This window comes from Litoribaculum gwangyangense (assembly GCF_039543505.1).
Lineage (GTDB): Bacteria > Bacteroidota > Bacteroidia > Flavobacteriales > Flavobacteriaceae > Litoribaculum > Litoribaculum gwangyangense.
This window is the reverse complement of sequence record NZ_BAABJW010000002.1, coordinates 1-461,373: the sequence shown is the minus strand read 5'-3', so window position 1 is coordinate 461,373 and position 461,373 is coordinate 1. Positions and strand designations below refer to the sequence as shown.

The following is a 461,373-nucleotide window of genomic DNA, read 5'->3' as shown; positions in this document are numbered from 1 at the left end:
GTTATCAGTCTATGAGAAACTTTCAGTTGTACAAAGAGCTTGATTCCATCTATGGTAATTTTGAACAAGCAGTTACGCTGAACTTTGAAGTGGAAGCCATTTCTAAATTGGAGTATTCAGCGGCAAAAAATCAAGTGTTTCAAATTCAAAATAAAAAAGTACAGGCATACAGAGATTACCTCATAGCCATACAACAGTTAAATCTTTGGTTATTTGAAGACGAAATTTATACTGTATCAGAAGAATTGGAAAACATTGCAACGATTGAAACTGATAGCTTATCAACAAATGAACATCCAATGGTTACTGTTTCAGAAAATCAATTGAATGTCGCCGAAGCAGAATTGAGAGCGGCAAAAGCCGATAATTTACCGAAATTGAACCTTCAGGGTGGTTTACAAAAAGTTAATGGTAATTCAGGTTTTTATACCTATCAAGCAGGAATTTCTATTCCATTCCTGTCAGGATCAAATAAAGCCCGAATTAAATCGGCAAAAATTGACAATGCTATTGCAGAAAGTAATTTGTTATTCAAAAAACAAGAATTACAATCACAATATGCACAAGCAAAAGAAAATTATTTAAAATGGAAACTGTCTTGGGAATTTTACAAAACACAAGTGTTACCATTAACCAAAGACCAGAAATCAGGAGCGTTGTTGGCGTATAAGGAAGGAGAAATAGATTATACCACCTTTACACAATTGGTAAAAGAAGCCGTACAGTCAGAACTGGAAGCTCAAAACGCTTTAATCAATTATTTAGAAAGTGCATTTCAATTACAATATTTCAATCAATAACATTATGAAAAAAACAGCATACAAATACATCGCAGTCATTTTTGCAGCACTTTTTATGGTGTCTTGTAATAAAAAAGACCATTCAGAAAATGATGGACATTCTCACGATAAAACAGAACAAACCAGTGAAAATGAAGAACACCACGAAGAAGGCGAAGTAACGATTAATCAGCAACAGTTTGATGCCTTAAAAATGAAAATAGACACCTTGGGCTTACGCAATATGAGTGGCTATGTTGAGGCAAACGGCACATTGGAAGTACCACCCCAAAACGAAGCTGCTATTACTTCTGTTATAGGAGCAAATGTAACATCCATAAAAGTAATTGAAGGCGATAAAGTTGAAAAAGGTCAGGTAGTGGCTTATTTGTCACATCCAAATATTATAGCCTTACAGACCGATTACCTAAACGCTTATAGCAATAGCGAACTTTTAAAGAAAAATTACGAACGCCAAAAAAAATTATACGATGCAGGAGTAGGATCTGGTGCTAATTTCCAAAAGGCAGAAGCAGAATACAAAGGTTCAACGGCATTAGTAAATGGTTTGTCAGCTCAACTGAAAATTTTGAATATCAATACAGCATCAGTTCGTAATGGGAGTATCGTTCAACAAATTCCGTTACGAAGCCCCATTGAAGGTTTTGTGCAGAAAGTGGAAGTAAAAACAGGGCAATATGTAGAACCACAAACTGAACTGTTCGAGATTGTAAACACACACCACGTTCACGCAGATTTGATGGTGTTTGAAAAAGATGTCTATAAAGTAAAACAAGGGCAAAAGGTAACTTTTAGTGTGCAATCCATACCAGATGCAGAACTTTCGGCCGAGATTTACTCGGTAAGCAAAACCTTTGAAGACAACCCTAAAGCGGTTCACGTGCACGCCGAAATAGAAAATAAATCAGGTAATCTCATTCCAGGTATGTACATTCAAGGAAGAATACAAACCGATAATGCTTTAACAAAGGCATTGCCTGAAAGTGCCATTGTAAAAGATGGCGATAGATTTTTTGTTTTTACGTTAGAAAAAGAAGGTGAAATTTGGGCTTTTAAGCCTGTAGAAGTAATAACTGGAGAAAAAGATGGAGATTGGATTGCAGTTACTTTTTCAGAAGAAGTATCCGCTAATACCAAATTTGCTTACAATAATGCGTATTACCTTATAGCAGAAATGAAAAAAGGAGAAGCAGAACACGCTCATTAATTATGGAAACAATAGAACAATTATTAGAGTCAAAAGGTATTCGCGTTACGGCAATGCGGTTGCTTATTTATAAATTTCTTGCAGAAAAAGAAATTGCTGTAACGTTAAGCGACATTGAAAATGCGTTTGGAAAAGCAGATAGAACAACGCTTTACAGAACAATAAAGACCTTTGAGGAAAACGATATTGTGCATCAAATAGACGATGGTACAGGTATTACCAAATACGCATTATGTGAACAAGGTTGCAATTGCAATATTAAAACAGATTTGCACTTACATTTTCATTGTAGCATCTGTGGTAATACTGTTTGCTTAACAGAACATAAAATACCACAAATCAAAGTTCCTGAAGGTTTTGTAGCAGAAAATGTAAACTTGGTGGTAAAAGGTATATGTGATAAGTGTAGTGGCCAATAAATGCACTTCTGTTGCATCCTAATTTTACGGAACTTTGAATTTAAGACAACTTAAAAATGAAAAAAAAGAAAATTAATTTAAGAGACTTAAAGCTTGATTCTGATAACGGGCATAGTCACGATGATGGCCACAATCATCACGGTAAAAGTTCAAGTCAATTTAAAGCATACATTCCCGCCATTATAAGTTTTACAATGCTTATCATTGGAATAGGATTAGACTATTTTGATGTTTCTTTTTTTAAGGATTGGCTTCGTATAATTTGGTACGGCATAGCATATCTACCTGTTGGTTTTCCGGTAGTGAAAGAAGGTTGGGAAAGCATAAAAAAGGGCGATGTGTTTACAGAGTTCTTTTTAATGTCTATAGCAACTATTGGTGCGTTCATAATAGGTGAATATCCCGAAGGCGTTGCGGTGATGCTATTTTATGCAGTAGGCGAATTGTTTCAAAATGCAGCAGTCAATAGAGCCAAAGGAAACATTAAGGCCTTATTGGATGTAAGACCAAAGGAAGCCAATGTTTTTCGAGATGGGGATTATAAAAGTGTCAATCCTGAAAGTGTCGAAATAGGCGAAAAAATCCAAGTACGTGTGGGTGAAAAAATCCCATTGGATGGAATTCTGCTATCTGAAAAAGCATCTTTAAATACCGCAGCGTTAACAGGCGAAAGTAAACCTGACACCATAAATAAAAAGTCAAAAGTATATGCAGGAAGCATCAATCTGGAAAGTGTGATTGAAGTGGAAGTTACCAATAAGTTTGAAGATAGTTCCATTGCCAGAATATTGGATTTGGTACAAAACGCCACAGCAAGAAAGTCCAAAACCGAATTGTTTATCAGGAAATTTGCACGTATTTACACACCAATTGTAGTGTTTTTAGCAATAGGTGTTACGTTTCTACCGTACTTTTTTGTAGAGGATTATGTGTTTAGGGATTGGTTGTACAGAGCATTGATTTTCTTGGTAATATCCTGCCCTTGTGCGTTGGTAATTTCTATTCCGTTGGGCTATTTTGGTGGTTTAGGCGCAGCTTCAAAAAATGGTATTCTGTTTAAAGGCGCTTCGTTTCTTGATGCAATGTCCAAGATAAACACCTTGGTAATGGACAAAACAGGCACGGTTACCAAAGGAGTTTTCAAAATCAAAAACATAAAAACGTTTGATTGGAATGAAAAAGAATTTATGAACTATTTAATGGCAATGGAAGAGCAATCCACACATCCCATTGCTAAAGCTATTATGGAATACCAGAAAGGAACCAACAATTTTGAAGCAAATAAGGTCTCTGAAGTTGCAGGTAAAGGGTTAAAAGGTGTGGTAAATGGTAAAGAAGTTTTGGTTGGAAATAAAGCGTTAATGGTGTCCAATAATATAGAAGTGCCTAATGAAACTGAAGCTATCGTGGAATCTATTGTCTTGGTAGCTATTGATAATGTTTTTGCAGGTTATGTGGTAATTGCGGACGAATTAAAGGAGGATGCTAAAGAAACCATATCAAGTTTACATAGGGTAGGGATTAAAAAAATAATGATGCTTTCAGGAGATAAAGATTCCATAACTCAACAAGTGGCAAAGGATTTAAATATAGAAAATGCCAAGGGAGGTTTATTGCCAGAGGATAAATTAAATGAAGTTGAAGCAATAAAGAAAAATTCAGAAAATAAAGTAGCCTTCATTGGTGATGGTATTAATGATGCACCCGTTTTAGCAGCAAGTGATGTAGGTATAGCAATGGGCGGATTAGGTAGCGATGTAGCCATAGAAACAGCCGATGTTATCATTCAAACCGACCAACCTTCAAAAGTAGTGAAAGCTATTAAAATAGGCAGTTCCACACGAAAAATTGTATGGCAAAATATCATTTTGGCTTTTGGAATAAAAGTAATTGTACTGATTTTGGGAGCAGGGGGTTTAGCAACAATGTGGGAAGCTGTTTTTGCAGACGTAGGCGTGGCTTTATTAGCAATTCTAAATGCGGTAAGGTTACAGAAAATGAAATGGAGTTGAGCATTAAACTTCTGTTAATTAAATAAGTATTTGTTAAAATTTCGTAACTTTGCAATTACAATGAAAAAAGTATTGCATAAAATAATGGCTTTCGCAATGGCTTTTGTAGTGTTATTCTCTACATTGTCATTTACGGTCAATATGCATTATTGTGGCGGTACTTTGGTTGAAACAGCATTTCTAAAAAATGTAAAAGGTTGCGGAATGGAAATGGGCAACCCTTCAACAGAAAGCTGTTCAATCACCAAGAAAAATTGTTGTGATAATAAGCAATTATCAATTGAAGGTCAAGATGAGTTACAACTTACCATTGATAAAATTTCTTTTGAGCAACAAGTATTCATTGCATCCTTTGTATATACTTACATCAACCTTTTTGAAGGTTTAGAAAAAAACGTAACGGCTTACGAAGAATACAAACCGCCACTCGTCATAAGGCGTATCTACAAGATTGACGAGACCTATTTAATTTGATTCTTAAACTTTAGACTGTGTTATCCTATGGCTTTTTGCCATAAGGATAATTTGCTGTATTCGGTGTTGTCCTAACGCCAATGTCTAACTGTTTAATTATCAAAACCAATGCTAAACAAAAGCATCAAATTCTTAATAGAAAATAAACTCGTAGCAGTTTTACTACTCGTCCTTTTCATAGGTTGGGGAACTGTAAATGCACCTTTTAATTGGGATACAGGTTTTTTACCAAGCAACCCTGTAGCTGTAGATGCTATTCCAGATATAGGCGAAAACCAACAAATTGTATTTACCAAATGGGATGGTCGTTCGCCACAAGATATTGAAGACCAAATTACCTATCCATTAACCACATCATTGTTGGGTATTCCTGGAGTAAAAACCATTCGTAGCTCGTCTATGTTTGGCTTTTCCAGTATCTACATCATTTTTGAAGAAGATATAGAGTTTTACTGGAGTCGAAGTCGCATTCTCGAAAAACTAAATTCCTTACCAAGTGGTTTATTACCTGATGGTGTTAATCCTGCTTTGGGACCAGATGCTACAGGATTAGGTCAAATATTTTGGTACACACTCGAAGGTCGTGATGAAAATGGAAATGTAACGGGTGGTTGGGATTTGCACGAATTACGTAGTATTCAAGATTACTATGTAAAATATGCATTGTCATCTGCAAGTGGTGTATCTGAAGTTGCATCTATTGGTGGTTACGTGCAAGAATATCAAGTTGATGTAAACCCAGAGTTAATGCGTCAATATAATATTGGCTTGCACCATATTGTAAAAGCAGTTAAAGAAAGTAACCGAGATATTGGAGCACAGACTTTAGAAATCAATCAAGCCGAATATCTGGTACGTGGTTTGGGTTATGTGAAATCCATAGCAGACATCGAAAATGCAGTTGTAACTTCAGAAGATTACACAGCTATCAAAATTAAAGATGTGGCAAAAGTGTCTTTAGGTCCTGCAACAAGACGTGGAATTTTAGACAAAGAAGGTGCAGAAGTGGTTGGTGGTGTTGTAGTAGCACGTTATGGCGCTAACCCAATGGAAGTGATTAATAATGTAAAAGCCAAAATAAACGAATTAAGCGCAGGACTACCTACAAAAACGTTGGCAGATGGTAGAACATCACAAGTAACTATAGTACCATTTTACGACCGTACAGAATTGATTCAAGAAACATTGGGTACACTCAATGAAGCCTTAACTTTAGAAATACTCATTACCATTTTGGTCATTATCATAATGGTATTTAATCTTCGTGCTTCCGTATTGATTTCAGGGCTATTACCTGTTGCGGTGTTAATGGTATTTATAGCAATGAAGCTCTTTGGTGTCGATGCCAATATTGTAGCACTATCAGGTATTGCTATTGCTATTGGTACAATGGTAGATGTTGGTGTCATACTTTCAGAAAACATCGTAAGGCATTTAGACGAAAACGAAAACAAATTACCAATAAACACAGTCGTTTACAACGCAACAGCAGAAGTATCTGGTGCAATCGTAACCGCAGTAATGACAACCATTATCAGTTTTATTCCTGTATTTACAATGATTGGTGCAGAAGGAAAACTATTTAGACCATTAGCATTTACTAAAACCTTTGCTTTAACAGCGTCCATAATTGTAGCCTTATTTCTAATACCACCGTTTGCGGCCTTTTTATTCCGAAAAAAGAGCATTCAAAAACATTTTAAATATGCTTTAAACGGTGTTTTAATAGTATTAGGAATAGCAGCAATAATTTATGGATATTGGTTAGGAATCATACTCATCGCTTTTGGTGTCACAGCTTTATTAAATCTTCAAAACAAGATTTCAGATAAACAAGCAAACTTTGCCAACATCATCATTTCTGCTTCGGCAATTGTATTCTTATTAGCAGAATATTGGCGACCGTTAGGAGTAAACGAAAGCATCTTCTTAAACCTCATTTTTGTAGCTATTATTTGTTTTGGCTTGTTAGGTGTATTTGGATTATTCATTAAATACTACACACGTATTTTAAGATGGTGTTTAGACAATAAATTATTATTTCTTTCCATACCTACAGCAATTGTCATAGCAGGCTTTTTCATAATGAAAAACACAGGTAAAGAGTTTATGCCATCCTTAAACGAAGGTTCTTTTCTATTAATGCCAACTTCAATGCCACACTCTGGAGTAGAAGAAAATAAGCGCGTTTTACAGCAATTGGATATGGCAGTAGCCAGTATTCCAGAGATTGAAACCGTAGTTGGTAAGGCAGGAAGAACAGAATCGGCTTTAGACCCTGCACCATTATCAATGTATGAAAATATCATTCAATACAAACCAGAATATATGTTGAATGATAAAGGAGAACGTCAACGCTATAAGGTCAACGATGATGGTAAGTATGTATTAAAAAACGGAATGTCATTGCGAGCGGAGCAACGTGAAGCGTGGCAATCTCTAAATGCAAAAGAACAACTAATCCCAGACGATGATGGCGAGTTTTACCGTAATTGGCGACCCGAAATACAATCACCAGACGATATTTGGAACGAAATTGTAAAAGTCACCAAATTACCAGGTGTCACATCAGCACCCAAACTACAACCTATTGAAACCCGATTGGTAATGCTACAAACAGGTATGCGTGCACCAATGGGAATCAAAATAAAAGGACAAGATTTAAAAGAAATCGAAGCTTTTGGAATGCAGTTAGAAACCATTTTAAAAGAAGCTGAAGGTGTAAAGGATGAAGCTGTTTTTGCAGACCGTATTGTAGGTAAACCGTATTTACTTATTGATATTGACAGAGAAAAAATTGCACGTTATGGTGTAAGTATTGAAGAGGTGCAAAACGTATTAAAAGTAGCTGTTGGTGGTATGTCCTTAACCCAAACCGTGGAAGGTCGTGAGCGTTATGGTGTACGTGTACGTTACCCAAGAGAATTAAGAGCTAACCCAACCGATTTACAGCAAATTTACGTGCCTGTTGAAAAAGGTAGTCCTGTACCTTTAAGCGAATTGGCAACCATTCGTTACGAGCAAGGGCCACAAGTCATTAAAAGTGAAGACACCTTTTTAGTAGGCTATGTGTTGTTTGATAAAATGGATGGCTATGCAGAAGTAAATGTAGTAGAAAATGCGCAGGCAATGATTCAAAGCAAGATTGATGCAGGTGAATTAATAGTCCCAAAAGGCATTAACTATCAATTTACAGGAACTTACGAAAACCAATTACGTGCCGAAAAAACCTTATCGGTAGTTGTACCATTAGCATTGGCTATCATCTTTTTAATTCTGTACTTCCAATTCCGTTCGGTGGGTACATCATTAATGGTTTTTACAGGGATTGCAGTAGCGTTTGCAGGTGGTTTTTTAATGATATGGTTATACGGACAATCGTGGTTTTTAAACTTCAGTGTCTTTGATGAAAACCTTCGTGAATTATTCCAAATGCACACCATTAATTTAAGTGTAGCCGTTTGGGTAGGCTTCATTGCGCTCTTTGGCATTGCAACTGATGACGGAGTAGTAATGGCAACCTATTTAACACAAATATTCAATAGAAATTCACCGGAAACAAAAAAGGAAATTAGAGCATCTATTGTAGAAGCAGGTGAAAAACGTATTAGACCGTGTTTAATGACTACAGCAACAACCATTTTAGCACTCTTGCCTGTACTAACATCAACAGGACGAGGAAGCGACATTATGATTCCTATGGCAATCCCAAGTTTTGGAGGAATGCTCATCGCTTTAATCACCTTATTTGTAGTGCCAGTACTGTACAGCTGGAAAGCCGAAGTTCAACTTAAAAGAGCATCAAAATGAAACATATAAAAACAGTCTTTTTTCTTTTGTCAATTCTCTTTTGTCTCAAAGGAAACGCTCAACAATTAGAAACATTAATTGATGAAGCGTTAGAAAACAATCCTGAAATTCAAAAATTCGAGTTACAGTACAAAAGAGTTTCAGAAAAAGTGAATGAAGTCAATACCATTCCAAACACCGAATTTGGTGTGGGCTACTTTGTTAGCGAACCCGAAACCAGAACAGGCGCACAGCGTTTTAAAGTATCGGCAAAACAAATGTTACCTTGGTTTGGTACAATTACCTCTCGTGAAGACTATGTAACGTCACTTGCAGATGCTAAATACGAAGACATTGTTATTGCGAAACACAAATTGATGGCTTCGGTATCACAATCCTATTACAATCTGTATGCAAACCAAGCAAAACAGCAAGTGTTAACTGATAATATTAAATTGTTGGAAACCTATGAAACAATAGCATTGACTTCTGTTGAGGTAGGTAAAGCGTCAGCAGTAGATGTATTACGATTACAAATGCGACAAAACGATTTACAGCAATTAAAAGATGTGTTGCAACAACAGTTTTTAGCAGAACAAACCAATTTTAATAATCTTTTAAATAGAGATAATACAATTGAGGTTTCAGTTGTAGATAGCTTAACAATTCCGATAGAAGATTTTGAAATCAATACTGAAAGTCTATCGATACATCCTGAATTAGTAAAGTTTGACAAACTCTATCAGTCTGTAGAAAAGTCAGAATTACTAAATCAAAAAGAAAGCAGTCCAATGATTGGTTTCGGGTTAGATTACATCAATGTAGAAGAAAGACCAGATATGGATTTTTCAGATAACGGTAAAGATATTGTAATGCCTATGGTTTCGGTATCAATCCCCATTTTCAATAAGAAATACAAATCTATTTCCAAACAAAACGAACTGGAACAACAAGAGATTCTTTCACAAAAACAAGAGCGCTTGAATATTTTGGAAACCCTTTTAAGCAAGGCAATTAACGAACGAATTTCTGCAAGAATTAGTTATGCCACCCAAACCAAAAACTTAAAACAGGCTAAAGATGCAGAAGATATTTTAATCAAAAGCTACGAAACAGGAACGATTAATTTTAATGATGTTTTGGATATACAGGAATTGCAATTAAAGTTTCAAATGAACCAAATAGAATCCATTAAAACCTACTATGTTCAAAGTGTCATAATTAATTATTTAATTCAGTAAACAATGAAACATACATATCATATACACGGAATGACTTGTAACGGTTGTCGCAGTCACGTTGAAGAAACACTTTCAAAATTAAAAGGTGTTTCAAAGGCATCGGTTAATTTAGAAAAAGCCGAAGCCATTATAGAAATGGAACAGCATATTTCTTTAGAAACATTTCAAAAGGCTTTAAAAGATGATGGTGGTAGATATAGTATCCATAATCAAGAAGATCACCACCATCATTCAGAATCTAAAAAAGAAGAAACACCAAAAGGCAAACGGACAGGTACTTTTTACTGCCCAATGCATTGCGAAGGTGATAAAACCTACTATAAACCAGGCGATTGCCCTGTATGTGGAATGGACTTGGTTGAAGAACAAAATCTATCAACATCAAATGCAGAGCAATGGAAGTGCCCGATGCATCCAGAAATTGTAAAAGATGAAGCAGGTTCTTGCCCTATTTGCGGTATGGATTTAGTGCCAATGCAACCAGACCTTTCTGCTGAAGAAAAGACCTATAAAAAACTATTGAAAAAGTTTTGGATAGCAACAGCATTCACCTTGCCCATTTTCTTAATAGCTATGAGTGAAATGCTACATAACAATCCGTTATACGATATAATGCAACAGAAATATTGGAATTGGGTACAATTCATTTTATCCATACCTGTCGTGTTTTATGCTACTTGGATGTTCTTTGAACGAGCTTACAAAAGCATTAAAACGTGGAACCTCAATATGTTTACACTTATTGGTATAGGTGCAGGTGTAGCGTGGTTATTTAGTGTGATTGGTATGGTGTTTCCTGATGTATTTCCTAATGAGTTTAAAACTGAATCTGGAGCAGTTCACGTGTATTTTGAGGCTGCAACAGTTATTCTAACATTAGTGCTTTTAGGTCAATTATTGGAAGCTCGTGCTCACAGTAAAACCAATTCAGCCGTAAAAGAATTGCTCAAATTAGCGCCAAATAAAGCCATAAAAATGGTTGATGGTGAAGAAGTAGAAGTGAGTATTGACAAGATAGAACTTAACGATATTCTTAAAGTGAAACCAGGAGATAAAATCCCTGTTGATGGTATTATTACAGAAGGAGAAACCAGTATTGACGAATCAATGATTACAGGAGAACCTATTCCAGTTAATAAGGTTAAAGATGATAAAGTTAGCAGTGGAACAATAAATGGCAACCAAGCTTTTTTGATGAAAGCTGAAAAAGTAGGTAGCGATACGTTGTTATCACAAATCATACATATGGTAAACGATGCCAGCAGAAGTCGAGCACCTATTCAAAATCTTGCAGATAAAGTATCGGGTTACTTTGTGCCTGTCGTTGTCATTATATCATTAATAACGTTTGCAATTTGGGCTATTTGGGGACCAGAACCTGCCTATGTATATGCATTAGTTAATGCCATTGCAGTATTAATTATTGCGTGTCCTTGTGCGTTAGGTTTAGCAACACCAATGTCGGTTATGGTTGGTGTTGGTAAAGGTGCTCAAAATGGTGTATTGATTAAAAATGCAGAAGCTCTTGAAAAAATGAATAAGGTAAATACCCTTATTGTGGATAAAACGGGAACAATAACGGAAGGCAAACCAACAGTTGAAAAAATAGGCGCTTTTGGTGATAACTTTAACGAAAAAGAAGTGTTGAGCTATATAGTTTCCCTAAACAATAATAGCGAACACCCATTAGCAGAAGCAACCGTTAAATACGGTAAAGAACATAAGGCTGAAATTCTAAAATCTACCAATTTTAGTGCAGTTACAGGAAAAGGTGTAGAAGCTGAAATTGATAGTAAAAAAATAGCTTTAGGTAATCCGAAAATGATGGAATACGCAAATGCTCAAATCACCTCTAAAATGAAGGAAGAAGCTAAAACCTATCAAAAACAAGGGAAAACGGTGTCTTATTTGGCTATCGATAAAAAAGTGGTGGGTTATGTTGTAATAGGTGATAAAATCAAAGATACCAGTGCAAAAGCTATAAAAGAACTGCAAAGCAAGGGGATTGATGTGATAATGCTTACAGGAGATAATCACGATACAGCTCAAGCAGTAGCTTCTGAATTAAATCTGGCAGATTTTAAAGCGAGTATGTTACCCGAAGACAAATTACAAGAAGTTGAGAAACTTCAAAACAACGGTAAAGTGGTTGCTATGGCAGGTGATGGTATTAACGATGCACCAGCTTTAGCAAAAAGTGATGTAGGTATTGCAATGGGTACAGGAACAGATGTCGCTATTGAAAGTGCTATGATTACATTGGTAAAAGGCGATTTACACGGTATAGTAAAAGCTCGTCATTTAAGTAGTGCAGTAATGAAGAATATCAAACAAAATCTATTCTTCGCATTAGTTTATAATACGTTAGGCGTACCTATTGCAGCTGGTGTGTTGTTTCCATTCTTTGGCATTTTATTATCACCAATGATAGCTGCTTTAGCGATGAGTTTTAGTTCGGTGTCAGTTATTGCAAATGCGTTACGTTTAAGAAGGATAAAAATATAGTTATGGTAAACAGACACACAGCATTAAAAATCAGAAAAACACATCGCTATTTAGGTCTCTTTTTAGGCATTCAATTCCTGTTTTGGACAATTAGTGGTTTGTACTTCAGTTGGACAGATATTGACAATATACACGGCGACCATTTCAAGAATTTGGATTATCAACCACAAGCGTTCAATAAATTAATTAGTCCATCACAACTCAATATTACTAATGGTATCAATACTATTGAATTAAGAGACATTAATAATGCACCCTACTATTGGGTAAATAATGAACAATTGTTCAATGCTTTAGATGGAACAAAAAAGAATTTTATATCAAAAGAAGAAGCACTTTACATCGCAAAAAATTATATGAAAATTGGTTTAGAAGTAGAATCAATAGAGCAAATAAATGAGGTAGGTAAACACCACGAATACAGAGAACGTTTATTGCCTGCTTATGTGATTTCTTATAAATCTGATGAAGCATTAAAAGCCTATGTATCTGTGAAAGATGGAAAATTTCAAACCGTAAGACATCGTAGTTGGCGTTGGTTCGATTTTCTATGGATGACGCACACTATGGATTATGAAGGAAGAGACAATTTTAATACAACGGTTTTAAGAGCATTTTCATTGTTAGGCTTAATAACGGTTTTAAGTGGCTTTTTACTATGGTACACATCCTCACCATCAATTAGAAAATTATTAAAAAGAAAATTATAACCATTAAAATTTAAAATTATGGAAAAACACAAACACGACGAAAAAGGTATGAGCAACTACACAAAATTCTTTTTAATGTTGGCTTGCTCATTTATAGCAATGTACATCACAATGTATTTAAATACCTATAAATTTGACCACGTGTATTTTAGTTTAACACGCTTTTATATGACCTGTTTAGGAATTTCTACAATGGCAGTCATAATGTGGGTTTTTATGCGAAAAATGTATAATGATAGAAAGAAAAATATAGCAATTCTTGCAGGTAGTTTTATTCTGTTTATAGGGGCTTTAGGGTTAGTAAGAGCACAAGCACCAATTATTGGTGATGTCCTTTGGATGAAAGCAATGATTCCTCATCACTCTATCGCTATTTTAACAAGTGAAAGGGCAGATATTCAAGACCCAGAAGTAAAAAAACTGGCAGAAGATATTATTGAAGCACAACGCAAGGAAATAGAAGAAATGAAAGCAATGATAAAACGATTAGAAAATGAAAAATAACAAAATAATAATTTATATCGGCATACTCGCTATTGGATTGTTATTAGGTTGGTTGCTATTTGGTGGTTCATCAAAAGAAGAAGCAGGCCATAATCACAATGAAGTTACACAAACTAATCAAATGTGGACATGTTCTATGCACCCACAAATTATGCAACCAGAACCAGGCGATTGTCCTATTTGTGGAATGGATTTAATTCCTGCCGAAGCTGGTGCAGATGGTTTAACAGCAGACCAGTTTAAATTAACAGCTAATGCTATGGCTTTAGCAAACATTCAAACTGCCGTTGTTGGTAATGGTTCAGTCGAAAATGGAATCATAAAATTATCAGGTAAAATAGCTGAAAATGAAGAAGCCAATGCAGTACAAGTGAGTTATTTTTCTGGTAGAATTGAACGGTTGAATATCAGTTTTACAGGTGAAGAAGTACGTAAAGGTCAATTGTTGGCAACAATCTATTCACCAGAATTATATGCAGCTCAACAAGAATTGATTACAGCGGCTTCTTTAAAAGCATCGCAACCTGCTTTATACAAAGCGGTTCGTAATAAATTAAAGCTTTGGAAATTGTCTGAAACTCAAATCAACCAAATTGAATCCTCTGGAAAAATCATTGAAAATTTCCCTGTGTATGCTACCGTTTCAGGCACGGTGACTGAAAAATTAGTGGAACAAGGCGATTATATTAAGCAAGGTCAGCCTTTGTTGAAAATTGCTAATCTCAATACGGTTTGGGCAAATTTTGATGTGTATGAAAATCAAATTGAACAATTCAAGAAAGGGCAAGAAGTTAATATAATTACCAATGCTTATCCTAATAAACAATTTAAAGGAAAAGTAGATTTTATAGACCCAACTTTAAATACCAAAACTCGTACTGTAGATTTACGTGTGGTTTTAAATAATAAAGAAGCCATTTTTAAACCAGGAATGTTTGTAACCGCAGAAATTGAAAGTACTAAAACCAATGCAAAAGAAGTAATAACGATACCATCGTCAGCAGTACTTTGGACAGGTGAACGTTCTGTAGTCTATATCAAATCAAATCCAAACGAACCTGTTTTTGAATTGAAAGAAGTGGCTTTAGGTAAAAAAATCGGTGATAATTATGAGGTATTAGAGGGACTATTTACAGGAAATGAAATTGTTACCAATGGTACATTTACTGTAGATGCTGCTGCTCAACTACAAGGCAAAAAATCAATGATGAACAAGCAAGGTGGAAAAACAATGACAGGTCACGAAGGTCATTTAGGTATGGATAATAATTCAAAAAATGAAAGCAACCATACTAATATGAATGAACGCTTAAAAGTATCGGAGAAATTTCAAGAGCAATTAAAAGAAGTATACAAAGATTACATCAATTTAAAAGATGCTTTAGTAAAAGAAGACGCAAAAGGCAGTTCGCAAAATGCAACTTCGTTACTATCAAATTTGAGTAAGACAGATATGAAATTGCTTAAGGATGAAGCACACAATCACTGGATGTCATTAGTTGGCGACATAAAAGCTTCTACGACATCAATAGCCGGTTCTCAAGACATTAAAACTCAAAGGAATCATTTTAAACATTTGTCTTCACATTTAATAAAAGCGGTTCAAATATTTGGTGTCAATGAAAAAGTCTATGTAGAATTTTGCCCTATGGCAGATAACAATAACGGAGCCTATTGGTTAAGCAAAGAAGAAAAAGTAATCAATCCATATTTTGGCGAAGCAATGCTAACCTGTGGAGAAGTAAAACAAGTAATAGAATGATAAATCAAGTAATAACAATTAAATTTTAAAAAATGAAGAAAGTAATTTTAAGTGTAGCTGTAATAGTAGCTATGGGTTTAACAAGTTGTAAAAACGAAGCTAAAAAAATAGAAGAAACTACAACAACAGAAGTGTCAAATGAAATAGCAATGACAGACTTATCTTTTGGTGTAAGAGGTAATTGTGGGATGTGTAAAAATACCATTGAAAAAGCAGCCAATAGTGTAGAAGGTGTGGCAAGTGCCAATTGGGATGTTGATAAAAAGAAGATTGATGTTTCTTTTGATGATACCAAAACAGATGCAATGGCAATTCATAATGCAATCGCAGCTTCAGGGTATGATACTGAAAAAGTAGCAGGAAATGAAGAAGCCTATAAAAATTTACCTGGTTGTTGCCAATACGATCACGAAATGATGATGAATCAATCTGGTGAAATGAAAAGTGATGTCCATTCAAATCACGATCATTAAGCAAATAATTTAAGAGTCTTTTTCGGAAGGCTCTTTTTTTACATTTTAATTTTAAAAGGGCAGGTAATAAGGTGTTCGTCAGTTGTTCCATTTTGTTTCATAAAGCATAATCACAAATGCGTTGCATTGGTGCTTACCATACATAGCACTACTGCGGTGACACATCCTCGTTAGCACTATGTATTTGCTTTACTTCACACACTACACAACTTCCTCACCCGCAGCTACTCTTGCACCCCAAACCCCAATAAGGTGTGTGCTGGTGGCACACAAAACATAAATTGGGGTACAACCGCTGCTTAATAATTTGGCTCGCCTGCTGTTCGCTGCGGGCTAATCAGGGTGTCACAGTTTTTGAAGGCAGCCCTTTTGCATATACAATAACCGCTTCAAGAAATTTGAAGTATCCGAATACTTTTAAAACCGCTTTAATAGCTGATTAAATAGATTTTAAAACCCAAAAGCGGATTATTCTATATTGCAAACGCACAGCAAGAGTAACGCATTCAGTCAGCTATTTCAGCCACCACATAACCCATTTTTAAATTGGCAATTGCTCGTTAGTGAATTTTATAATCCTCAATTTCCTTAATCTACTTAAATCCTTATAAATTAAATAACCATAAGCACTCACAATTGCTAAAATTTAAAAACGGTAACCATCCTTCAATAGCTTCCTTCAATTGTTACACTTGCTTTCCCACGCTACACCCAAGCTAAAGCCAACGGCATCAAAAACCTGTGCCACCCTTGCGTTTTCAACGTAGGCGTGGTAGCCCTATCGGGCTATTTTCCCACACCACCCTTGCTCAACTCGCTGGCGGCTCGCTATTATGGCTATCGCCATACGCTACGCGATTACCTGCTAAAAAAAAGTAACTTTGAAATATGATTGATGATTTAAAAAAGCTATTTCTGCGTTTTAATTATACCGATGAAAAAGGTTTCATCCTTAATGTTCCATCTTTAAATAATGGAGAACACTTAACATTAGGTTTTGATAATAAAAAGAAAGAGTTCAATATTCATTTTACCAATGATAACATAAATGAACCAGGTGCAAAACGAAGGGAGTTTATATTTGCAATGTCTGCTTTTCGTTTTTTCTTGTTTTTAAAACGTTTTGAAGTATTTTACAATCAAAGCATTGTTAACCTAATTTTGTCATCTAAAACTAATCTTGGCAAGCTAAAAAAGCATAGACTAATCATTAATACTTTTACCGATTCGGTTGATTTTGAACAAAAAATTATTTATCAAAAACGTAAAGGAAAAGGCAGACCGTGGAGATTTAGAGAAAATTTCGACTGGAATTTAATAGCAGATAATTTCAAATATCTTGAAGAATCAGATTTGAAATCTGATGAAGTTTTAATAGCATATAGGTTTAATAAAGGCCATTTATCACTTCAAGGCTTCATATATAAGTTTGAACATCTAAAAGGTGTTTATTTTATTCCGATTAGAAGATACAATCGCTTTGCAAGGTATATGGCAATTGCAATGTATAATTACCTAAATGCATATCCAACTGAAGAAACCTTACCTTTTAGGCAACTAATGTTTGAGCGACTTAAACACCCTTATCTGAACAAACAAGAAGAAAAAAGTTTGCAAAGTTAGCTGGCTTCCTTCATCCCACGCTCATCATACTATAAAGTTCAAGCCCTACGGGTTTTGAAAAAAATATTGCACCTGTGGTCAGGCACAAATTTCAAAACCCTTTCCATCAGCAATATTTTTTCCAAAAAACTTGACAGTATGTCAACGCCATCAAAGAAACGGCTTTCTTTTTTCTCTTTTTCTTTGTAAAAAAAATATTCATTTTTTTATTTCTGATGCAAAAGGAAGCAATCTAAAGCAACAAAATCCATATCCAACGAATAGCATAAAAGTTGCCATATATTTCAACGGAAGGTACAACTTCGTGTCAAGTCCGTACCAAGTCCGAAGAAAAGTAAGTTTCATTTAAATTATTTATGTTATGGGTAAAATTGCTCAAGGAATTTTAGGAGGGCTTTCCGGTAAGGTTGGAAACATTATCGGTGGAAGCTGGAAAGGTATTGACTACATCAGAATTAAACCTTCAAGTGTAGCCAATCCAAGAACTGTAGGTCAGGTAAACCAAAGAAACAAGTTTACTGTGACTTTAGAATTTATTCAAGCTGTTAAACCATTTATCCAAAAAGGGTATAAGTTTTTAGCAGTGAAGAAAACAGCATTTAATGCTGCGATGTCTTATGTGTTAAATAATGCCATCACAGGAGTCGAACCAGACTTTGAGGTGGATTATGCAACCGCATTAGTAAGTAGGGGAGGTTTATCAGCTGCTTTGAACCCTACTACAGATCTTGCAACACCTGGAGAGGTAACGTTTAACTGGGATGATAACTCTGCTGAAGGTAACGCCAACGCTACTGATAAAGCAATGTTATTGGTTTACAATCCATCAAAGAAAGAATCTATTTCTTTAACAGATGGAGCCGACAGAACAGTAGGAACTCAAATTGTTGCAATACCAACAACCTACGCAGGAGATACTGTAGAGCTATTTATGGCATTTATAACTGCCGATGGTAGCCAAGTATCAAACAGTACTTATTTAGGCTCTGGGATAGCCAATTAATAGCTTGGTGCTTTTATTTGAAAACCGCTCAAATCGAGCGGTTTTTTTATGCTATATTAGTAAATGAATTTATTAATGATTGCTCTTGTTTTACTCTTTTTATGCATTTTTTGTATCCTATTTGTTGCCCAAACACGAGAAACCCTTTATTTTAAAGAAAAGTTAAATATTGCATCGGGAAGTAGTGTTTTTGTTTTATTCTTAATAGAATAATCTACGTATAAATAAAAATTCATTAAAAAAATCGATAAAACGCTTGCTTTTTACGATTAATTACATAGATTTGTACTTTAATCCCTTAAATCTTAAACATGAAAATGAAGATTATTATATTCAGTTTTGGCTTTTTTATGATGGCAAGTATCGGTTTTGCTCAAAAAAAGAATGAGGCAAAAAGTATTATCAGTGAAAAAGTAGCTATAAAAAAGTACCATAATAAGGAAGAATTAGAGAGTATGCAAAAGGGGCAATTATTGGGTCTATATATAGAGCGCATTGAAAGCCTTGTTAAAACATTACCTTATATAGCTTTTGCAACCAAGCCAGGTGTTACAATGACCACTTTAGGGATACCAAATGATAATGATAATAGGAAAGTTTTAGATAACCAATTTGAGGCAACGGACGATTACATAAAAGCTACCACTGAATTTCAAAATAAAATATTACCGTATTCAGATACCAGTAAATTAGTGTCTGCAATTTTATTTTATGAAGAAATAATGAGATCATTACATGAGTATAGTGAATTTCACTAAACTATTTTCATATTAAATTTTTATTTAATTAACGGGAGTATTCATTTGAATACTCCTTTTTTATTAAAATATTTTCACGGTTTAAAATTTCAAATTCATGCATTTCATCGATTTTTGATAATAAAAAATAATAAAAATTGTGCATTTTAACGAAAAAATTGGTATTTCATGGATTTTTTTCTATTTTTGGACTATAATTTCAAGAAAATCTTGTTAGCCCCAAATAATAAATTTTTAATTATGAAAAGCTTAGCCCAAATTATGTGTTTATTTCTATTAATTATTGGGAATGTTTATTCTCAACAAGAGAAAGGAATCATTGGATCTAATAATTGGTTGCGGAATTGGACCGATTTCAAACCTAACCAAAAGGATTATGGTGAGCCAACACAAATATTAACAGGTAATATTACTCAAGACACCAAACTCACAAAAAGGGATGTTTATTTGTTATTAGGTAGTGTTTTTGTTACTAACAATGCGACACTTACCATTGAACCAGGAACGGTTGTCTTAGGTGACTATGCATCCAAGGCGTCACTTACTATTTCAAAGGGCGCTAAAATTGTAGCCGAAGGCACTGTAACAGATCCTATTATTTTTACATCAAATAAGAGTGTAAAGCGACCAGGAGATTGGGGAGGTATAATTATTCTTGGGGATGCACCAATCAATAGATTTGGTTCTGGGTCAGCAGCTTCATATTACCCAAATTTAACAGGAGTTAATTATGCCAATACAAATTATGGTGGTAATAATGATACTAGTAATTCTGGAACACTAAAATTTGTAAGGATTGAATATGCAGGTAAAAGAATAAGTAGAGAACTCTATTTTAATGGATTATTATTAGCTAGTGTAGGCTCTGGGACTACTATTGAAAACATTATGGTAAGTCATTCTGCCGGGGATTCGTATTCTATTTGGGGAGGGAATATAAATCTAACAAAAGCTGTTTCTTTTAAATCCAACGGGAGTGATTTTAAATTTAACTATGGAACGAGATCCAATATAAAAAATTCGTTGGCTATTAGATCTCCTTATCTTTCAAGTGATTATGGATCAAAATGTATAGAAATTAAGTCTTTTGACAACAAAGGAGAATTCGATTTTTCCAAAAAGAACACTTATGTTAAAGCACAAAATTTAACTTTTATCAACGATAGCGAAAACTTAGAGGCTGACATTAAAATGAATCTTGTAAAAGAGGCGGTTTATATTGGACAAAATGCCAAGCTAGAAATGGATAAAAGTGTCATTTCTGGTTTTAATCCTGCTGTTGTTTTAAATGATGGCATCCAAATAAATCAGAATAATTTAGAGGAAATTGCTTTTACTGATATGTATTTCCATAGTTGCAATGGAAATATTTTTGTTGAAAATAATTCTAATAATGATGATTTAGAAAATTGGTATGGTAACAGTGCATTCTTTAATGTTTACTCCAAGAGTGACAATACTGAAACATTTATAGATATAAAAAACGAAAAACTGCCAGATTACAGATTAAGAATTAATAAAATAATTGCATCAAATGAAGTAGATGTAGATTTAATTGAAGACAAATAACATGAATTCAGTGTTTTAACAAAACGCCTCAAGTTAAAATTCCCATTTATCGCATTAGGAAATTTTAATGATCAACCTACAATTATAATAATGTTCAAAACAACATACGATAATAAAAAATAATTGTTTCCCGAGGTTTTATTATTTGTCTTAAAATAATATTGGTATGAGAAACTTTAATATTTATAAAATTGTTGTTGTTTTACTTTTTTCATTTGGAGCAAAAATAAATGCACAAGTAGTAATCAGTAAACCTTCCTTGGGTTTTACACAAGCATGTGCCAGTCCTTCTTTCAACTCTTATAATGTTACGTTTACGTTTTCTCCAGAAACAGCAATAACATCAACAAACCAGTTTATTGTAGAATTATCAGATGATACGGGAAGTTTTACGAACCCAACCATCATATACACTTCTGCTCAAGGCCTTATTACTACATCTCCAGCAACTTTGAATTTTGCCGTGCCTACAACCATTGCGGGAGAGGCTTACAGGTTGAGAATAAAAAGTACCAGTCCAGCGTCCAGTAGCACTCCCTCCAATGCTTTCGCGGCCTATTATAAAATACAAGACACTCCTTTCTCAATAAATAATTTAATTTCTACCGGAGTTTACTGTTCAGGTGGAAGTTATTTATTAACCATTGATAATCCTGGCGGAGCTACAAATGATTCACCGTTACAATATCCATCTTTAACTTTTAATTGGTATCGAGAAACAGGACCAACAACTTCTGTTTTTGTGGCTTCAGGAGAAACATTATCGGTTAATCAACCCGGAACCTATTTTGTTGAGACCAACTACGGAACTTGTACATCTAACTCATATTCAAACCGAGTAACTGTAAGTGAATCAAGTACCAGTTCAACTTCTGAAATTAGTTCAAGTTTAGGGAATCCCTATTGTTCGAGTCAAGGAGCAACGACTCTAAGTGCTATTAACGGTATAAGCTATCAGTGGTATAAAGATGGAAATATTATATCTGGAGCTACAGGTCAAATGTATGAAACCAATCAACCAGGAAATTATTCTGTGAATATTAATTTAGGAAATTGTTCAACAAGTGCATCTATAAACCTTGAAAACAATGGGTTTACTAGCAGTATTGATGTTCCCGAATTCAATAGTCTAAACGAAGGAGAAACTTTAACCGCCACGGTTACTACGGATGCCCAAAACCCGCAATTTGTTTGGTATTTTGATGATGTTGTTATCTCTGGAGCTAACACCAATAGTTATGAGGCGTCTCAAATTGGTAATTATAAAGTGGTGGTTTCCCAAACAAGTGGTTGTATCGCATCTACTGAATATGTATTTTCAATTAGAGAGCCTTTTCCAGATGTCGCTAATATCCCAAATTTAATAAGTCCAAACGGCGATGGTATAAACGACACTTGGGTAATACCCCAAGAATATGTAAATGGTGCCAATGCTGAAGTGACGATTCTTACCCCACAAGGCAAAATAGTACTTCAAACAAACAATTATCAAAATAATTGGCCAGAAAATCAAATCGATTTTGTAAGCGTAAATCCCATTTATTATTACATCATTAAATCGGCCAACAATCAAATAAAAAAGGGATCCATAACAGTGGTAAAATAATATGCAAAAACAACTACTTTATATAGTTTTATTTTTCATAACCATTCAACAATTCCATGCGCAAGAAGATGGTGTCGTTGCATTGAACCTGCCTGTTAGAAATTCACTAAAATTTAATAGATATGCCATTAACCCGACTTTTAGTTTTGTAAGAGAGCAAAATAAATACATAACTTTTACCAATAAAAGGGAATGGGTTCAGTTTGATAATGCGCCACAAACCTATTTATTCAGTTATTCTGGAAGATTTAGAGAGAACATAGGGATAGGGATTGGGTTGTTTCAACAAAACTATGGGGTATTAACTACGTTTGGAGGCACAGGTAACTTTGCTTATAACGTAACGATTGATTCAGATAAAAACTTAACTTTTGGTACTAACTTAAGCTTCTATAATAGTGGTATTAATGAAGGTAATGTGATTACAAATTTTCCAGATCCATCTTTACAAAACTTACCATCCAATAGTATACTGACCATAAATCCAGGTATTAATTATGGAACCGAATTTTTCGATTTTGGTGTTTCCATCAACAATTTGGCAACTTATAATTTAACTAATTCAACACTTATTGACGAAAATCCCGAACAAAGTTTACAGGGGCATATAATGTATACGGGATATATGAATAGTAGAGGATTTTTTGATGAAAGTAAATTTACGGGTTTAGTACGTTCAGAATTCAAAAAAGAACAAACGGTTGTTTCTGGATTAGTAATGTTAATGGTTCCAAAGGGCATTTGGGCACAAGCAGGATACAATAGTTTATATGGAGTTTCTGGAGGTATTGGGTTAAATATTACTAGCCAAATTGCTATGGAATATAATTTTGAAAAAGCCATAGGAGATTTATCAAGTTTTGGTAATTCCCATGAGATAACTTTAGCATATAAATTTAATAACACAGAACGATATAGATATAGTGGTGATGATGATGAAGAAGCTTTCGTAATTCAAGAAAGAAAATCTAAACGAAAAGTTCTTAATAAAAAACCTGTCAATAGGACAAAAACCAATTCAAAGGTAAATGATAGGGGTGTAAAACAGATTAATACTGATGAACAGACTAGAATAGCACAACAAGAATCGGAAGCAAAACGCTTAGCTACGGAACAACAACAAGCCAAATTGGAGGCCGAAGAAAAAGCAAAAGAAGAAGCCAAAAAAATTGAGGAAGAGAAAAATGAGAAAGCCTTGGTTGAGGAACGAGCAAGAATTGAACAGGAGAAATTAGCTGCTGAGAACAAAGCTAAGGAAGAAGCACAGGCAAAACGGTTAATTGAAGAACAATCAAGAATAGCTCTAGAGCAAGAAGAAACCAGATTGGAAGCTGAAAAGAAAGCCCAAGAAGAAGCCAAAGCAAAAGAATTGGCCGATGTACAAGCAAGAAATGAAAAGGAGAAATTAGCTGCTGAGAACAAAGCTAAGGAAGATGCAGAAGCAATACGATTAATCGAAGAACAATCAAGAGTGGCTCAAGAGCAAGAACAAGCCAGATTGGAAGCTGAAAAGAAAGCCGAAGAAAAAGCCAAAGCAAAAGAATTGGCGGAAGAACAAACTAGAATGGCATTAGAGCTAGAGCAAGCAAAAATAGCAGAAGAAAAGCGACTTGAAAAAGAGCAGGCCATTGCAGAAACCCAAGAACAAGCAAGGTTAGAAAAAGAACGCTTACAGGCACAACAAAAAATGGATACGGTACAATTGGAAGGGGTAATGGTGCCTATTGCCAGAGACAGAGAAGCCTTAGCCATGCAAAGTCTGACGAAATTAACCGAAAATTCTAGAATTGAACAGCAAGACCTATTAAAGCGTTTACAGGAAACCGTTGATAACAGACAGCAAGATTTAGATGATTTAAAAGAAGAGAACGATTTAAGTGAGCAAGGTATTTATAAGACCCCTAAAGCATTTAAAAGTATATCTGCAGAAAATGCTGCTTTAGAGTCATTAAAAATTGAGATTGATGATATTATCAAAACACAAAATGATAAGATTTCTGAGTTAGAAAGATTATATAATGAACGACTAAAAACCGTTCCTAGTGAGGAAGAAGAAGTGAATGCTTACTATTTAGATGCTATTCAAAATTTAAAAACGGAACAAGCACAAGCTTTACGAACTAAAGAGAGTTTATTAACTTCCTTGGAAGACATAAAAGAAGCTACGGAGTTCGAAAGGAAACGTCGTATTAAGCGTGCTGCATATGATAATGAGGAAGTTAGATATAACAAAGATCGATCTGCACTGAACGTAATAAAACAGAACACCCAAGCGAGTTCTATACCTTTGGAAGTTGATGATTTTGACTTTGGTGAGGAGCGTAGCAATAACATTGAGATTGTTAAGAATATAACAAATACCGAAGATGGATATTATCTGGTATTGGCTGTTCATGATGAGATTTCAAAAAGAGATGATTTCTTAACAAAAGTGATATCGGCAGGAGAAAAGGACATTGATTTCTTCTTCGATGTAAACACCAATAAATACTATATTTATAGTCAAAAAGTTGATGATGTTCAAACAGCTACCAGATTGATGCAATCAAAAGGAAATGAGCCTTATAGTAGTAAAATGACCATTGTGAAAATTGAAAATTAACACTTTTGTTATAAATTATTTTTCTTCAATGAAAACCCATTTCTTTTATTAAATAAATATACAATTATAAGGTTTTAATCTGCTTTTACATAACAAACTACTTTTGATCGATCTATATTAGATATTATAAAATAATGTCAATTATAAATGACAATATACATTTTGTAATATTATTACTTCAAAAAAACATATAATATCGGATTTAATGTTGCTATTCATCGATAAAATGCATAATTTATCATGTCCTTTTGTGATTGTTAGAAATAAATTCACGATATTTATGCCGTTAAAAAACATTTATTTTAGATAAAAAAAATGAATTGTAATATTATTTTTACGAATACTTGTTTTTAATCGAAAATGATTTTACGTGAGTCCCAAATCAGTAAAACTTAATGAATAACTTGCTTATGAAAAAAATTACATTAACAAACAAAAGCCTTTTTGTTTTATCAATTTTATTTTTATTAGCTACTTCTGGAGTTTTTGCTCAACTTGCTGTTCCGTTTTCACCGAGACTACCTGGTGGTAGTATTAAAGTAAAAGGGGATATTTTGTTTATTGGAAATAATATTGTTACTGCTAAAGATTTACCACTCCCATATAACGGAACCGATATAAATAATAATAATGAAGGTGTTTATGTTAATGTTGCTAGTGGTGGCGATCCTTCCATATTTAGTTCAAGTAGTGCTGATTTGTTAATTAATAATTCTTGCAAAAGGATTTTATATGCAGGATTATATTGGGCATCCGTTTATCCGACTGAGATTGCAACCAATAGAAGTGTTCAATTTGAAGGCTCACCAAGAATTGAAGACTGGAATCAAATAAAGTTTAAATTACCAACAGGCGGTTTTATAGATTTAGTAGCAGATAATAATGTTGACCCACCTGGAGAAGAGGATGATATTATTTTTGATGGCTATGAGTTTTATGGGCCAGGTGTTGAAAACTCATTTAAAGATTCACCAATAATTTGCTACAAGAATGTTACAAATTTATTACAAAGCTTACCTGATGCAGATGGTGAATATACAGTTGCAAACCTAAGAGCTACTAGAGGCATAAGGTTAGGAGGCTGTTCAGCTGGATGGACATTGGTAGTTATTTATGAAAGTCCTATTTTACCCAGTAAATTTATAACCTTATTTGACGGTTATGCTGGAGTGCAGAACGGAGCACAGCTTGATATACCTGTATCGGGTTTTCAAACGTTACCAGCACCGCTTCCAGTTAATGCCAATATTGCGGTAGCTGCGTTAGAAGGTGATTTTGGTTTAGGTGGCGATTCTTTTCAATTCAAGGCTAGTACCTCTCCTTCTTTTACGGTAATCAGTGATGCTATTAATCAGCCAAATAATTTTTTCAATTCAACAATTACTCGAAATGGAGTTCATGTTACTAATAGAAACCCAGCGAGTTTAAATACTCTTGGATTAGATGTAAATAATGTTAAAATACCAAATCCTTTAAACTCGGTTTTACCTAATGATGCTACAGCTGGAGATTTAAAATTAACAACTAACAGTGATGGATATGGTGCTTTTGTAACCTCTTTTTCCGTAGAAATTATTGAGCCAAAAATAACGCTAACTAAAATAGTTGAGGATCCTGCCGGAAATGATATTAGTAATCAATTGGTGGATCTTGGCGATGAGTTAAATTACGTTATAGGGTTTCAAAATACCGGAAATGATGACGCTAGAAATCTAATTATAAGAGATATTCTTCCCACTAATATCGTATTTAATTATCCTGCAGATATGGGTTTACTCCCACCAGGAGTTACAGTTCAGAGTTATAATCCCGCCACTAGGGAGCTTATTTTTAGTGTAGATAATTCTATTGTAGAACAGAATGATCCAGTACAAGAAATACGTTTTAAAGTAACCGTGGTTTCTTCTTGTAGTTTATTAAATGATGCTTGTTCAAACATAATCAGTAATCAAGCTTATGTAACTTATAATGGTACGATAAACGCTACCTTTGCAATTTCAGATGATCCCAGTTTTAGCTCAAATACAGGGTGTTTAATAACACCAGCAGCAACCAATTTTTTAGCAGATCTCAATTGTTCTTTTGAAGAAGAAGTTGTGCTTTGTGGAGCTAATGTTACTTTAACCTCTGGTGATGGCTACGATTCTTATTCTTGGTCTACTAGCCCTACTGGAACACCAGTAATTGGTACAACCCAATCGATAACTGTGAATAGCACAGGTACTTATTATGTTAATAATACGGCTGTTGCACCATGTCAATCTACATCACAAGTGTTTAATGTTATTACCTTCGGTAGTAATGTTAACAACCCTGTAACTCCTTTCGCCGATGAAGTGGTTGTTTGTCCAAACGATGGAAAACAATTGCCAAATTTTTATTTATGTGGGACTAATGACTTTAGGTTTATCCAAACTGGAATTACCGATACTACATCTATTATTTGGGAAAAATTAGACGAATCAAGTTGTTCGGCCGTGGCTAATCAAGATTGTGCGAATGAAGATGCTGCCTGTACTTGGAATCAAGTCGCAACAGGTCCAGATTTTACCATTGATACTGCGGGACAATACAGATTAACATTAAACTATACAGGTGGATGTTTCAATCAGTTTTATTTCAATGTTTATACTAATGTTTTAGTTCCTACAGTAACGTCAAGAGATATATATTGCTCAACACCAGGTGAAATAAGGGTAGGCGGCGTTCCTAGTGGTTATGAATTTAGTATTGATGGCATAAATTTTCAGCCAAGTAACTTGTTTTCTGTTAGCACTCCTGGGATTTATAGTGTGTATGTTAGACAAATAGGTGTTTCACCGAATCCATGTATTTTTACCGTACCAGATGTGCAAATACGAAATAGAGATTTTACAGTATCAAATATTATAATCCAACCCTATTGTAATGGAGATTTGGGCAGTGTAGTTGTGGCAGCAAATGATGTGCGCCCCCAATATTTCTTTTCAATTTACAATGGTGCTACGCTAGTTAACAGTGTAGGACCAATTTCACAAAGTGATTATACATTTAATAACTTAAATCCCGGAATTTACACGGTAAATGTTTCAACCGAAGATGGTTGTATATATACTGGTGATATTGAAATTATTAATCCGCCAATACTTGAGGCCACTGCCGCCATTACAAAACCTTTAACTTGTACTGACGGCGAAATTACTGTTTATCCAGTAGGAGGTACGGCTCCTTATTATTATTATGTAAATAGCTCAACAACCTTTCAAACATCACCAATTATTAATGTAATAGCCTCAGGAACTTATAATATTACTGTTGTTGATTCTAATAACTGTATTGCTGAAACTTCTATTGTAGTTGATGCGACTCCAGCTCCAGATTTCACAGTTTCTCAAACTAATATTTTATGTGCTGATGATATAAATTCAGGAACTATAGCCTTTAATGTGACCAACCCTAACGGAAATACTTTAGAGTATAGTATCGATAATGGTGCAACATTCTCAAATTCACCAGTATTCACAGGATTAATTGCTGGTGATTATGATGTTTTGACTCAATATACTTTTGGAACGGATGTGTGTACTACTGCGCCTCAAACTTTAACGATAACGGCTGCTCCACCAATTAGTGGAACAGCAACAGTAACAACACCATATACTTGTACAACTAGCGGAGTAATAACGGTTTCTGGAGTAACTGGTGGAACAGGACCTTATGAATATAGTATAGACGGCGTTACTTTTCAATCTGGAACAACTTTTTCAGGATTAACAGATGGTACCTATTCCATAACGATAAGAGATGCAAGTAACTGTTTGTCTTTAACAATTCCTGTTACTATAGATTCCTTAAATCCACCTACAGATTTAAGTTTTAGCAGTACACCTGTGGTATGTCCATCTTTAACTTCTGATGTTACTTTGACAGCTACTGGAGGTTTAGCCCCTCTGGAATATAGAATTATTTCACCATCTGCAACTGCATATCAAACGTCTGACATTTTTGCTGGATTAGCTCCAGGAACCTACACGTTTGAGGTTAGAGATGCTAATGAATGTACTTATACAGAATCTTATACTATTAATCCAATTCAGCCAGTTACAGTGAATACGGTAATAACTAAAGATTTGGATTGTACAGCTTCACCTGATGGTATCATAACTGGGAATATATTGAGTGGAGTTGCGCCATTTACCTATCAAGTATCATTTAACGGAGGTGCATACGGTAGTTCAACAGCAATTGTAGGATCATCTTTTGCACATAGTGCAGCTAGCGATGGTACTTATCAATTCTCAATAACGGATGCCAATGGATGTACCACCGAATCTGGAGTACAAACTATTAATGTGATTTCATTACCAGAAATTACATCGGTAATTCAAACGCAAGCGATACTCTGTAGCGGTGATAACAATGCAGCTATTCAAGTTACAATCAACAATACTGTTGGGACACCTGCTTTTGTAATTAACGTATTTAATAATACAACAAGTACAGATTATGGCGCACAAACTAGTGGTCTACCAGCTGGTGATTATACGATTACCTTAACCGATTCAAAATCTTGTACAGATACTGCAAACATTACCATCAATGAACCTACACCTATAAATGTTAATTACAGTACAGTTCCTATTACTTGTACTGCCAGTGGTGTTTCATTTGGTTCTGTAATTGTTAACAGTGTGACTGGTGGGACAGCACCTTATAATTACTATGTAACAGGAACCAATGGGTATTCTGCAACAGAACTGAATACTTCAGGGACTACATCAACTACTTTTGATGTGGTTGACTTTGGATTGTACCAAATAAATGTGGTAGATGCTAATGGTTGTTCGGTACTAGTTCAGGATGTATTAGTGGCATCTCCACCAAACGATTTAGATATAACTATTAACCCCACCTCTGATTGTTTAACAGGAGGTGAGGTTGTTGTAAGCATAGGCACCACATTGGTTGGTACTGGTCCTTTTTTCTTTGATATATACAGAGGATTTGTTCCAACGCCACCACCGGGTGGTACTTGGGTTGCTGAAGATACTGCTGGAAGTCAATCAGCCACATTTACGGGCTTATTGCCAGGAGTAACTTATACATTCATTGTGTATGACGTATCTACGGGTTGTAGTTATTATGAAACAGCAACGGCTCCAATACCAACAAGTTCAACCTTAACAGCTAATGCTCTAACATCCAATAATATTACTTGTGTAGGAAGCGCCGATGGAAATGTAACATTTACCATTAATAGCGTGTATGCTTCAGCTACCAATGTTGATTATGAAATATTTGATTCATTATCATTAGTAACAACGGGTATTAATGGTTCTGGAGTAGTGCCCGCAGGAGGTTCATTGCCGATTACCAATTTAGGACCTTTACCATTCGGAAACTATTTCGTATTGGTTACAGAAACTTCAGGACCCAATGCGGGTTGTAGCGTCATAACAGTTCCTTTTAATATAACGGAATCAGCCCTTGACTTAAATATTACTGCTAACGTTGATAAAAACGCAAATTGTAATCCTAATTCAGGAATAATAAGCGCTATAGCCAGCGATGGAACCGCACCATACCAATATCAAATAACAACTTCAGCAACACCCCCATTATCTAGTGATCCATCATGGGCTTCTGCGAATGTTTTCAATATGGATGCTGGTAGTTATTATGTGCATGTTATTGATGCTTATGGGTGTATAAGATCAACACCAGCTATCGTTTTAGGATCAGATCCTGAACCAGTAATTGATGCAACTGTAAATAATCAATGTACAGTAACCGAAGGTAATTTTGCAATTGATGTTAATTTAACTACTCCAGGTGTTGGGCCATATAGCTATAGTATTGATGGTGGCGCCTTTCAAACGCGAACGGCACCATTCACTATATCAAATTTAGCATCAGGAACCCACACTGTTGAAGTACAGGATGCAAATGGATGTGGTAATTTAGTATCGGTAGATATTTTTGCTCCAATAGATTTAATACCAACGGTTACTACCACAGCAACATGTAATGATGACGATGGAGAAATAACTGTAGCTGGTTCTGGAGGAACTGGTTCTTACACCTACACTATAAGCCCTAATCCAGCATCCATAAGTTTAGCTGGAAATGTATTTTCTGGCGTACCATCGGGTTCATATACCATAACTATCACGGATGCCATAACATTGTGTTCAGAAAGTGTAAATGTGTTTGTACAACCCGCTGTATTACCAACGGTAACTTTATCATCACCAACGGCAGTAACCTGTTTTGGCGATAACGATGGAACTTTTCAACTGAATGTTACTGGTTATTCAGGTGCTTATACTTACGAGGTTTTTGATAGTTCATCTACCTCAGTATTTGGTGTTGTTTCAGCGAATACTTCTACTAACCCAATAACCCTTACAGGTCTTTTGGCTGATAGTTATACTGTTGTGATTAATGAAACCGCAAGTCCGTTTTGTTCGGCTACATCAGGAGTTGTAATTATTCAATCGCCTTCTTTACCATTAACGCTTGTTACTACTGAAACTTCAAATGTAACTTGTGACAATAATGCAGGAACCATCACTGCGATTGCCAATGGTGGTTGGGGAAGTTATGAGTATGAATTAACGGGAGCAGCAACAGTGGCTTATTCTCCAAATGGAACTTTTACTGGCTTATCAGCCGGTGCCTATACGGTTAATGTTAGAGATGCCAATGGTTGTATTGCTTCAGAAAATATAACACTTACAATACCTAATCCAATCAACGCAACTGTTGCGGCAAATACCACGTTGTTGTCTTGTTTTGGAGATGCTAATGCGTCCATTACGATAAGTGCCGTTTCTGGTGGACAAGGAAGTAATTATAGTTATACACTTAATACAATTTCCCCAACATCAAGCTCATCGGGCCCTCAATTGTCACCAGTATTTAATAATCTTGGTGCCGGTACTTACCAAGTTGTTGTTACCGATGGTTATAATTGTTCATTTAATTCTCCAGATATTGTTATCAATGAACCAACCGAAGTTCAAGCGAGTTTAGTAAAAGAAACATCACAAACATGTTTAACCGATGCTTCATTAACTTTAATTGCTAGTGGAGGCACAGGAACTTATGAGTATAGTAATTCAGTATCATTTTCAACTATTTTAGGATCATTTAGTTCTTCAGTTACTTTTCCTGTAACATCAGGAACTTATCAATACTATGTAAGAGATGCCAATGGCTGTATAGCTTCAGTTTCTAATGAAATAACCATAGATCCATTACCAACATTGGACATTGTTTTGGATGTGACTAATGCTACTATAAATTGCGCCGGTGATACCACAGGAGTTATTGTGGCTGAAGCTCAAGGTGGTTTAGGAAGTTATATTTATACATTAGAAGACACCGCTGGGAATCCTATTTCACCAGTAACACAAGATAGCCCAGGAGTATTTACCAATCTTCCTGTTGGAACCTATCAGGTGAGAGTGGATAGTGGTGATTGTTTAACTACAACTGCGCAAATTCCTATTACAGAACCAGCTTCACCTTTAACGGCTAACTTTGTAGCGACAAATGTAACCTGTCCAGGAATAAGTAATGGTACCTTAGAAATTACCGCTTCTGGAGGAACTGGTATTATAAAATATGCCATTTCACCACGAATGGATCAATTCTTTGAAACTTCTACATTCGAAAACCTAGCCGCTGGAAATTATCAGGCTATTGCCCAAGATGAATTAGGGTGTTTCGTATTGTTTGATTTTTTGATAGAAGATCCAATACCTGTGGCATTAACTATAGTTCCAGGTTCAGTCGTTCCAGAAGATTGTGATGGTGATAATAATGGTGCTTTTAGCGTGGAAATTTCTGGGGGCGAAATGCCTTATAGTGTAGCTATTGATGACCCAAATGGAACGTATATAACGGGTACATCCACCCAAACATTTTTTGATTTTGATGGATTGGGAGGTGGAGATCACGTTGTTTATGTACGTGATAACTTAGGCTGTGAAACAGAGTGGAACATTCCATTCCCAGAGTTTATTAAAATTGAGCCCATAGCTGTTATTGAATACGATTGCGTAAATAACATTTCAACAAATACCGTTACAATTACAGTTAATAATACTATAAACCCAGTAGATTTAGATTATTCATTAAACGGTGGCCCATATCAAGCTAGTAATACTTTTATAGATGTTCCTCCTGGCATTGGGAACTATGTGGATGTAAGACATACTAGTGGTTGTATTCAAAGAACCAATCCTTTTGACATCGTACAATTTGAACCACTACAGCTTGGTTTAGATGATAGTGAATTGAACGTTATTAAAGCGATAACAACAGGTGGTGCTGAACCATATGAGTACACATTGAATGGCGTTTCTTATGGAAATCAAGATACATTTATCATCTATGAGTCTGGCAATTATACAGTAACTGTAATAGATGCCTACGGATGTTTTGCTTCAGCTTCTGGATACTTTGAATATATAGATGTGTGTATCCCCAATTATTTTACACCCAACGGTGATAGTAATTTGGATGAATGGGGTCCCGGATGTACATCACAATATAGAAACATGACCTTTGATATTTTTGATAGATATGGGCGTAAAATAGCAACTCTTGGTGTTGATGATAAATGGGACGGAACCTATAATGGCAAAGAATTACCTACAGGTGATTATTGGTATGTTGTTAAATTAAACGATAATATAGACAGACGTGATTTTGTTGGACACTTTACGCTTTACAGATAGTAAACCCTCAAACAATTAAATGATGAAAAAATTTAAAATATTTATATATCTGTTTTTAATACTTGTGCTAAAAAACTACGGACAAGAGTTAAACCTACCGGTTTTTACACAATATTTGGCCGATAACAATTTTGTTGTGTCACCAACATATGCAGGGATAGGCGATAATTTAAAACTTAGGGCAAACGGATTAACTCAATGGGTAGGTATTAAGGGGGCACCGGATAATCAATCGTTTTATGGTGATTTTAGAATTGCTGATAGATCGGGTATAGGGTTGTCTTTTTACAACGATAGAAATGGTAATACCATACAAACAGGTGCTAAATTTTCATTTGCGCACCATCTTATTTTAGATTACTATTCCAAAATGTATTTATCCTTAGGAATTTCCTATAATATGAATAACTTTCGAATAGATATTAATAATTTTAATACCACCTATGAAAATCCTACAATCGATCCTTTTGTTACGGATGATAGACGAACTACTAATCACAATTTTGATATAGGGGCTTTATTTAGATTAAAAGGTTATTTTTTAAGCTTAAATTTAAATAATATGCTTGACAAGGATTTTGATAGCGCTTCAAGGATTTTTGAACCTAACTTGCTTTTAAACTATCAGGTTTATTCTGGCTACACCTTTAGAGGGCCAAAGAGCAGTGGTCTGGAATTTGAACCTTCTATATTTTATCAAATGTTTACCAGTGATAAGCGCTCCAGTACCGATTTGAATTTTAAGTTCCGAAAATACAATAGAAACGAAGATTATTTTTGGGGAGGTGTATCCTATCGATTTCTTAATGATCAGCTATTAAAACCATTAAACTTAGGGCCTATGGTAGGCTTCAAAAAATCAATTTTTTATTTTGGATATGCCTACCAAGTGACCATGAATGATTTATCTGGCTATAATTCAGGAACCCACGTTGTTACCATTGGATTAGATTTTTTACAAGGTATTAGTAATTGTCCTTGTACACAAAGCCCCGTGCATTAAGTTGATTATTTCTCAACAATTTCAACTTCAAAAAGTTTGTCCCATCGCTTACCTGTAACAAATATACTTTTGGTTGTTGGGTTAAAAGCAATGCCATTTAAAACATCCAAACCCTCATGTTGGGTAACTCGTTTTTTTAAAGGAGAAAAATCTATAACACCAATAACAGCTCCGTTTTTAGGATTAATAATGGCAACTCCATCTTTTTGGTAACGATTGGCATAAATATTTCCATCTATCCATTCCATTTCATTAATACCAACAATTTTGCCTTTATTGGTATATACCTGTATAAAATCTTCTTCCACTAAAGTTTCAGGATTTAATAACCATATTTTTTCAGTGCCATCACTTTTGTAAATGGTATGGTCATTATTGCATAAACCCCAGCCCTCTTTACTATTTCCGTATTTAAAACTGTTTAGTTTTTCAAAGGTATTGACATCATAAACAAATCCAGTGCCTTCTTTCCAAGTGAGTTGGTAAACTTTATTATTTAAAATAGTAAGCCCTTCACCAAAATACTCATTAGCTAAATCAATATTTTTTATAACCTCACCCGTTTTATAATTAACTTTTCTAAGTTTGGATTCGTTATACTGACCCGTACTTTCGTAAAGGGTATCGTTCAAAAACTCAATGCCTTGTGTATAGGATGTGATATCATGTGGATATTCATTAATGATATTATAGGTATAAACCTTCGGTATTTCATTATTTAATATGGTAATATTTGTTGTAACAATTTGTTTCTCATTGTTGAAATATACAATAGCCTCAATAGTTTGTTTGCCTAATTTTGAGTTAATTAATGAATAATTATTACTTATTTTTTGTCCATTTAAAGTATATAAAACCGAATCAATAGGATGATTTTTTTTGTTTTCTATGGAAAGTTTTAAGGTTTCGTCAACACCGATATTACCCTTTTCCGAATTGGTAATAATAGAAAAATCATTTTTTTTATTTCCTGAATTCGAGCCACAAGAAATAAGTATAATCATTAAAAATAGGATGGTTAGATATTTATTTGGATACATGGTTACTTATTAATTTAAGGCAAGATATTTATTTAAAATCAGTTTAAAAAATCATTGTGAAAATTTTAAAAGGTTGTATCTTTGCAACCGGCAAGTCCTACACAACCAGCTCCTGCTGAATCCTCCAGGTCGGGAACGAAGCAAAGGTAAGCGGTCGTAGCGGTGTGATGTAGGTAGCTTGCCTTTTTTTATGCATTATAGTTTAGTAAATCTTTCTATCTTTAAAGTGAAAATTTCATCAAATGTCTAAAGTTGTTTTAATAACAGGTGCATCGTCGGGTATTGGAAAATCTATTGGTGAGTTTTTAACCGCCAAGGGATTCAGTGTTTATGGTACTAGTAGAAATCCGCAAAATTATAAGGACAGCAAATTTCCATTGTTGACTTTAGATGTCAAAAAGAATGACACTATCAACCAAGCGGTTTTTGAAGTTATCAAAATTGAAAATCGCTTAGATGTTTTAATAAATAATGCTGGAGCTGGTATAACTGGGCCTATAGAAGAAATACCCGAATTGGAAATTAAAAATAATTTTGAGACTAACTTTTTTGGCCCCATTAATGTTATAAAAGCCGTTTTACCTCAAATGCGTAAACAACAATCGGGATTAATTATAAACATCACATCTATTGCTGGTTACATGGGGTTACCCTACCGTGGAATTTATAGTGCAAGTAAAGGTGCTTTAGAACTTTTAACGGAAGCATTTAGAATAGAATTAAAGGATTTCAATATAAAAATGACGAATGTAGCTCCTGGTGATTTTGCCACCAATATAGCAGCAGGGCGCTATCATGCTCCATTGCTTGAAAATTCACCATATAAAAAACCTTATAGTGAAACTTTAGATTTGATGAATACGCATGTTGATAATGGTAGTAATCCCAATATTATGGCTGAAGCTATCTATAAAATTATAAAAAAACCGAATCCAAAAGTTCATTATAAAGTAGGTGAGTTTATGCAAAAATTTTCTATTATTTTAAAGCAAATACTACCAAGTAAAGTTTATGAACAACTTTTAATAAAACATTACAAACTATAAAAATCACCTGTTTATTGCCCCTAGCAGTTGTTCTTCAAAATTTAAGGAAAATATGTTTGAGTTACTTTTAACTATTTTTTTGTTTTTATCAATAATGATGGTTTTGGTCATAGGATATATAGCTAGCATTTCTGTAGCTTCTATAGGGTTTTTGAATAAGTACTCGTTTTTAAAATCAAAACCATGGGTTTCTAATATTTTTTTTGATTTATCCAAGTCATAATCATTAATATTGACAGCGATAAAATTGGTTTCAGGATATTTTTCTTTCAATTCAATTAATTTATTATGGCTGTCTTTGAAGTGGCCATAATATTTGTGAGACCAAAAACTAATTACTGTTGGTCTTTTAATTAATGCATTAATATCAAATTCCTTTCCTTCATAATTCACAACAAATACCTGTGGTAATGTAGCACCATCTTTTAAACTATTTAAAGATTTTGTGAAGCGAGAAACCATTTGTTTGTTTTTCTCATTTTTACTTTTACCCAAGTAAGATTTCAAGATGGCCTCATTACTTTCAATATTTTCGTTTTTAGATAAATACATCATCGTAAAATAGTGTAATAAATCATCTTTAATGGATGTATTAGTAACTAAGCTATCTATAAGATATAATCTATCTAAATTGTAACATATAGAACCTCTATTAAAATCATTATTATCCGAATGGTCATCATGTATTTTTAGAGATATGTTACTAAGATTGTGTCTTAAAAACGTATTGTAGTTATAAAACTGGCTAAAAAAAGTATCGTTATAATTTATATCTTTTCTGTAATCGTAAAAACCATCTGGAACAGATTTTAAAATGGCTGCTTTATCTTTTCCAAAATGTATAAAAGGATAAACCTCTTTACTAGAATAATATGTATAGTCTATGTTAGCTTTGGCAATTTTCTCAAATAATGGAGAGGTTGAATACTTCTTTTTAAACTCATTAAAAATTTCAACTTTCTTATTTCTAATGGAATCTATGTGTTTTTCATAGCTAACAGGGTTTAACTGACAAAATTTAATAACGTGTTTTTCTTCTTTTTCGTTCTCTAAAAAGTCATTTATCAAATAGTTATTCTTTCTATCTCCAACACCGGTGTAGACAAGTGATTCATCAAAATCCAACGTATTTAATCTAAACAAGATACTGTCTCTTGATTCCAATAAAACCATTTGGTATTCCCCACCATGTCTAAAGGTGTAAATACCCTCATCTAAGTCATTAATTTTGTAAATAAATCTATTTCGACCATCAAGTTTTACAGTGTCTAAAACAACCTCGTCCTTTGATAAAACTACAAAATTGGTATTGGGGTTAATAATTTCTCCACCAATGTAAGCATATGGTTTACCTTGATCTTGGTTGTCTTTTTTACAACCGAAAAAAGTTATAATAATAATTATAATAGAAGTATAAAGCTTCATAAGAATCTCCCGAGAGTAGTTTTAAATCAATAATGATAATTTATAAACAAAAATAGAGTTTGTATTTTTAAAGTGTTGTTAAGGCGTTGTTAAAAGTTAGCCAATAATAAAGGACGTTTTTAAGCCGTAAATACTTAAAAATAGACGTAATAAGTTCCTTTTTTAATATTCATTTTTCTACTTTTGCAAAAAATTATAGTTATGCTATCAGTATCTAATCTTTCTGTTCAATTTGGCAAACGTATATTGTTTGATGAGGTAAATACCACTTTTAATACTGGCAATTGTTATGGTATTATAGGGGCGAATGGTTCTGGAAAGTCAACCTTTTTAAAAATCATTTCTGGTAAACAAGAACCCACATCTGGTCAGGTTCACTTAGAAGTTGGTAAACGCATGTCAGTTTTGGAGCAAAACCATAATTTATATGATGAACATACGGTATTGGAAACTGTTTTGATGGGAAATAAACCCCTATACAAGATTAAAACAGAAATGGATGCCCTTTATGCTGATTATTCTGATGAAAATGCCGATAGAATAGGGGAATTACAAGTAGAATTTGAAGAAATGAATGGCTGGAATGCCGATAGTGATGCCGCAGCCATGTTGTCTAATTTAGGTATCAAAGAAGAACATCATTATACCTTAATGGCAGACTTGGATGGTAAACAAAAAGTACGCGTATTATTAGCACAAGCTCTTTTTGGAAATCCTGATGTTTTAATTATGGATGAGCCTACTAACGATTTGGATTATGAAACCATATCGTGGTTGGAGAATTTCCTGGCTAATTATGAGAATTGTGTCATCGTGGTTTCGCACGACCGTCATTTTCTAGATGCGGTATGCACCCATATTTCCGATATAGATTTTGGAAAAATAAACCACTATTCCGGTAACTATACTTTTTGGTATGAATCGTCTCAATTAGCAGCGCGTCAACGTGCTCAACAAAACAAAAAAGCTGAGGAAAAGAAAAAGGAATTAGAAGAATTTATTCGTCGTTTTTCTGCCAATGTTGCTAAAAGTAAACAGGCAACTAGTAGAAAGAAAATGATTGAAAAACTTAATATTGAAGACATCAGACCAACATCACGCCGTTATCCTGCTATTATTTTTGAACGTGAACGTGAAGCAGGTGATCAAATACTTAACATTGAAGGTTTATCAGCGTCTTTGGATGGAGAAGTATTGTTTAAGGATATTGATTTAAATTTAGCTAAAGGTGATAAAGTCGTTGTGTTTTCAAGAGATTCCAGAGCAACCACAGCCTTTTATCAAATAATCAATAACAATGAAAAAGCGGATTCTGGAAAGTTTGCTTGGGGTGTTACCACCACGCAATCGTATTTGCCACTAGATAACAGTGCGTTTTTTCAAAACAACTTGAGTTTAGTTGATTGGTTACGTCAATGGGCTACTACCGAAGAAGAACGAGAAGAAGTTTATATTCGCGGTTTCTTAGGTAAAATGATTTTTAGTGGGGAAGAAGCTCTTAAAAAATCGAATGTGCTTTCTGGTGGAGAAAAAGTACGCTGTATGTTAAGTAGAATGATGATGGTAAGAGCTAATGTATTAATGCTAGATGAACCTACAAATCACTTAGATTTAGAAAGTATTACGGCGTTTAATAATTCGCTTAAAAACTTTAAAGGTACCATATTATTCACTACTCACGATCATGAGTTTGCGCAAACCGTAGCTAATAGAGTAGTGGAGCTAACACCAAACGGCGTAATAGACCGTTATACGACGTTTGATGAATATATGCAGGATAAAAAAATTAAAGAATTGCGCGAAAAAATGTATGCTGTAATAGCTTAATTAATCTTTTAATTCAGAAGTAATTTCTTCAACGATTAAAACTGCTTTATCGAGTTCATCTCTATGAACATATATTTCTTGAAGCATTTGGCCTCCATAAATTTTGGGATCAAGTCCTGATTGATTTTCCTCTTTCACAATAGCTGAAATATCAATTTTTTCTAAATCAGAAATTATGCGTTGTACCATGATGAAATCACCAGTGTAGATTTTAATGTAATTCGACTCAGACATAATACTAAGATTTAAAAGTAAGTATTATAAATATACAAAATTTTAAATAAAAAAGCCAGTATGAACTGGCTCTTAATATTAGTATTTTAATTATTTTCACCTTAATTCTGCACCAAGTTCGTTTTCAAAACTTTTTTGCAAATTACTCATGATTTTATCTATTTGCTTATCAGTTAAGGTTTTGTTTTCATCTTGTAAAGTAAAGCTAACTGCATAACTTTTTTTGCCTTTTGGCAAATTTTTTCCTTGATACACATCAAATAAATTGACGTTTTTAAGCAATTGCTTTTCACTCTGTTTAGCAATTTTATAAATAGCTTCAAATGTGACATGGTCATCTAAAAGTAATGCAAAATCACGCTTTACTTCAGGATATTTATTGATAGATTGGAAGGTTATTTTATTACGTTTGACCAATTCTAAAGTGGCATCCCAATCAAAATCTGCAAATAACACTTCTTGAGAAATGTCAAAATGTTTTAAAATGGGTTTTTTAACTAAGCCAAAGTCCACCAATCTTGTTTTCCCTAAACTTAAACTCAGCCCTTCACTAAGCAAGTCGGTTTGTGTTGGAGCTTCGTTATATCGTGAAATACCCAAGCGTTCTAAAATGGCAACAATACTGCCTTTTAAATAGAAAAAATCACTTTTCTTGCCAGAAGACAACCAACTATCTTGCCATTGGTTTCCAGTGGTGAATAAAGATAAATGCTTAAATTCTTCGCGTTTATCTCCATAACCATGATAGGTTTTTCCAAATTCAAAAAGTTTTAAATCCCCTCGTTTTCTATTGATATTAAAGGATAACGCCTCTAGACCTGAAAATAACAAAGATTGCCTTAAAACGGATAAATCATTACTTAATGGGTTGAGCATGGTGATGTTATGCGCTTCATTTAATTGTTCGCTTAATGCCACATAATTTGGCGTGGTAAGGGAATTGGACATGATTTCATAAAAGCCCTGTGATGCCAACTGATTACCAACAATATTTTGGATTTTATAATCCTCAAATTTGGTAGTTGATGATATGGAGGCATTCAGTTTTTCCGTGGTCGCTATGTTGTTATACCCATAAACACGTAAGATTTCTTCAATAATATCCGCTTCACGTTGTACATCATTCCTGTATGAAGGAACGGTTAAACCCAATCCAGCTTCGGTAACATTGTTTACCTTTATTTCCAAAGAGGTTAAAATGCGTTTTATGGTCTCTTTTGGAATTTCTTCACCTATTAATTTTTTGGCATTCTCAAAACTCAAACGAACCTCAAAGTCTTTTATTTTTTTTGGATACAAGTCAATAATATCGCTGGTAATCTCACCGCCTGCCAAATCCTGAATTAAGATGGCCGCACGTTTTAAGGCATATTCGGTAATATTTGGGTCTATACCTCTTTCAAATCTGAAAGAAGCATCGGTATTCAAACCGTGGCGTTTTGCCGACTTGCGAATACTCACAGGATTAAAATAAGCACTTTCCAAGAAAATACTCGTGGTAGTTTCGGTCACTCCAGAATGGATACCACCAAAAACACCAGCAATGCACATGGGCTTTTCAGCATCACAAATCATCAAATCATCTTCATGCAATTCCCGTTCAACACCATCTAAAGTGATAAATTTAGTGCCTGATTTTAAGGTTTTAACTTCAATTTTGTTACCTGAAATTTTAACGGCATCAAAGGCATGTAAAGGTTGCCCTAATTCATGTAAAACATAATTAGTAGCATCCACAATATTATTAATGGGTTTTAATCCAATGGCTTTCAGTCTGTTTTGTAACCATTTGGGTGATTCTTTAACTTTTACCCCAGAAATGGTAACGCCGCAATAGCGTGGTGCCAACTCTTTGTTAATAACCTCCACATCTATTTTTAAGGTGCGGCTATCTACATGAAACGCACTAACTGATGGGGTAATCAATTCTAAGTTGATTTCTTTTTGTATCAATCCAGCTCTAACGTCGCGGGCAACTCCCAAATGGCTCATGGCATCGGCACGATTAGGCGTTAAACCAATTTCAAAAACTTGGTCGTTCTCCACCTCAAAAATATCAGAAACAAGAGAGCCCACTTTTAAATCGGCATCCAAAACCATGATGCCATCGTGCGAGGTTCCCAAACCCAGTTCATCTTCGGCGCAAATCATACCGTGGCTTTCCTCACCTCTTATTTTTCCTTTTTTTATGGTCCAAGCTTCGAACTCAGGTGTATATAAGGTGGTTCCTATGGTGGCCACGGGTACTTTTTGTCCTGCCGCTACGTTCGGGGCACCACAAACAATTTGCACAGGCACTTCAGCCCCAATATTTACTGTGGTAAGCTTTAATTTATCAGCGTTGGGGTGTTTCACACAGGTTAAAACCTCGCCAACAACCACACCTTCCAAGCCGCCTTTAACCGATTGGTAAGCTTCTATACCTTCCACTTCCAATCCTAAATCTGTTAGTAATTCGCTGGTTTGTTCTGGTGTCCAATCTATTTTTAAAAATTGCTTCAACCAATTGTAAGAAATCCTCATGTACCAATGTCTTATTTAAGGGGGTAAAGATAAAATAATGCCGTTAGCTTTCAAACAATGCGTTCCAAATTGTTATTTAAAAATCTTTTTTGTTAGTATCTTGCCCTAAATTCGATTAATATATTTTAAAAGCATTTTTATGAGGCCCATTTTTTTATTAGCATTGATTCTTATGATTGTTTCTTGTAAAAAAGAAAAAAACGTTGCAGCCCTTGAAACAGGCATTTACAGAGCAAGTTTACAGGTGAATGATACCTTGAATTTGCCGTTTAATTTTCAAGTGTTTTCTAAAAATAGATTACAGATTTTTAATGCGGAAGAAGTGATTGATGTGAATGAGATTGAATATAAAAACGACTCGGTTTATATTCAAATGCCCGTTTTTGAAAGTTTTATAATGGCCAAAATTGAAGACCATCAATTAAACGGAAGCTTTGTAAAACCTGATTTAAATCGCGTTATGCCTTTTAAAGCTATAAAAAATGATACCCGTTTTGAAGTTACCGATAAGTCTAACACAGATATAACAGGAAATTGGGAAACCATTTTTAGTCCAGATGTTGAAGAGGATGCCTATGTTGCTAAAGGTATTTTTAAACAAAAGGGCAACATGGTTACAGGCACGTTTAGAACCACCACAGGGGATTACCGATTTTTGGAAGGCGTTTTAAATGGTAACCAATTGCAAGTATCGGCTTTTGATGGCTCGCATGCGTTTTTATTTACGGCCACGGTGACAGATAGTACGATGTCTGGAAACTTCTTTTCTGGAAACCATTGGAGCGAACCTTTTGTAGCCAAACGTAATGACGCTTTTGAGTTACCCGATGCGAATACCTTAACTTTTTTAAAAGAAGGTTTTGATTCGGTGGACTTTTCGTTTCCTGATGAAAACGGTAACATGGTATCGTTAAGTGAAAACCGCTTTAATAATAAAGTGGTTTTGGTGCAAATTATGGGAACCTGGTGCCCTAATTGTTTGGATGAAACCAAGTTTTATGCCGAGTATTATAAAAACAACCCCAATACCGATTTGGAAATTATAGCCTTGGCGTTTGAATATGTAAAAACTGAAGAAGCCGCATTTAAAAACATAAAACGATTAAAAGAAAACACGGGTATTACGTACCCCGTATTGTTGGCGCAATATGGCAGTAGTAGCAAAGTAAAAGCCAATGAAAAACTGCCCATGCTAAACCATGTACTCTCTTACCCAACTACCATTTTTATAGATAAAACTGGCACCGTTAGAAAAATACATACGGGCTTTAACGGACCTGCTACGGGTGATAAGTTTACCGAATTTAAAACAGAATTTAACAGCTTTGTGAGTACGTTGTTAAGTGAATGATTTTTAAGTTCGCCGGTCTCGGCTTTGAATAGTTGCGTGGGTTTGCACTTTACTATGCAAGTACGCGCCAAGTTGGAAATTGCACAGGAATTTCCAAAGTAGGCGAGAACAAGCAATTAATTATAGCCATTGTTGTGCTTCCCTTTTTTATTTATTCACTTGACATTTAGATTGCAAAAGACTTTCTAAAGAACCAATTTCTTTAAGCATTAGAGAATAGAGTTCAACTTGCCTTGTATTTGCTCCAACATATTCTAAAGACTCGTTTAAAAGTCTCGATTTCATTTCTATCGAAAATTGATCCTGTTCGATTGTTTTTAATTTTTCCTTTAAATCTTGGTCAAGACCAGTTTTAAATCTGCCATCTTTTATTGAAGCCTGAATTGATCCATTGGCAAAATAGTCATTATGAGAAAAAGAAATATCGACTGCATGCTTTCCATTAATCATTATTATACTTTTCAATTCTTTAACTTTATTGAAATACCTACTTAATGCCGTGATAATAGATTTATCACTTATGATATTCAAATTTGCACCAGATTTTAAATCTTCATAAGCTGAATTATTAGGTTCAAAATCCGAAAAGATTGCTTTTGTTGCCAGAGAAATTTGCATTCCAACTTCTGCCTTTATAACATTATCTTGAAGTAACAACCTCACAGATTGATTGGAAGCTTTTAGACGATTTTCGGCTAACGCTAACAAATTAGTTATTTGCTCATTATCCAATTTAGCGTCATCTAACAGTCTGCAATAGTATTCATTTTCTAATTTTAATTGTTTTCGAGAATCATTCCAATCATTTAATTGCAATGCGATTAAAATTCCAATAACCACAAGAATAATTTCTCCAAGAGCATATTTTAAATACTTTCCAGTTTTTCCTTCTGAAAGTAGATTCTGTCTAATTTTTCTAAAGAATTTTATCATTTGGTTAACGGTTAGTCATAATGAAGCACAACGTGTTTGGCTATGGTTTCGTTGCGTGAAAATCCGAGAGGATTTTCCGCCGCAAACCGAAGATAGCAAAAATGCTAGGACTTTCCGAAAGGAAAGTCAGAAGCAATGAACTATAGCAGGTGTTGTGCTGTCGTAATTATTAAAATTGATTATTACATACTTTACATAGTATTCCGTTTTCACCTTAAACTAGTAATGTAGCCTAATACATTTATGGCAGGTACACTTATTCACCATTATTATTGAACATATACCTGTAAATCTTTAAATCCCCATTTTGATCGGGTTTTAAAACCAGCAATCCTTTCACTTCGAAGTTTCCACTTTCAGCCGTCTTTGGATCTTTCCAGCTTCCTATATTTCTAGTTCTGGCGATACTATATTCACCTGCCGTGATTATTTCTTCAATGATGAACTGTTCAGCAAAGTCAAGGGATTCAAACCATTTGAAACTTTCGATGATCTCTTCCCGGCCTTTAACAATTGGTTTCCCCTCCGGTAGAATCATCGCATCGTCGTGGAAGCAGTCTGCCATCTTTGAGAATGATTTACTGCCCACAGCACTCCCGTATTGATCAAGCACTTCCCTAACGTCCTTTTCTAAGGTGCTTTCTTGCGCATGGGTTAAAGTTATTGATAGGAGGGTAAAAAAAGTTAAAAGTGTAAGTAGTTTTGTTTTCATGTTGAAAAATTTTGTGGTTTATTAAAACTATTCGAATTCTTTCTCAATGTAAGTTAAATGCTCTCGGCTTATTTTTATCAAATGGTTCCAATACATGATTTGGTTGATTATAATGAAGCAAAACGGTTATGTATAAGAATAGTTGCGGGTTTGTATGCGAGGATTTTCCTAAGGAAAATCAGACATTACAAACACGCAACAACCTTTGATTTAGCACTAAACCGCAATTATTTTTATACGGTGTTGGCAACAGTTTTTATTGTTCTTTACATTCAGAATAGTCGACTGTAAATTTGTAATTTTTATCAGATAATTTCTCTATAGCTGGGTCATTTTTATGGTCAGGTTTATATGATGCCCCAGTTCCTAAATCAACACCAATTCCAATTAATCCCCAAGAAATAGCACTTAAAATAAAATTTCCAGTTCTAAATTTGTTGTCAAAGTTTTTAGTTTTTGGTTCGCACTTGTCTTGCTTTACTTCAACTTTCAATGGTTGATTTCGTTTAAACGAAGTGGAAACTTCCCCAGTTCCAATTTTTTCTCCATTGGCGTAAATTTCGGCATTTGGATGGTCTTTTACTTTAATGTTAGCATTGTATTTGCTTCCTCCAAACATTACTCCACAACTTGATAATAAGATTGAGGATGAAATTGTAATAGCTGTAATTAATAATGTACTTTTTTTCATAAAATTGATTATTTGATATTAAGGTTAATTTTTTTCAAATTGTTGCCAACGTAGGGATAAACACATGGTGTTTATTCCCATTATATTTATTCCATTAAAAATAAAAAAAAATCTTACAAATCGAACGAATGTTTGATTGAATTAAAACTAGTTGTGGTAACGTTTAAGCTAGGCAGCGTTTAAATTCGGCTTAGCGACCGATAAGGGAAGTTAATTTTATATATCAGAAAATAAACACAATAATTTTGTTTATTTAGAAAGTTTTTAACCATTATAAGGCTTCCAACATCACCTGATAGTCGTATTGTAAATCTTCATGCAAGCCACTAATTATTTTTCTGGCGAGTAGGAGTTGCCTGTTGTACATATTTTGTAATTGTGTACTACGGCTTATACTAGGTTTAAAATCCTTTAGTTTTTTGCAAAAGTAGAGGAGGAGTTCCACTTCGGTTTCCTTGTTTTGGGAGTAGCGCACAAACTTTTTTACGTTTCTAAGGATTTTTCGGGTACTCTTTCTTATATAAAAATAGCTATCAGTGTTAATTAATTCAAACTCATCATCCATATAGCGTTTCACACTTTCAACATAACCCGCTTCGTCATGCGACTCAAAAAGCAAATAGGTAAGGAGTTCTTTGTTTTCTTTTTTAAACCGTGATAACCGCAAACAAAGCTCTTGGATTTCCTGTGTTGAAAGCGTGTTTAATTCATTTTTAATCTCTCGTAAGGTGACCGCTTTCATGGTATTTTGTAATGTTTTTTTATAGTGCGTTTTACCGAGAACAACCTTATTAAGCCAATTAACAAGATGATAGGTGACAGGACCAATAACGTAATACCAAAAGATTTCATTTCTAAGAAAAACTCCAGTTTTAGTATGGTAATGCCGGTTCCTAAAAACACAATAAAGGTTCTGAAATATGCTAAAAACGTGCGCTCGTTGGCTAGTTTAGTACGCTCAATAGCCAGCCAGTCTCGGGTTATTAATGGTGATTCTTCATCCATATTCTTGATTTGAGATAAATATAAAAAAACCATTGCAACTGCCATGGTTTTATACGTTTTTAAAACATAAAATTTATCTCAGTTTTGGATAATCTGAAGGGTTCACTTCATGCATGATGGCATATATAGCTTCAAAAATATCCTCTGCAGATGGCTTTGAAAAGTAGTCCCCATCATTTCCATAAGCAGGTCTGTGTGGTTTTGCCGTAAGGGTTTTTGGTGCGCTATCTAAATATTGATAGGCGTTTTGCGTATTTAGAATCTCGTTTAAAATAAATGCTGAAGCGCCACCAGGAACATCTTCATCAATTATGATAACCCGATTCGTTTTTTCAATGCTCTTTACGATATCGTGGTTTAAATCAAATGGCATGAGGGATTGTGCGTCAATGACTTCAACATCAATACCCATGGCCAATAAATCTTTTGCAGCTTGTTCCACAAGGCGCAAGGTGGAGCCATAGGAAACCACGGTTATATCTGTTCCTTCTTTAATGGTTTCTACTATGCCAATAGGTGTTTTAATAGCACTTAAGTTATTAGGCATTTTTTCTTTTAATCGATAACCGTTCAAACACTCTACCACTATGGCAGGGTCATCGCCTTGCAAAAGTGTATTATAAAAGCCAGCGGCTTTGGTCATATTTCGGGGTACTAGTAAGTGGACACCCTTTGCTAAATTTAAAAGACCACCCATTTGAGAACCTGAATGCCAAATACCTTCTAACCTGTGTCCGCGAGTTCGAATGATTAATGGCGCTTTTTGCTTTCCTTTAGTTCTGTAGTGTGTGGTTGCCAAATCGTCGCTTATAATTTGAATGGCGTAAAGTATATAATCTAAATATTGTATTTCAGCAATGGGTCTTAAACCACGCAAGGCCATACCAATACCTTGTCCAATAATGGTTGCTTCTCTAATTCCCGTATCGGCTACTCTTAGTTCACCATATTTTTCTTGTAAACCTTCTAAACCTTGATTAACATCTCCAATATTTCCAGTGTCTTCGCCAAATACCAAGGCTTCTGGATAATGATTAAAAATGGCATCAAAATTTTCACGCAAAATGATGCGTCCATCTACTTGTTCTGCATCATCATCGTAAGTTGGTTTTACTTCTTTTATACGAATGTTTGATCGTTGGGTTTCTGAGTATAAATGGGAGCTGAACAGCGGTTGTGAATGCTCTAATACCGTATTTATCCAATGGCTGAGTTGTTTTTTTTCAGCTGATTTTTCTCCAATGACATATCTTAACGCTTTTCTGGCATGCGATAAAATATCTTTTCTGGTGATGTCTTGAATATTTGTAAGAGTGTCTTTTATTTTCGATATAAAAACACCGTTAGCACTGGTTGTTTCTAACTGTTTTAAAAGGGATATCAACTCCTGTTGTTCCTTTTTTATGGGTTTTAAAAAGGTGTTCCAAGCATTATTCTTCGCCTGCCTAACCTCCCGTTTCGCATTCCTTTCGATTTCTGTAAGCACTTCATGGTTTGCTATACCGCTTTCAATAATCCATTCACGCATTTTTACATTGCAATCGTGCCTCGTTTCCCAATCTAGACGCTCTTGGGTTTTATAACGCTCATGCGAACCAGAGGTAGAATGCCCTTGTGGTTGTGTAAGTTCTGTAACGTGAATTAAAACAGGAACATGTTCTTCCCTGGCGATGGCGCCAGCCTCTTGATAAGTTTCTATAAGATTGGCATAATCCCAGCCTTTAACACGTAAAATTTCGTAACCTTTACTGTCTTTATCACGTTGGAATCCTGAGAGGATTTCAGAAATATTTTCCTTGGTAGTTTGGTGCCTAGCATGTACCGAAATACCATAATCATCATCCCATATGCTAATGATCATGGGAACTTGCAAGACTCCAGCTGCATTAATGGTTTCAAAAAACAATCCTTCGCTAGTGCTAGCATTTCCAATGGTACCCCAAGCGACCTCATTACCATGGATAGAAAAATTGCTCGTATTGATTCCTTTAACTTCCCTAAAAATTTTGGATGCTTGTGCTAAACCCAATAAACGAGGCATTTGCCCCGCGGTAGGCGATATATCGGCGCTTGAATTGTATTGTTTGGTAAGATCTTTCCAACTCCCATTATCATTCAAACTATGGGTTACAAAATGACCACCCATTTGACGACCCGCAGACATGGGTTCTAATTCAATATCTGTATTAGCATACAAACCTGCAAAAAATTGTTCTTTAGTTAACTCGCCAATAGCCATCATGAAGGTTTGGTCTCTATAATATCCAGATCTCCAATCGCCTTTTAAAAAGGCTTTTGCCATGGCTAGTTGAGGCACTTCCTTGCCATCTCCAAAAATCCCAAACTTTGCTTTGCCTGTTAAAACCTCACGACGCCCCAATAAACTACATTCTCTGCTTTCAACGGCTATTTTATAATCAGATAGCACTTCTGCTTTAAAGTCTTCGAATGATATATTGTTTTTCAAATTAGCTAGCGGTTGCATTTAGGTATGCTTTTATGGCTGCAAAAATAGCTATAATTTACGGTATTTACAATTAAATCAACCTGTAATTTATTGCTAAAAATTTAAAAAAATAGGTCAATGTGATGTTTTATTGATTTTTATTCATTGAAAATGAATATTATTGACAATTATTCAAAATTAAACCTAATACCAACGCCTTCTAAAAAGACCTAAAAGCGCTTGTGGATCCAGTGTGAATTTGAATCTTATTTTCTGGTCATAATTAGGTTGCCCAATTTCCCAACCTAAATTTGAATAAATGGGAAAGTAAATTTCAAAATAATCGGTTACTAAGTTGACTCGTATGCCTGAATCGTAAACAAAGTTAGCCGTTTTCGATTTATTTTTTACCAAACCTATATCGCCATAGGCTAATATGTATTTCCAAAGTGTTGTACTGGTATTGAAAGTGCTTATCCATTGATTTGCAAAGGGGGTTGCAAGTTTAGACTTAAAGCCACCCTCTGCATCAATGTATTGTTGACTAAAAATACCACTAGCCTCAGAGCGCCCTAAATAATTATAATCGAATAAATAATCGGTAGGTCTGTCCAGTGCGAAACTGAAATAATCTGAATTAATATCCGTATTATTCTTTAAAAAAGTTCCAGCAAAAAAGCGTACATTCAATTGCCTATTACTTTCAAATAATCGTCTGTATTCATAATTAAACGAGAGCTTGCTAAAATCGGCCCCTATTTGAAAATCTGTATACCATTTGTTAAAATTGATGAGATTATCATTTGAATGGATATAACGTAAATTAAAAATATTGTAGTTAGGTTGACTAGAGGTAAATGTATTGGTAACATCCTCATCTCTATGAATATCAATATATCTGAATAACAATGATTTCCGTTTATTCGATCTAAAGTCATCATCTTCACGAAAGAAAAAGGATATAGAGGGTGTAATTTTCCTGACAAATAAATCTTCCGCATAAGATGAGTAACCGCCTACTACACCATAATTTATAGCGTAAAGGTCATTATTTTCCAAATAATGCGTTTGTGATATGGATGCTGAACCTGTAAGTGATCTGGATTTAAAAGCGTATCTAGGTTCAATTTTGTAGTCGAAAAGTTTTTTAAGAATAGTTTTGTTATAAACTTTGAAACCCAATGTAAATCCATCATAAATATTGTTGAATTCTGCTGTAGGCATAAAGAAAACCTGATTATAATTAGGATCCTCAATGTCTTTTAATAGTCTGAATTGCAAAGGCTTATTATTGAAAAAGAACCCTTTCAAGGATTTCCAATTATCCCTTGAATTAATCTCTGGAATAACGCTATTGTAGTTTAATACAAGTTTGTTGGCATTATTTCTGGGTATGGTTATGGTTTTTGTTTTATCAATATTTTCAATCCATATTTTTGATACTATACTATCATTATTAAGACTATACAACGATGTGGGCATGTTATTGTCCCTTTTGTTTTTAATGATTACCGTTACAGAATCTTCGGTTTTACTTACCCTCTTAATTTTAAAATCTATCTTTTTCCTGGTGCTTATGAAATCCTCAAAAAACCAGTCTATATTTTTACTTGTTTTGGATTTTATAAAAGATTCAAAGTGTTTTGTAGAGGTTGGCTTTAATTTGTTTTCAATAATAAAATCCTCAATACTATTTTCAACAATGTCGTTGTTAACAAAATCATCCAAATATTTAAGCCCAATACCAGCTTTATATTTATTTGCAATGTTGGTGTTAAATTTTAGCAGCGAGTCTTTTGGCATAACAAGTGGCTGGTCTCTGTTTGTTCTAGCCATAAGCATAAAAGCTAAAATATATTTGTCGTTAAACTTCATTTGTGCCGCATGAAATGAGCGAACACCCCAAAAATCAGCTATAGAGCCTATGAATTTCATGTTTGGGTAATGTTCGTCAACATAATTCATAAGATAATATATTTGGATACCGTCAAGCAGCCACTGTTCTTTTCTTGGATTGATAAGAAGTGTGTTTTCCAAATAGTTTTGTAACGCTATTTTTAAAAGTTTTAGTTCATATTGAAAATGACTAGGGTAGGGTTTTATAAAACTTGGAAGAAAATTTAATCCATAAATAGGGTTTTTATCATAGTCTATTTGTGTTAATAATAGTTTTTTATGAGGGTATTCCCCAAAATTTTCAAATATAAAATGCATCACTTTTTCGGTGATTAAGACTTTGTCGATTACCTCCAGATTTTCATCATTGATGTTTGAGACGATTGAAAAATTATCGGTTTGTAAGGTTTCAAAATCAGAATTTTTACTAAGGAATATTTTGGTGTTTAAACGGTCTTTTCCTTCTAGTTTAACTATTTGTTTTTTAGGTAATTGTATGGTATTACTTATATCTAATTCTGAAGTTAACTTATAGCCATTGGGATATTCGATCTCTAGAGTTATATCGGATTTTGGAATATATAAATCATCTAAATTTTTATTGCTGTAATATTGCCATTCACCGTTATAAACCGCTGGTGTAATGTACCAATAACGTAAATTTAAATCACCATTTTGGGTAATGCCATAATTTGTGAATTTTGAATCGGGTATTTGAACAATGTATTCTAAATGAAGGCTATAAAACTCATTGGGAAGTAATGATTTATCCAATGCAACTTTAATGATATCGGGTTGGTTTTTTAGTTCTTGAAATGTTACATCTTTATTATTCTGCTTTATTGATGTGATTACGGAAAAACCTCTGTCTTCATTCTTTGCCAAATGGAAGTCATTGATGTATTCATCAGCTATTCTAATGGCTAAAGGTGTTTTTTTTGTGGCGTAACTATTAGCCCAATCACTTAAATAAATAGTATCCAATACATTTTGTGAAATATTTTGGTATTGAATGGTCTGAGAAATTTTTATTTGTTTTTCCTCAATATCAAAAACCGCCTTTAAGTCAATTTTATTTTGACCAAAGCTTTTAAGGCTTATTAAAGAGAATAAGATAAAACTTAAAAAACGCAATTTTTTTTAAAACATTAAAGGTTCAATTCATTTAAAGGCGACGCAATATAGTAAATAGAAGATTAACTAATTGCGGCAACCATTGGTATTTGCCAATATTAACGTAATATTAGTATTTGCAGTTTTATTAGAAATTTGGACTTAAACCAGATTCTTTATAAAAACTATCCAAAATAGCAATCACCTCATCTTCTGTATCTACCAAATGAATAAGATCTAAATCTTTAGGGCTTATGTTTGAAAAAGAGTCTAAAAGTGTTTTTTTAATCCAATCCATCAATCCTTCCCAAAAATCAGTGCCTACCAAAATAATTGGAAACTTCCCAATTTTATGGGTTTGTATAAGTGTTATAGCTTCAAAAAGTTCATCTAAAGTACCAAACCCCCCAGGCATGACTACAAAGCCTTGGGAGTATTTCACGAACATTACCTTCCTAACAAAAAAGTAGTCAAAATCCAAACTTTTATCATGGTCTATATAAGGGTTGTCATGTTGTTCAAATGGTAATTCAATATTTAAACCTACAGAAGTTCCACCTCCCAAATGAGCCCCTTTATTACCGGCTTCCATAATTCCTGGTCCACCACCCGTAATTACGCCATAACCAGCCTCCACAATTTTTCTGGCAATATTTTCGGCAAGTTTATAGTATTTATATTCTGGTTTGGTTCGTGCCGATCCGAAAATAGATACACACGGACCAATTTTACTCATTTTCTCAAAACCATTAACGAATTCGCCCATGATTTTGAAAATGGCCCAAGAATCGTTTGTTTTTATTTCATTCCAACCTTTGTGATGCTGTTCTTTTCGCATATTAATAAGTATATATTGTGTTTTAATTGGATGTTGTAAAGTGTACTAATTTAATTCTTTTCTAAGAAACTTAGCGGTGTAGCTTTTTTTATGTTTTGAGACCTCTTCTGGAGTGCCCTCAACAATAATTTTTCCACCTCCTTGGCCTCCTTCATAACCAATATCTATTACATGGTCAACGGTTTTAATAACATCTAAATTGTGTTCAATAATAAGAACCGTATTTCCTTTGTTTGCTAATTTGTTTAGAACAATCATAAGCACACGAATATCCTCAAAATGTAAACCTGTTGTAGGTTCATCTAAAATGTAGAAAGTATTACCGGTATCTCTTTTTGAAAGTTCTGTGGCTAGTTTTATGCGTTGCGCTTCACCACCGGAAAGCGTGGTACTTTGTTGCCCTAAAGTGATATAGCCCAAACCAACATCTTTTATGGTTTTAAGTTTTTTGTGAATTTTAGGAATGTGCTCGAAAAACTCAACCGCTTCATTAATAGTCATGTTTAGAACATCGCTAATACTTTTTCCTTTGTAACGGATTTCTAAAGTTTCACGATTAAAACGCATGCCTTGGCAGGTTTCGCATTCCACATAAACATCGGGTAGAAAATTCATTTCAATAACTCGTAAACCACCACCCTGACAGGTTTCACAACGGCCTCCTTTCACATTAAAACTAAAACGACCCGCTTTGTAACCACGAATCATGGCTTCTGGGATTTTGGCAAATAAAGCTCTTATTTCACTAAACGTGCCTGTGTAAGTTGCAGGGTTGCTTCGAGGTGTTCTTCCTATGGGCGATTGGTTGATATCGATTACTTTATCAATATGCTCCAAACCTTTAATGTTTTTGTAGGGCATGGGTTTTTTTACACCATTGAAATAGTGCGCATTTAAAATGGGATAAAGCGTTTCGTTGATTAACGTGGATTTTCCGCTTCCTGAAACCCCTGTAACACCTATCATTTTACCTAAGGGAAACTTAACCGATACATTTTTTAAGTTATTTCCAGTGCATCCAGTAAGTTCTATAAACTTGCCATTTCCTGCGCGCCTTTTTTTTGGGATTTCTATTTTTTTATTTCCGTTTAGGTAATCTGCAGTCAGTGTATTGTGTTTTAAAAGCTCTTTTGGTGTGCCGATGCTTATAATTTCACCACCATGTTTACCAGCTTTTGGACCTATATCAATCACATAATCAGCACGTTCAATCATGTCCTTATCATGCTCAACCACAATAACCGAGTTGCCAATATCTCGAAGTGATACTAAAGAATTAATCAACTTTTCGTTATCGCGTTGGTGCAATCCAATGCTTGGTTCGTCTAAAATATAAAGCACACCAACCAATTGCGAGCCTATTTGGGTTGCCAATCGAATACGTTGTGCTTCTCCACCCGAAAGGGATTTTGAACTTCTATTTAATGATAAATAATCTAAACCAACATCCAACAAAAATTGTAATCGAGATTTTATTTCTTTGATGACTTCCTCAGCAATTTTTAATTGTTTTTCTGAGAGATGATTGTTTAAATCGTTAAACCACTCAGCTAATTCCTTGATATCGGTATTGGCAAGTTCCGCTATGTTTTTATCATTTATTTTAAAGTAAAGGGATTCTTTCTTTAACCTAGAACCTTCGCATACGGGACAAATCACTTTATCCATATAATCTTTTGCCCAGCGTTTTAAAGAAGTCGATTCGGCAGTTTTATATTGGTTTTCAATAAAATTGGCAACCCCTTCAAAATCTATTTTATAATCGCGAGTAACGCCCAAGGTTTTACTTTCAACCGAAAATTTTTCATTCCCACCATACAAGATCATTTGTTTTGCTTCTTTTGGAATGTTTCTGTATGGATCACTCAACTTAAAATTAAAACGTTGTGCAATGGTTTCAAACTGTTTAAAGATCCAGCTATTTTTTTCTGGTCCGTGAGGTGCTAATGCTCCGGCTTTAATAGATATTGTGTCATTTGGAATAATTTTATTTTCATTGACTTGATATAAGGTGCCAATGCCATTACAATGGTCGCAAGCACCTTTTGGTGAGTTGAAAGAAAAATTATTAGGCTCTGGGTTTGGGTATGAAATCCCAGATTGAGGGCACATTAAACTTCTGCTAAAATAGCGTGTTTCTTGTGTATCTTGGTCGATTACCAAAAGCACATCTTCACCATGGTACATGGCCGTATTAATGGTTTCGGTTAGTCGTTTGTCATTATCAATCGAATCATCTATTTTAAGTCTATCAATAACGATTTCGATGTCGTGGGTTTTGTAACGGTCCAGTTTCATACCTTTAGTGATATCCCGTATTTCTCCATCGGTTCTTACCTTTACAAATCCCTGTTTAGCTATTTGCTCAAATAACTCACGATAATGCCCTTTTCTGGAACGGACCACTGGTGACAAAATATTGATGCGTTTGTCTTTAAAATCACTGATGATAAGCTCCTTAATTTGCTCATCACTGTAACTTACCATTTTCTCACCTGTATTGTAGCTATAAGCATCACTTGCACGAGCAAAAAGTAATCGTAAAAAATCATAGATTTCAGTAATGGTACCCACTGTAGAACGAGGCGATTTACTGGTTGTTTTTTGCTCAATGGCAATTACTGGAGATAAGCCATCAATTTTATCAACATCGGGTCGTTCCAAACCTCCCAAAAACTGTCGGGCATAAGCTGAAAAGGTTTCAATGTAGCGACGTTGTCCTTCGGCATAAATGGTATCGAAAGCCAATGACGATTTTCCACTGCCAGAAAGCCCTGTAATGACTACAAGTTTCTCTCGGGGAATGGACACGTCAATGTTTTTTAGGTTGTGTACTCGTGCTCCTTTTACTTCGATAAATTCATCAAATGGACTCATAAATTGGCAAAAGTGCAAAGGTACAATTTTAGATGTTAAAATCTTGTGAAGTTTTGTTTCAGATTTATTATACTTGCATCGCATAGCGGTTTTAACGCTTGTATAGAATTTGAAAAAATAGGAAATGAAATTATTAGGAATAGGTTCTAGAATAATCCACAACGATTATGGAAAAGGCGTTGTTACCAATGTAACCTCAAATCATTATTGGGTAACGTTTATTGATAATGGATTAGAAACCATTGATTTGGATAGTGAATTTGAAATTATTGAAGCTGCCGATGGCGATGTAGATACGGTAAGCTTTTTTGATGTAGAAAGCAGTTTGGTCGAAATTCTAAAAAAGTGGAGCGATGTGAGTGAAATTGTTCCCATTGCGGATAAATATAAAGGAGGTAAAATTATTTTGGAACCTGCTGATACTAATTTGAAGTCTTATGAATTACCTATTGATACGTTTTTCCATAAAATAACCATGGTTAGAGATCGGTTGCGTGTTATGGAACAGCGAGTTAATTCGAGTAATTTGGATGAGCAGGGTAAAATAGACTTACAACAATATATTACTAGAATTTACGGCAGTTTAACAAGTTTTAATGTATTGTTCAAATCTGATAGTCATAAATTTGTAGGGCAAAAAGGAAAGTAGTTTTTTATTCAGTTCCTTTAACGCCATCAATTTCCAAACCTAAAACCAAAAGTTTGTGAAAGGTTGGTAATTGTGCACCAGTTTCGGTTGTTGTCCAATCGCTCCAAGAAGCTTCCAGACCACCAATGGGTAGAATAGATGCCCATATTTTAAAAGCATAGGGTTTTCCTGTATCATCAAGTAGCCACAAATACGAATCCCCTGGAGTCGAACCGCCCGATGTGTAGGTTACCAATAAGGCATCTTTATTATCCTCGGTTTTAACTAACCTTCTTTCAACACCTTTATCAAAAACCTTGTATGGTGCTACCAACCAAAAAGAGTCGTTATTATAATATTTCAGAGCCTTATTTATTAAGTCTTGAGCCATATCACTCTCATTCCGAAAGCTGTGTATAAAAGCTTTGCTTTTTGAAAGGTCATTGAGGTTTAGAGTTACTTTATAATCTTTCCAATACACATCACAAATGTTGTTTTTTTTATCCCAATTATAATGATGTCTTTTCTTAAATGTCCATTCAATGTGATTGGTTCTTCTATAGGCTTCATAATCCAAGGCATCTAGCATTTGGTAAGCAAGAGCATCAGCCTTTTCGTTTTGTGTTCCAAGTGGCAAATCTTCATGGTACTTAAAGAATAAAAAACCAAAAAAAAGTAAACTAGGAAGCGTTAAAAAAATGATGATTCCAATGATTACTTTAAATATTTTTTTTGGTTTTTTTGACATGAACAACTAATAAAGCTTGAATGTTATTTGAACTAAATTATTAAATACGATGCTGTTAGAAAAAGAAATATGTTAAAAACCGACAGCCGTATCATCACCTCGACGATCTGCACCACCTTCGTACGAGTTATCATCTAAAACAAGTATTCCATCGACTTTGCCTATAATGGGTGACACTTTTTCATTAATGAAATATCCTAGTTTCTCAAGTTGATTTATTACTGTTTTATCAAAGGAATTAGGTTCCATTCTAATCTCATCTGGTAACCATTGATGATGAAACCTTGGAGCATTTACAGCGTCTTGCATAGTCATGCCGAATTCATGAACATTTAAAATGGTTTGTAAAACAGAAGTAATGATGGTAGAACCGCCTGGTGTGCCCACAGACATGAATAATTTTCCATTTTTCTCCACTATTGTCGGTGTCATAGAACTTAACATACGCTTTTCTGGGGAAATACTATTCGCTTCAGCACCAATAAGACCAAACATATTGGGTTGTCCAGGTTTGCTGCTGAAATCGTCCATTTCATTATTTAAAAAGAATCCTAACTCAGAACAATATAATTTTGATCCATAGGCACCATTTAAGGTTGTTGTTGCAGAAATTGCATTACCAAAAGGATCCACAATCGAGTAGTGGGTGGTTTCATCACTTTCAACAATTTCAATATTACCGTAAGAGACATCACTTGATAAGGTCGCTTTTTCAAATGAAAAATCAGACATTCGCTCATTCAAATAAGCCTCATCAATAAGTCTTTTAATTGGAATATTCACAAAATCGGGGTCACCTAAAAAATAACTCCTATCCGCATAAGCACGTCGTTCTGCTTCTGTAATAACTTGGATGGCTTTCACGGAGTTATGGCCGTATTCACTTAAATCAAAAGGTTCAACCATTTTCATGATTTGTGCCAAACAAACACCACCACTTGCCGGAGGTGACATGGAAATAATTTTTAAGTCATCGTAATTAAACGTGATTGGAGTTCGCCATTTAGCTTCGTATTTGGCCAAATCTTCAACGGTTATAATTCCACCATTATCTTGAATAAATTTAGCCAACAATTTGGCCGTTTTACCTTTATAAAATTCATCTCTTCCATAGTATAAAATTCGTTCTAATGTTTGTGCAAGTGCATGATATTTTATGGTATCATTAGTTTTCCAAGTTTTGTCAAACAGTATAGAATCTTTATTGGCTTTTGGAAAAAGAGGTTGATATTCTTTAATTCTTTTCTCTTGTTTTTCGGTAACAACAACGCCTTTTTTAGCTAGTTCAATAACAGGAATTAAAATATCTTCAATGGGAAGAGTTCCAAGTTTTTCATGAACTTCAAACACCCCTGCTACTGTTCCTGGGACACCAACTGCCATGGCACCAATGGTACTTTTTTCAGGGATTATCTCGCCATTTGCATCCAAAAACATATTTTTTGTAGAAGCTAACGGGGCTTTTTCACGATAATCTATGGCTCCAATATCGCCATTTGCTTTTCTATAAACCATAAAACCGCCACCACCCAGATTACCTGCATACGGGTAAGCTACCGCTAATGCCAATTCTGTACCCACCATGGCATCAAAGGCGTTTCCACCTTTTTTCATTATATCACTACCTATTTTTGAAGCTTCAATACGAGCTGAAACGACCATAGCGTTTTTTGTTACAAGTCCTATTTGGGGTTCTTTGGTAGGTGTTTCAATTGTTTTTTTACAAGCTATAAAAACAAATAAAAACAAAAACAGATAATTGAGTTTCTTCATATTTAAATGGAATTTAGTTCTTCTAATTTGTCTTTGGAAAAGATGATTAATTCATCAAAAAAAATGGTAAACTCATTCTCAAACTCCGAGTAAAATGCTTCCAGTTCATTCACAGCTTCATCCATTCCTGAACGGTTTTTAGTGCGCCGGTTCATCCCATCTAAAACCCTAGATATTCCCTCGATAGAGGCATAACTCAACAGCCAATTATCTGTTATCATATAAGGCATCATTTTTTGAATACGTGGAGGTAAGATATCATAATTTTCTTCCAAAGAATCATAAAATGCATTGATATAACTGATTAATGTTTTATCACAGTATTGGTTCCAGTTTTTTGCTAAAAAATGGTCATATAAAATATCCACAATGATACCTGAGTAATGTCCATATTTTTCATGAAGTCTTTTTGTACTTACTCTAAAAGTTTCGTGGGCATCTGTGTAGGTATCTATATATCTATGAAGTAGAATACCTTTTTGAATATCTTTGGGGTATTTTTTATAAGATTTACCTTTTATACCATCAGCCATAAAATTGCCTATAGTGATTAAATCGTTTTCACCAGAAAGATAAATATGTGCCAGATAATTCATTTGTGAAATTTACGAATTCCGTTTTAAGAAAACCGATTTTGAAATACTATATTTGTTCTTTAATCTTCAAAAAAGGATATGACACTTATAAAATCAATCTCTGGAATTAGAGGTACCATTGGCGGACCAGTAGGCGAAAACCTTACACCTATTGATGCTGTAAAATTCGCATCGGCCTATGGGGTTTGGCTAAAGCAACAACGTGTAAAAGATAAATACAAAGTAGTAGTAGGTAGAGATGCGCGTATTTCTGGACAAATGATGCAAAATTTGGTAATGAACACCCTCATTGGTTTAGGTATAGATGTCGTAGATGTTAGTTTATCGACAACCCCAACGGTTGAAGTTGCTGTGACTTTGGAGCATGCGGATGGTGGGATTATTTTAACAGCAAGCCATAACCCAAAACAATGGAACGCTTTAAAACTTTTAAATGCGAAAGGCGAATTTTTAGATGCTGAAGAAGGTGCTAAAATTTTGGAAATAGCCGAAAGTGGCAACATGGTTTTTGCTGATGTGGAGAGCCTTGGAAAAATAACCAAGAACAAAGCCTATATAGATTTGCATATTATTGAAGTTTTAGATTTGGATTTGGTTACCGTAAAAGCGATTGAAGAAGCTCGTTTTCGAGTGGTAGTTGATGGTGTAAACTCTACTGGTGGTATCGCTATTCCGCTACTTTTGGAACGTTTAGGAGTTGATGTTATTAAATTGTATTGCGAACCAAATGGTCATTTTCCGCACAATCCAGAACCGCTTAAGGAGCATTTAACAGATTTGTCTGAAGCAGTAAAAAAACATAAAGCTGATTTTGGTATTGTGGTTGATCCCGATGTGGATAGATTGGCATTTATAGATGAGAACGGCGAGATGTTTGGTGAAGAATACACATTAGTAGCTTGCGCCGATTATGTATTGAGCAGGACACCCGGAAATACGGTAAGCAACATGAGTTCTACAAGAGCTTTAAAAGATATTACTGAAAAACATGGAGGCACTTACGAGGCGAGCGCAGTAGGCGAAGTAAATGTGGTAAAACTCATGAAAAAAAACAAAGTCGTTATTGGTGGCGAAGGTAATGGTGGTATTATTTATCCTGCAGCGCATTATGGGCGTGATGCTTTAGTAGGCGTGGCGTTATTTTTAAGTTTGTTAGCTGATAAAAACATAAGTGTTAGCCAACTTAGGAAAACGTACCCTAATTATTTTATGAGTAAAAAAAAGATTGAGTTAACGCCTGGTTTAGATGTGGATGGTATTCTAAAAGAAATTGAAACCCGTTATCATAATGAGCCATTAACCACTATTGATGGCGTAAAAATTGACTTTCCTGAAAGTTGGGTACATTTACGTAAAAGCAATACCGAGCCTATTATTAGAATTTACACCGAAGGTAAATCACAAAAAGAAGCGGATGTTTTGGCCGATAAATTTATAGAGGAGATTGGAGAGATAGCTAAAATCTAAAATCCTAACGAGGAACTACAACATAGCTGTCTCTTTAGCGATGTACAGATTGCTTTAAAGCGTTCGCAATGACGTTAGTTGTTCTTATCTTTATGCTTCCATCGCTTATGCGTCCAAAAATAAAACTCTGGTGCTTCATAAATTTGTTTTTCAACTTCTCTTAAAAACAAATCGGTCAATTCGTAATCTTCATGAGCTTTGGGGTTTTCAGCAAGTGTCATAATTTCTCCTACATAATGACCTCGCTTTACCTTAGTAATTTTTAAATAAGCAATGGTAAGATCTAACTTTTTTGCCAAGCGTTCAGCACCTGTAAAACAAGGAATGTTAATACCCATAAAATTACCCCAATAAACCTCATTGGTCAATCTTGGTGACTGATCACTTATAAAGGCTATAACACTTTTTTTTCCTTTGAGTTCATACTCATTTATGACGTTTATGGCTTCTTTAGTGTTAATTAATTTTGTGTTGAATTTTGATCGAATAGCCCTAGCCAGCTTATCAAAATATGTATTTGCTAGTTTTTTATAAACGCCAAGACCTAGAAAGCTAATGTGGTTTTGAATGGCAATGGACCATTCCCAACTGGCATAATGGGCATACATAAGAATAATGCTTTTGTTTAAGGCCTCTAAACGTTTAAGTTCGTGTGGGTTTTTTAACTTAAATCGTTTGTCCAATGATTTTTTTGAAATCGTCATGGTTTTTGCCATTTCCAAAAACATATCACTTAAATGTTTGTAGAATTTTTTTCTAATAATTGCTATTTCTTTTTCATTTTTGATAGGGAAAACTAACTTTAAATTACTGGTTACTACTTTTTTTCTGTAACCAATAACGTGGTATAGCAAAACATATAGGCCGTCTGATAAAAGATAAAGTAATCTAAAAGGAAGTATGGAAATTATCCACAATAAAGGATAAATAACAATATAAGCTAGAAATTGCATGAATTAATTTTAGATTTGTACTGGCAAATATATATTAATTTGACTTTAAACGTTTACACTACATGGGCAAAATAGATATGATTACCATTATAATAATAGCTGCAAATGTTATTATATCGTATAAAGGTTTCAATGATTATGGATTTTTTGATAAATATAAATTTCAAGTAGGTGCTGTGCAACGTGGTGAACAGATACGTATTTTCAGCTCTGGCTTTTTACATGCCGATACAGCGCATTTGTTTTTCAACATGTTTTCGCTTTATTTTTTTGCAGATGTTGTTATTTACCAACTAAGTCCCATGCAGTTTTTGCTAATTTATTTTGGAAGTTTGGCTTTAGGAAGTCTATTATCATTATATTTCCATAAAGATGAGTACCATTACAGTGCTGTTGGTGCTAGTGGAGCTGTAATGGGCGTCATATATTCTGCTATACTATTACAGCCTGGTATGAGTTTGTATATGTTTTTTATACCCATTCCAATTCCTGCTTACATTTTCGGGATAGGGTATTTGTTATACTCAATTTATGGAATGAAAAACCGTATTGGTAATATTGGTCATGACGCACATTTTGGTGGGGCCATAGGTGGATATATAATTACTTTAATACTCTCGCCGTGGCTATTTGAAACTAATTTATTGATGATAGGTTTATTGGCTATTCCTATTGTAATATTATTTGCCTTAAAAAAAGCCGGTAAAATGTAAATTGAATTCAATTCTATAAATGGCATAAGTATTGACCTTATTTAGTAAGAAACTTAGTTACTTTTATTTTAAAGTATTGTTTTTCAGTTAATTAAAAATTTTATTAAAATTTTAAATGTGAAGTTTAATCTGTTTTAATGACAGATTGACTTAAAAATATATATGAAGAAGTCTAATTTTATTACACTTGACAGTTTGTCATTACAGGATTTTGATGAGAATTCAGAATTAATCCCTCTAATGACACCTGAAGATGAAGAAGCTATCAATAACGAATCCTTACCTAAAACATTACCCATTTTATCACTCAGAAATACGGTTTTGTTTCCAGGTGTAGTCATTCCTATAACGGCTGGTAGAGATAAATCCATAAAACTAATTAATGATGCCAATAAAGGCAGAAAGGTTATAGGTGTGGTTGCTCAAAAGGACGAATCTGTTGAAAATCCATCCGCTAAAGAAATCCATGAAATAGGTACTGTTGCACAAATTTTAAGGGTTTTAAAAATGCCCGATGGTAATGTTACGGTCATTATCCAAGGTAAGAAGCGTTTTAAAGTAGCAGAAGTTCTTACCGAAGAACCGTACATGACGGCTACTATTCGTGATATTCCTGAAGCTAAACCTGCCCTAAAAAATAAGGAGTTTACAGCTATTATTGATTCCATTAAAGATTTGGCTCTTGAAATTATTAAGGAAAGTCCAAACATCCCCAGTGAAGCTTCTTTTGCAATTAAAAATATAGAAAGCAACTCGTTTTTGGTAAATTTTGTCTCATCCAATATGAACTTATCGGTAGCTGAAAAGCAATCGTTATTGGAAATGGATGATCTTAAAAAGCGCGCTTTAGCCACTCTTAAATACATGAATGTCGAATTTCAAAAGCTAGAACTTAAAAACGATATTCAGTCCAAGGTTCAAATGGATATGAGCCAGCAACAGCGTGAATATTTCCTTCACCAACAAATGAAAACCATTCAAGAAGAATTGGGTGGGGTGAGCCATGACGAAGAAGTTGAGGAAATGAGAGCCAAGGCCAGTAAAAAACGTTGGGATGAAAAAGTAGCAAAGCATTTTGATAAGGAATTGGCCAAAATGCAACGTATGAATCCGCAAGTGGCGGAGTATTCCATACAGCGTAACTATTTAGAACTGTTTTTGGATTTACCATGGAATGAATACAGTAAAGATAAATTCGATTTAAAACGTGCCAAAAGAATACTCGATAGAGACCACTTTGGACTTGAAGATGTAAAGCGAAGAATTATTGAATATCTAGCAGTTTTAAAGCTCCGTAACGATATGAAGTCACCTATTTTGTGTCTGTATGGTCCACCAGGAGTAGGTAAAACGTCTTTAGGAAAATCCATCGCGGAGGCTTTGGGTCGCGAATATGTTCGAATTTCATTGGGAGGTTTGCGTGATGAAGCAGAAATACGTGGGCACAGAAAAACCTATATTGGTGCCATGCCCGGGCGTATCATTCAAAGTTTGAAAAAAGCTGGAACTTCCAATCCTGTGTTTGTTCTAGATGAAATTGATAAATTGTCCAATTCACATCAAGGCGATCCATCTTCAGCGATGCTAGAAGTTTTAGACCCTGAACAAAACAGCGATTTTTATGACAACTTTTTGGAAATGGGTTACGATCTCTCAAAGGTTATGTTCATCGCCACATCAAACAGCTTATCAACCATACAACCTGCGTTGCGTGACCGAATGGAAATTATAAATGTTACAGGTTACACTATAGAAGAAAAGGTGGAGATTGCTAAACGCCATTTATTGCCTAAACAATTAAAAGAGCATGGTTTAACAGAAAAGCATCTTAAAATTGGTAAATCTCAGTTGGAAAAAATTGTAGAAGGTTATACACGTGAATCTGGGGTGCGCGGTTTGGAAAAGCAAATAGCAAAAATGGTACGTTATGCTGCCAAAAACATTGCCATGGAAGAAGATTATAACATCAAGGTTACTAATGAAGATATTATTGAGGTTTTGGGTGGGCCCAAATTAGAGCGCGATAAATATGAGAACAATGATGTTGCGGGTGTAGTTACCGGTTTAGCTTGGACCAGTGTTGGTGGTGATATTTTATTCATAGAATCCATCCTTTCCAAAGGAAAAGGAGCCATGACTATTACTGGTAATCTTGGAACAGTTATGAAAGAATCGGCTACCATTGCCATGGAATATATTAAATCGAATGCTGAGGAATTCGGAATAAACCCCTCAGTTTTTGAAAATTATAATGTCCATATTCATGTTCCAGAAGGAGCTACACCTAAAGACGGACCAAGTGCTGGTGTTACCATGTTGACCTCATTAGTGTCTTTATTCACACAAAGAAAAGTTAAAAAAAGTTTAGCGATGACTGGTGAAATAACCCTTCGTGGAAAAGTGCTTCCCGTTGGCGGCATCAAAGAAAAGATTTTGGCTGCTAAGCGTGCTCGCATCAAAGAAATTTTATTGTGTGAGGAAAACAGGAGGGATATTGAAGAAATCAAACCAGAATACTTAAAAGGATTGATATTTCACTATGTTACTGATATGAGTGATGTAATTAAAATAGCACTCACAAATCAAAAAGTTAAAAATCCCAAAAAGATATAAATTTCAACCTCGATTCATTTCGAGGTTTTTTTATCGTTTAAAATAAAAGATACATGCTATCGTTTTAAGATAGATTTACTTACTTTGTATCGTAAATATGCTAGGAAAAACTATCTCTTTTTTTTGTTTGTTACTCAGTGCTTTGTCCTTTTCGCAAGTAGGAGGTGAGACAACCTATCAATTCCTAAATTTGATATCATCCCCGCGGCAAGCCGCATTAGGAGGTAAGGTTTTTACAAATATAGATTACGATGTTACACAAGCACTTTTTAATCCAGCAACCATAAATGTGGATATGGATAATCAATTAGCTGTTAATTACACAAGTTATTTGGGAGGAATAAGTTATGGAACAGCCGCTTATGCGTATACGCTAGATAGACGAACGCAAACCTTTCATGCTGGAATTACCTATATTAACTATGGTTCATTTGATGGTTACGATGAACAAGGAAACTCAACGGGTTCATTCACTGGAAATGAAACGGCACTGTCATTTGGGTATGCAACCCAGGTAGGTTATTCTGATTTTTATTTTGGTGGCAATGTTAAATTAATTACCTCTAAATTAGAGCAATACAATTCCATTGGTGCAGCAGTAGATCTAGGGTTAATTTATAGAGATGATTATTTGGATTTTAATGCGGCGTTGGTAGTCAGGAATTTGGGTACCCAAATTACCACATATGCAGGACTCAATGAACGTATTCCCTTTGAAGTAGCTTTTGGAATGTCGCAGCGGTTGGAAAACGTTCCCATAAGGTGGCATGTTACTCTAGAAAACCTGCAAGAATGGCCTATATCGAGACCAAATCCTGCAAGAACTACTAGTGATTTAAGCGGAAATCAAACTAATGAGAAAGTTGGGTTTTTAGGGCAAGTGATTCGACATACTATATTAGGTGCAGAAATTTTTCCTGAAGGCGGTTTTAACATTCGTTTAGGCTATAATTTTAGAAGAGGTGAGGAATTACGAATTTTAGATCAACGCAATTTTTCAGGAATATCAGCAGGGATTTCTATTAAAATGAATAAAATGCGTTTTAGTTACACGCATGCTAAATACACCAGTGCCGCCAATTCAAACTTTTTTGGTCTGCAAATAGATTTGCAATAATTGTCTACTTTTGTTGCATTCAAACTAAAACATGAACAAAATTATCATAGCCATAGACGGTTTTTCTTCAACGGGTAAAAGTACGGTAGCTAAACAACTCGCTAACTATTTAGGCTATATTTATGTTGATACAGGTGCTATGTATAGAGCGGTTACTCTTTATGCGATGCAAAAAGGTTTGATAAATAAAGATGATTTTAATAAAGAAGCTTTGATTTATCAGTTGCCAAATATCAATATAAGTTTCAAATTTAACGAGGAAAAGGGTTTTGCTGAAGTTTATTTAAACGATAAGAATGTGGAGAAAGCTATTAGAACACTTGAAGTTTCTGGTTTTGTAAGTCAAGTGGCAACTCTATTAGAAGTGCGTCAAAAACTAGTGGAACAACAGCACAAAATGGGTAAAGATAAAGGAATTGTTATGGACGGAAGAGATATTGGTACCGTAGTTTTTCCGGAGGCTGAACTTAAATTATTTATGACAGCTTCAGCTGAGATTAGGGCTAAAAGACGCTACGAAGAACTTATCAAGCGAGGGGATAAAATAAGTTATGAGGATGTTTTAAAGAACGTAAAGGAGCGTGATTTTATGGATTCCAATAGGAAAGATTCGCCCCTAGTAAAATCAAAAGATGCCATTGAAATAGACAACTCTAAATTGACTTTAGAAGAGCAGTTCAATAAAATATTGCAATTAGCAAAAATGGCCATTGAAGATTATGAATAATAATTTTAAGAGCTGGGTTTTATAGAACATAAACCAACTTGCTTTGAGCCTTATTTTATTATGAATAATGAAATAAAGCTTTACGCCTAATATCTAGAATAAAAAAAGTGACCCAATGGTCACTTTCTACATTTTTATAAACCATTTGAAACTATGGATTAGGAATAATTAATTCCTGACCTGGATGAATTAAATCTGGGTTTTTCAGAATATCGCTATTTGCCTTGAAAATATCTTGATATTTTGACGCTTTCCCATAATATTGAACAGCAATTTTGCCCAAGGTTTCACCACTTTTCACAGTATGTCTGGCATAAACACTTTCGTCGGCAACACTAATATTTGCGCTTATATCAGTTGGATTTTCACCTCCAATTTCTTTAATTTTGTCCCAAATAATATTTTTTTCATATTGGGTTTTCGCTGTGCCCTTAATTTTTAGAACACCATTTTCTTCTTTTACATCCCCATTTTGAATGTTCAACTTCTCTCCTAAGTCCAATACAGATTGATATTTTGCTTTAACCATAATAATTTAATTTAAGTTTTAATTCTACCTCACAATATACTAAATTATCCATCTTATTGAAAAGAAAAAGGACATGAATCAATAAACTTTTTAATGAATAAAAACCACAATAAATTATTTACTCATTTTTAGGTATTTAAGCTAAAAATATGTATTTTTGCGCTCCTTTTAGCGAATCGTCGGGATGATAAAAGGAATTGAACTAGAAAACAAATAACACTTCTGTGTGTTAATCGCTTAAATCTTCCGAAGCATGCAGAATACAAATTTTAATCAGCACATGGCTGAAAAAGCAAAACAAGCTGAAGTTGAAGCAACTGAAGCAACAACTGTTGAAGCTCCAGTAGTATCTGAAGCAAAGGCAAATCCAGAAAAATTCTTAAAAGAGTTCAATTGGCACAATTATCAAGAAGGTATTGATGAGGTTGACGATAAACAGCTTAAAGAATTTGAAAAATTAGTAGCAGAAAATTTCGTTGACACTTTAGATGATGAAGTGGTTGAAGGTACGGTTATTCATATAACAGATCGTGATGCCATAATCGATATCAATGCAAAATCAGAAGGTGTTATTTCTTTAAACGAATTCCGTTACAATCCAAACTTAAAAGTAGGCGATAAAGTAGAAGTATTAATTGATGTGCGTGAAGATGCAACAGGACAGTTAGTATTATCTCATAGAAAAGCTCGTGTTATAAAAGCATGGGATCGCGTTATTAAAGCTAATGAAACTGGTGAAATCGTTAATGGTTTCGTTAAATGTAGAACTAAAGGTGGTATGATTGTAGATGTTTTCGGTATCGAAGCCTTCTTACCAGGTTCTCAAATTGATGTAAAACCAATTAGAGATTACGATCAGTATGTGAATAAAACTATGGAATTTAAAGTTGTTAAAATCAACCACGAATTCAAAAATGTAGTAGTGTCTCATAAAGCTTTAATTGAAGCTGACATCGAAGAACAGAAAAAAGAAATCATTGGCCAACTAGAAAAAGGTCAAGTATTGGAAGGTGTTGTTAAAAACATTACATCTTACGGTGTATTTATCGATCTTGGTGGTGTTGACGGTTTAATCCATATCACCGATTTATCATGGTCTAGAATTAACCATCCAAATGAGATTGTAGAGTTAGATCAAAAATTAAATGTGGTTATTCTTGATTTTGATGAAGATAAATCTAGAATCCAATTAGGTCTTAAACAATTATCTAAACACCCTTGGGAAGCTTTAGCCGATTCAGTGAAAGTTGGAGATAAAGTAAAAGGCAAAGTAGTGGTTATAGCTGATTATGGCGCCTTTATAGAAGTGGCTGATGGTGTTGAAGGTTTAATACATGTGTCAGAAATGTCATGGTCTACTCATTTACGTTCTGCTCAAGATTTCGTTTCTGTTGGAGATGAAGTTGAGGCTGTAATCTTAACTTTAGATAGAGAAGATCGTAAAATGTCACTAGGCATTAAACAATTAACAGCAGATCCATGGACTGATATCACAGGTAAATATCCATTAGGGTCTAAACATGTTGGCATTGTACGTAACTTCACAAACTTTGGTGTTTTTGTAGAATTAGAAGAAGGGATTGATGGATTAATCTATATCTCTGATTTATCATGGACTAAGAAAATCAAGCATCCAAGTGAGTTCTGTGCCGTTGGTGATAAATTAGATGTTATCGTATTAGAATTAGATGTTGAAGGACGTAAATTAAGTTTAGGTCACAAACAAACTACTGAGAATCCTTGGGATAAATACGAAACTGATTTTGCTTTGGATACTGTTCACACAGCTGAAATTTCTGAAATCGTAGATAAAGGTGCTACCGTAGAATTTAACGAAGATATCGTAGCATTTGTTCCAACACGTCACCTTGAAAAAGAAGATGGAAGCAAGCTTAAAAAAGGAGATACTGCAGAGTTTAAAATTATTGAATTCAATAAAGAATTTAAACGTGTAGTGGCATCTCATACAGCCGTATTTAAAGCTGAGGAAGCTAAAATCGTTAAGCAAGCTGTTAAGAAAGCGGAAGCTGCAGCCGCAGAAGCAAAACCAACTTTAGGTGATGCTAATGATGCTTTACAAGCACTTAAAGATAAAATGGATGGAAAAACTGCGAAAGCGAAAGCTACAAAGAAAAAGTAATTTTCCAAATTCATAAATAATCAAAGCCTTCAAGAAATTGAAGGCTTTTTTATTGAAATAATTAATGTAAAGCTTTGTATGATGTTTTATGTTTAAACTTCTAAAATTTTACATTACATTTGTATACCGAATACGTTTGGACAAAATATGAGTCAAAAAGTTTTACTTAACGCAAAAGAGGTAAACATCATTCTACATCGATTGGCTTGTCAACTTATTGAAAAACATAATGATTTTTCCAATACCGTTTTAATCGGATTGCAACCTCGTGGAATTTTTTTAGCGGATAGGTTAACCAAAATTTTAAAAGAAGATTATAAGGTTAAAAACGTACAACTTGGGTATTTGGATATCACTTTTTTTAGGGATGATTTTCGTAGAGGTGAAAAAACATTAGAAGCCAACAAAACCAAAATTAACTTTTTGGTTGAAGACAAAAACATAGTATTTATTGATGATGTACTATACACAGGAAGAAGTATTCGTGCTGCCTTAACGGCTATTCAATCCTTTGGAAGACCAAACGAAATAGAGCTTTTAACCCTAATTGACAGACGATTTAGTAGGCATTTACCCATTCAACCAGATTACAGGGGACGACAAGTAGATGTTATAAACAAAGAAAAAGTAAAAGTAAACTGGAAAGAGCATGACCAAGAAGATTCGGTTTATTTAATTGAAAAATAAAGAATAATAATGAGTGAATTAAGTGTGAACCACTTATTGGGAATTAAATATCTTAACAAACAGGATATTAAACTTATTTTTGAAACTGCAGATCATTTTAAAGAGGTCATCAATCGCCCCATAAAAAAAGTGCCCTCACTACGCGATATCACTATTGCCAACTTATTTTTCGAAAACTCTACCAGAACAAAACTTTCTTTTGAATTAGCAGAAAAACGATTATCTGCTGACGTGCTTAATTTTTCATCATCCCAATCCTCAGTAAAAAAAGGTGAAACGCTCATTGACACCGTAAACAATATTCTCTCAATGAAAGTGGATATGGTAGTGATGCGTCATCCCAATCCTGGAGCTGGCGTGTTTTTATCAAAGCACATTAATGCAAGTATCATAAATGCTGGTGACGGTGCGCATGAACACCCAACACAAGCATTATTGGATTCCTATTCCATTAGAGAAAAACTTGGTGAAGTAAAAGGAAAAAAAGTAGTGATAGTTGGCGATATTTTGCATAGTCGGGTGGCTCTATCAAACATTTTTGCCCTACAATTACAAGGAGCTGAAGTAATGGTTTGTGGTCCTAAAACCCTACTTCCAAAATACATTGATAAACTTGGAGTAAAAGTTGAAACCAACCTACGTAAAGCCCTAAATTGGTGTGATGTAGCTAACATGCTTCGTGTACAAAATGAACGTATGGATATCAGTTATTTTCCATCTACCAGAGAATATACACAACAGTTTGGGGTTAACAAAGATTTGTTAGATTCATTGGATAAAGAAATCACCATCATGCACCCGGGACCTATCAATAGAGGTGTGGAAATTACAAGTGATGTAGCCGATTCGAAACAATCCATTATTCTGAACCAAGTACAAAATGGTGTCGCCATAAGAATGGCCGTTATTTATCTTTTAGCATCAAAAATTAAACAGTAAATATGATTTTAGATCAAAACGGAAATATAACTACGATCACTCAAGAAAAATCGACAATAGTGGAGTTAGTTAATAAATTACAAGCGTTGTATCCAAAGTTTAAAAATGATAACGTTATTCTCGCACTCACATCTCTAAAAAAAATAGGTTTAGAGGATATTATTGAATTTTTAGAAATCTCCAATTCACACCGAAGTAAAAAACACTCTTTCGTTATTGTCTCTGATAACATTGACTTAAATATCGTTCCTGACGAGATTGTAGTGGTTCCTACCATGCAAGAGGCCTACGACATTATTGAAATGGAGGAAATGGAACGTGATTTAGGTTTTTAATATTTATTATGAGTAAATTTCATTTGGCACAAATAAATATTGCTAAACGGTTGGCGCCTATGAATGATCCTATCATGCAAGATTTTTTCAATAATGTTGATAGAATAAATGGTATAGCAGAAAATAGCGAAGGGTATGTCTGGAGAATGCTAGATGACAATAAGGATGAAGCCAGACAAATTTTTAAGGATGACACTTTAATCATTAATATGTCCGTTTGGAAAGACCTTGAGTCACTTTTTAACTATACCTACCGTTCTGGTCATTTAGAAATTTATAAACGTAAAAAGGAATGGTTCACTAAAATGAAATTTATGCACATGGCTTTTTGGTATGTTCCTGTGGGATACGAGCCTACTTTTAAAGAAGCTAATAATAGGTTGAATTATTTAAATGAATACGGTGAGACCCCTTATGCTTTTACTTTTAAAAACAAGTTTTCAGTTTCGGATGCTCTAAATTATAAACCTCAAAGCATATGATGAGGTTAACTATTTTGGGCTGTTATAGTGCCACACCAAGAACTTTAAATAACACTACCTCGCAAGTATTGGAAATAAACAATCACATGTTTTTAATTGATTGTGGTGAAGGCACTCAAGTACAATTACGTAGAAATAAAATAAAGTTTAATCGTATTAAGCATATATTTATTTCACACTTGCATGGCGATCATTTTTTTGGTTTGGTGGGATTGATTTCAACATTTAGATTATTAACACGTGAAGCCGACTTGCATATTTACGGACCCAAAGGAATCAAGGAAATAGTGACACTTCAAATGAAATTAGCTGATTCCTGGACCAATTACAACCTTATTTTTCATGAACTTACCACCAATGCATCAAAACTTATTTTTGAAGATGAGAAAGTAGAGGTTTACACCATTCCTTTAAACCATAGAGTGTATACCAACGGTTACCTTTTCAAGGAAAAAGAAGGAGAGCGAAAGTTAAAGTTGAAAGCTGCCGAAAAATTGAATATTAATGTAGCGTACTACAGGAAGCTTAAACAAGGGTTTGACGTGGTAAATGAAAAGGGTGAAACCATCAAAAACGAAACTGTAACCATAGCTGGTAAAAAACCTTTAAGCTATGCGTTTTGTAGTGATACCATGTATAAAGAAGACATTGTGCCGATAATAAAAAATGCTGATGTATTATACCATGAATCTACATTTTTAGATAAACATGCACACTTAGCTGCCAAAACAAAACATTCAACAGCAAAAGAAGCGGCTCTCATAGCTAAACAAGCTCAAGTAGGCACACTGCTACTTGGTCATTACTCGACCCGTTACGATAGCTTAAATGTTTTTAAGGAAGAAGCTCAAACAGTATTTGAGAATATAGAGCTTTGTGATGACGGTAAGGTGTTTGAGTTTTAACTTAACTCTTCCAAATTCAGCATCCAATCGATGGCTTCTGTAATGCTTTGGCAAGATTTAATGCGCCTATTAGCAAACTTTTTTTCTATGGAAGCATTCATTAAGTTAGAACTATTATAGATTACAATAGCACTTGCCACTACAAAACCATATTCTTTTTCCCATTTTAGCCAATTTTGTGGATCGATGGAGTAGTGGTTTATTCTATTGGAAATAAAACCTATTTTTGGGTTTTCTCCATAAAAATCGACAATTCTACCAATGAGCAATTTTGTTTTTTCCCAATCAAAATGAACTCCTTCAAACAATTCAGCCACCACAAATTTTTCCAATAAATAGTAATTTCCAAAGGGAAACTCTAGTTTGGGAGGATTTAAGCTTTTGTAATATATAGAATCTTCAAATTTCATAGTCTTTTTTTGGAGAGCAAACTTACTAAAGTTAAGATATTAATTTTGCATAAAAAAGTATTAATTTTTGTTATTTTGTACTCTATGGAAAAGGACTTAAGCAATTATAGAAAAACATATGAAAAAGGTGCTCTACGGCTTCACGAAGTACCTGAAAACCCCTTGGAATTGTTCCAAAAATGGTTTCATGAGGTAGATACTCATTTTTCTCAAGACGAAACTAATGCCATGACCATTTCTACTATTGGATTGGATGGCTACCCCAAGAGTAGGGTGGTGTTGTTAAAACGTTTTACATATGAAGGCTTCATATTTTACACCAATTATAATAGTGAAAAAGGAAAAGCCATAGCGCATAACCCAAACGTTTGTTTGTCATTTTTTTGGCATGCTGCTGAAAGACAAATCATTATTAAAGGTACAGCAGAAAAAATTCCAGAGAATTTAAGCGATGGATATTTTGAGTCTAGGCCACGAGGTAGCCAATTAGGGGCTTTAGTTTCAGATCAAAGTGAACCCATACCAAATAGGAAATATCTTGAAAATAAACTCGCTGATTTAGAAAAGGAATTTGAGGGAAAAGAAATACCACGGCCAGTTAATTGGGGAGGCTTTATAGTAAAACCTGTTGAAATGGAATTTTGGCAAGGACGCCCTAACCGACTGCACGATAGAATTAGATATCAACTTCAGGAAGATTTCAATTGGTTAATTAATCGTTTATCTCCGTAAAAAGTTGGTTATAATGCAATTTTAAACCAAATTTTTACATTTTATCGATTAAATTAGTATTTAGTCGATTTTATATTTGCCGTTTATCGAATTTTGAAATAGTTTTAGTGTCTCGCTGCACTTAGTGAATAACTTTATAGGACCAAATCTAATTTACTTAACCTATGAAGTTATTAACAAAACTGCCATTAGTGGCATTGTTCGCTGTTATAACACTGTTTTCGTGTTCTACAGACAGCATCGATGATAAAGTAGACGCCATTGAACTGAACCTTGTAAATGTTGAAGCGAAAAGTATAGAAGTAGAAATTCTAGATCTTATTAATGATCACAGGCTATCCAAAGGATTAAATCCTTTAACAGAAATGAATCTGGTAAAATCAGTTGCTTACACACATACCGATTATATGGTGGACAAGGATGAAGTATCTCATGCTAATTTTTATACCCGTAGTAACTATTTAAAAACCAATGCCGGCGCAAAAACAGTATCTGAGAATGTAGCCTATGGTTATAGTACAGCGCAAGGAGTTGTAAACGCTTGGTTAAAAAGTGATGCGCATAAAGCTAATTTGGAAGGTGATTTTACCAATTTTGATGTATCAGCAGAAAAGAATAAAGAAGGTAGATGGTATTATACCAATATCTTCATAAAAAAATAATATTGCTTTTTCTAAGCAATGCACCGCATAGCCTTTTTAATTTACTGATTATTAGCAATTATAAAATTAAAGGTTATTTTAATAACAGATGTTGTTAAATTTAGTTTTGGGAATAAAAATCCTCTCATTTATTTGAGGGGATTTTTTGTGTATTCATTATGGGGATTTTAATTTGAATAATTTCGTGGGTTAGTACTTGACTTTTCTCATGCACTAAATTAAAAATCGCTAGCATTTTTTTAGCCTTTAAAGAGTATGATTGATGGGTCGTCGAGAACAAGTAATTAATTATAATAGGTGTTATGCTTTCGTTATTTATTTAAGTCTTTTAGTTCTAATTCAATGGCATCAATAAGTTCAGTAACCATTTTCTCTATGTCTTTATATGTTGTGATTATATAGTTTCTCAAATCACAATTTAATGTAATAACTGACCTAAATTCATTATTCTTTGATAACGCATCAAAATTAATCGGTTCATATAAATTTTGAGAACTTAATCTTAAGTGTTTGGTAATTTGAGGTATAATTTGCTCATATTGAAATTTCTCATCTCTTACTTGTTCTATATACCTTATGTATTCATATCGTGTAGAATATAAATTTGTGATTTTTATTCGTAGACTGTCATTTTTTATAATATCTAGTCCAAAAGATTCTAAATTTTTAAAGGCTGAAGTATTTTTAACAAAGACAGTATTTCCTTTTATCCAAGTATAGTATAAATTTAAAGAATCGTGATAAACGCCACTGTTTAAACTTTTAAGTACCATTTGGTTAGCTTTTAACAGTTTTTCATTTTTATTAATATCCCACTTCAGACCTTCTAAATCCGATTCTAAATTCGATTTCATTTCAATTAGAAGAGATGTTTCCTTATTTGTAAGATTATTTTGGTCATTCCAATTATTGATTCCTAATGCGATTAGTATTCCAATAACTACTAGAATAATTTCTCCAATAGCATAGATCATATATTTACTGAACTTATCTTTTAACAAAAGTTTATGTCTAATTTTCCTAAAGAATTTTATCATTTTTTATAGTATGTCATAATGAAGCCCAACCTTGTTATATAAGGTTAGTAACATGGTTTATGCTACTAATTTAGTAAACAAAAACGAACGCGATAAAATTCCGAAGGAATTTTCCGAGTAAGCAACCACCAAAGCAATTAATTATATACCTCTTATAGTAAGATAAGTATAAACAAAAAACCACCAAATATTTACCTCTGGTGGTTTTAAAATTTATACTTAATATTAAATTTATTCCATGGCAATCACTATAAAATCGGTACGTCTGTTTAATTGGTGCTGTGCTTCGGTACAATTAATAGTTCCATCACAATTGTTTACCAATTGCTGCTCACCATAACCTTTGTATTCTATAATGCGTTCTGGTTTTACGCCGTGGTTTACCAAGTAATTATAAGTGGCCACTGCACGGGCTTGCGAGAGTTCATTATTATATTCTGTTGTGCCTCTGGAGTCGGTATGTGAGGAAATTTTAATAGTCATTTTAGGGTATTTGTTTACCATTAAATTCACAATTCTGTCTAATTCTGAAGTACCATCTTCCCGAATTACCGCTTTATTAAAATCAAAATAAATAGGGTAAAACTCTGTTTTTTGAATGTGTTCTTTTTGTTTGTGGTTTAAAACAATATCTGTTTTAATACTCTTAACACTTCTTTCGAGGTTTTTAGAGCTCACCGGTAATGTAGTTTTCTCAAAATCAATTCTTGTAACAGACACTGTGTAATCGGTATCTCTTTCTATGTTCATAATGTATTCACCGTTCTCGTCGGTTTCCTCTCTTGCAATCTCATCACCATTGGTATTTAATAAGGTAACCACTGTATTGGGTAAAGGCTGGTTGGTTTCGGCATCGGTAACAATACCTTCAATAATTAACTGTGGTACTCTATCAAAAGCATAAATATCGTCACTACCAACACCACCAGATCTATTGGAGGCGAAATAGCCTGATAAGCCATCAACGCTCATAAAGAAAGCAAAATCATCTTTACTGGAATTTACGGGAACGCCCAAATTAATCACACTGACAATGGTATTCTTTTTATCTGAAACGGTTCCAAAAATATCTAATAAGCCTAATCCTGGGTGGCCATCGGAGGCAAAAAACAAAGCTCCTTCACTATTAATAAAAGGAAATTTTTCGTTTTTATTAGTATTTACCACCGCACCTATGTTTTTTGGTTTTCCGTAGGTACCATCTTGGTTGATATCTACGTAGTAAATATCGGAACCTCCATATCCTCCCATTCTATCGGAAGCAAAGTAAAGTTTGGTTTCATCTGGATTTAAAGCGGGATGCCCATTTGAAAAATCACTGCCATTAAAAGGCATTTCTTCAATGTTAGTCCATGCATCATCAACTAAAATAGCTTTATAAATTTTAAGATTCGTGCTTCCCAATTTATCTTTTCCAAGTTTGTTTTTCAAAAAATCGTTTCTGGAAAAGTACATGGTTTTGCCATCTTTGGAAATCGTAACAGGTCCATCGTGGTATACCGAATTTACATCACCTTTTAATTTTGATTTATGGTTAATTAAGCTGTCGGTATTATTCAGGGCCATGTAAATGTCTAAAAATGGTTCTTGGTTCCATCCATAAAGATGTTTTGTAGAAACGCCTTCATCTCTGGAAGAGGCGAAATAAATAATACCGTTATGTTGAAACGCACCAAAATCGCTGTACTTGGAATTGAATTTAACGTCGGTTAAGAAATACTTTTGTTTGGCGTTAAAAATGGCGTTTAAAAAATCAGAATCCTTGGTAAACTTTTCTTGTTTTATATTGCCTCCAACCTCTTTAAAGCGTTTCATCCATACTCGGGAATCTTTATAATTTTTTACACCTCTTAATGCTTGCGCATAATTGTAATAATAAGCTATAGGAACATTGGGTTGTTCTACTGCTTTTTTATAATAAACCACAGCACTATCGGGGTTTCGCATAAAAGCATAACTATCTGCCAATTTTCTGGTTGCATAATCTGCATTGTAGTTTTTATCAATGAGTTCGTGATACACTTCTGCGGCATTAACAAAAGAAAACTTGTTAAATAGGTTATCTGCCCTTTTTAGAGTACCATTCTGCGAATAGGTTAATAAACCTATAAACATTCCAATACTTATAATGATGTAGTTTTTTAATTTCATGGGGTCATTTTTAATTAAAAAATCTGAATTTATTCCATTCTTACTACAATAAATGCGGTACGTCTGTTCAATTGGTGTTGTGCTTCATCACAAACCACACCGTCTGCACATTCATTAATTAGCCTACGCTCTCCATAACCTTTGTATTCAATAATATTTGATGGATTTACACCTTTGGAAATTAAATAGTCATAGGTTGATTTTGCTCTATTGGTTGATAAGATATCATTGTATTCAAAAGTTCCACGAGAATCTGTATGAGCTTCAATTTTTATAGCCATATCTGGATAATCAACGGTCATTAATTTTACTATTTTATCTAACTCAAGAGCATATTCTTTTCTAATATTATATTTTTCAAAATCAAAATAGATAGGCTTAAGTTCTGCATTTTTTACTGACGTAGAATCATCACTGGTTAAGTTCTTTTCATAACCTAAATTGGTAGTATTCAATTCTGCCAGTTTTACAACATCTGGTACAGGATTTAACAATAAATTCGCATTAATGGTTATGAGCTCAGTTTGAATATTTTTGGAAGTAAAAGTGCGGTAATCGTCGATATATTTATCTTGACTGGCCACAATTTTATAATCTTGGTTTCTGTCTATATTGATTTGATAGTATCCGTTTTCATCAGTTTCCATATAAGCCACCTGGTTTTCTTCTTTATCAAATAAGGTGATTTTTGCATTAGGTACAGGTTTACCATTTATAGCATCTGTAACCACACCTTCCACATGCAAAACGGGGATTCTATGAAATGCATAAATGTCGTCACTACCACGGCCACCTTGTCGATTAGAAGCAAAATATCCGTTAATGCCATCAGCATTCATACTAAATGAAAAATCATCAGCATTTGAGTTCACGGGTGTTCCTAAGTTGATAACATCCACAATTTCATCACTGTCTTCATCTTTAATGGTTGCAAAAATATCAAGTAATCCCAGACCAGTATGCCCATCGGATGAAAAGAATAGCACGCCTTCGTTATTAATAAACGGAAAACCTTCGGCGCTCTCAGTGTTTACTACAGACCCTACATTTTGTAAGTCCATTAAAAGGCCATCAGGACGAATGTTTACCACCCAAATATCTGATCCTCCTTTAGTTCCTGGCCTATCGGAAGCAAAATATAATTTGGTGTCATCCATATTTAATGCAGGATGTTGTGTAGAAAAATTATCACCGTTTATAGGAAGATCTTCAATATTGGTCCATACACTATCTACCAAAGTAGCTCGATATATTTTCATATTGGTTAATCCTCTTTTATCTTTTATTTCAACGTCTTCATTGAAATTGTTTCTTGAAAAATACATGGTTTTACCATCTTTAGTAATGGTAACGGGACCATCATGATAAATGGAATTGATATCACCTTTTACTTTATTGGTAAAATCGGGATTCTTTTTGGATTTGGCATCAGTCACATATACATCCAAGAAGGGTTGTTCGTTCCAACCATAAAGACGTTTTATAGCTACCCCTTCATCACGAGCTGACGTGAAATACACTTTTCCGTCTTGTTCAAAAGCTCCAAAATCGCTATATTTTGAATTGAACCGAACTCGGTCCAAAAAGTATTGTTGTTTGGCACCAAAAACACTTGAAATGAAATTAACGTCTTTTGAAAAATCATTGGCATTTACTACACCGCCGGAATCTTTAAAGCGTTGGAGCCATATTTGCGATTCATCATATTGTTTCATCCCTCGAAGTGATTGCGCATATTTGTAATAATACTCAATGGGAACGTTTTTTTGTTTCACAACGTTTTTATAATATCTGGATGCGTTTCTGGGATCTCTTAAAAACGCGTAACAATCGGCAAGTTTTCTAGTTGCGTAGTCTTTATTATAATTGTTTGCTATTAAATCTTTATATACTTCGGCAGCTTTTACAAACGAAAATTTATTGAATAATGTATCGGCTCTTTTTTGTTTGCCTTGTTGGGAAAACACTGAAAAACTTAGCATTAATGTGATACAAACTAATATGTACTTTTTACTGTTCATCGATAAATTATATTAGAAATATCTAGGTGATTTTAATTTAGAACTTAAGAATTTAAACTCATAAATCAGTAAAATTTCGTGGGTTCCTGTCGTATAATCTGCAATTTCTGAAATAGGTTTTTCATAGGCGTAACCAATACGTAATTGTCGAGATATTTGGAAATCTGCTATACCACCGATGGCTGCAGTTTGTTCATTGATTCTATATGAACCCCCTAACCAGAATTTTTCATTAAATAAAAAGTTAGCTGTTAAGTCATATGAAATAGGCGCACCATTAGTCGCTTTAATTAGTCCAGCAGGCTTAAATTTTATAGACTTGCTTAAATCTATGACGCCTCCAATAGTGAAATAGTAACTAATACGTTCTAAAGCTTCAAAATCATTATTTTTATTACTAAAATCGTTATTTAAAATTCTAGGTGCGGATAAACCAGCGTAAATTCTATCTGTACTCCAGTAAATTCCAGCTCCGACATTAGGTGTCCATCTATCTTCGATTCCAAAAATTAAAGGATCGTTAATATTCGCTTGATCCAGACGAAAATCAGCATCAAAACTAAATTGTGTAAAACCTCCTTTTAATCCAAACGCCAGTTTACCATTAGTACCTGTTGGAATGGCATATGAAAAATCTGCATATAAATACGAGAAATTTTGTGGCCCTAAATCATCTTCAATAAAAGACAATCCCAGCCCGATTCTGTCATTCCTAAGGGGTGTATGGATTGAAAGTGTTTGTGTTATGGGACCACCTTTAAAACCAACCCATTGGCTTCTATGTAACCCAACAATGCTTAGAGCCTCTCTACTACCTGCATAAGCAGGATTTATTGAGATGGTGTTGTACATGTACTGAGTAAATTGCGGTAATTGTTGTGCAACTCCAACCGTACAGATAAACAACGCTATAGCTATTATATTATGTTTTATAAACTTCATAGGTTAAAGGTTTATTTGGTTCCTAAGTAAACAGGGCCCGTTAAAGGACTCAATCCACTATTTCTTAATTTGATGATATAATAATAGGTTCCGTTTGGTAATTTACCTGCTGTACCTACTGCTGATCTAGGTGATGAACCATCCCAATCACCTCTAGCTCCAGAAGTCTCAATACTTCCTAAGGTGTAATTATCAGATTCATAAACCAAGGCACCCCAACGATTGAATATCTTCACTTCAGCCACGAAACCACATAAGTCGATACCTGCAATATCAAAAGTGTCGTTGTATCCATCTCCATTAGGTGTAATTGCTTTTGATATGACAATGTCATTTTCACCACAAGGTAGCACCACACAATCTGCATGAATATTCATGACAACCTCAGTTATACTAATACAACCCTCGTTTGTTGTCGTATATCGGAATCGATAGTCAATACCGCCGTCATCTGGTAAGAAGTCCTCACTAAGTTTAAGTTTAGTGGGGTCAAAAATACTACCGTTAAGTGTGGCATCAGGGTTGCCCTCTAATAATTCCCATGTACCATTAGTATTTAATGTTCCAGAAATGATATCATTTAAGTTAACAATACCTTCATCAAAACATCTGTCTTCAGCTACTATTTCCGAAAATACTTCATCAAGAGTAACATTTAAGGTTTGTGTGTAAACAGCTTCGTTGTTACACTCATCTCTAACCGTCCAAGTTCTAATGATTTGATAATCTTCAAATACGGTTTCATTGAAGGTATTTACCTCATTAAACACCACTGTAAGGTTTGTTGAACAATTGTCTTCAAATTCTAATTGTGGAGCATCAGGAATATCCGTACAACTTACATCTAATGTTTCCTCATAATCTGTTTTAGGCACAGGAGCTGTTGTGTCTTGAACAGTTATGATTTGTGAATGTGTTGTTGTTAATCCACACTCATCAGTAGCTACCCAAGTTCGGGCGATGAAATAATTTGAAGGGCAATTGCCATTAGTTATTACATCATTTACAGTAACCGTAGCTGGTCCACAATTATCTGATGCTGTTATTGTTGTAACAGCAGGAATATCATCACATTCGACAGTAACATCTCTGGGAAGTGTCTGATCAAATGTAGGTGCTGTTGTATCTTGTACTATAATATTTTGAGTGTAAGTTGTAGTTAAACCACATTCATCAGTTGCAGTCCAAGTGCGAGATAAAATGTACGAATTTGGACAATTACCATCTGTTCTAGTATCGCTTACTGTAACCGTTGCAGAACCACAATTATCAATAGCTGTTAATGTTTCAGCATTGGGTATAGCATCACATTCTACAACTATATTAGCATTAGGTAGTACTTCTACAAATGCTGGAGGTGTTGTATCTTGTACAGTTATCGTTTGAACATGCGTGTTTGTTAAACCACATTCATCGGTTGCTGTATAAGTTCGCGTTATGGTATAATTATAATCACAATTACCATTCGTTCTAACATCTTCAACGGTAACCAGAGCAATACCACAATTATCAGTAGCTGTTAAAACTTCAGGCTCAGGTACACCATCACATTCTACCACTAGATTTCCTGGTAGTGTTGTTTGGTCGAAAGTTGGCGCTGTAGTATCAGAAGTTGAAATTATCTGGTTAGCTGAAGCTACATTTCCACAAGCATCAGTTGCCGTCCAAGTTCTGGTTATTGTATATGTTCCTACGCAGGGACCATCTGTTCTCACATCAGTAAATGTTACTACTGGATTAGGATCACAATTATCAGTTGCAGTAGCTGTTCCAAATGCAATTGGTGACAAGTCATCACTACATTCAGCCGATACATTTGCAGGTAAATCAATAACCGGAGCCGTAGTATCTATCACGGTAATGGTTTGTGTAAAGTTGGCACTGGTATTACAACCATCAGTAAAGTTCCATACCCGTACTTGCGTATAGGCATTTGGACAAGTAGGATCTACAGTGGTATCATCGCTTACCAAAGTGATGGCAGGAGTGCTACAATCATCTGTAGCAGTTGGTGCTAAGGTTAAAGCGGCACTAATACCAGCAGCATCGGAACATTCTAAAGTAGCGTCCAGATCTCCAGGGGTATTGTCAATAACAGGTGCTGTGGTGTCCACCACGGTAATGGTTTGTGTTTCATTTGCGATATTACCGCACTCATCTGTAGCAGACCATGTTCTAACTACAGTGTAATTTCCAGCACAACTACCAGGCGAAGTTGTTTCAGTAAATGTAACTGTTAACGGGTTTGTACTACAAGCATCTGTTGCGCTTACATTGGGAGCAGTTGGAACACTAGAACAATTAACACTAGTATCAGCAGGTACGCCATTTATGCTAGGAGGAGTTGTGTCTACAACAGTAAAAGTTGCAGAAGTTGAATTAGTATTACCACAAGCATCTGTAGCAATAAAAGTTACTACACCACTTCCTGTAGCACCACAAGCTAGATTTAAGCCAGAATAATCATTTGACCAAGTGACTGAGGAACAATTATCAGTTGCATTAGCTCCACCATTCGAATCCAACCAAGCTATTAGTTCAGCAGAATTGTCACCATCACATTCAACAGTAATGTTGCTTGCTTCGGTGTTTATTATTGGTGGAGTATTGTCTACTACGGTAATGGTTTGAGTAAAATTAGCACTAGTGTTTCCGCACTCATCAGTAAAATTCCATACATGAACATGTACATATGCATTTGGGCAATTGGGATCAACTGTGGTTGTATCACTTATTAGATTGATTGTAGCTGTAGAACAATTATCAGTAGCTGTGGGCGATAAAGTATTTGCATTAGCTATACCAGTAAGATTAGAGCACTCTAAAGTAACATCCAAATCTCCAGGACTGTTATTAATTATTGGTGCAGTAATATCATCAATGGAAATAGTTTGAATAGCTGTTGCAGTATTTCCACAAATATCAGTGATAGTAAAAGTTCTAGTAACTTCGGATGGGCATGAAGTATCTGGTGTTAAGATATCAATGTAAGTGATGCTAGCTATAGTAGAAACATCATCATCTGTGGCATTGTATCCATTTGCAACATCAATAAAAGTATCTTTTATATCGGCAGATTCTGTATTACTGTATGGGTATCTAGAATTTAATTCCGTGATATCATTTTCATTACAACCCTCGACATCGATTGTGCTTGGAGCCGTTATGGTAGGGTCTTGCGTATTCAGTAAATCAATTGTTATTGTTAATGGTGAAGGATCTATGCAATCATTATCATCTTTAACATAAATGTTGTAATTACCTTGACTCAAGCCTGTAAAAACCCCAGTAGTATTACTAAAGTCTACATTATCTAAACTATAAGTATATGGTGGTGTTCCACCTGAAGCCAACACCGTTATGGAACCATCATTATCACCATCGCAAGTTACATCTTCATGCGCCCCTACAGATTCCGATAAATCTACTTTGTCCACTGTAACATCAAAATCACAAGTTAAAATCACAGGATCACCATTAGCAGGTGTATAAGTAGCAGTATAAGTAACTTGGGTGGTTTGATTAGCATCAAAGAAGTCTCCAGGATTATGTGTAGAAGTAACTACGAAATTAATACCTCCAGTACAGGCAGCATCTAAAAGTGTTGCGTTGTAATATATTCTGTCTACCTCGATATGGTCATTAGCACCCAGTCCAGTACCATTATCATCAAAGATATAATTTAAATTATATGCACCATTTGGAACCGTATTAGGTATTGTTATTGTTCGTAAACCAGAACTTGATATACCCGTTACAGTTTGCGTATAGACTACATTTGAACCATCCAGAACTTCCAATGTCCAATCAAAAACTCCACTTGGCACAATAAGTTCCATGTTTATGGGTGTACCATTGGTATTATCAAAATATTGTAATGGGGCAAGAACGAAACTAGAATTTCCATTTGATTGAAATAGCCTTAGGTTATTACTTCCTATGCGCTGTACACCATTATAAGACCAACAGTTATTTGAGCTTTCTGGAAGGTCAAATTCTACATAAAAAGAAAAATCGTCTCCCGTTACTGCACTACAACATGCAAATGAAAATTGAGGAGGCGTCCATGTAACATTACTTCCTAAGTCGGTATCTGAACATTCCGAAATGGGGGTAGGACAACCAGAAACAAATACATCACATTCAGTAGCTTCAATTAATAAAATATTTGAAGTTTCTGTTACACTCGGCTGCGTACAAGTTCCATATTGGCCATCATAAGTCAATTCAGCAGTTACATTTCCTAAAAGTGGATCTGTACCTGTATAGTTAAATATTCCATTCTGTGAAGATGCAGTGCCTATTGAAACACCTTCTAAGAAAAATTCCCACGAAAATATGTTAGATGTTGCATTACCACAGTCACCAGAATCAAAAGTTGTAGAATATTCAATTGAATCACAATCTGCTTGAGAAATTACTGGATTGATTTCTGGGCAAGGCACACATATATTAGGATTATTAAAATCTATGAATGTAGTATTGCAAGAAGAATCTTCATAATTAATTCTTGATGTTCCAGAAGGATTTGTACCACATGAATTAGCATTAGCTTGAATGGTGTAGTTTAGGGTTACCGTTTCATTTCTTACCGTATCCAAGAACCAAGAAACAGTTTGCCCCACTAGAGAAGCCGTTCCTTTACTCGCATTAATTGACCCATTAACAAGAGTAAATCCATTTTCAATGATATCTTCAACTAGAGCTTGACCAGGTAATTGGGTAGCAGCAGGCGCTAATTGATTTAGAATATCATCATAAATACCAGATAAATTGGCATTGTTTTCTGTTATGTAAGCTCCGGCATTCTGAATTTGGGATAAGGTATTTATTGCAATTGTTTCTTCTGTTCCGCTAATTGCACCAATAAGTCCAATTGTAAAGATACTTTGATTGTAATTGGTACCTGAAACTATCGTGGTTTGTGCGTCAATAGCAGCTTGTATCGCTTCGGTTTGACATGGGGTTACTGTAGTAGTAGAACTACAATCAGCGCCTCCAACTCTTCGGTTTGGTACACCATCAGATAAAAGAATGATACTTCTATTGGTAACACAATCAAATGTTCCGTTATTAGTTAATACTTGATCAGCGGCAATTATTCCTGCTTCGGTATTAGTAGGTCCTCCTGTAGCTATGGCATTAATAGTTGTAATAGCTTGCAATCTACCATTATTAACTAAATTAGCATCATTTCCATCGTCAGCAGTTAACTGCAAATCTGTGGTTGCACCATTAGCAAAACTTACAATAGCTATTTTGTTTAAACCAGTAGGATTGTTCGCAGGTAAAAAGAAATTGTTCACAAACTCAATGGCAGCATCTTGCGCATACTCTATTGGTGTTGGACTTGGGCCATCATCCATACTACCAGATCTATCTATAACCAATACAACCTCTTGAGGTTGAGCAGGTGGATTACCAATAATCTCAAGGGTAATATCAAATTGATTACATTGTGTTGAATTTTCAACAGCATATTTATTCACAATAATTTCTTGGCCCAAGACATTATTTAAAGAGAATAGAAAAATAAAAACAGTTACAAATTTTAATATTTGTAAAGTATAATTTTCTTTATATAGTAAATCTTTTTTCATAAAATTCTGTTTAAGTATAAATAAATCTTAAAACCGTTTTAATTATTTTTCACTTGGATCTGGTACATAAACACTTAAAGTTGTTTTCACCGAGCTTGCTTTACAATCTTTAGATTCAGCAATTATATCAATGCATCCCCAGGAAAAATGAGGTGTATTTTTTGGGGCATATATTTTTACTTCAAATTTTCTAGACTCACCAGCTTGAAGTTCTATTTCTTTTTTAGAATCCTTTTTATTGGAGACTCCTGTTTTATTTGAATTTTCAATAAAATTATCTGTGTCAATAGATATATTTAAATCAACATTTGAATTATTTAAGGTTTTAGATGGATTGTAATTCATATTGCCACAATCTCCTTTCACTTTTCTTGTACTAATAGAATATGTAGTATTATTTGAAGATTCATTAACTAATTCTAAAATAAAAGTAACCCCTTCAGAACCATATATGGACTTCACATGTCGATCTTTTTCGACTGAAAGTGTGGCACTACAATCTACTTGGTTGACAGCACTGTTTAATTTTTCATTAAAAGATGAAGTAGATAAAATGACAATAAATAATATAAAAATTGGTTTCATAATTTTTAGAATTAATATAAATAGACACTTATGACCTTTAACAGCCAGAAAAATTCATTTAAAACGTTAAAAAAAATAAAGCTTTTGAGGGAAAAACCTTGAGGGAGTAATTATAAAGAGCTAACACTCTATTAATATTTGCAATTAGATTTGGGGTCATAATTTTTAATTTTAAGTAGGTAAAACAAAATAAACAATACTCCCCTTGTACTTCAAAAATAAATGGTAAAGCACTTATAAATTCGATTAAAGGCTTTCATTTTGTTTTTTATCGTTATAATATTGTTTTTTGGCGACATCAGTTTCTATATAATTTCACCCCTAAATTTCATGTTCATTATATTTTTTAATTACTCAATCACTATTTTTCACTAATTTTAACTAACAAATAAATTACATTTTATCGACAAAAACAACTTTTTATCGATAAAAATTACATTTTATCGAATTTTATGAAAAAAATTGTAATTGTCAGACACGCAAAATCTTCATGGGAACACAATGTTTCTGACCATGAAAGACCTCTTAACAAACGAGGGTTGGATGATGCTAACTTAATTTCAAAAGTTTTGAAAGGCGATGATATAGCTTTAGATTTGGTTTTATCTAGCGATGCGAATAGGGCTTTAACAACTGCTAAAATATTTTTAAAAAACTTAAATATAAAGGAGCATATTTTTCATCTAAACCATGACTTGTATGATTTTTCAGGTAACGACTTCATTAGAGTTGTTAAAAACTGTGATAGTAAAGTCAATAATCTGATGCTGTTTGGTCATAATCATGCCATCACAGCTTTTGTTAATAGTTATGGTGATATTTTTATAGACAACGTACCCACCTGTGGTGTTGTTATTATCGAATTTGATATAAGTAGTTGGAAAGATTTAAAAAAAGGAAAAACTTTAAAAACAACATTTCCCAGAAATTTGAAATAGCATCTATATGGAATCATTAAATTTCATAATTACTTATCAAATTCTAGTCGATATTTAAGCCTAAATAGAATATATTTGTTTAGTAATTACATTTTAAGAATATTAAATGATAAAAACAGAAACTAACGGCAATAGTTATGTAAATAGGGAAATTAGTTGGTTGCAATTTAATGCAAGAGTATTACAAGAGGCTTCGGATGAATCCGTGCCATTAATAGAGAGACTTCGATTTTTAGGTATTTTTTCTAATAATTTAGATGAGTTTTTTAAAGTTCGATATGCTACGGTAAAGCGAATCGTAGAAGCTGGAAAAACAGGAAAGAGCGAATTGGGAGGTATTAGGGCTAAGGAACTTCTTGAAATTATTACCCAAATTGTTATCAAACAGCAAAGTGAAAGTTTAGATATTCTTGACGCTATTCATAAAAGATTAGAGGACGAAAATATTTACATCATTGATGAAACTCAAATTGATGATGTTCAGCATGATTTCATTAAAAATTATTTTTTAAGAATTGTGAGTCCGGCTTTGGTTACTATTATACTTAACGACTCCGTTGTATTACCCAATCTTAAAGATAGTGCAGCTTATTTAGCCGTTAGAATGTTGATGTCTGGAGATAGAAAACAATTTGCACTCATAGAAATCCCTAAATCTGTCGATAGATTTATCGAGTTACCAAAGCAAGGTGATAAGAGCTTTATCATTATGATTGATGATTTACTTCGCCATTGTTTAAGCGATATTTTCAATATTTTCGATTATAAAAACATTTCTGCTCATATGATAAAAATCACCAGAGATGGTGAATTGGATTTTGAGAGTGATTTAAGTAAGAGTTTTATCGAAAAAATTTCCGATAGTGTTAAACACAGGCAAGTAAGTGAGCCAGTTCGGTTCGTTTACGATAAAACCATTCATAAGGAAACGTTACAATATCTGATGTCTAAGATGCGTATTAATAACACTGATAGTATCATTCCAGGTGGACGTTATCACAACAGACGGGATTACATGGGTTTTCCAAGCCTAGGAAGAACCGATCTTTTATATGACAAAATAGAGCCTTTACCAATAAAAGGTTTAAGTCTTCAAAATAGTATTTTCCAAGCTATAGCAAAAAAAGATTATCTTCTCCATGCACCTTATCAAACGTTTTCCTACATAGTTAAATTTTTACGAGAAGCAGCTTTAGACCCCAATGTAAAAACCATTCGAATAACCATTTATCGGCTTGCTGAAATATCACATATTGCAAGCTCTTTGATAAACGCCGCCATTAATGGAAAATCCGTTACGGTTTCTATTGAGCTAAGAGCTAGATTTGATGAAGAAGCCAACATTAACTATGCTCAGCAAATGGAAGATGAAGGTATCAATTTAATTTTTGGGGTGGCAGGACTAAAAGTTCATAGCAAAATGTGTGTTATTGAGCGTGAAGAAGGTAAGAAACTAAAACGTTATGGGTTTATCAGTACTGGTAATTTTAACGAATCTACTGCAAAAATTTATACTGATTTTACTCTTTTCACGTCCAATCAAAAAATATTAAAGGACTTGGTTAAAATCTTCAGTTTTTTTGAAGCAAATTATAAAATATACCGATACAAACATTTAATAGTATCGCCACATTATACGCAAAAGGCAATTTTTAAGTTTATAGATAATGAAATTGAAAATGTAAAAAATGGAAAAGAAGGCCTTATTAGGTTAAAAATGAATAGTATCTCAAGTTATGTAATGGTAGATAAACTCTATGAAGCCAGTAGAGCAGGAGTTAAAATTCAAATGATAGTTAGAGGCATTTGTTGTTTGATACCGGGCGTAAAAGGTATGAGTGAAAACATTGAGGTCATAAGTATTATTGATAAGTTTTTAGAACATTCCAGAATTTATATTTTTGGTAACGGAAGCGATACCAAACTATATATTTCATCGGCAGATTGGATGACTAGAAATATCGAAAACAGGGTAGAAGTAAGCTGTCCTATATACGACGAGGAGATAAAAAAAGAAATTATTGATACCTTTAACATCAGCTGGAGTGATAACGTTAAAGCACGTTTGATAAATGATAATCAGGAAAATGAATATCGAATAAATAAGGATGAAAAAGTAAGGTCTCAATTTGTAATCTATAACTATTATCAAAAAAAACTTGAAAACTAGTATGCTTTCAATAAAGAAATATGCAGCCATCGATATAGGTTCAAATGCCGTAAGATTACTTATTTCAAATATAATTGAACAAAAAGGGAAACCTGTTCAATTCAAAAAAAACTCATTGGTACGTGTCCCCATTCGTTTGGGAGCAGATGTTTTTGTTAAAAATAGGATATCCAAAGAAAATGCTCAGCGTATTATTGATACAATGTTGGCTTTTAAATTACTTATGAAATCCCATAAGGTGGTTAAATATAAAGCCTGCGCCACATCTGCTATGCGTGAATCGGAAAACGGAAAACAAGTCGTGGATTTGGTCCTTAAAAACTCTGGCATTAGTATAGATGTGATAGAGGGTGAAGAAGAAGCGGCCATAATTGCGGCTACCGATTTGGATAAGTTTATAGACAATACAAAAACTTATTTATATGTTGATGTTGGTGGTGGTAGTACCGAATTCACCATTATAGATCAAGGAAACCAAGTGGCATCAAAATCATTTAAAATTGGAACAGTAAGGTTGTTAAACGATATAGTTTTAAAAGAAACATGGCAAGAACTCGAAAAATGGATCGGAGATCATGTTAAAGATTTTGAAAAAATAGATGTTTTAGGATCTGGAGGAAACATCAACAAGATATTCAAAATATCTGGTAAGGCTATGGGAAAGCCACTTTCATACTTTTATATGACTTCTTATTACAATATGTTACAAACCTATTCTTATGAGGAACGTATTACCGAGCTAGATTTAAACCAAGATAGGGCAGACGTTATTATTCCAGCCATGCGTATTTACCTGTCTGCCATGAAGTGGAGTGGAGCTAAAAACATTTATGTCCCTAAAATCGGACTTGCGGATGGCATCATTAAAAGCATCTATTATGATACGGTTTCAAGCAATACACAGTAAAATTTTGCACTTTACCTTTTATAATTGCACCTTTTTAAATTTATAATATATATTCGCAGTGATATCCCAAACCCATTACTTATGAAAAGAATATTACTACTAGCAATACTATTTGTTCTATCTATTCATGGATTTTCGCAAGATAAAGAATCAGATAGTATTCCTAATCTGAACGCCATCAATCAAAATAATTCTACTTTTCAAGGTGTAAAATATGGAGTAAGAGGTGGTTATAACATCTCTAATTTGGATTTTGAAAACACACCTTCTTTTCCAAACAAGCATAGAAACAGTTTTTATTTTGGTGTTTTCGCTAATATTGGTTTATCTAAAACGATATCAGTAGTCCCTGAATTACAATTCTCTGCCGAGGGTGCAAATGATGAAAACTTACACCTAGATTACATACAAATGCCTATTTTTTTAAGATTTAGATTGAGTGAAAAATTCCATGCTGGTTTAGGTCCACAAGTAGGACTCAAGGTACACAAATATGAAGATGGTATAGCAAATATGGCCTATTCAGCTTTAGCTGGTGTAGAATACAAAATAAATTATGCTATTTTTGTAGATGCCAGGTATACGTATGGAATTAGAAATATTTTTGATGACAAATTAGGAATAACTGCCAGAAACACCAACATACAATTAGGAATTGGTTATAAGTTTTAACCGTGTATAGTTTCCTTTTTGCCTAAATTACTCATAATTTCACTTTCATATACTAGAAGTTCTTGCCATTTGGCATCGACTTCTTTTTTTTCTCCATATTTTCTGGCGAATCCCAAAAACATAGTATAATGGTTAGCTTCACTTACCATTAAATTTCTATAGAATTTTGCTAATTCCTTATCTTGTAATTCTTCAGATAATAATCTAAAGCGCTCACAACTTCTAGCTTCAATTAATGCAGCATATAGCAATCTGTGCACTAATTGCGTAGTTCTGCTGCCTCCTTTTGGGAAGAATTTTAAAAGCTCAATGACATAATCATCACGTCTATCACGTCCCAAAGTCCAACCACGCTCTATGATTTTATCATGAACCATTTTAAAATGGCTAATTTCTTCTTTAACCAAAGCGGTCATTTCTTGAACTAATTCGGTATATTCAGGAAAACTTACAATTAATGAGATAGCTGTACTTGCCGCCTTTTGTTCACAAAAGGCATGGTCTGTCAATATGTCTTCGATATTTTTTTCTACAATGTTTACCCAACGAGGATCTGTTGGCAGTTTTAGTCCTAGCATAGCAAATATTTTAAACCCGTGATTTCTTTAAATTATGATTCCCCATAACATCAATTTCAAGATTGAATAAGACTGCATGATTTTCAAAAGGATCGAAATAACCAGCTATTAAAGTAATGGAATCTTTTTTAATACTATTTTCTTCATCCACTCGAACATTGATATTTATAGCTTTTGAAAGGAAAAGTTCTTTTTGTATCTCATTTTTAAGAAAAAAATCGTCATTTATGGTTTCACTCCATATGAGTTTGCCATCTTTTTCAATTTTAACTTCGGAAATCCAATCTCTGTAGTTGTTATTTTGATTGATATAGTTATCATTTATGATGGTTTTGTGAACGGATTTCTCCATATTGGTATATGATTTGATCTTAACCCTAAAACCATTACTCAGAATAGTATCAGAAATAACTTGAGTATATTCTTTAGGGATGAATTCAACTATTTCAACAGGTTTTAAAGAGTTTACAAATTTGGATATGGACTCATTTAAAGTGTCCTGTTTTGTTTTATTATTATGGCAGCCAAAAATGCTTATAGCTAGTAATAATAAAATTAACTTACTGTTATATAAAAGTTTAAACATCTAAATCGAAAGTTTTTCTTAAAATATCAATATTTGGGTTTTTCTCTTTTAGTTTTTCAAACTTTTCATGAGTTGTATAGACATATTGCTTTTCCAATTCCTCATTTACAGTGATACTAAAGTTGATATCATAGTTATTGAGTTTTTTTCTTAAATACATAAGAATATCATACTGATTTTTCTCCAATTCAACCTTATTAGTTTCATTGGGAAATTCTAAGTTGATTGTTGTACCCTGAACTTTCGGACTATCCATGGCTAAAATGGAAGCTAAATTGTGCTTGCCGCTATCTCTTAATTCTTCGGTATATTGCTTCCAAGCCTCAATAAGTTCAGTTTCAGTAAAAGGCTCTTTTGGTAAATCGTCTTCATTCATTACGACATCCAACTGCTTAATTTGATGCTCTTTCTTAGCCTTGATGCTACTTAATGATAGTCCAGATGGTCTTTTATCTTGTTTTAAGACTATTTTAGGCAATTCTTTTACTTGAAAAGCCTTTACATCTGTAATGTTTGTATTTGAATGTTCTTCAACTAACTCTTTCTTCTCTTCTTCTAATGGAGTATGATTAGTTTCTTCGTTTATTTTTGGGAGGTTGACCGGAATAGGAGTAATGCCCTTATTTATAAAATACGATGCTGGTATTATAAAGTTTTTGCTATTTTTTTTTTCTCCATCAAATGTGATAGAGGCGAGCTGCATTAAACATAATTCAACCAATAAGCGCTGATTTTTACTGGTTTTGTATTTAAGGTCACAATCGTTGGCTAAATTAATGCCCTGCATTAAAAACTCTTGAGAAGCTTTTTTAGACTGCTCTAAATATTTCCTTTTGGTGTCTTCACCAACTTCCAAAAGTTCAATAGTTTCAGGGGTTTTACTTACCAATAAATCCCTAAAATGCGAAGCTAAACCGGCAATGTAGTGGTGACCATCAAAGCCTTTAGAAAGGGTGTTATTAAATTGAAGTAATAATTCTGGTATCTTGTTTTCTAAAATTAAGTCCGTACTTTCAAAATAGGTTTCATAATCTAAAACATTAAGATTTTCGGTTACAGCCTGTCTTGTTAAATTTTTACCTGAAAAACTAACTACCCTATCAAATATAGAAAGAGCATCTCGCATAGCACCATCGGCTTTTTGAGCAATAATGTGAAGCGCATCGTCTTCAGCTTGTATACCTTGTTCCTCAGCAATATATTTCAAATAATCCTTGGCGTCTTTTACCGTAATACGTTTAAAATCGAATATTTGGCAACGTGATAAAATAGTCGGAATAATTTTATGTTTTTCAGTAGTTGCCAATATAAATATACAATGCTTTGGTGGCTCTTCTAAAGTTTTTAGAAAAGCGTTGAAAGCGGCTTGTGATAGCATATGAACCTCATCTATAATGTACACTTTGTACTTTCCTACTTGCGGAGGTATTCTAACCTGATCGGTTAAACTTCTAATATCATCTACGGAGTTATTAGAAGCCGCATCCAATTCAAAAATATTGAATGCAAAGTCCTCTTCTTCAGAAATATCTCCTTCACTATTAATCATTTTTGCTAATATTCTAGCGCAGGTTGTTTTCCCAACACCTCTTGGCCCCGTAAATAATAGTGCTTGTGCTAAATGATTATTTTCAATGGCATTTAATAAGGTGTTAGTAATAGCCTGCTGCCCGACAACATCTTTAAATGTTTGTGGCCTGTATTTTCTGGCTGATACTACAAAGTGCTCCATTGAAATTTTCTTGAATAACAAAGTTAAAAATTCAGTTTAAAATTAAGTGTTAAGACATTGAAAATTAAAACGAGTTATTAACAATTTACGTACTTTTGCCACAAGTAAATCGCCTTATCGCTATTTTAAATTTTTAAAGTAGAGGAAAGTCCGAACACCATAGTGCAACATAGTGGTTAATAGCCACCAGTCGTGAGGTTAGGAAAAGTGCAACAGAAAGAATGTACAGGTCAAGCTGTAGTGAAATCAGGTAAACTCTATGTGGTGCAATGTCATGTATACCAACGTTTGAGGGCTGCACGCTCGATTGTTGGAGGGTAGGCAGCTAAAGTGTATTGGTAACAATGCACTCAGATAAATGATAGGGACTCTTTTTTGAGTACAGAATTCGGCTTATAGATTTGCTTGCATATAAATAAACCCTTCTCAGTTTGTAAGAAGGGTTTACTTTTTATAGATTAGATAATATTTAATTGGGTGAATAAGCCAGATCTGGACGCATTTCTCCTGTGTATTCTTCCATTCGATCAATATTGTTCATCACTTTACTAAATACCTCCCATCTTTCCTCATAAGTCCCAAGGAGTTTTTCATTAGCTTTACTTTTGGTAGCGGCGTCAATTTCATCTTTATACGAAATAGCTACTAAATAAAAACTTTCAGGACAACCAAAGGCACTGCTATAAACTCGATAATGTTCTGGAGAGTTTTTGCTTGTAAAAAGATCTTTTACAGCTTTCATACCTTCTCTTAATTTACCACCATTTTCGGGTTTATAATACATATAAAACCATTTGCGATAGTTTTGCCCTTCCTGCGTCATACTAATACCATCCGGCATATAAGTAAGAGTTTCATCCAAGGCAATAATATAATCACTATGGGAATCGTAGCATTTGTCAAAATCTTCAAACATTTTCCCAAAGTCTTCTCCCATAGCTTTAGACATATCCGCAAAAGGACTTTTATCTAATTCCGCAAAATTTTCCATCGGGGTTATGTACAAATATTTCATATCGTTCGTTGTTGCTGCTGCCCAAGACGTTTGAACTTTATGTTCTTTACAAGCTTCTAAGAATTTCTTGGCAGTGCTTTCATATTGCATCAATTTCGATGGATTTACATTATCCTGATGTATTTGATACATTTTCTGGGCTAGTGATAAGTTAACTAACAAAAATGCGATGCATAAAAATGATATATTTCTTTTAATGTTTGTCATAATTTAAATTTTTGGTTTATTAATTTTAAATACTTAAGCTTTCGGTGGCGTAATTCCAAGTTGATTAAACATGATTTGATTATCGAAAAAAGCATCTTCTTGGGTGGCTTTACCCTCGGCATTAAATGTCCAGACACTCATACCTAATACATTAACTTTTTTATTGGTAGGTGCATTTCCTAAAAATTCACCAGTATTGGTTCCAACACATCGCCAAGTTATTATAGCTTTGTTATCTTTTATTTCTGAATTTTCAAGAATAACCTTAAAATCTGGAAAACCTGTAAAGAAATTACTCATCATGGCTCCATATTCTTCTTGGTTGTTTACCTCACGTGTACCGTTTGAATTTCTTATTAAATTTGGAACCGTGATAGATTTCATAGCATCTTGATCATTTTTATTCCAAACAGCCACCATAGTATTTATGGTATTTGTCAAAGTTTTTTCATCCATAGACATAGCATTATAATCCTCAATTTCATTTAATGCTGTGCTAATAGGAGACGTATCAAAGTAGTCATAAATCTCAGCAATTTTTCCATCCACATATTGTGCAGTTATGTGAACAGGGACATCTATTTCTTTGCCATTAGCTTTTAGTGTTCCATGCCAATTAGCCCAATAATTTACCCAAGTTTTATCTTGATTATCTAATACCATTTCCACAAAAGATCCTTTTTCTTGAAATCCATAAGACGAAAAGTTTGATAGCATTTCTTTTTGATTATTTTCAAGATCAGAAACTGAGATGCTTTTTAATGAATTCACATACAATTTCGCAGTATCGGAGAAATGTGCACGCCAACTTTCCCAGTCGCCATTTGAATATTCTGAAATATTAGACTTAAAGTCGGTTATTTCCGGAGATTCAACAAAATAACGCTCTTTCGGTTTTTCACAGTTAAAAAATAAAATAGCGCTTAATCCTAATAGAAAAATTTTTTTCATTGTTATGGTTTTAGTTGATTAATATTAATAATAAACCATAACTTAACATACCAAAATAGTTAAATTTTGAATGTCGTAAATTAAATATGAATAGAGTCAGGGACTCTTAAGGAGAAGTCTAATTTACTGAAAAAAAGCGAATTATAAAAACATATTTATACTATTTCAAAAAAACTGAAAACACTACCACCATAACTTTTGGAATAACTGAAATTAATTAATGAAGATAAGTCTGTGTGTTTTGAGTGCTCAACAATTAAAATGCCATCTTCTAGTAACAGGTTATTTTGAAATATTAATTCTGGAATTTTCGCGAACTGTACGTCCGAAAAATTATAAGGAGGATCTGCAAAAATAATATTGACCTGTAAAGTAGATTTCTCTAAAAACTTGAAAACATCAATTTTGATAGTTTGTATAGGCATATAAAATGCTTCAGCGGTTTGGTTGATGAATTTTATACATCCAAAATCTTGGTCAACACACGTAATATTATTAGTGCCTCTAGATGCGAATTCATAACTGATATTACCAGTTCCCGCAAATAAATCCAATACTGAAATGTCATCAAAATAGTATAAGTTATTGATGATGTTGAACAAGGATTCTTTTGCCATATCTGTGGTAGGACGAACCGGTAAATTTTTTGGTGCTATAATTTTTCGGCTTTTATATAATCCTGATATGATGCGCATTAAAAACTTTTTATTAATACAAAATTGGAGTGTTCTGATTTTGGTTGAATTTCATACTTGTAATTATCAAACCTTTTACCAAAACTTATTTTTCTAATGTATTTATATGCTATTTTGTATAAATCATTATCTTTTGTAATATCTCCAATAAATACCAACTCTAACGTTTCTGGATTAAGATTTAATTGTTCGGCAGTAAATAGTATAAAATATATGAAATCTTCTTTTGTTTGGTGCTTAAAAGTATTGTAAAGCATCAATTTAGCATTTTCAATAACTATGATTTCAAAATGATCTCTACTAACATTCACATAAACTTTTTGTGCTTTGGCATTTTTTTCAATTTGCAAAACATTGCTTATCAAAATGGTCGATATGTGTTTATAGGTAAACTCACCGAATATATCATAAATATAATTATTGATGTTTATGTAGGGAATATAAACATTCACGCTTTCATTAATAAAAAGTTCGTCATAAGTAATAAAATCACTTTTAAGAATTTTGGAACTGAACTTTAAATAATCGGCCAAATAATCTTCATTAAATAGTGGTTTAGGGACTAATGCTGATAAATCATTGTCATGAATAACACAAACATCATAAAATCCTTCAGTTAAAACAGGTTCATTTTCAAATTGCTTTTTTAAAGCATCTAATAACTCTAATGGGTTTAACTTTTTGTCGAAATCAATTTCTTTAATAAAAGTTATATAATTTTTCTCTGAGTTTAGGATACAAAAAGAAAGTCCACTCAAACTTATTTGAATGGACAGTTTTAGTTTAATTAGTTTGTTAGAATTTTTATTCTGCTGAACCATAGGTTTTAGGCCAGTTTCCGTTGGTGTTTACTTCCTCCATTGACCCTACTTTTAATCTATCTCCATTTACACCATCAACTGATACTACTTGATTTTCTTGTATTAGAAGATCTCTATTTTGATCAGCTAAAATGGTGTTTTTTAAAACATACGATTCAAAAACAGGTATTTTTATATCGTTTTGCTCTATAAATCCAGCTTGTAATTTAAATTTCTCACCTTCAGTGCCTGGAATATTCATCATGGTTTTATAGCGTGTAGACGTTTTAAATAATGAATCCTTAACAGGAACATAACCTAATGTATCAATTACAACAATTTCTTTAAACATATCCACTCCAAACTGCTTTGTCAAAACTTCATCTAAAATAGTGGAGTCACGCCGTTGCGTAATGGTAAACTTTGCCGTATCAACAAATTTTATTAGGTTATCAAAATTATCAGTAAACTTACCCGTAACTTGTCTATGAGCTAATTCGGCATCTCTAATATCTTTTAAGCTTTCAATAACCGTGGCGTAACGTTTATTTTTTACTTTGTTAAATTGTATAGGCTCATATATAGATAGATAAGTTTGGTAACCTAAAAATGCAATTAAAAGCCAAAGTACTATGTTTAAAATGGGTTTAAACTTAGAAGGAATAAATTTGTCAACTAACTTTACTAAGCCAATTGTAACTAATATCACTGCAACTGCAATAAGAATAAATGTTAACATAGTATGTTTTTAATTAAAAAGTTATTATTTGGTATTTAGCAAATCTACAATTTTTTTTTAATCGTAAAAACCTAAGAGAGTAAAAATCATTTCTATCTTTGAATAATTTATAAAAAGGCTTCTCTTTAAATGACTGCATCCGAATTTTATTCCCTTATAAAGCAACAATTTCCATTTCAACCTACACTAAAACAAAACGTGGTACTTCAACAACTTTCTGAATTTATTTTCAGTAAAGACTCTAACGCTCTTTATTTATTAAAAGGGTATGCTGGTACAGGAAAAACAACCATAGTTGGCACTATTGTTACTAATTTATGGAAAGCGAAAAAAAGTGCCATTTTAATGGCACCAACTGGCAGAGCGGCTAAGGTAATTTCAAATTATTCAGGAAAAGAAGCCTTTACTATTCACAAAAAAATTTATTTTCCGAAGAAAGAAAAAAATGGTGGTGTAAAATTTGTTTTGCAGCCCAATAAACATAAAAACACCATTTTCATAGTGGATGAAGCCTCAATGATACCAGATACTCCAGGTGAATCGAAACTTTTTGAAAATGGCTCCTTATTAGATGATTTAATGCAGTATGTATATTCAGGTCATCAATGTAAATTATTACTCATTGGTGATACGGCTCAGTTGCCACCTGTAAAACTCGATTTAAGTCCAGCTTTAAATGAGGACAATCTTAGTTTAAATTACAATAAACAAGTAACCAAAATGGAGTTGGATGAAGTGGTAAGGCAAGAACAAAATTCTGGTATTTTGGTAAATGCCACAGTTTTGCGTGAAGCTTTATCAACCGTGGTAAATGACTCCTTTAAATTTGATTTAAACAATTTTACAGATATAGTGAGATTGGTAGATGGCCATGAAATCATGGATGCCATTAACGATGCTTACAGTAGTTTGGGAAAGGAAGAAACCGCCATTATTGTTAGAAGTAATAAACGAGCTAACTTATATAACCAGCAAATACGAAATCGTATTCTTTTTAATGAAAATGAACTAACTACAGGCGATTATTTAATGGTGGTTAAGAATAATTATTTTTGGATAAAACCAACCACCGAAGCAGGTTTCATAGCTAATGGTGATATTATAGAAGTTCTTGAAATTTTCAATATCACCGAACTTTATGGTTTTCGTTTTGCGGAAGTAAAGGTAAGAATGGTAGATTACCCTCGAATGCGACCTTTTGAAACGGTACTTTTATTGGATACTATTGAAGCAGAATCTCCATCCTTATCTTATGAAGATTCCAATAGATTATATCAGGAAGTTATGAAGGATTTTGAAAATGAAACTAGTAATTATCGTAAGTTTTTAAAGGTAAAGGGCAGCAAACACTTTAATGCCCTACAGGTTAAATTTTCCTATGCCATAACATGTCACAAATCGCAGGGTGGACAGTGGCAAACCGTTTTTGTAGAGCAGCCTTATTTACCAAATGGCATTGATAAGGAGTATTTACGTTGGCTATACACTGCAGTTACCAGAGCTAAAGAAAAACTATATTTAATAGGCTTTAAGGACGATTTTTTTGAAGATTAGTTTTTGATTATATTTAAACATGACTCTAGAAACTATTATTAGTATTTGTTTGGGTGTTGGATTAGCAGCATCTGCTGGTTTTCGAGTATTTTTACCATTATTTGCATTGAGTTTAGCGTCTTATTTTGATGTTTGGCAACTCAATGAATCTTGGCAATGGATAGGTAGTCAAACAGCATTAATTACGTTGGGAGTAGCCACTTTAGTGGAGATTTTCGCTTATTTTATACCCTATATAGACAATTTATTGGACAGTATAGCTGTTCCATTGGCCACAATGGCAGGAACTGCTGTAATGCTATCAACTGTTTCAGATTTGAGCCCTGCAATTACATGGTCTTTGGCTATAATTGCCGGTGGAGGAACTGCGGCAGCCATAGCAGGCACTTCAAGCACAACAAGATTAGCATCAACGGTTTCTACGGGTGGTTTAGCTAATCCTATAGTTTCAACCTTAGAGACAATCATTGCCATTGTTATGTCCCTTATTTCAATTTTTATTCCCATCATCGCCATTATTTTAGTAACTATTATGTTATTATTTATTTTTAGACTTTATAAAAAGTTTAAACCTACCAAAACTAAAAAGGTCTGATATTTATGTTATTTTTGAATAACTTTTAAGCTTAATTCATGAAAATAATTTCAATGATTCCTGCTCGATATAATGCGTCTCGTTTTCCTGGAAAACTTATGCAAGATCTTGCCGGAAAAACAGTTATCCTGAGAACTTATGAGGCCACTATTGCAACCCATTTATTTGATGATGTTTTTGTAGTAACTGATAGTCCAATCATTTTCGACGAAATCATTAATAATGGAGGGAAAGCTATAATGAGCAAAAAAGAACACGAATGTGGTAGCGATAGAATTGCTGAAGCTGTTGAAGACTTAGACATTGATGTGGTTATTAATGTTCAAGGTGACGAACCATTTACAGACAAGGAATCGTTAACAAAACTCATTGAAGTTTTTAAAAATGATACTAAAAAGGAGGTAGATTTGGCCTCCTTAATGGTTCATATAAATGAAGAAACAGAAATTAATAACCCCAATTCTGTAAAGGTGGTTATAGACCATAACAACTTTGCTTTATATTTTTCACGCAGCGTTATTCCTTATCCTAGAGATAAAAGTGTTGCTGTTAAATATTTTAAGCATAAAGGCGTTTATGCCTTTAGAAAACAAGCTATTTTGGATTTTTACAGATGGCCTATGTTATCATTAGAAGCCTCAGAAAAACTAGAACAACTAAGATATTTAGAGTATGGAAAACGCATAAAAATGGTTGAAACTAATGTACAAGGCGTAGAGATTGATACACCAGAAGATTTGGAACGTGCCAAAAAATTATGGAAGTGAATTATAAAAACATAAAAGTAATTGGTTTTGATGCCGATGATACGCTTTGGGTTAACGAAACCTACTTTAGAGATGCTGAAGTTGAATTTGGCAAGTTGTTATCAGATTATGAAACCCTCAATAAGATAGATCAAGAGTTATTTAAAAAAGAAATTGAGAATTTGGAGTTGTATGGATATGGTGTAAAAGCCTTTACGTTATCTATGGTTGAATCAGCATTGGAAATTTCCAATTTTAATGTGTCTGCTAAAACAATAGAGGCCATTGTAAATATTGGAAAAAACATGTTAGATAAACCCGTTGAATTATTGGATGGTGTAGAGGAGGTTTTGGATAAATTATCAAAAAAATACCGTTTAATACTGGCTACAAAAGGGGATTTACTCGATCAAGAAAGGAAATTGGAGAAATCTGGTTTAACAGGCTACTTTCATCATATTGAGGTTTTAAGCGATAAAAAAGAGGCTAATTATTCAAAGCTATTAAACCATTTGGATATTAAACCTTCTGAGTTTTTAATGATAGGTAATTCATTGAAATCAGATATCTTACCCTTGGTTAATATTAAAGCAAATGCTATTCATATTCCTTTTCACACCACATGGGCCCATGAGCAGGTTAGTGCTAAAGAAACTAATGGTAAAAAATATAAAACGATGAATAGCTTAACAGATATTTTAAATCTGTTATAATAAATAATGTTATTTTTAAACATTGTAAAAGAAAAAATATTACATGAGTTATAAGAACTTTCCAATGGTGTCAAGAGTTATTTTTGGCAGAGGTAGTTTTAATCAAATAAATGATGTTTTAGCCCCAAAACGCTTAAACTCAAAAGCACCTTTTATTTTTTTGATAGATGATGTGTTTAAAAATAATTCTTGGTTAACATCAAGAATACAATTATCGTATGATGATAGAATTATTTTTATATCCTCAAAGGAAGAACCTAAAACTGAGCAAGTTGATGAATTGGCTGAAGAGATAATACTTACGTCAAAAGAGCGGCCATCAGGAATTATTGGAATAGGAGGAGGAACCTTGTTAGATTTGGCCAAAGCGGTATCTATTATGATAACAAATGATGGAGAAGCTAAAGATTATCAAGGTTGGGATTTAGTAAAAAACCCCGCTATTTTTCACGTTGGCATACCTACCATATCAGGCACTGGAGCCGAAGTTTCTAGGACCACAGTATTGACAGGTCCAAGCAAAAAACTTGGAATTAATTCAGATTACACACCTTTTGACCAAGTGATATTAGACTCTGAGCTGACAAAAGACGTTCCCAAAAATCAGTGGTTTTATACAGGTATGGATTGTTTTATACACTGTATCGAATCTTTAACAGGTACTTATTTAAATACTTTTAGCGAATCCTATGGAAATATGGCCTTAGATTTGTGTAAGCAGGTTTTTTTAGAAGACCATCTTAGTATGGAAGAAGCCCAGGAAAAACTTATGATGGCCTCTTGGCACGGCGGAATGAGTATAGTGTATTCACAAGTTGGTATAGCACATGCTATGAGTTATGGTTTGTCATACGTACTGGGAACAAAACATGGTATTGGAAATTGTATTGTTTTCAACCATTTGGAAGAATTTTATCCCGACGGCGTTAAGCTTTTTAAGCAAATGAAAGAAAAGCACTGCATAGCATTACCAGAAGGTATATGTTCAGATTTAAGCGATAGGGAACTTAATACCATGTTACATATAGCCTTGGGCTTAGAACCTCTTTGGGAAAATGCATTAGGAAAAAATTGGAAAAAAATAATGACACCTGAAAAATTAAAAGCACTCTATTTAAAAATGTAATATGAGGTGGTTAGCTAAATTTATTTATTTTAAAATCTTGGGTTGGCAAATCGTAGGTAATACTAATTTTTCTAAAGATACTATTAAAAAAGCTGTTATTATAGCGGTACCACACACAAGTTGGCATGACTTTTATATTGGTGTTTTATTGCGAGCTATAGTGAAAGTAAAAACTAATTTTGTTGGTAAAAAAGAATTGTTTGTGTTTCCTATTGGATGGTTTTTCAGAGCTTTAGGAGGTGCTCCCATAAATAGGCAAACAAATCAAAATAAGGTACAAGCAATTGCTGAATTATTTAATAACAGAAAAGAGTTTAGAATGACCTTAGCGCCTGAGGGAACTCGAAAAAAAGTTAGTGAATGGCGTACTGGATTTTACTATATAGCCAAACAAGCTAATGTGCCTATTATCATGTTCACACTCGATTTTCAAAATAAGCAAAATAAAATATCAGAACCTTTTTATCCTACAGATGACGTTGAAGCAGACTTTAAATATATGTATGGCTTTTTTAAGGGTGTGAAAGGTAAAATTCCTGAATATTCATGAAACGTACTTCATACAAAACCATGGCATGAAAATTGTCGTATATCAAGAATAGCACATGAAACATAAAGTAAACAATTCATTGTTCTTAAAAAGAAACATCGGCTATATTAAAAACAAAAGCTACTCCATTATGAAGTAGCTTTTTATTTTGGTTTATCAATTAATTTTATTTAATCTCTTTAAGGGCATTATCAATGCGCGTTCTTAAATGCTCTTTATGGGCTTTAGAAGCCAGATTTCCTGATGGCGCTGACATATTTCTAATAGCCTTTAAGTTGAACAATGCCATGGATTTAGCATTGTTCGTATATCTATCACCCTGTTGGCCAGTTAACATATCTATCAGCATATTGGTGTATTCCAATTGAAGGTTTTGTCTAAAAGAATTGACGCTTCCATAAATATCAGCTCTAAAAATGGCATCATTTAAATCGGTCATAAAACGCGATAAAGTATATTCATTACCATATAGCTCAGAATCTGTAATACGTTGTAATGTATTAGGATATAATAAATGATTTAAGACACGTTTTTGATAACCTAAAACTTGACTGTGAATTTTAGGATCCTCTTGGGTATAATCAAACCCTCTTCGTTGTCTGGCTAAATAATTATATAAAGTGTTAGGTACATCAAAAGCGTTGGGAGCAAAAATATATTTAGATATAGCCTCCATAGCTCGCTTTTGATCTTTTAAGCTAACAGGGGTGTAAGGTTTAGTAGCTCCCTCTTGACCAACCATGGCTCTATCAACATAAACACCGCCAATATATCGAGAAAACACATTTCCAGCATTGGCTTTTTCTCCAATTAAAGAGTAATATACGCGTCTTAATTCTTGGTAAGTTTCACCATCTTTAGTGAATTTATCCTTGGCATTTTTCAGCATGTTATCGGCCAATTCAATACGATCTATAAAATAAGTTATAGGATCACTAGATTGGTCAAAAATCATCACTCTTGGATCTATACCTGTTCGAGAAGAGCGCATATCATCTGCATCATTTCCAAAAATGTGCTCTGGTTTCGTTGATTCGTTCAATAAAGCTTGTCTTTCTTCCTCTGTTTCAAATGGTTTGTAACCTAATTGAATTGCCCAAATGTCGTATGGACCTATATTTACATCGTCATACTGACCTTGTTTGCTTCTATCTTTAGTGACGTTTATTACAGCATAATCCATTATAGAAGCTGTCAAGCATTTACCTTCTATAAAATCTGCATCAGCTAATTGTTCCGGAGTAAATAATTGGCTCGCTTTCATATTGTGGTTTAAACCTAAGGTATGGCCAATTTCATGCATTACAACAGCCATAACAGCCTCTTTTTGAATTCGTTTCAACGCTTCTTCGGAATCTGAACTAATTATGGCTACAGATTTGGCAAAATTCAAATTCTCAACAAGCCCCTGTTGAAGTACACATCCTTCTCTAGACAAATCATCGTCTAGTGTTTCAAATTCATTTGAATCTGTATAAGATTCGAACAACCTTGAATTGGCATCACTTCCACTTATTATATTGTACTCCAACATAATATCTGCACCAATAATTTCTCCTGTTCTCGGGTTATTTAAACATGGTCCATAACCGCCAAATGGGGGCCGGGGAGAGGCAGTCCAACGTAACACATTGTATCTTATATCGCCAGCATCCCAATCGGCATCATCTGGTTGTTGTTTTACAACGATAGCGTTTTTAAAACCGGCTTTTTCAAATGCAGCATTCCATTTTAAAACGGCTTCCTTTATGGTTTCTCGCCATTCAATGGGTGTAGTATTTTCCATCCACCAAGTAATGGGCTCTACAGGTTCAGAAATTTCTAACTCTGGATTTTTCTTTTTTAGGTGCCATCTATTTATTACATCGCGATAAGGCGCGGCACTTATAGCTGTTTGGTCGTTTACTTCGTTTATAAAGTAACCAACCCTAGGATCATCGAATCTAGGCTCGTAATTGTTTTCAGGCATCGCTATTAAACTCTGAAACACTTTAATACTTACGTTTCTGCCATCTGTTACCGCTTCTGAACCATTATTTAAAACAGAAGGCGATGAATAAACATATTCTACTTCAAGATTCGTATTTTCTTGGTAATTTTTTATCGCAATAATTTTTGTCTTATCCTTATCTAAATTACCGAGCCTAAATGACGTAGGAGATGAGCCAGGAGCAGAAGCTGGTTTGATTTGTGTTAAGGTTTCTTTTAAAAATAATTCATCGGCTTTTATGAGATAAAGGCCTTTTTCATTATCAAAAGCCTCTATTTGAATACTAGCCATATTACCATTACTAATATTAGCTTCTTTTGCTTTTGAAATAGCATTTTCAGGATCGAAATAAAATGACGTATTTTGGCTGATAAACTCAATTCTGTTAAAATATTTTTCAACTGTGAAAACTTTAGTGTCTCGATAAGAACCTCTGTTCCTTCCTGCGTCAACTACGCCATTAGAAATTTGATTGAAATAAATAAATTCTTTACCAAACATGTCTTTGCTAATAAGCATTTGTAAAGATCCTGTAATGGTGTCTTGATAAATCGTAAATAAACCTTCCATTTTTTTACTCGATTTGGTCAAATCTTCAATCGTTTTTTCTTTGGATTTTTTCTCAGGAGGCGTTGCCGCTACCTCAGTCTCATCTTTCTTTTTTTTCTTTTTTCTGTTCTGAGCCTCTAAATTGGAAGTTGTTAATAAAACAATCGAGGCCAGCAATAACGCAGCAAATTTCATAGTTCTTTTTTTTAATGTCATGATTTTTTGATAATTAATTCTTAAAACCTAATTAATTTAAATTTTTCCCGTGCAAAAATAAAAATTACTCAGGCCATGATTATCCCAATAAAAAGTTAAAATATAATTGGAGATTTGTTAGTATTTCATTCTTTCTAGAGATAATTCTTTATCTTTATACCATATGATAAAAGACACAAAAATTGCCGTACTTATTGACGGTGATAATATTCCATCTAAGTACATCTCTGAAATGATGGAAGAAATTACAAAATACGGTACCCCTACTATTAAGAGAATTTATGGTGATTGGACGAAACCTCACTTATCGAAATGGAAGCATATCCTGCTGGAAAACGCTATTACACCCATACAACAATACGGATATACTACTGGAAAAAACGCCACGGACTCTGCCATGATTATAGATGCCATGGATATTTTATATTCTGAAAAAGTAAATGGTTTTTGTTTGGTATCCTCGGACAGTGATTTTACAAAATTAGCGACCCGTTTGCGTGAAGCTGGCATGGTGGTATATGGCATGGGAGAGAAAAAAACACCAAATCCATTTATAGTAGCTTGTGATAAATTCATCTATCTGGAAATTTTGGAGTCAGATGATAGTGAAAAAGATGAAAAAGGCACAAAACCAAAAAAGGAAAATCTATACAACATCACACCACAAGTTATTAAACTTTTGCAAAATTCAGTTGATGATGCCGCTGATGATGATGGTTGGGCCTTTTTAGGTGATGTAGGGTCTTTGATTTTAAAAAAGCAACCTAATTTTGATTCGCGAAATTTTGGTTTTCAAAAGTTAACCCCTCTCTTTAAATCGCTTCCTCAGTTTTTATTAGAACAGCGCGACCAACCCAATGCTCGATTTAAGCTTATTTATGTGAAGAATAAGTGATGAATTTTAATTTTTATGATGTTCGGAGTTTTCATAGTGTTCTTTGATAAGGTCTCTACCAAAATCTCCTTTAAAATCTCTCCAAACCGTGTGCACATGATTGGCATTATTTTGTGTATTATCAAATTCTATTAAAAAAGTATCACCCTGAATCCTATAGTAATGACCTTTTGATATATTAGTAGATCCAGCCCAACCAAAGTGAATATCATCAAAATCGACTATTTTTATAGCTCTCATTCGTTCTTTTGCTAAGTTTTCAGGTATAGTGGCTAGGTATTCTTCTATTAATTTTACCAAAATACTTTGCTGGTTTTTATCTAATAATTTAGCCTTTATTCCTAATGGGCTTAAAGGCTCTACTTTTGATTTATTAACAGTTTCAATTTGCTTAAATGGCATTGTTTGAAAAACGGTTTGCTTTAATTGTTGATCATTCATCGAATATATCAATTCAAAAGCTAAATCTTCTTCTTTGTTTAAAACGCGTTCACCTTTACGTTTTCCTTTTTTCACTGTGGCTGGATTTGAGCCTAAAAATCTTGGAGAAAAGGATGTTTTGTCTTTTGAAATTGTAAAATTCAAGGATATATGATGCCCCTCAAAAGACCAGCCCCAAATGTTGTCTTTATTTGGATTCCCATAAATAGTGATATAATATTTTAAGGGATCTCTGTAAACAGGATCTCCACTTATTTCAGCAAGCACATTTTCTAAGCTAATTATGGATTTGGCTTTAATATATCCTGTTTCACTTAAATAATTTTTAAGAAATTTAAAGGCTAATAGTCGTTGTTCTTCATTCAATTCGAAAAGTGCTATTCCTTCTCTTGCAAAAGATACAGCAGGTAAAAAATGCCAAGTCTCTCTGTTTAAATCGTCAAAGGGTAAATTTATTTTTTCACGCTGCTCCACATTTAAAGCTTCCATGAAATCATTAACAATGTTAGATTGTGCATTGGTTAATGATGAAATAAAAAATAAAAGAAATAGAATAACTCCATATAATCTTTTCATAATTATGCTTTTAACAAATATAAAAGTACAAAAAAAGAGGGCTTAGCCCTCTTATAAATATTAAACATATTTTGATTATTCTGTGGTTTCCTCCATGGTGTGATATACATTTTGTACATCATCATCTTCCTCTAGTTTTTCTAAAAGTTTTTCAACATCTTCAACTTGCTCTGGAGTTAGTTGTTTGGTTACCTGAGGTATACGTTCAAAACCTGAGGACAATATTTCAATACCCTTTTCTTCTAAAGCAGCTTGAATAGCTCCAAAACTTTCGAAAGGGGCATAAATTAATATGCCATCTTCATCAACAAATACTTCTTCGGCACCATAATCAATAAATTCCAATTCTATTTCTTCGGGATCTAATCCTTCTGCATTTATTCTAAAATTACAGGTGTGATCAAACATAAAAACCACCGAACCAGAAGTTCCTAAGCTACCATCGCACTTATTGAAATAACTACGAACATTAGCTACTGTTCTTGTGTTATTATCTGTAGCCGTTTCAACTAAAATAGCGATACCATGGGGTGCATATCCTTCAAAAATGACTTCCTTATAATCCCCTTGGTTTTTATCACTTGCTCTTTTTATAGCGCGCTCTACATTGTCTTTTGGCATGTTAACAGACTTGGCATTCTGGATAACTGCTCTTAAACGTGCGTTACTATCGGGGTCTGGACCACCTTCCTTGACAGCCATAACAATGTCTTTACCAATACGGGTAAAGGCCTTACTCATGGCAGACCAACGCTTCATTTTTCTTGCTTTTCTAAACTCAAAAGCTCTTCCCATAGTTTAAAAATTTTTATCGCACAAAGTTAAAAACCTAGCTTAAAATTGCAAATTATTCTTCGTCGGGTTCCACAATATTTTCAATAGCCTCGGCGAGTTTGAAATCTTTGTCCGTAACACCGTTTGCATCATGTGTAGATAATGATATGGTAAGCACATTGTAAACGTTAGACCAATCTGGATGATGGTTTAAGGCTTCACATTCAAAAGCAATTCTGCTCATGGCACTAAAGCAATCCTTGAAATTTTCAAATTCAAATTCTGCATGTATGGCATTATCGTAATATTCCCAATCTGGAAAATGCAATAGTCTTTTTTCTATCTCTTGTTCTGATAAATTACTCATAATATAAATCTTAGAATTTTTTACAATTTACTCATTTAAAAGCTCAAAATCAATTATATTTTGAGTTCTGTAAAGATATCTTGACTCACAATATTTAAATTTTTTGGCAATACATTATATTTTGGTAAAACTGCTAAATACCTATCATCATTTGTGGTATAAACGTGTTTATAAATAGCATTCCCTTCTAGATTTAGTGTTTTAACAATGTCCTTTATAAAATCATCATGATGAACCAAATCGCTACTTCCCAAATGGTATATGCCTGTTTTATTTCTATTGATAATGTAGTGGATTTGTTGTGTTACTTTACTATCGGTAGTCACATTCATTATTAAATTGGGAAACACTTCAACAGGTTCATTTTCTCGTATATACTGAAGGATTTCTTGAATACGAGGAGATTGTTTGCCAAACACCATTGGTAATCTTAATATAGCCACTTGCTTTTTCGGTAATCGTAATAGCATATTTTCAATTTTTATTTTGAAATGCCCGTAAATACTATTGCTGTATGTTTTATCCTGCTCGTAGCTTGGGTATTTACTGTATGCGTCAAACACATTTGCAGATGATAAGAAAATAAGTTTGGTTTCTTTTAAAAAAACGTATTCCACTAGATGTTGGTGGAGCAAAACCTGTTTTGAAAAATCGCCGCGAAGTGCTGAAATAATAACTGTAGGTTTTACAATATTGAGAATCTCAAAAATATCGTCCTCTTCAAAATTAAATTGAAAAAAGTGTTTGTTTTTTTCTAGGGATTGATTGGACGTATTATAAGTTCCAAAAGTTCTAAAATAGGAGCAGAGTTCTTTGTAAATAGCAGTTCCTAAAAATCCGCTGGCCCCTAAAATCAATATGGTATGTTTACTTTCTTTCCCCGTCTCTTTCATTAAAACCTTAAAATTTCAGCCTTTGTAAAATGGTAATTTCACAACTGTTGCTGGAACAGCATTTTTACGAATTTGAATATAGATTTTGCTATTAACTTCTGAAAATACAGTAGGTACATAACCTAGGCCAATACCTTTTCCAAGTGATGGACTCATGGTGCCTGATGTAACCACGCCAATTTTTTGTCCGTTGGCATCTACAATATCGTATCCATGACGAGGTATACCACGCTCATCCAACTCAAAAGCTATTAGTTTTCGTTTTGGACCATGTTCCTTTTCAGCTTTTAAAGCTTCAGAATTGGTGAAATCTTTGGTGAATTTTGTTATCCAACCCAATCCAGCTTCAATGGGCGATGTGGTATCATCAATATCATTTCCATAGAGGCAATAACCCATTTCCAATCGCAGGGTATCGCGTGCCGCAAGTCCAATCGGTTTGATACCAAAATCGGCACCAACTTCAAAAACCTTGTCCCAAATTTGTTTGACTTCATCGTTTTTGCAATAAATTTCAAAACCGCCACTTCCGGTATAACCTGTAGCCGAAATAATAACATGTTCTATCCCAGCAAAATCACCTACAATAAAATTATAAAAATTGATGGCTGATAAATCATGACTGGTTAACGATTGCATCGCTTCAACTGCTTTAGGCCCTTGAATGGCAAGCAACGAATAGTCATCACTTAAATCGCGCATGGTTGCACCAACATCATTTTTGGAGCTTATCCAATTCCAATCTTTTTCGATATTGCTGGCATTTACCACCAACAGATAGGTATTCTCTTTTACCCTGTAAACAATTAAATCGTCAACAATGCCACCATTATCGTTTGGCAAACAACTATATTGTGCTTTGCCTATAGTAAGTTTAGAAGCATCGTTACTGGTTACTTTTTGAATCAAATCTAAAGCCTGTTCGCCTTCAATTAAAAACTCACCCATATGCGATACATCAAAAACACCCACGCCATTTCTAACAGTTTCGTGTTCCATGTTAACACCTTCGTATTGCACAGGCATATTGAAACCTGCAAAAGGCACCATTTTTGCTCCAAGAGAGATATGAGTTTCTGTTAAGGCCGTATTTTTCATTTACAAATTTGCTTTAAATTTTGATAGCGCAAATGTATTGAAAATTTATATTAACGCTTTCTCTGAATGATGAAAAGGTTTGTTAAAATTGAGTTGAGATATTTTGGTTTTTTTGAAGGGAATTTGAGAATTTCGTTTAACGTTTAGTATAACCGTCAGTTACGGATTTAAATTAAATAATTTTGCATTAGCAATAACGTTAGCAATTCCAACTGGATTCTAATTTAGTCTAATACCTTTAATTGCAGTTTTACATTTTTAGCCTTTAGTGATTTCTTTATTTATTAATTCAACTACTTTTTGTTCAAATCTCTCATTCTTGTAAACTAATTTAGTTGAGAATTCATTGATTTTAAATATTCCTAACTTTGTAAAAACAAGAGAGGTTAAACGGTATAGTGCAAATACCATCAAAACCTATACCTCTGTGGTGATAAGTGCCGAAGGTTATTTCAACGAACCTTTAGAGCGTGTTCCCCAAAGTCTGGTAACAAGATACCTATAAATACCTACTCAGATGGCTCGGCTAGGTATCGGTCGAAGTATTCGATTAGTTTACCAAAAAGGTAGTGATCATAATTCCGCTCACCGCTCCATCCATGCGTCGCACCCGGTGCAAAAGCAAAGTCGAAGTTCTTACCCTGTTTAATCAGTTCTTCAGCTAACATGGCCGTGGTCTTGAATGGTACCACATGGTCCTGCATGCCGTGGATGAATAGGAGTTTATCCTCTAGGTTAGCAGCGTAGTTGAGTGCTTTTCTTTCGAAGACCTCAGGGTGTGTCTGTGGGGTACGAACAATAGCAACATCGTCAGTGCCAAAGAACACTGGGTCCACAGCTGCAGCTGCAGCAACGCCTACCTGGAATAAGCCGGGCTTCTTCAAAAGCGAATAAACGGAGAGTGTACCACCGTAACTGCTGCCCCAGATGCCGATACGATCTGGATCAACATAATCTAGTGACTCCATGTATGCAACCGCACTTGCATAATCCTCTATGTCCTGGTCGGCAAAGCCCAGCAGGAACTCTTCACGGAATGCCCGGCCATAACCGTCGCTACCTCGTGAATCCACCTGCACAACAATATACCCCTTATTGACCAAAAGTTGCTGTACGAGGCTGTAGTTACCGGCCCAGCGGTTCCTAGCTGTATTTGAATACACGGGCCCAAACAGCACTGGATACTTCTTGCCGGGCTGCATGTTGGTAGGTTTCAAAATTCGGGCATGCAGCGTGTAGTCATCTACAAGACTAGGGAAATTAACGTATTCGGCAGCTACCCAAGTTCGCTCTGTGAATGCTGGCAACGGCGAGTGGGTTATTCGCTTAGCGTCACCACCTTCGCTGTTTACCACGTAAAGCTCTGATGGTGATGTATCATTACTGTGCATAAACACCAAGTACTTACCATCTGGTGAAGGGTAGCCATCGTTCCGACCAGCAAGATACGTGACCTGCTCGGGGTCGCCTCTGGATATATTCAAGCGATACACGTGTTGTTCGTAAGGATTAACGCCGTTGCCTGCATAAAACAGTGCATCACCAGCAATGCTTGGGGTGGACAGCACATCGTAAGAGGGGTCTGTTAGAAGTTGTGGACCGCTCTTAGATGATGAGGGATCGATCGTATTAAGCCCATAGCGATCACCCATGTCGCTTAAGAAAACGACCTGCTGTCCATCTGGATGCCAGCTAGATCCAAACGATGTGTACATGCGGCTCTCTCGAACACCTCGCCAAATCTCGCGCAGTTGGCTTTCTCCGGGTGCAACGACGAACAAGGTACGTTCAACCGCCGTGTCAGATGCGGTATCAACCAGCAGATCACCACCCGGTGACCAGTTGAAGTCGATGATCTGGTTGGCGTGCGGGTCTGGCAAATCGAGGTAAATCATGTTACCGCTATCTACATCGAGCAGGCCAACCATGCGAATCTCGTTTGGATCGCCCGGGTAACTTCGACGTACCTCGTTGGGATTGGTTTCGTCAGCGAGGTAATCCGGGAACGGAACCTTTCGCATCTCGCGTCGGTCAACAACGTGAATCGCGATTTTCTTGCCATCCGGGGACCACTTGTAGGTAGGTCCACTCCAGATACCCGGACCGATTTCACGTTCCGGTCGGCTGTAGCGCCCTTTCTGTAAGTTCGAGATACTGGCGATGCCGATCTCCGTGATCTGGCGATTCTGTTTGGAAGGGAAGTCGGCAAGCCACAGGTCACCGTTTCGTATATACGCCGCTTGGTTGCCGCTTGGCGATATCGATAGGTTATGTGCACCTGTCTCTACAGTCATCAATTGAAGGTCGGTTCCTTGTCTCAGAGACGTCTGCCATAGGTGGTTACCTCGCAGGCTGATGATAGTGTTCGCATTAGTCCAGACCATATCACGCACAAATGTAGATGCCCTATCAGAGACAAGTCGTATTTCCTTTCCATCTTTTGTGGATACCCAGAGTCCACGCCCAGGATCTCCTGGTTCACTCCAGGAAAAGGCAAAGTGCTGGCTGTTTGGTGCCCAGACAGGCCGTGACGGGGTTGTTCCCGTCAGTTTTGGCGTTGCGAACAGGTCATCAAGCGTGAGCTCAGTTTCCTGTGCTGTTATTGTCGTAGTTATTGCCATCAATAGGCCTGTTAGTACCCATATTTTCCAAAAAGAGCGATTTTTCATGTGTGTTTGTCTCAAAAATTAACTAAAAACTACTTATTTCATCATGATCATATGATCTGAATTACCGGTCATTTCCCATTGAGTTAATGCTACAGGGATATTGCCAATGCGATTGATGCTATCAAAGAAATCACTGAGTTCGAATGCCTCTCCATTTCGCTCTTTAATGCGAGCATATTCTGCCATAGTCGCTTCTAGCAAGTACTTGCCCGTGATATAGCTTGTACCATACCCAGGCTGTCTTAAATACAAGTGCTGCTCAAATATCAATAGCTCTTTTTCAGTTTTCATCCAACCTCGAGGCGTGTATTCAGAATGTATACTACCAGCCTCTTCCATGGTCATTTTATTGGCGTGCGCATAGAGAGAACCTAATCCTCTAGCAGCCCTTTGTGCCATCATGATGTAAACAATCTCACGGACTCTAGGGTCATCATCATATAAGCCGGCATCCATAAACATTTCTTCCACAGCAGTAGCAGTGCCCTCATTTCGAGAATCGAAGATGTTGTACAACAATGGTCCTTTTCTGATCTCACTTGGGTTAGGTTCTTTGTCCATTCTGGCCAGTTCGAACCAATGATAAAAATGAGAGAAAAGTGGGCGAGGGTCATAATGAGAAGTGATATAGAAGAAGTTTCTCGTTTCCTCGGGAATAAAGGTCCCCAAGTGCTCCCGTAAAGCAGAGTCGAAATACTCCTTCACCGTTAAAATCTCCTCATTTTCTAAGAAGCTAATTAAACTCTTGGCCGCGCGGTCGGCAAGGGCATCATAGGTCTTTGGGGAATCTGCGGCTATCAGTTCGGGGAGATCACGATTGCGATGTTCTTCCAATTTCAAAGCCGACCATGCACGAGCCAATTCTCTTTTAAGAATCATCACCTCGTCTTCCCAAGTAAGCGGAACCAAATGCACATTTTGCATATACCAGGTATAATTCTCCTTGCCTATACCTGAAGGACCGGTTTTCTTATCGGATTGGGCTTCCAACCATTTTACTAATTCATTGGTAGAAGTCTGAGCTTTTTCAATTGCGGACATCAGGTCTTCATCTGCACTGACACCTGCAGCACTTTTCATATCCTCAAGTACTTTAGATTGCTCCTTGATATCTCTAATACCCGTGATCCAGAGGTCTTTGGCATTGCCTGTAAGATTGGTTTTGGCTTGTGTGTTTAATGATGGGATTACAGCCAGTTCATCGAGCATTCTTTCGCGTTCTGCATTGCTCAACGGAAATTCATAGGTCCACAATTCCAAAGTGCCATGATGCGTGGGGCCTTCATGCGCTGGCACATCACTCTTGTAGGTCCATATGGTCTTGTAGAAAGCCGGGTCACGTTCCCATGGTTTCAGTATGCGATAGTTAAAATCAAATCCGTTCATCTCTGCCCACATGATCATCCAATCCACCTTATTGTGGATAGACCAGCCCGCAGTGTCAATGGCAGCATGGCGTGCTCTTAATTGATCAAAAGCCGACATTCGCTGCTTGAAAGTCGCTTTCCCATAATCGGGTGCGCCTTCAAGTTTTGGAGGCATTTCGAAGGTTCTCCATTCTTTAAATAAAACAACTAAATTCTGATAGTCTTTGGAAGTAAGGTTTTCCGTTTTGGTTTCCCTGATCCTTTCTTTATTATCCTTTTGGCAGCTAAAAAAGAGCATTAATAAAAGAGGAAGAATGACTGTAGCAGTTCTCATATGTTGATCGTATTTTTTCTTATTTTGGTAACTATGGAGGGTAAATATGAGGATATGAAAACGTTTTAATGTTTATATCCGAATTTAAACGAAGTTAGCTGAAAATATTTACAAAGTCAAATGCTTACTGCTTTAATTTTAAGAGCGAATAAAGCGACACCAAAGCCCAAACTGCCTCGAGAATAATAAAAGGCCAATAGTTTAAAAAGATGGATGCTAAACATGCCATAGAAGCTCCAATAAGGTTAAGCAAAATAAATGCTATATGCTCATTAGACATTTTACCAATAACATTTAAGAAATACGCCAAGAGAATTTGAAATACTCCAAAAAATCCAATCCAGTCTATAAAATTCATAGCGTTCATATTTAAAAGGTTAAGAACATTTGATGGTTTGGGTTTGAGTGGGTTTCAGAAATTTGAAAGTTATGCTGTCCCACAATTATAAATCCTGCTTTTTTGTAAAAGTTCATAGCTTTATGGTTTTCGGTCCAAACGAATAACCACATACCTGATTGTTGACTTTTGATGGATTCATTTAAATTATAATTAAAAAGTTCCATTCCCAATTCAAGACCATGAAAAGCTTCCAAAACATATAATCGTTCCAATTTAGTGACGTTTTTTATAGCAATATTGGGGTGTTGGTAATTAAAAATAATCTTAGAATATCCAACAGGTGTTTCATTAAAATAAAGGATATTGAAAAGGTTTTTAGTGTCTTTTAATTCTGCCTCGAAAGCTATTTTGGTGAAATTTTTATTTACATACGTATTAATATCCTTTTCAGGCGCGCTTCTACCGTGTGCTTGAAGAAATGTGGTTTTACCAATATGGGTAATAAGGTTTACATCGTTTAAAGTCGCTTTAACAATAGATACCATAAATTTGAGTCTTGTTAAATTTGCGCTTTATGATAATAAGAAGGACTTTAGTTCCTCGTAAACACTAATTTCAACTGATACCTTTTCTTTACCCATGACCGATTGAATTTGCACTGGAAGCGGTTGTTTTTCTTCAATAACATCCTCTACAACATCTAAAAACTTAGTGGGATGCGCCGTTTCCAAAAATACGCAATGCGCCTCAGGATTTTCTTTTAAATAGCCTTTACAACCCAAGTATCCAACAGCACCATGAGGATCTGCAACATAAAGATAATGATTATAAATTTCTAACATAGCTTCTCTAGTTTCTTCATCAGAAAAGCTAAAAGATGATAAATTATCTTTTAGGGCGTCAAAATTATTTTTATAAATTTCTTGAATTCGGATAAAATTACTTGGTGCACCAACATCCATAGCGTTACTGATGGTTTGAACAGATGGTTTGGGTTCGTATAATTTAGAAATTAAATAGCGTGTTACCACATTGTTTTCGTTATTGGATGCAATAAAATGCTTTACTGGAAGGCCTAATTGCTGGGCCATCATACCAGCACAAATATTGCCAAAATTGCCACTCGGTACCGAAAAGACAATGTTTTTGTATTGTTTATGCAATTGTTTATAGGCAAAAATAAAATAGAACAATTGTGGTAACCAACGCGCAACGTTTATGGAGTTCGCGGAAGTCAATTGCATGTTATTTGTTAATTCCTCATCCAAAAAGGCGGTTTTTACCATGGCTTGACAATCGTCAAACGTCCCATGAACCTCTAAAGCTTTTATATTTTGTCCAAGCGTTGTTAATTGCATTTCTTGAATATCACTCACTTTACCACTAGGATAAAGTATCACCACATTAACACCTTTAACTCCTAAAAAGCCATTGGCGACAGCGCCACCAGTATCTCCTGAGGTAGCTACTAAAACGGTTACTTCTTCGTCATTATTTTTATTGAAGTATCCTAAGCAGCGTGCCATAAAACGAGCGCCTACGTCTTTAAAGGCCATGGTTGGACCATGAAATAATTCCAAAGTTGAAATATGGTCATTTAATTTTATTACTGGAAAGTCAAATGATAAGGTTTCTTCAACAATCGTTTTCAAAACAGTTTTTGGAATTTCAGGAGACACAAATTGTTTAATGGCTTCAAAAGCTAATTCTGTATACGATAAATCATCAATGGCATCCCAAAAGGATTTTGGTAAAGGTGTAATTTTTTCAGGGAAATACAAGCCTTTATCTGGAGCTAATCCCTTTATAACGGCCTCTTTAAAAGATGTACTTGGCGCCTTATGGTTTAATGAGTAGTAATTCATTATTTTTTATTCAAAATCTTAATGCCTTCTTTGTTGATTTTTGATACATGAATGTCAAATTCTATAGCTGTTTTAGAATATACATTTGAAATTGTACCTTCCACATTTTTAGCAACTTCTAATCCTTTGCTTAATGAAAATATTGAAGGACCCGAACCAGAGATTCCAGCACCTAAAGCACCTGCATCTAGCATAGCTTTTTTAATATCACCAAAAAATGGTATAAGTTGGCTTCTGTAAGGCTCAATGATAACATCTCGTAGTGATCGCTGGATTAAATTGTAGTTACTAGTATGCAAAGCATGAATTAAACTTCCAAAATTTGCCCACTGTGTTATGGCTGCATTTAAAGGAATATCTTTGGGCAAAATAGCTCTTGCTTCGGATGTTTTTATTTCAATTTGTGGATGAATAATAGTAGCAAATAAATCATCAGGTGATGGTATTTCTAGAATTTCTAAAGGCGCTAAGGTTTTAACCAATGTGAAACCGCCAAATATAGCAGGAGCCAAGTTATCAGCATGTTCGCATTTACTTGCTAAAGCTTCTCCTTTAATCGCAAATTCTGTGAGTTGTGTTTTATTGAATGGTTTACCTAACAGTTCATTCATTCCAAAAACGCTACCCACAGCACTGGCCGCACTACTGCCAATACCACTTCCTGGTTTTATGTTTTTATAAATCTCTATTTCAAAACCAAAATCAACATTAAGGGTTTCATACATTGCTAATGCAGATACACCTGCAACATTTAACTCGGTTTCGTATGGTAAATCAAAACCAACAATTTTGGTAATGTAAATACCTTTTTTATTGGTTTTTCTAATTATCATGTCATCCCCAACGGCATCTAAACAAAATCCTAGAACATCGAAGCCACAGGATACATTAGCTACAGTTGCCGGCGAAAATATTTTTATTTCGTTCATTTTTTACAGAAAAAAAAAGGAAGATTGAGACAAGAAAAGAGTTTAAATTTAATTGTCTTTATTCCTATATCTTTTATTTAATCGTTTCCAATTCTAATTATATCAGCAAACAAACCGGAAGCCGTAACATCAGCACCAGCTCCAGCCCCTTTAATGATCATGGGTTGTTCGGGGTATCGTTGGGTATAAAACATTACAATATTATCTTTTCCTTTTAAATTATAAAAAGGATGCCCCTGCGGAATTTCTTCTAAACCAACACTCGCTTTTCCATTGTTAAATTGGGCAACATATTTTAGTTGACAATCTTTAGCTTTTGCGGAGGCATATATATTTTGATAATGCGATTCATCAGATATTAATGTTTTGTAAAAATCATCGACTGATTCACTTTTTAAACCAGAACTTGATAAGAATGAGGTGTTTTGAATATCCTCTAAATTCATTTCAACACCGCTTTCTCTCGCCAAAATTAAAATTTTTCTAGCGACATCTACACCGCTTAAATCAATTCTTGGGTCTGGTTCGGTGTAACCTTCAGCTGCAGCTTGTTTTACCACATCATAAAACTTGGTTTTATCGTTGAAATTGTTGAAAACAAAATTCAAACTTCCAGATAATACAGCATGAATAGATGTGATTTTATCACCAGAAGCAATTAAATTATTTAAGGTATCAATAATAGGCAGGCCTGCACCTACATTGGTTTCAAATAAAAATGGAGCGTTATATTTTAAAGACAAGCGTTTTAACAATTTATAATTTTCCAAATCGCTGGAACAAGCAATTTTATTACAAGCTACCACACCAATACTTTCTCTCAAATAATTGGCATATAAATTTGCTACATCGGCATTTGCCGTAACGTCCACAAAAATACTATTCCGTAAATTCAAAGCTTTTGTGTTTTCAAAAAAACCCTCTAATGTTGCTTTTTCTCCTTCTGCTAACTGTTCTTTCCAAGTACTTAAATCAATCCCTTCTTCATTAAAAATCATGGTTCTTGAATTAGACAATCCAGTAATCCTAAGGTTTATTTTTAAATTTTCTTTTAAGTATTTTCGTTGTTGTTTAATTTGTTCTACCAAACGTTCACCTACATTGCCTACTCCTGTTATAAATACATTGAGCTGTTTTGTTTTGCTTTCAAAAAATTGTTCATGAAGTGTATTTAAAGCTTTCTTTACATCTTTCTCTAATATAACTGCTGAAATATTTTTTTCAGAAGCCCCTTGGGCTATAGCTCTAATATTAATATTGTTTTTACCTAGGGTGCTAAACATTTTGCCACTGATACCTTGATGGTTTTTCATATTATCACCCACTAAAGCTATAATTGACAGCCCATTCTCAACAATAATGGGATCTATTTTATGCAGTGCTATTTCATTCTCAAAGGTCTTGTCAATACTAATTTTGGCTTTTTCTGCTTCAGCTTCATCAATTCCCAAACAAATGGAATGTTCTGAGGATGCTTGTGTAATTAAAATAATATTAATTTTTTCTTGAGATAAAGTTTCGAACAAACGTTTTGAAAAACCAGGAATACCAACCATACCACTTCCCTGAAGGGTTAATAGCGCAATGTTGGAAATATTACTAATACCCTTAACAGCATTGGTGGAATTTGTTTCTTCATTAGAAATAATCGTACCAGCAGACTCAGGTTCTAAAGTGTTTTTAATATGAATAGGAATGTTTAAATCTAGAACGGGTTGTACCGTTGGTGGATATAAAACTTTGGCTCCAAAATGGGATAATTCCATAGCCTCTTGATACGAAATTCTATCAATAGGATAGGCTTGCTTTACCAATTTTGGATTAGTTGTGAACATGCCACTTACATCCGTCCAAATTTCCAATTGTTCAACTTTTAAAGCGGCTGCCAAAATAGCTGCCGTAAAGTCAGAACCCCCTCGGCCTAATGTGGTTTGTTCTCCTGTAACGGATTTTGATATAAATCCTGGTAAAATGGTTATTTTTTGAGAGGCTGATTGAAAATACTCTTGAATATTTCTATTGGTGATATTATAATTAACCTCAGCTTTACTAAAGTTAGAATTAGTAACAATTAGTTCTTGTGAGTTTTTTAATTCTGCCACTAAACCTCTATGCTTCATGGTTTCACTAATGATGTATGACGATAAAATTTCCCCATAACTCACCAATTTATCCGAAGTTTTAGGCGATAGTTCATTAATCAAATAAATACCGTCCAATAAACTTTTTAATTCATTTAATTTCCCCTCAACAAAATCTAAAATAGAAGCATTATTACTAGGGTTTAACTCCCGAATAATATTTAAATGAATATCCTTTATAGTATTAAACGATTCTGTATAATTATCCTCTTTATTTTGAGCTTGCTTTCCTGCTAAAAGTAATTTATCTGTAACACCTCCAACCGCTGAAACCACACATATAACCAAATCCGTTTTAGAATAATCTTCTAAAATTTTGATGACATTATTTATGTTTTTTGAAGAACCTACTGATGTTCCTCCAAATTTTAAAACTTTCATGTTTTAATATATTGATAATTAAAAATAATACTTGAAAAGTTGTAATTTTTTACATTACAAAAATGGTCTGAAGAATATTTAATTAGCAACCCCAAAGGGTTGTATTATTAATTGTAACACCAAAAATAGAAGTCATTGCTTTAGTAAAAATCGCAAAAGTAGAATATGTATTTTGGTTTAAATGAATCATTTTATTCAATAAATAACTACTCAAAAGTATTACTTTTAGCCTAATAAAAAAACAAAATATTATTTTTTGATGTATTCTTATATTGAAGTAAATTTCATTTAATATATCTAATGAATACCAACTAGAATTGAAAAATCAATAATTGAACAAATGAAAATATTTTCAAAAGAACAAATTTATGAAGGCGATCGTTTAACTGCCGAACGCCAAAAAATAAGTTCAACAGATTTAATGGAACGTGCCGGTACCGAAATTTTTAATTGGATTCACTTGCGTATGCAAGGAGCCCAAGTTCCCATCCATGTATTTTGTGGTATAGGAAATAATGGTGGCGATGGATTAGTATTGGCAAGACACTTAATTTTAGATGGTTATAACGTAAACACCTACATTGTTAATTACAGTGATAAACGCTCAAAAGATTTTTTGATTAATTACGACCGCATAAAAAATGTTACCAAAAAATGGCCAGAATTATTAAAATCCAAAGTGGATTTTCCAGAGATTAATCCAGAGGATATTATTGTGGATGCCGTTTTTGGAATAGGAATAAACAGACCTGTGGTTGATTGGGTAAAAGCCTTGTTCATGCATTTTAAAGCCAGTAAAGCATTTACTTTATCTATCGATATTCCTTCAGGATTGTTTCCTGATCAAGCTGTTGAAGATGAGGATGCTGTTGTTTATGCCGGTTACACCTTGAGTTTTGCGTCACCAAAACTGACTTTTTTTTTACCGCAAACCGCAAAGTATACTGTTCAATGGGAAGTTTTAAACATTGGTCTGGATCAGGAATATCTTTACAAAACCAAAACAGAAGTAGAACTCATTGGAAAGCATGAAGTATTACCAAACTACATTCCTAGAGAAAAATTTTCACATAAGGGTCAATTTGGACATGCACTAATTATTGGAGGCAGTTATGGTAAAATAGGTGCTGTAACGCTCTCTAGCAAAGCGACATTATCAGCAGGGGCAGGATTGGTTACAGTTTATATCCCAAAATGTGGTTATACAGCATTGCAATCTTCATTCCCTGAAGCCATGGTAATAACAGATGTTGATGAAAAACTCATAACATCTATAAATTTTGAGATGGAACCTACGGTTGTTGCATTTGGTATGGGAGTAGGAGTAAATAATAAAACAATTGATGCTTTTGAGGTTTTTTTAAAAAAACACAAAACTCCTTTGGTGATTGATGCCGATGGTATTAATATTCTAGCTAAAAAGAAAGCTTTAGTAAAATTATTACCATCGCAAAGTGTTTTAACACCACACCCAAAAGAATTAGAACGCTTGGTAGGTGCCTGGAAAAATGATTTCGAAAAATTAAAAAAAGCGAAAGCATTTTCAAAAAAACACGATATTATCCTGTTAATAAAAGGTGCTCATACCATAACTGTTTTTAATGATAAGCTTTATATTAACACAACAGGCAATCCAGGCTTATCTACCGCTGGAAGTGGTGATGTGTTAACCGGAATTATTGCAGGATTAATTTCTCAAGGGTATAATCCACTAACAGCAACCATTTTTGGAGTGTATTTACATGGGAGATCTGCTGACATTGCGGTTGAAGACTTTGGGTATCAAAGCTTAATTGCTAGTCATGTTATTGAATATTTAGGAAAAGCATATTTAGACTTATTCAAGCAACCAGAAGAAATAGAACATCAAGAAATGGATGAAGAAAATGAAAACTAAAAAGAAATAAAAAAGCCGCAGACTATCGACTTTTTTTATCTATATGTTTAGTTCTGTAAACAACTCTCTAATTCCATCACTGGATGGTCTCGGGGCATCTGGATTTACAATATTTCCTTCAGTATCTATTAATATGAATCTTGGAATACCATTTATTTTATAGTCCTGAATAAAATCGTCCTGCCAACCATTTGGTGATAATAATTGAATACCACCCAATTTTTTTTCAGAAATCATTTTTTTCCAACCTTCCTTTGCTAAAGCAGCCGCAGCTTCTTGTGTTTCGGCTCTGTAACCTCGCCCATCATCCACTGATAAGCTAACAAAATGAATGTTTTTACCGTGATAATCCTTTTCTAATTCTTTTAATGAGGGTATTTCTACCTTACAAGGACCGCACCAAGTAGCCCATACATCCACATACACATATTTACCTTTTAAATCAGATAAGGAGGTTGTACCACCTTTATAGTTTATATAATTTTCAAAAGTTGGTGAGAGAGAGCCTTTTGGCAGTGCCGATTTTAAAGTGATTCCTTGAGCCAAATATCTTTTGTAAGACTCGAGCATAGGTTTCAAATTGTTTTTTAGCGTATTGGTTATGGATGTGTCTACTTGACTATTTGAATTATAAAACTCTGTAAGTTTTAAATTAATCATATTCAGCTCATTTTCTAGACCATCCATACTTAGATTTCCCAATTTATCAAGATCAAGAAGCTTTTCTTGAATTAGTGAATTTTTGGCTAGAAAATTACTGTGCTCAGCACCAATACCTTCATAGGTAATGGATTCATGAAATTTCTTTGTATCTAGAGTTAAATTTAAATCGAAACCATTTTTAAGGTAAACTGGAGACCCTTCTGTACCATCATAAAAACTATGTACCCCAGTTTCAACCTTTAATGTGTCTTTAAAGGTGCCATCTTCATTTAACTGGATAGTTTTTGAATAGCCACGGGTAATTACAACAACAGAGTCGCTGTTTTTATTTATTATTTTTCCAGATAAAGTAACATAATCTTTAGGTTCTTCTTTACAGGCTAAAACAGAAAATAGTAAAGAAATTAAAAGTAGTTTTTTCATATTATGGGTTTATTTTTTTCAAAAATAAAAATATGTAAGCGCTATATTGATAAGTTTTTGTTAAATCTATTTTTAGAGTTTATAGGTTAACATATTATAGTCAACAATTTTATCAATAATATCTAATGCAAACAACTCTTTTTGAGTATTCATAATTGTTTTTTTATCAATTAAGGATTGTGACCATTCGGTGATGCTTAACCATTCCTGAACATCTTCAAGTTTTTGTTTGTAACGGTTAGAAATAGTTTTGTCAATACTTGGAATGTCTTTAAACTCTGATGTTGTGTTATTAATGATTTCCAAAATAGTTTTTAAATCCTCTGTGTTTCCTTCAATAAAGTCTTCCCTTGCTGCAATTACAAAACAAGGCCATGGCGAAGGGCAATTACCTATTCTTCTAAAAGTTCCATCATCTACCAAAGGTTTTGTAGTAAATTTTTCCCACAAGAAATAGTCAGAACTACCATCCGTTAGAGATTTTACAGCACCTTCTAAATCTTTAACTACTTCAAAATTTAAATCGTTTTTTATATCCCAATGATGGTTTTCGGCGTTAATAAATGCCATTAAATGAGAACCAGAACCATATCTGCTAATGGCTGCTTTTGTTCCTTTTATATCGTCAATTGTTTTATAGGAGGAGTTTTTAGCGACATGGATGCCCCAAACTAAAGGAGTTTCTACAAAAGTTTGAACAATTTTGCATGGATTGCCATCAATAATATCTTTTATAATACCTTCAGTTAGTATAACAGCTAAATCGATGTCTTTATTTCGCAGTGCTTTACACATAGCACCCGTTCCACCAGGATAATCATGCCACCTTAAATTGATATTATTTTCTTTATATGCTCCATCTTTTAGCGTTAAATACCAAGCCAAATTAAAATGTTCTGGAACACCGCCAATGTTAATTTTCTTCATTAAATCAATCTATTTGTTCTATAATTTTATTGAGTGTATAACCAATCAGGCGCTCAATGACTTTCGATGGGTTTTTGCTAAAAGTTCCTAAAGCCCTATTAGCGATGATGGCATTTAATGATAATGCTTGGTGCCCTAAGAGTTTTGAAAGTCCATAAATAGCGGATGTTTCCATTTCAAGATTGGTTATCCGCATGCCTTTAAAATTAAAAGCATCCATTTTTGAGTTTAAACCTGGGTCCTGAATGGGTAATCTTAAAACTCGCCCTTGTGGTCCATAAAATCCACCAGCGGTAGCCGTTAAACCTTTATGGGTTTCGTTACTTTCAAAAGCTTCTAGTAATTTCTCTCCTGCTTTGATTATTATGGGTTTCGCCTTATTTTGATGCCAATTAGTTTGTGAAATAAAGGCGTTTTCTATTTCAGGATTGGAAATAATATCCGTTATATATGAGTGAAGCATCCCGTTTATATCGAGTCCATATTCACTCATAACAATTGAATCAACAGGAATATCTTTTTGTAGTGAACCCGATGTGCCTACCCTAATAATATCAAGACTAGTCTGGTTTTTTTTTGGAAGTCTTGTTTTTAAATCAATATTAAAAAGCGCATCCAATTCGTTCAGGACAATATCTATATTATCTGGTCCAATACCTGTGGAAATTACACTAATTCGTTTTCCCTTATAAAATCCAGTTTGAGTTTTGAACTCTCTTTTTTGAATGGTAAACTCAATACTGTCAAAGTATTTTGTTACTTTTTCAACACGATCCTGATCTCCCACAAAAATAATAGTTCTTGAAACTTGTTCAGGCTTTAAATTCAAATGGTAAACGCTCCCGTCTGGGTTTAATATGAGTTCCGATTCCTTACATGGCATTTGAAACAGATTTTATGAGTTTGTTTTCAGTATTACTGAATTGAAAATCCATTTTTTTTACACCACCAAACGTCATTTTATCATTAATTTCTGAAGAAAAATTATGATGTCCCAACAAAGCTTCATGACCTTTTCTGTTTAAAGTTAATCCAACTTCTGAAAGGGTATAGAACATGTGTAAATTATCAATAATTCTTGACAATTGTAAATCGCCATAACCATAAAATCCTTGATAGTTTAAAGCATATCCCAATAAGTGGTTTTTGGAAGTTATTTGATGTTTTTCAATAATCTTAAGAATGTTTCTTTCCAAAATATTCAATCCGTCATGCAACTCAGGAAAGCGTTCTAAATGCGCTTTTAAACAATTGGTCAAATATTTAAATGATGATGGCTTTAAAATAAACGGCTTAAGTAAGTTATGGTCTATACCGCAGTAAATACCCCAGACCGTGGTTGCTAAACTGATATCATCGTGATTGAGCAACACTTTGTTTTTATAATGTTCCAATAGTTCTTTTGAAGATAATTCCCCTAAACCTTTTAAATTTTTACTGCCTTCTATTCTACCACTACATACCAAATATATAGGTAAGTCTATTTTTCTCTGTTGAATCAAGCTGATAACAGCTACCATATTGATATGGCAAAATAAATCATACTCAAACCACAACACAATTTCAGAATAATCATTAACATTATTTAGTTTGTTCAATTCTGAGGTGATTTGTTCTAAATCTAAGTCAACATCATAAAACTCATCAAAAAAAGCTTGTCTTAAACTTATAAATTGTTCTGTATAAACCATTTCAATAGTTGGGCCTTCGCAAAGCATTTCCTGCCATGTTAGCTTTTCTCCCTCAACGTTTAGTTCGTTGAGAAAATCGGATAATATACTGCCATTTGTAATATGTAGAGGTTGTTTGTCCATAATTTATCCACCCACGCGTTTTACTTTAAACCCTTTGTTTTTTAGTATATTCATGATTTTGTCACGATAATCTCCCTGAATAATAATTTTATCATCTTTAAAACTCCCACCAACACTTAAAGTGGTTTTTATTTCTTTGGCTAGCATTTTAAAATCTTCGGTAGCGCCTGTATAACCCTCGAGAATGGTTATAGGCTTACCTTTTCGTTTTTCGTATTTACAAATAATGGGGTCGTCTTGCATCCAAATATCGAGAGATTCTTCAATATCTGGTTCCTTTTCTTCATTTACATGGTCGGGAAATAGATTTTTTAATTGGTCATGTAAATCCATGATGTTACTTTTTGATAAGACCAAGTTCAATTAATCGTTCATTTAAAAATTCACCTGCCGTAATATCTTCAAATGCTTTTGGATTGCTTTCATCAATACAGCCTTCCAAAACATCTAATTTCATACTACTTACAGGGTGCATAAAAAACGGAATTGAATAGCGTGAGGTTCCCCATAGTTCTTTTGGTGGGTTAATCACGCGGTGTATGGTAGATTTCAATTTATTATTAGTGTGTCTTGATAGCATATCACCAACATTAATCATCAATTCGTCAGGTTCAGCAATAGCATCTATCCACTCGCCTTTATGGTTTTGAACTTGCAAACCTCTACCTTGAGCACCCATAAGCAGTGTTATCAAATTAATATCACCGTGAGCTGCAGCTCTCACAGCTTCTTTGGGCTCCTCCGTGATAGGTGGGTAGTGTATGGGGCGTAAAATTGAATTCCCGTTGTGAATATATTCATCAAAATAGGTTTCTTCCAAACCTAAATGTAATGCCAATGCCCGTAAAACATATTTGGCTGTTTTTTCAAGCATTTTATAGGTGTCTTTTCCAACTTTATTAAATTCTGGTAGTTCTTCAACCAGCACATTATCTGGATATTCAACTTTTAACTTTTCATCATCTTCAACATACTGTCCAAAATGCCAAAATTCTTTTAAATCGCCTTCTTTTTTACCCTTGGCACTTTCTTTTCCAAAAGACACATACCCACGTTGGCCACCAATTCCAGGAATTTCATATTTCTGCTTGGTTTCCAATGGCAAATTGAAAAAGTTCTTTACTTCTTCGTAAAGTTTTTTTACTAAATCATCATTTAAAAAATGTCCCTTAAGTGCCACAAAACCTATCTCTTCATAGGCTTTTCCAATAGCGTCAACAAATTTTTGTTTTTTAATAGGGTCATTAGATATGAAGTCTTTTAAATTAACACTAGGTATAGTATTCATGAGTGGGTATTTATAAATAAAGCTATCACAAAGGTACAAAAACATTGTAAAGTTTCAGGTATAAGTTTATGATTGATATACCCTTTTTATGGTATATTTGAAAGGGTAATTATTACGTAATTTTAACGCTTAACAACATGATAAGGCATGGTTTATAACATTGAAAATCTGGATCATACAGTTTTGTTGGAATTGTACAAAAACATGTTAAAACCCAGATTAATAGAGGAGAAGATGCTTGTTTTATTGCGACAAGGAAAAATTAGCAAATGGTTTTCAGGGATAGGGCAAGAGGCTATTTCAGTTGGAATTACTATGGCTTTGAATTCTGATGAATATATTTTACCCATGCATCGAAATCTAGGTGTTTTTACAACAAGAAATATTCCCTTCTATAGATTGTTTGCACAATGGCAAGGAAAAGCCTCGGGATTTACAAAAGGCCGGGATAGGTCCTTTCATTTCGGTACACAACAATACAAAATTATAGGAATGATATCGCATTTAGGGCCGCAGTTGGGAGTTGCTGATGGTATAGCCTTAGCTTCCAAACTAAAAAACAAAAACCAAGTGACTGCTGTTTTTACAGGTGAAGGAGGTACCAGCGAAGGTGATTTTCATGAGGCCTTAAACGTGGCTTCCGTATGGCAATTGCCTGTTTTATTTTGTATTGAAAACAACGGTTATGGCTTATCAACCCCAACAAATGAGCAATATTCCTGCAAAGATTTAGCAGAACGTGGTATTGGTTACGGCATGGAATCGCACATTATTGATGGCAACAATATAGTGGAAGTTTATACTAAAGTAAATGAGATTGCCGAAAGTGTACGCCAAAACCCGAGACCTGTTTTGTTGGAATTTAAGACTTTTAGAATGCGAGGCCACGAAGAGGCGAGTGGGACAAAATACGTACCCCAAGAACTTATGAATGAATGGGCTAAAAAAGATCCTATTCAGAATTTCCAAGAGTTTTTAAAAAACGAAAATATTCTAAAAGGAGAAGTAGAGGTTAAAATCAGTGAAGATATTACCCATGAAATAAATGAACATTTGGAGGTTGCTTTTAATGAAGAAGCTATTTTACCAAATGAAACCTTAGAGTTAAATGATGTATTTCAAAAATTTGAATATCAAGAATTTAAAAATAATAAAGAAGAAAAAAAAATTCGGTTCATAGATGCTATTTCAGAAAGTTTAAAACAAAGTATGGAGCGATACAACGACCTCGTTATTATGGGGCAAGATATTGCTGAATATGGTGGTGCTTTTAAGATAACCGAGGGTTTTGTTGAGCAATTTGGGAAAGATAGAGTACGTAATACACCCATTTGCGAATCGTCAATTATTGAAACGGCCATGGGTTTATCTATCGCAGGAATAAAAAGTATTGTCGAAATGCAGTTTGCAGATTTTATAACCTCAGGCTTTAATCCTGTGGTCAATTATTTAGCAAAATCGTACTACAGATGGAACCAGAATGCCGATGTAGTCATACGTATGCCTTGTGGTGGTGGTGTAGCTGCAGGACCATTCCACTCTCAAACAAACGAAGCGTGGTTTACAAAAACACCAGGATTAAAAGTGGTTTATCCTGCGTTTCCCTATGATGCTAAAGGCCTTTTAAATACTGCTATAAATGACCCAAACCCAGTATTGTTTTTTGAGCACAAAGGACTTTACAGAAGCATTCGTCAAGAAGTGCCCGTGGATTATTACACACTTCCTTACGGCAAAGCATCGGTTCTAAGAACTGGAAATGATGTAACCATTATTAGTTATGGTTCAGCCATACATTGGGCTTTGGAAACCTTGAATAATAACCCTGATATTTCAGCAGATCTTGTAGATTTAAGAACGCTTCAACCTTTAGATACCCAAACCATATATGATTCAGTTAAAAAAACTGGCAAAGCTATCATCGTGCAGGAAGACTCTTTGTTTGGTGGGATTGCAAGTGATATTTCAGCACTCATAATGGAACATTGCTTTGAGTTTTTGGATGCGCCTGTTAAACGCGTGGCAAGTTTAGAAACGCCTATCCCATTTGCTAAACAGTTGGAGGAACAATATTTGGCAAAAAACAAGTTTGAAACCGAATTAAAAACGCTTTTGGCTTACTAATTCCAAAATTCATATATTTAAAAGAATTAAAATGATGTATTTTGAGGTTGTTTCTACTTATTGCTTTTCTATTGCTTTTTAATTGTAAAAATGATAGAGATATTGTTGAACGTAGCTACTCATGGAACTCCATGAAAGTAACAGCTACAGCCTATAATTCGCTTTCTTATCAAACCGATTCCAGTCCCCTTATTACCGCATTTGGTGATAGTTTGAAACCGGGGCTAAAATACATTGCTGTTTCCAATGATTTATTACGAAAAGGTTTAAAACACAATATCCCTGTCAAGATTGAAGGGCTTGAAGGAATCTATTGGGTTAAAGATAAAATGCACCCACGCTGGAAAAATAAAATAGATATCTATATGGGAACCGATGTTAAAGCTGCCAAATTATGGGGCAGAAAAAAGGTTTGCATCGACTATGGAATACCCATTAAAGACTAGACTTATTTTGTTTCAGCCTCAGAAAGTATAAACGGATAGGCTTCCTGAACTTGTTTTAATTCTTCCTTTGTTAATTCATCGGAAGGCTTTTTAAAAACATTTAAACTATAACTTTTCCTTAATTCGTAATAAGCTTTTGTAATTTCATTTTGAACGGTAACATACTGCCTGTAGGTAGTTAATGGCCCGTTTTGCAATGAGACCACAGCTTTTTTTGGATTGTCAGATGCTTCTGAACTTTTATTTCCAGTGCAATAACCACACGTATCATCCCCATTATTGTCTAAAAAGTCTTTTGTTAAATCCTTTAAATTTTCAATAAGTACGATGTCCTCATTTACCATAACTTCATCATTATTATTAATTATAATACGAAGTATATTGCGATCAGCGATGGTGGCACCACAATCTCCATTTAGGCAATCTTTGGGCAATATTCTGCTAATGCCTTCCTCTGATGAAATGGTTGCTGTTACAAGAAAGAAAATGAGTAATAAAAACGCAATGTCTGCCATAGACCCTGCGTTTACTTCGGGTACTAGTTTTGAATGCCTCATGATTTAAGTTTAAATGTTAATACTAACTTAAATCACAAAAACAATACCAGAAACTAAAATTTTAAATTAGTGTGCGTATCTTTTAGATCCTTTCCAAAGCCCATTATTAGAGGTATGAAAATCGATGACACGATTGTTAGTGAATAAATTTTCTTGTGTTAAATTATTTAACCGTCTTGATATGTTATTAATTGAGTTCATTTGTTGATTTGATGAAAGTTAAGTTTAAAAAGACGCTACTTATCTGTAGCGTCTTTTGTTATTCCATTCGTTACTTTTAGTACCGCTTAATGTTCCTGATAATTGATTGTTGTTTAAGGTTCTCATAATGTTTGTTTTTTGATTGATTTTAATTAATGAAATAAGGTCTAAAAAACGTTGTTTATCTGTAACGTCTTTTACTGTTCCACTCGCTACTTTTACTTCCGCTAAATGTTCCTGTTAATTCATTGCTGTTTAAAGTTCTCATGATTTGTTGTTTTTTGATTAATGATTATTATTTAATTGATTTATACTAGATAGACGACCAAAAATTAATTTTGTTACAGTACTATGCATAACAAAGTAATAAATTAACATATTTTAACTATTTTTAGTAGGATAGTGGTAAGGAAATTATTGGACCAAGGACAAAAATTATTTTTAGGAATGATTATTGTTAAACGAATATTAAATATGAATGAGGGTTACTTGTATTTTCAAATAATAATAATAGCTTTGAAATATCATAACAACCATGATTTTAGATAAAAAATATAAAAGTTTAATGAAGTATTATATTTTATTGATGTTCATGATGTGCCTTTCATTGTCTGCTAATGCGCAAATAGACAATAAAAGGAAGTCTATAGTTATACCTGCGGTTGAAAGCAAAAAAGATTCTGCTGATATTTCACCTTTAACGCCATCAAAACCCATAGAAAACAAAAACTTTGGTTTGAATACTCCCCGAGTATCTCCAAATTTGGAGTTCCCTAAAAAAGAATTTTCTATGTTTCCAGAGGAACAGTTTGGAAACCCCGGAGAGCTTTATGAAAAGCGAATAAATAAAAACATTGAGAATTTAAAATTATCTCCTGAAGAAGTAGAACAACGAAATGGGAGTACTACCGACCAGTTTTTAGGCGATTTTAAAAGTAAAGCTAAATTTGTGAATGTTATTTACCGAGACCATGGCTATGTTGATGGAGACTTAATACAAGTTAGGATTAATGACGACATTATATACCCCAGAGTGTTTTTAAATGGAGGTTATAGTGGCTTTAAACTGGATTTAAAACCTGGATTCAACAAAATAGATTTTGTAGCCTTAAACCAAGGAGATTCTGGACCCAATACCGCAGAATTCAAAGTGATTGATGATAATGGCTTTATTGTATCACACAATCAATGGAATTTAGCCACTGGTGTGAAAGCAACCATTATTGTGGTGAAGGAATAACTTTGTCACATTATTTTTTCATTTTATGAAGTTCACCTTAAATTTATTTTTACTTATAGTATTTAGTTTTGGCGTATTTTCCCAATCATTAGATATCGATGATGGTGAATGGAGTTTAATTGATTTAAACATTGGTTCTGAAAGCAATCTGCAACTTATTTCAGATTTTGGACGAACAATCAAAGCATCTTTTTCCTATCAAAGTCAAAATATAAAAAGTTTTAGTACTGCCGTCTGTGATACTGCTTCAGGTGAAATTATCATAGATTCTGACAGTTCAACAATTACTTTTTCCACTATTAATGTAACATTGGGTGGTTGTAAAGAAGAAATGGAACCATACTTTTCATTAATTCCAAAATATAATAATTTTTATAATTATTATTCATTTGGTAGCACCTTCACTTATCAAGTATTAGATGAAACATCAAGTCAGCCAAAAACGTTAATTATTACTAATAATCTTGGATATTATGCTACATATTTTTTAAATTCTTTATCAGCAAAAAATCCAACTAATAAGTTAGAATTAATTATTTATCCTAACCCAGTAAAAAACGAAATACTTATATTATCATTTTTCAATTTAGCTAAGTCTAAAATTAAAATTTTTGATATTAATGGCAAGTTGTATAGTTCTAATTACGAATTACAAAATAACAATTCAATAGACGTTGAAAAACTCTCTCAGGGAATTTATTTTATTTCAATTGAAAATGAATTTGGTATTAAAATCATAAAAAAGTTTATAAAAATTTAAGCAATAATCTTTTCTATTTCAGTTAATTCCTCTTTAGAAAAACTCAAATTATTTAATGCCTCTACATTGTCTTTTAATTGATTGGCTGAACTGGCACCAACCAAAACAGAGGCCACTTGTTTTTGTCTCAAAATCCAAGCAATCGCCATTTGCTGTAGTTTCTGCCCTCGCGCTTTGGCTATTTCATTTAGTTTTTGAATTTTAACTAGGTTACTTTTAACCGTATCGGTATCTAAATACGTTAAGGTTTTGGCTGCTCTTGAGTTTTCAGGGATGCCACTAATATATTTATCGGTAAGCATACCTTGTGCTAATGGTGAGAAGGCAATACAACCCACACCAATTTGTTCTAAAGTATCTAAAAGCCCATCTTCAATCCATCTATCAAACATGGAATATCTGGCTTGATGTAAAATAAATGGCACATTTAAACGCTTTAAAATAACTGCTGCCTCTTGGGTTTCTTTAGGAGCATAATTTGAGATGCCAACATACAAAGCTTTTCCTTGTCGCACTATATCAGCCAATGCCCCCATGGTTTCTTCAAGAGGGGTGTGTGGGTCTGGTCTATGATGATAAAAAATATCTACATAATCCAGTCCCATGCGTTTTAAACTCTGGTCCAAACTAGCAATTAAATACTTTCTGGAGCCCCAGTTGCCATAAGGCCCAGGCCACATGTCAAAACCTGCTTTGGAAGCTATAAATAATTCATCTCTGTATGACTTAAAGTCATTCTTGAAAATGGTTCCAAAATTCTCTTCCGCAGAACCATAAGGTGGGCCATAATTATTTGCCAAATCAAAATGAGTAATTCCTAAATCAAAAGCAGTTCTTAAAATCTCTCTTCCATTTTGAATATTATCTACAAACCCAAAGTTATGCCACAACCCCAAAGAAATGGCTGGTAGCAATGCGCCACTATTTCCTGATCTTCTAAAGGTCATGGATTGGTATCTTGTTGAATTCGCCAGATAACTCTTCACCTCCGATTTGTCATTAATTTGCATAGTTGTGAATTTTCATAATGTAAATGTATTAATTAATGCCCTAAATCATAAGCAAAAAAAATATTAAAAAGGTTCCTTTAGATATTACAATATAATTTTCATTAAAATGATGCTAGATAAACCCTTTAAAGATGTTATTTTTGCACGTCAGTAAATTGCAAATATGTCCGTTTCAAGAACAGAATTAGAAGATAGAAAAGAAGGTAAAAATTTATACAGCTACCAAAAAGGGGCTATCAATAAAATTTTTAAGGCCTTTGAAGAGTCTCCTGATGACTACCATTTGTTATACCAATTACCAACTGGCGGTGGTAAAACGGTTATATTTTCTGAGATTGTTAGGCAATATTTGAAACATCACCAAAAAAAGGTTTTGGTGATGACGCACCGAATTGAATTATGTAAACAGACCTCAAACATGCTTACCGAATTTGGTGTGGTTAACAAAGTGATTGATAGTAAGGCCGATTTGAGTGACCAAGGCAATTATTCATGCTTTGTTGCTATGGTTGAAACCTTAAACAACCGTTTAAATGACGATAAGCTTGACATTTCAGATATTGGTTTGGTTATTATAGATGAAGCCCATTACAATTCTTTTACAAAGCTTTTCAAATTTTTTAGCCAGTCATTCATACTGGGTGTAACAGCCACCCCTTTAAGTTCGAGTATTGAGTTACCAATGACCGATAATTATGATGAATTAATTGTTGGTGAAAGTATAGAATCACTTATTGAAAATGGATTTTTGGCGCGTGCTGAAATGTTTACTTATAACGTGGGTTTAACCTCTTTGGTGGTAGGAGCAAACGGTGATTATACCGTTAAATCTTCAGAAGACTTGTATACTGATAACGATATGTTAACGAAGCTTCTACAAGCTTATGAGGAACGTTCAAAAGGTAAAAAAACTTTAATTTTTAACAATGGTATCAATACTTCATTACATGTGTATGATACCTTTCGAAGAGCTGGTTATCCTATTGCGCATTTAGACAATACCAACACAAAAAAGGAACGTGCATTAATATTAAAATGGTTCAAAAAAACACCAGATGCCATTTTAACTTCGGTAAGTATTTTAACCACAGGTTTTGATGAACCCACCGTAGAAAGCATCATTTTAAATAGAGCTACTAAATCTCTAACGCTTTACTACCAAATGATTGGTCGTGGTTCCCGTATATTGAAAAACAAAAAAACCTTTACAGTAGTAGATTTAGGTAATAATTTCCACCGATTTGGACCATGGGGTGATGATTTGGATTGGCAACGCATCTTTAAATCACCTAATTATTATTTAGATTCTATTTTAAGTGATGAGGATTTAGAAAGCAACTTTAGATATGAAATGCCCGATGAATTACGTGCTGAATTTGCAAAATCCAAAAACGTTTATTTTGATATTCAAAAAACCTATGTGGATTCCATTAGAAATGGCGAGTCTTCAAAGGTAGTTTTAGAACGATCTATAGAACACCACGCAAAAATTTGTATCGAAAACAGTGAAGATGTTTATGATGCCCTAGCTTTGGCAAAAATGTTGGGCGATGACATCGATTTTAGGATACAACGTTATACGAAATGCATAAGTAAAAGTACGTTCAATTTTGTAGAATGGCTAAAAGGTGATTACAGGAAAAAATTAAATGCCTATTTAAGAGCAAATTTTGATACCGTTTTTGAAGAAATCCATGGTTATGCACCAGAAGACTGATTCTACTAAGTATTTTACTGCCATATAATTATTCCATCCTTAAAATAAGACGTATCTTTACGGCTATTAATTCAAAATAAATCTGCAGTATACAAAGTATACGTTATAAACTATGGCAAAATCACAAGTTACCTTTAACAAAATTGAAAAAGAAAAAAAACGATTAAAGAAAAGAGAAGAGAAGCAAAAAAAGAAAGATGCGAGAAAGGCTGAAGCTAAAGACAACCCAAAAGGGATTCAGTTTGCCTATGTAGATTTTAACGGAAATTTAACCGATACACCACCAGATCCAGCAATGCGCGAGAAAATTGAAGCAGAAAGCATTGAACTTGGAATTCCTAAAAAAGAAGATAGAGTTGAAGAAGAACCTTCTGCTAAGGAAGGGAAAGTATCCTTTTTTGATCATTCAAAAGGTTTTGGTTTTATATTGGACAGCATTAACCAAGAAAAATATTTTGTACACGTAAGTGGTATTCTTGAGCCTATTGAAGAAAATGATAAAGTGACTTACGAGTTGGAGCGGGGTGCCAAAGGCATGAATGCCGTTCGAGTGAAAAAGATTTGATTATCAATCTATAAAAATCGTCTTAGTTATGGCATTACATAGTTTAGAGGAAGATGAAGAATACATAAATCTCCAAACCGAGTTAGTAAGGCTACAACAGCACATCAAAGAAACCAATCAAAGAGTTTTAATTTTATTTGAGGGTAGGGATACCGCAGGTAAAGGTGGCGCCATTATGCGGTTTATCCGTTTTTTAAATCCCAGACTGTTTAAGGTAGTTGCGCTTTCTAAACCTACCGAAAGAGAAATGGGCCAGTGGTATTTTCAACGTTACATAGAACATTTTCCTGGACCTGGCGAAATGGTTCTCTTTGATAGAAGTTGGTACAATCGGTCGGTGGTTGAGCCTGTTATGGGCTTTTGCACAAAAAAACAGTATAATCTATTTAACAAGCAGGTAGTACAATTAGAAAAGCTTTTGGTTGAAGATGGCATCCATTTGTTTAAATTTTGGTTTTCTATTAATTCTGAAGAACAAAAACGACGTTTAGAAGAACGGGTTCATAACCCTTTAAAACAATGGAAACTGAGTAGCGTTGACGTAGAGGCTCAGTCCAAATGGGAAGATTTCACGAAATATAAGGAAGCTATGTTCAAAAAAACAGGTAAACCAAATGCGCCTTGGGTGGTTGTAAATGGTAATGATAGGGATGTGGCTAGAAAAGAGGTGATTAGATATGTTGTAAACCGATTTGAGTTTGATAAGAAAGGAGATACTGGAGAACGACTCGAACTAGACACATCTATTGTATCAGAGGTTTTTGATTCTGATAGCCTTAAAGTGTGCCTTTATAAATATAACAACCCTTCTTAATTTATATTTTTTAAACTCCTTAACTGATTATGGCATTACCAAAAAAACCAGTAGTTATAGTTTTAGCATTTTTTGCCATTTATGTTATTTGGGGCTCTACCTATCTTTTAAACAAAATAGCCGTTACTGAATTACCCCCTTTTAAGTTGGCAGCTATACGTTTTATAGTGGCTAGTATTCTAATTTTTATCATCGCCAAACTTTTAAAAGTCAATATTTCAATTTCAAAACAGCAATTTAAAAATACCATTATTGCAGGTTTTTTGTTTTTAACTTTTGGAAATGGAGTGGTTGTTTGGGCACTTAAATTTGTGGATAGTGGTTTTGCAGCTTTAGAAATTTCAGCCCAACCCTTAGTAGTATTAATTTTAATGCGAATTTTTCAAGGTAAAAAAATAGCCACTATGTCTTACATTGGGGTAGTTTTAGGTTTTATTGGTATCTATCTTCTTGTGAGTCAAAAACAACTTATCAGTCAGGAAAATCAAATGGTAGGGATGATTATGATTTTTGTTTGTATGATAAGTTGGGCCTCTGGTAGTTTGTTTGTAGGGAAAGCAGATTTACCATCCAATTATTTTGTGAATACGGGCTATCAAATGCTAACTGGTGGTATTATGTTAGCTATCGCCAGTCTGTTTTTTGGTGAAACATGGTCATTACCAACTCAATGGAGCACTACTGTGCAATGGTCTATGTTGGGACTTATTTTGTTTGGAAGTATCGTAGCGTTTACAGCTTTTAATTATTTATTAAAAGTAGTTTCTCCAGAAAAAGTAGCTACTAGCACTTATGTAAATCCTATTATAGCGCTATTCTTGGGTTGGTGGATTTTAAATGAAACCATTACCCTTCAATCTATAATAGCAGCTGTTGTATTGCTTACGGGGGTTTATTTCATAAATACCAACCGTGTCATTAAACCCAGAGGTATTGGACGTTAAGGCGGCCATAAAATTCATGCTCATAAGCACCATGGCTTTCGCTTGTATGAATGGCATTGTGAGATACTTGGTGCATATAGATGCTTATCAAATCGTTTTTTTTAGATCGCTAAGTTCATTATTCTTTACATTTTGGTTTTTAATAAAAAATAACATACCGCTTCTTGGAAACCAAAAAAAATTATTGGTTTTAAGAGGTCTTGTGGGTGTTACTTCAATGACTTTATTTTTCATGTCAACCAAATATTTGCCCATAGGTACAGCGGTTTCATTACGATATATGGCACCCATTTTCGCGGCTATATTCGCCATTTTCTTCTTGAAGGAAAAAATAAAAATATGGCAATGGTTATTCTTTTTTATTGCGTTTACAGGTGTTATTATTATAAAAGGATTTGATACCGAAGTAAATAGTTATGGATTGTTATTGGTATTTATTTCTGCTATTTTTAGTGGCTTAGTTTATATTTTGATAAACAAAATTGGTAAGGGTGACCATCCGGTAGTAGTAGTTAATTATTTTATGGTTATTGCAACTATTGTTGGTGGACTTTTATCTATTAATAATTGGGTAAATCCAGTTGGTAAAGAATGGTTTATGTTATTTGGATTGGGTGTTTTTGGGTATTACGGACAGGTTTACATGACCAAAGCGTTCCAAGTGGCCTCAACAAATCAAGTTGCACCGCTTAAATATTTAGAAGTAATTTTTACGGTATTGTTAGGCGTTTTTATATTTGCAGAAATTTACACCGTTTGGAGTTTATTGGGTATCGCATTAATTATAGCAGGATTGGTTTTAAACGTCCTATACAAAGCTAAACTGGAATCCAAAAAAAGTTAGAATGAAAGTATCACCACGCATCAATAACATAAGAAGGCGCATCATGCAAAGCATTACCAAAAACATTGGTAAATCGTATTCAGATCCTGTTATTGGTCCCACAAATAAATTGGAAATAAAAAAGGTTTTAATCATTAGACCCAATCATCGTCTAGGCAATCAATTACTTTTAACGCCCATCGTTCAAGAAGTCATTAACACCTTTCCAGATTGCAAAATAGACTTGTTTGTAAAAGGTGGAGTGGCTGTTCCTGTGTTTCAGAATTATAAGGAAATCAATAAAATCATTCAACTTCCAAAAAAACCCTTTAATCATTTGTTTAAATATGCTTTGAGCTGGGTATCCATAAAAAAAACTAAATATGATTTAGTGATTAATGGCGATAAAAACTCATCATCAGGAAGATTACTAACTCAGCTTAGTAAGTCAACTATAAAGGTTTTTGGCGATGTGGACGAAGAAATTCAGGAAAGGTACACTGATTATGAACATATTTCAAAATATCCTATTTACAATCTGAGATTTTATTTAGAAAAACTTGGTTTTGAAAAAAGAAATCATGCCATGCCTGTTTTGGATATAAAACTGGATGTAAATGAAATTACTAAAGGAAAAAAAATTTTGGATAACATCATCAAAAACAATAAAAAAACCATTTGTATTTATACGAATGCCACAGGAGCCAAATGTTATTCTGAAAATTGGTGGGAAACCTTCTATGCTCGTTTGTTAAAGGAATACCCCAATTATAACATTATTGAAATGCTTCCTATTGAAAACATTTCAAAAATAAATTTTAAAGCGCCTCATTTTTTCAGCAAGGATATTCGAGAAATGGCGGCCATAATAAAAAACACTTCTGTATTTATTGCTGCCGATAACGGCGTGATGCATTTGGCAAGTGCCTCATTAACCCCCACTGTTGGTTTCTTTTCCGTTACAGATCCAAATATTTATGCGCCTTATGGAAATGGAAGTATCGCTCTTCATACCGATAAAACTCAAATGAACGACTGGATAAATGCTATAGATAAGATTCTTAAATAGGTTTATAGCATACATTTATTGGGTTTCCTCTTTTTTCAAGTTTCATTGTTTTATCTTTAAACAAATTTCAATACATGAAAACACAATTAAAAATTAAAAACAAACTGCTCATTTTCTTAATGTCATTCGGCATGATAGTATCCTGCAAAGACAAAGCAAAAGAAAACATAGAGGAGATGACTGTAAAAGAAATCAATGTTGAAGGAACAGAAGTGTCATACAGCACAGACAGTACCCAAATGAAAGGCTATATGGCGTATGATAAAAACTTGGAAGGAAAACGACCAGGAGTGATAGTGGTTCACGAATGGTGGGGACACAATGATTATACACGTAAACGCGCCGATATGTTAGCCGAATTAGGTTATACTGCCATTGCCATTGATATGTATGGAGATGGTAAACAAGCGGCACATCCCGAAGACGCCGGTAAATTTTCTGGTATGGTTATGAAAAATATCGATGTAGCAAAAGCCCGTTTTGATGCTGCTTTAAATGTTTTAAAGAATAATCCATCGGTCGATAGTACCAAAATTGCAGCAATAGGGTATTGCTTTGGTGGTAGCGTGGTATTAACCATGGCTAATGCAGGCGAAGACTTAGATGCTGTTGCAGCCTTTCATAGTGGCGTTCAATTACCTATAATGCCCAACAACAAGCTAAAAGCTAAAGTATTAGTCGCCAATGGAGCTGATGACCCCTTTGTATCGCCAGAATCTGTTGCCAATTTTAAAAAGGCTATGGATAGCATTCATGCTGATTATAAATATGTAGCTTACGATGGTGCAAAACATGCTTACACTAGTAAAGGTGCAACCGCCCTTGGTGAAAAGTTTGGATTACCTTTGGAATACAATGCCGAAGCCGATGCTAAATCTTGGGAAGCATTACAAAATTTATTAACTGAAACTTTTAAAAAATAAAACTATATGAAATTTACCAGAAAAGCCAAAGCCCAATGGAAGGGTAGTGGTAAGGAAGGCAAAGGAACTTTAACAACAGGAAGTAAAGTACTTGAAAATACAGCATATTCGTTTCACACCCGTTTTGAAGATGGTGAAAAAGGTACGAATCCAGAGGAATTGGTTGGAGCAGCACACGCAGGTTGTTTTGCCATGCAACTGAGTTTTTTACTTAACGAAGCTGGTTTTACTGCCACCACATTGGATGTGGGTGCTAAGGTAACTTTTGAGGACGGAAGTGTTACACAAATTGATTTACATTTAGAAGGGAATGTACCTGATATTAAAAGTGACCAATTTATTGAAATTGCAAATAAGGCTAAAGAAATTTGTCCTATTTCAAAATTATTAAATGCCAAGATAATTTTAGAGGCAACACTTATCTAAAAGAAAAATCCGCATAATTATTAAACCAGAACATAATATTATGTTCTGGTTTTTTTTATCTAAATGTTGCTCATTTTTAGTCCTTTAGTTTAAAAATTTGCTTAAAATTTTGTATTTTAGAAAGAAAACAAAGTGCTTATGAAGCCTTATAGATTTATTGTTGTGAGTATCATTTTATTGACCATTTACTCTTGCCAATCAACTAGAAAAGTAGCTACAGATTTTGAAATACAAAAGTTGAACACAATGGTTGAAAGTAAGGAATTTATCATAGAGTCGGACTGGGCTTACCCGCAAACCACCAATGCCCTTAACCAGGTTTTAAATTCGGGCATTTTACAACCAGGTAGTAATTCTGCAAGTATCAATTTAATTGGAAATTCCAATTTTTTAAAGATTTTAGGAGATAGTATTTATTCTCATTTACCATATTTTGGTGAGCGACAAATGCAGGTTGGATATGGAGGATCAGGAGATGGAGCCATTAAATTGAAAGGACTCATGAAGAATTATCAATCGGTTAAAAGAAAGGATAATGGCATTGATATTTCCTTTGAAGCTAAAAGTAACTCTGAAAATTTTAATGTAAACATAACAATTTGGCCTTCTTTAAATGCCAATATATCGTTAAATAGTGTCTCACGATTTCCTATAAGGTATTCAGGAAATGCAAAAGAAATTTCAGAAAATGAATAGTTAAATAGCTATTTGTTAATAAAAAAGTCTTTTCATCTATTCATCGTAAAAATTTATAGTTCAAACGATTTTTTTATGTCTAAAGGACTTAGTTATTTAGTTTTGAATGTATTAAATAATAAGCCCCATGAAAAAATTATTTACCCTTTTTTGTTTAGTTAGTTTCGTAGTTAGTCCCAATGTGATTAATTCACAAGAAACGTCAGATGTTTTAAATGAAATTCCAGAAAATTACAAGAAACGTAGTCCTATATATGATTTTTCTGAAAAGCATTTAAACAGTGTGGATACCATTCCCGATTTTGCATCTAAATCAAACAAACTTAAAATTACGGGAATCATTTATGAAAATGATGGCGTAACACCTGCCAAAAACGTATTGCTTTTTATCCATCAAGCAGATGAAGATGGAAACTTTGAGTTACGAAGAGAAAACAAAAAACGCTATGTACACCACAGAGGTTGGGTAAAAACCGATGCTGATGGGCGTTATACATTTTACACCTTTGTACCAGGATCATACATTTACGGTAACGAATTAAAGCAAATTCTTCCAATTATTAAAGAACCAGGTAAACCAGAACAAAAAATAGAGACCTTTGTTTTTGATAACGATCCTTTATTAAAAGAGTCTTGTCGTGAAAAAATCGAACAAACAAATCCTAATAGAATTCTTAAATTAGATAAAAAAGAAGGCCTTTTTGTAGCCACTAGGGACATTATTTTAGGCAAAGAAAACAAATCCGAATATTAATTAAATTTCTCTCACCAAAATAAGAAGCCCATTTAAATATTTAAATGGGCTTTAATATTTTAAAAATACTAGTCGGTTTTACTATATCGATTTTTAATTTGTGCGCCATTTTTCGCCCATTTGAAAAATGGTAAAGCGATTCCGAGAAGGATAATAAATAATGCCAACAAATAAACATTTGTAGGATTAATAAAGGTATTTCCAGCTGTAAAAACCATTAATATAAGTAAGACCGAAAGTGGTAATGATAAAGCTAAAACCGACAGAGCAAATTTAGTGTTAAATGTTTGTTCTTTCTCTGGCAAATCTTTCTCTCTAATAGCAATACTGGAAATATGTGCAAAAGGCCAAAAACTGCAAGCGCTTAATGCAAACGCTATCATAAATAAAACATCATTACCCATTTCGAAATCAAAAACTGAAATAACAAAACCAATCAATAATAAAGATAACCCGTAACGAAGCATGAGTAGTGAAAATATCTGGGTAAATTGTTTTCTTTTAATAGCAACCGCTAATCCAATGAACAATAAAATCAAGGGTGTCATAATATCGCTTAATCGTATGAGGTTTTCTTGAATAAATAAAGGCAAGTCGGTTAAGGTTATCCCAGAGAACAATAATATCAAGGCCAGTATAATAAATAGGTTTACAGGCTCAAAAAGCATCACTTTGAAAAGCGATTTCAATTTAGTGTAAATGGATTCCTTTTTTTGGTTTTTATTTCGGTAAAACCATTTTATCGCCACTAAATACAAAATAAAAAGCACGAAAAATTTATTTCCTAAATCTGCCATGGCAGCTTTAGCTAAATAAGGTTCTCCCAAAAATTCCAAAATAAATGGAAAACATGACAGCCCTGGGGCTAAAGATGGAATTAATAATTTAGCAGTATTGATAATGGGTTTATTGGTAAATCCAAGAATTTGCAATAGCAAAGGCGTAGCAAAAAATAAAACAAGGTTGAATGCTAAGGCTATAAATGGTAAAAAAAGTAAATCGATGTGCAGCTTAACCTTGATAAGTGCAACGAAAATCGTTGCGGGTAAGGCCAGCAATAAAATGATTTTTTTTAAACCATTAATTTCATCCTTGGAACTAAACTTGTTTTTAAGTAAAAGTCCAATAAAAATGAAGGTTATAAATGAAATTGCTTTTACAAGAGCATCAGACATTAAGCAAATATTTCATCCATGGCATTGGTAAATAATTTCATTTCATCCATGGTTCCCATACTCACTCTACACCAATTTTTGCCCCAAAAAGTAAATGCTCTTACACCCACTTGTTTGCTGTACATTTTATTAAGAAAATCACTACCATCCATATCGATTTCAAAAATCATGAAATTGGTTTGAGATGGCAAAAAGCGATATCCTTTTTGCTCAAGGTAATTTTGGGTATAAGCTCTGGCTTCAGCAATTTTGGTTTTAGACATATTTAAAAAGTCTTCACCTTGTAAACTAGTAGTCGCAGCCATAATTGAAGGACCTGTGATACCCATGCCACCTCGAGTGATGTCATTTATTTTATTTAAGGTTTCTTCTTTTCCAACCAAATATCCAATACGCAAACCGGCCATGCCGTGTATTTTTGAAAAGGTTCGTGCTACCATCACATCTTTTCCTTCACTAACCAAACTTACCATACTGTCTACTATGCCGTTATCGGAAAGTTCAATATAAGCTTCATCAATAAAAACAGGCACTTTTTCGGAAACCCTGCGGCAGAAATCTTTTAGTTTGCTAGCATTTGTTATGGAACCTGTTGGATTATTTGGATTACATATATATACCAGTTTGGTATTCGAATCAATACCCGCTTCCATGGCATCCAAATCATGTTGAGAATCGTCCAAAAGCTTATAGGATTTCCATTCGCCACCAACGGATTTAGACACATTGATTAATGACATATAACTGGGGTCTGCACTAACCACATCACCACCATGTTGAAACATCACCATGGCAACTTTCTCCAAAATATCAGATGACCCTGGAGCCATTAAAATATTTTCTGGTTTTACGTTTTCCTTTTTAGCTATAATATTTACTAAGTTGGTTAAAGTTTCCCAAGCATATCGGTTACCTGAAAACACTTCATCTTGAAATGCTTTAGCGGCCAATGGTGGTGGCCCATATGGATTCTCATTTGCACGTAAAATAGCTTTCAATTCAGGTTCAAACAAAACAGGAGGTGTGAACTCATTAAAACTATTTTTTGTATTAAAAAGATAGGTTCTGTTATTGGTTTGTGCCTCTTTTACGGCATTAGCCCAAATATCTGTAGGCATCATGGCCATGCCTGCAAGAGTTAATGTTCCTTTTTTTAGCCAATTACGTCTGCTTAATTTTGATGATTCCATAAGAGTTAGTCGTTTGAATTTTTCCTCTAATTTATGATATTTTTTAAATTAAAAATGTTAAAATTAACTAAACGTTGCATTTTTTATAGTGTTTAAAGAATAATACTTAAAATTTAATATGAATTCTAAATCATCAAATTTGACTGATAAGAATCATTTTATTTTGACATAATATAAGGTAGCTTTGATATCATCTACCAAACACAATGCTATCAATAGCGTTGGGAGTTTTATAACGACGAGATTAAATTGTGTCAATGTAAAAAGTCATTAAACTATAGAAATGAAGCGCATCTTCAGAAAAATATCAATCAAAAAGTATATTGCTTACTTGATATGTATAGCTCTTACAGGTCTATTGATATTAGATTGTTCATCGACAAAAGAAACAAATTACGAATCAAGCTTTTTGGTTTCAGATAAAACGCCAATAGACGGAAAAGAATATGCTATTGATGATCATGAATATCCAATCCATAAACCAGAACTGGCATTACTAAGTTTATCACAAGCTAATGATTCATTAAAACCAATCATTCCTTTGGAAGCAGCAACCGAAGTTGCCATAAATACCATGCTATTTGAAGAATTCAGAAATTCTCACAATGTATATAATGAAAGCCCTGTGGCCAATAAGATTGTGGAAAACTATTTAAACAGTGAAAATAAGGAACCAGATGGTCATTGCCTTTCAGTAAGTAAAGGGCGTTTTGAAAAAGCATACAAAGAAGTTTATGGCCATTTGTTTTATCAAGATTTGCCCGACAGCATGGCCTCTAGGTTTCATTCCCCTAAGCAGGTGTTTGATATGCTTTATGCTTCCGCTTCAGACACTTATCAGGGATGGCGAAGTCTTCCTGAAAAATACCGAGGTAAAGGTAATGCAGGTGCTATTGCTTATGCCGGCATGGGTACTTTAATAGATTCAACAGGCATTTGGGGTGGCGCCTTGAAACCTGGGGCGCTTATGCAAGTTTGGCGGTATGAAGAAGATTATGAAAAGGTTGTTCAAGGTGTAAACGTGAAAAAACTCGATCCTTATGGGCATTCATTCATTTTTATAAGCTATGTGTGCAATGAAAAAAATGACATTATTGGCTTGGAAATTGCCGATCAGGGTTTTCAAAGTTACAGACCCATTTTACCCCGTGATTATGAAGTTTGGTGGGCTGTAAATCTAAGTATATAGAGATCAAATATGCTTAAAAATATAAAAATTAACATTTTAAATATAATTACTTCTAACATAATACGTTAAAAAATAGTAATTTACGACCCAAAACCTACTAAAACGTTTATGTTATTTTTCTTTTTAACACTCTCATTTGGATTTACCAAAGAATTACCGCCTCAAATGAACAAGGTGGCATTTTATATTTATGTTGCTGAAAAGTCTTTGAAAACAAAGGAAATCATTGAAAATAAAGAAGGCATATCTTTCATCTATAAAACAGATAAAGATAGTATAGCAGTTTCTTATTCCAACACCAAATTATATACTGACCAACTTCGTTTACGTCTAAAAGAAGATTTTCGTTTGGGTAATATATCATTTGACCAAATCAAAACAGCTTTTACCAATCAATTAGTTGATAAAATTATCCCGCATTGGTATGGCACTCCTTGGAGTTTTGGAGGTCATACGGCAACACCTAACCAAGGTACCATTGCGTGTGGTTATTTTATATCAACAACTTTGCGCGATATGGGAGTAAATCTTAACCGTTATAAATTGGCTCAAAAATCGCCCATTGATGAAGCTAAAATAATTAGTTGTGGCTCAGTAATTAATAAAGTGGAACAAGAGACACCAGAAAAGGCCTTTGATGAAATTGATAGTTTAACCGAAGAGGGAATTTATTTCATCGGTTTTGATGAGGGTCATGTAGGTTATTTATTAAAGCGAGAGGGTAAATTGTTTTTAATACATTCGAACTATCTTGTACCAATAGCCGTGTGTGTTGAGCCTTTAAAAGAATCTCGCGTTTTTAAGCGTTTTACTAAATTTCACTTAGTAGCCATTTCACACAATCAAATTCTTTTACAGCGTTGGTTAAATAATGCTGAGGTCTTAAAATAATAACGGGCTATTTCACACTTTGCAAAAAGAATATTGGTACGATACTGTACCGGGTGATGTGCCTAAAGGTTGGGTTATATTCTTTTAGCAAATGACTCAACTTGGTGCTTTAGCAAATTATAGCTTCCTGAATAAATTTACTCAATAAAGACTTTTATCAAATGCTAATAGAAAAAACGCTTTTACAAAGCGCCATAGGAGGGAAGTGTAATATATTGGGAATTTATATCACAATAGAATTAACAAGTAGAGGTAACAAATTTAAAAGCACTATACTACTTTCTTCTTTACTTTTTTCTTGGGTTTATTGATAGCTATACAATGAAATCCTCCGCCATATCTATTAAGTTCCACGCAATCTAGCATCACAATTTTCTTTTCAGGAAAAATACTTTTAAATATAATGGCTACCTCTGCATCTTTAGAAATGGCATCTTCGCTTTTTAGGTATTGAGCATAGCTTGGTACAATAACTTTATTTTTGGTAATGATAAAATTCAAGTAACTAGTAGACCTTAAAAAGGCTTTGGTTTTGTTTTTATAATATTCACTTTCAAAAAGTAGTGGCGCTATGGGTACCCTTATAATATTTAAAGGATTTCCATCTTGGTCTGAAGCATTTTTAAGAATCGTATAATTTTCCTCTAAACGCTCATGAGCTATTTTCATAATGGGGTTTGCATCAAGCTCCGTACTATCCACCTGAGCCAATAAAACAGTATTAGGTGAAATAAATCTGCAAAAAGCATCAATATGGTTACCAGCGCCATTTGTGTAAATACTGTCTAAAAGAGGGGTTGCAGCTTGTAATTCGTCTTGTGGAAGTCCTTTTTTTAACCAAATAATTTTTTTTACGCCTAATTTCTTTTTTAATTCTTTAGCTATTTCTGTTTTTGTAAGTTTTGGGTTGTTATCCATTTCATGTTTTTCAACCAAAATAGCCAACCCTTTGCCATTTAACTCCCTAGCGCCACCAACACTTACAAGCTTGGATGCTCTTAACCTTTCTTTAAACAAATATTGGTATTCATAAGGAAAACTATGCCTTTTAAGGTTGTAGTATTTAAAGCTTAAACCTTTGGTTTTTCCACTTTTATTCATCAAAAATGTAGGGCCATAGTCTCTAATCCAAATATCAGTATTTGTAACAGTTTTTAGTTGAACATTTTCCATATTAACACCAAACAATTTAAGTTCCTTAAACACGCTGTCTGGTTCTATTGAACTGGGAATGAATAGTGTAAGATGGTCATCTTCAGCTACATTCTTAACAAAATTAAGGTATGTGTTTAAATAAGCGGGAGACCAAACCACTAAATGGGATTCGGTTTCATCAAAGTCAGTAGACGGTTGATAATCTTGATTATAACAAAAGAAGTACCAAGTAAAACTTGTAGTCATTAAAAGACAAACAAGTACAATAATCTTTGTTTTCATTTAGTGTTACTAATTATACGTAACTATAATCTAAGGTAATATAAAAATGATGTAAAAAAATAAAATGGATTATTTTTTTGTGTTTTATTATCGGAGACCACATCTTCACAAATTGTATTCTAAATTATCTCATGAAATCCATATCAAAAAATTTTTATTAATTTAATTTTCAATAGGAATCATAATCTATTTGTTGAAGAAAAACCTTAACTATGAACAAGGAGAAGTAACCAATTAAAAATCCTTTAAATCGTTTTCTTTCTTGTTTTTAATTTTGGTTTATTAATTGATATACAATGGAAACCGCCACCATTTCTATTCAATTCCACGCAATCAAGCATCACAATTTTCTTTTCAGGAAAAATACTTTTAAAAATAATCTCTACTTCTGCATCTTTAGAAATGGCATCTTCACTTTTTAGATATTGAGCATAGCTAGGAACGATCACTTTATTTTTGGTAATAATAAAATTCAAGTAACTGGTAGACCTTATAAAAGTTCTTGTTTCATTAAAATTTAATTCGCTTTCTATAAGCAATGGCGCCATTGGCACCCTAATAATATTTAAAGGATTTCCATCTTGGTCTGTAGCTTTTTTAAGAATATGATAGTTTTCTTCTAACCGCTCATGAGCTATTTTCACTATAGGGTTTGTATTTATTTCATTGCTATTTACCTTGGCTAATAGCACCGTGTTAGGCGAAATAAATCTGCAAAAAGCATCTATATGATTACCAGCACCATTGGTATAAATATTTCCGAATATTGGGGTTTCTGCCAGTAATTCATCTTGGGGGAGCCCACTTTTTAACCAAATTATTTTTTTTACGCCCAATTTTTCCTTTAACTCTTTAGCAATGTCATCTTTGGTTAGTTTTGGATTGTTGTATGCTTCATGTTTTTCAACCAGAATAGCCAAGCCCTTTCCATTTAATTCTCTGGCACCACCAATACCCACAATTTTAGAGGCCCTCAGCCGCTGCCTTACAAATGATTGATATTCATATGGAAATGTGTTTTCCTCATATTCGTTATACTTAAAGCTTAAAATTTTGGTTTCGCCACTTTTGTTCATTAAAAATGAGGGGCCAAAATCCCGAACCCATATATTACTATTGTTCATCGATTCTAGTTGTACATTATCCATATTAACTCCAAATAACTTAAGTTGTTTAAACAAACTATCTATAACCGTTTTTTTGGGGACAAATAGAGTAACATGATCGTCTTCCGCTAAATTCTTAACGAAATTAACATAGGTGTTGGCATATGATGGAGACCAAACCACTAAATGGGATTCGGTTTCATCAAAATCGGTAGAAGGTTGATAATCTTGATTATAAGAGAAAAAATACCAAGAAAAACTCGCGGTCATTACCAGAGTAACAAGTACAATAATTTTTGTTTTCATTTGAAGTTACTCATTATTGATAGCTATAATCTAATGTAATACAAATATCATTTTAAAAAACACTCACTATAATTATTTTACACCTTTTTTTTTAAAATTTAAATTCTGATAATCATTATTATAATTGTACTATAATTTATATTATGTAAAATAGAAAATTTAGATATATAAAAACCATACCCTCTTCAATAGAATATGGTTTTTACATAATGTAATATGAATTTATTTTATATTACAACCACTCTGAAAAGAAATTCATCATTTCCTCCTTAAGGTCGTAATGCAATTTTATATATTGACGCATATCGTCTTTTAAAGGTTTTTGTTCAAATAATAACCTTCCATCTATAGATTCATTTAAATCTACCACATGTAAATTATTCAATTTGTTTTTACAGCGATGCATTAATTTAGAAATCTCGTTACGTTCTATTTCTATTCGATTTTGGAATTGTTCTATTTGCAGCATGGCCCTTTTATCAAATTCTCTTGCTGCTATTTCTTCTAGTTTTTCTTCAAAAGTATCCATTTCATTAAAATGAAAACGGAGTTCTCTGCGCCAGGTATCTAAATTGAATTTTAAATCGCTTAAATATGATACTTTAGTTTGCATGTTATTAATTTTTATAAGTTATACTTCTAGTTCTTGTAAATCTACTTGTTTTACTAATTCTGCTTGGGTATTTGTGGGCACGGTTTGGTAGGACGAAAACACCGAACTAAACGTTGCTCTTCCTTGTGTTAACGACCTTAAAGTTGTGGAATAGCCATACAATTCGGCAGCCGGACAAATACAATGTAATATCTGATAATGATCCTTACTATCAATGCCTTGAATTATGGCGCGTCTCGACTGTAAATCGGTCATGACATTACCTACCATATCTTCCGGTACTTTAACAGTAAGTTTATTAGTGGGCTCTAATAACATGGGATTGGAATTCAAAAAAGCTTCTTTAAAGGCATGTGCTCCAGCTATTTTGAATGAAATATCATTAGAGTCTACAGAGTGCATTTTACCATCATATACCATAACACGTACATCACGGATGTATGAATTTGTTAAAGGCCCAGATTCCATAACCTCTAAAACCCCTTTCATAACCGATGGTAAATATCTCAAATCTATAGCGCCACCTACAATACAATTATAAAATACTAAGGTACCTCCCCAAGGTAATTCAACGACTTCCTTACCCCTAATATTAAATCCTTCTGGTTCTTCAATACCCTCGTACCAAGGCTCAATTTTAAGATGTACTTGTGCAAATTGCCCAGAACCACCTGATTGTTTTTTATGTCTGTAATTAGCTGTTGATGAACGTTGTACCGTTTCTCTGTATGCTATTTTAGGCTTTCTAAATTCCACCTCAATATTATAGATATGCTTTAACATCCACTGTATCGTAGCTAAATGCAATTCTCCTTGGCAACCTAATAATAATTGTTTGGTTTCTTTGGAAAATTCAACAATAACGGTTGGATCTTGACTATGGATTTTCTTTAAAGCATCGCTCAACTTTTCTTCATCCTTTTTATTAGAAGCATAAATAGCTTTAATAATTCTAGATTCTGGGTATTTTATAGGTTTCATAGTAACCTGATACCCTTTTTCGCATAGTGTATCCCCAGTTTCAGTATGTTTAAGCTTTAAAGTTGCTCCAATATCACCTATGGTTAATTTGCTAACAGAACTTCTGTTTTTTCCATCCATTATAAACAATTGATTTATAATTTCGGTTTCACCATTATTTGAATTTATTAGTTTATCATTCAAATTCACCGTTCCTGAAATTACTTTAAAAAACGTGACTTGGCCTAAATTTGGTTGATGTATGGTTTTGAAAACAAATATTGAAGTTGATGCTTCAATTTTAGGTTCTACTGGCTTACCTTCAATACTCTGTTCAGGTTTCATTTCGTATGCAGCGGGTGCGACATTGTCAATAAAGCCCATTAATCTGCCCGTTCCCATATCGTTTAATGCAGAAACACAAAAGACAGGAAATAAATCATGATTTAACATTCCTGCTTTTATGCCTTGTCGCATCTCATCTTCATTTAGTGTGCCTTTTTCAAAAAACAATTCTAAGAGTTCTTCATCGTTTTCAGCAGCTTTTTCTACTAATTCATTGTGTAGTTTATCCGCTTTTTCAATTTCAGATTGAGGTATTTCCAATTTCTCGGGCTTACCACCTTCTGGAGAAAATTTATAGAGTTTCATTTTTAAAACGTCTACAATGCATTGCGCATCATCTATAATAAGAGGATATTGAATTTTAACCACATTATTCCCAACCAATTTTTTTAAGCTTGTGAAACTTTTTTCAAAGTTGGCCGCTTCATGATCTATTTGGTTAATAACAAACAGCATGGGTTTATGGTACTTATCGATATAACTCCAAATAATCTCGGTTCCTATTTCACAACCATTCTTGGCGTTAATAACATTTACAACGGTATCGGCAACCCGAATAGAAGAAATAATTTCACCTATGTAATCGTCTAATCCCGGTGTATCAATAATGTTTATTTTGTAATTTCTCCATTCAGTATGCAGCGGTGTTGCGTAAACGGAAGTACCGCGTTCTTGTTCAATTTCGTGATAATCGGAAATTGTATTTTTTTCTTCTATACTTCCTCGCCTGTTAATGATTTTTGCTTCATATAGCATTGTTTCGGAGAGCGTTGTTTTTCCGCAGCCATGAGCTCCGACAAAAACAACGTTTTTAATGTGTTTTTCGTCGTATATTTTCATATGATTAGTTTGTGGTTTTTAATTGGTTAAATCAAGTTGATTTTATGACCTATTTTATATCATTTTGTTTATGTTTTAAATTTAACCACAAAAACCAAAGGATAATATGACAAATGTCACATTTGAAATAACCTGTATGTATTTAATATTGCTTCCCTTCTTGTTAAAATTCATTTAATAAATCATTCAATTAAAAATTGAAGCCCTATATTTGTTTGCCCAAATTATCCATATGTTATGAAATCAAAAACCAAAACGAACAAATCACGTTTACAATTACTCCATCAATATTATAACTATACTGGGTTTTACAAGTTTGTATGGAATGCCCTTATAAAATCCTTTCCTTACATTTTGGCTGTGATAGCCCTAATTTATATCGTAAACCATTTTTATGATATTAATGAAGCTTTAATAAGACTCACCGAAATATTGCCATCTTATGGTGTTTTAAGTTTCTTTTTTTTGTCTGAAACCTTATTGGGACTCGTGCCGCCCGAAATATTTATTGCCTGGGCAGGAAAAATGTTTAGCCCTTGGTTGTATTTATCTTTATTAGCTATTTTATCATACGGGGGTGGACTATTAGCTTATTACATGGGACGCTCTATTACTAAAATTCCATCGTTTCATAACTATTTAGAGCTTAAAATGGAAAAACAACTTAAAAACTCAAAAAAATGGGGAGGTTTTTTAATTGTTGTTGGGGCTTTGTTACCACTCCCCTTTTCAATATCCTGTATAGCTGCAGGTATTATTGAATTTCCGTTTAAAAGTGTCGTTGTTTACGGATCTTTACGTTTGATGCGCTTCGCTATATACGGACTCATCATTTTTAATGTACTGTAAAAAGTTTTAAAAGTTTCTGTTTTATCAGCTTAGTGTTATACTTTTGCAAAGCAAAATAACATATAACCATGTCATTTTTTAATATATTTCGTATCATAGCATTCCTTGAGGGTATTTCCTATATCTTGTTACTTTTCTTGGCTACTCCAATAAAATATTTAGCGAATGACCCACAGTATGTGAAACTTTTGGGGATGCCGCACGGTTTACTATTTATCGCGTATGTTATTTTAGCTTACACCCTAAAAAAAGATTACCAATGGAATAAATTGGATTTTAGTATTGTATTATTAGCCTCCATTATTCCCTTTGGAACCTTTTATGTTGATAAAAAATACTTAAACAAGGCATTACAATAAATGGATAGATTTAAACACTTCATTTTTGATTATTTGGTTTCACAAGGTATTTCAGAAAATACATCCAAGTATTTAAATATGCTGGGGCTTTTGCTAGTATTGCTCATAATCATTTCGTTAGTGGATTTTATTATCAGGAAATTGATAAGAACTACGTTTACAAAACTGGCGGTGAAATCTAAAACCAATTTTGATGATTTGCTCATAACCAATAAGGTACCTCGAAATGTAGCGCATATCATACCTCTGCTCATCGCTTTGGAATTTGCTCCCATGGTGTTTTCAGATTTCCCAAATTCTGATGTCGTTATTGAAAAAATTCTTAAAGTATTTTCCATTGTACTGACTTTATGGATTGTAAGAAGTTTATTAAATACACTTAAGGATTATTTTAAAACCTTACCACGCTTAAAAGACAAACCTATTGATAGCTACATACAAGTCTTTATGATTTTTGCTTGGATTGGAGGGGTTTTATCGGCTATTGCTATTATAACGAATATTCCATTTATAAAATTTTTAACTGGAATGGGCGCCATTTCTGCCGTTGTGATATTGGTTTTTAAGGATACCATATTAGGTTTTGTGGCGAGCATACAAGTGTCTATTAACGATATGGTGCGCATAGGCGATTGGATAACGTTTGAAAAGTATGGTGCTGATGGTGATGTTATAGAAATTAATTTAGCCACGGTAAAAGTTCAAAATTTTGATAAAACCATCACCACGATTCCTACCTATGCCCTGATTTCGGATTCATTTAAAAACTGGCGAGGAATGACGAATTCGGATGGACGCCGAATAAAAAGAGCCCTTTACATCAAACAAGAAGGCGTTAAATATTTAACCGATAGTGATGTTGAAAAGCTTAAAAACATTCAACTAATAACCGCATATTTAGAAACGAGACAACAAGATATTAAATCTTATAACGCTTCAAATAACATCAACAAGGATTTTTTAATTAACGGTAGAAATCTAACCAATATTGGAGTTTTTAGGAAGTATATTGATAGTTATCTAAAACACCACTCTGCCATTAATAAAGACATGATGATTATGGCACGCCAATTGGCACCAACAACACAAGGGATTCCCATGGAAATTTACGCGTTTAGCAGCGATAAACGCTGGGAGAATTACGAGTACATCATGTCCGATATTTTCGATCATCTCATCGCTTCACTTCCCTATTTTGATTTGGAGATTTATGAATTGCCAACAGGTTCGAGTTTTAATTCGTCATTGCAAATGTCGTGAAGAAATCTATTGAATCCAAAAAACACAACAAAACTTCCATCCTAGATTCGAACTAATAAATCTCATATAGGACTTATTTCAACATTTCGTATAAGTTGCTTTTATTGCCATTCCATGTAATACTTATTTCACAGGAATTAAAATAAAAAAAGGTAAGCCGTTTCGACTCACCTTTTTTTATTTTTATAGCATATTTTGCTAGATGTTGGCGGCTAGCCAATCCCCTACTTCTTTGGTTCCATAAGCTTTTCCGCCATCGGCCAAATCTTCAGTAACAATACCTTCAGCCAATGCTTTATTCACCGCATCTCTTATAGCTTTGCCTTCTTCTGGTAAATTAAAAGCGGTTTCAAACATCATAGCTGCTGAAAGAACTGTAGCCATTGGATTTGCAATATTTAATCCAGTTGCTTGTGGATAAGAACCATGGATGGGTTCAAACAAAGCGATCTCTGCCCCCATTGAAGCCGATGGCATTAATCCCATAGATCCTGAAATTACAGAAGCTTCATCCGTTAAGATATCACCAAATAAATTTTCGGTTATCAAGACATCATAACTATTTGGCCATTGTACTAAACGCATGGCCACGGCATCAACAAACTCATAACTCACTTCAACTTCTGGATAATCTTTTTCCATTGCCTGAACCGTTTCACGCCACAAACGAGAGGTTTCCATAACATTGGCTTTATCAACACAACACAGTTTTTTAGAACGTGTCATAGCTAATTCAAAACCCTTTTTTGCTAAACGTTGCACTTCAGCTCTTGTATAAACACAGTTATCAAAAGCTGTTTCACCACCATCTCTTCTGCCCTTTTCTCCAAAGTAAATACCACCCGTTAACTCGCGTAAAAATACCAAGTCTGTACCTTCAATGCGCTCCTTTTTTAATGGTGATTTATCTAATAACGATGGAAAGGTAAATGTAGGTCTCACGTTAGCGAATAGCCCTAATTTTTTACGCATTTTTAGTAAACCTTGCTCTGGACGCACTTTAGCTGAGGGATCGTTATCAAAACGTGGATGCCCAATGGCACCGAATAAAACAGCATCTGAAGCTACACAAATATCATGTGTTTCGTCTGGATAAGGTTCTCCTACAGCATCAATAGCTGCTGCACCAGTTAAAGCCGGCTTCCAAGTAATTTCATGTCCAAATTTTAAAGCAACAGCATCGCTTACTTTTACAGCTTGTTCTATAACTTCAGGTCCAATACCGTCTCCGGCTAAAAGGGCAATATTAAATTTCATTTATATAGTCTTAATTAGTAATAATATTTAGCATTTTTTCGGTGGCTTTAATCGCAGAAACCGTTTGATCGGAATCCAAACCGCGAGTTTTAAACTCCTTTTCGGGGCTTTTCCAAGTAATGATGGTTTCACATAACGCATCAGATCGACTACCGGGGGGTATTCTTACCGCATAATCAATCAATTCTGGTAGTACCAATCGTTTCTTTTTAAAAACATTTTTTATGGCGTTCATGAACGCATCAAATTGTCCGTCGCCTTGAGCGTTTTCCTCATAGGTTTCATTTTCAATAGTAATTGAAACTGTTGTGGATGGCTTTAAACCTTTCGAGTGGGTTAAAACATAGGATTCTACCTTTACCTTTTCTTCGTAAGTTCTATCCAAAACATCTGAAATAATATAAGGCAAATCCTCTTTAGTGACCACTTGTTTTTTATCACCCAATTCAATTATACGTTGGGTTACTTTTTTTAAATCTTCATCATTGAGCTGAAGACCTAATTCCTGCAAATTTTTTTGAATATTAGCTTTACCAGAAGATTTACCCAAAGCATATTGCCTTTTTCTACCAAAACGTTCTGGCATTAAATCACTGAAATACAAATTCTTTTTATTATCACCATCGGCATGAATACCAGCGGTTTGGGTAAACACATTAGCACCTATGATGGGTTTATTTGCTGGAATCATGACTCCAGAAAAGTTTTCAACCAACTTACTTACAGTGTATAATACCTTTTCATTTACACTAATTTCAATTTCTGGCATGAAATCGTTAATAACTGCTATAGTGCTAGCCATAGGGGCATTACCTGCACGCTCACCCATACCGTTAACTGTTAAGTGCAAACCATTTGCTCCAGCTCTAGCGCCTTCAATAGCATTGGAAACGCCTAAATCATAATCGTTATGTGCATGAAAATCAAAATGTAAATCTGGGTATTTATCTCTAATTTCTTTAATAAAATTAAAAGATTCATAAGGTGTTAAAATACCAAGAGTATCTGGGAGCATAATTCGTTTTACCGGTTGGGTAGACAAAAATTCTAAAAACTCAAAAACATAGTCTTTGGAATTTCGCATGCCATTGCTCCAATCCTCTAAATATACATTGGTTTCTATACCCTTTGTTTTCGCCAATATTATATTTTCTTTTATTTCTTCAAAGTGCTGATTTGGAGTTTTTTTAAGCTGGTAAGTTAAATGATTTAATGAGCCTTTTGTTAAAAGATTTTGCACTTTCGCACCGGCTTCAATCATCCAGTTTATAGATACACCATTGTCAACAAAAGTTAATACTTCAATATTGTTTATATAATTGTTTTCCTTAGCCCAACGTGTAATGTCTTTTACAGCTTGAAATTCACCTTCAGAAACTCTTGCTGAGGCTATTTCGATGCGATCAACCTTTAATTCTTCCAATAAAAGTTTCGCAATTGTTAGTTTTTCGGAAGCAGAAAACGACACACCTGAGGTTTGTTCACCGTCACGCAATGTCGTATCCATTATTTCTAAATGTCGTATTGCCATTATAGCATCAAGCCGTTTGCAAATTCTTCTATTTCACTTTTCATGCTTTGTAAATAGTCAATATCATCAAAACCATTAAGCATGTTATCTTTTTTGTAACTATTAATCTCAAACGATTCTTGAGCTCCAGTGGATTTTATGGTAATAATTTGCTCTGGAAGATTAACTTCTATTTCAGTATTGGGATCTTTATAGATTTCTTCAAAAATTTGTTCAGAAAACTCTGGGCTTACTTGAACGGGTAAGACACCAACATTTAAACAGTTGTTTCTAAAAATATCAGCAAAAAAACTAGATACTACACAACGGAAACCGTAATCGTAAACGGCCCAGGCCGCATGTTCTCTTGAAGAACCGGAACCAAAGTTTTTTCCACCTACTAAAATCTTTCCTGAGTATATGGGATTGTTTAAAACAAAGCTTTCTTTTGGCGATCCATCGTTATGGTATCGCCAATCTCTAAAAAGATTATCACCAAAACCCTTGCGCTCTGTTGCTTTTAAGAAACGAGCAGGTATAATTTGATCGGTATCCACATTTTCCAATGGAAGCGGAACCGCAGTACTTGTTAATATGTTAAATTTATCGTAAGCCATTTTTAATGTTTATTTGTTCAATCTTTGATTTATTTATAATTTTCAAAGATTATAATAATTCTCTAGGATCTGTAACAACTCCAGTAATTGCCGCTGCAGCTGCAACCAATGGACTAGCTAACATCGTTCTGGAACCAGGACCTTGACGTCCTTCGAAGTTCCTGTTAGAGGTGCTAACCGCATATTTACCAGCCGGAATTTTATCATCATTCATGGCCAAACAAGCAGAACATCCTGGTTGGCGCAATGTAAAGCCTGCTTCGGTAATAATATCTAGAATACCTTCTTCCTTAATTTTATCTTCTACTTCGTGAGAACCTGGAACTAACCAAGCCGTCACATTTTCAGCTTTTTTCTTTCCTTTTACTATGGATGCAAATGCTCTAAAGTCTTCAATTCTACCATTGGTACAACTTCCCAAGAAGACATAATCTACTTTTTTTCCTAACATGGAATCATTTTCATCATACCCCATATACTCCAAAGATTTTTTGTAGGTAGCTACACCACCTTCAACAGCCTCTGCATTTGGGATATTTTTAGAAATTCCAATACCCATTCCAGGATTAGTCCCGTAAGTTATCATAGGTTCTATATCCGCGGCATTAAATGTAAGTTCTTTATCAAACTTAGCACCTTCATCAGTTTTTAAAGTTTTCCAATGTGCAACCGCTTTGTCCCAGTCCTCACCTTTAAGGGATAATGGTTTGTCTTTTAAATATGCAAAGGTTGTCTCGTCTGGAGCTATCATACCACCCCGGGCTCCCATTTCAATAGAAAGGTTACATACTGTCATACGACCTTCCATCGTCATATTTTCAAAAACATCACCGGCATACTCCACAAAATAACCGGTTGCCCCAGAGGTAGTTAATTGAGAAATAATGTATAGAGCCACATCTTTTGGGGTTACCCCTTTGCCCAAATTACCATTAATATTAATGCGCATTTTTTTTGGCTTGGGTTGCATGATGCACTGTGTAGAAAGCACCATTTCTACTTCGGAAGTTCCTATACCAAATGCAATGGCACCAAAAGCACCATGGGTTGATGTGTGGGAATCTCCACAAACTATAGTTGCTCCTGGGAATGTTATACCATTTTCAGGGCCAACTACGTGTACAATACCATTTTTTTTATGTCCTAAACCCCAATGGCTAATACCATATTCGTTTGAATTATCTTCTAAAGCTTTAAGCTGATTTGCAGATAAGGGATCTTCAACAGGTAAATGTTGGTTTATCGTTGGAGTATTATGATCTGCCGTAGCAAAAGTACGTTCGGGATATAATACTTTTAATCCTCTACTTTTCAATCCTAAAAAGGCTACTGGACTAGTTACCTCGTGGATAAAATGACGGTCTATAAAAAACACATCAGGACCTCCTTCAATCTTTCTTACAACATGGGAATCCCATACCTTATCAAACAATGTTTTGCTCATAAATAATTTAAGTTTTGTATAACCTATATCCGAAACTAATCAGTTTGAATATTAAGTTGAATATCAGTAGAACAAATTTATATTTTATTACAGTTATTTAAAACTTTATACCTCTTAGTTATTGAATTTTTATAAAATTGCCAATAGATATTATATTAACTGAATTTTATTCAATAGAAGTATAGGTTTGTTTATAATTTTTAAACTTGAAAATAATAGGCGTTTATTCCAATCTATTGGCAACAAATTCCACTTCAGTTTTACCATGGGGTTTTGCTTTTCCATCAGCTCCCAAATTCACCATAACTATGTTTGAAATAGTAATTATAGTTTCTCTGGTCATTTTATTTCTAACCTCACAACTTAATGTTAATGACGCTTTGCCAAATTTAACCACTTCAATTCCTATTTCTATAATATCGCCTTGTTTAGCAGAAGACTTAAAGTCGATTTCGCTCATGTATTTAGTCACCACTTTTTGGTTTTCTAATTGAATGATGGTATAAAGTGCTGCCTCTTCATCAATCCAATCTAATAAACGACCTCCAAAAAGCGTACCGTTGGCATTTAAATCTTCAGGTTTTATCCATTTTCTTGTATGAAATCTCATAATGTAGTGTTTTAAAATAGGTTTTATTAATTATTATTTTTTTGGGGTATTTTAAGTGAATATCCTAATTCAGAATTTATTTTTTTTATAAAATAAGATGAAAGCAATGGTGACTCCTTTTCTATATTTTGATGAATGAAAAAATCGATTTCCCTAATGCCTTGCCTCTTCCAATCTTTCAACTTCATAATCCAATCGTCCAAACGAGAATAATCACTTTTATGATTGGCACCCACAAAGCGCACAAAGGCAGTGGCATTGGTTAAGCGCATATGCATTAAATCTCTGCGCCCTGCAGTATCAACAATAACGTTAGAGATATTGTTTTCTTCCAATAATTGATGTAAATCATCTGCTATGATTTTATCGTTATACCAATCAGTATGCCTAAACTCCATAGCCAATGGAATTTCTTTTGGCCAACTTTCAACAAAGGCAACTACTCTATCAAAATCCTTAGGTGCAAAATTATTATTCATTTGTAAGAAAATGGTTCCCAACTTTTCTTTTAAATTGGAGGCGTTATACAAATAATTTTCAACCACTTTTTGAGTGTCTAACAAGCGCTTCCAATGACTTATTTCTTGATTTAATTTAGGGAAAAACTTAAAACCTTCAGGTGTTTTATCATACCAAGTCGAAAACTGTTCTGCAGGAAAAATGCGGTAAAAGGTGGCATTTAATTCAATAGAATTGAACTGACTTGAGTAGTAAACCAACTCATCTTTGGTCCCCCTGGGATAAAACCCTTTTAAATCGGCTTTATTCCATTTGGCACACCCGATATATATATCTGGAATGTAATCATTCTTAAATTTGTTCAGTATGCGTTTGGTATCGGGATGGTCTTTTGGGAATGTAAAATCTATATTTTCTGGGTTTTCAACACTTCCAAACTTCATTTTAATTTTTTTTTAAATATAAAAAATCTTTATTGTTAATAAGGTCGTTAATAATTATAATTTGGTCACCCTATTAAAGGGGTTTATAATCTATATTTTTAGTGAAAACTTCACGACATGAACACTAGAGAATTAGACTTAAAGAGTATACGTCCAGAAATTTTATCAGCCACAATTAATGATCATATGAGTTCTGAGGAACGATTTCAAAATTTGGTATTACGCCCCATAATTAAATTTCAAAATGATTTGCTTATTGAAGCTTTTAAAAATTATGTTGCCAAACATAAATCTGTTTTTTATAGTTTATCGTTAGAAAAACGTATGATTTATATTGAAAATGCCGTTCAAAAAGATATGAAGTTTCGTAACTCACTAAAAGGCATGATTATAGGTGTTTTTACTGTTGAAGAATATAAAATTTACATCCAGAATTCATCTGCCTTAAATAAACGAATGATGAATATTGTAAAGGATAGACTGCTAAGTAATATTCAACTTTTTGAAAAACCAGAACTTCTAACCGCTGTTTAAATTTAATGACCCTAAAACAACAACTTTTACAAATCTGCAACGAGCGTGTAGATAAGCGAATTAATGACTACAAAGAAGAGATTGCATTAATCAAAGAATCCATTGAGAGTAATGACAAAGGTGACTCGGAAGATGATGACTCCGGTAACGGCAAATTACTAAACGATTTAGAAAAGAATTTAGAGCATTTGAATGATGCCCAAAAAACAAAAATATATTTACAAAACATTAGAACCAGCATTAACTCTAATGATGTGGTTTTAGGAAGCCTAGTAAAAACCAACTTGATGAATTTTTACATCTCTACCAGTATTGGCAAAATTGATTTGGAAGGTGAAAGTTATTATGCCATTTCATTAAACTCTCCTATTGGTCAATTATTGAGAAATAAGTTAGTAAACGACCAATTTGAGTTTAATCAATCCAAATACATCATCAAGGAAATTATATAAGGGACACACCATTTAAATCGGTGGTCAATACATCGCTCATGTAATCAAAATATGGGCGAATGGCCTTGAAGGCTTCATCAATTTCGGTTATAAAACCTGCGTCTAAAACTTCTTCGTCCGTAAATTTTTTGGTGAATATGTATTGTTTTTTCTTGATTAAATCTATGGCTTTATGGTCTTTGCTAAAACCTTTTGGTGCCATTTTAACCTCGTCGCCCACAAAACCGCCCCAAATAGATTTTATCTTTTTATCTTCTAGAATTTCTCTAATTTCACTATCATCCATTTCAAATTCTTTTCTTATTCTAAGTAAATCCGCCGGTTCTGGTTCCCAAAAGCCAGTGGCAATAAAACTTTCGTTATTAGGTTGAATGTGTACATAATAACCACCTCTTAATTTTGGCTTTGAGCGATGAAATGATCCTCCAAAATGGGTTTTATAAGGCAACTTATTTTTAGAAAAGCGAACATCTCTGTAAATTCTAAAAATTTTTATTTTGTCAATATCGTCGTGTTTGTTCAAATTTTCATAAACCTTGTTGTAAAAACCCTTTACTTGTTTTTCAATGGATTTAAACTCTGACTTATGATCATTAAACCAATCTCGGTTATTGTTTTTTTGCAATTTTTCAAAAAATGTAAAAACAGATTTTGGTATGGTTGGATTCATAATAATTTGTTTCTTTAAATCTAACAAAAATGAGGGTATTAATCAAATTCTATCTTTTTAAGTATCAATCCCGATGCAGGCGCAATATATTCCATTTTTATTTCGCTGTTAGGTAATAAACTGGTTTTAATATCATCCAAGGTCAATTTTCCCTTACCTAAATCTATTAAAGCCCCCATCATCAATCGAATTTGGTTTCTCATAAAACCTTTACCTTTTACACGAAGAAGGTAAGACTTGTTTGGGAAAAAATTTGCGGAATATAAATTATTATCAATTACTTCGCAGGTTAAAATCTCACGAGTATATATGCCGTTATCTGTTGGTTTATAACAATATGATTTGATAAAATGTTCTCCCTCGAAAAGTTTGGCGCCTAGTTTCATTAGTTCAATATCTAAATCATCTAAAATAGTCGTCATTATGGGTGCACAGAAAGGATGGCATTTCTCACCAAATGTAAAAAGATATATATATTCCTTGACTTTTGGATGATTTATGATGTTAAATGTTTTATCAACTTCCTTAATGTTTAGAGCTCGTATATCTTGAGGTAAATTATTGTTGAATAATTCCAAAAAGGCTTCCAAATCTTCAATAGGCTCATCTATAAACAATTCAATAGCGGCATTTTCAGCGGATACCATAGCATCTGTTCTTCCAGAACTTAAACTTTTAAAAGGCTTTCCTTCTAATATAAAATTCAAGGTTCTATCTACCATTAAATGCAGCGTTTTTACATTGGGCTGCTTTTGCCAACCATGAAACCGATAACCTAAATATTGAATATTGATGAGATAAAAATACTTTTTCATTTCTTTAATTAAATGAATACGGAATGTAAGTTAATTATTATTTGTAGCAAAAAATTTATAACTTGTATTCATATAAATCAACTAAACCAAAATTTTATGAGTAATCAATCAACTACTAAACCACCAGTTTGGTTTTGGATTATTAGTGTTATTGCACTTATTTGGAATGCAATGGGTGTCGACCAATATTTAGGACAAGCCTACAAAACAGAACGTTGGAAATCTGCCTTAACTGATGAGCAATTAGAAATAATTTTAAATTTTCCCTCCTGGCTTACCGCAGCTTTTGCTATAGCAGTTTTTGCTGGCGCCTTAGGTAGTTTAGGTCTTTTATTGAGAAAAAAATGGGCATACTCCCTTTTGGTATTGTCGTTAATTGCGGTGATTGTTCAAATGGGATATATATTGTCTCAAGGTCATGCTGATAATATGGCTATGACTATAAGCATTATAGTCTTTTCATTATTGTTGGTATGGTTTTCTAAAAAATCACTTTCTAAAGGTTGGATTTCATAAAAATAAGCATCTATTAACAATAAAAAGGCTTTTGATTATCAAAAGCCTTTTTTATGAACCGTAATACAAAACGTTTAAAATATCGTCATCGATGCGTTTGGGCTTTTGTGTGCTTTTATCCATCAAACACCAAGTGGTTTTTCCTTTTACAATTAATTTATCATTTTTAAAAATTTCGACAAAGCGAATAGATTTTGCTCCAGAGCTTTCACCAACATTAGTTTTTATTGTTAGCTCATCACCCATTTTAGCCTGACCTAAGTAATCAACTTCATGTCTTAAAACAACCCAAAAGTATTTTGAATCTATATCGATGCTTGATAATTGTTGCCAATGCTTTTCAGAAATATCATTAATCCATTTTACATAAACCACGTTGTTAACATGATGTAAATTATCAATCTGTTCTTTTGAAACTGTAATAGTGTATTGATATGAAGCACCTATTTTATCCACTATTATTTATGCCTTCCTTTAAGTTCTTTTTCTATATCTTTCAACGTAAAGCCTTTGGCTTTTAACAACATTAAGTAATGAAACATCAAATCTGAAGCCTCATAAAGAAATAGTTCATCATTATCATCTAGGGCTTCAATAACAGTTTCAACAGCCTCCTCACCTACTTTTTGGGCTATTTTATTAATACCTTTTTCAAATAAACTTGCCACATAAGATTTATTGGTGTCTTTATTCGCAACGCGTTCAGCAATGACTTGCTCTAGAGTTGAAAAAAATCCGAAATTTGATTGGTTTTCTTCTCCCCAGCAGGTATCGGTTCCTTTATGACATGTTGGACCCACAGGATTTACCTGAATAAGTAAGGTATCGTTATCGCAATCGTTTTTAATATTGATAAGATTTAAAAAGTTACCACTCTCCTCGCCTTTTGTCCATAAACGTTGCTTACTTCTACTAAAAAAAGTGACTAGTTTGGTTTCCAAGGTTTTGTTATACGCTTCTTCATTCATATAGCCTAACATCAACACTTTTTTTGTTGTGGCATCTTGAATAATTACAGGTGCCAATCCTTGTTTATCGTACTTTATCTTCATAATCTAACTGCTATGTTATGAGCTCTTAATTCTTTTTTTAATTCTGGAATTGGTATTTCACCAAAATGAAAAACACTTGCTGCCAAGGCTGCATCTGCTTTTCCGTCTTTAAAAGTATCAATGAAATGTTGTACATTTCCAGCACCACCAGATGCTATTATTGGGATATTCAATTCAGAAGATAATTTAGCTAATGCATCATTTGCAAAACCGTTTTTGGTGCCATCATGATTCATGGAGGTGAACAAAATTTCACCGGCGCCGCGTTGTTCAACTTCTTTAGCCCATTCAAATAAATCAATATCGGTTGGAATGCTACCTCCTGCCAAATGTACTTTCCATTTCCCATCAACTTTTTTAGCATCTATAGCCACTACCACACATTGACTTCCAAATTTTTCAGCGAGTTCATTAACTAATTCAGGTCTTTTTACTGCTGAAGAATTAATAGAAACTTTGTCTGCACCACATTTTAACAAGGCATCAACATCTTCAATGGAAGAAATGCCACCCCCAACAGTAAAAGGGATATTAACTTGTTCTGCTACATGTAAAACCATATCTAATGTAGTAGCACGACCTTCTAAAGTTGCTGAGATATCTAAGAAAACTAATTCGTCTGCCCCTAGACTTGCATATTGTTTTGCAAGTTCAACCGGATCTCCAGCATCTATTAAATCAACAAAATTAACGCCTTTTACGGTGCGTCCATTTTTAATATCTAGGCAAGGTATAATTCGTTTTGTGAGCATTATTTATATGAATTTTTCTAAATCTTTTAAACCGATCCTATTTTCATAGATGGCTTTTCCTATAATGACACCTTCACATCCTATTTCTTTTAAAATGGGTAATTCTGAAATATTAGAAATACCACCTGAGGCAATTAATTTTATAGACTGACCACTGCTACTATTTGAACATTCTTCAATGATTTGTTTATATAAATCTACTGAAGGCCCTTCTAGCATACCATCTTTAGAAATATCTGTACAGATAACATATTGAATACTTTTCTTTTGGTATGACTTTATAAAAGGAATAACTTCTTCCTTACTTTGCTCCATCCAGCCACTTATGGATATTTTACCAGCATCACTATCTGCACCTAAAATAATTTTAGCAGCACCATATTTAGAAATCCACCCTTCAAAAGTCTTAGGGTCTTTAACCGCTATACTGCCACCAGTAATTTGTTTAGCACCAGAGTTAAAAGCAATATGCAAATCTTCATTGGTTTTTAATCCACCTCCAAAATCAATTTTAAGACTAGTTTTGGATGCTATTTGTTCTAAAACTTTATAATTGACAATATGTTTCGCTTTAGCACCGTCTAAATCTACCAAATGTAAATATTGTATTCCAGCATCTTCAAAAGCTTTAGCGATTTCCAGAGGGCTTTCACTATATATTTTTTTGGTTCCGTAATCACCTTTGGTTAGACGAACACATTTTCCGTCTATAATATCAATCGCTGGTATAATTCTCATTTTATAGTTCTAAAAAATTTTTTAAAATTTGTTCTCCTGCTAAACTACTCTTTTCAGGATGAAATTGAACGCCATAAAAATTATTATGTTGTAAAGCAGAAGCATAATTAATACCATAATCTGTAGCAGCAATGGTTTCGTTGCAGTGTTCGGCGTAATAGCTGTGCACCAAGTACATGTACTCATTTTCTTTTATTCCTTTAAACAAATCAGATTTTAGGTTTTTAATGACATTCCATCCCATTTGTGGCACTTTCAAATCATTAGAAAATCGTTTTACATCTGTTTGAAAAACACCTAATCCCTTTGTGTTTCCCTCTTCAGTAGATTTACATAATAATTGCATACCCAAGCAAATACCTAAAACAGGTTGTTTTAATTTAGGTATCAATATATCGATTCCACTATCAATTAACATTTCCATGGCAGTACTAGCCTCACCTACACCAGGAAAAATAATTTTATCAGCTGCTAAAATTTCTTCAGGATTATTGGACAAAATGGCGTCATACCCCAACCGTTTGAATGCAAATTGAATACTTTTTATATTCCCTGCACCGTAATTAATAATTACTAATTTCATTACAACATACCTTTTGTTGACGGCAAAATCATTTTTTCAATATCCCGTTTTACAGCCATTTTAATGGCTTTTGCGAAGGCCTTAAAAATAGCTTCAATTTTGTGATGCTCATTTGTACCTTGCGCTTTAATATTCAAATTACATTTGGCACCATCGGTAAACGATTTGAAGAAATGATAAAACATCTCGGTTGGCATTTTACCAATCATTTCACGCTTAAAATCAGCTTCCCAAACTAACCAATTTCTGCCACCAAAATCAATGGCTGCCTGAGCATAGCAATCATCCATGGGTAGGCAAAAACCATAACGTTCAATACCTAATTTATTACCCAAAACTTTATGAAACAATTCTCCCAAAGCAATGGCGGTATCTTCTATTGTATGATGTTCATCAACCTCCAGGTCGCCATCAACTTTTATGTTTAAATCTAATTGACCATGACGTGCAATTTGGTCTAACATATGGTCAAAAAAAGCTATACCAGTATCTATTTTACTTTTTCCAGTACCGTCAAGGTTTAGTTGGATGGCTATTTTTGTTTCATTGGTGTTTCTAATGATCCCACCTGATCGCTCATCTGCCTTTAAAAACGCATAAATTTTCGCCCAATCATTACTCTCAAGAGCAATATATTTATCCAATTCTTCACGTTTTACCGTAATTTCATCAGTTCCTAAATGGGTCTCATCATTAATATAAATTCCTTTAGCACCAAGGTTTTTAGCCAATTCAATATCCGTTAATCTATCCCCAATGACAAAAGAATTTTCCAAATCGTAATCATCAGAAAAATATTTTGTTAACAAACCAGTATTTGGTTTTCTTGTTGGTGCATTATCTTTGGCAAATGTTCTATCTATAAACTGCTCTTCAAAAGTAACACCTTCTTCTTTAAAGGTTCTTATAATGAAATTATGAACTGGCCAAAATGTATGCTCTGGATATAACTCTGTTCCCAAACCGTCTTGATTGGTTATCATAACGATTTCATAATCTAACTCATTTGCAATACGCCCTAAATATTGAAATACTTTAGGATAAAATTCAAGTTTTTCAAAAGAATCTATTTGCTCGTCTTCTGGTTCCCTGATGATAGTTCCATCTCGGTCAATAAATAATACTTTTTTCATAAGCTTTTATACCTATACCCATCTCTAAAAAGAGAAAGAGCTTAAGTTATGTAAGTGTTTTAAGTTCTTTTATTAATTTCTTATTCTCATCTGGTGTGCCAACAGTAAACCTCAAACAGTTTTCACATCCTGGCTGCGATGTTCTATTTCTAGTCACGATTCCTTTTTCAATCAACTGGTTATAACGTTTCGTAGCATCATCAACCTTAACCAACACAAAATTGGCATCTGAAGGATATATTTTAGTTACAAAATTAATCTGTTTTAATTCTGAAATGAGATTGTCTCGTCCCTCAAGAATTGATTTAATTTGGTATGTTGTTACCTCCTTTTGCTTTAATTGTTCCCAAGCTTTTTGTTGCGTTAATTCGTTAACATTATAAGGCGGTTTTATATTGTTTAAAACTCTTATAATCTCATGAGATGCGTAACAAATACCTAAACGAATTCCTGCCATTCCGTAGGCTTTTGATAGGGTTTGGGTAACTATTAAATTCGGAAATTCTTCCAGCCTTTGTAACCAACTTTTTTCATTGGAAAAATCTATATAAGCCTCATCAATAACCACTAATCCATTGAATTTTTTTAACAAGTTTTCAATGGATTCCTTTGAAAAACTATTACCTGTTGGATTGTTTGGTGAACATAAAAAGAGTACTTTACTGTTACTATTGGCAACATTTAAAATGGTTTCTACACGAGGTTGAAAATCCTTATTTAAATTAACTTTCTTGATTTCTACGGCATTTAAATTAGCCAAAACCTCATACATCCCATAAGTTGGAGGCAGAATGATTATATTGTCTTGATTTGGTTCACAAAATGCTCTAAAAATCAAATCCAAAACTTCATCACTACCATTTCCTAATAATATATTTTTTACTGAAACCTTTTTAATTTCAGATAGTATGGATTTCAACGTTCTTTGTTGTGGGTCTGGATAACGATTCACGCCATTTTCAAAAGGGTTTTCATTGGCATCCAAAAACACCATAGCATCAGTATTGCCTTGAAACTCATCTCTAGCCGACGAATATGGCTTTAGGGCTTTTATATTAGGTCTAATTAAATCTTGGATATTCATTTCTTTAAATCCTTTAATCTTATGGAAACGGCATTTTTGTGCGCTTGCAAGCCTTCTGCTTCCGCCATTAACTCTATGGTTTCTCCAATATTTAAAAGGCCTTCTTTTGATATTTTTTGAAACGTCATACTCTTTAAAAAACTATCTAAATTCACACCGGAATAGGCCTTACTAAAGCCGTTCGTGGGCAATGTATGGTTGGTCCCAGAGGCATAATCGCCTGCGCTTTCTGGTGTGTAATCACCTATAAAAATAGAACCTGCATTACAGGTGCCATCAACAAAGAATGCTTCATTTTTTACACAAATAATAAAATGTTCTGGACCATATTCATTAATTAACTCCAACGCTATGTTATCATCTTCTATTAAAATCAACTTAGAATTATCAATTGCTCGTTGAGCTATATCCTTACGTGGAAGTATAGCAAGTTGAGATTTAATTTCTTCTGAAACAGCAGCGATTAAACTCTTTGAAGTCGATACCAAAATGACTTGGCTATCTATACCATGTTCTGCTTGGCTCAACAAGTCTGAAGCAACATAGGAGGCGTTTGCACTATCATCAGCAACAACCAATAATTCACTGGGGCCAGCTGGCATATCTATTGCAACTCCATACTTAGTGGCTAATTGCTTGGCTACCGTTACATACTGATTCCCTGGTCCGAAAATTTTATAAACTTTTGGAATCGTTTCTGTACCAAACGTTAAACCTGCAATCGCTTGAATACCTCCAACTTTTAGAATTTTGGTAACACCACAAAGTTTTGCAGCAAAGAGAATCTCAGGGGCTAAATTCTTTTCTTTATTTGGTGGTGAACATAAAATAATATCTTTACAACCAGCTATTTGTGCTGGTATTGCCAACATCAACACTGTAGAAAATAAAGGCGCAGTACCACCAGGAATGTATAATCCTACCTTTTGAATAGCTCTCTTTTCTTGCCAACATTCAACACCGTTGGTTGTTTCTAAATATACTTTGGATGTTTTTTGAGCTAGATGGAAAGCTTCAATATTTTTTTTAGCTTTCTTAATAGCATTTTGAAGTTTAACGGGTACTTTGCTAACCGCATCATTAATCTCTTTTTCAGTAACCAAATTTGATTCTAATGAAATACCATCAAATTTTAGTGTGTATTTTTTTATGGCCGAATCGCCATCGATTTTAACTTCATTAAAAATTTGAATAACTAAGCTTTCAATATCGTCAACTGTTTGAGTTGGGCGCTTTAAAACTTCCTGCCATTCGCTTTTATTTGGATTTTCAATGATTTTCATAATTAAAGCACCATTTTTTCAATTGGACAAACTAAAATGCCTTGAGCACCATTTACTTTTAGCTCATCGATAACATCCCAAAATTCGTTTTTACTGATGACTGAGTGAACCGAACTCCAACCCTTTTCCGCAAGTGGTAAAACGGTTGGACTTTTCATTCCTGGTAAAATACTGATGATTTTATCTAATTTATCATTTGGCGCATTCAACAAAATATACTTGGATTGCCTTCCCTTTAAAACCGATTTAATTCTGAATTGAATAGTATCTAAAATAGCTTGTTTATCTTCGCTTAAAATGGGAGATACCGCTAAAACAGCTTCACTTTTTAATATGGTTTCTACTTCTTTTAAATTGTTTTTAAACAAGGTACTTCCGCTTGAAACGATATCACAAATGGCGTCGGCCAACCCAATATTAGGTGCAATTTCCACAGACCCATTAATGATATGAAGATTGGCATTAACGCCATTTTTATCTAAATAATCTCGAACGGTATTTGGGTAAGAGGTCGCGATGCGTTTACCTTCCAAATCTTTTAATCCATTATATTTGGTAGCTTTCGGAACCGCTATACAAACTCTACAGGTTGAAAAACCAAGTTTTTCTGCAATATTGATACCGTTGCCTTTTTCAATTAAAACATTTTCTCCTATAATGGCAGCATCCACGACACCATCTTTTAAATATTGTGGAATATCTCCATTTCTTAAATAAAAAACCTCGACGGGGAAACCTTTAGCCGAAGCCTTTAATTGGTCTTTTCCGTTATCAATGTTAATACCTATGTCCTTTAAAATTTGCATGGAATCCTCATTGAGGCGACCAGCTTTTTGAACAGCAATTCTTAATTTACTCATTTTTATTTTAGTTATGAGTTTGAAATAATCAAGTTTAAGTTAAAATTAAAAACCCGCTTGATTATCTCAAACGGGTTTAAAAATATATGTTGAATTTATTCAATACATTTTCAGTTCGCTTGAGTGCAAATTTGAAAATGATGATGTGATTGAATAAAAATCATGTTTTTTTTGTTTGTACAAATATCTATAATTTATTGTTATAATTCCAAATTAAAAATGCATTTATTACAACTTTTAAAAAATAAACATTTTAAAAAGCATTTTTAATTTAAAATTTAAAATAATGAATGAATAACTGAATTATTTTATTCGTTACATTATTGATTCCCAAGAATGATTGGTAATCCGCTATCACCTGAACCTATAACAATGACCTTGCTATTTGGTGACTCAGACAACTTTAAAGTGGCATCAATGCCCTTATCTTGTAAGATTTTATCGGTTAAGGAAGCACTCAATATTTTATTGGCATCTGCTTTACCTTGGGCTTCAATTCTAACTTTTTCAGCCTCTTTTTCCGCAGTAACCAACCTAAACTCATATTCTAAGGATTCTTGTTCTTGCTTTAATTTGCGTTCAATAGCATCTTTAATAGTATTTGGTAAGGTTACGTCACGAACTAGCACTTCGTTTAATTGTACAAATTGTTTCTCTAAAATCTTTTTTGTTTCAGTAAATATTTCATCCTGTATAGCATCACGCTTACTAGAGTATAATTGTTCCGGGGTGTATCGACCTACCACACTGCGCGCTGCGCTTCGAATTGCAGGCTGTATAACACGCTGTAAGTAGTTTTGACCAAGTGACTGATGTAAATTACCAAGGTCATTATAGACAGGTTCGTACCAAGCAGAAGCATCAATTTGAATTTCCAATCCGTTTGAAGATAAAACTTTCATTTTTTCAAAAAGTTCTTGTTGACGTACCTCGTATACATAAACTTTATTCCAAGGGGCAACTAGATGAAAGCCCTCTCCCATTGGTGGTTCGTCAATAACAACGCCTTCTCCAAAAGTTTTAAATAAAACCCCAGCCTCCCCAGAGTCGATAGTTACGGCCGATTTTGCTAATAAAATGACTAATACGATTCCCGTTATTATTAGAGGTAGTGCAATTTTTGGTAATTTTTCCATGGTGTATTTTTTTTTAAATTAATCCGTAATATTTTCTTAAAAACCACTCCATTCCTAAGCTCAGGGACAGAATAATCAGTAGATATTTCCAATCTATCAAAGGTATGGTATTTTTATTGTTTTTTTGAATTGGCTTGTACCTATTATCACTTAATAAAACATTCACTAAATTTTCGGTTTTATCGATGTGGTAGATACTTCCATTGCTATTAGTAGCTATCTTTTTGAGCTTTGTTACATCTGCACTTAAAAATTGTTGTTCTACGTTGTATTCCAAAATTTGAAAACTTCCAGATTTAGATAAATTCTCGTTGGAAGCTTTTATGGTAAATGTATATGCAGATGGTGCTAAACTACTTAAATCAACTTGGTAATTATTGCCTTTTAAAATTAAAGGAAAGGTTTTAGATTCTTTTGAAATATTATCAACCACTGTAATATTAAGTGTTTCACGAGTATCAAAAACATAGTTTTTATCAAAAAACTCTGCTTTAATTATAATATTGTTGCTACCATTATAAAACGATTCGTATTCGATATTCAATCTGCTTTTCTGCCTATTAGAGGCAAGATATTGAACTAATTTTCCAATAAAATTATCAAATTCATTAAAGGACTTAGAATTTATATAGCTTTGGGCACGCCATTTCCAAATGTTTTCCCCAAACAAAATAGCTTCTCTCCGCTTGTTTTTTTCAAAAGTCGCTAGTAAGGTTTCGTTGGTTGAAACCCCATTTAGTGTTTTTAATAAAACAGTTTCAAATGGGACCGAAAAAATAATGTTTCCGTAATTCGACTCTAAGGGCGGGAACGATTCGAAATTGATATCATCCACTATAAAAGGTGAATAATTTTTGTTCAACTCAGCTTGATAATCCTCAGTTTGATTGGTTATTTCTAAATCAAAGTCTGTATTAATCGAATTCAGAAAATCTAAATCAGTTTTAGTTCCAATTATGAGAAATAAACTGCTGTTTTGGGATTTAAGAATATCGAATAATTGCTTAAATTTATTATTTGGTTGATATACTATAATTAATTGAAATTCATTTATTTGATTTAATATTTCATTTGAATTCAAAAATTCTACTGAGCGTTGTTCGTTACTTTCAATACTCTTTTTTAATGCACCTATATCTGGGTGAATAAAATCACTAACTATAGCTATTTTTGTCTTTTGATTAATGACTTCAACAGCAAAATTTTTAGAATTGTTTACTGTATTCTTTTCATTTTCGAAAGGAATTATTGTCGCCTTATAGTTACTAACTCCTATGGTGTTTGCTGGCAATGTAAAATTGATAACCTTTGAATTAGTATCTTTTGAAAAATTCATTTCTTCTGAATAAATAATTGTATTTCCATTAGAAACCTCAAATTTTGAACTGATATAATCTTCTCCGTTGTAAACCAAAATGGTCTCTACAGGAAATTTGTTTTTTAAGTAGGCGTATTTATTTACGTTAAGTTGCTCAATTTTTAAATCAGAGTGCATAACGGTGTCACCTATAATAATTGGGTAAATAGGTTGTTTGTAAGTGTTTGTAATAAACTGATAATCATTTCCGTATGTCTGATTACCATCTGTAAATAATATTGTTGGAGATACAGTTTGTTTGTAAACCTGGTGTAATTGATTAAACGCTTGGTAAATATTCGTTTGATTTTCAGAAAAAGTTACCGAATCTGTATTTTTTAGGGATTCACCAAACGTATAGAAATCTAAATTAAATTTTTCTTTTAAATTATTATTGTTTGATAATTCATCAATAAAATCAATGGTTTTAGCTTCTTGGTTTAAATATTTTATGGAACTGGAATTATCGATCGCAATAACTAAATTAGGCTTTTCAATAGACAACGTATTTTTTTCAAACCGAGGATTTATTAATAAAAGCAAAACAGAAAACACACTGATAAATCTCAAAAAAACAAAAAGCATGTTTATTTTAGACATGCTTTTTGAATTTTTAAAGTAATGGAAAAGCGCCAATGAAAGTGCTACTATTCCAGCTAGTATGATATATAATAAAGTATATTTCTGCATTTACGATTGACGATTTTTGATTAACGATTTTAAAATTCTAAAATCGTATATCGTAAACCTTTAACTAAGTAAGCATTCCTCCATCTACATTCAATGTTTGCCCAGTAACATAGGCACTCATATCACTTGCCAAAAAAACACAAACATTGGCCACATCTTCAGGAGTACCGCCACGTTTTAATGGAATTCCAGCTCTCCACCCTTTTACTACCTCTTCATCAAGCTTGGCAGTCATTTCCGTTTCTATAAAACCTGGGGCAACAACATTACTTCGAATATTTCTTGAACCTAACTCTAATGCTACGGATTTTGAAAATCCTATAATACCTGCTTTTGAAGCCGCATAATTGGTTTGACCGGCGTTACCTTTTACACCAACCACAGAACTCATATTAATGATAGAACCTTTTCGTTGTTTTAACATAGTTTTTTGAACTGCTTTGGTCATGTTAAAAACGGACTTTAAGTTGACTTCTATGACGGTATCAAAATCTTCCTCAGTGATACGCATCAATAAATTATCTTTAGTAATACCGGCATTGTTGACTAAAATATCGATACTTCCAAATTCTGCTACCACATCATCAGCGAGTTTTTGAGCTTCTTCAAAGTCTGCCGCGTTACTTTTATAACCTTTGGCTTTAACTCCTAAGGCATTCAACTCTTTTTCCAATTCGTTAGCCGCTTCAACTGATGAGCTATAAGTAAACGCTACGTTGGCGCCCTCTTTAGCAAAAACTTGTGCAATTCCCTTTCCTATGCCTCTACTAGCACCAGTTATTATGGCGGTTTTTCCTTCTAATAATTTCATGTATATATCAGTTAGTTTATATTCTGTTGATTATTTCAAATATAAGAAATACTAATGTCTTCAAATAAAAAAACCTCACAAGATTTGCAAGGTTTAAAAATTTGAATTTTATTTTTTAAGCTAAAACTTCAGCTACTTTTTTTCCAATTTCAGCAGGTGAATCCACGACATGAATACCACAAGCTCTCATAATTTTCTTTTTAGCTTGAGCCGTATCATCACTTCCGCCAACAATAGCGCCAGCGTGACCCATGGTACGTCCAGCCGGAGCTGTTTCACCAGCAATAAATCCTACCACTGGTTTCTTACTGCCACTCGCTTTGTACCAATTGGCTGCATCGGCTTCTAATTGACCGCCAATTTCACCAATCATAACAACTGCTTCTGTTTCCGGGTCGTTAATTAAAAGTTCTACTGCCTGTTTTGTAGTGGTTCCAATAATAGGGTCTCCTCCTATTCCAATGGCGGTAGTAATTCCCAAGCCTTGTTTTACAACTTGGTCTGCGGCTTCATAAGTTAAAGTTCCAGATTTAGAAACGATACCTACTTTTCCTTTTTTGAAAACAAAACCAGGCATAATACCAACTTTTGCTTCCCCTGGTGTAATAACACCGGGGCAATTAGGACCTATTAAACGACAATCTTTATTCTTTATGTAATTGGATGCTGTAATCATATCAGCAACAGGAATTCCTTCAGTAATAGTAATAATCACTTTTATACCAGCATCAGCGGCTTCCATAATAGCATCAGCGGCAAAAGCAGGTGGCACAAATATTATGGTGGTATCTGCTCCAACTTCTTTAACAGCATCTTTTACAGTATTGAAAACTGGTTTATCCAAATGTGTTTGCCCTCCTTTACCTGGCGTAACACCTCCAACAACATTGGTTCCATATTCAATCATTTGACTAGCGTGGAATGTACCTTCACTGCCTGTAAACCCTTGAACTATAATTTTTGAATTTTTATTTACTAAAACACTCATTGTTTATTTTTTTAAAAAAGCTTGTGCAAAAATACTTTTTTTGAAGTTACTTTATAGTATTAAAATTATTTTTTTGACTTTATCAAATCGAAAATTTCAGGAATTCTTTTAATATTGGCCATTTCTTTCATTTCTGCTCTTGCCTCTTGTGCTGGCGTTCCCCAATAGGTTTTATTTCCCTCTAATGATTTACTGATACCCGATTGCGCATGAATTACCGCTTTTTTACCTATTGTTATGCCACTCGTCATGCCAACTTGTCCCCAAATAGTAACTTCATCTTCAATAACTACACAGCCAGCAATACCAACTTGAGAGGCTATTAAACATTTTTCACCAATGACAGTATCGTGACCTATTTGAATTAAATTATCAAGCTTAGAACCTTTTTTGATAGTTGTGTCTCCAGTTACACCCCTGTCTATGGTGCATGAAGCCCCAATATCAACATGGTCTTCAATAACAACACGTCCGCAAGATTTCAATCTGTCAAAACCTTCTGGCCTTTTTTTATAATAAAAGGCATTGGCTCCTAAAACAGTTCCTGAGTGTATGGTGATATGGTTACCTATGACAACGTCATCATAAATACTCACATTAGAATGTATCATACAATTTTCACCAATTGTTACATTGTTCCCAATAAAACAATTTGGTTGAATAACAGTGTTTTTACCGATTTTTGCAGATGCAGAAATAGCACTTTCGGATTTCTTGAAAGGTTTGAAATGATCCGTTAATTTGTTGAAATCCCTGAATGGATCATCACTAATCAAAAGTGCTTTACCTTCAGGACAATCAACCTTTTTGTTAATTAAGATGGTAGTTGCTGCAGATTTTAAAGCTTTATCATAATACTTTGGATGATCAACAAATACAATATCCCCAGACTCAACTACATGAATTTCATTCATTCCCAAAACCGAGAAATCTTCTTCACCAACAAACTCGCAATTAATTAAATTCGCTATTTGTTTTAAGGTATGTGGCTTAGGGAACTTCATAAATAAATATCAATTTAAATTCTTTAATATTAGCTTAAAACATAATTATTAATAGGGACAAATAATTAGGAATATACACTATTCTTTTACGCGCTCTTTGTATGTACCCTTATCTGTTTCCACTTTTATTTTATCACCCTCATTAATGAATAAAGGAACATTAACAATGGCTCCAGTCTCAACAGTTGCAGGTTTTGTAGCATTGGTAGCAGTGTTTCCTTTTACACCAGGCTCCGTATGGGTCACTTCAAGAATAACACTCGCCGGCATTTCGACAGAAAGTGGCATGTTGTCCTCTGTGTTAATAATTACAGTCACAACTTCACCTTCTTTCATTAAACTAGGATTATCTAAAGCCGCCTCGAGCAAACGAATCTGGGTATAGTCTTCTTGATTCATGAAATGATAAAACTCTCCATCGTTATATAGATATTGAAATTTATGGGTTTCAACACGTACATCTTCCAATTTATGTCCAGCAGAAAAGGTGTTGTCAAGAACTTTTCCGCTGGTAACACTTTTCATTTTTGTTCTCACAAATGCAGGACCTTTACCAGGTTTTACGTGCAAAAACTCTATTATTTTATAAATATCATTGTTGTAACGAATGCATAATCCGTTTCTAATATCACTTGTAGTTGCCATATAGTTAATTTGATTTAAAATATCCTTTCATGATACCGCGATGTGAGTTTTTTATAAATTGTAGAATTTCATCGCGCTCTGGAGTTGCCTCCATTTCAGCTTCTATAATTTCTGAAGCTTGGGTATTGTTGTAATTTTTTTGATAAAGTATTCTAAAAATATTCTGAATTTCCCTAATTTTTTCGGTTGAATATCCACGTCTTCTTAGTCCGACTGAATTGATGCCTACATAAGAAAGAGGTTCTCTTGCAGCTTTAACATAAGGAGGAACATCTTTTCTAACTAAAGAACCACCAGTCACAAAGGCATGATTCCCAATGGACACAAATTGGTGAACGGCTGTCATACCCGCTAATACCACATAATCTCCAATAGTAATGTGACCCGCCAATGTGCTATTGTTTGAGAAGATACAATTATTACCAACTACACAATCGTGAGCAATATGACAATAAGCCATAATTAAACAATTGTTTCCTACCACAGTTTTCATTCTATCTGCTGTACCTCGATTAATGGTAACGCATTCCCTTATGGTCACATTATCGCCTATTTCAACAGTAGTGTCTTCATCATTATACTTTAAATCTTGTGGAACTGCAGAAATTACTGAACCAGGAAAAATATTACAGTTTTTACCAATTCTAGCACCTTCCATTATAGTAACATTGCTACCAATCCAAGTTCCTTCTCCTATTTTAACATTGTTATGAATAGTTGCAAAAGGTTCAATGACTACATTTTTTGCGATTTTTGCACCTGGGTGCACATATGCTAGTGGTTGGTTCATATTTATTTAACTTTTGTTATTTGTGCCATTAATTCTGCTTCGGCGCAAAGTTTACCATTGGCATAAGCGTAACCTTGCATATGGCATATACCACGACGTATAGGTGTAATTAAACTACATTTAAAAATTAAGGTATCTCCGGGCATTACTTTTTGTTTGAATTTTACATTATCCATTTTCATGAAAAAAGTTAAATAATTTTCCGGGTCTGGAACTGTGTTTAAAACCAAAATACCTCCTGTTTGAGCCATTGCTTCAACAATTAATACACCAGGCATTACAGGAGCTCCAGGAAAATGCCCTTTAAAAAACTCCTCGTTCATGGTAACATTTTTTATAGCAATGACATCATTTTCTGTAAGTTCGTAAACTTTGTCGATCAACAAAAATGGTTGCCTGTGGGGTAGCATTGCCATAATTTGAGTAACATCCATTAATGGAGGTTGATTCAAATCAATGTTAGGCACATTATTGCGCCTTTCATTTTTAATTAATTTAGATAACTTTTTAGCAAATTGTGTATTCACAAAATGTCCAGGCTTATTAGCTATTACTTTTCCACGTATTCTTGTTCCGACTAAGGCCAAATCACCTAAAACATCTAATAATTTATGCCTAGCAGCTTCATTGGGATGGTGGAGTGTTAAATTATCAAGAATACCATTAGGTTTAACGGCTATGGAATCCTTTTTAAAAGCCACTTTTAACTTTTCCATGGTTTTTGGAGACAAAGCTTTATCTACATAAACAATGGCATTATTTAAATCACCTCCTTTAATGAGACCATTTTCTAGAAGCATCTCAATTTCATGTAAGAAACTAAAAGTTCTTGAATTTGATATATCTTCTTTAAAATCTGAAATACGATTTAATGTGGCATTTTGAGTTCCTAAAACCTTGGTTCCGAAATCAACCATAGTGGTTATTTGGTATTCATTTGAGGGCATAACAAGTATTTCACTACCTGATTCCTCATCAACATAAGATACAATATCAGTAATCACAAATTCTTCCCTAAAAGTATCTTGCTCTACAATTCCTGCTTTTTCTATAGCTTCAACAAAGAACTTTGAAGAGCCATCCATAATAGGTGGTTCCGATTCATTTAATTCTATAATGGCGTTATCGATATCCATTCCCACCAATGCCGCCAGTACGTGTTCTGAAGTTTGAATAATTACCCCGTTTTTCTCTAAACAAGTACCTCGTTGTGTATTGGTTACATAATTAGCATCTGCCTCAATTACAGGTGTTCCCTCTAAGTCAATACGTTTAAAAGATAATCCCGAATTTATTGGAGCCGGTTTAAAGGTTAATGTAACATCTTTACCCGTATGTAAACCCACACCGGTTAAAGACACATCACTTTTTATCGTTTTTTGTTTTATTTCGGTGTTAACTATTCCCATTTAATTTTTTATCTAAATCATTAATATCTTTTACAATTTTCGGTAAATTTTTGAAATAAACATAGGATTTATTAAAATCACCATATGAAAGCGCCGGAGATCCTTGAAGTACCTCATCATCTTTTACATTTCTGCCAATACCAGATTGTGCCTGTATTTTAACATTATTTCCTATGGTTATGTGTCCCACAATACCTACCTGCCCACCTATTTGACAATTTTCTCCTATTTTAGTGGAACCAGCAATTCCTGTTTGTGCCGCTATTACGGTGTTTTTTCCAATTTCTACATTATGAGCAATTTGTATTTGGTTATCTAGTTTAACACCTTTTCGAATAATTGTTGAACCTAATGTAGCCCTATCAATGGTTGTAGCAGCCCCAACATCTACAAAATCCTCAAGAATTACATTACCGGTTTGAGGCACTTTGTTATATTCACCTTTTTCATTAGGTGTAAATCCAAAACCATCAGCGCCAATAATGGCACCAGAGTTTATTATGCAATAGTTACCAATTATACATTCTGAATATATTTTTGAGCCTGCAAATATGATAGAGTTATGGCCAACAACAACATTGTCTCCAATGTAAACATTTGGAAAAATCTTTACATTATCTCCAATAATTACGTTATCACCAATGTAACTGAAAGCTCCTATATATACATTTTCACCATATTTAGCAGAATTTGATATAAAAGATGGTTGCTCTATACCTATTTTATTAAGTTTTACAGAATTGTAATATTCCAAAATTTTTGAAAAAGCTAAATAGGCATCATCAACTTTTATAAGTGTAGTTTCTAGATTGCTTTCAGGAACAAATGTTTTATTTACTATAGTTATAGATGCCTTTGTTGAATAAATATGAGGCGTATATTTTGGGTTTGCTAAAAAAGTTAAAGAGCCTTCAAAGCCTTCTTCAATTTTAGAAAGTTTAAATACTTCAATATCAGGATTTCCTACTACATCGCCTTCCAAAATTCCTGCTATTTGTTGTGCTGTAAATTTCACACTTTTAAAGTTATATTCTTTGTTTAGTTCTCGCAAAAATAGGAAAAATGTACTAAAGTTTATCTTTAGGATAGCATATATAATATTTTGTAACGGGTTTTGAGAGGGCTTTAAGATTTAATTGATCGGATGCTTTAACAATATCCTCTATTTTTCCATTATTGAGTAATATATTTACCCGCTTGGTATTTAATTGATATGCTTGGTTTGAAATACTTCCAGTAAATACAAAATAACGAGCTTCTTCTTCAGATATTTTATATTTTTTCTTAAATGAATCTAAATGTTTGTTTAAGCTATTTTCATTAATGACTTTATTTTTTATTTTAATTTTTAGCAAATTTCGATTTATAATCATTTCACAGAGATTGCTAAGTACAAAATCTCCATGATATTGCCAATGTTTTATTGCCGAAATAATATCATAATCATCCAACTGAGAAAAAACATCTAGGGTTCCATTATTAAATTTGTCGTGGGTAATTTTATTTTTTAAAAAAAACAGAAAAGCTTCACTTGCGTTTAGTTTCTGTCCATTATCAAATAGTTCTTTTGCACGCTTTAAAACTCTAATAAGTAACTGTTCTGCTACCAAACTCGTTTTATGTAAATATACTTGCCAATACATAAGACGCCTGGCTATTATAAATTTTTCAACGCTATAAATACCTTTTTCCTCAATCACCAAATCATCATCAACTACATTTAGCATGGTTATTAATCGTTCACTACTAATATTACCTTCTGCCACACCTGTATAAAAGCTATCACGCTTCAAATAATCGGCTCTATCAATATCAAATTGCCCAGAAATCAGTTGACACATAAACTTTCTTTGGTACTCTCCTTTGAAAATTTGAATCGCAAGCGTTAAACTTCCGTTAAATTCTTCATTTAAACGTTCCATAAAAAACAAGGAAATATCCTCATGTGAGACGTTATTTACTATGCTATTTTCCATAGCATGTGAAAATGGACCATGACCAATATCGTGGAGTAAAATGGCAATAAAAAGACCTGTTTCTTCTTCTTCAGAGATCGCAACTCCTTTAAAACGAAGCACATTAACAGTTTGCTGCATTAAATGAACACAACCAATAGCGTGATGAAAACGTGTATGATGTGCCCCCGGATATACTAAATAAGACATACCCATTTGTGTAATTCTGCGCAGACGTTGGAAGTATTTATGCTGTATTAAATCGAAAATCAGCGAATTTGGAATAGTAATAAATCCGTAAATTGGGTCGTTTAATATTTTAAGTTTATTCAAACTTTAAATTTTAAAATTAAAATTATACAAATATAGCTATATGAACACAATAAAAATACTTTGGGTTGATGATGAAATTGATTTATTAAAACCACATATCTTATTTCTTGAGAACAAAAAATATAAAGTTACCACTTGCAAAAGTGGCACAGAAGCGATAGATATTTTAGATGAGGAAAATTTTGATATTGTGTTTTTAGATGAAAATATGCCAGGTCTTACCGGACTTGAAACTTTGAATGAAATCAAAGAGAAAAAAGACAATCTTCCTGTTGTTATGATTACTAAAAGTGAAGAAGAATACATTATGGAAGAAGCTATTGGAAATAAAATTGCAGATTACTTAATAAAACCTGTAAACCCAAATCAAATTCTTTTAAGTTTAAAAAAGAATTTAGATCATTCGAGATTGGTCTCGGAAAAAACAACTTCAAATTATCAACAAGAATTCAGGAAAATTGCTATGGATTTATCTATGGTAAATAGCTATGAAGAATGGGTGACCTTATATCAAAAATTGATTTATTGGGAAATTCAATTGGAAGACATTGAGGATGCCAGTATGTTCGAAATTCTAGAATCACAAAAAAACGAAGCTAACATTCAATTTGGAAAATTCATCGAGAAAAATTATGCCGATTGGTTTGACTCAAATAACGATTCTCCAATCATGTCTCACACACTTTTTAAAGAAAGAATAATTCCCGAAATTAGTAAAGAACAACCTACAGTTTTAATAGTGATAGATAATTTACGTTATGATCAATGGAAGGTTTTTGAACCCATTATTAACAACTACTATAAAAAAGAAAAAGAAGAAGCTTTTTTTAGTATTTTACCTTCTGCTACACAATATGCACGAAATGCTATTTTTTCTGGATTAATGCCAAGTGATATGGAAAAATTATTTCCTCAGTATTGGAAAAATGACACCGACGAAGGTGGAAAAAATTTACACGAAGCTGATTTTTTAGATACTCAAATGAAACGTTTAGGTTTAACGCATTTAAATTACGAGTATCATAAAATAACCAATTTAAAAACTGGTAAAAAATTAGCAGATAATTTTAAATCATTAAAAAACAATGATTTAACCGTAATTGTATACAATTTTGTAGATATGCTTTCGCATTCCAAAACAGAAATGGAAGTTGTTAAAGAGTTAGCTTCCAATGACAAGGCATACAGATCATTAACATTAAGCTGGTTTAAAAATTCCCCTCTTCTAGAAATGATTCAGCAGGCACAGCAAATGGGCTTTAAGCTTATTTTAACTACCGATCATGGCACAATCAATGTAAAGAATCCATCAAAAGTAATTGGAGATAGAGACACGAGTTTAAATTTACGATATAAAACTGGTAGAAGCTTAACTTTTGACAGTAAAGATGTATTGGTAGCAAAAGATCCAAAAGAAATACATTTACCTTCCATTAATATGAGTAGCTCATATATATTCGCTAAAAGTGACTTATTTTTTGCTTATCCAAATAATTACAATCACTACGTAAGCTATTACAGAAATACTTACCAACATGGAGGTGTTTCATTAGAAGAGATGATTATTCCATTTGTCGTGTTTAACCCGAAATAAATCCATGAAACGATTAAAATCATCGATGAAATACATTATTTTTTAGGTTTTTTGAATTTTATTTATTAATATTGCTGCATATTCTTTACAAAATTGGAAATTTCATATAAATTAAATGAGATTGAACGAGTAGTGGATCAGCTCATTAAAAATTTAAAGACAAAAACCTTGTTAGTACAAGGAAGTATGGGAGTTGGCAAAACAACACTTATTAAATGTCTTGTAAGGAATTTAGGTAGTAAGGATGAAGTAAGCAGTCCTACGTTTTCTATAGTTAATGAATATTCTTTAAATGATGGAAAAATTTATCATTTTGACTTATATAGAATCAATAACTTAGATGAAGCGTATAACTTAGGAATTGAAGATTATCTAAATTCTGATCATTGGAAACTGATAGAATGGCCAGATTTAATAGAACCCATTTTGAACGATGATTTTGATAAAATTAGTATTGAAATTGATAAAGAAAAGAATAGAATTTTAAAGTTAAATAGTTAAAAAATATAACCCTAAATCAAGCAATAAATAGCTAAATAACAATAAGAAAAACTCCGAATATTGAAGTTTTACGGGAAACCCACAGCACAAATTTTAAAAAACATTGTATTTAACATAATTTTAACATTTAAGCAAAAACTTCATGATTTTGTTTCTATAAGTTTGGACTAATTAATTAATTAAATCCCTTACATTATGAAAACAAAAAAGTATGTAATTGCAATAGCAATTTTCGGAGGTGTGTTGTTTTTAGCTAACGCTGCAAACCAATATAACCTAGATGCAAGTCAAACAGCAAAAATCGAGAAGAAAAAAGGAGAAATTCCCTGCAACGGTTAATGAATCCAGAAAATCACTGATTAACGGGAGTATAATAGCTACAGTTATTGCAGCTACTCCTTATCTGTTTTATTTATATGAGAGTGTTCCTGATACACAAATCTGGAGCACTTTTTTATTTACATATGATTCGATGTCTTGGGAATCAGCACAATGGGCTATGTGGATTTTTACTGGGAAAGCTATTCCTTTACTTCTTTTACTTATTTGGTTTTTTACAAACAGGCATTGGTGGTTCCATGTTTTATTAGTGCCTATCATTATGTATATTTATCAAATATTAGGTATTTTTAATGAAAACACGAAATACCTTGACGAATCACAAATTATTTATTTTATACCTATTATGGCTATTATTATACCTTCCATATACCTAATAAGAGCACAAATATTTAATAAAATAAATACAGCAAACAAATCTATGCAAGAACTAGAAGATGAGTTCAAAGTTTCACCAAAGAATTTTTGGGATAAGGTTAAAAATTACTTCTAAATTAATCTCCATTTAGTCGGTCCCTTTCCTGTAAATCAATAGATCTACTATTTGTATTTAGCCTGAAGTTTCCAAACTTATAGTTAAAACCAAATGTTAATAACCTGTTTTCTAATCTAGATTTCAACAAAATATCCTGATTTAAATATTTGGTAGTTTGATTAAAGTTTTGTGTGTTAAAAATATCCAAAATTCCAATACTTAAAGAAGCTCTATTTTTCCATAAGTTTTTCCTAATATTAATATCAAAACCGAATCTGTCACTTATAACTGAAGCTGCTCGTGTAAGTGGAGAAATATATAAAAGTGAAACATCAGTAGTTAGACTTTTGTCTTTAAGAAAAGAAAAATAATTAATCATTTCGATATAGACCGACCATTTGTCGATAGTTTGAAGTTCATTATTGCTTTCCAATGCAAAAAATCGGTTGCCATAATAATTAACTGAAGATAAAGCATATAAATTCCAGTTATTATTTATCTTAGAAAAGGTTGCAAAATCAAATCCATAAGCAATGCCCCTCTCACTGTTCGTACTTAAATATTTTATGATATTTTCTTCATTATCTTGAAAAGCAATTTCTACAGCCGTGTCTTTTTCATATCTATAAAAAAATTCAAAAGTGTAATTGTTCTTATAAACATAGCCTAAAGTAAGTACATCATCAATCTGAGGTTTCAAGTTTGGATCACCTGTATTATAAGAGTTATCATTTAAAAAAAATTTAAAAGGGTTTAATTTTTCATATCGTGGCCTGTAAATTCGTTTATTATAATTAAAATAAACCTCATTGTTTTCGTTTATTTTGTTAAGTAAATAAAATGAAGGGAAAAGTTTTAAATAATCATTATTGTTAATTTGATTAGCCGATAAAGAATTACCCTTTATATCTGTGTATTCACTTCTTAAACCCAATTTTAAACTCCATTTATCCCAATTTTTTGAGAAGCTTGCATAAGCCGCATAGTTTATTTCATCATATAAAAAAGTATCAGAATTTTGTAAATCCTCCTCTCTTATATCATTATTAAAAGTAAATTGATTTAAAATACTTTTTGAATTAATACGAGAGATCTTTCCTCCAGTTTCAAATTGAGATGATGTATTGATGGGTAATTCGTAATCAATTTGACCTGTATATAACTTTATCTCTTGGCTGGTAAACGTTTGAAATCTATTGTTTCTTATTAAGCTCGCATCAGGAAAAAAATAATTTGTATTTACATTTTGAAAATTTGAAAAATCGTAGTTTGTATGATGTAGGCTTGTTGAAATTTTTTCACCTTTTTTATTAAAATGGTGAGTGTAATCTAAAGTAAAAGCAAAGTTTAATGTTTCATCTACAGACTTGTTTTCGGTATTAAATGTTGAATCCAAAACCTTATTTGAATTAAAAACTTCTGTTATGGAATTAACATTTGTTCTAGTGCCCTCTCTGGGAGCTATTAACAAGTTAATTGAAAAACCAAGAATGTTTTTTTTGTCAATTTCAAAATCAATATTGGTATTAATGTTTTGGTTTTCCGATTGGCGAGTCCGTTTATAGTCAGTTTCCCAACTTGTTATAACCTGATTATTTTCAATAAAATTTATAAACTCATCATTATTCCTATAATCTTTTCTAGGGCTTATGCTATAATTGATATATGTATTTAATTTTTTTGTTTTAAAAAAATGGCTGGTGCCAACCAAATATTTTGGGAACTGAAAGCCTTGTTTAAAATTTCCGAAAATACTCCCATTGTAACCAGCTATTAAATTATTACTAGTAACTATATTTAATACTGAACCACCTTCGGCTTCATAATTCGCTGGCGGGTTTGTAATAACTTCAATTGACTTTAAATTGTTTGCTGAAGTTCCTTCTAATAATTGTTGTACTTCATTTGAAGAAAGATGAACCTTTCTATCATTTATATAAACCGTTGGTGTTGAATTTTTTATAGTTATTTCCCCATCATAAACTAAGACACCAGGGGTTTGTTTCAAAACATCAAGAACGTTATTATCAGAAAGCGTAGAGTTCTCAACGTTAAAAACGAGTCTATCAACTAATCGCCTTACAGTTGGTCTTTTTGCTACCACAGTTACATCATCAAGCTCCAACAAATTTTCTTTCAAAAAAATAGTTTGTAAATTAATATCCCTATCAAGGTCAATGTTTATAGTTCGTTCGGTAAATCCTAAGAAACTAATTTTTATTCTATACTGACCTTTTTTTATATTATTGAATTTAAATTCTCCTAAATCATCTGAAGTAGTTCCATCAAGTGGCATAGAATTTTTAACATCCAATAAAACAACATTGGCAAATGCTATAGGTTCATCGCTCTCATCTCTTAAATTTCCTGTAATATTAAACTCTTGAGAAAAACTTAGTAATGAAAATAAAAGTATAATGTATAAGGTTATTTTTTTTATCATACATAAATTTATATGCAAACTAATAATAATTAATTTGGGTACCATAAAAAACTAAAATAATTATTTTTTAATTTTTATTATGATTAAAAAATCAATTTGTAATTTGATTTTTATTAATTGAGCTAACCATGTCTAAACCACTTTCGCCATTTACTAAGCAGCAACTCTTACCTCAAGAAGAAACATTAGAGATTTTTAAAAAGAAAGGGGCCTTGTTTATTGGCATTCCCAAGGAATCAGCCTTTCAGGAAAAACGTGTTTGTTTAACTCCAGATGCGGTGTATGCTCTTGTTAACAATGGACATAGAGTGTTGTTAGAGTCCGGTGCAGGAGATGGTGCTAATTTTAGTGACAAAGACTATAGTGAAGCTGGTGCAGAAATAACTAATGACGCAGCTAAAGTATTTTCATGTCCTATGATTTTAAAAGTAGAACCACCTAGTTTAGAACAGATTAAACTAATAAATCCGCAAACTATTTTAATATCTGCACTCCAAATAAAAACACAAACCAAAAAATATTTTGAAGCATTGGCATCAAAACGTATAACAGCGTTGGCTTTTGAGTTTATTAGAGATGCTGATGGCAACTATCCCGCGGTTAAGTCTTTAAGTGAAATAGCTGGTACAGCATCGGTTCTAATTGCCGCAGAATTATTATCAGACACAAAAAATGGAAATGGGCTTATGTTTGGTAACATTAGCGGTGTACCACCACTAGAAGTAGTTATTTTAGGTGCGGGAACTGTAGGTGAGTTTGCTGCAAGAAGTTCTTTAGGATTAGGAGCTGGCGTTAAGGTGTTTGATAATTCAATCACTAAATTAAGACGCATTCAAACCCATTTGGGACGACCCCTTTTCACATCTACCATTCAACCCAAAAATTTAATTAAGGCTTTAAAACGTTGTGATGTAGTTATTGGAGCAGTAAGAGGTGCAAACAGATCACCCATTGTGGTATCAGAAACCATGGTAGAAAACATGAAGAAAGGTGCGATTATTATTGATGTAAGCATAGATATGGGTGGTTGCTTTGAAACTAGTGAGGTTACTACCCACAAACAACCTACATTTATTAAACATGGTGTGGTGCATTATTGTGTTCCAAATATTCCTGCCAGATACCCTCGTACTTCATCTGTTTCAATAAGTAATATTTTTACACCTTATTTATTAAAGATAGCTGAAGATGGTGGTATAGAAAATTCACTTAGATTTGATAGAGGTTTAAAAAATGGATTGTATTTTTACCACGGAATTTTAACTAGTAAATCGGTTGGGGAATGGTTCGATTTAAATTATAGCGATGTAAATTTGCTTATATTTTAAATAATTCAGCTATTTCTAGGCGCTCTAAATCTATTAAATGAAACTTATTCAGCGAATTGGATATTATCTCGGTGGTTTCTCCATAGGGTTGGTAATTTTAGCTTTTTTTTTAAATGGTAAAAAAACGTCATGTAGTTATGGCCCAGAGGCTAGGGTTTTAAAAAATATCAATTCTAAAAAATTTGTTTACTCCCAAAAGGCCACTTTATATATGGTTGAAAAAATGATAGATTCTTCTAAAATTTCACAAATTTTAAAGAAAGGAGATTTGAATTTTTCTGAAAGTAATCCTAGACAGGAGCCATGTGGTGTTTATTTTATTGAAGGGCTTATAAATGATAAGAATATTTCAATAAAAGTTGAAAATTGTGATAGTATTGCCACAATATTGGACATAATAGATAAAAGATTCTAAAATAAAAAATGGTTTCATTTGATTAAGAGGTGTATTTAAATGAAATAACCAAAAACTTATTTATTTTAAAATAGATTTAGAGCATTAAAACTTTTGATTGAAATATGAGCGTTCAAACCAAATACATCTAAAAATTACAAATTTTTTCTACGCTTTTTTTCCTTAGTTAAAAGAGCTAACTCTCTACCTGTTTGTCCTGCAACAGAAGTGTTCTCTTCGGCCCTTCTTATTAAGTAAGGCATCACATCTTTCACAGGACCAAAAGGCACATATTTAGCAACATTATATCCCTTATAAGCTAAATTAAAACTTATGTGATCACTCATTCCGTACAATTGTCCAAACCATACTCTGGAGTCATTATTGTCTAACCCTTTTTCTTTCATCAATCGCATTAGTAAATAAGAACTGTCCTCATTATGGGTGCCAGCAAATAAGGAAATACAATCTAAATTATCTAATATATAACGCAACCCTTTATTGAAATTTTGATCTGTTGCAAATTTACTTTCGCATATTGGTGTTGGATATCCTTTTTCATCAGCTCTTTCATTCTCTTTTTCCATGTAAGCACCTCGAACCAATTTAAAACCAAGAAAATAATTACCTTCTTTGGCTTTTTTATGTTCATTTTCTAGAAAAGCCAGTCTATCATGTCTATACATTTGCAAAGTATTGAAAACAATCGGCTTTTCCGTATTATATTTTCGCATCATCCCAGATACCAATTCGTCTGCTGTATCTTGCATCCAGCTTTCTTCAGCATCAATTAAAACCTCAATATTACAATCTTTAGCTTTTTTACAAACGTCATCAAATCTTTTTATTACTCTTTGCCACTCCTCGAGTTCATTTTGATTAAGTTTTTCACCTTTCCCAATTTTTTCATACAACTTAAAACGACCAAACCCAGTTGGTTTAAACACCGCAATCGGCATGGCTTCTTTTGACTTTGCAAAATCAATAATATTGATAATCATATTTTTGGCATCGTCAAATTCCTTTTCAGTCTCTTTGCCTTCAACAGAATAATCCAATACAGAACTTACTCCTTTTTCATACATTTTATCAATTACTGGCAGGCAATCTTTTTCATTAACCCCTCCACAAAAATGATCAAATACTGTAGCTCTAATAAGTCCTTCTACTGGTAAGTGTGCTTTTATAGCAAAATTTGTAGCAACGGTACCTATTCTAACCAAGGGTTCAATAGAGATCATTTTGAACAAAAAAAAGGCTCTTTCCAATTCGGAATCGCTTTTGAGTGAAAAGGCAATTTCTGTATTATCAAATATTAAATCCGTATTCATAAAAAAAATTTGAACAAAGATAATTATAGCTAAGTTATAATTTTATACAAAATCTCCTTAATTTCACAACCTCAAAAAACAACCGTAACTTATGGATTCTATTAGCGCAAATGATTGTGTTATTCATTTTAATGAAAAGTGTTATATAGCATTAAACGAGCATCTTAAAGAAAATAATTTCTCAAAAATTTTTATTCTAGTAGACGAAAATACACATCAATATTGTTTGCCTGGGTTTTTAGAAAAGATGGTAACTAGTCTTGCCATTGAAATTATAGAAATAGAGTCTGGCGAAATAAATAAAAACATTGAAACTTGTGTTGGGGTTTGGAATACGCTTTCTGATTTAGATGCAGACAGAAAAAGTTTGATGATAAATATAGGTGGCGGTGTGATAACAGATTTAGGTGGTTTTGTGGCATGTACCTTTAAACGCGGTATAGCTTACATAAATGTACCTACTACTCTACTCTCAATGGTTGATGCTTCAATTGGAGGTAAAACGGGTGTGGATTTGGGAGAATTAAAAAATCAAATTGGAGTAATAAGTAATCCTAATTTAGTGTTGATTGATACAAACTTTTTAGATACTTTGCCTGCCAACCAAATGCGTTCTGGTTTAGCAGAAATGCTGAAACATGGTTTAATAAATAATGTAAATTATTGGAATAAATTTCAAAACTTATCAAAGCTTAATCTCAGTGATTTAGATGAGTTAATTCATGAATCTGTGCTTATAAAAAAATGTGTTGTTGAGGAAGATCCTTTTGAAAACGGATTAAGAAAAACCTTGAACTTTGGCCATACACTTGGACATGCCATTGAATCTTACTTTTTAAGTAATAAAAATAAAACGACACTTTTACATGGAGAAGCCATTGCTATAGGAATGATTTTAGCTAGTTTTATTTCCACAAAATTATTAGGATTCCCTGAAAAAACCACATTAGATATAAGAGATCTTTTCATTAATTACTTCGGAAAGATAGATATCGATAAAAGCGAATATTTATCAATCATGGAACTTCTTAAATATGATAAGAAAAACAGCCACGGAAATATTAATTTTGTCCTTTTAGAGGCTATTGGAAAGCCTAAAATTGATTGTAAAGTTGCCGATGAAATTATTATTGAGGCCTTTGAATTTTACTCAAGTTAAAATCATTCTCCTTAATTAATTCCTTGACACAAAAATAAGGACAATTCCTATTAAGGATGTTGTAATACCAATAATTGAACTTATTCTAACATCACCAGAAGCATTACTGATTGATGAGTTGTTTGGTTCTACATAAACAATATCATTTTGGGTTAGATAATAAACAGGGGAATTAAAAACTTCTTTGGTTGTTAAATCGATTCTTGAAAATGTTTTAGTCCCATTAAAGTCTCTAACAATCATTATGTTATCTCTACGCCCTTTAATTGTTAAGCCACCTGCCAAACCCAGGGCCTCTATTATAGAAATTCTCTCACCAGGCACCTGGTAAACCCCAGGACTTGCTACTTCACCGTGTATAGTAATTCTAAAATTTGTAATTCTTATTATAATTACTGGATCCTTTAAGAGGTTACCTTCAGTGAACTTTTTCTTAAATAATTCCTTGGCTTCTTCTATCGTGAGTCCAATCAACTTTATTTTTCCTAAAACAGGATAGTCAATGTTACCATCTACATCAATGATATAATCAACCATTTGACCAGCGTTTCCTCCTTCCATTACCAAATTATAAGGCTTTGTAACTAATGGATCTATAGTAGAAACGTAAACAGTGACAATATCACCTACTTTTAATTTTGCCTTAAAGGTGTCGGTATCTACCATGGTTTCAAAATCCTTAGCGTTTTGAAAATAAACGATGTCTTTTTTTGACACACATGAGGTTATAAAAAGAGTAATGACTAAGAGAAAAAAAACTTGCTTGAATTTAAAAGTGTTCATTTTATTTTATTTAGATAAGGGCATAGTAATACAAAATCAATGTAAATATCTTTTATCAAAATTTAATCTTCAAAAATATTCTTCAAATTACCAAATACTACTTTAATCTACAATGTATATTAATTAAAAAACAAAAAAGCCCTTGAACGTGGGCTTTTCTTAATTAGTTTTTAAAATTATTATAATTCATTAAAAATAGAATGCATTAAACGCTTTTTATCATTAATGCTTTCTTCTAATGAAATCATGGTTTCTGTTCTGTAAACACCTTCAATATCATCTAATTGAAAAATAACTTCTTTTGCATGCTCGGTACTTCTGGCCCTTATCTTACAAAAAATATTGAATTTACCAGTTGTTATGTGGGCAACTGTAACGTAAGCTATTTCATTAATTCGCTCTAAAACAAACTGAGTTTGAGAGGTGTTATTTAAATAAACTCCAACATAAGCAATAAATGAATAACCTAGTTTTTTATAATCCAACATAAGTGATGAACCTTTAATAATACCAGATTCTTCCATTTTTTTCACTCTTACGTGAACTGTACCGGCTGAAATTAGTAGTTTCTTGGCTATGTCTGTAAAAGGAATTCTCGTGTTATCAATTAACATGTCAAGAATCTGATGGTCTATCTCGTCTAATTTAATTTTCCCCATAATTAACTATTCTTAAATAAAAAGCAAAATTAATACATTTTTATTAAAAATAACACATAATTGATACATTTTATTTTGAAAATAATAAGATTTTCTCATTATTTATTATTACGAAAACGTTTTCGCTACCAATACTCAAATCACCACCGTTTTCATTCAATACCAAATTTCTATTAGCATTAATTTCTTTATGCCCATAAAAGGAATCTAAATCTTCCATTTTATCAATTTTAGGGATAAATTCCACTTTTTTATCTATTAATTTTTCTTGAAAAAGAATACCAACATCTACAATAACCTCCTCTGTGTTTATTTTTGTTTTGGCATTTCTAATAATTATGTCATAAAAAAGTTTTTCGTTTTCTGGAATTTTTAAATATGATTGGTAATCTTCTCCTGTTACATCTGTATTTGAAATGTAATTTAAAGATTCTAAATAAGATATAAATATAAACTCTCTTGTTTTTTCCCTCTCATAATCGTTAGAGTAATGACCAGCTTCAAATAAAATCGTAGGCACATTTTCACTTTGAAAAGTATCTCCAACACAATTTAAGTTAAAAGCATCATCATATTTTCCTACTTGACCTGGAATTATTTGTTGCAAAGCGTTATTCATAACACTTATTATCTCCATAGCAATCTTTCTGTTTGGTGTGATATTGCAATACTTATCTTGAGCTGGCGCCAAAAAAGAAATAGTTGCTGGCTTATCTATGTTTCCGGCACTAAAAATAGTTCGCTGGCCATGTAAGTTAAAACAAAAATGAGGCATGAAATCATTAAATACTTGTCGCAAAACTTTACTTTCTGGTTGTGTTAAATTTTGAGCATCCCTGTTTAAATCAACTTCATTGGCATTGATACGAGTATAGGCTTTTGCACCATCTGGATTTAAAATAGGAATAATAAACAATGTGCATCTATCTAAAACATATTTAAGACTACTATCTCTAGATAGTACGTTTAGGAGATCAAAAACAGCTTTGGTAGTTGTAGATTCATTTCCGTGCATTTGCGACCACATTAAAATTCTTTTGTGGCCTTTTCCGATTTTTACACCATAAATAGATTCGTTTAAAACCGATTTTCCAATAATCTTAAGTTCTATAAAATCTTTCAAATTATTGACCAAAGGTTCTATATGTTTAGTGGCAATATACCTATGATATAAACTAGTTTCTTTGTGCTTTGAGAATAACGATTGGATGACTTCTAACTGCATGATAAATTATTAATTTACAAATGTAAACATTTACTAATTTACATTTGTAAACACAAAGTATGGCTCAATTGTTTACATTTGTATTCAATTCATTTTACATAATACTAATAATGTAAACAAGAAATAAATGTAAATTATATTTATATTATAATATGCTATATATTAATTATTTATACTATTTTATATGAAGTAATATTTCATATTTTTTACAATTACACATACAATAAATACTCAAATTAAGAGATATATTGTTACATTTGTAAAACAAAAAATTCATTTTAGTAATTTACAATGATAAACACTGATGATTTCATTAAAAGATTGCAAAAAGTAATAGATTATTACGGTGAATCCGCCTCTTCTTTTGCTGAAAAAATTGGAGTGCAACGTTCTAGTATTTCACATATTTTATCTGGAAGAAATAAGCCCAGTTTAGATTTTATTCTGAAAGTGCTATCCACATTTCCAGAGGTTGATTTATATTGGTTGTTTAATGGTAAAGGAGAATTTCCATCTGAAAGTAAAGCTGAGAAAATCAAAAGTGAAATCCCTCTTAGTTTGACAAAGGAATTATTAAAATCTGAAACACCAGATAAAGAAAAAACTATTGAACAAATTGTTATTTTTTATTCTGATGGAACTTTTAAAAACTTCAATAAATAATATTTTCTTTAGTAATTTTGTAATTCAAAAAATGATATGAGGTTTCAATACATTATATTTCTATTCACTCTTGTTAGTTGCTACGAAACTACGAGAAACTGTAAGGATTTTAAAACAGGGGAATTTTATAGCGAAGTTAAGATAAACGATGTTTTGTATAAATCAACATTTAAAAGAAGTGAAAATTTACAGATTGAGACTTACAACAATAAAATTGATTCTACTCAATTACGTTGGATAAACGATTGTGAGGTTATATTCAAAACAATAAACCCAAAAAATATGGCTGAGAGAAAAGATGTTCATTTGAAAATTTTAACCACCACCGATTCCTCATATACCTATGAATACTCTTATGTTGGGGAAACGAAAAAGCAAAAAGGTGTTGCCTTTAAAATCAGATAGCCATTAATTAAACGGATATAAAAACGATTCTGACAGCTCAAAATCAACAGTTTTATCTTCGTTCATAAAGTATCTTACCAGAATTTCTCCCCAATATTCGCCATCAGTAAAATCGGCAATAATCCATTTATGGTTTAAAATTTTAACGGTGTTTATAAGCATTTTTCGCCCCTCACTTGAAACATATGGGATAATTGGATGCTCGCCTTTTACCTCATTTAACGTATAAAGTTGGTCTTTTATTAATGGAATTAGTTCGTCGACATTATAACCGTCGTTTTCAAAATATGTAATGGCATCTTCATTTTTTTCCAAATTAAAATGTGAAATTTCCGAAATTTCATTTTGTAATACCAAAACAGAATCTTTATACTTAATCAATTGTGTTTTGTAATCTTCAGTTTTATTATTCAAATCCTCAAATACGCGTTTTGAATTTACATATTGAAAAATGACCAATAATATTGAAAATATAAAAAGATACATAAAAATTCTTTGTCTCATTTTAAAAATTTAAATAGTTATTTGTAACTCATCATAAGCTAAAAAGACGTTTTCTGGTAATTTCTTTTCAACTTCCTTATGAAAACCCAATAAATGGCTTATATGAGTTAAATAGGCCTTTTCTGGATTTACTTTTGCAATAAATAGTAAAGCTTCTTCTAAATTAAAATGCGATCTATGCGGTTCTAATCGTAACGCATTTACCACCAATACTTTTAGGTTTTTCAGCTTTTGAATCTCCTTGTCTTTTACCGTTTTCATATCCGTTAAATAGGCAAAATCATGAAACCTAAACCCAAAAACTTGTAAGTTGTCATGTTTTCCGCTTATGGGTACCACCTCCAAACCATGTAATTTAAAAGGTTTATTTTTTATTTTATTTACAGTTACAGTTGGTGCACCTGGATATTTATTTTCTGTTTCAAAAATATAATCAAAACGTTTTTTTAATTCTTTCACAACACGTTTATGAGCATAAATGGGTATATCGCCTTGCCTAAAATAAAATGGTCTTATATCATCAAATCCTAAAACGTGGTCTGAATGCTCATGTGTAAAGATAATTCCGTCAATTCTTTTGCATTTTGCTCTAAGCATTTGATATCGAAAGTCAGGTCCACAATCCACCACATAGATATGGTCATCCCATTCTATTAAAACAGAAACTCGTAAGCGTTTATCTCTTTTATCTTCGCTTAAGCAAACGGGATGTTCGCTACCAATAATTGGAATACCTTGAGAGGTGCCGGTACCAAGAAAAGTGATTTTCAATGTTTAGTTAAGTTTAATACAAAAATAAGCTTATTTTTTTGTTTGCTGTAGTTATTTAATACCTTTGTATTTATTTGCTATAACCTATATATGATATGGAGATTACCATAAAAGGAGATAAAGAATTTGATGATATCCCATCCTTAAAATCTAAAGCACTTCGCATAAATTTAAATGAAAATATTTACGGAACATTTGCCGAAATTGGTGCAGGTCAAGAAACTTGCAGGCATTTTTTTAGAGCTGGTGGTGCTTCTGGAACCATAGCGAAAGCTATGTCTGCTTACGATAAAGATTTCAGTGACGCCATTTATGGCGCCGAAGATGATGGGCGCTATGTTACTGAGGCACGTTTGCGAAAAATGCTTACACATGAAATGAATCTCATGGAGAATAGATTGACACGTGATAAGCATCCAAACAAAATATTCTTTACCTATGCCAATACGGTGGCTACCATTGATTTTGCAAAACAATTTAAGGGCCATGGTTGGGTTGGAATTAAGTACCAAGTTGAAGCAAAGGGTGATTATAACGAAATTATTCTGCACATTCGCTTTAAAGAAACTGATGCCCGGTTACAACAGGAAACACTTGGTATTTTAGGTACCAATTTGATTTATGGAGCTTTTTACAAGTATAATGAACCTAAAAAATTACTTCGTTATTTGTATGACCACTTAGATAAAGATCAAGTTGAGATTGATACTATAAACTTTTCTGGGCCCGTTTTTAAAAATATTGACAACCGATTAATGAGCTTGCAATTGGTTAAAAACGGTATGACGGATGCCGTAATGTTTGGCCCTGATGGAACAAACGTACTTCCTGCTAAAGTGTTTTATAAAAAGAATATTCTTGCTCTAAGAGGTAGTTTCAGACCTGTAACCAAGGTAAACATGGCTATGTATGAGAAATCATATAACATGTTTATTAAAGAAAATAAAGTTGATAAAGACAAAACCGAAGTGGTTTTTGAAATTACTTTATCCAATTTAAGAGCAGAAGGAGAAATTGATGAGCAAGATTTCATAGATAGAGCTGATTTATTATGTTCATTAGGGCAATCGGTAATGATATCTAATTTTCAAGAATATTATAAAGTTGTGGAATATTTCTCAAAATACACCAAAGCTAGAATGGGCTTAGTTATGGGTGTGAGTAATTTGGTTGATATTTTTGATGAGAAGTATTATCGACATATCAGCGGAGGTATATTAGAAGCCTTTGGAAAGTTATTCTTCAAAGATTTAAAGGTTTACTTGTACCCTATGTTAGACCCTGAAACAGGTGAGTTAATTACAAGTGAAAATTTAAAAGTTTACCCAAGAATGAAAGAACTTTACAAGTTCTTTAAGTATAATGGAAAAGTAATAGATATAGAGGAATACGATACTAGTATAATGAATATTTTCTCAAGAGAAATCTTAAGAATGATTACCACTGGAGATCACGGTTGGGAAGAAATGGTACCAGAAGGAACCGCCGATTTGATTAAAGATTACAGACTATTTGGATATACTAGAAGACCATTAACCTTAAGTAGGAAAAGAAAATTGCCTAAATAAAAATAAAAAGCGGCCATTCTTAATGGCCGCTTTTTACTATCCTAGTATTTGCGCTGCGTGATCTTTAGTTTTCACTTTGTCTATAACTTCTTCAATAATACCCTTTTCATTTATTAAAAAGGTCATTCTATGAATTCCATCATATTCTCTACCCATAAACTTCTTAGGTCCCCAAACTCCAAAAGTATTTATAACCGTTTTATCCTCATCTGCCAATAGGGGGAATGGAAATTCATATTTACTCTTAAATTTAGCTTGATGCTTCTCAGAATCAGCACTTACACCTAATAATTCATAACCTTTTTCCTGTAACGCATTGTAATTATCTCTTAAATTACAGGCTTCAGCGGTACAACCAGGGGTATCTGCTTTAGGGTAAAAGAATACGATAAGTTTTTTTCCTTTGTAATCGCTAAGCGATATAGTATTACCCTGTTCATCTTTAGCTGAGAAATTAGGCACAGCATCGCCTTGTTTTAGTGTATTCATAGTCTTAACTTTGATTTTTTACAAAAATACAATTTATGACTAAGAATGAAAAGGTTGAATTTGTTATAAAAACCTTAAATAATTTATATCCGGAAATACCCATTCCTCTGGAACATAAAGACCCTTTTACGCTCTTGATTGCTGTTTTAATGTCGGCTCAAAGTACCGACATACGAGTTAACCAAATAACGCCTTTGTTGTTTGAAAAAGCCGATAACCCATACGATATGGTTAAACTTACTGTTGAAGAAATTCGAGATATCATAAAGCCTGTGGGGTTATCTCCTATGAAAAGTAAGGGTATTCATGGGCTATCAAAAATACTCATTGAAAAACACCATGGTGAAGTACCACAAAGTTTTGAGGCCTTGGAAGCCTTACCAGCTGTAGGTCATAAAACGGCTAGCGTAGTTATGTCACAAGCTTTTGGCGTGCCTGCATTTCCCGTTGATACACATATTCACAGACTGATGTATCGATGGACTTTAAGTAATGGTAAAAACGTGGTACAAACCGAAAAAGATGCCAAACGTTTATTTCCTAGAGAATTATGGAACGATTTACATCTACAAATAATTTGGTATGGTCGAGAATATTCACCCGCTAGAGGCTGGGATTTAGAAAAAGATATTATTACCAAAACAATTGGCAGACAAGCTGTTTTAAATGAATATCGTAAATTAAAAAAGTCCTAATAATTTCTTATTAGGACTTTTGAAACTTAGTTTAGAAGCGCTTCAAACTTCAATTTATTACAATTTATAACACTTAAAGCCTTAGAATAATTTAGAAGAAAATTAATCGTTTCTTCTTTCGGTTCAAAATCATTTAAATTTTTTAAAGAATTTTTCTCAGAGTAAAGTTTTGCCATTTTATCAAGTTAAGGGTTTATTTAAACCAATAACGCATCAAAATTTACTTTATTGTATCAATTAGTTAAAACTATGTTATGCTTATCTATTATTTTGCGCAAATTAATAAGTGCATAACGCATTCTTCCCAGAGCTGTATTGATACTAACGCCTGTTTTATCTGATATTTCCTTAAAACTCATGTCACTATAAATTCGCATTAAAAGCACCTCTTTTTGATCTTCAGGTAGCTCGTCAACCAATCGTCTTACATCATGTTCCACTTGTTCTTTAATGATTGTTTTTTCAGCATTTAAACTCGTATCACTTAACACCGAAAAAATACTAAACTCGCCAGCATTATCAAATTTTGGCATTCTGTTGTTTTTTCTAAAGAAATCAATTACCAAATTATGGGATATACGCATCACCCAAGGTAAAAATTTACCTTCCTCGTTATAAGCCCCACGTTTTAGAGTGCGAATAACTTTTATAAAAGTATCTTGAAAAATATCTTCAGCGACATCCCTATCATATACTTTTGAATAAATAAAACTGTAAATTTTTTGTTTGTGCCTAATAATGAGTGTTTCTAAGGCACTTTCATCACCATTAATATAGTTGCTAACCAAGGTAGCATCCGAAATAAGTTCGTGTTGCATAATAATTACTTTTAATGCATAGAAGAGAGCTTCTTTGCTTGGGGTTAATAGTTTAAAAGTAATAGTATGCTATAGGCAAGCGTTGATTTAATTGCTGTTAATAACATCAAATATAACAACAATCATTCCTAAAAAACAAAAAATGGAACTTTTTTTTAACTTTTATTTTAGTTAACAACCATTTTAATTGCTGACTTACTTGTAGTATCTTTGTTTTCATTTTTTCCATAAAAGCCTATGAATACTAGTATTTCTGAAGTAAATCCAAAAGAAAATATCATTATTAAAGGGGCAAAATTGCATAACCTTAAAAATATTGATGTTGTCATTCCCAGAAATAAATTGGTGGTTATCACGGGTTTATCCGGTTCCGGTAAGTCAAGTTTAGCTTTTGATACGCTTTATGCCGAGGGCCAAAGACGCTATGTGGAAAGTTTGTCGAGTTACGCACGTCAGTTTTTAGGGCGTTTAAATAAGCCTAAAGTAGATTATATTAAGGGTATTGCTCCTGCCATTGCTATCGAGCAAAAAGTAAATTCAACAAATCCTCGTTCAACCGTTGGCACTACTACTGAGATATATGATTATTTAAAACTGTTATTCGCTAGAATTGGTAAAACCTATTCCCCTGTTTCTGGAAACGAGGTAAAAAAAGATACTGTAACCGATGTGTTAAATTATTTAAAAACATTTCCTGAAGGTGAAAAACTACTCCTGCTCTCGCCTATTTACCTTGAAGAAGGAAGAAGTATGGAGGATAAACTCAAAACCCTAAATCAACAGGGATACGCTAGGATAAAAGTTAATGAAAGTGTTAAAAGGATTGATGAGATTAACTCTGTTGCCAAAAAAGACAAAATTTTGCTGGTTGTTGATAGGGTTATTATTAAAAAAGAAGAAGATTTTTTTAATCGTTTAGCAGATTCCATCCAAACGGCGTTTTTTGAAGGTAAAGGTGAATGTATTATTGAAACTTTAGGTGATACTAAACAACGTGAGTTCAGCAATAAATTTGAATTGGATGGTATTAGTTTTTTAGAACCTAATGTACATTTGTTCAGTTTCAATAACCCTTATGGTGCGTGCCCAAAATGTGAAGGATATGGCGATATTATAGGAATTGATGACGATTTAGTGATTCCAAATACTGGACTTTCGGTTTACGAAAACGCCATTTTTCCCTGGCGCGGAGAAAGTATGAGTTGGTATAGAGACCAATTGGTAAATAATTCCCATAAATTCGATTTTCCCATTCACAAACCCTATTTTAAATTGAGCGATGAAGAAAAACAACTTATTTGGGATGGCAACCAATATTTTGAAGGTTTAAACTCGTTTTTTGCTGAACTGGAAGCCAAAGCCTACAAAATTCAAAATCGAGTGATGTTATCGCGCTATCGCGGAAAAACCAAATGCAAAGCTTGCAATGGTAAGCGTTTAAGAATAGAGGTAAATTATGTAAAAATATCTGGTGCCACCATTACAGATTTGGTTGAAATGCCTCTAAATAGATTAGCAAATTTCTTCAATCAGTTGGAATTGAATGATCAGGATACTAAAATTTCCAGCAGATTGTTAAAGGAAATCAATAATAGATTATTATTTCTGAGCAATGTTGGATTGGATTATTTGACTTTAAATAGGAAATCAAATACCCTTTCGGGTGGTGAAAGTCAGCGCATAAATTTATCCACCTCATTAGGAAGTAGTTTAGTAGGTTCCATGTATATTTTGGATGAACCTAGTATAGGCCTGCATCCAAAAGATACAGAACGTCTGATTTTAGTTTTAAAACAGTTACGTGATTTAGGAAATACCGTAATTGTTGTTGAACATGACGAAGATATCATGAAAGCGGCTGATAGCATCATTGATATTGGTCCAGAAGCAGGTACTTTTGGAGGAAATGTCGTGGCCAATGGAACTTACGCAGATATTCTAGCTTCGAATTCATTAACAGCAAAATATTTAAATGAGACTTTCAAGATTGAGGTACCAAAAAAACGAAGAACTTCAAAATATCATGTAGATATCATTGGTGCTCGTGAAAACAACCTTAAAAATATAGATGTCCGTTTTCCATTAGGTATGTTAACCGTTATTACAGGGGTTTCAGGAAGTGGAAAAAGTACTTTGGTTAAAAAAATACTGTTTCCAGCTTTACAAAAAAAATTGACTGATTTTGGTGATAAACCAGGTCAATTCACTTCCATAGATGGTAATTTCAGCAACATAAAACAGATTGAATTTGTCGACCAAAACCCAATAGGCCGTTCGTCACGTTCAAACCCTGTTACTTATATAAAAGCCTACGATGACATTCGAGCATTATTCGCAAAACAGAAATTAAGTGCCATTAGAAATTATCAAGCTAAACATTTTTCTTTCAATGTAGATGGAGGCCGCTGTGAGACTTGTAAAGGCGAGGGTGAAGTAACTATTGAAATGCAATTTATGGCCGATGTACATTTGGAATGTGAAACTTGCAAAGGTAAACGCTTTAAAAAAGAAGTACTAGAAGTTACATTTGCCGATAAAAATATTGATGATATTTTAAACTTAACTATTGACGATGCTATAGCGTTTTTTGAGGCTAATAAACAAGAAAAAATAAAAACAAAACTTCAACCATTACAGGATGTTGGCTTGGGTTATGTTACTCTTGGACAGAGTTCTTCGACGCTTTCAGGTGGCGAAGCGCAGCGTATTAAATTAGCTTCATTTTTAGGCAAAGGAAATAGTAAAGACAATGCCCTTTTTATTTTTGATGAGCCTACTACTGGTTTACATTTTCATGATATTCAAAAGTTATTGAAATCGTTTAACGCTTTAATCGAAAATGGACATTCCATAATTGTTGTTGAACATAATTTAGAGCTCATTAAGTGCGCCGATTATATTATCGATTTAGGACCAACAGGTGGTGAACACGGCGGTAATTTGGTAGCTAATGGAACGCCTGAAGAAATAATTGAAGTTAAAACCTCAGAAACCGGAAAGTATCTAAAAGAAAAACTTTGATTTATTTAATAGCCACTTTTTTTAATAGAATAAAAAAGAGAAACCAGTCAGAATTATAAAAGCTAAAGGCATTACCAACATTAAGAAAACGAACGAGATGACCCCACTTTTAAATAGGCTTAAAAACCAATGCTGCCTATAAAAACGTTTTATAGCTATAAAAAGATAAATAAATGTAGACAAAGCGATAAACCAATCTATCCAATCTGGTATATCCCAAAATCTATTTATTCCAAAAATTAAACTAAATACCATAAATAAGAAAGAAAAATAATAAAAGCTAAAAACTAAATGGTGGGCATAAGTGCCTTTCTTGAAATAAAACACTTTTAGCAAAAAAGCAAAAAGTGGCAACAAAAAGAACATAGCAATAGGGATACTGTTAAAAAAAGTATTGATGATGGGTGACAATCCCCTATTCTTATAAAACTTAAGCATTTGCTCATAAAACTTACGTTTAAAAAAACCTGCATCTTCGGTTAATCCCATTTCCTTGTAAATGAGACTATCTTCAGCTCCTGAAGCTATTAATGAATCTACCGATTTCTGATTAAAATCAAAAGATGTAATAATACCTTTAGATTTTTTAGTATCCATTTTAATTAAGGAATCTGCTTTTTTTAAGTCCTCATCTTTTAAACCAATAAACTGTTTATTATCATTTAATGGCTTCATTAACTTAGCTATCTCTGCAGAGTCAAGTTTTACTTTATTAGTGTCTAAATAATGATCTGATGTCTCAGAATTATCGAAATCCTTTTTTAAAGCTGCATCTGTTTTACTTGCAAATTCTTGAACAGAAAATGAAATAACAAAAAAGAAGATGACTGATATGAAAAGATACATTTGTGCGGGATGTAAAAACAAAAGTCGCTTGCCCTCTAAAAACTTTTGTGCTAAATAACCTGGTTTTAACATCAAAGGAATAAAACTCTTAAAAAATCTTGCATCGAATGAAAAGTAGTTACTAATTGTGTTATAAAATAAAACACCTAAAGTTAAATCTTCATTAGTCTTTTGTCCACAATGCGGACAAAACTCAAAACCATCCTCAAATTCTTTTTCGCAATTGGCGCAGTTAAGGGTTTTCTTTTCCATAATCGTTGATTGGTTTCCATAAAAGTAATAAATATTTTAAAACTTCAGTCTAGTCTTAATGAGGTATAAATGCAACATCATGTGATTTTTAAACTTTTATTTATTTATGTTATTTTTTGAATAATCAAAACCGGTTGCTGCTTTTTATAATTGATAATCAATTACTTAATCAAAATTTAAAATTTATGGCACGCTGTTTGTATTATACGGGTATAACACATTAAAACATACAATTATGAAAAAGTTTATATTTTTATTGGCTGGTTTATTCCTTACAGGATTTACTGTTAATGCAGGTACAACTAACACCTATGCAAACACTTCAGCAACTTATTATGGGGGTTATGGTAACTCTTTCATATTTGTAGAGGATGGCATAGAGTTTTCGGTTTTTCGTGATGGACAATTCGACTTTAATATTTTACGCGGTAATTCACGTTTAAATGTTTCAATTGGTTCACCTAACCTAAACATTAGTTTTAATTCGGGTTTCGATTATAATGCCTATGTTCAATATGATGAATTTGGCGCTGTTATACAAATTGAAAATACCCCTATTTACTATGATTATTATGGTCGTGTAAATCAAATTGGAAATGTAAACATTCATTATAACAACTTTGGTTTTATAAATCGCGTTGGAGGTTTATTTGTTCACTATAACAGATATAATGTGTTTTCACACTATACAGGTTTTATAAATATTTATAATAGAGCTTACGTTTACAGACCATGGCATCGTTTTTACAGTATTCCAGCATACGATTATTGCGTGGTTTACAATAGACCTTATAGACAGTTTTATACTCCTGTAAGATATATTTATAACAGACCGTTTTATAATAATTTCAGACCTAGAACTGCAATTGCTAGTAGACGTGGCAACAACATAGAAAGAAATAGAAGTTATGCAACTGTAAATAGAAGTGCTCGTAATATAACTAGAGTTAACACTTTTGCCAATTCCAGAAGAGCTGTCGCTCAAAATAATTCAATTGAAAATAGAAATACGGTAAGACGTGATAATAATATTAACAATAGAGCAGTAAACTACAGGTCTAATACTAGTAACAGAGAAGTTATAAGAAATAATAAAGTGGTTAGAAATAATCCTCAAGTAAATAATACGAAAATAACTAGAGAAAACGTTAATAGAACTAGTAGGCCTGATATGAACATGAACACAACGAGCACGAGAACAGCAGCTAGAAATACTAATAATAGGATTTCGCAAAATCCAAATAATGATAAAATTCGTACATTTAACAGAAGTAATAATACAACTAGAAATACACAATCAACTCAACGTGCTGTTAACAAACCAAGAGAGGTAAAGCAGGAAAGGAGTTTTAATAGATCTACACAAAGTAGCAGACCAACCGCTACTAAAAGTAGAAGTAATTCTAGCGAAAATATAAGATCGACAAATAAAAATAGACAGTCATAAAAATTTTGGTTGGTTAGTTTGGAAAGCCCTGCGATATGTTTGCCTCAAAGCAACATCGTGGGGTTTTCTGTTTAACACATAAAACAAACTGTAAACTTTTAAAAAGAATGGGCTTTTATTTTAGTCTTAAATAACGCTTGATAAGAATTGAAATGTCTTCAGAAAAATTGAATTTATAAACTACAAAAACATACAATCCCGTTACCAAAACAGATTTTAAAGCTATATTAATAAATGGGTTGAATGGAAATTCCCAAAAATATAAGCCTAGAGCACAAACCGTTATTAAAACACTTATCTTTAGTGTACCCATGGTAAAAGGTTTTATCTTGAATTTTACATACACAAAATAAAGTTTTATTGTGTTATAAATAAAAACGGCTAAAAAAGTGGCTAAAGCCGAACCATTTATACCATACATGGGTATAAAAACCATATTTAAAAGAACCATTAAAACAACTAAAATAACACCCATTAATAATACCATTCTATAATAGTCACTATTAAACAAAATAGCATTATTACTACCTAAAACCGTATCGTAAAGTTTGGTCAGGCTAATAATAAATACAACAAATAATCCATTACTAAATTCCTTAGGTATTATTAAATATAACTGATTAATATTCAGTACAATCAATAAAAAAATAAATCCAGCAATAATAAATAAGGTCAATGAGCTTTTTTTATACAACTCTTCAAGAGCGCCAAAATCCTTTTCATTTAAATATTTCGCAGACAATGGTAACAATATTTGATGCATTGAACGTTGAGGCACAGCAATTACTGCAGCTATAAAAATAGCAACATTATAATAGGCAATTTCCTTTATGTCTATATAATACCCTAACATCACTTTATCAACATCTAAGAGAACCGTCGCTATAGATCCCGCAATAATGATTAAAAAAGAATATTTTAATATACTGCTTAAGTTATTAACTCGTTTAAAGGTAATAATAGGTAATTTTATAATGAAAGAATTAACCATCATAACTAACATTCTTAATACATAAACGAGTACCAAGCCCCACATAAACTGTTCTATGTCTATAAATGTAAAATACAATAAAAACAGAAGTATCATCGCACCTGCTCTATGAAAAACCTCTTTCATAAAGTTTCCAAAAACTGTTTGCATTTGTACTTTTGCCCAGGCAAAAAATACTTCAAAATAGGCCAATGAGATAGCTATAATTATAGTATGCCATAAATAATTTTTAATGATTGGGTTTTTAATGGAAAGAAAATTTGCTATAGTTTCATAACAGAAATAAGTAATTAAACATAATGGAATGATAAAAATTATAGGTAAATAAAGCATGAGCGTCAAAAAGCTGTTTAGAGATACACGTGTTTTAAAACTTGAATAGAATTTAACCAATGTATTATGAACACCAAATGCCATTAATGGCATGATAACTAAAGCCAAAGACAACATGTAACCAACCATTCCATAATATTCATCCGTCAAAAATTTGGTATAGAGAAACAACGTATTAACTGCACCAATAATAAAACCCAAATAGGTGGAAACTACATTCTTAAAAGATTGTGTGGCAACAATTCCCATTATATAAATTTTGATAGTGATTGTGTGAGCATCTTCCTGTGGTACTTTTGCAGGCCAATAGGTCGCGATTGTAATGTTTTATTTTGATAAGCCTTATAATGGTCTAATATAATAGATTTCAGTGATTCGTAATCAGTGTAATTAAAGTAACTACCTGTGTTGGTTTCGTTAATAATTTTTTCAACATCGGAGTCTTTTGGACCTATTGCAACAATCGGTCGATTAGATACCATGTATTCAAATAATTTACCAGGGATAATACATTTTGTTTCTTCGGAATTAATTTCTATCAATAATAAGACTTGCGATTTTTTTTGATAAACAACTGCTTCATTATGTGATATATAACCTATATTATTAATATAATTACTTAAATTATAATTATGGATAGAATTCAATACTTCCTCACTCACAAAACCAATTAAATTAACCTGAACCGCTTTTGAAAATTCAACGTTTTCTTTAACTATATCGTTTAAAACTTTCCATAAAACTTCTGGATTTCTTTTTGACAATAAAGAACCTATATGCGACAAAGTGAATTTTGTATCCATTTTGAAGTCTACCGTTTTTTCATTATCATAACCATTAGTGATAACTTCTATAGGTTTATTCGTAATTTGTTGAAATTCCAATTTAGTTTTAAAACTGGTAACAATAATTTGATCTGCATTATTAAGAACCTGTCTTTCTAAAGTTTTATGTTTGTTTTTAGAAGCTCTAATGAGTTTTAGTTGTTTGTGGTAGCCTATGGTTGTCCATGGATCTCGAAAATCTGCCAACCACTTCACACCTAACCTATTCTTTAATTCTTGCCCAATAAGGTGCAAACTATGTGGCGGTCCTGTGGTTATTATAGTATCGATATGTTCTTTTGAAATGTAATCTTGAAGGAAATCAACCGATGGTTTTACCCAACTTTTACGAGCATCGGGAATAAAAAAATTACCTCGAATGAAAAGCATTAATTTCTCAATTAAAGATTGCTTCTTTTCTTCGGAAATAATACCCTTACTTATAGTTTTAGCTGATTTTTTTGAGAACCAGCTTGCAAACTTATAAGGTTCACTAATGGGTAGCTTTAAAATGGTTAAATCTTTTGAAACTTCAGTTTGTAAACTATCATCCACTATGGGGTAATTTGGATTTTCTGGTATGTAAACTATTGGTTCAATACCAAACTCTGGCAAATATTTCACAAACTTTAACCAGCGCTGAACTCCAGGACCACCTGCTGGTGGCCAATAATAAGTGATGATGAGTACTTTTTTAGGCACTTTTTTGTTTCTTAAAATCATAAAACAAACCTCCTAGCAATAATACCCCGAGTAAAATAGAACTTGCCAACGATATTTTACTGCCCGTTTTAACCACATCTGGGTCAAATTTAAATTCAATGGTATGTTTTCCTGCAGGTATCTTCATACCACGTAAAATATAATTTACTCGTAAATGAGCCACCTCTTCGCCATCAAGGAGAGTTATCCAGCCTTTTGGATAGTAAATCTCTGAAAATACCGCAAAACCATCATTTGAGTTATTGGATTGATAATTCAAATAATTAGGTTTTACTTCAATTAATTTAATTGATGATAACGTATCTAACATAAAATTATCGTTTAGGCTTTTATCTTTAACATTGCTTTGTGGTACGGTATAAATTGCTTTACGTTTATTATCTAAAGAATCTAATAATTTAATCTCTTCATTAGCTGAATCTACTCTTTTCAAACTTTCAACAAACCAAGCATTTCCGTTGGCTTCATCATTTTGATAAGGGAACATATTGCCTTTTTCGTCTTGAGCAATGATATATTTGGTGTTAAGCATATTAAGCACATTGATATTATTTTTTGAGATATACCAATCAAAAACCTCGCTGTAACGCCTTAATTCAGCCGCATTATAACCATTTAATGAATTATGAAAATAGGAAGGTTTTGAAGGACCAGAAACTAAATCAAAAACTCTGAAATGTGTTGTATCCTTTAAAATTTCTTTATCAACCGCATTGGCTTGAAATGGTTTACTCATCACCAATCCTGGAACAAAATCATCATTGTTCACATAACGCCTATCTACGCCAACCAAATCAAATAAAATTAAAGCACAAAATATAGTAATTACCCATTTTTCCTCTAGTTTTTCTTTTAAAAACATAAAAATGGTACCAGCCGAAAGCAAAACCAAAATCAAAGTTCGTGTGGTATCTTGAGTGAAAATAGTTTTTCTATCTTCTTTTATAGCGTCCATAAAGTCTTGACCATAATTCTGGCGATAATAGCCATCGTTAACACCAACAAAATCAAATAACGAGGATTTGAATAACAAGAAAATAAGCGCAATACCTCCAGTGATGATGGTCGTGTATTTTAATGCTTTAAGTTTATCTTCTTTCTTTTCCAAATTATTAAAAAGTCTTACCAATCCAAACATCGCTAAAACGGGAATACATAACTCTAAAATGACCTGAATGGATGATACGGCTCTAAACTTGTTGTAAAGAGGGACATAATCAATGAAAAAATCAGTTAAAAACCCTAAATTTTTACCATAGGAAAGTAATAATGAAAAAACAGTACCCCCTAAAAGCCACCATTTCAAGCGCCCTTTAACTAAAAACAAAGCGAGCACAAACAAAAACAAAACAACCGCCCCCACGTAAGCTGGTGCTTCCACAATAGGTTGGTCACCCCAATACATAGGGGCGCTTTTTGCAAAATCCCTAGCATCCGTTGTAGAAGCTCCCAATTTTCTTACAGCTTCATAGGTTGCAGACTCTTTACCAACATCCTCACCATTGCCACCACCCATAATACGTGGAATAAACAGATTGAAAGTTTCAGTAATACCATAACTGAATTGGGTTATATAATCTCTATCTAACCCAGAAGTCACTTCTTTAGGACTTCCATCTTCATTAATGGTTAATTCACTTTTACTGCGTTTACTCTCTTTCACATATTCTTTCGTAGCTAGTATATTGGTAGCATTTAGAGCTATAGAAAGTATTACAGCTAAAACTAATACTCCTATTGATTTGAAATAATGTGGTAGTATCTTCTTTTTAAAAGCATCTATGAAATAAGTTATTCCAAGAATAATTACCAAAAACATCAAATAATAAGTCATTTGAAAATGGTTAGCCACCAACTCCAATCCCATGGAGATGGCAGTCAATAAAAAACCTAAAATGTATCTTTTTTGAAAAACCAATAAAATACCGCTTAAAACCAGAGGCATATAGGCAATAGCATGCGCCTTACTATTGTGCCCAACCCCCAAAATAATGATTAAATACGTTGAAAAGCCAAACGCTAAAGCTCCCAAAGCAGCAAGTTTAAAATCGACTTTTAAGACCAATAAAAGAATGTAGAAACTGACAAAATAAAGAAATAAATAATCGGCTGGTCTTGGTAAAAATCTTAGCGCTAAATCCAATTTCTTTATATAATTATGGGGATATTTTGCTCCTAATTGATAGGTTGGCATGCCGCTAAAAGCACTGTTGGTCCAATAGGTTTCTTCACCTGTTTTTTCCTTAAAATCTTTTTGCTGTTTACTCATACCAATAAACTGCACAATATCGTTTTGGTATATTTCTTTTCCGCCTAAAACAGGATTAAAATAAGCTAAGGCCACAACTATAAAACCTACTAAAATTAAAATGTGGGGAAGTATTTTTTTTGGTGAAATGGTCATTAAAATAATTGTTAGTTAATTCGAAAATTAATCAATTTCTTCGTAATCTATATAATCACCAACATCTTTATTTGAAGTTTTAGTATTTGGTATCTTATCTATTGTTACTTCACCTTCTTTTTTAGGTTTTGATTGTTGATTATGTTTTTGAAACTGCCCAAATTGCTCTCCAAATCGTTGCTCTGCTTTCTTAGCAACAAACTTTATCAGGAATGGAGCGAATAAGCGTGCCAATATTTTAATTCCAAAATAAACCAACAGAATGATGAGTATCATTCTTACAAATCCAGTAACAGATGCATATTGCATAATCAATTATTTTAAACAAAAATACAATTCTAAATATTTAAAAAAGGTTGAAAAATGATAAAAAAATTATAAAATATCTATATTTGAAAAGCCTTTAGCCAAAAAACCTAAAGGCATAATAAAACTTAATTATTATGAGCCCACATAAATCTATCTTATTTTTTTTAGTGGTTTTAATCACTTCAAATGTATTTTGCCAATACACCGATGTTATAAATTCTAACCGTCCAGGAGTTTCGAGAAGCGCTTTTTCTGTTGGTACAAATGTAGCCCAAATAGAAATTGGCCCCTACATGGTTAATGAAAAACACACCCCTTTAAAATATGAGGTTTCAGGATATGGAATTGATTTTGCGGCTCGATACGGATTGTTGTTTGAAGAATTAGAATTGAATATTGAAGGTACTTACCAAAATGATACATTTACAGATAATAGGTCTAATATTCCCTTTGATAATGACCGAGCTAACTTCAAATTTTTAACTCTTGGCGCAAAATATTTAATTTACGATCCCTATAAAAATTCTGAGGATGAAAAACCAAATCTTTACAGTTGGAAAGCTAACCACAGTTTCAAATGGAAATCACTAATACCAGCAGTATCTGTATATGTTGGTGCGAACTATGATGCTAAAAACAACCCTTATATTGCTCCAGGCGTAGAAGGTTTTAGCCCAAAAGTCATGATTGCTACTCAAAACAATTTTTCTGGTGGTTGGGTTTTTGTTTTAAATCTTATAAAAGATAGAATAGGAACAGACCAATCAGATTTTCAATATATTTTAACATTAACCCATTCCTTCAGTCCAAAGTGGGTCATTTTTGGTGAAACTCAAGGCATTAAAAGCGATTTTTATGCTGATAATCTAATTAGATTTGGTGGTGCCTATTTATGGGGAAAAGATTTTCAGCTAGATACCGCATTAACATTTAACACCAAAGACACGCCTTCTGTTATGAACATAACCTTAGGCGCTTCATATAGACTTGATTTCCATAAGGATAAAGAAATTGATAATGGTAATTCTGCTGAAGATGAAGGTAAAAGGCGATCCAACAGAAAAGGTGTAAAGAAAAGTAAAAATGAAGAAGATTCCGATACTGTTAAAAAAAGGAAAAAGAAGGAAACTGACTTTGGCAACTAGAATTAAGGTTAAAAATTTTATATGGTGACATTAAAAGAAGTAAAGACTAAAAAAGATTTAAAGGCTTTTGTGAAATTTCCTTTTAAATTATATAAAGATTCCAAATATTGGGTTCCTCCCATTATAAGTCAAGAAATTAAAACATTCAACAAAAAAGAAAATCCGGTATTTAATGATGCAGAGGCTAGATTATTTTTGGCATATAAAAACAATCAAATTGTAGGCAGAATAGCTGCTATTATAAATTGGTTGGAAGTAAAAGATCAAAACCAAAAAAAAATGCGTTTTGGATGGTTTGATTTTATTGATGATTTAGAAGTTTCTCAAACACTTTTAAGTGAAGTAGAAAAAATTGGCAAAGCCAACAATTTAGAGTTCGCTGAAGGTCCAGTAGGGTTTTCCAATTTAGACAAGGTAGGTGTTATGACAGAAGGTTTTGATTCTATGGCGACCATGATTACATGGTACAATTATCCTTATTATGTGAAGCATTACGAAGCAGCTCATTACCAAGTGGAAAAGTCATATTCCGAAAGTAAATTCCCTTTTAAAAACGTAAAACCTGAATTCTTTTTTAAAGCACAAGAACTTATCAAAAAACGTTATCAATTAAAAGCATTAAAGCTAACAAAAACTGAGGAGGTAATGCCTTACGCGGATAAAATGTTTGATTTATTCAATAAAAGTTACGCATCGTTATCTTCTTTTGTTGCTATAAATGATGTACAAAAAGAGTATTTCAAAAAAAAATTTATAAGTTTTATAAACCCTGAATATATAAAATTTGTTGTCGATAAAGACGATAATATGATTGGGTTTGCCATTGTTATGCCTGCTTTTGCAAAAGCACTCCAAAAAGCAAAAGGAAAATTATTTCCATTTGGATTTAGATATATTTTAGATGCTAAAAAGAATAGTAAAGATGTAATTTTTTATCTAATTGGCATACATCCCAATTATCAAAACAAAGGCGTTCATGCTGTCATTTTTAAAGAATATTATGATGTTTTCACAAAAAAAGGTATAGAAACTTGTTTTAGAACACCTGAATTAGAAGACAATATTGCTATTCATCAAATATGGAAACATTTTGATCCAGTTGTTTACAAAAGACGGAAAACGTTTAGAAAAGTTATTTCATAAAAAAATCCGACTCACTTATGAGTCGGATTTTTTAATATAAAATTATTGAAAAGCTATTGTCCCATAGCGGCCATTACCGCTGCAGATAAACGCTTATAAGTTCCATTATCCAAACGTTCTCTTATAGCATCAAAAGCATCTAAAGTTTCCTCAACATCTTGTAGGGTATGTGTGGCTGTTGGAATCATTCTCAGTAAAATCAATCCTTTAGGTATCACTGGATACACAACTATAGAACAGAAAATTCCATAGTTTTCACGTAAATCCCTAACTAAAGCCATCGCCTCAGGAATACTTCCTTTTAAATATACAGGTGTTACACAACTTTGAGTGGTTCCTATATCAAAACCACGAGATTTTAAACCTGATTGTAATGCGTTAACTATTTTCCAGAGATTCTCTTTTAACTCTGGCATTGTTTTAAGCATTTCCAATCGCTTTAAAGCACCTACGGTTAATTGCATTTGCAAAGATTTTGCAAACATTTGTGACCGCAAGTTGTACTTTAAATAATCAATGATTTCCTGATCGGCAGCAATAAAAGCTCCAGTACTAGCCATAGATTTTGCAAATGTTGCAAAATAAACATCAATATCATCTTGAACTCCTTGCTCCTCGCCTGCTCCTGCGCCAGTGGCACCTAAAGTTCCAAAGCCGTGAGCATCATCTACTAAAAATCTAAAATTATATTTTTTCTTTAAAGCGACTATCTCTTTAAGACGACCTTGTTCTCCTCGCATCCCAAAAACACCTTCGGAAATAACCAAAATTCCTCCGCCAGTTTGTTCAGCCATTTTAGTAGCTCTTTCAAGGTTTTTTTCTAAACTCTCAACATCATTATGCTTGTAAGTAAAGCGCTTTCCCATATGCAATCTAACCCCGTCAATAATACAAGCATGTGCATCAACATCATATACAATGATATCATCCTTACTAACTAAAGCATCTATGGTTGATAAAATGCCTTGGTAACCAAAATTCAAAAGATAAGCGGCTTCCTTTTTTACGAATGCAGCCAATTCATCTTGAAGTTTTTCATGCAAATCTGTATGACCAGACATCATTCTCGCTCCCATTGGATACGCTGATCCATATTGCGCTGCAGCCTCAGCATCCACTTTTCTCACTTCAGGATGGTTTGCCAAACCTAGATAATCATTAATACTCCAAGTAATTACATCTTTACCTTGAAATTTCATTCGGTTTGAAATTTCTCCTTCTAATTTAGGAAATACAAAGTATCCTTCTGCTTGAGAAGCCCATTTACCCAAAGGTCCTTTGTCCTTATAAATCTTATCAAATAAATCTTTCATCTAAAATAAATCTTATTGCTATTAAAATTAAGACATAACTATACTAGGAGATGCTCTATTAGGTAATGAAACATATTGTATGTTTAAAATTTAAGAAAAGCTTTTGCCTTAGTTAGTTGATGCAAAATTAATTATTTAAATGTTTTGAACATAATTTTTAATGGCCAATTATTCACAAAATAAAAAAGAAAAAGGTGTTTTGCCAACTGGAAAACACCTTTTTCTAATAAGTTATCCTAAATTTTATTTTATGTATTGAATATTCTGCGCAGAAGCTTCATTAATACTATCGAAAAAGCCTTGTTCATTCATCCACTTATCACTATAAACCTTACTCATATAACGTGATCCATGATCTGGAAAAATAACCACAACATTATCACTTTTCTTAAATTCACCTTGGGCCCCCAGCTGCTTAATGGCTTGCATGGCTGCACCTGATGTGTAACCTACAAACAAACCTTCGGTTTTAGCAATTTCTCTGGCGGTGTGCGCACTTTCTTCATCCGTTACTTTAACAAACTCATCAATCACATCAAAATCTGTAGCGGTAGGAATTAGATTTTTCCCTAAACCTTCAATTCTGTATGGATAGATTTCTTTTTCATCAAACTCTTTGGTTTCATGGTATTTTTTTATAACAGAACCATAAGCATCAACTCCAATAATTTTGATGTTGCTATTCTGCTCTTTTAAATATTTGGCTGTTCCTGATATGGTACCACCTGTTCCACTACATGCTATTAAGTGTGTAATTTTTCCTTCTGTTTGTTTCCAGATTTCTGGACCTGTAGATTTATAATGCGCATCAATATTTAATTCGTTAAAATATTGATTGATATAAACAGAGCCTTTTATTTCATCATGTAATCGTTTTGCTACTTGGTAATAAGATCTTGGGTCATCAGCACTTACATGAGCTGGACACACATAAACTTTAGCTCCCATGGTCTTCAACATATCAATTTTATCTGCTGAAGATTTAGAACTCACTGCTAAAACACAGTCGTAACCCTTTATAATACTAACCATGGCAATACTAAAACCTGTATTACCAGAAGTGGTTTCAATAATAGTGTCTCCCGGAGAAAGAATTCCTTTCTTTTCGGCTTGTTCTATTATATAAAGTGCTATTCTGTCTTTTGAAGAGTGTCCTGGATTGAAAGATTCTACTTTTGCGTAAAAATTGCCTTTAAACTTGGAAGCTATTTTATTAAGTTTAATAAGCGGTGTATTGCCCACTAAATCTAATACATTGTCAAAAACTTGGTTTCTGTGTTTCATAAATGCTTTTTATAAACTGTATCATTTGAAAAAATAAAAACAGCTTAAAACCTGACAAAAATAAAACTTTTTTTTTATTAACCATGAATTCCTTCTAAATCTAGCAAAAAGGCATATTCCATAGCGACTTCCTTCAGGCTTTCAAAACGTCCTGAGGCGCCACCATGACCCGAATCCATATCTGTATGCAACAACAATCTATTTGAATCTGTCTTGAATTCCCTAAGTTTTGCTACCCATTTAGCGGGCTCCCAATATTGTACTTGAGAATCGTGCAAACCTGTTGTAACTAAGATATTTGGATATTCTTTTGCTTCGATATTGTCATATGGGGAGTAAGATTTCATATAGTTATAATATTCCATATCGTTAGGATTTCCCCATTCGTCATACTCGCCTGTGGTTAGAGGAATGGTGTCATCAAGCATCGTTGTAACGACATCAACAAAAGGAACAGCTGCCAAAATACCATTGTATAATTCCGGATTTAAATTAATGACTGCTCCCATAAGCAAACCTCCAGCAGAACCCCCATAAGCATATAAATGTTTGTTAGAAGTGTATTTTTGATTGATTAAATATTTAGAACAGTCAATAAAATCGGTAAACGTATTCATTTTGGTTAGTAGTTTACCGTTTTCATACCAATCCCTACCTAAATATTCTCCACCACGAATATGGGATATAGCATAAATAAAACCTCTATCCAATAAACTTAAACGAATGGTTGAAAATGAGGGGTCGATAGTTGAACCGTAAGAGCCATAGGCATATTGAAGTAACGGATTATTCCCATCAAGCTCAATTCCCTTTTTGTACACCAAGGATATAGGTATTTTAACCCCATCTCTAGCGGGAGCCCAAATACGCTTTGACTCGTAATTTTCTTTATCAAACTTACCTCCTAAAACTTCTTGTTCCTTTTTGATTACACTTTGTTTGGTTTTGAAGTTATAATCAATAACTGAACTTGGAGAAGTTAGAGAATTAAAGCCGTAACGCAACTCGTCACTATCAAAATCAGGATTATTGCCAATGTATGCCGTATAGGTTTCGGATTTGAAAGGTAAATAATAATCTTCCTTACCGTCCCAACTAATTATTCGCAAGTTGTTGAGTCCATTTTCACGTTCGTTAACCACTAAATAATCCTTGAAAATTTCGATATCTTCAATCAAAACCTCTTTTCTATGCGGAATTAAATCTTTCCAATTATTTACCTCAGTGGCTTTTTCGTTTGTTTTTGAAACTTTAAAATTGGTTGATTTATCTATGTTTGAAATAATGTAAAAACTGTCGTTGTAATGTGCAATTGAATATTCCAAATCTTTAATTCTTTCTTGAAATATCTTAAAATCACCATCTGGATTGTTTGCATCCAATATTTGGTATTCTGATGACAAAGTGCTTGATGACCCAATGACAATATATTTTTTAGATTTTGTTTTGTAAACAAAGGTGTTAAAAGTTTCATCTTCTTCATGGTAAACTTCAACATCTTTAACAGCTTTGGAGCCCAATGTGTGCTTAAATATTTTATGAGAACGAAGCGTTACCTCATCTTTCATAGCATAAAATAAGGTTTTATTGTCGTTTGCCCATGTAGCGCGTCCTGTAGTATTTAAAATTTTATCTTGATAAATTTCATTCGTTTGAAGGTTTTTAACTTGGATAGTGTATTGCCTTCGGCTTACGGTATCGGTTGAAAAAGCTGCCATGGTATTATCTGGACTTATAGCAATGCTACCTAAATTGAAATATGAAAAGCCGTTAGCCATGACATTGCAGTCAAATAAAATTTCATCAGGTGCGTCTAAAGTTTCCTTTTTTCTGAGGTAAATGGGGTAGTCTTTTCCTGTTTCAAAACGGGTAATGTACCAGTAGCCATTCAATTTGTAAGGCACCGTGGTATCATCTTCCTTAATCCTGGCTTTCATTTCTTCAAATAATTCTTTTTGAAATGCTTCAGTATGCTTCAACATAGCTTTGGTATAAGCGTTTTCAGCATTCAAATAATCAATAACCTCAGGATTTTCCCTATCGTTTAACCAATAATAATTATCAATTCTAACATCGTTATGAATTTTTAATGTTTTAGGTATTTTTTTTGCAATAGGGGTTTGTAATTCAGTTTTCAATAAAAGGGAGTTTAATTCTAAATTTTTTAGCCTTCAAAAATAGAAAAATTAAATAGTTTTGTGATGAATAACACAAAATTTAAAAAATATGTTTGGAGATATGATGAACATGATGGGTAAACTTAAAGAAACCCAGAGAAAAGTTGAAGAAACCAAGAAACGATTGGATTCGGTTTTAGTGGATGAAGTTAGTAATGACAACAAACTTAAAGTAACTTTAACTGCCAACAGAAGCATTAAATCCATTGAAATAGACAATGAATTGCTCCAAGATAGAGAACAACTGGAAGACTACTTGATTTTAACGCTCAATAAGGCTATAGAAAAAGCTACCAGAATTAACGAAACTGAACTTGCTGCAGTAGCCAAAGAAGGTATGCCGAATATTCCGGGAATGGATATTTTTAAGTGAATTTAAAGATTTTTAGACTACGTAAAAGATTATATTATTAGATTTTTTACAGTCTGAATAAATTTTTCGTGCATGGCATCGGTATAATCCATATGAGTAACCATGCGTAGTTTATTACCACCCATACTAATTACCATAACATTTTTATTAGCTAGTTTTTGGAAAAATGCTTTTTCATCGACATCTTCATTTAGTTCAAAAATAACGATATTGGTTTCAATAGGTTCTATGGCTTTAATGATAGATAATTTAGATAGCTCCGCTCCTATTTCTTTAGCTTTTTTGTGATCCTCTTTAAGTCTTTCTACATTGTTATCCAAAGCATAAAGTCCTGCAGCAGCCAAATATCCCGCTTGTCGCATATTGCCTCCAAAAATTTTACGTATTCTAATGGCATTCTCCATAATTTTTGCATCTCCAATTAAAACCGAGCCCACAGGACAACCCAAACCTTTACTTAAACATACCGATATAGTATGAAAAACATTCCCGTATTGTTTGGGCGTTTCATTTTTAGCCACTAAAGCATTCCAAACTCTAGCGCCATCTAAATGAAATCCTAGTTTATGTTTGTCACAGACTTTTTTAATTTTTTTTATCTCACTCAAATCCCAACAACTTCCTCCCCTTCTGTTAGCCGTATTTTCTATTTCAACTAAACTTGTTTTACTGTAATAGTAAGCATCAGGGTTTATAGCTTTTTCTACATCGACTGCAGAAAACATGCCATTATTTTCATCTAATAATTTACACGAAACCCCACTATTAAAAGAAGCACCGCCCGATTCATAATTATAAATATGGGCATATTTATCGCAAATAACTTGGTCACCAGGGTTGGTATGCAATTTAATGGCGGTTTGGTTTGCCATAGTTCCACTGGGAAAAAACAAAGCTTGTTCCTTTCCAAACATATCAGCCAGTCTACGCTCTAGTAGATTAACCGTTTCATCTTCTCTAAACACATCGTCACCCACTTTAGCTTGCATCATGGCTTCCAACATGCCTTTGGAGGGTTTCGTTACGGTATCACTTCGGAGGTCTATAATCATAAAATTAATTTTGATTGTAATTACAAATATCAGAACCTATTGGAGATCCATCTGGTATTTTTGGTGAATCCTTTAATTTAAATTTATCAGGATTTTTTCTGAATTCAGAAATCATCGTGCTATATTGGCTGGCGTACTTAACAGGCCTTTTTTTGTCATAAAGTAGTTTTGATAACAGGTTAATAGCATCATTGGCCTCAGACTTTACTTGAAAGAAAGCTTTATCGCTAACTGCTAAATTCATTAAATGCTGAAGAACTTCAACGTTAACCATTTGTTGGACTTCTTCTAAATAAGCATCATTGTAATTTGTTTTAAATGTATTGTTAATTAATTCATTGAAAACCTCTTTTATTCCTATTTGCTCTATATCTAAACTTTTTTGCTGGATTAGCCTGTTCATTCTTTCTGGATGCAACAGTAATTTTAAAGTTAAATCGCTTGCCGTAGAAGCGGCACTTAAAGGGTCGAAACTAACTCCCGTTAATCCTTTAAAGGATTCTCTGGTTCTATTATAACCAAAAGCTCTTGGTGGGAATAAACTTAATTTATCCTTTGGAATCGCTAATGTTTCGGCAGTGAGTGTCTTTAAAACCGTATTAAGAGCTTCTCGCTGTATATCTGATTCAATAACTTTAACCACAAAATTTTGTTCGCCCTTAACAGCATAATTGTAATCCAGACCTGCAATAATTTTTGTTGCTGCTTCAGTTTGATAGCGGTGTAAGAAATACAGAGGAACAAATACATCTTCCAAAACAGAAAAAGGTTCAAAATTTCTAATATTATCCTCTGAAAAGTTTGAAATAACTTTTTGTCTAACATTTAAAATGGCCTCTAATTGTTTTGAAGCGTTTTTACCATTATCCCATAAATGTGCTAAGGAATGAGCACCTCCTAAGGCTCTGGCATCACTATCAGAAATAAAACGCAATCCTTTTTGGGTTGCATTTTTAAGTATGCTATTCAAAGCATTTTGTTCATTTTCATTTTCTTTAAAATGACCATAACTATAGGCTACCGCGACCTTGTCCCATTCACCTATTCCAACACTATAAGCGTTATCTAAAATAACTTCGCCGTTTTTCAATTCAATTTGTGGATGCGGATAATCCATAACCGAAGCATTGTTATTGGTACTGGCTGCAAAATTATGTGTAAAACCTAAAGTATGACCTACTTCGTGGGCACCTAATTGGCGTATTCTTGCCAAGGCCATATTTAACATAGGTTGGTAATTATCATCACGCTCTGCAAATGGTTTGTTTAATAAAGCTTGGGCAATTAAAAAATCTTGACGAACCCTTAAACTACCCAAGCTGACATGACCTTTTATAATTTCACCTGTTCTGGGATCGACAACACTTGCACCATAACTCCATCCTCTTGTTGATCGATGAACCCATTGAATCACATTATATCTGCAATCTAACGGATCTGCATCATCTGGAAGCATTTTTACCTGAAAAGCCTCTTTAAAACCTATGGCTGTAAATGCTTGGTCCCACCATGAAGCGCCTTCCAACAAGGCACTTCTTATAGGTTCTGGTGTTCCTGAGTCTAAATAATAAATGATAGGCTCAACAGCCTCGGAAACTGAAGCTTCTGGATCTTTCTTTTCAAGACGATGCCTGATTATAAAACGTTTGTTTATTTGTTCTTGAATGGGTGATGCATAATCAAAATATGACATTGGTATAGCACCACTTCTAACATCAAAAACTCTTGGTTTATATTTATTATCTGGTAATTCTATAAAAGAATGATGTTGAATTACACTTATTGAAGATGGTGTAGGAACAACACCTCTAAGGTTTTTACCTGTTGGAGTTCCTATAAAAGTTAATAAAGATTCAAATTCAACATTTTTAGGGAATGCTTTGGTCCTGTCTAGTGAAATAGCACTTTTGGTTAAATCTATTTTATAATCGCCTTCTTTAAGCGCTTTAAGCTTACTAGCAACACCATGCGCATCTTGCATGACAAACGGCGTCAAATCAATTTTAAAACGACCGTCTTTTTCTTCTTTTATAATAAACCCATAAAGAACCGATTGAGCAAAAGCTTGTTGAACGCTTTTTGTTTCTAATTCATTATTTGTAATCGCTCTATAATTTAAATTAGTTTGTATCAGCAATAATTTATTTCCTGCCTTGGAAAACTTTACAACGCGCTCATTTCCTAATTGCCCTCTATCTAAACCAATATCATTTGAGCCAACACCAGTTGCTAAAGCATTAACATATAAAAACTCTTCATTAAGTTTTGTTACCTCAAGATAAATTTTGTCTTCACTTTCATCATATGAAAAATTAAAAAACCCTTTATAATCAGTCAGTTTTTTTTCTTTTGATTCCTGCGAAAAAACATGAAAAGCAATAATTACAAAACAAATGGTTAAAGTAAATTTTTTCATAAATATTTTTGTTTATAAATCTACATATTATTTTTAAATCAATCTTTAAATCCTATTTTTGTTCAAAATAAAATAACTTATGATTACTTCCGATCAAATTAAAGATCTCAATACCCGCCTTGACAAACTAAGGCACTATCTTTGACATCGATGCCAAACTCATAGAAATACAAAACGAAGAAGAGCAAACCTTCGATCCCAATTTCTGGAACGATTCCAAGCAAGCGGAATTGGTTATGAAATCACTCCGTGAGAAAAAAAGTTGGGTTGAAGATTATAAAAAATCCAAAACTTTAGTTGAAGATTTAGAGGTTATTTACGAGTTTTTTAAAGAAAGCGAAGCAACCGCTGAGGATGTTGCAGATCGATATGAAAGCGCCGTTAACCTTATTGAAAAATTAGAGTTTAAAAACATGCTTTCTGAAGAGGGTGACAGTTTAAGTGCTGTATTACAAATTACCGCAGGCGCTGGTGGAACTGAAAGTTGCGATTGGGCGAGTATGCTGATGCGAATGTATCTTATGTATGCCGAAAAAAGTGGCTTTAAGGTTAAGGAACTCAACTTTCAGGAAGGTGATGTAGCTGGAATAAAAACTGTGACTTTGGAAATTGAAGGCCCTTTTGCCTTTGGTTGGTTAAAAGGTGAAAATGGTGTACACCGTTTGGTACGTATCTCCCCTTTTGATAGTAACGCAAAACGCCATACCAGTTTTGCTTCGGTATATGTATATCCCTTGGTTGACGATACCATTGAAATTGACATCAATCCTGCTGATATTGAAATTACCACGGCCCGTTCTAGTGGTGCTGGCGGACAAAACGTAAATAAAGTGGAGACTAAAGTGCAACTTACCCACAAACCTACAGGTATTCAAATTTCATGTTCTGAAACGCGCTCTCAGCATGACAACAGAGCACGTGCATTGCAGATGCTTAAATCACAATTATATGAAATTGAGCTCCAAAAACAACTCGCACAACGAGAAGATATAGAGGCCAGTAAAATGAAAATTGAGTGGGGAAGCCAAATTAGAAACTATGTCATGCATCCCTATAAATTAGTTAAAGATGTTAGAACAGGACATGAAACAGGTAATATAGATAACGTTATGGATGGTAATATTGATGCCTTTTTAAAGGCTTATTTGATGATGATGGGACAAAAAACAGAAGATAACAACCAACTTTGAAAGAGATAGACAGTATCATATTTGACCTAGGAGGCGTTTTAGTGGATTGGAAACCTGAATATGTGTTTTTGGATGTCTTTGAAGGCAATGAAGAAAAAACCAAATGGTTTTTGAATAATATTTGCACTCTAGACTGGAATGAACAGCAAGATGCTGGTCGAACTATTGATGAAGCAAACAAAACATTAATCGCCCAATTTCCTGAATTTGAACATGAAATAAAACAATATTACGGGAGATGGTTGGAGATGTTAGGTGGTGCCATTGAAGGTACTGTTAAAATTTTAGATTCATTGGTGAAAAAAGATTGTTACAAACTAGTAGCCTTAACTAATTGGAGCGCTGAAACCTTTCCTAAGGCTCTTGAAATGTTTGAGTTCCTCCATTGGTTCGAGGGAATTGTAGTATCTGGTGAAGAAAAAACTAGAAAGCCATTTGAAAAAATATACAACATTACTTTAGAGCGCTTTAATATTAAGGCTGAAAAAGCCATTTTTATAGATGACAACTTAAGGAATATTGAAGCTGCCAATAAATTGGGAATCAATAGTATTCATTTTGAATCACCTGAAAAACTCCTACAACAATTAAAGATTTATAATATTCATTTATAATGATTCAAATATTTCACAATAATAGATGCAGAAAGTCTCGTGAGGGATTAGAAATTTTGGAAAAATCTGGAAAAGATTTTGAAGTTATAAAATATTTGGAAGCTGTCCCAAGTGAAAACGACCTTAAAAATATTCTAAAATTATTAAATATTAAGCCCATTGAGCTCGTTAGGAAAAACGAAACTATCTGGAAAGAAAACTTTAAAGGAAAAGATTTAAGTGACGATGAGATTGTAAGCGCTCTTATTAAAAATCCAAAACTTATTGAGCGTCCCATAGTTATAAACGGAAATAAAGCTATTATCGGCAGGCCTTCGGAAAGAATTTTGGATATCATTTAGTTTTGTTTAATCTTTTTTATTTTTCTTTTAACAAAATATTAACCCTACCCCGTTAAACTTTCAAATAACTTTGTGGTCAAATATAGAAAAACCTAACCATGTTAAAGACTTTAGTCAACCTCAATATCCTATTTTTTTGTTTAACAATTTTAAATGCTCAACCCAAAGAACCCTCAATATTCGTTGATAAAAATGTAACCATAGTTGGTAAAGTTATTGATAAAGAAACCCAGTTACCGTTGGAATATGCATCAGTAGCTTTTTTCAGTAAAAAGGAAAATAAAATTGTGGATGGTGGTATCACAGATATCAATGGCGAATTTAGTATTACAGTTAAAAATGGAATTTACGACATTGCAATTGAATACATTTCTTATAAAAAAATTACCTTCCCTAATAAAAGTTTAGAAAAAAATGAAAATTTAGGCACCATAAGCATGGAAATTGATTATGGCACCTTAGATGCCGTCGAAATAATAGCAGAGCGAACTACGGTAGAGATAAAGCTGGATAAAAAAATATACAATATAGGTAAAGACCTTACCACTGCAGGAGGTACCGTTAGTGACGCCCTAAATAATGTTCCTTCTGTTTCTGTTGATATAGATGGAGCCATCAGTTTAAGAGGAAATGAAAATGTTAGAATTCTAATCAATGGAAGACCATCAGCACTTGCTGGTTTTGGTGATAGTAATGTACTAAGCCAACTACCTGCTGAAGCCATAGAACGTGTAGAGGTTATCACTTCGCCTTCAGCTAGGTACGATGCTGAAGGGACTGCAGGTATTCTAAATATTATTTTAAGACAAAAAGAAACATTAGGCTTTAATGGTGCTTTTAATTTTACTGTTGGTAACCCAGATAATGTTGGATTATCTGCAAATTTAAATTACAGAACCGAGAAATTTAACGTTTTTTCAAACTTTGGATGGCGTTACTTTGATGCTCCCAGAAATAGTTTTAGTGATATCACTCGATTTGACAGAATTGAAAATGGAACTGTTATAGAGCCACAATTTAGAAGAATTATTGAAGATGAGGATGTTGAGCGCTTGAATAGAAATTATAACGCCAATGTGGGTTTAGAGTATTTCCTAAGTGATAAGTCATCGATAACAGGAAGTATTTTTTATCGCTTAGGTAGTGATGCTGATTTAGCCATTAATAGTAGCGAACGCATCAATAATGATGTAATTGTAGAAGAAACATTAAGACGAGAAAAACAAACAGAACGCGATAATAGTTATCAAATTGCGGTAAACTATAGAAAACAATTTGGAGAAGATACTGATCATACTTTAACAGCAGATTTTCAATATGAAGTTGATAAAGAAGAAGGTTTTACCTCCCTTAATGAAGATTACATTTTAACCAACCAAACCAATCCAGAACCTTTTCAAATAGAACAAGAAACTCAAAACGAAGATCAAACTGAGTATTTATTTCAAGCTGATTATGTTTTACCTTTAGGAGAAGATTCTAGATTTGAAGCTGGTTATCGAGGAAATTTTCGAAATGAAATTACCAATTATATATTAGAACAAGAGAACCTTAATTCTGGAGTAATTGAAATTAATGATATTTTCACTAATGTCTTCGATTATGATCAAAATGTAAATGCGCTTTACAGCCAATATGGTTCGAAATTAGGAAAATTTTCCTTTTTACTAGGCTTACGCTTAGAACACACACAACTCAAAGGAAACATAAATTCAAGGCTTTCGGAACAAGAATTACAAGAAGCATACGAATTTCCTATTAAAACTCAGTTTGATAATAACTATCTAGGTCTATTCCCCACTTTAAATTTAATATTTAATATTGGTGGATCAGATTCTGATAGCGAAGAAAGTATAACTATAGGATATAACAGACGTATTAATAGGCCTCGAGGATGGTTTTTAAATCCTGTTCCCTCTAGATCAAGTAGAACTAACGTATTCCAAGGGAACCCTAACCTTGAACCAGCTTTTGCAAATGCAGTTGACTTGGGTTATTTAAAACGTTGGGAAAAATTAACTTTAACCTCATCAATATACTACCAAAAAGAAACTAATTCTTTTGAACGTATACAAGAGGAAACCAATCAATTTACACAGCCTGATAATATACAAATTGTAAGATCCATACCTATAAATCTCTCTACAGAATCAAGAATTGGTGCTGAACTAGGTATTTTATATAATCCGTCTAAAAACGTTAGATTTAATTCAAGCTTCAACTTCTTTCAGTTTGAAACTGATGGTGAATTTAATAGCGTAGATTTCAGCGCTAAAAACACAAGTTGGTTTGCAAGATTTAGTTCTAATATAAAATTGCCTTGGAGTGTAGATTGGCAAACCAACGCTAATTACCGAGGTGCTAGACAAGATGCCCAAACGGACACAGACGGTATTTTCTCTATGGATGTTGCGCTTAGTAAAGAAATCTGGGATGGCAATGGGAATATCTCCTTAAACGCTAGAGATTTATTTAATTCAAGACGTTATCAATCATTGACAACTACAGAGTTTTTTGAAAGATATAGCGAATCGCAATGGAGGCAACGACAAATTAATTTATCATTTATTTACCGTTTCAACCAACAGAAAAAACGTAACGAACGTAGATATCAGAATCAAGGAAATGATGATGATTTCGATTATGAAGGATAATAGATAACAGTAAGCCATAAAAAAAGGAAGCTCAATTAGCTTCCTTTTATTTTATAATATGTAATTATGTTTAAGATTGACGTTTGGCTTTCTTTTCTTCTCTAATTTCTTTTAATCTTTCAATTAAAGAACCTCCGATCCAATACGGTATAACAAAGGTTAACAAAAATATCATTAACCAAAAACCAATTGTTAATATGGTTAAAAATGCTAAAAAGCCTAAATATTGGTCAAATTCAAACATATGCAGTATCTTTTTTAAATATAATGCAAATATAAGGCAAAGAGATGTGTTAAACAATATGAAATTTAAAATTATTAACAGAGTTTTTAACCAAATAAAAAAATATCAAAATCGTTTAAAAAAACTTGTAAAACTAACAGATATCATAATTAAAAGAACATTAAAACGATTAACTTTGTAACTTAAATTAAATCATTTTAAAATGAGTTTTAGAATAGAAAAAGATACCATGGGCGAGGTTAAAGTACCCGCTGATAAACTTTGGGGCGCACAAACTGAACGTTCCAGAAATAATTTTAAAATTGGCGCTCCGGCATCTATGCCGTTGGAAATAATCTATGGATTTGCATATCTTAAAAAAGCAGCGGCATTTACAAATTGTGAACTTGGAGTTTTACCTATTGAAAAACGTGATTTAATAGCTCAAGTTTGTGATGAAATTTTAGCTGGAAAACATGATGACCAATTTCCCTTAGTGATTTGGCAAACAGGTTCTGGAACCCAAAGTAACATGAATGTAAATGAAGTTATAGCTAACAGAGCGCAACAACTAGCTGGAAAAATAATTGGTGAAGGTGAAAAGGTCATTCAGCCCAACGATGATGTTAATAAGTCACAATCTTCGAATGACACCTTTCCAACAGGAATGCATATTGCGGCTTACAAGAAAATAGTAGAAATAACTATTCCAGGAGTTACACAATTGCGAAATACGCTTCATAAAAAAGCTGAAGCTTTTAAAAAAGTGGTTAAAATTGGTCGTACACATCTTATGGATGCTACACCTTTAACATTAGGTCAAGAAATATCAGGTTATGTTGCACAATTAGATCATGGTTTAAAAGCTCTTGAAAACACCTTACCTCATTTAAGCGAACTAGCATTAGGAGGTACTGCTGTTGGTACTGGACTAAACACGCCTAAAGGCTATAGCAAACGCGTTGCAGAATATATAGCTAAGTTTACCGAATTGCCATTTGTTACGGCACCGAATAAATTTGAAGCTTTAGCAGCGCATGATGCTTTAGTAGAAACACATGGGGCCTTAAAGCAATTAGCTGTTTCTTTAAATAAAATTGCAAATGATATTAGAATGATGGCATCTGGACCGAGAAGTGGTATTGGCGAAATTATTATTCCTGCAAATGAACCTGGAAGTTCTATCATGCCTGGAAAGGTTAATCCAACACAATGTGAAGCCTTAACTATGGTTTGTGCACAGGTTATAGGTAACGATGTAGCCATTGCCGTAGGTGGTTTACAAGGACATTATGAGCTTAATGTTTTTAAACCTGTTATGGCTGCAAACATTTTGCAATCTGCCCAATTAATTGGAGATGCTTGTGTGAGTTTTGATATTAATTGTGCCGTTGGAATTGAACCAAATAATGAAATAATTAATAAACTGTTAAACAATTCCTTAATGCTAGTAACTGCTTTAAATACTAAAATTGGCTATTACAAAGCTGCTGAAATTGCCAATACAGCACACAAAAACGGCACAACACTTAAGCAAGAAGCTGTTAATTTAGGCTATGTTACGGCAGATGAATATGATGAATGGGTAAAACCTGAAGATATGGTAGGTGGTTTAAAGTAATAATGAAACTTTTTTTAAATAAAAAAACAGGTAATTATTTACCTGTTTTTTTTTGGTTGGTTAGCTATCAATCCTTTAAATTTTGAAAAGGAAATCATAGCAAATGTATTATTTAACGAATAAACAAAGGTTAACAAATGTTAAGAGAGATCAATTTTTTTTCTAATCCTACTTAATTGAACTGGTGTAATACCCAAATAAGAAGCAATATGATATTGAGTTATTAAGTCATCAACATCCAAGATTTGTTTTTTTAATTCTAAATATCTAGCCTTAGCGTCCAAGGTAATCAATTCAATAAGTCGCTTTTCATACTTGATATATGTAGCTTCTAGTACTTTAGTGTATAATGTATTAAGGTGCATATCTTTTTTACATAACTCCATTAATTTACAAAATTCCAATTCATATACTTTACAGTCAGTTAGTGCTTCAAAAATGAATAAGGATGGTTTTTTCTGAATTAATGCTGTTAAAGAACCGAATAAGCTATCATTTAAATAGAAGGTTTTATTATATTCTTTACCTGATTCCGTAATCAAATAACATCTAACTACGCCTGAAATAAGCAAATATACTTTTGAAGTAATTTCACCTTGCATTACCAATTGGGTTCCCGATTTAATTTTTCTATATTCCGATATTTCAATTAGTTTGGAAAAACTATCAGGACAAGTATTAGATAAAGAATTTATTAAAGCTAATGTAGAATTCATTAAAATTATTTTTAAATGGCATTAGAATATTCATTTTAGAAAATGTTACTTTTAACATCAATCCTAAAACAAAAACCTATTTTTAAATTTATAAAGATGTTTTAATTATTACGAAAATTAAAACATCTCCAACATATCTTTTAAGTGTTCTGCAATAGACCAATAAGATTGTTTAAATGTATCATTTATCAAACTTTAATCATTCTTTTTAAACAACATTATTCATCCTGATGTAATTTTTAAATCATTTAAAAGATTTAGTGGCTTTAGTTATACATGTTTTAAAGTATAAATATAATAAATACTCAAACAATTAATTTTTTTAATTATAAATGATTTTCTAAATTACTGAATTGCTGGAAATGAAACATAATAAAAAAACCTCAAACAAAAAGTTTGAGGTTTATTCCTTTTAAGTTTTATATTAAAAATTTTACTTTAAAGTAAACTCAGATGTAGCAACTAAATCTTTTTCGTTAAAAACATTAACAATATAACGCCCATCTACAAAATCTGCATCACCTTTTGGAGTTACAAACTCACAGATGTTAAGATTAGCATTTTCATAATTAAACTTACTAATCAAACTATAATTAAGTGTTTTTTCACCAAAAGTAACTTGTTCATTTAAACCTAAAGTGTTGTTTTTAGGGTCTATAACCTGAACATACAATTCTTGCTCGCCAGCTTGAATTAATTTGTTTTTAGCTACTATAAAGCAAATTCTAATTTTATCACTTCTGCTAGATCTTTCAGTTGGGATAACTTTTCCTGAAGTTCTAACTATAACTCCTGACGCCTTTAAATCTACTGCTGTAAGCACGGAAGCATCAGATACTACTTCTGCCAAGGCATTGTTTTGCACCAATAATGAATCTGTAAAAATAGTACGCTCCTCCAAACGTACACGTGTACTGTCTAAAGAGGTTGCTAAATAGGAATTCTCAACTCTTAATGAATCATTTTGAGCCAACAATACATCCATTTCTTTTTGTAGGGCTAAGTATTTGCTCTTATATCTCCACAAGCTTTTAACGTTAGTCTCAGAAATTTTTAAAGAATCTATCAACCCTTGAATTCTGGCTCTTGCTTCAATCAAATTTTTATTGGCAACTTCATTCTCACCGATGGCCTCATCATATTGTTTAGCCATGGCGTTTAAATCATTCATTACCAACTGTTTTTCTTCAGTTAAATCTTGTTGTACTTTTTTACTGTTAGAATACAAATTCATGGTATAAAAGCCAGTTGCTAAAAATAAAACTACTGCAATGCCCAATGCTACTTTAAGGCCCATGCTACTTTTGTTGTTTTCCATAATTACTTGTTTTTGTTTTTTTTAATGTTAATTCTTGTTTAAATTTTAATGCTAATTTCTTAATGCTATAAATAAATAATGACGTACTTTTAATTTCAAAATCTATTTAGTTTTATGGATAACCTCGTTCTATTCAACAATACTACTCGTAAAAAATTATTAAACAAACGCTCTGGTGAATCCAAATTTGGTGAACACGTTCAAATATTAACCAGCATTTCCAATATATACGAACAACTTATAAATTTGGATGTTAGCTATGTAATTTTAGGTTTACCTGAGGATATTGGTGTTTTAGCTAACCTAGGTAAACCTGGTACTTCAAAAGCTTGGGAAACTGCGTTAAAAGTGTTGTTAAACATTCAAAACAATACATTTACTCAAGCTAAAAAAGTTCTGATATTAGGACATTTGGACTTTTCAAATGAGTTAGAAATTATATCGAAATTAAATACCTCAAAAAAAAAGGAGATTCAAAAAGCGAGACAATTAGTTGAAACCATGGATGCTTCTGTTGCACATTTAATTTATCAAATTGTATTGGCTGGCAAAAAACCAATCATCATTGGTGGTGGACATAACAATGCTTACGGAAACATAAAAGGTACGAGTTTAGCTTTAAACAAGCCTATTAACGTTATAAATTTTGATGCCCATTCCGATTTTAGAGCCGAGGAAGGGCGCCATAGCGGTAATGGATTTAGTTACGCTTTCGCGGAAGGATTTTTAAGTAATTACTTCATATTTGGATTACATGAAAATTATACTTCAGACAAGATTTTTAAAATCTTAGATAAATTCAAAAATATAGCATACAATACGTTTGATGCTATAGAAATAAGAAACAAATTAAAGTTTAAAGATGCCTTAGAAACGGCTTCAAATTTTGTTTCAGATAATACTTTTGGCATTGAAATAGATTGTGATGCTATCGAAAATATATCTAGTAGCGCCATGACACCAAGTGGATTTAGCGTTAACAAAACCCGAAGCTTTCTTCACTTTTTTGCGGCACACGAAAATGCTACCTATTTGCATATTTGTGAAGCTGTTCCAACAAAAAAAACAGCCACCCAAATTGGTAAGCTTATTGCCTATTTGATAACCGATTTTATTAAAGCAAATGGCCATTGAAATAATTGGTTTTGATAAACAATATTCAAAAGATTTTTATGAACTAAATATAGAATGGTTAAAAACCTTATTCTATGTGGAACCCTTTGATGAGGAAGTTTTAAGCAATCCTGAAAAATATATCATTAATAAAGGCGGATATATTTTTTTTGCCAAACTTAATAATGATATTGTTGGTACACTAGCTTTAATGCCCTGGGAAGATGGCAGTCTTTTTGAACTTACAAAAATGGCAGTTTCTCTTAACCATCGCGGGCATCATATTGGTCAACAATTGATGCAACACTGTATTGATTTTGCTAAAGAAATCGGGTTGCCAAAACTTACACTCTATTCTAACACCAAATTGGAAAACGCTATTTATATTTACAGAAAATATGGTTTTGTGGAATTTCCAATAGAACCCAACAGCCCATATAAACGTAGTAATATTAAAATGGAGTTGGTATTTTAAAAACTAGTCAAAAATCTCAACAAATACCCAAATAATCCAAAACAAAAGCCTACTGTAAACGAGATTATACTACTTCCCATTAATTTGTCTTTTTTTATACTATAAAACTTATAGCTTATTTTTTCTGAAATCATGCTTAATAAAAGGATTGAAATCCCTGATAAAAAAATGAGCATAAAAATAATATTGTCAAAATCTGTCAAATCTTCATCAACAGAAGAAAATAAAATCAAAAAAATTAAATAATAAAAATACGCACTAATAACAATCCAACTAATTTTACTCTTGAAAAAAATGGATGTAACTGGAAAAATAATTACTAAGGAAGAGAAATATATTTTAAAAGCTTGAAATGAAAAAATAAAGTCTATAAATTTCAAATCGATAAACTTGGATTTTTCATAATAATAGTCTAAAGTTATTACATCAAAATAACATGTATAAAATGAAAAAAATAGAATGAAAATATAGTGTATATATATTAATTTAAATTTCATTCTAATTCCCAACAGCCTTCAAAGAATCAATTTGCTTTTGAAGTTTTTCAAGTAATTTGGTTTTATCATCCTCAATAAGTATAACTTTATTGATAGAATCTTGAAACGTTTCACCCAATTCTATAGTTTTGGTTTCTTCCACAAAATAATAACCTATTTTTTCACTGGCTCGCCATGCTTCATTTAATTGATCATAAACCGTTTTATCCCATTGGCTTGGGTGTTTCACATCAATCCAAACCACATCGCGGTATTCGCTATCAATCAATACCAAATCTGGAGTGGCAGACCCATCAAATTGTTTAGTGTTCTTATCACTAATAGAGGAAACAGTTCCCATAAAAAACATGCGCTTTTTTCCGGCTATGTTTTTTATATAAGGGCGAAACTCTACGGGTGTATTGGCTGTCCAATCGTACTCTTTACGCGATTCTTTCACTTTTAATGGCATTGCCGAAACTCCTGCATAACCTTGTTTTTTAGCGGCGTGATTGTAATAATATAATTTATCGGTACCATCAGCTGGAATAAAGACACTAAAACTTAAACTGGTACGCTCATCCCCTACGGGTTCTAACCCAAACCAATGATATAAACCGCTATAAGCATCGGTATCGGTATCCGTGAAATCAAAATCGGTTACATAAGGTTGCTGATTTTGGTCTTTTGGCATTTCTGGTATTTTAACAGCGGTTTCCATATTCCAAGGCAGCGGATCGCTAAACCCACCTAAAAACTTTAATGATTCTGCTTGCAATTGCGATACTTTTTCGGCCAGTGTATTTTGACGGTTTAAATAGGGGTGGTTTTTCATCTCAATGGGACTTATGTAAGTTCCTTTACCAATTAAAATACGTTCTATATAATCTTTAAAATCATGCTCTCCAGCATCAATAACCATTACGCCTCCAAAGGTTGGATACGGAAATAGAAACCCTTTCCATTTAATTAAACTAACAACTTCCACCCACTGACCAGTATCGTTTTTCATGTAATAGGTATCGCTGGGTTCCATAGTAAATAATTGAAAAAAATTAAACCGTTGTACCACGGCATTATAAGTGTTTCTACTAAATTTTAATGATTCACCTATGGAAAAGGTTACCGGTATTCTATTTTCACTAGAAAACCTAGGAAATGGCGTAGTACTAGATACAGCAAATACTTCCTCGGTATTATCAGTCATACCTTGCCAAACATACTTTTCAGTCGGTTGAATGGCCATGGTCCATTTGTTTTCATCACCTATGCGTACCAAATGCGGTAACGACACATCTTTGGTTTCGCCAACGCTTTCGTTAGCCATTGAAAAGATATTGCGTAAAGGTTGGATGCGTTCGTTTCGGGTTAAGGGTAATTCGTTTATTTCAACTTTATTTAAGTGATTAAACACATTATAGGTTTTCATATAATCGTACATTTTAAAATGCCAACCCACCACATATAAAATCCCAAAGAAAACTAATAGTATTCCTAAAATACCAAGCCTACCGATTGTACTTGCCGAACTTCTAAATTTTCGTAATCCAAAAAACAACACAATGACGCTCAAGATAATAACAAAAATGTATTTTCTAACGAATAACAATGCAGGTTGATAATCATCTCGCAATACAAACAAAGCTATGAGTAGAATGAGCAAAACAACAATGGTTATTGTTTTTTGCTTTATGCCTTTTCGCCAATAGTTTTTAATCATAATAAACCTTTATCTTTTAAACGTTCCCTAGCACTTTTTTGTTCAGTTTCAGATTGCTTTTTGATTTCTTTTTTAGCTTCTTCAACCACTTTGGCATCTTTGGTTTTCAAATCTTCAATAAAATCCTTTCCTTTTTCAATAGTATCATGAACCATATCTTCCAATGAGTCACTTTTTTTATCAATAACTTCACTGGATTTAAATATAAAATTTGCTAAATAGGTTCCTGCCAAAGTACCCACAATCATGGATGCAAAAATGGAAATGGTGGCAATATCTATAGGAATTAAGAATCGTGTAACCAGAATTCCTATCAAAAATAAAAATCCGATAAAAACCAATCTGATAATAAATTTTTGCTGATATACAAATCCTTTTTTATCGGTAGGTTTCATTTGTAAGTCTTTAGAATACATGAGTTTATTAAAAAATCGATATAAACCGTTTCCTTGAGACTCTCGCAAGTATATTAAAGCTCCAAAAAGTATCGAACCGATGAAGATGATTAACTCTAGTGTCATGATTTTAGGATTTTGGTTACTTTTATAAAGTTAGTCTATAATTTTTAAATATTGTTACTAATGGTTTCAACAACCCAATCTTTGAAGGATTCATCCCATGTTTTAAAAGCCTCATAAAAGGCTTCTTTATCGTACCAATACCAAAATAACACGTCCTTTGGAGCAATATTCACCAACAATTTCCAAATTAAATCTTGGTGTTTTGGTTCCAAGGACGAATGTGGTTCGTGTAAAGCCTCAAAGAGTTTGGTGTCCACTATATCAGAAATTTTAAATTCGTTACTGGTTTCCAATTTTTCCAAATAACGTTCCACACTCATTACTTTTTTACGGGACTCAATATCCAATTTGTTTAAATAACTTTTAAATAAAATAGGGTCAGTTAAAATATCTTTAGTGGGATGTTGGGTATCTTTTAAGCATTGTGCCATTTCATATTTTTTGATGCGCTCGTAGCGGTTGGTTTTGACCACTTTTTCTAAATCATGTTCAATAATCACATGGTCTCGAAGTTTTTCCATGAGTTCAGGCTGATGGATATGAAATATCAATACCTCGTAATTCGTGTCTTTAATAGCTTCTTTATACCATGTTTCATCCTCAAAAACCACAATAGGTGTAATGAAGTCGCGTAACACGTAAACTCCACCAAAAGCTTTGGTGTAAAAGGAATCGGTGGTGTATTGGAGTTCGTGTAAATCTAAATCACGGTTGCGCAAATCACCATATTTTTTTGCGGAATCAAGCAATTGCTGATGGATGGTTTCATCAATAAAATTATGGTCCCTATTAAATTTATCCACCAGTTGTAATTGTTCTTTTTGAATTCGATCTAGATTATCAATCAAATGAAAATGAACAGTAATTTTTTCATATTTTAAAACATCCAAAGGCTCATAAAAAGCATCGATGCCTTGGTCAAAATCCAAACAAATGGCAGAATCTCTGGTAATATCCTTTATTTTCTCGCCATGGATTTTAAAAACGAATTTCATCAAGTCCCTATCAAAGGTATGAGACGGTAAATACAAGGGTTTTCCTTTTTGTAAAGGCGAAATAATAATACCATGTGGATTGGCTTCGCCATTATTTAGATAGTAATTGTCTTTCTTTTCCTCTGCTATTTCTGGACTCCAACCAACACCATCAATAGAAAAGGTTTTAAGCTTGGTTTCGGTAAACCCAAGTTTCACCAAGCATTTGTTATAACGCTCCACTAATTTCCCGCTAACGGGAATAAGTTCACTTCGGTATAAATTGGCTTCTTTAAGTTTTTGCATTTTAATCTAACAACTTATTAATCACAGCATATTGCAATAACAAAATGGTTTTGGCATCAATAATTTCAAAAGCTTCTATCATTTTTAAAGCTTGAGAAAAAGGTAGTTCTAAAACCTCAATTTCTTCGTTTTCAATTTCTAAACCGCCTCCTTCGTTAATTTTCATACTATCATCATATTCAGAAACAAACAAAAACATTTTTTCGGTAACTGCACCTGGAGATGTATAACATTCCAATACTTTTTTAGCGCTACTAATTCTGTAGCCTACTTCTTCTTCTACTTCACGAATAATACAAACTTCAGGGTTTTCATTTTTATCTAAAGCTCCAGCACAAACCTCAATGGACAATCCATCTTTTTTTGTGTTGACATAAGCGGGCATTCTAAATTGCTTGGTTAAAATAACAGTTTGCTTTTTTGTGTTGTATAACAGGATACCTGTACCATTACCTCTATCGTAACTTTCGCGAGATAACCGTTTCCAATTACCATCATCAAATTTATAATCGTAATCTACTCTGTAAAGCGTTGCCCATTCACTTGATAAAATATGCTTTTTTATATATCTTAATTTATCTTCCATTTTCATCTGTTTGTTTTATTGTTTTAAAAGGTCAGATGAAATTCGCATTTAATCATATTCTTTGCTATCATGATTCCTTATTGCTCATTTCAAACGCTTTTCTGGCTTCATTTTCAATGTTAATTTGGTTCACACGGGCATCAACTTTTCGTTTAAAATCGGTGTCAGCAATAGTGGCTACATTGTCTAAATAACGAACCACTTCTTGACGGCGGATTTCAGAAAAATCCAAGCCTTTCATATTCGCACGCATCAATTCTTGTAGCATATTGAATTTAGTATCGTAGTCCTTTTTGAAATAAATTTCCGGATTTTCGAACCAATCCTCCTCCAAATCAAAATCGGTTAAACGCAAAGAAATAGCACTTTGAATATTTCGAACATCCCGTGATGAAAAAAACGGAAATGCCTTTTGCATGGCCTTGTACAAATTGGCATAAAATAAATGTTGATTAATTTTAAATTGCTTTTCAACAGTATCATAAATAGCATGCACGCGATCTTCTGAGGGCTTTTCAACAACATTCAGAATCTCTCCCATGTTTTTGGCCAAACCTTGGTCTTGCAAATAGCTGTAATTTTCTGGTCCCTGCATGTTTACAAAATCGGGTATGGTGTCATCTAATTTTCGCCACCATAAATGATCTTGATCTAAAAAATCGTGTTCGGTTCTGGCACCATCAATTTTAAAACGGCCTTGAACACGAGAAATTACTGCTTTATCCAGCATTTCTGGAAGGTTGGTGAAAAGTCCAATAGAACTGTTACCATAATTCACAGCGTAAGCACCTTCAGTATATCTTAAAAACACGCCAATAACTTCTTTCACGCCTGCTGAAACACCTTGGGTTGTTCGTTCTTGCAAATTATTTTCGGCATCGTCAATAGGTGCAAAAATGAGTTTTGTTGGGTCTTGCAGGGGTTTCATCCACTCAACCATTTTTTCAGCAGAACCCCCTTGAAAGGTTGAAATCAAAGTATCTGGCATAGGGTGAAATAAGAATGGAATCTCTAATGTATCACAGTGTTCTTTCAAACGAGTGGCAATGGCTGCAATTAACATACTTTTCCCAGTTCCAGGAATTCCATACCCCATAAATACAGGCATAAAACCCCCAAGTTCTTGAAACGGATTCTTTTTTGCTGTAAAGTCGTAACTTAACATGCGCTCAGTTAAACGCCTTGCAAAATGTTTAGCATCACGGTTTCCAACAATTTGTTCAAACTGGACTTTATTAAACTCAATACTTTTTGCTGTGCCTTGAAATACATTATTCCAACCCGAAATAGCAAACTCCGATTTTTCAAGTTTATAGGTTCTGTCTTCAATGGTTTCGGTATATTCTAAAGAGCTTTTTCGCAATTGGATTTCATCAATCAGTGCTTCAAAATAAACCACCGTAAAATCAATGACATCTTTATCTGACTTAATGATTTCAGGATGCCCCAGATACTTGTCATAGTAAAACAAACCACAAGAAATACCTTTTATAGGCGACATGAAAGACACCTCAGGAATACCGGCAAACTTTTGTTTCATCACACTCAAATCGTCTGAAGCATACGGTTTTAAATCGTTTAGAATTTTATAAGCTGCTGAAAATAGCATAAACGCTGTTGCTGTAAGCATTTTGCTTTCAAACTCACGCTTTCCATTGTTATCTAAAGCTGATTTATTCTCGTTTAAACTGGATAAGCCAGAAGCATCATAGTAACTATCTTTAATCCAAATACCTAGAGTTAAACCTTCCTGAACGGCGAAAAGGGTTTGATTCAAATAAATAGGAATCGCCACAGAATCGGGCAATAAACGCTTTTTTAAAGCTAAAATCGTTTTGGAAACCGATGTGATTTCAGCAGTATTAGAGCCATTGTTAGCTCGTGATAAATACAATAAAATAGATTCGTCTTTAGTGTCTTTATCTCTGCTTTTAGCTTTGGCACCTTGCTCCCATTGCACACTTTTTAGGTAAGAGGCTGCTTCGTCACGAAGCATATCGAGTTCGGATAATTTTATGGGAAATGTTGAATTATGTTCCATGTTTTATAAGTTTTCAATACTCCGTTAATGTTATACTAAACTGAATACTGTGACTGTTTACTTTTTTATGTCTATTTTAAGGTCTGCAATTTCAATAGGCGCTTTTGCCAACTTATTCATAAGCTCTGGTGTTTTATTGTAAAGCAATTGAATGATGCGGTGTGGTGCAAACACATACTTTTGTTTTAAAACAGTATCCCATTTTTGGAGAATTTGTTTACTAAAAAAACTACCTTCTTTAAACTCACTATTCGATTTTAATTCGTCCAATCGCAAAGAAATTGCATACGATTCCAAAGGGATTTCTTTTTGACCAATGCTTTTTAAAATAGCATGGGTAATGTCGTTTTCATCTTTCGCAAATACATTGTGTAAAGGTCCCAAATCGATGCGTTTAATGAGTTTTGGAGATATTTTGGGCAATCGTCTGTCAATAGCATACGCCATAGTGTCTAAAGGCATATCTCTATCCGCTGTGGTTTTTAAAACCTCATAAATATCATCTTTATAATCATTAACGCGATTACCATCATAATTGAAATACATGAAGCAAATAAAGGGTCGGTTATTCGACACATCATAAAAGCTCCAACTCGTTAATAAATCTGCATGTGAGCCTTTTGGAGCACTTAATATTTTCCCTTGTACAAATCGATTAAAAATGTACTGTTTGTTTACCGACGAATAATACACTATAGAAGCCGCTTGAAACAGTTTACTTTTTCTAATAACCTGCTTTTTATGCATTAAAGTTTCCAAAAACTCTTGCTTTAAAGTAGCTATAGGGGTTAGTTTTTCTAAATATTCATCACGTAATTCCAAATCATTAAATAAATAGCGAAACTCCAAATAGTTTGGAAAACCTGAATCGGTTAAATCGACTTTCATATTGTCCTCTTCATCATACATATACTTGATACGCATCGCTTCAATAGAATACAAAAGCAAATCGCAGTATTGCTTAAATAATAACACCTCTTGATCGTTACAAAGTTTTTCCCTTTGTACGGCCACAATCAATTCCTTAAAGGCAAAATCTATCATTTTATGGTAAAACACATATTGCTCTTTAGAGTCGAGAATAGCGGAATCTAAGGGTGTTACGATGTGGTTTATGGACATTATTTTAGTTAAAGGTGAAGATTTTGAAATTAAAAGTTATTACTGGAACCTGAAAGATTATTGATCAGTGCGTTAAGGATTGTAGCGATATCCTTTTGCTTGTGGCAAAAGATTTAGCGAAAAGCCTGACCCCGATTTTTACATCGGGGTAACGCTCACATTATATTAAGACAATAAATCGTCTTCACTGGCTTTTGGCTTTGTTATACCCTCAGGTTTACCATCTTCACCAGCTGATTTATTGGCATCGGCTTTATAGTAATCTTCAAAAATTTCTTTCATATCGATGCCGTAACGCTCTGCAAAATTCTTTTGGATTTCACCATCTTTAGCACGAATTTCCTGCAATGCCTCAGCATAACTACTATAAACGCCTTGCATCACTTTTTCGTGAACCGGGATGTTATCCATCATGTCTTGACGTGCTTTGGCACTAGCGGTATGCATCGAAGCTAAAGTCTCACCAATATGCTCATCAGTTTTTACACCCAAATGCTCTAAAATTGCCGCAAATTCTTGGTCGGTTCTGGCTTTTAAAGCCACTACATAACCATCGTAATATTTAAGGCGCTCTTCAGTATCACTCTTTAATTTAGCGCGATGTGTTTGCAAGTTACTACGTAATGAGGTTAATACCTTAATGGTTAAATTATGTTTGTGAACGAAGCTGTCTTTACTCGCAGCAAGGGTTGTATATGCGTTTTTAAGGCCTTCCAACTCTTCTACTTTTTGTTCAAGCTGAGTGACTTTCCCAACGGCTTGCGCATAATCTGCAGACTGCTTATCCACAATATCTTCCAATTCTTGTCGAGCTTGTTTTAACAAAGCATATTGCTCTTCAAGTTTCGCTTCAACCTCTTTCTTTTTCTCTAAAGCTTTGGTATGATTTTTAGTAGCTTCAACGATGGCATCTTGTAATTTATCTTCTACCTCTTTAATCTCAATTTCTCGGTTTTTTAGACGCGAAACAGCGGCTTGCGATTTATAGGATAGTTCGCTTAATAAGGTTTGAACATCGGCACTTTCAATACGCTCTTGAAACATCGCTTTGGCCTTATTATCGGCTCCTGCCCTTACTTTTTCAGCTTCTTTTAATCCTGCTTCAGCTTTTGCAATTTTACTTTTTCTACCCCAAAGGTTGTTCCACCAAGTATCTGGTTTTGCTTGGGCATCTTCTAACTCAATTCTAGCACGTTCCAAGGCTTTTTGAGCATCATCAATTACTTTTTGCTCTGTTGGATTTAAAGCTGAAAATTTTTCAAAAATAATACCAACTTCATCTTGATAATCCGTCAAATCTTTAATAGCATCTAATAAGGTGGTTCTATCTTTTTCTGCCATATGAACGACATCATCCAAGGTAGCATTAAGAATTTTTTGTCTTACTTGAGGGTCATCCTCTTGAGACAATTTAGATTTCATGGTGTCAATGGCTTTTCCCCAGTTAACATCCACTTTTTCGCTTTTTTCGTTTGAATTGGTTTCTAATAAATCAAAATCATCAGACATAGTATGGTTTGTGTTTTAAATTGAACATTTTAAGGATAAGCAATTTCTATAAAAAAAATCATTTCTAAAAGTAAATGAAAGTTTAGTTTAAGATTTTTAATATAAAATTTGATGCTTTAATTTATTGGTATGTGAAATAATTGAAATGTTACATTTTTTTATTCTGATGAAAATAAATTATCTTTAAAACTTAATCAGATACAAAAATGAAAATTAAAATACTATTGCTGTTGCTTTCTATTATTTGTTTTACAAATTGTAAGAATAATAAAGAAAAAAAAGACATAGATGAAATTAAAATGATTGCAGAAGTTGTTGAAAAACCAACTTTAAAGATACACCCAATTGAGCACGCCAGTGTGGTTCTAGAATTTGGTGATTTAACAATTTTCATAGACCCAACACTAGGCGCAACAGCGTATAAAGACTTCAATAAACCTGATTTTATTGTAATTACAGATATTCATGGAGATCACATGAATATAGAAACCCTTATAGCATTAGACTTAAAAACAACTAAAATTTTAGCACCAAAAGCAGTTGCAGAGCAGCTACCCGAGGAATTAAAATCAAACGTGGTAATAATAAATAATGGAGAAATTAAAAACTTTGTGTCTTTTATGATAGAGGCTATTCCCATGTATAATTTGCGTCAAGAAGCGCTAAAATTTCACGAAAAAGGAAGAGGTAACGGCTATGTTTTTACCTTTTCGGGAGAACGAGTATACTTCTCTGGCGATACTGAAGATATTCCTGAAATGCGTGCTTTAAAAAATATTGATAAAGCATTCGTATGCATGAATTTACCATATACTATGACTGTAGAAAGTGCTGCTAGTGCTGTTTTAGAATTTAAACCAAAGCAAGTATATCCTTATCACTACAGAGGACAAGGTGGTTTAAGTGATGTAGAAAAATTTAAATCTATTGTTCATGAAGCGAACCCTAATATTGAAGTTGTACAACTTGATTGGTACCCAAAATCTTAAGTCTTTAACCTTTAGGATTTAGTAATTTTATTCTATATTTGATAATCTAACAATCAAATTTAAGTGCATTCATGATGCCCCTTAATCTATTCTCATTTTTTTTATTAGTTGACCAATCCAGCATTGTAACGATGTTGATTGTCGTAGTCGTTTTTTTTAGTGTGCTTTTGCTTTTAGGTATTAGAAAGTCCTATAAACTAAAAAAGGAAAATGAGCGATTAGATGAAATGAACAAAAAAATAGCTGAGTACGAAGAAAAGCCTTATCAAGATTTTACAGAAGGTCACATGTATGGTGGTGATAATAAATAAAAAATGAATTCTATTAAATAAACCTTTTAGCTATTAATGTATTTATTGCCTCAAAAAAAAAAATTACAGTCAGCTGAAATAATAATTTCTTTTAAGTTTATGAGCAGACCAAAATAATGAGATTTAGGAAACTTAGTTGTAAACATATTGATAAAAAACCTGCTTAGAAGCAGGTTTTTTTATTTATCTCACTAATTTTTTATACTTAATTCGTTTAGGCATTAAATCACCTCCCAAACGTTTCTTCTTATTTTCTTCATATTCACTAAAACTACCTTCAAAGAAATAGACTTGACTATCTCCTTCAAAAGCCAAAATATGCGTACATATTCTATCTAAAAACCATCTATCATGAGATATCACTACGGCACATCCCGCAAAATTTTCTAAACCTTCTTCTAAAGCTCTTAACGTATTGACATCAAGATCGTTAGTTGGCTCGTCTAAAAGCAGAACGTTACCCTCTTCTTTAAGTGTCATAGCCAAATGCAAACGGTTTCTTTCTCCACCTGATAGTAATTTTACTTTTTTGTTTTGCTCACTACCACTAAAGTTAAATCGACTTAAATACGCCCTAGAATTTACTTGGCGTCCTCCCATCAAAATCAATTCTTGCTCATCACTAAAATTTTGCCAAATTGATTTTTCAGTATCAATATTAGAATGCTTTTGATCTACATACGCGATTTTAGCCGTTTCCCCAACAATAAACTCTCCCTTATCTGGGTTTTCTTCACCCATTATCATTCTGAAAATGGTAGTTTTACCAGCTCCATTTGGTCCAATAACACCAACTATTCCCGCTTGTGGTAATTTAAAATTTAAATCTTCATATAACAGTTTATCTCCATATGCCTTGCTGACTCCTATAGCTTCTATAACATTGGTTCCTAAACGAGGTCCGTTTGGTATATATATTTCAAGCTTTTCATCCAGTTGCTTTTGGTCTTGACTTAATAACTTATCATAATTATTCAAACGTGCTTTTTGCTTGGTTTGCCTTCCTTTTGCACCTTGCCTTACCCATTCTAACTCGCGTTCTAAAGTCTTTTGGCGTTTGGAGGCCACTTTGCTTTCTTGAGCCATTCGTTTGGATTTTTGATCTAACCAAGAGGAATAATTTCCTTTCCAAGGTATCCCTTCTCCTCTATCCAATTCTAAAATCCAACCTGCCACATTATCTAAAAAGTACCTATCATGTGTCACCGCGATTACTGTCCCTTTATATTGCGCTAAATGATGTTCTAACCAATGTACAGATTCAGCATCCAAATGGTTGGTTGGTTCGTCCAAAAGTAACACATCAGGCTCTTGTAAAAGTAAACGGCACAAGGCCACTCGACGACGCTCTCCACCTGAAAGCACACCTATTTTTTTATCGCCTTCTGGAGTGCGTAAAGCGTCCATTGCAATCTCTAATTTAGTATCGAGTTCCCAAGCATTCGCCGCATCAATTTGATCTTGAAGTTCTACTTGACGACTCATTAACTTTTCCATTTTATCTGGGTTGGAATAGACTTCTTCCAAACCAAACATATCATTTATTTTGTTGTATTCATCTAAAATCGCAACAGTTTGGGCAGCACCTTCTCGAACCACTTCCATGACCGTTTTATTATCATCAAGCTTTGGTTCTTGTTCCAAATATCCAACACTATATCCTGGTTGAAAAATAACATCACCTTGGTAATTTTTATCAACACCTGCTATAATTTTAAGCAAGGTAGATTTACCTGAACCATTAAGTCCTAAAATACCAATTTTAGCACCATAAAAGAAACTTAAATAAATGTTTTTAAGAACCGGTGTGTTTGCTGATTGAAATGTCTTGGTTAAACCAGACATTGAAAAAATAATCTTTTTATCGTCACTCATTTTATACGCGTCCCTTTAAAGCGTTAAACACCCAAGCTATGGCGAAAAAACCAATTCCAACAGTGGCAAAACCCCAGCCAGCTACATCATCATATCGATATGCACCCATTAAAATTAGTACGACACCCATAACTATCATTAATACTGTAGCCCAAGCTAACACTGTATTTTTATTCATTGCCATTTTTATAAATTCTTAATTGTTTTTGTATAGGATTACAAATATCGTTTTTTTCAATAAAAAAAGCATCCACTGGGATGCTTTTTTACAAAGTTCATTTTCTTAAAATATTACCATACTATTTTTTAAAATCGAGGATTTTTATTTCGGACCTTCTATTTTCTTGGTGCTTATCTTCAGAGCATTTTGTACTATCATCACATTCATTTAAAAGTTTCTCCTCTCCAAAAGCTTTTCCAGAAATGTTATCTGAATTAACATCAAAAGTTAAAAGATAATCAATGGTTGCCTTTAAACGCTTCTCCGAGAGGATTTGGTTATAAGCTTTTGATCCTCTTGAATCTGTGTGTGAACTAATTTCTATTAACAAATCAGGATACTGTTCTAAAATTTTGGCTAGCCTTGCAATGGTGTTTTTTGATTCAGTTTTAATTACAGCAGAACTAAAATTAAAATTAATTTTATCTAAAGCTTTAATACTGTTTTCAACTTTTTTACGCTCATCAGCCAATGCTATTTGTTTTTCTTTTTCAATTTGACTCTGTTTTGCTTTTTCTTTCTCTATCGCCAATTTTTCTTGGAAAGCTTTTTCTTGCTCTGTGGCCAAATTAATAGAGTCATTAATTTTTTCCTGCTCCAATTTTTCTATTAAGCTTAATTTTTCCTGTCCTTCTGTGGTTAACTCCTTTTTGGAGCCAAACCTATATACTATTCCTGCAGCATATTGCTTATAATTGGTCGCATTTGGTGATAATGACCATTTACCAGATGCGTTAATGTCTAAACCTATTTTATCTGAAAACCAAGTTCTAAAACCTACAACAGCATTGGCTGTGACTCTAGACTTACTATTTGCATTTGTGAAACCTAATCCCGTTCCTAAATAGGGGTCAAACCAACCCGTATCACCTAGTATTTCATTTAAATCATAGCTCAACCTGGCATCGGCAGAGAAAAAATCCTTAACGCCAGATAAATTTTGTTTGTCAATTCTATTACCAGAATCATATCTACTGTATGCACCAATAAATTCTACCCCTAATCCGTTCTCAAAATACTTTCCAATACTTATGCGAGAAGGATATGGAACGGCATTCCACGAAGAATTAAAATCCAATAAATTATTGAAAACATCACCAGAATCATCCACAAAATGATATCCTAAACCAATAATCCAAGAACTTTTTACAATGGAGTCGTTTTTTGTTAAAACAGGAGTTTGAGCGAATAACGAATAAATGTTGGCTAAAAGAACAACAAATAACATTCTTTGTTTGAATACCATTATTATAATAAATTTGGGGTTTACTAGTGCAAATTTTATTTTAAAAAAAATATTTAAAAAAAATAAACTTTTAAATGTGGTTTTTGTCGATTAAATGTAAACAGCCTAAAAATAGTCGTCTTTTTTTAAATTTCATCGGTGATTGTTACAAATAAAAAAGCATCCATCAGGATGCTTTTTGTTATAAATTATAAGGTAATTTAAGCCATTGGTACTTCGATAAATAAAAGTCCAGTATCCTCGTTTGCTGTAATATCAAAACTATCAGTATCAAAAACGCCTATAGCATCTCTGGTATCTAGTGAATTTCCATTAATGGTATGATTCCCAAAGATATTCATTACATAAACACCATGGTTTTTACTTTTTAAATGATAATTCAATGTTTTTCCTTTATCTAAATCTATCCTTGAAATAATGGCATTTTGATGAATTTTTAAACTTTCTTCATGATTTTCATCAATCGAAGACACTAAAGTTTGTAGCTTGTTTTTTCTACCTTCAGCATCAAAGGTTTTTTGGTCGTAACGAGGGGTAACATTTCTTTTATTTGGAATTATCCAAATTTGAAATAAACTTAAATGTTCGTTTGAAGACCCATTAATTTCGGAGTGTTGTACGCCTGTACCTGCACTCATAACCTGTACTTCACCTGGAACTACTGGTATCCAAGCATCTCCCATATTATCACGGTGCTTTAAAACCCCTTTGAGAGGAATAGTAATAATTTCCATGTTATCATGAGGATGGGTTCCAAATCCCATATTAGGCGAAATAACATCATCATTTAAAACGCGTAATGCCCCAAATTGTATTTTATCTTTATCAAAATAATTAGCAAAACTGAAAGAATGGTTTGCTTGTAACCAACCGTGGTTAGCAAATCCTCTTTCATTTGCTCTATGAATAACTGTTTTCATCTTAATATTGTTTCTTTTATCGCATTTTATCAAGCAAATTGCTTAACTGTTCTGCTTCGTTTTCTGTTAAATTTTTAATTAATTCTTTATTAAAACTATTGGGTATGGACTCCAATAAATCTTTCCCTTTTGGTGTTATGACAATTTTAACCACTCGCCTATCATGATCACACGGAAGCCTATCAATATATCCCTTGGCGTATAATTTATCCATCAAACGTGTTGCATTTGGTGAACGTTCAATCATTCTATTCTTGATTATTTGAACGTTTAGTGGCTGGTTAGCACCGTTTAAAATTCGTAAAATATTGTATTGTTGTGGTGAAATTCCATAAGATTTAAAAAACTCATTTTGGCAACTGGAAATCCAATTGGCAGTATATAAGATATTTAACAGAGCCTTAACCCTATTGTTTGGAAATTTAGAATTTATATCTGTGCTTATGTCACCCATATCTGTTTTAAAGACTTTTTTGAAACTGTCTTACAGAATTTTTTAATTGCTCATCAAAATCATCTTTAACGATCTTTCCATTTTTAAAATTATCTCCAAAAAATGGCAAAGAAAATGTTTCAATAATATTGGCATCGTGGTAAGGGAAACGACCTTTGGCAATTTCTAAAACCGTGAGTCCGCCTCTTCCCCCCGGGGATGTAGCCATGAGTAACATGGGTTTGTTAAAAAACATTTTGGCCTCTATTCTAGTCAACCAATCAAAAAGGTTTTTAAAAACGGTTGCATAAGCACCATTATGCTCTGCTAAAGACAAAATAATACCATCCGTATTTTTTAAAATATCTAAAAATTTGTTGGCGTTATCTGGAATACCTTTGTCGTTTTCCAAGTCGATACCATATAGTGGTAAATCATAATCGTTTAAATCTAAAATAGTAACGTTAACATTATCAACTAAACTAGATGCGTACGTTGCTAATTGTTTGTTTATTGAGTTCCTGCTATTTGAGCCTGCAAAGGCAATAATATTCTTCATAAATTATTTTTTATGATACAAATATAGGTTGAATAAATTTATTTTCCAAGGAAACTATTTCCATGTTATATATTTTATGATTTCATTAACATTGAGTAGATTAATTTTTTGAAACTTTTGTACATTAGCATAAATAAAATTTCAATGGATATCAACTTCAACAAAAACGAAGATCATAATAAACTCTTAGTTTCAGAACTTAACAAACGTCTTGCAAAAGTTAAACTTGGAGGCGGTAAAACTAGAATTGATAAATTGCATGCTCAAGGTAAAATGACAGCCAGAGAACGTGTGAATTATTTATTGGATGAAGGAAGAAAGTCCATTGAAATTGGGGCTTTTGCTGGTGAAGATATGTACAAAGAACATGGAGGATGTCCTTCGGGAGGTGTCGTAGTAAAAATAGGATTCATCAAAGGAAAGCAATGTATTATAGTTGCCAATGATGCCACTGTAAAAGCAGGTGCTTGGTTTCCTATTACAGGTAAAAAAAATTTAAGAGCACAAGAAATTGCTATTGAAAACAAGTTGCCTATTATCTATTTGGTGGATTCTGCTGGTGTATATCTACCCATGCAAGATGAAATCTTCCCAGACAAAGAGCATTTTGGACGTATTTTTAGAAACAATGCGATTATGAGCAGTATGGGAATTACACAAATTGCTGCCGTTATGGGAAGTTGTGTGGCTGGTGGCGCATATCTTCCTATTATGAGTGATGAAGCTTTAATTGTTGATAAAACTGGTAGTATTTTTTTAGCCGGAAGTTACTTAGTTAAAGCTGCTATTGGTGAAACCATTGATAATGAAACCCTTGGTGGCGCCACGACCCATTGTGAAGTTTCAGGTGTCACAGATTATAAAGCTAAAGATGATAAAGACGCTCTCGATAAAATAAAAAATATTGTGAGTAAAATAGGGGATTTTGATAAAGCTGGATTCAATAAAATTGATTCCAAAAAGCCTAAAGAAAATCCTCAAGATATTTACGGTATCATTCCTAAAAGTCGTACAGACCAATATGATATGTATGACATAATTAAACGATTGGTTGATGATTCTGAATTTGAGGAATACAAAGCTGGTTTTGGAAAAACCATTATTACCTGTTATGCCCGTATTGATGGTTGGGCCGTTGGTATAGTGGCTAACCAACGTCATATTGTAAAGACTACCAGTTCCAAAACCAAACCTACCGAAATGCAATTTGGTGGGGTTATTTATAATGATAGTGCTGATAAAGCTACCCGATTTATCGCCAATTGCAACCAGAAAAAAATACCCTTAGTATTCTTACAAGATGTTACTGGCTTTATGGTGGGTAGTAAAAGTGAGCATGGTGGTATTATAAAAGATGGTGCAAAAATGGTTAATGCAGTGAGTAATTCGGTAGTACCAAAATTTACAGTTATTATAGGGAATAGTTATGGTGCTGGAAATTATGCCATGTGTGGTAAAGCCTATGACCCACGATTAATTGTGGCATGGCCTAGCGCTGAACTAGCTGTTATGAGTGGAAACTCTGCAGCAAAAGTTTTGTTGCAAATTGAAAAAGCATCTCTTGAAAAGCAAGGTGAGAAAATTACTCCTGAAAAAGAGGAAGCTCTTTTTAATAAAATTAAAGATCGTTACGATAATCAGGTATCTCCATATTATGCTGCAGCGCGACTATGGACAGATGCCATTATTGACCCCTTAGACACCAGAACTTGGATAAGCATGGGTATTGAGGCCGCAAACCACGCGCCTATTGAGAAAAAATTTAATTTGGGAGTATTGCAAGTATAACTACTTAATTTCAGCACTGTAAGGAAATAATAACTGAATGCCTTTACGCTCTTTCAAAGCTTTTATTTCTTGATATATCTTATAGTTCTCTTCTCCTAATTCTTCCTTTAAAATAGTAGATTTTGTTTTTACCAAACCAAAATCTTCCAGCATTTTTTCAAGGTCTATTTCAAATACAGGGAATTCCTTGGTTTTATAATCTTCAAGTCCAGCGGCTTCAGCGGCACGTTGCAAGGCTAAATCCAAACCACCCAATTCATCCACCAAACCAATATTTATGGCATCAACACCTGTCCAAACACGACCTTGAGCAATAGCCTCAACCTCCTCTCTGGTTAGGTTTCTCCCTTCAGAAACACGTTTAATAAACAACTCATAAGTTTCCAAAATACCTTCTTCTAAAAACATACGTTGTTTATCATTCAAAGGTTCAAAAAAGCTGTAAGTAACTGCATTAGTATTGGTTCTAACTTGTTCTGCATTAATGCCCATTTTATCTGCAAGTTCATTGCCATTTGGTAAAATACCAAATACACCAATACTTCCAGTTATGGTAGTAGGTTCAGCAATAATTTTATTGGCATTAGTGGCCATGTAGTAACCTCCAGAAGCTGCTAAATCGCCCATAGAAACAATAACCGGTTTTACTTTTTTTGTGAGTTCAATTTCCCTCCAAATAAGCTCACTTGCCAAGCCACTGCCGCCTGGGGAATTAATTCTTAAAACAATGGCTTTAACTTTATCGTCTTCTCTAGCTTCTTGAAGCGATCTGTTCATGCTACCCTGACCAACAGTGTTTTGGTCCCCTTCTCCATAAATAATCTCACCCTCGGCATAGATAACGGCTATTTTGTTTTTAGTAGAATAATTTTGAACTTTTGTAGCTGCATATTTAGCATAATCCTCTATTGTTATTAATTTTATATCATCTTTAGAATCTAAATTAATAGCTTTTTTTATGTCATTTAGATATTCATCGTAATAGCTTATTTTATCTATAAGCTTTGAGTTTTTTGCTAAAATGGGGGTTCTTGCCAATAAGCTATCTGCAACGTAATTTAGCCTTTCTACAGGAATTTGTCTGCTTTTAGAAATATCTAGTTTAATTTCATTCCAAAGTGAATTTAGATACACCGAGATTTGCTCGCGGTTATTGTCACTCATTTCATTTTCGAGATAAGGCTCTACAGCACTTTTATATTTGCCCAGACGAATGACTTCCATTTTTAATCCCGATTTTTCTTGAAAATCCTTGAAGTATAAATTTTCAGAATAAAGGCCTTTAAACTCCATCATGCCCACCGGATTTAAATAAATAGTATCTGCAACAGAACTTAAATAATAATCCTTTTGAGTATAAATATCGGCATAAGCTACGATAAATTTTCCCGATTCTTTAAATTTTAATAAAGCTGCTCTTAAAGCCTTAGTTTGGGAAATCCCAGCATCAATAAAATTGTTATCGATAGAAATTCCCTTGATGTTATTATCTTTTGCAGCATAATGGATAGCATCAATTAAATTGAAGAGGCCATTTTTTTTATCTTCATTTAAAAAAGGATATTCAGCAAAAACAACTTTTCCAGCATAGTCTTTGATTGGAAAATCCAATCTTAAATCTAATACAGAATTTGGTTTCACTTTTACGATGTCCTCTTCGCTGGGACCTAATAACAAACCAAGAACCATCAATCCAAAAAAACAGATAATTAGGAACACGAATATACCTGTTACAGTAGATAAAACACGCTTTAAAAAATTCATAGCAATATGTTTATGTATTTGATTAAAATTAAGTGTGCAAATTTAATTCTTTTAAAGTATTTGCACGTTGTATTTTACCAGATTTTGTTTCTTGAAATTTTGAAACATAAAAAACTTCCCTGGGTTTTTCAAAATTGTTTAAGCTTTCAAAAATTTTAGTATCAATATCTGTTTTACCCTCAACAATAAGAATGACTTTTTCGCCTAAAGTATCATCAAATATTGAGGTTATAAAAAACCGGTTGACTATTTTGTTTTGAAGCTTTTGCTCTATTTGTTCTGGAAATAATTTGATGCCTCCTGAATTAATAACATTATCATAACGACCTAACCATTCAAAAGATGTTACAGAGTGTAGTTTAACCAAATCGTTGGTAACAATTTTTTTATTTGAAAGAAAAGGTGCTTCAATGATTAAACAACTTCTATCATCCAAAGAAATGGTAATATGTGGTAAGGTTTTAAAATATGTTTTAGTTTGAGTTGCATCAAAATTATTTAATTTTTTAACAGCTATGTGCGACACGGTTTCTGTCATACCAAAAGTCTCATAAATATTACAATTAATATTTTGTATAGATTCTATAATGCTTTCGGAAACTCTACCACCACCCACGATAATGGTTTTAAAACGCTTTAAGTTTTTCGAAAAGTTTTTTAATTGCATGGGCGTAAGCGCACAAAAATGATAACTCTTTTTGGAATTTATTATTACCATAGCTTTAGGCTCTACCATATCTAATTCCAGACCTAAAACAATAGCTCTTATCAACATCATTTTTCCTGCGATAAAATTTGATGGCAAACAGTGGAGTGCTTTGTTTCCGGGTTTTAGTTTAAAAAAATCACCAGTAGCTATAGCAGAATTTACCATAGCTTCCTTTTTGATTTTAATTTTTTTTGGTTTTCCTGTAGAACCAGAAGTTTTTACAATTATAAAATCCTTTTTATCAAGCCAATCCAATAAAAAATTGCCTAATTCTTGCTGAAAAGGTAAACCTTCCTTCACGTAACTGTAAGCTACCTCCATAAGGTTTTCATGGTTGTAACCTATGCCATTTAACTTAAACTTTATGTGAACCTTAGTATAATCGGGTACCATTATTTTCCTTATTCTTCAATAATTTTATAATTTTCCTTAGGTGGCTCCACTACTTTACCAAACAATTTTTCTTTCCAATCGCTCCATTTATAAACTTTAGAAAATAGGATAAGTATAATGGGGTAAAAAACCAAAACCGGAACTATTATTTCCATAACTGAAGTGTTTGCTTCCTCCGCAGTATATCTAAAGAGGGCATCGGTTTGTAATGCAGACCAATCACTAGTAATTAAAAGTGCTGCCAATAAATTGTTTCCAAAATGAAATCCTAGGGCAAGTTCTAAACCATCATCCATTAAGGTCATAATACCCAATAACAAACCTGTTCCAATGTAAAAAACCATGGTAATAAAACCCATTTCTGCGACTTCAGGATTGGCACTGTGGGCTATTCCAAATAACACGGATGTGAAAATTAATGGAAACCATTTATTCTTTACAAAAACACCTATATGTTGCATTAAATAACCTCTAAAAAGATATTCTTCTAAACCAATTTGAAAGGGAAATAAAATGATGCTTATAACAAAAAGAATAGCAAACTTAATAGGATTGAATTGAAATTCTATTTGACTAGGATCTGAATAATAAGCTATTGTAAATGAAACAATAGTGATAGCTACTATAATGGTAAAAGAAAATAATATACGTTTAAAATCAACCTTTTTTCTGGTAGTAGTTAACGACAAAATACTTCTTTGGTGAAGATATTTAACCAAAATAAATAACAATCCCAATAAAAATACAAAGGGTAAAAGGTTCACTATTAATGATAGATTTCCTGGAATGGATTTCATCATTTCATAAGCAGCATCCATATCTTCCTTTGAAGTAAACAAATAAATGATGAAGTTTAAAATGAAAATCCCTGAAATTAAAAATGCTGTTAGTAAAAACATCCATAATTCCCGTTTTCCCTTATATGCTTGTTGTATGTAATCCATCTTATAAACTAAATTTAAACGGCTTTAGGTTATTATATTGCAATGTACCATTTTTTACTAGTAATGAACTTTCAAAATTATTCGTAAAAAGACTCCCCGTACCCAAACCTTGTGGTAATTTGTTATTTTTAGTGTATGTATATTGCGCAATGGCATTTAACCCTATATTACTTTCTAAAGCACTGGTAATCCACCAACCTATGTTTTTTTCTTTCGCCACTTGAATCCACTCATCACAACCATTAAAACCGCCAACTAAACTGGGTTTTAAAATAATGTATTGTGGTTTTATGATTTGTAGCAATTCTTGTTTTTTTGTTACAGAAAATATACCTATCAATTCCTCATCCAACGCAATGGGTAATGGTGTTTTTTCACAAAGTAAAGCCATTTCTTGAATTTGACCTTGTTTGATAGGTTGTTCAATGGAATGTAAATCTAGCTCAGACAAGGATTTTAATTTTTCTAAAGCTTCATTAGTTGAAAAGGCACCATTGGCATCCACCCGTAACTCGATATCTTTAGAAGAGAACTCTTTTCTAATGGATTTTAAAAGATTGATTTCGGTTTGAAAATCTATCGCACCAATTTTCATTTTTATACAAGTGAATCCTTCCTCTATTTTTTCCTTTATTTGTTTTTTCATAAAGGTTTCACTCCCCATCCAAATCAAACCATTAATAGGAATTGTATCTTCTCCTTGAGTAAATTTCGATGGAAACAATTCAAATGGTGTTGTACTTTTTAATGACTTAAAAACAGTTTCTAAACCAAATTGAATACTTGGAAATTCACTTAACTCTGGTAATAACTTATCCAAACCTAATGAAATATTATCACAAACCCATTTAAGTTTTTGCTTATAATTCTCAGTATCATCTACTGAAAGCCCCCGAAAAAGACCACATTCTCCAACACCTTTTTTATTGTCTTGTTTTAAAGTAATAAACCAAGTTTCCTTAGTTTTTAAGATGCCGCGAGAAGTTCCACTGGGACTTTTAAAATTTAAAATATATGGTTTATAAGAGGCTTTTATCATTTACAATTCTAGAGAGCTTCCTATTTCTAAAAGTCTAAGTTTTTTTAATTCGGTATCAAATTTTGCTTTAGCTCTAACTTTATCTATTTTGATATAATCAAAAGTATCATAATGATACCCTAAAACATTATCGCATTTAAGAAAATCACTTGCTAGTAATGCATCATCAACCCCCATAGTAAAATTATCTCCTATGGGTAATACTACTAAATCTAAATCGTAAATTTTAGGGATTAGCTTCATATCGTTTGTTAAAGCAGTATCTCCAGCGATATAAATAGTCTTTTCTTTAGTACTAATTATAAAACCTCCTGGTTGACCACCATAACTCCCATCTGGAAATGATGAAGAATGAATGGCATTAACATATTTCACATTTCCAAAACTAAAACTCCATTGCCCGCCTTGATTCATGGGATGTCCTTTAATACCCAATTTTTCATAATAGGATACGATTTCAAAATTTGAAATAACTGTGGCACCTGTTCTTTTAGCTATGGCCTCAACATCTAATATATGATCTTGATGTGCATGTGTTACTAAAATGTAATCTGCTTTTAGTGTATTAATATCTATTTCTGACGCTTTGGGGTTGGCAGAAATGTATGGGTCTACAATTAAGTTAAAATCTTCAATTTGTATACCTAAACTTGAATGACCGTAAAATGTGATTTTCATATATCTTTATTTTTTATAGTAAGTGTCCAATTCCCATTAACACGGCTAATAAAAATGTGCTTAAGGCTAATTTTTTTAATTCTGGATCCAATAATTTTGGATCCTTATTCATATTTACCTTTTTTAAATGAATGAGCAATGGAATGTATGCTGAAGCAAAAATTAAATTATACGGCGAAGTGTAATATAAAATTCCAAACAAGCCAGATAATATGATAGCCATTAAGATAAGTAATTTATGATATATTTTAACTTTTTTTTCTCCCAATAAAACGGCTAAAGTAATTTTATTGGATTTTTCATCTGACAACCTATCACGCATATTGTTAAGATTCAATACCGCCACGCTTAAAAGACCTATTGTAAAAGCTGGTAAAAAAGTAACATGATCTATTTTTTTTGCATATAAGACATAACAGCCTATTACACTTACCAAACCAAAGAAGATAAAAACAAAAGTGTCTCCAAAGCCTTTATAACCATATGCATTTCTACCTATGGTATATTTCATAGCAGCTACAACAGACGCTATGCCTAGCAGGAAAAAAATTAAGGTTAAAAAAAAATACTTAGCACCAAAAGCGATTAATACGAGTAAACAGGATAAAACAATTGAAATCAAAACATTTATTTTTATACCATTGAATAATTCTTCTGGTAAAATTTCACCCGATTGAATAGCACGTTCTGGTCCTATTCTATCAACATTATCGGTTCCTTTGATACCATCACCATAATCATTTGCTAAATTCGATAATATCTGAAAACTCAAGGTGGTTAAAATCGCTAAAACACATATTCTCCAATCAAAAAAACCATTGTAATATGCCAAACATGTAGCCAAAACAATACCAGAGATAGATAATGGTAGTGTTCTTAAACGCATAGCCTTAATCCATACTGAAAATTTCTCCATTATGGAATCCATTTTTTTTCAAAATTAGGTTTACGCTTTTCCAAAAAAGCGTTTCTGCCTTCTTTAGCCTCATCTGTCATATATGCTAAACGTGTTGCTTCACCGGCAAAAACTTGTTGACCAACCATACCATCATCCGTTAAATTCATGGCAAATTTTAACATTTTAATAGATGTTGGAGATTTTGCCAATATTTCTTGGGCCCATTCATATGCTGTATGTTCAAGTTCTTCATGAGGTATAACAGCATTAACCATTCCCATATCATAAGCTTCTTGTGCAGAATAATTTCTTCCTAAAAAAAAGATTTCACGGGCTTTTTTTTGTCCAACCATTTTAGCTAAATAAGCAGAACCATAGCCTCCATCAAAACTGGTAACATCGGCATCTGTTTGTTTAAAAATAGCATGTTCTTTACTGGCTAAAGTCAAATCACATACCACATGTAAACTGTGGCCTCCACCAACAGCCCAACCGGGAACTACTGCAATAACTGCCTTAGGCATGAAACGAATGAGACGTTGAACTTCTAATATATTTAAGCGATGGTAGCCATCTTCTCCAACATAGCCTTGATGCCCTCTAGCTTTTTGATCACCACCACTACAAAATGAATACACGCCATCTTTACTGGATGGCCCTTCGGCGGATAGCAAAACAACACCAATATTTACGTCCTCATTGGCATCATAAAAAGCATCGTACAATTCACTAGTAGTTTTAGGTCTAAAGGCATTTCTAACATCAGGTCTGTTAAAAGCTATTCTAGCAACACCATGGCTTTTTTTGTAAGTTATATCTTGGTATTCTTTAGCAGTAATCCAATTAGGCTCCTTCATTTTCAATATTTTGTTCAAAAATAAATTTTATTTTATTAAAAATCTCACAGTAGTTAAAAAATGTTTCTTTAAATATTCATTCAAACACTAACTAATCAATATCCGAATAAAATTAAAGAAGCCTAATGTATGTATGAAATAAGGTATATCGTTTTATTTTTATAAAATAGGTAGAAGTACGTATTGTTTTACAAAATCTAACCTTGTAAATTTGTAAAGGATCTATTTGAAATCAATAAAAATTTAATATATTTGCTTTTAATCGGTAAAAAATGTATTTTATCGAATAATTATAAATGAAGTTTATGATTGTAACCTTTACTTTATCTATCGCTGTATTGTTGATATTAAATTTACTTTTGTTAAAATTCATTTGTTGTAAAGAAACCAAATTAGATAAAGTTCAAAAAAAAACAGTATCTATAAAACGTGAAATCACCATTCCACAGGAGTCTGAGCCTCTTTCACCAACAGGAAGTTAGATTTGCTAAAATGCTTATTTCCGAACCAATAACCTCGATTAGCACTCAATGGCGAGGGATGTCCGGATGTTAAAATATGGTGTTTATTACTATCTATCAATTTTTGTTTATGCTTTGCATATCCCCCCCAAAGTAAGAAAACTACACCTTGCATTTTTTTACTTATAATTTTAATAACGGCATCTGTAAAAATTTCCCAACCTTTATTTTGATGACTACCCGCTTGATGAGCCTTGACCGTTAAAGTGGCATTCAGCAACAAAACCCCTTGATCTGCCCAACGCATTAAATTTCCACTCTTGGGATATGGAATTCCTAAATCTGATTCCAATTCTTTAAAAATATTAATTAAAGAAGGTGGATGGGGAACACTATCATTAACAGAAAAACATAAACCATTAGCTTGCCCCTCTCCATGATATGGATCTTGTCCGATGATAACAACTTTAACATCATCAAAATGGCAATGGTTAAAAGCATTAAAAATTTGGTTTCCAGGTGGAAAACATCTGTTTGTTTTATATTCACATTTTACAAAAGATGCCAATTCCTTGAAATAGGGTTTGTTAAATTCGGCTTCTAAATAAGGTTTCCAGCTTTGATGAATATTTACATTCATTGAAAAAAATCAATTTAAAATTTTGACCATCAATTCCTTTAATAAATCGCCTTGCGGTACTGCATTGGCTCCAACTCCCTTACCTTTAACATCAAATTCACGTAAGGTGGAAACTACTGTACTGACTTTACGCATAGGATAATACTTGGCAGCAGTGATGTATTCGTTAACAAAATAAGGACTGATTTTTAATGCTGTGGCAACGCTGCGGGGAGATTTATCCTTTAAACCATGGAAATGCAATAACTGTGAAAAGAAATTGAACAATAAAGACACAGTAACAACCATAGGATTATCCTTAGGGTTATCAGAAAAATATTTTATGATTTTATAAGCTTTAATAGTGTCCCTCTCTCCTATAGCTTTTCGTAATTCAAAATTATTATAATCTTTACTAATACCTATATTTTCTTCAATTTGCTCTGGACTAATTTGTGTTCCTTGGGGTAAAATAATTTGAAGTTTTTCAAGTTCGTTGTTGATTTTACTTAAATCGGTTCCTAAAAACTCCACCAACATTTGAGAAGCTTTAGGCGAAATGGTATAGTTTTTTGCAGACAAAACTCTTCGTATCCAATCTGCTACTTGATTTTCGTAAAGTTTTTTACTTTCATAAACAACACCAACTTTATTAATAGCCTTGTAAAGCGCTTTACGCTTGTCAATTTTTTTGTATTTATAATTAATGACTAAAACCGTAGTGTTTTGAGGGTTTTCTGCATAGTGCAGTAGTTTTTCAATGGTACGCGATAAATCCTGTGCTTCTTTAACAATGACCACTTGGTATTCAGCCATCATAGGGTAACGCTTAGCATTACCCACAATATCTTCAATGGTTACATCGCGCCCATACAACACCATTTGGTTAAAGCCACGCTCTTCTTCATTTAAAACAGTAGTTTCTATAAAATCTGATATTTTATCAATATAATAAGGCTCTTCACCCATTAAAAAGTATATGGGTTTTAAATTCCCATTTTTAACATCTGTTACTAATTGTTTTACTTCGTCCATTAAAAAAAAATCACCAAATTTGTGTAGTGCAAAAACTAAACTTCCCTACATATTCGTTTCGATTCAAAAGTAGCGAAAATAAAATATCTATTTTTGATGAAATACGCAAAAAATTTGTGGTATTACAGCCTGAAGAATGGGTAAGGCAGCATTGTGTTCAGTTTTTAATTCAAGAAAAAGGTTATCCAAAATCATTTATTAATGTTGAAAAAGAACTTATTATCAATACCTTAAAAAAGCGTTACGATATTGTGGTTTTTAATCCAGACGGAAGCTTACACGTGATAGTGGAATGCAAAGCTCCAAATATTCCTATAAATCAAGAAGTTTTTAACCAAATTGCCCGTTACAATTTACAGTTAAACGCCACTTACCTGATGGTTACCAATGGATTAAACCATTATTATTGCCAAATGGATTTTGAGAATGAACGCTATCAGTTTTTAAAAGAGTTACCCGAGTATAAACTATGAAACTTGCCATTGTTATATTAAACTGGAATGGAAAGGAATTACTTCAAAAATTCTTACCATCTGTTATTGAAAATTCAAAAAAAGCTAGTGTTTATCTCGCTGATAACGCATCTACTGACGATTCTGTTTCATTTGTTAAAAATCATTTTCCTTCAGTAAAAATCATTCAAAATAAAACTAACGGAGGTTATGCTTCAGGTTATAATGATGCTTTAAAACATATTGAAGCAGATGTTTTTTGCTTATTAAACAATGATGTTGAAGTTTCAGAAAACTGGTTACAACCAATTATTAAAACTTTTTACGACAAAACAAATACAGCTATAATTCAACCTAAAATTCTGGATTACAAAAACAAATTTTACTTTGAATATGCTGGTGCAGCTGGTGGCTTTATTGATAAATACGGATATCCATATTGCAGAGGTAGGATTTTTAATACTATAGAAAAAGATGACGGACAATACGATGACCCGTCAGAAATATTTTGGGCATCAGGGGCATGTTTATTTATTAAAAGCCAAGTTTTTAAGGAATTAAATGGATTTGATGATTATTTTTTTGCCCACATGGAGGAAATTGATTTATGTTGGCGGGCAAAAAATTTAGAGTATTCCGTTACATATGTTGGAGACTCTGTGGTTTACCATCTTGGAGGAGGAACTTTAAGCCATTCAAATCCTAAAAAAACATATCTCAACTTTCGTAACAGTCTTTTTGCAATTACCAAAAACGCCAAAGGTAATTTGTTTCAAATTATTGTAATTCGTTTAATATTGGATGGTATTGCTGCCGTTAAATTCCTTTTTGAAATAAAACCGAAACATACCCTATCAATTTTAAAAGCGCATCTTAATTTTTATTATCATTTTAAGAGATTGCTAAATCAGCGTAAATCCACAAAAAATAAGATTAAATATTATCAAAAAACATCCATAGTGGTTAATTATTTCGTAAATAAAAATAGAACTTTTAAAAGTTTGTAAATAGTTAGCAAAAGTTTTGTTAAAATGATTAAACCTATTGAATTTTATATACTTTTGTGTAAATAATTTAGAAAACAAATCCCTTAAATAATTATGAGAAAAATTTTATTACTTGGTGCAACTGCCATGATTGTATTGAGTTCATGTGTATCAAAAAAACAATTTACAGATTTACAAGCAAAGCAAAAAGAAACCCAAGATTTGCTTAATTCTGCAACCGTTAAATTAAACTCTTGTTTAGAAGAAAAAGCAGCCTCAACTGCAAAAGTGACCCTTTTGGAAGGTCAGGTAGAAGACTTGAAAAAGTATAACGATAATTTACAAGTTTTATCTGCTAAAGGTGCCAGCAATGTTGAGAAAACACTGGAAAGTATTAAAGAAAAAGATCTTAAAATTTCTCGTTTGCAAGATGCTCTTACCAAAAAAGACAGTATCACCTTAGCATTAGTAACGAGTTTTAAACGTGAAGTTGGTATTAACGACCCAGACATTGAAGTTAATGTTGAAAAAGGTGTTGTTTTTATCTCTATCTCTGATAAATTATTATTCCAAAGTGGAAGCTACAACGTAACTTCAAAAGCCAAAGATGTTTTAGCCAAAGTGGCCAAAGTTGTTAAAGCAAAACCAGATTTTGAATGTATGGTAGAAGGACACACTGATAATGTGCCTTACAGGAAAGAACCATTGTTGGATAACTGGGATTTAAGTGTGAAACGTTCTACTTCTATCATTAGAGTTTTGGAAGAGTTAGGTGTGAATCCTGGAAGATTAATCGCCGCTGGACGTAGTTCTTATGTGCCTTTAGTGGATAACGATACTGCTGAAAACAGAGCGACTAACAGACGAACAAGAATTGTTGTATTACCAAAATTAGATCAGTTTTATGATTTGGTAGAAAAAGAAATGAAAAATTTGGAAGCCGGTAATTAATCCGTTTTTAAAAAATTATAAAGGAAAAGCTCAACTGAAAAGTTGGGCTTTTTTTGTGGTGATACCCTTTGGAGTAAGGCTTTAAGTTCATCATGAGGGCAATGGAAAGGGTATATCCTTTTATTCAGTCATTCCTGAGAAGGCAGGAATTCTTAATAAAATTGATTTAGTTAAAAAAAACAACTAACTTAGTTTGACTATCGATATGGTTCATTAAAACGTAACCCTATCGTAACATTACCTCGAAATTGTTAGAAATTATGATTAAATCAATTCCACTACTGCTAATTTTTAGTCTTTCAACTATCTCTTATCCACAGGAGAAACCAAACGTGCTATTTATAGTCATTGACGATTTGAATGACTGGGTCGGAGTATTGAATGGGCATCCTCAGACAAAAACGCCCAACATGGATGCACTGGCTAAAAGTGGTATGCTCTTTAGCAATGCACATTGCCAAGCTCCTATATGTGCTCCATCTAGGGCGTCTGTGATGAGTGGGCTCTATCCAACGAAAACGGGGAATTATTTACAGTTACAAGACATTGATATTAAAAAATCAAACACAGAGTCGAGTCAATCTATTTTTCTTCCCGATTATTTTGAAAAGTATGGTTATAAAACAATGGGGTTGGAAAAATTTATCATAACGGGGATGGAGCTCAAACCTTTGACGAATATGGTGGTGTGTTTGAAATGTTTGGACCGAAACCTCCGAAACGTTTCAAATACGATCCAGAATGGTTTGGGAAACCCAAAGGCACGCAAACAGATTGGGGTGCCTATCCTTCTGAAGACAGTTTGATGCCCGATTATAAGTCAGCTAAATGGGCTGTTGAGAAACTCAACGAAAACCATGAAAAGCCTTTTTTTCTTGCGGTTGGATTTGTAAGGCCGCATGTTCCCTGGTACGTCCCTCAAAAATGGTTTGACAAATTTCCCATAGAAGATATTCATACCCCACCTTATCTCCCTGATGATTTCGATGACATACCTACATATTGCTAAACAAGTAACGGATGTGCCACAGATGCCTACAACCGACTGGCTCATTGAAACGAATCAATGGAAAGATGTTGTTCAAGCCTATCTCGCTTGTATAAATTTTGTAGATGCGCAAGTTGGGAAAGTAATAGATGCGCTGAAGCAAAGTGACTATGCGAATAATACGATTGTCGTTTTGTGGTCAGATCATGGTTATCATTTAGGAGAAAAAAATCGGTTCGCCAAGCAGGCGCTTTGGGAGAGAGATACGAGGACCGTTTTAATCATCAAAGATTTGAGTGCTTTACCAGGCAGAGTGTCAAATAAACCAGTTCAACTACTGGATATTTATCCAACGCTAGTAGATCTCAGTGGATTGCCAGCAAATGAACGAAACGAAGGACATTCCTTGTTGCCTCTTTTAGAAAATGCTAATGCAACCGATTGGCCTTATGTTGCTATTTCATCATTTGGTAGAAACAACATCGCTATTACTGACGAAACATATAGACTCATTCAATATGAGGACAACTCCATTGAATTTTATGATATAAGTAAGGATCCGAATGAATGGAAAAATTTATCACAATCTGAAGGATATGAAATTGAAATAAACCGACTTAGGGGTTTCATTCCTAAGGAGCAATCTCATCTATCCAAATATTCAAGATTCAATCTAAACGATTACTGGAGAAAAATTTTTAACTCCAATAACTGAAACTAGAGGTAACAATAGATTAATAAACATAGGGCAATTCTGCAATCCGAAAGTTCATGGGATTCTGGAAACCCGCCAAGAATAATTTAAATTTAAAAATTGGTCTTGGCTCTTTGATCAAGCTAACTGCTCTTCAATCCCTGCGTTTTTTGTCAAGGCGCTAAACGAACCTACTAAAAAACAATCTTTACTTTAAAAAATCTCCAAACTCCCTTTACCCTCCCTAACAATCACTGGTTCTTCTTCAGATAAATCAATAACCGTAGAAGGTTCGTTATCTCCATAACCTCCATCAATTACTAAATCCACTAAATTATCCCATTTCTCTAATATCAATTCTGGGTCGGTGGTGTATTCTATGATTTCATCGTCATCACGAATAGAGGTTGATATGATTGGGTTCCCCAACTTTTTAACAATATCCAATGCAATATTATTATTAGGTATTCTTATCCCAACTGTTTTTTTCTTCTTAAACGGATTTGGTAATGATTTGGAACCTGGCAGAATAAACGTGTAAGGGCCAGGAAGCGCCCGTTTTAATATTTTAAAAGTAGTGGTGTTTATTTGCTTAACATAATCGCTTAAATTACTTAAATCATGGCAAACAAACGAAAAATTAGATTTTTCTAAACTGATCTGTTTTATTCTAGCGACACGCTCAAGCGCTTTTAAGTTGGTAATATCGCACCCCAAGCCGTAAACTGTATCTGTTGGGTAAATAATGAGCCCACCATTTTTTAAAACCGTAACCACCTTATCTATTTCCTTAGGATTGGGATTTTCCTCGTATATTCTAACAAATTCAGCCATAAATTTCTAACTAACAACTAATTTACCCTACAACCTCCAATTTCGCAAAACGCAACAAAAGTTTTTTAACACCTCCATGTTGAAAGTTAATTTCTGCCTTAACATCAGCTCCAGACCCTTCTATTTTTAAAACTTCTCCAGTACCAAAACGAATGTGTTTCACCACATTACCAACCACTAATTTACTGTCAAATAAATTGGTGTTTCCATGGGTTTTCGATACGGGTTTTAAGTTTTTTGGTGTAGAAATTTGAAATTTTTCTGGTTCACTTTTTGGGTTACCTTTTTTAAGAACCACCTGTTTAGCAGGTTTATATCGAATTTTATTGGGTTCTACATCACCAAATATATCAGCTGAAAGCATAGGGTTAAATCGGCGTTCTTCTTTGGGAGTTATAATATCTAGGTAGGTATCGTCAATTTCTTCAATAAATCGGCTAGGTTCAGAATCTACTAATTTACCCCAACGATATCTGGATAAAGCATAGGTTAAATACGCTTGCTTTTCTGCTCGCGTTAACGCCACATAAAATAAACGGCGTTCCTCCTCTAGCTCGCTTCGCGTGCCCATACTCATCGCACTTGGGAATAAATCTTCCTCCAACCCTACTATATACACATACGGAAATTCCAAACCTTTTGCTAAATGTATAGTCATTAAAGCCACATGATTGCTATCGCCTTTATCGGCATCTAAATCGGTTGCCAATGCCACATCCTCTAGAAATTCTGCTAAAGAACCTGTGGTATCGGCCAATTCTTTTTGCCCTTCCACAAAATCTTTCATACCATTTAAAAGCTCCTCGATATTTTCCATTCGGGCCACACCTTCAGGCGTGCCGTCATTTTTGAACTCTCTAATCAAACCACTGGTTCGGGTAACGTGTTCTGCTAATTCAAAAACATCGGCTGTTTGGTTGAGAACCTGATAACTTTCAATGAGCGTTACAAAATCTTGTAGCTTTGTTTTGGTACCAGAATTAACGTTGACTTCAGCTTTATCAAGGTGTTTCATCACCTCAAAAATGGTTTTATTATGACCATTGGCGGCTACAATCAATTTATCAACCGTGGTTTGGCCTATACCTCGTGGGGGGAAATTGATAATTCGTTTTAAGGCTTCTTCATCAGCAGGATTAATTATCAAACGTAAATAGGACAAAACATCTTTAATCTCTTTACGCTGATAAAACGATAAACCTCCATAAATTCTGTAAGGAATATCACGTTTTCTTAGGGCATCTTCAATAGAACGCGATTGTGCATTGGTGCGATACAAAATGGCAAAATCACTGTTAGGTAGTTGATTATTCATTTTGTTTTCAAAAATACTATTGGCCACAAAACGCCCTTCATCTGCATCGGTTAACGACCGGTTTACCTTTATTTTTTCACCTTCATCATTGGCTGTCCAAACAATTTTATCGAGTTTGGTTTGGTTTTTATCAATGATGGAGTTTGCGGCATTCACGATATTTTTTGTAGAACGGTAATTTTGCTCCAATCTAAAAACTTTAACATCATCGTAATCCTTCTGAAAATTCAAGATGTTGTTAATGTTAGCACCACGGAAGGCATAAATACTTTGGGCGTCATCACCAACCACGCATATGTTTTGAAACTTATCAGAAAGTGCTCTGACTATCAAGTATTGTGAGTGGTTAGTATCTTGATACTCATCTACCAAAATATACCGAAAACGGTTTTGATATTTCATCAACACATCCGGGAAACGGGTAAGCAACTCATTGGTTTTTAGCAACAAATCATCAAAATCCATGGCACCAGCCTTAAAACAACGTTCTACATATTCCTTATAAATATCTCCCATTCTTGGGCGCCTAGCCATGGTATCAGCTTCAATTAATTCTGGATTTTGAAAATAGGCACGCACCGTAATCAAACTGTTTTTATAAGAGGAAATTCTGGAACGTATTTGCTTGTATTTGTATATATCTTTATCCAGATTCATTTCCTTGATAATGGAAGCAATCAACCTATCGGAATCCTGCGTGTCGTAAATAGTAAAATTACTGGGATACCCTAATTTATCGGCTTCACTTCTTAAAATTCTAGCAAAAACTGAGTGAAACGTTCCCATCCACAAATTTTTTGCCTCACTTGCGCCAACTATAGAAGCAATACGTTCTTTCATTTCACGTGCCGCTTTGTTAGTAAAGGTTAGTGCTAATATATTAAAAGCATCAATTCCTTGGCTCATCATATAGGCTATACGGTAAGTGAGTACTCTGGTTTTTCCCGAACCTGCACCAGCAATTACAATCATAGGGCCTTCAATTTGAACGGTAGGCTCTAATTGTGCGCTATTTAACTGACTTAAATACTTCTCCAATTCATTTTCATTTTAAGATGTGAAAATAACCAATGTTATGCTTTTACGTAAGCGGATTTATTAATAATTATAAACAATTATAACTTGTTTCATGCTTTGGATATTTTTTGAATATATTTAAACTTCAAAATATTTTACATGAAATTTTTTATTTTTCTTTTTTTCTTAGGACTTACAAATCTCTATTCCCAAACGTCTTTAGAACAACAAATCACAGCTATAGAACCAAAAGTTATTGAGTGGCGACGTCATTTTCACCAAAATCCAGAACTATCCAATAGAGAGTTCAAAACTGCTGAAAAAATTGCATTTCACTTAAAGTCACTCGGAATTGAAGTACAAACTGGCGTTGCAAAAACAGGCGTTGTTGGCATTTTAAAAGGTAAAAATCCTGGAAAAGTCATTGCACTTCGTGCCGATATTGATGCACTTCCGGTGACCGAAAGAAACGATTTACCTTTTAAATCGGAAATAACAACTACTTTTTTAAATTCCGAAACTGGTGTGATGCACGCTTGTGGACATGACGCGCACACCGCTATTTTAATGGGAGTAGCAGAAATACTTTCTAGAAACAAACATTTGATTAACGGTACCGTAAAATTTATTTTTCAACCAGCAGAGGAAAGCCCACCTCCTGGTGAAGAAGGTGGCTCCAGATTGATGATTAAAGAAGGTGTTTTAGAAAACCCTAAAGTGGATGCTATTTTCGGGTTACATATCAGATCCAATGTGAATGTTGGCGAAATTCATTATAAACCGGGTGGTGCCATGGCTGCAGTGGAACGCTTTGTTATTCATGTTAAAGGGAAACAAACACATGGTTCTGAACCATGGAATGGCATCGATCCTATATTGATTTCAGCAAAAATCATAGATGGTTTGCAAACCATTATAAGTCGCGAAAGCCAACTAATTAATGAAGCTGCCGTTATTAGTGTAGGTAAAATAACCAGTGGTGTTCGGTTTAATATCATTCCAGAATCTGCTGAAATGATTGGAACCGTTAGAACCTTAGATGCTGATATGAAATCGCATATTCTTAGGCGCATGACTGAAATGACAGAAACCATAGCCAAGGCTTATGGAGGTGTTGCTACCATTTCATTTACCAATGAAACTGCCATTACCTACAACGACCAAGGTTTGGTAGAAAGGATGTTGCCTTCTCTCAAAAAAGTAGCGGGAAACACTCATGTGAAACAAATTAAGGCCGAAACCATTGGCGAAGATTTTTCATATTTTCAAGAATTGGTTCCCGGGTTTTATTTTTATCTGGGTGGAATGACTCCCGGAAACCATGAATCATTCCCCCACCACACTCCAGATTTTAAGATAGATGAAAGTGGTATGCTTTTGGGCGTTAAGGCCTTCACTCAAATTACCTTTGACTTTTTGAATAAATAAAAATGGAAACAGTACTTCAATTTTTATCAAACATTACTTGGTGGGGATGGATTTTAATAGTTTTAGCCCTCGTTGCCATAAGAGATATATTCTTTCAAAAAAAACACACTATAAGTCACAACTACCCTATTGTTGGTCATTTACGCTATTGGCTAGAAAGTATAGGTCCAGAAATGCGTCAATATTTTGTAGCCAACAATAGAGAGGAATTACCCTTTAACCGAATTGAACGCAGTTGGATTTACGCATCGGCTAAAAAGGAAAACAATTATGAAGGTTTTGGTACCGATAGGGATATATATGCGCATCATCATATTTTCATCAATAATGCCATGATTCCCTTTGAATTACCCGAGAACCATCCTAATACTATTGACAAAGCCTTTTTACCTTGTGCTAAAGTTATGGGCGAATTTAATAAACGTAAAAAACCGTATCGTCCAGCATCCATTATTAATGTGTCTGCTATGAGTTTCGGTTCGCTGTCGGCCAAAGCCATAGAGTCTTTAAATAAAGGTGTTAAAATGGCTGACGCTTATCATAACACAGGCGAGGGCGGCTTGTCTCCCTATCACAGCCATGGTGGCGATGTAGTATTTCATTTTGGAACGGGTTATTTTGGTGTGAGAGATAAAGATGGTGGTTTTTCAATGGAAAAAATGATTGAACTTGTTGAAAAAAATCCTTTCATACGAGCCATTGAGATCAAACTTTCCCAGGGTGCGAAACCCGGAAAAGGGGGTGTATTACCGGGAGCTAAAATCAATAAAGAACTTGCCGAAATTAGGGGTGTTGAAGTTGGAAAAGATGTACTCTCACCTCCTAACCATAAAGCGTTTTCTAATGTACCTGAAATGGTTGAGTTTATTGAAAAAATTGCTGAAGCTACGGGACTACCTGTTGGTATTAAGGCAGCCATTGGAAAATTAGAACAATGGGAAGAACTCGCAGACATAATGCTTAAAACCGGTAAGGGTCCTGATTTTATTACAGTTGATGGTGGCGAAGGCGGTACAGGTGCAGCACCTCCAAGTTTTGCAGATCACGTGTCGTTGCCTTGGGTTTATGGCTTCAGTAGTTTATACAAATTATTCCAAAAGAAAGGTTTATCAGATCGTATTGTCTTCATAGGTAGTGGAAAACTCGGTTTTCCAGCAAAAGCAGCTATGGCCTTTGCTATGGGAGCAGATTGTATTAATGTAGCTCGAGAGGCTATGATGAGTATTGGGTGTATTCAAGCACAGGTTTGCCATACCAATCGTTGTCCTACTGGAATCGCAACTCAAAGTAAATGGTTGCAAAATGGTATTGATGTTACCCTTAAATCGGTTCGATTGGCACAGTACTTTAAAACATTTCGAAAAGAACTAATCGAAATTACACATGCTGCGGGGTATGAGCATCCTTGCCAGTTTAAAATGAGTGATGTGGATATCAATGTTGATGACCACAATCTATCCAAGGAGTTGAATAAGACTTATGATTATGAAAAAACGCTGGTACCATTTAAAGGTATGCAAAGCTTAAAAGATTGTTTATATTTGGGTGGTAACAAGAATAATTAATCAATATATTTTATGGACATAAGTCGAATTTTAGATCTGTTTTTATTTTCAATTCCTGCATTAATTACAGGTGTTATTGCCTATTATTTTTTTAGAGAACACACCAAAAATGAAGATGGTCGCAGACGCTTTTTATTAAAAAAGGATATGCAAGTAAATGCTATGCCATTGCGCCTACAAGCTTATGAACGCATGGCCCTATTTTTGGAACGTATATCGCCTTCCAAATTACTTATTAGAATTCAGCCAATAGACTCCAATAAAGAAAGTTATGAATCTTTACTTATACAAAGCATTGAACAAGAGTTTGAGCATAATTTATCACAACAAATCTACATTAGCGATAAGTGCTGGAACATTGTAACAACAGCAAAAAATGCCACTATTCAACTCATAAGAAAAGCTAGTATGCTAGAAAAAACGGACTCTGCCAATAAATTACGGGAAGTGGTTTTAACTGAAATGATGGAACGCAGATCACCAAGTGATGCAGCGCTATCATTTATAAAAGAAGAGGTGTCAGAATTGTGGTAATTTAATCCATCCTAAGTTCGTTTGAACTAGCTTCTTCACATCGCTTCTTAGCATAATAGTAACCTTGTTGCCACCAGGTAGTCATTAATTTTTTATTGAATATTAACGAGTTCTCTGTGAGTTTGGAAGGCGTATAAAACAGGTTAAGCTTTACATCCCTATTCGTGGCAGCTAACTTACCAATAATAATATCACTTCGTTCCACTTGGTCTAATAAATGCCCGAATAAATTAATCATGAGTGAAAACGGGTTTTTACCTAAAACTTTATTATATTCCATATTTTCAGATTCCAAAACCACTGCATCTACCTCTGTAGCCCCTCTTAAAATCGCCTCTCGAATGGGTACTACACAACCCAAACCGCCGTCGGCATATTCAAAACCATTCCGTTTAACTAAAGACATAAAAGGAATGTAATTACAAGAAATCCATATCCAATCACAAAACTCATCATAACTAAAATTCTTAATAGATTTATATTCCACACAGTTTTTAGATAAATTAGAAACTGTAACCACTACATCATCCTTCGTTTCTCGTATTAAATTATATTCTTCATAGGTAAAGTGTTTTCTTATGTGTCGTCGCAAAGCTTTGCTTTCTCCAAAGGTGCGCTTCATTTTAATAAACTGCCAAAGCGTGTTAATAAAATCGATAGAAACAAACTCTCTGTCGCCTTTTTTTCGTATCACAAAAGGATTTACGCTAAATATATTACTTTGGTTAACATTTGTAAAAACGCGATGTATTTTATCAATTTTTCCAGCGGCCAAATGGGGCACTAACAAACTACCTGTTGATGTTCCTAAAAACATGTCGTAATTTCGGCCTTCATCTTTAATTAAATACTCTGCTACACCACCAGCATAGGCACCCTTGCTACCCCCACCCGATATTACTAATGCCCTCATAAATTAATTTTCTAATTGACTGACTTCTTGATTTTTAAATTTAGCAAAATTATATCCGTCTTGCCACCATTTGGTCATTTTATCTTTGTTAAAAATCAATGAATTTGTGGTCAGTACAATAGGTGCATAATAGAAATTTATGATAGCATTATTATGAGAGGCTACATACTTACCAATTTTTATGTTTTGTGATTCAATACGGTCTAACATGAAGCTGAACATGCTGGTTAATAAAGAGAACGGATTTTTTGATGGCATACGATTTAATTGTGTGGTTTCGGTTTGCAATATAATGGCATCAACCTCTGTGGCACCTCTATTTATGGCCTCTTCAATAGGAATCATAGTTCCTAAGCCACCATCGGCATATTCACAACCATTTTTTTTAACCAAGGTCATAAAGGGTGTATAATTACAAGAAACCCAAATCCAATCGCAAAACTCTTCGTAATCAAAATCATTTAAAGATTTATACTCTACTTGATTTAAGGATAAATTGGAAACCGTTACTACAATATCCTTTAAAGATTTTTTTAGCTCTAAAAATTCATCTTCTGTTAATGTTTGTCTAATTAAAGTTCTCAAATTTTGACTCTCTCCAAAGGTTTTGCTCCCCTTAATAAAATTTAAAATAACAGCGAAGTGATTTATAGCTATATTTTGGGTGCCGTGTTTCTCTTTTATTACAAAAGGACAAACATCAAAAATACTGTCATTGTTAACACTGGTGTAAACCGCTTTAATTTTGTCTATTTTATTCAATGCTAAATGAGATACCAGCAAACTCCCTGTTGAAGTTCCTAAAAACAACTGATAGTCGCGTTTTAAATCTTGAATAAGGTATTGTGCTACGCCTCCCGCAAATGCGCCTTTGCTACCACCTCCTGAAATGACCAATGCTTTCATCAATCTTTAGATTTATTAATGACCTCTAGTAAGTTTTTCGCAAACTTTGTAAATTGCCAACTATGATGTGTTGTAGCTTGCTTTAAGTTTTCTTTACAAACATCATTACAAGCTTGTATTTGCGTTAAATATTGAAAGGCATTTTGTCGAACTTCAAAACTATATTTTGAGCTTGTATAATCAGTTAGTTCATCAAAATATTTAGGTCTGTTTTCAATTTCGTAATCATCGGTTAACAACGCTAAAGTCAACCAAAGTATTCTAACATTTTTATCATTGAAACCTTGAATGCCCTTTGTTTTGTTGAGGTATTTTTCTCTATCTTCTGCAAAATTCCTCCACAAATTAAACAAAGCTACCTCCATGGTTATATAAGATTCGTCATTTAAAAGCGTTTCGTAATCGGATTTTAATTCTAGAGGGACTTGGCTTAAAGTTTGGGCGATGGCTTGGCGGACTTTAATATCATCGATTAAAAAAGTAGATTTTGTAATATGAGTTGACCCCAAAGCTTCAATGATTTTTTCTTTGTAAATTGAATTATCTCGTCTCAACAAGATCGTTTTACAAAGCTGCGGAGTTTCATTGCAATCGTATAAAAAGTGTTGATTAATTGAAGATGAATTTAGTTTTAAATTTTTAATCATTTCATCATAAAAAAGAGTTTTGTCTTCCAACCATCGAGCCATAAATTCTCTTAAATCCTTTCCACTGGCTTTTTCTACCTCATTTATAAAATCTTTGGTTTCCACATTTTTAAACTGATGCTTTTCCAAATAAGCCTTTACGGCTTTACTAAAAGCCTTATTACCCACTTTTTCTCTTAAAATATGTAATACCCAAGCGCCCTTTTTGTAAAAGGTTGCGCTACTCGATTGTGGATCTAGCAAGGATGTACTTAATCCAGCTTTTTCTTGCCCCCATAATTCTTGGGCATATTCATATAACCGCCAATAATAATAATCGTCTCCAAAAATATTTCGCTCTGCTAAGAGTGCATAATACGTTGCAAAACCTTCTTGTAGCCAATGGTGTTTTCCTGAAGTTTCGGTTACCAAATTACCAAACCATTGGTGCGCCAATTCATGTGCATTTACGTTTACATAATTTTTATCTACAAAGGCTATAGAATCAATTACAAAACTATCCGCAAAAATAGTAGCACTCGTATTTTCCATTCCAGCATACAAAAAGTCTTTTACAGGTACTTGCTTATAGTTTTGCCATGGATAAGGCACCCCTATTTCTTCCTCTAAAAAATCGAATATTTGTTTTGTGTAACGGTATGTTGGCTCAATTTTTAAAGAATCTTCGGGATAATAATACATTTCCAAAGGAATGCCGTTATCCGAATATTCTACCTTTTTATCATACTTCCCAATAGCCAAAGCCACCAAATAACTGCTCATAGGTTGTTGCATATTGTAATGCCAGGTTATTGTGGAGTCGTTGATTTGTTTATTGGTCAATTTTCCATTGGCAATCACTTCATATTCATTATCAAAAGTAATGGATAAATCAAATTCAATCTTTTCATTCATATCATCAACACTAGGCAACCAATTACTCGTGTATTTTCCTTGGCCTTGAGTCCATATTTGCACTGATTGTGTCCAAGAATTCTTCTCAATACGATTCATTTTTAATGAATCACTCGAAGTGACATTTACTTCATTTGTCACACTGAGCGCAGTCGAAGTGTCCCAATCTATAAAATACATAGCCTTTTTAGGACTTGTTTTAAATGTAATATCCAACTTGTGTGTGGTATTTGGTTTAAATGGGTATTTTACAATAAGTTGTTTACCGTTGTATAAACTATCCATAAATGTCCCATCTAAAGTAGATGATATGTTTTGAAAATTATTGGCATCGAAGTAAATTGAGTCGGTATCTTTTAGAATTTTAAACTCGTAAGTAATACTTCCTGAGACTTCTTTTTTCTTTAAATCACCAAAAGCAATTTCGGCTTTGGCTTTTTTGAAATCAACATATTCAGTCTGTTGGGAAAACCCAAAAAAGGAGATAAAAAAATAGAAAAAAGCTATGAAACACTTCATTTTAATAGAATAACAAGCATTAGACCAAAATACGATTTTTAACATGAACTGGAAAAGTAAAAAGTGTAATAACATTCACACTTTCGTAGGAATTAATTAAATTCGCCTTTATGTCTGTTAACCTTCAAACTCCCATAGATTATCTAAAAGGCGTGGGGCCCAATCGGGCCGATTTATTGCGCAAGGAGTTGGGTATTTACTCGTATCAGGATTTAATTAATTTATTTCCAAATAGATATATTGATAGAACACAGTATTACAAAATAAACCAATTACAGCAAAATAATGCTGATATTCAGGTAATTGGGAAAATAATCGAATTTAAGGAGGTGGCCCAAAAACAAGGGAGACGCTTGGTTGCCACCTATCAAGACGAAACAGGTACTATGGAATTGGTTTGGTTTCGTGGGCATAAATGGATTCGAGAGAACCTAAAACTCAATAAACCCTATGTCGCATTTGGTAAAACCAATTGGTTTAGTGGAAAATACAGCATGCCTCATCCAGAATTAGAATTACTCGAAGAACACGAAAAAAATATTCGTTCTGCCATGCAACCTATATATCCTTCTACGGAGAAATTATCAAATAAGGGTATTTCAAATCGGGTGATTAGTAAAATCATGCAACAATTATTTATTGAGACCAAAGGAAAATTCAGTGAAACACTCTCTGATTCTCTACTTTTGGAGTTAAAATTAATCAGTAAAAAAGAAGCCCTTTTTAACATCCATTTCCCAAAAAGTCAAGAGCTCCTTTCCAAGGCCCAATTTCGGTTAAAATTTGAAGAGTTGTTTTATATCCAATTGCAATTAATCATCAAAAATTTAATTCATAAATCAAAGATCAAAGGGTTTCCTTTTGAACATGTTGGAAATTATTTTAATACCTTTTTCAATGAACATTTACCCTTCGAATTAACCAACGCCCAAAAGCGGGTTTTAAAGGAAATTAGAGCCGATTTGGGAAGTAATGCCCAAATGAATCGATTATTAAAAGGTGATGTAGGCTCAGGTAAGACCATAGTAGCGTTCATGTCAATGTTAATGGCACTTGACAACGGTTTTCAAGCATGTTTAATGGCACCGACTGAAATTTTGTCAGTCCAACACTTTAATGGATTACTTGAAATGTGTAATAAACTGAATATCAGTATTTCAATATTAACTGGTTCAAGTAAAACTTCAGAAAGAAAAAAAATTCATGAATCGCTAGAAAATGGCGATTTACAAATCTTAATTGGCACCCACGCCCTTCTCGAAGACAAGGTGAAATTTAAAAATTTAGGGCTCGCCATTATAGATGAGCAACACCGTTTTGGTGTAGCTCAACGTAGTAAATTATGGCATAAAAACACATCACCTCCACACGTATTAATTATGACTGCTACACCAATTCCTAGAACTTTGGCTATGTCCGTTTATGGGGATTTGGATATTTCCATAATTGACGAATTACCACCTGGTAGAAAACAGGTGAAAACGGTTCATCGGTATGATAAAAACAGATTGAAAGTATTCCGTTTTATTCGTGATGAAATAAAAAAAGGCCGTCAAGTGTATATTGTTTATCCGCTCATTCAAGAAAGTGAAGCTTTAGATTATAAAGATTTGATGGATGGCTACGAAAGTATTGCGAGGGATTTTCCGATGCCCGAATATCAAATATCAATCGTTCATGGAAAAATGAAACCCGCAGATAAAGACTTTGAAATGCAACGCTTCATAAAAGGTGAAACCCAAATTATGGTAGCCACAACAGTGATAGAAGTAGGCGTAAATGTTCCCAATGCTACAGTCATGATTATTGAAAGTGCAGAACGCTTTGGGCTATCACAACTCCATCAATTACGTGGTCGTGTAGGCAGGGGCGCAGAGCAGAGCTACTGTATTTTAATGACTAGCCATAAATTGAGTAACGACAGCAAAACAAGATTGGAAACTATGGTACGTACCAATGATGGTTTTGAAATAGCGGAAGTGGACTTGCGATTGAGGGGCCCAGGAGACATTATGGGAACTCAGCAAAGCGGAGTTTTGAATTTAAAGATTGCTGATATTATCAAGGATAATGCTATTTTACAAAGTGCGCGTTATTACGCAAAAAAAATACTTCAAAATGACCAGAGTCTTTCTTCAAAGGAAAATGAAGTGATTTTAAATACCTACAAACAGCTCACGAAGTATAAAAATATCTGGAATTATATTAGTTAAAAAGCCCAATCAAATACATGATTGAGCTTGATAAAACTGTTGAAGTTTGATTGATGTTTGTTGATTTCAATTCAAATTTACTTTTAAAGTTAATCGGCTGCTGTTAGCATAATGTTAAACAATACCCGTAAACTGTTAATTAACTATTCATTAAGAAGACTTTAAAGGTGCAAAACATATAAAGTATAATGTTTAACTTTGCATTTGCTAGACTTATATGCTATAAAAAGAATGATTCATATTCACGAAAAAACTTTGCAGGACTTAGAGTTTCAAACGGTTTTAAAACAAGTTAGTGAGCTTTGTGTAACACCTTTGGGGCATGAAAAGGCCCTAGAGATTTCTCCTTATAAAACCAAGGAAGACTTAACACTGGCCTTACAATTAACTAACGAATATCTGTCCTCATTTTACAATGATAATAGAATTCCAAACCATGGATTTGATACCATTACCAACGAGTTAAAGCTTCTGCGAATTGAAAACACGTATTTAGAAGTTCACGGTTTAAAAAAAATAGTCTCTATTTCAATTACCGTGAACACCATTGTTACCTATTTAAAAAAATTTGAAGAGTATTATCCAAACCTCCATGAATTCGCTTCACACATTGAAGTCACTAAAGTCATAATCGAAAAAATTGATGGTATCGTAGACCGTTTTGGTGATATCAAAGACAACGCCTCTTCCTTGTTATTTGATTTAAGACAATCTATAAACAAAATAAAGGGCAAAATTAATTCTAGTTTTTCATCTGCTTTAAATATGTACCACAATCTTGAATATTTGGATGATATTCGAGAATCGGTGGTTGATAACAAACGTGTTTTAGCTGTAAAAGCCATGTACAGACGTAAAGTAAAAGGGGCTATTATGGGAGGTAGTAAAACGGGCAGCATTGTGTATATCGAGCCCGAAACTACGTTGCAGTATTCCAGAGAACTTAATAATTTGGAATATGAGGAACAGGAAGAAGTTATTAGGATTTTAAAAGACGTAACCGATTATATTCGTCCGTTTTTAACACTTTTACAGGATTATCAAAACTTTTTAATTGATTTGGACGTCATTTCCGCGAAAGCTAAATACGCCAAATCCATGAATGCCATTCTTCCAGAATTTTCGGAAGACAGAAGTATGTTTCTTCGTGATGCGTATCACCCACTCCTCTATTTAAATAATTTAGAAAAGAAGGAAAAAACCTTTCCGCAGACTATTGAATTAAAAGAAGACAGTAGAATCATTGTTATTTCAGGACCTAATGCTGGCGGAAAAAGTATCACTCTAAAAACAGTTGGTTTGTTACAGGTGATGTTGCAAAGTGGCCTGTTAATTCCGGTTCACGAACGTAGTAAAGCGTGCTTGTTTGATAGAATTTTAAGCGATATTGGCGATAATCAATCTATCGAAAATCATTTGAGTACATACAGCTACCGTTTAAAGCAAATGAATTATTTCTTGAAGAAATGCAATAAGAATACGCTTTTTTTAATTGATGAATTTGGAACAGGTAGCGACCCTGAACTTGGAGGCGCATTAGCTGAAACCTTTTTAGAAGAGTTTTACCATCGGGAAGCTTTTGGAATCATTACCACACATTATTCCAATCTCAAAATTTTGGCCAACGAACTACCCTACATGCTAAATGCCAACATGCTTTTTGATGAAAAAACACTGGAACCACTTTTCAAATTGGTTATTGGTCAAGCAGGCAGTAGTTTTACCTTTGAAGTCGCACAAAAAAATGGGATTCCTTTCAGTTTAATAAACCGCGCAAAAAAGAAGATTGAACGTAGTAAAGTTAGGTTTGACGCCACGATTGCCAAACTCCAAAAAGAACGTTCTAAATTGGAAAAAACAGGACTATCGCTAAAGCTGAACGAAAAGAAAAAAATTGAAGAGGCTGATAAACTAGAAGAAATCAATGCTAAAATCCAGAAGAAGTTGGAAAGCTATCAAGAATTGTATGATAGCAACCAGCGACTGATTTACTTAGGACAAAAAGTAAATGATGTTGCAGAAAAGTATTTTGAAAACAAACAAAAACGCGAGTTGATGGGCGAACTTTTTAAACTCGTTCAAATAGAAAACTCCAAACGCCAAAAGGTTTCTGTCAAAGAGAAAAAAGCTATAAAAGCTAAAGAAGAACAGATTAAAAAAGAAGCCGAAAAGAAAGTTGAGGTTATCCGAAAGAAGAAAAAAGCCGAAAAAGAAAAAGCTATAGAGCAGCCTAAACCCAAACCTGTTTTAAAACTTGGAGATCGCGTGCGCATGTTTGACGGACGCGCTATTGGCAGTATTGACAAAATTGAAAAAAATAAAGCGGTGGTTAATTACGGTGTTTTTACCACCAATGTTAGTTTAGAACAACTGGAGTTGGTAGAGGCCAAAAAATAACAGCCAACACCAAGTTGTTGAATCTACAACTTTAGGTGCCGACTGTTTTCTTTAATAATAATATCTTTAGCTATTAATAAATACGCCAAACATAAAAGTAGGTTCGCATTTCGTTTGTGTCGTTCTTTAAGATTATTCGTGTATAAGGCTCTTTAGCATTTTGAACATTTTTTAGCAGTATTTTTTCGGTTCCATTTCCAAAATATAACGGGGTAAAAGAACCATTAGCTTCATAAAAGGATGAATATAACTCAATGTAATCCGTTTCTAAATTGGGTTTGTATAATTCGACTTCAGCACTTGAATTAGCTGTTTGGATTTCAAAAAAAGTACCCTCATTAATATTCATAGATGGATTAGCACCTTGGTGCCACTTGATTTCTTTCTTTACATTTCCTCCTTGATAAACCCTTATTCGCATATCTCCATAAATCTCTAAATTTCTCTCGCGAACAACATTCCAAGCATTGAAACCATAAAGCTGAATACCAAACTTTTGATACGCTTGATAACAGGTTCTAATATTGTACTCGCTTGATAAAACAACATTAGCAATAGGGAATCCTTTTCTAATATAACGTAGTGTATAACCCAAAGGTGCCCCAGGTGAATTTGCAGAGTACTCACCCCCTTGGGTTATATAATTATAAACGCCTTCTGGCCCACTAACAACTTGAGCTGCGTCACTCGAGTTACCACCAATAACCAAAGCTTTTACCGTAGAACTACTCCAAAAACTCTGGTGCTCACCTTGCCCATCTACCTCTCCACCACTAAAAGCAGCATTAAAAGCAGCTTGGGTATCTGTAAATTCAGCATTTGTTTCTACAGTATATAAAAGCATTCGTCCATATTTAACCGATGATACTATAACAGGACTTGTAGCGTCTAAATTTGGTTCTTGAGTAAAGAGTTTCCCTGGATTCTCGCTGTCCTCGATAGCTAAATCAATGGTATAATATACCTGCAGATATTTAATAACATATTTATATTTTTTTTGTGAGTTATTAAAGTTAAAAGAACCTGAAACACTGTTTTTTCCTTTAGTATAGCTAGCACCCAAAGCAATATTTAAATGCTCTTCTGAATAGACTTCTTCAGTAGTGAAATTAACTTTAGCTGATGCCGAACCCGTGACACCCTGTTGCAACATATCTTTAACCCCTTCTCTAACGGTATTAATATTAGGATTATTAATTACCGTAGAAGGCTTACCGTTTAAGTTTTCTAGTGATACTGATAAGGTTATGGGCGCTCTACCACCAGTAATGCCAATATATTCTCCAGTTGGTATAGATTCTCCTCTTAACATGGCTCCAGGGTAAATAACATCACTTGTTGGGTCTAGCAATATCATTTCGCTAAAACCGGGTGCCATTTTATATTTTTTAACAACACATTCGTCCGTTTGTCCTTCACGCTCTGGTTCGCTTTCCTCTAAAAGTTGTTCGCCAGACACTTCTGGTTGACTAAAGTTTGAGAGAGTTGCTAAAAAATTATTAATCTCATTTAATTTATCTCCAGATACTGGAGCTTCTTCTCCTCCATCATCTGTACTTTCTGTACTACAACTTAAAAAAGTAAATAGTATTAAACATAAGATGACACCTAACTTACTAGGCTTGATTGTTAATAGCTGTGTTTTCATAATTTCTAAATTTTGTGATTCAACACTTCAAAACTAGACATGAAAAACACTGAAAACTAATTTTTGGTATGGACAAAGTATGGACAACCATTATAAAACATACATGGACATAGGTGTAATTTTAAATTTTCATTCAAAATTCAAATTATTGATTTTCAAATATTTAAATTTAAAAAAGAGATAAATTAATAGTATTTGTAATGGACAATATATGGACAGCTATCTATTTTCCTATTTGTTAATACTAAATAAAAACAGATGAATTAATTAACTTTATACCATTAAATTAATACTCATGAAGCGATTCTTACCTCTTATTTTCATCTTATTAGTAAATCAGTATTTGTTTTCACAGAGTAAACTTAATATAGATAGCCTCTTAACGGTTTACAAAAATCAAACCTTGGACACTATTAAAATCAGAACTGTTAATCATATAATTAATTATTATATGTATAGATCTCAAGCTGAAACTAAAAAATACGCATTTGAGCAACTTAATATGTCAAAGAAAATAGATTATAAATCAGGATTGGCCTTGGCGAATTACCATTTAGGAAACTTATATCATAACATATCTCAATTAGATTCAGCAAAATATTACTACGAGAAAAGTTTGTTTTTAGGAAATCAATTACATAACCATATTTATATATCACAAGCATACAGAGGTTTGGCAATTATTGAATTTGACAAGGGAAATTTACAAAAAGCCGATAGTATTAATAATATGGATTTAGAAAATGCGATAAAATTTAAAGATTCTATGGGAATGGGACTTGCCTATGATTTTAAGGGAACCATAAACCAAAATATGAGCTATTATAACATAGCACTAACTAATGTTCAAAAGGGATTGAAAATTTTTGAGAAATTAAAAGACTCCATAAGAATTGCTGATACTTATAACCATTTGGGAACCTTAGAGTATAACATAGAAAACTTAGAAAAGGCGATACAATACAATGAAATAGCGCTTAAAATTTATCAGGATTATAAGGATGTAGGCTACGAAGCTCAAGTTTTAAATGATATTGGTATTTATTATATGAAATTGAAAAATTATGATAAATCCCTTGATTACTTATTAAAAAGTTTAGAAAAAACTAGACAATCACAATTTAAGGGAATCGAGACAGCTGCTTTAAATAATCTGGGTAATCTCTATTTTTTAAAAGGTGACTTAAATAATGCTATTAAATATTTAAATCAATCTATTACTTTAGGAAAATCCATTAATGCCAAGCGTCGCTTAGCAGTTGCAGAAAATAAATTAGCTGAAGTTTATATAAGTAATAATGATTTAGAAAATGCGCTTAAAAATGCCATGAGTGCCAAAAAATATTCCGAAGACAATAATAGCCTTTCTATTAATATGAATTCTACATCTCATTTAAGTAATATATATGAAAAAAAAGGAGACTTAAAATTAGCATTGAAATATCAACGAGAGTTTAAAAAATTAAATGATTCCATAATAAATAAGGACAAGATTAATAAAATCCAAGAGCTTAGAATTCAATTTGATACCGAAAAAAAAGAAGCAGAAATCGCCTTGCAACATGAAGAAATAAAATCATTAAACATTCAAGCCAAAAACGACCAACTCACCAAAACCCTTTATGGTATTGGCATGTTCTCATTTCTCACCATTGCTGGTCTGCTCTATTTCGGGTTTAAACAACGCATGAAAAAAAATAAAATGGAACGTGAAAAACAAGAGGAAATTTATAAACAGGAAATTGAGTTCAAAAAGAAAGAACTAGCATCGCAAACCTTGCATTTGGTTCAGAAAAACACGTTTATACAAGAGTTAAAGGATAATCTTGAAAAAATAAAACAATCGCCCGAATTATTTAAAGTGGAATTTAGGCGGTTGGTTATGTTGCTTAAAAAAGAAAGTGCCGAGGATAAAGATTGGGAAGTTTTTAAATCTTACTTCACAGAGGTACATAATAATTTTGACAACAAGATTAAAGAAATTAATGCCGACATTAGCGAAAAGGAAATACGTTTAGCATCCTTCCTGCGTATGAACCTCTCTACCAAAGAAATTGCCTCCATGCTTAATGTATTGCCCGATAGCATTTTAAAGAGTAAATACCGTTTAAAAAAGAAACTTAAACTAGGCAAAGATGTAGATTTAACCCAGTACCTAAATACACTATAAGTACTTATCTTTGTATAAAATTAGAGTAATACGCTTAAAGTGAGTATGATTGATTTACCAAAACATAAAAAACTTATTTTGTTTGATGGGGTTTGTAACTTATGTAATAGCTCTGTACAATACGTTATAAAACATGATAAAAAAGATGTATTCCTTTTTGCGGCTTTGCAAAGTGATATAGGAAAACAACTTATAGATGCTTATAACATCGATACCAAAAAAACCGATTCCATCCTACTCTACACCCCAGAACAAGGCTTAGATTACAAAAGTACGGCAGCCTTAAAAATTGCTTACCATTTAGGCTTTCCAAACCATGTATTGTGCGTGTTTTTTATAGTGCCTCCATTTATACGCAATCGAGTGTATGATTATATTGCCAAAAATCGCTATAAATGGTATGGCAAAAAAGAGGCTTGTATGATACCCACACCTGAATTAAAAAGCAAGTTTTTAGAATAATGCTTTTGTTCACAACTGCTTAAAACTAAGTAGAACTACGTATTGTTTGTTTAGTAGGAAAATTCTAACTTCGCTTATCGTTTGATATAAGTCATTAAAACGACCTCATATCATTACATTGCCAGTAATTTGAGAAATGAATCCAACAGATAGAATACAAACCATTACAAACATAGCCTTACATCTACAGGCGGAATACAATACTACTGGAATCAATATGCTTCTAAGCGGATATAAAATACCTACTGAAAATGTATCAATTGTAAATAGTAAGCGAGTTTACGTAATTGACTTGTTGAAATCTCAATCGAATGAATTGATTATTCAAATTGCAAGTGACCTAGGACTTGAGGTTCCTGAACAAATCGAAATGCAGATAAAAAAAGAAAAAACCAAAGAATTAGGAGACCAAAAAATCTTTATTAGTCATTCAAGTTTAGATATTAAAATAGTTGAAAAAGTAATTGATATTCTTGAAGCTATTGGTGTTCCAAGTAATAAAATATTTTGTTCATCTTTTGAAGGTTATGGAGTAAAATTAGGCTCGGACTTTTTAGAGGTAATAAAAAAAGAATTAGATAGTAATGTTCTCGTAATATTTATATTATCATCGAATTTTTATTCAAGTGTTGTGAGTCTTTGTGAAATGGGAGCTACTTGGGTAAAAACGAACAGTCACATTCCGATATTAATTCCACCTTTTGAGTACGATGAAATTAAAGGTGTTATTCCTACAACACACGGAATGAAAATTAACGAAAAAGATAAATTAAACAGCTTGAGAGATATTGTTACTGACTTTATTGGTCTTGAACCTCTGAATACATCAGTTTGGGAAAGGAGAAGGGACAACGTACTAAAAGAAGTAAAAAAAATACTTGACAGAGGAGTCCCAGAAACTAAGGAAAAAACTAATCCACAACAAAGCGGAGAAATAATTTCAGACAATTATTACGAAAGTCAAGACGAAAAAATAAAAAGACTGAGTAAAAAAGAATGGCCGAATGATTTTGAAATGCAGTTAGATTACATTCAACGACAAAGAAAGGCAATCGATAAGCTAATAAACCATAATCCGATTGACATTCAAAAAGAAATTTTTAAAGGCATAAGAAATAATGGAAGAGCTGAATGGCCAGATGATTTCGAAATGCAATTAGACTTTGAACAGAGACAAGTGGAAAGTCTTAGAAGATTAAAAGAAATATAAAAATAACTGACGTAACTTCCTAATACTAGGTAAGTTTTAATATGTAAGACTAGTAGTAATTGATACTAACCATAATTTCATAAAAATGAAAAAATATATTCTTATTTCTTGCTTATTATTTTTTGCTCAAAACATATTTAGCCAAGAATCGTTTAAAAAAGTTTACACTATCCCAGAAACTATAAGTTTTAAAGAAAGTCCAGACATATGTTTGACGAAATTGGAAAAAGTGAAATTTGATAAACTAACTAAAGAAGAACAAGATAGTATTCGTAAAGTCTTCCCAATTGGCAGTACAATTGAATATGAAATAGAAAAAACTATCTCAGGTAAAAAAATAAAAGTCAAAGAAGCCATCGTTGTTGACAAAGAATTTATTGAAAAACAAGTTGTTGAGAAAAAAATCCAGTTAATTGAAGGAAAAAAAATGAAGGGATTTGTAAAATTTGATGAAAACAAATTATATGTTAATCCGTATCTCAAAAAAGATAAAAATGGAAATTTTGGCAAAAGAGATGTTCATTATTATGAACTTGAAAATAGGCAAACTATAAAACTAAATTTTAGAGAATGGACAGTATCTGGTTTAACAATACCTTTAAAATATAGATTCAAGGACAATGATCAAAATATTAGCGAAGAGTTTTCTAGTGCCGTAAATGCGAACTTATTTATTGGAAGAACTTTTTACGGTAAAACATCGTTTTTTCACAGAAAAAAAGTTGGGAATGTCTCGAATACTTGGAAATGGACTGGTGGTTTAATTTTAGGTGCATCGACAGTAAAACTTAATAACAGTAATACTTCTGCTTCAGAAATTCCTATTGAATCTGTCACAGAAATCACAAAGGGATTGGCGACAATAGGATTTGGAATAACCTACAGCTACAATAAAATTAATTTTGGCGGTTTTATGGGTTGGGATTACAGCTTAGGAGACGATGCTGAAAAATGGAATTACAATAAAAAGCCTTGGGTTGGAATTGCAATAGGATATTCGCTATTAAAATTCTAAAAAAACTACCGGCAACATTGTATAAAAAATAGCGGTTTAAGTGTTAAAACGAGAATTTAGATATAAAAGTATAATCAGATATAAATCAAAAAGTTAGTGCGTTAAATCCGCTACTTTTCATATACGTTACCGATAAGCGCCATACCAGAAAATATTTGTTTTTATTTCAAACTCCTTAAAATAAAATCTACTTTTTTATTGGTGTTTTTGTTTTGTGCGTAGGCATCGGTAATATGCTTGGCAGGTACCGCAAGTCCTTTTTTAATCAGGGTTTGTATTTCATCAACATACTCCAAAGACACTTTTCCCGTTAATAAAACGCTTAAATCCTGGCCAGCATGGTAGTAATCGTAAACCTTTTTTAAGCCGGTTAAATACAAATAATCTTTAGTAAAACCACCGCCTCTATGCGACCGAACCGTAATATAAAAAGCTTCCTCGCGTTCCAAATCGTACTGGTTGTGAAGCAATCGAAACGTTCTAGAAAAAGAATAGCCTTTGGCCAAACTATCTACCGCTATAACCCTGTATGCCAACTCTTTTAAGCGTGTAACGGTTAAATTATTGCTCATATATTCGGCAAAAACCGCCAAGCCTTCCTGGGTTTCCTCATTGTTTGGGAAACCGTTCGAGAATATTTTTAAAGGATGTAACATGCCATTCATGGTGGTAACCATATGAACTCCAATTTCATGATTGGTAAGTACCGCAATTTCATTATCGGAGTAGGTATGATTGGTATTTAAAACCAGGGTTTTAATATTATTCAAAACCATGGCAATCGCCGAAATTTGATTAGATTGTTTGATGCTGTAACTAAAATCGTATTTCTTTGAAAACTCTTTAAAGAATACCTCGGCTTCGGTAGCACTGTATTTAGGTTGAAATGCAGGAATATCTTTGTTTTCATCTTCAAAATGAAGGATAAATTTGGCGTTCTCTACATCATTTTCGGTGGGTGTTCCAAAACTACGCAAACAGTTGTAATAAAACTTTTTACCGCTTCCAATGGTTTCAATACACTGTATTAATCCTGAATAGGTGTAAATAATATCTTCGTAAAGGTTCCTGATTTTAATATCTTCAATAAGCTCCAAACGCTGCGTAAATAATTTTCTGTGCAACTTAAACCTGTTGAAATTGATGGTTGGGTATTTAAAAACAGGATCGGTAAGGTACTTCGATGAAAAAAATCGAGCTTTCTCTTCCTCAATATTCTCGGGGTTCACATAACTTAACAACTCAATTTGCTTCACCAGCGCATCAATATTGTGGTCAATGTCCATTAACGCTTTGGTTTGCACATCATTTTCAATCTTCATAATTTAATTTTTAAACCTGTTGTAAACTTGCATCGCGTGTTCTGGAATGCGGGTTTTTAATTCGTTTTCAACCGCACTAACCACTTCTGGGAATATCACTTGTTCGTATTCATCGCAATACACTTTGGCTATTTCGGTTGCCAAAACTAAAGTATTTTTAAAATTTTGGGTAATATATTTCAAGAAATAACCATTCCCTTGAAAGGTATCATTAATTTTTGAAGTCGATTTAATACCGTTGGGCAGCTGAATTTCTGACAGACTCTGCCGCCAGCCTTCCACTTCATTTCCAAATCGTTCGTTATCAATATTTGAGGTTCCTAAATTCCAAGTGGGTACTTCCCTATCCCAACGTTTCCAATTGTAACTGTGCATATCGTAAACCGTACAAAACCCAAATTTCTTCTCTAAAGTTTCCACTAAGGCGTGCACCACTTTATAAAAATGGGCGTGCTTTTGAATACTTTTTTCAATCATGATTTCCGAAAGTGGATACTTCCAAAGTTGTTTGCCCCAAGCCGTTACAAAAACGGCTTCTTCTGGGGGTCTATTCAAATCGTATTCAAAACGGGAGTCACAACCGGCAATGACTATAGGATGCGATTTTACCATGTTTTTAGTTTCGGGGTCTTCCTCATACCAACGTTCATACTCGGTATGTAAGCAAGGTTCCCAAAGTTCTTTCCTAAATTGATGTCCATCATGCACTGCGGCACAAGCATACGGTACATAGTCCACTATTTTTATGGTAAACCCATAATCAGAAGCCACAGCCTCAAAACATTCTTGACGTTTAATTTTGGTAATGATATCTTCTAGTGAAAGTTTTTGCATTGCATTAAATTATCATCTATTCTGCATAAACTTAAATTTATCAAACTTCTTAGGTAATTGGTTTGTAATCGTGAGTTTATTGGAATTTATTGTAGGTTCAATTCTAATTACTTTGGTTGATTCGTCAATTTCTACATCATGTTCACTTCGCATGTTAACCAAATCTATGTGTCTAAGCTTAAATTGGTATTCTCCTTTTTGTAAATTTAAAACCACATATTCTGCTGGTCTTACCTGCCCTAAAGCTTTTTCATTAATTAAAACATTCAACCTTGCGGTATTATCAATTCTGTGCAAAATATCGGCACCATTATAAATCAACACATTACCATTGCCTAATTTATCCAACTGAATATCGTTTACTTCCATTTTAACAAAGGCATATTCGGATGAAATTGGTTTAAGGGCACATCCTGATAATATCAAAACAATTAATAAAGCAACAAATGAATTCTTTTTTCTTAAAAACATAACTTATTTAAACTTTTTATTCTGTAACTAAACTGCCCCATTCCGTCCAGGACCCATCATACACAGAAATATTTTTATATCCCGAAATATCGGCTCCTAAAGCCAACACACAGGCAGTAATACCAGAGCCACAGGAGAAAATGATATCGTCATTTTTGTGGGCCACCATATAAAAAGCCTTTTCTAAATCTTTTTTGGATTTTAAAACACCCTCATTCAGCAAGTCTTCAAAAGGTAAATTTACCGAGTTTGGAATGGTACCCATCCGTAAGCCAGCTCTAGGTTCGGGTTCTAAGCTTTTAAATCGGTTCTCGGAGCGTGCATCTACAATGGTGTGGGTTTTATTCTTGGAAGCTGCTTCAACATCGTTAAAAAACTTCATGTAATGCGGTTGAAGATTCGCGGTGAAGTTACCAGCTTTACCATCATAAACTTTCATAAATTCAGTAGCATAACCAGCTTTTAACCAAGCTGGAAATCCCCCATTTAAAACAGCGACATTGTTAAAACCAAAAGCCTTAAACAACCACCAAACCCGAGCACTGGAGTAAATGCCTTTATCATCATAAACCACCAGGGCGCTGTCGTTATCGATTCCCAATAATCTGGCTTCCTTTTGAAATTGCTCTTTGGATGGAAAGGCACTAGGGAACGGATTTGAGGTATCGCTAAACTTATTTTTGATATCAAAAAACCTTGCCTTGGGTATTTGCTTGGTTGAAGCATCAAAAACCTTATTGATGGTACCATCTAGAATGATGAGATTATCAGCGTTTAAATGATCATGTAGCCAATCGACTGTTACTGTGGCATGATTAAGATTTACTTGTGACATAAAATTTTATTGAAAAGCCATAAACGTTTGAGGGATTAAAATCCACCTATGATTTACTTTGAAAAAAGCCGCTCTGGTTTTTTGAACAGAACCGTCACTATTTAAATATTGGAAACCGTAAACTTCTACATCCTCTTTAATATGGTTTGAAAGTATTTTATATTCCTCTGGCAGTCCATTAGTGATGCCTTGAATCAGTTCTTTCTTATTGGCAGAGACAATTATTGCTTGATCCGAACTATTAAGTGGTTTCATGCTTTTATCGGATACCTTATCGATATCAACCCACTTTCCATTGGAAAATTCAAAAACGCTTTGCGCAGTTTCTTCATTAGAAAAAATGGTTGAAAAATCACTTTGTAACGGTTGTAATGTCTTTAAAAAATTATGGTTTGTATCCTGACGAAGTTTAGAAATAACTTCAAATAATTCGTTCGTTGCCTGATTTTGGGAAATCAAGTGATTACCGACACAAAAACAAAGTAAAAAAATAGAAAGGTATCTATATGTTTTTGGGATATTAAGCATCTTGAACCGTTTTTCTAAGTCTGGTGCGTCTATCAAACGCTTGAAGTTTATCCAACACTTTCATTTCTAAAAAGTCAATCACTTTTTCTTCAATCTTGGTTTTTAACTTATAAACCTTATTGATATAGGTAATGCCCCCTGGAGACATCACATTAACTTCAACTAGCTTACCTCCTATCACATCTATACCAACAAAGTATAAACCATCATTTACCAATTTGGGTCCAATTTGTTTACACAAGGCTTTTTCGGCTTTGGTTAAGGTGTGGCGTTGCACACTACCACCAGCCGATACATTGGAACGGTGGTCATCATTTCCTGGGACCCTTTTCATGGCACCTACGGCTTCTCCATTCAGCATTAAAATACGAACATCCCCTTGGTCGGCTCCCTCAATATAATCTTGAAGAATCACATAATTTGAAGTCCCATCACCACTATTTATGTAAAAATCAAGCAACGAGTTGATATTACCCATCGCCGATTTTTCAATTAAAATAACCCCTGAACCTCCAAAACCATTGAGTGGCTTTAAAATCATTTTATCCGACTTAGATTCTTTGATTTGTTGAATAAGGTATTTTTTGCTCTTTGAAACGTGGGTAGCTGGTATGATGTTACTATGGGCATCACCAAAAGCTGCTGTATATAGTTTATTGTTAGCTTCTCGCATGCCTTCCAAGGAATTCATAATAAATACATCATCTTTTACGGAATCCAAAAAATTCAGCATAATCGGATCAAGCGGCGGATTGGCTCTAAAAAAAATGACATCAAAACCCGCCAAAGGCAGCATTTCTTCTCGTAATTCAGCTTTTTTGTAAAACGATCTTAATGACGTTGGTGTTTTATCCATTCTACCGATAACCGTACAATTGGCAGTGGTTACACTATTGCGAATCGTTAAATTTGCTGGTGTACACATGGCAACACCGTGGTCTCTTCTAACACATTCTTTAATTAAGGCTAGTGATGTATCATTTTCTGGGTCTATTTGGTCCCAAGGATACATAATAAAACAAACATTCATTTTTGAGTGTATTTTCGATGAAGTTAAATTTAACTATTTTATTTTACTTCATCATAATGGTCGTCCCATTCTTTGGGTTTTGGGTCGTGTAATTTATCTAAAGATTTGGCCACTAAAACAGAAACTGTGGCATCACCAGTAACATTCACCACCGTTCTACACATATCCAATGGTCTATCAACCGCAAATATCAATGCTAAACCAATGGGCAATAATTCTGCTGGAAAACCTATAGATTCTAAAACAATTACTAACATAACCATACCTGCACTGGGCACTGCAGCACTCCCAATAGAAGCCAATAAAGCTGTTGCCACAATAACTAACTGATTGGTTAAGGTTAAACCTTCAGGCCAAATAACCTGCATAATAAATACAGCAGCTATGCCTTGATATAAACTGGTACCATCCATATTTACGGTTGCCCCAACAGGCAATACAAATCCGGACACTTCTTTATCAACTCCAACGTGTTCTTCTACACGTTCCATGGTTACAGGTAAAGTGGCAGCACTACTGCTTGTTGAGAAGGCTAATAGCTGCGCTGGGCTTATTTGTTTCAAAAACCATAATGGTGATTTTTTGGCATATACTTTAATTAATATCATGTAGAAACCAATCATTACAATAAGCCCTCCAACCACGCAAAGGGCGTACATAAGTAATTTCACAAGGATTTCAGTATCATCAAACGCGATAATCACATTCGCTAATAAAGCAAATACTGCGTAGGGAGCAAAAAGCATGATTAAGTCGACCATTTTCATGACAACTTCGTTCAGGGAATCAAAAAAATCAATCAGCGGTTTTGCCTTTTCTTCTCCAATCAATAATAAACATATACCAACGAATAAAGCAAAAAAGATTACCTGTAACATAGACGCATCGGCGAAGGATTGGAAAATGTTGCTTGGAAAAATATCTACCAATGGTTGCAAAGGCCCTGCTTCATTTTGTGCCGAAGCTTTCATAAGTTTATCTGTTACTCCCGCATCATTTTCATATTTGGCCTTTATCTTTTCTATGGTATCTTGTGGCATTCCTTTTCCTGGTTTCACAGTATTAACGATGGTTAACCCAATAATGATGGCAACCAAAGTGGTAACTATATAAATGCTAATAGTACGTAAACCCATCGATTTAATTTTGGAAATATCCTTTAAATCGGATATACCCTTAATTAAAGATGCCAGTATTAATGGTACTGCAATAAGCTTAAGAAGATTGATGAAAATGGTTCCAAATGGCGCAATCCAATCGGACACAAAACCTTTACCACCAGCAATGGTATTCATAATAAACCCAAAAATGATCCCGAGAATCATTCCAATAATAATCTTCCAGTGTAATGCAAGTTTTTTCATGTTTTATTATTTCTTTCTAGGAGGCGACAAGATAAGTATTTTAAAAATGGTTTGAAGAATTTGTATTTAGATTTCTAAAGAGGCTTTTATTTTTATTTGTTCTATTTATGGTTTTATTTCAGTGTTCTTAATAATGTTGTAATCGTTTTTAAAAAGATTCAAAATATCAGTTGGCACTATCATTTCACTTTTTTTTATGCCACTATCAGCAATAATTTTACTCATATTCTGAATTTTATGTTTTTTCCAAAAGCCTACTTTAGTTATTCCAATAGCGTAAATCTCATCATTATGTTTAAAGACCTGGCGGTGATACACCCAATTATCTTCCCAACCCTCTAAAATAAGTGTTATATCAAATTTTTTCCAACGCTTTAATGGCTTTTTATATATGATTTTTTGTGAGCCTAAAACGGGAAACATCCCTTTTTTAATAGTATTCTTATACAAATCTGACCTAAATAAAATTTCTAATCGAATTAAGTCCATGTAATAAAAATACTTGGAGTTCGCCATAAACCTTAGGGCTTCACAATCCAACAGACTTACCCGTCTAGTGCGAGTCAAATCTGCAGATAAATCTACTTCGTTCCAAAAGAAACGAGAGCCAAAAAAAATGTAAGCAATATGTAACCAATAATAAATCATATTATAAAATTATGTTTGCAGGTAAATACATATTTGGGTTGCTTAATAAGACTCCAATGAAAGCCATTATTGGAGCTCCTTTTTTGGATTCCGCATCAAATTGTGGAATGCAAAGCAAAAAGTGACTGCTGAAAGCAGGAATTAGCTTCTAACTATAAATTTTATTGATTAGGTAAAAATCGGCCAACACCAATGCAGCCATGGCTTCAACAATAGGTACTGCACGAGGTACTACACAGGGGTCATGACGCCCTTTTCCATGCATTTGAACCACTTTACCTTCTTTATCAATGGTTTCGTATTCTTGGATGAGGGTAGCTACAGGTTTAAATGCCACGTTGAAATAGATATCCATACCGTTACTTATACCCCCTTGTACCCCGCCAGAATAATTGGTTTTTGTAGAACCATCGGTATTAAAAGCATCGTTGTGCTCGCTTCCATACATAGTGCTTCCATGGAAACCACTACCATACTCAAAGCCTTTTACGGCATTGATAGATAGCATGGCTTTACCTAATTCGGCATGTAATTTATCAAATACAGGCTCGCCTAAACCTACGGGAACATTTTTTATTACGCAGCTCACAATCCCTCCAACGGTATCGCCCTTACTGCGAACTTCCTTGATGTAAGTCTCCATTTTTGAAGCCATAGCTTCGTCTGGACAACGTACCATATTCGATTCTGCTATTTTAAGGTCTAATTCGGTATATGGTTTATCCAATTTCATGGTGCCAACACCTGAAACGTAGGCGGTAATTTCAATATCCTTTAAGACTTGTTTGGCAATGGCACCGGCTACCACTCGACAAGCCGTTTCACGCGCTGAACTGCGGCCACCACCACGATAATCTCTCACGCCATATTTTTTATCATAGGTATAATCAGCATGACTTGGTCTGTAACTATCCTTTATATGTGAATAATCATGAGATTTCTGGTTGGTGTTTTCAATAACAAAACCAATGGGAGTACCCGTGGTAACACCCTCAAAAATGCCCGAGTGAAATTTTACCGTATCGGGTTCTTTGCGTTGCGTTACTATAGCGGATTGCCCCGGTTTTCGCCTATCTAATTCGTTTTGAATCGCTTCCAAATTCAATTCAATTCCTGCGGGACAACCATCGATTACACCACCTAGTGCAGGTCCGTGAGATTCGCCGTAAGTAGTTAGGTTAAATAGTTTTCCAAAGGAATTTCCAGCCATGATATAATTTTTTGCTAAAATATAGCTAATCCCATTAAAAAGGAAATGAAATTGTAACAAGCTTAAGAATATTCATAACAATTAATTAACAAAATGCTGATAAATACATAATTATTAGGTAATGATAACATAATGTAAATAGATGTTATTTGTTGTTGAATAAGTTTGCCCGAATTGAAAATTAAAAGAAAAGTAGAAATTGCCGTCATATCCGATGTTCATCTTGGAACTTACGGCTGTCATGCCAAACATTTATTAACTTATTTAAACAGTATAGAACCAAAAAAATTGATACTAAATGGTGATATTGTTGATATATGGCAATTTAATAAACGTTACTTCCCAAAATCACATTTGAAAGTCATAAAAAAAATTATGGATATGGCTTCAGAAGGCACTGAGATTATTTACATTACCGGTAACCATGACGAAATGTTACGCAAGTTTAGTGGCACTACCATTGGAAAAATATCGATTGTTAATAAACTGGTCCTAAAATTGGATGGTAAAAAAGCATGGTTTTTTCATGGTGATGTATTTGATGTATCCATAAAAAATGCCAAATGGTTGGCTAAACTTGGTGGCTATGGCTATGATGCCTTAACCGTTTTAAACAGATTAGTAAATTGGTTTCTAGAAAAGCGTGGTAAAGAACGTTATTCCCTTTCAAAAAGGATAAAGAACAGTGTCAAGAGTGCCGTTAAATATATTCATGACTTTGAAAACGTAATCTCGGAACTCGCGATAGAAAATGGTTACGATTACGTGGTATGTGGACACATTCATCAACCTAAAATGGAATATATTGAAAACAAACATGGTAAAACTTTATATTTAAATTCTGGTGATTGGGTTGAAAACTTCACGGCTTTGGAATATCAATTTAAGCGTTGGAGAATATACAATTACAACCAAGATAAATTAGCTCCCTTTATTGTTGATGAGGATGTTGAAGATTTAGACATTAAAAACTTAATTGCAGCCATCACCATAGTAGAGCAAACAGAAAAAAAGCAAAAAGAGAAAAGCTGATTTTTTTTATTCTTCAAGTTTATTGAATTACTTGAGTAATGTGTTAGCTTACTTAATATTTGTCTATATTTGATTTTATTGATATCACCAAGTGATTCATTCATTAAGGAAAAAACATAATCAATGAAAACAATTAAGTTTCTACTACTGGCTAGTATTCTAATATCATTTACAAACTGCCAAAAAACTAATAATACTGATAAAGTTGATGAAAATCTGCAATCGAACAATCGAGAATATTATCAACTTAAAGTATACACTTTTGATACAGATAATCAAGTAGCTACGACAGATAAATATCTTGAAAACGCCTATTTACCAGCTTTAAAAAATTTAGGAATTAAAAATATTGGTGTGTTCAAGTCCAAACCAAACGAGAAGGATTCCATTAAAAAAACGTATGTACTCATTCCATTTAATTCTATGGAACAATTTCTTCCTATTGAGGATAGCATCCATAAATACGAAGATTATTTATCAAAAGGAAACGACTATTTAAACGCTTCTTATGATAATCCACCCTATAAACGCATGAAATCCACTATCATGAAAGCTTTTATTGATATGCCAAAAATGCAGCCTTCAAAATTAGAATCACCCAGATCAGAACGTGTTTATGAATTAAGAAGTTATGAATCGCCTACAGAGCAGTATTTTACTAATAAAGTAGACATGTTTAATGCTGGTGGCGAAATAAAACTTTTTGAGAGTCTTAAGTTTAATGCAGTTTTTTATGCAGAAGTCATTTCTGGAGCAAAAATGCCAAACCTCATGTATATGACCACTTTTGAGAATCAAGTAAGTCGCGAAGAACATTGGAAAGCTTTTAGAGAATCCGCCAAATGGAACGAATTAAAAGCTATGGAAAAATACCAAAACAATGTATCACATATAGACATTATGTTTTTGTATCCAACGGATTACTCAGACTATTAAATCAAAGCCTCCTTTAAAATAGTAATGGGGTGTTTTGCTTCCCTTTGTGTTCCATCTTTTATTTGATGTCTGCAACTGGTACCATTGGCTGAAATCAAGACCTCTTCAGAGGCTTTCCTCACTGCTGGAAATAGGGTTTGTTCGCCTATTTGCATACTCACTTCGTAATGTTCTTTTTCGTACCCAAAACTACCTGCCATACCACAACAACCACTTGGGATGATAGTTACTTTGTAATTTTTTGGAAGATTCAAAACCGCGAAACTGGAGAGTTGATTGCTCATGGCTTTTTGATGACAATGCCCATGAAATTTTATGGTTTTACTTTCTAAAGTGAATTGTTCAGGTTTGATATTTCCTAATTCCATTTCTTGTTGAATGAATTCCTCGATTAAAAAGGTATTATTCGCTATGGCTTTTGCGGAAGTTTTGTCATCGGCTAATTTTAAATACTCGTCCTTAAACGTATAAATTGCCGAAGGTTCAATACCTATAAGTGGCGTGTCTTTTGAAATTTTGTCCTTAAAAATGGAAACGTTTTTGTTAGCTACATCTTTAGCCTGTTCCAATAAGCCCTTTGATAAAAAAGCACGACCAGATTCAACATGATCAACAAAATCCACAAAATAATTTAAATTGTTTAATAATTCGAGTGAATCAATTCCAATTTTAGTGTCTAAAAAATTAGTGAATTCATCTACAAAAAAGTAAACCTTTTTAATATAATTTTCTCTTCTATAGGTTTCTTGATAATTTTTAATAAAAAGAAGGAGGTTTCGGTTAGAAATTAAAGGTAAACTTCTTCCGGCAGCAATTCCGAATGATTTTTTTAAAATTGAAGACGTAAATCTATTTGAAAATATAAAATTCGTAAACTGTGGAAATTTACTCCCAAAGCGATTTAATGTGTTGTTGTAAGCAAATAGTTTGGTTCGCAAACTCACGCCATTTGCTTTTTGATACTGGTATTGAAATTCCGCCTTTAAACTCGCCACATCCACACTACTCGGGCATTCACTGGCACAGGCTTTACAGCTTAAGCATAAATCGAAAACCTCATTTAACTCCTTATGATTGAACTTATTAGCTTTATTTGAGTTCGTTAAAAATTCACGTAACGCATTGGCTCTGGCTCTGGTGGTATCTTTTTCATTTCTGGTAGCTCGATAACTTGGGCACATGGTTCCACCAAATTCGGGTAGTTTTCTACAATCACCTGAACCATTGCATTTTTCGGCTTCACGCAAAATACCTAATGATTTTGAAAAATCAAGAAGTGTTTCAATTTCCGGTTCAATCCTATTGGCCACATATCGTAGGTTTTTATCCATTGGCAAAGGATTAACTATTTTTTCTGGATTAAAGATATTTTCAGGGTCGAAGGCAGTTTTAATTTGTTTTAAAATTTGATAATTCTCTTCGCCAATCATCATTTCAATGAACTCAGACCTAACAATACCATCGCCATGTTCACCACTCATAGAACCTCTATATTTTTTGACCAAATGGGCAACATCGGTAGTTATGCTTCTTAACAGTTTAACACCTCCGGAAGTCTTTAGGTTTAAAACTGGGCGTAAATGCAACTCACCGGCACCAGCATGGGCGTAATAAATGGCTTCTTGATTATAGCTTTTCATCAAAGCCGAAAACTCCGCAATATAATTGGCTAAATCTGGTAGCGCCACAGCCGTATCCTCAATACAGGCTGCCGATTTTTTATCACCAATGATGTTTCCAAGCAAGCCTAAACCAGCACTTCTTAAGTTGTTTGCTTTATGAATCTCTTCGCCTTTAAGTATGGGATAAGCATAACTTAATCCTGATTCTTTAATATTAGAAAGTAAATTATTAGCTAATAGTTCAACCTCCTTTGAGGTTTCGGCTTTTACCTCACACATTAAAATAGCTTTGGGATCGCCTTCTATAAACTGCCTATTTTCCTCTTGGGTTTTATTGTGTTTAGTACAATCTAAAATGGTTTTATCCATCATTTCACAAGTGTACAAATCATGTTTCATAACCGATTCAACACTATTTAAACAATTTTCAATACTATCAAAATGTGCAGCCACCATAATACTTTTCTTAGGTGGCAGTTCATCTAATTTTAAAGTGATTTGTGTTGTAAATGCTAACGTTCCCTCACTACCGGCCAACAACTTACACATATTGAATTTTTCGTCTGAATTTGAAAAAACCTGACTTTTAAGCAATTCATCAATGGCATAACCCGTATTCCTTCTGTGTATTTCGGGCTTCGGAAAATTTTTAATAATTTGATTTTGAATGCTTTCAGATTTCAGCTCCTCATGAATCGTCTTATAAATTTTACCTTCTAAAGTTTTTAACTTTGTTTTATCTAAAAATTCTTCGGTGGTTAACTCTCCGAAAACAACTTCACTGCCATCGCTTAAAACAGTATGCATTTCTAAAACCTTATCCCTTGTAACACCATATTGTATGGAGGTAGTACCAGAAGAATTATTTCCTACCATTCCACCAATCATACATCGATTAGATGTGGACGTGTTTGGTCCAAAAAATAGTTCAAAAGGTTTTAAATAGTTATTTAATTCATCACGCACCACTCCAGGTTGGACGGTAATGGTTTTTGATTTTTCATTAACACGTAATATTTTAGTGAAGTATTTGGACACGTCGACTATGATACCCTTACCAACACATTGTCCAGCCAACGAAGTACCAGCCGTTCTGGGAATTAACGATACCTTGTTTTCCTTAGAATATTGGATAAGTTGTTTGACATCCTCAATATTCTTTGGGTAGGCAACAGCTAATGGTAGCATTCTATAAACGGAAGCATCAGTGGCGTATATGGATTTAATTAAATCATCAAAATATAATTCTCCTGATAGTTTAGATTGTAGGCTATTTAAAGGCATTGATAAAAAATCTATTGATTGTATAAATATAAATACAATTTTGGCGTTATTTTTGTAAATGTATCTGAATATAATGAAATGGTCTATTTTAAGATAATGGACGTATATAACAATGAACTAAAAATTTAAAATTTATGAAAAAATTATTTTTATTATCGATTGCCCTAGTAGGTTTTGCATTGTCAACAAATGCCCAAACTATTTCAGAAAATGCCCTAGGATTACGTTTGGGAGATAGCGATGGTTTTGGCGCTGAAATTTCATACCAACGTGCGTTAGGAGATAACAATCGGTTAGAATTAGATTTAGGATGGAGAGATGGTAACAACTATAATGGTTTTAAACTTGCTGGTTTGTACCAATGGGTTTGGGTTTTAGATGGAAGTTTTAACTGGTATGCTGGTGTAGGTGGTGGATTAGGATCCTTCAGTTTCGAAAATCCAGGAGGAAAAGACATCTCTGACACCTTTATTTTTGCTGCTGGAGATATTGGTATAGAATATAACTTTGATATCCCTTTACAATTATCATTAGATTTTAGACCTGAAATAGGTTTTGGTGATGACACCTATGATAATAATGATTTAGATTTTGATATTGCTTTAGGCATTAGATACAGATTCTAAATAAAAAAAATAAACATTGAAAGCACTCTACACAGGGTGCTTTTTTTCTTTACAACACTAAACATTTCGATAAGGTATCTTCATAAATAGCTTCGTATTGAGGTACAATTTTATGCAAATCGAAATTTAAAGCTTCATTTCTAGCGTTTTCTTTAAAGGTTTTTAGTCTATCTTCATCACCTAAAATATATAATGCATTTTTAGTCATATCATCTACATCACCAACATTACTTAAAAATCCAGAAACCCCTTGAATGTTAACTTCGGGAATACCTCCTGTATTACTAGAGATTACAGGAACACCCGATGCCATGGCTTCTAAGGCCGCCAAACCAAAACTTTCTGATTCGGAAGGTAGCAAAAACAAATCACTAAAACTTAAAATCTTATCAATCTCGTTACTTTTTCCAAAGAAAATAACTTTATCCAAAATACCTAATTTCTGGCATGTGTCTTCCATATGTTGACGCTCAGGCCCCTCTCCAACCAACATTAATTTGGCAGGTATTTCTTTTTGAATGTTGTAAAATACTTTTATGACATCTTTTGTACGTTTTACAGGACGTAAATTACTAATGTGAGTGATTATTTTTTCATTTTCCTTAGCCATCATGACACGTTGGCAATTTTTAAAACTATGATTGTATTTATCTAAATCTATAAAATTTGATACGACATGAATTTTATTTTTGATATCAAATAATCGCAATGTATCATCTTTTAAACTTTGTGATACTGCCGTAACCGCATCAGATTTATTGATGCTGAATGTTACCGCAGGTTTGTAAAATGGATGGCTGCCAACCAATGTGATATCAGTGCCGTGCAATGTGGTTACTATGGGTACATAAATACCCTCTTCTTGTAACATTTTTTTTGCCATATACGCTGCATATGCATGAGGAATAGCATAATGAACATGCAATATTTCAATTTTATGAAGTTTCACCATATCTACCAATTTACTGGATAAAGCCAATTCGTAAGGTTGGTAATGAAACAAAGGATACTCGGGTACGTTTACTTCATGGTAGTGCACATTATTGCCCAACAACTCCAACCTAACCGGTTGGCTGTAAGTGATGAAATGAATTTCATGTCCACGTTTTGAAAGCTCTAAACCTAGCTCTGTAGCTACAACACCACTACCTCCAAATGTTGGGTAGCAAACTATACCTATTTTCATCTTTTTGTATTTATTTATTTTTTATTAACCATGTCAAAGCCCATTTGACCAACAATCATTACATTAGGTATCTAATTAACAGCCGGGGTTCACTAAAAATTATTCCTCAATGGCTTCGTAAATTAAACGTTGTATTTCGGTTCTGATATTTTCCTTTAACAATAAGTTTTTTCCAGCATTGGGATAGGTTCTGTTAGCAAGAAAAACATAAACAATTTCCTTTTCTGGATCTGCCCAAGCGTAAGTTCCAGTAAAACCCGAGTGACCAAAACTTGTCATAGAAATACATCCACAAGTAGGTCCTTCTTCTCCCAATTGAGGTTTATCAAAGCCAATGCCTCTCCTATTATTATTATCGCAAAAATAACAAGTGTTAAATTTATCAATGGTTTCTGGTTTTAAGTAGCGCTTACCTCCATAAAATCCTTTTTGCAAATACATTTGCATAATTTTAGCAACATCATTGGCATTGCTAAAAACACCTGCATGACCGCCAATTCCATTCTGCATAGCAGCTCCCATGTCATGAACATAACCATGTACTTCTTGGTAACGATAATAATCATCCACCTCGGTTGGAATTATTTTTTTACTACTTATTTTATGATAAGGATTGTACATGGTATAATTAGCGCCCAAAGATTGGTAAAAATGATCTTGGACCAGTTCCTCCAATGATTTGTCGTAATGTGCTTCAATAAATTTCTTCAAAATATAATAAGGAAAATCACTGTAGCGATAACGCAAGGTTTCCAATAATTCTGAATCTTTGATTATTTTAGGGATAGAGTCTTGATAATCCGTTCTTAAATAAAGGTTATTGGCCACTTCAATATTAAATTGATCGCTAGGCTCCGTTCTATAATACTTGTCACTTGGTCGTTTAGTAACGCTATCTAAAGTATGATAATAAAAAGGTTCCCATGGTCTTAATCGCGCATAATGAGATAACATACTTTTAATAGTGATATTTTTTTTATTAGAATTTTTATATTCTGGTAATATTTGTGAAAGCTTGGTGTCTAAAGACACTATACCTTGTTCTTCCAGTTCCATAAGTAACGGTAATGTTGCCAATATCTTGGTTAGTGATGCTACATCATAAATATCATCAAATTCAACTTCCTCTTTACCATTATATGTATGCTTTCCAAAATTCTTATTGTAGATAACCTTACCTTCTCTAGCTACTAATAATTGAATTCCTGGCGTCATTTTATTATCAACAGCGTATTGTGCAACTGAATCGATCTTGTTTAATTTCTTTGAGTTCATCCCTACACGCTCTGGTATGGTGTAACCCAATCGTTTTATTGAGAAAGAAGGGATGCCTTCTCCCAAAACAAATTGGTTGCCTGCAGAGACAGGCAATGTTCCTTTTGATGCTATAGCTCCAAAAATTAATTGTGCTGATTTTTCTTGAGAGATTTTACTATTTTGGTAACTTACTATAACACTTTCAAGATTATCAATACTTTTTAGATCTATCAAAGCATAGGGCTTTACAAAAATATCTAAAACAACTGTATGAGTTTTAGCAATATTTTCTATCCAATCAATTTCATCATTGGTGAATTTGTAATCTTTCCATGGACTATCGTTGGAATGATGCAAACCAATTATTACAGTGTTATAAGGCTGAAGTTTATTAGTTAATTCATCAAAGTTGTCAGATGCAATTTTGTGAACTTTAGCATATTTTTTTAATTCATTAAAAAAGTAATCTCCAGAATCGTTACCTAAATTTACATATGCAATATTTTTAGTTTCCAATTGTCGCAAGGGTAATAAGGCTCTTAAATTTTGCAAAACAGTCAAAGCATTTTCGATAAGTTCTTCATAAAGTACATCATCTTTTATACGGTTTAAATCTTCCAGTAAATTGGAAAGACCAATGGGCTTGTATTCATTTAAACCTACTTTGTATTTTGCTTGAAGAATTTTTTTTACTGAATGTTCCAAACGGGCTTCCGTAATATCGCCTTCATAATAAGCGTTCATGATTTTGGATACTCCAATACCTACATCTGCAGACATCAGCATCACATCATTTCCAGCTTTAAAAGCAGCTAAATCTATATCGCCTGTTTCATCAAAATCTGCGGCACCTTTCATAGTTAAAGCATCTGTAAAAATAAGACCTTGAAAACCTATTTTTTCTTTTAGAATATCGGTAACAATGTGTTTGGATAAGGAAGAAGGATATCCCGTTGAATCCAAACTCGGAACATTTAAATGAGCCACCATCGCACTGGAAAGCCCTTCTTTTATGAGCTTTTTGTAAGGATATAGTTCAATGGAATCTATACGCTTTTCGCTAAAACTTATGGAAGGTAAGGTTTCATGCGAATCTTGGTCGGTATCACCATGTCCCGGAAAATGTTTGGCATTTGCCAAAACACCAGCACTTTGCATCCCTTTCATAAACGCCAAAGCCTTTTCAGTGACATTATCCCTATCTTCACCAAAGGAACGATTACCAATGATGGGGTTTTTTGGATTTGTATTAATATCAACCACAGGAGCAAAATTAAAATGAACTCCTAAACGCTTGCAATGCTCCCCGATATGTCTGCCTGTTTGCTCAACTAATTTATTGTCTTTTATGGCACCTAAAGTCATGTTCCATGGGAACGCATAAGTGGAATCCAACCGCATATTCAATCCCCATTCCGCATCCATTCCAATAAGCATAGGAACTTTTGATATGGCTTGCAATTCGTTGTTTAATTTAGCTTGTCGCAATGGTCCACCATTGGAATATATAATACCTCCAATATGGTGTTCTTTGATTATTTCTAGAATTTTGTTTTTAGTTGCATTATCTTGATTGGACATCACTTGTACCATATACAACTGCCCCACTTTCTCCTTTAAGGACATTGAATTATAAACACTATCCACCCATTTTTCTTGTGCTTCAAAATCAGATGAAATTAGTGGGTTTTTATTGGCTTGTGCTAAAGCGGAAAAGTTTATAAATAAGGTAATTATTATTAAATAGATAGGGCGCATAAAACATACTAATTAAAAGTATTATCACTCAATTATTAAACCAGTAATAATCGTGCCAAAATACCACTTTTAAAGGTAAGATAAAAAGACTTTGTGACAGATTTATTATAAGATTATAAACAACAAAACCTAAAATCATTCAATCAAATCAATATGTCTATCGTGATAACCTAGTAAATATAACACCCCATCCAATCCAATACTGGAAATAGAACTTTGGGCATTATCTTTAACTGTAGGTTTCGCATGAAATGCAATCCCTAAACCCGCTAGATTTAACATAGGCAAATCGTTAGCACCATCGCCAACTGCAATAGTTTGGCTAATATTAATACCTTCTTTTTTAGCAATTTCTTTAAGATATTCAGCTTTCTTTTCGCCGTTCACAATATCTCCAAGATAATTTCCCGTTAAAACGCCATCCTTAATTTCCAACTGGTTGGCATAAACATAGTCTATCCCCAATTCTTTCTGCAAATAATGACCAAAATAAGTAAAGCCCCCTGAAAGTATCGCTGTTTTAAAACCATAGGATTTTAAAGTATCAATAAGTCTTCTGGCTCCTTTTGTAATAGGTAACTTAACGGCGACATCATGCAAAACTTCTTCGCTTAGGCCTTTTAAAAGTTTCATGCGCTTCTCAAAGCTTTCATTAAAATCAATATCTCCCTGCATGGCAGATTCTGTAATGGCTTTAACCTCATCACCAACACCAGCTAATTCAGCTAATTCGTCAATAACTTCAGTTTGTATAAGGGTAGAATCCATATCGAAACATACCAATCGTCTGTTTCTTCGGTAAATATTATCTTCCTGAAAAGCAATATCTACATCTAATTCTCTTGAAATTTGCATGAATCGCTCAGTAAATTCTGATTTATTATCAATTTTACCTCGTATTGAAAGCTGAATGGATGCTCTTGGATATTCTTCTTCTTTAACTAACGATGTTCTACCTGTTAGACGTTTGATAGCATCAATATTTAAGTTTTTTTCTGAAATAACTTTAGTAACTTCAGAAATTTGTTTTGCTGTAAGTTTTTCACCCAGAATGGTTATAATGTATCTATCCTTTCCTTGAAGTCCTACCCAATTTTCATAATTCTCGAGGGTTATTGGTGTAAATTTGGCTTTAATACCCAATTCATAAGACTTAAAAAGCAAATCCTTTAAAACCGCTGCAGAGTTAGCTCCTGGTTGAATTTCAAAAAGGATTCCCAAAGATAAGGTGTCGTGTATATTGGCTTGCCCAATATCTAATACTTTGGCACCATATTCAGCCAATACACTGGTTAAACTTGATGTTAAACCGGGTTTATCTTGCCCTGAAATATTTAATAAGAAAATTTCGTTCGCCATGATATTTTCTTCTAACTCTTTTAAAATAGCCTCTTTACTTTTATTCATTGAAACTCTTGTCTAATAAACTATTTAACAAATCTACTGTGCCAACTCTCACTGGCAGGCACTTCCCAATTCTCATTAAACTCTGCGATATTGGTTACCAAATTATTAAAAACAATCGTGTTTTTTGAAACCGCTTTCTCTTTTGCCATTTGCTTAAAATCGATTAGTGTTTTGTATGCTACAAAGTCGCCTTGTTTGTAGGATACATTCATTTTATCCATTAAATCAACTTGATAGTCTTTTTCCAATTGCTGGATAAAATGTACAGAAGCATCTATAGAACACCCTGTTGCGGCATTTAATTTCTGATTTAAAGCAAGAACTATAAAGCGTTTATATCTTATGGTGTAACCTGCTTGTAAATCACTACCATGGGCTGTCCAATTTTCAATAAAAATATCTAGTTTGGATTGTATTTGTTCTAGTTCCTCCTCAGAAAATGAACGATTTGCTTGGTAAATCCAAACGCGGGATTCTTCAGGTAATGTATTAAAATTTACTAGCATGTTTCTAATCTTTATATTTATAGATAAAAAAATCTAAAATACCTATTACTAAAGTTATTGTAATGTAAACTGGAAAATTAAGAGACCTTGATTTTAATTGATTGTAAATTATTAACGCTACAAAAACAATTATAGAAATAAAAAAACTCGTTTTCAATCTAGTCTTTATAGAAAGATGTTTTATTTTCATTGCCTACAAATCTTGTGCATTGGCAATTAATTCGGCGACATCCATAACAGCAATAGCACTTTCTTTTTCTTTAGCTTTAATACCATCTGTCATCATGGTGTTGCAAAAAGGGCAACCTGCAGCAATGATTTCTGGTTTGGTTTCCAAAGCTTGTTCGGTGCGCTCAATGTTTACTTCTTTATCTCCTTTTTCAGCATCTTTAAACATTTGTGCCCCACCTGCTCCACAACAAAGTCCGTTTTTTCGGCAGTTTTTCATTTCTACTAATTCCGCCTCTAGCTTTTGAATGAGTTCTCGTGGTGCTTCATAAACATTATTGGCACGACCTAAATAACAGGGGTCATGAAAGGTTATTCGTTTTCCCTTAAATTTTCCACCTGCAATGGTTAAACGTCCTTCATCCAACAAGGTTTTTAAAAACTGGGTATGGTGCATTACCTCATAATTTCCACCTAATCCAGGATATTCATTTTTTATAGTATTAAAACAATGCGGACAAGCCGTCACAATTTTTTTAACTTCATAGGCATTTAAAACCTCAATATTAGTGACTGCCTGCATTTGAAACAAAAACTCGTTGCCAGCGCGTTTTGCAGGATCGCCAGTGCAACTTTCTTCCGTTCCTAAAACAGCGAACTCTACCTTAGCCTTATTTAAAAGTTTTACAAATGCTTTGGTTATTTTTTTGGCTCTATCATCAAAACTTCCAGCACAGCCTACCCAAAACAATACTTCTGGTTGTTTGCCTTGTGCCATAAATTCTGCCATAGTTGGCACTTTGATTGTTTCGCTCATTGAATTGAGTGTTTTTTTTGCGTTAGGGATTGCAGCATGCTACCATGTAGCGCGAAAAGCCCGACCCAAAGGGTAACGCCATAATTATTTTATTATTCGTTTTTCCAGTTTAACCTATCCATTTGGTTATATGGCCATGGTGCGCCATTGTTCTCTATATTAGTCATCATGTTGTTTAATTCGGCTGGAGCAGCTGATTGTTCCATAACCAGATAACGACGCATATCCATAATGATCGACAAGGGATCAATACTTACCGGACACGCTTCAACACAAGCATTACACGAAGTACAAGCCCATAATTCTTCTCTGGTGATGTAATTATCTAAAAGTTGTTTGCCATCGTCTTTAAACTCTCCGTTATTGGCATCAATATTTTTACCAACTTCTTCAAGACGGTCTCTAGTATCCATCATGATTTTACGAGGTGATAGCTTTTTACCCGTTTGGTTAGCAGGACACTCGCTAGTACAACGTCCGCATTCGGTACAAGTGTAGGCATTTAGCAATTGCACCCAACTTAAATCTTGCACATCACTGGCTCCAAATTTTTCAGGCATTGCTGCATCTGTACCTTCAGCTGGAGCTGCAAAAGGATCGATATTTGGATCCATCATCATTTTGACTTCTTTAGTAACCGATTCCAGATTATTGAATTGCCCTTGAGGTGTTAACTTACCATAATAGGTGTTTGGAAATGCTAATAGTATGTGAAGATGCTTTGAGAAATACAGATAATTAAGGAATATTAAAATACCAACTATATGCAACCACCAAGCGCTTCTCTCAATTATATGAAGTGTGTTTTCTGATATATTTGAAAACCAGGGTGCTATATACTGGCTTATGAGATTTCCAGAATTCATTTCTTGAAATGTAGCATCTGTTGCATTCATGATTAAGAACAAACACATTAAAACTACTTCAAAATACAAAATGAAATTGGCATCATTTTTTGGCCAACTGGTCATTTCACTTTTCCAAAAACGTTTAATTTTTAATGTATTTCTTCGTAACCAAAAAATAACTACCGACACTAAAACTAATACTGCCAATATTTCAAAAGTACCAATAAGAAATCCATAAATGGATTTTGGTAACACTTGTAAACCTATTCTATGAGTTCCAAAAATACCATCGATTATAATCTCTAGAACTTCAATGTTGATAATAATAAACCCGATATAAACAATAACATGGAGCAATCCGGCAATGGGGCGACGCACCATTTTACTTTGCCCAAAAGCTATAAGTGCCATGTTTTTTAAACGTTCCTGTTTATGGTCGCTAACATCAACATCTTTACCCAACTTAATATTTCTAATAAGCTTTTTTACATTTTTTGAAAAATAGCCAATCCCAAGAATGAGTATGATGATGAATAGTATATTGTCAATGTAATTCATTAATAATGCATTAGTTAGATGGTTCTGGTTCGTAAGGAATTTCTTTTTTGGATAAGATCCTTCTGTAACGTGCTGGATGCAATTTAATATCTCTTATCAATTCCTCCATTTCCTTGGTGGCAGCTTCGATATTGTTGTACAAACCTTCTTCTTTAAGTAATTTTCCTAATGTGCCTTCACCATTATCTACCTTTTCCAATACACTGTTTAAGTTTGTTAAAGTTATATTTAAAGATTCAATGGTTTTACCAATATTAGCATCCTTAAGATTGGTTGATAATAAGGCCAAATCTTGACTTGTTTTTTTAAAACTTTCAAGAGTGGTTGTTATATTTTCATTGTTTTTGGAGATTAAACCATTAACCGAATTGGAAGTGGCTTCAAATGATTTTAATGTTTCGTTTAGTTGCTCAACAGTGCGTTTCAAACCCTTTTCAGACTGGTCATTAACTACCTTGTTCAAACTCTTAATCAAGGAATCTGTAGATTTCAAAGTGGAATCCAAATTACTACTTAATCCTGAGAAATTTCTTGAAAGACTTGTTACAAGTCCAACCTCCACTTCCGATTTCAAAAGGTCGCCAGCTTTGGCCAGTTCGCCTTCATCACTCACTATTATGGCCAACCCATTACCACCCATTAAACCTGTTTCATACATCCTTACAACGCTTTCCTTAGAGAATTTCAATTCTTCATCAACGAAAAAAGCGACTCTGGTTTTACCTGTTTTAAAGTCGTATGAAATATTAGTAATTTTACCAACCGTATTTCCTTTAACGGTAACTGGAGAAGATGTGCTTAACGCGTTATAATTAAATTCCGTATAAAACACATTGGTTGATTCTAAAAGATTTTTACCTTTCAAATAGTTGAACCCAAAAATAAAAAGGATAATTCCTAGTATTACTAAAACACCTGTTTTAACTTCTTTTGATATTTTCATCTATAATTTGCTGTTTACTTTTAAATTTAAGATGAAATTATTTAATAACATATTGGTTACCCCCATCTCAAAATAAATATCGTATGATAAACAAATTTAATATAAATTTAAAAAGAACCATTCTAATTAGCTGTTGATTTTAAAGCATCTATTAAGTCTATTTTTTTGCCGTCTTTAAAAGCTACCACAAAACTGGAGTTGTATCCTTTTTTCTTTGCCTCAACTTCAAGTAGTTTTGTGTCTTCATAATTATTGGTACTACCATAAAAATATTTATAAAGACTGCCTTCTTTGATTCTTGAAATATTTTCCAAACCTTTAAAGTTATAGGATTTAGTTTCCAAAGCATTGGAACTGGCTGCGATTTGTATTTTAAAGGTAATATCCTTGCTGGATTGCTCTTCATTTTCGTAAGCTATCTCAGAGGTTGAGTATATACTTCCTATGTTGTTATCGATACTGTGTTTATACTCCAGTATAGCGTTAACAATAGATGTAGATATTTCTAACTGACCTTTTCTAGAATTTAAGTAAGCGCCTTCCTCTCTGTAGGTTAAAAATCCCATTTCAACCAAAACACTGGGCATTACGGTTTGGTGAAGCACTATAAAACCAGCTTGTTTTACACCTCTATTCTTTCTTTTTAAAACATTGGTGAATTTATTTTGTATTAAGCTAGCCAACATAATACTTTGATCTAAATACTCTTCTTGACTCAATAAAATACTCATTACAGATTCAGGCGAGTTGGGATCAAAACCCTCATAATTTTTCTCATAATCATCTTCCATGAAGATAACGGAGTTTTCCTTTTTGGCAACTTCAAAATTCGTTTCATTTCTGTGGGTTCCCAAAACAAAAGTCTCCGTACCATGAGCATCAGATTTATGAGAATTACAATGAACAGACACAAACAAATCGGCATTCGCCTTATTCGCTATTTTGCCTCTTACAAATAAATCTATGAACTTATCATCTTTACGCGTATAAATTACTTGAATATTGGGATCCTTTTCTAACTCTTTACCTACTTCCAAAACTACCTTTAAGGCGATATCCTTTTCCTTGAAGCCATTTCCAATATTTCCCGGATCTTTACCGCCATGTCCAGCATCTAGAACTACGACAAACTTTTTTGATGGTGGTATGTTTGGCCTTTTAATGAATGACGAAAAAACTAATAACATCATTAAGAATACGAAAAGATACATTCTATTCGTTTTTATGAAATAAATATTGCTTTTATTAATAAATCGCATACTATAATTTCTAATATTTTTTTGAATTTTATAAACTAAATATTTTTTATGGAACTAACGGTTAAAAAACTTTGTTTATTACCCCACTCTATTGAGCATTGTACAATTTTAAATTTTTAATTGAATAATAAATAATCCCAGAAAAATATATGTAATTTTGGCTTTTCAAAAACCGAGCCATACTATTACAAAAATACATTTAAAAGCGTTGCGCACAAACAACTTTAAAATACTTTTTGCATTAAGTTTTACAATGTTTATTAACATGATAAGCTTTGCCCAAGACATTCCTGTTAAGGCAAAAACAATAAATCGAAGTATTGCAGATAGCTTGGTCATTAGCTCCGATAGTCTTCAAACTCCCATATTATCTGAAAAAAAACAAGATTCTACTTTAATAGATTCTATTAAACCAAAAAAGGAACTTTTAGAGAATATTGTAAAGTATCATGCTGATGATTACACCAAATTTAGTCAAAAACAGCAAAAACTTTATCTGTACAACATGGCAAGAATTGATTATGGCGACATGAACATCACTGCTGGAAGTATAACCATAGATTATACCAAAAATACCGTTTATGCGAAGGGGATTATTGATTCCATTGAAGGATATACCCAAAAACCTGTTTTTACACAAGGGAGTAATATAGTGGAACCCGATTCCATTATTTTTAATACGGACACTAAAAAAGCCCTCATTTTTAATTCGAAAACCGAACAAGGTGAAGGTACCGTGATTGCAAATATTACAAAAAAAGAAAACGATTCTGTTTACTTCTTAAAAAATGCTAAATATACCACAGCCGAAAATTTAGAAGACCCAGAATACTATATAAAACTTAGAAAAGCTAAAATTGTACCTGGCAAGAAAATTGTAACGGGATTAGCAAATCTATTTATTTATGATGTACCAACTCCCTTAGGTTTGCCATTTGGTTTTTTTCCTCAAAGTGAAAAACAAACTTCTGGTGTTATTATTCCCACTTTTGGTGAACAAAACGAACGTGGTTTTTTTTTACAAAACGGAGGTTATTATTTCGCAATTAATGATTATATAGACTTAGCTGTTTTAGGGGATTATTTTACCAATGGCAGCTGGGGAACTAGATTAGAAAGCACTTATGCAAAACGTTACAGATTTAGGGGTAATGTTGGATTTAGATATGAAAATTTAATTACCAGCGAACGTGGCTTTGAAGATTATTCCAGAGGAACTATATATAATTTACGCTGGTCGCACAGTCAAGATTCCAAAGCTAACCCAAGTTCTCGTTTTTCAGCCTCCGTAAACTTAGGAAGTAGTAATTATTACAGAAATTCTGTAAATCAAGTAAATTCTGGGGCATTTCTGAATAACACCTTGGCATCATCTGTTTCCTACTCCAAAACCTTTGAAGGAGAACCCCAAGTTAATTTCAGTGTTACAGCTACACACTCTCAAAATACGAATACTGAGACCATCAATATGACACTTCCGACATTTCAAGGAAGTGTTGGTAGAATGTATCCATTTGCAGGAAAAAATGGTTCTAAAAAAGGTATCATTCAAAATGTCAATTTACAATACAATCTTCGTGGTGAAAATAGAATTCAAACAACTGATTCTTTATTCTTCAAAAAAGAAATGTTTGATTATGCAAGAGCTGGTTTTCAACACAGCATCCCAATAAACACCAACTTTAAAGTGTTTAAGTATTTTAGTATGAGTGCTAGTACTAATTACAACGAGGTATGGGCCTTTAATACCATTAATAAATCTTTTGATGCCTCCAACAGACAGACAGTTACTGAAACTGTGAATGGTTTCGATACTTTTAGAACTTATAATTTCAGCACCAGTATAGGGACAACCATTTATGGTATGTTTAATTTTGAAAAAGAAGGTAAAGACCCGAAAATTCAGAAAATAAGGCATGTCATGAGGCCTTCCATTAGTTATAATATAAATCCTGCTTTTAATAAGTATTATGAAAGTGCTGAAGTTATAAATGCCAACGGATTAACACAATCCGAATTGGATGTGATTTTGGAAAACAGAAACTTGGAATTTACCCGTTTTGAACAGGGAATATTTGGGGTGCCTGGTAAGAATTTTTCAAGTTCCATGGGCATTTCCGTATCCAATAATTTTGAAGCTAAAGTAAAAGATAAAGATAGTACCGCCACAGAACCAAAAAAAGTTATGTTACTTAACAATTTAAACTTTTCAACTTCTTATAATTTTGCTGGTGACTCTTTGCAGTGGAGCCCTGTAAGAATGACGGGAGGTACACAACTTTTTAAAGACAAAATGAGTATCAATTTTGGTGCAACACTAGACCCCTATGCCCTAGATAGTAATAACAACAGAATAGATAAGTTTAATATTGATAATGGAGGAAGTCTTTTTAGATTAACAAGTGCTAATTTCACAGCTAGTTGGTCTCTTTCAAGTAAAAAAGGTGATAAAAAGGATGATAATAATGATCCTGGAATTGATGAAAATGTTAGAAGTGGAGGTCGTGATGATGATTTATTTGGAGTATCTCAAGATTTTGCAAATCAACAAATAAATCCTGCAAAAGACAAGGAAAATGAAGAACCTAGCGAATTATACAATTACAAAATTCCTTGGAACTTAAGAGTCGCATATGCTCTAAATTATTCCAATTCTAGAAGGCAAAACGAAATTTCATCACATTCCCTTATGTTCTCAGGTGATATTGAATTATCCCCAAAATGGTCTGTTGGCGCATCCTCAGGTTACGATTTAAAAAATTCTGGTTTTACTTATACACAACTTCGTTTTGAACGCGATCTGTTAAGTTGGCGCATGAATTTTAGTTGGATTCCTTTCAGTGCGAGAACTTCATGGAACTTTTTTATAGGCATCAAATCTAGTATTTTAAAAGACCTCAAATATGAACAACGGAGACAACCGGATATAAGATTATAAAAATATCATATGAAAAAGATTATTACTACACATCAAGCGCCTGCTCCAATCGGACCATACAATCAAGCAGTTTTGGCAGGAAATACGTTATACACTTCAGGCCAAATAGCCTTCAATCCTGAAACTAATTTGTTGGTTCTAGATGATATAAAAACCGAAACCAAACAGGTTATGGAGAATTTGAAAGCGGTTTTAAAAGCAGCTAATATGACTTTTAACCACGTTGTAAAGTCATCAATTTTTATATCTAATATGGATGATTTTGCTTTAATAAATGAGGTTTATGGAAGTTATTTTGATGAAGCTAACGCTCCTGCACGTGAGACCGTTCAAGTTGCAAGATTGCCCAAAAATGTTAATGTGGAAATTAGCATGATAGCAGTAAAATAAGAATTTTATTTTAAGCCTTAGAATTTGTTTTAGAGTATTTTGAAAGTAGTGCTTTAAGCTTTACTACTTCTATGGGTTTTGCTAAAAAGTCATCAATTCCTGCTAATTTGGCTTTAATTAAATCCTTTTCAAAAGCACTAGCTGAAACCGCAATGATAGGCGTGTGTTTTAGAGCATACTTATCAGCCTCTTTTATGAACTTAGTGGCTTGGTAACCATCCATATCTGGCATATAAATATCCATAAATATCAAATCAAAATCTAATATTTTATAAAGTTCAACGGCCTCCAAACCGTTTTTTGCAAATGTACATTGTGCGCCTTGTTGCTCTAACAGAAACTTAATAACCTTTTGGTTCATTTTATTATCTTCGGCTACTAACACATTAAACTTATCGAATATAACTGGTCTAAGAACCTCTTCCGTAGTTTTAACATTCAAGGTCTTTTTTAGTTGTAAACTAAAATAAAATGTAGAACCCTCATTTACTTTACTTTCTAGTTTCAAACTTCCACCCATAAGTTTAACTATTTGGTCTGAAACAGAAAGGCCAACACCCCAACCTTTAAATTCTTTTAAAATGGACTTTTTAGTCCTTTTATCTAAGGAATTATCAAAAAAATGTTTTATTTCATCTGGTTTCATGCCTGAACCTGTATCTTTAATGTAAAAGGTAACAATTTGACTGTCATCAATTTCTACAGTTTGGTCAACTATTATGGATATTTTGCCGTCTTCTGTAAATTTTATGGCGTTATTAATTAAATTAATCAATACCAGTTGAATCCTTTCTGAATCGGCAAAGACCATAAATCGGTCCTTTTTTGGATCTGATAAAAATTTATGTTCAAATTCTAAGTCCTTTTCCCAAGCTTGATATTCAAAAACCTTGAATAGTTTTTGTAAATCAGATTTTAAATCCACTGCAGAAAGATTCAATTTAAACTCATTAGCTTCAATTTGTGCATTGTTAATGACCATATTAAATAACTGCAACAAATGTTTTGAAGAATATTCAGCTATATCTAATTTTAAGTTTTGTGCATGATCTAAATCTGTATCCTTCAACATCTTTATCATTCCTAAAACCGTGTTGAGAGGTGTTCTAACTTCATAACTCATATTAGCCAAATAAACCGACTTATCATCAATTACTGTATCAGAATCTTTTAGACTGTCGTTCAAAGTATTAATTCTAAGCCTTAAATTCTTTTCAATAACTTCATTTTTTAATTGGTTTTTAAAAAAATATTGGAGTGCAAAAACCTGAATTATGGCGAGTACAAATAAAAAAATAGCAGCACTCTCTATGAAGATATGTTTTTCAAGAAATGCATAACCAATAATGAGTATGGCTATTATTGAAATGAGAATAGAAAAGGATAATTTTCTCCTTATTTTTATAGAATTAAGAGACTTTAAGGTAAAACTCATTTAAAAGGACATTTTAACAAACATATCCATAAAAAAGTTAATTAACAAAAGTATCGTACTTAATTAACTTTTATAAATCATTTGATCATTTTACACTGAAATAATGTAATTTTAGATCTAAATTAATAACTGAAAATGCGAATAGAAAACGATATAAAATTAGGATTTAAAGATGTTATGATTCGTCCAAAACGTTCTACCTTAAAAAGCAGATCAGAGGTGACACTGGAACGTGAATTTAAATTTTTACATAGCCCTATTATATGGTCTGGTATACCAATAATGTCTGCAAACATGGACACTGTAGGCACTTTTGAAATGGCTAAGGCTTTATCTGAAAAAAAATTATTTACCAGCATACATAAACATTACTCGGTTGCACAATGGAATAATTTTTTGTCCTCATCGTCAGAAACTACTAAAAAGAATATAGCTGTAAGTACTGGCATTAGTAAACAGGATTCTGAAAAACTAGCTGCAATTATAAAAGCTTACCCGTTTTTAAACTTTATTTGCATTGATGTAGCCAATGGATATTCTGAATATTTTGCGGATTTTGTTAAACACACTCGAAGATTGTATCCAGAAAAGGTAATTATTGCTGGCAATGTTGTTACAGGTGAAATGGTTGAAGAACTTTTAATATCTGGAGCCGATATTGTGAAAGTAGGTATTGGTCCGGGTTCTGTTTGTACTACCCGAATTAAAACTGGTGTTGGTTATCCTCAATTATCGGCTATCATAGAATGTGCCGATGCAGCGCATGGTTTAGGTGGACAAATAATTAGTGATGGAGGTTGCACAACACCAGGAGACATTGCTAAGGCCTTTGGTGCTGGAGCTGATTTTGTAATGCTAGGTGGTATGTTGGCAGGACATGCCGAAAGCGGTGGTGAAATTATAGAAAGGGAAGGTAAATTATTTAAGAAATTTTATGGTATGAGTTCTTCCACAGCCATGGAAAAACATATTGGAGGTGTAGCAGAATATAGAGCTAGTGAAGGAAAAACAGTAGAAATTCCTTATAAAGGAAGTGTTGAAAACACCCTTCAAGATATTTTGGGAGGTCTGAGAAGTACCTGTACCTATGTGGGTGCATCACGCTTAAAAGAGCTTACAAAACGTACAACTTTTATTAGGGTTAATGAGCAAGAAAATAGATTTTACACCTCATAATACGGTATAAAAAATACATGTTTATCAATCAATAAAAAAATTATCAATTTTAAAAAAAATAAAGGCATAATTCATAAAATTCACATTTAAAATAATCTATTATCTGATACTTATTAATAATTATTCACTTTTAAAATATATAACTACATATTGCTTATAAATAGTTTATATTTAGTATATTTTTTAAGTAATTAATTTCAAAACCACCTTCACTTTCATGGCGTTAAAAATTGTTATTTCACACAAAACTCTTTACAAATACGATCGTTCAGTTTCTTTATCGCCACATATTTTTAGATTACGTCCGGCACCACACAGTAGAACACCTATTGAAGCTTATTCTATTAAAATAAAACCTGAAAATCATTTTTTTAATTGGCAACAAGACCCTTTTGGAAATTATTTAGCTCGTTTAACATTCCCTGAAAAAACGAAAGAACTTTCCATTGATGTTGAAATTATAGCCGATTTAAAAACCATAAATCCATTTGACTTTTTTGTTGAAAAATATGCTGAGGATTATCCTTTTAAATACCTAGAAACCACCAAAAAAGAACTTCTACCCTATCTGGAAATTACGGATAATGGCCCTGTTTTAAACGAATTTTTAAAGACAATAGATCTCTCGCCCAGAAAAACTATTTTCTTTTTAATAGATATCAATAGAAAAATATATGAGTACTTAAACTACAACATCAGGATGGATCCTGGTGTACAAACCTGTGAAGAAACACTGGTTCAAAAAAATGGTTCTTGTAGAGATTATGCTTGGTTATTTGTACAAGTTATGCGGCATTTAGGTTTTGGAGCGCGTTTTGTTTCAGGTTATTTGGTACAATTAAAATCGGATGAAAAATCGTTAGATGGTCCTTCGGGTCCTGAAGAAGATTTTACCGATTTACATGCTTGGGCTGAAGTTTACATTCCTGGTGCTGGTTGGATTGGGTTTGATGCTACATCTGGTTTATTGGCTGGAGAGGGGCATATCCCCTTGGCATGTACACCTTCCTTTGAAAGTGCAGCCCCAGTAAGTGGAATGACCGATATTTGTGAAACTGAATTCTTTTTTGAAAATTCAGTTAAACGCATTTTAGAATCACCTAGAGTAACCAAACCCTACACCGAAGAACAGTGGAATGCTATTTACAGTTTGGGGTTTAAGGTTGAAGATGAATTGGAGAAAGGTGATGTGCGATTAACTATGGGCGGCGAGCCTACCTTTGTATCCATTGATGACATGGAATCTCCTGAATGGAATACTGATGCCGATGGCAAACACAAACGTGAATTGGCTAAAAACCTTTCAACTAGACTTTATGACGAATTTGGTAAAGGTGGCGTATTGCATCAAGCCCAAGGCAAATGGTACCCGGGAGAACCACTTCCACGCTGGTCTATTGAGATTTGTTGGCGAAAAGATGGAAACCCAATTTGGAACAATAAGTCGTTATTATCCTTGTATTCTGACAACCCAAAACTTCCAAAAGACACCGATAAAAAATTCCTAAAAACGCTTACAAAATATTTAGGGCTTTCTGATAAAACCATCAAACCAACTTACGAGGATAGTTTTTATTTCCTTTGGCAAGAAGGTCAAATGCCGATTGATATTGACCCAACGAAGGAAAACGGTAATTTGTTGGTAAAAGATAAACTCAAAGAAATTTTAAAAGACGGTACTTCAAAACCTGTGGGTTACGTATTACCGTTAAATAATTCTGGAGGTACATGGTATAGTTGCGACTGGGAGTTTAGACGAAAAAACATCTTTTTAGTACCAGGTAACTCCCCTATTGGGTTGCGTTTACCACTTAATTCGCTAATTCAAAAACCAAAACAGCAAGAGTTTCCAAAGTTTGAACCCGATCAATTTTCAAAACAAGATGCTTTACCTGTGTTTTCTGATTTGGTAGCTAAAAGGCATAAAAAACCTATTGAAAACCAAAAAACTGAATATTTTGTTCGAACTGCTCTTTGTGCTGAAGTCAGAGATAATAAGTTATACTTGTTCTTGCCGCCCCTAGATGCTGCTGAATTCTATTTGGATTTAATAGCCTCCATTGAAGCTACTTCCAATGAACTCAATATTCCAGTGGTTTTTGAGGGTTACGATCCACCACATGATAATCGTCTCGAATCGATGAAAATTACGCCAGACCCAGGTGTGATTGAGGTAAATGTTCAACCTGCAAAGAATTGGAAGGAGCTCACACATAATACATTGGTATTATACGAACATGCCAAACAGTCGCGTTTAGGTACCGAAAAATTTATGCTTGATGGTAAGCACACGGGTACCGGCGGTGGTAACCACGTTACCCTTGGTGGTATTACACCTGCCGATAGCCCTTTATTACGCAAACCGAGTTTATTACGAAGTTTACTTACTTTTTGGCAACATCATCCTGGATTGTCTTATTTGTTTTCTGGAGCTTTTATTGGTGCCACCAGTCAAGCACCCCGAATTGATGAGGCAAGAATGGAAAATTTGTATGAGTTGGAAATTGCTTTCAGTAAAATCCCGAAGAATGGTGACGTGCCTTTTTGGTTAACCGATAGATTATTTCGTCATTTATTAACCGATTTAACAGGAAATACGCACCGGGCAGAATTTTGTATCGATAAACTATATTCACCTGATTCATCCTCAGGTCGCCTTGGTATATTGGAACTGCGGGCTTTCGATATGCCACCACATCCACAAATGAGTTTAATGCAAAACTTATTGGTTAGAACCTTAGTAGCATGGTTTTGGAAAACACCATATGAGCATGATTTGGTGAGATGGGGTACGGAGTTGCATGATAAATTTTTGATAGAACACTTCGTAAGGGAAGATATAAATGATGTAGTGAAACAACTCAATAAAGCTGGGTACGAATTCAAAGAAGACTGGTTTGATCCGTTTTTTGAATTTAGATTTCCACTACATGGTATGGTGGATATTAATGGAATGCATCTAGAATTAAGAGCAGCGATCGAGCCCTGGAATGTATTAGGTGAGGAAATGACTGGAGGAGGTACTGCCAGATATGTAGATTCATCGCTTGAACGGGTTCAAATAAAAGTTTCAAACTTTGTTAATGAAAGATATATTGTAACTTGCAACGGTGTTAGAGTCCCTTTAAGAAATACAGGCGTGAAAGGCGAATATGTTGCTGGGATCCGTTATAAAGCTTGGAACCCTTATTCCGCTTTACACCCTACTATTGGAGTAGACGCACCTTTGGTCTTTGATGTTGTCGATACTTGGAATAAACATTCCATTGGAGGCTGTACTTATTTTGTAGCACATCCAGGTGGTCGTTCCTATGAAACCTACCCTATAAATAGTTTGGAGGCAGAATCGAGGAGAATTAATCGTTTTTGGAGTTTCAATCATACCCAAGGCGACCTTGTACCCGATATGGATGATATCATTACCAAAAAAGAATTTCAAAAAATAAAGAAACAAACCAGTTCGAAGAAGTTTAAATATAAAGAGCTCCCTATAAATTTTGAATTTCCAAATACACTTGATTTAAGAAAAAAATAATATCCCAATGGCATTAAATTCCAATACTCTGTTTCATAATTACTTTTCCGACTTCAGGAATTATGATGAAGTATTGAAATCTAATATGTCCATAAACCCAAACTGGGAAAAGTTACTCAACAACTTAACTCAAATGGGAACCGAAAAATTGCTAGCCAAACAAGATGAAATCAATTGGCTAATGGACGAAAACGGGGTTACTTATAATGTTTATAACGACCCCAAGGGCATGCAACGATCTTGGGATTTAAATATCGTGCCTTTTCTTATTCATCAAAATGAGTGGCAAACTGTTGAAAAAGGTATTACCCAAAGAGCAGAATTATTAAATCTTATTTTAAAGGATATTTATGGTGAAAAAGAACTCATAAAAAATGGAATTATTCCTCAAGAAGTTATTTTTGCTCATCGAGGATTTTTAAGACAGTGTGACCAAATTCAATATAAAACATCCAAGCATCTATTAATCCATTCAGCAGATTTAGCAAGAGGTCCAGATGGACGCATGTGGGTTGTAAACGATCGCACACAAGCACCTTCAGGTATGGGATATGCTTTGGAAAACAGATATTCTATAAGTCGAGTATTACCAGACATTTTTAGAGACATCAATGTAAAGCAACCTTCTCAATTCTTCTATGAATTTAACCAAATGCTTTTAGATTGTGCGCCTCAAAATAAAAACAACCCAAACATCGTAATATTAACTCCTGGTCCATTAAACGAAACCTATTTTGAACATGCTTACATGGCTTCTTTTTTAGGTTATCCGTTAGTTACTGGTAATGATTTGGTAGTACGAAATGGTAAGCTTTGGATGAAAACTTTAAAAGAACTTAAACAAGTTGATGTGGTTTTAAAACGCGTCGACGATGCCTTTATGGATCCTTTGGAGCTCCGGGAAGATTCCTATTTAGGGGTGGCAGGATTATTAAATGTTATTAGGGACCAGCAAGTAGCTATTGTAAACCCTATTGGTAGCGGTGTTTTGGAAAATTCAGGTTTAATTCCTTTTATGAATGCCATTTGCAACTATTTCTTTAATGAAGATTTAATTTTACCCCAAATTGCTTCCTGGTGGTGCGGACAAGAAAAAGAATGTCAATATGTACTAAATAACTTAAATGATTTAGTAGTAAAACGCATAGACCGCTCCAATAGAGAGTACATATTTTTTTGTGAGTTTTTGGATACCCAAGCTTTAGAAACTTTAAGAAAGGAAATTTTAGCAGCTCCCTATAAATTTGTTGCCCAAGAAAAAATATCATTCTCAACGGCTCCCGATTTTATTCAAGGAACATTAGAACCCAGAAAAGTGATGTGCAGGACGTTTGCCATAGCAAAAGACAAAACTTATAGGGTTATGCCAGGTGGCTTAGTTCGAGTGGCTGCTGAAAGGGAAAATTTATTTGTATCGAACCAGCGAGGTGGGGTAAGTAAAGACTTTTGGATAATTACAGACCACCCACAAACTAACATTCAAAACTATTCCTGGGATAGCTCATGTAGAATTTCAATTTCAGATATTAACGATTTACCTAGTAATACTGCCGAAAATTTATATTGGTCTGGTCGTTATTTAGGCAGGGCCTTGGTGACGGCACGATACTTACGAATGGTTTTAAATAGGATGAATCAAATACAATACAACACCAGAAAATCTGATTCTGAAAGTTTAATCTATTTGTATCAATCCATTACCAATATTACCTCAACATTTCCTGGTTTTGTAGGCAAAGGCGCTTCGTTAACTTTACAAAATCCATTAAAGGAAATCGTATCCTTAATGATGGACGAAACCAGAATGGGAAGTTTTGCACAAACCATGAGCAGTTTTAATAATTCGTATTACTCTCTAAGGAGTTTGTGGTCCAAAGATATGTGGCGAGTATTTGATAGTATCAAAAAGCAATGGAAAAACTTTAAAGAAGATAAAAATTATACGGTTGTTGAGCTATCAAAATTGTTAGATCGCATCATTACGCGTTTAATCGCATTTATGGGTTTAATTGAGGAAAGTATTTTGGTTAACCAAGGTTTACTACTCTATTTTATTGGTCTTCAAAGCGAACAAGCTATGATGAATATAGCCAAATGCCGGTCGTTACTTGTTTTTAATTATGATGAAGATTTGCAGTATGACATTTTAGAATCACTTTTAACCAGTCATGAAAGTTTAAATATTTACAGGTATAGCTACCGCTCCTATTTAAGTTTGGAAAATGTTATCAACCTAATTTTATTAGATAAAGATTATGCAAAATCGCTTACCTACCAAATAAAGCGTATTAAAAAAGATATTGATAGATTACCGAAAACAGAGGTAATGAATGCTAATTCTCAATGTAAGGAAAAAATAGCTTTAGCAATTTCGAAAGTAGAAATATTGAACATTACGAACCTAATAGAGTTAAACAAAGAAGGGTCATTAAGGCAAAATTTAGATAGTGCCCTAGCAGAATTGAGTGACTTACTCCATGAAACATCGTTGGCCATATCCGACACCTATTTCAATCACTCCTACCAACAAAAGCAATTAGTAAATCAAGATTTCCCATTACAATAAAATGATGTATCAAGTATCCCATTCAACAAGCTATAATTATGAAAGTGGAGTAACTTTTTGCCATAATATAGCAACGTTAAAACCCAAAAACATGTTAGGACAAACCTTGATAGATTATCACTTGGAAATTAGCCCAACACCCACAGAAATATCAGAAAAGTTGGATTTCTTCGGGAATACCGTTACTCGATTTTCAATACAAAAACATCATAGCAAGTTAAAGGTCACGGCATATAGTAAAATATTGAAAGATGTAACCTTAACGCCCAATATTTATAACGATTATCAGGCGCAAAACCTAACGTTGCAGGACGCATTAATAATTTTAAAACACTTTAATCCAGAGTTGGTAGATGTAAAACAGTTTGTATTGGAATCCATTCTCATTGCCAACATCACTACAGAAATTAAGGCTTATGCCGAGGTATCATTTAAACCTAACCGTTCGGTTTTTGAAGCTGCCTATGAGTTGATGCAACGTATTTATACCGATTTTGAGTTTAATACTAAAGTGACTAATGTGGCTACGCCTATTCATGAGGTCATGAAGGAGAAAAAAGGTGTGTGTCAAGATTTTGCACAAATAGCCATTGCTTGTGTGCGTTCGGTTGGGTTGCCAGCAAGATATGTAAGTGGTTACATTGAAACCTTGCCACCACCTGGAAAAGAAAAACTTATAGGTACCGATGCTTCTCATGCGTGGTTTTCAGTTTATATACCTAATTTTGGGTGGATAGATTTTGACCCAACAAACAACCAAATACCACAAAACCAGCATATTATTGTGTCTTATGGCCGTGATTATTACGATGTACCACCACTAAAAGGTGTGATTTATAGTACTGGTAAAAATAAAATGAAAGTAGCCGTAGATATTAGACCTGTGTTTTAAATATTTATTTATTTGTTAAATACTCTAACACATTCGCTTCAATTCGCTTTTGTATGTTACTAACATCAGCTTTAAAAAAGGTATCTCCAGTTATGTTTTCGTAAAGCTCAATATAGCGTTCACTAACAGTTTCAATATATTCGTCACTCATAAATGGCACCGTTTGGCCTTCAAGTCCTTGGAAATTATTAGCTATTAGCCATTGCCGAACAAACTCTTTACTAAGTTGTTTTTGAGGTTCTCCCTTTTGCTGGCGTTCTTCATAACCATCTGCATAAAAATAACGTGAGGAATCTGGGGTGTGTATTTCGTCAATCAATACAATTTTACCATCTTTGGTTTTGCCAAATTCATATTTGGTATCCACTAAAATAAGTCCGCGAGATGCTGCTATTTCAGTACCTCTATTAAATAACTTACGGGTGTAATCCTCCAAAACCAAATAATCTTGTTCAGAAACAATGCAGCGTCTTAAAATGTCTTCACGAGAGATATCCTCATCATGGTTTCCCATTTCTGCCTTAGTTGCTGGCGTAATAATTGGTTCTGGAAACTTATCATTTTCTTTCATGCCTTCAGGCATAATTATACCACAAAGCAACCGCTTACCAGCTTTATACTCACGTGCTGCATGGCCAGACATATATCCTCGAATAACCATTTCCACCTTATACGGTTCACATAAATGTCCAACGGCTACATTAGGGTCTGGTGTTGCCGTTAACCAATTGGGCACCAAATCTTCCGTAGCTGCCATCATTTTAGTGGCTATTTGGTTAAGTATTTGACCTTTATAAGGAATACCCTTTGGCATTACTACATCAAACGCTGACAGTCTATCTGTGGCAATCATGATGAGTTCTTCATCATTTATATTATAAACTTCCCTAACCTTTCCTTTATAAACACTTTTCTGTCCTGGAAAATTAAAATTGGTATCTATAATCGTATTACTCATTACTCTCTATTTTCAATACTTTTATAAGCTTCTATTACCTTTTTAACAAGGCTGTGACGAATGACATCCTTATCATCTAAAAATATCATGCCTACCCCTTCTACATTTTTTAATATCAATAGTGCTTCTTTTAATCCTGAAATGGTACGTCGTGGCAAATCTATTTGCCCAGGATCGCCTGTTAGTAAAAATTTAGCGTTTTTTCCCATACGGGTTAAAAACATTTTCATTTGAGCATGTGTGGTATTTTGGCCTTCATCTAAAATCACAAAAGCATTATCTAGGGTTCTTCCTCGCATGAATGCTAATGGAGCAATTTGAATAGTCCCATTTTCTATATACATAGCCAACTTTTCTGGAGCTATCATATCGCGCAAAGCATCATATAGGGGTTGCATATAAGGGTCTAGTTTTTCTTTTAAATCACCAGGTAAAAACCCTAGATTTTCTCCGGCCTCTACAGCTGGACGCGTTAAAATAATACGCTTTACTTCCTTATTTTTTAGTGCTTGAACCGCTAAAGCCACCCCAGTATAAGTTTTACCTGTACCTGCTGGTCCAATGGCAAATACCATATCATTTTTTCGCATCAACTCCACCAACTTTCGTTGGTTAGCAGTTTGGGCTTTTATCAGTTTACCGCCAACTCCATGAACAATAACCTGACCACTTTCTTTTGATGTTGTATAATCATCACTACTTTGGCTAGTTAAGACCCGTTCTATGGTATTTTCGTCTATTTTATTGTATTTACCAAAGTGTTTTAAAAGCATGGTAATTCTACGATCAAATTCTTCTAGTAATTCTTCGTCACCAAAGGCTTTTACTTTGTTTCCACGGGCTACAATTTTAAGTTTTGGGAAGTGTTTTTTAAGTAGTTCAATGTTAATGTTGTGGGCTCCAAAAAATTCTTTAGGAGAAATCTCTTCAAGTTCAATTATAATTTCGTTCAAAGGCGTAATTTTAATTTAAATGTTTCGTTTTATTAATTGAAATTTTTGATAAATCAGACCAAATGATTTATTAGTTTTGCGTCATGATCAAAAATACATAAATTTGAGAGATACTCTCATAAAAACATATCAACAATTTTGCCAATGGCAATCATAACATTAACGACCGATTTTGGTGAAAAAGATTACTTTGCTGGCGCAACAAAAGGCGCCATATATAGTGAATTACCTAATGTTAAAATTGTTGATATCTCACATTCCATTTCACCATTCAATATTCCTGAAGCGTCATATATCATTCAGAATGCTTATCCTAGTTTTCCCAAGGGTACTATCCATATCATTGGTGTTGATTCAGAAATAAATCCTGAAAATAAACATATTGCCATTAAGTTGGACGACCATTATTTTATATGTGCTAATAATGGGATTATGAGTATGATTTGCGCTGAAATAGCCCCAGAAAAAATTGTTGAAATTAATATACACGATAAAATACAAAGTAGTTTTCCTGTTTTAGATGTATTTGTAAAAGTGGCTTGCCACATTGCAAGGGGTGGCACTTTGGATGTGGTTGGAAAAACAATACCGAAAATTAAGCCTATAAAAAATATTGTGCCTTACGTCAATGATGATAAAACACAAATTATAGGAAGTGTTGTTTATATTGATAATTATGGAAATGTTGTAACTAATATTAAACGAAGTTTTTTTGAAAGTATTCAAAAAGGACGTGATTTTGAAATATCGGCACGTAACTATACCTTTAAAAAAATATACAATAAATATAGTGACTTTGTTAATTTTGATATTCCCGAAAACCAAAGAAATGATGAAGGCAGAAAATTAGTAGTTTTCAACTCGGGTGATTTTCTTGAAATAGCGGTTTATAAGAGTAATAGTGATACTGTAGGAAGTGCATCAACTCTTTTAGGATTGGGATTAATGGATGCGGTTAGTGTTCATTTTATTCCAACACAAATCATTCCTAAAGGAATGGAAATTTCGCAAAATGTTACGAAAGCCAATGATTTTTAATAAAAAAACAGATGTATGCTTGTAAGAATAGTAAAGATGGGATTTTATAAACAAAACGTTCAATCATTTCTCCTAAATTTTAATGACACCAAAAAACAAATTAGAAATTTTGAGGGCTGTAAATTTTTAGAACTTTACAGAGATGCCCACGATCCAACTGTCTTTTTTACTTATAGTTATTGGGAGAATGAAGAAGCATTAGAACGGTATAGAAAATCTGAATTGTTTAACACGGTTTGGTCTAAAACCAAACCACTTTTTAGTAAACCTGCTAAAGCTTGGAGTGTTGAAAAATTAGAAACCTTAGAATAATGGTATTTGATTTTAGGAAATAATGCCATATTTAACTTTTAACTTTTAACTTTTAACTTTTAACTTTTACTAAATAAATGTTAGCCATTTTAAAAAAAGAAATAAATTCATTTTTTTCATCGCCTATTGGTTATTTAGTTATCGCCATCTTTTTAGTACTAAACAGCTTGTTTTTATGGCTTTTTAAGGGAGAGTTTAATATTCTAGATTACGGTTTTGCCGATTTATCATCCTTTTTTTTACTGGCACCTTGGATTTTAATTTTTCTAATTCCTGCCGTTACCATGCGCAGTTTTTCAGATGAGAAAAAACAAGGTACTTTAGAGCTTTTACTAACAAAACCAATTTCACACTTAAATATTGTTTTGGGGAAATATTTTGGAGCTTTTATTTTAATATTAATAGCTCTTTTACCAACCTTAATATACGTGTATACGGTTTACGAATTGGGAAATCCCGTTGGAAATTTGGATATGGGAACCGTATTAGGTTCTTATTTTGGTCTTTTATTTTTAGTGGCGGCATATACAGCTATTGGTGTTTTTGCATCTACATTGTCCGACAATCAAATTGTGGCCTTTATATCAGCAGTGTTTATTTGTTTTGTATTTTACATTGGTTTTGAGGGTGTTGCAGATTTTACTTCAAGTAATTTTATAGATCAATTAGGGATGAGTACACATTTTAAAAGTATGGGTAGAGGTGTATTGGATACACGGGATATTATTTATTTTTTAAGCATCACGATTCTATTTCTAGTATTAACAAAACTCAATATCAATAAGGAAGAAAAATGATATATACACCTTTATATCTTGTTTTTTTAGTGCTAGTTTTTATACTAGTTTGGTTATTTACTAACACCATAGATAAACGTAAATGGTTGAGTTTTTTAATAAGCCTAGTGTTAACCCCTATCGTTTATTTTTATGTGTTTTATCCGCTTCTAAATATTTTCAGTAGTTACCATCACCAAAAGTATTTTGATGGTGAAGCATGGAGAGATAAACCCGCTTTACGTTATGAAATGAGTGGCAATATGATTAAAGACAGTCTCTTTATTGGAAAAACAAAAACCGAAGTTGAAACCCTTTTGGGAACAGCCGAATGGTATGGATGGGATGATTCCCTTAAAGCAAATTCACCAGATAAATGGAATTATAATTTAGGCTTTAAACCAGGTGCTTTAAATTACATGCAAGAATGTATCGAACTTGAATTTAATAATAATACCGTAAAAAAAGTACATCAATACCAATTAGAACAAAAGTTTGAATAAAAATTTAAAATATATATCCATCTTAATAATCGCCTTAATTGCCATAAATTTTATTGGTAATAAGGTTTATAAACGTTTCGATTTAACTTCAGACAAGCGCTATACGTTAAGTGAATCTGCTATAAATATTATAAATAATGTGGAATCGCCTATAGTGGTCGATGTATTTTTAGATGGTGATGATTTCCCTTCGGAATTTAGACGACTTCAAAATGAAACCAAACAATTACTCGAAGAATTTTCGGCAATTAACAACAACATCATTTTCAATTTTATCAATCCATTACAAGATGAGGCCACACGCGAACGCAATATTCAGCAACTAACACAGCGCGGATTAACACCCATGCAGTTAAGTGTTCAGGAAAACGGTAAATCGTCTCAAGCTATTATTTTTCCTTGGGCATTAGCAAGTTATAATGAGCAAACGGTTATTATCCCATTGGTTAAAAACAAAATTGGTGCTTCCCAACAAGAACTGGTTTCAAATTCCGTGCAACATTTGGAGTACGCTTTTGCAGATGGATTTAATAAACTTACCAAACCTAAGTCTCGAAAAATAGCCATTTTAAAAGGTAACAAACAGCTAGTAGATAAATACATAGTAGATTTCGTGAAGAAAATTGGTGAGTACTATTTTATAGCTCCTTTTACTTTAGATAGTGTTTCTACTAACCCACAAAAAACCCTGAACGACTTAGAGAAATTCGATTTAATCATATCGGCAAAGCCAACGGAAGCATTTACCGAGGAAGAAAAACTAGTACTCGATCAATACACCATGAACGGCGGAAAAAGTCTTTGGTTAATTGATGCAGTGATTATGGAAAAGGACAGCCTTTATAACGATGCAGGTAGAAATTTTGCCGTATCCAGAGATTTAAACCTAACCGATTTTTTCTTTAAATATGGGGTTCGAATAAATCCGGTTATTGTTAGTTCCCTATACTCTGCCCCCATTACTTTGGCAATGGGAAGTGGCAGCGAATCGCAGTTTCAAAATTTAAGATGGCCTTATTCGCCATTGGCATCATCTAGTGGAAAACACCCGATAGTGACCAATTTAAATTTAGTAAAGTTTGATTTTGCTAACCAGATTGATACACTTAAAAATAATATCAAAAAAACCATTCTTTTAGAGACTGCACCATTAACAAAACTAGAAGGTACACCTCGAGAAATTAGTTTAGAATTGGTTACTAAAGAGCAAGACCCTTCAACCTTCAATAAGGGTAACCTAACCCTTGCTGTGCTTTTAGAAGGTGAATTTAATTCAGTATATAGCAACCGAATTAAACCTTTCAAACTTTCTAACGAAAAAAACAAAAGCATATCCACAAAAATGGTAGTAATTGCAGATGGTAATATCATAAAAAATGATGTGGTTAGAAACGTGCCTCAAGAATTGGGATTTGATAGATGGACAGGTCAAACTTACGGAAACAAAGAATTTTTACTGAATACCGTTAATTACTTATTAGATGATGATGGACTTATAAACATTCGAACCAAAGAAATAGCTGTAGCGTTTTTAGATCAACAAAAAATAGCAAAAGAAAAAACCAAGTGGCAACTTATAAACATGGGGCTTCCTCTAGCACTATTGGGTATATTAGGATTTGTTTTTAATTACATCAGAAAGAAAAAATACGCATCTTAAATGTTAATAAGTTTGTTTCCAAATATAGACTGTATGGGATATATTTGTAATTGGCATATTTATAATAAAAACTAAGCTAAACGCATGAAATTTATAGTATCAAGTACCTATTTATTAAAACAATTACAAGTTTTAGGAGGCGTTATAAACAACTCGAACACCTTACCTATTTTAGATAATTTCTTATTTGAATTAGACCAAAATAAATTAACCGTATCGGCGAGTGATTTAGAAACCACTATGGCATCCAAATTAGATGTTGAAAGTGAAAGCAAAGGGAGTGTTGCTTTACCAGCACGTTTGTTGCTCGATACCTTAAAAACCTTCCCTGAACAGCCCTTAACTTTTGTTGTTGAAGACAACAATACTGTTGAAATAAGTTCTAACCATGGTAAATATGCTTTGGCTTATGCGGATGGTAATGAATTTCCAAAAGCGGTTGCACTAGAAGATCCTAGCAAAACTATTGTAACAGGGGACGTTTTAGCTACGGCCATTAGCAAAACCATATTTGCTGCTGGAAATGATGATTTGCGTCCAGTAATGAGTGGTGTGTTTTTTCAGTTCTCTACAGAAGGATTGACCTTTGTAGCTACTGATGCTCACAAATTGGTTAAATATACGCGTGAAGATGTAAAGGCTAATCAGTCTGCTGAGTTTATCATGCCTAAAAAACCTCTCAATCTTTTAAAAGGCATTTTAGCTGCCAGTGAAGAAGATGTCACAATTGAATATAATGATAGTAACGCTAAATTCACTTTTGAAAATTCAGAGCTTATTTGCCGCTTAATTGATGGGAAATATCCTAATTATGAAGCGGTTATCCCAAAAGAAAATCCAAATAAATTAGTGATTGACAGAAATCAATTTTTAAATTCAGTTCGTCGTGTGAGTATTTTTTCAAACAAAACAACCCATCAAATACGTTTAAAAATTGCAGGAGCTGAATTAAATATTTCTGCTGAAGATATCGATTATAGCAACAAAGCGGAAGAACGTTTAACTTGTGATTATCAAGGAGATGATATCCAAATAGGGTTTAATTCTCGTTTCTTAACTGAAATGTTGAATAACTTAAGTTCAGATGAAGTTCAACTTGAAATGAGCATGCCCAATAGAGCTGGTATTTTAACACCCATTGATGGCCTAGATAGAGGAGAACAAGTTACCATGTTGGTAATGCCAGTGATGTTGAATAACTAATTTTTTCTGCTAAAGTAAAATCTTTTTAACACATTATACCAACTAAACCAAAATCATAGATTACTGCTTTAGCAAAATTAAAAGCTCACCAAAAGGTGAGCTTTTGTTTTATCTCGAACTAAACTAACTAATAAAATTAAGAGATAAAGGGTATGTTGGGTTTTCGCCTCTACTAGCTTTAATAGCGTTAATAATAGGGAATATCACAGATATTATCCCAAGGATTATAAATCCTAAAATGCCCAATCCAAAGAATAGAATTAAAGGGATACACAGCAAACAATATACTATTAAACTCAATTGGAAGTTTACTATGTTTTTACCATGTTCATCCATTTGGTACACTTTATCTTTTTGTGTAAGCCAGAGAATTAATGGTAATATTAAGCTTCCAAAACCTGTGATTAACGTTATTAATTGACTAAGATGAGTAATGACTAAAAGTTGATTATCTTGTCTCATGATGGTTATTTTTTGATTGATACTTATATGACGCATCAATAAAAAAAATGTTACAAAAATTCGAGATAAAGTACCTTCAAGTTACTTTGCAAAAACATACAATAACAGTAGTTTACTATTCAAGGAAATATTTAAAACCCTAAGAAATTAAAAACACAACCTAGTCACTGTCTATTAAATCAACTACCTGGATTTTCCATTTTTCAGCAATATTTAGTAATTGCTTAGTAAAAACAAGCATGAATAAGGTATTACCAACCATTTCAAAAATTTCTTCAATTAATTTAGAAAAATGTTGCACAGGATGCAGCCCTGTATCAAAAAGAGCCATTATTGGATCATAAATGCTTTCATCCATGCCTTCAAAAAAATCTAATACTACTGAGGCTACATAACATCCAAAAGCTAAGACTATATAAATAATTTGTCTTTTAGACTCCAGATTTTTATACAAGAAATACAATATAAACAAAGCTATTGCACCAAATATTGGTACAAACACAAACTGCCATCCATAACTGGGAAAAACATCATAAATTCCAGATAAAAATCCAGGATTGTAAGTTTGTAAAAATTCCATTTTGTCACTAAAATAAGTGCCAATGCGCTCATGCATTTTAGAACCATCATCAACAGCTAAATACATAAAAAACAAGGCAATTATTAACCATCCCCAGCCATGAATGCCTTTTTTCATCAAATTAGGTTTTGAATATTTTAAACTTAAAAATATACACCAAACAACAATACTGATAAAAAGTAATTGAATACTCGAAAACCAATTAGGCAAACCATCATCACGTGTTATATTAACTAACCTTTGAATAGCTCCACTTGATATCCATTCAAAATGGTTAATAAAAACATCTGCTAATGCTAAAAAAATTATAATGGCGCCCCATATAATAATAATACTTTTAGAAATTTGTTTTTTATTAATTATTAAGCTTTGAGACGATTTACTTTGATTATAGGACATCAGATTATTTTATATTAATCTATATTACTGCAAAAATTTATTTAAACAGTAATTTTTAGATAAAATATAAGATTTATTCTTCAATATGAATCATCAAGACTTAAGCCAAATCTTTAGACCTATGCATGACTAAAAATGGAATATCGATATTAAAAGCTAAAGTTTCCACTGAATGTCTAGTAAACAATCTGTTTATGAAAGAATGCTTTTTACCGACCATGGCAATCATTTTCACTTCATTTTTTACAATATAATCTTGAATTACATTATAAATATCTTTATCATCAGACATGATACGGTCAAAAATAACCTGAGGAAAATTATTTTCAAAAAATTCAATATTCTCCTCCAATTTTTCTTGAAAATTATAATCTTCAACAACATGCAAAATTTTAAGTTTTGAATTGTTTGAGAAAACTAATTCTTTTAATGGCAATAAATCATCAATACAATAAGATGATCTAAAACTGCTAGTAAAAGCTATGGTATCTAATTTTTTAAACTTACACCCTGTTGGAATTGCTAAAACTGGTATGTCACAACGTTGTAAAACATGAACGGTATTACTGCCGAAAACTACTTTTTCTAAACCAGATGCCCCCTTTGTTCCCATAATAATTAAATCTACTCCATAAATTTTTGAAGTTTGATTTATGGCATCTATAAAATTATCATAATCTACTATCGAATGGAAGGTGTGGTTTTTGTTTTGAGAACGTTTATTTATTTGGGAAATAATATTTATAATTGATTTTTTTGCTGCATCAACCAATGTATTATAAATAGTAGCCGATGTTGAGACAGACATTAAATCATCTGAAATAAACGAGGAAGCCTTTTGCACATTAAGTATATAAAAATTACAATCAATACTTTCAAATAACTTTACAGCATAATTAATCGCATTGATTGAATTCTTTGAAAAATCTGTGGGTAATAAAATATTTTTCACGAGTTAATATTTTAGTAATTATTATTTTTTTAGCTAATTTTAAAATTCAGAACATATATAACCATAACGTTCTCTCATTAAAAATTTTAAATATTCCTTATTTAATACATCGTTTTTTAAAAACTTGTTAAATGTCATTTCATCAAAAAAATCTAAACGATTTTAAAGTAAAAATACCATACCCTGATTGCCTAAACTATGATAAATGTCATCTATAAAATAAGTTGCCTTCTATATCCTAAAAAAATTAGTATAATAATTTAAAGCATTGTATTTTCGGCACAATAAATGCCAATTGGTAAGTTAAAACCTAAAATTAATATTCATGCTACGAATATCTTTTTTGTACATATTCTTTTTCTTATTTCAAACATCCATTTACGCTCAAAATAATGCCATTGGTTCTGGCGAGAAACTAGTGTTTACAGCTTCTTATAATATGTCTGGAGTTTTGACAGATATTGCTCAAGTAATCATGGAAACTTCTGATGTAAAAACATCTAAAGCAACACTTTTAAGGTTGAAATGTACTGCTACAACCTATAGTAAATGGGATAATTTTTTTAAGATAAGAGATTTATATGAGAGCTATGTAAACCCAAAAAATCTATCTCCATATCTATACAATAGAGATATAAATGAAGGTAACTATTATAAAAACATGAAATATACTTATGACTATAAAACCAATACTGTTAAAACGGTTCAGAAAAAAAAGAATAACAATGTTGAAGATAAAATCGTTAGTCTAAATTCTGGAACAAAAGATATCGTTTCAACGATATATTATATAAGATTATATGATTTTGAAGATATGGTAATTGGAACGAGCAAAACCCTACCTATTATTTTTGATAGGGAAGAAATAATTGGAAAAATTACCTATTTAGGCAAAGAATCCATATCAACAGCTCTTGGAAAAAAGGAGTGCTATAAATTGGCCATAGGATCGAGCCAAACAGATGTGCTTCAAGGAAAAAACAATAATTTTTTGTGGCTAACAGCCGATTTAAACAAAATACCTGTTTATGGCAAGTTTAAAATACCCGTGGGTAATGGAGAATTAAAAATAAAATCGGCTTCGGGGTTAAAAAATTAGAAGATAATATAATGAAAAAAGTATTTACAATCTTAGCATTAATTGCCGCTATCTTAGCAATCATATTTTCTGTATTGCCAATATCAAACTTAGCTATCTTTCCTTCTGTAATAGGACTTTTGTTTGTTATTATAGCATTTTACCTATCAAAAAAATCTGGAGACATTAAAAAAATAATTCAGTTCATATTTTTGTTAATTATTATGGCCCTCGGAATCACCACCTATAAAGCTATTTTTATGGAAACAAAAGTAGCTAGCACAAAGGTTTTAGAAGCCACTGAGACCAAACTTGAGGAAGAAGCCATTGAAGAATTGGAAGATTTAGACATTGAAGATATCGAAATTGAGAATACTAATATTGAAAATATTTCTACCGACAAATAAGCTTTTTCTTCATAATGATTATATTTGTTTTTAAGATTATAATATAACTATAAATAAAAGATTTTCTAGCCACAGGGAATGATTTTATTTAAAATTACAAGGGATAAAAACCTATTAAATTAATTCATGAAAACCTTTTTTATTCTCTCATTCTTTATTCTAGTAGGTACTTGCGCAACTCCCAAATACACCGTAAAAATTCAAAATTTAAAAGACAACATTGAGCTCGTTGACAGTACTTTAATTGTTAAATATTCTAACACCATTTCATCGGAAGAATTAAAAAAGCATTTATACAAATTCGCATCTATGGATTTCGAAGGAAGAAAAGTTGGTGAGCCTGGTCAAAAGTTAGCTTCAGAATTTTTAAAAACATACTATATAAAAGAAGGTATTGAATCCCCCTTTGGTGGTGATAACTATTATCAAACCATACCTGCCAGCATTTTTCCTAAAATCAATAAAAGTACTGAAAATGTATTGGCATTTATTGAAGGTATTGAAAAACCAGATGAAGTGATTATAATTTCTGCGCATTTAGATCACTTAGGGGTTAACGAAAATGGTGAAATTTATAGAGGTGCGGATGATGATGGCTCTGGAACCGTTGCACTTATGGAAATGGCTCAAGCCTTTAAAATTGCTAAAATGGATGGGGTTGGGCCTAAAAGAAGCATTCTATTTCTTCATTTAACTGCGGAAGAAATTGGCAAGCTTGGTTCTGAATTTTATGTAAAACATCCCGTGTTTCCCTTAAACAGTACGCTATGTAATTTAAACATCGATATGATTGGTCGGGTAGATGACCTACATGAAAATAACAAGGATTATATTTATTTGATTGGATCCAATATGTTAAGCAAAGAACTTCATTATGTGTCAGAAAAAGTTAATCATTCTTTATTTAATATAAACATTGATTATAGATACAATAAAGTAAAAGATGGGCACAATTATTATTCACGTTCTGATCACTTTAATTTTGCAAAAGAAAACATTCCTGTTATTTTCTATTTCAACGGTGAACACGAAGACTATCACAAAATATCAGATACTCCAGACAAAATAGACTATCCCTTGCTCGAAAGACGAACTAAACTCATTTTCGCTACGGCTTGGCAAATTGCCAATCAAGATCATCGACTAGTCATTGATGAGTACCATGAATTGTTAAAATAAGGTCAACATATCCATTCTGTAAATACATTTTCGTAATATCGTAGTTTAACAACTAATTTTTAAAACTTGAAACATCCAATAATTCTTATCAGTTTTGCTTTTTTACTATTATTCTGTAAATCTTATCAAAAAGAAAATAAATCTGAAATAACAGCAAATCCAGAAACTTATGCGAGCACTATAACCGCTGCAGAACTTAAGGACATGCTATATACTTATGCGTCTGATGAATTCGAAGGACGAAGAACAGGTGAACCAGGACAAAAAAAAGCAGTAGAGTTTTTAAAAAACTATTATGAATCAAATAATATTTCTTCTCCCATTGCTGAAGGTAATTATTTTCAAGAAATCCCGGAAGATTATTTTAAGGGAGACACTAAAGCCTCCGAAAATGTAGTGGCTTATATTAAAGGTTCTGTAAAACCGGATGAAGTCATTGTAATTTCCGCACATTTAGACCATATTGGTGTTTCAAAAAATGGCGATATCAATAATGGTGCTGATGATGATGGTTCGGGAACAGTGGCTATTTTAGAAATTGCTGAGGCTTTTAAAACTGCAGAAAAAGAAGGAAATGGACCAAAACGTTCCATCCTATTCTTGCATGTAACAGGTGAGGAAATAGGACTTTATGGTTCGCGTTACTATACGGATGAAGATCCTATTTTTCCTTTAGCCAATACGGTAGCAGATTTGAATATTGATATGATTGGGCGTGTAGATCCAAAACATGAAGGTAAAGGCAACTATTTATACTTAATTGGTTCAGATAAATTAAGTAAAGAATTGCACAAAATTTCTGAAGATATTAATAAAAAATATTTCAATTTAGAATTCGATTATACCTATAATGATGATAAGGACCCAAATCGTTTTTATTACAGATCGGACCATTACAATTTTGCAAAAAACAATATTCCAGTAATCTTTTATTTTAACGGCACCCATGCCGATTACCACAGACCAAGTGACACACCCGATAAAATTAATTATGAATTTTTGGAAACCCGTTCGCGTTTAATATTCCATACTGCCTGGGAATTGGCAAATAGAGAAGAACGCATTAAATTAGATTGATAAATGTTAATGATATAATCAATAGCTTTTCAGGGTAAATCCAAAGGTCAATACCTTATCTTCTTGTTTTTGATTTACAATGACAACACTTTCAAATGTGTGGAGATAATTCACTTTAAAGCTTAAAAATTTCACAAGGGGAAGTTCTAAACCAATATCCGCTTGCCATCTATAATTATTGCTTCGCTCAAGAGAAGGTTGAAAATAACTTTCATGGTTTATGATAAGTTTATTTTTAAATAGTTGGTATTTACCATTTAACCAAATAGTACCCCGAAAGGTATTGATAGATTCATTTCCGTTAAACTCAGAACGGTTAAAATTGCTTTTTTTAAAATCCGTTTGTTCGTATTCACTTGATAGGGCAACTTTAAGCCAATTATCGTTTTTGTTCAAAATTTGAAATGTTACTCCTGCTCCAAACATACTGCGCAAATCAATTTCTCTCCTGAAATTAGTGCTCACAAAGCCCAAAAGCAAAGGGTATACTTTACGCTCTGGATTTAAATAAAGAAAATTCAAGCTTAAGATATCCTCATCGGCCTTTTTTCTGCCAAATTCTTGATATATATACGAATTTTGAGTCTTAAATACCCATTTTTTCCAAGGTATAAAACTTAAATCTGATTTTGCTCTAAAAATAAGGGTCTCTACATTTCCGCCTTGCCAAAATCCAGTTAAAGCAAGTTTAGCTTTTAAATTAAGGGTATCGCTTTCATTAATTTGAGCAAAAAGAACAATAGGTGAAAATAGAAAATAATATAAAATCCTTTTCATATTACAAATTTGCATTTTAATTCTCTAAAAATATAAATTGTATAGTACTTATTAAAACAAAAAAACCTTTCAATTTCTTGAAAGGCTTCTCATTTTGGGTGGAAGACCGGGCTCGAACCGGCGACCCTTGGTACCACAAACCAATGCTCTAACCAACTGAGCTACAACCACCGTGTTTGGCATTTTGTAATGCGTGTGCAAATGTAATTGATTTCAATCTTTTCTACAAAGACTTTTTTAATATTTTATTTAAATGTAGGGAGATGTAATTCTTAAAACTCATAATTACTTTAAATCAAATAAACTATCCACAGCTACGTAACGTTCTACATTAAAGCCTTCAGCATATTCCACTCCAATTATTCGGCCTAAATCCCTGGCTCTGTACTTTATACTATCCGTAAAATTTTTACTGGAAATAGGGGTTTCAGGTTCTTTACTGTTTTCATTATAAAACTGTGTTTTATAGGCCAAAACAGAATCCATTTTTTTATCCATAAATCCCGTAATATCAACTACAAAATCTGGCTCAAGATTTTTCCATTGTATAAAATGATATACTTGTTTAGGTCGCCATGGGTTTTGTAATACACCAGAATTATCTTTTGTTTCTATTTTCACCAAACCACTTAAAAAACATGCATCACTTACCAATTTACTGCCTTTACCATGATCTATATGCCTGTCTTCTAAAGCATTACAAATAACGATTTCTGGTTGATATGTTCTTATCTTTTTAATAACTTCTAATTGATGTGCTTTATCATTAATAAAAAACCCGTCAGCAAACTGCATGTTTTCCCTTATTGAAACCCCCAATATGTTAGCCGAACTTTTGGCTTCTTCATATCTGGTTTTAATGGTGCCTCTAGTCCCTAATTCACCTTGGGTTAAATCTATAATGCCTATTTTTTTTCCATTGGCTATTTCTTTTGCTAGCGTACCTGCACACCCTAACTCCACATCATCTGGGTGTGCTCCGAAAGCCATAATATCTAATTTCATAGTTTATTTTTAAATTTTAAATCAATTTTATTATCTACATAAGTCGGTATCCTCAACAAAAATTCATAATCATTCAAAACACAATATCACGCAAACGTATTCGTAAATGATATTATCATTTTTAATATCCCAAATTTAATAATAATTGAAAAATACAATACACAGACAAAGTATGACATTAGTCATAATTAATAGCTTCTATCCATTGTAATTTTACTTTGTAATTAATAAGTAGCTTTCATAGGAATTTAATTAACTTATAAACTGTAAAACTAAGAAACAATTACAAGATATGATCTATTTAATGCTCCTCATTTTAGTTGTGACCATCATCCTTTTCATTTGGGGAAAATTTCCGCCCGATGTTATTGCTTTAATATCCATGATTAGCTTGTTTCTAACGGGTATTTTAGATATGACGGAAACCCTTAGCGGGTTTAGTAATCCTACAGTTATTATGATTGCTGCGCTTTTTATCATAGGTGAAGGTATTGCACAAACAGGATGGACAGCCATGGCGGGTAAAAAATTTATTGAATGGGCAGGAAAAAGTATTCCAAAATTGTTGGTTATAGTAACCCTTGGAGCTGGTGTGTTATCTGGTTTTGTAAGTAATACGGGAACAGTTGCTACATTAATGCCTCTCACTATATCTTCTGCTTGGGGCATAGGCACTTTACCTTCCAAAATGTTAATGCCTGTGGCCTTTGGATCAAATACTGGCGGTTTATTAACTTTAACTGGAACACCCCCAAATATTATCGCAAGTAATGCATTATTAGATGGTGGTTATGAAGGATTTTCATTTTTTGAATTTGGTTTAATTGGATTGCCATTATTGATAATTGCGCTGTTATATTTTAGATATATTGGCTACAAATTATTGCCTAAAAACAAAACCAACAACAAACCAATAAATATAGAATCTACGTTACACAATTGGATTGAAGCTTATAAAATTGACAGTGGTTATTACCGATTACGGGTTCGTTCCATATCTCCTTTACTTAATACTAAAATTGAGGATTGGCAATTTGAAAAAAATTACAATGTATCCATTATTAGAATAAAAAGAAGACATCCTAATGTATTAAAAGGAATCCCATCCTTTGAGGAGTTTCCAAATCCGAGCACTATGTTTCTGTATCATGATATCATAACCGTAAAAGGGGAAACAGAAGCTATAAACAAGATCATGATTACTTTTAGATTAGGTTTATTACCTCTAGAACCCATTACGGATGAATTAAAACACAATTTAATAAACCAAGAGGTAGGCATGACAGAGGTTATCGTAAACCCAAACTCTATTTTAGTTGGAAGAAAGTATAAATTAGGGGAATACTTTAAACGATTTGGAATTCAACTTTTAGCCGCTTCCAGAAACAATAAACCCTTAGAGCTAAAAGAAATCACTGTTAAGGTTGGAGACGCCTTTTTAATCCGTGGTACTTGGGAACATATAGACGATTTGAAAAAACAACATGAAAATCTGGTTATTATAGGTAGTCCAGAAGGGATGGCTAAAAATGTAGAAAGCTTAAATTTGAAATCATACATAGCTCTAGGTGCATTATTACTTATGATTGTGTTTATGGTCTTTAATGTGGTACCAGGATCTATAGCTGCTTTAATTTCAGCGGGAATAGTTTTACTTACTGGTTGCGTTCCCATTTCAAAAGCATATAAGGGTATCAGTTGGACGAGTGTTGTTATGATTGCTGCTATGATTCCTATGGGTATAGCGTTACAGAAAACGGGAACTGCCCAAATTATTGCTAACGGATTGGTAAATTATTTAGGAGCCATTCATCCCATAGTATTATTAGGCGGTGTATTTTTATTAACGACCACCTTTAGCCAAGTAATCAATAACTCGGCAACAGCTGTTTTAATGGCACCTATAGCCATTTTAGCAGCCAGTTCTCTAAGTTTATCACCAGAGCCATTCATGATAGTGGTAGCTATTAGCGCTTCTACGGCATTTTTAACTCCCATAGGAACCACTACCAACGCTATGGTAATGACAGCTGGTGGGTATAAATTTATAGATTACTTAAAAGTGGGAGCCCCCCTCCTATTTTTATTTTTAATTATTACACTCATATTAGTGCCATTATTATGGCCATTTTAAATAAAATTAATAAGAACCTTAAAAATTAAATCAAAATGGAAACAGTAACAAAAAGACATCCCAGTTTAAAAAAATATGGAATTAATGATGTGAAAGTAAACTGGAATTTATCACCAGAAGAACTTCAAAAAATCACTATTGAAAAAGGCATGGGAAAAGAAACAGTAAACGGTACTCTTGCTATAAATACTGGAAAATTCACTGGTCGTTCTCCACAAGATAGATTTTTGGTAAAAGATGACTATACAGCAGATAAAGTTTGGTGGGGAAAAACCAACAAAGCCATATCTCCTGAAAACTTTGATAAGTTAAAAAATGAGGTTACCAAATATCTTTCTGGCAAAGAAATCTATGCCAGAGATGGTTATGTTTGTGCAGAACCAGATTTTAGAACAAATATAAGAACCATAACAGAACTACCATGGTCTAACCTATTTGTTTACAATATGTTTTTAAGACCTAGCGAAAAGGAGCTTGAAAACTTCAAAGAAGATTGGCTAATTCTCTGTGCCCCTGGGTATGTTTGTCCAGATCCGGCAGCTTATGGTATTCGTCAAGGTAATTTTTCAATCATCAATTTTACTCAAAAAATTGCTTTGGTAGGGGGATCTGCATACACTGGTGAAATGAAAAAAGGCATCTTTTCTGCACTAAACTTAATATTACCTGTTGAAAAAAATGTGTTACCAATGCACTGTTCAGCTAACGTTGGAAAAAAAGGTGATACCGCAATTTTCTTCGGATTATCTGGTACGGGAAAAACAACCTTATCTGCAGACCCTGATAGAAAATTAATTGGTGATGATGAACATGGTTGGACAAAAGATAATATTATTTTTAACTTTGAAGGTGGTTGCTATGCGAAAGTAATCGATCTAACTGAAGAAAAGGAACCAGATATTTTTAGAGCTGTTAAACCTGGAGCTCTTCTTGAAAACATTATTATAAAAGATAATGGTGAACCTGATTATGAAGATAGTAGCATCACACAAAACACACGTGTTAGTTATCCAATTTATCATATAGACAATTACCAAGAAACGCTTTATGCAAGCAACCCTAAAAATATTTTCTTTTTAACCTGTGATGCTTTTGGTGTATTGCCTCCTGTATCAAAATTAACGCCAGGTCAAGCTGCGTATCATTTTATCTCTGGCTATACAGCTAAAGTAGCTGGAACCGAAGCTGGTATTACTGAACCTGTGCCATCATTCTCTGCATGTTTCGGAGAGCCCTTTATGCCATTGCACCCAACTGTTTATGGTGAAATGTTAAGTGAAAAAATGAAAGAAGCAGGGGTTAATGTTTGGTTAATCAATACAGGATGGAGTGCTGGACCTTACGGTGTCGGTTCTCGAATTAAATTAAAATATACCAGAGCCATGATTACTGCTATTTTAAATGGGGAATTAGATGATGTAGACTATGAACAAAACTTTATTTTCGGTTTATTTATGCCAAAATATTGTCCAGGTGTTCCAACCGAGATTTTAGACCCTATGAATACTTGGTTACAAAAAGGAGCTTATGTTGGTAAGGCTATTCAACTAGCACATTCATTCCACTTAAACTTTGAGAAATTTGCATCTCAAGCTTCTGAACAAATTATTGAAGGCGGTCCGTTAATTGATGAACACCATCATTTAAACGAACACTTTTAATTGGGTTCTTTATTCATGTAAAAGGAGTTCAATTATGAACTCCTTTTATTTCCTATCCATTATAAAAAATCAGTATAGTTAAGTACTATACCTAATACATTATTGCAATTAAACAAAGCTATGAAGTACTTTTTAATGTTCATAGTGCTTACTTTCAGCATATCTATCTATTCACAACCTACCCCTGAAAAGAAATTGGGTGCTTGGTATATGCTAGATGCCAATCATAAAGTTTCAGAGGCATTTAGTATAAAGACGGGTTTTCAATTACGTACTTTTGAAGTGTTTGATAATATGAATGTTTTATTTTATTACACTGGTATTAACTACCATCTAAATAAAAAAACCACGCTCACATTCGCCTATTGCTATTTGGATATTGATAGGACATTTATCATCTCAGGTGAGAATCATTTATACGAAAACAGACCCTATGAACAAATTAGTTATAGACACAAAATTTCAAATTTACCAATATATCACCGATTGAGATTGGAACATAGGTTCTTAAATTTCAAACGCACTAATTCTTTAAACAATAGATTTCGCTATAAATTGGGTACAAAAATTGAATTGAATAAAACCTTTTTTATGAACGTAAACAATGAATTTTTTGCAAATTTAGAGGGTAAGGTTTTTACTGAGAATAGATTTTACGCCGCTTTGGGCATTAATATTTTTGATGATGACAATATTCAAATCGGTTATTTAAATCATGAAATAAATAAACAAAACCTAAATCGAATACAGGTTGGTTTGTTTTTTAAAACAGATTTAAGAAAAGGTAAATAACTAGTCAGAAGTTTCTTGATTTAATGCCTTCTCAATTCTAGAATCTGGAATTAACCAAATTATAGCAACCAAAATAAAAATAATACCTGAAATCCAAACGTTAAAAAAAGCGCCTATAATTCCTACTATATATAAAATTGGTGAAGCCTTCCCCTTTAAATCCTTTCCTAAAGCTCTCGCTAAAATAGATTCTTTTCCATTACTTTTAATGATAAGTTTCTGTAAAAGGAAATAAGCAAACGCTGCAAATAACAATACCATGCCATACAAAAATACGGATGCGGTTGTAAAATCATTTTCCCCCATCCAACCGGTCACAAAGGGGATTAATGACAACCAAAAAAGTAAATGCATATTGGCCCACAAAATACTACCCGTATCATGCCTAACCGTTTGCATCATGTGATGGTGGTTGTTCCAGTAAATTGCCAAATAAATGAAACTCAGTATGTAACTCCCAAATACAGGTAATAAAGGTTTTAAATCCTCAAATTCACCGCCGTGTGGTACTTTTAGTTCCAATACCATGATGGTTATTATAATGGCCAATACCCCATCGGTAAATGCTTCTATTCTGCCTTTTGTCATCACACTAAATTAATTACCCAAGTTACAATTATTGTATTAAACTTCCACTTTTTTCCAGTCACCTTTTTTAAACCAAATAATGGCTACGATAGCAATGAGAATCTCTGTTAAAGTTATAGCCCAAAATACACCTGATGGCCCAAAACCCAAACTTATGGCCATTACATACGCGAAAGGTAATTGCAACAACCAAAAACATACAAAATTAATATACGTAGGTGTTTTAGTATCACCTGCCCCATTAAAGGCATTAATAACCACCATACCATACCCGTAAAATATATATCCAGCGGCTATGATGCGTAAGCACAAACTGCCATATTTTACAACCTCTGGAGTAGCATTAAATAATACAATAATTTGAGGCGCAAATACCAAATATAATATAGAGACCAATCCCATAAAAATAGCACTGTACTTTCCAGTTTTCCAAACCGATTGTTCTGCGCGATCTGGCTTTTTGGCTCCTAAATTTTGTCCAACCAAAGTAGCCGCAGCATTACTCATACCCCAAGCTGGCATTAATGTAAACATCATAACACGAATGGCAATGGTATATCCTGCTAAAACTTCACTACCAAATTCACTCATGATACGCATTAAAAATACCCAAGATGACGTTCCTATTAAAAACTGGCCTATACCGCCCAGGGATATCTTAATTAAATTAAACATAACCCCTAGTTGCAACACCAAATCATGGACGGCTATTTTAATTTTACTATACCCAAAAAATAAAACCCCTAATTGAAATAATACCGCCGTTCCTCGACCTATGGTAGTAGCAATAGCAGCCCCTTCAACACCAAAAGCGGGAATGGGACCAAACCCAAAAATAAAAATAGGATCCAGTATAATATTTAATCCATTTGATACAATTAGCGTCCACATCGCTACCGATGCATTACCAGCACCTCTAAAAATGGCGTTGATTAAAAACAATAACATAATAGTAACATTACCACCCATAAGTACTTTAGTGTAACCATACCCTTCTTCAATTAAATCAGGCTCGCCTCCCATTAAACCCAAAATTTCTTTAGGGTAAATCATGCCAACAGCACTAATAATAATAGCCACAAAAATTCCTAGAAAAATAACTTGAACGGCTGCATTTGATGCGCCTTTTAAATCTTTTTCACCTACGCGTCTTGCCACTATAGCCGTGGCAGCCATACTCAAACCAATAGCAACGGCATAAACAAGAGTTATTACAGATTCTGTTAAACCAATAGTAGCTACCGCATTAACACTTACTTTTGAAACATAAAAAATATCCACTAAAGCAAAAATAGATTCCATGAGCATTTCTAAAATCATGGGTACGGAAAGCATAAAAACGGCTTTTCGGATACTACCCGAAGTAAATTCTTGTTCTTTGCCTGAAACTGCTATTTTAAAATATTGAATGACTTGTTTTAAGGTAATTTTATTTGATTCCATTTTGAAATGATAATATGTAAGACATAGCTAAACGTCAAAACATTCAGCTTATAATTTGCCCGATGGGGATATCGGTTCAGGACGGAAGTCAAATTAAACAATCATAAGTGACAAATATTGAAAAAAATATTGAAAACTGCAACCCTGATTTTTATGGAGTTCTTAGCAATTCTTATATATTCGCAAAAAAAATCAGTATGCTAAAAGCGGTTATTTTTGATATGGATGGGGTTATAATTGATAGTGAACCTATGCATTATAAGGCCTATAATGATATGTTTGATGAAGTTGGTATTGAAGTTTCCAACGACCTTTATGAATCTTTTACAGGACAATCTACTATTAATATTTGCAAACGTTTATGTAACCATTTTAATCTAAAAGAATCACCAGAAACCTTGGTGGCCATAAAACGTAAACACTACAAACAATTTTTTCAAAGTAATTCCCAGCTATCACTCATTGATGGGGTTTTTGATTTAATAAAGGATTACCACAACAACGGATTAAAATTGGTTTTAGCATCTTCGGCGGCCATGACCAGTATCGATCAAATTTTTGATCGTTTTGATTTACATAAATATTTTGTAGCAAAATTTAGTGGCGGCGATTTAAAGGAAAGCAAACCGCATCCAGAAATTTTTATCAAAGCAGTTGAAGCTACCGGTTTTAAAAATGAAGAATGTATGGTTATTGAAGACTCTACCAATGGTATTGAAGCTGCAAAAGCTGCCCAAGTTTTTTGCGTGGGATATGATAGTTTTCACTCCAAAAACCAAGATTATAGTAAAGCTGATTTGGTAATTAAGGATTTTAAAGACATTACTTTTAACAAAATATCTTTAATTCTAAATTAAAAAGGCTATTTCTTCTTTAATAAGGTATTTTGTTCCTCCATCAACTCGGTAAGTTTTGATAACAATTCAATATCTTTAGGTGTTGCAACGGTTTCATCTTTAGTGTCTTGGGCACGATTACGTAATTTGTTCATAAATTTTACCACAATGAAAACTGTAAAACCCACAATAAAAAAATCTAAAAAAGCTTCCCCTAAAGCACCATAACCTATGGCCACCTCTTCTGTTTTTACAGTGCCATCCAAATTATTAATAGCTTCTTTTAAAATGATTTTTTTATTTTCAAAATTAACACCGTCAGTCAATAATGATAAAGGTGGAAGTAATACTTTTTTAACCAAAATATCAATCACTTTATTAAATGCAGCACCAATTATAATACCGATAGCCATATCCATCATATTACCTTTTACTGCAAACTCTTTAAACTCCTTGAATAATTTCATATTTGTAATTTATTAATAATTCGGGTAAAGATAATTAGTTTGTGATTTATTATGAAAAACCTTCATCGCGCTATTTTATAGCCTTTGAATAATCGGGGTTTATTTATTATTAATTTTAATGCTATTTTTAAAGATGCTTGTATTAGAATGCAGGAACATTAGTTTTTATTCCTGTTTATAGAACCAATCCATGGGAAGTTGTCAGTTCTTAATTGCCGCCAAACCGGTACTTTGTTTTGGGGATTTACCAAAAACTAAACGCAGAAAACTAACCGAATACATTTTAGCTGGTACGTTGCTTAGTTTTGGTTTAGCTATTTTATTCGAAATAACGTTTGATTGTGTTTTTGGTTTGATTTAAAAATTAATATCACTTAACATGATACTTTTTATAGCCTCGATATCCAAAAAACGCTATAATAGCTACTATTGCGCAAGCAATTCCAATAAATTGAAGACTCACAATTTGATCGCCACTGGCATAACTGTGTAACCCAGCTAAGTAGAAATTTACACCAAAATACGTCATCATAATACTTGCAAAAGCAATGATAGACATTAAGTTGAAAAACCAACGCCCACGAAGTCCAGGAACCAATCGCATATGTATCACAAAGGCATATACCATAATACTGATAAGCGCCCATGTTTCCTTTGGATCCCAACCCCAGTAACGTCCCCAGCTTTCATTGGCCCACATACCACCTAAAAAATTTCCGATGGTTAGCATAACCAAACCTACGGTTAAGGCCATTTCATTTATGATGGTAAGTTCTTTAATATTCAAATCCATTTTGGTTTTATTCTTTTTATTTGTGAAAATCATCAATAATAATGAGACCACGCCTAAAATCATCCCTAAAGTAAATGGACCATAACTCGCAACAATCACAGCCACATGAATCATTAACCAATAACTATTTAAAACGGGTTGTAGGTTCGCAATCGCAGGATCCATCCAATTCCAATGGGCAATCATTAAAATCATGGAGGTTACAAAAGCTGTTGAAGCGATGGTTAAATCACTTTTTCTACCAAAGGCCAATCCAAAAAACATGGTTGCCCAAGCCACATAAATCATGGACTCGTAAGCATCACTCCAGGGAGCATGCCCAGAAATGTACCAACGCACTATTAAACCTAAAGTGTGCAATATGAATAAGCCAACTACAATCCATTTGAAAGCCGTTACCGCTACATTCACAAACGTACTATGGTCTTTAAATATTTGAATTATTAAAAATACGAACAACAAGGTACCTGCGTATAAATACCAACTGAACAACTTTTTAAAGATGTCGTACTTATTGTAAAGCACTTCTGTTTTTACTTTATCGTCACTCAACATGACTGCACTTCCATACTTATGTTGTGTTTTCGTGAAGGCTTCCAAAAGCTTGTCAGATTGGGAAAAATCCCCTGTTTGTTTCGCTCTATTTAAAGTGTATAAATACGTTTTAAATCCATTTTTTATAAAATTACTGTAGAGTGAATCCTGTATTTTGGAAGGGTCATTTGAGTAATCAAAAGTGGAAATCCAGGTGTTGTTATCATCATTGGGAACAGGAAATATTTTTAAAGACCTCCCTTCAATGGTGTTATACAACAAATTTACTCGTTGATCGGTTTCCTTGAATTCTTTTTGAAAACCATTCGGAACCTGAGCTTTATAGGCTTCATCTAAATATGGGGCTAAAATATACTCTCCCCTATCTGAAAAGAAATCAGCCAAGGCTACATATTTTTCGGTTTTAGAAACTCCAATTAAATTTCTTATGGAATCCCCCTTTTTGGGTTTTAGATAAATAATAGGTACGTTGTACCAAAGCATGGGGCTTTCTTGTATAGATAGAAATACCTGGTTGGCGTCAAACTCCTCATAAGTATCGTGTTTACTTAACTTGCGAAGCATTTCGGATGCATAGGTGTTCACTGGCATCATTCGACCACTAAGGTCTTGAATCACTAAATGTCCGAATTCATCAGCATGCGCCTTTGGGGTGATATTCGCCCTTAAAATAGAATCCATTTGTGCTTTTGATGGCTTTGAATGATCATGGTCATCGTTTGCAGTATGAGTTTGCGAAAAACCAAATAAACCAAAACAAAGCATTAAAATTGTAAGTATTTTGGCTTTTTTAGTCTTCACTTTTTCAAGTTGCTTTTTTAAATCCCCAAAGCGGGAATATTTGCTAAATAAAATGGCCATCAAGCCAAAATATAGCATCATATAGCCAATATACGTGAGTAAAGTACCCCAAAAATCATGATTGACGGATAGAATGGTGCCTTTTTCATCGGGATCAAAACTGGATTGGAAAAACCGATATCCACGATGATCCAAAATATTGTTCATATAAATTTTATAATCATAATCGCCTTCTTGTTGATCTAAAACGGTCACTTCGCTGGAATATGCCGAAAAACCCCGTTCGGTGCCTGGATAACGTTCAGCTTCGAAATCATTCAATTTTATGGAGAAAGGCAATTCCAATATTTTAGAACCATATTTAAGTGCAAACTCTAAACCTCCAACTTCTATTTCCTTAAAACTGCTAGCTCGTCCCTTACCTCCAAGTAATCCAATTTTTTTGGTCTCACCATTGGTGGTTATTTTTAGTACCACACCATCCTCATCGTTCTTTAAAATTCTAGATTTTTGAACCACATCAAAAACCCCTTTAACGACTGGTTTTGGGAATACTAATTGCATATTTCCAATAACATATCTGGAACGCAGATAAAGTGGCTGAATACTATCCTTTACCAGTTTTCCTTGAGCCATGGTAGCCATAGTCATATACTCCCCTTCGAAAGGTGAATTAACCGTGAGCGAATCGCCTTGATACGTAATATTGATGGCCCCCTCAGTTGGATTATTCAATGAAAAAAGGACGTTGTGAATACTTTGGGTCTCACCCATTTTTAAAAAATGATTGTGTGGCCCACTTTCTCCAGCTTCAACTACTTTTAAATAGGCTTCTCCATTTTCATAGGGAACAATGTCTTCTTCAGCTCCTACAATAAATTTATCCAATTCAATGGTTACTGGTTGTCGATTGTATTCTGTTTCAATTTTGAAATCGTTATCCAATCGGCCTGAAAAATCTACTTCTTCTTCAATAACTCGCATTTGATTCACACCATCAATGGTATAATCGCCATAAATATTTCCCGAAATGTATGTTTTTTGTGAAAGAAAGGTATTTTCGGTAGCCCCTTCACGAATGGCCATCATACCTTCAAAACTAATATAACGTGTTATGAAAGCTCCTAAAAGGATAAAAATAAAAGCTAAATGCAAAATTAAAGTGGCCCATTTTTCCTTTTTGAAAAGTTTAAACCTAAAAATGTTTCCAACAAAATTGATTACAAAAAATACCATGATAGCCTCAAACCACCAAGCATTGTAAATTAGGTTTCTGGTATACGGTGTGGGTGATGTATCTTGGCCCGCATCCATAAAAGTTCCAACGGCCATAGCGGCAGCAAAAACAATGAATAAAATGGCAGTAAGTCTGGTTGAGAAAAGAATTTTGGCGAGTTTTTCTTGCATAATCATAGCCCTTTTTAAGGTCTAGCAAATTTAAGGATTAAAGTTTATTTTGAAGTGTTAAAGTATTCAAAAAAAGTCTATGGTTTTCGCGCTTCAAAAATCTTTAAATATAGAAATGTACCCATTTTTCTGGCACGCCTTTTGGCATTTTCAGCATAATCGCCCTCAAAAAGTTCATCAATGGTTTTAAACCATAGGTTTAACCACAAACCAAAATGCAACTCAGTAATTGTATTATTATTTTCATGATCAACTTTTACATGGACGTCAAGTGGGTTTCCCAAGTACTTTGTTTTTAAAAACAGACTTGATTCCCAAAACGAAGTTAACCTCCCTAAATGGCCGTCCCAATCCTTAATAGTGTCATTAAAAAAGGGTCCTAAAACAGGGTCTTTTCTAACCTTTTTATAGAAGGAAGACACGAGTAAAAATACATCGTCTCTATTTTGAATATCTTTTTTAATCATGGTAAACAAAGATATGATAATAGGTTTCGAATTATAGTATTATTAACTATTTTAGCAATATGATTTCAGTAGTAATTCTTGGTGCTGGGAATGTAGCGACCCATTTATTCAAAGCTTTTAATAAAGCTGACAGTGTATCCGTTATTCAATGGTACAACAGGAATTTAGAATCCATAAAACAATTCAAACATCATGTTGACATAACGGATGACTTAAGCCATTTGAAACATGCGGATGTTTATATTATCGCCGTGAGTGATGATGCCATTAAAGCCCTCTCCCGTTTGCTTCCTTTTGAAAATAAGTTGGTGGTGCATACCTCTGGTAGCGTGAACATTAATGATTTAGACAAAAAACACAAACGTGGTGTTTTGTATCCGCTCCAAACTTTTAGTAAACATGCCGATTTGGATTTTTCTAACGTCCCCATATGTATAGAAACTTTGGATAAAAAAAGCTACCCACTTTTAAAACAATTGTCTAAAAGCATTAGTAATATTACTAAAAAAGTGAATAGCGACCAACGACGCGTTTTACATCTTGCCGCTGTTTACGTTAATAATTTCACGAATCAGTTATACAGAATTGGTCATGAAATTACCGAAAGCAAGGGTGCAGAATTTGATTTGCTCAAACCCCTTATCATGGAAACCGCAAAAAAAGTTCAAGACATATCGCCTTACAGAGCCCAAACCGGTCCTGCCAAACGCCATGATAAAAAAACCATCAATAAACACCTCAAGCTTTTAGAAAACGAACATCACAAGGATGTTTATAAACTTTTAACAAAATCGATACAGCTTACACATGGAAGAAAAAAGCTATAAAGAATATTTAAGGCACATTACCACTTTTATTTTTGATATTGACGGGGTTTTTACTGATGGCTCTGTGGTTGTTACTGCTGATGGTGACATGCTTCGCAGTATGAACATGAAAGATGGTTACGCATTAAAAACGGCCATAAGCAAGGGTTTTAATGTTTGCATTATTTCTGGTGGCACCAATCAAGGGGTGAAATTACGCTTGGAGGGTTTGGGAGTTACCCATGTGTATTTGGGATCCCACAATAAAATAGAGCAACTACATGATTACTTGAATAAAATTAACATAAAACCTGAAAACGTTTTGTATATGGGTGATGATATTCCAGATTACCCCGTTATGAAAGTGATTGGTTTACCATGTTGCCCGCAGGATGCGGTGCCAGAAATAAAAAGTGTATCAAAGTACATTTCACACAAAAAAGGCGGCAAAGGTGCGGTTCGTGATGTTATTGAACAAGTATTGAAAGTACAAGATAAATGGTATGACAACGTCCATACTAAATATGACTCATAATACATTTTGGAGAGAAAAAGTAGAAGACATAGCCCAGGGTTTGGATACATTGGTTTTGGGAACAGCCAAAGTGTATTCAATCAAAGTTCTAAAAAAGCATTTTCTGAAATAAAAGAAAAGTTGAACAGTGAAACGCATTTACGTTATCAACTAGATTTTCTTCATAAAAAACTAACCAAAGAAGAAAAGCTACTCATTAAAAATAAGATACGAAAAGCTGAAAAACGCAAAACCATAAAAACCATAGCGGTAACACTTATTTTATTAATGGGCGTCCTTTTTTCAATCAATATGTTAATTGTCAATATGATGTCATGATTATAACTAAAAATTCATGCTGGCCTTTTTAAATCTTATCCGTTGCAAAAACTTACTCATGATTGCCCTTGTGCAATTACTCATTAAATATGCCCTATTAGAGCCTTTTGGAGTTCAAACAAGTTTAGGCACTTTCGGTATTTCACTATTAATTTTATCAACGATTAGCATTGCAGCCGCTGGAAATATTATTAACGACATCCATGATATTGAAACCGATTTTGTAAACAAACCAAGAAAAGTAATTGTTGGAAATGCCATTTCGGAAAAAACATCCTACCAACTATTTATTATTTTAAACGTCGTTGGTGTTGGTTTAGGGTACTACTTATCACTTCGGGTAAATAGAGCGTCATTTTTCTCCATTTTTGTAATGATTTCAGTGTTATTATACATCTATGCCACCTATTTAAAACGCACCTTCATAGTTGGGAATGTTGTTATTTCGGTATTAGTGGCTTTAAGTATCATTATAGTGGGCGTTTTTGAACTACTTCCCTCCATAACGCCCTTTAACCAAAAAATTCAGCTTACATTTTTTAAAATTATTTTTGATTACGCCCTCTTTGCTTTCATTATAAATTTACTTAGAGAAATAGCCAAAGATATTGAGGATATCAATGGCGACTATAAGGCTCAAATGAATACTTTACCCATAGTTATAGGTAGAGAACGTGCCAAAAATGTATTAAAATTTTTAAATTTTATACCGTTGGTAGGTTTCGTTTTTTACATAATCTCCAATTTATACAAACATCCTATGGCTGTAAGTTATTTTTTAGTATTTGTTTTGGGTCCCCTAATCTTCATATGTATAAAAACATTTGGTGCGGAAACCAAAAAAGACTTTCATCAACTAAGCCAGATGTATAAATGGGTAATGCTCTTCGGGATGCTTTCGCTACTTTTATACAAGTTTATAATTCTAAATTAATGTTAAACGAAAAACTAAAAAACCATCATCTCATTTTAGCTTCAGGATCCCCCAGAAGGCAAGCCTTTTTTAAAGATTTAGGGTTGGATTTTGAAGTGCGTTTAAAACCTGTAAAAGAAACATACCCAGAAGACTTGACGCATTTTGAAATTAGCAATTTCCTAGCCGAATTAAAGGCTTTACCCTTTAAGGACGCATTAAAACCCCAAGATATTTTAATTACCAGTGACACCATCGTTTGGCATGAAAATAAAGCACTTGGTAAGCCAATGGATGCTCACGACGCTTTTCAAATTTTAAAATCGCTAAGCGGCAAAACCCATGAAGTGATTACATCGGTTTGCTTTACAACCCAAAACTTTAAAAAAACGGAGTACGACATTACAAAAGTGACCTTTAAAGAACTTTTGGACGACGAAATTTCATACTACATAAACACTTGTAAACCTTTTGATAAAGCGGGAGCTTATGGTATACAAGAATGGATTGGGCAAATAGGGGTAACCAACATAGAAGGCTCCTATTTTAACGTTATGGGGTTACCTGTTCATCTTGTTTACAAAACGTTAAATGCCTTTGTGGATGCTTCATAAGTTTGTAATTTTAAAAACAAAACCCATGTTATTAAAAAGACTTCATACAAAAACGCTATCGTTTTTGGCTTTTATAAGTATGCTGGCAGTGCTGATGGCCTGCAAAAATGATAGTAAAGAGCTCGCTTACAATAGTGAAAACAAAGTAGAACCTCTTAAAACAAAAGAAACCCCATCTCCAGAATTTAAAGCCTATTGGTATGGTGGAGAAGCTGAAATTACGTCTTATAAATTGGAACAGGCACGATATGGCGAAATACGCGAAGGAAAAGCCGTTTTGGTGTATGTAACCGAGGATTTTTTACCCGAAAAACAAGTAAAATCAGATACCAAAAACCCCAGTACCATTCCTGTTTTAAAACTAAATGCTACTAAAAATTTCCTAACTGGAATTTATCCGTATTCTATTATGCAAAGTACCTTTTACCCTATTTATAACAATGCGCATGCTGTAAAAGTGTCTGCTTCGGTACAAGAATGGTGCGGGCATGTATACACCCAACTTAACAATAAAGAGCAATTTGAAGTAACTTCACACTCCTATTTTGAAAGTGAAGCCGATGAGCATTTCAGTCTGGAGAAAACCATTTTAGAAAATGAATTATGGGTTCAGTTGCGTGTCAATCCGCAATCGTTACCAACGGGTACTATCAACGTCATTCCTTCCTTTGAGTTTACAAGATTGCGCCATGTACCCATTAAGGCTTATAGCGCCGTGGCTGTATTAGAAGGAAATATTTATAAAATTGAATACCCAGAATTAAACAGAAGCCTCACCATTCAATTCCATCCAAACTTCCCCTATGACATTTTGGAATGGGAAGAATCTTTTAACAGTGGTTTTGGTAATTCTGCCAAAATTTTAACCACCAAGGCAACTAAACTACAAACCATCAAATCGGCTTATTGGCAAAAGAATGGTAATGAAGATGAAATTCTAAGAGAAACTCTTCAATTAAACTAAAACAGTTTCATTTAGACCTGTATCTTTGTATAAATTTTAATGCAAAATTATGTTTTTAAGTAACTACCAAAATGAATTGATTGCCAGTGGCATTATACTTTTTTCGCTACTTATTATAAGATACATCACACATTTTACAGTAACGAAGCTAGCCAGAAAAAATGATATAAACGATGCCAGAATTAGGCTCATAAGGCGGTACATTACTGTAACCCTTTTTTTAATTGCACTATTATTTGAAGCCTTTATTTTTGGCACAGAGTTTCATGAATTAACGGTGATATTCTCCTCGGTTTTTGCTATCATAGGAATTGGTTTGTTTGCCGTTTGGTCTATTTTAAGTAACATTACTTCGGGTATCATCATGTTTTTTAATTTTCCATATAAAGTGGGCGATAAAATTGAAATACACGATAAAGACTTTCCAATAACGGCAATTATAGAAGATATTAGGGCGTTCCAACTACATTTAAGATTGGAAAATGGTGATTTGGTTACCTACCCTAATAATTTAATGCTACAAAAGGCCGTGACCCTCATTAAAAAAGATGCCATTGAGGATATAAGCGATGATGATGCTGAAGCTGTATAAATAATTCTTATCTTTATTTGACGTATGCTAAAAATGGCAAAAAAAATAAGAACCCAATTATCAAAAAAGAAGGTTGGTCAAATTCCGGGAAGTGTTATTTACACCGGGGTAAAATCCAATCAAAAGCTATTTATTGAAGCTTTTGATTACACTAAAGACCACTACGAAGAAAGAGAATTGACCAATGTGGAGGAATGCTTTAATTTTGAGGAAGGATCGATTACCTGGATCAATATAAATGGTTTAAACCATGTAGATGCCATTGAAAAAATTGGGGAGCATTACGAACTGCATCCCTTGGTGCGGGAAGATATCGTTAACATAGCACAACGCCCCAAAATTGATGAGTATGATGATTACTTGTTTGTGGTTTTGAAAATGCTTTATTACGATTCCAATGAAAAAATTGTTTCTGAACAAGTCAGTTTTATTCTGGGCAAAGAATACGTTTTAACGTTTCAAGAAGCCGAAGGCGATGTATTTGATACGGTGCGAGACCGAATAAGGCAAGGCAAAGGACGTATTCGAAATATGCAGGCCGATTATTTACTTTACACGTTAATGGATGCGGTGGTAGACCATTATTTTACTGTGATAGAGATTTTGGGCGATAAAATAGAAGATTTTGAAACCGCCATTTTCTCGGGTAAAGTTGATAACGATGTAAGCAAAAATATTCAAGATTTAAAGCGCGAAATTTTAAAAGTACGTCGCGCCATTTTTCCACTGCGAGAAGTCATCAATCGCATTGAAAAAAACGATACATCACTCATACTTAAGAAAACCATTACCTATTACAGAGATATTTACGACCATTTAATTCAAGTAACAGAAAACATCGATATTTACCGCGAAATGATTTGGAGTTTAATGGATATGTACATGACTACCATTAGTAACAAAATGAACGAAGTCATGAAAGTATTAACCATCATGGCTTCCATATTTATTCCTTTAACATTTATTGCAGGTATTTATGGTATGAATTTCGAGTACATCCCAGAACTTAAATACAAGTATGGCTATTTTGTAGTTTGGGGTGTTATGATAACACTTTTTTTAGGTATGATATATTACTTTAGAAAAAAGAAGTGGTTGTAATTTACGTTTACCTACCCCATTTAAATATTTGTTTTTATAAAAAAATGTAATTTATTTATAAGATTTTTCTTATATTTAAAACATAAAATTGATAAAAAATATNCGTTACCACACATTTGAGAAACACGATGGAGAAAAAAATAGTCGGAATAATAAATAAACATACTGAATCCCAAAAGCGGATTTGTAAAAAGTATAATTCTGACTTTACTCAAACTGATGAAAAACTCTTCATCGGAATTGCGACTGACCTTGAACTTGAACCGATAAATGGATTACGTCATCCCGAACACGGAAAAATGAACGGATGGTATATTTGGAGTGGAGAATGGTCAAATGCTGACGCCTTTTTCAAGCCCTTATGCTTAGAGCATTTGATTGAAAAAAAACCTGATATAATTAAATATCTCGGACTTGATGTTGGATTTCGCTTTTTGATTGACAAAAAAGGATATGAAGACGTTTGGTTTGACCAAAATATTACTGAATTAAAATAAAAACGTGTGGTAACATTGTATATAAAAAATTGCTGTTTTGTGCCTAACCAATGTGAGTTGCTTTGTTTGCTTGCATCTGATTTTCCTTCGGAAAATCCTCGCACACAAACACGCAACATTTCATATACGTAACCGTTGGGCTTAATTATAACGACACCTACAAAAGAATGGAATTATTAGTTTTATCTGATTATGGTTCAAAAGAAAATCTGAAAAAGAAGAACCCATCTGAATCAGACATCATTGAAACTATGAATTCTATCAACTGGAATTTATTTCATCAAGTATGTCTAAGTAAGAATGACTGCGATTGGATTGAGGTTGGAGGAAGCTTGCAGGAAGATGGACTTTCTGTTATATATGAAAAGAATAATGAGCAATTTGTTATTGACAAGGTTCCTACATCCATAAATCAATTAACTGAAATTTTATTATCATATTTCAGAAACGATAATAAATTCATTAAGAAATACAAATTCAACGGAGAAAATAACAATTCAGACGCAACTTATGATGCGGAAAAAGTTTACAAACAACTTTTAGAAGATGAACGAAAAGCCTCTATTGAGATAAATAAAATAGAAAAATATGGAATAACGGAAATAATTCAATTATTCATATTTGCGCCATATTATTTTATAAGAGGTAGTTATAAATTTGAATCTTTTAAACATCTAAAAGACGAAAACTATATCCTAAAACTAAAACAGAAAACAATAATTTATTTATTGAGTTTTTTAGCTTGGTTTCTTTTTATTAGTTATCAAATAAATAGTTATGAGAAAAAGCGATTAGAGGAAATTGAAAAAATTGACATCTCTGATTGGAAGAAAAAACACGGATATGAATAACAAAATAACTAAGCCCAACAATGCATAACCGCAATTACGGCGGATTCGACTACGTCCGAATCCACTCGGAATTGCGAGCGTCAGTGCTTAACCGAAAAGTCCTCGTATATTTACCCGTAACTGACGGTTATACGAGACCGTTGGCAATAATATAAACGAACCCAAGAAAATTGAGAAAATATCTGAAATTTTTGATTCTAATTATACTCTTGACAAGTTATAGTTGTGCGTACGAATCACAAAACAGAGAAAAACTCGAATCATCTTTTGAGGATAATTTTGGATTTAAGCCACCTGAATCTGTAAAAAAAATTAAACTTAAAAATCGAGGATATTTTGATTTTCAAGTTCATTATATGTCGTTCACTTATGACTCAATTGTTTTGGAAAAAATTATTGCCCACGACCAACCTCTGAATGTTGCCGAAAGCAACGATGTGAAATTTGAAACTATAATAGAGGAATTGGAAAAAGACGAGAATCCACCAAGTTGGTTAGATTTACCTAATAAAAATGTTGACCGAATTTATTATAAGAATGATTTTTTAGACCATACTTTTAGCGAATATTATTTGTGGACTAATAGAGAAACTGAAATGACTTATTTGTATGTTCATTTCTTTGATTGAAAAAAATACTATTGCCAACACCGTATATAAAAAATTGCTGATGTTTGGCTTAAACAAAGGTTGTTGCACGTTTGCTACGTCTGATTTTCCTTCGGAAAATCCTCGCACGCAAACCCGCAACTTTCCATATACAAACACGTTGGCAATAATTATGAAAAACCCGATAATCATTACAATATTCATTCTGATTTTTTCAGCAAACAAGGTTTATTCTTGTTCTTGCGAAAAGTCAAGTGTAAAATACGGTTTTGAACATTCGGACTTGATTTTTACTGGAAAAGTTGTGGAAATTAACGAAGGAAAAGTTTATGACTCAATCCCAAGCTCTACTGAAAAAGGAAAATATTTCGTTCGAGAAATTAACAGAATTGAATTTGTTTTTAAAGTTAAGGAACTGATTAAGGGAAAAGAAAAATCAGATTTCATAACTATTGTGACTTCTGGTGGAGGAGGGGATTGTGGAAATTATTTTGACCTGAACTCTGAACATTTGATTTACTCATACGAAACGGATTTACAAGTTAATACTTTCGACGAGAATAATAAAGTTGAACCTTATTTTTCGACTGACCTTTGTACTCGGACTAAAAATATGAACCGAACAAAGAAATCGGAAATAAATCGACTGAAAAGATTGAATAAACGGAATAAAAAATAACTATTGCCAACACCGTGTATAATTAATGGCTAGTTCTCGCCTACTTACGAAAATCCTTGCGGATTTTCTATTTGGTTTGTATTTGCTAAATTAGGTGCTTAAACACGCCACTAATCATACACAAAACCGTTGTGGTTAATTATGAGAAACATACTCCTAACATTAATAATCTTAACTTTTCTGAATTGTAAAAACGATTCGGACAAAATTATTTCGAAAAACTCGAATGACACAGAAATTCATTATAAAAACCAATATAAAAGAGGTTGGATAAAGGATTCCATTGCTTCCGTGACTTTTGACCTTGCATCTGAACAAGACGCAAAAGGAAACTATAAAAAGGCAAAAAAATTATATAAAAAAGCAAATCAAATAGAGCCTAATAATAAAATTATCCTTAATGCTTTAGGCGATGTTTCTGCTGACTTAAAAGACTTAAACGAAAGTGTAAAGTATTTCGAGAAATCACTTAAAATCGACAGTACATACTCTATAACTTATATAAATTTCGGAACTGCATACAATAAACTTCTGAAATTTGACAAATCAATCGGAATTTTAAAAAAAGGACTTGAATTTGAAAATGACCACGAAAGAAAAGGATATTTTTATTACAATTTAGCGAACTCATATTATAAAATAAAAGATTATAGAACGTCATATGAATTTACAAATAAGGCTCTTTCTCTAGTGAAAGAATCTGCTGTACGGGAAGATATTATTGAATTGAAAGATGTTCTGTCGGATTTAAATAACTAACCACAACAAAGTATATAAAAAATTGCTATTTTGTGCTTAACCCATGTGAGTTGCTTTGTTTGCTTGCATCTGATTTTCCTTCGGAAAATCCTCGCACACAAACACGCAACTTTCCTTATACAAACANGAGTTGCTTTGTTTGCTTGCATCTGATTTTCCTTCGGAAAATCCTCGCACACAAACACGCAACATTTCATATACGTAACCGTTGTAAAACATTTTGAAAAAACGAATGACAAAACAAATAATATTTATAATTCTGACTTTTTTAAGCATTAATGTTTTCGGACAAAATGCGGACGAATTAAATGAACAATCAAAGAAATTAATTGAACAGCAGAAATTTGAAGAGGCAATCCCGATTTTAAAAAAGTCGGCTGAATTAGGAAATGCTGAAGCGCAATATAATTTAGGTTACTGTTATCGTGCAGGAGCTGGCGTTGAGCAAAATACTGAAAAGGGAATTGAATGGTTTGCCAAATCTGCAGAACAAGGATTTAACGATGGACTTTATCAAATGATGATGGCTTATGGAAATGGAGACGGAGTTGAACAAGATTATAAAAAAGCTTTTGAATTTGGACTAAAGTGTGCCGAAAACGGAGATGGAACTTGTATGTGGAATATTATCAACTGCTATTATTCAGGAATGGGAGTTGAAAAAAATATGGACAAAATGTTGGAATGGGCAACTCGACTTGGCAAACTTGAAAATCCAGAGAATTTGACAAAAAGCGGTTACATAACTTCAGTCAGATTACAACTTGCTCAAATGTACAGAGATGGTGGAGAATTAGAGAAAGACTTGTTTAAAAGTTACCAATGGTTTTTAATATTCAATGAATTCAAAAAAGATTTCTCTTACATTCAACAGCAACAGATTGTAAAAGAAATAAAAGAATTAGAAACTAAACTGACTTCTGACCAAAAAGCAAACGGACAAAAAGAAGCAGAAAGATTATTAGGAAGACCATTGAAAAATATGGAAAACCTATACAAAGCTGAATTATAAAAAACGTTTTACAACAATGGCTATAAATAATTGCTTGTTATCGCCTACTTCTGAAAATCCGCGAGGATTTTCAGTTGGGTGCGTACTTGCAAAGTTAAGTGCTAAACCACGCAACTACTCATAGCCGAGACCGTTGGCAGTAATATGGAGAAACCCGAAATCAAATGAAAATAGACTATTACAAAATTATATTTCTGATTCTTGTTTCAACATTTGCTTATTCCCAAAATACCGAAAAAAATATGAGTGATAAAGTGCCTAATAGTGTTGAAATTGTTGACAGTCATTTAGACCAATTTTTTGACGAAAATGCAGACATCGTTGTATTTGACGAAAAAAAATCTGAAATAATTCATCGAGACATTTTTTTTATAAAAGCAACAGAAGATAGACCATATCATATTCTATTAAGTTGTGGAATGAGTGCATTACCAATGACAATTCCTGAAGATGTTGAATCATCGGAATTTGTTGAAATAATGATTTTACTTCCAAAAGAGTGGAATTTGGAATACGAATCTTTCAGCGATGAAAAAAATTATTGGCCGATTAGAATTATGAAAGAAATAATGATGTTGCCTCACGAGAATGAAACTTGGTTTGGATATGGGCATACTTATGGACACGAAGAAGGCGAGGAATTTGCTGAAGGAGTTGGATTTATTTCTATGATGTTGGCTTATTCAATGGAATTGTCTGACGATTTTACTCAAATAGATTTAGAAAATGAAAAAGTAGTTGACATTTATACATTAATTCCACTTTATAAAGAAGAACTAGAGTTTAAGAAAAAAAATGGAGCGAGCGCTCTACTTGAAAGATTTGACAAATTTGGAATTGAAGAAATAGTAAAAGTTGGAAGAAAAAATGTATGTAAATAAAATACTACTGGCAACACCGTGTATAATTAATTGCTTGGTTATAGCCTACTTACGAAAATCCTTGCGGATTTTCTATTCGGTTTTTATTTGCTAAATTAGGTGCTTAACCACGCAACTAACCATACACAAAACCGTTGTGCTTCATTATGACAAACCTTTAACCAATGATAAAATTCTTTAGAAAAATTAGACAAAAATTACTCTCGGAGGGCAACACTGGAAAGTATCTCAAATATGCCATTGGAGAAATAGTTCTTGTCGTAATTGGAATTTTGATTGCACTCTCAATTAATAATTGGAACGAAGATAGAAAGGAGCATTTACAAGAACAGGAATTGCTGACACAATTACTATCCGAATTTAAAAGTAACCTTGAACAATTAGACCAAAAAATAGCAATGAGAGAAACGATGATTTCATCATCTTTAAAACTTTTGAATTACATAGATAAATTAGAAAATCGTAATAATGACAGTATCTTAAAACATGTTGGACAGATTGTAATTGCACCTACTTTTGATCCTATAGTTAATGATATTGTGAGCTCTGGTAGAATTCAATTGTTGCAAAATGGAAACTTGAAGGAAAAATTATCACGCTGGACAAGTGAAATAGTTCAGGTTACCGAAGAAGAACAAGTATGGCTAAATCATAGAACCAAGCATTATATTCCCATTTTAATGAAATCATATTCTTTTCGAAATGTGATTAATAGTTACTGGAAAAATGATGTTGTTACCCAATTCCATTTAGACCAAGGAACCAAAACCAAATTTGAGCTTGGTAATTCAAAAAAGGGAATTGAATTCACTGAACTATTAGAAAATTCAAATTTTGAAGATGTCGTTGCTAATTGCGCTTCTATGGCAAAACTTACAAATAGCCAATCTTTTAGTTTGAGAAACAGAATTGTAGAAATATTAAATTTAATCGAACAAGAATTAAAAAAATAACGAAAGCACAACAACGGCTATAATTCAGCAGGTCTGAATCGCAAGCTTGATAATTATTGCTACATTTAGACTTATTAATTAATCGGAATGATTTCGGGAAGCTGCTCCTCCATCCGACTTGTCCGCTGCCCTTCGACTCCGCTCAGGGATCAGCGGTCGCCTCGGGGTCGCGCCAGTCCTGCCGAAATCATAGCCAAACCCGTTGTACACAATTTGCCAATGAGAGAATCCGAATTACTTCTAAAGAAAATTATTCCACCAAAAACTAGAGAGGAAAGAGATTGTTTTTCAAATGAAGATATAATTGCGGAATTAAATCAAGAGCAAATAAAATATATAGAAAAACGACTAATTGAATTATTAGAAACTGATAATGACTATTTAATTGCAGAAACATTAGTTCACATAAAGTCTGAAAAATCTATACCAGCAATTTTCAAACAATTAAAAAAATCATCTTCATCATTTGAAAAAATAAAATGGGCTAGTTTTATTAACGAGATAAGGAATGGTGATAAAGAAATGGAATTGATAGCATACAATGAATGCAAAAAAATGGAATTTATTTATGAAATACAGGGAATCGTTTTTTGTGATTTGATAAAATTCAAAAGCCCTAGAATTGAAAAAGAAATTGAAAAATATGTTGAACATAAATATTTTCTAGTCAATCATTACGCAAAATTAGTATTAAACTATAACGGTTATTCTGATAATAAGAACCAAACAGATGACTCAAAAAAATGGTGGGAGTTTTGGAAATAAAAACTGACTAATAATATAAAGTATGAAAGCACTTTTAGAATCCAAATACGATTACGAAATGAACAAATGTGTTCTTGTTCAAGGAGACATCCATTCTGTTTGGGCATATGTAATTGACATAACCGACAATAGAGATGAAATTGAATTTGACGGATTTATATGTTCTCGTGGAACTTTAATTGATGATAGTAACGAAATAGAGGCTTATATAAATCACGACCAAGGTTATGCACCACCATTATTATGTGAATATAAAAATGAGTATTCTATTATAAATGACCTTGTTGAAAGCGATATAAAAATCGACTGGAAAGACAACATTGTCCGAATTTTAATTAAAGGAACTGAATATTTAAAAATGGATTTGGAAACCAAAACGTCCTATTCTAAAGGAATTTCGAAAAGCGGAGCGTATGGAATTCCTTTAAAAAAATAAAAAAACTGTGTACAACACCGTATATAATTCATTGCTAGTACTCGCCTACTTGGAAATTCCTGCGGAATTTCCTCTGGTTCGTTTTAGTTTACTAATTTAGTTGCTGAAACACGCAACGAAATCATACACAAAACCGTTGGCAATAATTATGACTAAATGAGAAACTTCCTGATATTATTATTGTTTTTCACTTTCAACAAACTGATTTCACAGGAAGTAATTGAAATGAAAGGAGTTTACATCGACAACAATTTGGTATATAAAGTTGTCGATAACGGACTTTTTACTGGAACTGCTCAAGTCAAACGGACAAATGGACACCTAATTTATGAGGAAGAATTTAAAAACGGTGTTGTTTTATTTAGCTACGTATATTTTAACGGGAAAGAAAAAAGACTTTCCTCAAAAACTATATTCAATCCTGACAAACCTTATGTACTTTCAAAACGATACGAATATGACCTTCAAGGCGATATTTTTGAAATTTACACTTATAATAATGATGGAATTAAAATACTTAAAGAACAATATACAAACGGAAAAGTTTCTTATAGTTGTCAATATCTAGGAAATAAAAAACACGGAATTGAATTAGGTTATCGTGATGGCGGAGAAAAAATGACTTTTCGTTGTGAGTATATTAACGGAAAGAAAAACGGGACAGAATATTGCCTAACTGAAAAAGGAATTGAAACAAAAAAAGAATATAGAAACGGAAAGAAAATAAAATAACTATTGCCAACACCGTGTAAAAAACATTGCTTATTTTAGTTAAGCCGTTTGGTCGTTGCTTTGTTTGCTAGCATCTGATTTTCCTTCGGAAAATCCTCGCACACAAACACGCAACGTTCCTTACACAAACACGTTGTACCACATATGACCAAACTGCCTCAAATACTGATTTTAATACTGATTTCTGTCACACTCTTTAATTGTGAACAGAAAACGGAACTTACCGATTTGGAATTTGAGCAAAAGGTATTCTATGAATTATTCCCTGAACTTTCGGACAAAATGTACAATGACATTCGTCTAATCCCAACACCGCCACCGCCACCACCAAATTATCTGACCGAAAAAGGATTTGATGCCAAATCTGATTACAATAAAGCACTCGAAAGTTGGGAAAAATCAGATGACTATAAAAATAGGTTAAATGAGTGGCAAAAAAGACGAGACTCAATTATCAATGACACAACCGAAATTTACATAGCTTTCCCTGATTCAATCAACCAATTCGAAAGAGAAGATATGTACGAATTGATTAACCATTTTAATGACCAAAAACTTGTTGTTGACTCTAAAGACTTTGAATAGGAAAGCGGATTTAAAGTGGACTTTGAAAAACTAAAATCAAACAATGAGAAATTAAAATTTAAACCGATGTCCGAATTCCCAGAAAGGCGGGAATTTTGGACAACTGAATATGATTTTAACTTTCAAGGTTCAATGTCATTTACACGAATTTTATTTGACCAAACAAAATCTTTTGGAGTGCTGAATGCAGGTTTTACAAAGGGACGTCTGAATGGTAGTGGTTGTCGAATTTTTATTAAAAAAGACGAAAACGGAAATTGGAAAATTGACAAAATAGAAGGAACATGGGTTTCGTAAAAAATACGTGGTACAACACCGGCTATAGTTCATTGCTTCTAACTTTCCTCGCGGAAAGTCCTCGCAAATTTGCTATCTTCGGTTTACGGCGGAAAATCCTAGCGGATTTTCACGCAACGAAACCATAGCCAAACACGTTGTAGCCAATATGAGAAAACGCACTTTCCAAATATCAATCATCGGATTTTTACTCTTGATTTCTTGCCAAAAAGAAAAAGAAATCACGATTGAAAATGATGATTTTAAATGGACTATTAATATTCCGAAAAACTTTAGAGAAGTTTCGGAAAAGAATTGGGATAAGGTTAAATTTAACGGAATAGAAACTTTTGAAAAAGTATCTGACCAAAATGTGAAAAAGAATGATATTGAGAACACTCTATTCGCATACAAAAACGGAAAATTTCATACGCTGGAATCGAATTATAAGATTTTCGATACAACTAAAAATTATTCAAAGAGCAATAAGGAATTGAATACTGTAACGTATGAATCTTTAAAAAAGGCAATTTCAAACACGGAATTAGATTCTCTATCATCAAAACAAATGATAAGCGGAATGGAATTTGGCACTTTTGAAATTAATTTTAACTATCCGAATGGAGAAATACTTACAACCAAGAGTTTCAGAAAATTGTTCGGAAATAAAAGATTTACGATTAATATACTTTACAAAGATGAGACAATTGGAAAAGAACTGATTAACTCAATTGTAAACTCGAAATTTGAATAAATACTGGCTACAACACCGTATATAATTTATTGCTAGTTCTAGCCTACTTACGAAAATCCTCGCGGATTTTCTATTCGGTTTGTATTTGCTAAATTAGTTGCTTAAGCCACGCAACTAATCTTATAACAACACGTTAGCCCCAATTTTGGGCTTCAAGACTCGATAATGATTTATGTATTATAAATTTATCTTAACCGAACGACTATGAGAACTCTAATGATTATGATTTTTGTTTGTTTTTCCCTTTTTGTCTATTCTCAAAAAGATATGCAGAAATATCTAATAGATACTAGAGACATAGTTAAAGCTAAAAATTACCAAGAAGCTCTTGAACGATTTATTTGGTTTCATGAACACGTATTAGAATATGATAAATCTATGGCTGGAGTTAGACTTTCTTTTGCTTTGTCTGATTGGAAATCTCTTGCCAAAGTTTATCCACCAGCAATGACTTCTCTTATTGATATTCGTGATAAAAACACCAATCAGATTATTAACAATTTAGATGTAGCTAAATTATTTCAAGATGTTAGAGCAATTAATAGGGTCTTAAATCAAAATTCAAAGACAATAGAACTTTTTCAATTTCTTGTAAAGAACAAATTTGATGTAGCTACAGAATGTTGGCCTTATGTTAAAGACGCTTTGTTTGAAGCTAAACAATATGATTTGATAAGTAAATTAATTGAAAATCCTTTACAGGAATATTCAATTATAAAAGAACGGTATGACCGCAATTTAGAGTCATACAAGAATGAGAAAATAGAAGTAGAACACATGATATCTTATGACAAAAAGCGTTTTACTGAAAAATGCATTCAACTTATCCAGTATTCACATTCTATTAATGACCCAAAATCATCTACAGAAATTTATGATAAAGCAATTTCGGTAATTGATAGTGACTTGCTGAGAGAGGCTCTTAAAGCTGAATTAAATAAACAATCAGGAACAAACTTTTTAAAGCTATACCATCAAAAACAAGTATTTAATGTTATGATTGAAAATAATGCAAGTGAGAAAGCTCGCTTAGATTCAATTGCAAATATCGAGAAAGTAAAACAAGATTCAATTGCAGTGATAAAATATAAAAGCAAAAATAAATAAAAACTGGGGCTAACAATGCATAAACGCAATTACGGCGGATTCGACTGCGTCCGAATCCACTCGGAATTGCTAAAGTCAGTGCCAAACCGAAAATTAACGCATATAAACCCGTAACTGACGGTTATACGAGACCGTTGTGCTTCATTATGACAAACCTTTAACCAATGATAAAATTCTTTAGAAAAATTAGACAAAACTTGCTTTCAGAAGGAAAAACCGGAAAGTATTTGAAATATGCAATTGGAGAAATTATCCTTGTGGTTATTGGAATTTTGATTGCACTTCAAATTAATAATTGGAATAATAATAGAACCAACACAATTGAATCTAATGAATTCAATAAAAGACTTTTAGCAGAAGTAAATGGCAATATTGATTTAGCAATTGATAAAATTGAAATAATAAAAAGCACGTTAAATAGTTCAAAAAAAATTCTAGATTTATTCAACGAGCCATCTAACGATAAAAATTTGAAATCACTTGATAGTTTAATTTATAATATTATTGAGGGCGTAGAAATCGAGTTTTTAGCAGGAACATTAAGTGAAGGTTTAAACACAGGGAAAGTTGCTCTAATAGAATCTGATATTCTTAAAAGTAAACTATATGGTTTACCTGCAAATATTGAATATGTTGGAAAGTGGGATAATAATTTCTCTACCTATCTTTATGAGATTTTTCAACCATTCTTATATAAAAATTTTAACTACAGAAAAATGGACAATGTATATTCCAATTATGATGTTGGTCCATCTAAATTTAAAAATCAGCATAATAAAGCGCTACTCGAAAACGAACAATTTGAAAACCTTATAAATAACCAATTTTTTCAATCAAACTCTCAATTGGAGTTTCATACAAATCTGAAAAACGAATTTGAAACAATAAAAAAATTAATCGAGGTGGAATTGGAAATTGGAAAATAACAAAAACACAACACAGTGTATAATTAATTCCTATGGTTAGTGCGTATCACGAAAATTCCTTCGGAATTTCCTCTGGCAAGTATTTGTTTACTAAATTAGTTGCGAACCACGCAACTATCCTTACACCAAACGTTAGAGCACATTCAGCTGAAGCTGACTTGTGTTGCTACGTGCAAAGCACTCCCACCCCACAAGTAAATGTGCTCTAACGACCTGCTAAACCAAATTGCTCAAGGCATTTAAGCCAAAAACAGCTCCAGCTGACGCACTCAAGTGCTTAACGTGCCATAACAATAGCTAAATGCAATTTGGTTCTCTTTCTTGAACTCCCAATCTAATAAATTTAACAACTTACGGTAGCTGCGCTAACTTTTCGGTAAACAATGATTTGAGATACATCAACTTACTTCTGGCTAATTCGCAAATCATTGTTACTTAAATTTATTATCTTTTCATTCGCAAAACAGAACTGCGTTTAGCAGGTCGTTGTGCTACTATATTACAAACCTCTAACCAATGATAAAATTTTTTAGAAGAATACGATACGACCTTATGGAAAAAAATAAAACTGGAAAGTATTTCAAATATGCAATTGGCGAAATCATACTTGTAGTTATCGGAATTTTAATTGCTTTATGGCTAAATAATCTAAATCAACAAAGAATTGAATTACGGGATAGTTCAAACTTAAAGCTAGCTCTTAAAGAAGAATTACTTGAAAATAAAAAATCTTTCAAAAGTTATAAAAGCTACGTAGAACAATGTCACGGAAAAATCATAACAGTTTTAAATGTATCTGCAGGTGATAACGATGAGATTACTATAGATACATTAAAAAAGTTAGTTATTGAGATGATGCCAGCTGGAGCAATTGACATCAATGAATCAAGGCTTAATGCCGCAAAAACTTCTGGACAATTTAGACTATTAACTTCTGAAGAAAGTACTGCATTGACTAGTTATGAAACTATCTTAGATGGATTTAAAGAAGCTCGTAAATTGAATAATATTTTTAATAATGAGAATAGGCCTTTATTTTTATATTTCTCTTTAATCGACGACTATAATAAAAGACTATATCCAAATGTAGTTTTAACAAAGCATCCGGATTATAATTTATCTGATGAAGATTTTCTGTCTTTTTTAAAAAAGAGAGAGACTTATTTACAGCTTAGTTCCATATTGACAAGTGTCCTTGTAGATATTCAATGGTTAGGTGGATTAGATAAAAATATTGATGAAACAATCGAGGCATTAAATTGAGAAACTTAAAATAAATAACGAAAGCACAACAATGTATAAAAATAATTGCTTGGTCATTGCTTACTCGGAAAATCCTGCGGATTTTCCTCTGGCTAGTTTTTGTTTGCTAAATTAGTAACTTAACCACGCAACTATTCTTATACGTAACCGTTGTACTACATATGACCAAACTGCCTCAAATCCTGATTTTAATACTGATTTCTGTCACATTCTTTAATTGTGAACAGAAAACTGAACTAACCGATTTGGAATTTGAGCAAAAGGCATTCTACGAATTATTTCCTGAACTTTCGGACAAAATGTATAATGACATTCGTCTAATCCCAACACCGCCACCGCCACCACCAAATTATCTGACCGAAAAAGGATTTGATGCCAAATCTGATTACAATAAAGCACTCGAAAGTTGGAAAAAATCAGATGACTATAAAAATAGGTTAAATGAGTGGGAAAATAGACGAGACTCAATTATCAATGACACAACTGAAATTTACATAGCTTTCCCTGATTCAATCAACCAATTCGAAAAAGAAGATATGTCTGAACTGATTAATCATTTCAAAAACCAAAAACTTGTGGTTGACTCTAAATACTTTGAGTTGGAAAGCGGATTTAAAGTGGACTTTGACAAACTAAAGTCGGACAATAAAAAATTAAGATTTAAACCATTATCTGAATTCCCTGAAAGACGTGAATTTTGGACAACTAAATATGATTTTAATTTTCAAGGTTCGCTATCATTTACCCGAATTCTATTTGACAAAACAAAATCGTTTGGAGTACTGAATGCAGGTTTTACAAAGGGACGTCTGAATGGTAGTGGTTGTCGAATTTTTATCAAAAAAGACGAAAAAGGAAATTGGATTGTGGAAAAAATAAAAGGAACTTGGGTATCGTAAAAAATACGTGGTACAACACCGGCTATAGTTCATTGCTTCTAACTTTCCTCGCGGAAAGTCCTCGCAAATTTGCTATCTTCGGTTTACGGCGGAAAATCCTAGCGGATTTTCACGCAACGAAACCATAGCCAAACACGTTACCCACAATATGAAAAAACCTATGCTGACATACATTTTAATCGGAATAGTTTCAATCGTAGGAATTGGAATTCTAATTAGCTGCAACAACAAACCGAAAAAAGAAACTACCGAAAAAACAGAGCAAACGGAAATGACTGTTGAACAGAATCCATATATGGATATGCGAAAAATGGCATTAACTGTAACAGCTGAACAACTTGGATTTCAAATTCCAGGTGACTCTATAAAAGTTTACGGAATTGTATCTGATTTAGATATGGGTGGCGGAACTGCAACTGTGGTTACGTATTTGACTGGAGATGCAAGTATCTATTTAAGTTCTGGTGGTGGATTTATCGGAGCTGGACAACACGAAAGTGTTCAAAAAGTAACTAAAGAATTTGTAGAAAACGGACATTTGATTTCTTTCAAAGGGAAACAATTTGAGAATCCTGATTTACCGACAAACGGAAATGCGAATTTTTATTTTTTGTCAAATATGGGACAAACCCGAATTACTGAAAATATATCAAAAATGGAAAGTGGCGAATCGGAATTTTCCAAACTGTTCGCTGATTTGAATAACGTAATGACCGAAATCCGACTGAAAAGCGAATAATGAAAATAAATACTGTGGGTAACAATGTATATAATTCATTGCTAGTTAGAGCCTACTTACGAAAGTCCTTGCGGACTTTCTATCTGTGATTTATTTGCTAACTTTAATGCTTAAACACGCAACGAAACCATAGCCAAGACCGTTGTAAGTAATTGACCAAACAATTCTGGAATAATAAGATGAACTCAATATTTAGAGAAAAAAGAGAATATAATTTGGATTCAAACCCAGGTCAGAATTGGAATCCTGACAAAGTGAACTATATTCATAAAACGCACGATGATGGAATTCCGAGAGCTAGAACTTATTCATTGGACTCTATATTGCATTTTACCCAATACGAAGGCTTTACAATAAAAAAATTGATTGAAACGAACTTTAATTACTTTACTTGGCTTCCTAGAAATATAAAAAATTTCAGATATACAGATGAAGTTCTAAAGTATGCGGAAAATTGTCTCGAAGAATTAGAAAAAATTGAAAGTTATCCTATAAATAAAACCGGAACTGAATTAGGAAAAGCGATTAATCAAGTAAAAGCGATGATTGACTATGAACATACTCTTGACTTTGGAAATGACAAGTATATGTTGATGGCTCGAAAAATGTTCGTGAATGTAGACTTCTACAGAACAATAATTAACACTCGAATTGAACGATTAATAAGACAAACTTTTGAAATTGAACAAAATAGTTCTGAATATCGAAGAAAGTATTTTAATGAAATAATAAATTAAAACAACTACTTACAACAATGGCTATAAGTAATTGCTTGTTCTCGTCTACTTCTGAAAATCCTCGCGGATTTTCTATTCGGTTTTTATTTGCTAAATTAGGTGCTAAGCACGCCACTAATCATACACAAACCGTTGTACCACATATAAATGAAGAAACTTATGAGAAAAATAATTTCAATTATCGCAGTGACAGTTTTATTATTTTCGTGCAATGAGAATAAAAAAGAGTCTAACACTATTGACATTAAAGAAATAAGTCAAACAGAAATTGAACAAGAAGTTTGGAAAGCGATTGAAGGTCGTTTTGCATCTTGGAAAAACAACGATTTCGAAACTTATATGGATTATCATCATCCAGATTGGAAGAAATGGGAGTCAAAAAAAAATGAATTGACTACAAAGGAAGGAATGGCGAAGTTTTGGGAAATTATGAAGGCAGAAGAAGAGTGTTTAGAAATGGAGGTTACTCCCATAGAAATTCAAATATTAGATGATGGTAAATCAGCTATTGCGCATTATACACATACTGAAACATTCACTTATTATGGTGAGGATATGCCCGATGGACCAACAAAGGGGAATACCTTTAGAGGTACTTTAAGATGGAGTGATTTTATGGTCAAAAAAGATGGCAAGTGGCTTGTAATTGGCGGACATCGAGATATGAGTATGCCAGAAGGAAAGTTAGTTCAATTAAATGACTGAAAAAATACGTGGTACAACAATGTATAACCGCAATTACGGCGGATTCGACTACGTCCGAATCCACTCGGAATTTCTAAAGTCGTTTTTTAACCCGAAATTTAGGCTTGCCAAACCGTAACTGACGGTTATACGAGACCGTTGTGCTTCATTATCAGAAACCGTTAACCAAATGATAAAATTCTTTAGGAAAATCAGACAAAATTTACTTTCAGAAGGAAAAACTGCGAAGTATTTTAAATATGCAATTGGAGAAATTGTACTTGTTGTTATAGGAATTTTAATTGCGCTTCAAATTAATAATTGGAATGAGAGTAGAAAAATCAATAAAAAAGAATCTCTCATTTTAAATGAACTTCTTAATTCAATAAATAAAGATTTACAGGCATACGAAGATTTCCTAGTACCAAGAATTGAAAAAAAACAGAGTGGATTAGATAGTTTGCTGACCTATATATTTGATAAAAAAATAATTCAAGATTCTCTTTTTTTAGATTTTTATACAAATTTAGGGCAAGACGTTTATATGCGTTTTGATAACGGACCTTTTGAAGCTCTAAAATCAAATGGTTTAGATATAATTAGCAACGATTCTTTAAGAACAGCAATTAATAATGCTTATACAGCTGAACTACCAATTTACACTTTCTTTTCTAATGATTTTTACAATCAAAAAAAAACCAAAATTTCTGAATTGCAACATAAATTTTTGAAGTTGAAACGAGTAATCCATAAAGATGGAAGGAAACACATACATTTTGATTTAAAAGTAGACGATATTTTGAACAATCAAGATTTTCTTTGGGTTTTTGATTTAGAACGTCAAAAGTATCAGGAGTTTAAATCCCGATTAAAACAAATAAAAACTACTTTATTAGAATTAAAAATAATGATAGAAAGCGAATTAGAAAATTAACGAAAGCACAACAATGGCTATAAGTAATTGCTTGTTCTCGCCTACTTCTGAAAATCCTTGCGGATTTTCAACTTGGTGCGTACTTGCAAAGTTAAGTACTAACCCACGCAACTACTCATAGCCGAGACCGTTGTGCGTCATATAAGTAAAACCCGAAATGAACAGAAAAATAGAATTGATTTACTTAATATTCATATTGACACTAAACTTTTCCTGCGTTGAAAAGAAATCAACGGGAAAAGAGGCTAACAACCTTGAATTGTTCGTAACTTCACAAACCGATACCTTAAAATTCACTTCTCGAATACGAGCTATCTTTCAAGACAGCAAAGGCAATTATTGGTTTGGAAGTCATAATGAAGGTGTAAGTTTTTATAATGGAAAATCTTTTGAATATTTTACAACTAACGAAGGATTAGCAGATAATCAAATTCGTTCCATTCAGGAAGATGAGAATGGAACTATTTGGTTTGGAACGGCTAATGGCGTGAGTAGTTACGATAGGATAAGTATTAAAACCCACCCAGTAAATGGAAATTCAGAAACCGAATGGGCAAAAACTGACAACGACCAATGGTTTAATGCAGGGACTCAGCAGGGTGTTTATAGATATGATGGGCAAAAATTAAATTATTTAGCATTTCCAAATCCTAAAGTCATTAGTTCAGGTAACTTATATGCCGTAACTGATATCTCAAAAGGGAAAAACAACATGCTATGGTTAGGCACTTATGCAGGTGTTTTTGGTTACAACGGCAGTGAGTTAACGACAATTAATGATGAAACACTAAGACTTACAAAGGACTCTGAAAAAATGCACGTAAGAAGTATTCTCGAAGACTCACAAGGAAGATTGTGGATTGGAAATAACGGAATTGGCGTTATGCTTAAAAGTGGAAACTCAATCATTAACTTTTCCAAAGAGCAGGGTTTATTAATACCAATGAATGAGTTTGAAGCGAACGCGCTAAGTAAACAGTTTGTTAAAAACACAGGACTACAAGCAGTTTTTGCCATTGTAGAAGATAGTCAAGGAAATATTTGGTTTGGAGATAGAGATTCAGGAGCTTGGAAATATGACGGTAAAACGTTGACAAATTATAAAATTGACCCAAAATTGAAATCTCAAATGGTATATGACATTTATGAAGACCAAAACAAAAACTTGCTTTTTGGAATGGCAGAAGGTGGGGTTTATAAATTCAACGGGAAAACATTTGATAAATGGCATTGAAAAGAAATACGAACGCACAACTAGGTTTATAGTGCATACCCTTCGGGACACGCACTATACTAAATGTAACCTTCATTATAACTAAATACTAACCAATGATAAAATTCTTTAGAAAAATTAGACAAAAATTACTCTCTAAAAACAAGTTCACCAAATACCTTCTTTATGCAATTGGTGAAATTATTCTTGTTGTTATTGGAATATTGATTGCGCTACAAATTAATAATCAAAATGAAACGAAAAAAGATAAAGCATATGAAACAAAAATGCTTTCCGAAATAAACAAAGCTTTAGATTATGATTTAAAACACTTTGAAAGAATGATTGATAGATTAGACCGTTTGGATAGTGTCTCAACAACTTTCATTGATGATATTCACAATTCCAAAACAGAATTCAACGATACACTTTATGATAAGGGATATTCCAGATGGTATGGATTACGGATAGGTATTTTATATCAATATAATCCAGGACCATTTGAAGCATTAAAATCTTCTGGATTGGACAAATTATCTAATGATAGCCTTCGAAATAGTTTAATAGAATTTTATGATTTTCATTTTCCTTATAACAAAGAACTGGTTGCATTTGCAGATAGACAATATGATGAAGATATAGATGATTTAGAAGCATTCTTAAGTCCTCCTTTTACAGAAGAGATTAATGGAAAAGTGGAAGTTTTAAAAAAGTTTCCTAAAGACCTTTATAGTAATATTGATTTCTTGGAATTATTAAGAAATATAAGAGCTAGAGCTCAAATAACCAAAAATTACCTGAATACACATACAAAACGCATGAAGAAAGTTAGTGCCCAACTTAAAAAAGAGCTTAGTAATTAATTTATTAAAATAACTTAAGCACAACATCGTGTATAGCTCATTCTGGCTGAATTCGTAATCGGAATTCATTGCAATTTGCTATCTTTCGGTTTCGGCGGAAAATCAAAGCGGATTTTCACGCAACGAAACCATAGCCAACCACGTTATGGTTCATTAAATAAAACACTAACCAAAATAAATACAGTCATGAAATATTTAACATTTTCTGCGCTTATTATTCTACTTCTCATTATGAGCTGTGTTGATAAGCAAAATAAAAATGAAACAACAGACAAGGGAAGTTACTTTGATTATTCCAATAATGATGACCAGGTTACTGGTGGAATTAAAATGATTCCTATCGAAACGCCAAAAGGCACTTTTAATGTTTATACAAAACGTATGGGAAATAATCCCAAAATGCGTGTATTACTGCTTCACGGTGGTCCTGGTGGAACTCATGAAGAATTTGGAAATTTTGATGGTTACTTACCAAATGAAGAAATTGAATATATTTATTACGACCAACTCGATTCCTATTATAGTGACAAACCTAATGATTCAACACTATGGACTACAGAACACTTTGTGGAAGAAGTTGAACAAGTTAGAAAAGCTTTAAATCTAAATAAAGACAACTTTTATTTACTTGGACAGTCTTGGGGTGGAATATTGGCTATGGAATACGCCTTAAAATATCAGGAGAATCTAAAAGGACTTATCATTTCAAATATGATGGCTAGTGCACCAGCCTATACCAAATATGCTAATGAGGTTTTAGGCCCAAAAATGGACCCTGAAGTTTTTAAAGAAATTATGGAAATGGAAAAAAACAATGATTTTGAAAATCCAAAATATAGCGAGCTTTTAATGAATAATTATTATACCGAACATATTTTGAGAATGCCTTTAGAAAAATGGCCGAAATCAATAAACTTACTTTTTGAACATTTAAATACAAATATTTACATTTTTATGCAAGGCCACAGTGAATTTGGAATGACAGGTAATGCATCATTAAAGAATTGGGATGTGTCCAATAGACTAAAAGAAATTAAAGTGCCAACCTTAATACTTGGTGCTAAATATGACACCATGGACCCAAAATATATGGAGTGGATGGCATCTCAAGTACAAAATGGTCGCAGTATTACCACCAATGGTAGCCATCTATCTCAATTTGATGACCCTGAAACTTTTTTCCCCGCGGTAATAAGATTTATTAAAGATGTAGATCATGGAGAATTCAATTAAAACGAAAGCACAACAATGGCTATAAGTGATTGCTTGTTCTCGCCTACTTCTGAAAATCCTCGCGGATTTTAAGTTTGGTACATACTTGCAAAATTAATGGCTAACCTTCGCTACTCCTCTTATACGAGACCGTTGGCAATAATATAAACTAAACATAAATGAAAAGAATACATTTTGATAATATCAGTAAAAGTTGGTTTTTAATAACGATTCTTATTCTATCAATTATTTTTTTACTTTTTGGTGTATTGGAACTTATTCCATTTGAAAACCCGAAAATAAATAAAGGATTAAGCGCAATTGGATTTTTGCTTCAAGGTCTATTTTTCAGCAGAATGTTTTGGTATAATAATTACGTACAATGGAATAAAAAAGGTATGACTATCCGAATTAATTCCTTTTTGGGAAAATCAATAATGTTTGACAATATTAAAAAGACAGAATTGGACGACCAAAAGTTGGTAATAACACAAAATAATGGGAAAATCTTTACGTTTGACTTAAAAGAAATTGCGGAATCTGATTATCAAAAGCTGAATGAAATCATAATAAAAAATACTATTGCCAACCATGTATAACCGCAATTACGGCGTATTCGAATACGTCCGAATCCACTCGGAATTTCAAGTGTCAGAGCTTAGCCAATAATTAGTAAATCAAAACCCGTAACTGATGATTATAAGAGAACGTTATGCATAATTACAAAAAGGTTTAGAATACCAGATTAAAAATTGATGGAACTTATAAAACACAATAATATTACTTATGGATTTGCTAGAGATTTTAAACATGATCAAAAATTAAGAGCAAGTTTCAATAGTTTAACAGAAGCCGTCTTTGGCTTCAGTTTAGAAAATTGGTACCATGATGGTTTCTGGAGTGACTATTATATTCCCTATTCGCTGATACATAATGACAAGATTGTATCCAATGTTTCAATTAACAAGATTGAATTTGTTATTGAAGGTGCGCGAAAGTTGGGAATTCAAATTGGTACCGTAATGACCGACGAAAAATACAGGAATAGAGGACTTAACAAGTACTTGATGGAAAGGATATTGCCTGAATGGAAAGATAGGTCTGATTTTGTTTATCTCTTCGCAAATGACAGTGTGCTTGATTTTTATCCAAAGTTCGGTTTCAAGGTTGCAGAAGAATATCAACACTCGAAAATCATAGATAAACACAGCGATTCATCAGCCTGGAAAAAACTGAACATGGAAGACCCGGCTGATGTCACTTTTTTAGTGGGAAAAATTAAAGATTCTAACCCGATTGCTAAGATATCTATGAGAAATAATGTTTCTCTGATTATGTTTTATTGTAATTGGTTTAAAAAAAATAGCATCTATTATATAGAAGAACTTGATGCAATCGCCATCGCAGACTTTGAAAATGACACTGTGTATCTCGATGATATTTTCTCAATTAACCCAGTAAATATCAATAAGGTGATTCAGAGCATCTCTGACAAAAGAATTCTGCGGGTAATTTTAGGGTTTACACCTTTAAATGATGAGGGGTTTGAAAAACATGTATTAAAGGGAACAGACACGCTTTTTATGCTGAAAAATACATTTGAATTTTCTACAAATAAACACTGGATGTTTCCCGTTTTATCTCACGCTTGAAATTTTTTTTTAGAATTATAAGAAATAACTATGCATAACAATGCATATAAAAAATAGGGGAAATAGCAGTGTGCTGACAGATTTTGGCCCTTATCAAACCTTGTACTTAGTCGAAATATTTATGATTCGTAATAGCCTACTTTTCATACAGTAACCCTTGACACACATTAAAAAAAAATGAACTTTCCTAAAACAGCCTGATTAAAAATAGATTACCTTTAGTTGTTTTCAAGTTTATACCATGAAGCTCATCTCTTCCCTCTTTGGTTTTTCGCTATTCTTTAACTTTTCGTTATATGCTCAATCTTTAAAAAATCTGGAAGGCACTTATTTAGTTGAACAAGATTCTATTGTTCACTTGTATAATTTTAACAACGGTAAGTTAATTATTAATCTTAATATTAAGGATTCCTATAAATTAAATTTCACTTATAAATACAATTATATTTACAATGAAGATGACACTTTAAAGGTTATTTTAATTGGTATCGAATCTGAAGAAATTGAACCTTTAGGTAAAAAAAAGAAGAAGAAAAAACATTCATATATTCCTGATCTCTATATGATGTCGGGCTATTTCTTTTCGGTATGGACATTAGAAAAAAATGAAGATAATACCCTTTTTATAAAAGTGATACCAAGCTCTATTAAATGGCCTGCCTCAAAAGGCCATTTAGCAAATTATTATTCAGGTTTTGAAGACCATATTGTTTTACAACCCCTATTAAAGCAATGATATTATGAAGATTAGAAGTTTTAAACTATTGTTTTTGTCATTTACACTATCCATTTTTATCTCATTGAAGATTAATGCTCAAAAAGTTAGTTCAGAATTAAAAGTTCAAGCCGAAAATGGAGATACAGAAGCACAATTTAAAATGGGCAAGGCATACTTTGGTTATCAGTATGGTAGTCCAAAAAAAAGAGCCGAAGCCGAAAAATGGCTTTTAATGGCCGCAGAGCAAGGTCATGATAAAGCAACCTTTCTTTTAAGTCAGTTGAGATATAGTAAATACGAGTGTCCAATTGAGGTATTGAAAAAATTAGCTTTAGAAGGTTATTCTGAAGCTCAATTTTCTTTAGGCGCAGAATACCAAAACTATTTAAATGACTCGCTTAATGATCTATCAATTGCATATAAATGGATGCTTTTGTCAGCTCAAGATCCTGATGAGCGCTATCGTAGATCTTGGAATCTTATCAATCATTTTAATATCTCGCATTTAGAAATTAGTAAAGGGCAAAAAATGGCCAAAGAGCACACTGAAAAATATGGCCCTTCAAAAAGCATCTACGCTGAAAAATAAAAAATACCAGGATAAAATGAAAACAAACACTAAACAATTATATTAAAATTGTGTTGTTAATTATATTCATTGCTGGTTTGTTTGTGCCTTATGTATCTTGAACTTAACTCATAGAATATTTATTTGATTATAAAAACGATTTAATCGATTATTTACCCCTTACTGTTCTGGTATTGGTAATTGCACCTTACCTATTGTTTTTGATTTTTAAATACATCTCCAAGGATTCATTCCTAAAAACGTATGCCTACATCGTGTATAATCCATTGCTAGTCCTAGCCTACTAATAAAATTCCTCGCGGATTTTCTATTTGGTTAGTATTTGCTAAATTAGGTGCTTAAAACACGCCACTAACCATATACAAGCACGTTGTTCTTCATTACTGAAATCGCTAACCAATGATAAAATTCTTTAGATTATCGAAACACAATTTTGTAAAGCAAAATCAAAGGTCTGGTAGACCTTTGGTTGAGATAGCCGCTTGCGGAAAAATTAAAAAACTAGGAGTATGATTAAGTTCTTCAGAAACATTAGACAGCGACTACTTTCGGAAGGTAAAACTGGAAAATATTTAAAGTATGCTGTTGGAGAAATTGTACTTGTAGTTATTGGGATTTTAATCGCGTTGGGAATTAATAATTGGAATGAAAACCGTAAAACTGATATAAGATTAAAAGATTCATTGGTTGCTTTAAAAAATGACTTGTCACAAGACACTCTATTAATTAAGAAAAGACTTCCCTTTATTAATGAACAGTTTGATTTAAATGAATCTTTAAGAACAAGAGTTGCTGATTCTAAAGCCACAGTAGACACTTTAATTCAAATAATGAGATTTGAGTTCAATCCAAATTGGGTCGTTCAAATTCCATACAACACAAATACCTATAATAGCTTAATCCAAACAGGACTACTTGAAAATCTGTCTGACCCATTAAAAACGAACATAAAAAATTTCTATAATGAGAAAGCCTCTCTCATGAACAGAGTTGAAAAAACCACTACCGATTATCAAGGTAAAGTAACTTCTTATGTTGATAATTATACATTTGGAGTTACGAAAATACATGACCAAGGTGCTTTAATTGATTCGCTGGTTTGGGAAAATGTTAATTATGGACATATAGCTGCCACTTTTCAAGGTATAAGTAATTTTAAAAGAATTCTATTTACCGAAACTAAACAAGAATTGGAATTTTCATTAGAAAATTCGAGACATTTAATTGAACAAATTAACGAATTCCTAAATGAGAATTAAAAATAACGAAAGCACAACAATGTATAACCGCAATTACGGCCGATTCGGCTACGTTCGAATCCACTCAGATTTGCTAACGTCAGTGCCAAACCGAAAATCATTAACTTTAATCCTTTAACTGACGGTTATACCAGACCGTTGCCAGTAATGTAAAACACCTCGCTAAAATTCAACAGATGAGCAATAAACTGAACATCTTTTGTAACATTAAATAGAAATTCTACACTAATTGTTTAATGATAAAAGACATAATATTTCAAATTAAATACACTTTTTCTCAAATAAAATTCAATAGAAAAAAAGAGTTAAATCAAAGGTTAAAAGAATCATTTGGAAAACTGAAAGATGATTCCTTTGACTTTGACAGCATTGAAAAATACTTTAGAAATAAAGACAATTCAAATACATATCAAGTATTATCAGACAAAACTTGTAACGACTTGGATTTTGATGACTTGTTTATGTTTCTCGACCGAACTAATTCAAAAGTTGGTCAACAATACTTTTACAATCATCTTCGCACGATAAAATTAAACGAAAAACAAACCAAGCTCAACGAAGAAATATTAACTGAATTATCAAAAAATCCCGAATTAAGAATTTCGGTTCAAAAAAAGCTTGAAAAACTAAACCATAAAGATGCATACTACATAAACACATTATTTCAAGAAGAGCATCTTAATCCGCCAAAATGGTTTTTTGTAATAAAATTATTGTCTTTTGCTAATTTAATGTCACTGATTTTAGGGTTTTTCAACCCTATATTTTTCATAGTTCTATTAGGGATTTTTTGCGTGAATTTTGTGCTTCACTATTGGAATAAAAATAATTTAGTTCAATACGTAGGTTCAATTCCACAACTTTTAAGACTAAATAATATCGCTTCTTATTTCTTTACCATCCCGTTATTTAAAAAAATAAATCCTGACTTACCAAAGTCAGTGAAATTAATAAATGATGTTAAAAATAGAATGTCATTTTTTTCACTCGAAGCCAAACTTCAGGGAGAATTTGAAATCATAGCTTGGTTTGTATTTGAGATTTTTAAAACCATGTTTTTGCTTGAGCCATTATTGTTATTTGGTGTTCTAAAAAGACTAAATACCAAACGAGGCGACATAGAAAGTGTTTTTAAGTTTGTTGGGCATATTGATATGCTAATTTCAATAGCATCTTTAAGAAAAGGACTTGAAATGTATTGTTTACCAATTATTAATGATGAAGATAAAATCATTGCAAAAGACATCAGTCACCCCTTAATTTTTAATTGCACACCTAACAGCATTGAAATTGCGGAAAAATCCATACTTCTTACAGGTTCAAATATGTCTGGAAAAACTTCTTTTATTCGTGCCATTGGGCTAAATGTAATAACTGGATTAACCATTAATACTTGTTTTGCAAAATCAATAACTTTTCCCTTGTTAAAAGTATTTTCGGCTATTAGAATAAGTGATGATTTGATGAACGATAAAAGCTACTATTTTGAAGAAGTACTTACCATTAAGGAAATGCTGAAAGAGAGTGAAAACGGAAATAAAAACCTCTTTCTATTAGATGAAATATTTAAAGGCACAAATACAGTGGAGCGAATTTCTGCTGGAAAATCTATTTTATCCGCTTTAACAAAGAATAATAATAAAATATTAGTTTCAACTCACGACATAGAATTAACAGATATGCTTTCGAGTGAATATGAACTGTATCATTTTAGTGAAACAGTAAACGACAAAACCGTCGGATTTGATTACAAACTAAAAGGCGGAAAACTAAAAAACAGGAATGCTATTAGAATACTAGAAATTAACGATTACCCAAAAGAAGTTGTGAAAGAAGCAATCGAAATAGCAAAAGCATTAGATAAAACCTATTTAGAAAAAAACACTATTGGCAACAACTTGTATAAGTAATTGCTTTGGCAAGTGTTTATTTGGAAAATTCCTTATGAATTTTCTCGCATTCGTTTTTGTTTACTAATTTAGTTGCTAAAACACGCAACGAAACCATAGCCAAACACGTTGACAAAATTGAGATGAGAAATAAATTATTGACTTTTATATTTGGATTTAGTGCTGTCTTGACATTCGCTCAGAAAAAAGAAATATATCTGAATGACGACTTATTTCAAATTACGCAAGCTGAATTTAAAAAAACATACGAACCATATAAATTTTACAATCTTCGATTTGAATTAGATACTTTGATTGCTAATGTTAAGGTTCAAAGAATTAGAAAAGGAAAAATTTCAAATGAATTATTAAATTCAATAAAATCCGAACTTTCAACAATTTCTGGAGATACAATACCTAACAATAATTTTATTATCATTAATTATTATCACGGATTGGATAGATGTAACTCATCAGGAGACAAATCTTATGCTCGTGCTGCTTACAAACGGTTCTTGAAAAAGTTAAAAAAAGTAAAAAATATAAGTCAATTCTTTATGTATAAATCACTTGAAGGCACTAAAGAATACGGAAAGCAACTGAATTGGATTAAAGATGAATTTGGAACAATAGAAAAAATATTCCTTCCTCTTCAGTATCCTTGTGGAAGTTATGTTTTAATCGATTTGGATGGGAATTATTATGTTCAAAAAGGTGAGTACAATTTAGAAGAAATAATTGATTTATTAATAGATACAAAAACAACTTTTGCCAACCATGAATAACCGCAATTACAGCGGATTCGACTACGTTCGAATCCAACAAGAATTGCTAACTTAAGTACTTAATCGAAAATTAGTAACTTTAATCCTTTAACTGACGGTTATACGAGACCGTTGCCAGTAATGCAAGAGTAAGTATTCGTGTATACAAAAGCAAGTAATATATTCTGCTAAATTTTGTAAAATTTGAACAATCAAAAATCCATAGCAGTCCTTCCTTTCGTCAATATGAGCAGTGATATTGAAAACGAATATTTTTGCGATGGAATTACTGAAGAAATTATTAATGCACTCACAAAAGTAAAAGGCTTAAAAGTAATTGCAAGAACCTCATCTTTTGCCTTTAAAGGAAAGGATGTTGATATCAGGGAAATTGGTAAGCAATTAAGTGTAAATACAATTCTTGAAGGGAGTATAAAAAAAGCACAAGATAAGGTTAGAATAACAGCACAGTTAATAGATGTTGTGGACGGTATACATTATTGGTCTAAAAAATACGATAGAGAACTGCTTAACATTTTTGAATTAGAAGACGAAATTAGTTTGGCTATAGCAGACGAGGTCAGAAACAATTTCGGTCATTTTGAATTGCAAGAGCATCTCATTAAACAACCCACAAACAATATTGATGCTTATCAATTGTTTTTAAAAGGGCGTTCATTACAATTAAAATGGACACCCGAAAGCATAAAAGAGGCTATTACATTTTACAACCAAGCCATTGCACTCGATAAGAATTATGCAAAAGCTTACTATGCCAATTTGCAATGTTATGGCTTATTAGCAATGTGGGGCTATATGCCCTATCAAGAAGCGATGGACTTGGCAATAAGTAATTTATTAATCGCCAAAGAAATTGATACCTCTTTACCAGAATACCCATTATCTTATGTAGGTAAATTTTTCTGGGAAGAATGGGATTTTAAAAATGCTTATCTACATATAAACAAAGTATTAGAAATAAATTCAAATCACATAGATGGTTTAGAAGCTATGGCAGAACTGTTCATTGCGCTTGGCTTTTTTGATAATGCTTTACAATATGCCAACAAATTATTGGAGGTAGATCCGCTTTCGGCTAACAATTATTACACCTTAGCACATATTTATTACTATCAAGGTAAATATGAGAAAGCTTTAGAAAAAGTAAATTACGCCTTAACACTGAATCCTCAATTAGAATTAGCACATCATTTAAAATGCTTTTGTTTGATATGGCTCAACAAAAAGCAAGCGTTTATTTCCCATATACTCAACACTACACTCATCGAAGAAAAAAAATTATTGTTTAGCCTTATTAATGAAAATGCAGTTACAGTTCCGCAACAAATTATTGATAAATGGAATATAAATAGTCCTAATCAAACAATGCTGGTCCCATATGATGCGTTTATTTTAAGCAATTCAAATCATAGTGATAAAGGATTTTTACGTTTAAAGGAAATGATTAATCATAGGCGAGGTCAAGTCATCAACTTTAGGCAAGAACCTTTTTTTAAACCCTTGCATAATTTTAATGGCTTTTTAGACTTACATCAGTCAAATTTAGTTTTAAAAGATTTTAAACCCCTTCAAATAGAGCAAGAAGAATCACATTCAATTCTTTTGGATAATCAACAAATAAATACTCTAAAAGAAGAATTACTTTCTTATTTTAAGGAAGACGAACCGTATTTAAATCCGCAATTAACATTAAAGTTTGTAGCAGATGTTTTAGGGTTAAATACAAATAAAATGTCTTATTTAGTTAACCAAGCATTTGACGTTAATTTCAATGACTTTGTTAATTCGTATCGCTTAAAACATTTCAAAACTATAGCTTTAGACCCCAAAAATTCACACCTCACCATTCTTGGATTAGCCTATGATAGTGGCTTTAATTCTAAAAGTGTATTTAATACTTACTTCAAAAAAACAGAGGGCATTACCCCTAAGGCTTGGTTAAAAGCCAATTCGTAGCACATCTTATTTAGTTCGTTTCAAATTAAAATTCAGAACGATTGCTTTAACTATCTGATGAATCTTTGCATCATCATTTAATTAATTAATAATCAAAAAACGAACAGTTATGAGTAGATATAAAAACATTTTATTAGCAGGTGCCACAGGTTATTTAGGGTATTATGTATTAAACGCCTTAATTGAAAACCAAAATCAAGTTCTTGCCATTGTACGAAATCCAAATAAACTAAAAAATAATAACGAAAATTTTTTAGAGGTTAAACAAGCAGAAGTAACAAAATCTGACACCTTACGTGATATTTGCAAAGGAATAGATACAGTAATATCTACAGTAGGTATAACAAGGCAAAAAGATGGGTTGACATATTTAGATGTAGATTATAAAGCCAATATGAATCTGCTGGAAGAAGCAAAAAAAGCAGGTGTAAAGCATTTTGTTTACGTTTCAGCAATCAATGGTAATAAATATCGGAATTTAAAAATATTTGAAGCCAAGGAAAAGTTTGTTGATGCCTTAAAATCTTCAGGACTAAACTATACCATAATTAGACCCAACGGTTTTTTTTCAGATATGAAAGATTTTTTGCAAATGGCAAAATCGGGTCGGGTTTATTTGTTTGGCTCGGGTAATCAAAAATTCAACCCAATTCACGGTAAAGATTTGGCAACATTTATTGTGGATAATCTAGAGGAAACCAATAAAGAATTTACCATTGGTGGACCCGATGTGTTAAGTCTTAACGATATTAGTAAATTGGCTTTAAATGCTTTGAACAAACCTATAAAAATCATTCATTTACCAGATTGGATGAGAAAACTAACTATTTGGAGTTTAAGAACCTTTACTAGTGTAAAAACCTATGGGCCCATTGAGTTTTTCTTAACCCTTATGGCAGAGGATAATATAGCACCAACATATGGAGAGCACCATTTAAAGGATTTTTATGTTCAAGAAGTTAAAACGATTTGAGTATAGTAAAAACATCACAATGAAATTATCTCAGAAAATCGCTCTGATTATTATTGTTGCCTACTGCATATTTCACGTACTGATTTTACTTCAAATCATTTCATACACTATAGTTTGGGGTGGTAAAATAAAATCTATTTCAGAAATGTATATTTTGGAAGGCGTGTCATTAATTATAATGCTGTTTATAGGTTTAATTCTTTCTATGAAAAGCAGACTGGTAAAACCAATTTTTACAGCTAAAACCATAAAAAGAATACTATTGTTTTTTGCTTTCTTTTTTATGTTAAACACTATTGGTAATCTTTTAGCAGAAACCATAATTGAAAAATGTCAGGCTATCATAACCATATATTTAGCCGTAGTATTTTATAAATTATCAAAATAAATGAAGTCTCTATGAAAGCACCCAACCCAAACACCCTATTTCCGTTACCCAATTATAAAAAACTTTGTTTTTTAAAGAATCATATTAACAATCAGAATATTATAGTGGGTGACTATACTTATTATGATGATTTTGAAGACGTTTCAAACTTTGAGAAAAATGTAAAATATCATTTTGATTTTATTGGAGACAAACTCATTATAGGTAAGTTTTGTATGATTGCTTCAGGTGCAACATTTATTATGAATGGTGGTAATCATTTAACAGAAGCCTCAACAGCATATCCATTTGCCATTTTTGGTGGTGCTTGGCAAGATGCTATGGAAGGTAAAACCTATCCAACCAAAGGTGATACCATAATCGGTAATGATGTTTGGATTGGTCACGATGCTACCATTATGCCAGGTGTTTATATTGGTGATGGTGCAATAATAGCATCAAAAGCAGTGGTGACAAAAAACGTAGAACCTTACACTATTGTTGGGGGTAATCCTGCTAAACTAATTAAAAAGCGGTTTTCTGAAGATACCATTTCAAAACTATTACAGTTAAAATGGTGGGATTGGGAGATTAAAAAAATTACTGAAAATGTAGAAAAGCTTACCTCTAATCCTGAAGCCTTGCTATAAGATAATAACCTTAGAACTAATAAAAGACTTAACAATCAAAATGTTAGGTCTTTTTTATTTACAAATGGAATAGCAACTAAAAGTACTGAATTGTAAAAAGGTTTCAAATTATAATTCAAAACGATTGCCTCTAGAATCTAACGAATCTTTGCAGTGTAAATTTTGTATTCATAAAAACTAAAAACAAATTAAAATGAAAAAACTAGTATTTATCGGATTAACACTTTGCACACTAAGTGTTTTTGCACAAAACAACAAGAAATTAGTATCAGACAATGCTAAGGAATTCAAATACAGAGTCAGCTTTCCAGCAATTATCTTAGGAAACATTGGTAAGGGTGGAGAAAGAACCAATACCCAACATATCGAACTTCATGTAAAGCGTGAATTAGATTCAAAAAATATTGTTGGTGTAAAATTTGCTACTTGGCGATTGTTTCAACCCATGGGCATTCAATGGCGGGATGGACTTCTTGATAAAATAGATTCTGAAACTGAATTTTATCCTGGCTACTTGCATGAAACGGGAGTTGGTATCTCGTATCAACGTATGCTTTGGAAAGGACTATTTGCAACTGTAGAAGTCTTACCGCTTTATAAAACCTATAAAGATTTAAACAATAAAAAAATCACAAATGGTTTTAAACTCTACAACTCATATCATTTGGGCTATCATTTTGCTTTTGGTAAAAAGAAACAATTTTTTATAGAACCACAGTTTCATTGTAATGTATGGCATTTTGATTCAAAAACACCACAAGCTTTTAAAGAACTAGATAAGAAATGGAAAAACTACTTCCTTTTTGAACCAAACCTTTACATAGGATTTAAATTTTAAAAAAAATAATTAATAGAAAAAAAGTAATAAAAATGAGAACAAGAAATAAACAAATAAGATTTACAATACTACTTATATCATTAACATTATGCACTATGGTAGTAACTGCACAAAACAATTCAATAAATGAAACAATTTTTAAACCCGATGGCTTTATGTTTGAGTTTAGTTTAGGTGGTGGTGTAATTGGTGTAGAAGACAGCCAAGGCATTCAAACTTTCGACAAATCTCAAGGTGCGTTAAGTTTTCCTGAATTAAAGTTTGGGTATATGTTAAACGATAACTTAGCAATAACTGCTTCTATGCCAGGTATGATTTATGAATTTAATAACAACGACAGGCATTTTGGAGGTTTCATTCCCTCAATACAATATTGGGTAAAGGATCGTTGGTGGATACACGGAGGTGTTGGATTGGCGATTGACTCACCTGCACTTTACGATATAAAAGACAATGTTAATGATGATTGGAATTTTGGCTGTGCAGTTATGGCCAGTACAGGATATGAGTTTTACAAAAAGAAAAACTTTGCATTGAATGTGCAATCCAAAGTAGTAATGGGTAGAACCTTTTTAGATGGTGATGTACATAGAGATGCGGTAACATTCAATATAGGTTTGGGCTTCAGTTGGTTCTAATATTTAGGTGTAACTTTATAGCTAATTCTATCAAATTAAAATGATATGCGAAATATAGTAACTATTACATTCCTGTTTAGTTTCTTAATAACAGTTTCTGGGCAACAATCTATAGATAATGATATTGCGCAACGATTTAGAACAGAGTTAGAAAAAGAATCTATAAAAAGTGCATTTCTTCATATATACTCAAAATCTAAAGAGATAAATATCCAGTTGGTACAAAGTAAAAATGCTGACGAAGATGCTTTAAGTATCAATAGTCCCTTTTACACAGCCAGTATTACCAAAATGTTAACGGCTACTTCAATTGGGATTCTAAAGGATATGGGGAAATTAGATTTTGATGATAAGATAAGTAAGTATTTGCCAAAATCTCTACTCAAAAAAATGCACTTTTTTAATGGTAAAGATTACACCAATGCAATTACAATTGCTAATTTATTACAGCATTCTTCGGGTTTACCCGATTATTTTACTGACGTAACAATTGATGGTAGCCCAAATATTATCAATCAATTACTAGTAGATACCAATAGGCTTTGGACGCCTTATGAAATGATTGAATTTACTAAAGAAAAAATGAAACCTCATTTCATACCTGGTCAAAGTTATCAGTATACAGATACGGAATATGTGCTTTTAGCTTTAATAATTGAAAAAGCAAGTGGTCTATCCTATAATGCGTTTTTAAAAAAACATATTTTTCAACCTCTTGGGATGAATGATTCTTACATTAATTTAAAATCTTCAGCTATAAAAAATCAATTACCCATAGCTAAGTTTTATGTAGGTGACATTGAACTATCATCCATCAAAAGTTTAAGTGCAGATTGGGGTGGTGGTGGATTGGTATCTACAACAAAAGACCTTATAACTTTTTTAGAAGCTTTCAATGCAGATAAAATTGTAAAAAATAATACACGTCTAGCAATGCAAAGTTGGATTGATGAAACTGTTGGAATGGAATACGGATATGGGATTAGAAAAGTATCATTCAATGACTTATATAAATTAAACACGGACCTTCAGCTTATTGGTCATACAGGAAGTACCGCCTCTTTCTTATGGTATTGCCCAGAAATAGATACGTATATAGCAGGTACTCTAAATCAGTTAGAGGCTTCAAAAAGTACAATCCGGTTAGTATATGACGTACTTAACATCATGCAAAACAATTAGTATTATGAGATTATTGAATAAAAAAACCATTTACTTTAGCATTATTATATGCCTATTGTGTACTAGTTTAGTTGCACAAATATCAAAAAAAAATGATTGGAAAAATAATCTTGAAATTTATAAAAAAGGCAGAATAGTAGATAACAAAAACTAATAGTAGAAAACGACTGTATATACTCAAGCCCTTATTATTATATATGATTTTAAATTAATAAGGGAACACTATTGCCAACACCGTATATAATTTATTGCTTTGTTCTCGCCTACTTCTGAAAATCCTCCCAAACTTTCAATTCGGTTTTTATTTGCTAAATTACGTGCTTAACCACACATCTAAACATATAAAATCCCGCTATAGGTAATCAAAAAAATGAACACAGAAACAATCACGAAATACTTTTCCAATATTCTACCTCTTGAAAATGAGGAAATAGATGCTATAAAAAAAGTGTTTAAAGAACGTCGAGTTAAACGAAGACAATTTATTCTTCAAGAAGGTGATGTTTGCACACTAAACACATTTGTGGTTGAAGGTTGTTTTAGAATGTATTTTGTTGATGAAAAAGGTAAAGAACATAACATTCAATTTGCAGTGGAGAATTGGTGGATTGGTGATATTGGAAGTTTCCATTCAGAGGAACCAAGTAAATTATATATAGCGGCTATTGAGAATTCCGTTATTCTTCAAATAAAAAAACAAGACCAATTAGACTTGTTTGTCAATCATCCAAAATTCAATCAAATATTCAGAGTCTTTACAGAAAATGCTTTGGTAACATACCAAAGACGTGTTTTACAAAATATTAGTTCGACTGCCGAAGAACGCTACCTCGATTTTTTGAAACGTTATCCCTTTTTCTTTAACCGTATTTCGAATGTTCAAATCGCATCTTTCTTAGGTGTAACGCCAGAATTCTTAAGTACAATTCGAAAAAAAATTGCAAAATCTTAAGATACATTAAGAGTCTTTCTTTAAGTACCTTATAGGTAAATCTTACCATTCCATCCCATCTTTGTAATATTAATAATCAATACTATAAATGATGAAACAATTAGCAATTATTTTAATGGCAATTACCATTTTAAGTGCTTGTCAAAACAAATCAGAAAATTTAACTAAAAACTCAAGAGCCATGGAAAAATTAGCAAAACAAGAAATCGAAAGTTTATTAATGACCTACAAAGGAACACTGAATACTTCAAACGCAGAAAAAGCAACGTCACTATATACAAAAGATGGAATTTTTATGCCAAGTGGTGCGCCTTCTGCTATTGGCACTGAACAAATAAAAGGTGCATATAACTTCGTGTTCTCGCAAATACAATTGAACATAGAATTTTACATAGAAGAAATCACAATAGAGAACTCACTTGCATATGCAGTGACAAGCTCAAAAGGGTCGACCTTAATTCATGCAACAGGTGAAACAGTAACAAAAGAAAACAGAGAGTTATTTGTTTTTGAAAAAGAAAATGGAACTTGGAAAATAGCGCGTTATATGTTCAATAAAACAAAATAATCGAATCAACAATTTTAAAACCTTAAAAATGAAAAAAATAATTTTTAATATAAGTGAAATCGCTAAATATCTATATGCAACACCATTGGTAATTTTCGGACTGTTCCACTTTTTGAATGCCAGTGCATTGGTAGGAATGGTTCCAATACCCGGAGGAGTATTTTGGATATACCTGACAGGATTATCATTAATTTTAGCGGGAGTTAGCATCATAATCCAAAAACTGGATGAGTGGTCTAGTTTTTTACTAGCAGTATTACTTTTGGTGTTCGTGTTAACGATTCACTTACCAGATGTAGTTGCAGGTGGAGAAATGGCACAAATGTATATGACAAATTTATTAAAAGACCTTGCTTTAGCAGGTGGTGCATTAATATATTGGAACTCGAAAAAATTAAATATATAATCTCTTTAAAGTCGCTATATAACAGAATTATTTTAAATTGGATAGCTAAATCTGAAAAGACTACCTACAACAATGTATATAAAAAATAGCAGTTAAGAGCTAAACCGAAGTTTGGTTCTTTTCTGTTATCTTTGTTTCAAACCGAAAAATAGAGCAAATAAATCTGCTACTTTTCATATAAAATACCTTTGAAGCCAAAAAATCCAAAAACATTAAATGAAAAGATGCCTGAAAATTATATCACTCACAGTACTTTCATTTGTACTAATCCTCTTAGTGATTCTATCTATTCAATTTACACCTACCTATGTTTATCGACTTATAAGGATGAATGTTCCTGATGTTTATGATTATAAGAACTTTGAAAATCACGAGATTCAGGGAGCAAAAAGCACCAATACATTCATTTTTCAGCATAAGGATAAATATGTTGAATCACTATTTAGTGAGCTGGTTACTAAAACCGGATTTAATAGCTTTGAAGAGTGGGCTATTGAGTCGCAAACCACTGCACTAATTGTTATAAAAAAAGATACCATTATTTATGAGAATTACTTTAATGGCTTTAACCGAGATTCCTATTTCCACTCTCAATCTATGGCCAAGTCATTTATTTCATTTTTAATTGGAGCTGCTATTGATGATGGTCTTATAACAAGCATAGATGACCCAATAACAAAATATGTTCCTGAGCTTTTGGAAAGGGATGAGCGCTTTAGAAAAATAACCATCAAAAATTTACTTGAAATGCGTTCTGGACTTGAATACAATACAAGTCTTATTCCTTTCACTAACATTCATTCTCCTTGGCATGATGAAGCGGTTGGCTACTACCACCCTAATGTGCGAAAGCTGCTGCTTGACAACGTAGAAATTTCATCCGAACCGGGAAGAGATTTTCAATATGCCAATTATAATACAAGCTATTTGGGATTGATTATTGAAAGAGCTACCAATCAATCTGTTTCCAAATATCTTGAACAGAAATTGTGGTCAAAAATAATGGAGTATGATGCCCTTTTCTCTATCGATAGTAAAGAGTCCAACTTTGAATATATGCCAAGTCGATTAATTGCACGGGCAATTGATTATGCACGATTTGGTAAGCTTATGCTCAATGAAGGAAATTGGTATGGTAATCAAATAATATCAAAAGATTGGGTTTTAGAATCTACCCGAGAAAACAAATCTATTCCCCGTGATATCTATCCAAGATGGTTTGGAAGAAGCGACAAAAGAATTTTTTATAAGTATCAATGGTGGGGTCATGTTAATAAAGACAGTACTTACCATTTCTATGCAAACGGAAACCTTGGACAGAATATTTACATTATACCTCATAAAGAAACTGTAATCGTTCATTGTGGCAATTCACTTCAATATTATAGTAGTGATTTTGATTTATGGCATGTTGCTTTACTATTGGATTAGAAATAAATAGAAGCAATGACTTGAAACAAAAACTGGCTGTAACAATGGCTGTAGGTAATAACTTGTTCTAAATCACTTCTGAAAATCCTAGCGGATTTTCTATTCGGTTTGTATTTGCTACATTAGGGGTTTAAGCACGCAACTAATCTTATACAAACGTGTTGCGAGCAATGTGAACCAAACGAGAAAAAATGAATTTGAACCAAATAACAGTTCCTTCATTGGATTTAACAAAATCAATCCCCTTTTATGAAAAATTGGGACTTAAATTAATTGTGAAATCTCTACCACATTACGTTCGATTTGAATGTCCAAATGGAAACTCGACCTTTTCAATTCATCAAACGGACGAATTGCCAAAGGGAGATGGTATCTATGTGTATTTTGAATGCGATAATCTTGACGAGGTAGTTGACAATTTAAAAAGAAAAGGAATTGAATTCGACCAAGAACCAACCGACCAAAGTTGGTTATGGAGAGAGGCTAGACTAAAAGACGTTGACGGAAATCAACTCATATTATTTTATGGTGGAGAAAACCGACTAAACCCGCCTTGGCGAATCGAAAAATGAAAATGAATAAAAAACTTCGTACAACAATATGTAACAGCAAGGTTTTAAACAAAATATGTAACTTTAATCCCGTAGCATCCTTATTCACATATAGGTTGGCAATAATTTTGAATAATCTAAAAAATTTTAAAATATGAGAATGTCTATAATTCTTTTGTTTGTCCTGATTCTTTTTTCCTGTAACGATATGAACAATACAGGTAAACCAGAATCGTCTAATGTCAATACCATTGATATTAAAGCAGAATTAGCATCCATAGAAAAAACTCGTCAGACATTTATGAAAGCTGTTAAAGAAAGTGATGGCGAAACCGTTGGTAAAATGGTGACAAAGGATGTTAAGACTATTTCACCTGGAAGCAGTGATTGGAGTGAAATGTATAAGATTAGTAAAAATCAAGGTCCATTCCCCTACGACAGTATCAATATGTTCCCTAAAGAAACAATAATTGCTTCCGATAGTATTGCTTATGACTTTGGCGTTAGTCATGTATACTACACGAATAGTGAAGGAAAGGTTGTTGAATTGAAAGATAACTTTTTGGCCATATTAAAAAAAGGTAAGGATGGCATTTGGAGACTTCATCGAGAGGTTGCATCATCAAATGTTACCGAATGATATTAGTTTAATCAAATAACAACTTTTACAAAAAATGATTATAAGTAACTGCTTTTTTAATAGTGACTTACGTACATTCTTAAAGCATATTCTATCTTTGATTTAATTGCTAAATTAGGCGCTTAACCATGACACTAACTATGTATAAGGTCGTTACCCTTCATTACAACCAATCGCCATCCCATGATAGAACTCTTTAGATTATCGATACTCAATTTTTTGCGACAAAATCGAATATCCATTGGATATTTCATTGAGATAACCGCTTGCGGACAAACTAAATGCTTAAATTAGATTTATGATTAAGTTTTTTAGAAAGATTAGATACGACCTTATGGAGAAAAATAAAATTGGAAAATATCTAAAATATGCTATTGGAGAAATTATTCTTGTCGTTCTTGGAATTTTAATCGCTCTACAGATTAATAATTGGAATGAGACAAGAAAAGATAGAATAAAAGAACAATTGTTTTTACATAAATTAAGTCTAAACTTGATTGATGACATATCTTCACTTAAAAATATTTTACACTCCGATAGCTTATTACTTCAAGACTTAAATATTTTATCTAATGAAATTCTAACAGTTAGTAATCCAAAGGAATTGTCATTTGTTAATAATTCTAGATATAAGTACTTTAAGTTTTCTGCCAATACATCTTTATATGATAATATGGTTTCAACAGGACAAATTGGATTATTTAGAAATGATTCTATTTTCGATGAGTTAACCAATTATTATAAAAAGGCAACACAAATGAATAATGGAATTGATGAGTCATTAAAAAATTACTCAAGAGAAATTGAATCGTTTTATCTAAAATTTGACCATTTCAGGGATGAAAAAGAATTACCTAAAAAAAATATAGAAGATTATAGGAATGAACCATTTATATTAAATTCTCTTTATGGAAAATATAATCTTTTGACCTTTCAAATTAGAAATTACAATTCTCTGTTGACTGACTGCAAATCGCTTCTGACAATTGTGGAATCAGAAATTGAGAAAAAATAACGAAAACACGACAATATTTATAATTCATTGCTAGTAATGGCCCATATACAAAAATCCTTGCGACCTCATGTTGACAAACCAATAACCCATGATAAAATTCTTTAGATTATCTAAACTTAATTTTGTGTAACAAAATCGAATGTCTTTTGGATATTTCATTGAGATAACCGCTTGCGGACAAACTAAATGCTTAAATTAGATTTATGATTAAGTTTTTTAGAAAAATTAGATACGACCTTATGGAGAAAAATAAAACTGGAAAGTATCTCAAATATGCCATTGGAGAAATAATTCTTGTTGTTATTGGAATTTTGATAGCACTTCAAATTAACAATGCGAATGAAAATAGAAAGTCAGTGGTTCAAGAGCATTTGTACCTAGAACGTCTGCTATCAGAAAACAAAGAAGATATTAATACTTTTAAAAATAATATTTCTGATTTAGAAAAAGGGATTAAAACAATTGAAAATTTATCCATTAAATTAAATTCTTCTAAAGCAACTGATAGTTCAATTGTTTCTGCAGCGAATGATTTTCTTGTTTATGGGAGTATCTATCCCATTTTTTCGTCATCCACATCGACTTTTGACGACCTTTCAAGTACAGGAAATTTAAAAGTGATTCAAAACACAATACTTCGTGACAAATTAGTCAAACATTATGCTTTACATAAAGAAATAGCAGAATCAGTTAGAATTAGCACAGAATGGGCTTTGCCTAACGATGCGCCATTTACCTATAACAATAATGTAATGAGATTTGAACCTACATCAGCATTTCTTTTTGGAGAACAAAATTTATTGGAACATGCAAATCATTTAAGAAATAAAAAGATTGAATATATTAATAATGCTGCTATACATTTCTGGATTAACAAAGATGCAATAGCAAAACTTAAAAGACTAATTTCAGAAACTAATAAAATTATTTACTTGATTGAGGATGAACTTAAAAAATAATGAAAGCACAACACCGATTATAATTAATTACTTGTTTATTAACGACTTACGAAAATTCCGCTTGAATTTTCTACCCGTGATTCGTTTACTAAATTAGGTGCTTAAAAAACGCAACTAAACCATGGTCAAACACCATGTGGGTCATCCAGTAAAAACATAAAACTAACATCAATGAGCAATATTATAGATAGCCTAATAAGTATCAACACAGATAAAATGTTCGTGGTATTACTTGCAATTTTCTTTACTATCGAGCAATTATTAGAAAAGGGAACGGCTATTAAGAAAAATAGCATACATCTTTTTCATAGTATTATTTTGCAGGCAGGATACATCATTTTGAACGTACTGATTGCATCTATTTTTGTCTTTATATTTGACTGGGTTACTGTTAATAATATGGGTTTACTCAATCAAATTGAATTACCATACATAATAAAAATTATTGCGGGAATTATCGCCATTGATTTTATAGGTTATTGGGCACATCGCCTTAATCATACATGGCATTTGTTTTGGCGCTTACATAGAGTACATCATAGCGATACAAAAATGGACAGTTCAACTTCATTTAGAGCACATCCTTTTGATGTCGTGCTTGATAATGCTTCCGTTTTAGTAGCTGGAATTTTTTTTGGTTTAGATATAAAAATAATTATTTTTCGTTGGATTCTTTATATGCCATTATTCGTATTGCATCATGTTAGTTTTGGTTTTCCGAAATGGGTTGACTCATTTTTTGGAAAAATATTCGTGACACCAAATTTTCATAAAGTACATCATCATCAATACCAAGAATACACAGATTCCAATTACGGAAATATGTTTATTATTTGGGATAAACTATTTGGCACTTTTAAAGAATTACCTGTTGATAAAATCAAATATGGATTGATTGAATTTGAAGGCCCCAATAAACAAAGCTTTTGGTATTTATTGGTTAGTCCATTTATAAATATTAAACGTCTTGATAAATAAAATACTGAATTAATTAAAAAACACGAACACATAATGCCATGCATAATAAACGGCTAGTCCTCGCCTCCTTATGAAAATCCTCAGGGATTTTTAGTTTGGTGTGGCCTTACAAAGTTATGTGATAACCCGCGCAACTACTCTTAACCGAGACCGTTGTTGTATATTTTGATGCTATCATTTACATATTATAGCATGCTATCAAAAAATATCTTTTTTATGAAAAAACTATTTATACTAATTATTAGCTCATTCTGTTTCAATGTAATCGTAGCTCAAACTAATGCTATAAAAATTACAAATTTAAACACACACAAAGAGAAAATTATTAAAGAAAATAAAAGAATAAAACTAAAAACTATAGATGGAAAAATAATTAAAGGTCGTTTTAAATTAGAAAATGATATCATTATTATTGATGATATTCAAATCAATTTAACTGAAATTGATGAATTAAAACGGAATCCTCTTTTGACGTCTATCCTGACCTCTGGATTTCTCATTTATGCCGGAGCTTTAACAGCTGGTTTTGGTGTTCTAATTGGAGTATTAATTGATTCAACGGCATTTTGGTTGACTATCCCAGCAGCTGGAATGATATATGCTGGAATAAAATCACCAAATCTGAATAAAAATCACAAAATAGAAAAGGGTTGGAAATTTGAAAAAATATCGATACCTAAATAAAAAGTGCTGCAAAAAGGCGTATAATTAATTCCTTTAGCCCTTGTTTATTTGAAAATTCCTTCGGAATTTTCAAGTGTTCGTTTTTGTTTACAAAACAAGTTGTTATAACACGCAACTTTAAGGGAATCTGTATATCCCTTTCACCAAAAAGCCAAAGATGATATTGCAGTATTGACATATGATAAACGTGGGGTTGGACAATCTGCTGTAGTTTATGCTGGCCCAGAGGTAGGAACTAATAATATTAGTGTTGAAAATCTAAATCTATTACAAATTTTAGCAGTTTAGCCATAGTTTGTTTTATAGCGAAGTACCAATTCCTACCCCGAAATCAATACGAATTCCTCGCAACTAAGGACATACGAAAATGTTATACATAATGGCTTACAACACATGTAATTCATTAAAAATTAAGTACTTTCATTAAAATGTAACCAAATTCGAAATTTCATCGTCATATCCTTAAAACAATATCATGAAAACATATTTCCTTTTTAGTGTCGCTTTTTTAATTAATTTATCATTTTCCTACAGCCAGCCGGAAATTTTCAATCAAGATAAACCAACAATAGCTATACTTGGATCGTTTCACTTCGCCGGATCTTCTGATTTAATCGCTTTAAAAGTTGATGATTTAAAATCGGAAAAAAGACAAAAAGAGATTTTGGATCTTGTTGAGGCTCTTGCAAAGTTTAAGCCCACTAAGGTGATTTTAGAGTATCCATATGGTAATAACAAATTGGACTCTTTATATCAGCAATATATCAAAGCAGAGCATGATTTATCCATAAATGAAAGACAACAAATAGGATTTAGATTAGCCCATAAAATGAACCATATAAATATTTATTATGCCGATCATCAAATGAATTTACCTTTCAATGAATTAATGACATTCCTTCAAGAAAATGGAAGAATGCAAGAATTTCAAAAGTTACTGGATTTCATGAAAACTGAAGTTCTAAGTTCGATGCAGAATACTTATGACAATTCTACTTTAAAAGAATACTTTATTTGGTTAAATAGTGATAAACAAGACAAAATGAATAAAAATTTATATTTAAAAAATGTAAATATTATGGGATCTGCAAATAATTATATAGGAACGGATGTGGTCACCAAATGGTGGGAAAGGAATTTTAGGATTATGAGAAATATAGATGAAATAGCAGAACCAAATGATAGAATTTTAATTCTTTTCGGACAAGGCCATACCGCTTTACTTAAAGATTTTTACAAAGATAGAGATGATATCGTATTTGTAGATATCCTGAATTACTTAAAAAATTAGTTTAAAATATTTTGTCATGTTAATTGTAATGGCTCTAGTATTCATAACCTGTATGATTCTTGCTTACCTCCTACTTCAATTTAAATTTATATATTTAAACAACTGATTGGCTAAAATGGGAAATCCTGTAGATTCTCAATCACACAAATTAAACGCAATCAAATTAGCAACAATTAAATCAAAAAATAATGAAAGTTACAGCTGAAAAAAACAAACAAGTTGCCCAAATGACATTTGCATCTGTTTACCCTCATTATATAAGCAGGTTAGAGAAGAATGGCAGAACAAAAGAAGAATTTCACCAGGTTATAGAATGGCTAACAGGATTTGATGAAGATAAAATACAAGAATTAATAGATGAAAAAGCAACTTTTGAAACCTTTTTTCAAAAAGCAGAATTGAATCCCAAAGCACACCTCATTAAAGGGGTAATATGTGGTTATCGTATTGAAGAAATACCCGATGAATTTGAATTATATAGAAAATGTAGATATTTGGATAAGCTATATGATGAATTAGCAAAAGGTCGTAAAATGGAGAAAATTTTACGAACATAATTGAAATAAATACGGGTGCTAACAACGTGTATAATGGATAGCAATAGATATGAGAAACACAAAAAGAAATGCAGTTTTAAAGTTTTGGCAAGAAATCGTTTTTATCTTATTTATTGGTTTGCTGTTATATGAAATCACAGAATATGCATTACTTGGTCAAACAATAGATAGATGGGATGTATTTCTAATTTGTTTACTTATTCCACTGTTTATAGGTCTAATCGGTCAATTCTTTTGGATAAAAAGGACATTGGCCATCGCCTTATCCTTCCTTTTGGGATTTGGCTCAATAGTTTTTATTTTTATGGCTCTATATTCATTGGCCTTAACAAGCACGAAAATTACACAAGCCATTTCAATGTTGATTTTGGGAATATTCTTGTTTTTTGCGGCGATTACAATGCCTAATAAAAGTATATACAATCTGAATTTAGACAAAACCAAAAGCTGATTACACACCATATTTTGGTAGGCTAAAGTGTGTAAAAGCCTACGAATAAACTTTCTTTTAAAATATTCTAGTTATGATTTATTTGTTAAATTAGTTGTGTAACCATGTAACCAACCATATAACAAAGCTTTGTCAATAAATTAAATAACCAATTAATAACAATGATTTGCAAAAATTGTGATTTCGATTTTAATGGGAAGTATTGCCCCAATTGTTCACAAAGTGCAAAAGCAAATTCAAGGCTAACATTTAAAAATATAATTGGTGATTTTTTAGATACCGTTTTTAATTTAGACAAAGGGTTTATTTATACATTTTGGAACTTACTCAAAAAACCTGGTTTTGTTACACGAAGTTTTATAAATAGCAAACGCAAAAATTTCACGAACCCTGCCAAATACCTCATAATAACAACAGCGATACAAGCACTTTCCGAATATATCATAATGTATGAAGATCAAGGTGTGCCTTTTACAAGATTCTTCTTTCTTCCCAGTGAAATCAACGAAAGTATGCATTTGTGGAATGAAACTCTGACTCTTGACTACCCAATTCTTTTTGGAATTATAAATCTAATGGTTTGGCCCATTCCACTTTATTTTCTATTTAAAAAATTGAAGAACAACATTCCCGAACTCATAGCAACCATGATGTATTTCTATGGCACGATTGTAATTCTTATTCAGATAATGGCTTTTGTATACGTTCCTACAGCGGGGAAAAATCTACCTATCGAGCTAGTTAGTTTATTGGCTACAATTTATATGTTATATGCCTTGATGTCATTTTATAAGAAAGGTAGCATTTCCTGGCGAATACCGAGAATAATCATAGCGATGCTGTTTCTTTTAACCTTTCGGTTGTTCATCTTGCCATTTATGTTGGCTTTCTTTTTCCCATTAAATTAAAAAACTATTGTTAACGGGGTGCATAGTTAATTGCTTCGGTATGGGCTTATTTTGAAAATTCCTTATAAATTTTCTCGAGTTCGAATTTGTTCACTACATTAGTCGCTTAACCACACAACAAATAATAAACAAACGCATTGGCAACAAACTAAAAAACAAGAACTTAAAAAAAATATGGAGAAAGCTTTGCCCTGGATTGTCCTAATTTCTTATGTGATCCTTCTATTACTAATTGATTTTTTCGTTTTGCATAAAAAAAACCGAATCACTTCGGTTAAAAAAGCCATATTTGAAACTATTTTCTTTGTCGCAAATGCATTGATTTTCGTCTTCTTTATTTATTGGTTTTATGAGAATAATATTGTCGACAATAAAAACAACCTTGAACCAATACAAGCTGTAGTAAAATACTTAACAGGATATATTATTGAACTATCTTTGAGTGTTGATAATCTATTCGTAATAGCTATGATCTTTACATCATTTAAAATACCCTTACAATATCAACACAAATTACTTTTTCTTGGCATTCTTGGAGCTATATTATTTAGAGCTATTTTAATAAGTGTTGGCATAATTCTGATTAACAAAGTTCACGGAATGAACATTATATTTGGTTTATTTTTATTGTTCACAGCTCTAAAAATGCTAAAAAAAGAAGCTGAACATAAAGAAGTTGAGGAGCCTAAAGGTATCGCAAAATTATTGCGATTTAGTAAGGAATTATACGGAGGAAAATATATAGTAAAAGTAAATGGTAAATTAATTTTTACCGCACTTTTTGGAGCTTTAATCACAATTGAATTTACAGATTTGCTTTTTGCTTTGGACAGTATTCCTGCCATTTTTGCGGTTACCACTGATCCTTTTATAGTTTATAGTTCTAATATATTTGCGATAATGGGTTTAAGGTCACTTTATTTTTTCCTTTCTAATATGTTAGAGAAATTTATTTATCTAAAATATAGTGTATTTTCAATTTTAGTCTTTGTGTCACTCAAATTAATTACAGCAAATTGGGTTGATATTCCAGAATGGTTCTCATTACTTTTTATTGGAATTTCTCTCGCAATTGGAATTTATATATCTACTTTGAAAATAAAAAAGGAATAAAGCCAATAGCCCATAACGTGCATATTTAATTGCTAGTCAAGTGTTAACTTAGAAAAATTTATGAATTGACATTTGATTAATTTTCTTTTGTTAACTTAGTTCTTACCAACGCAAACTAATCGCACGCAAAACCGTTTTACTTCATTATAACTAACTACAAACCAATGATAAAACTCTTTAGAAATATTCGTAAAACACTAATTAATGAGGGCAAAACATACAACTACATTAAATACGCTATTGGTGAAATTATTTTAGTGATGATTGGTATCCTACTGGCTTTACAAATAAATAATTGGAATGAAAACAGAAAAGATACTCTAAAAGAAGTTGCGAATCTTAAAAGTCTAAAATCTGAATTAGAAATTTCTCTTGAAGAATTGAAATCAGATTACAAGGCCACTGAATTATATCATAATTCAGCATTAAAAGTCCAAAATTACATAAGGAATATACCACAAATATCTGATTCGATGCACTTAGATTTCTATTTAAGTTTCCAAATATCTAATTTTTACCCAAAAACATCAACATATGAAACTTTTAAAAATGGTAATTTAGAATTGATTAAATCTGATTCCTTGAAGATTCTCATTACGGATATTTATGAGGCTGGTTATAAGCGAATATTGTCCAGATATAATACGACAAGAATCTCATCCAGAATGAATTACTATCAAGAACATTTTAGAATCACTTCAAACGCTAAACCTAATGAAGGCCTCTTACAATTACGAAGATCGTTCAAAGCTATCCCAAATAACTACGAATTTTTAATGAATGACCCTAAATTTGAATCAATAATTTCCGAAACAATTTATGTTGGAAGTCTTCTATTGAGAGATTTTGAAAATACCATTGAGGTTGTAAAAAAAGGAATTTCTGAAATTGAAGATTATTTAAAAACAAAATAGAAAATAAAATAACTAATGACAGTAATACCATGGCTTCAAGTTATTGTTGGTTCTACCTTACTTCTTAAAATCCTTATGGATTTTTGTTTCATGTGTATTATAAGAACTGAACTTAACCCCAAAAAACTATAAACAAAAGCCTTTTTAATCATTTAAAAATATGACATTGAAATATCTATACTTTACCATTATGATGTTACTTATTTCCTGTAAACAAGAAAATAAAACATCTGATTTTGATAAATTCTCTGGAAGATGGACTCTGGATATTGTAGAAACCCAAGCGGATTCAACTTCAATCTGGGAGCCTAGAGAAGATCATTACAAAAACCGAAATGGATTTATTATTTATGATGGTAAAGGTGGTATGGGGGTGCATCACGTGACTGAAAATTACGACGAATACGAATTTGAGGGAAGTGGCGGTCTCGATAGCCTCACTGTTAAAGACTTAAGACATTTAGCTGACAACTTTGTATATTTTGGAAAGTATCGGGTTAATGATTCACTAAAAATTATTGAACATCATATTGAATCAGCCAATTTTCAAACCATAATAGGGACTATTGCTAGAAGAGAATATGCTTTTTCAGGCGACACATTAATTCTTTCGCCAATTACTAAAAAATATCCTAAGTCCAGACTCAAATGGATAATTCTAAAGGACAATTAGAAATTTTCAAACAACAAAAGCTCGCTTTGAAAACCCTTTTATTAATAGCCATATCGTAAAAGATAATTCACCCGCAACTCCAGTTAATATAACAATCGCTTCATAATAAGATTGAAAATCGCTATAGTTAGCTACATATAACTTCGCAAAACCATCTACAAAATAACCCACAGCGGCTAGTATTAATAAAAAACTCATCCATGTTGGTATAACATGGGATTTGAAAGCCAAAAAGCCAAGTAGTAATAAATGGACACCAAAAAATAACAAACCAATAGTCCATTGTTTATTAAATTCAACCAACAAATTAATAACAGTGCTTTGCAATTCAAGAGCATATGTTGTTGCCATAGTAACTTGATAAACCTGAATTAATTTAACCATAGCAATTGCAAAGAATACAGCATGAAATCCTCGAAATAAGGATGCTAAATATGATATCGTTTTATGGGTTGATTTTGTAAATTTAAATAATGACCAAATCAAAAATATATCTGAAATCAGCATAACACAAAATCCAAACAATCCATTTCTAAACTGGATGGAATTATCAAATATATTGAGGGTTGTTTCGGCACTATTATTAATATCAACCAATGTTTCTAGAATAGCAAAATTTGCATAAAACCCAAAAATGAATATTAATAGATATGCGATTCCTGAAATTCTTGCATATGTTCTCATAGTGTCATCCTTTAAAAAACAACACAAAAATATTAATGTTTAGGAGACTATAAATTGATTTTAGTTAAGAACTGAAAAAAATGGCCGTAAAAAATGGTAAAACTAGATACAGTGCTTATAATTATTTGCTTCAGACAACCTCTCGGGAAATTCTTCTTCAGTATATTATCTTTGAGCTACATCAGAAAATCTTTAAGGCTTTTAACAACCAAACGAGAACAACTCGTGAACAATTGTAAAAATGTATAAAAGGAAGATATTTTTTTATAGCGCTCTGGTTTTGACTTTAACCATTATTACACTTTTGGGTACTGGTTCTTCTTTACTCACGATAACTTTAGATAAAGACCATTTAATTCCCTATGGAACTCTAACAACTTGGACTGGAATGATTTCATTACCCTTAACAATTTATTGGGGTGTTAAAGAGCTGAGAAAGCCCACTAAAAAATTGAATAGAACTCTCTCTTATGTGCTCAAAATAATTGTCATTTTAGGGATTCTTTGGGTGCCAATATCGTATTTACTGGCGGGAAACCTTTCCTTCTCATTTTCAGAAAAAGAAACCTTTCAGGGTGGACAGTTAGCCATGCAATGGTTTTGGCGATTAAGCTATGTTATTGGAATTGGAGCCATTCTAACGTTAATTATATACTGGATTTCTCTAATTTTCAAAAAGAAGAAAGGTTAGCCAATAAGTGATAACCGAAAACCAAGGTTATTCTTATTAATTGACCATAGTTCACAATACTTACCTTCCAGAATACATAAAATACAAATTAAATATGACAAAAAAATCTCAGAAAACTCTTCCTTTCTGAGATTTTTTTGTCATTAAGTATTACCAAAGGAAAGCTCTTATTTCATGGTTACTCGAACATCAGTTGGATTTAAGATTGTGTTATAAATAGGAGATTGCATTGCTAAACCAAGCAATTCTTGTTTTTGTTCTTCGCTAACACCTTCAACCTCAAACGCTACTCTAATTTGTTGGCTTCCTTTTTCAATAGATGGATCTAAACCTAAAAATCCTTGTAAGTCAAAATCACCTTCAACACTAGATGAAACGCTTGAAACTTCAATACCATGAGCAGATGCTAATAATATCATTGACGTAGTCATACATCCTAACAATCCGTGTAAAATAACCTCCGCAGGATTTGCACCTTTATTCTCACCTAATAAAATTGGAGGCTCATCATTATCATACACAAATGGTACTTCGCGAGAAGTATCTTCTTGACAGGCTCCATAAAAACCTTGTATAGTACTTCTGTTGTGTCCTCCTGTTATCCAATTGTTCTTTGCACGTAATTTAAATTTTGCAATTTCTGGGTTTTGTTGAATGGCACTTACTGTGTTAGAAATACCTTCTAAACTAAATCCGTTAAGTTTTTTTGCTAATGTTTCCATTTTTAAAGTTTTAAAATTAATAATGATGCAAATCTATAGCGTCTTAAACTCTTAAGTTTTTCTTAAAAGGCCATTTTTTTTGTTTAAAAGTTCAAATGAAAAAAAAAGGGAAATATGTAATTTTTAAACCTTTATGAAGAGCTTTCGATATTGGTTTGGAGGATATTTATAGTGTTTTTTGAAACTACTGTTAAAGTGTGAAATATTTTTAAACCCACTCTCAAAACAAACATCATTGATGTTTAAATCCAAATTATTAAGTAAGGTTCTTGCATATTCTAATCTTTTATTATTTAACCATTTCCCCGGCGTTAATTTAAAATATTGCTGAAAATCTCTTTTGAAAGTTGATAGGCTTCTTCCACATAACCTGGCATATTCTTCAATTTTAAGGTCATAATGGAAATTTTTAAGCATTGTTTCTTCAACATTTATTTTCTGCTCTTGTTTTAAAGATTTGAAAAAAGAAAGTAAATTTTTATTGGCTGGATTCAATAGTACATTGTAAAGCAACTCATTAAATTTTATCTCAACCAATTCTTTAGGAATATTATTTTGATTTAAATAACTGAAAATTGAGAGAATTAATGCTTTTAGCGAATCAGTAACGTTAATATTAAAAATTTGAGTTTCTACGTTATGAATATCATTTTGTTTAAACATCTCTGGATTTCTATCCATGAAGCGTTTAATAAAGTCCTCCGTTATAAAAAATACGATGGTGCAGTAATCTTCTTCAAAATACTGTTTCGTGTTGTAAAGTCCTCTTTTAAAAAAAAGAGCCTCTCCTGCTCTTATAGTATAGGTTTTATTAATTGATGTCCAGTCTTTTTTACCGCTTATAACATAACTTAAAAAAGGTGTGTCTGTCCACATTTTAAATTTGTCAGAATCGAGCGGACATTTATATTCAACAAACAAATAATCATCCCCAATAAGTTTACTATTTGTTGGATACTTTAAGAAAAAATCGTGTAACTCGAGAGACATACTTACAAATTTAGAAATTTATATTAAAATTTTTATAATTATTTGATTTTAATGATATTAAGCATATTAGAATGAAAATACTATGCGTAGCAATAGCTATTACTAATTGCTTACTCCATCCTACTTTTGAAAATCTTGTGGATTTTCTATTTGGTTTGTATTTGTTATATTAGTTGCTGAAACACACCACTAATCCAATACTAAGACCGTTCAAAAGTGTTAAAGAAATACACCATATGAAAAAAACAACGCTTTATTTGATTATTACCTTAATAACTAACAACCTCACTTATGGTCAACAGCATGGCTGCTTTGATTTTACTTGGGAGGGAGCTACCATTTCAGGACGATATATTCCCAAAGCCGCAATGAATATTTCTGTAACTGTTGATAACATGCCACATGAATTTACCATGCAGTTGGATCTTGGGGCTGTAACCACCGAATTGTATGGAAATTCACTCCAACCTTATATGGATGCCTATCCTACACTCAAAGAGAAAATTGATTCGACTAAGACCTTTATGATAAATAATGAAGAACATATTATGTTCGGAGATATGACACTTAAGATGGGCGATTTAGAATTTAAAAATAAAGACATAGGCCTATTTGCAGGATATGGAACTCCAATGACTGCAGACTCTTTAAAAACTAAAACTTCCAAACATATTGGTACAATAGCCCCAGATTTGTTTCAAAATAAAGTATTAATAATTGACTATCCAAATAATAAAATTTGCCTCAATGAAGAGCTTCCCGATGAATATAGGTATTTAGATTTTCAGGACTTAATATTAGAGAGCGGACGTATTATGCTTCCTTTTAACATAAACAATCGCAGAGAAATGCTCATGTTCGATACGGGATCCAGCATTTTTTCACTGCTAACAACAAAAAATAATGCAGAGCAAATATCGGATGGAATAATTACAGATTCGCTTAGCGTAAATAGTTGGGGAACTGATATATCGGTTTATGGAAGCGAAATAACAAGCGAAGTAAAATTTGGTGATGAATCATTGCCAGATACACTAGTTTATTTTGTTGATAATCCGCAATTTGATGCTGGCTTTAAACAAATGGGTATTTGGGGAATAACTGGTAACGCCTATTTTTCGAATAACACTATTATTATTGATTATAAGAATAAAAAAATAGCTGTTAAATAATATAGAGAATACAGTATATGACTTTCAGACTCGGCTAAAGTTTGTTAGGTCGCATGCATAAACCGCTCGTATTAATCAAGACACTCCTCAGTAGGTGAAAAATTAGTTAGGTTCGTACATTGTATAAGAACATAGCAATAAAACAAAATTGTGGAAATCTATAAAATGGATTTAAAACTTTTTCACTACCCCGACTTTTATATTTTAAACAGATGAAAAGACTAATTTTACTCACATTATTACTAATTACACTCATTGTTTCTTGTAGCTCGTCTAAAAAATCTGTACTAAACAAAAAACAAACCTCGACACTTTTCGACATGATGATTTCAGACATTGAATTCTATGATGCAGAAATGATTGCAACAAGAAATAATAATAAAGAGGTCTCTTGGCAAGATTACAAAGGATTTCATAATGAAAAATGGAATAAAAGTGTCTCGCCTAAAGAGCTCAAGCAACTGTTTAATGAATTTAGACGCGGTTATCTTAACGGTCATTCACATCTGGAATTTTTGCATCCAATAGAAAAGACGAACAAAACATATACGGATCTTGAGAGCACCATTAAAATAGGGTATACCTACCCTGAGATTAGTTTCTATAATGTAGAAAATGGGAATAAAATAGTTTCAATTAACAACATACCTATAGATGAAATATTCTGGAATTTCTCGAACTACGAAACCACAAAGATTAGACCCAATGCCGTGCTAAAAAACTTCAGCTCATCTTTCAATCAACGTAATTTACGAGTGGATGGTGAAATGCCTAAAGTGATTTCTTACGAAGATCAAAAAAAGGACTCCGTTTTTTATAACCCTGTTGAGCCATCCAGTGAGGATATATTCTTTGATGGTATAGACCTTGTTGGTTATGAAGATTGGGAAACAATTGAAAAGGGCTATAAAGTCGCTCTTTTGAAAAAAAATGGTGTAGCACTTATCAAAATTAAGAACTTTGTATACATGAAAGGGTTTGGAGGAGATGTCGATTGTGATGAACCGATAGAAGAAATTGCAGATTCAACCATGTGCAAAGACGTAAAAGTTTTAATGCGTGGCTTGCAATCTGTTAAGGATAACACAGATTGCTTAATTTTTGACTTACAGGACAATCTTGGGGGAAACGAAAACACACCATTTGTAAAAATGTTCTGTCCAGCGCCATTTACTGACACGCGGGTGCAGTATCGTAAAACTAAACTTTTCGAAGACCCCGAAACTCGAGATGCACTAAATTATTTCAACCCAAAAGCTGAAAACTGGTATAATTCACTACGTGAAAGCGGTATATATCAACAAGTTTCATACGGTGATTTTTTACCTGTGCGAGGAGACTTTTGCCAAGGAGATGATGAATGCGGTCTTGGAATAATAAAACCGAACAATAATTTGACCTCTATGTTTAACAAAATTATCATACTCACGAATCATGATACAGGTAGTTCAGCTGATGATTTTGCATTTCGGTTTAAGGAGTTTGGAGGCGCATTCATAGCTGGACAACCTCAATCTGCGGATTTAACTTATGCCTTAATCTCTGTTCTATACTACGTTGATGAACAAGGGAATCTAGACCGAGTTTTCTATGGTAATGCTCAAAAAAAGCCAAGTATTTCTGGAAAAGAGCTATTTAAAATTAATATCCCGTATTCAAAAACTATAGATAAGCATGGAAATATGCTACAGGGGAATCCAATGCCTATGGATTTATTAGTCCCCATAACGCCTGAAAACTTTGATAATGTAAAAAGAGATGTTCTTAACCGCGCTATTGAGTATTACTGCAACTAATTCGAACAAGAAGAATTAGTAATTGGAAGCAATAAATGAATCTGAGGTATTAGAACATAAAAAAGAATTAAATTATACCGAAAAGTTAGAATACAAAAAACTGACTACTCAAATGCTAAACCATGATAGATTATTCCTCTATGAGAAACTTTAATAACTACATGCTGTGAATACTCTCTCCCTAAAGTAAAAGCACTATCCCTTAGGACTAAACCAAGTAATTTTATTTCAAAATCCAAGTATACATTTGCAAATATCGAGCTAAAACGCGCGACATCGTTACCTAAAAATAACTTTGTGTAGCTATTCAAACTCCTTAAATATAAAATAATAATGGACGATAATGACATTATCTCTTTATTAAACCTCGACATTATATTTTTTAAATCACCATCATATTTTGGTGGTTCTTTTTATATTATCTTCGTGAACATAGCTAAAAATACGCTTAACATCTACTTTTATAGCATTGAGAAAACTAAAATAGATTATGATTAAAGGACTTTATGAAACCCATTTATATGTTGAAAATTTAGAAGATTCAATTGAGTTTTATACTACAGTTCTGGGACTAAAACTTTGTCGTTTTGAAACGCAAAGAAAAGCTGCCTTTTTCTGGATAGGAAAAGATAAACAAGCGATGCTTGGATTATGGGAAAAACCTAAAGAAGAAATTGATTTAAGACATTTCGCTTTTGAATGTGACCCTGAATGGATTTTAAATGAATCCGTAGCGTTTTTAAAATCTCACAACTTAAATTATTGGAACTTTCTACAGGATAACAATGAAAAGCCAATGGTTTTTTGTTGGATGCCAGCAGTTTCTATATATTTTAGCGACCCAGACGGACATTATCTTGAGTTTATAGGCATTTTACCCGGAAAGACTAAAGGAAATGACGATAAACGAGTCGTTACTTATGAGCAATGGCTTGAAATAAAAGATGAATAAAAACCATTATGCACCAATGTTTACCCACTATTATGAGAATAAAACGAACTCATAAAATACTTTTCGCCTTTTTGACTATCTAGGTTAATGGGTTTACACAAGACGTATCATGTTTTAATGCAAATGGGATCTTTTCAATTGAAACATAATCAAATCGAACTGCATCCATTACATTGCTTGATATTAACAATAATGGATTCCCAGATATTGTTGAATCAAATTCTGGAACTTGGAACTTATATTACCTAACCCGAAAAAAATAATTATGTGCAATAATTCCAAAAATAATTAATTGCATGACCATAGAAACTTGCGAGCATTTCAGTAAAATATTCTATAAATTTTAAGTAATAAAACCAGGCTAAGTTTTAAAAACAATTAAAACGTATAACGAATAGAAATCCCAGAATATTTGATGTCTCTATTGAATCCAACCGCTCCATTTTGTAATTGTATTTTGGCTTTCTTTTTGTGATTCCCAGCTTTTTCAAAAAAAACAAAACTAGAAAGTCCTATCCCTAAGCCAGAATATACCAGAACCATACCGTCATCACAGCCACTAAACAAACAATTATCAATATTAATAGCAGTGCCACCGGCAATCATTGCTACTCCACCAAATAGAGCAATCCAAGCTGCAGTTAAATTATCCTTTTTTTTCTGAATATGAAATTCATATAGTTCCTGAGGTGTTTGATTTAAATCTTTAGTTAATATTTGCCCTAAGGTGTTGTTGAATAACCCTAAACAAAAAATCAGAATAACAAATCTCGTTTTCATAACTAATTTATTTAATGAAAATAAGTTACAACTAAATACTATTTATAAAAATGATATTAATCAGATTAGGTTCATATTTGACAAAACTATAGTTTAGAAGAAAATCAATAATCATTCTTAAAATTAAAAAACTAAATACTTTTTGAATAATAAAAGGTCATTAAAAACATGCTGCAAAACCATGTATAATTGATTGTTAGCACAAACCTAATTAAGAAAATCCTCGCCGATTTTCTATACAGTTTTTATTTACTAAATTAGGGGCTTAAACACGCCATTAATCTTACAAAAAACCATTGTATTCGATTATGATCAACAATTAACAAATGATAAAAATCTTTAGTTTATCGAAACAAAATTTTGCAAAGCAAAATCAAAAGTCTGGTAAAACTTTGGTGGAGATAGCAGCTTGTGTAAAACTCAAAAGCTTACATCATGATCAAGTTCTTTAGAAGAATCCGCCAACGACTACTGTCTGAAAATAAGTTTAGCAAATATGTTATTTATGCGCTTGGAGAAATTATTCTTGTTGTTATTGGAATTCTGATTGCGTTGCAGATAAATAACTGGAATGAGCAAAGAAAACAAAATCAATTAGAAATAGTATATATTGATAGATTACATAATGAATTAAGTAAAGACATCATTACATTTTCAAATGAAATCCAACGACTTGAAAGAAACAACGAGAAAATAATAAAATTTACCAATGCGCTAAAAGATGACATTCAAAATGATTCTCTTTTTGTCACTCTCACTAACGAGTTTATGATATTTGGCACCACCTACCCTATGTTTAATCCGTCAACATCTACATTTGAAGACTTATCAAGCACTGGAAATTTAAGTGTTATTTCAAATACAGAAATAAGAGATAGCATTGTTAAGCACTATGAAGATTATCAATTCGTAGAACTCAATTTTAAATTGGATTATGACTGGGCTACACCTATTGACGCTCCTCTTTTCACCCAAACCGATGCATTAAAATTTGATACTGATTATACGTCAATTCTTTTTCCAAATACCACTAAAGAAAATTTGGCAAATGAAATAATCAAGAACAAAAATATATTTTTGAGAAATGCAGCACTTCACTTTTGGATGAATAAGGATTGCATAATAGAATTAAGACGTATAAAGGAAAAAACAAAAGAGATTTGCGCTCTATTGAAAATAAAAAAACAAAAACAATAGCGATGAGTAGTTACTTGCTCTCGCCTGCCTCTGAAAGTCATCAAGAATTTCCTATTCGGTTTTTCATACTGGACATTAGATATTGAAGTTCTTTAACTAATCTTACAAAAACTAGTGGCTTCAAACACATAAAACCAAATTAATGATGAAATCAGATAGAAAAAAACATTGGGAAACAGTTTATGAAACTAAAAATCCAGATCAAGTAAGTTGGACACAAGAAATACCTCAAACCTCGCTTGAATTCATTCATTCATTCGGACTAAAAAAAACTGCAAAAATAATAGATGTTGGTGGTGGTGATAGCAAACTTGTGGATTTCCTACTTGATGAGGGGTTTGAAAATATAAGTGTCCTAGACATTTCCTCGGCTGCACTTGAAAAAGCAAAAAACAGGCTTGGAGAAAAAGCAAATAAAGTAAATTGGATTGTTAGCGATATTTTAGAATTTGAGCCAAATAACACTTTTGATGTTTGGCATGACAGAGCAACCTTTCATTTTCTCACTGCAACTGACCAAATAAAAAAATATATGAAAACGGTTAGAAAATCAGTGAACGGATTCTTGATAATTGGAACCTTTTCACAAAATGGTCCTAAAAAATGTAGCGGACTCGAAATAAAACAATACGATGAAGAGATGCTAACGGCCGAATTGAAAGATGGTTTTGACAAAATTAAGTGTGCAACAGAAAACCATTTAACACCTTTTGGAACCTCGCAGAATTTCTTGTTTTGTAGTTTTAAAAGACAAATTTTAACCTGTAAATAAATTCTTGGGCTGAAACCATTTGAAACTAAGGGTTTGGTACAATCAAAATTGAAAATTTCACTAATTTTCAACTATTACTAAGTATTTTTAGTAAGTTAGTACTTCACCACGCGCAACTAGCCATAAACAAGCATGTTGGAAATTATAAAAAATCATGAAATTAGTTACGCATTCAATATTATTGATAGTTGTTTCCATCCTTAATTTACAATCCCAGATTCGGTCAAATGATATCCTAATTGAAGTGAACGAGATCGATAATTCCATTTTCACTGCTGATAAATTTTGGAGAGGTGCAGATGGTGCTGCTTCCATTGATTTAGAGAATGGAAATATTCTATGGTTATTTAGTGATACATTTATTGACCCTAAAGGAACAGGTAAGAGAAGTAATTCCAGGATGATCAACAATAGTTTAGCCATTCAAGAGGGTTATTCTTTAGAAAAAGGAAAAATTTCATTTTACCATAAAGGAAGGCAAAGAAAACCAAAATCATTCTTTGAGTTGCCTGGTAAGACCTGGTTTTGGACTGGACATGGAATTCTTGCGAATGATACGCTTATCATTTTCCTATTTGAAGAAAAGAGCTTAAAAGAAGACCCAGGATTTGAAGCCATAGGATGGTACATAGCTTTAATTGACAATCCATTTGAAAATCCTCTTAATTGGAATATCAAGTATATCAAAGGTTCAGACACTTTTGGCGTTATTGTCGGATCTTCCGCTGTTCTAAAAGATAATGAATTTATTTATGCTTATGGGGTTACAGAACCTGCTTCACATGAAGTTTATCTTTTAAGATTCCCTATTGATAAAATAGTGAAAGGCGATATTGCTGGGTTAGAGTGGTGGAATGAAGATCATTGGACCACAAGAACGGAGAAAAAAATAGCTCCATCCCCACTATTTATTGGGCAGACTGAATTTTCTGTTCATTATCAGGAAAATATTCATCAATATGTTCAAATTCAAACTTATGGCTTTGGGGCTGCATCAATAGGATATAGGCTGGCTGAACAACCTGAGGGCCCTTGGTCGCAGCCTGTGATTTTTTACCAGACCCAATTGAAAAACCCGAGGGATTTTGTCTATTCAGCAAATGCACATCCAGAAATACAAAATAATGGATTTTTGGTTACTTACAATGTTAATAACGGAAATTTTAATTCGTTGATGAAAAATGAAAACCTATATTTCCCAAAATTGTTAAGTGTTAAAATTTCTAAATAAAAATTTAATTAAGGTTACCTACGATGGGTATTATAATAAACGTGAAAATATTAATTTCAAGAGTTGTAATTCACAATTCTCTTCAGCTCTTTCTAAAACCCTTTGTGCTTCATTAAGATAAACTATTAACCCATGATAAAATTTTTTAGAAAAATTAGACAAAACCTACTTTCAGAAGGTAAAACTGGAAAGTATATCAAATATGCTTTAGGAGAGATTATGCTTGTGGTAATTGGAATTTTAATTGCACTTTCATTAAATAATTGGAATTCTCAGCGCTTATCTAATGAACGAAATGACGCGTTATTAATAAAATTATCTAAAGAATTGGATTTAAATATTGAACGTGCCGCAGGCCTTGATTCGTTGGATTTAAATAGTGGTTTTAGAAATAAATTTAAATTCACAGACAGTATTTTGAATCTATTAGATAATAACAAAGCAATAAATCATTTGGATTATATAGTAAGTGAACTAATATTTTTTGTAAATACCTTTAACTTAAATACCTCTATATTTCAAGAATTAAAGAATACAGGAAGTTTGTATTCAATAGGCTCAGATAGTCTAGTCGCACAAATTCAAAAGTATTACCAACTTTGTGATAGAGAATCATTCTATAATTTAGAATACAGCAAAAATGTAAATACCCTTAAGTTTAAATGCTCTGATGGATGGTACGATTTTAAGTACCTGTATCAAAAAGATTCAGATGAGGCACTAAAACTACATCCTTGGATTCGCAATCCAAGGTCTCTGGAGTACATTCATTTCAGACAATTCGTAAATGCAGCAAGAAATCACAACAGGTTGATGTCTTATAAATTGAATGGTATAATTCAGGAATCGGAAAAATTAAAAAATCAAATAGCCGAAGAACAAAATAAGAAAAGGATTTAAAGAAAACGAATAGTAATGATGTTGCATTCATAATGACATAGAAGAAAAAGTGAGCAGGCTAAAATTCATCTAGTTTAGGGAGGGAGAAGCAGTATTAATTCCTGCTTAAGTAGGACACTAATTTTAAAAAAAAAAAATGAAGAACCTTAAGAATCTATCTTGCTAATTTTTGCCCAAAGTTCTTAAAGCTATTAAAATTTATTAAGACTATATATGAGATCTTAAAACAAATGACTTAGGTTAACGTATGCTGCACTTTATAACTATAACCTAAGCTAAACTTTTCCTAACGCCAAGGATTACAACTGCATATTCTACGAGTTTTTTTTCTTCACTTGTAGTATTTTCACTAAATTGTACTTGCTCAATATCTAACTTCGAATATAGTTAAGATGCGTCTTACGCCTATTTTGGCTTATAGCAGCTAGTTACCATAAACAATGCAACAAATATGCTTGACGTAACTATTAATATAACAAATCCTTAAATGAATAATCAAAATAAAGATCATTTGGAAATAAAATCAAACAATAAATCTGATTTTGGTTCAAAACAAAAAAACTCCTTATCTCCTAAAAAATTATATAGAAATACCAATAAGAAAGTCTTTGGAGGTGTTTGCTCTGGATTAGCACATTATATTGATATTCCAGTAATATTAATTCGTATTGTTTGGTTAATTTTATCTATCTTTTTTTGTATTGGAATTATTATTTATTTCATTTTGTGGATAGCTATTCCAGACAAAAAACATGTAGAATCTACAGTTGATTCTAAAATTGACAAAACCAATGGAACCAATGTAGTTGTTAAAAATTCGTTTTCCTTTCTTGGAATTATTATACTAGGCTGTGTTATAGGGTTTTTGATCGGATGGGAATATGGTAAATCATTAGGTTATACAGGTAGCGATTCCATTGGAACTTTGATGATTGCAATAACTGGCTTTGTAATTGGTGGAGTTTTAGCCTCAATTATCGGGGTAATAGTTGTAAGTAAAAATAAATAACTAACCGCTAAAAGGATCTCAGAATTTGCTCCTTCTCGCCTTTTTCTATAAATTCTTCGGAATTTCAGACTTGTTACCTACTCTTAAAGTTAATTATTAGAACACATAACTCATGTTATATAAAGACTTTGTAACAGATTAAATAATTTAAGTATGAAAACAAGAATTATATTTAAAATTGGGATTATAATAGTAATCTTTGGAGCACTTTCATTTTCAAGTATAACTAATGAGAAAACAAATTCCTCATCAAGAATAGAGGCTTTTACCTTCTCATCCAATGGCACAAAAACTAAGGGTAAAATCTATTTACCTGATTCCTTCGAAACTAATAAAAATTTGCCGGCTATTTATTTAATAGATTTTACCGAACAACATTTTAAACTGGCAACTGATGAATTTGAGAGAGTTATTGCTGGTGTTCAACAAATTGAAGGGTTTGATGCGTTGGTCGTAAGCTTAGAAAACATACCAGACATAGACGCCGAACCCGATACATTCCAAGAGCAATATGAAGTTTATAAAAACATGGCGTCATTTGTTGACAGCAAATACACCAATAATTCTTCTAGAACATTTATTGGAAAAGGAAGTGAGGGTGGTTTAGTTCTTATGGCTCTCTTCATTGAAAATAAGGAAACTAAAATATTTGATAATTTTATAGTCACTGATCCTTCGCCCAAATACGCATCTGCTATAATAGAATTAATTGAAAATAATAATATTTCGGAAAATCAATCGAACAAAAAGCTACATTATTCTTTCTCCATAAGTAATGATCGTGCAAAATGCATAAAATTAATCAATCTGATTAAAGACGCAGATTTTCCATGGTTACAAGTTCAATCAATTGAATACACAAAAAGTAACTACGAAAACACATACCCTATTTCTTATGCAGCTGGCATAAAATATGTTTTCAATAAATAACATTTGAAATTTAAAATAGCTAAAGCAACTTGTATAATTCCTTAGATTTGATTTTCCAAAAGTAAAATCAATCCCAAGGACATATGAGCTTCTGATTATTTGCTATATTAGATTTATTGTAGCCAAAACATTCAAAAAAATTTAGATCCAATTTGATAAAAAATATTATGATAATTAAATTTAAGACCCTAACAACATTTTTTATAATTATTATCGCCATGACGGGATGTAAATCTGATAAGTCCGAATTCGATAAAATTTTGATATTCGGCCAAAAATATACGGATGCTTGGAATAGTAAAGTCCCTGAAAAAATGGCTTCATTTTACGCAGAAAATGGAATATTAATTGTAAATAAGGGTACCCCTGCAATAGGAAGAAAACAACTAGCTGAAACTGCCCAATCTTATATGGAAGCATTTCCGGATTTGGAACTGACAATGGACAGTTTAACTAAAAAAAATGGAACCTACAGATATTATTGGACTTTTAGAGGAACAAATACGGGATCAAACGGAACAGGAAATAAAGTTAATTTCAGTGGATTTGAGGAATGGACAATGAATGAACAAGGTCTTGTTCAAAAATCATTGGGAACTTATAACGCGGAGGAATATCAAAAACAATTAGAAGGAATATAAAAACGGGGCGCGACAAGGTTTATAGTTCGTTACTTTATATTATGGTTAGGAATATCCTTGTTGCTCAATTGATGTTTTGCTTTTTTAACTAACTTCGTATAAAAAGCAACTAACTCAAGAACAAACACCCTAGGCTTTATCTTACTAACAGTTAACCTATGATAAAATTCTTTAAATTATCGAAACAAAATTTTGCCAAGCAACATCAAATGTTTGGTAGACCTTTGGTTGAGAAAGCAGTTTGTGGAAAAACTCAAAAGTATACCTCATGATTAAGTTCTTTAGAAGAATCCGCCAGCGACTACTCTCTGAAAATAAATTCAGTAAGTATTTGATTTATGCAATTGGAGAAACAATCCTTGTAGTTATTGGGATTTTAATTGCCCTTTCTATAAATAATTGGAATGAAGATAAAAAAGCAAGAATTTATGAAGAGAAAATGTTGACTGAAATTAGAAATGTATTAATAAAGGACGTTTATTTTTTCGAAAACCATTTAATCGGGAGGCGCATAGCCCGAATTCAACGCGCAAGTCAGTTTTTTGAAAATTATATTTTAACAGATTCTATCAGTAGGGACAGTATTAATTATCATTATATTGGCTTAAGTACTGGTTTACAAGTTACTTATAACAGAGGTCCTTTTGAAGCTTTAAAATCAACTGGTATAGACAGAATAATCAATGACTCATTGAGAAATATGATTGTAGACCTTTATGAATTTGAGTTGCCCAGGACTGCAGGACTTATCAAAATTTATATGGATGAATATATGACAAACGCCAAAAAGTATGAAGATTCCTTAAGGGATGATATGCAAATAGATATTCAAAACAAACAAGTATTCTATTACTATAATAAAATGAAGGAAGTGGACCTTAAAACAAATCAATCTTTTTTATCATTATTGTCCTGGGGTTCAAATAGTTCAAAACAGATATTACACCTTTTCAATTCTATCTTACCGAAAATGAAGGCGCTAACAGTTCAAATTGATAAGGAATTAAATCATCATAAAAAGTAAAGACAGCACAAGTGTCTGTATAGTTAATTACTTTTTCTCAGCTTCTTATGTTTTTTATTTCCTAAATTAGGTGACTAATATTATCCTAAACATTTAAAAACACGTCACAAAATAATTTTCACTAAAAAAACCAATAGAAAAATTAACTATAAATAGTCTATCATGAGAAAAATGTTACTTTTTATTTTATTTCAACTAGCCATATTTTCAACTTATTCCCAACATAATCACAGTAACCATTCGGAAGAAATAAATCATGTTATGGCATGTAGAAGTGGCGTAAATTATATTGAAAATCTTCCCACACCAGAACTCATGAATGGTGTTGGATCATCAACATTAAAAATAAAAACGTCATCAGAACTAGCCCAAAAGTATTTTAACCAAGGTGTAAGTCTATTGCATTGCTTTTGGGACTTTGAAGCCTACAGATCCTTTAAAGAAGCTGTAAAGATTGATTCTACCGCAACAATGCCATATTGGGGTATTCTTCACACCATTTTGTTCATTAATAATGAAGAATTTGATGAAGAAAAAAAAATAGCCACGGAAAAACTTAAGGAATTAAGTAAAACTGCCGAAGGATATGAAGCTCTTTACAGCAAAGGTATTTTGGACTTTGTTGAAACGAAAAACCCAGAAGGTTACTTGAAGCAATTAGAAAATATTGTTCATCAATATCCGCAGGATGTAGATGCAAAACTTTTTTTAGCGCTTTTTAATATGTCTGGATATGATGAAAATATGGATCCCAGAAAAGGGACCATCTACAGTGAATATTTGTTACGAGACCTTCTTATCACAAATCCAGAAAATCATGGTGTTCATCATTACTGGATTCATCAAATGGAAAACTGTTGCCCTGAGGAGGCTTTAGAGAGCGCTGAAAAATTAGCAGATTTGGCTCCAGAATCAGGACACATTGTCCATATGCCTGGACATATCTATTATAAATTAGGGGATTACAAAAAGGCACACGATCAATTCATAAACGCCATGAAAGTAGATTCGACTTACATGACCAATCAAAATATTAAAGAGATTGATAACTGGAATTATATACACAATCTCAATTATTTATTAGCCAATTGTGCACAGGATGGACGATATAGAGAAGGGCTACACTATGCTGAGAGATTAGAGAAAATGGTAGCTGTCGCAGACAGAATCGATATGCATCGAGGAGCTTACTTTTATCAAGGAATAATAACGCCTGCCATTATGGAAATGCGCTTTGGCTTTTGGGACAAAGCAGTAGAAAAGTTTAATAAAATAGAAGATCTAGATTCAATGTATGGAAGGAAAGCTATGGATTACAAAACCGCTTTTTCTACTTTTTCCTCTGGAATGTCCGCTTTAAAAGCAAATGATATCCCCAAGGCAAAATCAAAATTAGATCAACTAGATGCTTTGTTTTGGAGAAATTCACAACTAGAAAATAAAAAGGATATATTCGATCCATTCCAATTGAAAACATTATTGGTTACTTCTAAAGAACTAAAAGGAAATATTTTAATTGCTGAAAAAGCATATGATAAAGGAATTGAAATACTAAAAAAAGCTGTAGAAATGGAAAAAAATTTAGGTTATTCAGAACCTCCTTATTATCCAAGACCTACCTTATTAAGTTTAGGTAATGCGTATGAGAAAAAAGGCGATTACCAGAATGCGGAATCCTGTTACATTAAAATACTGGACAAACATCCTAATAGTTCCATAGCTTATTGGGAATTAATGAAAGTTTATAAAAAGATGAAGGATCAGAATAAATATGATGAAGTTCAATTAAAATTTGAGAGCATCATTCAATATGGAGATAAAGATATTTTTAAATAAGATTAAGGGTCTTAATTGGCCATCAAAATACAGATTTTTAGATGAGTTTAAAATAGAGAAAATAACTTATTTTATATTTAGTAAGAAGCGCTACCAGTAAATAATAGTAATTAAACAATTGGTTAAATCTCTTTATCCTAAATTATTGAAATACTTATAACTAAATACAAAATAAAGGGAACATTTTAAATGTTAGTTATGAATCCAATTAAAATTTTTAGATTATTATTCTTCGTTACATTTTTTTTTGGCAATGCCCAAAAAGATAATTTTAATAACCTTGAAATAGAAGTTTTAGAAGCTCAATCTACCCGGATAACAGCAATGATTAATGCTGATATTGAGAAGTTAAATAATATTCTAGACGATGACCTCACCTATTCGCACACAACTGGATGGACAGAAACAAAATCTGGATATCTAGAAACCATAAAGTCTGGAAGAATTAATTACGAAAAATTTATCCCAAGAAACGTAGAAGTAAGAATTTATGGAGAAATCGCTGTATTAACTGGAAAGGTAGATGTTAATTTAGGTAGAACGGATTTTACCATTCGTTTTTTAGAAGTTCAACGGAAAATGGATGGCATCTGGAAATTAACGGCTTGGCAATCTGTTTTAAATAAAGTAGATTAAATATTCTATTTTAACAAAATCTTAAAATGACAGTTTGACGGCATGGTACATTTTTTGCCGGATGATTCATGACTATTTTTTAATTTAAAAAAACTAATCATGAAAACATTAAAAATCATTCCCATTTTATTTTTTTCATTGGTTTTCAATTGTTATGGTCAAAACAAACAAAAAGACAATCCAAACAAAATCAAACCAGATGAAAACATTCAAGTAAACAAAGAATATGATGAACAAGGTAATCTCATAAAGTACGATTCCATTTATTCTTACAGCTATTCATCGAGTAGCAAACTTAATGACAGCATTAAAATGCAATTTCAGCGTCATTTTAAAAACCATTCTTTTTTTAATGATGCTTTTTTTGACAATTTCTTTAAAAACGATTCTTTAATTGACCCATTTGATCAAAGAAATTTCTTCTTCGATGGTTTTATAAACCAAGACGACGATATTAAAAACATGATGAGACGTATGGATTCCATCCAACAAATGTTCTTCAACCTTCAAACTGGTCCAATGATTCCAGCAGAACCTGAAAAAATCAAACCAAATACCGAAAAAACCAGTTTTAAACAGATTTAGCTTAAAGAGCTACAAAGCGTTAAATAAAAATTAAAACCAGCACTAATGCTGGTTTCTTTTTTATATTTGGCTGTTAGTAAACCAACCGTACTTATGCAAAAGTCTATTTCTTTAAGCCTTTTATTATTATTCTCCATTGTTTATTTACAAGCACAAAAACCTAAGACACCCTCTTCCTTACATATTTACGAATCCATACAAAAACTTAATTTTTTGGGTTCGGTATTGTATATTGCTGCTCATCCAGATGATGAAAACACACGATTGATTTCCTACATGGCTAATCAAGAAAAAGCGCGCACAGCTTATTTATCGTTAACGCGCGGTGATGGTGGTCAAAACCTGATTGGTCCAGAAATAAGGGAGCTTTTAGGCGTTATAAGAACCCAAGAATTATTAGCTGCCAGACGTATTGATGGCGGTGAGCAACTATTTACCAGAGCTAATGATTTTGGATACTCCAAGCACCCAGACGAGACTTTGGAAATATGGGATAAAAACCAAGTTTTAAGCGATGTAGTTTTAGCCATAAGAAAATTTAAACCCGATGTGATTATTAACCGTTTTGACCATAGAACTCCGGGCTCAACTCACGGGCACCACACCAGTTCTGCCATGTTAAGTTTTGAAGCTTTTGATTTATCTGGCGACAGAAATGCATATCCAAATTTGGCTGAAGAATTTGGCGTTTGGCAACCCAAACGTTTATTTTTCAATACAGGTTGGTGGTTTTACGGCAGTCAGGAAAACTTTGAAAAAGCCGACAAAACTAATTTAGTAAGCTTAGATATTGGCACTTATTATCCATTGAAAGGATTATCAAACAATGAAATTGCCTCATTGGCTAGTAGCCAGCATTTATGCCAAGGTTTTGGGAGGTTAGCGCAAAGAGGCTCGCAGGAAGAATACATTGAGTTTCTAAAAGGAGAACCATTAACAGAAAACAAGGATGTTTTTGCAGGAATTGACACCTCCTGGAACCGAGTAAAAGGAGGCAAAGCGGTAGGTGATATTTTATATAATGTTGAAAAGAATTTCAATTTTAAAAATCCTTCACAACATTTGCCTCAACTTTTAGAGGCGTATAAATTGATACTTAGTATTAATGATGAACATTGGAAAACGCAAAAAATAAAGGAACTAAAGTCTATTATTGAAATGTGTGCTGGATTATATCTAGAAGCTTCGGCTGAAACCAATTGGGGTACACCAAACGAAATCATTAATTTAAGCATAGAAGTACTAAAGAGAAGTGATGTTGCCGCATCACTTTTGAGTTTAAAAAACTCAAACAGTAAGGTAATTGAAAAAAACCTAATCCTTCAAAATAATGTTAAATACGATTTTAAAGAAACTTTAGAGGTTGATGACGATGCAAAACCTACTACACCTTATTGGTTGACCAACAAAGGAAGCTTAGGGATGTACCAGGTAGATAATAAAAGTTTAATTGGCTTACCAGAAACACCCAGAACTTACCAAGTGGATTTTAACCTTTTAATAAATAATGTTCCAATTACAGTAACCAAAGAAATCGTACAACGCTACTCAAAACCTGATAAGGGAGAGCTCTATCGACCGTTTGAAATAATTACTGAGGCTTCGGCTAAAATTACTGAAAAAGTCATCATTTTTAACACGGATAACCAGCGTGATATTTCTGTAGTTGTAAAAGCAGGCCGTGATAATTTAGAAGGTCATGTAAAAATTGCACACCCAAAGGATTGGAAAGTATTTCCAGAAAAGCAAAAAGTTGAGATAAAAAATAAAGGCGAGGAACAAACTTTGGTTTTTACGGTTGTGCCACCAAAAAGTCAAAGTGAAGGGTTCATTACCCCAATGGTAGATATAGGTGGAAAAATTTACAACAAAGAGCTTATAGAAATAGCTTATGAACATATCCCCTTTCAAACCGTATCATTACCTAGTGAAAGTAAACTTGTACGTTTGGATATTAAAAAGAAAGGTGAAAACATCGCTTACATTCAAGGCGCTGGTGATGTGGTACCTGAAAGTTTACAACAAATTGGGTATAATGTTCGTATATTATCACTTGAAGAAATAAACACAGAAACACTTAGTAGGTTTGATGCTGTTGTTGTTGGTATAAGAGCATATAACACCTTGGATGAATTAAAATTCAAACAACAACAACTGTTTGATTTTGTAGCTAGCGGCGGCAATATGATTGTACAATACAACACCAGTTATAGATTGACTGTAGAAAATTTAGCTCCCTATAATTTAAAATTATCTAGAGATAGAGTTACAGATGAAAAGGCTGAAGTTCGTTTTTTAAACCCTGAACACGAATTACTGAACACTCCAAATAAAATTACTCATAAGGATTTTGAAGGATGGACTCAGGAACGGGGTCTATATTTCCCTGAAGATTGGAGCGACGAGTTTACGCCAATCCTATCCATGAATGATAAAGGCGAAACACCTAAAGATGGCAGTATTTTAGTAGCCAAATATGGCAAAGGTTACTACATTTACACGGCACTAAGCTTTTTTAGGGAGTTTCCAGAAGGTATTTCTGGTGCCTACAGATTGTTTGCTAATATGCTTTCCATTGGGAAAGAAAACTTAAAACTTGAGGACAAGTTAAATGATTAAATATGTCTGAAGAAAAAGAACCTAAACAGCCTTGGTTAAAGCTTTACTCTTTAGTTTTAATAGCCAATGCGGTTTACATCGTTATTTTTTACCTAATCATGCAAGCCTTTTAAACCATGCAAACTTTAAATTGGATAGACTGGGTTGTACTTATAGCTACATTAGTAATCATTGTCGGTTATGGGACCTGGAAAACCCGAGGCAGTAAAAGTGTAAATGACTATGTAAGAGGAGGCAATACTGCACAATGGTGGACCATTGGCTTGTCCGTTATGGCCACTCAAGCTAGTGCCATTACATTCCTGTCTACAACCGGACAAGCATTTTCTGACGGTATGGGTTTTGTCCAATTCTATTTTGGTTTACCTATCGCCATGGTTATTATTTGTTTGGTTTTCATTCCTTTATATCATCGGTTAAAAGTATATACTGCTTACCAATTTTTAGAAAATCGCTTCGATTCTAAAACCCGAATTCTAACTGCAGTCCTATTCTTAATACAACGTGGTTTAGCCGCCGGAATAACCATTTTTGCGCCTGCCATAATACTATCTGTTGTTTTAGGATGGAATATTATTACATTAAATATTATCATTGGGTTACTGGTTATCATTTACACCGTTTCGGGAGGTACGAAAGCAGTTACAGTTACCCAAAAACAACAAATGTTTGTCATTTTCGCAGGGATGATTGCTGCTTTGGTTATCATTCTGGATTTGATACCCAAAGATGTATCTTTTACGAAAGCACTAGATATAGCTGGTGCCAGTGGTCGAATGGACATTTTAGATTTTTCATTTGATTTAGAAAATCGATATACTGTTTGGTCAGGTTTAATTGGTGGAACTTTTCTGATGCTTTCCTATTTTGGAACAGACCAAAGTCAGGTACAACGTTACTTATCTGGACGTTCTATGAAAGGTATGCAGATGGGATTAATTTTTAATGGTTTGCTAAAAGTACCTATGCAATTTTTCATTTTGTTGGTAGGTGTTATGGTGTTTGTTTTCTATCAATTTAATCCAGCGCCTTTAAATTTCATTGATGCATCTACCGAAAAAGTGTTGGCTTCAGAATATTCGCAACAATATCAAAACCTTCAAGAGGAACAAAACAAGTTGTTCAAGAAAAAAAAAGAACTCAGCATACTATTAGCCAAAAGTGAAGATGAAAGTCTACGACAAAGTATCTTCAAACTAGATAGTATTGAAAAAAAACACAGATTACATTCTAAATACCTCATCAAAAAAGCTATCGATTCTACCTATGCGAACGAATATGATAAACTAAATTCCGAACTCAGTAATTTATCCATTGATAGTTATGCTTACAAAGAAAAACAGGCACAAATAAAGGCGCTTTACGACGAAGCTGCAAAAGACACAGAAACCAATGATAGAGATTATATGTTCATCACATTTGTATTAAACCATCTACCTAAAGGTCTTATAGGGCTGCTATTGGCTGTTATTTTGAGTGCCGCCATGTCATCAACCGCATCAGAAATTAATGCATTAGCTACCATAACATCCATAGACTTATACGGTAAAAATACAAAGCGCGACATAGATGAAAAGCATATGGTAAAAGCGACAAAAATTTTCACTTTAATTTGGGGTTTAATCGCCATAATTATAGCTTGTTTTGCTAATCTTGCTGAAAATTTAATTCAACTTGTAAATATTATAGGCTCTATTTTTTATGGTAACGTTTTGGGTATTTTTTTACTAGCATTCTTTTTCAAGTTTGTAAAGGCCAATGCCGTTTTTGTTTCGGCAATTATTACTCAAGCCATTGTAATTATTGGGTGGTGGCTTGATTGGATGCCATATTTATGGCTAAATTTGTTTGGATGTGTATTAGTTATTATCATATCACTACTAATTCAATTAATACAAAAAACTAATGTCGCTTCACAATAAACCGATCCGTTGGGGAATTATAGGCTTGGGAAATATTGCCCATAAATTTGCCAAGGATATATTAACTATAAAGGATGCCCAATTGTATGCAGTGGCATCTCGCTCTCAAGAAAAAGCCAATAGTTTTGCCAAAGAATACCAAGTAATTAAAGCCTATAATACTTACGAAGCATTAGCAAACGATTCCAATATAGATGCGGTTTACATAGCGACACCACATGCCCTACATAAAGAAAACACACTTTTATGTCTTAAAAAAGGAATAGCTGTATTATGCGAAAAACCTTTTGCAATGAATTTTGAGGAAGTGGAAGAAATGATAGCCTGCGCAAAGGCAAATAACACGCTATTGATGGAAGCTTTGTGGACCTATTTTTTACCACATTACCAATACGTATTAAGCTTGCTTAAAGATAAAACTTATGGTAATATTTTAAAAATTGAAAGTGACTTTGGTTTTTACAGAGATTTTAATGATGATGCTAGACTTTTTAAAAAAGCACTTGGTGGGGGTAGTTTGTTGGATATTGGTATTTATCCCATTTTTACTGCTTTATCCACCATTGGGGAACCTGAAAGTATAAAAGCCAACGCAACATTTTTTGATAATGGTGTTGACTCTTCTTGCCAGATGGTTTTTAATTATGAAAATAACACAAAAGCCCATTTAAAAAGTTCCTTAGTTGAAGATTTACCTACCGAAGCTATTTTTTATTGTGAAAAGGCAACTATTAAAATTAATAGAATGTTTCACATGCCAACAACAGTATCCATTATAGTTAATGAGAAGGAAATCATAAAAGATTTTGGTTATTCAACAATTGGGTACAATTTTGAAACCATACATTTTAATAACCTTATTAGAGAAGGTAAAAAAGAAAGTGATATTATGACTTTTGATTTTAGTAAAATTCTGATAAGAACTCTTGATAAGGTTAGAAAAATCATTCATTTACATTATTAATTGTATAAATAAGTATGTTTTTTTTTACTTTAAGTTAATTATATTTGTCTATATGTAAAGTTTGTTTTACTTTTGAAGTATCAATTAAAAAACGAACGAATGAAAACAAATTATTTATTACCTCACAAGTACAAAAAATTAGGTTGGTTATTATTTTTAATAGGATTAATAGGAGGCATTGTTGTTAGTGCTTCCAATTTTGAAAGCACAGGCCCTTCCATAAAAGTATTGGCGATTTACAGTGAATCCTTTTTGAATAGTAAAAGTCATTTTTTTCAAATTATTGAAAATGAAATATTTGATGAAATAGTTTCTCTGTTTATTATCATAGGTGGACTAGTGGTAGGATTTACAAAGGAAAAAATTGAAGATGAATTTATTCATAAACTAAGACATGAATCATTAGTTTGGGCTTTTATTGTAAATTATATTGTGTTGTTGTTTACGATCATCTTTATTTATGATATGGCTTTCTTTGATGTGTTGGTTTATAATATGTTCACACCTTTAATATTTTTCATTATCCGGTTTAATTTTTTAAAACTAAAATCTGGAGACGATGAAGAATAATATAAAAGTACAACGTGCCATACACGATATGACACAGGCCGACTTAGCAGACAAAATTGGTGTGAGCAGGCAAACCATAAATGCCATGGAAAAGAATAAATATGTACCATCTACAGTACTTTCATTAAAAATTGCCAAACTTTTTAAAAAACCTTTAGAAGAGATTTTCTTCCTTGAGGATGACGATTAATAAAAAAAGCGCAACTTAAATGTTGCGCTTTTTTTATTATCTAAAATCAGAGGTATCCAATTACATGGCTCCCCATTCTTTTAACGATTCTTTATTCATTTTTACATAATCAGCATTTCCTGCAGCCTCCGCACCAGCTAACGATTTTTTAGCAGCAGCAATAGCCCCAGCCTTATCTCCGGCTTTAGCATGAATTAAGGACTGTAATCTTAAAAACCAAAAACGCGGTTGATCTTTTGTCATTTCTACGGCAGCTCCAATCCATTTTTTGGCTTCGTTAATATCTTTTCCTTCTTGTAAATAATACTGGGCCGCAGCAAAATAATCATTGGCACTTGGTCCATTCATAACACTTTTAATGCTAGCTACTACAGCAGCATCCGTTGGTACGGTAAACGGAACACCTACATAGGTTTTCTCCCAGATAAATTCTAATGTAGCACTACTATTGGTAATGTTGTTAACATCCATAGTAAAAGATTCTACGTTAAAAGGTATAGGATAAACAGGCACAGTAACTCTCGCAGCTACTTTACTTTCATCCAACTCGGCAGGCGCTCCACCACCAGCATAATCGGTGTAAAAAATAACATCCCAGGACTCAGCAGTTGGAATAGAAAAAATAGCATAGGTACCAGCTTTTAGTTCTTTACCATCAACAGCAACATCGGTACTAAACGTCACTTTGGTTCTGGCATTAGCCCCGGTTCTCCATAGCTTACCGTAAGGAACTAAATCGCCAAAAACAGTCCTTCCCTTAACTCCTGGTCGTGAATAATCTAAAGTAACAGTGGTTAGTCCAACCATTTGCTCCATTTTGCTGGAGGGACTAGGAGCTGGAGTTTTAATCTGAGCATTTACGTTATAAAAAGCAGCAAATGCAAATAATAATAATAATAATTTTTTCATCGTAATGTGTATTAATAATTTTGGTTTAATATGACCCTAAATTTACACATCAAAAATTCGATAAATGTTAACAAAACCTTAAAATAAGGTATTGTATATTTGCTATTAATTTATGCGTTACCTAAAAGAAAGAGTTAATGCTATGTTTTTGTAGAAGTAGGCTTTTTCAAATAGCACAACAAAGTCTGTATCTCGAACATAATTAAAATCAATATGAAACAATTTTACTCCGAAACTATAGGCACATTTACAATGATATTTTGTGGATGTGGTGCGATGACCATAAATGAGATAACGAATGGAAGTATTTCTCATGTTGGTGTTGCTATCACCTGGGGACTCATAGTGATGGCCATGATTTATGCTTTTGGAGAAATAAGTGGCGCACATTTTAATCCTGCTGTTACTATAGGTTTTGCTTTTTCAAAAAAATTTCCTTGGAAAAAAGTACCTCTTTACATTGTGGCGCAAGGTGTGGGTGCTATTTTCGCGGTTTTTTTATTGTGGTTTTTATTTCCTGAAAGTCAGTTTTTAGGTGAAACTACACCTGCATTGGGTTTTCCGCCATACAAAGCTGCTATTTTGGAATTTCTACTAACCTTTTTTCTCATGCTAGTAATAATAAATGTCTCAACCGGCAGTAGAGAAATTGGTACTATGGCAGCTATTGCCATTGGCGGTGTTATTCTATTGGAGGCCATGTTTGCAGGACCTATGACCAAAGCTTCTATGAATCCTATTCGCTCCATAGCTCCTGCCCTATTTACAGGCAATTTTCAATATCTATGGCTTTACATTTTGGCTCCAATTTTGGGGGCAATTAGTGCGGTTTCAAGTTGTAAATTGGTAAAAGATGACAAGTGCTGTTAACTACTTATTTCCTATTACTCAACCATTTATCTAAAGGTTCAATTACAGAATTGACAATGACTACAAGTGCTGTACAAATTAACGTTTCTAAAAAATAACCTGTAGCCGCTATACATCCAATGGCGGCACTACACCAAACCGTAGCAGCCGATGTTAATCCATGAACACTAGTGCCTTCCCTAAAAATCACACCAGCTCCTAAAAAACCAATTCCAGTAACCACTTGAGCAATAATTCTTGTAATATCTGTATTGGGATCCTGGTGATTAATCATAATGGATAACAACACAAAAATAGCGGCACCTGTGGCTACCAGCATATTGGTTTTTAAACCTGTAGGTTTGTTATGCCATTGACGTTCAAATCCAATAATCAAACCCGCAAATAATGCGACTCCCAAACGTAAAACAAAATCAAGTATGTCCATAAAAAAGTATTATTTAAAGATAAGAAAGTTTGAAAACAAATAAAACATGTATTTTGTTTAACTTTTTATATTTTTTGTTAAACATTTTTGTATCTTTGTTACAAATCTCATTATCATGGCAAAAAAGAAAACAATTACAAAAAATGATATCATAAGTTTTTATATGGATTATGTCTTAGAGCATGACCAAAACCCAAAATCGATTTACGCATTTGCTAAATCTAACCATTTTGAAGAAGCTACATTCTACAAATATTTCCCGTCTTTTGAAGCCATAGAAAAGGGTATCTTCGAATCGTTCTTTTCAAACTCACTAGAAGCATTAAATAAAAGTGAAGATTACCTAATGTTTGATGCTAGAAATAAGTTATTGAGTTTTTATTATACCTTTTTCGAAAACTTAACGGCTAACAGAAGTTATGTTAAGCATGTGCTTTACAAATATAAAAACGACTTAAAAGGCTTAAAAGTACTTTCAGGTTTAAAACAACACTTCACCAACTATATTCATGATTTGGGTATTCAAATGTTGGATATCAAACAAGAACAACTCGAAAAAATTCAACAAAAAACTTTAAAAGAATCTGCCTGGTTGCAATTATTATTAACCATGAAATTTTGGTTGGATGATACGTCGGCCTCATTTGAAAAAACAGATATTTTCATCGAAAAATCAGTAAATACGAGTTTCGATGTTTTAGATATTGCTCCTTTAAAAAGCGTTATAGACTTTGGAAAATTTCTATTTAAAGAAAAATTTCAAATGAACTAATTCAATTGTATGAAAACCATAGATAAAATACCTACTTCAAAGATTCAAAGAGCTACAAAATTGGTTTCTACAGGCGCCAAAGTGGGCGTTAATTACCTTAAATATTACGGTGATAAGATTGTTAATACCGAAGAAGAAGCCAAAGAACGATTGAATAAAAATAATGCTTCTGACATTTATGACGGATTAAAGCAACTGAAAGGGAGTGCTTTAAAAGTGGCACAAATGCTCAGCATGGAAAAGAGCATTTTACCACAAGCTTTCGTTGAAAAATTTTCGTTGGCACAATTCTCGGTGCCACCATTATCACCCCCTTTAGTCATCAAAACTTTTAAAAAATATTTTGGGAAACATCCCAATGACATATTCGATACTTTTAACGCAACTTCTGTAAACGCAGCTAGCATCGGCCAAGTGCATCTAGCTGAAAAAAACGGGAGAAAACTTGCTGTGAAAATCCAATATCCAGGAGTTGCGGAGAGTATTGCTTCCGATTTGGCAATGGTAAAACCCATAGCTATGAGTATGTTTAACATCAAAGGGAAAGATTCCGACAAATACTTCAAAGAGGTTGAAAATAAACTCGTTGAAGAAACCAATTATATTTTGGAAGTGGAACAAAGTAAGGAGATTGCCTCCGCTTGTAATCACATCCCAAATTTAAAGTTTCCCAATTATTACGAAGATTTGTCCTCTGAAAGAATCATTACTATGGATTACATGGTTGGTGAGCATCTTTCTGAATTTACAGCACATAACACCAATAAAGAAAAAGCAAACAGGATTGGGCAAGCACTTTGGGACTTTTACATGTTTCAAATACATTCACTTAAAAAAGTACATGCAGACCCCCATCCGGGAAATTTTTTAATATCAGAAAAAGGAGAATTAATAGCGTTAGATTTCGGGTGTATGAAAATCATTCCTATGGAATTTTATACACCCTATTTTGAATTAGCAAAAAAGGAAAGTATTGAAGACAAGAAAGTTTTTGTGCAAAAAATGTATGAATTGGAAATACTTCGTGATGACGACACCAAAGAAGAATTAGACTTTTTTACCGAAATGTTCCATGACATGCTGAGCGTGTTTACTAAGCCGTTTCATGCTGAAATTTTTGACTTTTCGAATGCAGATTTCTTTGGGAAAATAGCAGAATTGGGTGAACGCTATTCAAAAAGTACCGACTTGAAAAAGATGAATGGCAATCGGGGTTCGAAACATTTCATTTATATAAATAGAACATTTTTTGGTTTGTATAATTTGATGTTTGATTTAAAAGCCGAAAACATTAAAATAAATAACTTTAACACCTTATGATGAAGTATTTTGATGAAAATACTATTGAAAACCTCAATCATATCTATAAAATCAACTTAATAAATAGTTGCTCCGGATATAAATCTGCTAATTTAATTGGTACAAGGTCAGGGAATGGTATTGAAAATGTTGCTGTTTTTAGCTCTGTAACCCATATTGGCTCAAGCCCTGCGATGTTAGGTTTTTTTCTAAGACCTACCACTGTAATAAGAAACACCTATGAAAACCTGAAGGAAACTGGTTATTACACCCTTAACCATATTCATAAAAATATCCTTGAAGATGCACATCATACTTCCGCAAAATATGATGCATCTATTTCTGAATTCGATGTCACCAATTTAAACTCTGAATACAGAAATAATTTTCAAGCACCTTTTGTAAAAGATGCCCCCATACAAATGGCTATGAAATTTGTTGAGGAGTATGATATCAAAGCTAATAATACCATTTTGGTAATCGGTAAAATAATTGGGCTCTATGTTAAAGATATTCTTATTGAAGATGATGGTTTTGTGAACCTTTCAAAAGCCAACATAGCAGCAATAAATGGTTTAGATGGGTATGCTATTCCTCAAGCCAACACACGTTTTGGTTACCAAAGACCAAAATTACAAACCCATGACTAATGACTATTCTTGTAACAGGTGCTACGGGCTACATTGGGAAACGACTCATTCCGTTTCTTATCAACGAAGGTCATCATGTAGTTTGCGCAGTTAGAGATAAATTACGTGCAGATAAAAGTTATCTAGAGGAAGAATTAATTAATATTGTTGAAGCCGATTTTTTAAAACCAGAGACACTTAAAAACATCCCTAAAGATATTGATGTAGCCTATTATTTGATACATTCCATGTCCAATTCTTCAAATAATTTTGAAACACTGGAAGAAACATGTGCCATCAATTTTAAGAATTATATTGAAACCACCAATACGCAACAGGTTATCTATTTAAGTGGTATTACCAACGAAAAAGAACTCTCCAAACATTTACGCTCCAGAAAAAATGTGGAAGAAATTTTACATTCAAAAAAATACGCTACTACCATTTTTAAAGCTGGTATTATTGTAGGCTCAGGAAGTTCTTCCTTTGAAATCATAAGAGATTTGGTTGAAAAACTCCCTTTTATGATTGCCCCAAAATGGTTGAACACAAAAACGCAGCCATTGGCCGTAAGAGATGTTTTATCGTTTTTATATGGCGCCGCTGGAAATAAAGATTTATATAACAAATCGTATGATGTTTTCGGTCCTGAAATTCTAACATATAAACAGTTGTTGCTTCAATTTGCAGAGGTTCGAAATTTAAAGCGTTATATTTTAACGGTTCCTGTTATGACGCCAAAATTATCATCCTACTGGCTGTATTTTGTTACATCAACCTCCTATAAATTAGCATCTTCGTTAGTTGACAGCATGGGTATTCAAATTATAGGAAAACCGAGTGATATCAATGAGAAATTAGGCGTGAATCCGTTAACATACAAACAAGCGGTTAAACTCGCTTTTGAAAAAATAGAACAAAACAGTATTATTTCCAGTTGGAAAGATTCCATGATTAGTAGTGGTAGGTTACGAAACAATTTTCACAAATATATCAATGTTCCAAAATACGGTTGTTTTAAGGATTATAAAGAAAGACAAATAAAAGACACCGAAAAAACCTTGGATAAAATTTGGCGAATTGGTGGTACGACCGGTTGGTACTACGGGACATTTTTATGGAAAATAAGAGGATACATGGATAAAATGGTTGGTGGTATAGGCTTGAGACGTGGAAGAACGCATGTATCGCAACTCGATACAGGAGATGCACTTGATTTTTGGCGGGTTATTTTTGCAGATAAAACCCAAAAAAAACTGTTGTTATACGCCGAAATGCGATTACCTGGAGAAGCATGGTTAGAGTTTAAAATTGAGGATGGTTTGCTTAAACAAACGGCCACTTTTAGGCCACGAGGACTTTGGGGTCGATTGTATTGGTATAGTGTATTGCCGTTCCATGGGTTTATCTTCAGGGGTATGATTAACAAATTGGTAGATGTCTAAACCAAAGAAACAACATTTACCAACCAAAATATGTAATACTTGTGGTTTACCATTTAGTTGGCGTAAAAAGTGGGAAAAGAATTGGGAACATGTAAAATATTGCAGTGAAAAATGCAGGAGAAACAAAACGACATAGCTTTAGTTTGGTTTAGAAACGATTTAAGAGTTCAAGATAATAGCGTTTTAAACCAAGCTATTACCCGGCACAAATCAGTTATCGCTTGTTATTATTTTGATCCGAGACATTTTAAAATAGGGAAATTCGGATTTAAGAAAACCGAGAAGTTTAGAGCAAAATTTTTAATAGAAACGGTTGGGGTTTTAAAAGAAAATCTTAAAAAACTCAATATTGAATTGTTTGTATTTTACGAAAAACCAGAAAACCATATCAAAGATTTAGTAGAAACTCATGATATTAAATCAATCTACCTGCAAAAAGAATGGACTAGTGAAGAAGTTAACGTTTTGAATAATGTAAAATCTTCTGTTTCAAGTGATGTAAAATTCCATGAAATTTATGACCAGTTTCTATACCATCCTGAAGATATCCACATGTCATTTTCTGATATTCCACAGGTATTCACGAATTTCAGAAAACAGGTTGAAAAAAACAGTAAAGTTAAAGTTTCCCAACAAAATCATCCAGTAGAAAAAATTATTGGCATTGAAAATAACACCAAAATTCCATCACTCGAAGATTTAGATTTTGAGCCCTTTGAAACTCCTAAAAATTCTGCTTTTCCTTTTAAAGGTGGTGAAATAACGGCGTTAAAAAGATTGGAAGACTATTTTTTCGAAACCAAAAAATTAGGGGTTTATAAAAAAACAAGAAACGGACTTGTAGGTACTGATTATAGTTCAAAATTTTCACCGTGGTTGGCTAATGGTAGTATGTCCGCCAGAACAATTTATTGGCAGGTAAAGCAGTTTGAAAAAGAATATTATAAAAACGATTCCACTTACTGGCTCATTTTTGAGCTCATTTGGCGCGATTATTTTAAATACATCTCATTAAAACATGGAAATGATATTTTTAAAATTGGCGGTATTCTTTACAAAAACTACGATTGGGAAACCGATAAAAAACTGGTTCACAAATGGATTGATGGTGAAACAAAATCGAGTTTTGTGAATGCCAACATGATTGAACTTAAAAAAACAGGCTGGATGAGCAACCGGGGAAGACAAAACGTAGCCTCATTTTTTGCCAAAGACTTGTTGTTGGATTGGAGGATTGGTGCTGCCTATTTTGAATCATTACTTATTGATTATGATGTGCATAGCAATTACGGAAATTGGATGTACGTTGCAGGTGTTGGAAACGATCCCAGAGACAGAAAATTTAATGTGGATTTACAGGCTGAACGCTATGATACCAATGGAAAGTTTCAAAAATTATGGCTTCAGGAAACTTTATTTTAAATGAAAACACTCAGACTCATATTAGGCGATCAACTCAATATCAAACACACCTGGTTCAAAGAAACCAATGATGAAGTGCTGTATTGCCTTTTTGAGATGCGACAAGAAACCGACTATGTGAAACATCACATTCAAAAAGTGATAGGTTTTTTTGCAGCCATGCGCCAGTTTGCTCATGATTTAAAATCTCAAGGTCATCAAGTGGTTTATTATAAAATAAATGATGAAAATAACACCCGAAATTTAGCTAAAAATCTATCAAATTTAATCAAAGAACATAGTATTGAAGCTTTTGAATATATGTTGCCAGATGAATATCGTTTGGATTTACAATTAGCCAATTTTTGTAAAGAATTAAATATTAAATCCAGTACGGTTTCTTCAGAACATTTTTATACTAAGCGCAACGATTTAGAGCAATTCTTTAAAGGCAAAAAGCAATATCTCATGGAAAATTTCTATAGAGACATGCGCAAAAAACACGATATATTGATGGTTGGCGATCAACCCGAAGGTGGTAAATGGAATTACGATAAAAGCAATAGAAACAAATGGAAAGGCGATGTAGAAATTCCACCTTATAAATTATTTAAAAATGACGTTAGTGAAATTGTAAAAGACATTGAGAAAGCCCAAATTAAAACCATTGGCAGATTTATTACCAAAACCTTTAACTACCCCAAAACTAGGGTTCAGGCTTTAGAGCAACTCAAGTATTTTTGCGAACATTTGCTCATCCATTTTGGCGATTATCAAGACGCTATGCACACCGATGAGGAATATCTTTTTCATTCAAGGTTATCATTTGCTATGAATTTGAAATTAATTTCACCCAAAGATATTGTCAAGACTGTAATGAACTTCTACCGCAAGCATGGAGATGATATAGATATTTCGCAAGTAGAAGGCTTTATAAGACAAATTATAGGTTGGCGCGAATATATGCGCGGTATGTATTGGGCGTTCATGCCAGATTATAAACAAAAAAACGAGCTTGATAACCATACCAAACTCCCTGAATTTTTCTGGACAGGAAACACGAAAATGAATTGCCTAAAAAATGCCATAAATAATTCATTGGATAATGGGTACGCGCATCACATACAACGTCTTATGATTACTGGTAATTATGCCCTTTTAACGCAAACGAATCCTGATGAAGTGGACGACTGGTACCTTGGCATTTACATAGATGCTATTGAATGGGTACAACTTACCAATACCAGAGGCATGAGCCAGTTTGCCGATGGTGGCATCATTGCAACCAAGCCATACGTTTCTTCTGGGTCTTACATCAATAAAATGAGTAATTATTGTTCCGATTGCTATTACAATAAAAATAAAAAAACCGAGGATGATGCTTGTCCGTTTAATAGCCTGTATTGGAACTTTTTAGATGATAAACGCCCACAACTGGGTAATAATTTTAGAATGGGCATGATGTATAGCCTATTGGACAAAATGGACAAGGAAGAACTGAACAACTTAAAAGAAAAAGCAAAACACATAATAGAAAATCCCCATGAATACTAAACCTAATTTACATGTAGTTTGGCTAAAACGCGACCTGCGCTTGCAAGATAATGAGGCTATTTTTAATGCTTTGGCCTCAGGAAAACGTGTGTTATTGCTTTATGTTTTTGAACAACTCCTAATAAACGATCCTCATTACAGCCAACGCCATTGGGATTTTGTTAAACAATCGATAGTTGACTTAAATAATGAATTGAAACCTTATAACTCAAAAGTTTTAGCGGTTAATTCTGATATTATTGCAACTGTAAATCAGTTATTATCACAATATCATATTAAGGATGTCTATTCCCATCAAGAAACAGGTATTCTAGTAACCTTTAATAGAGACAAATCCTTTAAGCGATTCTGCAAAAACAACTTAATAAATTGGCATGAAAATATTAACAATGGTGTGCAACGTGGTTTAAAAGACAGAGAACAATGGATGGCATGGTGTGACACTTTTTTTGAAATAGAGCCACTACCCTTTACACCAGAATCAAACCAATTATTAACCATTGATGAGATTGAAAAGCTAGAAGAAAATTTTAAAGTCACTGATTTAAATACGAAGATAGATACACCATTTCAAAAAGGTGGTCGCACAACAGCCTTAAAATATTTATCATCCTTTTTCAATGAGCGTCACAAAGATTATATGTTCAATATTTCAAAACCAGAATTGGCTAGAACCAGTTGCAGCAGAATTTCTCCATATCTTTCATGGGGCAACCTGTCAGTTAGAGAAGTATATAATCAAGCTAATCATTTAAAAAAAACATCTAAATATAAAAAAGCTTTAGATGCTTTTATGTCGCGCTTACGCTGGCAATCCCATTTTGTACAAAAATTCGAAATGGAACACACCATGGAAGAAGCCAGTATCAATAAGGGGTTTCATAAACTTAAAAAAAGTGTATCAAAAACCTATCAAAAAGCTTGGGAAACTGGTTATACAGGATATCCTTTGGTAGATGCATGCATGCGTTGCTTAAATGAAACAGGGTACTTAAACTTTAGAATGCGTGCTTTGGTAGTATCATTTTTCACTCATAATCTATGGCAACCCTGGCAAGAAGCCACCACGCATTTATCTCAAATGTTTTTAGATTTTGAACCCGGTATTCATTTTCCACAATTGCAAATGCAGGCTGGGGAAACAGGTATAAATATGCTAAGAATTTACAATCCGGTTAAAAATAGTTTAGAATATGACCCTAAAGCAACTTTCATAAAAAAATGGGTGCCGGAACTTAAAGATTTAGACATACCTTTTGCACATCAACCCTATTTGATGACAGAGTTAGAACAAGAATTCTATAACTTTAAATTAGGCATTCATTATCCCAAACCTATTGTAGATATTGACTCCACAAGAAAAAATGCTTCCGATATTTTATGGAACATGCGTAACGATAAATTGGTGAAAGCCGAAAGTTTACGCATTTTGAAAACACATACGGTTAGAAAAAATACTTCAAAAACATAAATTCATAAATAAAACTTATACACAAATAAGATATTTTGTTTAACTTTATTTAATTATTGTTAAACATTTTGTATATTTGATTAAGATATAAGTTTTATGATACTAGACTCGACATATACAAATAAAGAAAACAAATCACTAATAAATGATTTGGTGGGTAAACCATTTTCTATTCTTGAATCATTTAAATTGAATGGTATAGGCAGTAAGCGGATGATTATAGATGAAGTCAGTCCAAATCTACAACCCTATTTAAACTCAGTATCTGATATTAATTATGCCAATATAGAGTTACGAACAGGTGGTATTTTGGTTTACATCAATAAAGGCCTTAAAAACTTTACGTGGGCTATCCCATACTATCACTTGGTTCTTTATAAAACAAATGGCGCAAGTATTCATGCACAAGGTCGTTTCATTCACTTTAAGGATACCAAAACTTTTAGAGAAAATAAGGGCTTTTTTAGCAAACTATTAGACGAAAAAATTAAATATGATATGCAATACGATTTTCAATATTCATGAATTTAACTATTGAGGAAAAAGATAGAATTATTGAAATGGCCTGGGAAGACCGGACTACTTTTGAATCCATTGAATATCAATTTGGTTTAAAAGAGCAAGATGTCATCACGCTTATGAGAACTGAAATGAAACCCAACAGTTTTAAAATGTGGAGAAAGCGTGTTCAAGGTAGAAAAACAAAACATGAAAAACTAAGGGCTTTTGAAAAAGGACGTTTTAAATGTAGCAGACAAAAACAAATAACACACAATAAAATTTCTAAACGATAACGTGCTTTGATTACTATTAAGACAGCACATAAAAAAGACAAAATGAATACAGAAACACTTAAAATTAAAAAAAACGGACACAAACTTAACGGCTTCTCTTTTGACGATATTGGAGACGAGCATTTATATACAGGTCTTGAAACACCCATGAGAAAAGATGCTTTTAAATTGAGTGATTCTGAAAAGAAAGCACGTATTGCCATACTATTTGAAGAAATAATGGATGTAATGGGCTTAGATTTAACTGACGATTCTTTGAGAGGAACCCCACAACGTGTGGCTAAAATGTACATTGATGAAATATTTTCTGGTCTAAACCCAGCTAATAAACCAAAAGTCGCCCTTTTCGATAATAAGTATAAGTACAACCAAATGTTGGTTGAAAAAAACATTACCTTTTACTCAAATTGTGAACACCATTTTGTTCCTATTATAGGTAAAGCACATGTGGCTTATATTTCCTCTGGCAAAGTAATTGGTTTATCAAAATTAAACAGAATCGTTCAATATTATGCAAAACGTCCGCAAGTTCAAGAACGTTTAACTAATCAAATAGCTAACGAACTGAAAACCATTTTGGAAACCGATGATGTTGCGGTTATTATTGATGCCAAACATTTATGTGTGTCCTCACGAGGTATTAAAGATGATACGTCTGCCACGGTAACAACCTTCTACGGCGGGAAATTTGATTCACCCGAAAAAATTAGAGAATTACAAAACTATATAAACAATTAAGTTATGGATTTAATAGACAAAGCCTTAGAATTTGAAAAAAGAAAAATGAAATCTTTATCAACTAGCGACCGTGTTAAAATATCTCGTGAAGCTAAAGCCTTAATCTTAGATTTAAACCAAATTTATAAACAAAAAAAAGATCAAAAGATTATGGATATCATGAAACGATTAACGGCCATAAAAAGAAAGGTTGAAAAACGTTTAAATGGGTTACCTTCTAAAGCAGAACTTATTTAACTAAGCAAAATTAATCGAAATATTAAATTTAACTTAAAAACAGCTATTATCCTTAATAAAACCATAGTTTTTTTTATATTGTGACTTATGGGAAAAATAAAAAAATCCCTTATCACGATTAAAGATCAAAATTATGAAGATTATAGACAAGGCTCTAGAATTCGAACAACGCAAACACACGTTTAAAACAACAAGCGAACGCATTGAATCGTCTAGGGAAGTAAAGGATTTAATATTAAGTTTAAACTCCGTATACAAAGAAGAAAAAAATCCTGAAATAATGGATTTAATGAAACGCTTAACGGCTATTAAACAAAAAATAGAAAAACGGCTAAAGGGCAGGCCATAAACATAAAATGCCCTGAAACCATATGAAAACAATTATTGTAATAGGTGGAAGTAAGGGTATTGGAAATGCCTTAATAACAAAATTACTCGATCACTCCAAAGTAATTAACATTAGTAGAACTTCACCAGAAAAAACACATTCTAATCTAATACATTATTCCTGTGACGTCACTCAAGACGAATTACCAGAAATTGAATCTGCAGACGGATTGATTTATTGCCCTGGGAGTATCAACTTAAAACCCATTTCAAGATTAAGTATTGAGGATTTTAAAGAGGATTTTGAAATTAATGTTCTGGGGGCAGTAAAAGCCATTCAAAAATATTTACCTGTTTTAAAAAATGGAAATAAACCAGCTGTTGTGCTATTCAGTACAGTTGCCGCCAAATTAGGTATGCCTTTTCATGCGAGTATCGCTACATCAAAAGCGGGCGTGGAAGGTTTAGTAAAATCTTTGGGAGCCGAATTAGCACCAACCATTCGTGTGAACGCTATAGCGCCAACAGTTACCAATACAGATTTGGCATCTAAACTCCTGAGAAATGATAAAATGATTGAAAACATCACAGATCGTCATCCTCTCAAAAAGTTCTTAAATCCAGAAGAAGTTGCAGGCATGGCAGAATTTTTATTATCTGATAAAGCCGCTTCGCTTTCTGGTCAAATTTTTGAAATGGATTGTGGTATAGTAAGTTTTAAAATATAATTATGAATCCCATTTTGGCCTTTTTATCCACTTTATTTTCTAAGCAAAGTATTCCACAAAAAAAAATGACTGTAGACTCAGTATACAACATTAAAATTAATGCATTAAACGGAAATCCCATAAATCTTTCGGATTATAAGGGAAAATATATCCTATTTGTAAATGTAGCATCAAAATGTGGGTTTACACCCCAATACAAAGAACTACAAAAACTTTACGAAACATATCAAGACAAACTTCAAATTATAGGTGTGCCCTGTAATCAATTTGGCGGACAGGAGCCTGGTGATGCGAAAGCCATCGAATCGTTTTGTGAGGTAAACTACGGTGTCACTTTTTTAATCACTCAAAAAGTGGATGTAAAAGGGAAAAATCAGCATCCACTATATACATGGTTAACCCAAAAAATTAACAATGGAAAGATAGATTCTTCCGTGAAGTGGAACTTCCAAAAATATTTGGTTAACCCCGAAGGTCATTTAGTTGATTATTACTTATCAACCACTGGCCCCTTAAGTTCCAAAATAACAAATCACTTAAAATAAAAGCGATGTTCGGATTATTCAAAAAGAAAACTGAGTTAGAAAAACTTCAAGATAAATACAAATCGCTCATGAAAGAATGGCACGCATTATCTAGTGTGAATAGAGCTGAAAGTGATAAAAAATATGCTGAGGCTGAAGATATAGCTAAACAAATTGAAGCACTCAATTCATGACATTAGCAAAGTACATTATTATCTTTCTAATTATTAATTTTGGTGCTTTGGCCATAGGTACTTTATTGATGAATGACGGACCACAAACTAATTGGTACGTTAATCTTAATAAGGCACCATGGACACCACCTGGTTGGGTTTTTGGTGTAGCTTGGACTACTATTATGATTTGTTTTTCTGTATACATGGTCTATTTATACAAACTACTTCCTAGCAAAAATGTATTGTTTTTGTTCGGAATCCAGTTTGTTTTTAATGTCATTTGGAACTACATTTTTTTCAATCAGCATATGATTGGTTTAGGATTAATTGTCATCATGATATTAACATTACTAGTAGCCACATTTTTATTTTCATACCAAAAAACAATGAAAATTAAAAGTGCATTGATACTCCCCTATTTCATTTGGTTGTGCATAGCCACATCACTAAACGCCTATATTTTAATCTATAACTAAAAAATGAAGATTTACAGACTGCACAAAAAGCAAAATTTGCCCATTACCATTAACGAGGCTTGGGATTTTCTATCCGATCCAAAAAATTTAAAAACCATAACACCTGATTATATGGGCTTTCATATTTTATCTGGAGCCGATAGACCCATGTTTGCAGGACAAATAATACAGTACATTGTAACCCCTGTTTTAGGAATTAAGACCAAATGGGTAACTGAAATTACACATGTAATTGATAAACACTATTTTGTTGATGAACAGCGTTTTGGACCATACGCATTATGGCATCACAAGCATTTTATAAAAGAAATTGAGGGCGGTGTTGAAATGGAAGATATTATAGATTATAAAGTGCCTTTTGGTATTTTAGGACAGTTGGTTCATCCGATTTTAGTGAAGCCAAAATTAGAAGAGATTTTTAATTACAGAACCAAAAAATTGGAAGAGTTATTTGGGAAATATTAAATGAAACATCTTCTACAAAATTTGAATTACAAAACGTAATGATTTTTCAAGATGTTGCATGTGACCATAAAAAACAATCAAAATAAACACATGAAAGAACCTTTAAACATATTCTGGTTTCGACGTGATTTAAGATTAGATGATAATTTAGGGTTTTATCAGGCCTTAAAAAGTGATTACCCCGTATTGCCTATTTTTATATTTGATTCTGAAATTCTAGACAAACTTCCAAAAGATGATGCTAGAGTAACCTTCATCTTTAATACGCTTCAAAAAATGCGCTCAACACTTCAAGCTGAGCATAGCAGTAGCGTTGCTATATTTCATGGAAAACCTTTGGAAATATTTGGGCAACTGGTTAAAGATTATGATATTAATTCTGTTTACACCAATCATGATTACGAACCTTATGCCAAAAAGCGGGATGAAGAAGTAAAGGCGTTTTTAGAAAAACAGAATATCAGTTTTAAAACCTTTAAAGACCAAGTCATTTTTGAAAAAGATGAAGTCGTTAAAAACGATGGTGATCCCTATGTGGTTTACACACCATATATGAAAACATGGAAGGAGAAATTCAAAACCCATAATCTGGAAATATATGATACCAATAGCTATTTAAGCAACCTTGTAAAACACAAGCTTTTGCCCAATTTAAGTTTATTGGATATTGGTTTTACAATATCCAACCAAACTATAGCAGAATACACCGTTACCCCAACTTTAATTCAAGAATACGAAGCCACTAGAAATTTCCCCGCAAAGGATGCTACGTCTCGTTTGGGCCCTCATTTGCGTTTTGGCACTGTTAGTATTCGTAAAATGATAAAAAAAGCCATCGCTGAAAAAAATGAAATATTTTGGCAAGAGCTCATTTGGAGAGAGTTCTTTATGCAAATACTTTGGCATTTTCCACACACAGTCAATCAATCTTTCAAATCAAAATATGATAGAATTGAATGGCGAAACAATGAAACTGAATTTAAACTTTGGTGTGAAGGAAAGACAGGTTATCCTCTGGTGGATGCTGGTATGCGACAATTAAATGAAACAGGATTCATGCACAATCGTGTACGTATGTTAGTGGGAAGTTTTTTATGCAAACATTTACTCATTGATTGGCGTTGGGGCGAAGCTTATTTTGCCGAAAAATTACATGATTATGAAATGGCCAGTAATGTTGGGAATTGGCAATGGGTAGCAGGCTCTGGCGTGGATGCTGCGCCTTATTTCAGGATCTTTAACCCTACTACACAAATTGATAAGTTTGATAAAAATTTAGAGTACATCAAAAAGTGGGTGCCCGATTTTCAAGAACTTACTTACCCTTCAAAAATAGTGGACCATAAAATGGCCCGAGAGCGTTGTTTAGAAGCTTATAAAGCGGCTTTAAACTAATAGTTCTGTTTCTTCTTAAAAATTGTTATCCATAGCAGAATAAATATTTTATACATTTAGGGTGATTTAATGGAAATTTTCCTGAATAAAAATTTATGACTGACTTACAAATTGCCAAAACTGTAACACTTAAACCCATTTTAGAAATTGCTGAAAAATTTGGCATCAATACGGATGACATAGAAATGTACGGCAAGTACAAAGCCAAATTACCACTCAAATATATCGACGTTGAAAAAGCCAATAAAAGTAATCTTATTTTGGTTTCTGCAATTTCACCAACCCCGGCAGGCGAAGGAAAAACAACTATGTCCATTGGTTTATCTGAAGGATTAAATCAATTACACAAAAAAACCACAGTAGTGTTAAGAGAGCCTTCGTTAGGTCCCGTTTTTGGCATAAAAGGTGGAGCAACAGGAGGAGGTTACTCACAAGTTTTACCTATGGAAGATATTAATCTCCATTTTACTGGAGATTTTGCTGCTATTGAAAAAGCACATAATTTATTGGCTGCCATCATCGATAACAATATCCAAAGTAAAACGACATCACTGCAAATAGACCCTAGAACTATAGGCTGGAAACGTGTTATTGATATGAACGATCGATCCTTAAGACGCATTATTGTTGGTTTGGGAGGCACTACAAGTGGTGTTCCAAGGGAAACAGGATTTGATATTACTGCAGCCTCTGAAATTATGGCGATACTTTGTTTGGCAAAAAATTTAACCGATTTAAAAAACCGATTAGGTAATATTTTTATTGGTTATACTTACAATAAAGAACCTATTTATGCCAAGCATTTAAAAGCTGAAGGTGCCATGGCTGCCTTATTAAAGGAGGCCATAAAACCCAATTTAGTGCAAACTATTGAAGGTAATCCTGCTATTATTCATGGTGGTCCGTTTGCCAATATAGCCCAAGGAACCAACAGTGTGATCGCTACTTTAATGGGTATGACACATTCTGAATACACGGTTACAGAAGCAGGGTTTGGATTCGATTTGGGTGCAGAAAAGTTCTTTGATATCAAATGCCAAAGTGCCCAATTAAAACCTAAAGCTGTGGTTTTAACAACTACTATAAGAGCTTTGAAATATCATGGAGGTGCTATTTTATCTTCTTTGACGTTTCCCGATTTGGAAGCTTTAAAAAATGGTCTTCCCAATTTAGAAAAACATCTTGAAAACATCGATAAATTTAACGTGAAAGCAGTTATTGCTATTAATAAATTTACGTCGGATAGTGATGAAGAAATTGAACTTATAAAACAATTTGCCGCTTCAAAACAAGTAAAAGTTGCCGTTGCTAATGTTTGGGAAAAAGGTGGCAAGGGTGCCATTGATTTAGCAAAAGCTGTAATTGACATTGTGGAGAGTAATGCTTCAAATTTTAAACCTTTATACTCTTGGGAATCGAGTGTGAAAGATAAAATTGAAACCATAGCTACAGAAATATATGGCGCAGAATATGTTGATTATACCTTAAAGGCTAAAGAAGATTTAAACAAAATATTAAATTTAGGATTAAACCATTTACCTGTTTGTATAGCAAAAACCCAAAAATCTTTATCAGACAACCCCAAATTATTGGGTAGACCAAAAGATTTTATAATAACAATTCGAGAAATAGAAATTGCAGCAGGCGCAGGATTTCTAATTCCAATAACTGGAGATATCATGCGTATGCCAGGTTTACCTGCACATCCAGCGTCTGAAAATATTGATATTAATGAAGAGGGAGAAATTACCGGATTGTTCTAGCTAATAGGTTTAAAATTCTTTGAAGATGATAAAATACCTCTGATTACAAGGACACTTCACTATGGGCTATCAAAGACTTAATAAATCTTATTTATAAAAATATAAAATCAGAGATTTTAAATAACAAGTAAACTAGAAAAGTATCTTATAATTTTAAAATTATTAATAATAATCTAATGAGATAAGGTTATATTCTTTCAATATGTGCACCAATAGCTCGCAAACGTTCGTCTATGTTTTCATAGCCTCTATCTATCTGCTCAATATTTTGTATAGTGGATGTTCCTTTAGCTGATAAAGCAGCTATGAGTAATGAAACCCCGGCACGGATATCTGGCGATGTCATGGTAGTGGCTTTCAATGTTGATTTATAATCATGTCCTATAACGGTAGCACGATGTGGATCGCATAAAATAATTTTCGCACCCATATCTATTAATTTATCCACAAAGAATAAACGGCTTTCAAACATTTTTTGGTGTATTAAAACACTACCTCTGGCTTGGGTGGCTACTACTAAAATAATACTTAATAAATCAGGTGTAAAACCTGGCCATGGGGCATCTGCAATAGTTAAAATAGACCCATCGATAAAACTTTGTATTTCGTAACCATCGGTATGTGCTGGAATATGAATATCATCTCCTCTTTTTTCAACAGTAATGCCTAGCTTCCTAAAGGTTTCAGGTATCAATCCCAAATCGTTCCAGGATACATTGGTGATGGTCAATTCACTTTTAGTCATGGCCGCTAAACCTATCCAGCTACCTATTTCAATCATATCAGGAAGCATGGTATGCTCTGTACCACCCAAGCTTTCAACACCTTCAATAATTAACATGTTGGAGCCCACACCGCTTATTTTAGCACCCATTCTATTCAGCATTTTGCATAACTGTTGTAAGTAGGGTTCACAAGCGGCATTATAAATAGTGGTTTGCCCTTCAGCTAAAACGGCAGCCATTACAATGTTAGCAGTTCCAGTAACAGAAGCTTCTTCTAGAAGCATATAAGTCCCTTTTAATCTTTCGGCTTCTACCCCATAAAACTGCTCCTCCTTACTGTATCTGAATTTTGCTCCTAATTTTATCAAGCCTTCAAAATGGGTGTCTAATCGTCGGCGACCAATTTTATCGCCCCCAGGTTTTGGTATGTAGCCTTTACCAAAGCGCGCCAACAAAGGACCCACTATCATAATAGAACCCCGTAAACCACGGCCATCAATTTTAAACTCCTCGGATTCTAAATATTTTAAATTAAGGTCATCTGATTGAAATGTGTAAGTGCCTTTAGATAGCTTTTCAATTTTAACACCTAGCTTTTTAAGTAAACTGATGAGTTTATTAACATCAACAATATCGGGAATGTTGTGTATGGTTATCTTTTCTGGGGTTAATAAAACGGCACATAAAATTTGTAACGCTTCATTTTTCGCTCCTTGTGGCTGAATACTTCCTTTTAATTGGTGGCCACCTTCAATTTTAAATGTTCCCATGCTGGTTTAGTAGCGTTTTCTTTGGCGATTAGACTTTTTGTGATGTCCTCCTTTTTTATTATTACTAGAAAATTTACTTTTAGTTCGCATTAAGCTTGTGGCATCTGTTAAATCTTCATCAGAATTTTTTAAGTTAATTTTTCCTCCTGAAAGCTCATAAAGGTGACCATAAATAACGTCATCCTCAACCGTGTCTTTATTCCAGTTTAAAAAACACTTTTTCATATGGTTTGCAATGGTATAAGTTAAAGCTTCTTTTAGGTCGCCATCTTCCCATGTATTGGCCACATCTATCATGGTTTTAATATTGTTCCCATAAAAACGATATTTAGGATGGTTTTGCGGGTACTTTAAGGGTTCAGGGCGCTCTTCTAAAAGTTCCTTGGTAGGTTTTTCATAAGGAGAATCTACATCTAGCTCAAAATTGGCCATAATAAAAAGTTGATCCCAAAGCTTATGCTGAAAATCTGGAACGTCTCGCAAATGTGGCTGCATGTTCCCCATAACAGCTATAATGGAATTTGCAATTTTGTTGCGTTCTTCCTTAGATTCTATATTTTTAGCGTAGTTAATCATTTTCTGCATATGGCGACCATATTCCGGAATAATTAAATGTTCACGCTCTGTGTTGTATTCTAAATCGTCTATTGTCAAAATTAAATGTGTAGAGTTAAATGTTTTGCATGTAGTATTTATGCTTGCGCAAAATACAAAAAAAAACTAAAGACTAATGACGCCTTCTATTTTTTCTGCAACTTCTTGATATTTTTGAATCACAGAGTCAGGATTTCGCATCAACAAATTTACCGAGACACTGGTATATTTTCCGTTTTTAGATTCAACAGTACTAATAACAGCTCCCATGTTATCAAAAATAACTTCTAATTTTGCTATTTTAACAGCATCAGATTTCACAATAAACTTGTATAAATATTCTGCTGGCCAACTGTTGGTTTCGTGCAATTGTCCTTTTAATTTTTCGTAAAATTCGTCTGAATTTGAAGTTGTACTCATAATGTTTTTATCTAATGCAAATATAGAGTTTTGTTTCTATTTTTTTTATAGCAGTTAAATTCCGATTTTTACACCTAATATGGCGGCATTGAGCACAAAAAAAATTGTTATAACAGGTGGACCTGGAACAGGGAAATCTACTATAATCCATGATTTAAACCAAAGAGGGTTTACTTGTTTGGAAGAAATTTCGCGTCAAGTAACGTTAGAGGCAAAAAAAAAAGGTATTGACCAATTATTTTTAACCAACCCCTTATTATTTAGTGAACTACTCTTAAATGGAAGAAAAAAACAATTTCTGGATGCCGAAATGTTGAGCGATGAAATCGTTTTTTTTGATAGAGGTATCCCAGATGTGTTGGCCTATATGGATTTTATAGGAAATACATACCCTAAAACTTTTGTTGATGCCTGCCATGTTGCCATTTATGATGCCGTTTTTATTTTAAAACCATGGGAAGCTATTTATACTAGTGACAACGAACGTTATGAAAGTTTTGAACAAGCATTGGAAATTCATGATAATTTGGTAAACACTTATAAAAACTACAATTACACCCTAATAGATGTGCCCTTTAACACGGTTGAAAAACGAACAGATTTCATTCTAAAAGTATTGGGAGTGTAAATGGAACAGCCCATAAACATATTAGAGCGGTATTGGAACTTTACTAAATTTAGACCAGAACAAGAAGCCATAATTAATGCTGTTATTGCTGGTGAGGATACTTTTGTGTTACTGCCAACGGGTGGTGGAAAATCGTTATGTTTTCAAATTCCAGCATTGGTTAAAGAAGGTATTTGCATTGTTATTTCACCTTTAATTGCTTTGATGAAAGACCAAGTATCACAATTACAAGATAAAGGCATTAAAGCTATGGCAATTACTAGTGGCATCAGCTACCACCAATTAGACACCCTTTTAGATAATTGCATCTACGGAAATTATAAATTTTTATACCTCTCGCCAGAACGCTTACAGCAAGAATTGGTTCAAGACCGAATCAAACAAATGAATGTTAATTTAATTGCTGTTGATGAAGCGCATTGTATTTCACAATGGGGAAGTGATTTTAGACCTGCTTATAAAAACATCACCTTACTTAGGCAACTACAACCATCTATCAATGTAGTTGCTCTAACCGCTTCAGCTAAACCAAAAGTGGTAAATGATATTTTAAAAGAACTCGATTTTATACAACCTAAAATATTTAAGCAATCTTTTTCAAGACCTAATTTGGCATATATGGTATTTCATGAACATGATAAATATTATAGGCTAGAAACTATTTTAAAAAAACACAAAGCCCCTTCTATTGTTTATGTAAGAAACCGAAAATTAACTTTGGAGGTAAGCAAATTTTTAAAAACAAAAAAAATATCAGCGACATTCTATCATGGTGGACTTTCAAATCCAGAAAAAGAAGCGAATATGAATGCTTGGATCAATAATCAGAAACAGGTAATAGTGGCTACCAATGCTTTTGGGATGGGTATTGATAAACCCGATGTGAAAACCGTTATTCATATCAATTTACCTGAAAGTATTGAAAGTTATTTTCAAGAAGCTGGGCGTGTTGGTCGAAATGGGGAAAAAGCATTTGCCGTTATTTTAAAAAATAACAGTGACGAAGTTCTGGTTAAAAACCAATTTTTAAACGTACTTCCAACCGTTGATTTTGTAAAACAAGTTTACCGAAAACTCTGTAATTATTTTCAAATATCTTATGGGGAGGGCGAATACCAAACCTTTGATTTTAATTTTAATATCTTTTGCAAAACTTATGATTTTGGTTCCATTTTATGTTATAATGCCTTATTATTGCTGGATAGAAATAGTATCATAACCTTATCAAAACAGTTCAAAAATAAAGTAACCGTTCAATTTATTATATCCAATTCCGCTCTTTTTCATTATTTAGAAACACATCAAGAATCTGGCATCATTGTAAAATCTATTTTACGACTATATGGTGGTATTTTCGACCATACTACAAAAGTTGATTTAGGTAAAATTTCTGAAAAGGCTTCAGTCACTGAAAGTAAACTAATAAGCACCTTACAACAATTGGAAAAAGATGCCATAATAACTCTAAATCTTGCCAAAACAGATGCTCAAGTCACGTTTATTGAGCCTAGGGAAGATGAAAAAACCATCAATAGAATAGCTACCATAATTGAACAACAAAACAAACTGAAACAATATCAAGTTAAAGCAATGCTTGATTATGTTGATAATGATTCGGTTTGCAAAAGCATGCAACTTCTCGCCTATTTTGGTGAAACCGACATTAAACCTTGTGGTATTTGTTCGGTTTGTATACATTCAAAAAAACCTGAAAAACTAAAAGATATTAAAACCATAAGAAATCAGGTAATAGAATTATTGGAAAACGGAAACCAATCTTCCAGAGACATGATTTTGCAATTAAATTGCTCTGAAACCGAATTAAAAGCCGTTTTAAAACTTCTTTTAGAACATGATATTATAAGCATAACACCAACAAACACCTATAAATTAAGTCATTTATGAGTAGAAAATTAAGAATCGTTTTTATGGGAACACCTGATTTTGCGGTGGCTACCTTAAAAACTTTAGTAGAAAATAATTATAACATCGTTGGGGTTATTACAGCACCAGATAAACCAGCTGGTCGTGGACAAAAACTTCAAGAAAGTGCTGTAAAATTTTATGCAAAATCTCAAGGATTACATGTTTTACAACCTACCAATTTAAAGGATGAAACTTTTTTAAATGAGCTAAAATCACTTAATTCAAACCTTCAAATTGTGGTTGCTTTTAGAATGCTGCCACAGGTTGTATGGCAAATGCCAGAATACGGCACCTTTAATTTACATGCGTCGTTATTACCAAATTACCGTGGTGCTGCACCCATAAATTGGGCAATTATAAATGGTGAAACCAAAACTGGAGTATCCACTTTTTTTATTGATGATAAAATTGATACCGGGGATATGATTCTTCAAGAAGCTTTAGATATAGATCCCAACGAAAATGCTGGTAGTTTACATGACAAGCTCATGACCTTAGGCAGTGATTTAGTTTTAAAAACGGTGGCTTTAATTGAAAAAGGTAACGTAAAAACCATTCCACAAAGAGATACCAAGAATATAAAAACAGCCTATAAACTTGATAAGGACAATTGCAAAATTGATTGGAATGATTCTTTAGAAAAGATATACAACAAAGTAAGAGGTTTGAGCCCACATCCAGCGGCTTGGTGCACTTTAATTAATGGTGATCAATCTTTAGATACAAAACTTTATGAGGTTGAAAAGGAGTTTGCGAATCATAACTTAGAAATAGGCACTATCACTTCCACAAAAAAAGATTTAAAAGTTGCAGTAAAAAATGGTTACATCATTATTAAAGAAATAAAACTCCCTGGCAAACGAAGCATGGATGTAAAATCTTTACTAAATGGATATTCTTTTGAAGCGAATGCCAAAATGCTGTAAACCCTTATTATCATTGATATTTTAAAAAAATCGATGAAATGCATTGTCTTTATTAACAAAAATATTAAGTTATCAACAAAACCCTGCATTTCCCTTGATATTACTTGCGTGGTTGCATAATCCGTATAAATTTGTAGAGGATTTAACAAAAATGTTTAACCAATTTTATTAATAATTAAATTTTTATATTATGAACAAAACAGATTTAATCGACGCAATGGCAGAACATGCAGGAATTACTAAAGCGGCTGCAAAAAAAGCTTTAGAGTGTGCATTAATCGAAATTGAAGGAGCTTTACAAAAAGGAAACAGAGTTTCTTTAGTAGGTTTTGGTTCTTGGTCAGTTTCTAAAAGAGCTGCAAGAGAAGGAAGAAACCCACAAACCGGACAAACTATCAAAATTAAGGCAAAAAAAGTTGTTAAGTTTAAAGCTGGATCTGATTTAGCTAATGCAGTGAACTAATTATTTTTTTTAAATAACATAGAAAATGCCTTCAAAACATGAAGGCATTTTTTTTATGTTAATCACAAAACAGTTGCATTTTTGATAAATTAATGTTAGATTTAGTCGTTAATACCTCAAAACATGGTTACAACCAAACCCAAAAAAGGAGATTTATTAATCGCTAAACCTGCTATTATTGGTGATGTTTCTTTCAACCGTTCTATCGTTTTATTAGCAGACCACTCTCAAGAAGGATCTATTGGCTTTATTCTTAACAAACCTTTAGATTATACTATTAATGATTTAATACCCGAAGTGGAAGCCTCGTTTAAAGTTTATAACGGAGGTCCTGTTGAACAAGACAATTTATACTTTATTCATAAAATACCACAGTTAATTCCAGATAGTATAGAAATATCGTTAGGTATTTATTGGGGTGGTGATTTCTCTAAAGTTGCTGAACTCATTAAAAATAATACTATACAAGAAAATGATATTCGGTTTTTTCTTGGATATTCAGGTTGGGATGCTAACCAATTGGAAAATGAATTAAAAGCAAGCTCATGGGTAGTTACTGAAAACATCTATAAAAAGAATATTATAGAAAAGGACTATGAATCTTTTTGGAAAGAAAAAATGCTTGAATTTGGAGGCGAGTACAGTATTTGGTCTAATGCCCCGGAAAATCCGAGCTATAACTAACCAATTCTTATCTTAACATTCAATTTTTGAAGCAACATTTTTGAAACTTCATTTGAATACGCTTTTTTTCTATACTTAGTTATAGGTTGTATTCCGGTGATGACATTTGTTATGAACAGTTCATCTGCCTTTTGAAGTTCGAAAGGAGAAATAGTTTCCTCAATTAACTCATAATCTGGTAATGCCTTTATAATATTGATAATTTGAGTTCGCATAATGCCTTTTAAACAACCATCAGAAATTGGTGGTGTTTTGATAGTATTCGCTTTAACTAAAAAAATATTTCCGTTAAGAGCTTCAACTATACTTTTGTTGGTGTTTAAAAGCAGACAATTATCTAAACTATTTTCCTTTGCATAAATACTTCCTAGAACATTTATGGCTTTATTGTTCGTTTTTAAAGTAGAAAGTAAACTAGGAGACATGTAATGATCTTTAAACAAATCAACCTCGTAGAAAGCATCATTCAAAATATAGAAATCATCTTGAATTGGTTTAATTGAAATCACATATGAAATATCATTGGTTTCGGGGGTATATAAACCACCCTCATTTCTATGAACCATGAGCTTAATACGTGCAGATGATTTAGATACTTGATTGGCATCCAATACTTTTTGAATTTGTTCTTCTAAAAACTCCATTGTGAAATTCATAGGTATCTCCATACGCATAATTCTCATGGAAGCCATTAACCTGAAATAGTGGTCTTCCCAGAACAAAATTTTACCATAGCTGGTTCTTATGGTTTCAAAAAGAGCGTCGCCATAAGCATATCCTCTATTTTGTATGGATAATATGTTATTTCCCTCAATAAGGGTTCCGTTAAAATTAATCATAAAAAATCCCGCAATTATTAAAAGCGGGACAAATATACTTTAAATATAAATTATAATTAGGCAGAACCCAACACTTGTTTTAAACTTGAAATTTGATTTTCCCAAAGCATTTTGGCCTCATCAATTTCATCCTCCTCGGCAAAATCTGTTACTATTAATGATACATCTTTGGTTATTTCATCTACTTGTATCTTAATTTCAAAATAACATGATTGACCATCTTCTTCATCTTCAAGCCAACGAAATTTAACACGTTCGCCACTTTTTTTGTTTAATAATTTTGCTTTTTCTTGACTATCATCCCAAATAAAAGTAAATAATTCTCCACGGGAATTTACATTATCTGAAAACCATTCAGATAAACCAGACGGTGTTGATATATATTGATATAATAATTGCGGAGAGGCGTGTATTGGGAATTCAATATCAAATTTAACTTTATCGTCCATAAGTACTTTTAAAATTTATATTGCCAATATATACATAAATTGATAAGTATAACAACTATTTTTGATAATATTTTCCCGAAGTTCTGTTTGCTTACAATAATATTGTTTTTATATTTGCAGCCTTAAATTAGGCGAGGTAGCTCAGCTGGTTAGAGCGTCGGATTCATAACCCGGAGGTCGGGGGATCGTGCCCCCCTCTCGCTACAAATCAGAATCATTTCAAAATTAACGGTTTAGTTCACTCTAAACCGTTTTTTATTTTAAAAACAAATTCTACAATTAGTACCTCATTTACATGATTAATGGTTAATTTAAAAACTAGAGATTATAACCATAGTCCATTCACTATATTTTGTCAGATAATTTATTATCTTTTCTTTCTAATTTCTGAAACACGCTTGGAATTTACTTTTGGTTTAATTAAAATAAATTATCAACTAAATGATAAAATTTTTTCGTAAAATAAGATTCGACCTTATGGAGAAAAACAAAACTGGAAAGTACCTAAAATATGCTATTGGAGAGATTATTCTTGTGGTAATTGGTATTTTAATAGCTCTTCAAATAAATAACTGGAATGAACATAAAAAAGAAAAAAGCCAAGAATTAAAGCAATTAATAGCTCTAAAATTAGAATTTAAAAAAAACGTAATAACATTTGACAGCATATATAACCATCATGTAGATAATGAAGATGCTACGCAAAAACTTATAAATGCAAAAAATAAAAATTACACAATTGAAACACTTGATAGCTTATTTTTCAAGACAATTTATAATTACAATTTTGATCCATCAAGAGGTATATATAATTCACTAATAAATTCTGGACAAATAGAGTTAATATCAAATGAGTTGCTTAAATACAAAATTGCAGAAATTCAAGATATCGTTGTAGATTATATTGATGATGAAAATTTAGTAAGAAACTATGGTACAAATTATTTTATACCATTTATTGTAAAAGAAATGCCTTATAACCCACTTCGACTTTATAAAAATCGTAGTTCTGAAGAAAGTATGTTGCATCATGAACTCTTTCAAAAAATGATTAATAATAGAATATTTACTGAACATTTAGCAATACTTAGTCTTTATAGAATAGGTGTTTTTGAAGAAGGTGAAAAAGTTAAAAATGAATATCAGAAAATTATTGAATTAATAAATCAAGAAATTACCAAAGTAGAATAAAGAAAGTAGAACACCGTGTATAATTTAATACATGATTCATTGCTAGTCGCCTACTTTTGAAAATCTTCACTGATAATTTTTTCTTTATACCATAAAAAAACCTCATGAACTGAGGCTTTTTTTTGAAAATGTATAATTAATTATTTCATAATCTAGAATACGCTCTTGTTCATTTAGAATTTTACTTTTGTATCGCTCTTTAACTTTATTATTTCATATAACATTTAAGCATCTAGATTTTGCGCAAGTATATAAGAAAGATTCGATACCATTTATTTTATCAATTCCATTTTTATTCTGCCAAAGGTTTAAAAAAGCTTCTTGAGTAATACCCTTGGCTTCAGGCTTATCTTAAATAAATTGGATACAAAATCCTAAGATGTAATCATGATACTTATTAAAAAAAAACTCAAAAGCCTTTTGGTTACCTTCTTTGAAGGCATTAAAAAGTAATAATTCATTAGGATTGTTTTTCATTTATTAAAAATGAGTTTTTTACAAAAAAATAATCCAATTGGTATAATTTAAACCTAAAGATAATCCTTTTAAATAATATTATAAAAATACAATTTAAGTCGAGTGAAACAATAAAAATCTAAAGGTTTCAAAAGAATAAGAAAAAAAAATATACCTAAACTAAAGTCAATCTGTAGATTGCTAATGTAATTTACCTTGGGCATATCTAATCAAAACCACATAACTTTAAATGTATAATTAAACCCCATTTTCTTGATAATGATGCTAATTTATATAAATAATTGATTTTTAGTTACATATAAAAAATTAACTAAAAATATAATGTTATTCATCGTATTTTTTTGCATTTCATAGAGTTTTATTAAATATTATTCTATATTAGCCCCATAAATTCATGAAATCCCAAATCTGATGAAAAAAATTACTTTAGCAAGTATTATTCTTTTATTACTATCACAATTTATTTACTCCCAAAATCCAAATGAGGAAAAAGCTGAGAAGTATTTAGCTTTAAAAAAGGAACTAACATTTACTTTTAAAGTTAAAGACCG

The 461,373-nt window shown here is 33.1% G+C and carries 428 protein-coding genes, 2 tRNA genes and 2 other RNA genes (1 of these 432 only partly in view); 250 read left to right on the top strand and 182 right to left on the bottom strand.

What is annotated here, in order from left to right; translation table 11 throughout:
• The 20 genes from ABD963_RS07615 to ABD963_RS07520 all read left to right on the top strand — a co-directional run.
• Positions 1 to 800, top strand: partial view of a CusA/CzcA family heavy metal efflux RND transporter gene (locus ABD963_RS07615; protein WP_345276356.1) — the end only. 3,535 nt of this gene lie to the left of the window's left edge; 800 of the gene's 4,335 nt are visible here — the last part of the coding sequence; its start codon lies beyond the left edge, outside the window; the stop codon is at positions 798 to 800.
• 4 nt (positions 801 to 804) lie between these two features.
• Positions 805 to 2,007 carry an efflux RND transporter periplasmic adaptor subunit gene (locus ABD963_RS07610; RefSeq protein ID WP_345276355.1) on the top strand — a complete coding sequence of 401 codons (1,203 nt, stop codon included), beginning with the start codon at positions 805 to 807 and terminating at the stop codon, positions 2,005 to 2,007.
• Positions 2,008 to 2,009: 2 nt separating this feature from the next.
• Positions 2,010 to 2,426 (top strand): Fur family transcriptional regulator, encoded by a 417-nt coding sequence (locus tag ABD963_RS07605; protein WP_250432545.1) that lies wholly within the window; start codon positions 2,010 to 2,012, stop codon positions 2,424 to 2,426.
• A gap of 56 nt (positions 2,427 to 2,482) precedes the next feature.
• Positions 2,483 to 4,438, top strand: coding sequence for a heavy metal translocating P-type ATPase (locus ABD963_RS07600; protein WP_345276354.1), 1,956 nt, complete (start codon positions 2,483 to 2,485; stop codon positions 4,436 to 4,438).
• Positions 4,439 to 4,498: 60 nt separating this feature from the next.
• A complete protein-coding gene (locus tag ABD963_RS07595) occupies positions 4,499 to 4,912 on the top strand; it encodes an HYC_CC_PP family protein (protein WP_250432543.1) in 414 nt (137 codons plus the stop codon).
• 108 nt (positions 4,913 to 5,020) lie between these two features.
• Positions 5,021 to 8,722, top strand: coding sequence for an efflux RND transporter permease subunit (locus tag ABD963_RS07590; protein ID WP_345276353.1), 3,702 nt, complete (start codon positions 5,021 to 5,023; stop codon positions 8,720 to 8,722).
• The gene (locus tag ABD963_RS07585) at positions 8,719 to 9,942 is read left to right on the top strand and encodes a TolC family protein (protein ID WP_345276352.1); all 1,224 of its coding nucleotides are present in this window, start codon (positions 8,719 to 8,721) and stop codon (positions 9,940 to 9,942) included. The genes ABD963_RS07590 and ABD963_RS07585 overlap by 4 nt, the downstream gene beginning before the upstream one ends.
• Positions 9,943 to 9,945: 3 nt before the next feature.
• Positions 9,946 to 12,447 (top strand): heavy metal translocating P-type ATPase, encoded by a 2,502-nt coding sequence (locus ABD963_RS07580; RefSeq protein ID WP_345276351.1) that lies wholly within the window; start codon positions 9,946 to 9,948, stop codon positions 12,445 to 12,447.
• Between the two features lie 2 nt (positions 12,448 to 12,449).
• Positions 12,450 to 13,157 (top strand): PepSY domain-containing protein, encoded by a 708-nt coding sequence (locus ABD963_RS07575; protein ID WP_345276350.1) that lies wholly within the window; start codon positions 12,450 to 12,452, stop codon positions 13,155 to 13,157.
• A gap of 18 nt (positions 13,158 to 13,175) precedes the next feature.
• The gene (locus ABD963_RS07570) at positions 13,176 to 13,661 is read left to right on the top strand and encodes a DUF305 domain-containing protein (protein WP_345276349.1); all 486 of its coding nucleotides are present in this window, start codon (positions 13,176 to 13,178) and stop codon (positions 13,659 to 13,661) included.
• Positions 13,651 to 15,423 (top strand): efflux RND transporter periplasmic adaptor subunit, encoded by a 1,773-nt coding sequence (locus tag ABD963_RS07565; protein WP_345276348.1) that lies wholly within the window; start codon positions 13,651 to 13,653, stop codon positions 15,421 to 15,423. The genes ABD963_RS07570 and ABD963_RS07565 overlap by 11 nt, the downstream gene beginning before the upstream one ends.
• A 32-nt stretch (positions 15,424 to 15,455) precedes the next feature.
• Positions 15,456 to 15,896 carry a heavy-metal-associated domain-containing protein gene (locus ABD963_RS07560; protein WP_129760634.1) on the top strand — a complete coding sequence of 147 codons (441 nt, stop codon included), beginning with the start codon at positions 15,456 to 15,458 and terminating at the stop codon, positions 15,894 to 15,896.
• A gap of 888 nt (positions 15,897 to 16,784) precedes the next feature.
• Positions 16,785 to 17,519: a hypothetical protein gene (locus tag ABD963_RS07555; RefSeq protein WP_345276347.1), complete on the top strand. Its 735-nt coding sequence runs from the start codon at positions 16,785 to 16,787 to the stop codon at positions 17,517 to 17,519.
• A gap of 361 nt (positions 17,520 to 17,880) precedes the next feature.
• Complete coding sequence (locus ABD963_RS07550) at positions 17,881 to 18,522, top strand: DUF6266 family protein (RefSeq protein WP_345276346.1); 642 nt, start codon at positions 17,881 to 17,883, stop codon at positions 18,520 to 18,522.
• A 311-nt stretch (positions 18,523 to 18,833) separates the two neighbouring features.
• Positions 18,834 to 19,280: a hypothetical protein gene (locus ABD963_RS07545; protein ID WP_345276345.1), complete on the top strand. Its 447-nt coding sequence runs from the start codon at positions 18,834 to 18,836 to the stop codon at positions 19,278 to 19,280.
• 240 nt (positions 19,281 to 19,520) lie between these two features.
• On the top strand, positions 19,521 to 20,849 hold the full coding sequence (locus ABD963_RS07540) for a hypothetical protein (protein ID WP_345276344.1): 1,329 nt from the start codon (positions 19,521 to 19,523) through the stop codon (positions 20,847 to 20,849).
• A 166-nt stretch (positions 20,850 to 21,015) separates the two neighbouring features.
• Positions 21,016 to 22,455: a T9SS type B sorting domain-containing protein gene (locus ABD963_RS07535; RefSeq protein ID WP_345276343.1), complete on the top strand. Its 1,440-nt coding sequence runs from the start codon at positions 21,016 to 21,018 to the stop codon at positions 22,453 to 22,455.
• Between the two features lies 1 nt (position 22,456).
• Complete coding sequence (locus ABD963_RS07530) at positions 22,457 to 25,057, top strand: PorP/SprF family type IX secretion system membrane protein (RefSeq protein ID WP_345276342.1); 2,601 nt, start codon at positions 22,457 to 22,459, stop codon at positions 25,055 to 25,057.
• 410 nt (positions 25,058 to 25,467) lie between these two features.
• A complete protein-coding gene (locus ABD963_RS07525) occupies positions 25,468 to 33,783 on the top strand; it encodes a T9SS type B sorting domain-containing protein (protein WP_345276341.1) in 8,316 nt (2,771 codons plus the stop codon).
• A 22-nt stretch (positions 33,784 to 33,805) separates the two neighbouring features.
• Entirely contained in the window at positions 33,806 to 34,786 is a 981-nt protein-coding gene (locus tag ABD963_RS07520; RefSeq protein ID WP_345276728.1) for a PorP/SprF family type IX secretion system membrane protein, read from the top strand.
• A 5-nt stretch (positions 34,787 to 34,791) separates the two neighbouring features.
• Here the strand turns inward: ABD963_RS07520 and ABD963_RS07515 are convergent, their stop codons facing one another.
• Complete coding sequence (locus tag ABD963_RS07515) at positions 34,792 to 35,790, bottom strand: glutaminyl-peptide cyclotransferase (protein ID WP_425562794.1); 999 nt, start codon at positions 35,788 to 35,790, stop codon at positions 34,792 to 34,794.
• Between the two features lie 124 nt (positions 35,791 to 35,914).
• On the opposite strand from ABD963_RS07515, the gene ffs reads away from it, so the two are divergent.
• Together ffs and ABD963_RS07505 are read left to right on the top strand one after the other, a co-directional pair.
• Positions 35,915 to 36,013: signal recognition particle sRNA small type (gene ffs / locus ABD963_RS07510), an RNA gene on the top strand.
• 55 nt (positions 36,014 to 36,068) lie between these two features.
• A complete protein-coding gene (locus tag ABD963_RS07505) occupies positions 36,069 to 36,872 on the top strand; it encodes an SDR family oxidoreductase (protein WP_345276339.1) in 804 nt (267 codons plus the stop codon).
• 3 nt (positions 36,873 to 36,875) lie between these two features.
• Here the strand turns inward: ABD963_RS07505 and ABD963_RS07500 are convergent, their stop codons facing one another.
• Positions 36,876 to 38,297, bottom strand: a complete 1,422-nt coding sequence (locus ABD963_RS07500; protein ID WP_345276338.1) for a TlpA family protein disulfide reductase — start codon at positions 38,295 to 38,297, stop codon at positions 36,876 to 36,878.
• A gap of 201 nt (positions 38,298 to 38,498) precedes the next feature.
• Between ABD963_RS07500 and ABD963_RS07495 the strand changes: the two genes are divergently transcribed.
• The gene (locus ABD963_RS07495) at positions 38,499 to 40,124 is read left to right on the top strand and encodes an ABC-F family ATP-binding cassette domain-containing protein (protein WP_345276337.1); all 1,626 of its coding nucleotides are present in this window, start codon (positions 38,499 to 38,501) and stop codon (positions 40,122 to 40,124) included.
• Here ABD963_RS07495 and ABD963_RS07490 read toward each other — a convergent pair whose 3' ends face one another.
• Together ABD963_RS07490 and pheT are read right to left on the bottom strand one after the other, a co-directional pair.
• On the bottom strand, positions 40,125 to 40,358 hold the full coding sequence (locus ABD963_RS07490) for a putative signal transducing protein (protein WP_345276336.1): 234 nt from the start codon (positions 40,356 to 40,358) through the stop codon (positions 40,125 to 40,127). It lies immediately after the preceding gene.
• A gap of 96 nt (positions 40,359 to 40,454) precedes the next feature.
• A complete protein-coding gene (gene pheT, locus ABD963_RS07485; RefSeq protein ID WP_345276335.1) occupies positions 40,455 to 42,881 on the bottom strand; it encodes a phenylalanine--tRNA ligase subunit beta in 2,427 nt (808 codons plus the stop codon).
• A gap of 139 nt (positions 42,882 to 43,020) precedes the next feature.
• On the opposite strand from pheT, the gene ABD963_RS07480 reads away from it, so the two are divergent.
• Positions 43,021 to 44,232 carry a peroxiredoxin family protein gene (locus tag ABD963_RS07480; protein ID WP_345276334.1) on the top strand — a complete coding sequence of 404 codons (1,212 nt, stop codon included), beginning with the start codon at positions 43,021 to 43,023 and terminating at the stop codon, positions 44,230 to 44,232.
• Between the two features lie 147 nt (positions 44,233 to 44,379).
• Here the strand turns inward: ABD963_RS07480 and ABD963_RS07475 are convergent, their stop codons facing one another.
• The 9 genes from ABD963_RS07475 to uvrA (ABD963_RS07435) form a co-directional block, all read right to left on the bottom strand.
• On the bottom strand, positions 44,380 to 45,165 hold the full coding sequence (locus tag ABD963_RS07475; protein ID WP_345276333.1) for a DUF6090 family protein: 786 nt from the start codon (positions 45,163 to 45,165) through the stop codon (positions 44,380 to 44,382).
• A 256-nt stretch (positions 45,166 to 45,421) separates the two neighbouring features.
• Positions 45,422 to 45,877 (bottom strand): YybH family protein, encoded by a 456-nt coding sequence (locus ABD963_RS07470; protein WP_345276332.1) that lies wholly within the window; start codon positions 45,875 to 45,877, stop codon positions 45,422 to 45,424.
• A gap of 256 nt (positions 45,878 to 46,133) precedes the next feature.
• Positions 46,134 to 46,568 carry a hypothetical protein gene (locus ABD963_RS07465; RefSeq protein WP_172505210.1) on the bottom strand — a complete coding sequence of 145 codons (435 nt, stop codon included), beginning with the start codon at positions 46,566 to 46,568 and terminating at the stop codon, positions 46,134 to 46,136.
• Positions 46,569 to 46,839: 271 nt separating this feature from the next.
• The gene (locus tag ABD963_RS07460) at positions 46,840 to 47,310 is read right to left on the bottom strand and encodes a hypothetical protein (RefSeq protein ID WP_345276331.1); all 471 of its coding nucleotides are present in this window, start codon (positions 47,308 to 47,310) and stop codon (positions 46,840 to 46,842) included.
• Entirely contained in the window at positions 47,307 to 47,618 is a 312-nt protein-coding gene (locus ABD963_RS07455; protein ID WP_345276330.1) for a DUF202 domain-containing protein, read from the bottom strand. Before ABD963_RS07455 ends, ABD963_RS07460 begins: the two co-directional genes overlap by 4 nt.
• A gap of 28 nt (positions 47,619 to 47,646) precedes the next feature.
• Positions 47,647 to 50,058 carry an alpha-ketoacid dehydrogenase subunit alpha/beta gene (locus ABD963_RS07450; RefSeq protein ID WP_345276329.1) on the bottom strand — a complete coding sequence of 804 codons (2,412 nt, stop codon included), beginning with the start codon at positions 50,056 to 50,058 and terminating at the stop codon, positions 47,647 to 47,649.
• A gap of 165 nt (positions 50,059 to 50,223) precedes the next feature.
• Positions 50,224 to 53,049, bottom strand: coding sequence for a gluzincin family metallopeptidase (locus tag ABD963_RS07445; RefSeq protein WP_345276328.1), 2,826 nt, complete (start codon positions 53,047 to 53,049; stop codon positions 50,224 to 50,226).
• Between the two features lie 127 nt (positions 53,050 to 53,176).
• Positions 53,177 to 53,866, bottom strand: coding sequence for an LOG family protein (locus ABD963_RS07440; protein ID WP_345276327.1), 690 nt, complete (start codon positions 53,864 to 53,866; stop codon positions 53,177 to 53,179).
• Between the two features lie 45 nt (positions 53,867 to 53,911).
• Positions 53,912 to 56,743: an excinuclease ABC subunit UvrA gene (uvrA, locus tag ABD963_RS07435; RefSeq protein ID WP_345276326.1), complete on the bottom strand. Its 2,832-nt coding sequence runs from the start codon at positions 56,741 to 56,743 to the stop codon at positions 53,912 to 53,914.
• 124 nt (positions 56,744 to 56,867) lie between these two features.
• Between uvrA (ABD963_RS07435) and ABD963_RS07430 the strand changes: the two genes are divergently transcribed.
• Positions 56,868 to 57,392: a hypothetical protein gene (locus ABD963_RS07430; protein ID WP_345276325.1), complete on the top strand. Its 525-nt coding sequence runs from the start codon at positions 56,868 to 56,870 to the stop codon at positions 57,390 to 57,392.
• Positions 57,393 to 57,396: 4 nt separating this feature from the next.
• Here the strand turns inward: ABD963_RS07430 and ABD963_RS07425 are convergent, their stop codons facing one another.
• The 3 genes from ABD963_RS07425 to ABD963_RS07415 form a co-directional block, all read right to left on the bottom strand.
• The gene (locus tag ABD963_RS07425) at positions 57,397 to 58,119 is read right to left on the bottom strand and encodes a hypothetical protein (protein WP_345276324.1); all 723 of its coding nucleotides are present in this window, start codon (positions 58,117 to 58,119) and stop codon (positions 57,397 to 57,399) included.
• A 72-nt stretch (positions 58,120 to 58,191) separates the two neighbouring features.
• Complete coding sequence (gene ggt / locus ABD963_RS07420; protein ID WP_345276323.1) at positions 58,192 to 59,892, bottom strand: gamma-glutamyltransferase; 1,701 nt, start codon at positions 59,890 to 59,892, stop codon at positions 58,192 to 58,194.
• A gap of 2 nt (positions 59,893 to 59,894) precedes the next feature.
• A complete protein-coding gene (locus ABD963_RS07415) occupies positions 59,895 to 60,488 on the bottom strand; it encodes an acyl carrier protein phosphodiesterase (protein ID WP_345276322.1) in 594 nt (197 codons plus the stop codon).
• Between the two features lie 78 nt (positions 60,489 to 60,566).
• On the opposite strand from ABD963_RS07415, the gene glmM reads away from it, so the two are divergent.
• Positions 60,567 to 61,955 (top strand): phosphoglucosamine mutase, encoded by a 1,389-nt coding sequence (gene glmM, locus ABD963_RS07410; protein WP_345276321.1) that lies wholly within the window; start codon positions 60,567 to 60,569, stop codon positions 61,953 to 61,955.
• A 74-nt stretch (positions 61,956 to 62,029) separates the two neighbouring features.
• Here the strand turns inward: glmM and ABD963_RS07405 are convergent, their stop codons facing one another.
• Entirely contained in the window at positions 62,030 to 62,908 is an 879-nt protein-coding gene (locus ABD963_RS07405) for a lysophospholipid acyltransferase family protein (protein WP_345276320.1), read from the bottom strand.
• A 62-nt stretch (positions 62,909 to 62,970) separates the two neighbouring features.
• Here ABD963_RS07405 and ABD963_RS07400 point away from each other — a divergent pair, with 62 nt between their 5' ends.
• From ABD963_RS07400 to cmk, 4 genes are all read left to right on the top strand, one after another.
• Positions 62,971 to 63,621, top strand: a complete 651-nt coding sequence (locus ABD963_RS07400; RefSeq protein ID WP_345276319.1) for a rhomboid family intramembrane serine protease — start codon at positions 62,971 to 62,973, stop codon at positions 63,619 to 63,621.
• 162 nt (positions 63,622 to 63,783) lie between these two features.
• Positions 63,784 to 66,234 (top strand): endopeptidase La, encoded by a 2,451-nt coding sequence (gene lon / locus ABD963_RS07395; protein ID WP_345276318.1) that lies wholly within the window; start codon positions 63,784 to 63,786, stop codon positions 66,232 to 66,234.
• 97 nt (positions 66,235 to 66,331) lie between these two features.
• Positions 66,332 to 67,351, top strand: a complete 1,020-nt coding sequence (gene porQ / locus ABD963_RS07390; RefSeq protein WP_345276317.1) for a type IX secretion system protein PorQ — start codon at positions 66,332 to 66,334, stop codon at positions 67,349 to 67,351.
• Between the two features lie 31 nt (positions 67,352 to 67,382).
• Entirely contained in the window at positions 67,383 to 68,078 is a 696-nt protein-coding gene (cmk, locus tag ABD963_RS07385) for a (d)CMP kinase (protein WP_345276316.1), read from the top strand.
• A 151-nt stretch (positions 68,079 to 68,229) separates the two neighbouring features.
• On the opposite strand, the gene ABD963_RS07380 is transcribed toward cmk, so the two are convergent.
• Positions 68,230 to 68,607, bottom strand: coding sequence for a LysM peptidoglycan-binding domain-containing protein (locus ABD963_RS07380; protein WP_345276315.1), 378 nt, complete (start codon positions 68,605 to 68,607; stop codon positions 68,230 to 68,232).
• Positions 68,608 to 68,887: 280 nt separating this feature from the next.
• Here ABD963_RS07380 and rpsA point away from each other — a divergent pair, with 280 nt between their 5' ends.
• The 6 genes from rpsA to ABD963_RS07350 all read left to right on the top strand — a co-directional run bounded on the left by rpsA (position 68,888) and on the right by ABD963_RS07350 (position 74,095).
• Positions 68,888 to 70,747 carry a 30S ribosomal protein S1 gene (gene rpsA, locus ABD963_RS07375; RefSeq protein WP_345276727.1) on the top strand — a complete coding sequence of 620 codons (1,860 nt, stop codon included), beginning with the start codon at positions 68,888 to 68,890 and terminating at the stop codon, positions 70,745 to 70,747.
• A gap of 147 nt (positions 70,748 to 70,894) precedes the next feature.
• Positions 70,895 to 71,434 (top strand): bifunctional pyr operon transcriptional regulator/uracil phosphoribosyltransferase PyrR, encoded by a 540-nt coding sequence (pyrR, locus tag ABD963_RS07370; protein WP_345276314.1) that lies wholly within the window; start codon positions 70,895 to 70,897, stop codon positions 71,432 to 71,434.
• A 9-nt stretch (positions 71,435 to 71,443) separates the two neighbouring features.
• The gene (locus ABD963_RS07365; protein WP_345276313.1) at positions 71,444 to 72,373 is read left to right on the top strand and encodes an aspartate carbamoyltransferase catalytic subunit; all 930 of its coding nucleotides are present in this window, start codon (positions 71,444 to 71,446) and stop codon (positions 72,371 to 72,373) included.
• A gap of 2 nt (positions 72,374 to 72,375) precedes the next feature.
• Complete coding sequence (locus ABD963_RS07360; protein ID WP_345276312.1) at positions 72,376 to 72,708, top strand: ribonuclease Z; 333 nt, start codon at positions 72,376 to 72,378, stop codon at positions 72,706 to 72,708.
• 8 nt (positions 72,709 to 72,716) lie between these two features.
• Entirely contained in the window at positions 72,717 to 73,190 is a 474-nt protein-coding gene (locus ABD963_RS07355; protein WP_345276311.1) for a DUF3291 domain-containing protein, read from the top strand.
• Complete coding sequence (locus tag ABD963_RS07350; protein WP_345276726.1) at positions 73,190 to 74,095, top strand: ribonuclease Z; 906 nt, start codon at positions 73,190 to 73,192, stop codon at positions 74,093 to 74,095. Before ABD963_RS07355 ends, ABD963_RS07350 begins: the two co-directional genes overlap by 1 nt.
• On the opposite strand, the gene ABD963_RS07345 is transcribed toward ABD963_RS07350, so the two are convergent.
• Entirely contained in the window at positions 74,092 to 74,505 is a 414-nt protein-coding gene (locus ABD963_RS07345) for a hypothetical protein (protein WP_345276310.1), read from the bottom strand. The two genes, ABD963_RS07350 and ABD963_RS07345, sit on opposite strands and share 4 nt — an antisense overlap.
• An 84-nt stretch (positions 74,506 to 74,589) precedes the next feature.
• Between ABD963_RS07345 and pdxH the strand changes: the two genes are divergently transcribed.
• Together pdxH and ABD963_RS07335 are read left to right on the top strand one after the other, a co-directional pair.
• Positions 74,590 to 75,237 carry a pyridoxamine 5'-phosphate oxidase gene (gene pdxH, locus ABD963_RS07340; RefSeq protein ID WP_345276309.1) on the top strand — a complete coding sequence of 216 codons (648 nt, stop codon included), beginning with the start codon at positions 74,590 to 74,592 and terminating at the stop codon, positions 75,235 to 75,237.
• A gap of 164 nt (positions 75,238 to 75,401) precedes the next feature.
• A complete protein-coding gene (locus ABD963_RS07335; protein WP_345276308.1) occupies positions 75,402 to 75,899 on the top strand; it encodes a CAP domain-containing protein in 498 nt (165 codons plus the stop codon).
• A 311-nt stretch (positions 75,900 to 76,210) separates the two neighbouring features.
• Here ABD963_RS07335 and ABD963_RS07330 read toward each other — a convergent pair whose 3' ends face one another.
• From ABD963_RS07330 to ABD963_RS07305, 6 genes are all read right to left on the bottom strand, one after another.
• Complete coding sequence (locus tag ABD963_RS07330) at positions 76,211 to 76,936, bottom strand: DUF6090 family protein (protein ID WP_345276307.1); 726 nt, start codon at positions 76,934 to 76,936, stop codon at positions 76,211 to 76,213.
• 231 nt (positions 76,937 to 77,167) lie between these two features.
• A complete protein-coding gene (locus ABD963_RS07325; protein WP_345276306.1) occupies positions 77,168 to 79,087 on the bottom strand; it encodes an OmpA family protein in 1,920 nt (639 codons plus the stop codon).
• Positions 79,088 to 79,116: 29 nt separating this feature from the next.
• Positions 79,117 to 81,108, bottom strand: a complete 1,992-nt coding sequence (locus ABD963_RS07320) for an OmpA family protein (RefSeq protein WP_345276305.1) — start codon at positions 81,106 to 81,108, stop codon at positions 79,117 to 79,119.
• Between the two features lie 12 nt (positions 81,109 to 81,120).
• Positions 81,121 to 82,050, bottom strand: a complete 930-nt coding sequence (locus ABD963_RS07315) for a PorP/SprF family type IX secretion system membrane protein (protein ID WP_345276304.1) — start codon at positions 82,048 to 82,050, stop codon at positions 81,121 to 81,123.
• Positions 82,051 to 82,061: 11 nt separating this feature from the next.
• Positions 82,062 to 87,650, bottom strand: coding sequence for an HYR-like domain-containing protein (locus ABD963_RS07310; RefSeq protein WP_345276303.1), 5,589 nt, complete (start codon positions 87,648 to 87,650; stop codon positions 82,062 to 82,064).
• Positions 87,651 to 87,692: 42 nt separating this feature from the next.
• A complete protein-coding gene (locus ABD963_RS07305) occupies positions 87,693 to 88,235 on the bottom strand; it encodes a hypothetical protein (protein ID WP_345276302.1) in 543 nt (180 codons plus the stop codon).
• A 452-nt stretch (positions 88,236 to 88,687) separates the two neighbouring features.
• On the opposite strand from ABD963_RS07305, the gene ABD963_RS07300 reads away from it, so the two are divergent.
• The 4 genes from ABD963_RS07300 to ABD963_RS07285 all read left to right on the top strand — a co-directional run bounded on the left by ABD963_RS07300 (position 88,688) and on the right by ABD963_RS07285 (position 92,922).
• Positions 88,688 to 89,173, top strand: coding sequence for a SixA phosphatase family protein (locus tag ABD963_RS07300; RefSeq protein WP_345276301.1), 486 nt, complete (start codon positions 88,688 to 88,690; stop codon positions 89,171 to 89,173).
• A 106-nt stretch (positions 89,174 to 89,279) separates the two neighbouring features.
• A complete protein-coding gene (gene ppk1 / locus ABD963_RS07295) occupies positions 89,280 to 91,343 on the top strand; it encodes a polyphosphate kinase 1 (protein WP_345276300.1) in 2,064 nt (687 codons plus the stop codon).
• A gap of 1 nt (position 91,344) precedes the next feature.
• Positions 91,345 to 92,250 carry a Ppx/GppA phosphatase family protein gene (locus tag ABD963_RS07290; protein ID WP_345276299.1) on the top strand — a complete coding sequence of 302 codons (906 nt, stop codon included), beginning with the start codon at positions 91,345 to 91,347 and terminating at the stop codon, positions 92,248 to 92,250.
• Between the two features lie 81 nt (positions 92,251 to 92,331).
• The gene (locus ABD963_RS07285) at positions 92,332 to 92,922 is read left to right on the top strand and encodes a porin family protein (protein WP_345276298.1); all 591 of its coding nucleotides are present in this window, start codon (positions 92,332 to 92,334) and stop codon (positions 92,920 to 92,922) included.
• Here the strand turns inward: ABD963_RS07285 and ABD963_RS07280 are convergent.
• The 3 genes from ABD963_RS07280 to ABD963_RS07270 are packed head-to-tail and all read right to left on the bottom strand — an operon-like array spanning position 92,919 to position 95,818.
• Entirely contained in the window at positions 92,919 to 93,500 is a 582-nt protein-coding gene (locus ABD963_RS07280; protein WP_345276297.1) for a MiaE family protein, read from the bottom strand. The genes ABD963_RS07285 and ABD963_RS07280 overlap by 4 nt on opposite strands.
• A 10-nt stretch (positions 93,501 to 93,510) precedes the next feature.
• Positions 93,511 to 94,086: a hypothetical protein gene (locus tag ABD963_RS07275; RefSeq protein WP_345276296.1), complete on the bottom strand. Its 576-nt coding sequence runs from the start codon at positions 94,084 to 94,086 to the stop codon at positions 93,511 to 93,513.
• A complete protein-coding gene (locus tag ABD963_RS07270) occupies positions 94,079 to 95,818 on the bottom strand; it encodes a DNA polymerase III subunit gamma/tau (RefSeq protein WP_345276295.1) in 1,740 nt (579 codons plus the stop codon). The genes ABD963_RS07275 and ABD963_RS07270 overlap by 8 nt, the downstream gene beginning before the upstream one ends.
• Before the next feature lie 101 nt (positions 95,819 to 95,919).
• Here ABD963_RS07270 and rnpB point away from each other — a divergent pair.
• Positions 95,920 to 96,230, top strand: an RNA gene (gene rnpB, locus ABD963_RS07265) — RNase P RNA component class A.
• Between the two features lie 57 nt (positions 96,231 to 96,287).
• On the opposite strand, the gene ABD963_RS07260 is transcribed toward rnpB, so the two are convergent.
• From ABD963_RS07260 to ABD963_RS07240, 5 genes are all read right to left on the bottom strand, one after another.
• Complete coding sequence (locus ABD963_RS07260) at positions 96,288 to 97,040, bottom strand: hypothetical protein (protein WP_345276294.1); 753 nt, start codon at positions 97,038 to 97,040, stop codon at positions 96,288 to 96,290.
• A gap of 33 nt (positions 97,041 to 97,073) precedes the next feature.
• Positions 97,074 to 97,991, bottom strand: coding sequence for an ester cyclase (locus tag ABD963_RS07255; protein ID WP_345276293.1), 918 nt, complete (start codon positions 97,989 to 97,991; stop codon positions 97,074 to 97,076).
• Between the two features lie 155 nt (positions 97,992 to 98,146).
• Positions 98,147 to 98,686, bottom strand: a complete 540-nt coding sequence (rsmD, locus tag ABD963_RS07250) for a 16S rRNA (guanine(966)-N(2))-methyltransferase RsmD (protein WP_345276292.1) — start codon at positions 98,684 to 98,686, stop codon at positions 98,147 to 98,149.
• Positions 98,686 to 99,507 (bottom strand): DUF3822 family protein, encoded by an 822-nt coding sequence (locus ABD963_RS07245; protein ID WP_345276291.1) that lies wholly within the window; start codon positions 99,505 to 99,507, stop codon positions 98,686 to 98,688. Before ABD963_RS07245 ends, rsmD begins: the two co-directional genes overlap by 1 nt.
• Positions 99,491 to 100,225, bottom strand: coding sequence for a hypothetical protein (locus tag ABD963_RS07240; RefSeq protein WP_345276290.1), 735 nt, complete (start codon positions 100,223 to 100,225; stop codon positions 99,491 to 99,493). The genes ABD963_RS07245 and ABD963_RS07240 overlap by 17 nt, the downstream gene beginning before the upstream one ends.
• Before the next feature lie 129 nt (positions 100,226 to 100,354).
• On the opposite strand from ABD963_RS07240, the gene ABD963_RS07235 reads away from it, so the two are divergent.
• From ABD963_RS07235 to ABD963_RS07210, 6 genes are read left to right on the top strand one after another with little or no spacing between them, the layout of a single operon-like run.
• Positions 100,355 to 101,779, top strand: a complete 1,425-nt coding sequence (locus ABD963_RS07235; RefSeq protein ID WP_345276289.1) for an ATP-dependent DNA helicase — start codon at positions 100,355 to 100,357, stop codon at positions 101,777 to 101,779.
• Positions 101,780 to 101,798: 19 nt separating this feature from the next.
• A complete protein-coding gene (locus tag ABD963_RS07230; protein WP_345276288.1) occupies positions 101,799 to 102,374 on the top strand; it encodes a DUF4126 domain-containing protein in 576 nt (191 codons plus the stop codon).
• A 38-nt stretch (positions 102,375 to 102,412) separates the two neighbouring features.
• Positions 102,413 to 103,141 (top strand): 3-deoxy-manno-octulosonate cytidylyltransferase, encoded by a 729-nt coding sequence (kdsB, locus tag ABD963_RS07225; protein WP_345276287.1) that lies wholly within the window; start codon positions 102,413 to 102,415, stop codon positions 103,139 to 103,141.
• Complete coding sequence (locus ABD963_RS07220; protein ID WP_345276286.1) at positions 103,132 to 103,833, top strand: HAD family hydrolase; 702 nt, start codon at positions 103,132 to 103,134, stop codon at positions 103,831 to 103,833. Before kdsB ends, ABD963_RS07220 begins: the two co-directional genes overlap by 10 nt.
• A 43-nt stretch (positions 103,834 to 103,876) precedes the next feature.
• Positions 103,877 to 104,959: an iron-containing alcohol dehydrogenase family protein gene (locus ABD963_RS07215; protein ID WP_345276285.1), complete on the top strand. Its 1,083-nt coding sequence runs from the start codon at positions 103,877 to 103,879 to the stop codon at positions 104,957 to 104,959.
• 1 nt (position 104,960) lies between these two features.
• The gene (locus ABD963_RS07210; RefSeq protein ID WP_345276284.1) at positions 104,961 to 105,509 is read left to right on the top strand and encodes a 1-acyl-sn-glycerol-3-phosphate acyltransferase; all 549 of its coding nucleotides are present in this window, start codon (positions 104,961 to 104,963) and stop codon (positions 105,507 to 105,509) included.
• 166 nt (positions 105,510 to 105,675) lie between these two features.
• Here ABD963_RS07210 and ABD963_RS07205 read toward each other — a convergent pair whose 3' ends face one another.
• Positions 105,676 to 108,243: a zinc-dependent metalloprotease gene (locus tag ABD963_RS07205; RefSeq protein WP_345276283.1), complete on the bottom strand. Its 2,568-nt coding sequence runs from the start codon at positions 108,241 to 108,243 to the stop codon at positions 105,676 to 105,678.
• A gap of 184 nt (positions 108,244 to 108,427) precedes the next feature.
• Here ABD963_RS07205 and ABD963_RS07200 point away from each other — a divergent pair, with 184 nt between their 5' ends.
• Positions 108,428 to 109,159, top strand: coding sequence for an NYN domain-containing protein (locus tag ABD963_RS07200; RefSeq protein ID WP_345276282.1), 732 nt, complete (start codon positions 108,428 to 108,430; stop codon positions 109,157 to 109,159).
• 6 nt (positions 109,160 to 109,165) lie between these two features.
• Here the strand turns inward: ABD963_RS07200 and ABD963_RS07195 are convergent, their stop codons facing one another.
• From ABD963_RS07195 to gcvT, 5 genes are all read right to left on the bottom strand, one after another.
• Positions 109,166 to 110,176, bottom strand: coding sequence for a DUF3500 domain-containing protein (locus ABD963_RS07195; RefSeq protein WP_345276281.1), 1,011 nt, complete (start codon positions 110,174 to 110,176; stop codon positions 109,166 to 109,168).
• A gap of 75 nt (positions 110,177 to 110,251) precedes the next feature.
• Positions 110,252 to 110,971: a YebC/PmpR family DNA-binding transcriptional regulator gene (locus ABD963_RS07190; RefSeq protein ID WP_345276280.1), complete on the bottom strand. Its 720-nt coding sequence runs from the start codon at positions 110,969 to 110,971 to the stop codon at positions 110,252 to 110,254.
• 52 nt (positions 110,972 to 111,023) lie between these two features.
• On the bottom strand, positions 111,024 to 111,317 hold the full coding sequence (locus ABD963_RS07185) for a 4a-hydroxytetrahydrobiopterin dehydratase (protein ID WP_345276279.1): 294 nt from the start codon (positions 111,315 to 111,317) through the stop codon (positions 111,024 to 111,026).
• 53 nt (positions 111,318 to 111,370) lie between these two features.
• Positions 111,371 to 112,210: a sugar nucleotide-binding protein gene (locus tag ABD963_RS07180; RefSeq protein WP_345276278.1), complete on the bottom strand. Its 840-nt coding sequence runs from the start codon at positions 112,208 to 112,210 to the stop codon at positions 111,371 to 111,373.
• 15 nt (positions 112,211 to 112,225) lie between these two features.
• Entirely contained in the window at positions 112,226 to 113,308 is a 1,083-nt protein-coding gene (gcvT, locus tag ABD963_RS07175; RefSeq protein WP_345276277.1) for a glycine cleavage system aminomethyltransferase GcvT, read from the bottom strand.
• A gap of 346 nt (positions 113,309 to 113,654) precedes the next feature.
• On the opposite strand from gcvT, the gene ABD963_RS07170 reads away from it, so the two are divergent.
• The gene (locus tag ABD963_RS07170; RefSeq protein WP_345276276.1) at positions 113,655 to 113,813 is read left to right on the top strand and encodes a hypothetical protein; all 159 of its coding nucleotides are present in this window, start codon (positions 113,655 to 113,657) and stop codon (positions 113,811 to 113,813) included.
• A gap of 4 nt (positions 113,814 to 113,817) precedes the next feature.
• On the opposite strand, the gene ABD963_RS07165 is transcribed toward ABD963_RS07170, so the two are convergent.
• From ABD963_RS07165 to thrA, 7 genes are all read right to left on the bottom strand, one after another.
• The gene (locus ABD963_RS07165; protein ID WP_345276275.1) at positions 113,818 to 115,977 is read right to left on the bottom strand and encodes a prolyl oligopeptidase family serine peptidase; all 2,160 of its coding nucleotides are present in this window, start codon (positions 115,975 to 115,977) and stop codon (positions 113,818 to 113,820) included.
• 33 nt (positions 115,978 to 116,010) lie between these two features.
• Positions 116,011 to 117,678 carry a DUF885 domain-containing protein gene (locus ABD963_RS07160; RefSeq protein WP_345276274.1) on the bottom strand — a complete coding sequence of 556 codons (1,668 nt, stop codon included), beginning with the start codon at positions 117,676 to 117,678 and terminating at the stop codon, positions 116,011 to 116,013.
• A gap of 124 nt (positions 117,679 to 117,802) precedes the next feature.
• Positions 117,803 to 118,036, bottom strand: coding sequence for a CBU_0592 family membrane protein (locus tag ABD963_RS07155; RefSeq protein WP_345276273.1), 234 nt, complete (start codon positions 118,034 to 118,036; stop codon positions 117,803 to 117,805).
• Positions 118,037 to 118,047: 11 nt separating this feature from the next.
• Positions 118,048 to 118,563, bottom strand: a complete 516-nt coding sequence (locus ABD963_RS07150; protein WP_345276272.1) for a GNAT family N-acetyltransferase — start codon at positions 118,561 to 118,563, stop codon at positions 118,048 to 118,050.
• 27 nt (positions 118,564 to 118,590) lie between these two features.
• Positions 118,591 to 119,883, bottom strand: coding sequence for a threonine synthase (gene thrC, locus ABD963_RS07145; RefSeq protein ID WP_345276271.1), 1,293 nt, complete (start codon positions 119,881 to 119,883; stop codon positions 118,591 to 118,593).
• On the bottom strand, positions 119,883 to 120,812 hold the full coding sequence (locus tag ABD963_RS07140) for a homoserine kinase (protein ID WP_345276270.1): 930 nt from the start codon (positions 120,810 to 120,812) through the stop codon (positions 119,883 to 119,885). The genes thrC and ABD963_RS07140 overlap by 1 nt, the downstream gene beginning before the upstream one ends.
• A gap of 77 nt (positions 120,813 to 120,889) precedes the next feature.
• Entirely contained in the window at positions 120,890 to 123,334 is a 2,445-nt protein-coding gene (thrA, locus tag ABD963_RS07135; RefSeq protein ID WP_345276269.1) for a bifunctional aspartate kinase/homoserine dehydrogenase I, read from the bottom strand.
• A gap of 340 nt (positions 123,335 to 123,674) precedes the next feature.
• Here thrA and ABD963_RS07130 point away from each other — a divergent pair, with 340 nt between their 5' ends.
• Positions 123,675 to 125,231 (top strand): NAD(P)H-hydrate dehydratase, encoded by a 1,557-nt coding sequence (locus tag ABD963_RS07130; protein ID WP_345276268.1) that lies wholly within the window; start codon positions 123,675 to 123,677, stop codon positions 125,229 to 125,231.
• Positions 125,232 to 125,270: 39 nt separating this feature from the next.
• On the opposite strand, the gene ABD963_RS07125 is transcribed toward ABD963_RS07130, so the two are convergent.
• The 6 genes from ABD963_RS07125 to ABD963_RS07100 all read right to left on the bottom strand — a co-directional run bounded on the left by ABD963_RS07125 (position 125,271) and on the right by ABD963_RS07100 (position 130,346).
• Positions 125,271 to 126,317, bottom strand: coding sequence for a TlpA family protein disulfide reductase (locus ABD963_RS07125; RefSeq protein WP_345276267.1), 1,047 nt, complete (start codon positions 126,315 to 126,317; stop codon positions 125,271 to 125,273).
• 72 nt (positions 126,318 to 126,389) lie between these two features.
• Positions 126,390 to 127,244, bottom strand: a complete 855-nt coding sequence (locus ABD963_RS07120; RefSeq protein ID WP_345276266.1) for a substrate-binding domain-containing protein — start codon at positions 127,242 to 127,244, stop codon at positions 126,390 to 126,392.
• A gap of 4 nt (positions 127,245 to 127,248) precedes the next feature.
• Entirely contained in the window at positions 127,249 to 128,127 is an 879-nt protein-coding gene (locus ABD963_RS07115) for a nucleoside phosphorylase (RefSeq protein ID WP_345276265.1), read from the bottom strand.
• Positions 128,117 to 129,058, bottom strand: a complete 942-nt coding sequence (locus ABD963_RS07110) for a DUF1835 domain-containing protein (RefSeq protein WP_345276264.1) — start codon at positions 129,056 to 129,058, stop codon at positions 128,117 to 128,119. Before ABD963_RS07110 ends, ABD963_RS07115 begins: the two co-directional genes overlap by 11 nt.
• A 3-nt stretch (positions 129,059 to 129,061) precedes the next feature.
• Entirely contained in the window at positions 129,062 to 129,391 is a 330-nt protein-coding gene (locus ABD963_RS07105) for a translation initiation factor (RefSeq protein ID WP_345276263.1), read from the bottom strand.
• A gap of 4 nt (positions 129,392 to 129,395) precedes the next feature.
• Complete coding sequence (locus tag ABD963_RS07100) at positions 129,396 to 130,346, bottom strand: isopenicillin N synthase family dioxygenase (protein ID WP_345276262.1); 951 nt, start codon at positions 130,344 to 130,346, stop codon at positions 129,396 to 129,398.
• A 147-nt stretch (positions 130,347 to 130,493) separates the two neighbouring features.
• Between ABD963_RS07100 and ABD963_RS07095 the strand changes: the two genes are divergently transcribed.
• Complete coding sequence (locus ABD963_RS07095) at positions 130,494 to 132,470, top strand: alpha-ketoacid dehydrogenase subunit alpha/beta (protein ID WP_345276261.1); 1,977 nt, start codon at positions 130,494 to 130,496, stop codon at positions 132,468 to 132,470.
• Positions 132,471 to 132,601: 131 nt separating this feature from the next.
• Positions 132,602 to 132,916 carry a 3D domain-containing protein gene (locus ABD963_RS07090; RefSeq protein ID WP_345276725.1) on the top strand — a complete coding sequence of 105 codons (315 nt, stop codon included), beginning with the start codon at positions 132,602 to 132,604 and terminating at the stop codon, positions 132,914 to 132,916.
• 2 nt (positions 132,917 to 132,918) lie between these two features.
• Here the strand turns inward: ABD963_RS07090 and ABD963_RS07085 are convergent, their stop codons facing one another.
• Positions 132,919 to 133,473 (bottom strand): ExbD/TolR family protein, encoded by a 555-nt coding sequence (locus tag ABD963_RS07085; RefSeq protein WP_345276260.1) that lies wholly within the window; start codon positions 133,471 to 133,473, stop codon positions 132,919 to 132,921.
• Positions 133,474 to 134,239: 766 nt separating this feature from the next.
• Between ABD963_RS07085 and ABD963_RS07080 the strand changes: the two genes are divergently transcribed.
• Both ABD963_RS07080 and ABD963_RS07075 read left to right on the top strand, forming a co-directional pair.
• On the top strand, positions 134,240 to 134,914 hold the full coding sequence (locus ABD963_RS07080; RefSeq protein WP_345276259.1) for a hypothetical protein: 675 nt from the start codon (positions 134,240 to 134,242) through the stop codon (positions 134,912 to 134,914).
• A 25-nt stretch (positions 134,915 to 134,939) separates the two neighbouring features.
• Complete coding sequence (locus tag ABD963_RS07075; RefSeq protein WP_345276258.1) at positions 134,940 to 135,674, top strand: T9SS type A sorting domain-containing protein; 735 nt, start codon at positions 134,940 to 134,942, stop codon at positions 135,672 to 135,674.
• Here the strand turns inward: ABD963_RS07075 and mgrA are convergent.
• Complete coding sequence (gene mgrA / locus ABD963_RS07070) at positions 135,671 to 136,684, bottom strand: L-glyceraldehyde 3-phosphate reductase (protein WP_345276257.1); 1,014 nt, start codon at positions 136,682 to 136,684, stop codon at positions 135,671 to 135,673. The genes ABD963_RS07075 and mgrA overlap by 4 nt on opposite strands.
• A gap of 163 nt (positions 136,685 to 136,847) precedes the next feature.
• Between mgrA and ABD963_RS07065 the strand changes: the two genes are divergently transcribed.
• The 10 genes from ABD963_RS07065 (at position 136,848) to ABD963_RS07020 (ending at position 145,415) form a co-directional block, all read left to right on the top strand.
• The gene (locus tag ABD963_RS07065; RefSeq protein ID WP_345276256.1) at positions 136,848 to 138,401 is read left to right on the top strand and encodes a DEAD/DEAH box helicase; all 1,554 of its coding nucleotides are present in this window, start codon (positions 136,848 to 136,850) and stop codon (positions 138,399 to 138,401) included.
• A gap of 112 nt (positions 138,402 to 138,513) precedes the next feature.
• Positions 138,514 to 138,966, top strand: a complete 453-nt coding sequence (locus ABD963_RS07060) for a cold-shock protein (RefSeq protein WP_345276255.1) — start codon at positions 138,514 to 138,516, stop codon at positions 138,964 to 138,966.
• A 28-nt stretch (positions 138,967 to 138,994) separates the two neighbouring features.
• Complete coding sequence (ppk2, locus tag ABD963_RS07055; RefSeq protein WP_345276254.1) at positions 138,995 to 139,780, top strand: polyphosphate kinase 2; 786 nt, start codon at positions 138,995 to 138,997, stop codon at positions 139,778 to 139,780.
• A 29-nt stretch (positions 139,781 to 139,809) separates the two neighbouring features.
• Positions 139,810 to 140,724: an EamA family transporter gene (locus tag ABD963_RS07050; RefSeq protein WP_345276253.1), complete on the top strand. Its 915-nt coding sequence runs from the start codon at positions 139,810 to 139,812 to the stop codon at positions 140,722 to 140,724.
• 16 nt (positions 140,725 to 140,740) lie between these two features.
• Complete coding sequence (locus ABD963_RS07045) at positions 140,741 to 141,568, top strand: DMT family transporter (RefSeq protein WP_345276724.1); 828 nt, start codon at positions 140,741 to 140,743, stop codon at positions 141,566 to 141,568.
• A gap of 1 nt (position 141,569) precedes the next feature.
• Positions 141,570 to 142,616, top strand: a complete 1,047-nt coding sequence (locus ABD963_RS07040) for a glycosyltransferase family 9 protein (RefSeq protein WP_345276252.1) — start codon at positions 141,570 to 141,572, stop codon at positions 142,614 to 142,616.
• A gap of 74 nt (positions 142,617 to 142,690) precedes the next feature.
• On the top strand, positions 142,691 to 143,539 hold the full coding sequence (locus ABD963_RS07035; RefSeq protein ID WP_345276251.1) for a dienelactone hydrolase family protein: 849 nt from the start codon (positions 142,691 to 142,693) through the stop codon (positions 143,537 to 143,539).
• A gap of 6 nt (positions 143,540 to 143,545) precedes the next feature.
• Positions 143,546 to 143,965: an OsmC family protein gene (locus ABD963_RS07030; protein WP_345276250.1), complete on the top strand. Its 420-nt coding sequence runs from the start codon at positions 143,546 to 143,548 to the stop codon at positions 143,963 to 143,965.
• Between the two features lie 138 nt (positions 143,966 to 144,103).
• Positions 144,104 to 144,661 (top strand): DUF4251 domain-containing protein, encoded by a 558-nt coding sequence (locus ABD963_RS07025; protein ID WP_345276249.1) that lies wholly within the window; start codon positions 144,104 to 144,106, stop codon positions 144,659 to 144,661.
• A 127-nt stretch (positions 144,662 to 144,788) separates the two neighbouring features.
• Entirely contained in the window at positions 144,789 to 145,415 is a 627-nt protein-coding gene (locus ABD963_RS07020; RefSeq protein WP_345276248.1) for a dioxygenase family protein, read from the top strand.
• Positions 145,416 to 145,483: 68 nt separating this feature from the next.
• Here ABD963_RS07020 and ABD963_RS07015 read toward each other — a convergent pair whose 3' ends face one another.
• Both ABD963_RS07015 and ABD963_RS07010 read right to left on the bottom strand, forming a co-directional pair.
• Positions 145,484 to 146,590, bottom strand: a complete 1,107-nt coding sequence (locus ABD963_RS07015) for an AEC family transporter (RefSeq protein ID WP_345276247.1) — start codon at positions 146,588 to 146,590, stop codon at positions 145,484 to 145,486.
• A complete protein-coding gene (locus ABD963_RS07010; protein WP_345276246.1) occupies positions 146,590 to 147,780 on the bottom strand; it encodes a pyridoxal phosphate-dependent aminotransferase in 1,191 nt (396 codons plus the stop codon). Before ABD963_RS07010 ends, ABD963_RS07015 begins: the two co-directional genes overlap by 1 nt.
• Before the next feature lie 283 nt (positions 147,781 to 148,063).
• Here ABD963_RS07010 and ABD963_RS07005 point away from each other — a divergent pair, with 283 nt between their 5' ends.
• Both ABD963_RS07005 and ABD963_RS07000 read left to right on the top strand, forming a co-directional pair.
• Entirely contained in the window at positions 148,064 to 148,969 is a 906-nt protein-coding gene (locus ABD963_RS07005) for a hypothetical protein (RefSeq protein ID WP_345276245.1), read from the top strand.
• Positions 148,970 to 149,077: 108 nt separating this feature from the next.
• Entirely contained in the window at positions 149,078 to 149,860 is a 783-nt protein-coding gene (locus ABD963_RS07000) for a hypothetical protein (RefSeq protein WP_345276244.1), read from the top strand.
• A gap of 270 nt (positions 149,861 to 150,130) precedes the next feature.
• Here ABD963_RS07000 and ABD963_RS06995 read toward each other — a convergent pair whose 3' ends face one another.
• The 4 genes from ABD963_RS06995 to ABD963_RS06980 all read right to left on the bottom strand — a co-directional run bounded on the left by ABD963_RS06995 (position 150,131) and on the right by ABD963_RS06980 (position 155,467).
• Entirely contained in the window at positions 150,131 to 151,297 is a 1,167-nt protein-coding gene (locus ABD963_RS06995) for an agmatine deiminase family protein (RefSeq protein ID WP_345276243.1), read from the bottom strand.
• A 245-nt stretch (positions 151,298 to 151,542) separates the two neighbouring features.
• Complete coding sequence (locus ABD963_RS06990) at positions 151,543 to 152,709, bottom strand: agmatine deiminase family protein (RefSeq protein WP_345276242.1); 1,167 nt, start codon at positions 152,707 to 152,709, stop codon at positions 151,543 to 151,545.
• A gap of 232 nt (positions 152,710 to 152,941) precedes the next feature.
• A complete protein-coding gene (locus tag ABD963_RS06985) occupies positions 152,942 to 153,322 on the bottom strand; it encodes a hypothetical protein (protein ID WP_345276241.1) in 381 nt (126 codons plus the stop codon).
• A gap of 18 nt (positions 153,323 to 153,340) precedes the next feature.
• On the bottom strand, positions 153,341 to 155,467 hold the full coding sequence (locus tag ABD963_RS06980) for an elongation factor G (protein ID WP_345276240.1): 2,127 nt from the start codon (positions 155,465 to 155,467) through the stop codon (positions 153,341 to 153,343).
• A gap of 237 nt (positions 155,468 to 155,704) precedes the next feature.
• On the opposite strand from ABD963_RS06980, the gene ABD963_RS06975 reads away from it, so the two are divergent.
• From ABD963_RS06975 to ABD963_RS06965, 3 genes are all read left to right on the top strand, one after another.
• The gene (locus ABD963_RS06975) at positions 155,705 to 156,316 is read left to right on the top strand and encodes a YqaA family protein (RefSeq protein WP_345276239.1); all 612 of its coding nucleotides are present in this window, start codon (positions 155,705 to 155,707) and stop codon (positions 156,314 to 156,316) included.
• Positions 156,317 to 156,384: 68 nt separating this feature from the next.
• Positions 156,385 to 156,675 carry a DUF3817 domain-containing protein gene (locus ABD963_RS06970; RefSeq protein WP_345276238.1) on the top strand — a complete coding sequence of 97 codons (291 nt, stop codon included), beginning with the start codon at positions 156,385 to 156,387 and terminating at the stop codon, positions 156,673 to 156,675.
• Positions 156,676 to 157,935 (top strand): mechanosensitive ion channel family protein, encoded by a 1,260-nt coding sequence (locus tag ABD963_RS06965; RefSeq protein WP_345276237.1) that lies wholly within the window; start codon positions 156,676 to 156,678, stop codon positions 157,933 to 157,935.
• 198 nt (positions 157,936 to 158,133) lie between these two features.
• Here ABD963_RS06965 and leuB read toward each other — a convergent pair whose 3' ends face one another.
• The 6 genes from leuB to ABD963_RS06935 form a co-directional block, all read right to left on the bottom strand.
• On the bottom strand, positions 158,134 to 159,192 hold the full coding sequence (gene leuB, locus ABD963_RS06960; protein WP_345276236.1) for a 3-isopropylmalate dehydrogenase: 1,059 nt from the start codon (positions 159,190 to 159,192) through the stop codon (positions 158,134 to 158,136).
• Positions 159,193 to 159,202: 10 nt separating this feature from the next.
• Complete coding sequence (locus tag ABD963_RS06955) at positions 159,203 to 160,723, bottom strand: alpha-isopropylmalate synthase regulatory domain-containing protein (protein WP_345276235.1); 1,521 nt, start codon at positions 160,721 to 160,723, stop codon at positions 159,203 to 159,205.
• Positions 160,723 to 161,319, bottom strand: coding sequence for a 3-isopropylmalate dehydratase small subunit (leuD, locus tag ABD963_RS06950; RefSeq protein WP_345276234.1), 597 nt, complete (start codon positions 161,317 to 161,319; stop codon positions 160,723 to 160,725). The genes ABD963_RS06955 and leuD overlap by 1 nt, the downstream gene beginning before the upstream one ends.
• Positions 161,320 to 161,368: 49 nt before the next feature.
• On the bottom strand, positions 161,369 to 162,763 hold the full coding sequence (gene leuC, locus ABD963_RS06945) for a 3-isopropylmalate dehydratase large subunit (protein ID WP_345276233.1): 1,395 nt from the start codon (positions 162,761 to 162,763) through the stop codon (positions 161,369 to 161,371).
• A gap of 223 nt (positions 162,764 to 162,986) precedes the next feature.
• The gene (locus ABD963_RS06940; protein WP_345276232.1) at positions 162,987 to 163,373 is read right to left on the bottom strand and encodes an acyl-CoA thioesterase; all 387 of its coding nucleotides are present in this window, start codon (positions 163,371 to 163,373) and stop codon (positions 162,987 to 162,989) included.
• Between the two features lie 26 nt (positions 163,374 to 163,399).
• The gene (locus ABD963_RS06935; protein ID WP_345276231.1) at positions 163,400 to 164,275 is read right to left on the bottom strand and encodes a DUF72 domain-containing protein; all 876 of its coding nucleotides are present in this window, start codon (positions 164,273 to 164,275) and stop codon (positions 163,400 to 163,402) included.
• Between the two features lie 117 nt (positions 164,276 to 164,392).
• On the opposite strand from ABD963_RS06935, the gene ABD963_RS06930 reads away from it, so the two are divergent.
• Together ABD963_RS06930 and ABD963_RS06925 are read left to right on the top strand one after the other, a co-directional pair.
• Entirely contained in the window at positions 164,393 to 164,809 is a 417-nt protein-coding gene (locus ABD963_RS06930; RefSeq protein ID WP_345276230.1) for a glyoxalase, read from the top strand.
• Between the two features lie 5 nt (positions 164,810 to 164,814).
• Positions 164,815 to 165,261 (top strand): hypothetical protein, encoded by a 447-nt coding sequence (locus ABD963_RS06925; RefSeq protein WP_345276229.1) that lies wholly within the window; start codon positions 164,815 to 164,817, stop codon positions 165,259 to 165,261.
• Here the strand turns inward: ABD963_RS06925 and ABD963_RS06920 are convergent.
• Positions 165,254 to 165,931: a DUF2461 domain-containing protein gene (locus ABD963_RS06920; RefSeq protein ID WP_345276228.1), complete on the bottom strand. Its 678-nt coding sequence runs from the start codon at positions 165,929 to 165,931 to the stop codon at positions 165,254 to 165,256. The two genes, ABD963_RS06925 and ABD963_RS06920, sit on opposite strands and share 8 nt — an antisense overlap.
• A gap of 38 nt (positions 165,932 to 165,969) precedes the next feature.
• The gene (locus tag ABD963_RS06915) at positions 165,970 to 166,746 is read right to left on the bottom strand and encodes a tRNA pseudouridine synthase A (protein WP_345276227.1); all 777 of its coding nucleotides are present in this window, start codon (positions 166,744 to 166,746) and stop codon (positions 165,970 to 165,972) included.
• Positions 166,747 to 166,842: 96 nt separating this feature from the next.
• On the opposite strand from ABD963_RS06915, the gene ABD963_RS06910 reads away from it, so the two are divergent.
• Complete coding sequence (locus ABD963_RS06910) at positions 166,843 to 167,262, top strand: hypothetical protein (protein WP_345276226.1); 420 nt, start codon at positions 166,843 to 166,845, stop codon at positions 167,260 to 167,262.
• 51 nt (positions 167,263 to 167,313) lie between these two features.
• Here the strand turns inward: ABD963_RS06910 and ABD963_RS06905 are convergent, their stop codons facing one another.
• The 19 genes from ABD963_RS06905 to ABD963_RS06815 all read right to left on the bottom strand — a co-directional run bounded on the left by ABD963_RS06905 (position 167,314) and on the right by ABD963_RS06815 (position 185,865).
• Positions 167,314 to 167,718: an acyl-CoA thioesterase gene (locus ABD963_RS06905; protein WP_345276225.1), complete on the bottom strand. Its 405-nt coding sequence runs from the start codon at positions 167,716 to 167,718 to the stop codon at positions 167,314 to 167,316.
• 2 nt (positions 167,719 to 167,720) lie between these two features.
• Positions 167,721 to 168,314, bottom strand: a complete 594-nt coding sequence (gene hisIE, locus ABD963_RS06900; RefSeq protein ID WP_345276224.1) for a bifunctional phosphoribosyl-AMP cyclohydrolase/phosphoribosyl-ATP diphosphatase HisIE — start codon at positions 168,312 to 168,314, stop codon at positions 167,721 to 167,723.
• The gene (gene hisF / locus ABD963_RS06895; protein ID WP_345276223.1) at positions 168,311 to 169,066 is read right to left on the bottom strand and encodes an imidazole glycerol phosphate synthase subunit HisF; all 756 of its coding nucleotides are present in this window, start codon (positions 169,064 to 169,066) and stop codon (positions 168,311 to 168,313) included. The genes hisIE and hisF overlap by 4 nt, the downstream gene beginning before the upstream one ends.
• 3 nt (positions 169,067 to 169,069) lie before the next feature.
• Entirely contained in the window at positions 169,070 to 169,804 is a 735-nt protein-coding gene (hisA, locus tag ABD963_RS06890) for a 1-(5-phosphoribosyl)-5-[(5-phosphoribosylamino)methylideneamino]imidazole-4-carboxamide isomerase (protein ID WP_345276222.1), read from the bottom strand.
• 1 nt (position 169,805) lies between these two features.
• Positions 169,806 to 170,387 (bottom strand): imidazole glycerol phosphate synthase subunit HisH, encoded by a 582-nt coding sequence (hisH, locus tag ABD963_RS06885; protein WP_345276221.1) that lies wholly within the window; start codon positions 170,385 to 170,387, stop codon positions 169,806 to 169,808.
• Positions 170,387 to 171,520: a bifunctional histidinol-phosphatase/imidazoleglycerol-phosphate dehydratase HisB gene (gene hisB, locus ABD963_RS06880; protein ID WP_345276220.1), complete on the bottom strand. Its 1,134-nt coding sequence runs from the start codon at positions 171,518 to 171,520 to the stop codon at positions 170,387 to 170,389. Before hisB ends, hisH begins: the two co-directional genes overlap by 1 nt.
• A 46-nt stretch (positions 171,521 to 171,566) precedes the next feature.
• On the bottom strand, positions 171,567 to 172,604 hold the full coding sequence (gene hisC / locus ABD963_RS06875; RefSeq protein WP_345276219.1) for a histidinol-phosphate transaminase: 1,038 nt from the start codon (positions 172,602 to 172,604) through the stop codon (positions 171,567 to 171,569).
• A complete protein-coding gene (hisD, locus tag ABD963_RS06870; RefSeq protein ID WP_345276218.1) occupies positions 172,601 to 173,887 on the bottom strand; it encodes a histidinol dehydrogenase in 1,287 nt (428 codons plus the stop codon). Before hisD ends, hisC begins: the two co-directional genes overlap by 4 nt.
• Positions 173,888 to 173,889: 2 nt before the next feature.
• On the bottom strand, positions 173,890 to 174,747 hold the full coding sequence (gene hisG / locus ABD963_RS06865) for an ATP phosphoribosyltransferase (RefSeq protein WP_345276217.1): 858 nt from the start codon (positions 174,745 to 174,747) through the stop codon (positions 173,890 to 173,892).
• Positions 174,748 to 175,067: 320 nt separating this feature from the next.
• A complete protein-coding gene (locus ABD963_RS06860) occupies positions 175,068 to 175,883 on the bottom strand; it encodes a prohibitin family protein (protein ID WP_345276216.1) in 816 nt (271 codons plus the stop codon).
• A gap of 13 nt (positions 175,884 to 175,896) precedes the next feature.
• On the bottom strand, positions 175,897 to 177,930 hold the full coding sequence (locus ABD963_RS06855; protein ID WP_345276215.1) for a vWA domain-containing protein: 2,034 nt from the start codon (positions 177,928 to 177,930) through the stop codon (positions 175,897 to 175,899).
• Between the two features lie 64 nt (positions 177,931 to 177,994).
• Positions 177,995 to 178,741, bottom strand: coding sequence for a 3-oxoacyl-[acyl-carrier-protein] reductase (fabG, locus tag ABD963_RS06850; protein ID WP_345276214.1), 747 nt, complete (start codon positions 178,739 to 178,741; stop codon positions 177,995 to 177,997).
• 115 nt (positions 178,742 to 178,856) lie between these two features.
• Positions 178,857 to 179,729 carry a succinate--CoA ligase subunit alpha gene (gene sucD, locus ABD963_RS06845; protein ID WP_345276213.1) on the bottom strand — a complete coding sequence of 291 codons (873 nt, stop codon included), beginning with the start codon at positions 179,727 to 179,729 and terminating at the stop codon, positions 178,857 to 178,859.
• A gap of 65 nt (positions 179,730 to 179,794) precedes the next feature.
• Entirely contained in the window at positions 179,795 to 180,733 is a 939-nt protein-coding gene (locus ABD963_RS06840) for a UDP-3-O-(3-hydroxymyristoyl)glucosamine N-acyltransferase (protein WP_345276212.1), read from the bottom strand.
• A gap of 78 nt (positions 180,734 to 180,811) precedes the next feature.
• Entirely contained in the window at positions 180,812 to 181,378 is a 567-nt protein-coding gene (gene efp / locus ABD963_RS06835) for an elongation factor P (RefSeq protein WP_345276211.1), read from the bottom strand.
• Between the two features lie 4 nt (positions 181,379 to 181,382).
• Positions 181,383 to 182,168: an acyl-ACP--UDP-N-acetylglucosamine O-acyltransferase gene (gene lpxA / locus ABD963_RS06830; protein WP_345276210.1), complete on the bottom strand. Its 786-nt coding sequence runs from the start codon at positions 182,166 to 182,168 to the stop codon at positions 181,383 to 181,385.
• 2 nt (positions 182,169 to 182,170) lie between these two features.
• Entirely contained in the window at positions 182,171 to 183,577 is a 1,407-nt protein-coding gene (locus tag ABD963_RS06825; protein WP_345276209.1) for a bifunctional UDP-3-O-[3-hydroxymyristoyl] N-acetylglucosamine deacetylase/3-hydroxyacyl-ACP dehydratase, read from the bottom strand.
• On the bottom strand, positions 183,564 to 184,592 hold the full coding sequence (gene lpxD / locus ABD963_RS06820) for a UDP-3-O-(3-hydroxymyristoyl)glucosamine N-acyltransferase (RefSeq protein WP_345276208.1): 1,029 nt from the start codon (positions 184,590 to 184,592) through the stop codon (positions 183,564 to 183,566). The genes ABD963_RS06825 and lpxD overlap by 14 nt, the downstream gene beginning before the upstream one ends.
• A 52-nt stretch (positions 184,593 to 184,644) precedes the next feature.
• Positions 184,645 to 185,865, bottom strand: coding sequence for an HD domain-containing protein (locus tag ABD963_RS06815; RefSeq protein WP_345276207.1), 1,221 nt, complete (start codon positions 185,863 to 185,865; stop codon positions 184,645 to 184,647).
• Between the two features lie 40 nt (positions 185,866 to 185,905).
• Between ABD963_RS06815 and porX the strand changes: the two genes are divergently transcribed.
• The 3 genes from porX (at position 185,906) to ABD963_RS06800 (ending at position 188,792) form a co-directional block, all read left to right on the top strand.
• Complete coding sequence (gene porX, locus ABD963_RS06810; RefSeq protein ID WP_345276206.1) at positions 185,906 to 187,459, top strand: T9SS response regulator signal transducer PorX; 1,554 nt, start codon at positions 185,906 to 185,908, stop codon at positions 187,457 to 187,459.
• A gap of 93 nt (positions 187,460 to 187,552) precedes the next feature.
• A complete protein-coding gene (tsaE, locus tag ABD963_RS06805) occupies positions 187,553 to 187,960 on the top strand; it encodes a tRNA (adenosine(37)-N6)-threonylcarbamoyltransferase complex ATPase subunit type 1 TsaE (RefSeq protein WP_345276205.1) in 408 nt (135 codons plus the stop codon).
• A 280-nt stretch (positions 187,961 to 188,240) separates the two neighbouring features.
• Positions 188,241 to 188,792, top strand: a complete 552-nt coding sequence (locus tag ABD963_RS06800) for a hypothetical protein (protein WP_345276204.1) — start codon at positions 188,241 to 188,243, stop codon at positions 188,790 to 188,792.
• A gap of 1 nt (position 188,793) precedes the next feature.
• Here the strand turns inward: ABD963_RS06800 and ABD963_RS06795 are convergent, their stop codons facing one another.
• Positions 188,794 to 191,217, bottom strand: a complete 2,424-nt coding sequence (locus tag ABD963_RS06795; RefSeq protein ID WP_345276203.1) for an outer membrane beta-barrel protein — start codon at positions 191,215 to 191,217, stop codon at positions 188,794 to 188,796.
• 128 nt (positions 191,218 to 191,345) lie between these two features.
• Here ABD963_RS06795 and ABD963_RS06790 point away from each other — a divergent pair, with 128 nt between their 5' ends.
• Positions 191,346 to 192,545 carry an alanine dehydrogenase gene (locus tag ABD963_RS06790; protein WP_345276202.1) on the top strand — a complete coding sequence of 400 codons (1,200 nt, stop codon included), beginning with the start codon at positions 191,346 to 191,348 and terminating at the stop codon, positions 192,543 to 192,545.
• Between the two features lie 37 nt (positions 192,546 to 192,582).
• Positions 192,583 to 192,960 carry a hypothetical protein gene (locus ABD963_RS06785; RefSeq protein WP_345276201.1) on the top strand — a complete coding sequence of 126 codons (378 nt, stop codon included), beginning with the start codon at positions 192,583 to 192,585 and terminating at the stop codon, positions 192,958 to 192,960.
• A 134-nt stretch (positions 192,961 to 193,094) separates the two neighbouring features.
• Here the strand turns inward: ABD963_RS06785 and ABD963_RS06780 are convergent, their stop codons facing one another.
• The gene (locus ABD963_RS06780) at positions 193,095 to 194,270 is read right to left on the bottom strand and encodes a proline dehydrogenase family protein (RefSeq protein ID WP_345276200.1); all 1,176 of its coding nucleotides are present in this window, start codon (positions 194,268 to 194,270) and stop codon (positions 193,095 to 193,097) included.
• Between the two features lie 91 nt (positions 194,271 to 194,361).
• Here ABD963_RS06780 and aroB point away from each other — a divergent pair, with 91 nt between their 5' ends.
• A complete protein-coding gene (gene aroB, locus ABD963_RS06775) occupies positions 194,362 to 195,429 on the top strand; it encodes a 3-dehydroquinate synthase (protein ID WP_345276199.1) in 1,068 nt (355 codons plus the stop codon).
• A 15-nt stretch (positions 195,430 to 195,444) separates the two neighbouring features.
• Here the strand turns inward: aroB and ABD963_RS06770 are convergent, their stop codons facing one another.
• The 3 genes from ABD963_RS06770 to ABD963_RS06760 all read right to left on the bottom strand — a co-directional run bounded on the left by ABD963_RS06770 (position 195,445) and on the right by ABD963_RS06760 (position 198,096).
• A complete protein-coding gene (locus tag ABD963_RS06770) occupies positions 195,445 to 196,146 on the bottom strand; it encodes a polysaccharide biosynthesis/export family protein (RefSeq protein WP_345276198.1) in 702 nt (233 codons plus the stop codon).
• 245 nt (positions 196,147 to 196,391) lie between these two features.
• On the bottom strand, positions 196,392 to 196,871 hold the full coding sequence (locus tag ABD963_RS06765; protein WP_345276197.1) for an Lrp/AsnC family transcriptional regulator: 480 nt from the start codon (positions 196,869 to 196,871) through the stop codon (positions 196,392 to 196,394).
• A gap of 70 nt (positions 196,872 to 196,941) precedes the next feature.
• Positions 196,942 to 198,096 carry a M14 family metallopeptidase gene (locus ABD963_RS06760; protein ID WP_345276196.1) on the bottom strand — a complete coding sequence of 385 codons (1,155 nt, stop codon included), beginning with the start codon at positions 198,094 to 198,096 and terminating at the stop codon, positions 196,942 to 196,944.
• Positions 198,097 to 198,387: 291 nt separating this feature from the next.
• Between ABD963_RS06760 and ABD963_RS06755 the strand changes: the two genes are divergently transcribed.
• Together ABD963_RS06755 and ABD963_RS06750 are read left to right on the top strand one after the other, a co-directional pair.
• Positions 198,388 to 198,759 (top strand): helix-turn-helix domain-containing protein, encoded by a 372-nt coding sequence (locus tag ABD963_RS06755; protein ID WP_345276195.1) that lies wholly within the window; start codon positions 198,388 to 198,390, stop codon positions 198,757 to 198,759.
• 36 nt (positions 198,760 to 198,795) lie between these two features.
• On the top strand, positions 198,796 to 199,164 hold the full coding sequence (locus ABD963_RS06750) for a DNA topoisomerase IV (protein ID WP_345276194.1): 369 nt from the start codon (positions 198,796 to 198,798) through the stop codon (positions 199,162 to 199,164).
• A 3-nt stretch (positions 199,165 to 199,167) separates the two neighbouring features.
• On the opposite strand, the gene ABD963_RS06745 is transcribed toward ABD963_RS06750, so the two are convergent.
• Both ABD963_RS06745 and ABD963_RS06740 read right to left on the bottom strand, forming a co-directional pair.
• Complete coding sequence (locus tag ABD963_RS06745) at positions 199,168 to 199,668, bottom strand: hydrolase (RefSeq protein WP_345276193.1); 501 nt, start codon at positions 199,666 to 199,668, stop codon at positions 199,168 to 199,170.
• A 9-nt stretch (positions 199,669 to 199,677) separates the two neighbouring features.
• On the bottom strand, positions 199,678 to 200,439 hold the full coding sequence (locus ABD963_RS06740; protein WP_345276192.1) for an MBL fold metallo-hydrolase: 762 nt from the start codon (positions 200,437 to 200,439) through the stop codon (positions 199,678 to 199,680).
• Positions 200,440 to 200,534: 95 nt separating this feature from the next.
• Between ABD963_RS06740 and ABD963_RS06735 the strand changes: the two genes are divergently transcribed.
• Positions 200,535 to 202,007: a TonB-dependent receptor gene (locus ABD963_RS06735; RefSeq protein WP_345276191.1), complete on the top strand. Its 1,473-nt coding sequence runs from the start codon at positions 200,535 to 200,537 to the stop codon at positions 202,005 to 202,007.
• Between the two features lie 36 nt (positions 202,008 to 202,043).
• Here the strand turns inward: ABD963_RS06735 and bcp are convergent, their stop codons facing one another.
• Positions 202,044 to 202,496 (bottom strand): thioredoxin-dependent thiol peroxidase, encoded by a 453-nt coding sequence (gene bcp, locus ABD963_RS06730; RefSeq protein ID WP_345276190.1) that lies wholly within the window; start codon positions 202,494 to 202,496, stop codon positions 202,044 to 202,046.
• A 35-nt stretch (positions 202,497 to 202,531) separates the two neighbouring features.
• Between bcp and ABD963_RS06725 the strand changes: the two genes are divergently transcribed.
• The gene (locus tag ABD963_RS06725) at positions 202,532 to 203,191 is read left to right on the top strand and encodes an endonuclease III domain-containing protein (protein WP_345276189.1); all 660 of its coding nucleotides are present in this window, start codon (positions 202,532 to 202,534) and stop codon (positions 203,189 to 203,191) included.
• 26 nt (positions 203,192 to 203,217) lie between these two features.
• Here ABD963_RS06725 and ABD963_RS06720 read toward each other — a convergent pair whose 3' ends face one another.
• Together ABD963_RS06720 and ABD963_RS06715 are read right to left on the bottom strand one after the other, a co-directional pair.
• On the bottom strand, positions 203,218 to 203,367 hold the full coding sequence (locus ABD963_RS06720; RefSeq protein ID WP_345276188.1) for a hypothetical protein: 150 nt from the start codon (positions 203,365 to 203,367) through the stop codon (positions 203,218 to 203,220).
• Positions 203,368 to 203,424: 57 nt separating this feature from the next.
• The gene (locus ABD963_RS06715) at positions 203,425 to 204,009 is read right to left on the bottom strand and encodes an RNA polymerase sigma factor (RefSeq protein WP_345276187.1); all 585 of its coding nucleotides are present in this window, start codon (positions 204,007 to 204,009) and stop codon (positions 203,425 to 203,427) included.
• 237 nt (positions 204,010 to 204,246) lie between these two features.
• Here ABD963_RS06715 and uvrA (ABD963_RS06710) point away from each other — a divergent pair, with 237 nt between their 5' ends.
• A complete protein-coding gene (uvrA, locus tag ABD963_RS06710; RefSeq protein WP_345276186.1) occupies positions 204,247 to 207,030 on the top strand; it encodes an excinuclease ABC subunit UvrA in 2,784 nt (927 codons plus the stop codon).
• 21 nt (positions 207,031 to 207,051) lie between these two features.
• Here the strand turns inward: uvrA (ABD963_RS06710) and ABD963_RS06705 are convergent, their stop codons facing one another.
• Complete coding sequence (locus ABD963_RS06705; RefSeq protein WP_345276185.1) at positions 207,052 to 208,128, bottom strand: DUF3667 domain-containing protein; 1,077 nt, start codon at positions 208,126 to 208,128, stop codon at positions 207,052 to 207,054.
• A gap of 235 nt (positions 208,129 to 208,363) precedes the next feature.
• Here ABD963_RS06705 and ABD963_RS06700 point away from each other — a divergent pair, with 235 nt between their 5' ends.
• Positions 208,364 to 209,575 carry a hypothetical protein gene (locus ABD963_RS06700; RefSeq protein WP_345276184.1) on the top strand — a complete coding sequence of 404 codons (1,212 nt, stop codon included), beginning with the start codon at positions 208,364 to 208,366 and terminating at the stop codon, positions 209,573 to 209,575.
• Between the two features lie 115 nt (positions 209,576 to 209,690).
• Here ABD963_RS06700 and ABD963_RS06695 read toward each other — a convergent pair whose 3' ends face one another.
• Genes ABD963_RS06695 through ABD963_RS06680 form a run of 4 tightly spaced genes read right to left on the bottom strand, consistent with a single transcriptional unit; the run spans position 209,691 to position 215,159 of the window.
• Complete coding sequence (locus tag ABD963_RS06695) at positions 209,691 to 211,148, bottom strand: lipopolysaccharide biosynthesis protein (protein ID WP_345276183.1); 1,458 nt, start codon at positions 211,146 to 211,148, stop codon at positions 209,691 to 209,693.
• A complete protein-coding gene (locus tag ABD963_RS06690) occupies positions 211,148 to 212,446 on the bottom strand; it encodes a glycosyltransferase family 4 protein (RefSeq protein WP_345276182.1) in 1,299 nt (432 codons plus the stop codon). The genes ABD963_RS06695 and ABD963_RS06690 overlap by 1 nt, the downstream gene beginning before the upstream one ends.
• Positions 212,418 to 214,850, bottom strand: a complete 2,433-nt coding sequence (locus ABD963_RS06685) for a YfhO family protein (RefSeq protein WP_345276181.1) — start codon at positions 214,848 to 214,850, stop codon at positions 212,418 to 212,420. Before ABD963_RS06685 ends, ABD963_RS06690 begins: the two co-directional genes overlap by 29 nt.
• 27 nt (positions 214,851 to 214,877) lie before the next feature.
• On the bottom strand, positions 214,878 to 215,159 hold the full coding sequence (locus tag ABD963_RS06680) for a DUF4834 family protein (protein ID WP_345276180.1): 282 nt from the start codon (positions 215,157 to 215,159) through the stop codon (positions 214,878 to 214,880).
• Between the two features lie 134 nt (positions 215,160 to 215,293).
• Here ABD963_RS06680 and ABD963_RS06675 point away from each other — a divergent pair, with 134 nt between their 5' ends.
• Both ABD963_RS06675 and ABD963_RS06670 read left to right on the top strand, forming a co-directional pair.
• Positions 215,294 to 216,304 (top strand): transporter, encoded by a 1,011-nt coding sequence (locus ABD963_RS06675; protein ID WP_345276179.1) that lies wholly within the window; start codon positions 215,294 to 215,296, stop codon positions 216,302 to 216,304.
• A 21-nt stretch (positions 216,305 to 216,325) separates the two neighbouring features.
• Positions 216,326 to 217,447 (top strand): GTP cyclohydrolase, encoded by a 1,122-nt coding sequence (locus ABD963_RS06670; RefSeq protein ID WP_345276178.1) that lies wholly within the window; start codon positions 216,326 to 216,328, stop codon positions 217,445 to 217,447.
• Between the two features lie 53 nt (positions 217,448 to 217,500).
• On the opposite strand, the gene capB is transcribed toward ABD963_RS06670, so the two are convergent.
• From capB to ABD963_RS06655, 3 genes are all read right to left on the bottom strand, one after another.
• Positions 217,501 to 218,760, bottom strand: coding sequence for a cysteate-C-fatty acyltransferase (gene capB, locus ABD963_RS06665; protein WP_345276177.1), 1,260 nt, complete (start codon positions 218,758 to 218,760; stop codon positions 217,501 to 217,503).
• A gap of 243 nt (positions 218,761 to 219,003) precedes the next feature.
• Entirely contained in the window at positions 219,004 to 220,044 is a 1,041-nt protein-coding gene (capA, locus tag ABD963_RS06660) for a cysteate synthase (protein ID WP_345276176.1), read from the bottom strand.
• Between the two features lie 77 nt (positions 220,045 to 220,121).
• The gene (locus ABD963_RS06655; protein WP_345276175.1) at positions 220,122 to 222,182 is read right to left on the bottom strand and encodes a S9 family peptidase; all 2,061 of its coding nucleotides are present in this window, start codon (positions 222,180 to 222,182) and stop codon (positions 220,122 to 220,124) included.
• Between the two features lie 88 nt (positions 222,183 to 222,270).
• On the opposite strand from ABD963_RS06655, the gene ABD963_RS06650 reads away from it, so the two are divergent.
• Positions 222,271 to 222,594, top strand: a complete 324-nt coding sequence (locus ABD963_RS06650; protein WP_345276174.1) for a YbaB/EbfC family nucleoid-associated protein — start codon at positions 222,271 to 222,273, stop codon at positions 222,592 to 222,594.
• Positions 222,595 to 222,623: 29 nt separating this feature from the next.
• Here ABD963_RS06650 and ABD963_RS06645 read toward each other — a convergent pair whose 3' ends face one another.
• Positions 222,624 to 223,646, bottom strand: coding sequence for a threonine aldolase family protein (locus ABD963_RS06645; protein WP_345276173.1), 1,023 nt, complete (start codon positions 223,644 to 223,646; stop codon positions 222,624 to 222,626).
• Positions 223,647 to 223,650: 4 nt separating this feature from the next.
• A complete protein-coding gene (locus ABD963_RS06640) occupies positions 223,651 to 226,062 on the bottom strand; it encodes a zinc-dependent metalloprotease (protein ID WP_345276172.1) in 2,412 nt (803 codons plus the stop codon).
• A gap of 79 nt (positions 226,063 to 226,141) precedes the next feature.
• Between ABD963_RS06640 and prfB the strand changes: the two genes are divergently transcribed.
• The 4 genes from prfB to ABD963_RS06620 all read left to right on the top strand — a co-directional run bounded on the left by prfB (position 226,142) and on the right by ABD963_RS06620 (position 230,861).
• A protein-coding gene (gene prfB / locus ABD963_RS06635; RefSeq protein WP_345276171.1) for a peptide chain release factor 2 occupies positions 226,142 to 227,252 on the top strand; the annotation gives its coding sequence in 2 pieces (ribosomal slippage) (positions 226,142 to 226,204 and positions 226,206 to 227,252; 1,110 coding nt in all).
• Entirely contained in the window at positions 227,249 to 227,866 is a 618-nt protein-coding gene (locus ABD963_RS06630; RefSeq protein WP_345276170.1) for an HAD family hydrolase, read from the top strand. The genes prfB and ABD963_RS06630 overlap by 4 nt, the downstream gene beginning before the upstream one ends.
• Positions 227,866 to 228,207 carry an arsenate reductase (glutaredoxin) gene (gene arsC / locus ABD963_RS06625; protein WP_345276169.1) on the top strand — a complete coding sequence of 114 codons (342 nt, stop codon included), beginning with the start codon at positions 227,866 to 227,868 and terminating at the stop codon, positions 228,205 to 228,207. The genes ABD963_RS06630 and arsC overlap by 1 nt, the downstream gene beginning before the upstream one ends.
• A 98-nt stretch (positions 228,208 to 228,305) precedes the next feature.
• Positions 228,306 to 230,861, top strand: coding sequence for a TonB-dependent receptor (locus tag ABD963_RS06620; RefSeq protein WP_345276168.1), 2,556 nt, complete (start codon positions 228,306 to 228,308; stop codon positions 230,859 to 230,861).
• A gap of 70 nt (positions 230,862 to 230,931) precedes the next feature.
• Here the strand turns inward: ABD963_RS06620 and ABD963_RS06615 are convergent, their stop codons facing one another.
• Positions 230,932 to 231,105, bottom strand: coding sequence for a hypothetical protein (locus ABD963_RS06615; protein WP_345276167.1), 174 nt, complete (start codon positions 231,103 to 231,105; stop codon positions 230,932 to 230,934).
• A gap of 202 nt (positions 231,106 to 231,307) precedes the next feature.
• Here ABD963_RS06615 and fumC point away from each other — a divergent pair, with 202 nt between their 5' ends.
• Positions 231,308 to 232,705, top strand: a complete 1,398-nt coding sequence (gene fumC, locus ABD963_RS06610; RefSeq protein WP_345276166.1) for a class II fumarate hydratase — start codon at positions 231,308 to 231,310, stop codon at positions 232,703 to 232,705.
• A gap of 140 nt (positions 232,706 to 232,845) precedes the next feature.
• Here fumC and ABD963_RS06605 read toward each other — a convergent pair whose 3' ends face one another.
• Both ABD963_RS06605 and ABD963_RS06600 read right to left on the bottom strand, forming a co-directional pair.
• Positions 232,846 to 233,421 (bottom strand): Crp/Fnr family transcriptional regulator, encoded by a 576-nt coding sequence (locus ABD963_RS06605; RefSeq protein ID WP_345276165.1) that lies wholly within the window; start codon positions 233,419 to 233,421, stop codon positions 232,846 to 232,848.
• Between the two features lie 433 nt (positions 233,422 to 233,854).
• Positions 233,855 to 234,739, bottom strand: a complete 885-nt coding sequence (locus ABD963_RS06600; protein WP_345276164.1) for a chromosome partitioning protein ParA — start codon at positions 234,737 to 234,739, stop codon at positions 233,855 to 233,857.
• A gap of 114 nt (positions 234,740 to 234,853) precedes the next feature.
• Here ABD963_RS06600 and ABD963_RS06595 point away from each other — a divergent pair, with 114 nt between their 5' ends.
• Positions 234,854 to 235,873, top strand: a complete 1,020-nt coding sequence (locus tag ABD963_RS06595) for a formimidoylglutamase (protein WP_345276163.1) — start codon at positions 234,854 to 234,856, stop codon at positions 235,871 to 235,873.
• The gene (locus tag ABD963_RS06590) at positions 235,863 to 236,327 is read left to right on the top strand and encodes a GNAT family N-acetyltransferase (RefSeq protein ID WP_345276162.1); all 465 of its coding nucleotides are present in this window, start codon (positions 235,863 to 235,865) and stop codon (positions 236,325 to 236,327) included. Before ABD963_RS06595 ends, ABD963_RS06590 begins: the two co-directional genes overlap by 11 nt.
• 498 nt (positions 236,328 to 236,825) lie before the next feature.
• Here the strand turns inward: ABD963_RS06590 and ABD963_RS06585 are convergent, their stop codons facing one another.
• From ABD963_RS06585 to ABD963_RS06555, 7 genes are all read right to left on the bottom strand, one after another.
• Positions 236,826 to 238,523 carry a hypothetical protein gene (locus ABD963_RS06585; protein ID WP_345276161.1) on the bottom strand — a complete coding sequence of 566 codons (1,698 nt, stop codon included), beginning with the start codon at positions 238,521 to 238,523 and terminating at the stop codon, positions 236,826 to 236,828.
• Positions 238,520 to 239,044 carry a hypothetical protein gene (locus tag ABD963_RS06580; protein ID WP_345276160.1) on the bottom strand — a complete coding sequence of 175 codons (525 nt, stop codon included), beginning with the start codon at positions 239,042 to 239,044 and terminating at the stop codon, positions 238,520 to 238,522. Before ABD963_RS06580 ends, ABD963_RS06585 begins: the two co-directional genes overlap by 4 nt.
• Before the next feature lie 44 nt (positions 239,045 to 239,088).
• Entirely contained in the window at positions 239,089 to 240,324 is a 1,236-nt protein-coding gene (locus tag ABD963_RS06575; protein WP_345276159.1) for a DUF6638 family protein, read from the bottom strand.
• A 1-nt stretch (position 240,325) separates the two neighbouring features.
• Positions 240,326 to 240,910: an NUDIX domain-containing protein gene (locus ABD963_RS06570; protein ID WP_345276158.1), complete on the bottom strand. Its 585-nt coding sequence runs from the start codon at positions 240,908 to 240,910 to the stop codon at positions 240,326 to 240,328.
• A gap of 67 nt (positions 240,911 to 240,977) precedes the next feature.
• Positions 240,978 to 242,951 carry an AAA family ATPase gene (locus tag ABD963_RS06565; RefSeq protein ID WP_345276157.1) on the bottom strand — a complete coding sequence of 658 codons (1,974 nt, stop codon included), beginning with the start codon at positions 242,949 to 242,951 and terminating at the stop codon, positions 240,978 to 240,980.
• Between the two features lie 57 nt (positions 242,952 to 243,008).
• Complete coding sequence (locus ABD963_RS06560; RefSeq protein WP_345276156.1) at positions 243,009 to 244,073, bottom strand: hypothetical protein; 1,065 nt, start codon at positions 244,071 to 244,073, stop codon at positions 243,009 to 243,011.
• A gap of 165 nt (positions 244,074 to 244,238) precedes the next feature.
• Entirely contained in the window at positions 244,239 to 245,582 is a 1,344-nt protein-coding gene (locus ABD963_RS06555; RefSeq protein ID WP_345276155.1) for a coiled-coil domain-containing protein, read from the bottom strand.
• Between the two features lie 206 nt (positions 245,583 to 245,788).
• Between ABD963_RS06555 and ABD963_RS06550 the strand changes: the two genes are divergently transcribed.
• Together ABD963_RS06550 and ABD963_RS06545 are read left to right on the top strand one after the other, a co-directional pair.
• On the top strand, positions 245,789 to 246,571 hold the full coding sequence (locus ABD963_RS06550; RefSeq protein ID WP_345276154.1) for an MBL fold metallo-hydrolase: 783 nt from the start codon (positions 245,789 to 245,791) through the stop codon (positions 246,569 to 246,571).
• A gap of 71 nt (positions 246,572 to 246,642) precedes the next feature.
• On the top strand, positions 246,643 to 246,882 hold the full coding sequence (locus ABD963_RS06545) for a hypothetical protein (RefSeq protein WP_345276153.1): 240 nt from the start codon (positions 246,643 to 246,645) through the stop codon (positions 246,880 to 246,882).
• 183 nt (positions 246,883 to 247,065) lie between these two features.
• On the opposite strand, the gene ettA is transcribed toward ABD963_RS06545, so the two are convergent.
• The 6 genes from ettA to ABD963_RS06515 form a co-directional block, all read right to left on the bottom strand.
• A complete protein-coding gene (ettA, locus tag ABD963_RS06540) occupies positions 247,066 to 248,757 on the bottom strand; it encodes an energy-dependent translational throttle protein EttA (protein ID WP_345276152.1) in 1,692 nt (563 codons plus the stop codon).
• Position 248,758: 1 nt separating this feature from the next.
• The gene (locus ABD963_RS06535; RefSeq protein ID WP_139002555.1) at positions 248,759 to 248,941 is read right to left on the bottom strand and encodes a CAL67264 family membrane protein; all 183 of its coding nucleotides are present in this window, start codon (positions 248,939 to 248,941) and stop codon (positions 248,759 to 248,761) included.
• 115 nt (positions 248,942 to 249,056) lie between these two features.
• On the bottom strand, positions 249,057 to 250,223 hold the full coding sequence (locus tag ABD963_RS06530; RefSeq protein WP_345276151.1) for an OmpA family protein: 1,167 nt from the start codon (positions 250,221 to 250,223) through the stop codon (positions 249,057 to 249,059).
• A gap of 200 nt (positions 250,224 to 250,423) precedes the next feature.
• Positions 250,424 to 251,143, bottom strand: a complete 720-nt coding sequence (locus ABD963_RS06525) for a pirin family protein (protein WP_345276150.1) — start codon at positions 251,141 to 251,143, stop codon at positions 250,424 to 250,426.
• Positions 251,144 to 251,159: 16 nt separating this feature from the next.
• Positions 251,160 to 251,597 carry a MarR family winged helix-turn-helix transcriptional regulator gene (locus ABD963_RS06520; protein WP_345276149.1) on the bottom strand — a complete coding sequence of 146 codons (438 nt, stop codon included), beginning with the start codon at positions 251,595 to 251,597 and terminating at the stop codon, positions 251,160 to 251,162.
• A gap of 7 nt (positions 251,598 to 251,604) precedes the next feature.
• Entirely contained in the window at positions 251,605 to 252,135 is a 531-nt protein-coding gene (locus tag ABD963_RS06515; protein WP_345276148.1) for an NADPH-dependent FMN reductase, read from the bottom strand.
• 144 nt (positions 252,136 to 252,279) lie between these two features.
• Between ABD963_RS06515 and ABD963_RS06510 the strand changes: the two genes are divergently transcribed.
• Complete coding sequence (locus ABD963_RS06510; protein WP_345276147.1) at positions 252,280 to 253,923, top strand: acyl-CoA carboxylase subunit beta; 1,644 nt, start codon at positions 252,280 to 252,282, stop codon at positions 253,921 to 253,923.
• Here the strand turns inward: ABD963_RS06510 and sppA are convergent, their stop codons facing one another.
• From sppA to holA, 9 genes are all read right to left on the bottom strand, one after another.
• Entirely contained in the window at positions 253,924 to 255,687 is a 1,764-nt protein-coding gene (sppA, locus tag ABD963_RS06505; RefSeq protein WP_345276146.1) for a signal peptide peptidase SppA, read from the bottom strand.
• A 28-nt stretch (positions 255,688 to 255,715) separates the two neighbouring features.
• On the bottom strand, positions 255,716 to 256,789 hold the full coding sequence (locus ABD963_RS06500) for an AMP-binding protein (RefSeq protein ID WP_345276145.1): 1,074 nt from the start codon (positions 256,787 to 256,789) through the stop codon (positions 255,716 to 255,718).
• Between the two features lie 8 nt (positions 256,790 to 256,797).
• A complete protein-coding gene (locus tag ABD963_RS06495; RefSeq protein ID WP_345276144.1) occupies positions 256,798 to 257,733 on the bottom strand; it encodes a CPBP family intramembrane glutamic endopeptidase in 936 nt (311 codons plus the stop codon).
• Position 257,734: 1 nt separating this feature from the next.
• A complete protein-coding gene (locus tag ABD963_RS06490) occupies positions 257,735 to 258,772 on the bottom strand; it encodes an o-succinylbenzoate synthase (protein ID WP_345276143.1) in 1,038 nt (345 codons plus the stop codon).
• Entirely contained in the window at positions 258,773 to 259,450 is a 678-nt protein-coding gene (locus ABD963_RS06485; protein WP_345276142.1) for a metal-dependent hydrolase, read from the bottom strand.
• Positions 259,451 to 259,463: 13 nt separating this feature from the next.
• Positions 259,464 to 260,366 (bottom strand): 1,4-dihydroxy-2-naphthoate octaprenyltransferase, encoded by a 903-nt coding sequence (gene menA, locus ABD963_RS06480; protein ID WP_345276141.1) that lies wholly within the window; start codon positions 260,364 to 260,366, stop codon positions 259,464 to 259,466.
• Entirely contained in the window at positions 260,366 to 261,205 is an 840-nt protein-coding gene (locus tag ABD963_RS06475) for a 1,4-dihydroxy-2-naphthoyl-CoA synthase (protein ID WP_345276140.1), read from the bottom strand. The genes menA and ABD963_RS06475 overlap by 1 nt, the downstream gene beginning before the upstream one ends.
• Before the next feature lie 435 nt (positions 261,206 to 261,640).
• Positions 261,641 to 262,306 (bottom strand): uracil-DNA glycosylase, encoded by a 666-nt coding sequence (gene ung / locus ABD963_RS06470; protein ID WP_345276139.1) that lies wholly within the window; start codon positions 262,304 to 262,306, stop codon positions 261,641 to 261,643.
• A 9-nt stretch (positions 262,307 to 262,315) separates the two neighbouring features.
• A complete protein-coding gene (holA, locus tag ABD963_RS06465) occupies positions 262,316 to 263,320 on the bottom strand; it encodes a DNA polymerase III subunit delta (protein ID WP_345276138.1) in 1,005 nt (334 codons plus the stop codon).
• Between the two features lie 26 nt (positions 263,321 to 263,346).
• Between holA and ABD963_RS06460 the strand changes: the two genes are divergently transcribed.
• The 6 genes from ABD963_RS06460 to ABD963_RS06440 all read left to right on the top strand — a co-directional run bounded on the left by ABD963_RS06460 (position 263,347) and on the right by ABD963_RS06440 (position 267,412).
• Positions 263,347 to 263,793, top strand: a complete 447-nt coding sequence (locus ABD963_RS06460) for a type I restriction enzyme HsdR N-terminal domain-containing protein (RefSeq protein WP_345276137.1) — start codon at positions 263,347 to 263,349, stop codon at positions 263,791 to 263,793.
• Positions 263,790 to 264,779: a glycosyltransferase family 2 protein gene (locus tag ABD963_RS06455; RefSeq protein ID WP_345276136.1), complete on the top strand. Its 990-nt coding sequence runs from the start codon at positions 263,790 to 263,792 to the stop codon at positions 264,777 to 264,779. Before ABD963_RS06460 ends, ABD963_RS06455 begins: the two co-directional genes overlap by 4 nt.
• Before the next feature lie 93 nt (positions 264,780 to 264,872).
• Complete coding sequence (locus tag ABD963_RS06450; RefSeq protein ID WP_345276135.1) at positions 264,873 to 265,709, top strand: OmpA family protein; 837 nt, start codon at positions 264,873 to 264,875, stop codon at positions 265,707 to 265,709.
• 260 nt (positions 265,710 to 265,969) lie between these two features.
• Entirely contained in the window at positions 265,970 to 266,515 is a 546-nt protein-coding gene (locus ABD963_RS15350) for a sulfatase-like hydrolase/transferase (RefSeq protein WP_425562793.1), read from the top strand.
• Positions 266,407 to 266,718 (top strand): alkaline phosphatase family protein, encoded by a 312-nt coding sequence (locus ABD963_RS06445; protein WP_345276134.1) that lies wholly within the window; start codon positions 266,407 to 266,409, stop codon positions 266,716 to 266,718. The genes ABD963_RS15350 and ABD963_RS06445 overlap by 109 nt, the downstream gene beginning before the upstream one ends.
• Entirely contained in the window at positions 266,696 to 267,412 is a 717-nt protein-coding gene (locus ABD963_RS06440) for a sulfatase-like hydrolase/transferase (RefSeq protein WP_345276133.1), read from the top strand. Before ABD963_RS06445 ends, ABD963_RS06440 begins: the two co-directional genes overlap by 23 nt.
• 192 nt (positions 267,413 to 267,604) lie before the next feature.
• On the opposite strand, the gene ABD963_RS06435 is transcribed toward ABD963_RS06440, so the two are convergent.
• Complete coding sequence (locus tag ABD963_RS06435; RefSeq protein WP_345276132.1) at positions 267,605 to 268,225, bottom strand: L-threonylcarbamoyladenylate synthase; 621 nt, start codon at positions 268,223 to 268,225, stop codon at positions 267,605 to 267,607.
• A gap of 22 nt (positions 268,226 to 268,247) precedes the next feature.
• Positions 268,248 to 270,578: an ATP-dependent helicase gene (locus ABD963_RS06430; protein ID WP_345276131.1), complete on the bottom strand. Its 2,331-nt coding sequence runs from the start codon at positions 270,576 to 270,578 to the stop codon at positions 268,248 to 268,250.
• Positions 270,579 to 270,716: 138 nt separating this feature from the next.
• Here ABD963_RS06430 and ABD963_RS06425 point away from each other — a divergent pair, with 138 nt between their 5' ends.
• The 3 genes from ABD963_RS06425 to ABD963_RS06415 are packed head-to-tail and all read left to right on the top strand — an operon-like array spanning position 270,717 to position 274,084.
• Positions 270,717 to 271,985, top strand: coding sequence for an amidohydrolase (locus ABD963_RS06425; RefSeq protein WP_345276130.1), 1,269 nt, complete (start codon positions 270,717 to 270,719; stop codon positions 271,983 to 271,985).
• Positions 271,986 to 271,987: 2 nt separating this feature from the next.
• The gene (locus ABD963_RS06420) at positions 271,988 to 273,550 is read left to right on the top strand and encodes an FMN-binding glutamate synthase family protein (RefSeq protein ID WP_345276129.1); all 1,563 of its coding nucleotides are present in this window, start codon (positions 271,988 to 271,990) and stop codon (positions 273,548 to 273,550) included.
• Between the two features lie 12 nt (positions 273,551 to 273,562).
• On the top strand, positions 273,563 to 274,084 hold the full coding sequence (locus ABD963_RS06415) for a DUF7935 family protein (RefSeq protein WP_345276128.1): 522 nt from the start codon (positions 273,563 to 273,565) through the stop codon (positions 274,082 to 274,084).
• Position 274,085: 1 nt separating this feature from the next.
• On the opposite strand, the gene ABD963_RS06410 is transcribed toward ABD963_RS06415, so the two are convergent.
• From ABD963_RS06410 to ABD963_RS06400, 3 genes are read right to left on the bottom strand one after another with little or no spacing between them, the layout of a single operon-like run.
• Complete coding sequence (locus tag ABD963_RS06410) at positions 274,086 to 274,997, bottom strand: patatin-like phospholipase family protein (RefSeq protein ID WP_345276127.1); 912 nt, start codon at positions 274,995 to 274,997, stop codon at positions 274,086 to 274,088.
• A gap of 3 nt (positions 274,998 to 275,000) precedes the next feature.
• Positions 275,001 to 275,903: a patatin-like phospholipase family protein gene (locus ABD963_RS06405; protein ID WP_345276126.1), complete on the bottom strand. Its 903-nt coding sequence runs from the start codon at positions 275,901 to 275,903 to the stop codon at positions 275,001 to 275,003.
• Entirely contained in the window at positions 275,903 to 277,963 is a 2,061-nt protein-coding gene (locus ABD963_RS06400) for a M1 family metallopeptidase (protein ID WP_345276125.1), read from the bottom strand. Before ABD963_RS06400 ends, ABD963_RS06405 begins: the two co-directional genes overlap by 1 nt.
• A gap of 110 nt (positions 277,964 to 278,073) precedes the next feature.
• On the opposite strand from ABD963_RS06400, the gene recG reads away from it, so the two are divergent.
• Both recG and ABD963_RS06390 read left to right on the top strand, forming a co-directional pair.
• Positions 278,074 to 280,176 carry an ATP-dependent DNA helicase RecG gene (gene recG / locus ABD963_RS06395; RefSeq protein ID WP_345276124.1) on the top strand — a complete coding sequence of 701 codons (2,103 nt, stop codon included), beginning with the start codon at positions 278,074 to 278,076 and terminating at the stop codon, positions 280,174 to 280,176.
• 231 nt (positions 280,177 to 280,407) lie between these two features.
• On the top strand, positions 280,408 to 282,573 hold the full coding sequence (locus ABD963_RS06390; protein ID WP_345276123.1) for an endonuclease MutS2: 2,166 nt from the start codon (positions 280,408 to 280,410) through the stop codon (positions 282,571 to 282,573).
• A 73-nt stretch (positions 282,574 to 282,646) separates the two neighbouring features.
• Here the strand turns inward: ABD963_RS06390 and ABD963_RS06385 are convergent, their stop codons facing one another.
• The gene (locus tag ABD963_RS06385; protein WP_345276122.1) at positions 282,647 to 284,221 is read right to left on the bottom strand and encodes a thiol-activated cytolysin family protein; all 1,575 of its coding nucleotides are present in this window, start codon (positions 284,219 to 284,221) and stop codon (positions 282,647 to 282,649) included.
• A 295-nt stretch (positions 284,222 to 284,516) separates the two neighbouring features.
• Between ABD963_RS06385 and ABD963_RS06380 the strand changes: the two genes are divergently transcribed.
• From ABD963_RS06380 to ABD963_RS06365, 4 genes are all read left to right on the top strand, one after another.
• The gene (locus tag ABD963_RS06380) at positions 284,517 to 286,391 is read left to right on the top strand and encodes a tetratricopeptide repeat protein (protein ID WP_345276121.1); all 1,875 of its coding nucleotides are present in this window, start codon (positions 284,517 to 284,519) and stop codon (positions 286,389 to 286,391) included.
• A gap of 45 nt (positions 286,392 to 286,436) precedes the next feature.
• Positions 286,437 to 286,853, top strand: a complete 417-nt coding sequence (locus ABD963_RS06375; RefSeq protein WP_345276120.1) for a thiol-disulfide oxidoreductase DCC family protein — start codon at positions 286,437 to 286,439, stop codon at positions 286,851 to 286,853.
• A 136-nt stretch (positions 286,854 to 286,989) separates the two neighbouring features.
• Complete coding sequence (locus tag ABD963_RS06370; protein WP_345276119.1) at positions 286,990 to 288,063, top strand: toll/interleukin-1 receptor domain-containing protein; 1,074 nt, start codon at positions 286,990 to 286,992, stop codon at positions 288,061 to 288,063.
• Between the two features lie 85 nt (positions 288,064 to 288,148).
• Positions 288,149 to 289,078: a hypothetical protein gene (locus ABD963_RS06365; protein ID WP_345276118.1), complete on the top strand. Its 930-nt coding sequence runs from the start codon at positions 288,149 to 288,151 to the stop codon at positions 289,076 to 289,078.
• A gap of 161 nt (positions 289,079 to 289,239) precedes the next feature.
• Here ABD963_RS06365 and ABD963_RS06360 read toward each other — a convergent pair whose 3' ends face one another.
• The 9 genes from ABD963_RS06360 to aroC all read right to left on the bottom strand — a co-directional run bounded on the left by ABD963_RS06360 (position 289,240) and on the right by aroC (position 297,320).
• Entirely contained in the window at positions 289,240 to 290,400 is a 1,161-nt protein-coding gene (locus ABD963_RS06360; RefSeq protein WP_345276117.1) for a peptidase MATCAP family protein, read from the bottom strand.
• 3 nt (positions 290,401 to 290,403) lie between these two features.
• Positions 290,404 to 291,234 (bottom strand): N-formylglutamate amidohydrolase, encoded by an 831-nt coding sequence (locus ABD963_RS06355; protein WP_345276116.1) that lies wholly within the window; start codon positions 291,232 to 291,234, stop codon positions 290,404 to 290,406.
• Positions 291,235 to 291,246: 12 nt separating this feature from the next.
• Complete coding sequence (locus tag ABD963_RS06350; protein WP_345276115.1) at positions 291,247 to 291,705, bottom strand: hypothetical protein; 459 nt, start codon at positions 291,703 to 291,705, stop codon at positions 291,247 to 291,249.
• A 16-nt stretch (positions 291,706 to 291,721) separates the two neighbouring features.
• Positions 291,722 to 292,540: a sulfurtransferase gene (locus ABD963_RS06345; protein WP_345276114.1), complete on the bottom strand. Its 819-nt coding sequence runs from the start codon at positions 292,538 to 292,540 to the stop codon at positions 291,722 to 291,724.
• Positions 292,541 to 292,546: 6 nt separating this feature from the next.
• Complete coding sequence (locus ABD963_RS06340; protein ID WP_345276113.1) at positions 292,547 to 292,999, bottom strand: hypothetical protein; 453 nt, start codon at positions 292,997 to 292,999, stop codon at positions 292,547 to 292,549.
• A gap of 61 nt (positions 293,000 to 293,060) precedes the next feature.
• Positions 293,061 to 294,098, bottom strand: coding sequence for a glutathione synthase (gene gshB / locus ABD963_RS06335; protein ID WP_345276112.1), 1,038 nt, complete (start codon positions 294,096 to 294,098; stop codon positions 293,061 to 293,063).
• A gap of 38 nt (positions 294,099 to 294,136) precedes the next feature.
• Positions 294,137 to 295,462 (bottom strand): dicarboxylate/amino acid:cation symporter, encoded by a 1,326-nt coding sequence (locus ABD963_RS06330; RefSeq protein ID WP_345276111.1) that lies wholly within the window; start codon positions 295,460 to 295,462, stop codon positions 294,137 to 294,139.
• Positions 295,463 to 295,567: 105 nt separating this feature from the next.
• Entirely contained in the window at positions 295,568 to 296,110 is a 543-nt protein-coding gene (locus ABD963_RS06325) for a thioesterase family protein (protein ID WP_345276110.1), read from the bottom strand.
• A 148-nt stretch (positions 296,111 to 296,258) separates the two neighbouring features.
• Complete coding sequence (gene aroC / locus ABD963_RS06320; RefSeq protein ID WP_345276109.1) at positions 296,259 to 297,320, bottom strand: chorismate synthase; 1,062 nt, start codon at positions 297,318 to 297,320, stop codon at positions 296,259 to 296,261.
• Positions 297,321 to 297,494: 174 nt separating this feature from the next.
• On the opposite strand from aroC, the gene ABD963_RS06315 reads away from it, so the two are divergent.
• Positions 297,495 to 298,352 (top strand): UDP-2,3-diacylglucosamine diphosphatase, encoded by an 858-nt coding sequence (locus tag ABD963_RS06315; RefSeq protein WP_345276108.1) that lies wholly within the window; start codon positions 297,495 to 297,497, stop codon positions 298,350 to 298,352.
• A 123-nt stretch (positions 298,353 to 298,475) separates the two neighbouring features.
• A complete protein-coding gene (locus tag ABD963_RS06310) occupies positions 298,476 to 299,288 on the top strand; it encodes an NIPSNAP family protein (protein ID WP_345276107.1) in 813 nt (270 codons plus the stop codon).
• Here ABD963_RS06310 and ABD963_RS06305 read toward each other — a convergent pair.
• The gene (locus ABD963_RS06305) at positions 299,285 to 302,194 is read right to left on the bottom strand and encodes an FAD-binding and (Fe-S)-binding domain-containing protein (RefSeq protein ID WP_345276106.1); all 2,910 of its coding nucleotides are present in this window, start codon (positions 302,192 to 302,194) and stop codon (positions 299,285 to 299,287) included. The two genes, ABD963_RS06310 and ABD963_RS06305, sit on opposite strands and share 4 nt — an antisense overlap.
• A gap of 134 nt (positions 302,195 to 302,328) precedes the next feature.
• On the opposite strand from ABD963_RS06305, the gene ABD963_RS06300 reads away from it, so the two are divergent.
• A complete protein-coding gene (locus ABD963_RS06300; RefSeq protein ID WP_345276105.1) occupies positions 302,329 to 302,820 on the top strand; it encodes a hypothetical protein in 492 nt (163 codons plus the stop codon).
• A 49-nt stretch (positions 302,821 to 302,869) separates the two neighbouring features.
• On the opposite strand, the gene bshA is transcribed toward ABD963_RS06300, so the two are convergent.
• From bshA to ABD963_RS06260, 8 genes are all read right to left on the bottom strand, one after another.
• Positions 302,870 to 304,006, bottom strand: coding sequence for an N-acetyl-alpha-D-glucosaminyl L-malate synthase BshA (gene bshA / locus ABD963_RS06295; RefSeq protein ID WP_345276104.1), 1,137 nt, complete (start codon positions 304,004 to 304,006; stop codon positions 302,870 to 302,872).
• Between the two features lie 99 nt (positions 304,007 to 304,105).
• Positions 304,106 to 307,021: a serine hydrolase domain-containing protein gene (locus tag ABD963_RS06290; protein ID WP_345276103.1), complete on the bottom strand. Its 2,916-nt coding sequence runs from the start codon at positions 307,019 to 307,021 to the stop codon at positions 304,106 to 304,108.
• Positions 307,022 to 307,156: 135 nt separating this feature from the next.
• Complete coding sequence (gene serB, locus ABD963_RS06285; protein WP_345276723.1) at positions 307,157 to 308,380, bottom strand: phosphoserine phosphatase SerB; 1,224 nt, start codon at positions 308,378 to 308,380, stop codon at positions 307,157 to 307,159.
• A gap of 68 nt (positions 308,381 to 308,448) precedes the next feature.
• Positions 308,449 to 308,934: an ABC transporter ATPase gene (locus ABD963_RS06280; protein WP_345276102.1), complete on the bottom strand. Its 486-nt coding sequence runs from the start codon at positions 308,932 to 308,934 to the stop codon at positions 308,449 to 308,451.
• Between the two features lie 193 nt (positions 308,935 to 309,127).
• Entirely contained in the window at positions 309,128 to 309,919 is a 792-nt protein-coding gene (locus ABD963_RS06275; protein WP_345276101.1) for a (Fe-S)-binding protein, read from the bottom strand.
• Positions 309,920 to 310,011: 92 nt separating this feature from the next.
• On the bottom strand, positions 310,012 to 311,325 hold the full coding sequence (locus ABD963_RS06270; protein WP_345276100.1) for a 4Fe-4S dicluster domain-containing protein: 1,314 nt from the start codon (positions 311,323 to 311,325) through the stop codon (positions 310,012 to 310,014).
• 10 nt (positions 311,326 to 311,335) lie between these two features.
• The gene (locus ABD963_RS06265) at positions 311,336 to 312,268 is read right to left on the bottom strand and encodes an MlaD family protein (RefSeq protein WP_345276099.1); all 933 of its coding nucleotides are present in this window, start codon (positions 312,266 to 312,268) and stop codon (positions 311,336 to 311,338) included.
• Positions 312,269 to 312,390: 122 nt separating this feature from the next.
• The gene (locus ABD963_RS06260) at positions 312,391 to 313,479 is read right to left on the bottom strand and encodes an N-acetylmuramoyl-L-alanine amidase family protein (protein ID WP_345276098.1); all 1,089 of its coding nucleotides are present in this window, start codon (positions 313,477 to 313,479) and stop codon (positions 312,391 to 312,393) included.
• 205 nt (positions 313,480 to 313,684) lie between these two features.
• On the opposite strand from ABD963_RS06260, the gene ABD963_RS06255 reads away from it, so the two are divergent.
• Positions 313,685 to 316,465, top strand: coding sequence for a putative LPS assembly protein LptD (locus ABD963_RS06255; RefSeq protein ID WP_345276097.1), 2,781 nt, complete (start codon positions 313,685 to 313,687; stop codon positions 316,463 to 316,465).
• Positions 316,466 to 316,474: 9 nt separating this feature from the next.
• Entirely contained in the window at positions 316,475 to 316,855 is a 381-nt protein-coding gene (locus tag ABD963_RS06250; protein ID WP_345276096.1) for a RidA family protein, read from the top strand.
• A gap of 10 nt (positions 316,856 to 316,865) precedes the next feature.
• Here ABD963_RS06250 and ABD963_RS06245 read toward each other — a convergent pair whose 3' ends face one another.
• Complete coding sequence (locus ABD963_RS06245) at positions 316,866 to 318,290, bottom strand: response regulator (RefSeq protein ID WP_345276095.1); 1,425 nt, start codon at positions 318,288 to 318,290, stop codon at positions 316,866 to 316,868.
• Between the two features lie 135 nt (positions 318,291 to 318,425).
• Between ABD963_RS06245 and ABD963_RS06240 the strand changes: the two genes are divergently transcribed.
• From ABD963_RS06240 to ABD963_RS06225, 4 genes are all read left to right on the top strand, one after another.
• Positions 318,426 to 319,466, top strand: coding sequence for a GMP reductase (locus tag ABD963_RS06240; protein WP_345276094.1), 1,041 nt, complete (start codon positions 318,426 to 318,428; stop codon positions 319,464 to 319,466).
• Between the two features lie 217 nt (positions 319,467 to 319,683).
• Entirely contained in the window at positions 319,684 to 323,001 is a 3,318-nt protein-coding gene (locus ABD963_RS06235) for a transglutaminase family protein (protein ID WP_345276093.1), read from the top strand.
• 7 nt (positions 323,002 to 323,008) lie between these two features.
• Positions 323,009 to 325,567 (top strand): circularly permuted type 2 ATP-grasp protein, encoded by a 2,559-nt coding sequence (locus ABD963_RS06230; protein ID WP_345276092.1) that lies wholly within the window; start codon positions 323,009 to 323,011, stop codon positions 325,565 to 325,567.
• Between the two features lies 1 nt (position 325,568).
• Positions 325,569 to 326,459: a transglutaminase family protein gene (locus ABD963_RS06225; protein ID WP_345276091.1), complete on the top strand. Its 891-nt coding sequence runs from the start codon at positions 325,569 to 325,571 to the stop codon at positions 326,457 to 326,459.
• Positions 326,460 to 326,463: 4 nt separating this feature from the next.
• Here ABD963_RS06225 and ABD963_RS06220 read toward each other — a convergent pair whose 3' ends face one another.
• Entirely contained in the window at positions 326,464 to 327,417 is a 954-nt protein-coding gene (locus tag ABD963_RS06220) for a phosphoribosylaminoimidazolesuccinocarboxamide synthase (protein WP_345276090.1), read from the bottom strand.
• A complete protein-coding gene (locus tag ABD963_RS06215; RefSeq protein ID WP_345276089.1) occupies positions 327,417 to 328,370 on the bottom strand; it encodes a PhoH family protein in 954 nt (317 codons plus the stop codon). The genes ABD963_RS06220 and ABD963_RS06215 overlap by 1 nt, the downstream gene beginning before the upstream one ends.
• 144 nt (positions 328,371 to 328,514) lie before the next feature.
• Between ABD963_RS06215 and ABD963_RS06210 the strand changes: the two genes are divergently transcribed.
• The 6 genes from ABD963_RS06210 (at position 328,515) to dnaN (ending at position 333,862) form a co-directional block, all read left to right on the top strand.
• Positions 328,515 to 329,408 (top strand): SAM hydrolase/SAM-dependent halogenase family protein, encoded by an 894-nt coding sequence (locus ABD963_RS06210; protein WP_345276088.1) that lies wholly within the window; start codon positions 328,515 to 328,517, stop codon positions 329,406 to 329,408.
• A 15-nt stretch (positions 329,409 to 329,423) separates the two neighbouring features.
• On the top strand, positions 329,424 to 329,720 hold the full coding sequence (locus ABD963_RS06205; RefSeq protein ID WP_345276087.1) for a putative quinol monooxygenase: 297 nt from the start codon (positions 329,424 to 329,426) through the stop codon (positions 329,718 to 329,720).
• Positions 329,721 to 329,797: 77 nt separating this feature from the next.
• Positions 329,798 to 330,517, top strand: coding sequence for a gliding motility-associated ABC transporter permease subunit GldF (gene gldF, locus ABD963_RS06200; protein WP_345276086.1), 720 nt, complete (start codon positions 329,798 to 329,800; stop codon positions 330,515 to 330,517).
• Positions 330,514 to 330,999: a hypothetical protein gene (locus ABD963_RS06195; RefSeq protein ID WP_345276085.1), complete on the top strand. Its 486-nt coding sequence runs from the start codon at positions 330,514 to 330,516 to the stop codon at positions 330,997 to 330,999. The genes gldF and ABD963_RS06195 overlap by 4 nt, the downstream gene beginning before the upstream one ends.
• Complete coding sequence (gene gldG, locus ABD963_RS06190; RefSeq protein WP_345276084.1) at positions 330,992 to 332,659, top strand: gliding motility-associated ABC transporter substrate-binding protein GldG; 1,668 nt, start codon at positions 330,992 to 330,994, stop codon at positions 332,657 to 332,659. Before ABD963_RS06195 ends, gldG begins: the two co-directional genes overlap by 8 nt.
• Positions 332,660 to 332,743: 84 nt before the next feature.
• The gene (dnaN, locus tag ABD963_RS06185) at positions 332,744 to 333,862 is read left to right on the top strand and encodes a DNA polymerase III subunit beta (RefSeq protein WP_345276083.1); all 1,119 of its coding nucleotides are present in this window, start codon (positions 332,744 to 332,746) and stop codon (positions 333,860 to 333,862) included.
• A gap of 123 nt (positions 333,863 to 333,985) precedes the next feature.
• Here the strand turns inward: dnaN and ABD963_RS06180 are convergent, their stop codons facing one another.
• The 3 genes from ABD963_RS06180 to ABD963_RS06170 all read right to left on the bottom strand — a co-directional run bounded on the left by ABD963_RS06180 (position 333,986) and on the right by ABD963_RS06170 (position 336,255).
• On the bottom strand, positions 333,986 to 334,324 hold the full coding sequence (locus ABD963_RS06180) for a DUF4870 domain-containing protein (protein ID WP_345276722.1): 339 nt from the start codon (positions 334,322 to 334,324) through the stop codon (positions 333,986 to 333,988).
• 160 nt (positions 334,325 to 334,484) lie between these two features.
• Positions 334,485 to 335,303: a hypothetical protein gene (locus tag ABD963_RS06175; RefSeq protein WP_345276082.1), complete on the bottom strand. Its 819-nt coding sequence runs from the start codon at positions 335,301 to 335,303 to the stop codon at positions 334,485 to 334,487.
• A 100-nt stretch (positions 335,304 to 335,403) separates the two neighbouring features.
• Complete coding sequence (locus ABD963_RS06170; RefSeq protein WP_345276081.1) at positions 335,404 to 336,255, bottom strand: universal stress protein; 852 nt, start codon at positions 336,253 to 336,255, stop codon at positions 335,404 to 335,406.
• Positions 336,256 to 336,580: 325 nt separating this feature from the next.
• Between ABD963_RS06170 and ABD963_RS06165 the strand changes: the two genes are divergently transcribed.
• From ABD963_RS06165 to ABD963_RS06150, 4 genes are all read left to right on the top strand, one after another.
• Positions 336,581 to 337,354 (top strand): DUF3108 domain-containing protein, encoded by a 774-nt coding sequence (locus ABD963_RS06165; protein ID WP_345276080.1) that lies wholly within the window; start codon positions 336,581 to 336,583, stop codon positions 337,352 to 337,354.
• An 11-nt stretch (positions 337,355 to 337,365) separates the two neighbouring features.
• Complete coding sequence (locus ABD963_RS06160; RefSeq protein ID WP_345276079.1) at positions 337,366 to 337,740, top strand: FUSC family protein; 375 nt, start codon at positions 337,366 to 337,368, stop codon at positions 337,738 to 337,740.
• 126 nt (positions 337,741 to 337,866) lie between these two features.
• Complete coding sequence (locus ABD963_RS06155; RefSeq protein WP_345276078.1) at positions 337,867 to 338,919, top strand: M28 family peptidase; 1,053 nt, start codon at positions 337,867 to 337,869, stop codon at positions 338,917 to 338,919.
• 66 nt (positions 338,920 to 338,985) lie between these two features.
• A complete protein-coding gene (locus ABD963_RS06150) occupies positions 338,986 to 339,996 on the top strand; it encodes a M28 family metallopeptidase (protein ID WP_345276077.1) in 1,011 nt (336 codons plus the stop codon).
• Between the two features lie 18 nt (positions 339,997 to 340,014).
• Here ABD963_RS06150 and ABD963_RS06145 read toward each other — a convergent pair whose 3' ends face one another.
• The 3 genes from ABD963_RS06145 to bshB1 all read right to left on the bottom strand — a co-directional run bounded on the left by ABD963_RS06145 (position 340,015) and on the right by bshB1 (position 341,778).
• A complete protein-coding gene (locus ABD963_RS06145; RefSeq protein ID WP_345276076.1) occupies positions 340,015 to 340,773 on the bottom strand; it encodes a DUF481 domain-containing protein in 759 nt (252 codons plus the stop codon).
• A 96-nt stretch (positions 340,774 to 340,869) separates the two neighbouring features.
• Positions 340,870 to 340,945: transfer RNA gene (locus ABD963_RS06140), tRNA-His, on the bottom strand.
• 113 nt (positions 340,946 to 341,058) lie between these two features.
• Entirely contained in the window at positions 341,059 to 341,778 is a 720-nt protein-coding gene (gene bshB1 / locus ABD963_RS06135) for a bacillithiol biosynthesis deacetylase BshB1 (RefSeq protein WP_345276075.1), read from the bottom strand.
• Between the two features lie 304 nt (positions 341,779 to 342,082).
• On the opposite strand from bshB1, the gene ABD963_RS06130 reads away from it, so the two are divergent.
• The 3 genes from ABD963_RS06130 to ABD963_RS06120 all read left to right on the top strand — a co-directional run bounded on the left by ABD963_RS06130 (position 342,083) and on the right by ABD963_RS06120 (position 346,365).
• Positions 342,083 to 343,912 (top strand): SLC13 family permease, encoded by a 1,830-nt coding sequence (locus ABD963_RS06130; protein WP_345276074.1) that lies wholly within the window; start codon positions 342,083 to 342,085, stop codon positions 343,910 to 343,912.
• A gap of 35 nt (positions 343,913 to 343,947) precedes the next feature.
• Complete coding sequence (gene pckA / locus ABD963_RS06125) at positions 343,948 to 345,573, top strand: phosphoenolpyruvate carboxykinase (ATP) (protein WP_345276073.1); 1,626 nt, start codon at positions 343,948 to 343,950, stop codon at positions 345,571 to 345,573.
• Between the two features lie 120 nt (positions 345,574 to 345,693).
• Positions 345,694 to 346,365 (top strand): DUF2490 domain-containing protein, encoded by a 672-nt coding sequence (locus tag ABD963_RS06120; protein WP_345276072.1) that lies wholly within the window; start codon positions 345,694 to 345,696, stop codon positions 346,363 to 346,365.
• Here ABD963_RS06120 and ABD963_RS06115 read toward each other — a convergent pair whose 3' ends face one another.
• Together ABD963_RS06115 and ABD963_RS06110 are read right to left on the bottom strand one after the other, a co-directional pair.
• Positions 346,366 to 346,953: a TMEM175 family protein gene (locus ABD963_RS06115; protein WP_345276071.1), complete on the bottom strand. Its 588-nt coding sequence runs from the start codon at positions 346,951 to 346,953 to the stop codon at positions 346,366 to 346,368. It lies immediately after the preceding gene.
• Positions 346,954 to 346,989: 36 nt separating this feature from the next.
• Positions 346,990 to 348,396 carry an MATE family efflux transporter gene (locus ABD963_RS06110; protein ID WP_345276070.1) on the bottom strand — a complete coding sequence of 469 codons (1,407 nt, stop codon included), beginning with the start codon at positions 348,394 to 348,396 and terminating at the stop codon, positions 346,990 to 346,992.
• A gap of 197 nt (positions 348,397 to 348,593) precedes the next feature.
• On the opposite strand from ABD963_RS06110, the gene ABD963_RS06105 reads away from it, so the two are divergent.
• Complete coding sequence (locus ABD963_RS06105) at positions 348,594 to 349,253, top strand: HAD family hydrolase (protein WP_345276721.1); 660 nt, start codon at positions 348,594 to 348,596, stop codon at positions 349,251 to 349,253.
• 5 nt (positions 349,254 to 349,258) lie between these two features.
• On the opposite strand, the gene mscL is transcribed toward ABD963_RS06105, so the two are convergent.
• Positions 349,259 to 349,699, bottom strand: a complete 441-nt coding sequence (gene mscL / locus ABD963_RS06100) for a large conductance mechanosensitive channel protein MscL (RefSeq protein ID WP_345276069.1) — start codon at positions 349,697 to 349,699, stop codon at positions 349,259 to 349,261.
• Between the two features lie 190 nt (positions 349,700 to 349,889).
• Here mscL and ABD963_RS06095 point away from each other — a divergent pair, with 190 nt between their 5' ends.
• On the top strand, positions 349,890 to 350,060 hold the full coding sequence (locus tag ABD963_RS06095) for a hypothetical protein (protein ID WP_425562792.1): 171 nt from the start codon (positions 349,890 to 349,892) through the stop codon (positions 350,058 to 350,060).
• 9 nt (positions 350,061 to 350,069) lie between these two features.
• Here the strand turns inward: ABD963_RS06095 and ABD963_RS06090 are convergent, their stop codons facing one another.
• Positions 350,070 to 353,255: a cytochrome c biogenesis protein CcsA gene (locus ABD963_RS06090; protein ID WP_345276068.1), complete on the bottom strand. Its 3,186-nt coding sequence runs from the start codon at positions 353,253 to 353,255 to the stop codon at positions 350,070 to 350,072.
• 77 nt (positions 353,256 to 353,332) lie between these two features.
• On the bottom strand, positions 353,333 to 353,722 hold the full coding sequence (locus ABD963_RS06085) for a group III truncated hemoglobin (protein ID WP_345276067.1): 390 nt from the start codon (positions 353,720 to 353,722) through the stop codon (positions 353,333 to 353,335).
• Positions 353,723 to 353,781: 59 nt separating this feature from the next.
• On the opposite strand from ABD963_RS06085, the gene ABD963_RS06080 reads away from it, so the two are divergent.
• From ABD963_RS06080 to ABD963_RS05765, 64 genes are all read left to right on the top strand, one after another.
• A complete protein-coding gene (locus tag ABD963_RS06080) occupies positions 353,782 to 354,549 on the top strand; it encodes a Rossmann-like and DUF2520 domain-containing protein (RefSeq protein WP_345276066.1) in 768 nt (255 codons plus the stop codon).
• Complete coding sequence (locus ABD963_RS06075; RefSeq protein WP_345276065.1) at positions 354,530 to 355,063, top strand: KdsC family phosphatase; 534 nt, start codon at positions 354,530 to 354,532, stop codon at positions 355,061 to 355,063. Before ABD963_RS06080 ends, ABD963_RS06075 begins: the two co-directional genes overlap by 20 nt.
• 6 nt (positions 355,064 to 355,069) lie before the next feature.
• A complete protein-coding gene (locus tag ABD963_RS06070) occupies positions 355,070 to 355,381 on the top strand; it encodes a hypothetical protein (protein ID WP_345276064.1) in 312 nt (103 codons plus the stop codon).
• 16 nt (positions 355,382 to 355,397) lie between these two features.
• Positions 355,398 to 356,315, top strand: a complete 918-nt coding sequence (locus ABD963_RS06065; protein WP_345276063.1) for a geranylgeranylglycerol-phosphate geranylgeranyltransferase — start codon at positions 355,398 to 355,400, stop codon at positions 356,313 to 356,315.
• Positions 356,315 to 356,908, top strand: a complete 594-nt coding sequence (locus tag ABD963_RS06060; protein WP_345276062.1) for a Maf-like protein — start codon at positions 356,315 to 356,317, stop codon at positions 356,906 to 356,908. The genes ABD963_RS06065 and ABD963_RS06060 overlap by 1 nt, the downstream gene beginning before the upstream one ends.
• Positions 356,898 to 357,872 carry a septum formation inhibitor Maf gene (locus tag ABD963_RS06055; protein ID WP_345276061.1) on the top strand — a complete coding sequence of 325 codons (975 nt, stop codon included), beginning with the start codon at positions 356,898 to 356,900 and terminating at the stop codon, positions 357,870 to 357,872. Before ABD963_RS06060 ends, ABD963_RS06055 begins: the two co-directional genes overlap by 11 nt.
• A gap of 49 nt (positions 357,873 to 357,921) precedes the next feature.
• Positions 357,922 to 358,464 (top strand): mechanosensitive ion channel domain-containing protein, encoded by a 543-nt coding sequence (locus ABD963_RS06050; RefSeq protein ID WP_345276060.1) that lies wholly within the window; start codon positions 357,922 to 357,924, stop codon positions 358,462 to 358,464.
• A gap of 33 nt (positions 358,465 to 358,497) precedes the next feature.
• Positions 358,498 to 359,565: a magnesium/cobalt transporter CorA gene (gene corA / locus ABD963_RS06045; RefSeq protein WP_345276059.1), complete on the top strand. Its 1,068-nt coding sequence runs from the start codon at positions 358,498 to 358,500 to the stop codon at positions 359,563 to 359,565.
• 128 nt (positions 359,566 to 359,693) lie between these two features.
• Entirely contained in the window at positions 359,694 to 360,062 is a 369-nt protein-coding gene (locus ABD963_RS06040; RefSeq protein ID WP_345276058.1) for an immunity protein Imm33 domain-containing protein, read from the top strand.
• Between the two features lie 167 nt (positions 360,063 to 360,229).
• Positions 360,230 to 360,913, top strand: a complete 684-nt coding sequence (locus ABD963_RS06035) for a hypothetical protein (RefSeq protein ID WP_345276057.1) — start codon at positions 360,230 to 360,232, stop codon at positions 360,911 to 360,913.
• 209 nt (positions 360,914 to 361,122) lie between these two features.
• Positions 361,123 to 361,542 (top strand): hypothetical protein, encoded by a 420-nt coding sequence (locus tag ABD963_RS06030; protein WP_345276056.1) that lies wholly within the window; start codon positions 361,123 to 361,125, stop codon positions 361,540 to 361,542.
• A gap of 151 nt (positions 361,543 to 361,693) precedes the next feature.
• Positions 361,694 to 362,200 carry a hypothetical protein gene (locus tag ABD963_RS06025; RefSeq protein WP_345276055.1) on the top strand — a complete coding sequence of 169 codons (507 nt, stop codon included), beginning with the start codon at positions 361,694 to 361,696 and terminating at the stop codon, positions 362,198 to 362,200.
• Between the two features lie 141 nt (positions 362,201 to 362,341).
• A complete protein-coding gene (locus ABD963_RS06020) occupies positions 362,342 to 362,959 on the top strand; it encodes a tetratricopeptide repeat protein (RefSeq protein ID WP_345276054.1) in 618 nt (205 codons plus the stop codon).
• 232 nt (positions 362,960 to 363,191) lie between these two features.
• Complete coding sequence (locus ABD963_RS06015; RefSeq protein WP_345276053.1) at positions 363,192 to 363,971, top strand: tetratricopeptide repeat protein; 780 nt, start codon at positions 363,192 to 363,194, stop codon at positions 363,969 to 363,971.
• Between the two features lie 242 nt (positions 363,972 to 364,213).
• Entirely contained in the window at positions 364,214 to 364,852 is a 639-nt protein-coding gene (locus tag ABD963_RS06010; RefSeq protein WP_237241013.1) for a suppressor of fused domain protein, read from the top strand.
• 164 nt (positions 364,853 to 365,016) lie between these two features.
• A complete protein-coding gene (locus ABD963_RS06005) occupies positions 365,017 to 365,805 on the top strand; it encodes a DUF6090 family protein (protein WP_345276052.1) in 789 nt (262 codons plus the stop codon).
• Positions 365,806 to 365,892: 87 nt separating this feature from the next.
• A complete protein-coding gene (locus ABD963_RS06000) occupies positions 365,893 to 366,570 on the top strand; it encodes a hypothetical protein (protein ID WP_345276051.1) in 678 nt (225 codons plus the stop codon).
• A gap of 22 nt (positions 366,571 to 366,592) precedes the next feature.
• Positions 366,593 to 367,006, top strand: coding sequence for a hypothetical protein (locus tag ABD963_RS05995; protein ID WP_345276050.1), 414 nt, complete (start codon positions 366,593 to 366,595; stop codon positions 367,004 to 367,006).
• A 156-nt stretch (positions 367,007 to 367,162) separates the two neighbouring features.
• Complete coding sequence (locus ABD963_RS05990; RefSeq protein ID WP_345276049.1) at positions 367,163 to 367,738, top strand: toxin-antitoxin system YwqK family antitoxin; 576 nt, start codon at positions 367,163 to 367,165, stop codon at positions 367,736 to 367,738.
• 144 nt (positions 367,739 to 367,882) lie between these two features.
• A complete protein-coding gene (locus ABD963_RS05985; protein ID WP_345276048.1) occupies positions 367,883 to 368,323 on the top strand; it encodes a hypothetical protein in 441 nt (146 codons plus the stop codon).
• A 66-nt stretch (positions 368,324 to 368,389) separates the two neighbouring features.
• A complete protein-coding gene (locus ABD963_RS05980) occupies positions 368,390 to 368,620 on the top strand; it encodes a hypothetical protein (protein WP_345276047.1) in 231 nt (76 codons plus the stop codon).
• A 148-nt stretch (positions 368,621 to 368,768) separates the two neighbouring features.
• Positions 368,769 to 369,353 carry a hypothetical protein gene (locus ABD963_RS05975; RefSeq protein WP_345276046.1) on the top strand — a complete coding sequence of 195 codons (585 nt, stop codon included), beginning with the start codon at positions 368,769 to 368,771 and terminating at the stop codon, positions 369,351 to 369,353.
• Between the two features lie 204 nt (positions 369,354 to 369,557).
• A complete protein-coding gene (locus ABD963_RS05970) occupies positions 369,558 to 370,460 on the top strand; it encodes a hypothetical protein (protein WP_345276045.1) in 903 nt (300 codons plus the stop codon).
• A 164-nt stretch (positions 370,461 to 370,624) separates the two neighbouring features.
• A complete protein-coding gene (locus tag ABD963_RS05965; RefSeq protein ID WP_345276044.1) occupies positions 370,625 to 371,386 on the top strand; it encodes a hypothetical protein in 762 nt (253 codons plus the stop codon).
• A 552-nt stretch (positions 371,387 to 371,938) separates the two neighbouring features.
• Entirely contained in the window at positions 371,939 to 372,649 is a 711-nt protein-coding gene (locus tag ABD963_RS05960; RefSeq protein ID WP_345276043.1) for a hypothetical protein, read from the top strand.
• Between the two features lie 161 nt (positions 372,650 to 372,810).
• On the top strand, positions 372,811 to 373,548 hold the full coding sequence (locus tag ABD963_RS05955) for a hypothetical protein (RefSeq protein WP_345276042.1): 738 nt from the start codon (positions 372,811 to 372,813) through the stop codon (positions 373,546 to 373,548).
• Positions 373,549 to 373,708: 160 nt separating this feature from the next.
• Positions 373,709 to 374,287, top strand: coding sequence for a hypothetical protein (locus tag ABD963_RS05950; protein ID WP_345276041.1), 579 nt, complete (start codon positions 373,709 to 373,711; stop codon positions 374,285 to 374,287).
• Positions 374,288 to 374,466: 179 nt separating this feature from the next.
• The gene (locus ABD963_RS05945) at positions 374,467 to 375,024 is read left to right on the top strand and encodes a hypothetical protein (RefSeq protein WP_345276040.1); all 558 of its coding nucleotides are present in this window, start codon (positions 374,467 to 374,469) and stop codon (positions 375,022 to 375,024) included.
• Between the two features lie 159 nt (positions 375,025 to 375,183).
• Entirely contained in the window at positions 375,184 to 375,729 is a 546-nt protein-coding gene (locus tag ABD963_RS05940) for a YybH family protein (protein ID WP_345276039.1), read from the top strand.
• Positions 375,730 to 375,898: 169 nt separating this feature from the next.
• Entirely contained in the window at positions 375,899 to 376,642 is a 744-nt protein-coding gene (locus tag ABD963_RS05935; RefSeq protein WP_345276038.1) for a DUF6090 family protein, read from the top strand.
• 157 nt (positions 376,643 to 376,799) lie between these two features.
• Positions 376,800 to 377,876 carry a ligand-binding sensor domain-containing protein gene (locus tag ABD963_RS05930; protein ID WP_345276037.1) on the top strand — a complete coding sequence of 359 codons (1,077 nt, stop codon included), beginning with the start codon at positions 376,800 to 376,802 and terminating at the stop codon, positions 377,874 to 377,876.
• Between the two features lie 95 nt (positions 377,877 to 377,971).
• Positions 377,972 to 378,718, top strand: a complete 747-nt coding sequence (locus ABD963_RS05925; RefSeq protein ID WP_345276036.1) for a DUF6090 family protein — start codon at positions 377,972 to 377,974, stop codon at positions 378,716 to 378,718.
• Between the two features lie 186 nt (positions 378,719 to 378,904).
• Positions 378,905 to 379,951: a proline iminopeptidase-family hydrolase gene (locus ABD963_RS05920; protein WP_345276035.1), complete on the top strand. Its 1,047-nt coding sequence runs from the start codon at positions 378,905 to 378,907 to the stop codon at positions 379,949 to 379,951.
• A gap of 158 nt (positions 379,952 to 380,109) precedes the next feature.
• A complete protein-coding gene (locus ABD963_RS05915) occupies positions 380,110 to 380,529 on the top strand; it encodes a hypothetical protein (protein ID WP_345276034.1) in 420 nt (139 codons plus the stop codon).
• Between the two features lie 156 nt (positions 380,530 to 380,685).
• The gene (locus tag ABD963_RS05910; protein WP_345276033.1) at positions 380,686 to 381,582 is read left to right on the top strand and encodes a GNAT family N-acetyltransferase; all 897 of its coding nucleotides are present in this window, start codon (positions 380,686 to 380,688) and stop codon (positions 381,580 to 381,582) included.
• A 241-nt stretch (positions 381,583 to 381,823) separates the two neighbouring features.
• A complete protein-coding gene (locus ABD963_RS05905) occupies positions 381,824 to 382,318 on the top strand; it encodes a hypothetical protein (protein WP_345276032.1) in 495 nt (164 codons plus the stop codon).
• A 4-nt stretch (positions 382,319 to 382,322) separates the two neighbouring features.
• Complete coding sequence (locus ABD963_RS05900) at positions 382,323 to 382,889, top strand: tetratricopeptide repeat protein (protein WP_345276031.1); 567 nt, start codon at positions 382,323 to 382,325, stop codon at positions 382,887 to 382,889.
• A 509-nt stretch (positions 382,890 to 383,398) separates the two neighbouring features.
• Positions 383,399 to 384,148, top strand: coding sequence for a DUF6090 family protein (locus tag ABD963_RS05895; protein ID WP_345276030.1), 750 nt, complete (start codon positions 383,399 to 383,401; stop codon positions 384,146 to 384,148).
• Positions 384,149 to 384,384: 236 nt separating this feature from the next.
• The gene (locus tag ABD963_RS05890; protein WP_345276029.1) at positions 384,385 to 386,058 is read left to right on the top strand and encodes a MutS-related protein; all 1,674 of its coding nucleotides are present in this window, start codon (positions 384,385 to 384,387) and stop codon (positions 386,056 to 386,058) included.
• Positions 386,059 to 386,180: 122 nt separating this feature from the next.
• The gene (locus ABD963_RS05885; RefSeq protein ID WP_345276028.1) at positions 386,181 to 386,822 is read left to right on the top strand and encodes a hypothetical protein; all 642 of its coding nucleotides are present in this window, start codon (positions 386,181 to 386,183) and stop codon (positions 386,820 to 386,822) included.
• A gap of 183 nt (positions 386,823 to 387,005) precedes the next feature.
• Positions 387,006 to 388,778, top strand: coding sequence for a helix-turn-helix domain-containing protein (locus tag ABD963_RS05880; protein ID WP_345276027.1), 1,773 nt, complete (start codon positions 387,006 to 387,008; stop codon positions 388,776 to 388,778).
• Between the two features lie 109 nt (positions 388,779 to 388,887).
• Positions 388,888 to 389,751 carry an SDR family oxidoreductase gene (locus ABD963_RS05875; RefSeq protein WP_345276026.1) on the top strand — a complete coding sequence of 288 codons (864 nt, stop codon included), beginning with the start codon at positions 388,888 to 388,890 and terminating at the stop codon, positions 389,749 to 389,751.
• 19 nt (positions 389,752 to 389,770) lie between these two features.
• Positions 389,771 to 390,139, top strand: coding sequence for a hypothetical protein (locus ABD963_RS05870; protein WP_345276025.1), 369 nt, complete (start codon positions 389,771 to 389,773; stop codon positions 390,137 to 390,139).
• A gap of 11 nt (positions 390,140 to 390,150) precedes the next feature.
• The gene (locus ABD963_RS05865; protein WP_345276024.1) at positions 390,151 to 390,768 is read left to right on the top strand and encodes a CatB-related O-acetyltransferase; all 618 of its coding nucleotides are present in this window, start codon (positions 390,151 to 390,153) and stop codon (positions 390,766 to 390,768) included.
• A 193-nt stretch (positions 390,769 to 390,961) separates the two neighbouring features.
• Positions 390,962 to 391,606, top strand: a complete 645-nt coding sequence (locus tag ABD963_RS05860; protein WP_345276023.1) for a hypothetical protein — start codon at positions 390,962 to 390,964, stop codon at positions 391,604 to 391,606.
• 32 nt (positions 391,607 to 391,638) lie between these two features.
• Positions 391,639 to 392,244, top strand: a complete 606-nt coding sequence (locus ABD963_RS05855; protein ID WP_345276022.1) for a hypothetical protein — start codon at positions 391,639 to 391,641, stop codon at positions 392,242 to 392,244.
• A 45-nt stretch (positions 392,245 to 392,289) separates the two neighbouring features.
• Positions 392,290 to 393,426 carry a serine hydrolase domain-containing protein gene (locus ABD963_RS05850; RefSeq protein ID WP_345276021.1) on the top strand — a complete coding sequence of 379 codons (1,137 nt, stop codon included), beginning with the start codon at positions 392,290 to 392,292 and terminating at the stop codon, positions 393,424 to 393,426.
• A 370-nt stretch (positions 393,427 to 393,796) separates the two neighbouring features.
• Positions 393,797 to 394,378, top strand: coding sequence for a Crp/Fnr family transcriptional regulator (locus tag ABD963_RS05845; RefSeq protein WP_345276020.1), 582 nt, complete (start codon positions 393,797 to 393,799; stop codon positions 394,376 to 394,378).
• An 88-nt stretch (positions 394,379 to 394,466) separates the two neighbouring features.
• On the top strand, positions 394,467 to 394,946 hold the full coding sequence (locus ABD963_RS05840) for a YybH family protein (protein WP_345276019.1): 480 nt from the start codon (positions 394,467 to 394,469) through the stop codon (positions 394,944 to 394,946).
• Between the two features lie 28 nt (positions 394,947 to 394,974).
• Complete coding sequence (locus ABD963_RS05835) at positions 394,975 to 395,352, top strand: DoxX family protein (RefSeq protein ID WP_345276018.1); 378 nt, start codon at positions 394,975 to 394,977, stop codon at positions 395,350 to 395,352.
• 216 nt (positions 395,353 to 395,568) lie between these two features.
• Entirely contained in the window at positions 395,569 to 396,783 is a 1,215-nt protein-coding gene (locus ABD963_RS05830; protein WP_345276017.1) for a serine hydrolase domain-containing protein, read from the top strand.
• A 191-nt stretch (positions 396,784 to 396,974) separates the two neighbouring features.
• Positions 396,975 to 397,355 carry a VOC family protein gene (locus ABD963_RS05825; protein WP_345276016.1) on the top strand — a complete coding sequence of 127 codons (381 nt, stop codon included), beginning with the start codon at positions 396,975 to 396,977 and terminating at the stop codon, positions 397,353 to 397,355.
• Positions 397,356 to 397,488: 133 nt separating this feature from the next.
• A complete protein-coding gene (locus ABD963_RS05820) occupies positions 397,489 to 397,974 on the top strand; it encodes a YybH family protein (RefSeq protein ID WP_345276015.1) in 486 nt (161 codons plus the stop codon).
• A 334-nt stretch (positions 397,975 to 398,308) separates the two neighbouring features.
• The gene (locus tag ABD963_RS05815; RefSeq protein WP_345276014.1) at positions 398,309 to 398,989 is read left to right on the top strand and encodes a DUF6090 family protein; all 681 of its coding nucleotides are present in this window, start codon (positions 398,309 to 398,311) and stop codon (positions 398,987 to 398,989) included.
• Between the two features lie 203 nt (positions 398,990 to 399,192).
• Complete coding sequence (locus ABD963_RS05810) at positions 399,193 to 399,948, top strand: DUF6090 family protein (protein ID WP_345276013.1); 756 nt, start codon at positions 399,193 to 399,195, stop codon at positions 399,946 to 399,948.
• A gap of 171 nt (positions 399,949 to 400,119) precedes the next feature.
• Positions 400,120 to 400,926, top strand: coding sequence for a sterol desaturase family protein (locus ABD963_RS05805; RefSeq protein ID WP_345276012.1), 807 nt, complete (start codon positions 400,120 to 400,122; stop codon positions 400,924 to 400,926).
• 216 nt (positions 400,927 to 401,142) lie between these two features.
• The gene (locus tag ABD963_RS05800) at positions 401,143 to 401,610 is read left to right on the top strand and encodes a hypothetical protein (protein ID WP_345276011.1); all 468 of its coding nucleotides are present in this window, start codon (positions 401,143 to 401,145) and stop codon (positions 401,608 to 401,610) included.
• Positions 401,611 to 402,085: 475 nt separating this feature from the next.
• A complete protein-coding gene (locus tag ABD963_RS05795) occupies positions 402,086 to 402,901 on the top strand; it encodes a DUF5694 domain-containing protein (RefSeq protein WP_345276010.1) in 816 nt (271 codons plus the stop codon).
• 188 nt (positions 402,902 to 403,089) lie between these two features.
• Complete coding sequence (locus ABD963_RS05790) at positions 403,090 to 403,458, top strand: DUF2200 domain-containing protein (protein ID WP_345276009.1); 369 nt, start codon at positions 403,090 to 403,092, stop codon at positions 403,456 to 403,458.
• A 49-nt stretch (positions 403,459 to 403,507) separates the two neighbouring features.
• Positions 403,508 to 403,909, top strand: a complete 402-nt coding sequence (locus ABD963_RS05785; protein ID WP_345276008.1) for a hypothetical protein — start codon at positions 403,508 to 403,510, stop codon at positions 403,907 to 403,909.
• 161 nt (positions 403,910 to 404,070) lie between these two features.
• Entirely contained in the window at positions 404,071 to 404,817 is a 747-nt protein-coding gene (locus ABD963_RS05780; protein ID WP_345276007.1) for a DUF3667 domain-containing protein, read from the top strand.
• A gap of 174 nt (positions 404,818 to 404,991) precedes the next feature.
• Entirely contained in the window at positions 404,992 to 405,930 is a 939-nt protein-coding gene (locus ABD963_RS05775) for a TerC/Alx family metal homeostasis membrane protein (RefSeq protein ID WP_345276006.1), read from the top strand.
• A 164-nt stretch (positions 405,931 to 406,094) separates the two neighbouring features.
• The gene (locus ABD963_RS05770) at positions 406,095 to 406,844 is read left to right on the top strand and encodes a DUF6090 family protein (RefSeq protein WP_345276005.1); all 750 of its coding nucleotides are present in this window, start codon (positions 406,095 to 406,097) and stop codon (positions 406,842 to 406,844) included.
• A gap of 190 nt (positions 406,845 to 407,034) precedes the next feature.
• Entirely contained in the window at positions 407,035 to 407,517 is a 483-nt protein-coding gene (locus ABD963_RS05765; protein WP_345276004.1) for a lipocalin-like domain-containing protein, read from the top strand.
• 6 nt (positions 407,518 to 407,523) lie between these two features.
• Here ABD963_RS05765 and ABD963_RS05760 read toward each other — a convergent pair whose 3' ends face one another.
• Positions 407,524 to 408,201, bottom strand: a complete 678-nt coding sequence (locus ABD963_RS05760; RefSeq protein WP_345276003.1) for a DUF4386 domain-containing protein — start codon at positions 408,199 to 408,201, stop codon at positions 407,524 to 407,526.
• 241 nt (positions 408,202 to 408,442) lie between these two features.
• On the opposite strand from ABD963_RS05760, the gene ABD963_RS05755 reads away from it, so the two are divergent.
• The gene (locus tag ABD963_RS05755) at positions 408,443 to 408,892 is read left to right on the top strand and encodes a hypothetical protein (protein ID WP_345276002.1); all 450 of its coding nucleotides are present in this window, start codon (positions 408,443 to 408,445) and stop codon (positions 408,890 to 408,892) included.
• Positions 408,893 to 409,059: 167 nt separating this feature from the next.
• On the opposite strand, the gene ABD963_RS05750 is transcribed toward ABD963_RS05755, so the two are convergent.
• Together ABD963_RS05750 and ABD963_RS05745 are read right to left on the bottom strand one after the other, a co-directional pair.
• The gene (locus ABD963_RS05750) at positions 409,060 to 409,614 is read right to left on the bottom strand and encodes an OsmC family protein (protein ID WP_345276001.1); all 555 of its coding nucleotides are present in this window, start codon (positions 409,612 to 409,614) and stop codon (positions 409,060 to 409,062) included.
• Positions 409,615 to 409,737: 123 nt separating this feature from the next.
• Positions 409,738 to 410,604 (bottom strand): helix-turn-helix domain-containing protein, encoded by an 867-nt coding sequence (locus tag ABD963_RS05745; RefSeq protein WP_345276000.1) that lies wholly within the window; start codon positions 410,602 to 410,604, stop codon positions 409,738 to 409,740.
• Between the two features lie 236 nt (positions 410,605 to 410,840).
• On the opposite strand from ABD963_RS05745, the gene ABD963_RS05740 reads away from it, so the two are divergent.
• A complete protein-coding gene (locus ABD963_RS05740; protein ID WP_345275999.1) occupies positions 410,841 to 411,776 on the top strand; it encodes a hypothetical protein in 936 nt (311 codons plus the stop codon).
• Between the two features lie 212 nt (positions 411,777 to 411,988).
• Complete coding sequence (locus ABD963_RS05735; protein WP_345275998.1) at positions 411,989 to 413,572, top strand: S41 family peptidase; 1,584 nt, start codon at positions 411,989 to 411,991, stop codon at positions 413,570 to 413,572.
• A 104-nt stretch (positions 413,573 to 413,676) separates the two neighbouring features.
• On the opposite strand, the gene ABD963_RS05730 is transcribed toward ABD963_RS05735, so the two are convergent.
• Complete coding sequence (locus ABD963_RS05730) at positions 413,677 to 413,922, bottom strand: hypothetical protein (RefSeq protein WP_345275997.1); 246 nt, start codon at positions 413,920 to 413,922, stop codon at positions 413,677 to 413,679.
• Between the two features lie 140 nt (positions 413,923 to 414,062).
• Here ABD963_RS05730 and ABD963_RS05725 point away from each other — a divergent pair, with 140 nt between their 5' ends.
• Positions 414,063 to 414,524, top strand: coding sequence for a VOC family protein (locus tag ABD963_RS05725; protein WP_345275996.1), 462 nt, complete (start codon positions 414,063 to 414,065; stop codon positions 414,522 to 414,524).
• 378 nt (positions 414,525 to 414,902) lie between these two features.
• Here ABD963_RS05725 and ABD963_RS05720 read toward each other — a convergent pair whose 3' ends face one another.
• Positions 414,903 to 415,304 (bottom strand): hypothetical protein, encoded by a 402-nt coding sequence (locus ABD963_RS05720; protein ID WP_345275995.1) that lies wholly within the window; start codon positions 415,302 to 415,304, stop codon positions 414,903 to 414,905.
• A 435-nt stretch (positions 415,305 to 415,739) separates the two neighbouring features.
• On the opposite strand from ABD963_RS05720, the gene ABD963_RS05715 reads away from it, so the two are divergent.
• The 16 genes from ABD963_RS05715 (at position 415,740) to ABD963_RS05640 (ending at position 432,330) form a co-directional block, all read left to right on the top strand.
• A complete protein-coding gene (locus tag ABD963_RS05715) occupies positions 415,740 to 416,501 on the top strand; it encodes a DUF6090 family protein (protein ID WP_345275994.1) in 762 nt (253 codons plus the stop codon).
• A gap of 142 nt (positions 416,502 to 416,643) precedes the next feature.
• Positions 416,644 to 417,273, top strand: coding sequence for a class I SAM-dependent methyltransferase (locus ABD963_RS05710; RefSeq protein WP_345275993.1), 630 nt, complete (start codon positions 416,644 to 416,646; stop codon positions 417,271 to 417,273).
• Positions 417,274 to 417,427: 154 nt separating this feature from the next.
• Entirely contained in the window at positions 417,428 to 418,504 is a 1,077-nt protein-coding gene (locus ABD963_RS05705) for a DUF4185 domain-containing protein (RefSeq protein ID WP_345275992.1), read from the top strand.
• A gap of 132 nt (positions 418,505 to 418,636) precedes the next feature.
• Entirely contained in the window at positions 418,637 to 419,404 is a 768-nt protein-coding gene (locus ABD963_RS05700) for a DUF6090 family protein (protein ID WP_345275991.1), read from the top strand.
• Between the two features lie 487 nt (positions 419,405 to 419,891).
• Positions 419,892 to 420,413, top strand: coding sequence for a PspC domain-containing protein (locus ABD963_RS05695; RefSeq protein ID WP_345275990.1), 522 nt, complete (start codon positions 419,892 to 419,894; stop codon positions 420,411 to 420,413).
• A 153-nt stretch (positions 420,414 to 420,566) separates the two neighbouring features.
• The gene (locus ABD963_RS05690; protein WP_345275989.1) at positions 420,567 to 421,343 is read left to right on the top strand and encodes a hypothetical protein; all 777 of its coding nucleotides are present in this window, start codon (positions 420,567 to 420,569) and stop codon (positions 421,341 to 421,343) included.
• A gap of 167 nt (positions 421,344 to 421,510) precedes the next feature.
• Positions 421,511 to 421,984 carry an ester cyclase gene (locus tag ABD963_RS05685; protein WP_345275988.1) on the top strand — a complete coding sequence of 158 codons (474 nt, stop codon included), beginning with the start codon at positions 421,511 to 421,513 and terminating at the stop codon, positions 421,982 to 421,984.
• A 268-nt stretch (positions 421,985 to 422,252) separates the two neighbouring features.
• Positions 422,253 to 423,008: a DUF6090 family protein gene (locus tag ABD963_RS05680; protein WP_345275987.1), complete on the top strand. Its 756-nt coding sequence runs from the start codon at positions 422,253 to 422,255 to the stop codon at positions 423,006 to 423,008.
• Positions 423,009 to 423,170: 162 nt separating this feature from the next.
• Positions 423,171 to 424,844, top strand: a complete 1,674-nt coding sequence (locus ABD963_RS05675; RefSeq protein ID WP_345275986.1) for a tetratricopeptide repeat protein — start codon at positions 423,171 to 423,173, stop codon at positions 424,842 to 424,844.
• A gap of 198 nt (positions 424,845 to 425,042) precedes the next feature.
• The gene (locus ABD963_RS05670) at positions 425,043 to 425,480 is read left to right on the top strand and encodes a nuclear transport factor 2 family protein (protein ID WP_345275985.1); all 438 of its coding nucleotides are present in this window, start codon (positions 425,043 to 425,045) and stop codon (positions 425,478 to 425,480) included.
• A 99-nt stretch (positions 425,481 to 425,579) separates the two neighbouring features.
• The gene (locus ABD963_RS05665) at positions 425,580 to 426,065 is read left to right on the top strand and encodes a hypothetical protein (protein WP_345275984.1); all 486 of its coding nucleotides are present in this window, start codon (positions 425,580 to 425,582) and stop codon (positions 426,063 to 426,065) included.
• Positions 426,066 to 426,158: 93 nt separating this feature from the next.
• Complete coding sequence (locus tag ABD963_RS05660) at positions 426,159 to 428,684, top strand: PIG-L family deacetylase (RefSeq protein ID WP_345275983.1); 2,526 nt, start codon at positions 426,159 to 426,161, stop codon at positions 428,682 to 428,684.
• Positions 428,685 to 428,800: 116 nt separating this feature from the next.
• Positions 428,801 to 430,606, top strand: coding sequence for a sodium:solute symporter family protein (locus tag ABD963_RS05655; RefSeq protein ID WP_345275982.1), 1,806 nt, complete (start codon positions 428,801 to 428,803; stop codon positions 430,604 to 430,606).
• Complete coding sequence (locus tag ABD963_RS05650) at positions 430,590 to 431,570, top strand: Gfo/Idh/MocA family protein (protein ID WP_345275981.1); 981 nt, start codon at positions 430,590 to 430,592, stop codon at positions 431,568 to 431,570. Before ABD963_RS05655 ends, ABD963_RS05650 begins: the two co-directional genes overlap by 17 nt.
• Positions 431,571 to 431,669: 99 nt before the next feature.
• Entirely contained in the window at positions 431,670 to 432,140 is a 471-nt protein-coding gene (locus ABD963_RS05645) for a hypothetical protein (protein WP_345275980.1), read from the top strand.
• A complete protein-coding gene (locus tag ABD963_RS05640; protein ID WP_345275979.1) occupies positions 432,130 to 432,330 on the top strand; it encodes a helix-turn-helix transcriptional regulator in 201 nt (66 codons plus the stop codon). The genes ABD963_RS05645 and ABD963_RS05640 overlap by 11 nt, the downstream gene beginning before the upstream one ends.
• A gap of 60 nt (positions 432,331 to 432,390) precedes the next feature.
• On the opposite strand, the gene ABD963_RS05635 is transcribed toward ABD963_RS05640, so the two are convergent.
• Complete coding sequence (locus ABD963_RS05635) at positions 432,391 to 433,239, bottom strand: DUF2911 domain-containing protein (protein WP_345275978.1); 849 nt, start codon at positions 433,237 to 433,239, stop codon at positions 432,391 to 432,393.
• Positions 433,240 to 433,452: 213 nt separating this feature from the next.
• Between ABD963_RS05635 and ABD963_RS05630 the strand changes: the two genes are divergently transcribed.
• On the top strand, positions 433,453 to 434,109 hold the full coding sequence (locus ABD963_RS05630) for an MIP/aquaporin family protein (protein ID WP_345275977.1): 657 nt from the start codon (positions 433,453 to 433,455) through the stop codon (positions 434,107 to 434,109).
• Positions 434,110 to 434,113: 4 nt separating this feature from the next.
• Here the strand turns inward: ABD963_RS05630 and ABD963_RS05625 are convergent, their stop codons facing one another.
• Entirely contained in the window at positions 434,114 to 434,536 is a 423-nt protein-coding gene (locus tag ABD963_RS05625) for an MgtC/SapB family protein (protein ID WP_345275976.1), read from the bottom strand.
• A 115-nt stretch (positions 434,537 to 434,651) separates the two neighbouring features.
• Here ABD963_RS05625 and ABD963_RS05620 point away from each other — a divergent pair, with 115 nt between their 5' ends.
• From ABD963_RS05620 to ABD963_RS05525, 20 genes are all read left to right on the top strand, one after another.
• Positions 434,652 to 435,308 (top strand): TetR family transcriptional regulator C-terminal domain-containing protein, encoded by a 657-nt coding sequence (locus ABD963_RS05620; protein WP_345275975.1) that lies wholly within the window; start codon positions 434,652 to 434,654, stop codon positions 435,306 to 435,308.
• Positions 435,309 to 435,317: 9 nt separating this feature from the next.
• The gene (locus ABD963_RS05615) at positions 435,318 to 436,628 is read left to right on the top strand and encodes an ABC1 kinase family protein (protein WP_345275974.1); all 1,311 of its coding nucleotides are present in this window, start codon (positions 435,318 to 435,320) and stop codon (positions 436,626 to 436,628) included.
• On the top strand, positions 436,628 to 437,257 hold the full coding sequence (locus ABD963_RS05610) for a flavin reductase family protein (RefSeq protein WP_345276720.1): 630 nt from the start codon (positions 436,628 to 436,630) through the stop codon (positions 437,255 to 437,257). Before ABD963_RS05615 ends, ABD963_RS05610 begins: the two co-directional genes overlap by 1 nt.
• Positions 437,257 to 438,681 (top strand): SDR family oxidoreductase, encoded by a 1,425-nt coding sequence (locus ABD963_RS05605; RefSeq protein ID WP_345275973.1) that lies wholly within the window; start codon positions 437,257 to 437,259, stop codon positions 438,679 to 438,681. Before ABD963_RS05610 ends, ABD963_RS05605 begins: the two co-directional genes overlap by 1 nt.
• Positions 438,674 to 438,817, top strand: a complete 144-nt coding sequence (locus ABD963_RS05600) for a DUF2256 domain-containing protein (RefSeq protein ID WP_345275972.1) — start codon at positions 438,674 to 438,676, stop codon at positions 438,815 to 438,817. The genes ABD963_RS05605 and ABD963_RS05600 overlap by 8 nt, the downstream gene beginning before the upstream one ends.
• Positions 438,793 to 440,103 carry a DASH family cryptochrome gene (locus ABD963_RS05595; RefSeq protein WP_345275971.1) on the top strand — a complete coding sequence of 437 codons (1,311 nt, stop codon included), beginning with the start codon at positions 438,793 to 438,795 and terminating at the stop codon, positions 440,101 to 440,103. Before ABD963_RS05600 ends, ABD963_RS05595 begins: the two co-directional genes overlap by 25 nt.
• Complete coding sequence (locus ABD963_RS05590) at positions 440,104 to 441,636, top strand: cryptochrome/photolyase family protein (RefSeq protein ID WP_345275970.1); 1,533 nt, start codon at positions 440,104 to 440,106, stop codon at positions 441,634 to 441,636.
• Complete coding sequence (locus ABD963_RS05585) at positions 441,626 to 443,107, top strand: cryptochrome/deoxyribodipyrimidine photo-lyase family protein (protein WP_345275969.1); 1,482 nt, start codon at positions 441,626 to 441,628, stop codon at positions 443,105 to 443,107. Before ABD963_RS05590 ends, ABD963_RS05585 begins: the two co-directional genes overlap by 11 nt.
• 96 nt (positions 443,108 to 443,203) lie before the next feature.
• Positions 443,204 to 443,632, top strand: a complete 429-nt coding sequence (locus tag ABD963_RS05580; protein ID WP_345275968.1) for a hypothetical protein — start codon at positions 443,204 to 443,206, stop codon at positions 443,630 to 443,632.
• Positions 443,629 to 443,901: a TIGR03643 family protein gene (locus ABD963_RS05575; protein WP_345275967.1), complete on the top strand. Its 273-nt coding sequence runs from the start codon at positions 443,629 to 443,631 to the stop codon at positions 443,899 to 443,901. The genes ABD963_RS05580 and ABD963_RS05575 overlap by 4 nt, the downstream gene beginning before the upstream one ends.
• A gap of 42 nt (positions 443,902 to 443,943) precedes the next feature.
• Positions 443,944 to 444,639 (top strand): GTP cyclohydrolase I FolE, encoded by a 696-nt coding sequence (folE, locus tag ABD963_RS05570; protein ID WP_345275966.1) that lies wholly within the window; start codon positions 443,944 to 443,946, stop codon positions 444,637 to 444,639.
• A gap of 3 nt (positions 444,640 to 444,642) precedes the next feature.
• Complete coding sequence (locus ABD963_RS05565) at positions 444,643 to 444,876, top strand: hypothetical protein (RefSeq protein ID WP_345275965.1); 234 nt, start codon at positions 444,643 to 444,645, stop codon at positions 444,874 to 444,876.
• A 133-nt stretch (positions 444,877 to 445,009) separates the two neighbouring features.
• Positions 445,010 to 445,225 carry a hypothetical protein gene (locus ABD963_RS05560; RefSeq protein WP_345275964.1) on the top strand — a complete coding sequence of 72 codons (216 nt, stop codon included), beginning with the start codon at positions 445,010 to 445,012 and terminating at the stop codon, positions 445,223 to 445,225.
• A 22-nt stretch (positions 445,226 to 445,247) separates the two neighbouring features.
• On the top strand, positions 445,248 to 445,931 hold the full coding sequence (locus tag ABD963_RS05555; protein WP_345275963.1) for an SDR family NAD(P)-dependent oxidoreductase: 684 nt from the start codon (positions 445,248 to 445,250) through the stop codon (positions 445,929 to 445,931).
• A gap of 2 nt (positions 445,932 to 445,933) precedes the next feature.
• On the top strand, positions 445,934 to 446,476 hold the full coding sequence (locus ABD963_RS05550) for a glutathione peroxidase (protein WP_345275962.1): 543 nt from the start codon (positions 445,934 to 445,936) through the stop codon (positions 446,474 to 446,476).
• A 5-nt stretch (positions 446,477 to 446,481) separates the two neighbouring features.
• Positions 446,482 to 446,649 carry a Lacal_2735 family protein gene (locus ABD963_RS05545; RefSeq protein ID WP_345275961.1) on the top strand — a complete coding sequence of 56 codons (168 nt, stop codon included), beginning with the start codon at positions 446,482 to 446,484 and terminating at the stop codon, positions 446,647 to 446,649.
• Entirely contained in the window at positions 446,646 to 447,107 is a 462-nt protein-coding gene (locus tag ABD963_RS05540) for a TspO/MBR family protein (RefSeq protein WP_345275960.1), read from the top strand. The genes ABD963_RS05545 and ABD963_RS05540 overlap by 4 nt, the downstream gene beginning before the upstream one ends.
• A gap of 3 nt (positions 447,108 to 447,110) precedes the next feature.
• Positions 447,111 to 447,572 carry an SRPBCC family protein gene (locus ABD963_RS05535; RefSeq protein WP_345275959.1) on the top strand — a complete coding sequence of 154 codons (462 nt, stop codon included), beginning with the start codon at positions 447,111 to 447,113 and terminating at the stop codon, positions 447,570 to 447,572.
• 90 nt (positions 447,573 to 447,662) lie between these two features.
• Positions 447,663 to 448,967, top strand: a complete 1,305-nt coding sequence (locus ABD963_RS05530) for a cryptochrome/photolyase family protein (protein WP_345275958.1) — start codon at positions 447,663 to 447,665, stop codon at positions 448,965 to 448,967.
• Positions 448,968 to 449,062: 95 nt separating this feature from the next.
• Positions 449,063 to 450,730: a formate--tetrahydrofolate ligase gene (locus ABD963_RS05525; protein ID WP_345275957.1), complete on the top strand. Its 1,668-nt coding sequence runs from the start codon at positions 449,063 to 449,065 to the stop codon at positions 450,728 to 450,730.
• Positions 450,731 to 450,917: 187 nt separating this feature from the next.
• On the opposite strand, the gene murA is transcribed toward ABD963_RS05525, so the two are convergent.
• From murA to ABD963_RS05510, 3 genes are all read right to left on the bottom strand, one after another.
• Positions 450,918 to 452,225, bottom strand: coding sequence for a UDP-N-acetylglucosamine 1-carboxyvinyltransferase (gene murA, locus ABD963_RS05520; protein ID WP_345275956.1), 1,308 nt, complete (start codon positions 452,223 to 452,225; stop codon positions 450,918 to 450,920).
• A 6-nt stretch (positions 452,226 to 452,231) separates the two neighbouring features.
• Positions 452,232 to 452,879 (bottom strand): DUF4290 domain-containing protein, encoded by a 648-nt coding sequence (locus ABD963_RS05515; RefSeq protein ID WP_345275955.1) that lies wholly within the window; start codon positions 452,877 to 452,879, stop codon positions 452,232 to 452,234.
• A 66-nt stretch (positions 452,880 to 452,945) separates the two neighbouring features.
• A complete protein-coding gene (locus tag ABD963_RS05510) occupies positions 452,946 to 453,239 on the bottom strand; it encodes a DUF493 family protein (protein WP_345275954.1) in 294 nt (97 codons plus the stop codon).
• Positions 453,240 to 453,327: 88 nt separating this feature from the next.
• On the opposite strand from ABD963_RS05510, the gene ABD963_RS05505 reads away from it, so the two are divergent.
• The 5 genes from ABD963_RS05505 (at position 453,328) to ABD963_RS05485 (ending at position 457,866) form a co-directional block, all read left to right on the top strand.
• Complete coding sequence (locus tag ABD963_RS05505) at positions 453,328 to 453,867, top strand: AAA family ATPase (RefSeq protein WP_345275953.1); 540 nt, start codon at positions 453,328 to 453,330, stop codon at positions 453,865 to 453,867.
• Entirely contained in the window at positions 453,868 to 455,772 is a 1,905-nt protein-coding gene (locus ABD963_RS05500; protein WP_345275952.1) for a RecQ family ATP-dependent DNA helicase, read from the top strand. It abuts the gene before it with no gap.
• Positions 455,769 to 456,719: a methionyl-tRNA formyltransferase gene (gene fmt, locus ABD963_RS05495; protein WP_345275951.1), complete on the top strand. Its 951-nt coding sequence runs from the start codon at positions 455,769 to 455,771 to the stop codon at positions 456,717 to 456,719. The genes ABD963_RS05500 and fmt overlap by 4 nt, the downstream gene beginning before the upstream one ends.
• 190 nt (positions 456,720 to 456,909) lie before the next feature.
• On the top strand, positions 456,910 to 457,182 hold the full coding sequence (locus ABD963_RS05490; RefSeq protein ID WP_345275950.1) for an HU family DNA-binding protein: 273 nt from the start codon (positions 456,910 to 456,912) through the stop codon (positions 457,180 to 457,182).
• Between the two features lie 123 nt (positions 457,183 to 457,305).
• Positions 457,306 to 457,866, top strand: a complete 561-nt coding sequence (locus ABD963_RS05485) for a YqgE/AlgH family protein (RefSeq protein WP_345275949.1) — start codon at positions 457,306 to 457,308, stop codon at positions 457,864 to 457,866.
• Here ABD963_RS05485 and ABD963_RS05480 read toward each other — a convergent pair.
• Positions 457,863 to 458,705, bottom strand: coding sequence for an aminotransferase class IV (locus ABD963_RS05480; protein ID WP_345275948.1), 843 nt, complete (start codon positions 458,703 to 458,705; stop codon positions 457,863 to 457,865). The two genes, ABD963_RS05485 and ABD963_RS05480, sit on opposite strands and share 4 nt — an antisense overlap.
• Positions 458,706 to 458,761: 56 nt before the next feature.
• Complete coding sequence (locus ABD963_RS05475) at positions 458,762 to 459,154, bottom strand: START-like domain-containing protein (protein WP_345275947.1); 393 nt, start codon at positions 459,152 to 459,154, stop codon at positions 458,762 to 458,764.
• A 130-nt stretch (positions 459,155 to 459,284) separates the two neighbouring features.
• Between ABD963_RS05475 and ABD963_RS05470 the strand changes: the two genes are divergently transcribed.
• Positions 459,285 to 459,358: transfer RNA gene (locus ABD963_RS05470), tRNA-Met, on the top strand.
• A gap of 273 nt (positions 459,359 to 459,631) precedes the next feature.
• Positions 459,632 to 460,345 (top strand): DUF6090 family protein, encoded by a 714-nt coding sequence (locus ABD963_RS05465; protein ID WP_345275946.1) that lies wholly within the window; start codon positions 459,632 to 459,634, stop codon positions 460,343 to 460,345.
• Positions 460,346 to 461,373: the final 1,028 nt, after the last annotated feature.

Excerpts from the sequence above, each read along its gene's own strand:
- ABD963_RS06785 (WP_345276201.1), top strand. The coding sequence starts at position 192,583 with ATGAAACTTATTCAGCGAATTGGATATTATCTCGGTGGTTTCTCCATA.
- ABD963_RS06180 (WP_345276722.1), bottom strand. The coding sequence starts at position 334,324 with ATGAGACAAGATAATCAACTTTTAGTCATTACTCATCTTAGTCAATTA.
- ABD963_RS05895 (WP_345276030.1), top strand. The coding sequence starts at position 383,399 with ATGATTAAGTTCTTCAGAAACATTAGACAGCGACTACTTTCGGAAGGT.
- ABD963_RS05530 (WP_345275958.1), top strand. The coding sequence starts at position 447,663 with ATGAAAGAACCTTTAAACATATTCTGGTTTCGACGTGATTTAAGATTA.
- ABD963_RS06375 (WP_345276120.1), top strand. The coding sequence starts at position 286,437 with ATGATTGATTTACCAAAACATAAAAAACTTATTTTGTTTGATGGGGTT.
- ABD963_RS05945 (WP_345276040.1), top strand. The coding sequence starts at position 374,467 with ATGAACTCAATATTTAGAGAAAAAAGAGAATATAATTTGGATTCAAAC.
- ABD963_RS05550 (WP_345275962.1), top strand. The coding sequence starts at position 445,934 with ATGAATCCCATTTTGGCCTTTTTATCCACTTTATTTTCTAAGCAAAGT.
- ABD963_RS06020 (WP_345276054.1), top strand. The coding sequence starts at position 362,342 with ATGAGAAACATACTCCTAACATTAATAATCTTAACTTTTCTGAATTGT.
- ABD963_RS07010 (WP_345276246.1), bottom strand. The coding sequence starts at position 147,780 with ATGGAATCATCAAAATTAAGCAGACGTAATTGGCTAAAAAAAGGAACA.
- ABD963_RS07000 (WP_345276244.1), top strand. The coding sequence starts at position 149,078 with ATGTTATTTTTCTTTTTAACACTCTCATTTGGATTTACCAAAGAATTA.
- ABD963_RS05730 (WP_345275997.1), bottom strand. The coding sequence starts at position 413,922 with ATGTCATTATCGTCCATTATTATTTTATATTTAAGGAGTTTGAATAGC.
- cmk (WP_345276316.1), top strand. The coding sequence starts at position 67,383 with ATGAACAAAATTATCATAGCCATAGACGGTTTTTCTTCAACGGGTAAA.
- pckA (WP_345276073.1), top strand. The coding sequence starts at position 343,948 with ATGGAAACAGTAACAAAAAGACATCCCAGTTTAAAAAAATATGGAATT.
- ABD963_RS07050 (WP_345276253.1), top strand. The coding sequence starts at position 139,810 with ATGGCATTACCAAAAAAACCAGTAGTTATAGTTTTAGCATTTTTTGCC.
- ABD963_RS06765 (WP_345276197.1), bottom strand. The coding sequence starts at position 196,871 with ATGGGGAAAATTAAATTAGACGAGATAGACCATCAGATTCTTGACATG.
- ABD963_RS07550 (WP_345276346.1), top strand. The coding sequence starts at position 17,881 with ATGGGTAAAATTGCTCAAGGAATTTTAGGAGGGCTTTCCGGTAAGGTT.
- ABD963_RS06205 (WP_345276087.1), top strand. The coding sequence starts at position 329,424 with ATGCTTGTAAGAATAGTAAAGATGGGATTTTATAAACAAAACGTTCAA.
- ABD963_RS06035 (WP_345276057.1), top strand. The coding sequence starts at position 360,230 with ATGGAATTATTAGTTTTATCTGATTATGGTTCAAAAGAAAATCTGAAA.
- ABD963_RS05660 (WP_345275983.1), top strand. The coding sequence starts at position 426,159 with ATGCAAAAGTCTATTTCTTTAAGCCTTTTATTATTATTCTCCATTGTT.
- ABD963_RS05965 (WP_345276044.1), top strand. The coding sequence starts at position 370,625 with ATGATAAAATTCTTTAGAAAAATTAGACAAAACTTGCTTTCAGAAGGA.
- ABD963_RS05925 (WP_345276036.1), top strand. The coding sequence starts at position 377,972 with ATGATAAAATTCTTTAGAAAAATTAGACAAAAATTACTCTCTAAAAAC.
- ABD963_RS05940 (WP_345276039.1), top strand. The coding sequence starts at position 375,184 with ATGAGAAAAATAATTTCAATTATCGCAGTGACAGTTTTATTATTTTCG.
- ABD963_RS06910 (WP_345276226.1), top strand. The coding sequence starts at position 166,843 with ATGAGTAATCAATCAACTACTAAACCACCAGTTTGGTTTTGGATTATT.
- ABD963_RS07320 (WP_345276305.1), bottom strand. The coding sequence starts at position 81,108 with ATGAACAGTAAAAAGTACATATTAGTTTGTATCACATTAATGCTAAGT.
- ABD963_RS05790 (WP_345276009.1), top strand. The coding sequence starts at position 403,090 with ATGAAAGTTACAGCTGAAAAAAACAAACAAGTTGCCCAAATGACATTT.
- ABD963_RS07275 (WP_345276296.1), bottom strand. The coding sequence starts at position 94,086 with ATGTTTAAACTTTTATATAACAGTAAGTTAATTTTATTATTACTAGCT.
- ABD963_RS07105 (WP_345276263.1), bottom strand. The coding sequence starts at position 129,391 with ATGGATTTACATGACCAATTAAAAAATCTATTTCCCGACCATGTAAAT.
- ABD963_RS05670 (WP_345275985.1), top strand. The coding sequence starts at position 425,043 with ATGAATCCAATTAAAATTTTTAGATTATTATTCTTCGTTACATTTTTT.
- ABD963_RS05815 (WP_345276014.1), top strand. The coding sequence starts at position 398,309 with ATGGAGAAAAATAAAATTGGAAAATATCTAAAATATGCTATTGGAGAA.
- ABD963_RS06445 (WP_345276134.1), top strand. The coding sequence starts at position 266,407 with ATGTTTGGACCGAAACCTCCGAAACGTTTCAAATACGATCCAGAATGG.
- ABD963_RS06935 (WP_345276231.1), bottom strand. The coding sequence starts at position 164,275 with ATGAAGTTTGGAAGTGTTGAAAACCCAGAAAATATAGATTTTACATTC.
- ABD963_RS06705 (WP_345276185.1), bottom strand. The coding sequence starts at position 208,128 with ATGGAAAAGAAAACCCTTAACTGCGCCAATTGCGAAAAAGAATTTGAG.
- ABD963_RS07480 (WP_345276334.1), top strand. The coding sequence starts at position 43,021 with ATGAGGCCCATTTTTTTATTAGCATTGATTCTTATGATTGTTTCTTGT.
- ppk2 (WP_345276254.1), top strand. The coding sequence starts at position 138,995 with ATGGCATTACATAGTTTAGAGGAAGATGAAGAATACATAAATCTCCAA.
- ABD963_RS05860 (WP_345276023.1), top strand. The coding sequence starts at position 390,962 with ATGAAAAAACTAGTATTTATCGGATTAACACTTTGCACACTAAGTGTT.
- ABD963_RS05900 (WP_345276031.1), top strand. The coding sequence starts at position 382,323 with ATGAAGATTAGAAGTTTTAAACTATTGTTTTTGTCATTTACACTATCC.
- ABD963_RS06095 (WP_425562792.1), top strand. The coding sequence starts at position 349,890 with ATGGGAAGTTGTCAGTTCTTAATTGCCGCCAAACCGGTACTTTGTTTT.
- ABD963_RS05975 (WP_345276046.1), top strand. The coding sequence starts at position 368,769 with ATGAGAAAACGCACTTTCCAAATATCAATCATCGGATTTTTACTCTTG.
- ABD963_RS06455 (WP_345276136.1), top strand. The coding sequence starts at position 263,790 with ATGAAACTTGCCATTGTTATATTAAACTGGAATGGAAAGGAATTACTT.
- ABD963_RS06010 (WP_237241013.1), top strand. The coding sequence starts at position 364,214 with ATGAGTGATAAAGTGCCTAATAGTGTTGAAATTGTTGACAGTCATTTA.
- ABD963_RS05565 (WP_345275965.1), top strand. The coding sequence starts at position 444,643 with ATGGATTTAATAGACAAAGCCTTAGAATTTGAAAAAAGAAAAATGAAA.
- ABD963_RS07155 (WP_345276273.1), bottom strand. The coding sequence starts at position 118,036 with ATGAATTTTATAGACTGGATTGGATTTTTTGGAGTATTTCAAATTCTC.
- pdxH (WP_345276309.1), top strand. The coding sequence starts at position 74,590 with ATGGAAAAGGACTTAAGCAATTATAGAAAAACATATGAAAAAGGTGCT.
- ABD963_RS05630 (WP_345275977.1), top strand. The coding sequence starts at position 433,453 with ATGAAACAATTTTACTCCGAAACTATAGGCACATTTACAATGATATTT.
- menA (WP_345276141.1), bottom strand. The coding sequence starts at position 260,366 with ATGGAGAAATTTTCAGTATGGATTAAGGCTATGCGTTTAAGAACACTA.
- ABD963_RS07455 (WP_345276330.1), bottom strand. The coding sequence starts at position 47,618 with ATGGCAGTTGCAATGGTTTTTTTATATTTATCTCAAATCAAGAATATG.
- ABD963_RS06735 (WP_345276191.1), top strand. The coding sequence starts at position 200,535 with ATGGAGATTACCATAAAAGGAGATAAAGAATTTGATGATATCCCATCC.
- ABD963_RS06105 (WP_345276721.1), top strand. The coding sequence starts at position 348,594 with ATGCTAAAAGCGGTTATTTTTGATATGGATGGGGTTATAATTGATAGT.
- kdsB (WP_345276287.1), top strand. The coding sequence starts at position 102,413 with ATGAAAATAATTTCAATGATTCCTGCTCGATATAATGCGTCTCGTTTT.
- ABD963_RS05500 (WP_345275952.1), top strand. The coding sequence starts at position 453,868 with ATGGAACAGCCCATAAACATATTAGAGCGGTATTGGAACTTTACTAAA.
- ABD963_RS06230 (WP_345276092.1), top strand. The coding sequence starts at position 323,009 with ATGGCATTAAATTCCAATACTCTGTTTCATAATTACTTTTCCGACTTC.
- ABD963_RS07150 (WP_345276272.1), bottom strand. The coding sequence starts at position 118,563 with ATGGTATCTATTGTTAAAGCGACTTTAAACGATGTAAACCTTATTACC.
- ABD963_RS07365 (WP_345276313.1), top strand. The coding sequence starts at position 71,444 with ATGAGTGAATTAAGTGTGAACCACTTATTGGGAATTAAATATCTTAAC.
- ABD963_RS06425 (WP_345276130.1), top strand. The coding sequence starts at position 270,717 with ATGAAATTTTTTATTTTTCTTTTTTTCTTAGGACTTACAAATCTCTAT.
- porX (WP_345276206.1), top strand. The coding sequence starts at position 185,906 with ATGAACACAATAAAAATACTTTGGGTTGATGATGAAATTGATTTATTA.
- ABD963_RS06855 (WP_345276215.1), bottom strand. The coding sequence starts at position 177,930 with ATGCAGAAATATACTTTATTATATATCATACTAGCTGGAATAGTAGCA.
- ABD963_RS07190 (WP_345276280.1), bottom strand. The coding sequence starts at position 110,971 with ATGGGAAGAGCTTTTGAGTTTAGAAAAGCAAGAAAAATGAAGCGTTGG.
- ABD963_RS05675 (WP_345275986.1), top strand. The coding sequence starts at position 423,171 with ATGAGAAAAATGTTACTTTTTATTTTATTTCAACTAGCCATATTTTCA.
- thrA (WP_345276269.1), bottom strand. The coding sequence starts at position 123,334 with ATGAAAGTTTTAAAATTTGGAGGAACATCAGTAGGTTCTTCAAAAAAC.
- ABD963_RS05750 (WP_345276001.1), bottom strand. The coding sequence starts at position 409,614 with ATGGAAACATTAGCAAAAAAACTTAACGGATTTAGTTTAGAAGGTATT.
- ABD963_RS06065 (WP_345276063.1), top strand. The coding sequence starts at position 355,398 with ATGCTGGCCTTTTTAAATCTTATCCGTTGCAAAAACTTACTCATGATT.
- ABD963_RS07515 (WP_425562794.1), bottom strand. The coding sequence starts at position 35,790 with ATGATTATACTTATTTCTTGTGGCTCGAATTCAGGAAATAAAAAAAAT.
- ABD963_RS06110 (WP_345276070.1), bottom strand. The coding sequence starts at position 348,396 with ATGGAATCAAATAAAATTACCTTAAAACAAGTCATTCAATATTTTAAA.
- leuC (WP_345276233.1), bottom strand. The coding sequence starts at position 162,763 with ATGAGCAAAACATTGTTTGATAAGGTATGGGATTCCCATGTTGTAAGA.
- folE (WP_345275966.1), top strand. The coding sequence starts at position 443,944 with ATGAATACAGAAACACTTAAAATTAAAAAAAACGGACACAAACTTAAC.
- ABD963_RS07330 (WP_345276307.1), bottom strand. The coding sequence starts at position 76,936 with ATGATAAAATTCTTTAGGAAAATTAGACATAAACTTTTGTTAAAAGAT.
- ABD963_RS07165 (WP_345276275.1), bottom strand. The coding sequence starts at position 115,977 with ATGAAAAATCGCTCTTTTTGGAAAATATGGGTACTAACAGGCCTATTG.
- ABD963_RS05855 (WP_345276022.1), top strand. The coding sequence starts at position 391,639 with ATGAGAACAAGAAATAAACAAATAAGATTTACAATACTACTTATATCA.
- ABD963_RS07565 (WP_345276348.1), top strand. The coding sequence starts at position 13,651 with ATGAAAAATAACAAAATAATAATTTATATCGGCATACTCGCTATTGGA.
- hisF (WP_345276223.1), bottom strand. The coding sequence starts at position 169,066 with ATGCTCACAAAACGAATTATACCTTGCCTAGATATTAAAAATGGACGC.
- ABD963_RS05935 (WP_345276038.1), top strand. The coding sequence starts at position 375,899 with ATGATAAAATTCTTTAGGAAAATCAGACAAAATTTACTTTCAGAAGGA.
- ABD963_RS06310 (WP_345276107.1), top strand. The coding sequence starts at position 298,476 with ATGAAAACAATTAAGTTTCTACTACTGGCTAGTATTCTAATATCATTT.
- ABD963_RS07160 (WP_345276274.1), bottom strand. The coding sequence starts at position 117,678 with ATGAGAACTGCTACAGTCATTCTTCCTCTTTTATTAATGCTCTTTTTT.
- ABD963_RS05780 (WP_345276007.1), top strand. The coding sequence starts at position 404,071 with ATGATTTGCAAAAATTGTGATTTCGATTTTAATGGGAAGTATTGCCCC.
- ABD963_RS05735 (WP_345275998.1), top strand. The coding sequence starts at position 411,989 with ATGAAAAGACTAATTTTACTCACATTATTACTAATTACACTCATTGTT.
- ABD963_RS06700 (WP_345276184.1), top strand. The coding sequence starts at position 208,364 with ATGAAAAAGTTTATATTTTTATTGGCTGGTTTATTCCTTACAGGATTT.
- ABD963_RS06920 (WP_345276228.1), bottom strand. The coding sequence starts at position 165,931 with ATGAATCCAACCATACCAAAATCTGTTTTTACATTTTTTGAAAAATTG.
- ABD963_RS06055 (WP_345276061.1), top strand. The coding sequence starts at position 356,898 with ATGCTTCATAAGTTTGTAATTTTAAAAACAAAACCCATGTTATTAAAA.
- ABD963_RS07415 (WP_345276322.1), bottom strand. The coding sequence starts at position 60,488 with ATGAATTATCTGGCACATATTTATCTTTCTGGTGAAAACGATTTAATC.
- ABD963_RS07350 (WP_345276726.1), top strand. The coding sequence starts at position 73,190 with ATGAGGTTAACTATTTTGGGCTGTTATAGTGCCACACCAAGAACTTTA.
- ABD963_RS06570 (WP_345276158.1), bottom strand. The coding sequence starts at position 240,910 with ATGGAAGATAAATTAAGATATATAAAAAAGCATATTTTATCAAGTGAA.
- ABD963_RS07540 (WP_345276344.1), top strand. The coding sequence starts at position 19,521 with ATGAAAAGCTTAGCCCAAATTATGTGTTTATTTCTATTAATTATTGGG.
- ABD963_RS07470 (WP_345276332.1), bottom strand. The coding sequence starts at position 45,877 with ATGAAAACAAAACTACTTACACTTTTAACTTTTTTTACCCTCCTATCA.
- ABD963_RS05885 (WP_345276028.1), top strand. The coding sequence starts at position 386,181 with ATGAGAAATAAATTATTGACTTTTATATTTGGATTTAGTGCTGTCTTG.
- ABD963_RS07590 (WP_345276353.1), top strand. The coding sequence starts at position 5,021 with ATGCTAAACAAAAGCATCAAATTCTTAATAGAAAATAAACTCGTAGCA.
- ABD963_RS07130 (WP_345276268.1), top strand. The coding sequence starts at position 123,675 with ATGAAAATATTTTCAAAAGAACAAATTTATGAAGGCGATCGTTTAACT.
- ABD963_RS07240 (WP_345276290.1), bottom strand. The coding sequence starts at position 100,225 with ATGTTAACATTTATTCTTATTGCAGTTGCAGTGATATTAGTTACAATT.
- thrC (WP_345276271.1), bottom strand. The coding sequence starts at position 119,883 with ATGAATTACTACTCATTAAACCATAAGGCGCCAAGTACATCTTTTAAA.
- gcvT (WP_345276277.1), bottom strand. The coding sequence starts at position 113,308 with ATGAAAAATACGGCCTTAACAGAAACTCATATCTCTCTTGGAGCAAAA.
- sucD (WP_345276213.1), bottom strand. The coding sequence starts at position 179,729 with ATGAGTGTTTTAGTAAATAAAAATTCAAAAATTATAGTTCAAGGGTTT.
- ABD963_RS05590 (WP_345275970.1), top strand. The coding sequence starts at position 440,104 with ATGAAAACACTCAGACTCATATTAGGCGATCAACTCAATATCAAACAC.
- ABD963_RS07405 (WP_345276320.1), bottom strand. The coding sequence starts at position 62,908 with ATGCAATTTCTAGCTTATATTGTTATTTATCCTTTATTGTGGATAATT.
- ABD963_RS05995 (WP_345276050.1), top strand. The coding sequence starts at position 366,593 with ATGAAAGCACTTTTAGAATCCAAATACGATTACGAAATGAACAAATGT.
- aroB (WP_345276199.1), top strand. The coding sequence starts at position 194,362 with ATGGATTCTATTAGCGCAAATGATTGTGTTATTCATTTTAATGAAAAG.
- leuD (WP_345276234.1), bottom strand. The coding sequence starts at position 161,319 with ATGGCTTACGATAAATTTAACATATTAACAAGTACTGCGGTTCCGCTT.
- ABD963_RS07450 (WP_345276329.1), bottom strand. The coding sequence starts at position 50,058 with ATGCAACCGCTAGCTAATTTGAAAAACAATATATCATTCGAAGACTTT.
- ABD963_RS06015 (WP_345276053.1), top strand. The coding sequence starts at position 363,192 with ATGACAAAACAAATAATATTTATAATTCTGACTTTTTTAAGCATTAAT.
- ABD963_RS07180 (WP_345276278.1), bottom strand. The coding sequence starts at position 112,210 with ATGAAAGAGACGGGGAAAGAAAGTAAACATACCATATTGATTTTAGGG.
- ABD963_RS06745 (WP_345276193.1), bottom strand. The coding sequence starts at position 199,668 with ATGAGACAAAGAATTTTTATGTATCTTTTTATATTTTCAATATTATTG.
- ABD963_RS06360 (WP_345276117.1), bottom strand. The coding sequence starts at position 290,400 with ATGAAGATTGAAAATGATGTGCAAACCAAAGCGTTAATGGACATTGAC.
- ABD963_RS05685 (WP_345275988.1), top strand. The coding sequence starts at position 421,511 with ATGATAATTAAATTTAAGACCCTAACAACATTTTTTATAATTATTATC.
- ABD963_RS06165 (WP_345276080.1), top strand. The coding sequence starts at position 336,581 with ATGCTACGAATATCTTTTTTGTACATATTCTTTTTCTTATTTCAAACA.
- ABD963_RS07580 (WP_345276351.1), top strand. The coding sequence starts at position 9,946 with ATGAAACATACATATCATATACACGGAATGACTTGTAACGGTTGTCGC.
- ABD963_RS06590 (WP_345276162.1), top strand. The coding sequence starts at position 235,863 with ATGGCCATTGAAATAATTGGTTTTGATAAACAATATTCAAAAGATTTT.
- ABD963_RS05640 (WP_345275979.1), top strand. The coding sequence starts at position 432,130 with ATGAAGAATAATATAAAAGTACAACGTGCCATACACGATATGACACAG.
- efp (WP_345276211.1), bottom strand. The coding sequence starts at position 181,378 with ATGGCAACTACAAGTGATATTAGAAACGGATTATGCATTCGTTACAAC.
- ABD963_RS06235 (WP_345276093.1), top strand. The coding sequence starts at position 319,684 with ATGGCGTTAAAAATTGTTATTTCACACAAAACTCTTTACAAATACGAT.
- ABD963_RS06220 (WP_345276090.1), bottom strand. The coding sequence starts at position 327,417 with ATGAGTAATACGATTATAGATACCAATTTTAATTTTCCAGGACAGAAA.
- ABD963_RS05800 (WP_345276011.1), top strand. The coding sequence starts at position 401,143 with ATGAAAAAACTATTTATACTAATTATTAGCTCATTCTGTTTCAATGTA.
- ABD963_RS06925 (WP_345276229.1), top strand. The coding sequence starts at position 164,815 with ATGACCCTAAAACAACAACTTTTACAAATCTGCAACGAGCGTGTAGAT.
- rpsA (WP_345276727.1), top strand. The coding sequence starts at position 68,888 with ATGGCTGAAAAAGCAAAACAAGCTGAAGTTGAAGCAACTGAAGCAACA.
- ABD963_RS06545 (WP_345276153.1), top strand. The coding sequence starts at position 246,643 with ATGATGCCCCTTAATCTATTCTCATTTTTTTTATTAGTTGACCAATCC.
- ABD963_RS07610 (WP_345276355.1), top strand. The coding sequence starts at position 805 with ATGAAAAAAACAGCATACAAATACATCGCAGTCATTTTTGCAGCACTT.
- ABD963_RS07205 (WP_345276283.1), bottom strand. The coding sequence starts at position 108,243 with ATGAAATTTGCTGCGTTATTGCTGGCCTCGATTGTTTTATTAACAACT.
- ABD963_RS05740 (WP_345275999.1), top strand. The coding sequence starts at position 410,841 with ATGAAAAAAACAACGCTTTATTTGATTATTACCTTAATAACTAACAAC.
- fmt (WP_345275951.1), top strand. The coding sequence starts at position 455,769 with ATGAGTAGAAAATTAAGAATCGTTTTTATGGGAACACCTGATTTTGCG.
- ABD963_RS05490 (WP_345275950.1), top strand. The coding sequence starts at position 456,910 with ATGAACAAAACAGATTTAATCGACGCAATGGCAGAACATGCAGGAATT.
- sppA (WP_345276146.1), bottom strand. The coding sequence starts at position 255,687 with ATGAATTTTTTAAAGCGTGTTTTATCTACTGTAACAGGTATATTCGTG.
- ABD963_RS07210 (WP_345276284.1), top strand. The coding sequence starts at position 104,961 with ATGAGGTGGTTAGCTAAATTTATTTATTTTAAAATCTTGGGTTGGCAA.
- ABD963_RS05845 (WP_345276020.1), top strand. The coding sequence starts at position 393,797 with ATGAACACAGAAACAATCACGAAATACTTTTCCAATATTCTACCTCTT.
- ABD963_RS05805 (WP_345276012.1), top strand. The coding sequence starts at position 400,120 with ATGAGCAATATTATAGATAGCCTAATAAGTATCAACACAGATAAAATG.
- ABD963_RS05540 (WP_345275960.1), top strand. The coding sequence starts at position 446,646 with ATGACATTAGCAAAGTACATTATTATCTTTCTAATTATTAATTTTGGT.
- ABD963_RS06275 (WP_345276101.1), bottom strand. The coding sequence starts at position 309,919 with ATGAGCGAAACAATCAAAGTGCCAACTATGGCAGAATTTATGGCACAA.
- ABD963_RS06225 (WP_345276091.1), top strand. The coding sequence starts at position 325,569 with ATGATGTATCAAGTATCCCATTCAACAAGCTATAATTATGAAAGTGGA.
- ABD963_RS05830 (WP_345276017.1), top strand. The coding sequence starts at position 395,569 with ATGAAAAGATGCCTGAAAATTATATCACTCACAGTACTTTCATTTGTA.
- ABD963_RS06595 (WP_345276163.1), top strand. The coding sequence starts at position 234,854 with ATGGATAACCTCGTTCTATTCAACAATACTACTCGTAAAAAATTATTA.
- serB (WP_345276723.1), bottom strand. The coding sequence starts at position 308,380 with ATGGCGAACGAAATTTTCTTATTAAATATTTCAGGGCAAGATAAACCC.
- ABD963_RS07005 (WP_345276245.1), top strand. The coding sequence starts at position 148,064 with ATGAAGCGCATCTTCAGAAAAATATCAATCAAAAAGTATATTGCTTAC.
- ABD963_RS07140 (WP_345276270.1), bottom strand. The coding sequence starts at position 120,812 with ATGAACGAAATAAAAATATTTTCGCCGGCAACTGTAGCTAATGTATCC.
- ABD963_RS07200 (WP_345276282.1), top strand. The coding sequence starts at position 108,428 with ATGATAAAAGACACAAAAATTGCCGTACTTATTGACGGTGATAATATT.
- ABD963_RS07245 (WP_345276291.1), bottom strand. The coding sequence starts at position 99,507 with ATGGTTCAGCAGAATAAAAATTCTAACAAACTAATTAAACTAAAACTG.
- ABD963_RS06390 (WP_345276123.1), top strand. The coding sequence starts at position 280,408 with ATGATTCATATTCACGAAAAAACTTTGCAGGACTTAGAGTTTCAAACG.
- ABD963_RS07475 (WP_345276333.1), bottom strand. The coding sequence starts at position 45,165 with ATGATAAAATTCTTTAGAAAAATTAGACAGAATCTACTTTCAGAAGGA.
- ABD963_RS05645 (WP_345275980.1), top strand. The coding sequence starts at position 431,670 with ATGAAAACAAATTATTTATTACCTCACAAGTACAAAAAATTAGGTTGG.
- ABD963_RS05650 (WP_345275981.1), top strand. The coding sequence starts at position 430,590 with ATGTCGCTTCACAATAAACCGATCCGTTGGGGAATTATAGGCTTGGGA.
- hisB (WP_345276220.1), bottom strand. The coding sequence starts at position 171,520 with ATGAAAAAAGTATTATTTATTGACCGAGATGGAACTATCATCAGGGAA.
- ABD963_RS05810 (WP_345276013.1), top strand. The coding sequence starts at position 399,193 with ATGATTAAGTTTTTTAGAAAAATTAGATACGACCTTATGGAGAAAAAT.
- ABD963_RS06195 (WP_345276085.1), top strand. The coding sequence starts at position 330,514 with ATGATATATACACCTTTATATCTTGTTTTTTTAGTGCTAGTTTTTATA.
- ABD963_RS06385 (WP_345276122.1), bottom strand. The coding sequence starts at position 284,221 with ATGAAAACACAGCTATTAACAATCAAGCCTAGTAAGTTAGGTGTCATC.
- ABD963_RS06755 (WP_345276195.1), top strand. The coding sequence starts at position 198,388 with ATGATAAACACTGATGATTTCATTAAAAGATTGCAAAAAGTAATAGAT.
- ABD963_RS05600 (WP_345275972.1), top strand. The coding sequence starts at position 438,674 with ATGTCTAAACCAAAGAAACAACATTTACCAACCAAAATATGTAATACT.
- mscL (WP_345276069.1), bottom strand. The coding sequence starts at position 349,699 with ATGAAATTATTCAAGGAGTTTAAAGAGTTTGCAGTAAAAGGTAATATG.
- ABD963_RS05825 (WP_345276016.1), top strand. The coding sequence starts at position 396,975 with ATGAATTTGAACCAAATAACAGTTCCTTCATTGGATTTAACAAAATCA.
- ABD963_RS06675 (WP_345276179.1), top strand. The coding sequence starts at position 215,294 with ATGAGCCCACATAAATCTATCTTATTTTTTTTAGTGGTTTTAATCACT.
- ABD963_RS06695 (WP_345276183.1), bottom strand. The coding sequence starts at position 211,148 with ATGGGAATTGTTGCCACACAATCTTTTAAGAATGTAGTTTCCACCTAT.
- ABD963_RS06415 (WP_345276128.1), top strand. The coding sequence starts at position 273,563 with ATGGACATAAGTCGAATTTTAGATCTGTTTTTATTTTCAATTCCTGCA.
- ABD963_RS07505 (WP_345276339.1), top strand. The coding sequence starts at position 36,069 with ATGTCTAAAGTTGTTTTAATAACAGGTGCATCGTCGGGTATTGGAAAA.
- ABD963_RS06715 (WP_345276187.1), bottom strand. The coding sequence starts at position 204,009 with ATGCAACACGAACTTATTTCGGATGCTACCTTGGTTAGCAACTATATT.
- ABD963_RS07020 (WP_345276248.1), top strand. The coding sequence starts at position 144,789 with ATGAAAAAATTATTTACCCTTTTTTGTTTAGTTAGTTTCGTAGTTAGT.
- ABD963_RS06510 (WP_345276147.1), top strand. The coding sequence starts at position 252,280 with ATGGATATCAACTTCAACAAAAACGAAGATCATAATAAACTCTTAGTT.
- ABD963_RS07500 (WP_345276338.1), bottom strand. The coding sequence starts at position 38,297 with ATGAAGCTTTATACTTCTATTATAATTATTATTATAACTTTTTTCGGT.
- pyrR (WP_345276314.1), top strand. The coding sequence starts at position 70,895 with ATGAGTCAAAAAGTTTTACTTAACGCAAAAGAGGTAAACATCATTCTA.
- ABD963_RS06330 (WP_345276111.1), bottom strand. The coding sequence starts at position 295,462 with ATGAAAAAACTTGCATTACACTGGAAGATTATTATTGGAATGATTCTC.
- ABD963_RS05930 (WP_345276037.1), top strand. The coding sequence starts at position 376,800 with ATGAACAGAAAAATAGAATTGATTTACTTAATATTCATATTGACACTA.
- ABD963_RS05605 (WP_345275973.1), top strand. The coding sequence starts at position 437,257 with ATGACTATTCTTGTAACAGGTGCTACGGGCTACATTGGGAAACGACTC.
- ABD963_RS05960 (WP_345276043.1), top strand. The coding sequence starts at position 371,939 with ATGGAAAAAAATAAAACTGGAAAGTATTTCAAATATGCAATTGGCGAA.
- ABD963_RS07120 (WP_345276266.1), bottom strand. The coding sequence starts at position 127,244 with ATGAAGAAAATTAACATTGGCGGTGTTCCAGAACATTTTAATTTGGCT.
- ABD963_RS15350 (WP_425562793.1), top strand. The coding sequence starts at position 265,970 with ATGATTAAATCAATTCCACTACTGCTAATTTTTAGTCTTTCAACTATC.
- ABD963_RS06800 (WP_345276204.1), top strand. The coding sequence starts at position 188,241 with ATGCAAGTCAAACAGCAAAAATCGAGAAGAAAAAAGGAGAAATTCCCT.
- ABD963_RS05920 (WP_345276035.1), top strand. The coding sequence starts at position 378,905 with ATGAAATATTTAACATTTTCTGCGCTTATTATTCTACTTCTCATTATG.
- capB (WP_345276177.1), bottom strand. The coding sequence starts at position 218,760 with ATGAAAGATTTATTTGATAAGATTTATAAGGACAAAGGACCTTTGGGT.
- ABD963_RS07065 (WP_345276256.1), top strand. The coding sequence starts at position 136,848 with ATGTCCGTTTCAAGAACAGAATTAGAAGATAGAAAAGAAGGTAAAAAT.
- ABD963_RS07605 (WP_250432545.1), top strand. The coding sequence starts at position 2,010 with ATGGAAACAATAGAACAATTATTAGAGTCAAAAGGTATTCGCGTTACG.
- ABD963_RS06270 (WP_345276100.1), bottom strand. The coding sequence starts at position 311,325 with ATGAATTACATTGACAATATACTATTCATCATCATACTCATTCTTGGG.
- ABD963_RS07335 (WP_345276308.1), top strand. The coding sequence starts at position 75,402 with ATGAAGTTATTAACAAAACTGCCATTAGTGGCATTGTTCGCTGTTATA.
- ABD963_RS06990 (WP_345276242.1), bottom strand. The coding sequence starts at position 152,709 with ATGAAAACAAAAATTATTGTACTTGTTACTCTGGTAATGACCGCGAGT.
- ABD963_RS05850 (WP_345276021.1), top strand. The coding sequence starts at position 392,290 with ATGCGAAATATAGTAACTATTACATTCCTGTTTAGTTTCTTAATAACA.
- ABD963_RS05820 (WP_345276015.1), top strand. The coding sequence starts at position 397,489 with ATGAGAATGTCTATAATTCTTTTGTTTGTCCTGATTCTTTTTTCCTGT.
- ABD963_RS06535 (WP_139002555.1), bottom strand. The coding sequence starts at position 248,941 with ATGGCAATGAATAAAAATACAGTGTTAGCTTGGGCTACAGTATTAATG.
- ABD963_RS07305 (WP_345276302.1), bottom strand. The coding sequence starts at position 88,235 with ATGAAACCAATTTTTATATTATTTATTGTCATTTTATCTACTTCATCT.
- bcp (WP_345276190.1), bottom strand. The coding sequence starts at position 202,496 with ATGAATACACTAAAACAAGGCGATGCTGTGCCTAATTTCTCAGCTAAA.
- arsC (WP_345276169.1), top strand. The coding sequence starts at position 227,866 with ATGATTCAAATATTTCACAATAATAGATGCAGAAAGTCTCGTGAGGGA.
- ABD963_RS06690 (WP_345276182.1), bottom strand. The coding sequence starts at position 212,446 with ATGATTTTAAGAAACAAAAAAGTGCCTAAAAAAGTACTCATCATCACT.
- ABD963_RS06420 (WP_345276129.1), top strand. The coding sequence starts at position 271,988 with ATGGAAACAGTACTTCAATTTTTATCAAACATTACTTGGTGGGGATGG.
- ABD963_RS05915 (WP_345276034.1), top strand. The coding sequence starts at position 380,110 with ATGAAAAGAATACATTTTGATAATATCAGTAAAAGTTGGTTTTTAATA.
- bshA (WP_345276104.1), bottom strand. The coding sequence starts at position 304,006 with ATGAAAATAGGTATAGTTTGCTACCCAACATTTGGAGGTAGTGGTGTT.
- ABD963_RS05950 (WP_345276041.1), top strand. The coding sequence starts at position 373,709 with ATGCTGACATACATTTTAATCGGAATAGTTTCAATCGTAGGAATTGGA.
- ABD963_RS06040 (WP_345276058.1), top strand. The coding sequence starts at position 359,694 with ATGGAGAAAAAAATAGTCGGAATAATAAATAAACATACTGAATCCCAA.
- ABD963_RS05510 (WP_345275954.1), bottom strand. The coding sequence starts at position 453,239 with ATGAGTACAACTTCAAATTCAGACGAATTTTACGAAAAATTAAAAGGA.
- ABD963_RS05665 (WP_345275984.1), top strand. The coding sequence starts at position 425,580 with ATGAAAACATTAAAAATCATTCCCATTTTATTTTTTTCATTGGTTTTC.
- ABD963_RS05865 (WP_345276024.1), top strand. The coding sequence starts at position 390,151 with ATGAAAGCACCCAACCCAAACACCCTATTTCCGTTACCCAATTATAAA.
- hisG (WP_345276217.1), bottom strand. The coding sequence starts at position 174,747 with ATGAGTAAATTAAGAATTGCTGTTCAAAAAGCTGGTCGCCTCAATGAG.
- fumC (WP_345276166.1), top strand. The coding sequence starts at position 231,308 with ATGAGTTTTAGAATAGAAAAAGATACCATGGGCGAGGTTAAAGTACCC.
- ABD963_RS06560 (WP_345276156.1), bottom strand. The coding sequence starts at position 244,073 with ATGTCCATAAACCACATCGTAACACCCTTAGATTCCGCTATTCTCGAC.
- ABD963_RS07025 (WP_345276249.1), top strand. The coding sequence starts at position 144,104 with ATGAAGCCTTATAGATTTATTGTTGTGAGTATCATTTTATTGACCATT.
- ABD963_RS05890 (WP_345276029.1), top strand. The coding sequence starts at position 384,385 with ATGATAAAAGACATAATATTTCAAATTAAATACACTTTTTCTCAAATA.
- ABD963_RS07360 (WP_345276312.1), top strand. The coding sequence starts at position 72,376 with ATGATTTTAGATCAAAACGGAAATATAACTACGATCACTCAAGAAAAA.
- ABD963_RS07440 (WP_345276327.1), bottom strand. The coding sequence starts at position 53,866 with ATGCGAAAAGAACAGCATCACAAAGGTTGGAATGAAATAAAAACAAAC.
- ABD963_RS06260 (WP_345276098.1), bottom strand. The coding sequence starts at position 313,479 with ATGTATCTTTTCGTATTCTTAATGATGTTATTAGTTTTTTCGTCATTC.
- ABD963_RS06860 (WP_345276216.1), bottom strand. The coding sequence starts at position 175,883 with ATGGAAAAATTACCAAAAATTGCACTACCTCTAATAATAACGGGAATC.
- ABD963_RS07270 (WP_345276295.1), bottom strand. The coding sequence starts at position 95,818 with ATGGAGCACTTTGTAGTATCAGCCAGAAAATACAGGCCACAAACATTT.
- ABD963_RS07080 (WP_345276259.1), top strand. The coding sequence starts at position 134,240 with ATGAAGTATTATATTTTATTGATGTTCATGATGTGCCTTTCATTGTCT.
- ABD963_RS05545 (WP_345275961.1), top strand. The coding sequence starts at position 446,482 with ATGTTCGGATTATTCAAAAAGAAAACTGAGTTAGAAAAACTTCAAGAT.
- ABD963_RS05525 (WP_345275957.1), top strand. The coding sequence starts at position 449,063 with ATGACTGACTTACAAATTGCCAAAACTGTAACACTTAAACCCATTTTA.
- ABD963_RS05695 (WP_345275990.1), top strand. The coding sequence starts at position 419,892 with ATGAATAATCAAAATAAAGATCATTTGGAAATAAAATCAAACAATAAA.
- ABD963_RS06400 (WP_345276125.1), bottom strand. The coding sequence starts at position 277,963 with ATGAAGTGTTTCATAGCTTTTTTCTATTTTTTTATCTCCTTTTTTGGG.
- ABD963_RS07425 (WP_345276324.1), bottom strand. The coding sequence starts at position 58,119 with ATGTCAAAAAAACCAAAAAAAATATTTAAAGTAATCATTGGAATCATC.
- hisA (WP_345276222.1), bottom strand. The coding sequence starts at position 169,804 with ATGAGAATTATACCAGCGATTGATATTATAGACGGAAAATGTGTTCGT.
- ABD963_RS05615 (WP_345275974.1), top strand. The coding sequence starts at position 435,318 with ATGAAAACCATAGATAAAATACCTACTTCAAAGATTCAAAGAGCTACA.
- ABD963_RS06370 (WP_345276119.1), top strand. The coding sequence starts at position 286,990 with ATGAATCCAACAGATAGAATACAAACCATTACAAACATAGCCTTACAT.
- hisH (WP_345276221.1), bottom strand. The coding sequence starts at position 170,387 with ATGAAATTAGTAATTATTAATTACGGTGCAGGGAATATAAAAAGTATT.
- ABD963_RS06075 (WP_345276065.1), top strand. The coding sequence starts at position 354,530 with ATGGAAGAAAAAAGCTATAAAGAATATTTAAGGCACATTACCACTTTT.
- ABD963_RS05840 (WP_345276019.1), top strand. The coding sequence starts at position 394,467 with ATGATGAAACAATTAGCAATTATTTTAATGGCAATTACCATTTTAAGT.
- ABD963_RS07230 (WP_345276288.1), top strand. The coding sequence starts at position 101,799 with ATGACTCTAGAAACTATTATTAGTATTTGTTTGGGTGTTGGATTAGCA.
- ABD963_RS07075 (WP_345276258.1), top strand. The coding sequence starts at position 134,940 with ATGAAGTTCACCTTAAATTTATTTTTACTTATAGTATTTAGTTTTGGC.
- ABD963_RS06475 (WP_345276140.1), bottom strand. The coding sequence starts at position 261,205 with ATGAAGGAGCCTAATTGGATTACTGCTAAAGAATACCAAGATATAACT.
- ABD963_RS05620 (WP_345275975.1), top strand. The coding sequence starts at position 434,652 with ATGGCAAAAAAGAAAACAATTACAAAAAATGATATCATAAGTTTTTAT.
- ABD963_RS06365 (WP_345276118.1), top strand. The coding sequence starts at position 288,149 with ATGAAAAAATATATTCTTATTTCTTGCTTATTATTTTTTGCTCAAAAC.
- ABD963_RS07220 (WP_345276286.1), top strand. The coding sequence starts at position 103,132 with ATGGAAGTGAATTATAAAAACATAAAAGTAATTGGTTTTGATGCCGAT.
- gshB (WP_345276112.1), bottom strand. The coding sequence starts at position 294,098 with ATGAATGTTTGTTTTATTATGTATCCTTGGGACCAAATAGACCCAGAA.
- ABD963_RS07595 (WP_250432543.1), top strand. The coding sequence starts at position 4,499 with ATGAAAAAAGTATTGCATAAAATAATGGCTTTCGCAATGGCTTTTGTA.
- uvrA (WP_345276326.1), bottom strand. The coding sequence starts at position 56,743 with ATGAGTCCATTTGATGAATTTATCGAAGTAAAAGGAGCACGAGTACAC.
- ABD963_RS06050 (WP_345276060.1), top strand. The coding sequence starts at position 357,922 with ATGTTTTTAAGTAACTACCAAAATGAATTGATTGCCAGTGGCATTATA.
- ABD963_RS06120 (WP_345276072.1), top strand. The coding sequence starts at position 345,694 with ATGAAGTACTTTTTAATGTTCATAGTGCTTACTTTCAGCATATCTATC.
- ABD963_RS07520 (WP_345276728.1), top strand. The coding sequence starts at position 33,806 with ATGAAAAAATTTAAAATATTTATATATCTGTTTTTAATACTTGTGCTA.
- ABD963_RS06240 (WP_345276094.1), top strand. The coding sequence starts at position 318,426 with ATGCGAATAGAAAACGATATAAAATTAGGATTTAAAGATGTTATGATT.
- ABD963_RS07090 (WP_345276725.1), top strand. The coding sequence starts at position 132,602 with ATGAAAGTAACAGCTACAGCCTATAATTCGCTTTCTTATCAAACCGAT.
- ABD963_RS07600 (WP_345276354.1), top strand. The coding sequence starts at position 2,483 with ATGAAAAAAAAGAAAATTAATTTAAGAGACTTAAAGCTTGATTCTGAT.
- ABD963_RS07015 (WP_345276247.1), bottom strand. The coding sequence starts at position 146,590 with ATGTCTGATGCTCTTGTAAAAGCAATTTCATTTATAACCTTCATTTTT.
- ABD963_RS06975 (WP_345276239.1), top strand. The coding sequence starts at position 155,705 with ATGAAATCAAAAACCAAAACGAACAAATCACGTTTACAATTACTCCAT.
- ABD963_RS06490 (WP_345276143.1), bottom strand. The coding sequence starts at position 258,772 with ATGATAAAAGCCTCTTATAAACCATATATTTTAAATTTTAAAAGTCCC.
- ABD963_RS07430 (WP_345276325.1), top strand. The coding sequence starts at position 56,868 with ATGAAATTATTAGGAATAGGTTCTAGAATAATCCACAACGATTATGGA.
- fabG (WP_345276214.1), bottom strand. The coding sequence starts at position 178,741 with ATGAAATTATTAGAAGGAAAAACCGCCATAATAACTGGTGCTAGTAGA.
- ung (WP_345276139.1), bottom strand. The coding sequence starts at position 262,306 with ATGAATGTAAATATTCATCAAAGCTGGAAACCTTATTTAGAAGCCGAA.
- ABD963_RS07110 (WP_345276264.1), bottom strand. The coding sequence starts at position 129,058 with ATGGACAAACAACCTCTACATATTACAAATGGCAGTATATTATCCGAT.
- ABD963_RS07100 (WP_345276262.1), bottom strand. The coding sequence starts at position 130,346 with ATGAATACTATACCTAGTGTTAATTTAAAAGACTTCATATCTAATGAC.
- ABD963_RS05770 (WP_345276005.1), top strand. The coding sequence starts at position 406,095 with ATGATAAAACTCTTTAGAAATATTCGTAAAACACTAATTAATGAGGGC.
- ABD963_RS06175 (WP_345276082.1), bottom strand. The coding sequence starts at position 335,303 with ATGTCCTATAATCAAAGTAAATCGTCTCAAAGCTTAATAATTAATAAA.
- ABD963_RS06615 (WP_345276167.1), bottom strand. The coding sequence starts at position 231,105 with ATGTTTGAATTTGACCAATATTTAGGCTTTTTAGCATTTTTAACCATA.
- ABD963_RS05745 (WP_345276000.1), bottom strand. The coding sequence starts at position 410,604 with ATGTCTCTCGAGTTACACGATTTTTTCTTAAAGTATCCAACAAATAGT.
- ABD963_RS07045 (WP_345276724.1), top strand. The coding sequence starts at position 140,741 with ATGCTCATAAGCACCATGGCTTTCGCTTGTATGAATGGCATTGTGAGA.
- ABD963_RS06085 (WP_345276067.1), bottom strand. The coding sequence starts at position 353,722 with ATGATTAAAAAAGATATTCAAAATAGAGACGATGTATTTTTACTCGTG.
- ABD963_RS06305 (WP_345276106.1), bottom strand. The coding sequence starts at position 302,194 with ATGCCTTTAAATAGCCTACAATCTAAACTATCAGGAGAATTATATTTT.
- ABD963_RS05465 (WP_345275946.1), top strand. The coding sequence starts at position 459,632 with ATGGAGAAAAACAAAACTGGAAAGTACCTAAAATATGCTATTGGAGAG.
- ABD963_RS06060 (WP_345276062.1), top strand. The coding sequence starts at position 356,315 with ATGTTAAACGAAAAACTAAAAAACCATCATCTCATTTTAGCTTCAGGA.
- ABD963_RS07380 (WP_345276315.1), bottom strand. The coding sequence starts at position 68,607 with ATGGTTAAAGCAAAATATCAATCTGTATTGGACTTAGGAGAGAAGTTG.
- ABD963_RS06985 (WP_345276241.1), bottom strand. The coding sequence starts at position 153,322 with ATGCAAACTAAAGTATCATATTTAAGCGATTTAAAATTCAATTTAGAT.
- ABD963_RS07345 (WP_345276310.1), bottom strand. The coding sequence starts at position 74,505 with ATGAAATTTGAAGATTCTATATATTACAAAAGCTTAAATCCTCCCAAA.
- ABD963_RS06530 (WP_345276151.1), bottom strand. The coding sequence starts at position 250,223 with ATGGTATTCAAACAAAGAATGTTATTTGTTGTTCTTTTAGCCAACATT.
- porQ (WP_345276317.1), top strand. The coding sequence starts at position 66,332 with ATGCTAGGAAAAACTATCTCTTTTTTTTGTTTGTTACTCAGTGCTTTG.
- ABD963_RS06825 (WP_345276209.1), bottom strand. The coding sequence starts at position 183,577 with ATGGGAATAGTTAACACCGAAATAAAACAAAAAACGATAAAAAGTGAT.
- ABD963_RS05680 (WP_345275987.1), top strand. The coding sequence starts at position 422,253 with ATGATTAAGTTCTTTAGAAGAATCCGCCAGCGACTACTCTCTGAAAAT.
- ABD963_RS06685 (WP_345276181.1), bottom strand. The coding sequence starts at position 214,850 with ATGACCATTTCACCAAAAAAAATACTTCCCCACATTTTAATTTTAGTA.
- ABD963_RS06520 (WP_345276149.1), bottom strand. The coding sequence starts at position 251,597 with ATGGGTGACATAAGCACAGATATAAATTCTAAATTTCCAAACAATAGG.
- ABD963_RS06605 (WP_345276165.1), bottom strand. The coding sequence starts at position 233,421 with ATGAATTCTACATTAGCTTTAATAAATTCTTTATCTAATACTTGTCCT.
- ABD963_RS07560 (WP_129760634.1), top strand. The coding sequence starts at position 15,456 with ATGAAGAAAGTAATTTTAAGTGTAGCTGTAATAGTAGCTATGGGTTTA.
- ABD963_RS07195 (WP_345276281.1), bottom strand. The coding sequence starts at position 110,176 with ATGAAAAGATTATATGGAGTTATTCTATTTCTTTTATTTTTTATTTCA.
- ABD963_RS07315 (WP_345276304.1), bottom strand. The coding sequence starts at position 82,050 with ATGAAGTTTATAAAACATAATATAATAGCTATAGCGTTGTTTATCTGT.
- ABD963_RS05785 (WP_345276008.1), top strand. The coding sequence starts at position 403,508 with ATGAGAAACACAAAAAGAAATGCAGTTTTAAAGTTTTGGCAAGAAATC.
- capA (WP_345276176.1), bottom strand. The coding sequence starts at position 220,044 with ATGAAACACAGAAACCAAGTTTTTGACAATGTATTAGATTTAGTGGGC.
- ABD963_RS05535 (WP_345275959.1), top strand. The coding sequence starts at position 447,111 with ATGAAGATTTACAGACTGCACAAAAAGCAAAATTTGCCCATTACCATT.
- ABD963_RS05480 (WP_345275948.1), bottom strand. The coding sequence starts at position 458,705 with ATGATTAATTTTAACGGAACCCTTATTGAGGGAAATAACATATTATCC.
- ABD963_RS06325 (WP_345276110.1), bottom strand. The coding sequence starts at position 296,110 with ATGATTTATTATTGGTTACATATTGCTTACATTTTTTTTGGCTCTCGT.
- ABD963_RS05655 (WP_345275982.1), top strand. The coding sequence starts at position 428,801 with ATGCAAACTTTAAATTGGATAGACTGGGTTGTACTTATAGCTACATTA.
- ABD963_RS07400 (WP_345276319.1), top strand. The coding sequence starts at position 62,971 with ATGGGCAAAATAGATATGATTACCATTATAATAATAGCTGCAAATGTT.
- ABD963_RS07280 (WP_345276297.1), bottom strand. The coding sequence starts at position 93,500 with ATGCTAGGACTAAAACTGCCAACAGATCCTCGTTGGGTAAACATTGTA.
- ABD963_RS06550 (WP_345276154.1), top strand. The coding sequence starts at position 245,789 with ATGAAAATTAAAATACTATTGCTGTTGCTTTCTATTATTTGTTTTACA.
- ABD963_RS06300 (WP_345276105.1), top strand. The coding sequence starts at position 302,329 with ATGAAAAAATTATTTTTATTATCGATTGCCCTAGTAGGTTTTGCATTG.
- ABD963_RS07460 (WP_345276331.1), bottom strand. The coding sequence starts at position 47,310 with ATGAAAGCGGTCACCTTACGAGAGATTAAAAATGAATTAAACACGCTT.
- ABD963_RS06410 (WP_345276127.1), bottom strand. The coding sequence starts at position 274,997 with ATGAGGGCATTAGTAATATCGGGTGGGGGTAGCAAGGGTGCCTATGCT.
- ABD963_RS06450 (WP_345276135.1), top strand. The coding sequence starts at position 264,873 with ATGAGAAAAATTTTATTACTTGGTGCAACTGCCATGATTGTATTGAGT.
- recG (WP_345276124.1), top strand. The coding sequence starts at position 278,074 with ATGTCTGTTAACCTTCAAACTCCCATAGATTATCTAAAAGGCGTGGGG.
- ppk1 (WP_345276300.1), top strand. The coding sequence starts at position 89,280 with ATGATAAAAACAGAAACTAACGGCAATAGTTATGTAAATAGGGAAATT.
- ABD963_RS05875 (WP_345276026.1), top strand. The coding sequence starts at position 388,888 with ATGAGTAGATATAAAAACATTTTATTAGCAGGTGCCACAGGTTATTTA.
- holA (WP_345276138.1), bottom strand. The coding sequence starts at position 263,320 with ATGGACGAAGTAAAACAATTAGTAACAGATGTTAAAAATGGGAATTTA.
- ABD963_RS06290 (WP_345276103.1), bottom strand. The coding sequence starts at position 307,021 with ATGCGCCCTATCTATTTAATAATAATTACCTTATTTATAAACTTTTCC.
- ABD963_RS07495 (WP_345276337.1), top strand. The coding sequence starts at position 38,499 with ATGCTATCAGTATCTAATCTTTCTGTTCAATTTGGCAAACGTATATTG.
- ABD963_RS07185 (WP_345276279.1), bottom strand. The coding sequence starts at position 111,317 with ATGAGTAATTTATCAGAACAAGAGATAGAAAAAAGACTATTGCATTTT.
- murA (WP_345275956.1), bottom strand. The coding sequence starts at position 452,225 with ATGGGAACATTTAAAATTGAAGGTGGCCACCAATTAAAAGGAAGTATT.
- ABD963_RS05835 (WP_345276018.1), top strand. The coding sequence starts at position 394,975 with ATGAAAAAAATAATTTTTAATATAAGTGAAATCGCTAAATATCTATAT.
- hisC (WP_345276219.1), bottom strand. The coding sequence starts at position 172,604 with ATGAATATCCAAGATTTAATTAGACCTAATATAAAAGCCCTAAAGCCA.
- ABD963_RS07570 (WP_345276349.1), top strand. The coding sequence starts at position 13,176 with ATGGAAAAACACAAACACGACGAAAAAGGTATGAGCAACTACACAAAA.
- dnaN (WP_345276083.1), top strand. The coding sequence starts at position 332,744 with ATGAAATTTATAGTATCAAGTACCTATTTATTAAAACAATTACAAGTT.
- hisIE (WP_345276224.1), bottom strand. The coding sequence starts at position 168,314 with ATGAAGATAAAGTACGATAAACAAGGATTGGCACCTGTAATTATTCAA.
- ABD963_RS06720 (WP_345276188.1), bottom strand. The coding sequence starts at position 203,367 with ATGGCAAAACTTTACTCTGAGAAAAATTCTTTAAAAAATTTAAATGAT.
- ABD963_RS06145 (WP_345276076.1), bottom strand. The coding sequence starts at position 340,773 with ATGAAAAGGATTTTATATTATTTTCTATTTTCACCTATTGTTCTTTTT.
- ABD963_RS06620 (WP_345276168.1), top strand. The coding sequence starts at position 228,306 with ATGTTAAAGACTTTAGTCAACCTCAATATCCTATTTTTTTGTTTAACA.
- ABD963_RS05980 (WP_345276047.1), top strand. The coding sequence starts at position 368,390 with ATGTCCGAATTCCCAGAAAGGCGGGAATTTTGGACAACTGAATATGAT.
- ABD963_RS06515 (WP_345276148.1), bottom strand. The coding sequence starts at position 252,135 with ATGAAGAATATTATTGCCTTTGCAGGCTCAAATAGCAGGAACTCAATA.
- ABD963_RS06265 (WP_345276099.1), bottom strand. The coding sequence starts at position 312,268 with ATGAAAATATCAAAAGAAGTTAAAACAGGTGTTTTAGTAATACTAGGA.
- ABD963_RS07040 (WP_345276252.1), top strand. The coding sequence starts at position 141,570 with ATGAAAGTATCACCACGCATCAATAACATAAGAAGGCGCATCATGCAA.
- leuB (WP_345276236.1), bottom strand. The coding sequence starts at position 159,192 with ATGAAATTTAATATTGCCCTTTTAGCCGGAGACGGTATTGGACCTGAA.
- ABD963_RS07215 (WP_345276285.1), top strand. The coding sequence starts at position 103,877 with ATGAGTTATAAGAACTTTCCAATGGTGTCAAGAGTTATTTTTGGCAGA.
- ABD963_RS05555 (WP_345275963.1), top strand. The coding sequence starts at position 445,248 with ATGAAAACAATTATTGTAATAGGTGGAAGTAAGGGTATTGGAAATGCC.
- ABD963_RS06130 (WP_345276074.1), top strand. The coding sequence starts at position 342,083 with ATGCTCCTCATTTTAGTTGTGACCATCATCCTTTTCATTTGGGGAAAA.
- ABD963_RS06350 (WP_345276115.1), bottom strand. The coding sequence starts at position 291,705 with ATGTTTTTAAGAAAAAAGAATTCATTTGTTGCTTTATTAATTGTTTTG.
- ABD963_RS06005 (WP_345276052.1), top strand. The coding sequence starts at position 365,017 with ATGATAAAATTCTTTAGAAAAATTAGACAAAAATTACTCTCGGAGGGC.
- ABD963_RS05610 (WP_345276720.1), top strand. The coding sequence starts at position 436,628 with ATGAAGTATTTTGATGAAAATACTATTGAAAACCTCAATCATATCTAT.
- ABD963_RS05905 (WP_345276032.1), top strand. The coding sequence starts at position 381,824 with ATGAAGCTCATCTCTTCCCTCTTTGGTTTTTCGCTATTCTTTAACTTT.
- ABD963_RS05760 (WP_345276003.1), bottom strand. The coding sequence starts at position 408,201 with ATGAGAACATATGCAAGAATTTCAGGAATCGCATATCTATTAATATTC.
- ABD963_RS06650 (WP_345276174.1), top strand. The coding sequence starts at position 222,271 with ATGTTTGGAGATATGATGAACATGATGGGTAAACTTAAAGAAACCCAG.
- ABD963_RS06115 (WP_345276071.1), bottom strand. The coding sequence starts at position 346,953 with ATGACAAAAGGCAGAATAGAAGCATTTACCGATGGGGTATTGGCCATT.
- ABD963_RS05985 (WP_345276048.1), top strand. The coding sequence starts at position 367,883 with ATGACCAAACTGCCTCAAATACTGATTTTAATACTGATTTCTGTCACA.
- ABD963_RS06000 (WP_345276051.1), top strand. The coding sequence starts at position 365,893 with ATGATTTCGGGAAGCTGCTCCTCCATCCGACTTGTCCGCTGCCCTTCG.
- ABD963_RS05625 (WP_345275976.1), bottom strand. The coding sequence starts at position 434,536 with ATGGACATACTTGATTTTGTTTTACGTTTGGGAGTCGCATTATTTGCG.
- ABD963_RS07535 (WP_345276343.1), top strand. The coding sequence starts at position 21,016 with ATGAGAAACTTTAATATTTATAAAATTGTTGTTGTTTTACTTTTTTCA.
- ABD963_RS07235 (WP_345276289.1), top strand. The coding sequence starts at position 100,355 with ATGACTGCATCCGAATTTTATTCCCTTATAAAGCAACAATTTCCATTT.
- ABD963_RS06440 (WP_345276133.1), top strand. The coding sequence starts at position 266,696 with ATGACATACCTACATATTGCTAAACAAGTAACGGATGTGCCACAGATG.
- lon (WP_345276318.1), top strand. The coding sequence starts at position 63,784 with ATGAAGAAGTCTAATTTTATTACACTTGACAGTTTGTCATTACAGGAT.
- ABD963_RS06380 (WP_345276121.1), top strand. The coding sequence starts at position 284,517 with ATGAAGCGATTCTTACCTCTTATTTTCATCTTATTAGTAAATCAGTAT.
- ABD963_RS06585 (WP_345276161.1), bottom strand. The coding sequence starts at position 238,523 with ATGATTAAAAACTATTGGCGAAAAGGCATAAAGCAAAAAACAATAACC.
- ABD963_RS07290 (WP_345276299.1), top strand. The coding sequence starts at position 91,345 with ATGCTTTCAATAAAGAAATATGCAGCCATCGATATAGGTTCAAATGCC.
- ABD963_RS07260 (WP_345276294.1), bottom strand. The coding sequence starts at position 97,040 with ATGACAAACATTAAAAGAAATATATCATTTTTATGCATCGCATTTTTG.
- ABD963_RS05690 (WP_345275989.1), top strand. The coding sequence starts at position 420,567 with ATGAAAACAAGAATTATATTTAAAATTGGGATTATAATAGTAATCTTT.
- ABD963_RS06555 (WP_345276155.1), bottom strand. The coding sequence starts at position 245,582 with ATGTCTGATGATTTTGATTTATTAGAAACCAATTCAAACGAAAAAAGC.
- ABD963_RS06485 (WP_345276142.1), bottom strand. The coding sequence starts at position 259,450 with ATGAAAATCACATTTTACGGTCATTCAAGTTTAGGTATACAAATTGAA.
- ABD963_RS05990 (WP_345276049.1), top strand. The coding sequence starts at position 367,163 with ATGAGAAACTTCCTGATATTATTATTGTTTTTCACTTTCAACAAACTG.
- ABD963_RS07465 (WP_172505210.1), bottom strand. The coding sequence starts at position 46,568 with ATGAAAAAAAGTACATTATTAATTACAGCTATTACAATTTCATCCTCA.
- ABD963_RS06355 (WP_345276116.1), bottom strand. The coding sequence starts at position 291,234 with ATGCAAAAACTTTCACTAGAAGATATCATTACCAAAATTAAACGTCAA.
- mgrA (WP_345276257.1), bottom strand. The coding sequence starts at position 136,684 with ATGCAAATTAATGACAAATCGGAGGTGAAGAGTTATCTGGCGAATTCA.
- ABD963_RS05795 (WP_345276010.1), top strand. The coding sequence starts at position 402,086 with ATGAAAACATATTTCCTTTTTAGTGTCGCTTTTTTAATTAATTTATCA.
- ABD963_RS07115 (WP_345276265.1), bottom strand. The coding sequence starts at position 128,127 with ATGCCATGTAAGGAATCGGAACTCATATTAAACCCAGACGGGAGCGTT.
- hisD (WP_345276218.1), bottom strand. The coding sequence starts at position 173,887 with ATGAAAATCATTGAAAATCCAAATAAAAGCGAATGGCAGGAAGTTTTA.
- ABD963_RS05700 (WP_345275991.1), top strand. The coding sequence starts at position 418,637 with ATGATAAAATTTTTTAGAAAAATTAGACAAAACCTACTTTCAGAAGGT.
- ABD963_RS06645 (WP_345276173.1), bottom strand. The coding sequence starts at position 223,646 with ATGATTATAGACCTCCGAAGTGATACCGTAACGAAACCCTCCAAAGGC.
- ggt (WP_345276323.1), bottom strand. The coding sequence starts at position 59,892 with ATGAAGAAACTCAATTATCTGTTTTTGTTTTTATTTGTTTTTATAGCT.
- rsmD (WP_345276292.1), bottom strand. The coding sequence starts at position 98,686 with ATGCGCATCATATCAGGATTATATAAAAGCCGAAAAATTATAGCACCA.
- ABD963_RS06580 (WP_345276160.1), bottom strand. The coding sequence starts at position 239,044 with ATGACACTAGAGTTAATCATCTTCATCGGTTCGATACTTTTTGGAGCT.
- ABD963_RS05485 (WP_345275949.1), top strand. The coding sequence starts at position 457,306 with ATGGTTACAACCAAACCCAAAAAAGGAGATTTATTAATCGCTAAACCT.
- ABD963_RS06405 (WP_345276126.1), bottom strand. The coding sequence starts at position 275,903 with ATGAAAGCATTGGTCATTTCAGGAGGTGGTAGCAAAGGCGCATTTGCG.
- ABD963_RS07085 (WP_345276260.1), bottom strand. The coding sequence starts at position 133,473 with ATGAGGCATTCAAAACTAGTACCCGAAGTAAACGCAGGGTCTATGGCA.
- ABD963_RS06080 (WP_345276066.1), top strand. The coding sequence starts at position 353,782 with ATGATTTCAGTAGTAATTCTTGGTGCTGGGAATGTAGCGACCCATTTA.
- ABD963_RS06760 (WP_345276196.1), bottom strand. The coding sequence starts at position 198,096 with ATGCAGTTAGAAGTCATCCAATCGTTATTCTCAAAGCACAAAGAAACT.
- ABD963_RS06930 (WP_345276230.1), top strand. The coding sequence starts at position 164,393 with ATGAACACTAGAGAATTAGACTTAAAGAGTATACGTCCAGAAATTTTA.
- ABD963_RS07575 (WP_345276350.1), top strand. The coding sequence starts at position 12,450 with ATGGTAAACAGACACACAGCATTAAAAATCAGAAAAACACATCGCTAT.
- ABD963_RS06090 (WP_345276068.1), bottom strand. The coding sequence starts at position 353,255 with ATGCAAGAAAAACTCGCCAAAATTCTTTTCTCAACCAGACTTACTGCC.
- ABD963_RS05970 (WP_345276045.1), top strand. The coding sequence starts at position 369,558 with ATGAGAACTCTAATGATTATGATTTTTGTTTGTTTTTCCCTTTTTGTC.
- ABD963_RS06790 (WP_345276202.1), top strand. The coding sequence starts at position 191,346 with ATGTCTAAACCACTTTCGCCATTTACTAAGCAGCAACTCTTACCTCAA.
- ABD963_RS05870 (WP_345276025.1), top strand. The coding sequence starts at position 389,771 with ATGAAATTATCTCAGAAAATCGCTCTGATTATTATTGTTGCCTACTGC.
- ABD963_RS06155 (WP_345276078.1), top strand. The coding sequence starts at position 337,867 with ATGAAAACCTTTTTTATTCTCTCATTCTTTATTCTAGTAGGTACTTGC.
- ABD963_RS07060 (WP_345276255.1), top strand. The coding sequence starts at position 138,514 with ATGGCAAAATCACAAGTTACCTTTAACAAAATTGAAAAAGAAAAAAAA.
- ABD963_RS06915 (WP_345276227.1), bottom strand. The coding sequence starts at position 166,746 with ATGAAAAAGTATTTTTATCTCATCAATATTCAATATTTAGGTTATCGG.
- ABD963_RS06500 (WP_345276145.1), bottom strand. The coding sequence starts at position 256,789 with ATGGTACCCGATTATACTAAGGTTCACATAAAGTTTAAGTTAAATGGC.
- ABD963_RS06575 (WP_345276159.1), bottom strand. The coding sequence starts at position 240,324 with ATGCAAAAACTTAAAGAAGCCAATTTATACCGAAGTGAACTTATTCCC.
- bshB1 (WP_345276075.1), bottom strand. The coding sequence starts at position 341,778 with ATGAAATTAGATATTATGGCTTTCGGAGCACACCCAGATGATGTGGAG.
- ABD963_RS05635 (WP_345275978.1), bottom strand. The coding sequence starts at position 433,239 with ATGAAAAAATTATTATTATTATTATTTGCATTTGCTGCTTTTTATAAC.
- ABD963_RS06565 (WP_345276157.1), bottom strand. The coding sequence starts at position 242,951 with ATGGAACATAATTCAACATTTCCCATAAAATTATCCGAACTCGATATG.
- aroC (WP_345276109.1), bottom strand. The coding sequence starts at position 297,320 with ATGGCTGGAAATTCCTTTGGAAAACTATTTAACCTAACTACTTACGGC.
- ettA (WP_345276152.1), bottom strand. The coding sequence starts at position 248,757 with ATGAGTGACGATAAAAAGATTATTTTTTCAATGTCTGGTTTAACCAAG.
- ABD963_RS05720 (WP_345275995.1), bottom strand. The coding sequence starts at position 415,304 with ATGAAAACGAGATTTGTTATTCTGATTTTTTGTTTAGGGTTATTCAAC.
- ABD963_RS05595 (WP_345275971.1), top strand. The coding sequence starts at position 438,793 with ATGCAGGAGAAACAAAACGACATAGCTTTAGTTTGGTTTAGAAACGAT.
- ABD963_RS07490 (WP_345276336.1), bottom strand. The coding sequence starts at position 40,358 with ATGTCTGAGTCGAATTACATTAAAATCTACACTGGTGATTTCATCATG.
- ABD963_RS07300 (WP_345276301.1), top strand. The coding sequence starts at position 88,688 with ATGAAAAAAATTGTAATTGTCAGACACGCAAAATCTTCATGGGAACAC.
- ABD963_RS06245 (WP_345276095.1), bottom strand. The coding sequence starts at position 318,290 with ATGAGTTTTACCTTAAAGTCTCTTAATTCTATAAAAATAAGGAGAAAA.
- pheT (WP_345276335.1), bottom strand. The coding sequence starts at position 42,881 with ATGAGGATTTCTTACAATTGGTTGAAGCAATTTTTAAAAATAGATTGG.
- ABD963_RS05585 (WP_345275969.1), top strand. The coding sequence starts at position 441,626 with ATGAATACTAAACCTAATTTACATGTAGTTTGGCTAAAACGCGACCTG.
- ABD963_RS05715 (WP_345275994.1), top strand. The coding sequence starts at position 415,740 with ATGATCAAGTTCTTTAGAAGAATCCGCCAACGACTACTGTCTGAAAAT.
- ABD963_RS05955 (WP_345276042.1), top strand. The coding sequence starts at position 372,811 with ATGACCAAACTGCCTCAAATCCTGATTTTAATACTGATTTCTGTCACA.
- lpxA (WP_345276210.1), bottom strand. The coding sequence starts at position 182,168 with ATGAACCAACCACTAGCATATGTGCACCCAGGTGCAAAAATCGCAAAA.
- ABD963_RS05765 (WP_345276004.1), top strand. The coding sequence starts at position 407,035 with ATGATGTTACTTATTTCCTGTAAACAAGAAAATAAAACATCTGATTTT.
- corA (WP_345276059.1), top strand. The coding sequence starts at position 358,498 with ATGGCAAAAAAAATAAGAACCCAATTATCAAAAAAGAAGGTTGGTCAA.
- ABD963_RS07525 (WP_345276341.1), top strand. The coding sequence starts at position 25,468 with ATGAAAAAAATTACATTAACAAACAAAAGCCTTTTTGTTTTATCAATT.
- ABD963_RS07530 (WP_345276342.1), top strand. The coding sequence starts at position 22,457 with ATGCAAAAACAACTACTTTATATAGTTTTATTTTTCATAACCATTCAA.
- ABD963_RS07095 (WP_345276261.1), top strand. The coding sequence starts at position 130,494 with ATGGTTTATAACATTGAAAATCTGGATCATACAGTTTTGTTGGAATTG.
- ABD963_RS06955 (WP_345276235.1), bottom strand. The coding sequence starts at position 160,723 with ATGGCAATACGACATTTAGAAATAATGGATACGACATTGCGTGACGGT.
- ABD963_RS06250 (WP_345276096.1), top strand. The coding sequence starts at position 316,475 with ATGAAAAAGATTATTACTACACATCAAGCGCCTGCTCCAATCGGACCA.
- ABD963_RS06495 (WP_345276144.1), bottom strand. The coding sequence starts at position 257,733 with ATGGATTACATACAACAAGCATATAAGGGAAAACGGGAATTATGGATG.
- ABD963_RS06025 (WP_345276055.1), top strand. The coding sequence starts at position 361,694 with ATGAAAAACCCGATAATCATTACAATATTCATTCTGATTTTTTCAGCA.
- ABD963_RS05755 (WP_345276002.1), top strand. The coding sequence starts at position 408,443 with ATGTATAAAAGGAAGATATTTTTTTATAGCGCTCTGGTTTTGACTTTA.
- ABD963_RS06680 (WP_345276180.1), bottom strand. The coding sequence starts at position 215,159 with ATGCAATATGCATCTGTTACTGGATTTGTAAGAATGATACTCATCATT.
- ABD963_RS05910 (WP_345276033.1), top strand. The coding sequence starts at position 380,686 with ATGGAACTTATAAAACACAATAATATTACTTATGGATTTGCTAGAGAT.
- ABD963_RS05575 (WP_345275967.1), top strand. The coding sequence starts at position 443,629 with ATGAATTTAACTATTGAGGAAAAAGATAGAATTATTGAAATGGCCTGG.
- ABD963_RS06725 (WP_345276189.1), top strand. The coding sequence starts at position 202,532 with ATGACTAAGAATGAAAAGGTTGAATTTGTTATAAAAACCTTAAATAAT.
- ABD963_RS07030 (WP_345276250.1), top strand. The coding sequence starts at position 143,546 with ATGAAATTTACCAGAAAAGCCAAAGCCCAATGGAAGGGTAGTGGTAAG.
- ABD963_RS07555 (WP_345276347.1), top strand. The coding sequence starts at position 16,785 with ATGATTGATGATTTAAAAAAGCTATTTCTGCGTTTTAATTATACCGAT.
- glmM (WP_345276321.1), top strand. The coding sequence starts at position 60,567 with ATGACACTTATAAAATCAATCTCTGGAATTAGAGGTACCATTGGCGGA.
- ABD963_RS05560 (WP_345275964.1), top strand. The coding sequence starts at position 445,010 with ATGAAGATTATAGACAAGGCTCTAGAATTCGAACAACGCAAACACACG.
- ABD963_RS06970 (WP_345276238.1), top strand. The coding sequence starts at position 156,385 with ATGTCATTTTTTAATATATTTCGTATCATAGCATTCCTTGAGGGTATT.
- ABD963_RS05475 (WP_345275947.1), bottom strand. The coding sequence starts at position 459,154 with ATGGACGATAAAGTTAAATTTGATATTGAATTCCCAATACACGCCTCT.
- ABD963_RS06795 (WP_345276203.1), bottom strand. The coding sequence starts at position 191,217 with ATGATAAAAAAAATAACCTTATACATTATACTTTTATTTTCATTACTA.
- ABD963_RS07285 (WP_345276298.1), top strand. The coding sequence starts at position 92,332 with ATGAAAAGAATATTACTACTAGCAATACTATTTGTTCTATCTATTCAT.
- ABD963_RS06280 (WP_345276102.1), bottom strand. The coding sequence starts at position 308,934 with ATGCTAGTAAATTTTAATACATTACCTGAAGAATCCCGCGTTTGGATT.
- ABD963_RS06640 (WP_345276172.1), bottom strand. The coding sequence starts at position 226,062 with ATGAAAAAATTTACTTTAACCATTTGTTTTGTAATTATTGCTTTTCAT.
- ABD963_RS07545 (WP_345276345.1), top strand. The coding sequence starts at position 18,834 with ATGAAAATGAAGATTATTATATTCAGTTTTGGCTTTTTTATGATGGCA.
- ABD963_RS05775 (WP_345276006.1), top strand. The coding sequence starts at position 404,992 with ATGGAGAAAGCTTTGCCCTGGATTGTCCTAATTTCTTATGTGATCCTT.
- ABD963_RS06940 (WP_345276232.1), bottom strand. The coding sequence starts at position 163,373 with ATGAGATTTCATACAAGAAAATGGATAAAACCTGAAGATTTAAATGCC.
- ABD963_RS06750 (WP_345276194.1), top strand. The coding sequence starts at position 198,796 with ATGAGGTTTCAATACATTATATTTCTATTCACTCTTGTTAGTTGCTAC.
- ABD963_RS06780 (WP_345276200.1), bottom strand. The coding sequence starts at position 194,270 with ATGAATACGGATTTAATATTTGATAATACAGAAATTGCCTTTTCACTC.
- ABD963_RS05580 (WP_345275968.1), top strand. The coding sequence starts at position 443,204 with ATGATACTAGACTCGACATATACAAATAAAGAAAACAAATCACTAATA.
- ABD963_RS06345 (WP_345276114.1), bottom strand. The coding sequence starts at position 292,540 with ATGTCACAAGTAAATCTTAATCATGCCACAGTAACAGTCGATTGGCTA.
- gldF (WP_345276086.1), top strand. The coding sequence starts at position 329,798 with ATGTTAGCCATTTTAAAAAAAGAAATAAATTCATTTTTTTCATCGCCT.
- ABD963_RS07325 (WP_345276306.1), bottom strand. The coding sequence starts at position 79,087 with ATGAAATTAAAAAACTACATCATTATAAGTATTGGAATGTTTATAGGT.
- ABD963_RS06995 (WP_345276243.1), bottom strand. The coding sequence starts at position 151,297 with ATGAAAACAAAGATTATTGTACTTGTTTGTCTTTTAATGACTACAAGT.
- ABD963_RS07355 (WP_345276311.1), top strand. The coding sequence starts at position 72,717 with ATGAGTAAATTTCATTTGGCACAAATAAATATTGCTAAACGGTTGGCG.
- ABD963_RS05725 (WP_345275996.1), top strand. The coding sequence starts at position 414,063 with ATGATTAAAGGACTTTATGAAACCCATTTATATGTTGAAAATTTAGAA.
- ABD963_RS06600 (WP_345276164.1), bottom strand. The coding sequence starts at position 234,739 with ATGGAAAACAACAAAAGTAGCATGGGCCTTAAAGTAGCATTGGGCATT.
- ABD963_RS06965 (WP_345276237.1), top strand. The coding sequence starts at position 156,676 with ATGGATAGATTTAAACACTTCATTTTTGATTATTTGGTTTCACAAGGT.
- uvrA (WP_345276186.1), top strand. The coding sequence starts at position 204,247 with ATGAATACTAGTATTTCTGAAGTAAATCCAAAAGAAAATATCATTATT.
- ABD963_RS07125 (WP_345276267.1), bottom strand. The coding sequence starts at position 126,317 with ATGAAAAAACTACTTTTAATTTCTTTACTATTTTCTGTTTTAGCCTGT.
- ABD963_RS07310 (WP_345276303.1), bottom strand. The coding sequence starts at position 87,650 with ATGAAAAAAGATTTACTATATAAAGAAAATTATACTTTACAAATATTA.
- ABD963_RS06670 (WP_345276178.1), top strand. The coding sequence starts at position 216,326 with ATGGTGACATTAAAAGAAGTAAAGACTAAAAAAGATTTAAAGGCTTTT.
- ABD963_RS06435 (WP_345276132.1), bottom strand. The coding sequence starts at position 268,225 with ATGGCTGAATTTGTTAGAATATACGAGGAAAATCCCAATCCTAAGGAA.
- ABD963_RS06840 (WP_345276212.1), bottom strand. The coding sequence starts at position 180,733 with ATGAAGTTCCCTAAGCCACATACCTTAAAACAAATAGCGAATTTAATT.
- ABD963_RS05710 (WP_345275993.1), top strand. The coding sequence starts at position 416,644 with ATGATGAAATCAGATAGAAAAAAACATTGGGAAACAGTTTATGAAACT.
- ABD963_RS07035 (WP_345276251.1), top strand. The coding sequence starts at position 142,691 with ATGAAAACACAATTAAAAATTAAAAACAAACTGCTCATTTTCTTAATG.
- ABD963_RS06980 (WP_345276240.1), bottom strand. The coding sequence starts at position 155,467 with ATGAAAATATACGACGAAAAACACATTAAAAACGTTGTTTTTGTCGGA.
- ABD963_RS05705 (WP_345275992.1), top strand. The coding sequence starts at position 417,428 with ATGAAATTAGTTACGCATTCAATATTATTGATAGTTGTTTCCATCCTT.
- ABD963_RS06525 (WP_345276150.1), bottom strand. The coding sequence starts at position 251,143 with ATGAAAACAGTTATTCATAGAGCAAATGAAAGAGGATTTGCTAACCAC.
- ABD963_RS06210 (WP_345276088.1), top strand. The coding sequence starts at position 328,515 with ATGGCAATCATAACATTAACGACCGATTTTGGTGAAAAAGATTACTTT.
- ABD963_RS06160 (WP_345276079.1), top strand. The coding sequence starts at position 337,366 with ATGAAAAAAGTATTTACAATCTTAGCATTAATTGCCGCTATCTTAGCA.
- ABD963_RS07255 (WP_345276293.1), bottom strand. The coding sequence starts at position 97,991 with ATGAAAAAAATTTTTCTATTAGGATTAAGCGCTATTTTATTTTTTAAC.
- ABD963_RS07585 (WP_345276352.1), top strand. The coding sequence starts at position 8,719 with ATGAAACATATAAAAACAGTCTTTTTTCTTTTGTCAATTCTCTTTTGT.